The organism is Rhodococcus sp. P1Y (assembly GCF_003641205.1).
Lineage (GTDB): Bacteria > Actinomycetota > Actinomycetes > Mycobacteriales > Mycobacteriaceae > Rhodococcoides.
The window spans coordinates 971,401-1,430,143 of record NZ_CP032762.1 but is presented as its reverse complement, the minus strand read 5'-3'; the positions used below and the strand labels follow the sequence as shown (position 1 = coordinate 1,430,143).

The following is a 458,743-nucleotide window of genomic DNA, read 5'->3' as shown; positions in this document are numbered from 1 at the left end:
CATCGACTCCGCACCTCCGGCCAAGCACATCCTGCGGGTGGCGCTGACGACGTCGACGGTCATGGCACTGGTCGGCGTCGGTATCCTGGTGTGGGGAGGCGCCGACGACGTCGGTTACGTCGCCCTGATTCTCGCGCTGTTCGTATTCGCCCGTTCGATCACCTACATCTACACCGTCATCCTCTCGCTGCAGCACCGCGACGCGCTTCGGGTGCAGGCAACCGCGGCCATTGCCGTCGTCAAGGTCATTTCGGTGTTCCTGCTCGCCTACAAGTTCGGTGGATACGGCGCGGCCGTGGCCTGTGTCTACTGCGAGTTCACCATGGTGTTCGTATACCGACATGCCCTGTACGACCCCGTCGGCCGGCACCGGAAGTTCCCCAGGAAGAAGGCGTCACTGTGAAGAAAGCAACCTTCTTGTTGGCGAAGGACCCCAGCCACGAGTCCACGGGCGACCTGACGATGGCCAAGCTCGTAATGGACATGGCCAGAGCATCTTTCGACGTCCGAGTCATCTGCCTGTCCAACACCCCGGAGTCCACGAAGGACGGCCACCGACGCGTCGCCAAACGCGACGTCGAACTCGCCGAACTCGCATTCCGCAGCGTCAAGGGACGACGGTCGCTGGTGCACACCCGCTTCGACCTGGACGGCCTCGTCTCCGCGATAGACGAGACCGAATCGGACGTCTTCGTCGCAGATCACACCTACCTCGGCGAACCGTTTCTCCGCTCCGAGAAGGCCGGAACGGTTCCGCTCGCCGTCAACACCGTCGTGTCGGAGACGCTCGTATGGAAGGCGACTCGCGGCGTCGTCGGCAAACTCGATTCGAATCGAATCCTGCGCGACGAGTTGCGTGTGGCGCGTTCCGCATACACCGTGGGCACCTACGACGAGGACGAAGCCGGGTTCTATCGCGACGCCGGAATCGACCGCGCGCACTGGCTCGACCTCACCCTCCCGCCGAAGAAACAGGTGAACGTCGCGGGATCGACCAGGCGACTGGTGTTCTTCGGAGACCGCCAGTGGCCGCCGAACCAAGAAGCATTCGAAATCCTGCTCGGTTGGTGGCCGGACATCGCCCGCGGAATCGACGACGCGGAGCTGTGCATCGTCGGAAGCCCCGACCCGTCGGCGAAGCCCATCGAGCTTCCGGATGGCGTCCGCGATCTCGGCTTCGTCGACGACCTCGACGCGTTCCTGGACACCTGCCGCGCCCTCGTCGCGCCCATCATGACCGGCGGAGGAGTTCGGGTGAAGATTCTCGACGCCGCCAGCCGGGGCCTGCCAGTCGTCGCCACCCCCGCCGCCGTCGGATCGCTCGAGTCGGTATTGGGGATTGCTGGGCTGCCGGAGAAGACGGCCATCGTCGACGCCTGCCGTGAGCTACTCCTCGACCGCGACAAGGCAACGACGCTCGGCGACAGACTGTTCGAGACCAACTCGTCGAGATGGCTGAGAAGAAAACCACACACGTCCGTCGCAGAATGGCTGGCGCCGGCATGAACCGCGTCGTCGTTCCGGTCCTGACGCTCCTCGTACTGCCCCTCGTCGTCGGCATCGCGTTCGGTAGTGGCCAGGCACCGTTGATGCTCGTCGGCATTCTGCTCATCGGCGGTCTCGGTGCCCTGGCCGTCGCCGTCTCGTCGCCGCAGTGGTCGTTCCTCGCACTCGCGTTCGTCCTCGGCGCGGCGCCCTTCGCCGTCGTTCCCGGTCTTCCTCTGCCGATCGTGTTGGTGCTCGTCATTCTCGTGTGGATGTCCACCCTGCTCCACCCCATCGAACTCGGACGGACCGATCCCGTCGAGCTCGCCGTCTACGCGTTGATGGGAACCTCGTTGGTGTCGGTCATCGCGACCGCCGTCGGAGTATCGGACATCACCGAGTTCATCCGCTGGGTCATGGCAACGTCGATCATCTTCCCGTTGCTCCGACTGCCACGCCCGGATCTTCAGCGGTTCGGCCGAGTATTCGTCTACGGCGTCGGAGGAGGGTCCGCCTTCGCCCTCGCCATGTTCTTCCTCGACAAGTCGGGGTCGTGGATGAACTACCTGTCGGCGATCGGGTACGGCACAGTCGGCACGATCGGAACCCACCTCCGCTTCTACACCGACGGTCTGACGCAGGTGGTTCGACTCACCGGAACCTACGTCGACCCGAACGTCGCAGGCATCTTCACGTTCGTCGGACTCGCGCTTGCCATCACCCTGCTTCGCGGTTGGCCGCGGCTGATCTTCTCCGGCCTGCTCGCCAGCGCGCTGTTGGTGACGTTGAGCCGGAGTGCGCTGTTCTCGGTTGTTGTCGCTGCGCTGGTGTACCTGGTGTTCCAGCGCCTGCGCACCGATGCACGCCTCGGCATTCTCGCCGGCGGCATCGCGCTCGGCGCAGCAGCACTATCGGTACCCGCCGTCGCCGATCGCATCCTGAACTCGTTCGGATCCGACGACAAGGGCACCACCGACCGCGCTGCCGCACTGAGCGACTTCCCCGCGTCCATGAGCGGCCATTGGCTGTTCGGCAAGGGTTGGGGCATAGCGGAGTTCACCGACGAGGTCGCGGGATACAACGCCAACTACGTGGCCAACTCTCCCCTGGTGTCGATCTATCGAGGAGGCATCCTCGTCGGGATCGCATTCGTGTTGGTGCTCGCCGCAGGCTTTGTCGTCGCGCACCGAAACGCGCGAAAGCCTGCGTGGGAGTCCGGCATCACGGGCGCGGCCTTGGTCGGGTTCTCCCTCGTCGCACTGCAATTGGACTTCCCCGTCGTCACTCACGCGCCCGTCACGATGGCTTTCGTCGTGTTGCTGGTGTTCGTGGCAGCCGACGGGTTAGTGCCCGAAAAGAACGGAGCCTCCGTGACGGATCAGAAGGTGGAGCATGTCTAGACATCGCAAGCCCGACGACATCGCCGAGGTCCCCGAGCCCGAAGCCGCCGGTGGTATCGCCGGCGGTGCCACGGCCGCACCCACCACTGCAGCGGGCCCGAAACGCATGTGGCTGGCAGGTTTGGAGGGTCCGCGTGGAGTTGCTTGCCTCTCCGTCATTCTCGTGCACGTCACTGTGCACTACACGCCGGGAATTCTCGACGCGACGCGTCTGGACTTCCTCGGGCAGGCGCTGACCTTCTTCTTCGTGCTGTCGGGGTTCTTGCTGTACCTGCCGTTCGTGAAGAAGCTCGTCACCGGGTCGAATGCCCCCGCGACCGGAAAGTACTTCGTCAGTCGGATTCGACGCGTCTTCCCCGCCTACTTGTTCATCTTCGTCATCAGCAACTTCGTACTCCAGGCCTCCTACCTCGTCAGTCCGGTGACCGTGGGATGGGCGGACGGTGACGAGGGCACCGGAATGATCACCGATCCTCTCGACCTGCTCGCGCAGTTCACACTCACGCAGTCGCTGTTCCCGTCGACGCTGCAGACCGGACTGAATCCGGCCTGGTCGCTCACCACCGAGTGGGGCTTCTATCTCGTGCTCCCGATCGTCGGCTTGGCGACGTTCGCGATGCGCGGGCGGCTGAAGATGTCGCCGTATCGCCTGGCACTGATCGGGCCGGGCGTGCTGATCGTGATCGGCGTGGTCACCAACTATCTCGTCGGCGTTCTGCAGGCCGCACACCCCGAATACACACCGCTGGAAGCCTATTGGGGCCCCAATTGGATCGCCGTACTCTCGCGCAGCTTCCTGGCGCTTGCCGACAATTTCGCCATCGGAATGATCGCTGCCGTCGTCTACGTCGCCCTCGGCCACGGGGCGAAACAGGCATGGTCTACTGTCCGATTGCAATGGACGCTCGCTGCCTCGATGTTCGCCTTCACGTTCGCCAGTCTCGCTGCGTTCGTTCTCGGTTCACGCTATCTACCGACGTTCTTCTCGGTCGCAGCAGCGTCGCTCATCCTGCTGATCATCGCTCCGCTGGCTCGCGGGGAGGAATCCGTACTGGCCAAAGCAACCGATTGGCGGCCACTGAAATACGCCGGCACCGTCTCATTGTCGATGTACCTCTGGCACTACCCGGTCATGATCATGGCCGAACGACTCCATCTGCCGGTTCAGAATTCGCTCCTGGGCCTCGTGTGGGGCTTCGTCGCCATCTCGCTGATCACACTCGTGCTGGCAAGCCTCACGTTTCGGTTCATCGAGAAACCGGCTATGCGATGGCGCGCGTGACGCTCCACCTCGAAACGGGTGGTGACAGGCTCTGAACGCTCTCGACACTCGCATGACCCGCCGGGCCTTCATCGGCGCGACGGCTGCGAGCCTTCTTCTCGCTGCCTGCAGCAGCACAGAGACCGAAAAGCCCGCCCCTGTTGCGAGACCGATGCATCCGGTCGGATTCTCGCTCGGGTCTTCCGCCCTGTGGGCCGATGACGCCGACCTCGTCCGCATCTTCGACACAGTGGTGACGAGCGGTGTCGACTCGGTCCGTATCGACGTGTCCTGGACCTTCACCGAGCCGTTCGAGGGAAGCTTCGACTGGCAACCGACGGACAGACTCGTCGAGTACGCCACCGAACGCGGCCTCACGGTCCTCGCCACCATCACCAACACACCGGCGTGGGCGGGTGCCGTCGACAAGCACACCGCTCGCCCGTTGTCCGCCGAGCGCTACGGAAAGTTCGCGGGGCTCGTCGCCGATCGCTACCGCGGCACCATCTCGCACTACGAGGTCTGGAACGAACCGAACGGCAAGTTGTTCTTCGAGCCTGCGCCGGACCCGAACATTTACGCACAGATGCTCATCGACGCACACCGCGAGATCAAGGCCGCAGACCCCGCCGCTGTTGTCGTAGCGGGAGCGCTCGGTTCCACCGACACGTCCGACATCAACATCGCACCCCTCGAATTTCTCGAGGCCATGTATGCGGCGGGTGCACAGGGATCATTCGACATCTTGTCCTACCACCCCTACGACTACCTCTCACCGCTGGCCAACGGCACTCTGTACGAGTCGTCTCCCATGCGGCAGATGATCGCCATGCACGCGTACATGACCAGCAGGGGCGACGGTCACAAGCCCATATGGATCACCGAGTACGGTTTTCCCACAACCGATGTCGACGAGCAACTCGCGGCCGATCTTCTCACCGAGTCGCTACAGCAGTGGCAGGAGGTCGGGTTCCACGGTTCGTTCTACGTGTACACCGTGCGTGACAGTGACACCGATTCCAGCGACCCGGAGGACACATTCGGCGTCGTACGAAGCGACTACAGCCCGAAACTCGCACTCCCGGCACTGACGGCACTCATGTCCGCCGGAATCCCCGCGCGTCCCGACGCGGAGTATTTTCGATCGAATGCGGACCCGAAATTGGGCGCACCGGTAAGTCCGGTCTACCGAATAGGGGAAGGCCTGGGGCAGGAATTCGAACTCGGATCCAGGTTTGTGAGTAGAGGTGAATTCACGTCTTCCCCCGCTCCCGTTGCCGCCGCCGCACGCAAGCTTCAATGCGTACCGTACGGAATGTTCATCAACGGAATGCAGAATCTGAGATCCGACGGCATACTGCGGGTTTTCAGCCGGCCGGACACCGGAACACACGTCGTATCCGGGTCCATTCTCGAAGCATGGGACATCACCCTCGGATTCCCCGTGACCGACGAGTACACGGACCCGGACACCGCTCGGACCGGGATGGACTTCGAGTTCGGCACGATTCTGTGGTCGCCAGGCGTCCCCGCAGAGGTACGGCGCAAATAAAACCGATTGCAGCTTAATCGGCCGTTTGCGGTACGCGCGCATCGCGCTCGAGTATGCAAACCGAGTTTCGGTATACAAAACCGCCGAATTGAAGAATAGCCAAGATAAAAATGGTCTCAAATCATTCTTTCGCAATTTCGCGAGTTGCGAAGAATCCAATTGGACTGTGTATAACTTCTGTTGAGAGTTCATCCACTTCTCGATTCAGTCCTCCGGTCTTCGAAAATGAGGAACACCCGATGCCCGACTATTCCCGACGCGACTTCATCGGCGCCGCAACTGCTACCGCCGGTCTCGGTGCACTCGCGATCGCGGGTGCCACGACGCGTCCCACGCGTGTCGCCTCGACCGAGGTGGAGCTCGCAGCCGGGTATTCCTTTCCCGTCGGATACTCCCTCGGCTCGAATATTCTCTTCGGCACGCAAACCGACGTCAACGCGACGCTCGATGCCATCGTCGCCTCAGGTGGAACCATCGTCCGCATCGACATCATGTGGTACTTCGTTCAGCCAACCCAGAACACGTTCGACTGGGTAATGGTCGATTACATCGTCAATGCCGCTCGAGCACGAAACCTGCAGGTCCTCGCCATCCTTCTGTCCTGTCCGAAGTGGGCCGCCTTTGGAACCAATCCGTTGCCCACGGCTCGTCCCAAGACGGCCGCCCTGTTCGCTACGTTCGCATCGACATGCGCCCGCCGTTACGTCGGAAAGATCTCGGCCTTCGAACTCTGGAACGAACCCAACGGTCGCATGTTCTTCTCCCCCAACCCCGATGCCGCCTTCTACACGCAGATGGTGCGAGCCGCCTACCCGGCGATCAAGACGGCGAACCCGAACGCAACGGTCGTAGTCGGGGCTTTGGGACCCACGTTCGACGGTGACGGAACAGTCCACGCCATCAATTTCCTCACCCAGATGTACGCAGCCGGGTTGGCAGGCTATTACGACGCATTGTCCTTCCACCCCTACGAGTTCGAGCACCCCTTCTCCTTCGGTGCGCTCTACGACAATTCGCCGATGCGTCAGATGTTGCAGATGCACCAAATGATGAAAGCCAAGGGCGACGGCGCAAAGAAGATTTGGATCACCGAATACGGCGCGCCCACGTCTGTCATGTCCGAGCAGGCTCAGGCCGACCTGATCATGGCCTGCCTGCGTGAGTGGACCGAGGTGTCCTACGCAGGACCGTTCTACGTCTACACCGTGCGTGACACCAATTCGGGCAGCACTCACACCGAGGACACCTTCGGAGTAGTTCGCACCGACTACACCCCGAAGACAGCGATCTGGGGTGTGCAGGCTCTACAGAGCATGGGAATGCCTCAGCGTGAGGAGGGCTCGGTGTTCGCCGCGAACACCGACCCGTCGCTCGGCGGTGCCGTCCTCCCCGTGTACGCCCTCACCGCAGGCTTCGGACAGGAACACGAGAACGGCACACGGTTCTTGACCAACAACGGGTGGTTCAATTCCCCACCCGCCGTCGGAACATTGGCTCGCTACTGGAAGCTCGTGCCGGTGAACGCATTCGCCAACGGCCGCCAGGACTTCGACATCCCGGGCGGATTCCGGATTTTCAGTCAGACGTCGACCGGTACCCATGCCGTGTACGGGGCCATCCTCGCCGCCTATACGGACGTCCTTGGTTTCCCCAAGACCGACGAGTACGCGTACAACGGAACAGCCAGTCGGGCAGTGGACTTCGAACGCGGGCGCATCGTGTGGTCGCCCACCACCGGAACGTCGGTTACGCGCTACTAATTGGCGTTGCGCAGGACGTCTGCAGACGGCTTCTCCGAGAAGTCGCCCCGCAGCACACCGAAGTTCTGTTCACGGTCGGCAAGGTCAGGGCCGTTGTCCCTGATCGAGTACACGAAAATCGGGCCGGTGAAGTCGACGCCCTCCGACGCCGTGATGCCGTCCGCGAGAATTCGCGCCTGCTGGCCGTCGTTCACGGCGTCAGGAGCGACGCCGGTGGGCGCGCCGAACTCGGTGATCCAGATCTTCTTGCCGGCGTCGCCGTTGCGTACCAGCACGTCGCGCACCGCGGCAACGTCGTTCCAGTTGCCGAGCTGGTCGTCGTACGGGGTGAACGGGAAGGTGTAGGGGTGCACGGCGATCGCGTCCGTGTAACTCGCAGCGCCACGCTTGTACAGCTCGTCGACGAACGTCTCGGGCGCGATGGTGACCGCCGTGTTGTTGCCGATCGCAACGCCGCCGCTGATCACGGTGGCGCCGGGGACAGCCGCGTGAATCGCACCGTAGGACGCTCGCAGGATCGCCGCATAGGCGTCGACGTCGGGCATGGGTGAGAAGAACAGCGGGAGGTTCGGCTCGTTCCAGATCTCCCAGTGACTGACCGTCGACGCGTACCGTTCGGCGGCGCGACCAGCGAAGTTACCGAAGGCCTGCGGGTCCGCCGGGCGGCCGCCGGGCGTCAACGTCCACGGCCCGGGCACCTGAGCCCATGAAGGCGCGTAGCTCACGAGGCCGAGGACCTGAATGCCGTGGCGATTCGCCGACTCGATAACTCGGTCCACATTGGACCAGTCTAAGACGCCGAGCTGGGGCTCCACGTTGCGCCAGCTGACCTCGACACGAAGCCACTCTGCTCCCAGATTCGCGGCAGCGTCCAGCTCACGATCCAGGTCTCCCTGCGGCAGGGTCAGCAGCGTCCCGCCTGCGGCGAAGCCGAAACCCGATCCCGGCGCAGCAGCTGCGGGCGCAGCGCCCGCAACAACGGAGCCTGCGGCAATACCGACCGCGGCAGCAACGGATACGAGACGGGTTCTCAGCCGAGAAGGCGTTCGTGACATGCACAGAACCTTAGCTGCTGGAAGGGTTTGTCGCCTGTTCGAGATAAGGGCATCGACACTGGGACGGAGGTCGACGAGCCGGCGTCGTGCACACAACTTCGGGTGTAAATTGAGCCGATGGACGACGAGCACGCCAGCTCAGAGGACGACGTCGACCCGCGCGCGCGGTGGCGACAACTCCCCGCCGATGTACTGCCGACGACCGAGACACAGTCGACGAGCGTCGACGACGTCGATTGGGATCGGAAGCCTCGCTACAACCCCAACATCGGAACTGTGCAGTAGCGTCGTTCGGACGGTGCCTGGTCCTCGCACCCGTCGAGTTAGGGCTTCCAGGTACTCCGGGGTGACCGAATGGGACATTCGCACACTTGAACCTGCCTGAGGTGACCGAATGAGACATTCGCACACTCAGAGTGACCGAATGAGACAGTCGCACACTCCAAGTGACCGAAACAGACAGTCGCACACTCAGAGTGACCGAAACAGACAGTCGCTCACCTGGGGTGACCGCGAAACTTCCATCGAGCCGTCTGCGCCCGTCGCCGAGCCGTTATCAAGTCCGCCGACTGTCCTTGGCGGCACGCCATATTCGCCTGTGAGAGAGCCCCTACTTCATGACATGTGCACCCGACAGCAGCCCAGAGCGCCTATGGAACATAAACATTCACTACGACGGCTTGCTCGACTCGTTGGTTCCAGCCGACGCGCGCAGTGTTCTCGACATCGGGTGCGGTGACGGATTCCTGGCCGCCCGCCTATCCAGACGCGTTGCATGGGTAATTGCACTGGACATCGATGGGCCGGTTCTGCAGCGCGCACAGGATCGATTCCCGGACGCCTCCGTTCACTGGTTGAACGGGGACGTCAACACGGCCGATCTACCCGAGCACAGCTTCGACGCGGTGGTGTCCAATGCCACCCTTCACCATCTCGGGGAGACCCGCATCGCCCTCCAACGGCTGGCGACGTTGGTACGGCCGGGCGGAACTCTCGCTCTCGTCACTTTCGTGAAACCCTCTGTGCGCGAAGCACCTATTGGTTTGTCACATGGGTGACGACCGCAGCGATCAAACGGGTTCGAGGCAGTTGGAGGCACACCGCACCGATCAGCTGGCCGCCACCGGAAACGCTCCGCCAGCTCCGCGACAACACCCACGCCGTACTTCCCCAAGCCCGTGTACGGCGACTTCTGTACAACCGCATTCTCATCACCTGGCGCGCGGCTGGTTGACGGCCGACGACGTCCGATGCCAGAAGCGCCACATCGGACATACGTCCGTGGCACAATCGCCCATGGGTCGGGACACCCACGCACCCAACGGAGTGATCAGATGCGTAAGACCACGACCGCTGCGCTCGGGGCCTGTGCGGCCATCCCCCTCTTCTTTGCCGTAGCAGCACCTGCTGCAGCGGCACCAGAGGACGTTACCGTCGTATTCTCCCAGGCAGTGACGTCAGCCGGGGTGAACACCGTCACCGGAACATTCACCCTTGCAGGAGGGGCCAACCCCTCCTACTGCGGCTTCGGGGCCGTGGATGACTACGTCAGCGACGACTACACCGACCCGGGCCTCTACGTCGACGACTCGTCCATTGCTCCGGCCACGACCGTCGTGCTGACCGACCCGGTGGTAGCGGACGGTGAATACACGATCGAATGGGCGTGCCGCGAGTACAACCAACCAGACGGCGTGAACGAGGCGTGGGGAACTCCGGCCGCAGAACTGCCGGGTGGACCGACCGCAACCGCCGTCGATATCACCGTGCCCGAAGATGTTCTGCCAGGACCGGATCCAGTGTGCTCGGGCTCGGCCTGCCTACCCACAGGGTCGTTCGGCTTCTGACATCGAGCGCCGCAGTCGCGGTGCAACTGCACCATGATTGCGGTCGAGCCCTCTCGCCCCGCAGCCGAGCTTGCGTCTAGGTTCGGGCCATTGACGACTTCGAGTGACGCGAGAAGCGCGATGACTTTCTGCGATGCATCTGTCGAGTCACGCCAGCGCAAACGGAGTCGCGTGCAGAGAAACGAATCTATTTGCAACAGACCTTTTTACTACGCTAAACAATTCACTAGTTGCAGTCTGCAAGTTGTTCGGCGGATAAGGTAATTCTGGTTCGCCCGCACCAGAATGCATTCTTCTAATCCGAACGCACGTACCACTTTTCGATGCTTTATCCACGGTTGCGCAAACATCAGGACCGGCATATAGTCCGATAGAAATCAAGACTTGGCGTTATGGAAATCGGGATCCGTCGCCCTTAGCTACTTTCAGAAGAGGTGAATCCCGATGCTCGGTCTACCCACCCGCAGAAGTCACGCGACACTGAACTCGCCCTGAAGCACTGGATTTCCCAAACACACTGTCTAACAGTGCATTTAAATCGGTCAAACTTCCACTGAGACTACAGCGACGAAACCGACCGTTGCCTGACTGGCGTCGCCTGTGCTGGATTCCAATTCGCCCATCTCTCACTTCTCGAAGGCCGACATGAAGACTTCGCGTGAACACAACATTCGTTTGATTGCCGCTGCCATCGGAGTGGGAGCCGCGTTGGCTACCGGTGGGACGGGTGTCGCATATGCGGCGCCCGGCGGTTCCGATGCGAGTGAGTCTTCGGAATTGTCGAGCACACATGAGGCGGATGAGGTCAGTTCAGACGAGGAGAGCGCTCCAACCGCTGAGGTGGCTACGCCCGAACCCGATTCGGAAGATGGTTCGGGCCCCACGCCCGCCAACGACGAACCGTCGGAGTCCGAGCCCCCGACCGACGATGTCACCGACACCGACACCGACACCGCGCCGCCGGCCGAGGAAACACCCCCGACCGAGGAGGAGTCTGCACCCGAGGCCCCTGTTCAAGACGGCTACCCATCCGAAGAAAGCGAGACGACCGACGAAGTCGAAACTCAACCAAGAGAAAGCGGGGCGGAGGACGAACCCAGTAGCGACGGGACGACTTCTACGTCGGGGAACGGTGATGCATTCACCCCACCAGCCTCGACCCAGGAGGACGCCGACGAGAGTGTGGCTCCGCCACAGGGAGGGCCCAGCGCAACCGCCGGCGCGGCTCAGACAGAACCGATTGAAGTGAGGCTCGCCAACGCCACCTGGACCGGCCAGCCCGTCGTCCAGCACACCACCTCGGTCACCGAGTTCAATCAGGTCTACGGAACCATGCAGTCCGCCCTTGCCGCACAGCAAACCCAGATGCGAACTGCTGCGGACACCATCGGCCGTCAGGTGACAGCGGCTCTTGCTCTTTTCGGACTGCCGGGCCTGCCAATCGGGCAGAATCCGGTAGCTCCGGCTGCGCCTCCACTGGCGTGGGCTTTGGTGACCTGGAGCCGCCGATTCACTTCGGAGCTGTTCTTCAACGCCACACCGGTCGCCGCCGGCTCAGTTACGACAGGGCAGGATCCCAACACCGGCCAGGTCACCGGATACGTGAGCGCACGGGACGCAGACCACACGCGGCTGACCTACACGGTGACCGACCAGCCCGACCAAGGCACAGTGGTCGTCGACCGCGTTACCGGCGCCTTCGTCTACACACCCAACCCAGGAACGGCCGCCGACGGTATCGATGACAGTTTCATCGTCACAGCCAGCGATGCGAACAATCCTTTCCATCTCCACCTCGGAGCTCCTTTCCAATGGTTCAGGTCCGGGGCAGGCCACACCACCACCGTTCCGGTACGTATCACGACGGGCCCGACGAACACGGCACCGATCTCGACTGCGCCCGCGACCGTTGGTGGCCCCGATCCGACCACCGGCGCAGTGGTCATCACACCCAACCTCAGCGATCCCAACGGGGACCTCATCTCCTACTCGCTCGCGGGCAGCAACGGGCCGTCCGGCGGCACGTTGGTGAACAACGGCAACGGCACTCTCACGTACACCCCGTCACAGCCAACCCGACATGCTGCCGCGGCGACCACCACCTCCGATAGCGAAACGATCACGCTCACCGCCAGCGATGGACGCGGCGGCGCCGTACCGGTGACAGTCAGTTTCACAGTCGTTCTGTCCAATGCTGCACCGACCAGCACCCAGAGTCCCGTCGTCGGCGCACCCGACCCGGTGACCGGCGCGGTCATCATCACCCCTAACCTCACCGATCCCGACGGCGACGCACTCACGTACACACTTGCGGGCAGTAACGCTCTAAACCCAGGGACGTTGGTGCGCAACGGCAATGGCACACTCACCTACACCCCGTCACAGCCAACCCGGCACGACGCAGCCGGCACGACCGGGCCCGACACCGAGACCATCACCGTCATCGCCGACGACGGTCACGGCTCCAGCGTTCCACTGACCGTCGGCGTCACCGTGGCCCCGTCCAACGACGCACCGGATTTCGGCGGACCCATCCTCGTCTTCCGGCCCGACGCGACCACCGGCGCAGTCCACATTCGCCCGAACCTGACCGACCCGAACAGAGACCCGGTCACGTACACCGTCACCAGCAGCAACGCCACCACCCCGGGGACGTTGATCGATCTCGGCGAGGGGCTCTACTCCTACACACCCTCGGACGAGACGAGACACAATGCAGCTGCTGCCACCTCACCCGTCACCGAGACCATCGTTCTGACCGGAGACGACGGACACGGCTCCACAGTGCCGGTGACCGTCACGTTCACCGTTGTCCCGGCTAACGAAGCGCCGGTCGGCAGCGAGTATCTCATCGTCAGCGCACCCGACCCCATCACCGGCGCGGTGATCATCACTCCCGATTTCACCGATCCTGATGGGGATCCCCTCACCTATTCGGTCACGTCCACCACGGAACCCACAGCGGGGACCCTAGTGAACAACGGGAACGGAACCCTCACCTACACGCCGACAGCAGAGACCCGCCACGCCGCCGCACAGAGCACATTGCAAAGCTACGAGGTACTTACCCTTACGGCCACCGACGGACACGGCGGCGCGACTCCGTCGACCGTCATCGTCCCTCTGGTGAGCACGAACACCACACCGACGTCTACCGGTCCCCTGACTGTGGGCCTTCCGGATCCGAACACCGGCGCCGTCCTCATCACGCCGAATCTCACCGATGCCGACGGGGACCCCATCACCTACCAACTCACGAACGGCACCGGGTTCGTTTCAGGGTTTCTGGTGGACAACGGAAACGGCACGCTCACCTACACGCCCTCTCTGCAAACTCGTCACGACGCTGCCGCCTCGACTACACCTGTCACCGACACAATGACGTTCACCGCCACGGACGGGCACGGCGGCACTGTCGCCCTGACGGCCACACTGACGATCGTCCCCGCGAACGCGCCGATAGTCAGCACCCAGAGCCCTACCGTCGGGGCGCCCAATCCCACCACGGGCGCTGTCGTCATCACCCCCAACCTCACAGATCCCGACTACTTCGATGTAATTACCTACACCGTCTCGAGCAGTACCGGAGTCACTCCAGGGACGTTGGTGCGCAATGCAAACGGAACCCTCACCTACACACCGTCCCTGGCAACACGTCACGCGGCAGCCGCGACGACAACGCCCGACACCGAAACCATCACCATCGTCGCCGACGACGGTCACGGCTCCACGGTCCCGTTGACCGTCACCTTCACCGTGCAACCGGCGAATGCCGCCCCGTACAACATTTTTGTCGCGACCGTCGGAACACCCGACCCCACCACCGGCGCCGTCGTCATCACGCCCCGCGCGATCGACCCCGATGGGGACCCTCTCACCTACAGCCTCACCAGCACTAGCGGCACCACGCTGGGGACCCTGGTGGACAACGGAAACGGTACATACACCTACACCCCGACCTTGGCAACGCGTCTCGATGCCGCAGAGGCGGATGTACCGGCCTTCAACAAGGTCGAACGAATAGTCATCACCGCGTCCGACGGGCACGGTGGTTCCGTCGATGTGTCTGTGTCAGTGCCGTTTACGAGCCCGTACACAACTGGGTCGATCGACCTAACCGGTGCGTACGAGGAGTACGTCGAGACACCCGATAGAACTTACTTTGCAATGAGTACGTACGACTCGACCACCTCGACCGGTCAGGTCACGATATTTCGCAACTCAGCGGATGGGGACCATCGCACCTTCGCCATCGACGGTGATCCGGGATCGATCGCCATCAGCGAGGACGGTGCCGTAGTCGCAGTCAACAGCTACAACGCGGCGACCGGTGAAGGGCAGGTAACGATTATCGACACCGCGACCGGAAGCGCACGTACCGTGACCCTCGCGGGCAACCCGGTCACGCTGGTGATCAGCAACGACGGGCGGTACGTCGCTGCCATCGAATCCGACTCCCTCTCGAGAACTCGCTCCGCCACGCTTATCGAGACTGCGACCGGAACAACGACAACCGTACAAGCGAATGGCAACATACAAGAGCTAGAAATAAGCGACGACGGAGAGTACCTCGTTGTCAGGAACGTGACCTTCGACGGATCGAACTCCACAACCTGGATCAGGGTTCTCGAAAATTCGACAGGTGCCACCACGACGTTCTCGGTAGCCGGGTCGAGCAGCCAAATGGCAGTCAGCACTGACGGTTCCACAATCCTGGTCACAACCTATCGAACTGGAGATGCTGGCGACCTCACGATCCTCGACACGGCAAGCGGGAGTCAGACTAGAACATCGATCACATACAGCCCACGCGACGTTCTGTTCAGTACCGATGGGACACGGGCAATAGTCGTCAGCGAGATGCCGGTTTCCGGCAGCTATCCACAGGGCGGAGCGGTCACCATTGTCGATATCGACACTGGCGAAGCGAGAATCATCCCCACCGGGTCGCAGCCGTCAATCATCGAAACTGCAGATGGCACAACGATATATGCGTCGGGAGCCGTGTACCCCATAGCGACGCCAGTCAACGGACGCGTCACGGGAACAATCGCAGTCATAGATCTCGACTCCGGTGACTACACGACAGTCGAGGTCGATCGACCAATCCTCTCGCAAACGCTCGGCTATGACGCATCGACTTTCTACACTGTATATTCCGGCGGCGTCGTCATCGTCGAACCGGACGGGAGCACGAAGAACCTACAGGTCGGGGTCGTGAACTCGAGCGTGGATGCCACCCTCGATGGTCGGTATGTCTACGTCGCGCACTGGTCACCGCGTGGTGCCTTGGACGAGAGCAGCATGTCGATTGTCGAAGTTGCAACCGGAGACGTCACCACGATCGTCCTGGGCGAGGGAAGGACGGAACTCATCCTCGCAACACCTTCCGGTGACATCATCTACGTTGTGACCGTGCACGACAACGGAACAACTACGATCGCCACAGTCACTCCCCCAGTCGACCGACCTTCTCCGGTTTAGTTTGCATGCGGACCCTCAGACTGACCCGTCGTCGCTCAGGCGGCTTCGGGTTGAGCGCTTCGGAATCAGAATCCGAACGATCCGGTAGGGAGACATGCCGAACCCGTGCAGACACCGATCGGTGATCCAGGCACAACACTCACGCCGACGATGACCCGGGTTGCACGGAAGGTCGGATCGTATGGGCCGCCCTCGAGTATGTCGACGTTTTCGATCGCTGGAGTTCCCCACACCTCGCTTCGGTCCTCCGCGATGCAAGCCCATTCGACGAAGATCTCTTCGCCGACTGTCAGGTCACCGACGATCTCCGTTCCGGATTGTCCGGGGAGGATCGGACCAATTTCTTCCCTGAACACGAAGTTGGCTTCCGTGACCGGAGTATCTGCACCCAGCGGCTCGTAATAGCCGCCGTACTCACAAAACATCGGCTGGTCTGAGTTGTTGGTGAAGGTGCTGGTGATCGTGTTGCCGTTAGTGGTGGCGGAATACGTGACGTCTCCAGGTGCAGCGCTTGCGGGTGCAGCAACGGCGAGACAGAGAGGGATTGCCGCGGCGGCGGCGAGTACTGCGCGGGTCGTTGTCGTGTACATGATGGCGCTCCGAAGGTGTGGGTTCCCGACCTACCGGTCCGATAGTGCCACGGACGCGATCCGGGCTCAGGACTTTCGCACGATCGATTTCGGAATGCCGAGCGGCCACCAGAGTGGGCGGACGGTGGGCTAGCGTTCGTAGTACTAGTACCAACGCCGACAGCGGTCGCAACCTGCAGTCGAAACTCATACTCCACACGAGCGAGAGCCAACGCACAGCGCCATTGAGCTGGCATTATTCGGCTTTCTCACAGGGCCGTGCGCACGTCGTGTCCCGCTCCGATCGACATTTCCGAGCGCTGACGGCTCGAAAGGTGACGTGACAGTAGGAAAGGCCAGAGTTAGCCTCCTACAGGAACTGTTACCTGCGACACACCCCAGATCGCAGGATGCGGTGATTCCCACACGAGCGGTATCCGTTTCCCACGAGAGTCAGGACCAAAACTCCGCATGATCGAGAACACGCAGGCTGTGACCCAGCCGCCGACATCGACGCCACCTTCGATGAAACGAGTGGCTTTTGCCAGCTATGTTGGGACTGCAATCGAGTATTACGATTTCTACATTTACGGGACGGCTGCGGCTTTGATTTTCCCGCATGTTTTCTTTCCCGAACTGTCTCCAGCTATGGCGACGATCGCATCATTTGCCACTTTTGCAGTCGCGTTCTTCTCGCGGCCAGTCGGGGCGGCGGTTTTCGGACATTTCGGCGACCGACTCGGTCGTAAGAAAACGCTCATCGCGACACTGCTGATAATGGGATTGTCAACGGTCGCGGTCGGCCTTGTGCCAAGTGCAGCAACGATAGGTGTCGCTGCGCCGATTCTCCTGCTGACCCTCCGCTTGCTTCAGGGATTCGCAGTAGGCGGCGAATGGGCGGGGGCAGCGCTCTTGAGCGCAGAATACGCACCACCGTCGAAACGCGGCCGGTACGGCATGTTCACCCAGTTGGGTGTCGGGTCCGGACTTGTCTTGAGCAACCTTGTATTTCTGTCAGCCAATCTGACTATCGGAGAGAAAAGTCCGGCATTTCTGGAGTGGGGCTGGCGGGTGCCGTTCCTCTTCAGCGCAGTTCTCATCGTCGTAGCTCTATACGTGAGACTGAACATAGAAGAAACACCAGTATTCCGCGAGGAGCAGGAACGGACCAAAGCAGATTCCCGAGCGCCCTTTGCCGACCTCTTCAGCCACCAAGCTCGCCAGGTAGCGCTCGGCGCTGGGTGTATGACCGGCGTGTTCACCTTCAGTTTCATGGGCGGCACCTACCTCACCGGGTACGCGAGCACCCAACTCGGCCATCCGCGCACCTTGATACTGATCATCGGTATCTGCGGCGGTGTATCGCTCATGCTCCTGACGGCAATCTCCGCCTACCTGTGCGACAAATACGGACGCCGGAAGCTCATCTTGACCGGATTCGCTCTAGGCCTCCCATGGTCATTTGCAGTGCTTCCCCTTCTCGACACCGGCTCACCAGTCCTGTTCGGGGTCGGCATCATCGGCACCTTCGCGATCCTCGGTGTTTCTTACGGACCAATGGCGTCGTTCATTCCCGAAGTGTTCGCAACACGATATCGATACACAGGCGCGGGACTTGCTTTCAACCTGGGCGGCATTATCGGTGGAGCTATACCACCACTCGTAGCTGGCGTCCTCCTCGTAGCATTCGGAAGCTGGGCCATCGGCTTGATGCTTGCGCTGCTCGTTCTCGTCAGTCTGCTCAGTACCTATGCCTTACCCGAAACCAAAGACACTGTTCTCCAGTAACCGCGCGTTGCTATTCCACGCTGTTCGGTGATTCTGGTTCTTCATCGGCCTGAAGCAGTCGGCGAAGCCGTTCGGATGATTGTGCATCGATTGGCAAATACACCACGATGTTCAGATCTTTCTGATCGAGAGGCGCAAGCTGGTGGTGTTCTAGCCTGAGATCACCGACGCGTGGATGGTGAAAGAGCCGCTCGCGGGAAGCGAAACCTTCGATATCACGGCCTTCCCATCCAGTGCGAAATGTGCCGCTCGCCTCCAGAAGCTTCTCGATAAGACTCGTGTGCGAGGGCTCGTCGAGGCGCGGTCCAGCCTCAGCACGAAACTCTGCGAGGAGACGGCGACTGTCGGTCTCCCAATTGGGAAGAAGCTTCCGGACGTAGGGATCGGTGAAGATCGACCAGAGAAGGTTGCGATCCGAAGCCGGGATCTGTGCGACATTCGGATAGAGCTTGGCGTAGGCAGCATTCCATCCCGATATCCACCAGTCCGGTTCTATTGCAAAGGCGGGGCATTCGACCATAGCGTCCAACAATCGCTGTACATGCTCAGGGGCATCGGCACGACCAGTCGGGGTCTGCACTTCAGCAGGTGACAGGCCAGCCAGCGTCAGAATGTAAGCGTGCTCCGACGGCGAAAGGCGAAGCGTTCGGGCAACTGCGTCGAGTACCTGACGCGATGGATTGATATCTCGCCCTTGTTCGAGCCAGGTATACCACGTGATGCTCACGTTGGACATCGAGGAAACTTCCTCACGTCTCAATCCCGCGCTTCGTCTTGGGAGCGAGGGCAGTCCGAGCTCCGTTCGAGAAATAGCTTCCCGACGCATTCGCAGAAGGGCACCCAGTTCTTTGCGCCGCGCCGTCGTACTCATTGGCTCGATACTAGCCGTGGCCGCACGTCCTGGTAGTCGTACTACTAGTGCTGGCGCAGTCTTCCTGGATCCGCTCGCTACTGGGACCGTGGTGTCATGCCCGATTTGAGATCCAGAACTGTCACACACGGACGAAACATGGCCGGCGCGCGAGCATTGCTGCGGGCTGCCGGGGTAGACCGTGAAGACTTCGGCAAGCCAATTATCGCAGTGGCCAACAGTTTCACCGAGTTCGTTCCCGGTCACACCCACCTTCAACCTGTAGGTCGTGTGGTTTCAGCAGCGATCAAAGAGGCAGGTGGAATCGCGCGCGAGTTCAACACCATCGCGGTCGACGATGGCATCGCAATGGGACACGGCGGCATGCTTTACTCGTTGCCGTCACGCGACTTGATCGCCGACTCGGTCGAGTACATGGTCAACGCGCACTGCGCTGACGCGCTGGTATGTATCTCGAACTGCGACAAAATAACACCAGGAATGCTGATGGCCGCACTGCGACTGAACATTCCCGTCGTGTTCGTATCCGGAGGTCCGATGGAGGGCGGCACAGCGGTCCTCGTCGATGGCACGGTACGTAAGCGGCTGAATCTGGTATCTGCAATGTCAGGGGCAGCGGCCGAGTCGATCTCCAACGAGGACATGGAGCGGATAGAGGAAGCCGCGTGCCCAACGTGCGGCTCGTGTTCAGGGATGTTCACCGCGAACTCCATGAACTGTCTCACCGAAGCGCTTGGCCTCGCGTTGCCAGGCAACGGGTCGACGCTCGCTACCCACACTGCGCGACGCGCACTGTACGAGGCCGCCGGGCGCACTGTCGTCCAGCTCTGCGAGCGGTATTACGGACAAGATGATGCATCCGTTTTGCCGCGGTCGACAGCTTCCCGGGCTGCATTCGACAACGCAATGTCACTGGACATTGCCATGGGAGGATCCAGCAATACCATCCTGCATTTGCTTGCCGCAGCACAGGAAGCGCATCTCGACTACACCCTCGCCGACATCGACAAGCTGTCCCGTTCGGTTCCCTGCCTCGTCAAAGCAGCACCCAACGGCGACTACTTGATGGAGGATATTCACCGCGCAGGCGGCATTCCAGCCATCCTCGGGGAGCTTCGCCGCGGCGGGCTGTTGCACGAAGACGTTCACACTACGCATGCCGGCTCGCTGGCTGAATGGCTCGACAATTGGGATGTGCGAGGCAGGAATCCGTCGGACGAGGCGGTCGAACTGTTTCACGCGGCACCCGGGTGCGAGAGGTCGGCGACAGCCTTCTCCCAATCCGAACGCTGGCACACGTTGGACACCGACGCCAGCGACGGGTGCATTCGGGATGTAGAACACGCTTACTCGACCGATGGCGGCCTGGCTGTTCTCCGTGGCAATCTTGCCCTCGACGGTTGTGTGGTGAAAACTGCCGGCGTCGACGCCTCGATCCTGACCTTCTCCGGTCCCGCATTGGTGGTGGAATCCCAAGAGGATGCATGTGATGCAATCTTGTCCGGCCGTATTCAGCCTGGTGACATCATCGTTATTCGTTACGAAGGCCCCAGGGGCGGTCCAGGAATGCAGGAAATGCTCTATCCCACTGCGTTTTTGAAAGGACGAGGACTGGGTGCGCGTTGTGCACTGGTGACCGATGGGCGATTCTCCGGAGGCACTTCAGGTCTGTCTGTCGGACATGTTTCTCCCGAAGCAGCTGCCGGCGGTTCCATCGGCCTGGTGGAAGACGGCGACACGATCACCATCGACATTCCTGGGCGCACGATCGAGTTGAACGTTGGTATCGAGGAACTCGAGCAAAGGCGCGCACAGATCCTGGCGTCTGGCGGGTTTCGTCCCCGAAGCCGCACACGAACTGTGTCCGGGGCACTGCGTGCGTATGCAGCGCTCGCTCTCTCAGCCGACAAGGGTGCAGTCCGTGATGTCAGCGGGTTGCCGGACTACGGCCCGATGCAGTGAGCCCGGCTCTCCGAGGAGACCGAAACAGACATTCGCACACTCAGAGTGACCGAAACAGACATTCGCTCACCTCAGGTGACCGAATGAGACAGTCGCACACTCTGAGTGACCCAAACAGACAGTCGCTCACCTCAGGAGACCGAAACAGACAGTCGGTCACCCCCGAAAGGTCAGGGCAACTTCATGTCACGCTTCGCCAGTCACCGTCGCGGTGATGCCGCCTTCAACGAAGCGAAGTAGTGCTTGGTGTCGTTCATCGATGTCGCGTGTGTGCATACGACCCCTGGTGAGGCTGTCGAGCCGGAGATTATTGGAGTAGGTGTGCATCGACGCGGCAACCATGTGTAGGTAAGCGTCGTGAACGGCCACGTCGTCCGCCCCCGGAAACAGAACGTGCAGCTGAGCTATGAAGTCGGTGGCGATGGCGTTGAAATCGTCGACGATCAGCCGTCCGATGGGGTGTCCTGAGTTGGCGAGTTGGGCGATGACCCGAAAGTAGTTGTCCCACCCGGAATCACCGGCGCGCTGCCGCATCGGTTCGGTGAACGCGGCGATCAGTGCGCGCAGACGTATCGCCCGGGTTCCACGGACCGGTAGTGACGCCAGGCGCACACGCCGATCGTCGTTGAGGGGTCGGATACGTCGAGCGAGCACCGCTTGGAACAGTCCCTCCTTACCGCCGAATTGCTCACTGACCGATGCTAATCGGGTGTTGGCCCGGTCGGTGATATCCCGAACACCGACGCCGACGTAGCCGCGGTCGGCGAAGAGTTCCTCAGCCGCGTCGAGCAGACGCACCTGCAGTTCGACGCGGTTGGTGTCCCGCGAGGTACGCGGCGGCGGGTCTTCGGGCGAAGTACGGGTCACGAACCGATTATGTCGTGTCGGATACTGCCAATCCCGTCGATACTGAGTTCCAGAATGTCGCCGGGTTCGACCCAGTGTCCGGTCTCCATGCCGCTGCCGCCGGGAAGGGTTCCGGTGGCGAACAATTCGCCGGGTCGAAGTATCTCGTCGCGGGAGGCATGCGCGAGAATATCTCCGATACTGTGCTGCATCCCGGCGCTGGACACAGAGCTCACGGTGGTGCCGTTGATGCTCACCGTTCCCTGAAGGGCGTCGATGCGGGGCAGGATTTCGTCGGCGGTGACAGCGACCTCCGACAGCGACGTCGCGAAGTGCTTGGACTTCTGCGGGCCGAATCCGCTACCCATCTCGGCGCGCTGCACATCACGTGCGCTGAGGTCGTTGAGCACGACGAATGCGCCGATAGCGTCCAGGGCCTCGTTCGCGGTGGCGTTGAACAGTTGGCGGGCCAGGACGAACCCGATCTCGAGTTCGTAATCGAGCGCCCCGGTGTACGAGGGCGCGACTATCGGTGTCCCCGATGGCACAAAGGTGAGCGCGTTGGACATGTAGTAGATCGGCTGGGTGTAGAACAGCGCCTTGGGTTTGATGAGTGGGAACGTTCGCCGGGTGAGGGCCTCGACAGCGGCGACCGCCCGCTTCTGGCCCGGATGGAATCGCCGGAGCAATCCCCGGCTGGCGTCGAGAACATGCTGTTCGTAGAGCATGAAGTCGCGGAACGACGCCGGCTGGAACGGCAGCAGCTGTGCACTGCGCTGGAGGTGTTCGTCGGCGCGGGCAAGTTCCCACTCGGGGTCGAAAACCCGTCCGCCCAGAGCAGTTCTGTCCGTGATGGGCTCCCACGCCCCACCGCTCTCCGAGGCTTGAACCTGGAGGCCGTCCGCGGTGCGTACCCGTCGTAGCTTCATCGCCCGATCCCTTCGCCTACCGGAACGACTGTTCCGCTATGTGGTGCCTGCATGCTAGCTTCGGAACAGTCGTTCCGGCAATGGTGAGGGGGTTCGAATGCACGAGGTCGCCGAGGATGTCTTCTGTGTGGAGGGAACCGCAGTCAACTGGGTCCTGTTACGCGACGGAACAGAGCTGACGCTGATCGACGCGGGCTGGTCGGGAGACACGTCCCGAGTGGAGGCCTCCATTCGAGCGTTGGGCTGCCACCCCCGCGATGTCCAGGCGATATTGCTGACCCACGCGCACCTCGACCACATGGGAGCCATCAACCACTTCCGCGAGAAGTACGGCACCGAAGTGTTCATGAGCACTGCCGATGCCACCCATGCCCGCAGCGGCGACCTCGAACAGGCTCACCCCACCGACATCATCAAACGCTGCATACGGCCACGCGGCATACGCTGGACAGCGCGAATCATCCGGGCTGGGGCGCTCAAACCGATCACGATCCCGCACGCGAGTTCCTACCCCCACACCGGTCCACTCGACCTCCCCGGCACCCCGGTCCCCATCGCCTGCTCCGGGCACACCTCCGGCCACAGCGCGTTTCATCTCCCCGACAAACGTGTCCTGATCACCGGCGATGCCTTGGTCACCGGCCACAGCCTGTCGCCCATCACGGGCCCCCAACTACTGCCGCCGTTTTTCGCCCACCACCCCGATGAAGCACACACCGCGCTGAACATTCTGGCCGACATAGATGCCGATTGGATCATCCCGGGACACGGATCGCCGTGGCACGGAACTCCCACTGCAGCAGTCGAACTCGCTCGTCACAACGCGGCCGTCACCGACACACTCTGAACAGAAGGACCCTACGATGACCAGCGCCACTTTTCTGCAGAAGCTGTTGGTAACCGCTTGCGCGGTCACCCGCACCACCGATCTCGCCGCCCGAGTGACCGGGGCAGCACCGTTCCTACCCGCGTTGTTCGCCCTGCGCTACGCCAACATGGGCGGACTCGACCGCGAAGAGTTCGCGCATCAGTTGGCCAAGGCACGTTCGTTTCGCGACGACCGCTGGTGCGGCTACTGGAACAGCATCGCGGCCGACCATGCCGATCGCGCCATCGGGCTCCTCCAAGACTGCGCCGGTCCCACCTCGGCATCGATCCCCGACATCTGCAGCCCCACAACCGCTTCCGATGCCGACGCTCTCGCCACCCTCACCGATCTGATCGCCCCCGCTGCGGCGGTGTTCGCCGACTACGGACCCCAATCGGACCTCGTCGCCGTTTCCGACGTCATCGCCACCCACACCCCCGCTGCCGATCGACTCCGAACGACCACCGCTTTCGGGGCGATCGATGCCTGGGTCAAAGCCATCACCTACTACCAGGTCAGCGCATTCCCGGGACACAGCAACCAGCGGATGCAGGCGTATCGGCGGTCACGGGAGATGTTCGACGTCCTCATCGGCGCACTGGCCCCATCGCTGAACCTCACCGTCGAACACGTCGAGATCTCCGCATCCGACGGAGAAACTGTGGTCGGTTATCTGATCTTGCCGCCCGGGCCGGGCCCGCACCCGGTGGTGCTGACCACCAACGGGCTCGAGGGCACCGCCCAAGAATTGGCGATACCGCAGCTGCGGTACCGCGACTCGGGCATGGCGATATTCATGATGGAGATGCCTGGAAGCTATGCCTACACCCGGCCCATGCGACCGGACTCCGAATCCATCTACCACGATGTGATCGACCACCTCGTAGCCGACGATCGACTCGACCCCGGCCGAATCGCCATGGTGGGGGTCAGCTTCGGCGGATACTGGACCGCACGCCTGGCCGCCACCGATGACCGAATCGCCTGCGCCATGGCGTGCGGAGCGCCGACGCACCTCTCCTTCACCGGTGGCGCGTTCGGCACCCCGCAGATCATCCTCGGCGCGCTCGCCGACACCCTCGGCGCGCGACATCCACTCGACCTGATGCGCAAACTGTCGGCTCTGTCCATCGAAGACCGCTACGCCGACATCTCGATGCCGCTGCTGGTGATCAACGGTGACAACGACACCCTGATGAGCACCCAGGACAGCGTCGACCTTGCCGACGCCGCGCCAAACGGGACCCTCCTGCTCTACCCCGACGACGATCACTGCGCGATGGGACACTATCGACAGTGGCTCGACTATTCCCAGCACTGGCTATCGGAACACCTGGTTTCGGCAGCGAAGTAGTCGCAGATACACGGGATCCGAGCTGAGCAATATGTAAAGAAATGAGCGCGCGTCAGTCGACCTGCTTCAGGTTCGAGGTCACAGGTCCTTCGAGGACGGTCCCGTCCGCGGCGAAGCGTGACCCATGCAGCGGACAATCCCACGACTTCTCCGCGTCGTTCCACGCGACGATTCCGCCGAGGTGTGGGCAGACCGCGCTGACGGTGTGCGTCGTGCCGCCGACCGTGCACACTGCCGTCGGCAGGATTCCGCGTCGTACATGCCCTTGTCCCTCGGCGGGAGTCGGCGCGCGCTGCGAGACGAGCGGGGCCGCCCACCCTTTGGTGAGTTCGAACGCCACTCCCGCGTTCATCCTCAGCGCGCTGAAAACACCGGCGAGCTGGCGCAGACGGTAGGTGTCGTAGGCGCTCGACCAGGCAAGCGAACCTCCGACGATCTTCTTCTCCACAACCATGGCTGCGGCGACGGCATTCGTCATGCCCCATTTGTCGTACCCGGTTGCGACGAGGATGCGGTCGTCGCCGGGAAGAAGAGGCCCGGCGTAGGGCAAGGCGTCGAGCGATTCGTAGTCCTGCGCCGACCATCGATGCGTGCGGGTCGCGCCGGGAAAGTGTCGTTCGGTCCAGTCGTCGAGATCTCGCACGTCGCTCATCGGTGATGCTTCCCGGCCCACAGTGTGCCCGTTGCCGCCGACCAGGAGGAGGTCGCCGTCCGGAGTGGGTGCATATCGAATGGACCGACTCGGCGAATCAGCCGACAGATACATCCCCCGCGGGACGGCGCCGGGCACATCGTAAGCCGCGGCGTAGGACCGAAGCGGCTCCATCCGAGCGAAGTAGCCGCCCCGATCGAGGATCGGACTGCCAGTGGCGAGCACGACGCGGGCAGCGCGCACCGATCCGCGGTCGGTGGTCACGTCGACGTGCCGAAGGCCGCGGTGCACACCGCGGACCCGGAGACCCTCGGTGAGGTGCGCACCGCCGTTCACCGCATCCTCGGCGAGGGCAAGGAGTGCGTCCATCGGGTCGAACTGAGCTTGATCGGGCACTGCTACCGCCCCGGTGATCTGGAACGGCAATTCGATCTCGGTGCAGTACGAGACGTCGAGACCCACACCGCGGGCAATGCGCAGTTCCTCGCGGACCGACTTCTCACCCGACCGAGATGTGGCGTACGTGTATGCCGTCTCGTGTTGCACGGCAATGTCTTTCGACGCACAGTAGTCGAGCAGCCACGCCTGAGCCGCAAGGTTGGCCTCGACATAGCGTCGGACCTGTTGCTGCGGCTGTTTCGACGCGATCTTCGACAGTGTCGTCCCCTGCAGCACGCTGATTTTCGCGGTGGTGTTGCCGGTCGCGGCCGCTCCTATCTCGCGCGCCTCCAGTACGGCCACGCTCTGGCCGGCTCGGGTGAGTAGCAGCGCGGTGACCAGACCGGTCAGGCCTGCCCCGACGACCACCGTGTCGTAGCGGCGCGTCACATCCACGGAGTCGTACGGAGCCCGTTCGGGGCGGTCGAGCCACAGCGACGTTGCGGTCATGATTGCGCATGACCTGCGCCGTGCCTGTTGAAACCCTCCGTGCCGGTTTGGCGACGGCGCGGTGTGGGGACCCGAGCATCATGAACCTTCAGAAGTTGGCGTACGCGCCGTGCGGATAGCGATCACAGGCGCGAGCGGAAACGTCGGGACCGCATTGCTGAAGGCTCTTGCCGACGATCCTCGTACCAGAGATCACAGCGTTGTCGGCCTGTCGCGACGCGAACCGCCGGACGCAGGAATCGAGTGGCGGACCGTCGATCTGGCAGAGGAAAGTTCATCGGAGACACTCCGCGAGACCTTCGCCGACGCCGACGCAGTAGTCCATCTCGCGGTGGCCTTTCAGCCCATGCGCGAACGCGGTTATCTACGACGAGTCAACGTGGGCGGCACTCGACGAGTAGCCGAGGCGTGCGCCGCCGCGGGCGTCGGGCACCTCGTACACATGTCGTCCAGTGGGATCTACGCAGCCGGGGCCTACGGGCGCCGCGTCGATGAGACGTTCTCTCGCGCAGGCGTGGCGTCGTCCACGTACAGCATGGACAAAGCCGCCGAGGAAGACGTTCTCGACGCGTTCGAGGCCGAGAATCGCGAGGTGGCGGTGGCGCGAGTCCGCCCTGGGATGATCGGGCAATACGCCTTCGGCAGCGCTGTCCTTCGCTACGCACTGCCCGATATCATCCCGTCATCGGTGGTCAACTATGTGCCGCTGTTGCCCATCGACCCGAAATTCGTCATCCCGGCGGTGCACAGCGACGACGTCGCCGACGCCGTGAAACGGATACTCGAACGCAGCGCGACCGGTGCGTTCAACCTCGCCGCCGACGAGCCAGCACGAGCCGTCGACGTCGCCGATGCTTTGGGAGCCCGCCAAGTCCCAGTGCCGTACCGGGCACTGACGGCGGCTGTGCGGGCAGGCTTTTCGACGCATCTGCTGCCGATCCACCACGGGTGGGTCGATCTTGCCTTCAATACACCGCTGCTCGATACGTCGCGGGCGAGGGAGATATTGCAGTGGCAGGCGACAGTCGATGGGCCACAAGTCCTTCGGGAAACTGTCGCAGGAATGCGGGCCCAGGCCAGCGGCCCGAGCGCCCCGCTGCGCGAGCGGTCCACGATCGACCGGCTGACCTCCTTCGCGCGACGAGGCTTCCTCTCACGAGGGAAGCGGCCCTGAAGTAGATCGCTTCCGCTGCTCTTCTGAGCTGTTCGTGCCGATCGCCTCGGATGTCGGGTCTCCCGTCTAGACTGGCCGTTCGTCATGGGTGCTCGAAGATGGGTGCTGGAAGATGGGTGGCGGAAGGCTGGGGGGCCATCGTGGGGGAACTGAGCGTGGATCTGGCGCGACTCGAGCAGCTGGGGTCGACGCTGGCAGATCTGGCCCGTGAGGCCTCCGAATTGCGGACGGGCTCGGCGGCGGGACCGTATGCGTCGGTGCCCGGCGGAATGCTGTCGTCCGTACTGGAAGCGTCGAGTATCTCGGCCGACCTGATCGATTCTGCGCTGACCGCCGCGATCGCGGAACGCCTCGGCGAGACGGGCGAGATCATGGTGGCCGTGGCCAGGCAGTACCGAGCCACCGACGACGCGTCCGCAGGCACAGTCGCCGCCGCGTACACAGACGCAACCGGTGACTGGACTCCGCAGTGAACCTCACGAAGTCGCAGATTCAGGGCTTCAACCCTGCAGCATTGACAGCCATCGGCGATGCCTGGACGTCGATCGGCACCTCGGTGGAGTCGCTGTTCGATCGGTACGTCGACGCCGTCACCAAATCCGGTGCCGAGTACTGGGAAGGTGACACTGCGGAGGCTGCACAGTCCCGTGCTTCCTCCGACCGCAAGGCCGCAGTCGAAGTCGTCGATCACGTCCAAGCCATCGCGGACCGTGCGCGACAAGGCTTCCACGAGATCGACGGCCCGCTCCAACGTGCTCGTGCCGCCATCCTCGGCGCCGAAACCGAATGCCTCACCGTCAGCGAGGCACTCGTAGTCGGTGGCGGTGACGGCCCCGGCCGCGAAGCCCTGATCACCCCGTGGCAGAACGAGATCGACGACGCCGTCCGCGCAACTGCCTCCGCCGACGCCACCGTGCGCGACGCCCTTGCCGCGGCTCGAGAAGGTCTGCGGCTGTTCTTCACCTCAGCAGCAACTCTCGGCGGCGATCAGGGCCAGTCCGACGCCAAGGCCCTGGTCACCGACCCGTCGGCGCTCACGCCCGAGCAACAGCAGCGGCTCGTCGAAGCCGGCCATTTGACTCCGGAGCAGCTCGCCGCACTGCACTCGGGCGAGACAACCGCAATCCCGGTGTCGCAGATGGAATATCTCGAACAGCTCGCCCGTGCGATGGACGGAAAGAATCCACAGGAGATCGCAGACATCGTCGGCCGGTTGCCCGAGGACGCCCGCGGCGGCGTCGCCGATGCTCTGCAGATTCTGTCCAACGAGAACGTCGCGGCCACCGTCGCCGGGGACGACGGTGTTCCGACGGGCGGTGGGTTCGATCGTCTGCCGGAGTCGATGCGAGCGGCCTTGACCCGTGACGATCTGGTGGTCTACAGCTTCGAGCGGGCAGGGACCACCGTCCTGCCGAGCATCGCTCTGAACGGGGTGGGCGACAGCCAGGCCATCGCATCCATCGTCGATGCCGGTAGTGACCCGTACAAGAGCGGTAGCACCCTCGATTCGCATCTCCTCGACGTCGGCAGACAGTATCTCCACGCGCAGGTCGAGCACGAACAGGGCGATGAGCCATTTACGGAGTTCTTCACCGTCGACGGCTACGGAACCAACGACACTCGCATCACCGAGGACATTTTCGCAGCGGTGGGACCGGACAAGATCGCGGTCCATGATGCAGTCACGAACACCGAACACGGCCACAATTTCATCCGAGACACCCTGACGCACAACTGGTCCGACGACGGAGCCGCCGTGTCGTCGCTGTTCGCCTTCGACCCGGCAGACTCGGTGGTCACCGATCCGGGCAATCCTCTGGCTGTGGCCGCAGCCGAGCGCACAGGCGGCATCATGTCGGCCGTGGGTGAGGCGATAGCCACCGACGAGTGGACGCATCTGAGCGACATACCCCAAGCGGACCAGCAGTCGGTCGGGCAACTCAACCCGAGCCTGCTGAACACCCTGGCGCACAGCATTAGTCCGTACATACCCGACATGGCCGGACTGCCGTCCCAGGACCGCCCCGGCTTCGACAACCTATGGGTCGACCCCTCCCACACCGGGAAGTACGCAGGCGCCGCGCAGGTATTCGCGTTGATGAACACCGACGCACCGACCGGTGAGTATTTCGTCAGCGAAGTGCAGAACCACATCCTCTCCGCCGAAGGAAGATACGCAGAGGACCCGCGGGATCCGTATTCAGGACAGCAGCTGATGACAGTGGGAATCCTCCATGGGCTCACGGATGTCGGAGTCAGAACCGGACTGGAGGACCAGTACACCGACAAGGCCGAACTCGCCCAGGCTGTCTACGAACGCAAATCCGGTGCGTACGACATCTTGATGACCCTCGGCACGGCCGGAATCGGTGAACTGCCCGGCGGCGGATACACGAACACGATGATCGACCTCGTGGGGGATCCGTTGAAGGACAGCCTCGTCGGACCACAACCTGATGGCCCGCAGGAAGCAACACTGTCCGGATACGATCCGTTCCACGACTACTACAACATCCTCACAGCGCAACCGAATCTACCCTCCGGCGTCACCGCGGATATGAAAGAGATGTTCGACGCCGACGGCACTCTGCGTCCGTACGAACCCGACAGTGGGCGCTCCCAGGACACGCGGCAACAGAGTGGCCTCGAAACGATGTTCAATCGTCTGGGCAATCCTGGTGACGGCAACTCGAGCAGAATATCGGACGCATACGGACGGGTGATCCTGAAAGATGGCTAGAGCACGATGTTTCGCAGTCCTGGCACTCGCAGCGGTGACGTTGGTCGCCTGTGGTGGAGGCGATTCCACGCCTGCAGACACAACGGCGCAGCCGAACCTCGACCCTCCAGTTCGATACACAACGGAGTGGACCGCGCCCGACGGGATCGACCTATTGGGCCGCACAGGCGAACTCGTGCGAGCATCGGTCGAATCCGGCGATTACGCACTCGCTTTCGGCGTCGGGAAATTCGCGGACTTTCCGCAATTCCCCGGGTATCTGGAGGCGATCGGGGCGCCAAGCGAAAGCAACAGCCGCTACACCCCCTACTACTACGCCCGCAGCCCGGAGAAGCCCGACACCAACGAGTGGGCGCAGTACTACCATCTCGCTCGAGTCACCACCGACGGCAAAAACATCGACGCAACGGTGTGCGGTTACGGACTCGGCGACAATCCAGCGAAGAACTACAACCTCTCGCCCATCAAGGACGCGATCCACGTACAGCTTTCGACCACCGCCGACAGCCCGGGGCTCCCCGGGATTCCCGACGCCGACCCCGCGGCCTCCGACCCTCGCGCCCACTTCCTCCCGAGCTGGAACGTATTCGGCGACTGGAAGATCGACGGCATGGTGCACGCGGCCTACTCGGACAACGGAGCGGTTGCAGAACCGTGCTTCGATTGGTGGGCAGCGCAGTTCCCCACGTTCGTCCGTACGGAGCCGTCGCCGTACCTGTACCCGCCGGAGGGCTACGTATTCCCCACCCTGCCCGCAGACCACCTGCAGTACCCCGAATGGATCGGGCCTGCAGATCCTTCGTGAACACGTGCGCTGCGCGTGTGACGCCGCCTCCGCGAACCTCGCTGTTCGGCCCGCCACAATCCAGTTCAAACGTGACGTTGATTGCACGACCCTCTCGGCGCCGACGCGCCTCTGACCGCCTGACGTTGCTGTTACTCCGAGTACGCGGTCACGGGGACCGAATAACACCCGGGTAGTTATTTAGTTTCGCTTGGAATTGTGACGTTCGAGGAGCATCCTCTAACGATGGCAGCCCCCTCCCCGATCTCCCCCGAAGAGCAGCGCGCCCTCGACGAGGTTCGCGATCGCCTCGCAGCGATGTTCCCCGGCAGCGACGTCGCAGCTATCGTCGCCGAATCACACCGCCGCTTCGACGGCGGCAAAATCCGCGACTTCGTGCCGCTGTTCGTCGAGCGTGATGCCCGCACGCGGTTGGCAGGCGCGCAAGGCTGATCTCCCGCACTTACCCGTGCCGCCTGCGGTATTCCTGCTCGGCACCGGGATGAAGAGGGATGCTGCCGGTCATGACGAGGGATCTGGCGTCGAGGAATTGGCTGCCGATGGCCTGGCGCGGAACCAAGGCCGACGACTGGTCGAGCAGCACGCTCACCAGCGCGGCGATTGTCCCGTCGGGCACGTCGGGACGCGCCAGTAGCAGGTTCGGAATTCCGACGGTCGTCACCTCCGGATGCTCTCCGTACACGTTCGCCGGGACCGGTACAGCCTCGTAGGCCGTGCCGAACGAGCGCCTCAGATCCGCGACCACTCCGCCCAGATCGAGTAAGCGAATTGCTGTCGGCGGGTCGGCGAACGCTGGTGTCGGCAGACCGCCCGCCCACATGACAGCGTCGACCTCGTTGTCCGCCAATGCTTCTGCGGCCGAACTCATCAACAGCTGAACTTCGCGCACAGCGCCGGTATCGGACAAACCCGCAGCATCGAGAATCCGCTGCGACACCAGCGCCGCCCCGGACCCGGTAGCACCGATGCTCACCGCACGCCCACGCAGATCGGCCACGGTCTCGATGTATGAATCTGCGCGCACGGCAACCTGAAAGTAGTTCTCGTACACACACCCCACCGCAGCAAGATCTGAAATCGGATGGCTGTAGGCGGCGTCGATCAACGTCATCGCCAGTTCTGCCCGGCCGGATCCCAATGCCTCGAGGTTGTCGATCGAACCCGCCGACGTGAGCGGAACGATTTGTGCTGCAGACGATTCGGCGGCAGCGTCGGACAACAATCCCCCGAACTCCCAGAAGAAGCCGCCGACCTCCCCCGCTGCGAGACGCAACTGCGGGGGCGGGTCGGTCGAACAGGACCCCACCGCGGCAGCCCCGAGCACCACGAGACCAGCCCGCAACGCAGTTCTCCTGGAGAACAACATTGCGGGCTGGGACATGATGGCCACTGTAAAGCGTGCCGGGCTACTCGAACGCGCGACCCTGCTCCCGGTCGAGGACGGTCTCCTGCTTGTTCCGCAACACGAAGATGTAGACAAGAAGTGAAATCGCGATCACGACCGTCACGTAGAAGATGAACCACGGCACATGACCGCCGTTCTTCGCGGCCTGGTAGATCAACGGTGCGGTACCGCCGAACGCCGAGTTCGCAAGTGCGTAACCAAGACCCACCCCGAGCGCACGCACATGCGAGGGGAACAGCTCGGCCTTCACGATGGCGTTGATCGAGGTGTAGCCGGTCAGGATGACGTAACCGACGCACACCAGGGAGAGCGACTGGACCACCGAGGTCGCCGTCGGCAAGTACGTGATGAGTACGTACGTGTAGAGCACTCCGCCGATACCGAAGAAGATCAGCAGCGGCTTACGGCCCACCTTGTCGCTGATCAGTCCGCCGATGGGCTGGAGCAACATCAGGAAGATCAGGCCGAAGAGGTTGATCCACGTTCCGGTCATGCCGCGGTCCTCGTAGGCCGCCTTGATCATCGAAGGCGCGTTGACGCTGTAGGTGTAGAACGCGATGGTGCCGCCTGCAGTCACCATGAAGCAGATCAGCAGTGCACGCCAATGGTTGCTGACCAGCTCCTTCAGGGAGCCCGAGGATCGATCGGCTCCGCTCTTCACGGCGTCCAGTTGATCCTTCGTCAGCGATTCGTCCATGCTGCGGCGCAGCCAGAACACCACGACCGCCGCGACGCCACCGATGAAGAACGCGATGCGCCATCCGTAGTCCTCGATCTGCTCGCGATCGAGGAATGCCTGCATCACCAGCAGGGTCACCTGCGCGAGAACGTGGCCGCCGACGAGGGTGACGTACTGGAACGACGAGAAGAAGCCGCGACGCTCGCGAGTGGCGGCCTCGGACATGTAGGTCGCCGACGCACCGTACTCACCACCCGTCGCGAAGCCCTGGACCAGACGGCTCAGGATGAGGATGACCGCTGCCCATACCCCGATGCTTTCCCGTCCCGGGGTCAGCGCGATGACCAGCGAGCATGCGGCCATCAGCGAAACGCTGAAGGTCAATGCTGCTCGGCGGCCGTTTCGGTCTGCGTAGCGACCGAAGAACCACGATCCGACGGGCCGCATCAAGAAGGTGACCGCGAAGATCCCGTAGACGTAGATGGTCGAGTTCTTATCCGCCGAGTCGAAGAACTGGTTCTCGAAGTACGTCGCGAAGACGGTGTAGACGTACACGTCGTACCACTCGACGAGATTGCCCGACGACCCCCGCAGCGTGTTGAGCACTGCACGACGGGTGGCAGCGGGAGACGAGACGGGCGGAGTCGGCCGCGACGCTGCGGTCGAGGTGGCCTCGTTTGCCATGGGCTGGTCCTTCCAGATGCTTGGGCTGCCTGACGGCAACGCGATCCTCCTACTGTGACCGTAAGCACAGCGTTTGGCCAAGCTGTTCGGCGTTTCCTAACACTCCCTTAGGAAAGCGAGTTCGATCTTCAAGCCCGATGGTCGACGCACACTCACGTGAAGACTCCCACCGGCCCGCTCGGTCAGCGCGTGGACGATCGAGAGACCGAGACCGGTTCCCTCGCCGTGCGCGCTCGACGCGCGGAAGAACCTGTCGACGAGCATCGGGAGCTCGTCGACGGGCACACCCGGCCCGGTGTCCGATATCGAGAGCACGACGTGGCCGCCCTGCGCTCGGTAGTCGATCTCCACCATCGCGTCTGCGCCCGCGTAGTTCGTGGCGTTGCTGAGCAGCGCGTCGAGAATACGGATCAGGTCGTCCTCGGGCACCGTAGCCAGGAGGGTTTCTTCCGACTTCGTGACGCTCGGGGTCACTCCTGCTACTTCCATTGCGCTCGACCAGAACTCGACACGGTCGGTGACCGTCGCCCCCACGTCGCAGCTCACCGTCTGCGTGGCGGCTGGAGTTTCGGCCGCGGCGAGAACAAGCAGATCTTCGACGACGGTACTCAGCCTGTCGACCTCCAGTGTGGTCTTGACGTGCGCGTCGACGGCCGAATCGGGCACCCTCATCCCCAGCAAGTCCAGGCGAATCCTCAACGCCGCCAACGGGTTGCGCAGCGCGTGGGCGGTGTCGGCAACCAGGCGGCGCTGCGCGGCCGTGGCCGTTTCGACGTCCTCGGCCATGGCGTCGAAGGCACCCGACAGCTCTCGCACCTCCGGCGGACCGACATAGGCGGTAGACGTGGGTGTGGCAGGCATGGGCTGTTGCGGCTCGTCGATCGACAGCGGAGTGTGGAACTTGTCGCCGAAGGAATGCACGCGTGACGACAACACCGTGAGCGGACGAACCACCCAGCGCGACAATGCCGCTGCGATCACGACGATCGTGGCGAGAATCAGCAGGGCCCCCGCGGCGATGACGATCCACGCCGTCGCGACGTCCCTGCGCGCAGCATCGGTGGACGCGGCGATGACCACGGCACCGTCGACCTGCGTTCCACCACCCACGGGGGCAGCGACCAACACCGAGGGCTGCGACCATGGCGTCAGACCTGAAGGAAAGTCGACGCGTTGGTTGCGCAATGCGCCTGCGATCGCCTGCTGCACGTCGGGCCGCTCGACGTCCAGGCCCGACATCGCACGCGCCTGCCCGTTTCGATCGAGAACCGCAATCCCCTCGTCGTACAAGCTGTTGTAGCGCTCCACCGACTCGCGGAGTCTAGGGAGGCCGGAGTCGTCCTCGCGTGAGCTGAGCTCGGCGAAAAACGTTGCCGCAGCGGCCCTGTTCTCGCCGAAACGCTGGACCCGTTCACGACCGACCAGCACCGCCAAAGGCACCGATAGAGCCAGCACCACAACGGTGGAATAGATCATCAGCACGATCAGGACCCGGCGTCGCACGTCAGGTGTCCCAGCGGTAGCCGAAGCCGCGAATGGTGGCGATGGTGCCGGGCCGTCCGAGTTTGGAACGCAGCGCCGTCATGTGCACGTCGAGTGTCCGTGAGATCGCGACGAAGGCGTCACCCCAGATGGCGTCCATCAGTTGCTCTCGGCTGACCGCTTCCCCTCGGCGCGTCACGAGATGAGCGAGAAGTTCGAACTCCTTGGTCGTCAGTGCGATGTCGCGGCCGGCGACTGCGACGCTCCTGCCCACGAGATCGACGACGATATCGCCGAGAACAACCCCGTCCGTCGCAGAGTCGTCCGAGGCGCTTCGTCGGCGGGCCGCCACTTCGAGGCGGGCGTGCAGTTCTCCGAGGCGGGCAGGTTTGACGACGTAGTCGTCGGCACCGCCGCGAAGGGCGCGCACTACCGAGCGCTCGTCGTCGCGAGCCGTCAGGACCACCACCGGGACCGAACTCACCGCACGAAGTTTGCGCAGTACCTCGAGCCCGTCCATGTCCGGCAGCCCGAGGTCGAGGAGAACGACGTCCATGTCGTGATAGCCGAGCAGCACGTCGGCGCCGCGGCGCATGCGAACAGGGCTATGACCGACCTCGGTCAACGCGTCGACCAGCGCGTCACCGAGTCCGTCGTTGTCCTCCACCACTGCAATACGCATCTAGGTCAACATAGGCCAGCGCGCACTGCGGATCGCACTCTAGGGGACGTAGAACGTGGCGAAACCAGGAACCGTTGTGATGGAATCAGGAATTCCGATGAGTGCCACCTGGCCTGGACCGCTTTGCAGGATCGCCTGGGTGGGGATTCCTCCGACGCCATCGGACAAGCGTGCCGAGCCACTTGCCCCTGTCGACAGGTTGAGCCAGCGAATTTCGGAAATCAGGTAGCAGTTCGTGGTCGCGTTCGGGGCGACAGTGACCTTGGCGACCCCGGGTTGCTCACCGACCACCACGACGCAGCTGGCCGGGGGCGAGTCGAAACTGCCACTCGAATTTCCGTACGGCGCTGGGTTGAACTGGAACGGGATCACTGTTTCAGCGGACGCCACTGCTGCAGGCGCCAAAGCTGCGCCGACCACCAAGGCTCCGCAGACCGCGAGTCGACGAACGAGCTTGGGCACAAGTACCTCCAGATGTAGGGAATGACGATGCGCGTCCCATACTGCACCGAAGCCTTGCTCGGATGAACGGCAAATCTATTTCGTCATGCAATCGAAATATCGGAAGGCCTCCTGAACGAATTACCAACTCGTTGTGCCGACAACCTTTCTTGATTCGTGTGAGGCTTCGATGTTTCCCACTATCGGGTAGGGGTATGACGCAAGCGCACGTGCTTTACCTATCCCGCCCTACGTGGCGGTTCCGATACGTCAAGTCCCGGCGTCCCAGACACCACATCCTTTGCGCTCGAGCCAAATGCTGTCTCAGGGAGAAAACATGTACCTACACACCGAACAATTCATCAACGAAATCGCCGTCGACGAACCGGATCCCGCCGCCGCCAACGCCCTGCAGGAGGGCCTTGGCGGACAGTTTGGCGAAATGCGAACAATGATGCAATACCTGTTCCAGTCCATGAACTTTCGCGGCGATCCAAAGTCGAAGCCCTACAAGGATCTACTGCAGGGCGTCGGTACCGAGGAGATCAGTCACGTCGAACTGATCGGTACCACAATCTCTCGTTTGCTCGACGGATCCCCCGAATACAGCGGCAGGAAAACCGATCCGGTCGACAAGCCCGGTGCCAAGGGCGCGACTCCGTTGAAGATCGCGCTGGATACCAGCAATATTCACCACTATCTCGTCGGGGCGCAGGGCGCACTTCCCGTCGACGCCGCAGGTAATCCCTGGTCGGGGTCCTACGTCTACAACAGCGGCAACCTCGTCCTTGATTTGCTGTACAACTTGATGCTCGAGTCCACCGGTCGGCTGCAGAAATGCCGGATCTACGAAATGACCGACAACAAGACAGCCCGCTCCACCATCGCCTACCTGATCGTCCGCGACCAGGCACACGAAAACGCGTTCGCGAAAGCTTTGGAAAGCCTGGGCGTCAACTGGGGTTCCGTTCTTCCGATCCCCAAAACCAATGCCGAACGCTTCCCCGAGGTCAAGAAGCTGCTCGACAAGGGCTTGCAGAGTATCCAGTACACCTTCAGCGCCGATGACAAGAGCCAGGCAGCCAAGCTCTACCGCGGCGCATCTCCGTCCAACGACGGGACAGAGCTGTCGACGGCAATCATGCCGGAGGGCTTCCCCATCACCATCGCACCGGAACGCAAAGAAGAGTTCTCACCAGGACTCGACAAAGATCTCATGGCATTGATCCAGGCCACGGCTGAAGTAGAAATCGCTGCAGCGAACGACCCGAAGGTCAAGTAGCCGAGAAGAATAGGGCGACGCGGATAATCCGCGTCGCCCATTTCTTTGACACCACATAAGCCTCTGACGAGCGACACCTTGGCGGCTGGCCCATTTGTGCTAACCCGAGGGTTTGCTTTCTTCAGCGGCTACTCCCTCGCAGGATGCAGCGAGGCGGGCCAGGAGCCGGCGGAACTGTCCGCCTTCGCTCTCGGACAAGCCTGCGCGCAACAATTCGTCCTCGACTGACCGGATCTTGCCGCGGACCTCGTTCAGCAGAGTGTGCCCGTCAGCCGATATCTCGACGGTGCGCTGGCGCTGATCACGCGACTTTGCACGATTGACAAGTCCGCGCGAGACCAGATCGTCCAGATGTCGTCCAAGTCGCGTCGGGTCTCGGCGTGTCCGACGTGAGAGTTCCCGCTGGGACATGGCCGCGCCTGACGCCACCTCGGTCAGGATCGCGTACTCCCACATCGACAATCCCGCATCGCGAAGAATTGGCTCCTCCAGAGCCCCCAACCGCGGTAGCACCTGAAAAATCAGCGCAGCCAAGTCCGGCTCGGAGCTCGGCGCATTGCCGGTCATGGACAGCCCTCTCAATATCATCTACCGTAGTAGACGATCGATCCTCTACTGCGGTAGACGATCGATGTCCTGTTCTTACGGGCTCACGTTAACCACACACTTGTCAGCCTCGTCGCTGACTGCGCCGGAAGGGCTGAGAAATGGATGTCACAACACTCCACATCGCGACCGAAAGTCTTGCCGAAATTCTGTCCGAGGTGACCCAAGGCGACCTTCGGCAACCGATATCGCCGCACAAGAGGGACATCGGCGACCTATACGTGCAACTCGTCGACCAGAGCCTGGCTATCGCCTCAGGACTTAAACCCGGGCCCAACAGCGACGCACGGTGTCGGGCCGACACGATCACGAGACCAGCACTCGATGTCGCAGCCAACCTGTACGGCGGCGGGTACGAGGAGCGCTATCGCCGAACGGCGCAACTCGCCGAGGACGCATTCACGGCCGTTGGCGACGAGCACGCGACGTATGGCATCGATGGGGTCACCCTTTCGGCCCGCGCCTGGTACGAAAAACAAGTCATCGAAACGGTTCTCCACACATGGGATCTCGCAAGGGCCATGGGGTTTGTGTATCGGCCGCCTGCTGAAGTCGTGTTCGAGGTGCTGAGAACACAGCCCGAACCGACGCGCGACGACGTCGAATCAGCGTGGGATGTCGCACTCAGAAGATCAGGACGGAACCCCGGCTAAGCTGGCCGGGTGTTCTTCCTCTTCGGTTATGGCAGCAAGCAGAAACAGCTCGGACCCGGTCAGACCCGAATGTGTCCGCGGTGCAACAACACCACGCAGTGGGCGCGAATCCGTCAGTACAAGCAGTTCACGGTGTTCTTCGTTCCGGTTGCTCGCTGGGGTCGCAGGCAGCTCGAACAGTGCGGCATCTGCGGCACTGCCGTCGAGGCGTAGTGCGGCGGGGCGTAGGGCGGCGGGCGTAGGGCGGCGGGGCGGCGGGGCGTAGGGCGGCGGGGCGTAGGGCGGCGGGGCGTAGGGCGGCGAGGGATCCCCAGCTGTAACGCGGCCTGCCCATAAACCGACCAAGGGGCATGAAACTCGCCCGATTCGCTCAGTTCTCCGGTGTCGTCGCAACCTGTATCGGTGTCGCCCTGATTGCCGCACCCACGGCGTCGGCAGAGGTGGTCGACCTCGACATCCTGCCCGGACTCAGCGTCGGAGCGACCACGCCCTACGGCGTCGGCTGCACCTACGTCGCTGTCGCTCGCACCGAGAGCATCGGCGAACCCCGCACCGACATCGCCGCACTCGATTACAACTCGATCATGCCAATCGAAGAATTCATGTGGCAGTTCGATCCGTACTTCAGCACCCCCACGATCCTCGGGCACAAAGTGACACTGTGGACGCCCCTGACGCCGGGCGAGCACTCGCTCATGGCGTACCAGACCTCCGCCGGTGGACCCATCGCCACCGTCAAGGTCAACCCGGCAACGCCGCTCGGTCCGCTCTGCCTCGTAGCTCCGTAGTTCGGGCGTCGAGTAGAACGCCGGGGCGCGGGCGTCGTTGCCCAATACTCTCGATGATCGCGGGAATCCCCTGCATACGGGAGAATATTGGGCACTGACGCCCGATTCCGTTCGCCCCAGGTGACCGAATGAGACATTCGCTCACCCCAAGTGACCGAATGAGACAGTCGCACACTCAGAGTGACCGAAACAGACATTCGCTCACCCCAAGTGACCGAAACAGACAGTCGCACACCCCAAGTGACCGAAACAGACAGTCGCTCACATCAAGTGACCGAAACAGACATTCGCTCACCCACCCCAACCCCAAGGCCGAGGATTTCAGGGAAACCCTAGGGGTTCACCTGGATGTGCCCCGCGAACCCGGAACGCATAATTCTGCGAGACCGATTCCGAGGGGGATACTTTCGATGATCTACAGGCTATCCGACGGCCGGGCAGCGGCGATTTTCGTCATAGCCGTCCTATCGCTGTCACTTGCTACGGCAAATATCGCCGGCGGCCTGGTGCTCGCGCTGTCACCCATACTCGTGACCCTGGCGATGATGCTTGTCGTCACGCGCGAGGGGTGGAACAGATCGGGGTGGGAACGACTGGGTGTCCTGCACGCCGGTTGGCGATACTGGCCGGCGGCCATTGGCACGAACGTACTCGTCTCGATCGCTGCCAGCACCGTCGTCGTGGCGCTCGGCTACGCGCGCTTCATAAAACCGAACTCCGAATTCATCTCTGCTGCTGTCGCAATGGCGATCACCGGCCCGATATTGGCATTTGCCGAGGAGATCGGTTGGCGCGGATACCTGCAACCCCGAGTGCAGCAGTGGGGAATCTCAGCTTCGTTGCTGATCGTCGGAATCATCTGGGCAGCATGGCATATGCCTTACATTCTACTGACACCGTACTACCATTCCGACGGCAACCGCGTTCTCGTGGTGGCCCTGTTCGTCGGCAGCGCCATCGCGTTTTCGTTCCTGTTCGGCTATTTGCGAATCGCCTCGGACAGCATATGGCCGGCAGTGATGGCGCATGCGGCCCACAACTGGAGCTTCGTACTGCTGACGGGGTACCTACTGCAGACAGATCATCCCGTCCTCGTCACGGAGTACCTCGGTGGAGATACCGGTCTGCTCGTTCTGATCGGCACCGCCGTGGCTGCGTGCATTGTCTTCCGCTGCTATCGGGCGAAGATCGATATACGCCCACAGGATGATGTGCTGCCTGGGCAACGCGTGATCGAATAGCGCTGGAAAGGACGCATAGTGAACCGTGAATCACGCTGGCCGATAGTAGGGTTGACTGCAGGTGCAGCAGCACTCGTCGCCGCATTCCTGCTGGCACCCGCAGCACTGCTGCGTGGTAGCCATCCTCGGTATGCCGAACACTCGAATCTGATTGCCGACGTCGACACCAGCCTCGATGCGTTCTGGCGAAGCGGGAGTCGCGACGTGACAGGAAGTCTGGCCGGACTCGTCGACTACTGGTTCCAGTGGCACGCGATCAAGATCGTCATCTCCGCGCTTCTGGTGACGGTACTCGGCGTCCTCGCGGGATTGCTGTGGCGTCGATGGCTGGCATCGGGCGCCGCCGGATACGTCGTGGCAGCGATGAGTGCGACTATTCTCGGGCTGTTGTCGATCTTCGTGTTGATCGCCAACGTTCAGTCGACGGCAGTACCTTTGGTGGCGCTGCTACCGATGGTGTCCAGTGCCAACCCCGATCCAGCGCTCGCGCAGACGTTGACGGACATCTCCCAGGCAGCGAAGTCGGGAGCCGACTCACCTCCACTACTTACGTTGATGGACAACGTTACTCGATATCACTGGGTGATGATCGCGATGGCAACCCCACTGTGTGTGGTGTTCGGAGCCGCGAGCATCGTCGCCCTCCGGCGGTGTCGTATCGCGAACACAGTCGCCCGCCCTCACCGCTTGATGTACAGGCTCCTCGGCGGAATCGCGGTCGTCATGACGCTGGCGTTGTTGTTCCTTCTCGTCGCTGCCGTTGTCGCGGTCGTCGACCCGTCCACCGCACTCCTCGATGTGCTCGGGGTGTGAACCGAAGTAACCTGCCTCGATCGAACCGTTGGACCGATCGGCGAGGTAGACCGATCACAACTCGGGCGGCTCGTACTCCCCATACAACCCGCGGCGCTCACCGCGCAGGAACGCTTGGTGTTCGGCGTCGGCGCGAGATCTCAGGTCAGCACGGCGCTGATCGTCGAGGTCTCGTCGAACCTGCCGTTGCACAGCACTGTCGTGTATCAACCACAGCGCGACCGCAACGATCACCACCGCGACGATCAATGCCCAGAACCTCACCACGACACCCATGACCAATACGGCACCAAGCACAGCCGCAATGATCAGTTTGACGTCGCCCACACTCCATCGCCATCCGCCCGCGCCAGGCCGCGAACCGTCGTCGATGGTGCGTCCGGCCATGGTTCCACGGTACCGGGGTGCGTGCCGGACCACAGTCCGTCCGTCGAATCCGGGCGAAGAACAACGATCCCGGACGGCCCGGTCACGCCCGTTATCTTTTAGGCGGTCCTTGAAACCGAGGGCTGCGGTCGCCAGACCTGGTATGACTTCTTGCCCCTGTCATCAATGATCCGGGGGGTGGTGTCGCCGGGTGTGGTGGCATCGATGAACCGCTGATAGGGACAGGGCCGCTGATCGTGAGCAGGTCTCTTCATAACGTGGGTGTCGGGTATCGATGTCGGATCGGCGACCGGCGGTACACCGGACGAAGGACTGCTTCATGGACACGAGTTACGCCGTGTTTTGCGGCATTGACGTGGGAAAATCCGAGCATCACGCTGTCGGTCTCGCCGTCGACGGCACCCGCCTATACGACAAAGCACTACCCAACGACGAGGCTCGTCTACGCACAGTTTTCGACCGCCTCTCCGCGCACGGACCGGTGTTGATCGTGGTCGATCAACCCAACACGATCGGTGCGCTACCGGTCACCGTCGCCCGCTCCTGCGGTCACCGAGTGGCGTACCTTCCGGGCCTGTCGATGCGCCGAATCGCAGACCTGTATCCAGGGCAGGCCAAGACCGACGCGCGCGACGCGTTCATCATCGCCGACACGGCCAGGACCATGCCGCACACGCTGCGGCGGGTCGACACAGGCGATGACACACTCGCCGAGCTCAGTGTTCTGATCGGTTTCGACGACGACCTTGCCGGCGAAGCAACCCGCGTCAGCAACCGAATCCGGGGACTACTGACCAGCATCCACCCCGCGCTCGAACGAGTACTCGGACCGCGAGTCACCCACCCCGCCGTGCTCGAAATCCTCTCCCGGTGCGGTGGCCCCGCCGGCATTCGCACTGCTGGCAAACGAAAGCTGACCGCCATCGCTGCGAAGAACGCCCCACGAATGGGCGCCCGACTGGTGGTAGAAATCTACACCGCACTCGAGGACCAGACCGTCGTAGTCCCCGGGTCCGCGGCTGCCGAGACTGTCCTACCAAAACTTGCAGATTCTCTCAAAGAGACACTGCAACAACGGAAAGCAATCGGCCTGGACGTGGAGAGGATGCTCGATGCCCACCCTCTTTCCTCGGTCCTGATCTCGATGCCTGGCGTCGGAATCAGGACAGCTGCACGCATCCTTCTCGAAGTCGGTGACGGTTCGGCATTCAAAACAGCAGGACACCTGGCCGCCTACGCCGGCATCGCACCCGTGACCCACCGATCCGGCACCTCGATCCGAGGTGAGCACCCAGCGAGATCAGGAAACCGCAAACTCAAACGAGCGTTGTTCCTTTCGGCCTTCGCCGCACTGCACGACCCCACCAGTCGCGCCTACTACGACCGCAAGCGAGCCGAAGGCAAGAAACACAACGCAGCCCTCATCTGCCTAGCTCGACGCCGGTGCGACGTCCTGTTCGCCATGCTCAAGAACAAGACCCTTTACCAACCGCCCGCAGCTCACGCAGCTTGACAGAAAACATAGGGACACCCCCCGGGGACGAGCTTTGCCCGCGAGTCTGGGGACGGAACGTCGTGAGCAGCGTCGAGCACGTCCGTGTCTCACATGTCCGTGGACATACCGTCATCGCACCAGCACGATGCCGGTAGAGAAGGATGACCGGATGAGCTTCGAGTTATGCCCCGATGCAACGGCTGCGCAGTGGCTGATCGATCAGAACCTGCCGTGGTATCGGCTGGCTGGCCGCGGGCCACTCGGTTTCCAGAAGTATGCGCGCCTCAACTTCATCCCCGACCCGGGATTCGCTGAACAGCGGACGTCCGACGTCGAATTCGAGCAGAAAGAGCTCAGCGAACTGGCGCAGGTCGGCGTCGCGCTAAATATTCTCGCGAAACACACGACCACTCCAGGTGAGTGCTATTTTGCAATGTGGGACGGGTGGGACTCCATCACTGTCGCCTCCCCGCCGAATTTCAAGATCCCCAACCGAGACTACTTCCTGTTCCAAGCCTCACTGGCGGACTACGAAGACTGGAGCAGTACCGATCCGGTGCGCTGGCCGTACGGGGACTCACCCGATCCAGCGTTCATCTGGCCTGCCGATCACGCCTGGTGCATCACCAACGATGTCGACCCGCACTTCGCCACCGTCGCGGCCAACTCAGCGGCAATTATCCAGATCCACGCCGACCCGCACGTCGACTCGGTGCCCGACGACCCGGACGTCGAACCGCCCTACTGGGCCTGACCACTTTGGAATGACCATGACTCACGAAATAAAAACCGATGGACCAGAGCGAGAGATTCTGGAAAGCACGCTCGACCACAACCGACTCGCATTGATCGCCACCGCACGCGGACTGTCCGACAGCGACGCCAGGCGCAAACTCGTCCCGTCGTTGTCCACGCCGATCTCCCTGGTCAAACATGCCGCGGCCGCGGAAAGAATTTGGTTCCAGCGATTGTGGGGTGGTCTCGACGAGGGTGAGTGCGACGGTTACTCCCGTCGTGACGACGGCACGTTCTCAGTGTCCGACGACTAATCGGTCGACGACGTCATCGCCGAATTCGAACGGGCAGGTCGCCGTTCACGTGACATCGCGGCGAAGTTCGGACTCGACGATACGATCGAATTCCCCGGGGAGGGAATCGTGAGCATGCGGGCGACGCTGGTCCTGATGATCCAGGAGATGGCACGGCACGCCGGGCACGGTGACATTCTGCGCGAACAGATCGACGCAGAACTTGTCGGAGGGGCCATGTAGCTTTCCCGACATGCACAAGTTGGGGGACTTGCACGGGGTCGCCGAGATGACGGATCAGGAGGTCATCACCGGCATCGTCGACGCCTTGGATGGCGAAAATGCCCTTGCAGCACGCAAATACAGCCTGCTCGCCCAGTTCTCACGTCGAGGACTCAATCTGAAGGTCAACCATTCGAGCCCGGCGCACTGGCTCGCCAACGGGTCTCGTGTAGCGGGCGGCAATGCATCGCGCCAGTTCGCCAGGGCCGAGTGGCTGACGACGCGGCCGACGGTCCTCGATGCCCTCGCCGCAGGGGACATTCATGACCTCCACGTCAAGGAGATCTACGACGGGCACCTCCACATCACCGGTGCCGACAGCACCCTTACGCCCGAGCAGCTAACCGACGCGGTTGCCGAATTACTTTCGGTCGCATGCGAAAAGACTGCGCACGACGTCAAGACCCGTGCACACCAGTTGGGCCACGACTTCGCCGAACAGGCCCGCATGCGATACGAGAAAGCTCGGCAAGAACGAGCACGACGTGAACAAGAACAGGACAAAGAAAAAGCAGGAACACCGCAACGGGACGACGACTCGGCTGACCCGGATGACTCGAATGACAATGACGACGAATCTCGACTGCTCGACGGGCCTCCGCCGCAGCTGGTATCGGAGAATCCGGCTCTGAATACACTCGAAATGTACCTGCAAGCCAATGGGCGCATGTTCGTTCGGATCGACCTCGACAAATCCGCAGCCGAACTACTGAGCGCGGCCGTCGCCGAATTCTCGCGCCCCATACCGGGACCCGACGGCAGTCGCGACGAGCGAAGCCCACAGCGACGCAACGCCGACGCGCTTATGACGGCACTCCAACAGCGTCGCGGTTCGGGTTCCGGCACTGCCCCCGCACGAGTGAACGTAACGGTTCACCTGCGCGACCTCATGCGACGGGACGACTCCTCCTCGGGGACCGACAAGGGTGAGCGAGAGTGGCCGTTCTACCTGACCTGGACCGGGCCCATCAGCCACAGCCTCGCTCGCATGGTCAGCTGCGACGCAGACCTCCACCCGATCATCCTCGACGACAACGGAATTCCGATGGCCCGAGGCGGCACCGTTCGACTTGCAACAGACGAACAGCGAGCCGTAGTGACAATTCGCGACCGGTGCTGCGTCAAGTGCGGGAAAACTGCCAGGTTCTGCATAGTTCACCACATCAAGCACTGGGCCGACGGGGGTCCCACCGACCTCACCAACCTCACATTGCTGTGCCCCGACTGTCACAACGACGTGCACCACCGCGGTTGGGAAATTGCAATCGGTGGCGACGGGCACCCCTGTGTCATCCCACCCGACACAGTCGATCCGGAACGAAAACCCTTGCCCAGCTATCACCGGCGCCGAAGACCTGCCGCGTAATGCCCGCACCAGGGCCAGAGATGCACCTGGGTTTCCGGCAAACACCACAACCGAGGATCGACCAACTGGGCGCACCACGTCCGGTCACTCGGAGCTGCCCCATGCCCTGGTCCATGTACCGGCGCTGACACAGGAGGACGACCACACGGCATCGACGGCATCACCGCCACCAGACATCGCAGCCGGGAGAAACATCACTGCCACACGAGATCACCGCCAGGCGAAACATCACTGCCATACGAGATCACCGCCAGGTGAAACATCACTGCCATACGAGATCACCGCCAGGTGAAGCATCACTGCCACGAGACATCTGGTCACGGTGATATCGGTCCGGGGAGTTGTGCTGACTCGGCGAAGTCCTCGTCGAGACAGGGAGGCCCCGCGCCCCGTGAGCACCGCTCCGTATCCTGGGCGCACACAAGGTATGGAGGCTTCAGGTGACGGCAGTTGATCGCTCGAATCAAGTTGTTGTGGTGACGGGCGCTGGATCGGGGCTCGGGCGCGCCATGTCGGTGGCACTGTTGGAGGCCGGGCACCAGGTCGTGTTGGTGGGTCGCAACCGCGACACTCTCGAGGAGACGGCAGCGGGACACGACAACGCAGTGGTGGCGAGCGCCGATGTGTCCTCGGTCGACTCGGTTCGTTCCGTGTTCGCTTCGGTATCGGACAAGTTCGGGCGTCTCGACGTCCTCGTCAACAACGCGGGCACTTTCGGGCCGTCCGGGAGCGTCGACACTATCGATCCTGCGGAGTGGGCAAGCACGGTCGCCGTCAACCTCACTGGGGTTTTCCTGTGTTCGGCCGAGGCTGTTCGCATGATGAAGTCTCAAGACCCACGTGGTGGACGGATCATCAACAACGGATCGATATCCGCTCACACGCCGCGACCATCGAGTGCGGCGTACACAGCGACGAAGCACGGCGTCTCCGGTCTGACGAAGTCGATCTCCCTCGACGGCCGCGACTTCGACATCTGCTGCACTCAGATAGACATCGGCAATGCCGCAACGGACATGACGGCGGGGATCGGTCACGCAGCTCGGCAACCGGACGGCTCGACCCGCGCGGAACCCACCTTCGATCCGCGGCATGTAGCCGACACGATCGTCCAGTTGGTGGGCCTCCCGCTCGACGTCACCGTCCCGACCATGACGATCATGGCCAACCGAATGCCCTACGTCGGACGCGGCTGACCGGCCCGCACCCCGGCACTCCCACCCCGGCTAATCGAACGCCCCACGCCGTACACAGCTGAGCAGCCCCACCACCCCGGCACCCGCACCCGGCCAACCGAACGCCCAACGCTGAACACAGCCTGTGCCGGACGCGCCTGACCGAGCCGAATCACAGCGGCGGCAATGCCTCCGGCGCGGGCGGTCCGTCGTAACGAGCGATGGGCCGGATGATCTTGCTGTCCGCCGATTGTTCGACGATGTTGGCGCACCACCCGACGATGCGGCTGCACGCGAAGGTCGGCGTGAACATCGACCGCGGAATCCCGCACAGCTCCATCAGCACTCCGGCGTAGTACTCGACGTTCGCGTACAGCTTCCGGTCCGGTTTGAGTTCGGCTAGTGCAGCCGCAATGACCTTCTCGACGTGCGCTGCTTTGTCGATCAGTTCCCCGCCCAACTCCTGAGCGGTCTCGCGGAGCATCACCGACCGGGGATCCTCCGTCCGGTAGACCGGGTGCCCGAATCCCATGATTCGTTCGCCTGCCTTGATTTTCGTGCGAGCCCAGGAATCCGCCGAGCCCAAGTCAGCGATCTGGTCCAGGCCCTCCAACGCCCTGTCGGGTGCACCGCCATGTAGGGGTCCGGCGAAAGCCCCGATCGCCGCGCACACGGCTGACGCAATGTCCGAGCCCGTCGAGGCGACTACTCTCGCAGTGAACGTCGACGCGTTGAACCCATGATCGATCGTCGCTGTGAGATAGCGATCGACGGCCCCGGCATGCGCGGCGCTGGGGACCTCTCCGCTGATCATGAACAGCCAGTTCTGTGCCGTCGTCAAATCCTCACGCGGCTCGATCGGTTCGAGACCGGACCGAATACGATGAACCGCAGCCAGAATGGTGGGCGTCATCGCACACAGGCGCAGGGCCGTCGATTGTTTGTCCGCCTCCGTGGATTCGTACAGCGGCACCGCACCTGCCAATCCCGACAACACTGTGCGCAAGGCGAGGAGCGGTTGCTCGGGGCCAGTTCGGGCAACCGCCGACACGGACTCCCGCACCTCGTCGGGCAACGGCCGCAGCGGCGCGATGGTCCGCACGAAGTCCGCGAGCTCGGCCCGGTCTGGAAGGTGGCCGACGGCCATGAGGAACCACGCGTCCTCGAACGTCCGGGTTTTCGCGACATCGATCGCCGAGTACTGACGGTAGTGGTAGAAACCTTCGTCGCCGCGTACGTCCCCGATCGATGTGGACGTGACGACAACATTGTGCAGCCCACGCGGGGCGTCGAGAACGCTCATGACATCTCCTCTGCTGGTCACGACCCACAATCCGCGTTAACATTGAGTGTTGTCAATGTTGATTGAATCAATGCGAAAGGTCACATGAACTCCGACGGTCGAGACCTACTGACGACGGCGCAGGCCGCGGCGCGGTTGGGCGTCAAAGCCGAGACCGTCTACGCCTACGTAAGCCGAGGACTTCTGACCAGCACCCGTCGCCCCGGAGCGCGAGGAAGCATGTTCGACGTCGACGAGGTGGAATCACTCGCCGGCCGAGATACGGCTCGCCGCACCGACATCGGCACGGTGGAACGCATTCGCACCCAGGTAACACTGTTGGATGGCGACCGTCTCTACTACCGCGGCCGCGATGCTGTCGACCTCACCGCACAGTCGTTCGAGGCCGTCGCACACTTCTTGTGGACAGGAGATCTCGTCGAGAACGTCCGGTTCACAACCGATCCTGCTGTCGCACAACAGTGCCGGGACGCGGCCAGTTCGATGGCACCGAATTGCCGGACGATCGACCGCATACGCGTCGCCGCAATGATCGGCTCGACCTATCGGCCGATGCGTTTCGACGTCGGACCGAAGTCGGTCGTCTCGGAAGCAGGGCAGCTACTGGCGACGGTCGCCGCGTCCCTGACCGAGGCTTCGACCGAATCGTCTCTCGCAGAACTGATGTGGGACGCACTTCGATCCGAATTCTCGGACCCGAGAGGCCTGACCGTGTTGCGGTCGGCCCTGGTATTGATGGCAGATCACGGCCTTGCCGCGTCGACGCTCGCCGTCCGCGTCGCTGCGAGCACCCGGGCCAATCTCTATTCCGTTGTGGCAGCGGGACTGGGATGCATCGACGGCCCTCTGCACGGATCAGCCGCCGAACCCGCGTACCGATTCCTGATGGCAGCACGCGATGACCCCATTTCTGCTCTCGCCCAACAGTTTCGGTCCGGTGAGCAAGTTCCGGGATTCGGGCATGTGATTTACGAACGCCGGGACCATCGAGCCGAGGAATTGCTGCGCTTGCTCCGCGACCCGGCCCTCGGGGCGGACTCGGCGGTGATATCGGCCGCCGACACTGTGATCGCCGAGATGAGCGATCGATTCGACACGTTCCCCAATTCCGATTTCGCGCTGGCAACGTTCACCTGTGCATACCAACTTCGACCCGACGCCCCGGAGGCGCTGTTCGCATTTGCCCGCATCGCAGGATGGACTGCGCACGCCCTCGAGGAGTACGCGGAGGATGCTCTCCGGTTCCGGGTGCCCGGCATCTACACCGGGATCCGTCCTCCCACCTGACCACGGGCTCCGGGCGGGCCTGTGACGGTGCTCACGATGCCGATTGGTGTGTGTCATCGGCACGTGGGCGGGGTAGAGACACCTGAACGCACGGCGACCGAGGGTGAGCAGATGAGCGAAAAATCGTTGGTGGAGACGGCATGGGGACGTCGGATCATCGATGCCGGCCTAGTAGGCATCGGCACCTACGTCATGTGGGCGATGACCGCAGCCAACCTGATCGGATAGCTCGTCTTCACGACCCGGTAATGACGGGGATTCGCCGTAGAAGCACCGTCGCAGCGCTCAAAACTGTCTGGCTGTCGTAGGCGAGCGCATAACGATAACTACCCGCGTCGGTCTCGAGTGCGATCAGGGCAGCTGTGAACGACGGGGACACCACGACGAGTGAGCGTTCGCGCGCAAGCGGTTCGTCAGCGCCGATGTGCACCGCCCGGTAGCGAGCGGCGTCGCCGGGCAGGAAAGCTCCGAAGACGGCCGTCAGAGCCACGCACGATGCGATGTCGTTCAGACTCACCTCGCGATCGGGCGCCAGACCGCCTGGCGAGGCGACTGTCATCAGGACGATCGTCGACGCCCCTGCGGATGCGGCGATCCGGAGCAGATCGTTCTCCAATGCCTCCAAGAGTTGGTCGTCGGCGCGGCGCGGTGGACCGAGCGCACTCACCAGCGCATATGGGGTGACTGCTGTCGGAGCACGGACGGTGACCGTCGACTGGTCGATCGAGTGGGTGCGGGAAGTGGTGAAACCGGCGAACGACGGTAGGTCCGCCGGAGGCCCGTAGAAATACCCTTGCCCCAACGTCGCACCCATGTCGAGAGCCCACTGTTCGTGCGCTTCGGTTTCGATCCCCTCCGCCACGACGGTCGCGCCGGTCCGCCCCGATTCGGCGATGACAGCGGCCACGATCGCTGCGTTCTCGGCTGTCGACCTGTTCTGGACCAGGCACATGTCCAGTTTGATGACATCAGGCCTGAGGATCGCCAGGAGCGCGAGGCTCGATGGATCCGCTCCCACGTCGTCGACAGCAACCCGCCAACCCCAGTGCCGGGCATGGTCGACGGCGCGCAGCAGCCCCGCCGGGTCCCGCATCAGATGGCGTTCGGTGATCTCGACGACGATCGATACGTCCCGAGCGTCCGCGAGCAGGGCCAAGGATTCGCGGGGCGCGGGCGCGTCGAGTGCCACCGGTTCGGCGTTGACGAACAGGTCGAGATCCGGCGGGAACTTCGCCGCGAGTGCGCCTCGCAGTGCAGTGAGTCGACAGCGCCAATCGAATTCGACGATCACGTTCTGCCGCTCCGCGTCGCGCAGCACATCCTGGAACGACACCTGACCATTCGCGTCGGGAATGCGCGTCAGTGCCTCGAAACCCGTCACCGAGCGCGTGGAGAGGTCGACGATCGGCTGGTAAACCGATCGGATGTCGATCGACGTCGGCGACTCGGACGGGAGTGCGCTCATCTGCTGAATTCCTCTTCGTCTCGACGCCTAGGACTGCCCCACCCCGTGGCACATCATGCCCGGCGGCGGGCGTCGAGCACACCGAGGCTCGCTATAGAGTCGCCGAGGGGGTCCACACACGAACGGAGCGCAATGACGGCAGACGGGCTGCTGTTGGCCGACCGGTACCGGTTGGGAGCCGTGCTCGGACGCGGCGCAATGGCAGATGTCCACCGCGCCCACGACGAGGTGCTGGGTCGGACAGTCGCGGTCAAACTGTTCCGTCACGGCGAGCAGACCGACCACAGCGCCTCGCGGATCGACACCGAGATGCGCACGCTTGCGTCCCTGTCTCATCCGGGTCTGGTGACTCTGTTCGACGCAGGAACAGCGCGGGATGCCTCCGGAATGGTGGTGCCGTTTCTGGTGATGGAACTGGTCGACGGACCCACACTCGGAGTGTTCCGCGCGCATCAGGCGCTCACCGCGCACGCAACCGCTCGCATCGGAGCCGAGCTGTCCGAGACACTCCGATACATCCATGCCGCGGGCGTCGTCCACCGGGACATCAAACCCGCCAACATCCTGATCCCCGGACACCCCAACACCGGAGCGGGCCCGCGGACCAGCAAACTCGCCGACTTCGGCATCGCGCGCGTCGTCGACGCCGCACGGCTCACCGAACACGGCACGACGGTCGGGACAGCGCATTACCTGAGCCCCGAGCAAGCAACCGGCAGCGCATTGGGACCTGCCAGTGACATCTACTCGCTCGGCCTCGTCATGATCGAATGTCTCACCGGACGAATGGTCTACGAGGGCAGCGCCGTTGCCGCTGCGGTCGCCCGGTTGCACCGAGACCCCGTCGTGCCGGCCGAGTTAGGGAGCGACTGGGCGGCCCTGCTCACCGCTATGACCGCACGGGAGCCCCAGAACCGGCCGCCAGCCGACGAGCTGTCCGCTCGGTTCGCAGCCCTCGAACGGCAGGGTCCGACCGCAGTGTTTCCGCGGCCCGTGACGCAGGTAACTTCCGCGACGCAGCCTCCACCTACGACGCAGTTTCCTTCCGCGACACAGTTCCCTTCCACGACACAGTTCCCTTCCGCGACACAGCCGAGTTCTACGACGCAGCCGAGTTTCACGACGCAGCCCTCGAATCAGCCGACCGAGAAGCGTCGCGCCCGGCGTTCGACCCGGGTGTGGGCAGCGGTCGCGGTGGCCGCCGTCGCATCCGTACTCGTCGCCACGGTCGTGTGGGGTTCGTCCGATGACGTGGACAGTCGAATCACCGACCCAACGCCCGCACAACCCCAGCTTCCGACGCCTGAGCCATCGGAAGCTCTGGCGCCGACTCTCGTCCCGGCACCCGTGCCAGTACCTGCCGTCGAGACCGTCACCGAGCCGGTCGTGACCCTTCCGTCTGCCGAACCTGCCGTGCCGATCCCGGGTCCAAGTGGTAACGGCAACGGGAATGCCAATGGAAACAACGGCAACGGGGCGGCAACAGCAACGGGGCAACTCCGGAAACGGGGCGGCAACGGGAACGGCGGCGGGGTGGGGCAACGGAGGCGGCAATGGCAACGGGGCAACTCCGGTAACGGCAACGGGCGCTGAACCTCGCGTCGGTGAACCCCTGATCGGTGAACCCCTGATCAGGGAAACCCCACCCGAGCGAACGACTCATTCGGTCACCAGCACCCCGAACGCGCACGTTCCAGCCCACGCCCCCGCTGCAACACACGCCCCCGCTGCAACCCGCGCGCCCAGCACCCACCGCAGCGAACGACTCATTCGGTCACCCCCGGGCGCGACATAACCCAGGTCAGCGAACCCCGCGGACTTCCGGCGACACCCGGGGACCTATCGGTCGCCTGAGGTCACTCCGCCAACCAGGTGCCGTGCAGACCCGCTGGTACGCGGATGGGTAAGTCGATTGTCGCTAGCGGGCCGTCCGCCGGGTTGTCGGCGTCCAAGATGTAGAACCGGGATTTCAGGTCCTCGGGGTCGGTGCCGATTGCTCCCCAGTAGTCATGCCCGTCGCCGGGGATGTAGATGGGTTCACCGATCGCAACCCCGGGCGAGAACACCTCGTCGCGGCCGGAGTTCACGTCGTGGAACCAGAGGGACTCGAGGAATCCATCGTCGGCATCGGACTTTCCGACGGTAGCGATGCGGCCGTGATCGAGCGTCAGCAACCGATCATCGACGCGCGGGAACTCGATACCGGTTCGCTCACTGATCTGCGTTCGGCTGACCGCCCCGGTGGACGGATTCAACCGCGCACGCGTAAGTGCCGGGTTGTTGACGCCGGTCGGCTTGGTGAGTCCGCCGGGAAAGAGGTGTTCGACGTAGTCGACGGTCACGGTGCCGTCGGGGTTGTCGAAGGCGTTGGCGAAGTGCCAGACCCAGAACACCTCGGTATCGATCCACCTGATCGCACTTCCGTCCCGAGGGATCAGTGCGATGCGAGTACCTCGTTCCGGTTCCCACGACAGCAGTGAGCCGCCGGTCATCGCCGCCTCCAGATCGAACACGAGCGGGTTGACGAACAGCACGACGTACTTCTGCGTCAGCGCCATGTCGTGGATCATGATGGGCTTGTCCAAGCCGTCGATCGGCGTCGGCGAACGCAGGGCACTTCCGTCGGCGCCGACGACCGACCACGTCAGGTACGGCGCTTCGAGGCTGTAGTTGAACAGCACCATCTCCCCCGTATGCGGGTCGATCTTCGGGTGCGCGGTGCTTCCGACGCGCATCGCGCCGTCGCAGTCTTCCTGAGCAAGGGTGGCAAGTTGCGTGCGGTCCATGAGATAGGGCTTGTCGCCTTCGGCCATGGCCATCAGCCTGCCCGCGTGCTCGACGATGTTGATGTCGGGGAGCTGACGGGTGGTGCCTGCAAGGGCGTCGCCGACGACCGATGCGGGTGGGGTGTATCCGTCCATCACGCCGGACCAAATAGCCTCTCCACGTTGCTCTTCCAGCTCGACCATCGGAGTGCGCACGAAACGATTGCTGTACGACGCCTTGCCGTCGGCGATGGAAATGCGGTGGATCATCCCGTCCCCGTCGAGCGGGAAGACGAACGAGCCGATCGGATCGAACCGCGGATTGGGGCCGTTGCGGAGGTAGCTGCCGTGCAGGTCGCCCGGAATCTCGCCCACGACGCGGAGCTCCGCGACATCCACTTCTTCACGCTGCGGAGCGAATACACCCGTCAGGTGGGTGTGGTGGACGACATCGACGGGTGCAGGTCGGTGCGGATCGGTGGCCAGTGTGTCCGTCATGAGAGAACTCCATTCCTGTGGGGGCGTGAGGATGCGATACCGGTGACGATCGAGGTGTATCTGGTGACCGCCGACATGAGCAGCACCGGCAGCAGCCACGTCAGCGACAGCGTCAAGTACTGGTTCAACGTAGAAGGTCGAGGATCGGAAACAAGTTGCGACACAGTGACACTCACTGCTGCGGCGAACATGCACGCCGCCCATGCGCCGCTGATGCGCGTGTTGAGCCAGTGCAGGTGCGGTGAATGCCAGTACTCCGCCGGAAGGGCTTCGTGCGCATACTGTTCGGTGAACGGCGTCGACAGAAGGGACCCGACCATCACCGCGGCGAGAACGAACAACACCGTTCCCGACGAGTACAACCGCAGCCACTCCGCTGCCGGTCCCACCGTCGACAACGCGGCCAAGACCGCGAACGTGGGCACCGCTGCGGCGTCGAGCAGCTTGAGACCCGACCGCCCTCGCGTCCACTGCGACGTCGCGCACGCAGCAACGAACGCAACCACGGCAGCGAAGGTCATCGTTGCCTGGTGCGGCAGCACCAGATACAGCGCCCATGGAGCGAATCCGACGGCCATCCCCGGCAAGCGCATGTCGACTCCTCTCTCGTCCGATGCCTCCAATCCTGGCGCGGGCGAGGTGCGGTTACATCGGTCAGAACACGTAGGAATCTCTGCCAGTCACTGTCGGCGCCCCGCCGCGAGAGCAGCCAGCTCCACGCGGGTGCGCAGTCCGAGCTTCGTCAGTGCGTGAGAGACGTGGGTCTGCACGGTGCGTTGCGAAATGAACAGGCTCTGCGCGATCTCGGTTCCGCTTCGACCGCTTGCGACCATGTCGGCGATGGTCGTCTCGGTGCGGGTGAGGCTGTCCCACCCGGTGCGCGGGCGTTCCTTGACGGTTCGTGGATCCAACCGGACGCCCAGCGGCCGCAGACGCATGACGATCCGCGAGGACAACGTCGGCGCGCCCATGTTCTGCGTCAGCACGAGCGCCTTGCGCGCGTAGTCACGCGCGGTGACCTTGTCGCCGGCCTGCGCGACCGCGCACGCGGCCTCCTCCAACCCTGCAGCCTCGGCGATCACGTGTCCCTCACTGCGCGCGTTGTCGGCGCACCGGATCGCGGCCTCCGCGATGGCGTCCAGATCCCCCGAACACAGGGCTCGAGCGAGGTCGACAGGCCCGACGCTCGCGTCGGGAAGCGGCGTTGGTATCTCGTCGAGCGTGGCGAGAATTTCAGCCGCGAACTCGGCGGAATCGGTCCGCCGCGCCAAGCGTCCGCAATCCATGGCGAAGGACGGCAGCCATCCGTACAGGCCGAGTTCGCGGGCACCCGTCCAATAGCGTTCGGCCGCAGCCACTGCCGGCAGCAATTTCCGGCCGGCCTCGAGCAACGACACCCGCGTCAGACCGCAGATGGGGAGACCGAACTGATGTGGCTGGCCGGTGGCGTCGAAGGCGTCCAACCGGGCGATCGCTGCCTCGACATCACCTCGGTACACATCGATCTGGGCCCGAGTGGCCTCCGCGATCGACGTCCAGCCCATGTCCGCCGACCCCGCCCGCTCCAACCCGGCGTCCACATGCGCGAGGGCGTCGTCGAGGCGTCCCCGCTTGAGCGCGATGCCTCCGCGGGTGAAGTCCTGGTACGCCGTCATCCAGGCGGCACCTCGGTCTGTCCGCAGCTGCTGCGCGCGGTCCATCAGTGCCTCCGCCGCCAGCGGTCCGTGCGCGTACAGTTCGATGAACGGCGGCCACACGTCCGCCGAGGTGCTGAGCTGAAACCCGCTGCCCGCGATCCCTTCTCGCTCGGACGCTTCGATTGCCAGATTGAGTCCGCTGTCGACGGCGCCGGAGAGGAACCGGCGCATCGCCTCCGTCACCAGTTCGCTGACCGATCCTCCCTCGGTGCCGTCGGTGGGCACCGGCGTAGTGCCTTCCAGCAGCGAGACGTAACGCTGGGTGTCGGTCAAGCTCGCGCGGGTGGCGTCGTCGATGGGCATCTGCAGTGTCGATGCGATCAGACCGAGCGCGTGCTCGGACTTGCCCTGAGCGATCGAGGTGAACAACAACGTTCGGTACAACAGCGGCACGAGCGCGGAATCGGTTGCGTTGGAGAGTCCCTGCATCGCAACCTCTGCCGACCGCGCGAGCTGTCCGCTGCGCCCCAGAGCAGTAGCCAGATCCAGCTCGTACGCCCCGGCGACGGTCTTGGTCGCCGTGCCCAGGAGGTCGACGGCAACCGCCGGTACGTTCTGCAGTTCCTCCTGCGCGCGACCGACTGCCGCGGCGATCACCGATTCGTCGGCACCCGCCGCGAGCAGGTGATGTGCGACCATCTGTCGATTGCCGGCCGCTTCGTGATGCCGGGCGACCGCGGTGTGCAGAACGGCCCGTAGGGGCTGCGCGAGACCCGCGTACGCGACATCGGCGTAGACGTCGTGAGTGAACGACAGCTCACCGTTCGGCGAGGCCTCGACCATCCCTGCGTCGATGACGGTCTGTGCGGCACCGACGATCGAGGCAGGGGACGCGTCGCCGAGCTCGGCAAGGTCGCTCAACGTGGCAGGCCCACCCCACACCGCGAGCTTCCGGACGAGATCGCGCGAGGAGGCGTCGAGAATCGCCAGTTGTTCGGCGATAGCCGAATCGAGACTGCTCGTCGCCGCCCTGTCCAGCTCGGCGGGGGCGCTGGCGCGCGTTCCGTCGACGACGATCGTTCCCTGAGAACGTAATTCATCGATCATCGCCAGTGCGTGCATGGGGTTGCCGCCCGAGCGCGCGAGGACCTTCGAGAGTTTTTCGTCAGGCCAGGCACCGAGGGCGTCGTGCGCAAGCACCTCGAGGTCGGCAACGTCCATCGGAGGCAAGTTCCATTCGCGGACGGTCGGCTTGGCCAACATCCGCGTCAACAACTCGCGGGTAGGGAGGTGCCGACGCGCGAGAAGCACGACGAGCGGGAGGTCCTTCGCCGCAGAAGCCAGATGACTCAACACCTCGAGGCTGCCTGCGTCCGCGTTGTGCGCGTCGTCGACGACCAGCAGGTAGGGCTCACTCGCGCACATCGAATCGACCGCCGCGTAGAGCTGGGCGTCGAACCCCGCCGGCGCCGTCGGCGGCACCCCGACGCCGACCAGCGCAGCCGCCACCGCGTAGGGCTGACGCCAGGAGAGCTCGTCGGCCGTCGCCCAGCGGGTTGCGATGTCGCGTTCGGAGACCAGCCGACGCAATGTGTGGGACTTGCCACTGCCGGGTCCGGCGGTGACGACGAGCGTCCGCGGACCGATGCCGCTGCGCGCAAGGTCGAGGGCCGTGCCGATCTCATCGACGATCGCCCGTCTCGTGCCGGTGGGCGGCGGCTTCATGACTGATAACAATAAGTGAGCAGTGCAGCTTGTGAGTGCTGAGTGGCAGTAATTGTTGCGTGTGCACACCGATGAAAGTGTCGGACCGCTCGTTGGAAGCTGGGGGCAGAAGAATTTCAGGCCCCCTCGAAAGGCACACCATGAACGGCAAGATGATGATCCTCGGTCTGGCGCCCTGGGCGCTGTTCGCGATCCTGACGGAAAGAATGGGCGCCGACGCGGTAGGCGTCGCAGCCCTGCTGGCCTGCCTGAGCTCGCTCGGACTTGCGTTGTACGACCGGAGAAAAAGCGCGAGCGGGATCAAGATCATCGACGCGGCAGGCATCATTCTGTTCGGGATCATCGCGGTACTGGGATTCCTCGGCAATGACGGGCTCGATCAATCCCTCGCCGACTTCGGCCGCGGCGGCGCGACGTTCGTTCTGGCCGCGGTCATGGCCGTCTCCGTCGTGACAGTGCCGTTCACCGAGCAATACGCGCGCGACTCGGTGGATCCGCAGTACTGGGGTAGCCCGCAGTTCCGCGCGAAGAACAAGACCATCAGCGCCATGTGGGCAGGTGTCGTGTTTGCCATGGCGTTGTGCCACGTCATCGCAGGTTCGCTGGCGTCTGCGACCGAGATGACCAACAACCACCCAGGGAACTTGCTGCTCAATTGGGTCATACCGATCGTGTTGATCGTGTGGGCCGTCAAGCGCACCGGCCGGATCGCAGGTGATCACTCCTCTGCTCCGAGCGGTGCCGTGACGCAGGATTGAGACGGGTGAAGGTCGTTGGTTTGGCTGCTTCGTGTGGGGATATCCGAATTCGGACAGACCTACGAGAGGACACCGATGCCGGACCAGTACGACAGCACCGACCCCACCACCGCTTTCCCGATGCCCGAGCGCGCCGAACAAGACGAGCTACCCCACCCAGGACTGACTGCGGACCTCGTCAGTGCACCCGATCATGGCGAATCGTCCTATCGAGGTTCCGATCGGTTGCGCGGCCGTAAGGCCCTGGTGACCGGCGGTGACTCGGGAATCGGACGCGCTGTCGCGTTGGCGTTCGCGAGGGAGGGAGCTGACGTCGTCATCGCTCACCTTCCTGCCGAGGCCGCTGATGCCCGGGACACAGTCGAACTGATCGAATCCGCGGGGAGATCGGGTACCGCCGTGGAGTGCGACATCACGAGCGAAGCGGAATGCACTCGCCTCGTCGATGCAGCCGTCGATGCCCTGGGCGGTCTGGACATCCTCGTGAACAACGCGGCCTACCAGATGGCGCAGATGGGCGGAATCGCCGACATCACCGCCGAACAGTTCGATCGAGTACTCAAGACGAACCTCTACGCTCTGTTCTGGATCAGCAAACGCGCTGCGGCCTTGATGACGTCCGGTGCCACGATCATCAACACGACGTCGATCCAGGCGTCGAACCCGTCGCCCGAGTTGCTCGATTACGCGACGACGAAGGCTGGCATCGTTGCCTTCACCAAGGGATTGTCCGGCGATCTCGCATCACGCGGGATACGAGTGAATGCTGTTGCGCCCGGACCTATCTGGACGCCGCTGATCCCAGCAACCATGCCCGCCGAGAAGTACGAGAAGTTCGGCGAGACCGTGCCTCTGGGCCGCCCCGGGCAGCCCGCAGAACTTGCCCCGGCCTACGTATTCCTCGCCTCGGGCGAGTCGAGTTACATCACCGGCGAAACGATCGCGGTGACAGGCGGGACACCAATGAACTGACGCTGACTCGCGCTTGTGCAGTCGAACCTGCACAAGCGCGAAGCCGGCTAGGGCGCTTGTTCGTCTTCTTCGGGTTCGAACGACGATTCGTCGGTGTGTCCCACTGCTACTCCGTCGTCGGTGTCGGGGATAGTTCCATCCTTGCCCAAACCATCGTCGTCGGGACCGGTGTTGCCTTCGTTGACGCTCATCGTGGTGTCTCCTCCGTTGTCGATAACGGTGGTTACCCCAATGGGCGCGCATCGAACCTTTCACGCGGCGTCTCGAGCATCGTGTCTCCGCCGACGACCGAAAGCATGCTTGCGCGCTCCCAGGTTGTTCACAGCTGGCACCCAGGGTAGTCACCGGATCGGCACGCAGTATTGGCAGTACTGAACCACACGTGCCGCATCGAAGGAGCTATCGCAATGACCCGCGTGCCAGAACCGACCAACACCACCGCCGGCCCCACATACGAAGGGCGCTTGCTGGATCGGCCCGAAGAAGATGTCGTCGATCAGGGTGCCGGATTCGACATCAGCACCCTCGTCACCCGTCGGCAAGTACTGGCAGTCGTCGGCGCAGGAGCAGGGGCTTTGGCTCTCGCCGCATGCTCTAGCAGCTCCGACGTCACCACGTCGAGCACCGCATCGAGCACTGCAGCAACGACGGTAGCCACCAGCGAGATCCCCGACGAAACGAACGGCCCGTATCCCGCCGACGGTTCGAACGGAGTCAACGTCTTGGAGGAATCAGGAATCGTCCGCAGCGACATCACCTCCAGCCTCGACGGAGGAACGATCGCCGCCGGAGTCCCGCTCTCGTTCACCTTCACCATCACCGACATTGCGAACGGCAACAGCGCCTTTCAGAACGCAGCTGTCTACATGTGGCACTGCGATGCTGCAGGCCTGTACTCGATGTACTCCGAAGGCGTCGAGGACCAAACCTACCTACGGGGAATACAAGCCACCGATGCCAACGGGACCGCCACGTTCCAGACCATCGTTCCTGCCTGCTACTCCGGTCGCTGGCCCCACATGCACTTCGAGGTCTACCCCGATACGGCCTCGGCAACCAACGCCGACAACGCAATTGCGACATCACAGATTGCCTTCCCCCAGGAGATGCTCGACGATATCTACCAGCTCGACACCTACTCGGGATCGTCCGAAAACCTCGCCCAGATCGGCAGCCTCGACAATGACAACGTCTTCGGCGACGGCTACGACCTGCAGATGGGTACGTATACCGGCGATGCCACCTCCGGTTATGTCGGATCGCTCGCCGTAGCGATCGATCCGACCACCGAACCCACCGCAGGCGCAGCCCCCAGCGACGGCGGACTGGGCGGCGGACCTGGAGGCGGCACCGGTGGCGGTCCAGGCGGACAGCCCCCGATGGGCGGCACTCCCCCCACCAACTGACCTCCTCACACAACCCCCACCACACGAAGGAAAGATCATGCTGCACAACCTCACCGGATGGCACGCCCTCATCGTCCTTGCGATCCTCCTGCTCGTCTTCGGCTCGACCAAGCTCCCGTCCCTCGCCAAAGGTGTCGGTCAGTCCATGCGAATACTCAAAGACGAAGTGCGCGAGGAGAAACTGGAATCACCGCGTGAAACGGGCCCCGCCGCAAGCACGACGACGCCCAGGGTCGACGTCAACGCGACGGTTCCGTACCGCCACGCGTCATGACCGCGGGCACCGCCACGCGAGGGACGATGCCGCTCGCCGGGCATCTACGCGAGGCACGGCGCCGCGCGACACGCGCGGCGGTGTCGCTTCTCGTGGGCGTCGTCATCGGGTTTCTGCTCACCGATCAAATTCTCGACATACTGCGTGCACCCGTCGAGGAACTCGCCCAGTCCCGTCAGGCCAGCCTGAACTACGACACCGTCACCGGGGCATTCGACCTCGAACTGAGAATCGCACTGTTCACGGGTGTGATCGTGTCGAGCCCGGTCTGGCTACGGGAACTGTTCGCCTACTTCACCCCCGGCATGACCCGTCGGGAGAAGAAGTACGTGATCGGATTCTCGGCTGCGGCAGCGCCACTCTTTTCGGCCGGATGTATGTTCGGGTTCGTCGTCTTTCCCCGCATGGTGAGCGTTCTGGCAGGGTTCTCCTCGGACCAGGACAGCACGATTCTCAATGCGTCGTACTACGTCGACTTCGTCATGAAGATCGTCCTGGCCACCGGGATTGCCTTCGTGCTGCCTGCCCTGCTGGTCATGCTCAACTGCCTCGGGATCGTGTCCGCACAGAAACTGCGCAACAGTTGGCGGATCATCGTTGTCGTCATCGCGCTCTTCAGCGCGCTGGTGACACCGGCCGCCGACGTGATGTCCATGTTCATCGTCGCCCTGCCGATGGCGGTGCTCTTCGGCGCTGCCGTCGCCATCACAACCGTGCACGACAGACGAGCACTCGCTTCCCTCCAGAAATGCGGAGCCACATGATGTTCGGACTATCCTTCGAAAAGCTCTTCCTGGTCGCAATCATCGCCGGGTTCGTCCTCGGCCCCCACCGATTGCCGGGGTACGCCCACCAGCTCGCCCAGTATGTCCGCTCGCTACGCAATTTCGTCGAGTCGACGCGGAGCGCTGCCGAACGCGACATGGGAATTCCGTTGCAGCGCACGGAGTGGGGTCGCTGAACCTACGGCAGTACGACCCCCGTCGGATCGTCAGTGACGCGCTCTCCGACGCCACGCCGAAAACCGCGGCATCGAAGGACATGCTCGACGAAGCCAGCCGCATTCGTCCCGGCCAGAAGTACTTGGTGACCGGTCCGTCGTCACACCCCCGCCGGATTCTCATCGATTCACTGCCCGACGACGACCCACGCCGACTGGCAGCCCGAACACTCACGCACGAGGGTGCCTCGGGACTTGACGGCTGATTAGATCAGCGTCAATATAGACGGGTGTCGAATCAAGGATTTTCAGTCGAGTACGTCTCCAGTGGTGAATGCTGTTCGCCGCTGATCCGCGAACCGTTGTCGGTCGATCGGTCGGCCGATTTCGCGCGGATGTTCAAGGCGCTCGGCGATCCGGTTCGCCTTCGGCTGCTCAGCTTGGTCGCGAGCCACGAAGGCGGCGAGGCCTGCGTCTGCGACATCTCACCGCAGTTCGACCTGTCGCAGCCTACGATTTCCCACCACCTCAAAGTGCTGAGGGAAAGCGGACTCCTCGATTGCGAGCGCCGAGGCACCTGGGTGTATTACTGGGTGGTCCCGGAGGCACTGCAACAGCTTTCAACAGTGCTGAACGCCGCAGATCCCGCCTCGGACGGCGCAGCTTTGGTGACCGCATGAGCACAGCGACAAGCCAGCCAGGGGTGGTCGGCAAGCTCTCCACACTCGACCGATTTCTGCCGGTGTGGATCGGTGTCGCCATGGTCGTCGGACTGCTGCTGGGCAGGCTGATCCCCGGCTTGAACGACGCCTTGTCCGCCATTTCTGTCGACGGCGTCTCACTGCCGATCGCGGCAGGCCTGCTGATCATGATGTATCCGGTGTTGGCGAAAGTGCGCTACGACCGGCTCGACAGCGTCACCGGCGACAAGAAGCTCCTGCTCGGGTCGCTGGCGTTGAACTGGATCCTCGGCCCGGCGTTGATGTTCGTCCTGGCCTGGCTTTTCTTACCCGACCTCCCGGAATACCGCACCGGACTGATCATCGTCGGTCTCGCTCGCTGTATCGCGATGGTGATCATCTGGAACGATCTCGCGTGCGGTGATCGTGAGGCCGCCGCCGTGCTGGTCGCGATCAATTCGGTGTTCCAGGTAGTGATGTTCGCCGTGCTCGGGTGGTTCTACCTCTCGGTTCTCCCCGGGTGGCTCGGTTTGGAGCAGACCACCATCGAAGCCTCACCGTGGCAGATCGCCAAATCGGTGTTGATCTTCCTCGGTATCCCGTTGATCGCCGGTTTCGCCTCCCGCTATTTCGGTGAACGTGCCAAGGGCCGAGACTGGTACGAAACGAAATTCATCCCGAAGATCGGGCCGTGGGCGCTCTACGGTCTCCTGTTCACCATCGTCGTTCTCTTTGCGTTGCAGGGAGATCGGATCACCTCCCAACCTCTCGACGTAGTCCGCATCGCGCTGCCGTTGCTCGTCTACTTCGCGGTAATGTGGGGCGGCGGATACGCTCTCGGCGCCGCGATGGGCTTGGGGTACGAGCGGACCACGACTCTGGCATTCACCGCGGCGGGCAACAACTTCGAGCTCGCCATTGCCGTCGCGATCGCCACCTACGGCGCCACCTCCGGGCAAGCCCTCGCCGGTGTCGTCGGACCACTCATCGAGGTTCCAGTCCTCGTCGGCCTGGTCTACGTCTCACTCGCACTACGCAAGCGGTTCCAGCCCGAAAGGACATCCTGATGCCAAGCGTTCTGTTCGTCTGCGTCAAGAACGGCGGTAAGTCACAGATGGCAGCCGGCCTGATGCGCCGAGCCGCGGGCGACTCCGTCGAAGTTCATTCCGCCGGCACCGCACCCGGAGGAGCCGTCAACGCACTGTCGGCACAAGCATTGCTCGAGGTGGGAGTCGACCTCACCGGCGAACGCCCCAAGCCCATCGACCCCGAGTTGCTCGCACGGATGGATCACGTCATCACGCTCGGCAGCGAGGCACAGGTCGAACATGTTCAGGGCCCGACGTTTTCGAACTGGGACACCGACGAGCCGTCCGAACGCGGGATCGACGGCATCGAACGCATGAGACTGGTTCGCGACGACATCGCAGCCCGCGTCGAGGAACTCAACCGTCGGCTAGGCCAGTAACCACCGCCATCGAAAGGACATCCCTACCATGTCCGAGCATCCCGTTGTCGTCGTCGGAGCAGGCCCTGTCGGCCTTGCTGCCGCAGCACATCTGACCGAGCACGCTGTTCCGGTTCTGGTCTTGGAACGCGGATCCTCGGCCGGTTCGGCTGTCGCGCAGTGGAATCACGTGCGGCTGTTCTCCCCGTGGTCGGAAATCGTCGATCCTGCCGCCACGCGCCTCCTGACCGAAGCAGGGTGGACTGCACCCGACAGCGACGGCTACGCCACGGGCCGGGAATGGGTCGAGAACTATCTGACGCCGCTCGCCTCGGTTCTCGGCGACTCGGTGCGCTTCAACTCTGAGGTCATCGGTGTTGCCCGACGCGGACGCGACCGCATCGTCGACGCCGGCCGTGACACCGAACCACTGTCGGTACACGTCCGACGACCCGACGGTACCGAGCAACGCATCCTCGCTCGTGCTGTCATCGACGCGTCGGGCACCTGGGGTTCACCCAATCCGCTCGGCTCCGAGGGACTTCCGGCCGTCGGGGAACGCAAGGCCGCCGAGGAGTTCAGGGGCGCCGAGCGCATCTCCTACCGGGTGCCCGATCTCACCGGCGCCGCGCAGAACCACTACGCCGGCGCGCACATCGTCATCGTCGGGAGCGGCCATTCGGCTCTCACCGCGATCATCGCCTTCGCCGAACTAGCGGCGCGGCACCCCGGCACGAGGTTGACGTGGGCGGTACGCCGCCCGGTCACCGACGCCGTGTTCGGCGGCGGCGCATCGGACGAACTCGCCGCTCGCGGCGCGCTCGGTCTGCGTGCGAAGAAGGCCGTCGACGACGGGGTACTCCAAGTCGTTTCCGGGTTTCGCACCGAAGAGGTGGCGACGGACGGCGACCGACTCACCCTCGTCGGTGATGACGGCACCACCATCGACCACGTCGACCGGGTCGTCGCGCTGACCGGCTTTCGGCCGGACCTGAGCTGGCTCTCCGAGATACGCCTGGACCTCGACTCGACACTGCAGGCACCGAAGGCTTTGGCGCCGTTGATAGATCCGAACATGCACTCCTGCGGAACCGTCTACCCACACGGCGTCGTCGAACTGACCCAACCTGAACCGGGGTTCTATCTCGCTGGAATGAAGAGCTACGGCCGTGCGCCGACCTTCCTTGCGATGACCGGGTACGAGCAAGTACGCAGTATCGCAGCGGAACTGGCGGGTGACCACGAGGGCGCTCGCGCGGTCGAACTGACTCTGCCCGACACGGGAGTCTGCGGCGGCGCGGGCCTCTTCGACGATCCGAACGCCGACACTGCCGTCGTCGGCGGATGTTGCGGCTCGCCGGAACCTGTCGGCATCGGCCTCGGGTCAGGAACTCGCAGCTGAGTCCTGGTCCGCTTCGATGTCCGGGACCGACATGCCCAAATGCTCGATGTGGTAGACCGCCTCGTCGAGAAGCATCGCGACGTGGTTGTCGTACAGGCGGTAGATGACGCTGCGGCCCGAGCGCGCGCCGGTGACCAGACCCATCGCACGCAGCAACCGGAGCTGGTGGGACACCGCGGACTGTTCCATCTCGACGGCGTCCGCGAGATCGTTGACCCCGCTCGGTCCCTGGCGAAGCTGCGTGAGGATGCGTAGCCGACTCGGTGTGGCCAACGCCTGAAGTGTGGCCGCGACCGTCGCAGCGGATTCGGCATCGAGTTGCGCCGGAGGCGTGGTGCGTCCCTCGACTCCATGTCCCATTGGACGATCATAGTTTATGTTCACATGTATAGGTCTTCATGTGATGATGTAGCGTGATGTGGACCTACTCACCGAAGGCCTTCGCATGACCATCACGAGCACTTCCACGTCGCCGGCGCTGACGCACGTCGGCGTCGCCCGAACACGATTGCTCGCAATCGCCGAGGTCAGGTGGGCACTCGCCGCCACCGCACTGTTCGCGCTAGGCGGCGCCGTTCACCTATCCGGTGGACCGACGTGGCTCTTCTGGGCGCTGTACCTGTTCTGCTACGCAGTCGGCGGTTGGGAATCAGCTCTGGAGGGTCTGCGCGCCCTGCGGAACAAAACCCTCGATGTCGACCTACTCATGATCGTTGCTGCACTCGGCGCAGCGGCAATCGGCCAGATTTTCGACGGGGCCCTGCTCATCGTCATCTTCGCGACGTCCGGCGCACTCGAAGCAGTACTGACGAGACGGACCGCCGACTCGGTCCGAAGCCTTCTCGACCTCTCCCCCGACACTGCCGCGGTGCTCGGCCTCGACGGCGGGGAGCATCGAATCGACGCCGCGAACCTGCGTATCGGCGACATATCCATCGTCCGACCCGGAGAGCGCCTTCCCGGCGACGGCACCGTCGTCGACGGCGGCTCCGACATCGATCAATCCTCGATCACAGGCGAGTCCGTCCCTGCGTTCAAGACGGTCGGCGACGAGGTCTTCGCGGGCACGATCAACGGCACCGGCGTGGTGCACGTACGGATCGACGTCGACCCGTCCGACACCGTGATCGCCCGAATCGTGACGATGGTGCAGCGCGCCTCCGAGACCAAGGCGAACAAGCAGCTCTTCATCGAGAAGGTGGAGCAGTACTACTCGACCGGCGTGGTGGTCGCTACGGCCGCGGTGTTCGCGATACCCATGCTCTTCGGCGGCGATCTACAGTCCGCGCTCCTGCGCGCAATGACGTTCATGATCGTCGCATCGCCGTGCGCGGTAGTCCTGGCGACGATGCCTCCACTGCTCGCCGCAATGGCAACCGCCGGACGCAACGGCGTCCTGATCAAATCGGCCGTCGTGATGGAACAGCTCCGACTGACCGACGTAGTGGCCTTCGACAAGACCGGAACGATCACCGAGGGCACACCCCGGGTCGAGCGCGTCGAGGCTCTGAGTGGTTTCGGTCCGGGCGACGTACTCGCACTGGCAGGCGCCGCAGAAACAGGAAGCGAACATCCGGTCGGGGTAGCGATCGTCGACGCCGCCCGCCGCCGAGGGCTATTGATGCCCACCGCGTCGAACTTCGAATCGACACCGGGCGTGGGCGTCCGCGCAACGGTGGCCGGACGAGTGATCAGTGTGTCGAAACCTGCTCGAGGAGGACAACTCGTCGACGAGATCAGGTCGCAGGGAATGACGGCGGTCGTCGTCCACGTGAACGATCGACCGGCAGGGGTGATCGGACTCGTCGACACCACCCGGCCGGACGTCGAGACCGCCGTTGCCGAGGTGGAGCGGGTGACGGGGAACGCCGCCGTCCTGATCACCGGCGACAACTTCTCCGCAGCGCACGACGCAGCCGCGCGGGCCGGGATCACCGACGTGCGCGCCGAGTTGCTGCCGGAGGACAAGGTTGCGGCGGTGCAGCAACTTCGAGGAGACGGCCGGCGGGTTCTCGTCGTCGGCGACGGAATCAACGACGCACCCGCCCTCGCGGCCGCGGACACCGGTGTCGCCATGGGACGCAGGGGTTCCGATCTGGCCCTCGACACGGCCGACGCCGTGCTGGTGCGCGACGAGTTGGCAGCACTGGCGAAGGTTGTCGAGCTGTCGCGTCGCGCTCACCGCATCGTTCTGGCGAACCTCGCGATCGCGGGTACGTTCATCGTCGTCCTCGTTGCCTGGGACCTTGTCGGGACGCTACCGCTACCCATCGGCGTCGCGGGACACGAAAGCTCCACCGTCATCGTCGCATTGAACGGTATGCGTCTGCTGTCCTCGCGTGCCTGGCGTCGGAACTGTGCTGAGATGTAGTCGCACTCGACCTGGCCAAGGAAGGAACCTGTGACCACCGGCCCACCCTTGAAGCGCTCACTGGGTCTCGCGGACGCCGTCGCCATCGGTCTCGGATCGATGATCGGCGCCGGAATCTTCGCTGCGTTCGCACCTGCCGCGGCAGCTGCCGGCGCGGGCCTGGTGATCGGACTCGCGCTTGCAGCCGTCGTCGCGTTCTGCAACGCGACCTCGTCCGCGCAACTGGCCGCCCAGTATCCGACCTCGGGCGGCACCTACGTGTACGGCCGAGAACGGATCGGGCCCTGGACGGGTTTTCTTGCCGGGTGGAGTTTCGTCATCGGCAAGACCGCGAGTTGCGCGGCGATGGCCTTGACCTTCGCATCGTATGCGGCACCAGGATCGTGGTCCAAACCCGTTGCCGTAGCGGCCATCCTGGCCCTTGCTGCCGTGAACTACTTCGGAGTGACGCGAACCGCGGCATTGACGAAAGTCCTCGTCACGATCGTGCTGATTGTGTTGGTGGTGATCACGATCATCGGAATCACAGGCCCACACACCACCGATGCAGTCAGCATCGAATCCGTCTTCACCGGAGGGTGGTACGGGATCTTGCAAGCCGCTGGCCTTCTGTTCTTCGCCTTCGCCGGCTACGCGCGGATCGCTACCCTAGGGGAAGAGGTCGTGCGGCCCGAGCGCACCATTCCGCGCGCAATCGTGATCGCATTGTTCGTGACGCTCGTGGTCTACGTCGTGGTCGCGGTGACCGTCCTACTGAGTCTCGGAAGCGACCGACTCGCGGCCTCGCCGGCGCCGCTCGTCGACGTCGTCACCGTTGCCGGAAGCGCGTGGGCCGCGCCGCTGGTGCGGATCGGAGCGTCCGTTGCCGCGCTGGGCGCCTTGCTCGCACTCGTCGCCGGGATCGGACGCACATCACTGGCCATGGCTCGCAACCATGATCTACCCGATTTCCTCGCCGCGGTGCACCCGAGATACTCGGTACCGCACCGCGCCGAAATTGCTTTGGCACTCGTCGTGAGCGTCATGGTCCTGACGATCGATCTCCGCGACGCGATCGGCTTCTCCTCGTTCGGCGTACTGCTCTACTACCTCGTCGCCAACGTCAGCGCTTATACCCAAACCGCCGACAGTCGTCGTTATCCGAAATCTCTGCAGATACTGGGCGCAGCAGGCTGTCTGCTTCTGGTGGCGACGCTGCCGCCCGCGTCGATCATCGTCGGCGTCGTCGTTCTTGCGGTGGGAGTGAGTTATCGGTTGGTGCGCCTTCGCGCGCTTCGCACGTAAACGCTCACCTGTACCTCGGTTTCAGTGTGTCAGCGCTACCAATTCGGTAGGACCATGGCCAGGAAGGCGATTCCCAGGATCACACCCAGGATGCCGCTTCCGTACGCCAACGCTGCATCATCGCGCGGAGCCGGTTCGCCGAGCAAGAGCGGGCTTCTGTCGGCCCACGCAGCGGCAATCACCGCGAGGATCCCCAACACGACTCCGATGCCCGGCGCCCAGAAACACACAATCGACAATGCACCGACCATCAACGCCGCGTCGGTGTTCTCCGTACGGCTGAATGCCCGACGGTTCCACCACCGTCGCGACTGTCCATCGGTGCGCGCGTCAGGTGCACTCGGTCTATCGGCTGTCGTCGTCATCGTCTGCTCCTCTACTGTCCGGCTGCTGTTCGATGTGGTACTCGCGCAGCATCATTGGTCGTCTTCGTGAGAGGACACGGGCCGGAAAAATTTCTGGAAAAATGTGCACAACCATCTTGGCACTCGGTGGCAGAGAGTGCTAATTTCTTCCTCGCACAGTGATAGAGCACTCAGCCACAGGGGCGGGTGCATCGACAGTTCAGGAGGTGGTTGCTGTGCTTCGCTTCGATCCGTTCCGTGACCTCGACTCCATCACCTCGGCCATGCTGGGGACGTCGAGCGGTTCCGATCGCGCACCCCGTTTCATGCCGATGGACTTGTACAAACTCGACGACCACTACGTCCTGAGCGCCGACCTGCCCGGTGTCGACCCCGGTTCGATCGACGTGGACGTCGATCGCGGCACACTTACCCTCACCGCCCACCGAACCGCGCCCGAAACCGATGGCGTGCAGTGGATTTCTTCCGAGCGATTCGCCGGAACCTATCGCAGGCAGGTGGCACTCGGCGACGGCGTCGACACCGAACGCATTTCCGCGGCCTACGACAACGGCGTCCTGTCGGTCACCATTCCTCTCGCAGAACGCGCCAAGCCGCGCAAGGTCGAAATTCATGCGCGTGAGGCCGGCGACAGTCGAACGATCGAAGCACACACAACCTGACCGGTTGTAGCCCGCTGGTCCTCGGTAGCACGTTCCGTGGCGTGCTACCGAGGACTCGAGCCGCCCATTCGGTTCAGCACGGAGCCAGCACCTGGCAGAATGGAACGCGACATATCGGGATCCTTGAAAGGCGACGAGGAGAATGAACAACTCCGAGCGGGAACACACGGGCGCGCGCTTCGCGTCGCTAGCCTGGGATTTGGCGCAGAACCCAGGTGCGGAACCCACCGCTCAGCGCATCGTCGAGTTGGCAGTGAAAACCATTCTCTGCAACGGCGCCGCAATCACGACTCTTCGTCGTGACAAGACACTGGAGATCATCGCCGGGAGCGATCTGCAGGTGCTGTCGACCGCCGTCGACATCGCGAATCGGACCGGCCAATCGTCGACCAGAGCCGCATTGGAAGCCAAGACGACCATCGTCAACAACGATGTCGAGAACGATCCTCGCTGGGACTCCTATCGGCGATTGATGGTCGCCGACACCCCGATCCGGTCCACTGCCAGTTTTCCTTTGGTGCTGGTCGGCGTCGAACTCGGGGTGATGAGCTTCTACTCGGAGCAGCCGGGTTTCTTCACCCCGGATGTACTCGACGATTGCGCGATCTATGCCGACCATGCCGCCGTGGCACTCAAAGCTGCGCGCGCCGAAGACCGCGGCGATCAGCTTGCCGAGGCAGTAAGTTCCAATCGCGAAATCGGCATCGCCGTCGGAATTGTCATGACCCGCTATTCCGTCACCAAAGACGCAGCCTTCGACATGCTGGTGGTGTCGTCTTCACATTCCAACCGAAAGCTCCGCGACATCGCCGCAGAAACGGTAGGAAGCGGCGACGTCCCTTCCTGGCGCTCGAAACGCGCCTGAAGGTCGAGGTTGGGCTAGTTCTCGCTGCCGTGATGCCGAACGCGTGGGGCAAGTTCAGTGAGCGCCCGGGTCGGTCAGATCACGGCCTTCCTTGGCGTTGACTCGCTTGCGCTCGAGCAGCACGATGGTGAGTCCGGCCGCGAACAGAACTACGGCTGCGACCGATCCGATCAGCACCCATCCGCCGAATCCGTAACCGCCTGCTGTGAGGGTCAACCCCAGTGCAGCCAAGGCCGCACCGATACAGATGTATCCGGGCCAATTGCGGACGTCTTCGAGCGCCTCACCAGCGTGCTCACGTACCGTGTTCGCGCTGTCGGCCGTGTAGTCGTCGTCTCTTACATTGTCCTCGGCCATGCTGTCCTCCTCTGGAGATGGTTGTGGATTCTGGAGAAACTGTCGGTACGCCGGTCAAGAGCCGTCGTCGACGGCCGTACGCCACCAACGGTCTTCGGGGCCCACGGGCGTCGCGCGTTTGTGTCGGGTCTTGTGAAACCACCGCTCGATGGTCGACGCAGCCTCGTCGTCGACAGGGCCTCCCTGGAGGTAGGCATCGATTTGCGCGTAGGTGACGCCGAGAGCTTGCTCGTCCGGCAGCGCGGGTCGGTCGTCTTCGAGGTCCGCTGTGGGAACCTTCGTCCACGTCGATTCAGGTGCATCGAGGTGTCGAAGGAGTTGTGCGCCCTGACTTTTCGTCAAGCCGGACAGGGGGGTGAGGTCGACCCCACCGTCGCCGTACTTGGTGAAGAATCCGGTGACCGCCTCGGCGGCGTGGTCGGTGCCGATCACCAGAAGGTTTTCTTGTCCGGCGAGTGCATACTGAGCGATCATCCGTTCGCGGGCTTTGATGTTGCCGCGTACGAAATCGTCGAGACGATCCGCGCCGAGGGCAGTGGCAGCCGATGATGAAGCCGCGTCAACAGCGTCCCGTATGTCGACGGTGACGATCCGGTCGGGTTCGATGAACTCGAGCGCGGTGGTGGCGTCGGCCTCGTCGGATTGGGTGCCGTAGGGCAGACGCACCGCGACGAAGTAGGCCTGGCCGCCCAGCTCGACCACCTCTGCGACAGCCAACTGGGCGAGCTTCCCGGCAAGGGTGCTGTCCTGGCCCCCACTGATGCCGAGCACAAAACCGGAAGCACCACTGACTCTGAGGTAGTCCGTGAGAAAAGCGACGCGTCGACTGATCTCCTCATCCGGGTCGATCGACGGTTTGACGTGCAATTCGTGCTGAATCGTGACTCGAACAGAAGAAGTCATGCCCAGTTGGTTGCCCGGAGCGGGGCGCTCGGAAACCTGAAGTCGATGCGCTTTTTCAGCCTGTCGCAGGGCGCCCGTCTAGCTGTGGGCACGTATGCGGGCATGACGCAGCAGGCTATCGAGTGCAAAGGAAACCGTTTGCGCGAGAATCTCTTCGGGCTCACCCTGGAAGTGTTTGCGCTCTGCGCTCACGTCCCCACGGTCGTAGATTGCCGCCCACACCGTGCCGGGAGGTTGATCCTCCTGACATTCAGGACCGGCCTCCCCTGTCACGGCAATTGCAAGATGTGCGCCGAGCAAGGAGGCCGTCGATCGGGCCATGGCCGAAGCCGCCTCTTCACTGACGACAGGGCCGTCAGGAACGCTCAGCAGTTCGTGTTTGACGTCCTCGTGATAGGCGACGATCCCGCCTCGATACCACTGGCCCGACGACGGCGCTTTCCCGAGCATCGCGGCCACGTTGCCGGCTGTCAGGGACTCGGCAGTGGCAATGGACAGGTCGTACGTCATCGCAAGTTCGGCAATCTTCTCGCACACCAGCGAAAGATGCGGTTCGGTGGGAATTCGTTGTTCGGGGTCGACGGACATTGCTCGCTCCCAAGTCCAGCGGACCAGTCGTACGCACGGCTGATCGAGGAAATATCGTCGGACGGCTTCGACGACTGACAGTAATGGTCGACTTCCACGCAAACGGGACGACCAAACATCGGATGTCACTGCCCGATAACTACCTGGTTCGCAGTGTCAGGAATCCACTCCCCATTGCATCAGCACGGTGGTGCCGGCATCGGTGTGTCCGATCGAGGAGTCGTCACTCAACGAGGTCATCAGCGGAATTCCGTTGCCACGCAGAGCGTTCACTGTTGGCTCCCGCCAGCGTCCGTGATCACTGACCGCGATCTGCAATAGGCGTTGTGCGTCGGAATAGGCAGCTCGTAAGCTCAATGTCCCGCTGATGTGAGTGTGGGCGTAAGCATGTTCGACCGCATTCGCCATGGCCTCGTACACCGCAAGGACTATGTCGTAGCGCTGGACCTCATCGAACGGGGTCGTTACGAGCCAGTCCGCAAGGGCATGGCGTAGGGCGGCAGCTTGTCCTGCAGTAGCCGGCATGTTGTCGAACGACAATGCAGGCGGACCCGACTCCTCGAAGGAAGACGGTGACACGTCGGGCGCAGATCCGCTCATAGGTCGCTGTTCGCCTCACACTCGTGTCGACGAAGCCCTCGTGGGTCATTCACCCGATAGAGCTGCCGCTGCGGCGTCGAGGTCGGTGTAAATGGCAAACGTCTCACCCAGGCCCATCATCGTCAATGGTCGGCCGGTGGCTGGTCCATCGGCAACGACCGCGAACTGCGAGACATCGGCGACGCGACGGCTCGCTTCGATCAACACAGACATGCCCACCGACGCCAGGAAGGAAACGTCAGTGAGGTCGACGATCAATCCCACCAGCGGGCCGTCGGCTAGGCTTCGCCCATGATCACCGGGTCGGCATTGCGCCACACACGGATCGGTTACCCGGCGCCGTCCTGAGCGCCTCGTGGGCCATCGACGGCCCACCACAAAATGTCGTATTTCATTCTCGGGCTCCTCCTCGTCGTGTCGACTCTCGTGTACCCCTCGACCACAAACAGGAGAAATCATGCCAAGCAGGACCGTCCACATCCATACTTCGAATGGCGACGCCGACGCTTATCTTGCGTTGCCCGACAGCCCCGGACCGCACCCGGGGATTCTGATGTACCCCGACGCTTTCGGTATCCGGCCCGTCCTACGGGACATGGCCCACACACTCGCCGACCACGGCTATTGCGTGCTCGTTCCCAACATCTTCTACCGGCACGGGCCCGCGCCGCTGCTCGAACTACCCGACCACATCGGCGGGGAGAGTCGTTCCGCGCTCGTCGACCAGCTGATGCCTTGGATTCACGAACTCACGGCCGAACGATTCCGCAGCGACGCCGATGCATACCTGGAGTTTCTCGCTGCACAGCCCGAGGTCGCCGCCGGAGCGGTCGGCGCCACGGGTTACTGCATCGGCGGCCTGCTCGCGACGCGTACGGCCTACGCACATCCCAGCCAGGTCGCCGCGGTCGCCGCGTTCCATGGTCCCGTCGGTGCAGACGGAACCGAGGAGTTGGCGAAGATTGCCGCTGACATCCACTTCGGTCACGCAGAAAGCGATCTGACGACCGAGGCGCTGGCCGAATTGAACCGAACTCTCGACGCCTCGGGGGCGAACTACACCTCCGAGATCTATCCCGGCACAGTGCACGGGTTCACCATGCGCGACACCGACGCCTTCGATCCCGCGGGAATGCAGCGCCACTGGGATCGCCTACTCCCTCTTCTGGGAGGTGCCCTGAAAGTCACTTAACTGGACAGTGCCCAAGACATCGCGGCGCCCGCTGTCCATGTCCCCAACATCGGGGGCGAACGAGACGGCGGGCGGGCGATGAGTCCCAGACTGGGATCATGAGCTTGGGAAAGGTTCCATGACGGTCCGTATGCGTGCACTGACGGTGGCTGCGGTCCTGGCACTACTCGCCCCTGGCACGGCCTACGCAGAGGTCCCGGCGGTTCCAGACCCGGCCGATTCACTCCCGGCCGATTTACTGCCCGCCGATTCAGGCCCGCCACTCACCGTCGATCCCGACCTGCTGGAGTCGGCCCTGACCTGCACCACCGATCTCGACGGCGTGACACGAGAGATCCGGTGTTGCTCACGCCTGCGTTCGCGACCGACCAGCAATCGTTCGGATGGAACTATCTCGAGTCATTCCCCGCGCTCGGAATTCCCGTGTGCAGCTTGTCCTTCCCCGACGCCGGCTACACCGACCTGCAGGTCACCGCCGAATACGTCGTCCACGCGGTTCGAACCATGGCCGCCGAGAGCGGACGCACAATCGTCGTGATGGGCCATCAGCACGGACCACTGAACGAGCTCTGGGCGCTGAAGTTCTGGCCCGATCTGGCGCCGCTGGTGTCGGACTTCATCTCGCTGGCAACCCCGTACAACGGCACGGATTCCGCGCGCAACGGGTGCGACCGATCGGGAAAGTGCCCACCTGCCAACTGGCAGATCGCAACCGGGTCCAACTACCTGACGGCTCTGAACTCGAAACCTCTACCCGAGGGGCCCGACTACACCTCGATCTACACCAAGTTCGACGAACTCATCTATCCGCAGCCGCGCGCAAGCACGTTGTCCGGCGCGACGAACATCGCTGTGCAGGATGTGTGCCCCCTGCGCCCGGTGGAGCACTTCACTATTCTCGGCGACAATGTCGCGTACAACATCGTCCTCGACGCTCTGGACCACGACGGTCCGGCCGTGCGATCTCGTATCTCCGACGACCTGTGCTTCACGACGAGCATGCCCGACTCCGGTTACGACGCTGGTTCCGCACTCTCCGGTTTCGACTACTTCTTCGACGTACCCCGTCAATTCCGCGAGCGGTCGGTCACGGCCGAGCCGGAGTTGGCGTCGTACGCGCAGTAGAGGTTCCATGGGCTGACGCTAACCAAAAAGGGTGGGCGCACCGTCGAACGGTGCGCCCACCCCAGATTTTCAGCTGTTGATCAGGTCGTGGCTTCAGCAGCCAGGCGACCGAGTGTGTGCTCGAGCTGATCCTTCGTGACCAGCGGGAACTTGAGCTGTTCGAGCAGCTTCTTGTCGGTGACCTTCGACCAGTCGTACGTGTGGCGGACCAGCGTCTCGTTCGGGCCCTGGGACTCCAACTCCCACAGCCACTCCCACCCGGGAGGCTCGGTGCCCGCGGGCGCTGTCGTCCATGCCAGCAGCTTGTCCTTCGCGTAGCCGGTCACGTGGTTGTCGGTCTTGTACTCGCCGCCGACGTGATCGCCTTCCATGTTCATGGTGAAGACCTCGCCCACCTTCTGAATTCGATCTGCGTGGTCGACACCGCGGATGAATCCGGACCCATCGAGCTTCTGGTGCTGCTCCGGGTTGGACAGGACGTTGAACACAGCATCCACAGGTGCTTCGATGACTCGTTCGACAGTGACCTTCGTTGTGTCGCTCATCCCTCCACCCTGCCTGGACATCATGGCTCCGGCAAGGTTGCCTGGACACAGGCCGTTTCCTATCCATCCTGCCGCCATCTCGCGACCTTCTTCCCGGACAAACCGTCGGGTAGGTTCTGGGGCATGGCTCCGATGTGGGAACAAATTCGCGGCACCAACTACAGCACCATGGGCCGCGCGGTCAGCGGCGTAGTCCATTATTCGAACGGATCACGCCAGGCGGTCTTTCACACACCCACCGACACGTGGCGCTACGAAAACGATTCCGGCGAGCCCACATTCATCGAAAACCCGGAGAACCGCTGGTCACGCGCCGAGGACGGGGTGATGATTCACGCCGTCAAGTCTCCGCACACCATGTACGCCGTCATGGGCAGCACACCTTCCCTACTACTGCGTGCCTACCACGCGTTTCCTCCGCCGACAGGCCACGGCCTCGACCAGCAGCGATTCGTCGATCCCGTCGTCACCGGCCAGGTCACGGTCCGTGGCCGAACGGGTTGGGAGGTGACAGGGCGAGACCAGCATTCGGGTGAGGCGATCGCCTACGTGTTCGACGCCGAACTCGGGGTTGCGTTGCGCTGGCAACACGGCGACGACTGGATGGAGCTCGAAAACCCGGTTCTCGACGAAGTTTTCGCGGACGACTTGTTCACCTGGACAGGCCCGTCACGTCCCGAAGCAGATGAGATGGCGAAGCACTACCGCGAGCACGAGGAAAAACAACGCGCTCTGGCCGCGATTCCTCAGGCGGTGCCGACGTGGCTGCCGACGGAGATCGTCGCGTCGCCTATGTCCGGTGACCCTCGTACGAGTGAACTGAGCCTGTCGATTCATGGGCAGACACCCCATTTCACGTTGCGCCGTTGGCTGAACGCGATCGGTGAGCCGACCCTCGAGTTCCCGAACGACGGCACACCGGAACGGTATCGGCAGGAGGTCGGTGACTGGACCTACGAGATCCGCAGCTATCAGGAGATCGACCAGGCCGATTGCGTGCGCATCGTCGAGTCGATCATTCCTGTCGACCCGCCAGACCGGGACCCGGCGGATATCACCGCCGAAATCGAGACCGAGGAGTCCGATCGCCGCGAAGCGGAAGTACGCGAGGCCCTGGGAACCGGACGGATACTCGCAGATTACCTCGACCACGAATCACTGTTCATCCGAACCGATTTCACCGAAGACACAGCGTGGCGCGACATCGCCGTCGCCGCGATGGCCGAGGACGCGGAATTCCCGGCCTACCTGACATGCATCGACAACCGCGAGTACGACGGCCTGACCGTCGCGGGACTGCTCGGCATCATCGGCGAACCACCGCCCTACTACGTGTTTCTCGTCGACGCCGAGACAGTACGGAATCCTGAGTCACCTATCGCCGCCGTCTACACAGGCCCGGACGACCCGGATCGACCGCGGGGCAGGTTCTTTCGTATCGTTCCTTCCGAAATAGCCGGGGCAGCGAACAACTGGTCGATCGCGAACATGGACTTCGAGGATTTCGCGGACAGCGCCGACGAGGATGGAGTCTTCCGCGGATTCCCCGAGCCCGCTCGACCCGTCGAGGAGGTGACCACCCGAGAGATCGCTCAGTGGATCGAAGGCGACCTCACCACCGACGCCCTGCGTGCACTGCACGCAGAGTTCGACGGCCGGAAGTATCCGTACCCGGTGCAGTTGTTCGCTGCCGACCTGTCCGAGGTGCACGCGGAGACTCTCGGTGTGAACGGGTCCAAGTTCCCCGGGTCTAGGTTTCTCGGATACGACGACTTCCTCGCCGCAACCTCACGCGGTGGTACCGCCCTACGCGGTAGCGTGCCGGGGCACCAGGAGAACTGGATCTTCCTTCTGGACAGCGATTCCCATCGACCGATCGCCGCATATCGCGTCACCTATCAGCCTTACACCCCTCCCGCCGGCGAAGAGCCGCGCACGAAGACGGTCGAGGTGCCGTTCGTGAACCGGGAGCATGTCTCGCTTGCGTCGTTGACGGATGATGACGACCTCATCGCCCGCGACATCGTGCAGCGAGCCATAGTCGCCGAAGCTGCACGTCTTCACCCGGACGCGACGATCATCGGCGGCGAGCCGGTCCTCGCGCGAATCCCGCGCCTCGAAGGTTTCAACATCGGAGCTCACGTCAAGATCGACGACGAGCTGGTGTTCTTCGTTGCCATCGTCACCGACGTCGACGACGAGTTCATCGTGCTCGAGGTACCGCGTGAAGGAATGCGGATCGTCGGTCCGGGGGAGAGCTAGTCGCGGTCCAACTGACTCCTGCCACTGACCCCAAAAATCTACTGCAGCGGGGGTAGACATTTTCTCGTACGGCAGCTACCTTAGTTCTCGTACGCAAAGAGAGATCGAAAGGCGCGGGAGAGGACGAACTACCCGCGAGCAGGACAACGGCAGAAGAGATGGACGCCGTCGAAGCAGGTGTAACCAGAAATTGGAAGAAGGGAGGAGTTGCAAATCGTCAGTTCGCCCGCAGTACGAGCTTTATATGGGCGAACACCGCAGTGTCATCAGGCAAGTGGAAATTGATGGTAAGTAATTCCCCTCGGGCCCCGGTACTTTCGAGTGCCGGGGCCCTCGTCTGTTCGGGGACGTCTCGTGCTGCCTAACGCCTGGGATCCGAGACCTGACGAGCTAGGAGGATCCGTCGATGATTCTTCGCAGGTCGGAGTTGTCGCTTCGAGCGTCCGCCAGCTGGTCCTCCAAGGCGATGATCCGGCACGCGGCGTCGAGGGCGGTGCCTTGATCGAGAAGGTCACGAACTCGGGTCGCAATGCGCAACTGGTACCTCGAGTAACGGCGGTGGCCACCGTCGGATCGGTGCGGAGTGAGCAAATTTGCCTCGTCGAGGCTTCGAAGGAAGCCGGGCGTCGCACCTAGCATCTGTGCCGCAGTGCCGATGTTGTAGGCGGGGTAATGGTCGTCGTCGAACTTGTCGCCCGCGGGAGTGCCGCCGACGTCGCTGCTATGTGGTTCCACTTCGTCCTTCATGTGCAAAGCTCGGCAAACCAACCGAGTCCGTGACAGGGATACTACCGGCCGGTATGCAACAGTGTCTATCGTGGCTGGGTGAGATTTACGTGAACACACGGGTACGCCAGGCCACTGCAGCGCCGGCCCGCGACGTGCACCGTCAGTCCAGTTTCTTCACCACGGTCGCCGGTACGCCCGCGACCAATGTTCGTGGAGGAACATCTTTGGTGACGACGGCACCGGCAGCGACAACTGAGTCATCGCCCACCGTGACGCCTTGCAGGATCATCGCCGACGCTCCGATCCATACGTTGCGGCCGATCACGATGGGCGCCGAAGTGATGCCGTTCCTCCGATCTGCGGGGTCGACGGGATGACCACCGGTGATCAGGCTGACGCCAGGCCCGATCATGACGTCGTCGCCGATGTCGATCCCGACGATGTCGTCGAAGCGGCAGTTTTGATTCACGAAGACATTCCGCCCGACCCGAATGTTGATTCCGTGGACCGAGTAGACCGGCGGAATCAGGTGGAACGATTCGTCGACGGTCTGCTCGGTGAGCTCGTTCCATGCAGCCCGGATCGCGTCTTGGTCGGCATACCGCAGAGCATTCAGGTCCTCGGTCAACCGGATTGCCCGCCGCACCCGCTCGATATGGCTCATTCTTCCTGCTGCCGTCCGTTTCTTCGATAGGCGTCGGTGGTCACTGGCCGGTGGACACCGCCCAGTTCAATTCTGCTGCGGCCCTGACGATCGCCGCCGCGTCGGCTGGACTGCAGGTGTCGTCGTCGATCAGCGCCACTGCGTCCCGCATTCGATCGCACAGTTCGACGATATCGGGTTCGGGATAGGACTCGACGGCGTGTAGGGACCGTCGCCGCCTCGACAATTCCGGTTCCGGTTGTTGGTCCGATGCCTCACTATCGACGGACGGTTCGGAGTTCTCGATGTCACCCGACTCGTCCTCGAAGCGTGGAGCGTCATCGGGGCGGTCCGAGGCTTGGGGCGAGACGGGACCATTAGGAGCGTCGATGCGTTCGTACGCCTCGGCGTCGGTTTCGGGGCGGTAGTTGCGGGCGTTTCCGTTGAGGACAGTCCGTTCGCCCTTGGTCAATGCCACGAAAGTCGCGCCGCCTGCGTCGGGATTACCGCGTACTCGGAACACCTTGTTCGGCGACGGAACCTTCCGAACAATCATTCCGTCCGCGAGGCCGTTGGGGTTGTGCCGTGTCGGTGCCATCCCAGCATTCTCCCCCTAACTTCTCCAAGAACCGGCGATGCGGTGGCGGCAAGCGTTGTTCGATACAGACCGACGTCTTCTTTGGGTCAGCGCCGGTACCGGTCCTCCAAAACTTCGAGCGTGCGACGGTTGGCGGCCGCGTGGTCGCCTCGAAACTGGCCAACCGGGGTTGTCATGATCGCGTCGGCACCGAACTCGTCCACGTCTAGGAGCTGAATCAGTGCCGATCGGGCAGCGTTCTCACTGTCGGCAGCAGTGATAGCGGCCAAGACCTCCTGAGGTCGGGATTGCGCAGCGACCACTGCCCTCATGAACGCAATCCGTTCATCCTCGTCCTCGGCGCTTCGGCGGCGCCGATCACGAGGCGAAGGGGCTTTGCGAATTGGCCCTTCCCACAGGAACAGTGAGTCAGGCAGGCCTTTCGGCTCGGTAAGATTTTCGACCTGAAGGAGAACACGTCCGCCTGCGTCTTCCACCTTGACCAGCACGCCGGTGGCATCGTCGAAAGCCATGACGATCGCCTCCCCCTTGGGCGTGTGAAGACGGATCGACCATGAGGCGCGTCCGCCCATCTCCATGGGCCTCGCTACTTCGTCCGCGGTCATCTCGGCGCTCATGCGGCGCAGCAGGGACTCGGGGCCCAGTAGATCGCGCGGATTGAATTCGGCGTTCAGAATCGGCAGTTGGAAGTCGCCGTCGAGCTGTTGCATATGGTCACCGACGCGGACGACGACCGAGGTTCGACCGACTGCGAGGTAGACCGGCTGGCCGTCATGCTCGACGCGCCATTTCCCACCTGGGGCGTGATGGAAATCGAAATAGATTCTGTCGGAGGTCTTTTCACTGACGATCAGTGTCCCGGTCACGTACACCGATTCTGCGGCCGCATTACGGCCGGCAAGCTCTACCCACGACGGCGCCCTCATATGCCCAGCATAGGACGATGAGTCTCGATCGACCGGTCGATCCTTGCTGTTCGACGGTGGTGGGCACGTTGTGCTGTGACGGTGAGCGGATACCGATGTCGAGGATTTCGCCGGCCCCCTGGAACGAGCTGCGCCCGAGTCGATGTCAGAGTTCGTCGAGGACCTCGACGAGCTTGCTTAAAGAGCCAAACGTAGGGATCCGGCACCTGACGAGAAGTCACGGCTGAGTTCGGGTTGCCTCAGCGTCGAACGCTCGACGTGCACTCACGATCTGGGGCTGATGCTGCTCGGTCCACTGGACGAGAGCCTGGATCGTCCCCAACAACGTGCGGCCGAGTTCGGACAGTCGGTACTCCACCCTCGGTGGTATCTCCGGGTACATGCGGCGCTCGACGAGACCGTCGCGCTCGAGGTTGCGGAGCGTCACGGTCAGCATCCTTGTGCTGATGCCGTCGATTTCACGTCTCAGCTCACCGAAACGAAACGTCTGTTCCTTCAACAGGGCGATGACGAGCAGGGACCACTTGTCGGCGACGCGGTCGAGTATCTGGCGAACCTCACAGTCCTCGCGGGTGTCCCATTGATATGCGTCTCGGCCGTTTCGGCAGCATTCGTCGCCGACCTGGTCACTTCCCTTGGGGTAACTGGCTGACTGCAAAGTGCCTTCTTGTGCCATCGATCCATGATGACCCACCCTGAAGTCGGTTACAAGAAGTAACCAACATCTGCTCAGTCACCGAGGGGAACGCATCGTGGCCGAACGTGCAACGACCGAATCCGGTACGACAAACGAATCTGGGGCAAGAACCGAACAATCCGCACCACCACGACGCGCATGGGCAGTCCTTGCGGTGGTCACCGGTGCCCTGTTTCTCGAAGGCATCGATATCGCCATGCTGAACGTCGCGGTTCCCAGCATCGCCGCGGACATCGGTCTCGCACCGGGCTCCGCCCACTGGGTGATCAGCGCGTACGTCCTCGCCTATGCAGGCTTCATGATCCTCGGCGGCAGTGTTGCCGACGTTCTCGGTCGTCGCACGGTCTTCCTTGTCGCCCTTGCAATCTTCGCCGCATTCTCGTTGCTCGGGGGAATCGCGCAGGAATCGTGGATGTTGATCGCGGTTCGGTTCGTCACCGGCGCGACTGCCGGGTTCATGACGCCCGCTGGTTTCAGCCTGCTGACCACCACGTTCGAAGAGGGCGCACTTCGCAACAAGGCACTCGCGATCTATGGGGCGATCGGCGCCTCCGGCTTTCTCCTCGGAGTCGTCGCGGGCGGACTGCTCACTTCGCTGGATTGGCGACTGGTGTTCTTCGCGCCAGCGGCGCTCGGTGCTGGGTTCTTCACTGCCGGATGGGTATTCATCCCTCGCGACAATAGAGCTGCGGACAGAAAACGCCCCCTCGACCTGATCGGGGGCGTCATCCTCACCGCACTGATGGTCAGTCTGGTCTACGGATTCGTCACTGTCGGTGCCGACGTCGGCGACGTGTCGGGCTTGGCCGCATTCGGGCTCGCCGCGGTTCTGACGGCTGCACTCGTTGCTGTCGAACGACGCGTCGTTGATCCGTTGATCCCCACCGGAGTATTGACGCGAGGGCTCCTCCCCTGGGTCAGTGCCGTCGGACTGCTGTTCATCGGCGCATTCTTCGCCTGGCAGTTCGTACTCACCCTGTACCTGCAGGAACTGCTCGGCTGGAGCCCACTCCAGACCGGCCTGGCGTTCGCAGCGATGGGCGTCGAGTTGATCATCGCGCCGACCCTGACACCGAAGCTCGCCGAACGGTTCGGAAATACCGCGGTGATGGTCGCGGGCCTCGTCGCAGTGGCAATCGGTTTCGCGCTTACTCTTCGACTGGACCAGCAGTCAGGGTTCCTCGACCTACTACCGTCCCTGCTGCTGCTGGGCGTTGCGTTCGCGTTCATCTACGGTCCCTTGACGGCGGCGGCGGTCGAGGGCGTGGAGGAAGACAAGCACGGTGTTGCAGGCGGAATCGTCTACACCGGTTTCCAGTTCGGAGCTGCTCTCGGAGTATCGATTGCCACCGTGGTCCTCGTCGGCGACCTCGGTACTCCCGCACTCGAGGACTACCGGCGGGCGCTGATGGTTCCTGCCGCCGCTGCCGCCCTCGCCCTCGTCCTTGGAGCACTGACGCTGGTTCGTCGACGACGGCTCCCATCTCAGAAGGTCACGTAGCTCCGCAGGTATTACAGCGCTCGCAGTTGGCCTACGATCGTCCACATCGGCAAGGGGGTCACATGAACGGTCGAAAAATCGGTTCGCTATCACTGCGACTGGACGCTGCCTACTGCGCAGCGGCAGCGATCCTCGTAGCGACGTTGTCGCCTTGGCTCGCCGACATGGTTGGGGTGAGCACCTGGGCAATGTTCGCCATCGCGCTGGTCGTCGCGGCGTGGGCTGCGGCACTGCGGATCGCGCCGCCACGAATCGGACTGCGTCCCACACTGATCGTCGTCATGTCTGCCAACTTTCTTGCGGCGCTCGGAATCGGTCTTCTCGCCTTGGCGGCTCCAAACGTCGCTGTCACCATTCTCGTCGCGGCCGTTGCCGTGGAGGTTGCCGCGTTCGCAGTCAGCCAAGCAGTTTCTCTGCGAACGATCTGACGGTCAGGTCAGGCTGCTGCCGGATGGGCGCCTCACAACCGGGCTTCGGACAGCTCCCACAGCCGCCGGGCGTCGTCCATGCTCTTCATCGACTTCCACAGCGACCGTTTCGCTGGCGGGCCGCCGATCACACGGGTCGGACCGTAGAACTCGTCGCCGCCCGACCGCGCGCCCGCTGCAGCCAGCACCGCCGGCAGCGCCGCGCTCTCCACGCTGCCCGTGATTCCGACACGCGAGAGCGCAACGACGACTCTGCGACCGACGGTGTCTTTCGAACGCCCAAGACCCGGTTGAGCCGCAAGCAGATTCGTCGGAGACACCCCGGGATGCGCGATGTTGCTGGTTATACCCCAGCCCTCTTGCGCACTCCTGGCATCGAGTTCGCGAGCGAACAAGGCGACGGCGATCTTCGACTGACTGTATGCCTTACCCACGTTGTACGAACGCTCCCAGTTGATGTCGTCCCAATTGATCCCGCCTGTCAGCGCAGCGATGGACGTTTGGTGGGTGACCCTGGCGCTCCCCTTGCGCAGCAGAGGCAACAGACCGAGTGTGAGTGCGAAGTGACCGAGATGGTTGGTGCCGAACTGCAATTCGACGCCGTCGTCGGTCACCTGGCGATGCGGCGGCTGCATGACACCGGCGTTGTTGACGAGAATGTGAATCGGTCGACCTTCGGAGTTCATCTGGTCCGACAGTGCTGCAACGGATTCGAGGGACGAAAGATCGAGAACCCTCGTCGACACCGTCGCGCCGGAAACAGAATTGCGAATCTGCTCGGCCGCACGCTCTCCTTTCGACGAGTTACGCACGGGCATAATCACTTCGGCCCCGGCACCGGCAAGACGCGCCGCGATGACGCGCCCGATCCCGTCGCTTGCGCCAGTGACCACAGCGAGCTTGCCGGTCAGATCTGCGATGTCGATTTTTCGTGCCATGGGACGGCTCCTGTCGAGTTGATGTGCTGAGCCAATTCTGGGTGCGTTCGTGCAGCCGAACCAGGACCTATCGATCCACCGCTTCGGGCTGGGTGCCCAGAACCCCCAGCAGTTGCAGCTTGTCGTAACTCTCACTGCCCGGCATCGCGGTGTACACCAGGAGTCGATGGGACTGATCCGGATCCAGGAGCGTCTGACACGTCAGCTCGAGCCTGCCGACCGACGGATGATCGAATCGCTTCACTTCGGGTGGACGCAGACCGACCTCGCGCGCCGCCCACAGCTCGCGAAACTCTTCGCTCTCGGCCTGGAGTGATTCAACCAACTTTGCTGCAGCAGAATCTGTTCCACGCAACGCAACGACCTCGCGGATACCGGCGACAAATACCCGCGACAGGTAGCCGCGCTCTTCTAGTGGGTACAACATTCTGGCGTTCGGATCGGTGAACCATCGAAATCCGAGGCTGCGCGAGCGACCTGTGCGCAGGGACGCATCACCGGTCAGCGCCGCACCCAACGGAGTTTGGCGCAGCGTCTCGCCGAGTTCGGTGATCACCTCAGCCGGGGTGTCGTGCAACCTGTCCATGATGCGCAGAAGTCCCGGACTCACGTGCTCGCTCGTCATGCCACGCGTCGGCGGCGCATGACCGGCCAGCCGGAAGACGTGATCGCGTTCGGCCAATGAGAGGTGCAAGCCCTGGGCTATGGAGGCGATCATCTCGACGGACGGACGGGGCCCAGTGCCGCGTTCCAGTCGGGCGTAGTAGTCGACGGACATATGGCTGAGCTCGGCGACTTCTTCACGCCGCAACCCCGCAGTCCTGCGACGCCGACCGCGCTGTAAACCCACGTCCTCGGGTTGCAGGGATTCCCGTCGGCCTCGCAGGAATGCGGCCAGCTCGTCGCGATCGATCATCTGTCGTTCATACAGCCAACGCCGGTACGGAGCCAGGCCTCGCCGATCCATGGCTTCGGTTTCGCATTCTTCGACGCGCTGACACAGGTCGATAGATGTGGCACATTGGCTCAGGTGTCCGAGAAGCCCCGGCCCGCGGTGTGGTGGATCGTTCTGACCTCGATCGTCGCGATACTCGTTGCTTCGGTCTGCGCTGGAATTCTGTGGTCGTACATTCCGCCGGTGAAGTGGGAGTCGTACTTCTTTCTGTTCGCGATGATGTTGTCGTCCCTCAGCCTCGTCTGGCTGGTCCTCGCAGTAGTCGGGTTGGTCAAGTACCGAGGGCTTGCGTGGACGGCGATCACACCGGTTCTCGTCGTCGTCACCGCGGTGTCGGTGGCACTGTCCATCCCGTCGACGGTCGCATTCGCGATGTCCAAGGGGGCGCTGAACAGGGCCGCCGAAACCTGCCCAATCGTACCCGAGCACGAGCAGATCGGCGCGTACAACGTGTGGACCACCAGGAAAGTCGACACAGGGTGTTTCTTCTTCGTCCGAGGCGGCGGTTCCGACGGCGGCACCGGCTTGGCCCACCTCCCCGACGGCCCGCCCGATGTCGTCGACACGTTGATCAGCACGGATTTCGAATTCACGCACCGGGATGGCGACTGGTACGAGTTCGTCGGACACTACCCGTGAACGAAAATACATAGCGCTCTGGGTATTTCCGTTCACATGCGTCCGCACGTCCTTCGTCTTAGCCGACAGTCCGGTCACTGAGTTCGAGAGGAAAAGTCCTCTCCGACGACATCCCAGTCGGTGCTTCCTGGCCAATGTTCGAGCGCCCTCGCCGACGCCGCCCGTACGTGCTCGGCGAGACCCGGATCGATTCCCGACGCCCGGCTCGTCGCGGTGATGTGTTCGAGAAACGACAAGCACATGTCCAAGCGTGCCTCGCCGCCGTCGTATCGCCGTTGTTCGATCGAGGACGTCAATCCAGCGAGCGAGGCACCGAGCGTGTCGACGATCCCTCGCGCATACGGCAGAAAGCGCGACGGTTCGACGCCGTGGGCGGCGGCGAGAGCCGTCGCATGCAGGTGTGCGTACATTCCGGCGAAATAGATGTCGAGCATCGCCAGATCCAAAGCCGGAGGGACGCCGTGATCTTCGCCGACGACGTCACTCGTTCCGCGCAAGGCGTCGAACAGCGCGGTGATCTCGGAGAGGTCGGACTCGGCGCCTGCGTAGATCACGAAAGAGTCCTCGGTGCCGACCATGGGGGTCGGCACCATCACGGCACCGGTGACGTAGCGGAGTCCGAGGTCGCGTGCGTGCGCGGCCGACGCGACCGCCTCACCGGGGGTACCCGTCGACACATTGACGACAACGCTGTCGGTACCAGCCTCGGCAATGCTGTCCAGTACCGTCCGGCTGGCTTGGTGATCGCGCACGCAGATCACAACCAGATCGGCACCCACGATGCAGTCGCCCGGTGACGACGCCAGCCCGATTCCGGTGAAGTCGTCAGCCGACTTCGGACTGCGATTCCATGCGAGAACTCGGTGTCCTGGTCTGGACGCGGCGCGGGCGATTGCCGTGCCCATTGCGCCCAGACCGAGGACGGCGATCGTTGTGTCTGTCATGCCCTCAATGATCAATGGCAGCATGGGGCGAGTCGAGTACGCACAAAAAGGTGCGTATCAATCCGTCGGTGAGCGAGGCCGCTATGCAAGACCGGCAACAGTGCGGGGTCAATGTCGTCTTCGACCTGGTCGGGTCCAAGTGGAAACCCACGATCCTGTGGCGACTGGCCGAGGGCGACCAGCGGTTCGCTCAACTGCGACGGGCGATCGACGGGATTTCGGAGAAGGTGCTCACCGACCAACTTCGGGAGCTTGTCCGTGACGGACTTGTCGTTCGGACTGCAGGCGAGGGATTTCCGCTGCGGGTCGACTACCGACTCAGCGACGACGGCGCCGAGCTGAACACTCTGCTCGACCCCATTGCCCTGTGGGGCGAACGAGCCGCAGCGAAGGCCACCGGTTCGTGATCGGACGACGCACGGGCCTGACGCTGTTCGTCGCCATTCTCGGGCTGCTGGTCCTGTACGGGGTGGCTACCGAGCCCGATGAGCGGACGGTCGCGGGTATCGGCCCGGTCGAGGTGTTTTCGTGCGCACCACCGCAAGAGGTCGAAGGCTTTCTGATCGAGCCGGTACCGACGCCGGCGCCGCGGCCTCCGCGGGGCACCGTTCCCGACACGTTCACACCGGTGGAAGCTGTGGTGTGCGATAACGGCCTGAATGACCACGTCTCCGCCGATGGAACCACCGGCTACGTCGAGCGCAGATACGCAGGCGACTTCACCTCGGCCATAGAGGAATTGAATGCTCCTTCCGAGCGTCGGTCGTTGTTCACGGCTGCGTGCGGCGACTACAGCCTCCCCGCGCAGGTCGACATGTGGCTCGTCGACGCACAGGGAAACGCGATGGAGCCATCACATCCACTGAGCGACTGCGGATTCGAGAAGACAGCCGGCCTGTACGAGGTCGAGTTGCTCGACGAGATCGGTTCGACCGAGCATGACGTGCGTATCGACACTGCCGGCATCGGACTGTTCTTCTCCTGTTCCCCCATCCTGACGCCTGCAACACCGGGGACTTTCTCCGCGAACGACTTTCGTATCAGTTCATCCGGTTTCTGTCGCTTCGACGTCTCAGGCCCTGCCCCGGTCTTCCTTGGCGCGGACACCCGCGATACCCCGATCGAGCTGGCCGACGCCCGTCCGGCCGAGCCGTGTACCGAACGAGCATCGACTATCGCAACGACGTCCACGTTCGGTGCAGCATCGAGCAATTGGGCGCCCGTCGAACTTCAGGTCGAACTCGACGGGTGCCGACGAATGCTCGCCGACGGTTACCTCCCGCTCGCTGCTCCCGATGATGTGATCACCGCGATCACGGAATCCGATTGACAGCCCGTAACCGCAGACAGGTTCTCCATCGAGTCGACCCGACCCCTGAACTGTTGCTCGCCACCTTCCCGACCGTTAGTCTGGGTAACGGACCAGGGGGTGGGAATGACAAAGATCGACGTTCGGTTTGACGCACATTGGGTCAACCGCGCTTTCCTCAGGATCTTCGCGAGGCCTGTCGTCTCCCTGGACGGCACCGAACACATCCAATCGTGGACAATTCCTGCTACGCACGAGGTCGATCCGGGACGGGTCGATGTCCGGGTGTTCATCCGCTATCGAGGCACCCGGGCCGAGCTCGGTGCCACACATAGAACGTTCGATGTTCACGACGGCCAGCATGTGCGCCTGGTCGCCCGCAACGGCTGGGCCAATCACATGCCGTTCGACATCCACCAGGAAGGACAAGTATGAAACTGAACCCGCCCCGCCGATGGTTCGGCCCCAAGCGAATCGGCTGGGGATACAGCCCACGGACGTGGGAGGGCTGGGTGACGCTTGCCGTTTTCGTTGCCGTCGTGATCGCCCTTTCCACGCTCGTGTTCGAGTAGCGAGACAACAGCAGTCCGGGGTCGGTGTCAGAGCGTCGAGGTCCACGACGAACAATGGCTGCCCATGGACTCCAACCCAACCTTGCCACTGGGCTTCGACCTCGCCTGGATGGCCATTGCGGCGATGTGGGCGCTCCTCGTGGTCATCGCGTGGGTGTCGATCCTGCGTACCGACCACCCGCGCAGCGGCGCGAAGTTCTGGTGGTGCGTGTTCGTTCTGGCAATGCCCGTTCTCGGCGCACTTCTCTGGTTCTGGGCTCGCCCTCGGGCCCAGAGTTAAGTTCTTGCTGAGGACGAAGAGTCAGATCCGCTTCTGCGAGCTCTGAGGACCATCAGCGCGGCACCGGCCGCGAGAACCGAACCGACTCCGACGGCGGTGGACGTCCACACCCACGTGCTCGGGCTGAAGGTGGGTTCGATAGAGGTCAGCGGGGTGTATGCGGTCCACCCGTACTCCGCGACGATGGGGACCGACACACAGATCGGCGTAGTCACCGCAATCGCGGCGGCGGGCGCACTCGTCGGCAGCAACGAGGCGTACAGCACGCCGACGGCCACCGGCAAGACCAGGGTGTTGGCCGCGAGTTGTACGTCTTCGAGCGAGGATTCGGCGAACACACCGGTCGCTGCAACCACCGCCAACACGCCCAGGGCGATCAGCGGCGATGGCCGTCGCCACCCCACCAACGCGCCCACCACGATCAGCGCGACGAACAGCAGCGCCGTCGGAAATCCGAGCGACCCCGCCGTCATCGACGCGAGGAATGCCAGTGCAGCAAGCACGACGGTGCCCGTCAGACCAGGGAGCACAAAGGCCGCACCGACGAGAAGTGGAATGACGACGAGGCCGGTCAGCCACCGATCCTGCATCGCTCCGCCCGCACCGAGTGAGTCCACCGAACGTTCGAACATCCAGTACAGAACCAGCCCGGCGATAGGAACTGCTATCGCCACCAACAGAACTCGGCTTCTACCTTCGACACTGTCCGAGGCTTCGACGGGGTCCGAGGAATTGCCGATTTGCGACGCGACGAGCAGGATCGCGAACACCACCAGCGCAATCAGCAGGTAGGTCTGCGGCATATCGTCGGTGATGTAGTCGCGGTAGCGCGTCCGACTCGCTTCGATCGGTCTCACCAACACAATGCCCGCAATTGCCCCGACGATCAACGCGGACTGCAACGTTCGATGATCGCGACTACCGATCAGCGCCGCGCAGCCGCCGAGAATCAACCCAGCCGCGATCGCCCGAATGTGCAGCTGACCGATGAACGCGAAAAGCGACACGGCCGCAAGCAGGAAGATGCCGAAACCCGCTGCTACGTATGCCGTTCGCTTTCCGGTACAAGTGGTGGCAACCACCGCAGCAACGACGGCGGAGATGGTAGCGGCGGTTGCTGCGCTGTCGAGCAATACGTCGATTCGGTCACCACCTGCAACGTATGCAAAGGTGCGGGGTGTCGTCACTGTCATCGCCCACACCGCCGCGAACGCGCCGAGGAGCACGGTCAGGTGCGCGAGTATGCGTCGTGCAATCACATCAACAACTTTGTCACACAGCGTGTGCAAGAGTGTGAAGATGACCGACAGAGCACGTCCGCAGTGGTGGCTCTGGCTCACCGGAATCACTGCAGTGCTCGTCGCGCTGGCCTGCGGGGTGGTCCTCTGGTCGTTCATGCCACCGGTGGTCGACTTCGTGTACTTCGCGCTCGCAGGGTGGGCTTTGTTGATACTCGGGGCCGTGTGGTTGGTCGCCACGCTGATCGGATGGTTCAAGTATCGGGCGTGGCGATGGAGTGCCGCCGCCCCAGTGTTTGTCGTTGCGACACTGGGGCTCGTGATGCTGTCGGTGCCATCGCGGGTGGCCTTCGCGCTGAGCGAGGGTGCGTTGACCGAGGCCGCGGCAGAGTGCCAGGAAGCGACCGAAAACCGCACTATCGGCGTGTACAGAATCGAGTCGGTTCGAAAGATGGACGGCGGTTGCGTGTTCTTCATCGAAGGCGGGTTGATCGACGGCATCGGCTTGGCCTACCTGCCGAACGGAGCGCCCTACCTCGGCGACCCCCGTTTCGACGGCGACTTCGGATACAAGGAGTACGAGGGCGACTGGTATCGATTCGTGCAGAGGTTCTGAGCAGTCAGCTGCATCGTTCGGTGAGGTGGATCGTCACTTGGTCGCCATCGGACTTGCCGATCGCCTGGCGGACCGCGGCCGTCACGGGCAGCATGTGGGTATCGTCGCCCAAGGCCAGGCCCCCTGAAACGGGTGGCTCCGAGTCATCGACGCATGACATGCTCGGTACATGCCGATGCCACCGCGGGAGGATCAGCCCCGCGCCGACAAGCGTCGTGCGGTCACTTTCGACCCCACCGATCGGGAACTGTTCGATGTCCAGCGACAGGGCTTCGACTGGCAGTTGTTGCAGATCAGCGCAGTTCATCGATACCGCGACACGTTCAGCCTGGATACCGCGTGCGGCCATCTCGCCGAGCTCGGCTACCTCGTCCATGCAGTCGACGCCGGCAATTGGGCCACCGTCGGTGATATGCACACTGCAATCGCTGCGGCGCTGTCATTTCCGAGCTACTACGGTCGCAATCTCGATGCGTTCGACGATCTTCTCAGCGACGTTGCCGACTACAGCTACGGCAGCGATCCTGCCTCTGCTGGAACGGTAGTGGCCTTCGCGAACTTCGACGCCCTCATCGAGCTCGACCGCTCTACGGCAACAGCGATCCTGGACATCTTCGCCTCGCACGCACGCCTGGCAGGACTCTACGGTCACGCAATGCTCTGCCTGGTCGACACGAAAGACGAGGACCTCGGGCGAGGAGTGAACGCAGCACGAGTGATGGAGTTTCCGCCGAACCCACCAGAGCCCTTCGACGAGTCGATCGTCGTCGAGTTCGTCTTCCAGTGCTACGCGACGCCCGCCGAGGCTGACGAGATCGAGGCGCACCTCGCGGCTCTGGTCGATCCAGTTCTGGGTGCCGTCGGCCGCTACCAGACGCGAACCCAGTTGACCTCCGAGCGGTCGGGCCAGTTCGACGACGTGCATTCCAGCTCCGGAAGGACGCGCAAGCCGGGGCAGGATCTCGTCGACGTCAGCGTTGCAACGAGGGGCACCGGCGACAGAAGTCTGCTGGGTGATCAGGTGTTCCATGCCGTATCCGGGCACCTCGACTTCGAGCAGATGACCGAGCGGTCCTACACCGGCGCCGAACTGGTGGAGATTTTCGCTGAGTATCCGTCGCTTGCGTAGCCGGTAGAGCTAGCACAGACCCGCCCAGCCTGGGACTTCTCTCCTCGCTGTTACCGTTGCCCATGAGTTTCACCAAGGACAACGTTCCCGCGCGGAGGATTGCCCAGCTCATAGGGTTCGTGAGTGTGGCCGTGGGAGCGGCAACCGTCGCCGCGATCTTCACGACCGCACCGATCAATCCGCTGATCGCTCTGGCATCCTTCGTGCCGCTCGTGCTCGCCGGGATGGTGGTGGGACTGATCGTCTCGCTGGTGTTTCGACGGTGGTTCCTGGTGACGGTGTCTGTCGTCCTCGTCGGCGTGATCGCAGCGGTAATCTCACCGCTGTACGTCGCAGGAGGCAGCACGGACGGCGGCCAGACCTTGACGATCATGCAATCCAACTTCCAGTTCGGACGGGCCGATCCCACGATCGTGGTCGACACTGCGCGTGAGCACGACGCCGATGTGCTCACCGTCCAAGAACTGACCGGAAGCCTTGTCGAATCACTCCGTGAGCAAGGGCTCGAAGAGACATTTCCGTACCAGTACCTGATCCCCGACGAGGCGGGCGGCGGAGGGTCAGGCATCTACAGCAAATTCCCTCTGTCCGAGACCCGTGAACTCACCGGTTACGGTCCGACGAATCTGGTTGCTACCGTGGGATTCACGACGCCGTTCACGCTGGTAGCGGTCCATCCCGGTCCGGCGGTGATCACTCCCCCGGACGTGTGGACGGCCGAGCTGGCGACACTGCGAGATCAGCTGACCGAATTCGCAGCAGGCAGTGCTCCCGTCGTCGTCAGCGGCGACTTCAACACGACCTACCAGCACAAGCAGTTCCGCGAACTGCTTGCCGCCGGATATTCCGACGCCGCAGATCAATTGGGATCCGGAATCGTGCCTACCTATCCCACCGACAAGAGCTACCCAGCGATCATCGGGATCGATCACGTCCTGATGCGAGGCGTGGATGCGAGGTCGCTCGAAAAGGTCACTATCGAAGGCGCCGACCACCACGGCTTGATCGTCGAGGTGTCGGTTCACTGACCGAGTAGTGCACCGAGGTTTTCGGGAATCTCTCGGTACGCCCCGAATCCCGATGCTCGGCGACAGCCGTCGAGTTCGAACGCGACCATCGCCCCACCCGACTGGTCGGGCCTGCGCAGCTGCGTCGATGCGATACTGGTAGCGACCGCGGAGCACGGCTGCGCAACAGGCGCTTGTGCAACACCCGCGATCAGCGCTGCACTCTCGTTCTGGGACAAAATGATTGGGGCGCTTGCATCCGAACCCACCGGGTGGCGGCACAGCTGGAGGTACCCGACGTCGTCGGTCGGCATGAACAGGCTCGGATACATCTCCACCGACTGGACGTCCATGTCGGTGGTCCCGAAAAACTGGTCGAAAGATGCGCCGCACGAACCCGTGTAGTCGACGTCGTACCCCGTGACATGCACCGACCGCGACACCTCTTCCAAGGTGCGCATAGATGCCAGCGGCCCGTCCTGAAGTCCGCACGGCGACGAAGGCCACACCGGACGAAAGGCTTTGCCTGCCTTGTTTACGAACCACAGTCCAACGGGCGGAAATACCTCGTAGGCACAGCTGGCCGAGACGAAATCCGAGTAGCGCTTCGAGTCCACCCTGAACGCGTCCATAACGGCGTCGACATCACCGTCCAGCCGTACAGTGTCGAGGGTCTCTACGTTGTCTGCAGTCAAGGAGATCTCGCACCGCGCCATCGCGACTGGCTCGAAATACGGCGGTGGATAACCAGGTTCGGGTACATCGTCGGTGATCGCCGTATCCCATGGCCCCAACCCCGTGATGCCGGTATACACGTTCTCGGCCATGCAATCTGCGGAATCGGCCAATGCGGCAGTGTCGGGCCGATAGGACACGATGTCGCCTCCGAAGAACGGTAGATGCCCGCACGACGTCGTCAGCAGCGCGCACAACACAACGCAGAACACCCGCCTCACAACGCGGCCGCCCATCCGGCGGTGTCCTCGCACGGGATCGCGAGCAGACCGTGCCACAGCAGGAGCGGTTCGAACCAACGAGCTTCTTCGGGCCGAAGGGGACGGACCGATTCGTACCCGGCACGCAGCATCTGTTGCACCGACGAGGGTGTCGGACCCCAGTCGGTGAACAATGTGCCCAGGTACGTGCACGCCTTCGCCAGATCGTTGACTCGATGCCCGAGCACCACCTCGTCGAAGTCGAGTACGCCCACCACCTCCGAGTCCCGAATCAGTATGTTGGCAGCACGAAAATCGTTGTGGACCAGTTGTACATCGTCGCCGAGATCAGGTACATCGGACATCGATTCCGCGAGTCGACGCGAGGCATCCGGTGCGGCGCCGTGGTCTCGGTCGGCCAGCCATGCTTCGATGCGGCTCCGTAGTTCGACGGCGGGCTGCGCGGCATTCCGATGGACGCCCTCCAGCGCACGGTGCACGTCTGCCAACCTCGCGCCGGCCGAGAAGACTGCTGCATGGTCGGTCACGTCGAGCCAGTGACCGATCAGTTCCGATTGAACTGTTACCGACAGAGCATCGACGATCACCCGGTCCAGCCCGTCGACAGTTCGGATCGGTGCCGCGACGGGAACTCCGTGGTCGGCGCACACACGCACCAGTGCTGTCGATGCTTCCAGAGCCCCGAAGCGGTCGCGTGCGCACGACCACTTCACCACCAGGTTGCCGGCGTCGCTGCTCACCCACACGATCGCGTTCCGATCACTGATCACCACACGGGAACACTCGCCGGAGCGAATTCCCCAGTTCTTACGTAGCGACGCGGAGACCCACTCCGACAGAGCGTCCAGACTGTCGAAGCCGAACCGTTCGCGCAGTGCATCTGTGGGATCCACCGACTCCCACAGCATGGACAACCCGACTGGCAGCATGCCCCGAGGGTAACCAACACTATTGTCGTTTCATGGACGAAGTTCGCACCGCATACTCCAACCGCGCTGAGGAGTACTCGCGGCTGCTGGGTTCGATCGACTCGGCTCACCCGTCCGACCTGCACCTCGTCACGCAGTGGGCGACGGCAATTGACGGCCCTGTCATCGACGTCGGCTGCGGGCCTGGTCAGTGGACCGACTATCTCGCCGCGCGTGGATGCGATGTCCGCGGGATCGATCCGACGCCCGCATTCATCGAGCACGCCCACACCGCGCATCCGGATTGCCGGTTCGACGTCGGTACAGCCGAGAACCTCGATGCAGCATCTGGCTCCATCGCAGGAATATTGTCCTGGTACTCACTCATCCACCACACCCCCGGCTCAGTGCACGTCCCCCTGAAGGAATTCGCACGCGCCCTGCGACCAGGTGGTTCACTGGTGATCGGGTTTTTCGAATCACCGGTACTCGAACCGTTCGATCACAAGGTCGTCACCGCGTACCGATGGCCCGTTCCAGAGTTGAGCGCACGTGTGATCGACGCGGGATTCGAGGTCGTCGAAACCCACACCCGCACCGGCGTCGGATACCGGCCTCACGGCGCGATCGTCGCCGTGCGCTCTTGACCTCGAGTATGGTTTCGGTTCTACGTGAATCCATGAAGCCAATGCAACCACCAGAGCGTCAACCCATCGGATTTTGGACTCGCCGCGCGAGCGAGGCTGTCGGTGCGCGCATTCGCGGCGCATTGCACGACGTCGGTATCACCCAACCCGAATCATGGCTTCTGCATCAGCTTTCGCTGTCACCCAGCGGAGTCGACAGCACCGAAGTGATCGAGAAATTAGGACACAACGACACCCCCGAGGCGATCGTCGACGCAGTCGACACGGCGACCGCGAAAGGCTGGATCCAGCAGATCGATTCGCGCCTGAGATTCACCGATGCAGGCGCCGAACAATTCGACCGCGCGGCAGCGGTCCAGCGCGATCTGCAGACAGAACGCATGCAAGGAATTACCGAGGAGGACTTCGTCACGACCATCCGAGTCCTGCAGCGCACCATCGAGAACGTCGGGGGCCAGGCGTGGCATTGGTGACGGGCCGACTATTCGCGGCAGGAATAGTCGAGAATCATGTTGGTGCCCGCCCATATCGTTGCGGTCGAACGAAAGAAGGTGCCCACGGACATGCTCGAGCAGTGGAACGACGCACTCGGTTACATCGAGGACAATCTCGACGGTGAGATCGACCCACACGAATTAGCGCGGATCACGCTCACCTCCGAGTATCACTTCCGACGCGTGTTCTCGGCGCTGGCCGGAATGTCACTGTCGCAGTACATCCGGTCGAGGCGAATGACGCTGGCAACAGCGGAGATTCTCGATGGGCTCGGTGTGCTCGATGTGGCCGCCAAGTACGGGTACTCGTCGGGGGACGCGTTCAGTCGCGCCTTCCGGCAGATGAACGGTATGACGCCGTCGCACGCGCGTCGCCCGGGTGCAGTCCTTCGTTCGCAGCAGGCAGTGTCATTTCACCTCACTATCGAAGGGCGAAGCACCATGCGATACAGAATCGTGGATCTTCCTGACATTCACATCAATGGTCGGTCGACTCGCATTCCGTTGCAATATCAGGGTCCGAACCCTGCCATGTCCGAGTTCCACCAGAGCTTGCCCGCCGGAACAGGCGAGGAGTTGCGCGCGCTTGCGGACGTGTCCGACTTACCAGAAATCCTGTTCGTCAGCACCGGATTCTCGCCCGACCGCGAGGACGGAAGTTTGTTCGACTACTACTTCGCCGTTGCGACGACCACCGAACACGACGGCTGGGACACCCTCGCTGTTCCAGCGTCGAAATGGGTGGTCTTCGAGGCCAGCGCGGAGGACAATTTCAGCGCAGCACTGCAACAACTCTGGGCCGACGCCTTCAGCGAGTGGTTCCCGTCGAACCCCTATCAGGTCGTGCCTGGGCCGGAAATCCTCACGGTTACCGCGAGCAACGAGGATTGGAGCTCGGGCACCGGGGAACTATGGATCCCAGTCACACGGACCGCATGATTCGCACCACGGGGTCAGTAATGCTGATAGGGCGGTAGATTTTCTGGCCGACAACGAGATAGACGGTTGCGACGGCCGGGATGCCGAGTCAGTATGTTGCGGTGCCCGAACTGGCTCCTCCCGCAATCAATGACGACGCCCTCGCGGCCCTGGTCCAGCCGACCCTCGACGTCGAGGGTTGTGCTGCGCTGAGGCCGTGGCGCACGGACGACGCCGCGAGCGTCGTGGAAGCGTTTCAGGACCCGTCGATCCAACGGTGGCATGTGCGTCGAGCAGATTCGGTGTCGGAGGCCGAGCAGTGGATCGACCGATGGCACGAGGCATGGATCGCACGCAGCGACTGCACGTGGGCCATTGTCGACCGACGTTCGGACGAGTTACTGGGGCGAATAGCTTTGAAAGCCATCGATAAACAAGACGGCGTCGCCGATCTTGCCTATTGGATGGTGCCCGCGGCGCGCGGGCGCGGGATCTGCCCGAATGCGATGGCCGCGGTCTCCGGATGGGCTTTCGACTGCGTCGGACTCACCCGCCTGCAGCTCGAACATTCCACGCTGAACGACGCGTCCTGCCGCGCCGCATACAAAGCTGGGTTCATCGCGGAGGGGATCCGGCGGCAGTCGGCCAGGCACGCGGACGGCTGGCACGACATGCACGTTCACAGCCGGTTGCGCGACGATCCTCAGCCGCTCCAACCCCAGTTGTAAGGATTGAGCACAATTCGGTACCAGACGTCGGTGTTCGCTTCGTTGGTACACGGCACGATGACAATGGACTGCGAGGCCTGTTCCAACGCCAGCGCTTTGTTGCAGAAGTATTGTCCGCCCTCACCCGAAAACTCGGAGCGATAGACCGGACCGTAGTGCCATTGATCGGCATTGGCGGTACCGACTCCGACGGTCGCTCCCACCGCTATCGGCAACGCCATCAAACCTGTCAAGACTGCAATGCGTCGTTTCATGTCTCGCCACACCTATCCTCGGGGTCGTCGTAGACATCACGTCGGATTCGGTGGATCGAACGTTACGCCGCCGGGCAACAGACAATTCTCGGGCCGGCATCGCGTCGGTGCCGGCCCGAGAGAAGTCAGTTTGCGGCTTCGTATGCCTCGACGATCTCGGCGGGGATGCGTCCACGATCGTTGATTTCGTAGCCGCTGTCCGCCGCCCACTGGCGGATTGCACGTGTCTGAGCGGGGTCGCGCTTGGTGGTCGAAGCCGGCTGCGAGGCAGGTGCCTGCACGGCTCCCACAGGAGTCGCTTTGCGCTTGCGTCCGCCGACCCGGGTGGCAAATCCGACGTAGTACTCGATTTTCTTCCGAAATTCGTTGGCGTTCTTACTCTTCAGGTCGATCACGTAATCGACGCCGTCCAACGAAAACTCGATCGATTCGCCCTGTCCCTCGTCGATCGAGGTGCCATCGACGTCATCGACCAATTCATAGATAACTTGCTTCGCCACAGTGCGAGGCCTTTCGGATCGAGGGGATTTGTTCCAGGTTAGCCTGTCCGCCAATTATGTCGAACAACCAGGGAGTCCGCGAGTCACATTCGGTAACTTGCAACGCGCAGTGCAAGTCGATAGTTCCCAATGCGCCATCCAATATGTCTGACGGTCGATATTCAGACCCGGCGGTCCTTTCGTCCGAATCCGACATTAATACACCATCGTGCTGCAGCCGGATTAGTTCGACAATAGACGACATGAATCGCGAAACGGACATATCAGTCTGCTTCCGAAGGACGGTCAGCGGGACTTCGCGCCCGAGATCAATGCAATGAGCCCGTGCGGCGCGTCCTTGCCCACACACAGGTCGAGGGTCTCGTGCGCCTCCACCGCCGTCGAGGCGCTTCGTGGAAACAGTTCGTTTTCGTACGCGACGAGTGCCGCCTCGATGTCACCGGGATGCGCGACTATGGCCTGCCCGAGTTCGGCGCCGTCGAACATCGCCAGATTCGCACCGTCTCCGGACGGAGGCATCAGATGCGCGGCGTCACCGACGAGCGTCACTCCCGGAACCCGGTCCCAGCGGTGATCGTTGGGGAGCGAGTGAATCATCCGCGCAACGGGCGCGCTGTCGGAGTCGCTGATCAGAGAAGTGAGTTCTTCTGCCCACCCGTCGAATTCGGCTACCACCCGCGAAGCCGATGCCTTTGCGTCGGAGAAATCGATGCCCTCGACCCATTCTGCCGAGCGTTTCAACTCCGCGTACGAGTGCAAGATTCCGTCCGCCTCACGATGCACGGCAAGCCCCTGCCCCGGTGCAAGCGCGAACATCGCACCGCCGCCTACGGCGGCCGCCGCAGCCGGGTGACGGACATCGGCGTCGTGCAAATAGGTTTCGACGAACGTGACTCCTGCGTACTCGGGTGTCGCAGCAGACACCAGCGGACGGATCTTCGACCACGCGCCATCGGCACCGACGACGAGGTCCGAGACCGAGGAGGACCCGTCGGCGAAATCGAGACGATGGGTGCCGTCGCCGATCGCCGCGGTGCCGGTAAGTTTCTTGTTCCACCGAATCGTCTGTGATGGAAGCGATTCGATGAGTATTCGCCGTAGATCGCCTCGGAGAACTTCGGGCCGTACACCCGTCCCGTCGTCGGGTTCGTCGTACAGAACGGCGCCGGTCGGGTCGAGCACCCGCGTCGCTTCCGCCCCCACGTTGATGATGGCGCGAAACTCGTCGGTGAGGCCCGCTGCTGCGAGCGCCACCTGTCCATCGTGCTCGTGGATATCGAGCTGACCGCCTTGAGTACGAGACTGCGCCGCCGGATCGGACTCGTACACGGTGGCAGCAATGCCGTTGACGTGCAGAACGCGGGCGAGGACGAGGCCTCCGAGGCCTGCGCCGATGATCGAGATGTTCATGGCTACCCTTCTATTGGAACAGTGTTCCATCCAGCTTGGAACACTGTTCCAAATATGTCAAGATGACAACCATGGCCACACGGAGTGAGCGGCGAGCAGATGCGCTGTCGAAAAATCGGATCGTCGACGCAGCGATTGACATCCTGGATGCCGACGGCGACTCCGCGCTGACCTTCCGCGCCCTGGCCGCGCGGCTGTCCACCGGAAGCGGCGCGATCTATCACCACGTGGCCAACAAGAGCGAACTTCTCGCGGCGGCAACGAACAGCCTCGTCGATCGCGAGTTGTCCGGCGTACCCGCAGGCGCAGGGCCGAGAGAAACAATTCGTAGCGTCGCGCTCGCCATCTTCGACGCGATCGATGCGCACCCGTGGGTCGGCGCTCACCTGGCCCGCGCGCCGCAGCAGGCCGCGATGTCCCGCATCTTCGAAGCGATCGGCGCCCAGATCGAAGCACTGCACGTCCCCGAGGAGAGCCTGTTCGACGCAGCATCCACGCTGGTCAACTACATCCTCGGCGTCGCAGGGCAGAACGCTGCCAACGCCCGACTGCACGGACACGTCACCGATCGGACGACTGCGCTGACCGCGGTGGCCGACGCGTGGCGACAACTCGACCGAGCCGAATATCCATTCCTCCATCGAATTGCGGATCGGATGCCCGAGCATGATGATCGCGCACAATTTCTCGCCGGCATCGACTTCACTCTCACCGGTATCGAGGCCATCCGCTGATCGTGCGGTTGTGCAGGACCACAATGGGGTAAGCCGATCACCCAGTCCGCGCTCAACACGTGGCTCGAATTGAATTCAGCGCGAACCGAACGGATAGCACATGCCCGACCCTACGGACGACCCGGCCATTCTGCGGGCATTGCTCGACCTGTCTCCAGACTTGATCGCCCTGTCCGAATTCGACGGAAAGGTCGTCTACGTCAACCCAGCAGGCCTGGCACTCGTCGGACTCACCGAGCTGCCCACTGAACCGGCGTTGACCACGGCTGATTTCTTCACTCCGCACGGCCTGGAAGCTGCCGTCGAGGTCGAGGCCGGGCTGCACGACGAAGGCTTCTGGAGAGGCCGCAGCGAGCTACGGCACCATGTGACGGGCGCCGGCATTCCCGTCGCGGTCTGCACGTTCATCGTCCAGCGTGCAGCCGGGGAACCGAACCTGGTCGCCACGACCATCCGCGATCGTACGGTCGGCCACCGCCGCGACGCGGAGCTGAAGAACGCAGTGTCGACCGCTCACCGCAACGCATCCGAGCAGAAAGCGCTCGCAGCTCTGAGCAGAATGTCCGTCGACGCCACACTTCCGGAGCTGTTGACGGCGGCGACGACCGCAGCCGCGGCGATGACAGGCGTGGAAACTGCGGCCATCGCGTGTCGCGACGCCTCGGTCGAGGGCGGAGTGCGCTTCGACGCAATCAGCAGAGTCATCACGACCGGCCTCGAACTCCCGCCGGGAGATCAATCGATGGTCGGGTACGCGCTGACCCACGGCGTTCCCGTGACGTGTTCCGACACCGACACCGAGACCCTCTTCGACACCTCCACGATGGCGGGGCTCGGACTTCGTAGCGGGGCTGCAGTCCCCGTTCCCGTCGACGCGGACGAACCCTGGGGTGCACTCGCTATCTACAGCGCGGAACCGCGCGTGTACAGCGAGTGGGAACTGATGTTTCTGACCGCGTTGACCAGCGTTCTGTCGACAGCTCTCAGACGTATCGAATTGGATCGCCAACTGCGCCTTCGCGGTATGCACGACGCCTTGACGGGACTCCCCAACCGCGCTCTGGCCTACGAAGTCATCGACTCGGCGCTCGAACGGGCTCGGGAGGAGTCCAGCTCGGTGGCACTCCTGCTTCTCGACATCGACGACTTCAAAGTGATCAACGACAGTCTCGGCCACGAATCCGGTGACCTCGCACTTGTGCGGTTCACTCGGCGCCTCGCCGCTGCGACCCGAGAACGCGATACCGTCGCCAGGCTCGGAGGCGACGAATTCCTTGTCATCTGCGAGGGAATAGACAGCGTCACGCATGCAGAAGACCTGGCCCGTCACATCGAGACCGCGATCGCTGCGCCGCTGTCCCCCGACGACGCTCCGATACCGCTGAGCGTCAGCATCGGCATTGCGGTATCGGAACCATCGACGACACGACGCGATCTGATTCACCGCGCCGACCTCGCCATGTACCGAGCGAAAGACAACGGAACCGGCGGGCACGCGGTGTTCGACACCGGGGACATGTACGACGCCGACCGCGTACGTTCGTTGTCGACCGACCTTCGCTCCGCTCTGGCCGACAACTCGTTGACCCTGGAGTACCAACCACTCATCGACATCGCCAGCGGAGAGATCGTCGCGCTGGAAGCGTTGGCGCGCTGGACTCATCCCGAACTTGGGCCGATCGCACCCACGGAGTTCGTCGCAGTTGCCGAACGGACTGGTCTGGCAACAGCTCTCGGATCCTGGGCCCTGCGCACCGCATGCGCCCAGACTGTTCTCTGGCGTGAGCACTCCGACGTCGCCATCCGGGTCAACGTCAGCGCACTACAACTGCGTAGCCCCGCGTTCCCCGGTGAGGTGGCCGCGGTCCTGAACGAAACCGGGTTGCCGCCGACGTCGCTCGGCCTCGAAATCACCGAAACGGTCTGGGTGTCGGACACCGCCCGCGTCGCCGACACCCTGGCCGCCCTGCACGATCTAGGTGTCGCGCTCCTTCTCGACGATCTCGGAAAAGGACACAGCTCCATCTCGTACCTGAACCGGTATCCGATGTTCGAATGCTTCAAGATCGACGGGTCGTTCATCACCGCGTTGCCCCACCCCCGCGCGCAAGCCGTAGTGGCGGCAATCGTGGCCCTCGCCAAGGCTTTCGACGTGACCGTCGTGGGAGAAGGCGTCGAAACTCAGGAGCAGTTCGATTCTCTCGTCGCGACCGGATGCGATCTGGCGCAGGGGTATCTACTCGGCCGACCGATCACCGCAATCGCCACGACAGAGCTGCTGCGTGGCCGATTGAGTGTATGAACTAGGCGACGCCGGGTACACGCCACTGTGCCCGAGGGAGATTCCGTCTACCGGCTCGCGCTTCGTCTGCGAGCTGCACTGGACGGTGGACTTCTGACAGTAGGCCGCCTGAACGTTCCTGCGCACGCGACGGACAATCTTGCGGGGCTCACCGTCGTCGGACATCGAACTCACGGCAAACACCTGCTCACCGACCTGTCCGATGAGACGAGTCTGCACACGCATCTCAAGATGAGCGGATCGTGGACCGTCACCCGCGCCGGCCGGTACCTACCCTCACGCCTTGATCCCGATGTGCGGGTGCGACTTTCGATCGAACACGGCCCCACCGCCTACGGCCTGAGTCTTCCAGCCGTCGACTACGGCAGGACTCCCGAGATTAATCACCTCATCTCGCACCTCGGACCGGATCCCCTTCGAAGCGATTTCGACCCGGAACGAGCCGCCGCCAACCTCGTCGCGCAACGGGACACACCGGTGATCGCCGCGTTGCTCGATCAACGCGTGATCGCCGGACCGGGAAATCTATGGGCGAACGAACTGTGTTTTCTGCGCGGACTGTGGCCCTGGCGACCGGTCCGTACCGTCGACGCACCCGCCCTCGTCGCCCTTCTTCGCCGCGCCATGATGCATTCCGCCACCACCGCGCGAGCGCATCAGGTGACCACCGGCGACACCCGGCGCGGCCGACAGCACTGGGTCGCCGGCCGTGCAGGCAAGCCGTGCCTGCGCTGTGGGACAACAATCCGCGTCGCCGCCGAAATCCCCGGCGACCCTGCTCGCCGACGAACATGGTGGTGCCCGTCGTGCCAACCGGAAATGTCCGTTTGATCCCGCTCAGCGCGGCTCACTCCGTTTGACTCCGACCAGGCACGGGCATGCGTCGTGCATGACGACGAACAAGGAGACCACAGCTAGTTGCGATGAGGTGTGGAGGGTGCTGGCGGACGGTTGGTCCTACGCGATGTGGGTCGTGGGTGCGTCGCGCATCCGCTCGGTTGATCCAGCGTGGCCGGCGAAGGGCTCGAAAATCCACCATTCCGTAGGTGTGTGGCCGGTGACATTGAGCGACCACACTAGCTCGATGGGAGGACACGACGGTCGCGAGTTGAATCTGGAGGCACGAGCACTACCATTCGGCAAGGCGCACATCACGGTTCGACTGCACCCCCTGCCGACGGGATGCCGCATAGAGATGATCGAACATGCGGCGACCGCGCCGTTCACTGTTATTCCGGACTCGGTCCAACACGCTCTTGCCCACCCCCGCAACTCGGAAGCTCTGCGGCGCTTGGCATTGTTGGCCGAACGGCGCTCGGACCCCGCGTGAGTTCGATGGACCGGCGTCCTTACTGGGCTGTACCGGGGTCCAGCTAGGACGCTGTCGCCATGAGTAGCTGATGGCCGTAGGTGTTTCGCTCTGCGCCACTGGGGTATCGAGATTCAGGTGAATGTCAACTCCGATTCGTCCGCACCCGTCGATGCCGACCCCGACGATCCTCGCAAGCCCGAGTCCCCGACGGAGCTGACGAAACCGTCGTGGATCTTCGTGGCCAAGAAGACGGCGCGGGAGTTTTCACGCGACCAATGCACCGACCTCGCGGCTGCGTTGACCTACTACGCAGTGCTGTCATTGTTTCCTGCAATCCTTGCCATCGTCTCACTCCTCGGAGTTTTCGGGCAGGGGCAGGCAACCGTGGACGGCGTGCTTCAGGTTGTCGGTGATCTCGGGCCGTCCTCGGCGGTCGACACCCTGCGTGGTCCGATCGAGCAGTTGGTCCAGGCACCCACCGCCGGGTTCGCGTTGATCATCGGTATCGCGGGTGCGCTGTGGTCTGCATCCGGATACGTAGGCGCGTTCGGCCGGGCCATGAATCGTATGTACGAGGTCGAGGAAGGGCGGCCGGTCTGGAAACTGCGGCCGGTCATGCTGCTGGTTACGCTGATCGCGTTGATTCTGATAGCGCTCGCTGCCGTCATGCTGGCGATCAGCGGGCCCGTCGCGTCGGCGGTCGGCGACGTCATCGGTCTCGGCGACACTGCCTTGACCGTATGGAACATCGCCAGGTGGCCACTCGTGCTCGCCGTAGTGGTGCTAGCGGTTGCGATCCTCTACTACGCGACGCCCAATGTTCAGCAGCCGAAATTCAAGTGGATCAGCGCGGGTGCCGCCGTCGGGATCATCGTATGGATTCTCGCGACCGTCGCTTTCGGGTTCTACGTCGCGAACTTCTCGAGCTACAACAAAACCTACGGATCCCTGGCCGGCGCTATCGTCTTCCTGCTGTGGCTGTGGATCACCAACCTGGCTTTGCTGTTCGGCGCCGAGCTGGATTCGGAATTGGAACGAGGACGGCAACTGCAAGCGGGCCTCGTCGCCGAGGAGCGGCTGCAGTTGCCTCCACGTGATACCCGAGTGTCGGACAAGAACGAGCAAAAAGACAACGAAGCTGTCGAGGAGGGACGACGCCTGCGAGAAAGCCACCAGCAACCTAACGACGCCGGATAACGAAGCTCCCCGCGGTCGTCATCAGCGTGCTGGCCGGGTAATCAATGGTTACGTAACACGTCGATCAGTTCGTCCTTCTTCAACTTCGAATAGCCTTCGACACCGAGTTCTTTGGCGCGATCGGTGAGCTCATCGACAGTCCACTCCTTGTACGACGGCGACTTCCCACCCTTCTTCCCGACGTTCTTCCGTCCCTCGTTCGCCGCTGCATTGGAGATGCGTGCCGCTTTCTCCTTCGAGTTACCCTCGTCGCGGAGCTTCTCGTAGAGGTCTTGATCTTTGAGTTGTGGCTGGTCGTCTGACTTCTTCGTCGGCATCGTCTTTCCTTTCGTTCGGTATCTCAGCGCTACCCGATCGGCATGAGGCCAAAACCGTAGTGCCTGAGGTTCCGAGCGAAGCTGTGAAACAAGGATCCCCCTGCACAGAGACTCTGTGCAGGGGGATCGTTGTTCTAGATCAGGACAGATCGAAGCGATCGTTGTTCGCGACCTTGACCCAGGCTGCGATGAAATCGTCGACGAACTTCTTGCCGTTGTCGGCCTGTGCGTAGACCTCGGAGATCGCCCGCAGCTGCGAGTGCGATCCGAAGGTCAGGTCGATTGCACTTGCCGTCCAACGCTGTTCGCCGGTGGCCCTGGTCTTTCCGACGTAGGAACCGTCGTCGGACTTGGTCCATTCGGTATCGGAATCGAGCAGGTTGACGAAGAAGTCGTTGGTCAACACACCCGGACGGTCGGTGAACACACCGTGCTTGCTACCGCCGTGGTTGGCACCGAGTGCACGGAGTCCACCGACCAGTACCGCAGCCTCGGGCGCGGTCACGTCGAGCAGGTACGCACGATCGAGCCAGAGAACCTCCTGCGGAGTCTCCTCGCCGCTCGGGTAGAAGTTGCGGAAACCGTCGGCGCGGGGCTCGAGGTAACTGAACGACTCGACGTCGGTGTTCTCCTGCGTCGCATCGGTGCGGCCTGGAGTGAACGGCACAGTGACATCGTGTCCGGCATCCTTCGCTGCCTTCTCGATCGCTGCCGTACCGGCCAACACGATCAGGTCCGCGAGCGAAACCTGATGTCCGTCTGCGCCGTTGAAGTCGTGCTGGATCTGCTCGAGCTTCGGCAGCACCTCGGCGAGGACGGCAGGCTCGGATGCCTCCCAGTCCTTCTGCGGCTCCAAGCGGATGCGTGCACCGTTGGCACCGCCGCGGAAGTCGGTCTTGCGGAACGTACTCGCCGACGACCATGCGACCGAGATCAGCTGCTGGACAGTCAACCCGGAGTCGAGGATCTTCGACTTCAGCGACGCAATGTCGGCGTCGTCGATCGGTGCTGCCGTGTGGGCCGGAACCGGGTCCTGCCACAGCTGCTCCTCGGGAACCCACGGTCCGAGGTACCGCGAGATAGGACCGAGGTCGCGGTGGAGAAGCTTGTACCAAGCCCTGGCGAACGCGTCGGAAAGCTCCTCCGGGTGATCGAGCCAGCGACGGGTGATCTCGGCGTAGATCGGATCCTCACGCAGTGAGATATCGGTGACGAGCATCGTCGGTGCACGACCGGGTCCGCCGAAGGGATCGGGGATCTCCCCTGCGCCCGTGCCGTTTGCAGCGACGAACTGCCATGCGCCTGCGGGGCTCTTCTGCAGCTCCCACTCGTAGCCGTACAGGTTCTCGAGGTAGCCGTTGCCCCACACCGTCGGCGTCTTGGTCCAGACGACCTCGAGGCCACTGGTGACCTGGTCCTCTCCCTTGCCGGTGCCGTGGCCGTTTTTCCAGCCGAGACCCTGCTGCTCGATGGGCGCGCCCTCGGGCTCGGGACCGATCTTGTCAGCAGGCTTGGCGCCGTGCGTCTTGCCGAAGCTGTGGCCACCGACGATGAGGGCTGCGGTCTCCTCGTCGTTCATCGCCATGCGGCCGAAGGTTTCACGGATGTCGTGCGCGGCCTTGACGGGATCCGGCTCGCCTTCCGGGCCTTCAGGATTGACGTAGATCAGGCCCATCGTGGTGGCGCCGAGCGGCTTCGCGAGCTCACGTTCACCGGTGTAGCGCTTGTCGGTGCCCAGCCAGCTGTCCTCAGGACCGAAGAAGACCTCCTCGGGCTCCCAGATGTCCTCGCGGCCGAATGCAAAGCCGAATGTCTTGAATCCCATGGAATCGAGAGCCACGTTGCCGGCGAATACCAGCAGGTCGGCCCACGAGATCTTGTTGCCGTGCTTCTGCTTGACCGGCCACAGGAGGCGGCGAGCCTTGTCCAGGTTCGCATTGTCCGGCCAGCTGTTGAGCGGCGCGAAACGCTGCGCACCCTGCCCGCCACCGCCACGACCGTCGTACACGCGGTAGGTGCCTGCGGCGTGCCAGCTCAGACGGATGAAGAGACCACCGTAGTTGCCGTAGTCAGCGGGCCACCAATCCTTGGAATCGGTGAGAACTGCAGCGACGTCGGCTTTGAGCTCCTCGACGTCCAGCTTCGCGAACTCCGCTTTGTAATCGAACTTCTCGCCCAACGGGGTGGACTTGGAGGTGTGCGCGTGCAGAATCGACAGGTCGATCTGGTTCGGCCACCAGTCCTTGTTGGTCAGCGGTGCGCCACTCTTGGGCTTCGGCGACTCGATGACCGGGTTTTCGCTCTCGCTGGTGCTGGCGGTCTCGGTGTCGGAGTGTGGTGGGCGGGCGTCGGAGGTCACGCGTGTTCCTTTCCGGTGGACTGAATTGGGCTGTGATCACGGGCTGTGACCAAATCTGTGGCGGCACACTGCTTGGATGCACACTCAGGGCACGAACCCCAGTAGATGACCTCTGCCTCGTCGACCACGAATCCATCGTTGTGCGACGGTGACAGACATGGGGCTTCCCCGACCGCGCAGTCGGCATCGGCGATGAGACCGCAACCACGACAGACGATGTGGTGGTGGTTGTCTCCCACGTGCATCTCGTAGCGGGCAACATGCCCGGCAGGCTGGATGCGACGAACCAGGCCGACCGTCGTCAAGGCGTCGAGCACGTCGTAGACGGCCTGACGTGACACAGCGGGCAGGACGGTGCGCGCGAAGGTGTAGATGGAGTCGGTGTGTGCATGTGGGTGGAGGTGGACTGCGTCCATCACCACCATGCGAGGCTGCGTGACGCGCAAGCCGGCGGCACGCAACCGCTGAGCGTTGCCCGGTGCGATTGCCATGCCTCAAACCCTAGACACAACTGACGCCAATTGCACCTCTTTTCTGGAATCAGTCCAAATATTGGGCGGGGTCAGCCGATGCGGCAACCGCTTGCCAGCGGGACGTCGTTCAGACGGTCGGTGATGTACGACAGAGCCGTGCCGTTCGCGTAACCGTCGAGAAGATCGGGTCCGAAGTGGTTGGGCAGCACAGCTCCCGGCAGGATCGGGGGGAGGTCGTTGGTACGGAAGTCGACCGTCGCGCCCTTGTCACACCAGTCGACCGCGAGTTGGCGTGCCTGCTCGTAGGGGACGGTGTCGTCGTTTCGGCCGCTCGTGACCAGGACGGGACTCGTCGGGGCCAGCGTTCCGATTCGTTGTTCGTCGAAGATCGGGGCGGCCTCGGGAATCGTTCGCAGGTTCTCGAGGAGGGGCAGGTGATCGACGGTGTAGGTGCTCGTCCGCAGGAACGGGAACTTCAAGATGACATCGCCGATGCACGATTCGCTGAGCGCAGCCATCACTGCCTTGCCCTCAGGAGTGAGGCGCGCGTTGAACGGTTCGAGCAATTCGGGGCGTCGTTCGACGAATCCGTTGACGGCGAAGCCGATCACCCCGCCTATGAGGGTGCCGTCGACCTGGTCGAGTGTCGCCAACAGGTCGGCCGGTGGGGCACCGGCCCACGTTCCCTTGATGTTCAGCTCCGGCGCGTAGGACGGCGCCAACTCGGCTGCTGCAGCGACCGCGCCGCCGCCCTGCGAGTAGCCCCACAGCGCCAGCGGAGTGGACGGGCCGGTGCCACTGAGCGTGTTGGCGGCCCGCGCGGCGTCGAGGACTGCATGCGCTTCCTCGATGCGGTTGACGTAGGTGTGTAGACCGGCAGTCCCGAGCCCGACGTAATCGGTGACGAAGACTCGTGCTCCGCGAGCGATCCAGACCGACGCGGCCAGCATCTCCTGATTGGCAGAGAACGACAGCGGATCCACGGTGGCGTTCAACCCGGTCTGGAACGCCTGCGAGGGAGCGCACTGGTCGCCCTGTCCGACGGTTCCGGGTGCGACGACGATGGTCGGACGCTCCCCTGTTCCGCGCCACGGCTGACTCGCTTCGATGTAGGTGCCGGTGACTGCAACAGGCGAATCATCTTGCAGGCGTGAGGTATACATGACGCGCTGGCCCCGGCCCGGCCAGGTTCCGTCGGATCCAGGGAACGACGCCAGCAACGGCAGGGACCCCGCTCGGACTACCGCACCCGCTGTTGTGTCGAACTCCGCCGGCGGGAGGTAGAAGCCCGTGGGTTCGGCCGAGGCAACCGGAGTCGCGACGGCGGCAATACAGACCCCCACGATGACTGCGACGACGCCGCGCATGATCCTGGACCGCACTGCCGATGACGACAAAATTCCCCCCGAGTTCCGCGCGCATACGGTGGAGTTACACGCGAGTCGGGTAAATCTAGACAGATCACGCAGGAAGTGTCAAGAACCCCAGTGGCACGGATAAGTGCCCTCCGCGGCACTTATCCGTGCCACTGAACTCAGGTTCCACAAAACGTTCGAAAGCCCTCACTGAACTGCGTCGGGGCGGGCTGGGCGTAGTCCGCCCACTCGTCTCGCCTCTCGAACGGGTTCGTCACCACGTTCAGCAGTGTTTCGAACGGGCCGAGATCGCCAGCCGTCGCAGCCCTCAACGCGGCGTCGACGTGGTGGTTGCGGGGAATGTAGATCGGATTGACGCGGTCCAAGGCGTCGGGATCGACGGTCGCTTCGGTCCGCCACCGCTGCACCCACGGACCGGCAGCCTCCCGCGGAATCAGTGCGTCGAGGGGAGCCTGGTTTCCGCGAAGTTCGTCCGCAAGCGCCCTGAACGTCCCGGTCCAGTCAGCGCCATGTTCCTGCATGATTTTCAGCAAGTCGCCGCCCAGCGGCGATGCGTCGTCGATGCCGAGTTTGGCGGCCAACCCCGCCGCGAAATGGGCGTCGTACCGCGTGTCGAAGGAGTCGAGGACAGCCGAGACCTCGGTGATTGCATCGTCGGGAACGTCGGATACCAACGCCAGCAACGTTTCTCCGAACCGCGCGAGGTTCCATTTGAGCACCGCGGGTTGGTTTCCAAACGCGTAACGGCCGCGGTGGTCGATCGAGGAGAACACCGCACGCGGATCGTACGCGTCGAGGAACGCGCACGGTCCGTAGTCGATGGTCTGACCCGAGATGGTGGTGTTGTCGGTGTTCATGACTCCGTGTACGAAGCCTGCGAGCATCCACTGCGCGACGAGCGATGCCTGCGCTTCGACGACGGCCTCGAAGAAGCCCAAATAGCCGGTGACAGAGGGGTAGTGACGTGCAATGGCGTAGTCGGCCAGCGGTTGCACCAAGCCCTCTTGTCGAACAGCGAATTCGAACGTCCCGACCCTCAGATGACTCGAGGCGATCCGCGCCAGCACGGCACCCGGCTCGGGTCCGTCACGGTACACATCCCGGCCCGTCGCTAAGACCGACAGGGAGCGAGTCGTCGGAATGCCGAGCGCATGCATCGCCTCGCTGATCAGATACTCACGCAGCATGGGACCGACGACGGCGAACCCGTCGCCACCCCGCGAGAACGGTGTTCTCCCAGAACCTTTGAGATGCAGATCGACTCGTTGCCCGTCGACGTCGTGCAGTTCTCCCAGCAACAGGGCCCGCCCGTCACCGAGCATCGGGGCATACCCGCCGAACTGGTGCCCGGCGTAGGCCATCGCGACCGGGCTCGCACCCTCGGGCGCGGCGGCTCCGGACAGAATGCCGACCTCGTCACGGAGGGCTGGGTCGAGCCCCAAGGACTTCGCGAGCCGATCGTTGAACACGAGCATCCGCGGGTCGGGGGCGTCGGCGCCCTGCCACGGAACAGTCAGCGCACCCAGCTCGTCGACGAACGTGCTCTCCAGGGCGTTCTGCAAAACGGTCATATCCGAGGGTAACCGCGCAGGCTCGTCACAGTGCGGGAGTGTCGCGCCCATGCTTCACGACGTCCGACGCAAGCGCGGCGATCGGCGTGTTCGAGTCCTGGGAAATCTTCGACAGCAACCCGAACGCCTGGGCCGCACCGATGCTGTACCTCTCCATGAGCATGCCCTTGGCCTGGCCTATCAGGTCACGGGAGGCCAGCGCCGAGTCGAATTGATGGGCCTTGTTGGCCGCATACACCGCCAAGGCTGCGTTGGTCGCAAACATCGATCCCACCTCCTCGTCGTCCTTGGTGAACGCGTGGGGAAGCCGTCCGAAGACGTTGAGGGCGCCGATCGTGTCGTCAGATGTGTAGAGCTGGAACGACAAACTGCTTCTGACGCCTGCCTTCACCGCCTGCGGCCCGAAGCGCGGCCAGCGGGTGTCGGTAGCGAAGTCGTCGCATCGCACCAGCACGTCACGGTGGGCAGCATCGACACAGGGACCCTCGTTCATCTCTTCCTGCAGAACATCGAGCCGAACAGGCAGATCACTGGTCGCGGCATGAGACTGAAACTTGTTGCGCCCAGCGATGATCAAGACATCCGCACAGTCTGCCCCGGCCAGCAACGACGTCACGCTCTCGGTCACCGCACGAAAGGTGTCCTCGACGCTGCCAGGACGGAAGAATCCTCGAGTCGCATCGGCCAGTGCGCGTCCCAGATCGAAACGGTTGCGATCGAACTGTGTATCCATCGTGGCCTCCGGCCAGATTGGGCGTCGGAGTGCTCCGCAAGGACAAGGGTCCTCGAGACACCGACCAGCAGCCGATCACAGCGAACCGACGCCGTGTTCCCCTACCCTACGGCGTCCGAGTGGAGGCGGCTTCGCCGCACGTGAACGAAAGCACATACCACTCTATGTATTTACGTTCACATGCGGCGAAGGGGCGCCTCCACTTGACTTCCCGGCAAACCCATGACAGTAATTACTTACAACATTAGTGAAAGGGTGCAGGTTGATCGAGTTCCGCATTGATCGACGCTCGGGCATTCCGACGTACGTACAACTGGTCCTGCAGGTCAAACAGGCACTGCGACGCGGGGACCTCGCAGTCGGCGACAAGCTTCCGACCGCCAAGGACGTGGTGTCGACGCTCGCGATCAACCCCAACACCGTGCTCAAGGCCTACAAGGAACTCGAGCACGACGGACTCGCCGAAGGTAGGCCCGGTCTCGGCACGTTCATCACCGCGTCGCTGGCCAAGGCCGGAATGGCCGAGAAAACAGCGCTTACACAGGAACTCGACACCTGGGTTACGCACGGCGCCAGCGCTGGGCTCGAGCGCACCGACCTCGAAGCACTTTTCGCCGCGGCACTCGACCGCCAATTCTCCGAACCGGAAGGACCTTAGGACGTGACGAACCCAGTGCTCGAGGTGATCGACGTGAGCAAATCGTTTCGCCGACGCCCCGTACTCGACCAGTGCTCGTTCGCTCTCCAGCAGGGATCGATCACTGCCCTCGTCGGCGCGAACGGGGCTGGGAAATCGACGTTGATGTCGGTGATCGGCGGCCTGCTGCGGCCGGATTCCGGCGAAGTAACGGTCCTCGGCAAAACCGTCGACGACGGCGGGATCGCCCCGGGCCTGTCCTACCTCGCGCAGCACAAGCCTCTGTTCCACCGCTTCAGCGTCGAGGAAACACTCCGATTCGGTCGCGACACCAACGACCGATGGGACGACGCTTACGCCGCCCGAATCGTCGACGACGCCGGCATCACGCTGGACACGAGGATCAAGCGGCTGTCACCGGGCCAGCGGACGCGCGTTGCGATTGCGCTCGTGCTGGGCCGACTTCCGGAGGTCGTACTGCTGGACGAACCGCTCGCCGACCTCGATCCCGTCGCCCGGCGCGCCGTGGCTCAAACATTGATGCGTGACGCCGCCGAACGAGGAACGACGATTGTGCTGTCCTCACATGTGTTGGCCGAGCTCGCCGACGTCGCCGATCGGTTACTTCTGCTGCGTCGAGGAAAGATGCAATTGGACGGGGAGACAGAGGAGATCGTGAATCAACACTACGTTCTGACCGGGTCCGGAACGCCCGATCCAGGTGACGGGCACATCATCGGTTCGGCCCTCGCGTCGAAGTCGTCGACCCATGTAGTACGTGGGAGACGGCCGGCATCGAACGGTGAATGGACCATCTCGGCCGCGACTCTCGACGACGTCGTGCTCGCGCATCTCGGCGAGGTGGGCTGATGTTCTGGGTAACGTACCGACAGTTTCGCGCAACACTTCTCGGAACCCTCGCGGTCATCGTAGTGATTGCCGCCGCGACCATCGCAGCATCATTGGCCCTACGTAGTTACCCCACCTTCTACAGTTTTGGCACGCTCTTCTTCTGTTACGGCGGTGGAACTGCGGAGTGCATGTCTCAAACGGTCTTGACTGCAACGACATTGATGACGGTCGCCCTGCCCGCGCTGATCGGGTTGTTCGTCGGTGTGGCTGTGTTCTCGCGCGACATCGAACGAGGAACGCATGTGCTGTCGCTGACCCAGTCCGTCAGCCCGTTGCGATGGTACTTCTCGCGCGTCCTGGTCGTGTTCGTGCCGATCGTGCTGGCGATGGCGGTGCTCGGAGCGACGTTCACCTGGATGCGTTCGCTACACAAGACCGGCCCCTGGCAGACGGCCGGGGGAATTGATGCCTCCAGGTTCGACTATCCAATTTTCGAAACCTCCGGGTTGATGCCCGGCGCCTACACCGCTGCTGCATTGATGATCGGTAGCCTACTTGCACTGTTGCTGCGCAACACGATCGGCGCCATGGTCGTAACCCTGATCGTCACCGTCGGATTGCTCGTAGTGCTTCCGACCGCTGTCCGCCAGCACTACGCAGCACCCTCGGTGGAGACGAAGCAACTCAGCGCCGTCTCCGGACCCGCCGAATACATATCCTTCAGAGAATCGAACCGGTGGACGATCGACCAGAATTACGTCGACGCGGACGGGAACGTCGTCGACATCGACTATCGGCTCTGCGCGCCCGCCGACTCGTTCTGGGACGAGATGACGCAACGGTCCGATGAGACCTACGGGGACTGGCTGATCAGATCCGACGAGTTGCAAGCGCGAAGCGATCTGGAGCGCACCGAATGCATCGCAGCCCAGGGAGCTGACCGGTTCGAACTCGAGTATCACGAGGACAGTCAGTTCTGGCGATTCCAGATCACCGAAGTTGTGTTGGCTTTGATAGTTGCCGCGCTCGCGTGCGCTGCGTCGGTCGCGGTCGTGCGTGGGCGGCTCCGCCGTACGTGAACGAAAGTACATAGCCCACTATGGATTTCCGTGCACATGCGCCGAAGGCGCCTCCGTATGGTTTACTGGCGCACGGTAACCCTGGGTCCGCGGCGTTCGTGCCGCGGTTCCCCTAGTACCCGGGGCCTGATATGTACACGATCTCGGTCTTCATCGAGAACTGGGAAATCGAATGCTGCGGCGTTCCCCCTGCCGTCGGCCATTCGGCCACTTGGTCACTCGCGTTCGAGGAGGACGATTCCGGACCGGCTCGAGACCTACCTCCTGACGCCACATGGTCCGAGGGCCTGCTGACGTTCGGCGGCGTCACCGCATCGTGGCCGAATCCGGCGAACAAGCCTCCCGATCAGGCACGCGGTTACTTCTTCGGGACCGGTCACGGCGGCGGCGTACTCCCCATCGACGTCGCGCCCACCACCGGAACCGTGACGGCGCTGCAGCTCGAGATCATGGAGTATCGCGAGGTGGCACCCAAGAACTGGGAACCGATCGAACACACCCGTCTGCTGCGTCCGATCGTCAAGAGTCCCAGTTCGTTCAAGCACGACCTGGAGAACAGTCACTGCATCGAGACCGGAGTTCTGATGGAGCTCGACGTCGCGCGTTGACGGGCAATTGGGTGAGTTCCCTCTCGAGGCTGGCGTGGGTCGACGTCGGATGCGTAACGTCCAAACCCTGTTCATCCAACGGAGGCGAGGACCCCATGGGACCGAAAGTAGTCGTCATCGGAGCGGGGTATGCGGGCGTCAGTGCGGCCGTGCGCTTGGCCAGGGGCGGTGCCGATGTCACGGTCGTAAACCCGAGAGCCGAGTTCGTCGAGCGAATACGGTTGCATCAGTTGGTCGCCGGTAACCACAGTGCCGTAATGCCGTTGGAGCAGGTGCTCCCACAACGCGCGCGGCTCGAAGTCGCGACCGCGACGACGATCGACGCCGAGGCGCGACGAATCGGGTTGGCCGATTCGGACACGACCATCGACTACGACTACCTCGTCTACGCAGCCGGGAGTTTCAGCACGCTCGACATCATTGCCGGTGCGACGACACATGCAGTCACTCTAGGCACCCTCGAAACCGCACGCTATGCACGTGTGCGCCTAGAGAACCTGGTCGAACATTCGACCATCACGGTCGTCGGCGGCGGTCTCACCGGCATCGAAACGGCCGCAGAACTTGCCGGGAGTACAACCCATAGCGTTCGGTTGATCACCGACCGCGAGTTGGCACCCTCAGTCAGTGAGAGGGGAAGGCGGCACATTCGTGCACACCTTCGCAACGCAGGAGTGGAGGTCACCGAAGACACCGCCGTCGAGACGGTCGGCTCCGGTGAACTGGTGATGTCCGACGGAAGCACGGCTGCAAGCAATCTCACCATCCTGGCGTCGTCTGTCGGGGTTCCGGACACTGCACGCGGCAACGCACTGCAGACGGACGAGAGAGGCGCCCTCACCATCCACGACACTCTTGTCAGCGCAGGTGATCCCCGCATCGTCGGCGCCGGTGACGCGGCGGCCTTCGCTCGTTCACCACTCCGCATGAGCTGCCAGGCCGCGATCCCGTCGGGCGTCCACGCCGCCGAGACCGTGCTCGCGCTCGCTGCCGGAAAGGATCCACGGGAGCTGCAACGGAAATTCGTCGGTCAGTGCATCAGCCTCGGAAGGAAAGACGCACTGTTCCAGTCGTCGAACTCCCACGACGAGCCGAGACCCCGTGCCATGCTGACCGGGCGGGCCGCAGCGCTGGTGAAAGAACAAATCTGTTCGTCGACGATGTGGTTCGGGCACCGCGGACCCTTCAGCTACAGCTGGTCATGACCCCTCACCGATCCACCGAATCGGTGTCCGAGTGCCCGCCCGCAGTGACCTTGCAGTTTCATCCGGACTGGCCGCATGCAGGCCGAACCGTGATCGAGTCGATGGCACACGACGGTGCCTATCGATCGCAGTTCGCGACCGGAATCTCGAACGGCGGGCTGACGGCATTTGCAGGCGGTGACCGGTGGCAGTGGGAATCACGACTGTTCGACGGTCGATACGATCAGTCGGAACCGCACGAGCGGCCCGTCTACGGCGCGTGGAATCGAAACGCCGATCCCTACGGCGGCGCAATACGATTCGGATCATCGTATGTGGTTCTGAAACCCGCTGTCCTCGACAGAATCACCTTCTGCTTCCCGGATTCTGTGTTCGAGCCGACCGATTTCGGTGACCGTGACGCGCTCCCTCACCTATGCGCTCTCGCCGACGCGTCCGGTTTCGACGATCTCGACGACTGCGTCGAGGCTCACGTTCACGGGCCCGTACGGTTCGACGAAGACGTCGACGCTGTGGTGCTCGACCCGACGTTTCGTGAAACTGCGATCGAGTCCGCGGCATCGTCTCTCGGGTGCAACATCCGTTTCCATCGGGGATTTCGCTTGATGACGTCGGATTTTGATCCCCTCTATCGAGGTGCCGAGTCCGCCACACTCGCACAGGCTCTCGGACCTGTTCTGACTCCGGCGATCATCGGCGACGCCGCGCGGACAGGCAGTCACGACCTTCAAACACTCAAGCGCGTGTGGCACTGTCTCGCTCGATTCGGCCGAACGACCTACGAGGTGTAGGGGCCGGTCGGCCTGTCGTGATAGCCCTTGGCGCCGATGAGCATTGCAAGCGGACTGGACGGTGACTCGCCGCTCTGCAGGCATCGCAGCGCTGAGTCGAATCCGTACGCAGGCTCCCAACTCAGATCCCGTCGAGCACGAGTGTTCAGGTAGATGCGGTCGATGCTCGGGAACATTCTCCAACCCAGCGACTCGTAGATCTCCTCGTATCGAGGGAAGTACCGCCGCACCACGGCCGGTGTGTCGACGCGCAATTCGGCTCGATCCTCGTCTCCGAACGGCGTGGTGGCGCTGACGATGTAGCGACCGAATCCCAACTCCGGCGCAACGATCAATGCACGTTCGTGGGCGTCGACGACGTCGGCGATATCGACTCTGCGATACAACAACTCGTTGGTCTTGAGGTTCATGTCGGGGTACGCGGCCTGGATCTCCGGACGGTCGTCGGCTTCGGGGAAGAATCTCGAGGTCCGAAGGATCACCAGTGCAAGACCGTGATCCTGGTGAAACAACCGGCAGAGGTCTTCGGCCGCAGTTTTGGTGGAGCCGTAGATGTTGCGAGGAACTGGTGTCACGTCTTCGGTGATCCATGACGCCGGGTCGCCTTCCGGAGGAGTCATCGCTCGACCGAAAGTCGTGGTGGAACTGGTGAATACGAATCGTCCGACGCCTGCCGCGACCGACTCCTCCAGCATCGTGAGCGTCCCGGACACATTGGTGTCCACGAAGTCCTGTTTGGTGTGACTGCCGACGTGCGGCTTGTGCAGTGTCGCAGTATGGACGACCGCGTCGATCCCGTCGAGCGCCTCGCGAACATCCCGTCGATTGGTTACCGACCCGACGTGCGTCGTCCAGGGAGAAGGCGAGGTGTCCAGCCCGACCACATGATGACCTCGTGAGCCCAGAACACGTACCAGTGCCTCACCGAGATGACCGGAACTGCCCGTCACGAGAATTCGAAATCGCGGTTCCACCGTCGTCACGGTAGTACCACCGCGACCGTTCGCGCCATCGGTTTTCACAGGTCCCACCGGTACCACCGGTCCGAGTACACGACGTCACTGAACGCCGCGACGCGGAGATATCCACGTTTTTCGTACATTCGGCATGCCTCGTGGAGGTCGGAGCGAGTATCCAGCCGAATCGACGAGCACCCTGCGTCGCGAGCTACTTGCTCGAGGTGGTCGAGCACGATCGATCCGACGCCATTTCCGCGGCGATCGCGCACGGTGAACACCTTGGTTAGTTCGGCAATCCCATTCTCCAGGAACCGAACCCCACCAACACCGGCAGGCACGTCGGAGACATACGCGATCGCTAGGTACCCGTCCGGTTCGGACAGATCGGTTGCCGGTTCGTCTTCGAGCGCTTCGTCGACTTCCTCTGCGGTAGCGGGCCTCCCATGCCATCGGGAAACGATGTCCTCCAAGTACGAACGAATAATCTTCGACGCGTCCGCCTCGTATGGGTGAGCTCGCCTGACATCGACTTCGGTCATCTCACCGAAAGAATGATCGCAGTTCGGTCGGGCAGCCGCGTCACGTCGACGCGCACATCGGGATCGAGCACACACGTTGGGACTCTACACAGACACCGCCCGACGCTGCGGAGCTCTGATCACAGCGGTGTAGACACCGACGACCAAGGATGCGGCAACGGCGGTCCAGCCGACCGTTGCGTTGTCGAGCTCACCTGCCAAGCGCCCCTGAGCAATCCACATCAGACCCCACACGATGCCGAGGGCCGGGGCGACCGCGCCGCCTGAAAACCAAGCGAGGCCGACGCCCACGCCTGCGGCGACCACCAGCACGGCGACAGCCCAGAACGTGGCGCCCGCGGTGAGACCGATGTCGACGAGCCACGCCGTCACGTTGGCGATCGTCGCAACGCACACCCAGCCGAGATACAACCCCATCGTGCCGTCGGTGGCGACGGCGTCGAGCGTGTTCTCGGGCGCATCGGCCTGCGTCAGCACGAACACCCGCACGAGGACCGCCAGCAGAACGACGATGATCGGAACGCTGAGCCACAGAAGGCCGACCTGGATGGCGAGAATCCACGCAGCGTTGAGGAGCATGGAGATCGCGATCGGTTTCCGCAGCGGGATCTGTCTGGGTCCAGCGAAGAACTGCCAGACGGCGTAGGCGAGAAACCCCACGTAGATGATCGACCACACCGAAAATGCAGGCCCAGCCGGCGCCACCAACGTCGACGTCGCACTGAGGGCCCCGCCCGCTGCTTCGGCGATGGGCGTCCCCACCCACGCGCCGGACCCGACAAACGAACCCACGATCGCCACAACTGCGCTGATCAGAATCCCGACCTTCATGCCGCACGGAATGCCCATTTCGGACGGTCACAAACGACTACGGTTGGGTGATGCTCCGGCGGTTGCTCATCCTCGCGGTTGTCGCCGTCCTCGCAGTCGTCGGGTGGAACTTCTTCGGACCGGGCCCGGCGCGACCGGACGCCTATGTCGGTGATGCATCGGAGTTTCGCTGTCAGCCGCCGTATCCGGTGGGACCGGCGCCCGGCGTCTTCAGTGGCAACGGGAAGGTGCCCGAAGACTTCAGGCCGGTGGCCGCGATCACGTGCGACCCCTATTACGGTGACGTGTCGGGCTCGCTCACCGCGGAATACGTGGAGCGACGATGGGAAGGCGACTTCGGCGCGGTTCTACGTTCGCTGAACAGACCATCCGAGAAGAAGGGGTGGCTGACGAAGTACTGCATGGCGTCGTACAGCGCCGTCGCGGTCGACGAGATGTGGCTACTCGACGACGGTGGCCGAGCAGTCCGGCCCGGTTATCCAGTGGACGATTGCGGCATGTCCATGATCGGCGGGCTGGCGGAAGTGAAGAAACTGAACGAGGTATCGACGACGCCGCATCCCGTCCAATTGGATTTGCAGCAGGTCGAGCAGGTGAGCGGATGCACGACGGCATTCGATCCTCCATTCGAAGGGACCGCTCCAGTCGAATCCAGCTTTTCCGCATACGGCTTCTGCCGCTTCGCATTCGAGCCGACAGGTCCTCGCTTCGACGGAAGCGTCGGGAACGAAGTACAGGTCGACAGTCTGGCAAGGTCCGAACCCTGCACGGATACAGCATCGGCGGTCGCGATCGGTCGTGCCCAGTTCGAGGTCGACGCTCGAACGGTTCTGATCGAGTTGGATGGATGCCGGAAGGTGATCGTCGACGGTTTCGCACCGATGACCGCGTCGGAGGACATCCGTCGCGCATTCTCCTGAACGCATCCGGTGGCCGGTGCACTTTCCCACCACGAAGGGCCCACATTCACGCTTGAATGAGCCACCCACACCAGCTATTCGTATGGGTGGACCATTCAAGCGATGATGGGTCAGGCCAACTGGACCGTCGCGGTGGCACGGTGACCGAAGATTCTCTTGCCCTCGAACGTTGCGTTGAGCGCGACGACTGCGGTGCGGGTCTCGGCGTCGAGCGACTTGATCTTGCCGTCGAACTTGATCTCCGCGGCACGGTGACCATCGACGGGAATGGGTGCGGTGAAGCGGACGGTGTAGTCCTTGACGGCACCGGGATCGCCGAGCCACTCCGTGACGTACCCCCCGCCGAGGCCCATGGTCAGCATTCCGTGCGCGAGGACGTTGTCCAGGTCGATCAGCTTGGCGAACTGCTCACTCCAGTGAATGGGGTTGGCGTCGCCCGCCACGCCTGCGTAGTTGACGAGGTCCCCGCGGGTGAGACGGAATGTCTTGCTGGGCAGTAGGTCTCCGACGGCGACGCTCTCGAACGTCACAGAAGCGGAAGACTGGTTGTCCACGACGACCAACGGTGGATGCTCGACCTGCTCCTCCTCGTCGTGATCGGCGGCGCCTGCGCGCGCGGCCAACGACGTGGCACCCTGCATGACCAGGTTCTCGGCGGCTTCGACGATGCCCTTGTCCACGTCGCCCTCGCGACCGATGAGGAGCGTCGTGTACGTCGTCTGAACCAGTTCGTTGCGCTGGTTGGAGACGATGTTCTTGGTGACCATCATGTCCTTGCCCATGACCTCCTTGTAGGAGTCGAGCGAGACATCGCAGTAGAGATGGTCACCTGCGACGATGGGCTGGTGGTACTGGAGAATTTGATCGGTCTGCAGCATCTGACTGAGATCGAATCCGACGGCGATCTTCTGCAGCAGCCGCTTCTGCGCAAGGGTCCCCACCAGCGACATGAAGGTCAACGGCGCGACAACGTTGGCGTAACCCAGAGCCTTGGCGTCGTCACCCTCCCAGTGCACAGGATTGAAATCCTGCACCGCGCGCGCGTACTCACGAACCTTTTCGCGCCCCACCTCGTAGTAGTCGGCGGCACGATAGTGACGCCCGACCATCGCACGCACATGCTCCGCCGGGTCGAAGGTCTCGCTGGCTGTCACATTCTCACTCATTCGTGGCAACCTACCGGGCGCGGCGCTGCCAGTACACGCGAGGGACCTAGCTTGTGGCACGTCATAGCGCCTCACCACCGGCTCTCGTGCGTCCCACAGGGTCCTGCGCAGTGTCACGCAGAGCGATGCCGCGGAACGGGTTCGTAGGAGGAATTTTCGAACACGTGCGCAGGCGTGATGGTCTTGACTGCGACGAGTGAGCGTCTGGACCGACTTCTCGCGTCGTCGGACGCCAGCAGCGCGGCCCCGTGTGCGGTGAGCGATTCCGGCATCGAGGGAACGAGCACCGGCAACCGCAGATCGCGCCTGAACATGCGCCGGAGAAGGGGCAGATGCGCGCACCCGCCGACCATGACCAGACCGTTCACCGCGTGCGGTGCCTCGACGATGACACTGGCCGTCCAATCCTCGACCAATCGCACGGACCTCTCGACGATGTCGTCGAAAGAACTGCGCCACAACCGCACAGGACCTCCGACGAACGGCCCCGGTACTTCGGCGACCCGCAGACTCGACAACTGCTCGCGCGCATACCCGACCGCAACTGTCACACTGTCGAGCGCTGTGCTCGAGATCAATTCGTCAGCTCCGTACGTGGAGAGAAGATAGTTCCTGACCGCCTCGTCGCACACGTTGCCGCCGAACGCGGTGGTCCGTTGCGAACAATAGACGCGCCCCGTGACGGGGTCGGCGATGGAGACCGTGGTGCCCGAGGCGCCGATGTCACACACAGCGACGGTACGAAGGCCGTCCAGCTGGCCCGACCCGCGCAGAAACCGCAACTGTGCGCCGAGCTCGGATACGACTCCGAACCGCTCGGAACGATGAATCGAATACGCCGAATTTCGACCTCGACCCGCAGGGTCGTCCGGCACAGCGAGCACCGCATCTGCCGGGTCGACGTTCTGAACCGCACTCATGGACCGAAGCAACTCCAGCGCTGCGGACACCTGATCGGACGCGTCGAACGACCGAGCAACGCTCGCCGAGCACACCGAGTCGTCCGCAAAGTCGAGGGCCGTCGCACGCGCCGTGGCAGAGCCGACGGAGACCCCAAGCACCGTTCTCATTCGTTCCTCGACTTCTGCGTATCTCAGATCCGACTTACCAGGATCGTAACCCTCGAATCCGTCTACGGGTAGGTCTTTGAGAGGATTATCGGTCTCGGAGTTTGTTTTCTGAAAATCGAGGAAGACAGCAACGACTGGCGGCACGTGGCGGTGGCCGTCAACAGGCGAGAACGGCGACACACGCCTGTATGTCATGAATTTGTGAACGAAGACAAGCGACTGATTTCTTTCTGACACACCGACGCGTCAGGCGACGTTCTCGATACCGTCCATCGGGCGCCGATCGGCGACCACTTCGCCCCACTCGCGTGTCGACGAACCACCACCGCGGGGCCCGACCACCGGGGCCGCCCCAGTCTCACTCGCGGCATCACGCGCAGCAGCGACGAGCGATCGTGCTGACTGCAGCAGACTGACATCGAAAGCACGACTGTGCGAAACCAATTCCGCGAATGCTTCTTCCGGAGAATAGCCACGAAGAGCGATGAGAACTCCGACCGCCCAATCGATACTCGTGCGAGAATTGTCCATCCAACTTACCTACAATCCGTGAGACCTGAATGTGCGTCGGTAACAACAACTTCGAGAATGCGCAATGCACAGCGATGCCGAATTACGAACAGCGCATACAACACACGCGCGGCCGAATCTCGGCGGATAGCCGAGTCCGTTCGCCGCAGAGGATCATGTCTTTAAATCGTAGCCCGATAGTCGAACACCCTGCCACCGATGTTCGGTGACAATTCACTACTCGATCGATAATTCACACGCGGTTCACATGATCGAATTGTCGTGTCATCACGGCCCTTGCGACGGATCGAATTTCGCCCTCTGCGCCTACGTACGCGTGTGCCGAAAGATTCGCAGCGCTACTCGTCGCCTGTGTTGCCGCTGTCGCCCTGGTTGCCGCTGTCACCCTGGTTGCCGCTGTCACCCTCGCTGCCGCCAGCCGGGGCTTCCGACTCGATGGTCGTCGTGGTGGTCGTTGTGGTCGGTGCAGTGGTCGTCGTCTCGGTGTCGCTCGGGTTGGTCGTAGTGGGCTCGACGCCACCGCCACCGCCACCGCCCGGGGCAGACGGCGAGGTAGTCCTGCTGGTCGTGGTGGGTGTCGGCTGCACTGCATCCCCGCCGTTCGAGCCTGCGGCGGGATCCGGCTCGGGCAAGACTTCGGGCGCAGGCACGATCGCGACCACGCCGGGTGCCTCTTGCACGGCTGCCCCGGGAACGATCTCCGGTCCCGGTGCATCCGGAGCCGCGGGGGTGGTGGTCGCCACTGCACCGACTGGGATCGCCCCAGCTGTCGTCGTCGCAGATGCAGCACCCGCTGTCGGGTACACCATCTGCGACGGCGGGGCTTCGCTCGCAGTCGAAGGTTGCGAGGTCATGGCCCATGCGGTGACCCCGCCCAGCGCAGCGAGAACGCACGCCCCGACGGCAGCTACCGGCCACATGCCTCGGTGACGATCGGAGACACGGCCAGTGGACGCAGCCTTGGGTTCCAGTTCCCCGACCAACATCGCCGCTCCGATATCGGGGGTGAACGCGTCGGACATCCGGTGGTCGAAGATGTCGATCACTGGAGGCGGGTCCGTCTCGGAGTCCTCCAAGCCGTCGGCGACGACTTCACGCTGCAACGCGTTCTCGCACACGACTACACTGCCGACGACCGTCAGGTCGTGCTGCATCGCCTGCACGCGCATGAATCCGAGTGCTATGGAAACGGCACCACCGATGCCTCCGGGCGCCGCGGCAACGGCCACGGATCTCGAAGCGATGGGACCCAGCTCGGGGAACGCTGTGTCGACGAGAGAGGCAGTCACCTCGTACGTGCTGACATGTACGCCAAGAGCAATACGCACGCCGCTCGCACTCCCCCGCCGATCGTGTACCGACGATCCGAATTGGGCGAACAGTCGGTTTGGTCGGCGATCAGAGTACTCGGATATCGAATTCTGCGCGCAATCAGATCTCGAAAGCTTTTATCGCCGCTCGCGCAGCCGCAGCTGCGTGTACTTCCTGGGCGTAGAGGAGTCCGAACGTGAAGCCGTTCTCTCCCGGCGTCACACCAGCAATTCGCCCCAGTTCGAGCAGCGTGGCCGCGGCTACGACGGCGTCCTGATGTTCCCCGAGGATCTCCTGGACATTCTTGTACTTGTCGATCCCCGCCCGCGCTTCCTTCTTACCGACGATGGGCCGTACCAATTCCGCCGCGTATCTCGCGCGCTTTCCGGCCTTGCGCGCCCGGTGCAGCGTCTCGTCCTCACCTGTCCGGACGGCGGTGGCCACACGCTTTCCTGCCTTCTTCCCTGCCTTGCGGGCCAGAGCAACGAGGTCCGCGTCGTCGATCTTCGAAGCACCCGGCGCAAGTGGAAGCCCTCTGCTCCACCGCGCGAGTTCGCTCAGCAATGCTCGGTAACGCTCACCGTCGAGCTCGGTTGTCACGACCTGACGGAACCTGAGTTGCTCGGCGAGGAGATCGTTCTCGATCCGTGCGGCCACCGGGCCGAGCACCAAGTGATCGGGCAGTTCCCCGAGCGAATCGGCGAACCGCGACCGCTGGACCTGACGGTCCCGCACCTCTCCGAGAAGATTTGCATACCAGGATAATTCGACCTCCAGAGCCGATGCCGGTTCTTCGTCGAACATATCGCCGAATACTCTGAGCGCGCTGCGATAGCGACGGATGGCAACCCTGGTCGAATGAATAGGGTCCATCCCGCGCCGAAGGTAGACATCGCCTGCGAAGATCGCCTGGGTCTGCCGATCGAGATAGTCCGCCACCACGCCGGCCGTGCCCGTGTGAACCGGCTCGGCCGCGGACCGAACCGCGCGGTGGAACTTGGAGGGGTGCGCACTCTTTCGCGCACCAGCATCCTTCAGTGTCTTGCCAATTCGCTTCAAGGCCGACTCCGACCCTGCAGGCCCGAGCTCGACCTCGACTTCCCGCCAGCCGTGACCGTCGGCACCTGCGAGATCGACGGTGACCGTATCGTCGGCAACCTCCGCGATCACACCACCGTCGTGATCGGACAGGACTGTCACGCGCCGGAGCGAAGTCAACGTGGCAACCGGCGCAAGCGGCTTTCCGAGGGACACGCCCGCGAGCAGGTCCACCAACTCCTCCGGCACGGTCGCGTCCTCACCCGATCCAAGCGGGAGTCGAATCTCGGTCCGCGCCTTGGCAGCGGGAACCTTCGCGTGCCATCCGGTGTCGGCATCACCGCGCCTGCGGCGCAACGTAATCCCGCGCTGAAGCAGGTCCAACTCCTCGGTGTCGAAATACGTGCTGACAAGCTGCACTTCGGAGGATTCTGCGGAGCCGCCCTTCGGGATCAGCTGGTCCGACGACGGCAGGCCGAAGCCGGGATCCACGTCGAACTTGTCCTCGCGCTCGGTCTGTATCGAAGCCATCCTGCAATAGTGCCCGAAGAAAGTGAACAATCGCCGGACGTCACCGCCGCGGCTGTGAATCAGTCCACTGGAGACTGGACGAAATTCAGATACGCCTTGGACGGAGTCGGCCCTCGCTGGCCCTGGTACTTCGACCCGACCTCAGCGCTGCCGTACGGATGCTCGGACGGACTCGACAGCCTGAACAGGCAGAGCTGGCCGATCTTCATTCCCGGCCACAACGTGATCGGGAGGTTGGCCACATTGGACAGCTCCAACGTGATGTGACCGCTGAAACCGGGGTCGATGAACCCGGCAGTCGAGTGTGTCAACAAGCCCAAACGGCCGAGCGAGCTTTTCCCTTCCAAGCGGCCTGCCAGGTAGTCCGGCAGCGTCGTCAGTTCCAGAGTCGACCCGAGGACGAACTCGCCAGGGTGCAGCACGAACGGCTCACCCTCGGCAGGCTCGACGAGCGTCGTCAGTTCGTCCTGTTGCTTCGCAGGGTCGATGTGGGTGTACCGGGTGTTGTTGAAGACACGAAAAAGCTTGTCGAGGCGTACGTCGACACTCGACGGCTGAACCATCGCCGCATCGAAAGGCTCGATGCCCAGATTGCCGGTGGACACTTCTGCACGTATATCGCGGTCGGAAAGCAGCACAGGGGAAGGTTAACGCCGACGGTATCGGCCTGCCCGCGCAGACCACCGAACGACGCGTGAACCAGTCGGATCCGCGGCCGTCGTACGGCACCGACAACCGCACCGACGTCGGCTGCTAAAGTGGTCCGGCGCGGGGCTTGTTCGGCCTCGTCGCGCCGGTGTAGTTCATTGGTAGAATGCGACCTTCCCAAGGTTGAGAGGCGGGTTCGATTCCCGTCACCGGCTCCACGACGGCATCCGGCCGCTATCTCCGCCTATCTCCCTACGGCTTCCATCGAATCTGGGTGTTCTTCGCACGGTCGCTCGCGCTTCCATGCGCGTACCGAGTTCGGGCCGGCTACTCGGCTTTGTGACTTTTATCGATCAACTAGCGCCCTCACTGTTACATCGCACAACAATTGGGCTTACCCTCGGCTGAGACGACGACCCGAGGTGCAGCGTGAGAAAACAACTGACCGCAATAGCAGCCACCGTATCGATGCTGTGCGTATTCGGCGCTGCGGTCGCCGGGGCAGCACCTGTGATGCCCCGAGTTCAAGGGCCGCCGCAGAGCACCCACGCGGACGCCATCCGTTACTCCGCGGGCACACCCGAGGCAGCACCGTCCGGTGCCAATCGGACCGATTGCGTTCCCACCCCGGAACATCCGAATCCCGTCATCCTCGTGCACGGCACCGATGCGTCGGCGTACTCCGACTGGGCTGCCCTCTCGCCAGCACTCACCGCGTCCGGATACTGCACCTACGCGCTGAACTACGGCGCATCCCCGGACGGAAAAACCTTCGGCTACAGCGATATTCGCAACAGTGCAGTCCAATTGAAGGCCTTCACCGAAGGTGTGCTCGCGGCGACGGGCGCGCAATCGGTCGACCTCGTGGGGTACTCGCAGGGGGCCGCGGTCACCCGGTACTACACCAACCGACTCGACGGAGCACGAGTGGTGGACAAGTGGGTCGGTATCGCATCACCGGCCTACGGGGGAACGCTCTACGGAGTCTCTCCGGTCCTCCAGGTCGTACCGAGCGCAACCCGACTCGTCTCGAGCGAATTCGGGCCCGCCCTGGTGCAGTTGATGCAGGATTCCGCGTTTCTGACCGAGTTGAACGCAGGCGGCGACACGGTCCCCGGCGTCGACTACACCAGCATTGCCACGAGAGTCGACGAGGTGATCCAGCCGTACACCAATGCGCTGCTTCGAGATTCGGGTGCGCGCAACATCGTCGTACAGGACGTGTGCCCACAAGACATGGTCGCTCACTTCACCTTCACGTACGATCCGACCACCATCGCGCTCGTAGAGAGTGCGCTCGACCCTAATGGCCGAGTTCCCGTGCCGTGCACGACGGTTCCCCTCGGTTCGGGGGTTCTGGATGTGGTGATCGCCAGTAACTAGGGAGTCTCGACCTCGCTGTCGAGCTTGAGGACGCGCTGCCCGTCGGACTGTTCGATGAGGTATGCCGGGGTGTCCTCGGTTCCGTTCCGGGTTATCTCGCTACCCGAGATCGTGCGCGTGACTTTGTCCGTGTGGACCTCGACGATCTTTCCCTCGCCGGTGCCCTGTCCCCAGTTCCACTGAACCTTCGTGCCCTTTTTGTGTGTCATGGTGTCTGGACTACCCCGCCCGAGCACAATTGATACGCGCGGAGCCCCACGAACAATTCGGCCGAATGCACAGGGTTCAGGAAGTCGCGTCCGGTCAACTCACCGATCCGGCGCAGTCGATACAGCACGGTATTCCGGTGATAGTGCAGGCGGTTCGACGCCTCGGCGGTGGACCCCTTGGCCTCGAACCATGCGTCGAGGGTGCTCAACAGGCTCGTTCGTTCGTCTTCGGGCAGATCCAGTAACGACCCGAGGATCTGCTTCGCCGCGATCAGGCCCCCCTCGGGTCGATCGACGAGCAACAGCGGAATCGGAACGGCGTCGTACCGTGTTGCGGGTGCGTCGTTCACAGGCGCGCAACGACGTGCCGATCGGGCTTGCTCGACCGCCTTCGGAATGCCGACCGCAGCGGTGAACACCGCGCTGATGCCCACGTTTCCACCTTCGTCGGCGATTCCGTCGAGAGCTGATTCCAGCTTGCCGTGACTCTGCGCGAACAGGAGACCCACCACACCGTCGACGGCGCTGTCCCAGACCGCGTCGACACCGGGTTCACTGATGTCGGCGCACCGGCTGTCGGCGGAGACGACGACGAAGCTGCCGCGGTCGGGGATACGGAACGTTCGTAGCGCGTCGGCCACAAATGCAGAGTCGGTACCGTGATCGGCGAACAGCGCGCGGACGAGCCGAGTTCGCGCGTCCGCATCCTGCTCGGCGCGCGCATCGACGGCGACTCGGTACGCCTCTGCCGCAGCATCGGACGCCACGTCGATCAACGCCCACACCTGGGCGGCCATCTCCAGAAGTTCGCGCGGAGCCTCTCCCTCGGACCGGTTCATCAGCTCCTCCCAGACCAGCCGGCCGCCGAGCCGGAACGCGTGGAGCAGAGCTGCGAGCGGAACACCCTGGTCGGCTTTCAGCCTGCCGGCTGCTTTCGCGGATTCGAGATCGATAGGACGCACACCGGCGAGATCTCTGACCATGTCGCCGACGTTGTCCACGCATGCTCTCCGAAGCTGAGCCGGACTGAGAACCGACGATTCGGCGTAGGCATGTTCCTCGGCCAATATGCGGCGAACCAACTCGTCGGCCAGTTCGTCGATGACTGCCAGCAAGGGCGCTGCAAGCGCTGTGGACTGCAAGGGAGTAACTGTTCCGGGTGACGCCATGGCACGAGAATAGCTTTGCTGGTGTAACTCACGCCACAGGCTCTTTGTGCAGTCGCACAGCAACGGGGGTGGGTTGGAGAGCGTCGGCCTATAGCGCCGAGGCAGGCAAAGAGACCACAATCACAGTGAGACCCACCGAACCGAACGAGACGGAGCGAGCCGAGTGACCGAGCAGAGCGCACCACACCTGCATGTAGCGGATACGTCCGGCAGCGAAACCCACGCACGCATCGACGCTGCACTGGACGAATTGCGTGAAGGCGAGAAGGCATGGGCGTCGTCGACGCTGTCCCAGCGGAGCGCGCTGATCGCACGCGTTCGCGACCTCACGGTCGAACACGCCGCCGAATGGGTCGCCGCGGCCGCCTCGATCAAGGGACTCGATCCGGCGTCCTCACTCGTCGGCGAGGAGTGGATGTCGGGTCCGTACGCGTTCGCGGGCGGAGCAGCCACCTTGGCCCGGACGTTGAGCGAACTCGACCGCGGCGTCAGCCCACTCGCCGACGTCACGTTCGGAACCGCGCCTGGAGACCGGACCACCGTGCAGGTTCTTCCGCACGGAGTGTTCGATCACCTGCTGCTCAGCGGCTTCAGCGCCCAGGTCTGGCTGAAGCCCGGGATCGCCGCCGACACGGCACGGCGCACAGCAGGTCTTGCACAATTGAATCCGAAGGCGACCAAAGGCGTCGGCGTGGTGCTCGGTGCGGGCAACATCATGTCGATCGCTCCCCTCGACACCCTGTACGAACTGATCGCGAACAACCGGGTCGTGGCACTCAAGCTCAATCCGATCACCGACCCGATGCTCCCGGTGCTCACCAAGGTCCTTGCGCCACTGATCGAGATCGGCGCAGTTCGTATTCTGACCGGAGGCCCGGAGACCGGTGGCTACCTCGTCGCGCACGACCACGTGGACCATGTGCACATGACCGGCAGTTCGATCACGCACGATGCCATCGTGTTCGGAACGGGCGAATCCGGCGCGGCCAGGAAAGCAGCGGGACAACCACTGCTCACCAAACCGATCACCAGCGAACTCGGCGGAGTATCTCCCACCATTGTGCTGCCGGGCGAATGGAGCCGCGCCGACATCGAGTTCCAAGCCGAACACGTTGCTACACAGCGCCTTCACAACAGCGGGTACAACTGCGTCGCATCACAGGTTCTCGTGCTGTCCTCCGAGTGGAAGCAACGTGACGAGTTCGTGACGGCGGTGCGCGACGCCATGGCCGCCGCGCCGAAGCGCCGCGCCTACTACCCCGGCAGCGACGGCAGAGTGGAATCGGCCGTCGACAGTTATCCAGGCGCCCAGCGGCTGGACGGCGGGCGCGTCCTGATCGACAATCTGAATCCAGGCGAAGAGACCGCCCTGCTCAACACCGAATACTTCGCGCCCGTCCTCGGAATCGTCGAACTCCCCTACAGCGGTGAGCGATTCTTCACCGAGGCCACGACGACAGTCAACGAGAAGTTCATCGGTACCCTCGGGGTCAACGTTCTGGCGCACCCGCGGACGATCGACAGTTTCGGCGCGCGTTTCGACGAACTACTCGCCGAACTCCGCTATGGCGCCATCGCAGTCAACGCCTGGACCGCTCTCGCGTTCCTCTCTCCCGCCGCCACGTGGGGCGCGTTTCCCGGCCACACCATCGACGACGTGCAGAGCGGAATCGGCATCGTGCACAACGCATTTCTCATCGACGGCGCCGAGCGAACCGTGGTGCGCGGACCGTTCCGGCCCTCGCCCCGATCGTTGGTCAACCGTGAGCTGTCCATCTCGCCGAAGCCGCCGTGGTTCGTCTCCAATCGCACCGCCGCGACGACAGGGCGTCTGCTGACCGCTTTCGCCGGACGGCCGTCCTGGGCCAAGCTGCCTGCCATCTTCGCCTCGGCACTACGCGGATAAGGGGAAATCATGTCTTCGGTAGCGGACTACGTTGTGGTCGGAGCAGGTTCGTCGGGGGCGGTGCTGGCCAATCGACTCAGTGCCGACCCCCGCAACACGGTCGTTCTTCTCGAGGCAGGGCCGGAGGACAAGAACAAGTTCGCGCACATCCCCGCGGCGTTCTCCAAACTGTTCCGCAGCGAGGTCGACTGGAACTACGACTCCGAGCCACAGCCGGAACTCAAGGGCCGCAGCATCTTCTGGCCGCGAGGAAAAATGCTCGGCGGCTCGTCGTCCATGAACGCGATGATGTGGGTGCGCGGCTTCGCCGCCGACTACGACGAATGGGCCTCGGTGAGTGACCCGTCGTGGTCGTTCGACAAGCTCATTCCCTACTTCCGCAAGATCGAGAGCATCGAAGGCACGACGGCAGCCGACGCAGGCACGAGCGGTCCGCTGATCGTGTCGAATCAGCGCAGTCCCCGCGCGCTGACGGGGTCGTTCCTCGACGCCGTTCGCCAGGCTGGCTATCCCGTCGAACCTGCGAATCTCCCCGAACCCAAGGGATTTTCGCAGACCATGGTGAACCAGAAGCGAGGAGCACGCTGGAGCACAGCCGATGCGTACCTCAAACCGATCCGCAAGCGCGCCAACCTGACGGTGATCACCGAGGCTCAGGCGTCGAAAGTCGTGTTCGAGGGTTCGGCCGCGGTAGGCGTCGAGTACGTCTCCAAAGGCCGGACACAGACTGTCCGGGCAACGCGGGAGGTCGTTCTCGCGGGCGGTGCCGTCAATACTCCGCAGCTGCTGATGCTGTCCGGAATCGGCGACGCCGAACAGCTCCGGCAACACGGCATCACAGTCCAACATCACGCACCCGAGGTCGGTAAGAACCTCACCGACCACCTTGCAGCCCTCATCGGGTGGAGCGTCGACAATGATTCCCTGTTCTTCGCGGAGAAGATCCCGGAACTGGTCAACTACCTGGCACGTAGGCGCGGAATGCTGACGTCGAACGTCGCCGAGGCATACGGATTCGTCAAGAGTCGCCCCGAATTGCAGCTTCCCGATCTCGAAGTCATCTACGCGCCCGCGCCGTTCTTCGACGAGGGCCTCATCGCTCCCGACGCTCACGCCGCGGTCATCGGGACAGTTCTGCTCCGCCCCGAGAGTCGCGGGGACATCACGCTGCGCTCATCGGATCCGTTGGCCAAACCGGTCATCGATCCCCGATACCTCAGTGATTCGAACGGAGTCGACCGGGACGCGATGTTGGAGGGCCTGCGGGTGTGCACCGACATCGCCGCGCAACCGGCACTGGCCGACTTGCTCGGTTCGGTCGTCAGACCACCCAATGCAGGCGATCTACTGTCCGAGGCTCTCGAACAGAACGCGCACACCCTGTACCACCCGGTGAGCACGTGCCGCATGGGCAACGACCCGTCGTCCGTCGTCACACCCGACCTGAAGGTCCGGGGCGTCGACAACCTGCGCGTGGCGGACGCCTCGATCATGCCGACCATCATCCGAGGCCACACTCACGCTCCGAGCGTGGTCATCGGTGAGAAGGCGGCAGATCTGCTGCTGGCACGCTGAGAGCCTTTCAGCGGGGTTCGAGGCCCGTCGCGACCGGGCGCGACGGGTCGTTCGACCACTGCGACCACGAGCCAGGGAAAAGCGCGGCGTCGATACCGGCAATGGCGAGAGCGGCAACCTGGTGCGCGGCCGTCACGCCCGATCCGCAGTAGACGCCGACAGCGCGCGAATCCGTGCCCGAGTCGGTGCTCAGGTTGGCGAATCTCACGCGTAGTGCCTCCGGAGAGAGGAAGCGGCCGTCGGCGTCGAGATTCTCCGCCGTCGGCGCACTGATCGCACCGGGGATGTGGCCTGCCCTGGGATCGATCGGTTCGGTCTCGCCCGAGTAGCGCTCTGCCGCGCGGGCGTCGAGCAGCATCCCCGAATCGGCGACAGCGGCGGCCTCGTCCGCGGTCAGTGTCGGCAGGTGACCTCCGGTGAGAACGACGTCTCCCTCGGAAACAGGAAGCTCCTCGCCGGACGCCGTGTCATGGCCCGCCGCGATCCAGGCCTTCAGACCTCCGTCGAGAAGAGCCACCTGCGTGAAGCCCGCCCACCTCAACAACCACCAGGCCCTCGCCGCAGCGAGATTGCCCGTGTTGTCGTAGACCACGACAGGAATATCCGTACTGACGCCCCAGCGCCGCGCCGCGGCCTGCAGGTCCGGCACGGACGGTAGCGGATGACGCCCTCGCTCCAAAACACCGTGATCGGCCAGCTCGGTAGGGAGGTCGACGTAGACCGCACCGGGAATGTGCGCCTCCAGGTAGTGCTGATGGCCATCCGCGTCACCGAGAGCCCACCGAACATCCAGCACCACCGGCGGCACCAAACTACCCAGCGCCGCCTTCACGTCGGCAACGTCGCGAATCACATTCACTGGACACACTCCTGACAATTCCGGTCCATGACGGGGCCCATCGTATCGATCGAGGGTGTTTCTGCGACCCACACCGGTCCGCCCTACGAAACCGGAAGCCCCGTTATGGAGCCATAACCGCACCCGAGGTCACGGGGTGGGTACGAGAAGGTCACGGTCCGGTCACGGCCCTACTACGAGTGTCGAAATCGGACATTCTGGTCAACTAAACGCTCTCAAAAGTGGGAGTCTATGTGTACCAAAGCAATTTGGCTTTGCATTTCGACGAAACGGGATGCTCAAACCGGCGATCTGCCCTCGTTCCATCGCACGAGGGGGACACCGACCCGCGCACGTTCCGCACCGAACCCATCCGGATCGGTACCTGCGGCGAATCACCATCAACGCTCAAGAGCTGAGCCAACGAAAGGTTGATCACATGATCTCGATCCGTAAAGTCATGGCCGCCACTGCAATTGGCGCAATGACGCTCGTGCCGCTCGCAGCATGCTCCAGCGACGACTCCTCCACCACCGAGGCCAGCACCACGTCCGCTGCTGCGGAGACCACCGAAGCCACTCCCGAGCCCGCAGCCGAGGTCGACGACCTCAGCAACGGCGTCAGCACAGCCGTGGCGCTCGATCCGGGATTCACCGGCGCACTGACGACTCTCGGCCTCACGCCGGGCGTCATCGGAACTGCAACTCTCGCAGACGGTTCCATCGCCTTCCCGATCACCGGCGGCAACGTCAAGTACTGGGAGCCGGGCACGGTCGACCCCTACGTTCAGGGTGAGATCATGCACGACGGAAGCGGATTGTCGCTCACCGCAGGCGACACCGTCGTCGAGCTCACCGACTTCGACATCGATCCCGGTACCTCGCTGCTCACCGGTACGGTCAGTGTCAACGGCGAAGTTGCTGCCGAAGACGCAGTCATCTTCGACCTCGACGGCCGTACGCTGAACCCGTTGGCCACCGGACCGAACAACACCGCGATCCTGCAGGGCACCCAGGTCAAGATCTCCGAGACCGCAGCCGGCCTGCTCAACGACACGTTCAAGACCGACGCTGTCACCCCGGGTCTGCTCGTGGGCGTAGCGACCATCACCGTCGCCACCGCATAACCACATGCCCGACGAAAACGTCCGAGTGAGATCTCCGCAGAAAGCGGCCTCGCTCGGACGTTTTCGTAGTCCATTGAGAGGTCCCTGGCTGACCTCGATCTTCGGCGCACTACTGCTCGTGGGCCTGCCGGTGGTCATACTCACCGGGCTGCTGTCCTACGTGGCATACGGGCCGCAATTCGGCCAGGCCCTGCCGGTGGACGTCGGCTGGCTGCAACTCCCCCAATTCGACTGGCCCACAAACCCCGCATGGCTGTACCGCCTCACACAGGGGCTGCACGTCGGGCTCGGGCTCGTCTTGATTCCCATCGTTCTGGCCAAGCTCTGGTCGGTCATCCCAAAGCTGTTCGTCACGCCGCCGATTCGCTCGGTTGCCTCTGCTCTGGAACGTCTTTCGCTCATTGCGCTCGTCGGCGGAATACTGTTCGAGATCGTCACCGGCGTTCTCAACATCCAGTACGACTACATTTTCGGCTTCAGTTTCTACACTGCCCACTACTGGGGTGCGTGGATCTTCATCGCCGGGTTCGTCAGCCACGCGCTTATCAAGACACCGTTGATGATTCGCACGCTGCGCGGCCGTTCGTTGATGCAGGTGTTGAACGACAAGCAGTCCGAACAGGAGGTCGGCGACTCCGACCTCATCTCCGACGACCCCGCAGAACCGACGATGAGCCGCCGAGGCGCGCTCGCTCTCGTCGGCGGAGGCGCCGTCTTCGTCGCCGTGCTCACCGCAGGTCAGACGACCGGTGGCTTCCTCAGGAACGCCGCCATTCTGCTTCCCCGTGGGCGCTCGTACGGCGAGGGACCCAACGACTTTCAAATCAACCGTACGGCGGCCGCAGCGGGTATCGACGGCGATGCCACCGGCGCTGCATGGATCTTGGAGCTGACCGGCGGCCCACAGGCAATCACGTTCACGCGCGACGCTCTACTCGGAATGGAGCAGCACACTGCCGAGCTGCCGATAGCGTGCGTCGAAGGATGGTCGACGGTACAGACCTGGACCGGCGTGCGACTGCGCGACCTGGCCGCCGCAACAGGCGTCGGGAATCTGGAATCGGCTCAGGTCACCTCCATCGAAGTCAGCGGTCCGTTTCGCCAGGCAACACTGCATTCAGGCCAAGTGCTGCACCCGGATTCGCTTCTCGCCTTGCAGGTCAACGGCGTCGATCTCTCACCCGACCACGGCTATCCTGCCCGCATCATCGTCCCGGCAATGCCTGGGGTCCACAACACCAAGTGGGTCAAGGCTATCGAATTCAGGTCGACGTGAAGCGGCTGTACGGGGCGAGCCCTCTCCACCTTCTCACCCTCGGTTTCGCCTTCGCCCTCGTCGGGTACGTCGTCTACGTTGCGGGGTTCGAGACTTTCTGGAACAAGGACGTGTGGTGGCAGTCGATAGGTGTGTGGTTCGCAGGGTCGGTGATCGCGCACGACCTCGTCCTGTTTCCGCTGTACGCCGTGGCCGACCGAACTCTCAGGTTCGGCGCAGGCCGGACCCACCGCTTCCGTGTGTCACCCCTCAACTACGTTCGGATCCCAGCGCTCGGCACGGCCCTCACCTTCGCGCTGTTCTTTCCCGGAATAATTCAGCAGGGTTCGGAGACCTACCGAGCTGCAACCGGTTTGACGCAAGAGCCGTTCCTGGGTCGCTGGTTGCTGCTGACCGCAGCGCTGTACGGCGTCAGCGCCGTCGTTTACGCCATTCGCCTCGCATCGACCAGGAGACTTTCATGACCGTCACAGCGGACGAGCTGTTTCGGAGGGCCTCCTCGGGCCTTCCCTGTTGGATGGGCCATTCCGACGGCACACGTGAATCTCTGCCCACTGCCCGCTGGATGGGCGGCGACGCGTCGAGCACGGAGGATCGGATCGCCGATTTCTCGATGATCGACCAATGCACCGGGCCCACTCTCGACCTCGGCTGCGGACCCGGCCGCCTCACCGAAGGACTTGCTCGACGGGGTATCTCGGCGCTCGGCGTCGACACCTCGCGCGAGGCGATCGATCTCACCGTCGGACGAGGTGGCCGCGCTGTTCTGCGGGACTTGTTCGAACCTTTGCCCAACGTCGGTGAGTGGGACAGTGTGCTGCTCGCGGACGGCAACATCGGCATCGGCGGTGACCCGGTTCGATTGCTCCGTAGAGCAGCCGAACTGATCCGCCCGGGTGGCGCCGTGATCGCCGAGGTCGACGCCCCGGGAGACGACAGGGTCCGCACCCAGACCGTGCGGTGGGAAACCGATACGACGGTCGGCGAGTGGTTCGCGTGGGCCTGCGTCAGCGTCGACGCCACCTCCGGGCTCGCCCAGGCGGCCGGTCTTTCCGTCGTCGACATCGCGCAGATTCACGGTCGGTATTTCGCTCGGTTGCGCTCCGCGCCCGTGAGTGAGTAGTGACAGAGGGGCGTAATTATGCGCGCACAGGCGGCGGAGCCGCTTTACCAGTTCGTGAAGAGCAGATGATTGATCGCCAGCGCGGCGACCACCTGCAAGGCCAGCCAGAACTTGTGCGTCCGCGCCGGCAACACGGCGGGCGCGAGCAGCATCCACATGGCGAACGGGAGCCAGATGCGTTCGGTTTCGGCTTTGCTAAGCTGGCTCAGATCGGCCATGACCACAGCGGCCACGGCACCGAAGACCAACAGGTTGATCGGCGCCGTCCGCGTGAAGACCCGCGGGAACGCGGCAGGTACCGCAACTCCGACAGCGCAGAACAACGCAGCGATGTTCGCCCAACCCCAGTACTCGAACGGCCGGTCCGTCGCGATGCCCTGGTAATAGCGTTCCTGGACGAGCTCGTAACCGTCGAACCACCAGAATCCGTATGCCGTGAACACCGCGACCACGACGAGTGCTCCGGCGACTGCCCCGATCAGCGGCCATGCAGTGCGAGCCGCGATCAGTACCGCGACGGCGGGCAGACCCATCAGCACGAGTCCGTAGTTGAGATAGATCCCGAAGCCGAGCAGCAGACCGGCAGCAATCGACGCCGGCCACAGGTACTTCCGAGTCGAGATCGCCAACAGCGCAATGCCCCACGCAACGACCCCCATGTAAAAGGCATCGGCGGACACGGCGATCCAGATCGCGGCCGGCGCCAACGCCGCGAAGGGCGCTGCCCGACGAGCCATGCTCTCGTCGCCGAGCGCGCGAACGGCGACGATGACCGCTGCGGCCGCACTCGTCCCGACGAACACGCACAGTGTCGCCGCCCAAGCCCCGCCGCCGAGACCGAGTCGATCGAGCCACACGAAGGTCAAGAGGGCACCCGGCGGATGTCCCGAGACATGTGTGGTCCACGAATCGACCTGGTAGTCGAGGATTCGTTCGGAAAATCCCCGAAGCGTTCCCGGAATGTCGGTGATGCCGGGAACCTCGTGCAGGTACTCGTCGGTGGAGGCCAACCGCGTAACGAAACCGCGCCGCCAGCCGTCGATCATCGCAAGCGACATGGTCCACGCGGCCGACACTGCCCAGGTCACCAACAGAAGCCGCCGCCACGGCAACCGGCGCGCGAGATCGGGACCCCACAGCACTCCCGCCACTGCGATCAGAATCGCGAACGGTGTACCCCACCCCACATGAAACTCACGAAATCCGAAAAGCGGTGCAGCATCGGCAAAATCACGCACCTGCTGCGGAGTCCTGTTGATGATCGGCGTGATCAGCTCGTTGCCGAGGTACGGCACGACGGCCGCGACCGCCACGAGCACGAGAGCCAGCACGGCGGCGAGAGACTCTCTCCAATAGCGGATGACGTTCACCTTTTCGTTGTGCGACCGACGAGTAACACCCAGCATAGATAAGAATGAGGCTATGACGACACAGCATCGGGCCGATATCGCCGTGATCGGCGGAAGTGGCTTCTACTCGTTCTTCGGCGACGACGCCGAGAGCGTCGAGCTCGATACCCCGTACGGCAGACCGAGCGGGCCGATCACGATCGGCGACGTCGACGGACGTCCGGTCGCGTTCCTGCCGCGCCACGGCGCGCATCACGAATACTCGCCGCATACGCTCCCGTACCGCGCGAACATGTGGGCGCTGCGAACACTGGGTGTGCAACGCGTCTTCGCACCATGCGCCGTCGGAAGCCTTGTCCCCGAATTCGGTCCGGGAACCGTCGTCGTACCCGATCAGCTCGTGGACCGAACGAGTGCTCGCATCCAGACCTATTTCGACAACGGCGGAATCCACGTCGAATTCGCAGACCCGTACTGCGCAGACCTGCGTGCGTCCGCGTTGAGGGAAGGCGTCGTCGACGGTGGGACGATGGTGGTGGTCGAAGGTCCGCGCTTCTCGACGCGCGCGGAGAGCCAGTGGTTCGCCCGCCAAGGGTGGACGCTGGTCAACATGACCGGTCACCCCGAGGCGGTTCTGGCCCGTGAGCTCGAACTCTGCTACGCACCGATCGCGCTTGTCACCGACCTCGACGCGGGAATCGAAGCGGGCCAGGGTGTTCGAGCCGTCGATGTGTTCGCGGAGTTCCAGAAGAACATCGAGCCGCTCAAGGCCCTGGTGCGAAGCGCCATCGGTGCCGCACTCATGGGACCGTGCGAATCGTGCCGTGTTCACGACGGTGTCGAACTCCCGATCGAGTTGCCATGACTCGCGTTCTGCTCACCGGTGCAGCCGGTTTCATCGGTGGCCATATTCTCGAGGCGCTGACGCCCGAGTACGACGTCGTGGCGATCGACGCGATGCTTGCGTCCGCGCATGGCAGCGACGGCTCGCGTGACGGCATCGCCCACGCCGACGTACGGGATCATGCGGCCCTGATCGAACTACTGGCCGGCGTCGATGTCGTGTGCCATCAAGCAGCCGTCGTCGGAGCTGGTGTGAACGCGGCCGACGCTCCGGCGTACGCGAGTCACAACGATTTCGGAACAGCAGTCCTGTTGTCCGCCATGGCAGAGGTGGGCTGCCGACGACTGGTGCTCGCGTCGTCGATGGTGGTGTACGGGGAGGGAAAGTACCGGAACGCCAGCGGTCAGATCGTCGCGCCCGGTCCACGCACAGGACTCCAAGACGGACAATTCGACAACACCGACCCGTCGACCGGCGAGATCCTCGATTGGGCTCTCGTGGAGGAGGATTCTCCGCTTCGGCCACGCAGCACCTACGCGGCGAGCAAGCTGGCGCAGGAGAACTACGCGCTGGCATGGTCGTTGGCGACCGGTGGATCGGTGACTGCACTGCGGTACCACAACGTGTACGGGCCACACATGCCGCGCAACACCCCGTACTCCGGTGTCGCTGCGATGTTCAGGTCTTCCCTGGAGGCCGGACAACCTCCTCAGGTGTACGAGGACGGTCGTCAGGCCCGCGACTTCGTCCACGTCACCGACATCGCCGCAGCGAACGTTCTGTCCATCGCGGCCGATCTGCCGGGATTCACTGCACTGAACGTGTCTTCGGGTCAACCGATCACGATCGGGGAAGTCGCACGAACCCTGTCCGATGCGGTGGAAGGCCCGGCCCCCGCCATCACCGGAAAGTACCGATCGGGCGATGTCCGACACATTGTTGCCAGTCCCGAACTGGCACGCGACACCATCGGTTTCAGTGCAGCGATCTCACCGGCCGACGGTTTGCGAGAATTCGCGACCGCGCCTCTGCGCGACGCCGAAGGAACGGGTGCACCGAGTGTCTGACGTAACGGTGATCATCCCATGCATGAACGAATCCGGCTCTCTACCAGATGTTCTCGCCAGAATTCCGGACGGCTACCAGGTGATCGTCGTGGACAACAACTCGACCGACGACACAGCGGCCGTGGCGCAGAACCTCGGTGCGACGGTGGTCACCGAAGCACAGCCGGGGTACGGATCGGCGGTTCATGCGGGAGTCCTAGCCGCAGACACCGAGATCGTATGTGTTCTCGACGGCGACGGCTCGATGGACCCGCAGGACCTACCTCCGCTCGTCGCCGCCCTCGATCGAGCCGATCTGGCCGTCGGACGCAGACGTGGCGGTAACTCGCCGATCCATGCCAGACTGGGCAATGCTGTTCTGTCGCTCAGGCTTCGAACGAAGTACAAGCTCCCGGTTCACGACTTGGGGGCCGTCCGAGCAGTGCGCCGACAAGCCCTGCTCGACCTGAATGTCTCCGACCGCCGATCCGGCTACCCGTTGCAACTCCTCGTACTCGCGTCGAAGGCGGGCTGGACGGTGACCGAACTGGATGTGACGTACAACCCGCGGACTGCGGGTGTCTCCAAGGTGTCGGGGTCGGTCAAGGGCACTATCGTTGCGGTACGCGATTTCTGGAAGGTCCTCACGTGAAGGTCACCGCGCTCGTCGTTGCCAAAGCACCCGTTCCCGGCTTGGCGAAGACCAGGCTCGCCGCAACTCTCGGCAACGATGCCGCTGCGGACATCGCTGCAGCCGCCCTGCTCGACACTCTCGACGCCGTGTCGGACACCGAGTTCGATACCCGAATCGTCGCTATGACAGGCGATCTCACCAAGGCGAGCCGACGCGACGAGCTGGAGGCGGCGTTGGCGTCGTACAGGGTGGTTCCGCAGCGCGGGGACGGTTTCGCAGAACGTCTGGTCCACGCGCACGAGGATGCATCCGGTGATCCGGTGTTCCAGATCGGGATGGATACCCCGCAGGTGCATCCCAGGCTTCTGACCGCGTCTGCCGAACCACTCACGAGGGCAGGGCAATCCGTCCTCGGGATGGCCGAGGACGGTGGGTGGTGGGCCGTCGGTCTACCGAGTCCCGCGTTGGCGACGGCATTTCTCGACGTCCCGATGTCGACGCCCGAGACCGGCGCGCGAACGCTGGAGGCCTTGCGTTCCCTCGGCGCCGACATCGAGACGTTGGCGATCCTCCGCGACGTCGATCACGAGAGCGACCTGCTTGCCGTATCGGCGCAATGCCCGTCGAACAGCCGTTTTCGTGCCGCGGTAGAGCGCTACGCACCACGTCGGCACGGTTGAGAAGAAACACAGGTGCCTGAGATGACATGGACATCACCGCCGTCTTTCGTCCCGGACGGGCCCCTGGTCGGAAGCGACCGCGACATCCTCGTCCCGTTCCTCGCTGCGCAGCGACACACTCTGCTGAACGTGTGCGCGGGTCTGACCGCCGAACAACTTTCGACCAGAGCACTCGCGCCGTCGCGGCTGTCGTTGCAGGGATTGGTACGGCATGCAGCCAAAGTCGAGCGCGTGTGGTTTCGCATACGGGTGGCGGGCGAGAACGTGCCGCACCTTTTCGGCGGCCCCGGCGATCCCACCGACTTCGAGGATGTAGTGCCGGACGCTGCAGCCGACGAGATCGACCTGTTACGGCAGGAATGGGAATTATGCGATGCCGCCGTCGGCGAAGTTCCCTTCGATTTCACGTTCGACAATCGCGGTGACCAGATGTCGCTTCGAATGGTCTATGTGCACATGGTCGGCGAGTACGCCCGACACAACGGCCATGCCGATCTACTCAGAGAAGCGATCGACGGCGTCACCGGAAGGTGAGATGGCCAGTGGCGTGGTCAAGTGCCTCCCCGGGCACTTAACCGTGCCACTACGGGCGGAGGCTCAAGGTAGATTACGGAACTATGGGGAGTGACTTCTACACCGCCGAACAGGTAGCCGAGCTACTCGGCCTGCATGTTCGCACCGTCCGCAACTACATCCAGGACGGCCGACTGCCCGCCGTGCGCATCGGAAAGCAGTACCGCATCACTCCCGACGGTTTGGCTGCTCTCACCGGCGGCGAATCACCCACCGAGGCCATCCGCATCGACGTCACCAGCATCGTCGACGTCGAGAACGTGGATCAGCAGACAGCGTCGAGACTCGCCTTGTTCCTGTCCACGTCGGCGACCGGCAGAGGACCGGGCGAGCGACGACTGAAGATCGACACCGGGTACGACGAGACCGCGGCAACCCTGAAAGTCGTCGTCATCGGAGGACCCGCCGACGTTGCCGAGATCCTGCGACTGATCGACACCTTCGTCGAGGGAAGCCGATGAACACCTCGGGACGCAACTGGCAGGCGAATTCGTACAGAAGCTGGTCAAGTACCGGATCCATCTCGTGATCGAGGGCGACATCGGCCCGTTCACCGAGGCCAGCGAGCTTCTTCGCGCATTCGTGGCCGAGTCCAGTCGAGGTAGACACTTATGGTTCGTTCCCGATCGGTTATCTGTCCAGGACCGTATTGCAACAATCCATTAGACGCTTTCGCAGCTAATTCACAGGCCAGAGTGCTACAAACAGTATGTGACCGGGGTTCTGATAGGCGTAGCGATCTGGTTGGCGGTGGCATTGCTTGTTGCCGTCGTACTCGGCCGTGTCTCGCAGCGTGCCGACAGCGAGGAGCTGGGTTCGACGCTCTCGTGGGACACCGACGAGATCAACGAGACTGTCGAGCACGACCAGTAGTCCTTATTCGTTTCGCTCGACGATGGCGGTCAAAATTCGAGCCGCATCCGACAACGTGGCCCGCTGGGACGCGCTGAGTTCCCCGAGCCGCTCCGCCAACACTCGTTCGCGCTCCGCAACTTCCCCGGACGCCATACGTCGGCCCGTCTCGGTGAGCGCCAACAACATCTGCCGGCGATCCGAACTGTGCGGATGACGCTCCAGCAGCCCCATCTCGACAAGGGTATGCGAGGACCTGGAGATCGACGGCGGCTTGATCCGCTCACGCTCGGCCAAATCGCCTGTGGTCATTGGCCCTTCGCGGAAAATGGTGGCAAGGATCGACAGCTGCGCGACAGGAATCTTGTCCGCCGAATGGCGAAGCCGAAGGCGACGATTGAGACGCAGCGCCGAGACTGACAAGTCCCTGGCCAGGTGCATGTCCGATTCTCCGCTCATCCCCACACATTAGCGCGCCGAAATACTTGATCCAGCTGGGCTTCAGAATGCCATCCAAAACAGCGGGCGTGCGCTAAACTTCCCCCGTTTTCCAGACGCAGTTCATCGATACGGGGGATTTGCCTTGCCGAGAGTTTTTTCTGTCGCGGTCGCTGCATTGGCGGTTGCCGTCGCAGTCGCAGGCCCGGCGGCGGCGAACCCCAACACCGTCAACCCGATCCCCGGCCTGAACGGCACCTTCGGATTGCCTCAACTCGGCGGGCGCACGGTGGCAGTTGCGCAGGCCACCGGCATGGGAAGCCCCAACAGGACCGAGGATTTCAACATGCTCGGCACCGACCTCGGAATCATGTGGGACAACGGCAACGGCGAGATTTTGACCGCCTTCGGTGACACAGCAGGTCTTGGACTCCCCAACCTTCTTCAGGGAAGCATCTGGTCGTGGAAGTCCAACGCGATCGTGCGCAGTCGCGACGGCAATCTCGCCGACGGCATGAACTTCGACAGCATCGTCAAAGATCCGTTCGGGCAGTCCAAAGAGGTCGTTCCGAGCCCCAAGATCCCGTTCGTCGAGATCAGCAGAATCCCCACAGCAGGTGTCGCCGTCGGGCCCAATCAGTTCATGAGCCTGATGTCGGTCAACAACTGGGGCTCGGCCGGACACTGGCAGACCAACTACTCCGGGCTCGCAGTCTCGGGTGACAACGGCGAGAACTGGGTGGCCGTCCCGGAAACCCAGAGGCCGAGCGACGCGGGCAACCGCAACTTTCAACAGAGCGCATTCCTGAAAGACGGCGGGTTCGTCTACCAGTACGGGACGCCTCCCGGTCGGGGCAACCTCGGCCACGTCGCACGGGTGCAGGAAAAGGACATCCTCGACCTCGGCGCATACGAGTACTGGAACGGCAGCGAGTGGATCAAGAACGATCCGAACGTTGCTGCACCGATCGTCGACAGTGTCGGTGAACTCTCCGTCGCCTACAACCAATACCTCGGGCAATACATCATGATGACCACCGATCCCTTCGACTCCATCGTCATGCGACGCTCGCCCACGCCGGTCGGTCCGTGGAGTCCGCCCGAGGTGGTTGTCGATACCCGCGAACTCCCCAGCGCCTACGCGCCGTACATCCACCCTTGGTCTTCGGGTTCGGATCTGTACTTCCTTGCCACCGTGCATCGCAACTACAACGTCGTGTTGTTGCGCACGTCGTTGTGATGCGCACCCTGGTGAGGCGCAGCCGCATACTCGTCACATGGACGCTGCAGCCTGGGATGCAAAGTACGACGCCCGAGAACTGACCTACGGCGAGCCCCCGAACTCGACGCTTGTCGACGTCGCGACGGCCCTGCCGCGCGGGCGAGCACTCGACCTCGCTGCCGGTCAGGGCCGAAACGCACTGTGGCTGGCCACGCGTGGATGGGAGGTCACCGCCGTCGATTTCTCGGCCGTGGCGCTCACACGAGCCCACCGGATAGCGTCACGTTCTCCGAAATCCGTCCGCGACCGACTAACGTACGTCCACGCCGATGTGACGACCGTCCTACCGGAACCTGAATATGACTTGATTCTCGTTCTCTATCTCCACCTGCCGCACGAGCAACGTCGCATCGTGATCCGCAACGCTGTAGCCGGCCTGAAACCTGATGGAATCCTCATGATTCTGGGACACCATTCCGAGAACATCTCGCGGGGAGTCGGCGGACCTCAGGATCCCGAAATACTTTATACACCAGAGCAATTGGCGTCGGACATCGGCGATCGCGCAGTAATTCACCTCTGCGAAGAGCGCGTGCGTAGCACGAACGACGGCATCGCGGTGGACGCATTGCTACTGGCCGGTAGATCCGGCCTTGGCAGCGGAGATGATCGGGGGTAATATCCGTTATGTTACCGACGAGTAGCTAACTTGGGCGGTACTTACGAGACCGCACCACCGACTGGAGAGCGACGCGCAATGGGCCATTACAAGAGCAACCTTCGGGACCTCGAGTTCAATCTCTTCGAGCTGTTCGGGCTCGACGAGTCGCTCGCAGGCGACAACTTCGGCGACCTCGACGGAGAGGCCGCCCGCGACATGCTTCGCGAGGTCGTTCGCCTGTCGGAGGGCCCACTGGCCGAGTCCTTCGCCGACGCGGACCGCAACCCTCCCGTGTTCGACCCCGAGACCCACACGCTGAAGCTGCCCGACTCCTTCAAGAAGTCGTTCAAGGCGCTGTACGACGGCGAGTGGTGGCGCGTCGGCCTCGACGAGGAGGTCGGTGGCATCCCCGCTCCTCGCAACCTGGGCTGGGCCATCAACGAAATGCTGCTCGGTTCGCAGCCCGCCGCATTCATGTACTCGGCAGGTCCCTCCTTCGCCAACGTGCTCTACCACAACGGCACCGATGAGCAGAAGGAGTGGGCGAAGGTCATCGTCGAGCGCCAGTGGGGTGCCACGATGGTCCTCACCGAGCCCGACGCCGGATCCGACGTCGGCGCAGGCCGCACCAAGGCCGTCAAGCAGGAAGACGGTTCCTGGCACATCGAAGGCGTCAAGCGCTTCATCACCTCTGCCGTATCCGACGACCTCTTCGAGAACACCATGCACCTCGTGCTGGCACGTCCCGAAGGAGCAGGTCCGGGAACCAAGGGCCTGAGCCTGTTCTACGTCCCCAACACCCACTTCGACTTCGAGACCGGCGAACTCGGCGAGCGCAACGGCGTCTTCGTCACCGGCGTCGAGCACAAGATGGGCCTGAAGGCGTCGGCGACGTGCGAGCTCACCTTCGGCGGGCACGGAATCCCCGCACAGGGTTGGCTCGTCGGAGAGGTCCACAAGGGCATCGCGCAGATGTTCGACGTCATCGAGCACGCTCGAATGATGGTCGGTACCAAGGCAATCGCCACACTGTCCACCGGTTACCTCAACGCGCTCGACTACGCCAAGCAGCGCGTCCAGGGCGCCGATCTGACGCAGATGACCGACAAGGCCGCCCCGCGCGTCACCATCACGCACCACCCCGACGTACGACGCAGCCTCATCACCCAGAAGGCGTACGCCGAGGGCCTGCGTGCGGTCTACCTCTACACCGCAGCTCACCAGAACCCGATCACGGCCAAGCAGGTCTCCGACGCCGACGAGGACATCGCCTACCGCGTCAACGATCTGCTCCTCCCGATCGTCAAGGGTGTCGGTTCCGAGATCGCCTACCGTCAGCTGGCCGAAAGCCTGCAGACCCTCGGCGGTTCCGGATTCCTGCAGGACTACCCCATCGAGCAGTACATTCGCGACTCGAAGATCGACTCGCTGTACGAGGGCACCACGGCCATCCAGGCGCAGGACTTCTTCTTCCGCAAGATCGCCCGTGACCGCGGCGTCGCTCTCGCTCACGTTGCGGGACAGATCAAGTCGTTCATCGACAGCGAAGCGGGCAACGGACGCCTCAAGGCGGAGCGCGCACTGCTGGCCACCGCCCTCGAGGACGTACAGGCCATCGTCACCGGCATGACCCAGCAGCTCATGGGCGCTCAGGAGCAGCCGACCGAGCTGTACAAGGTCGGCCTGGCATCGGTGCGCTTCCTGATGGCATTCGGCGACCTGCTCATCGGCTGGCTGCTGCTGCGTCAGTCCGAAATCGCCATCACGGCACTGGACAACGGCGCAGAGGGCAAAGAGAAGTCGTTCTACGAGGGCAAGGTCGGCGTCGCGTCGTTCTTCGCCAAGAACATCTTGCCCGAGCTCACCGCAACCCGCGGCATCCTCGCGAACGTCGACCTCGACGTCATGGACCTCGACGAAGCAGCTTTCTGAGCCCTTTTCGACCACAACGGCCGCACTCCTTCAGGGGTGCGGCCGTTGTGCTGTCGGTGGGTGGGGGGTTCGGGCTGAGGTTTCTGCCAGACGCACGGCAAAGTGCTAGATGCACGCCCAGGTGCTAGATACACGGCAAAGTGCTAGCACATAGGCGTGCGTCTTGCTCATAGGTGAGCGTGTACCGGGCGAAGCTGCTCTACGCCTGGAGTTTGCGGAACTTGCTGCCGTGGAAAATGATCGGGTCGATCTCGCTCTGCACTTCCAACGAGTGGATACGCAGCAGAACGATCAGATGATCCCCTGCGGGAACCTGCTGGTCGATGGTCGTATCGAGCCACGCAGTCGCGCCGTCTATGAACACGGCACCCTGCTCGGTCGTCTGCAACTTCAGGCCGGCGAAGCGGTCACCGGTTTTGGCGGCGAGGGTGCGAGCCGCGTCGTTGTGCGCCTCACCGAGCACGCTGACGCCGATGCGCCGATCGCCTTCGAGCTTGGGCCATGTCGTCGACGTGTTCTGGATGCACACCGCTACCAGTGGAGGGTCGATGGAGACCGCCACGAAGCTACTCGCGGCCAGGCCGACGGGGACACCGTCGATCTCGGCGGCGATCGCTACGACGCCGCTCGGAAACTGCGCGTAGGCCTGACGAAGCGTCACCTGGTCGAGATCGGTGTGGGTGAGCGTCATGCCGAGTCTCCTCTTCTTGCGTCTGCTGCGGCTGTGATGACGGGTCCCCATCGCCGCGCGTAATCCACGATACGAGTGTCTGCGGTGAAAGTCGTGTCGATCAGGTACAGACCGGGCGCCGGGGTGATCGCGCCGAGCTCGACCAGCACCGGCTTGAGGAGCAGATCGGGCGCAAGCGCGTGAGCAAGGCCCGCACCGAGCATGAGTGGGACAGCGACCACATCTCGCAGACCCTCGTCGGTGGCGAACTGATCGAGAAAGAGCTTGAGAACTCCGGTGTAGGTGGCCTTGAACGTAGGACTTGCGAACACGACGATGTCCGAGGCAGACACCTTCTCGACTGCGGCCTTCACCGCATCGTCGCCCCATCCGAGCAGGCCCGACCCCAGGGTGATGACGTCGACCTTCCCGTCCGCAGGTGCACCTGTCAGCTCTGCGGCCAGCAGCATCGCCGCCGCAAGGGTCCGGGATTCGGGTTTGGGGTTGCCTGCCACCACGGTGACCGTCATGAACCTTCTTTCGATCGGAGACTTCAGAGAAGCACGGAACTGCCCGTGAGCACATTCCTGCATCAGCCAACACCGTTCCGACTTGCGAGTCCAGGTTCAGAATCACCAAGATCGAAACGACGAAGGGAATGAACGAGGCGGATACGGCGTCGTATTCCAAGATAGTAAGCACAACTTACGAAGGATGGTCGCAGTGCCCAGGATCGACACGTACATCGCTCTCGGAGACTCGTTCACCGAGGGGGTCGGAGATGCGGATCCCTCCAGCCCGAACGGTGTGAAGGGATGGGCCGACCGTGTCGCGGACGAACTCTCCGTCGGCAACCCGAATTTTCGGTACGCCAACCTTGCCGTCCGAGGAAAGTTGATCGATCAGGTGATCGCCGACCAGGTGCCGGCAGCGGTCGCGGCGGCACCCGATCTCGTCACGATCTATGCCGGCGGAAACGACATGATGCGGCCCAAGGTCGACATCGACGCTGTCGTGGCGAGGTACGACGCAGCGCTGGCCGAACTGGTCGCCACCGGTGCGCGGGTAGTCGCGTTCACGGCATACGACGCAGGGTGGTCGCCGATCTTTCGCACACTCCGCGGCCGCACGGCCATCTACAACGAGTTGCTTCGCGAAGTCGCGGACAGCCGCGGCGTCGAACTGATCGACTACTGGCGATTCGACGGCTACGACGACCCCCGGATGTGGGACTGGGATCGCCTCCACATGTCGACGCGTGGCCACACCCGTATGGCAGCCGAAGTTCTGGATTTTCTTGGGATAGAGCATTCCATCGTGCTCGACGAGCTACCCCCATTGCCGCCGCTCGACCCAGCGGTGAAGCGACGTGAAAACACCGAGTGGGTCAAGTCCTTCGCCGCGCCATGGGTGACGAGACGGCTGCGCGGGGCGTCCTCGGGCGACACCGTGAGCCCGAAACACACAGAACCCATATCGATCCGGGCTTAGCTACTACTCGTCCTCCGCGGGAGGCGCAGCAGCAGGCGGTTCGTCGTCCGGATCGGCAGAAGGTGCACGCTCCGGCTCGGGAGACACGCATTTGACGATCGGGATCGGGTCGTACTTGACCGTTCGCGTGTTGCTCGAAATCTGGTTTCCCGACGCAATATCCGTGATCACCCTGGTGTCGCTGGCCGTGAAGCCCGGTCCACCACCGGATGCAACGCACCCGGCGCCGGCGGGAAGAGTGATGGTGTTCGGGCTCGTCGGATTGGTTCGAGCCCCGGTGACGGATTCGACCTCGACGGTCTTGGTTCCCCACAGCCTCACTGTGACATTGGAACTCGTGGCGAACGACTCGATGACGATTCCGGTTTTCGCCGGGTTCGTGAACTTCAGGTCGATAGCACCCTCGAACACTGTCGCTTCGCGCGCCTCGGGATACCTGCTGATGTAGTAGCTGTGTTCGGTGTGCCCGGCATCCTCCATACCGCCGAAATACGAAGCGTTGTACAGCGTCGTCGCGAACTGACTGATTCCACCTCCGACGGCGCGATCCGGTCGACCATTGTCGATGATCCCGGACTCCACGAATCCCTGAGCCGATCCACGCGGACCGGTGTACTCGTTCAGCGAGAACGTAGCTCCCGGCTTCACGAGCGCTCCGTTGACGATGTCGGCCGTGAGTCCGATGTTGACGCCGGACGCGTATTCGAAACCGCCAGTGGTGTATTCGCCGACGACCTCCTTGATTCCGAGCGCCTGAGCGCCCTCCGTCGTCAACGCGGGCTGCGCTTGGTCGTACACCGCATCGGTCGTTCGCGAATCCTGCGAGGTGAGCAACGCCGGCAACTGCTCCAACGTCCGCTCCCACTGCACCACATCACCCACCACCGCTGGCACAACCGTCGGCGCTCCCGCTCCGAGCCTGAACGTCGCATCCTTAGGTGGCGTCTCCGTCGAGGCAAGTGCAGGAGCGAGAAGGCCGGTTGCAGCGGCGAAGTCGTATCTCGGCGCGAGCGCACCCTCACCATCCGGCTCGAAGGACAGGACCCGAGCAATGGCGTCGGGCGTCAGTACCGCTTCGGTGCCGTTCCGACCCGCGAACACGACTGGTGCCGACACAGCAGGCATCGCCACCTCGGCCAGGACCCGGTCCACTTCGTCTTGATGCACTGTCACGTCGACAGTCGCGACCGGAACGTCGACGGTGCCGAACGGCCAATCGGATTCGAGTACCTCGCGCGTGGCAGGAACGTCCAAGGACTGCCCCGGCGCAGGCGTGACTGCGACCGGCTCGGCGCCCTCGAACACGACATCACCCTCGGCAGGCTCTCGATCCGTCTGTGCGCGAATCGATTCGACGGCACCGTCCAGAGCGACCGGGTCGACCGTCGACACGACACCGATTTCTGTGCTGGAAAAGAACGACGCTATTCGGGTGAACGGATTGATCGGTTGAGAACCGGCGCGATCGAGCGTCGACGCCCAATCGATGCCGAGTCCTGCCGCCGACGGGACCAGTTCGAGCTCACGGTCGCCCGCATTCACGCGAACAGACTGGTCGACGCGCGGCCCGAGTTCACTCTGTAGGCGCGCTTCTGCGTCTTCGTGGCTCAAGCCGCCGACCTCGACACCCGCAACGACCACTCCGCGAGGAACCGATCCATCCGAAGACAGCAAGTCCGCCGTGTAGAACACCCCGAGAATGGCAACCGCCGCACCCACGATCACCGCGATCTTCATCTGCGACGCCTTCACATCACGGGTGCTCGCGACGACATCATCGCCCGAGGGTGAAACAGCCGGGCCCGCATAGGAGTCACCACGGTCGCTCGGACCGGCACCAGCAGGCGGCCCGGCACCAGCAGGGGGCTCGGTACCAGAAGGGGGCTCGGTACCAGAAGGGGGCTCGACGACCGGGATCGCGACGGTGGAGCTGTCGTCCGCCCGGTCTTCGGCGCCCGCTTCGACGGCGGCTTCAGAAGAGACGGCGGCTTCAGGAGAATGGGCGGCTTCGAGAGAATGGGCGGCAGAAGAATGACGAGCCGTGTCCTCGGCGTTCGCGGCGTTGGCATCCACCGCATGGGTATTCACCGCATGGGTATTCACAGCATGGGTATTCACAGCATCGGGGTCCACAGCGCCGGGATCCACTGCACTTGGGCCCCCTGAACTTGGCAGCACTGCGCCGGGGTCCACTGCACCGGACGGCTCCGCCTCGCGGTGGGAGACAGGTACGTCGTTGGACAACGAGGTGCTGTCTGATTCGGTTGGCCCGCCGGGAACCGCTTCCTGGCGGTCCGTCGGTTCGTCGAACTCCGCACCCTCGCCGGGAACCGCGGGCTCGGTCTGCGAGACGGACTGCCCCGGTAGCGGTTCGTTCGGGTCGATTGCGCGCATCACCTCGGTGACGGCCTCGTAAGGAGGAACATCATCCGCAACAGAATCGTCTACGACAGAGTGGCCCGCGACAGCACCGTCGCCGGATGTCGCCGAGCTCTCCGGCGGATCCGGCTCCTTATCGCGCTTGCCTTTGCCGTCTCCACCGACGCTCACGTTTGCGGCCCTCCCGAACCCCCGGACTTCCTCGTACGACTCTCGTGGACGAGCTTACGCATCGACCCATCGAACGTCCGTGCGCAGCACCTTCGCCCGCATACGAAAGAGGCTCCACACCGCTGCCGGGTCGGGGGTCGGGCAGCAGTGTGGAGCCACTACGAGTATCGCCCAGGCTTGTGATGCGTTACAACCGATCGCCGGATGACAGACCAATTCATTCACTTGAATGATCGGCGCGAGGTAGTGCGGCTCCGCCGCCCGTGCGCGGGTAGTTACGGTCCGACGTAATTACCCACGCACGACCACATCTTGGGTCGTGCGCGAATACATACGCTGGGGTGTCATGACGCGCTCACGGGCGTCGAAGACGCCATTACGATCGGCAGATCCGTAAACCCCTCGCTCACGGATCCGCCGATCGCTTGCCCCCTGGTTCGAGCGCCTGGTGTCAGCGCTCGATGATTGCGGTGACGCCCTGTCCGCCGGCTGCACAGATGGAGATCAGGCCGCGGCCCGAGCCCTTCTCGGCGAGCATCTTGGCCAACGATGCGACGATGCGTCCACCTGTAGCCGCGAACGGGTGACCGGCTGCCAACGACGATCCGTTGACGTTCAGCTTGCTGCGATCGATGGAACCGAGCGCGCTGTCGAGGCCGAGGCGCTCCTTGCAGTACTCGTCACTCTCGAAAGCCTGCAGCGTCGCGAGCACGACGGATGCGAACGCCTCGTGAATCTCGTAGTAATCGAAGTCCTGCAGCGTAAGCCCGTTACGAGCCAGCAGACGCGGAATGGCGTAAGTCGGCGCCATCAGCAGTCCGTCCTTGAACGACGCATTGCCGTGGACGTAGTCGACGGCAGCGGTCTCGGAGTCCACCAGATGCGCGAGCACCGGCAAGTTCCGCTCGGACGCCCACTCGTCGGTCGACAGCAGGGCAGCCGACGCGCCATCGGTGAGAGGCGTCGAGTTGCCTGCCGTCATGGTGGCGTCGCCCAGCTTCGTTCCGAACACGGGCTTGAGCGTCGCCAGCTTCTCGACGGTCGATCCCGGCCGCAGGTTGTCGTCGCGAGTCAGGCCGAGGAACGGCGTCACCAAGTCGTCGAAGAACCCACGGTCGTACGCAGCGGCCATGTTCTTGTGGCTGGCTGCAGCCAATTCGTCCTGGTCCTCGCGGCGAACGCCGAACTCCTTGGCCGTGATGGCAGCGTGGTCGCCCATCGACAGACCCGTACGCGGTTCACCGTTGCGAGGGATCTCGATGCCGAGCATCGACGGGCGCACGTTTCCGAGCAGCTTGATGCGATCGGTGGTGGTCTTCGCCCGGTTCAACGACAGAAGGAACTCACGGAGTTCGTCGTTCACACCGATCGGAGCATCCGACGTGGTGTCGACGCCACCGCCGATGCCTGCGTCGATGCGGCCCGAGGCAATAGCGTCGCCGACCGCGATGATGGATTGCAGTCCCGTACCGCAGGCCTGCTGGATGTCGAAGGCGGGGGTGTACGGGCTCAACGCGCTGCCGAGTACGACCTCGCGGGTGAGGTTGAAGTCGCGCGAATGCTTGAGCACTGCACCTGCGGCGACGAGGCCGAGGCGCTCACCTTGCAGCCCGAACCGGCTGACCAGCCCGTCGATCGTGGCGGTGAGCATGTCCTGGTTCGAGGCCAGCGCGTACTTCTTGTCCGAGCGCGCGAACGGGATGCGGTTGCCACCGACGATTGCGACCGGTCGTAGCTGCTTGCTTGTCACTATTCGTCTCCAAACATCGTGGAAAAAGACCCTGGTGGAGATTCATCTTACTGGCGAGTAAGTTGGTTGTCGACACCCGGTCGTGCGCTATGCGCCCGTGAGTGGGTAGTTCCGTTCGGCGGTAACTACGCACACACGGGGGCCGAAGGCGCCAAACTGAAAGGTAGGACAGTGGCAGCCACCAAGGGAGCCCCAGACCTCTACTCCACGTTCCTGGCGTCCGCGCCCGGATCTTTCATCGCCAAGCAGGCAGGTCTGCCGCAGCCCGAAAAGCTGCGTCGGTACAAGACGGGCGAGCCGCCCCTCGCGGGACCGGTCCTCATCGGCGGCAGCGGTCGACTCGTCGAGCCGCTGCGCGAGCTGCTGTCGGACTACCCCCAGGCCCAGCCCCATGACACCAAGCACGGCGCGTTGGTCTTCGACGCCACCGGGATCGGCAACGTCGCCGAGCTCGAGCAGCTGTTCCAGTTCTTCCAGCCGGTCATCCGCAACTTGGCGCCTTCGGCTCGTGTCGTCGTCATCGGCACGACCCCCGAGGAAACCGCGAGCGTCGACGAGCACATCGCTCAGCGCGCTCTCGAAGGCTTCACCCGTAGTGTCGGCAAAGAGGTCAAGCGCGGAGCGACGGCGCAGCTCGTCTACGTCTCCCCGAAGGCATCGACCGGCATTTCCGGCCTCGAGTCCACGCTTCGCTTCCTGCTGTCGGCCAAATCCGCATTCGTCGACGGCCAGGTCATCGCCGTCGGTGATGCCGACTCCGAGGCTCCCGCTTCATGGGACAAGCCGCTTGCAGGCAAGGTCGCCGTCGTCACCGGCGCAGCCCGCGGCATCGGCGCCACCATCGCCGAAGTTCTTGCGCGCGACGGCGCAACCGTCATCGCCGCCGATATCCCCGCTGCAGGCGAGGCGCTGTCGGAGACCGCCAACAGGGTCGGCGGAACGTCACTGGCTCTCGACGTCACGGCCCCCGACGCAGCCGAGGTGCTGTCCAAGCACCTGCTCGAGCGTCACGGCGGTGCAGACATCATCGTCCACAACGCAGGCATCACCCGCGACAAGACGCTCGCCAACATGGACGAGAGCCGCTGGAACTCGGTAATCGGTGTGAATCTGCTTGCACCGCAGCGCATTACCGATCACCTGGTCGAGACCGGAGCGTTGAAGGAAGGCGGACGCGTCGTCGACGTTTCGTCCATCGCAGGCATCGCAGGCAACCGCGGCCAGACCAACTACGGCACCTCGAAGGCAGGCGTCATCGGCCTGGTGCACGCGTCGGCTCCTGTTCTCGCGAAGAAGAACATCACCATCAACGCCGTCGCCCCCGGTTTCATCGAGACCGCCATGACCGCTGCGATCCCGTTCGCAACGCGTGAAGCAGGTCGACGCATGAGCTCGCTGCTGCAGGGCGGCCAGACCGTCGACGTTGCAGAGCTGGTGTCGTACTTCGCATCTCCCGCATCCAATGCCGTCACCGGACAGGTCGTTCGAGTCTGCGGCCAAAGCCTCCTCGGCGCATGAGCGTCGTACAGCTCAAGGAGCAGCCGAAGACGTCGGAGATCTATACCTCCGCCGCGCTCGGGGCACTACCGTTCCTCGGCTCGAAGTCCAACTCGGCTCCGTCGACGGTCTACGAACTGCGCGGCCTCCGCGTCGATCCTGACAACCTAGCCGGGTACTGCCGGGCAACCGGATTGCGTTTCGGCGACACTCTGCCGGTGACGTACCCGTTCACGCTCGTGTTCCCGACGGTCATGAAACTGATGGTCTCCAAGGGCTTTCCGTTTGCTGCCATGGGATCGGTGCACGCGGAGAACGTCATCGAGCAGTACCGAAACATCTCGTCCTCGGAGCCTCTGGACATCCGGGTTCACGCGGAGAACCTGCGTGAGCATCGCAAGGGACTGCTGATCGACGTCATCAGCGAAGTGAGCGTCGGACGCGAGCTCGTGTGGAAGCAGGTGTCGAGCTTCCTGAGCCTGCAGAAAACCTCACTGTCCGGTGGTCCTCGCGAGGCACCGCCTGCCGACGAGGTGCCGCCGCCCCCGACCCGCACGCTCCGAGTCGATCAGAAGACCATCAGCAAGTACGCAGCCATTTCGGGTGATCGCAACCCGATCCATGTCTCGTCCTTGGGCGCCAAGGCCTTCGGCTTCCCCCGCACCATCGCCCATGGAATGTGGAGCGCCGCGGCGGTACTCCAGGTGGTCGAAGGTCGCATCCCGGACAAGGTGACCTACAACGTTCGGTTCGGCAAGCCGATCATTCTGCCTGCGACGGTCAATCTCTACGCCGATTCCGTCGGTGCAGGCTGGGATTTGTCTCTCAAGAACCCGAAGAAGGGGTACCCGCACCTCACCGCGACGCTGAGGTAGTTGGGTCGGCGAACCCACAGCACCCCCGGGGTGACCGAATGTCTGTTTCGGTCACTTCGGGGGTGTTTTCGTCGGCCCGGGTCGGAGCGAACGACTCATTCAGTCACTCAGAGTGTGCGAACGACTCATTCGGTCTCATGGGGTGAACGAATGTCTGTTTCGGTCACTCAGAGTGCGCGAATGTCTGTTTCGGTCTCGTCGGGTGAACGAACGACTCATTCGGTCACCGGCTGACCCGGCCACTCACCGTGGATCGTACGGATGACACCCTCGATTCCTCGGCGGAGGACGTCGCCCGCGGAGGCGGGGTCGGACAGGTATCCGCCCACCATTGCGCCGTCCCGCATGAGCACGAAGTGGTCCGCGCCCCCTTGTGGGTCGTAGTGGCCTGAGCGGTCGAAGGCGTCGGCCACGAATTGATGGAACCAGTCTCGGTGTTCGTGGACCAGTCGGCGTACCGGTCCGCTCGAGTCGGAGTACTCGGCGGCGGCGTTGATGAACGCGCAGCCGCGGTATCCGGGAAGCATCAGTTGCTGCGCAATGAGATCGACTACTTCGCGCAGCAGATCCACTGGGCCCACAGTCGGCACGAGTGACTCGAGGTGAGCCCTGATGGTCTCGTCTTCGGTGCGCAAGTATGCAAGAACAAGGTCTTCTTTGCTGGGATAGTGACGGTAGAAGGTCGCCTTCGTGACACCGGCAGCGGCAATGATCCGCTCGACCCCCACAGTCCGAATGCCGTCTGCATAGAAGATGCCCGCAGCCGTGGAGAGCAGGCGATCACGTGCCTCGGACGGCCTGGTTTCCGTTTGCGTTGGGTTTTTCGGCGCCATCAGACCACTATAGAGCCAGAAAGAAGAAAGACCATTCTGTCTTGACAGCGTGCCCACCGTGCTGTTGTCTCAAGTAGACAGAACAGTCTCTCTACTGCCGAAGGATCCGCCATGAGCACGTCCACCATTGCCCCCACATTCCCCATCCACCGTCTATATGCCGTACGCGCCGTTGCAGCCATCGTCTGGGCAGCCCTGCTCACGGCCGTCGGCTCGGCGGACGGAGTGGCGACGGGGGAATCGGTGTCAGCTGCAGTTGTGGCGCTACTGATCGCCTACCCGCTCATCGACGCCGTCGCCACCCTTGCCGAGATTCGAATTCGTCGACCGTCTGCACCGACCCCGCTCGTCGTCAACGCGATCATCAGCGTGATCACCGCAATCGTGCTGGGCGCCAGCGTAAGTCACGGCTCCGATGCGGCGCTTCGAGTGTTCGGCGTTTGGGCGCTCGTGACCGGGCTTATCCAGCTCACCGTCGCGACCCTGCGACGCCGCCGAAGCGGACTCGGACAGCTGCCGATGATGCTCAGCGGCTTCATCTCGTCCCTTGCGGGAATCGCATTCGTTCAGATGTCGACCATGAGTGAGCCGAAGCTGACCGTCTTGGCCGGCTACGCCGTCGCGGGCGCAGTATTCTTCCTGATCTCCGCCTGGCGCCTGCGTTCGCAGCAGGACGCCTGATCAGTTCGTCGGCGCGGTCTTCTTACCGGCCAAACCGCGCCATGCGAGGTTCTCCAACAAGTCGGCGGCGGCGTCGACTTCGATTTCCCCACCTGCGACGCGGTCTGCGACGGCCTCGCCTGCGCCGACCAGTGCGACAGCCATCAGAGCAAAGTTCTGTTCGGGCCCGGGGTCCTTCGTGCTCATCTCGAGCAAGCGAGCCGTGAGTTCGATGAGGCGGTCCCTGCTGCTCTGTACCTGCGACGCGAACGCGGTCTGACCGATCGCTTGGCGATACAGCACCATCCACGACTTGCGGTTCTCGCCGACGAAGCCCAGGAACCCCAGCAGTGCCCGTCGCAACTGCTCACGAGGGGTAATCGACGGATCCGCAGCGGGAGTGAGGGCCTCCACGAACTTGACGCCCTCGCGATGGATGCACGCGGCGAACAGTTCGTCCTTCGACCCGTAGTACAGGTACAGCATCGGCTTCGAGATCGAGGCCTGCTTGGCGATCGCGTCCATGGACGTATTGTGAAAACCATTGTCGGAGAACACATCGACGGCCGCGTCGAGCATCTGTTGCTCTCGAACGGCACGGGGCAATCTCTTGGTGCCGCCAGCCATGTGTCCTCCAAACAGCGTAGAACCCCTGACCTTACTCCACGGTAAGGAGGCGTGCGTCACTACCGCTTGTCGCGCGGAGAAACCTAGCAAGCACCCTTGAACCGGGCGACGGTGGCAGCGGATGTGTCGACCTGGGCGGCATCGAGCCGTCCCGTCGCCACAGCGTCCTCCAGATTGTCCAGGACCTGGGGGACGTCGTCGGTGGTCAACCACAGTGCGACGTCCGCGCCCGCTACCAATGCCGCCTCGACCGCGGCAACGATGCCGAGCCGTTCGGTGATGGCGGCCATCCCACTGAGATCGTCGGTGAAGATCGGCCCGGTGAACGGCGCCGCTCCGTAACCCACACCGTCGCGCAGCAACGACATGACCGCTGGGCTGATACTCGCCGGTTCACCGGGAGCCGTCAGCCCTGGCACGTCCAGATGTCCGACCATGACTCCGACGCCAGTGCCGGACAACTGCGCAAAAGGCAGCAGATCCGACTGTCGAAGCTCTTCGATCCCAGGTGTCGTCACCGCACCCGTATGCGAATCTCCCGATCCTGAGCCGTGTCCCGGGAAGTGCTTGATGACGGGTTGCACGCCCGCGTCGCGTAGGCCCTGCGCATATGCGCCTGCGTACTGCACCACGACCGCCGGATCGTCCGAGTACGACCTGTCTCCGATGACAGAGTCGTCGGGCTGGCTGCTGACATCGACGACGGGTGCGTAGTCGACGGTCACCCCCAGCTCCTTCAAGCCGCGGCCACGTTCGAGGGCCATCTGATACGTCTCGTCGACGGTCTTCGTCAGGGCCGTCTCCCGCGCTGACGGATCGGTTCCGAGAAGATCTTCGACGCGTGAGACGCGCCCGCCTTCCTCGTCGATCGTCACCATCGGAGGCACCGCAGAGGCGTCGTTGATCTGCGGTACCTCGCCGTTCGCGAGCGTCGTCGAATCCGTCCAGCTCCCGATGAAGATCCCGCCGACCTGTTCTCGCTGCATGATGTCGACGGCGTCGGCAGTTCCGGTCACACCGACGGTGAGCAGCTGCGCCAATCGCTGACGCTCGGTCAACGTCCCGACGAACGCCGCACAGGCGTCGACCGGGGCCGGCGGCGGAACCTCGGTGGTCGACGTGACTGCGGAGGAACTCGGCGTCGTGGATACTGCCGCAACCTCGGTACCGCCGGCTCCGCACGAGGCCGTGAAACCGACGCCGAGCACAACAGCTGCAATTCCCACGGGTGAGCGGAACTTCGTCATGGGCCACGACGGTAGCCGAGCCCTACGACGCTTCGTGAATCGCCGTCGCCGACGAGAACGGACTGGCTCCGCAGGCACACCGATCGCGATAACCTTGGACAAAAGCGACATCAGGAGGACTACGCCATGCCTGCAGACTTGATCCTCATCGCGTACGACGGTTCCGACAACGCCAAGCGAGCCATCGAATATGCGGGGCGGTTTCTCACCACGACCCGAGCCATCGTCGTCACCGCGTGGGAGCCCATGGTGCGTCAGGCCGCTCGCATGTCCGGGTTGTCCGGCGTCATGCAGCCGGAATGGGTGCCGGACGACCAGGCCGAGGACGTCGCACTGACCGACGCGAAAGTGACCAACGAAGAGGGTGTGCGGCTCGCCGAACAGGCAGGTCTCCAGGTCGAGGGCCACTGCGCGGAATGTACGACGGCCATATGGAGTGCAATCGTGGAGAAGGCCGACGATCTGGACGTGGACATCATCGTCACCGGCACGAGGGGAACGACGGGGCTACGTTCACTGCTGCAGAGTTCGGTCGCCGACCATGTGCTCCGGCACAGTCACCGGCCGGTCTTGATCGTTCCGCCGGGTAAATAGTCGCGCGTGCGCCCAGGCAACCTCCCAGGCGGGTGATACCGTGATCCGCGCACGGGGGAATCGACCGTCGCACACGCCGATGAAAGTGGAGACCGAGATGAAGTTCGCTGTCCCGGGAGTAATTGCTGCGGTAGTCGGCGCGGTGCTGGGGGCCGGAGTCGTGTTCGGAGTCACCGCGGCAGCGTCGGACAACACTCGTCCCGAGATCGACCGCTCCGGCAACGCCGATTCTTCGCTGCTGAACCAGGTTGAGTACGGCAGCCGCTGACGCTTCTGCTTCGATCTCTTCCGAACCACTCGGTCGTAGGTGGCTGCTCGGCGTCTCGACCCTTGCCCTCCTTCTGTCGTTCCTTCAGGTCCCCGGCTACACCGTCGCCGACACCAAGTACGACCTGACGCAGAACCCCCTCGGATTTCTCGCACGCGCGTCCCATCAATGGACGTCGCAGGCACCGCTCGGCCAGGTTCAGAACCAGGCATACGGATACTTCTTCCCCCACGGTGCTTTCTTCGCACTCGGTGACGTCCTGTCGATTCCGCCGTGGATCACGCAGCGCATCTGGTGGGCGCTGCTGCTGATCGCCGGTTTCTGGGGAATCATCCGGCTCGCCGAGGCGCTGGGTATCGGCAGCAGAAGCTCGCGCATCATCGCGGCGACCGCATTCGCGCTGTCCCCTCGTGTGATCACCACGCTCGCATCGATCTCGTCGGAATCCATGCCGATGATGCTCGCGCCGTGGGTACTCCTTCCGATCGTGCTGGCATTCCGGGCCTCCGGCCCAGTGGTGCGATTAAGTGCCCCCGAAGGCACTTATTCGCGCCACTGGCGTGGAACGCCCCTGGCAAACAGCGCTCCACCAGGGCTGCGCATGCTCGCGGCTCAGTCTGCGCTCGCTGTTGCACTGATGGGCGCGGTGAACGCCGTCGCCACCGCAGCCGCATGTCTCGTCGGGGTGGTCTGGATTCTGTGCCACCGCCCCAACCGCCGGTGGCTGATCTTCAGCGGCTGGTGGACAGGATTCCTCGTCCTCGCGACCCTGTGGTGGATCGTGCCGCTTCTGCTCCTCGGCAAGGTCAGCCCACCGTTCCTCGATTACATCGAATCCTCCGGCACGACAACGCAGTGGGCGTCGCTCGCCGAGATCCTGCGCGGCACCAGCAGTTGGACCCCGTTCGTCTCTCCCGAGCGGGTAGCGGGTGCGGTTCTGGTGACCCAACCCGCAGCAGTGGTCGCGACGGGTGTCATCGCCGCTGCGGGTGTCGTCGGACTTGCGATGCGGTCGATGCCCGGCCGCGGGCGCCTGACGGTCGTGCTGTTCGTCGGCATCGTCGGCCTCACTGCGGGATACGTCGGCGGGCTCGGCTCGCCCATCGCCGACACCGTGCGCCTGTTTCTGGATTCGGCAGGCGCTCCTCTGCGCAATGTGCACAAACTGGAGCCGCTCGTACGAATTCCGTTGGTACTCGGCCTTGCACACCTCCTCGGAAAGGTCCCGATGCCGGGGTCCGTGCCGGGCAGGACGTGGCGGGCGGCCATCACTCACCCCGAGCGGGACAAGATGGTCGCCGTCGCGGGCCTCGTACTCGTCGCGCTCACGTTCTCGACTTCCCTTGCGTGGACCGGAAAGCTGGCCCCCCGCGGTGCTTACGAGGCCATTCCCGAGTACTGGCACGAAACCGCCGACTGGCTCACCGAACACGCGTCGGGAACCTCGCCCGACGGCTCGGACGCCCAGCGCGCACTCGTCGTACCCGGGGCACCGTTCGCACTGCAGACCTGGGGTCTGACACGCGATGAGCCGCTACAGGCGCTCGCGACGACTCCGTGGGCTGTGCGCGACTCCATTCCGCTCACTCCGCCCGGCGCAATCCGCGCCCTCGACTCGGTTCAACGCCTCATCGCCGACGGAAGGTCCTCGGCCGGGTTGGCAGATACCCTTCTGGGACAAGGGATCCACTACGTTGTCGTACGGAACGATCTCGACCCCGAGACGTCTCGTTCGACTCGACCAGCCCAGGTCCACGCGGCCCTGGACGGTTCGCCCGGACTCGAGAAGGTAGCGCAGTTCGGCGACGACATCACCGCGGGATCGGTGGAGGGATTCACCGTCGACGGCGACCTGCGGCCGTCTTATCCGGCGGTGGAGATCTACGCGGTGGAGTCGCCGACGACGGTGTCGGGCCCTTACACCGTCGATCTCGACCGCGTCCCGTTTGTTCAGGGCGGCCCCGAGTCCGTACAGCGTCTGAACGAAGAACGACGCAGCGGCGCACCGAGTCCCGTCCCGCAGGGGCCGGTGATCCTCGCATCCGATGCCGCAGCCGCTGACCTCCCGGTCCGCGATGTCACGGTGACCGACACACCGATGAACCGCGAGACCGACTTCGGTCAGGTGGACAACCACAATTCGGCACTGCGATCCAAGGACGAACCGAGACGCTCCCTCAACGCGGTCGGAGACTATCCCGTGTACGGTGCCGACACCGTCGACGGCGAATGGGAGGGCGCGAGAATTACCGCGTCGAGCTCGGCGTCGGACTCCACCCAGATCGGCGGAACCAAACCGGGGAGCGGCGTGGCAGCGGTCGTCGACGGCGATCTGGCCACCAGCTGGGTCAGCAACGGTATCGAAAGCGCTGTGGGGCAGTGGCTTCAGCTCGACTTCGACGAGCCGATCTCCGGCGGCCTCCTGAATCTGCGAACCAGTCCCGGCACCATCGGCGACCCCGTCAAGTGGCTGGAGGTCACCACGCCCAACGGCAGTACGGCAACCCGCATCGACAAACCGGGCGAGAAGATGACGGTCTCGCTTCCCGGCGGCGAGACACCCTGGGTACGTATCACCGCCAAGTCCACGGTGGACGGCACACGGGGAAGCCAGTTCGGAATCAGCGAATTGACCGTCGACGACTACTCGAACCGCGATGACCCACAGCAGGTTTCGATCGTCCACCGCGCCGTGTTGCCGACGACACCAGAGGCCGCTCACGTGACGAGCTGGGAACTCGCTCAGGAGTTCCCCGGTCGATCCGGATGCCTGGACACCGAGGACAGAATTCGCTGCAGCAGTGGACTTTCCGTGCCCCCAGAGGAACTCGGTCGATTCTCCCGCACGCTGTCCGTTCCGGTGGGCACCGCGGTACTTCCAGAGCTGACGCTACGCACCCGCCAAAGCCCCGAACTGGAAGCCCTACTCTCCCAACCCGGTCGACCGGTCGCATCGGGCGCCTCCGATGTCGGAGATCTGCAGGGATCGGCGTTCGCGGCGACCGACGGTGACGACCGAACGGCGTGGACAGCCCCTGAGAAGAGCATCGAGACCCGAGCAGGCACACAACCGACGCTGACGATAACCCTGCCCGAACCGACTCTCGTCGACGGACTGACTCTCACCCCAAGCCTGGGCGCTCTGCCCGCCCATCCCACAGCCGTTGCCGTCGATCTCGGCGGCGGAGCGCAGGTCCGCGAGGTCGATCCGCACACACCGTCGACCATCGAGCTGTTTCCCCAGGTGACCGACAGGATCGTTCTGTCGATCGTCGACTGGGACGACGTGCTGGACAAGAACTCGCTCGGGTTCGTCCTTCCGCAGCCCCCAGGTGTGGCCGAGGTGACGGTCCTGTCCGGCGGGCGTGAAGTCGGCACTCCGCTCGACGAACAAAGACCCATCACCGTCGCGTGCGACGTCGGGCCGATCATGTCGATTGCCGGGCAGACAGTGCGCGCTTCGGTGACAGCTACTGCCGAGCAGCTCCGTTCGGGTGAACCGCTGAAGGCAACCGTCTGCGAGGGCCCGTTCCCGGTACCGAACGAAACCTTGAACCCAATTCCGCTTCCGGAAGGCCGTCAGGACATCGTCGTCGATCCCGGGGCAGCATTCGTCGTCGACGGTGTTCGGTTGCGCACCATGCCTGTTCCGGCCACCAGTCCCACCAGTTCGGCACCGCAGGCGGCGGAGACCACCGCATGGGACGCTGACCACCGCGAGATCACCGTCGGCGACAGCGACGAGGACCGACTGATCGTTGTGCCGGAGAGCAACAACTCCGGCTGGCGCGCAACATCCGGCGGACAAGACTTGAAACCCGTGACGGTGAACGGCTGGCAACAGGGTTGGATCGTTCCTGCGGGCATCTCGGGCACAGTGACGCTCGCCTATCCTTCGGACACCTGGTATCGAATGGGAATCTTCGGCGGACTCTTCCTTCTGATCCCGTTGGTGTTCTTCGCATTTCGGCGCAGTAGTTCCACTACCGACGGTGCGCCTACTCCGTGGCGCAGTCGCGTGCTCGGAATGGCCGCACTCGCAGTGGCGGTGACGGTCATCGCTGGACTCGGCGGAATCGTCACCACAGCGGTTGTCGCCGTGGGTGCAGTTCTGGCCAACCGACGCTTCGGGCCCGACGCCACCGCGAAATCCTTGGTCGTGGTGGCCGGCCTCGGGACGCTGCTGGCTACGGCCCTGTTGTCGAAGGGCCCCTGGCGTCATCCCGACGGCTACATCGGGCATTCGTCGCTGATCCAGCTCGCGGCCCTGGTAGCCCTTGTGGCCGTTGCCGTCAGTGCGCTACGTACCCGTGCGTGACAGTTGTTTTTCGGACGGTTCGCCTGGCGCGTAGCGCATCAACCGCCGTGCCGGCTCCTCGACGAGCGCGTAACTCGCCGCGGCGACCGGGATCGACAGGACGACGGTCACCATCAGGACAAGAACGAAGTGCCCCGAGAACGGAACAATTCCGAATACCGGGAAGACCATCGCCAGAATCACCAAGTGCCAGATGAAGATTCCGTAGGACCACCGCCCGAGCGCGAGCGTGACGGGATGGGACAGGAAGCGGTGCGCCACATGCTCGCCCGCGAGCACCAGCGGCGCGAGTAGCGCGAACGCGAGCACGGCCCCGAGCACGATCTTGACTTCGAACTGCCACGGCTCCGGCCTGACCAGACCTTGTGGACCGGCGAGAGGCGTGGCCGACGCCGCGAATGCCACCACAGCGATGACCGCTACGACCACTCTGCGCGCTGCGAGCCGGTGCAGCCACGTCTCCCGTCGCGTCGAGTACTCCGCCAACACCATTCCAGCTGCGAACCACGGGAAGTAACCGGGGAGCCAGTTGTCGTGATGAATGGCGTCAGGAGTCGCCACAGGAACGAACGCCCACGACAGGGTGACCACGGCCGCGACTACCAGCACAGGAATTCGGAACCGCGCGCCCTCGCCTCGCAATCCCGCCATCGCCAGGCCGAGCACCGGCAGCAACAGATAGAACGCCACTTCGACGGACAGGCTCCACATCTGAGTCATGCCCTCGGTCAGGGTCAACGGCACGAACACCTGCGTCAGTGACAAGTTCGCGGCCCACACCCGCCAACTGCCACCCGTGTTCGGCAGAAAAAGAAGTACGAGCGTCACGACCACCCAGTACGCGGGGAGAATGCGAACCGCACGCGACCACAGGTACCTCGCGATCGGCTGCGCCGAGCCCTGCCCCCTCGCCTGTGCTGCGTGCGGACGCCACAGCAGGAACCCGGACAGCGCGAAGAAGATCGCGACGGTCAGATCGAAGCGACCCCAAATCCGGCCCATGACGGGTGAACTCGCGGCGCCCGTCTGGAATGCGACGTGCGTGACGATGATCCCGAGCGCCGCGAACGCGCGCATCCCTTCGAGCGACGGGATGAACCCTCGAAGCGGTACGACGGAGCGTGGGAGCTGGTCGGTCGGAGTACTCATCTCCACCAGTCAAACACTCCACTGTGAAACTCGCGCCATCATCGGGCGTGCCCGCGACTGCGCAGCGTGATCACTGTTACTGTCACCTGCGACGTGGCGATACCAATCGGACACTCCAGGAATGGGCATATCTTCGCCCAGACCTGTCGGGGGTGGAAGCAGCGGCACGCCGGGAACACGACTAAGGAGATTCTCACATGGCGGAGCGCCCAGGGCCGAGCCGGACAGTTGCCCTCGCACTCGTTGGATTGGGCACATTTCTGCTGGTAGCGGCGATCCTCATTCCGACGTACACGGTACCTCGCCTCGAGAAGACGCCGTTGGATCTCGAAGTCACCACGGTGTCCACCGGAACGGGCAGCGTGCTCAACGCGGCATCGCTCGCGGCGGGTCGCGCTCAGGTGGACGAGAACGTCGATTTGGTGTCGCAGCGCTTCGTCACCGTCGAGGAACCGTCGAACGCCGACGAGATCACGGTGCAGGCCGGACAGACTCTTCGCCGGGGCGACAAGCAGGGCGACAGCGGACTCCTCACCGCGAGCGTCGACCGTGTGACGCTCGACCGCGTCACGTCGATGCCCGTAGAGAACCCAGTCGGCACCATTCAGGTCCAGGGTGACAAGCCGGCCGAGGAAGTTCCGCACACCGGTCTGCAGTACAAGTTCCCGTTCAACGCGGAGAAGAAGTCGTACCCATACTTCGACGTCAACGCACGCGCTTCGCAGGACATCAACTTCGTCGAAGAGACCGAGATCAACGGCACGACGGTGTACAAGTACGAGCAGACTGTCGGCCCCGTCGACCTTTCCGGCGTCGTGAACCTGCCGACCAACAAGGTCACGCTCCCGGCCTCCACCTGGGGCGTAGAAGGCGGCGAAGCTCCGGTCACGATGACCCGCTGGTACGAGAACACGCGCTCGGTGTGGGTCGAGCCGGAAACCGGCGTCGTCGTCAAGGGTGACGAGCAGATTCACCAGTACTACTCGCGCAGCGCAGGAACGTCCGAGGTCGACGTTCTGAAGGCACCGATCTCGTTCGACGAGAACACCGTCGAGTACCAGATCCAGCAGGCCAAGGACGGCCAGGACAAGATCTCACTGTTCGGACGCACTATCCCGATCATCGCAGGCATCCTCGGTGTCATCGCACTCATCGCCGGCGTCCTCCTCGGACTCCGCGGCGGCGGCTCCACACGTCAGCCTGCCCGCTCCGGTGGTCCTCGTTCCACCAATGACGGCGGCGGATCAGCACCCGCAGAACCCCGCAACAGGGACTGGACGACGGATCAGACCGAGGTCATCCCGAGGACCAACCTCTCCAAGGAGTAACTCGAAAGAAATCACCGATGGCGCGGTCCGAAAGGTCCGCGCCATCGGTGTATTCACAGCAAGGCGGGCAGGACGCTCCATTCTTGTGAAGCTTTCGACGGAAAACTGCGAACAGCAGCAAAGAATGGAGTATTAAGCTCGGGTTCCCTGGCGCCGATCCAGCAACGCCACCGCCGCGACGAGCACGGTGGTCGCGGTTGCGACCGACGCGGCAACGACGATGAATTGAGCGAGTGTCGACGCCACGACAACCAGCAGCAGAAGCTCGATCAGAAGGCCGAACCACGCTATCGCTGCAAGCATCGTGCGTTCCCCCGCGATCGCCCACAGCAGCACGCCCTGCAGCACGGCCAGAGCTGCACCCTGGAGGGCAAAGATCCACAGGTAACCCTGGACGGCGGCGTAGTCCTGGCCTGCCAGCACGGTTACCAGCCCCGAGGCGACCGCTGCGGCGACTACCAACGTCGCGCCGATACCCGCCACGACGGCCATTGCCGAACGCAGGGCGCCTGCAGACTGGGCGGGATCAGCCATCCGCGGATACAGCACGACGCCCACTGCCTGCGGTAGCCAGAATGCGGCCTTCGTCGCGACCGCACCGAGGGCGTAGATGCCGGCGTCGCTCTCGCTCAATCCGGCGCGCGCCAGAATTAGATCCACCGAGGACAGCAGTATGAGCACCAACTGCACCTGCGACGCCCTCAATACTGTCCCGACGCCTATGCGGACACCCCCGGTACCGCCAGCGGCACCCGGGTCCAGCAGCCGCGCGCCGACCGCGACGATTCCTGTACCGGCTGCGCTCGCTGCAAGCACGATCCCTGGACCTCCGCCGAGCAGAAGCACCACCACGGCGGGAACGACTTTGCCCAGACCCGCCGACGCCAGCACGATGCTCAACCTGCCGAACCGACCTGTCCCCTGAAGCAGGCCCTGCTCGGTCGCGAGCAGAACGAGCAGAGGGGCGACGACGAGCGCCGATGCCGTTGCCAGCACACTCGTGCTCATCGCATAGGCCACGACGGGCGCGGCGGCGAACGCAAGCACCGCGACCACGGCAGCGCAGCGGTAGCCCAGCACCCGCAGTTCGCGGCGGCCTCTCCCGCGCACCACCTCGCGTGCGACGACGGACTGCAGAGCGAGCGCCGGCACCGCCAGGACCAATTGCGCCGCCAGCAGCGATGCGAACTCGCCGTACCTCTCGACACCCAGCAACCTGCTTGCCGGAAGGTGCAGCAAGTACGACGCGATGTTGGCCGTCATGGATCCGATCGTCACCATCGTCATGCCCGCTACGGCGGAGGCGGAGACGGCGCGAGTCGGCATGCGCTCACGGTATAGGGTGCCGATCATGGCGTCGTCGAGGTCCGGGTGGGCGCCGCCGGTCTACAGTCTCGCGCTGTCGGTTCTGGTCCTCGGACCCCTTCTCGGTCCTGGTTATCTGCTGCTGCGCGACGCCGTCAGTACACCCCGCTCCTATTTCACGGAGTCCGCTCTCGGGATCGGTGACGCCGCGGCCCGGGCCGTGCCGCAGGATGCACTGCTGGCCGCAGTGTCGACTGTGGTCGACGGCGGAATAGTCGTCAAAGTGATTCTGCTGCTTGCACTGTCGATGGTCGGTTGGGGAGCAGCGCAACTCGCACACACCCTGCTGCCCACCGCGCGCACTCCGGCACTGTTGGTGGCGTCGACCGTCGCGATCTGGAATCCCTACGTGGCCGAGCGACTGCTGCAAGGACATTGGAGCTTGCTCGTCGGCTACGCAGCCTTGCCGTGGACGGTCGTCGCCGTGGTCACCCTGCGCAGAACCGGCCGGTGGGCCTGGCTCGCAGTCTGCTTCGCCGCGGCGGGCCTGACACCGACGGGCGCGATTTTGGCGGTGGTGTGCGGCTTCGCCGCCTGTGCGTGCGTAGTTCCCGCCCGCCGTAACTACGCACTCACGGGTGCGATCGCGCTGGCCGCCTCCGCCCCCTGGCTCGTCGCAACCGCGATGTCGGGAAGCGGTGCGACGGGCACCGATCCCACCGGCGTCGCAGCCTTCGCCGCGCGGGCCGAGCCGGGGCTGGGCACTCTCGGGAGCCTCGCGGGCCTGGGCGGCATCTGGAACTCGGACGCCGTCCCCGCCACCCGCACCTCGCTGTTCGCACTGCTGGGGACCGCTCTGCTTCTCGTCGTCATCGCCGGAGGCCTCGTTCCGCTGTGGCGACGCCGCCGGAATCGGGTGATCGTCGCGCTGGCTGTCCTCGCCGCCGTTGCCGTTGTCGGTCCAGCTCTCGGGGCGACCGGGCCTGGAATCGAGCTGGGCGAGTGGGCATCCGCCGAAGTTCCCGGCGCAGGACTGCTGCGCGACGCCCAGAAATGGGTCGCGCTGGCGATGCCGTTCTACGCTCTTGCCGCCGCAGCAGGTGTCATGTGGGCCGGTGCGAGGTTGCGCACTGCGTGGCTTCCCGCCCTGGCGGCCATGCTTGCCGTCGTTATTGCACTACCGGACCTCGGCTGGGGCGTCGGAGGTCAGTTGAAGCCCGTCGACTATCCCTCGGGATGGGCTGCGGTAGCCGAGACACTCGACGGCGAACAAGGCGACGTCGCTGTCCTTCCCGCGGGGATGTTCCGCATCTTCCCCTACAGCGGGGATGCGCCCGTCCTGGATCCGGCGCCGCGCTTGCTGCCACTGGATGTACTGCAGACGGGCGAGTTGCTGGTCGCCGGCGGCTCGGTTCGGGGAGAGGGGACGCGGGCAGAAACCGTCGAGCAGGTTCTTCTGACCGGTGGAAGCGCGACGCAGCTGGCAGCTCTGGGTGTCGGCTGGGTTCTTCTGGAACGGACGACGCCCGGCGAGATGGGCGACTCGGGTCGGACGCTGCAGCAGCTGGAGCAGATCTTCGAGGACGACGACCTTGCGCTCTACCGAGTGCCCGGCGATATCCCGGACGAACGTGCGAGCGCCCTACCGGTTCTGCTCGCCCACCTCGTGTGGGCGGTGCTACTGGTGGGCGGTCTGGGCTTGGCGATAGGAAGAAGACACAAGCCCTGACACGTGAGTTCCGGCGACCGACGAAGCAAGCACACTCTGAACACCGTGCGCCGTCTGCTCCCACGAGAACTCGCGGGCGCGTACGCGGGCCTTCTCACCGAGATCGGCACGCATGTCGTCGTCGAGAAGCAGTTCGGCGACGGCATCCGTCAACGCGGCGACGTCGCGATCCGACGCCTCCGAGCCGACAAGAACGCCGGTGACGCCGTCGATGATCGAATCCGTGAGCCCTTTGGAGCTGCGATATCCGACCGTCGGGACACCGTGCTGCGCAGCTTCGACGACGGCGAGACCCCAACCTTCCTTGCGCGACGGCATCACGTGCACCCAGGAACGACCGAGAAGTTCGTGTTTGCGCTCCTCGTCGACGTGACCGTGGAACGTAACCGCGCTCGCAATGCCGAGCTGTTCCACGCGCTCGCGAAGGTTTTCCTCCCACCAGCCGCCGCCGATGATGTCCAGGTGCAGACCTGGGACGAGAAACCTCAAGGCCGCGACCGCAGCAAGTGCGTCCTCGATCTGCTTGTGCGGCACCAACCGCGACAGGACCGACAACGACGGGTGTGGGGTCCTGATGTCGGCCGGGGCCGACGCCGGGATCGAATCGGCGCCGTTGCGCACCACTGCGACACGCTCGCGGTCGACGCCGAGTGCGACCAACTCGTCCGCCGACGGCAGCGACACCGTCAAATACTGGCTACGACGGTGCACTCGCGGCGAGACGGTGCTTTCGAGCCACCACCCGAGCTTGGCCATGAGCGGACCCGCGACGGGCCATTGCTCGCGGTGGCAGTGGTGAACGAGCAAGGTCACCGGCGCTCCTGCGACCAGCCGCGAGAAGAAGGGAATGCCGTTCTGAGTGTCGACCACGGCGTCGGGACGAAGTCCGCGCAGCGACCCGAATCCGAGACGACCTGCAACGATGGCCGCCAGAGCACGCGGATACACGCTCAGCCTTCCGCCGGCCCGGCTGATGTGAATGCCGCCCTTGATCTCGTCCGACGGCGCGCCGGGATACGACGCCGTTCGCAACGTCACCTTGACACCCTGTGCCGCGAGCCCGGCTCCGACCTGCTCGAGATAGCGCTCGCTACCACCGCCTTGAGGGTGGCCGGTGTCGCGCCAGCAGAGCAGTAGCACCTCGCGCACGCTCGGGTCCCCCATCATGGCCTTGAACTAAGAACTCCGAGACACCCTAGCGGGTCACCCGCCCCACGGCGGCCCGACATGTCCGCCTCGCCTAGTCTTCTTCCTCGTGCGCACCAGAAATCTTGCCGTCACCAGGCTGTTCGGACGGCGTGCCACGCTCAGCAGATCGGTGAGCCTCCTGCGCGACTTCGGTCACGAGCAGACCGCCCCCGACATCTTCTACGGGGCCCTGGCGCGCGACTCCGTCGAACTCATCGGCGACCTGTACCGCGGGCTGACCGGCGATGCTTTGGGCGGCCGCGTCGTGCTCGACGTCGGCGGTGGCCCCGGCTACTTCGCCGAGGTGTTCCACGCCAGCGGTGCCCGATACGTTCCCGTGGAACCGGACGCCTCGGAAATGCACGCCGCAGGACTGACGGTCCACGGCAGCGTACGAGGGTCCGGAATGGCATTGCCGTTCCGGGACGACAGCGTCGACATCTGCTTTTCCTCCAACGTCGCCGAGCACGTCCGGGAACCGTGGACCATGGCCGAGGAGATGCTGCGCGTGACCAAACCCGGCGGACTGATGGTGCTGTCCTACACGTTGTGGTGGGGTCCGTTCGGTGGTCACGAGACCCGCCCGTGGCACTACCTGGGAGGCGAATACGCAGCCAAACGCTACGCCCGGAAACACGGTCACGAACCCAAGAACAGATTCGGCGAATCACTCTTCGACGTCGGTGCCGGAGATGGATTCCGTTGGGCACGAAGCACTCCCAACGGAGATCTACTCGCCGCGTTCCCCCGCTACCACCCGCGGTGGGCCTGGTGGATCATCCGGGTCCCCATCTTGCGCGAACTCCTCGCCAGCAACCTCGTCCTGGTATTCCGGGCTCGCTAACGTAGGTCATTCCGCCGGGTACGTTGGAGCGATGACAGCGCTGGCACTGGATATCGGGGGAACCAAGATGACCGCGGCGATCGTCGGCGACGACGGCCGCCCCGGCGAACCTCTTACCGTTCCGACACCCGACACCGAAGTATGGAACGCGTGTGCGGAACTGCTCGACGCAGTGGCCGTCGGCACCGACATCGATGCAATCGGGATCGCGTGTGCCGGCCCGGTCGACACCATTGCAGGCTCGGTCGGGCCGATCAATATTCCGGAATGGAAAGACGGATTCGGACTTGCCGACGCCGTGCAGAAGATATTTACCGACGCGTCCATCAAGCTCGCGATGGACGGCGGATGCGCCGCGCTCGGTGAGCACAAGTTCGGTGCCGCAGTAGGCGTCGACGACGTCCTGAGCCTTGTCGTATCGACAGGAATCGGCGGCGGGCTCGTTCTGGGTGGCGAAATTGTCGCAGGACGCAGCGGCAATGCAGGCCACATCGGCCACATCGTCGTTCCCGGCTCCACGACGCCCTGTACGTGTGGCGGCCTCGGCTGTGTCGAGACCGTCTCGAGTGGCCCGTCCGCCGTTCGGTGGGCGCAGGAGCAGGGGTGGACGGGAAACACCGGCGCCGAACTGGCTCAGTCGGCGAACGAGGGCGATGTTGTTGCGATCACGACCCTCCAGCGCGCAGGAGTGGCCCTCGGCCAGGCAATTGCGTCGGCTGCCGCACTCGTCGACGTCAACCTCGTGGTGATCGGCGGCGGGTTCGCGCAGGCCGGGCCGCCACTGTGGGATCCGATCCAGGAGTCGGCGGCGCTCCATGCTCGTCTCAAGTTCCTCGATGGGCTGGAGATCGTGCCCGCCACGCTCGGTGCCGTCGGAACGCTGACGGGTGCTGCGGTGCTCGCGGCCGGCGCGGATTCGCCGCCCGTGCGTGCGTAGTTACCGCGGGACGTAACTACGCACTCACGAGCCGGTCGGGGGTCGTGAGTGAGTAATGACAGCCGAACGTAACTACGCACGCACGGGCGCGAAGCGCCAATCCTTCCCAATTTCTGTAACGTGTTCTAGTCTCGTTACATGACCGACTTCGCCACGCTGTTCATCGGCGGCCATTGGGTTACGCCGTCGACCGAGGAGACGCTGGAGGTCTTCTCACCCGCTACAGAAAAGCGCGTCGGGAGCACTCCCGTCGCCGCTCCGGCCGATATCGACGCTGCCGCCAGGGCGGCGCGCACGGCCTTCGACTCCGGGCCGTGGGCCCGCACCTCACCGACCGAACGAGCACAGGTTCTCGCTCGTGTCGCTCAGCTGATCGAGGAGCGCAGCGCCGAGATCACCGAGGTCATCTCGGATGAGATGGGCGCCCCGCACTCGATGGTCGGAATGCTGCAACAGACGCCGTCGATGGCGGTGTTGAACTACTACATCCAGCTTGCCGAGACGTTCCCCTGGCAAGAAACGAGGCACGGGGCGTTCGGACAGACGAAGGTCACGCGCGAGCCCGTCGGTGTCGTAGCAGCGGTCATCGCGTGGAACGTGCCCCTGTTCCTCGCGATCAACAAACTCGCGCCCGCACTGCTCGCCGGCTGCTCGGTGCTGCTCAAGCCCGCGCCGGAGACACCGTTGGGCGCGAACGTGCTCGCCGACATCTTCACCGAGGCCGGGTTACCGGAGGGCGTGCTGTCGGTACTGCCCGGCGGCGCCGACACCGGCGAGTACCTGGTCTCGCACCCGTTGGTGGACAAGGTGACCTTCACCGGCAGTACCGCAGTCGGCCGGTCCATCGGAACCATTGCGGCTCGACAACTCAAGCGATGCTCACTCGAACTGGGTGGCAAATCCGCGGCGATCCTGCTCGAGGACATGGATATTGCGTCGACGATGCCGATGCTGCTCATCTCGGGACTGATGAACAGTGGGCAGGCCTGCGTCGCGCAGACTCGCATTCTCGCGCCACGGTCCCGCTACGACGAGATTCTCGACGCCATGGTGGCAGGCGCCGGGTGGATGAAGGTCGGCGACCCGGAAGACCCAGCAACACAGCTTGGCCCGCTGATCTCGGCGAAACAACGCGACCGCGTCGAAGGTTACATCGCCAAGGGGATCGAGGAGGGCGCACGCGTCGTCCTCGGCGGCGGACGCCCCGAGGGCCTGGACACCGGGTGGTACGTAGAGCCGACTATCTTCGCCGACGTCGACAACTCCATGACCATCGCGCGTGAGGAGATCTTCGGGCCTGTCCTCGCGGTCATTCCGTACGACTCCGAGGACGAGGCCATCAAGATCGCCAACGATTCCGACTACGGCCTCGCGGGCTCGGTATGGACGACCGACATCGAACACGGACTCGACGTCGCCGCGCAGATTCGCACGGGAACGTACGCAATCAACTGGTACGCCTTCGACCCGAGCTCCCCGTTCGGTGGGTACAAGAACTCAGGTATCGGGCGCGAAAGCGGCCCCGAGGGCCTCGACGCCTACTGCGAGCTCAAGTCGGTCCTCATGCCGCCGGGGTACGTGAGCGCGTAGTTACTTCACCGCCAGCAGGTGAAACATCGTGTGCTGTCCGCCCGCCGCATTGAAGTTGTCGTCCGCGCTGAGCATCAGGGTCCGCGTGCCGTCGGGCAGGCTAGGCCCCCACGAGATCCCCTCGACGTTGTCCGGATTTTCTCCGGTGACCTCGAAATCGAAAAGGAGGGTCTTCGTTATCGGTGTCTCGCTGCCGTCGAGTGCAGCCTTTCCTGCGACATCGGTCGCACCGGTTGTCGACGCTCGATACACCTGCACGGTGTTGCCGCGGCCTGGAATCAGCCCGCGCTCGAGGACAAGGTAGTCGGTGTCGTCCAGCGCCAGGATTTCCGTAGCGCCGCGATCTGCCTTCAGCGTGTATCCCGTCGGATCGACCACATCGGGATAGGGTCCACCCGTCGGGTCGGTCTCGAAGACGTATTCGGCGTCGACGACACCGGATTCGGCGCCGAAGACCACGGCTCTGGAACGGCTGCCCTCGTCGACCGATGCGGTAGGCCCGTCCTGGACCAACGCGCTCTCGGTGAGCGCGGTGATGCGTGCACCGTCGACCGAATAGGTCAACCCCTCGAAGGCAAGATTGTTCCGAACTCCGTTGCTACCCTCCACATTCGGGATGTACGCCGCGGGGATCGGGTAGTCCCGCACGAACGATCCGTCCGCCTCGAATCGTGACACGAACGGAGCCAGGACCTTCGACGCGTCACCTTCACTGCTGACCAGGACGTCGGTGCTGCCCGGTACGTGGCGGATCGACTCCGGATCCACTCCTTTCGCAGGGAAAGGTGTTCCGTCCTTCGTGTATACGGTCATCCCCGTGACGGCGAGCGCACCCAGTTTTCCTGCGTCGTCGACGGGCAGTTCCAGTTCGTAGAACCGAGCGGGCCCCTTCTCGGAACGGTCGTCACTGGTGGCGAGGAAGCGACCGGATTCGGCGTCGTAGTCGAGTCCCGAGATGCCGCCGAAGGGGACGTCGAACGGCGCGGTTCCGTCCGGGATCGTGATGGAATCGAGGTAGCTCACAGTCAGCGGCGCTGACGCGGGCGGTTGCTCGACGTTGTTCTCCGCGCATCCGGCGATCAACAGTGCTGCAGCGGCAGAGCACACTACGGTTCGGCGCATTCATCGACCGTAAGGATCGAATGTGAACGGTCTCTGAATACGACAAAGCCCGTGCGTGGTCAGTCGGCACAGGGCACGACCGACCACGCACGGGCGGCGGAATCGCTTACGCGCCCAGACGCTGCTTCAGAGCGTCGAACTCGTCCTTGATGCCGGTGGGCAGCTTCTCGCCGACGAACTCGAACCACTCCTCGATGAGTGGGATCTCGGCCTTCCACTCGTCGACGTTGACCGCCAAAGCCTCGGCGACGTCTTCGACCGTGGTGTCGAGTCCGGAGATGTCGAGGGCATCTGCCGTCGGGACAACACCGATCGGTGTCTCGACGCCTGCGGCCTTGTGCTCGATCCGCTCCACGATCCACTTCAGGACGCGGGAGTTCTCGCCGAATCCTGGCCACAGGAAGCGCTTGTCGTCACCGCGACGGAACCAGTTGACGTAGAACACCTTCGGGAGCTTCGACTCGTCGGCGTTCTTACCGAGGTCGATCCAGTGCTGGAAGTAGTCGCCGACGTTGTATCCGAGGAACGGAAGCATTGCCATCGGGTCGCGGCGGATGGTGCCGACCGTACCTTCGGCTGCAGCGGTCTGCTCGGAACCGACGGTGGCGCCCATGAACACTCCGTGCTGCCAGTCGCGAGCTTCGGTGACCAGCGGAACGGTCGTTTTACGACGTCCACCGAACAGGATCGCCGAGATCGGCACGCCCTGCGGATCGTCCCACTCCTCTGCCATCGACGGGCACTGGGCCATCGGCACGCAGTAACGAGAGTTCGGGTGCGCAGCAAGCGAATCCGAATCGGGCGTCCAGTCGTTGCCCTTCCAGTCGATCAAGTGATCGGGAGTGCCTTCGAGACCCTCCCACCAGACGTCACCGTCGTCGGTGAGACCGACGTTGGTGAACACCGAGTTGCCCTGATCGATCGTCTTCATCGCGTTGGGATTCGAGTCCCAGTTGGTGCCGGGCGCAACTCCGAAGAAACCGAACTCGGGGTTGACCGCGTACAGACGCCCGTCTTCGCCGAATCGCATCCATGCGATGTCGTCGCCGATGGTTTCCGCGCGCCATCCGGGGATGGTCGGCTGGATCATCGCGAGGTTGGTCTTACCGCACGCCGACGGGAACGCCGCGGCGACGTAGTAGGCCTTGTCCTCGGGTGAGATGAGCTTGAGGATCAGCATGTGCTCGGCGAGCCAGCCCTCGTCGTGAGCCATCGCCGACGCGATACGAAGCGAGTAGCACTTCTTGCCGAGAAGGGCGTTGCCGCCGTACCCCGAGCCGTAGCTCCAGATCTCACGATCCTCGGGGTAGTGCGTGATGTATTTGGTGTCGTTGCACGGCCACGGCACGTCGTCCTGGCCCTCGGCCAACGGTGCGCCGAGCGAGTGCAGCGCCTTGACGAAGAACCCGTCGTCGCCGAGCTTCTCGAGTACAGCGGCACCCATCCGAGTCATGACGCGCATGGACACGACGACGTACTCGGAATCGGTGATCTCGACGCCGAGCTTGGGGTCGTCGGCGCCGAGGGGTCCCATGCAGAACGGCACGACATACATCGTGCGACCGCGCATCGAGCCGCGGTACAGGTCCGACATCAGAGAACGCATCTCCGAGGGGTCCATCCAGTTGTTGGTGGGGCCTGCGTCGATTTCACGCTTGGAACAGATGTAGGTGCGCGACTCGACACGAGCCACGTCCGACGGGTCCGAGTTGCCGAGGAACGAGTTGGGCTTCTTCTCGTCGTTGAGGCGAGTGAAAGTGCCCGCGTTCACCAACTGTGTGGTGAGTCGTTCCCACTCCTCGTCGGAGCCGTCAGCAAAGACCACACGATCCGGCTCGGTGAGTTCTGCCACCTGCTGTACCCAGGCAAGGAGTTCCTTGTGCTGAGTGGGAGGTGCGGCGTCAGTGCCGTTCAAACCGGGAATGGTCGCTGAGGTCATCTAACTCTCCTGGGGTGAGCCGGAATCAGATTCTGACATTCGACCGTCGGCGGGCAATGCGACGGTCGAAGCAGATCCGATCTTCCCCTATCGGTGGGGAGCTGCCCGATCGCTCGATCTGCGTATACCGCATCTTATACGGTCACGTCAATCGAGGACACGGGCGCCGGGTGTCCTGGACCCAGGTTAACGCCGGAAGTTCCCAATCCGGAATCCCGGTGTTGTCCGATTGGTCACAAGACCGATTCAGCTACTGGAAAGTAGAAGTACAGATGCCCCGAGCAGCCGCTTTTATTTGTCAGGACATCAGCCAAAAGTATCGCCCGCTGACGTTTGCTCCCAACGAGACAAGCCGTTCGCAACCCGAATGATCTCCCAAGTTTCGTAATGGCCGCCACGTCCGATAGCAGTGAACGTATCGATCACACCGTCCTCGTCACGGTCTCTCGACACGGTCATGCCCTCGTCTGTGTGACTGACCCGGGTCTCTTCGTAGCCGTCGTGGTCGACGTCGAACATCTCGGCCGAGCCAGGGCTTCCGTCGAGCGCGTCCACGTCGTCCTCGTGATCGGTTCCCAGCCACGCGTCACCGAACTCCATCACCTCACATCTCCCTTCAGCCACCTACATCTACAGACGCGCCGGGCGGCCGGGCGGTTCCGCCGCACTCGGACTTTTCGCGACAAGTGTTCTCACTCCGATCGGACCACCGAATTTCTCCACACCCCGATCGAGTGATGCAAGATCTCGGTCACATGCGGCCAGCACGACGGCCCGGCGTTCGGCGGCAGCGCGCAACTGTTCCTCCACTCGTGCCAGTTCGACCTCGGTCGCGGACGCTGCCGAACGCGAGGTTTCGTGGAGGGCTGAGGACAGGGCTGTTTCTGCGCTCACGATGCGAGCGAGAGTCGTCTGTTCGAGCGACGATCTGGCCGAGGCCACGGCGTCGGAGACCCACGACCGCAGGTGAGCTCGTTCGGCGACAAGCTGTCGGGATCGAACGAGCCACCACGCACACAGCGCCCCGAGCAGCAGAGATACCGGCAGCGTGGCGATGTCGAGCGCAGGAACCATCGTCAGCGGCGACACGATGATCCGGCCGAGACCCACGCCCGCCGAAGCGCCGACCACGATCATCGTCTTGTCCTCGATACCGCGGCGTCGAACTCCCGGCGGTGATTGTTCGACGGTCGGCGTCGGCGGCGCAGAAACTGGAGCGGGCAATTCGAGAGCCGCGCAGACGCCCCGGATGCGTTCTTCGACGCGGAGATCGGCGTCGGAGACGGCCTGCGCGAGCCGGACACCGAGGTTTTCGTGGAGGTGCCGTAACTCCACTCGGCCGGCTGCATCGATGGATTCACGCGCCCACGACGCGAATCGCCGCATCGTGTCGCCGACATCGTGCACGGTCTCCGAACGAGCCAGCTGCATCGAGCTACGCAACAGTGCAGCACGTTCGGTCCGCGTCCGGTCCCTCACCTCCGACAGTCGCGCGCGCTCGGCACGCAGTCCCGCCGTGGTCGAACTGCTCGTCACGGCTCGGGCCTTGTCCACGATCTGGCGCCTGGCTCCCGCGGCCGCCTGCCGAACTGCTGCGTTGTATTTGTGCTCACGTAGGACATCTCGATGTCGAGCCATGGCGCTGGCAGCGAATCCGTGCACGTCGAGAATTCCGGATTCCTCGTAGAGCGTCACACGCATCCTCGGGTCGATCGCGGCCCTGGCTCGTTCGGCGAGTTTGGCCGAGGCGGGCCAGAACGTGACGTCGACTGCACGGGGAACATGTTCGGCGACGGACTTCGACACCGATTGCTGAACGTCCCGCCAATTGCGGTGGACATCGATCTTGTTGACGACCACTCCGGTAGCTGTCGACTCGAGGACGGGAGCAAGCGCAGCAAGTGCGCCCCGGCCCAGAGGGGCCGACGCGTCGAGCACGAACAGGACGACTGCGGCCGATTCCGCATCGGGTGCTCGCTGCAGCGACGAATCCGGAATGCTGTCCAACTCCGTCTCGACCGCCGACACCCCTGCCCCACTCGTTCCTGTGACGAACACTCCCACCGGGTCCGCCTCTCGGGCCACCGCGATGAGGTCGACTCCTGCCGGGAACCACCGTTTGACGACGCTGTCCAGGTCGCTCGGGACGTCGATCATCGCGTTCGCATCCTTAGGTATCCGCGGGCGACCGCGAGCGCCGCCCTCGCCTGCGCAGGCTCGCGCGAACTCCGCCAGCGCGTCTGCCAATGCTGCGCGGTGTCGAGTGTCGGGTTCGGCTCTTCCTTCTCTCCGAGCGCGCGCAGAGCAGATCGCATGATCGCGACGACGACCTCGTCGGAGCCGAGATAGCGTTCGAGTTCGACCGCCTCCGGATGTTCGCCGGCGAGCTCGGTCAAACGGTGCAGCAGCCGGCCTTGCCGATCGATCCGAACGTTTCGCGCCGCTCGCCGCACCGCCCGTGCAACGGCGTCGGCGCCACTTCTGTCGGTCAACAGCAACCGCAGTGTCGCGTCGTCGGCGGAGGGATTGGCGGCCAGCGCCTCTACGACAGTCCGGACGCCACCCATCTCGATCTGTTCGACGAGAGCCAATCGAGCGCTTCGAGCGGTCGGGAGTTTGGCTCGAAGGAGACGTTCGGGAGACAGCAGCATGTCGCCGGTGATGGCGGCGACGGACGGCCGAAGCGCGTCGAACGAGGCCGGGAGGCCACGCAGGACGCTGGCAGCAACCGTCCCCATCAGCGGGTGAACGGTGACCCCCATGGATGCCGAGAGCCTGTCGACGACGACGGGAAGATGATCGATGGTGTCCGCCTTGGCGAGCACGGCGACCACTTCTCGAGCGGACGCCACCACATCGAGATCGGCCGGTTGCGCCCCGCTCGTCACTACGTGGATCACGACGTCGCCGTCCAGAACCGGATCCGGCGATCGGGGCACGTCGATGGAGGCCGCTTCGGTTACGTCGACACCGTCCAGACGGAGATCGGGGTGTGCGGCCAGGACGGATCGGACCGTCGACTTCCCGACCCCGGTTCGCCCGGACACCTGAACTCGAACCGACCCGAAACACCGGTCCGCCAATGCGCCGATCGCGCGTCCGAGATCGGTTTCGGCGACCGCCAAGGCTCGCACGTTGTTCGCCGAGACACCGTCCACGTGAATTTCCCCCTTGCGCCGACCCCGAACGACCGGTCACCCCCACCCGTCGCGCTGCGCAATTCTGGCACAGATCACCGACATCGAGCCGGATTCACACCCGCCTGGCCTGCGGCGAAACCACAAGTCTCAACTTCAACTCGAGACCCACCTGTCACACACTCGCTCGATGGGCGACAATAGACCGGTGAACGACGCACGAAGCACCACCCAGCACCTCGACTCGGGCGATACGGGGGCCACCGAAAGGGGCTCTCGTCTGTACCCGCGCGTGACCAGTTTTCGGTCGAGGCGCGGTGCTCTCACCGACGCTCAGCAGACGACCTGGGACTCGCTGTGGCCACGTATCGGCCGTGACGTCGGCGACGACAAAGTCGACATCGACGCATGGTTCGGCCGTGAGGCACCGGCCATTCTCGAGATCGGTTCGGGAACCGGAACCGCGACGACGTCGATGGCGAAGGCCGAACCGCACGTCAATCTCATGGCCGTCGAGGTGTATCGGCCAGGACTCGCGCAGACCTTGCAGCAGATCGAACGCGACGAGATCGACAACATCCGTCTGTTCCGCGGTGACGCGATGGACGTACTGGAAAACATGTTGACCTCGGAATCACTGACCGGTGTTCGCGTGTTCTTCCCCGACCCCTGGCCGAAGGTTCGACACCACAAGCGCAGGTTGCTGCAGGGTCCGACGTTCGCGATGATCGCAGATCGGTTGAAGCCCGGCGGCGTGCTCCACGTCGCGACCGATCATGCCGAGTACGCGGAATGGATCGCCGAAGCAGGGAACGCCGAGCCCGGATTGTCCGTTCTCGACTGGGAATCTCCGATGACACACGAGCGGCCCGTCACCAAGTTCGAGGGCAAAGCCCAGCTTGTCGGCAGCTCGGTGACGGAGCTGATATGGGGGAAGAATCCACGATGAGCTTCAGCGAAGACGTGACCGACACCGCGGTTCCTCCGACATCTCATTCCTCGGGCGCCACGACGGGCCTCGACACGAGTGATTCTCGACACACCAAGCGCGTTCTGCTCGTGTGGGACGCACCGAATCTCGACATGGGACTCGGCGCGATCCTCGGTGGTCGTCCCACCGCGGCGTACCGACCTCGATTCGATGCGCTGGGCCGATGGCTGCTCCAACGCACGGCCGAGCTCTCGGCCGGCGAGAGCTCGACGCTCGAACCCGAAGCCACTGTATTCACCAACATCGCCCCAGGTAGTGCCGATGTAGTTCGCCCCTGGGTCGAGGCTTTGCGTAACGTGGGCTTCGCGGTGTTCGCCAAGCCCAAGGTCGACGAGGACAGCGACGTCGATGCCGACATGCTGGACCACATCGAGCTGCGGGGTCACGGTGGTGGTCTCGCAGGCGTCATGGTCGCCTCCGCGGACGGCCAAGCGTTCCGTGGGCCGCTGGAGAGCATCGCTGCAACTGGTGTGCCCGTTCAGGTGCTCGGATTCCGCGAGCACGCGAGCTGGGCGGTCACGTCGGAAACGCTGGAGTTCCTCGATTTGGAGGACATTCCCGGCGTGTTCCGCGAACCTCTGCCGCGGGTGAGCCTGGACTCGCTACCGGACGAGGGTGCATGGTTGCAGCCGTTCCGCCCACTGTCCGCCCTGCTCGTCGGGCGCCAAGGAGTTTCTTAAGTGTTCGCCAGATGGGGAGATCTCGTCTACCGCTTGCGGTTCACCGTCATCGGCGTGATGGTGGCTGCCCTTTTGGGCTTCGCAGCGTACGGACTCGATCTGAACGACCATCTGAGCCAGAGCGGCTGGGACGACCCCGGCTCGGAATCGGTGGAGGCAGCGCGACTCGCCGACCAGACCTTCGGACGTGACAAGCAGGGCGACGTCATCGCGCTGTACACCGCCCCCGAGGGCAAAACCGTCGACGACCCGGAGTTCAACGCGAAGGTCACCGACAGCCTCAACAACCTCGTCGCGAACAACCCCGATCAGATCGAGAAGATCAACGGCACGTACTTCAAGGTCGACGGCGTGGTCAGTGCACCGGCACTCGCCACCGCCGATCGCACCCACGCGATCGCGAGTATCGCAATACTCGGGGACAACGACACCCAGCTGACGAACAATTTCCAGGCCGTCAAGGACGTCTTCTACATCGACGGTGTCGATGTACAGGTCACCGGTCTACAAGCCGTCGCGGGCGCGTTGCAGTCGACGATGGCCGGCGATATCCACCGCATGGAACTGCTTGCCATTCCAGCCGTTGCAATCTTGTTGTTCTTCATCTTCGGCGGCATCGTCGCCGCCGCACTGCCGTTGATCGTCGGCGGTCTGACCGTGGTCGGCGCCAATGGCATCGTCAAGGTTTTCACCAACTTCACCGAGGTGAACAGCTTCGTCGCGCCCGTGGTCTCACTCGTCGGACTCGGCTTGGCGATCGACTACGGATTGTTCATCGTGTCGAGGTTCCGAGAGGAACTCGGCGACGGCTACACCACCCGGCAGGCTGTCCGACGGTCCGTCATGACGGCGGGTCGAACGGTCGTCTTCTCGGCGACGATGATCGTCGCCAGCCTCGGCGGACTGTTGCTCTTCCCACAGGGCTTCTTGAAGTCTGTCGCATACGGCTCCATCGCTACCGTGGCTCTCGCAGCACTGACCGCAATCACGATTCTCCCTGCGATGCTCGCAATCCTGGGACCACGCGTCGACGCGCTCGGCCTGAAGTTCATGCGCAAGACAAAGTCTTCCGAGGAAATCGAGAACGGAATGTGGGGCAAGCTGACCCGTTGGGTCATGCGCAACCCGCTCAAGGTGACCATTCCCATCGTTCTCGGCCTCGTACTTCTGACGCTGCCCGTGGGCAACATCAAGTTCGGCGGTATCAACGAGACGTACCTGCCGCCCGACAATGTCACGCGTGAGGCGCAGGGCGAGTTCGACACCCTGTTCCCCGGTCAGCGCACCGAGCCGATCAAGGCCGTCATCCAGAACGCGCAGGGCTCCAATCTCGCTGCTATCACCAGCCAGCTCAATCAGGCGCCCGGTCTGATCGAGAAGTTCTCGCCGAACGGCGCCAGTAAAGACGGCATCATCGTCTTCAAGGCAGGCCTCGTCGACCGCAACGACTCCAAACCGGCAATCGACTATCTCCGCAGCATCGACGTCCCCGATGGCGCGACCGTGCAGATCACCGGTACCCCGGTGATCGAACAGGACTCGATTGCCGCTCTGATCGACAATCTGCCGCTGATGGCGTTACTCGTCGTTCTCGTCGTGACTCTGCTGATGTTCCTGACGTTCGGATCGTTGGTGTTGCCGATCAAGGCCGTCCTCATGACGACGCTCGGCCTCGGCGCGACGATGGGAATCCTGACGTGGATATTCATCGACGGCAACGGCTCGAGCTTCATGAACTTCACCCCTGGGCCGATCATGGCACCTGTCTTGGTGCTGATCATCTCGATCGTGTTCGGATTGTCGACCGACTACGAGGTATTCCTCCTTTCTCGCATGGTCGAGGCGCGCGAAAAAGGCGCGAGCACCAGTGAGGCCATTCGCGTCGGCACGTCGCACACCGGACGCATCATCACCGCGGCCGCTCTGATCCTCATCGTCGTCACCGGTGCCTTCGCATTCTCGGACTTGGTGATGATGAAATACATCGCGTACGGCATGATCGCGGCGCTCATCATCGACGCCACCCTGATCCGTATGTTCCTGGTGCCCGCGACGATGAAACTGCTCGGCGACGATTGCTGGTGGGCTCCAGCGTGGATGAAGCGAATCCAACGCAAGCTCGGGCTCGGTGAAACCATTCTCGAAGACGAGCTCATGCCCGCCGATGTTCCCGAACTGGCGATGGCGGGCGCGGCTCCGCGCACTACGGTCGCACCGCCGCTGCGACCGACACCGAAACAGAGCGAACCCCTCACCGAGCCGATCCCCGTCGTCGCGCCGACTGCATCCGGTCCGATCCGCGCGACACACGTCGCGAAGGAAGACGAACGGCGTTCGGCGACGGGTAAGCCCTCACACGCGGCCGAAGAACCGGCAGTCCCGACGCCGCCGGCAGCATCCACCGGTGTCTCGGCTCCGCACGTACCGCCCCTCGGCGGTTCGACGCCTCCGGCCGCTGTGCCTCCCCGGCCCAAGCCTGCTCGTCCCACCCCTACGGCGCCCCCGGTTCCGCGTCAGCAACCACCCACGCGCGAACCCGCCAGGTCGAACGGCCATCGCCCGTCCGCACCGGACCCGCGGTCGATCGAAAGCTGGCTCGCCGACCTTCGCGCGCCGTCGGCGCCTGCACGTCCAGAGCCCACCCCCTCGGAACCCGCTCGTCCGGAGGCAACTCGTTCCGAACCCAAGCGCCCGAATGTCGAGTCCGAAAACCGAACGCCGAGCGGCTCCAGCACCTCGGTTCCGAACGGCTCGGTTCCGAACGGCTCGGTCTCGAACGGCTCGGGATCCAACGGCAGCCGTTCCGGCACCAACGGCTCGAATGGCTCCAACGGCAGCGGTTCCAACGGCAACGGCAGCGGTTCGAATGGCTCCGGCTCGAACGGGACCTACGGGCGCCTTCCGTACAACGGCGGATCGGTCATCCCCACCAACAACGGCACACACGGCTCCAATGGCTCGGAGCGCACGAACGGCAACCCCAGCAGCACGGTTCCGGCGAACGGTTCCGGCGCGAGCGGCCCGAGACCCGGAGGAATTCGGGGATACTCACAGGACTCGAACAGTCCTGCTCGAACCGCAGCCGCTGGTGAGAACACGACCGGATCGCCACAACAGCCACGCCCGTCGAGTGCGCCACGCGCCCGCTACGACATCTCGACCAGAAACGCACCACGCACGCCAGGTCCCGAGGACGAGCCGAACCAGCAACGTTCGGACGCGCCCGTACCGGAACCGGGTTCGACTCGTTCGTCGCGCCGGGCTGCCGAGCAGGACGACACCGACAGCGGACGCCACCGCGGCGGCGACGGACGCCAGGCGTTGAGCGTGAGCGAGCTGCTCGCACGCGAACGGAACAAGTAGCGGCTCTCGGAACCGTCGATCCCAGCATTAGCCGTCGGGGGGTCGACGACCTGGTGTAGCTGTGCAATCGACACACCTCCGTCGTTGGACGTTGTCTCGAGTCACAAGCCGGGCACGGAACGCAGCTCGTCCCCCGCCCGTTGGCCTTGAGGGCCGTCCCGTTTCGACAACAAGATCGATTACATCGAGGAGCAGTCGCGAGTGTTCGCCACCTGGGGAGATTTGGTCCACCGATGGCGCTACACGGTGCTGGGCATCATGGTTGCGGGTCTGCTGGCCATGGCTGCGTACGGGGTCGGCTTCGAGAATCATCTGAGCCAGGGCGGCTTCGACGATCCCGGTTCGCAGTCGGTGGAGGCCGCCGACCTCGCCGACAGAACGTTCGGCCGGGACGCTCAAGGCGACGTGATCGTGCTGTACACCGCGCCCGAGGGCAAAACTGTCGACGATTCCGACTTCACCGCTGCTGTGGTCGAAAGCCTCGAGTCCCTCGTCGCCGACCATCCCGACCAGATCTCGAAGATCAACGGTACGTACTTCAAGGTGGACGGGGTTGTGAGCGCAGCAGCGCTGGCCACCGAGGACAAGCGCAATGCGATTGCCAGCATCGCGATCGTGGGCGACAACGACACGCAACTGACCAACAACTTTCAGGACGTCAAGGACGCCTTCTACGTCCCCGCCATCGAGGGGCAGGGCGGTGACGTCCAGGTCGCCGGGCTACAAGCCGTCGCCGGGGCACTGCAGTCGACCATGTCCGAGGACATCCACCGCATGGAGATCCTCGCGATTCCTGCTGTGGCGGTGCTTCTGTTCTTCGTTTTCGGCGGCGTCGTCGCGGCCGCACTCCCCCTCGTCGTCGGTGGCCTCACCGTGGTCGGAGCCAACGGAATCGTGCGGCTCTTCACCAATTTCACCGAGGTCAATACCTTCGTCGCACCGGTGGTGTCCATGGTCGGTCTCGGACTCGCGATCGACTACGGACTCTTCATCGTGTCGCGATTCCGAGAGGAACTGGGCGACGGACGGTCGACGAAAGAAGCGGTGCGACGCTCCGTAATGACGGCCGGCCGAACGGTGGTGTTCTCGGCGACGATGATCGTCGCGAGTCTCGGCGGGCTACTGCTGTTTCCCCACGGTTTCCTCAAATCGGTTGCGTACGGGTCCATTGCGACCGTCGCACTGGCTGCACTGACCGCCGTGACGGTTCTGCCCGCCCTGCTGGCCATTCTCGGCGCCCGGGTGGATGCGCTCGGACTGAAGTTCATGCGCAAGACCAAGTCGTCGTCCGAGATCGAGAACGGCATGTGGGGCAAGCTGACCGGCTGGGTGATGCGCAGGCCGGTCAAGGTCGCGATCGCAATCGTTCTCGGGTTGCTGGTTCTGACGCTTCCGGTGGGCAAGATCGAGTTCGGTGGCATCAACGAGACGTACCTCCCGCCCGACAACCCGACACGCGTCGCTCAAGCTCAGTTCGACGAACTCTTCCCCGGTCAGCGCACCGAACCCCTCAAGTTGGTCATCGAGGGCGCTCAGGGTGCGTCCCTGGGCCAGATCACCGCCCAGGCGAATCAGGCTCCCGGCCTGGTCGAGAAGTTCGCACCGGAGGGCTCGAGCAAAGACGGAATCATCGTCTTCAAGGCTGGACTGGAGGATCGAAACGACTCCTCCGAGGCCATCGAATATCTCCGTGGTATCGACATCCCCGACGGCGCAACGGTATCCGTCACCGGTACCCCTGCCATCGAATTCGATTCGATCGCCGCGCTCGAGGATCGACTGCCCTTGACTGCGTTGCTCGTCGTATTGGTTGTGACACTGTTGATGTTCCTGACGTTCGGATCGCTGGTGTTGCCGATCAAGGCCGTACTGATGACCGCGCTCGGCCTCGGCGCGACCATGGGGATTCTGACCTGGATCTTCATCGACGGCCACGGTGCGAGCCTGATGAACTTCACGCCGGGGCCGATCATGGCGATGATACTTCTGCTGATCGGTGCGATCGTGTTCGGATTGTCCACGGACTACGAGGTTTTCCTGCTCTCGCGCATGGTCGAGGCCCGAGAGAAGGGGGAGAGCACAACTGATGCGGTGCGTATAGGTACGGCTCATTCGGGTCGCATCATCACCGCTGCTGCCCTCATCCTGATCGTGGTCACCGGGTCCTTCGCGTTCTCAGATCTGGTGATGATGAAATACATCGCGTACGGAATGATTGCGGCCTTGATCATCGACGCCACCGTCATCCGAATGTTCCTCGTCCCCTCCGTCATGAAGCTCCTCGGCGACAGCGCGTGGTGGGCACCGAAGTGGATGAAGCGAATTCAGCAGAGGCTAGGACTCGGCGAGACATACCTGTAACCGAAATCCCTTCGCGCTGCACCCAGCATGGGTGCAGCGCAAAGGGACGACAGGCGCGTGGAAGTCAGTTCGCCGCTCGTTCGGCGAACACCTTCGCGTAGCGCGTTCCGGCGAACAGCAGGAGCAATCCGACGACGACGAAGGCACCCACGCGAAACAGCCCGTCGAGCGCACCGAGGTCGAAGAAGACGAGTTTCGCCACCGACGCTGCAGTCAGCGACAACCCGGCCAACAACGCTGCGTGAGCATACTTCTCGGTCCGCAGTCCGAGAATCAGCAATGCCATCGCTGCTGCCATCCACTCGATCGTCGCAGCGCAATGACCGGCGACGAATCCAGTGTTTCCACCGATCGCCGCGACCCCGAGCGCCACGGTTGCCGACGTCAGCGCATACAGCGACACAACCCCTGCTCCGATCCAGCACGCTTGCAGATTCTTGTCGGTGATCTTCAATCGTGCACCGACGTGCACCAGGCCGACGGCCACACCGACCAGCAGAATGCCGGCGACCAAGGTGCCGAATTCGTCTGCGGCGTAACGTTGATCGACGATGGACACCGGCGGTGATGTGACGAGGTAGCCGAGAGCACCGAACGCTCCGAACGCCGCGCCGACGTAATATGCCAGCGCGGATGACGCGCTATACGCCAGTGCCACCATGACGGCGGCCACTACGAGGAGCGCGAGTGGGCGGAGTTCGATCGACGTCGGGACCAGAACAGCCTGCAGTAGTGCGGTGGCACCGACGAGAGCGAGAACAACTCGGGCGATGCTCGGCAGCCAGCGCACCGCGGCGATCACCACCGCGCACCCGACGGCGACCAGGCCCTCGACGAGCGATGCGGTCCACGGCGTCAACACGGTTCCCACCACCAGCACCGGTATTGCCGATACCCCGAGTGCAATCGCTGCCACGGTGTCACCTGCGTTGCGGCGGAGCAGTTCCGCCGAGCTTCCGACACCGAATATCGCGATGAGTGCGGACACGATCAGGATGGGAAGCGATTCGGCATCCGATGCGCTCCAATCGGCAGCCTGGCCGATCCCGATCAAAGTAACTGCCACAACGGGAAGTGTGCGTGCGACCTGCAGGATCGGCCAGTCGCGACCCAGTTGAGCGGTGAAGCTCGCGATGTACGTCGCGGCGAGAAACGCAATGAGCGACAACGTGATTCCGCCGGTGAGGATCGGAGCGCAGACTGCCACACCGGTCAGAATCAGTACTGCCATCGGCTGGGAACGCCACGATACCGCCAGTGCGACGCCTGCCGCGGCGATTCCGAACGCTGCGGCCAACCCGAGAGCGGGTACGAGCCAGTCGTAGATCACCGTCACCGCCACGACGTCCAAGTAGAGGCCCGCGATTCCCGTTGCTGCCGTGGCGATCCCGCCGATGCGGCCGCCCGGTTTCGCGAAGATCCGCGAGCCGGCGTACACGAGCCCGGCCGATAGCACCGCACCAGCACCCACCCGCAGTTCAGGGCCGAACCACCCGGCCTGCGCAGCCAGTGCTAGCAGCATGACCACACCGACGAGCGTGACGCCCGCGCCGGCCACTGCGAGGACTCGGCTGATCACGCCGTCACGTTGCCACCACGGCTCGGCCTTCGGGATCGACTTGCGGACGGGCGGAGACGGATAGGGCGCATAGGGAAGGGGCGCGGCCGAGGTCGGCGGTGCCACAGGCTGGGGCTGGGGCTGCATCTGTTGAGGCGGCACAACCACACCCGAGGGCACAGCCATCCCTGGGGGCACGCCCTGTCCCATCGGGGGATAGGTCGGCACGGAGTACTGCACGGGTGGACGCTGCGGTTGTGTCAACTGAGTCTGGAGCGCGCCCAGGTCTCCCGACACTCGGCGCATCTGCTCACTCAACGACGCGAACTGGCTCGCGAGGCCTGAAACCAATCGCGGATCGATCCCTGGTGTTGTCATACGTAGATACTGAACCGCGAAATCCGCTCAGGCGTGAGTAGTACTACCTGCTCGGCATGGGTACTTATCCGACGCCGTTAGTGCCCGAGCATTCGTCTGAGCGAGGTACCGAGGGGGTGCTTGGCCGTGATCGAACCGAATCGAACACGACCGCGGACGACGACATGCAACCTGCCGATGGGTGGACCGGTACGCACCTTGTTGCTCGCGCTTGCGCCGACCGTCTCGACACCGTTGAGGTCGACCGTCGCCTCCGGCGGCACGACGAGCGTCACGCTGCTGCAGTAGTCGTCGATCGCGATCTCGACCACCTGCGTCGACATGACCGCTTGAGTGAAGTCGAGCGTGATCGTCGACATCTTGCTTTGTAGAGACATCCTGGGCGGGACGTGCCACGGTCCTTTGCGCGTCACCGTCGACATCGTGCCCTTGACGACATCACTCTGGCTTGCTGGCCAGTGGGGCGCGTGCGACTGGGCCGTGGTGCGGTCAGGTCGCATCGGCGGGTATCGATCAGGCGCGCTCGGCTGCTCGGCGACCTGCATGCCCGGCAGGTCGGCGAGGACCGAGTTCAGCTCGCCGCGGGTCTTCGCAGCAAGGGCAGTGTCCATGCGCTCGGTGAACTCACCGAGCGAGAGCATCCCCTGCCCCACCGCACGCTGCAGCAGCTGCCCCACGTGTTCCTTCTCTGCGTCGGACACCCGTAGATCCCTCGCCTCCATGCCCCCAGGATAGGGGCGGATCGACGAGTCGGCCATATTCGAGTACGTCGAGCATTCCGTTCACCGACGCGGGCCAGCCGAACTCTTCTGCACGGGTACGCGCTGCGATACGCCGTGCACCTGGTGCCAGGTCCATCACCCGCATCAACTCCGATGCCATCCCGGCTGCGGTGTCGTCGAAGTGCCCACCACATTCGGCCGTCACGATGTCGGCGAGTGCCGACGAACTCGAGACCACCACCGGCGTCCCCGTCGCCAGCGATTCCAGCGCAGCGAGTCCGAAGGTTTCGTGTGGCCCCGGCGCCAGCGCGACATCGGCGGATGCAAGCAGGGACGCAAGTTCGACTCGGCCGTCGACGAATCCGATGAACTCGACCGGTAAACCCCGTGCCCGACGCTCGAGTCCGGCGCGCCTCGGGCCGTCGCCTGCGACTACCAACTTCACATCTTCGCCCGAATCAACAAGTGCAGCAATCGAATCGATACTCCGATCGACTCGCTTCTCCACCGAAAGGCGTCCGCAGTGTACGAGTAGTCGCTGCGCGCTGCCGTGCCAGCGCGACCGTGTGCCCTCGGCTCGGCGACTCGGATGGAACATGTCGAGATCGACACCGAGCGGAACTTGGGAGATGTTGTCGGCACCGATTCGTTCGAACTCCCGACGAGCGAACGCTGTCGTGCACACCACTGCGTCGTAGGACTGCGCCGTGCGTCGATTGGCGACGTCGGCGAAGGTCCGAGCGAGCGACGCCGGGAGCACCTGGCCCAACAGCCTGTCGAGGCGCTCGTGGGAGATCATGACGCTTCGCACTCCGCGCCGGGATGCCCACGCACCCATACCGCGGAGGGTCAACCGATCCGACACCTCGATCACGTCGGGACGCAGTGCCTCGGCTATGTCGGCGGTAGTGCGCGGGTCGACCGCACGGTATCCGCCGGTCATCGGGATTTGTCTTGCCGGCCGTGTGATGCGAAGTACGCCCGAAGGCAGTACTTCCTCGCCCGGCGCAGCGCCAGGCACTACGAGGATCACCTCGTGACCCCTGGCCACGTATCCCGCACCCAGTTGATCGACAGCCGTCCGTAACCCACCGGACCTCGGACCGTAGAAATTCGCGAGTTGCACGATGCGCATTGCAGCGAGTGTGGCGACGCGGCATGACCAGGTGGCTACGGGCGGACGAACACTACTGGCTCGGCGGGTGTCGATCCGGGTGCCAGAGCATTCGATAATCCGAAAACCGACTCACAGGAAGGTTATTGGATGCTCGGCCTAATCGGCCTCAACCCCGACACCCACCGCGATCGTTACGCCGGTTCAGGACAGCGCCCACGGGGAAATATACCGCAGTGCACGTTTTTTCCGGTCGTACGACGGGTAGATTTCACATGGTGGAGATCACCATCGATGCGACGGGATCGGCGCCTGCAGGCGCCGTCTGGGAGCGTTACATGGATCCGAGCCACTGGTCGCACTGGGCCACGCACATTGCCGAAGTCGAATACCCCGAGAACCGCCTCAGCGGTGGCACATCCGGCCGCGTCGAAGGTCCGTTCTGGTTCCAGGTGGACTTCGACATCGTGTCGGTCGACGAACTCGGATGGACGTGGACGTGGAACGCGTGGTGGCGACGTCGGTCGATCGGCCTAACTCTGAAGCATGGGGTGGCCTCGCGCCCCGATGGATCGAGAGCGTGGATCACCGTGTGCGGGTCCCCAGCACTGGTTGTTCCGTACGTCCCGCTCGCCAAGCTCGCACTTGTGCGTTTGGTTCGACGCTGAACGTCATTCTGTGCGCGTAGTGGTCTTCGGGTCCGTCGGCGTATCGGTGACGTCCTCGGGGGCGGGCGTCGGGAGCGAAGACTCTTCCCCCGAACCGTCGAGGTGCCCGTCGAACTCCTCGATCGCTTCGCCGCGCTCATCGGGGCTCTGGCCTGTGTCGGCGTCTTCGCCTCGGCTCTTCTCGCGAGGGTCGACGGTGGTGTCCACAGGCTTGTCGGTATCGGTCATGACTGTGGTGTGCCCCGGCGTGCGTGCCAGCAAACCCGAGAGTCACAACCCCTGTTCGATTGCGTACCGCGTCAACTCGACCCTGTTCGCCAACTGAAGCTTGCGCAGCGTTGCCTGGACGTGGTTCTCGACGGTTCGATGACTGATCGTCAGCTTTGTCGCTATCTGCTTGGAACTCAATCCTTTTGCGACCAAACGCAACACTTCGGTCTCGCGGTCGGTGAGTGTGGGACGCGACGCCGACTCGGCGGCAGGCGGGCTGCTCGAAATCCTGCGATACTCGCCCAGCACAAGCCCTGCAAGCCCGGGCGTGAATACGGCTTGTCCTGCGGCAGTGGAGCGTACGGCTTCGTACAGTTCCTCCGCGGATGCACTCTTGACCAGGTAGCCCGTGGCGCCCGCCTTGATTGCGTCGAGCACGTCCTCTCGCTCCGCCGACGCCGACAACACCAGAATGCGGCTGTTCTTCGAACTCGCGAGAACCTCGGTGGTCGCATCGGCGCCGTTGCCGTCCGGCAGATGCATGTCCATCAGCACGACGTCGGGTTTCGTCGCTTTCGCGCGTCGTCCTGCGGCGCCGACGCTGTCCGCAGTCGCCACCACGGCGAACCCCGCCGCTTCGAGATCGCGCGCAACTCCGTCGCGCCACATCGGGTGATCGTCGACCACCATGACCGTCACATTCTCGCCCATCACGGCTTTCCCTTCGGTACCCGGATTTCCCACTCGGTCCCGGCGTCCACATCCGTCTCCAGTAAGGCCGTACCGCCGATGGCCGCGACCCTGCCCAATATCGACTTCGACACTCCCATGCGTCCTTCGGCTTCGGCGGCCGCGAGCCGACCCGGTGCGATACCCCGACCGTCGTCGCGAATACTCACGATGATCTCGTCGTCGACGTCTTCGAGAAGAACGTAGGCACGGGCACCCTCGCCTGCATGCATCTCGACGTTGGACAGCGCTGTCGCAACGACTGCCGAAATCTCCTCCGCAACAATCCTGTCCACCAGAACTGGATCCGGCGGTGCGGACACCGACACCGTGGTACTTCCGCGCAGCCGCAGTAGGCTGCGCAGGTCCACCTGGTCGGAATCCAGCCGACTCGGCTCGCGCTGTTCCGAGATGAGCATGCGCAGCGCGACCTCCTGCTCGCCGGCCAGATCAGCGAGTTCTGCTCCTACACCGCCTATTTCGGAACCACGGCGCCGAACCAAAGCGAGCACCTGAAGCACACCGTCGTGCACTTGTCGAGCGAGCCGCTCTCGCTCCTCGGTGATTGCCGCGAGCCGAGCAGCGCGTTCGAGTTCGGCGTGCGCACGCCGAGCAGTGTTGCTGGCCAGACCGAGCGCAAGCCCGACTGACAGCAGCACGGGCGCCGTAGCGTCGGTCCACAGGTCGAGATCAACCTGATCACGCACCACCGCGCTCACCACCGACAGCAGAACTCCGGAACCGACGCCTCCCCTTGGCCCGAACAGTATTGCCGCGGAAATCACCGCATTGGTGGCCCACAAGGTGGTGGGCAGTGTCTGGTGCGTGCTGTACCAATCGTAATCCGCCACGAGCCTTGTCGACGCCATCAAGCCGATCACGACGAGCTGATCGGCGAGCACGATCTTCCACCGCGGCATGGCGGTGCGGGACAGCAGAGAGGCGGACAGGCCGGTCCAGACAGCCATGAGCGCCACGAAGAACCAACTGAGTCTCGCGTTGCTGTAGTACCCCATGGACGCGACTTGATAACTGACGGCGTACACGAGAGTGATAAGCCGAAATGCCTGCGACGCGCGCCAGAGTGGGGTGACTGCGTCAGTCACTTCGAGGTCCATCGGTGGTATCGGGTTTCTTCAAGCTGCCCGGGTCGAGTTCACGGTTGAGCGCGTGCGGGCTGTCCGCTGTCGCCGGGTACAGAGGTTCGGAAGAGTCGTTCTCCTCGAGTTCCTCGTACACCTCGTCCGGATCCTCGGCGAGTAGCGAACGAATCGCGGTGTTGAGTACGGCCACGATCGGAACGGCGAGCAGGCCTCCTACGATGCCCGCGAGCAGAATTCCGACGGTGATCGCGAGCACCACCGCAAGTGGATGGAGTCGAACTGCACGGCCCAGTAGAAGTGGCTGCAACACATGACCTTCGAGTTGCATGACCGCCACGACGATCCCCAGAGTGATCAGCGCCGTCAGCAGGCCCTTGGTGACGAGGGCGATGAACACCGCGACGAAACCGGTCAGGAACGCACCGACGATGGGGACGAACGCTCCGATGAAGACGAGCGACGCCAGCGGAAGGGCAAGTGGGACGCCCAGAATGGCCAGTCCTGCCCCGATTCCGATGGCGTCGGCGGCCGCGACGGCGACCGTCGCGCGCACGTAGCCGACGAGTGATCCGAAACCTTGACTGCCCGCCAACCGAATTCGACGACGGGCGGGTGTCGGGGCGATCCTGGTGACGAACTCCCAGATCTGATCGCCGCCGTACAGAAAGAAGATCAGTGTGAAGAGGGTCAGCGCCGCGCCGGTGAGTATCTCGCCGATGACGGTTGCCGTCGTCAACGCGCCCGACGTCACAGCTGCCTGGTTGTCCTGAATGACTTTGACGAGGTTGTCGCTCGCCTGGCTGATCTGGTCCTGACTGATGTGCAACGGCCCGTCGGCCATCCACTCCTGCACGTCGTTGATGGACGTCGTGAACTGGTCTCCCAGCTGCGGAAGGCCTTCGATGAATTGCTCGACGACGAACGTCATGATGCCGGCGACGACGCCTATGCTCGCGATGATGACGATGACGACGGCAGCCGCGCGCGGGACTCCTCGCCGTTGCATCCAGTCGACGATCGGCACCAGCATCGCCGAGGCCAGAAGCGCAAGGCCGAGCGGAATGACGACGGTGTCCAACCTCGCGACGACGAAGAAGAAGGTGATGAAGCCGGCGAAGATGACCAGCAGTCGCCACGTCCATTCGGCGCCGACCCTGACGAGGGGGTGCACCGAATCGGCAGGAGTGGAGTCTGCGGAATGACCAGATGAGGCAGGAGTGGAGCCCGCGGAATGACCAGATGAGGCAGGAGTGGAGCCCGCGGAATGACCAGATGAGGCAGGAGTGGAGCCCGCGGAATGACCAGATGGGGTGTCCGCGGGACGGCCGGAAAGTACCTTTGACGCTTCTGCCTGCGGCTCGCGTTCGGTCACCCGGTAAATTTAACCTGTGCTGGCATCTTTGAGAGCGGTCTCGCTCACCCTGAAGAGTCGCTGGCCGCTCTATATGCTCTCGATGTTGCTGTCGAATCTGTTCGGCGCGGTTCTGGTGTTCGCATTCGTTCGCTACGGTCTCCCCATCGAGGAGTCTCAGTCGATCGTCGCCGATCGGGTTCGGAACGTCTACATCTTCGGCGCTTATCTGGTGTTCGCAGGCACGATCAGCCTGTACTACGCGGCGCGCATGCTGCGTTCGGTCATTCGATGGCAGCTCCGCGGGGGGCCGCCGACGCGTCGGGAACAGATGACGACGCTGCACGCTCCCCTTCGTCAGGCCATCGTCCACCTCGTGCTGTGGGTGATCGGTGGAGTGCTCTTCGTCCTGCTTACCGTGACCGAGATGCCGTCCCTGGCAATTGCAGTGATCGTCACCGTCATCATGGCCGCGACGGTGACCTTCGGTTTCACCTACATGCTCGGCGAGCGCATCTTGCGCCCCGTCGCGGCGATGGCGTTGAGCGAGGGTCGTTTCGATCGGACCATGACGCCCGGCGTCGGGACAAGAATGGCAATGACCTGGGGCTTGGGCACCCTGATGCCCGTTATCGGGATCATCTTGCTCTGTGCGACGCAGCTGACGACGGACCTTGTGTTCTCCACCAACTCGCTCGCTATCGCAATCATTCTTCTCAGTGTGCTGGCGATCGGGCAGGCGTTCATTCTGTCCATGCTCACCGCGAGCCAGATCTCCGATCCGATCCGGCAACTCCGCCGAGCCATCGAACGTGTTCAGCGCGGCGACAACGACGTCGAGGTCGACGTGTTCGACGGCAGCGAGATCGGCAGATTGCAGGTCGGCTTCAACCGCATGATGGAGGAATCCGCTGAGCGACGGGTCTTGAGGGAGCTATTCGGCCAGCACGTCGGCGAGGACGTGGCCCGACGCGCATTGCAATTCGGTACCGAATTGGGCGGCGAAACCCGCTTCGTCGCCGTCCTCTTCGTCGACATGGTCGGTTCGACGGCGACGGCCTCCGAGCGTCCACCCGGCGAGGTGGTCGTACTCCTCAACGAGTTCTTCCGTGTCGTCGTGGACGTTATCGACCAGCACCACGGATTCGTCAACAAATTCATGGGCGACGCCGCCCTCGCGATTTTCGGCGCTCCGCTCGATCGCCCGGATGCGCCGACCGCCGCGCTCGCTGCCGCCCGTGACCTGCGTTTCGCTCTCAACGACATCACCGGGCTCGACATCGGCATCGGCGTGTCAGCCGGCCTCGCCGTTGCGGGAAACATCGGCGCAAAGGAACGGTTCGAGTACACGGTCATCGGAGACCCGGTCAACGAGGCATCACGATTGACCGAATTGTCCAAACTCCGACCAGGCCGGGTGCTGGCGTCGACCTCGGCGTTGTACTTCGCCAGCGACGAGGAGCAAGAGCACTGGGAGCTGGGAGATCAGGTTCAACTGCGCGGGCGAGGCAGACTCACCCACCTCGCCTGGCCCGTGGAGCATCCCTGAGCCCGCCGAATCGGACCGCCATTGTGGTTACCCTGTGAAGGTGGCCGAACCCAGACCCGAGCACGTGGCCGCGGCTCCTCGTAAGAGGAACCGCCTCCGCTGGCTCAAGTGGCTCGCGGGGTTCGCACTCATTGCGCTGCTCGTCGGCGAGGGAATCTACCTGTGGCCGCGTCTGCACGAATCCTGGCAAGCACTGACCGAGATTCACTGGGGCTGGCTCGCTGCATGCATCGCCACCCAGGCAATCTCGCTCAGCGCGTTCGGTCGAGTCCAGAAACAGCTGCTTCAGGCCGGCGGCGTCCGTGTTCGGCAGTCCAAGTCGCTCTCGGTCATCTACGGCAGCACCGCGATGGCACTGACCCTTCCCGCCGGCCAGGTGTTTTCCACCGCCTTCACCTACCGCGAGACCAGACGATGGGGTGCAAGCCCGGTCGTCGCGTCGTGGCAGCTCGCTATTTCGGGTGTCATCGCAGCGGCCGGTCTTGCCGTCCTCGGCGTCGGCGGGGCGCTGTTGGTCGGTGGATCGGTCAACACCTTCACACTGATCCTGCCCATCGCGGGAGTTCTCGCCATCGTGCTCGCGGTCCGATACGTCTCGGCGCACCCACAATCGATCCGTAGCGCTGCGCGATGGGTGCTGCACAAGGTCAACGACTTCAGGAACCTGCCCGCCGACGCCGGTCAGGAGCGAATCGACGAAATCATCGAGCAGGTGCAGTCGGTTCAACTGGGTAAACGCGACGCCGGGCTGACCATCTCATGGTCGGCCGTCCATCGACTCGCCGACGTGGCATGTCTGGGCTTCGCCTGCTTCGCCGTCGGTGCGGATCCCCGACTGTCCGGCCTGCTGTTCGCATTCGCCGCCGCGAAAGCAGTCGGATCGGTCCCCCTGGCTCCCGGCGGACTCGTCGTCGTCGACGCCACCTTGATCGCCTTGCTGACGAGCGCGGCGTCCATCAGCGCTTCCCAGGCAGTCGCGGCCGCCTTCGTCTACCGAGCGGTGAGTTTCATCCTCGTCGCAATCGTCGGCTGGATAGTTTTTCTGGTGATCTTCCGAAAGCACCAGCCGAAGGACCTCGAGTACGACATCGCGCTCGAACAACGTGAGGCCAAAGAACTGCACCGGGAGAAGCAGGCGAACCTGGACATCCCGCAGCCTCCCACCGACCGGGCAGACCCCGAACCGGCCTAGTCCGGGCGGGGCCGGGGTGACCGAATGTCTGTTTCGGTCTCCCGCAGTGAGCGAATGTCTGTTTCAGTCACTCAGATTGAGCGAATGTCTGTTTCAGTCACTCAGAGTGAGCGAATGTCTGTTTCGGTCACTCCGAGCACCCCCGAACCACCTACCGCGCCAGGGTCATGATTTCGGCGCCGTGTTCGGTGATGGCGACGGTGTGCTCGCTGTGCGCGGTGCGGCATCCGGTCGAGCTGCGGAGTGTCCAACCGTCGTCGTCGACGATCAGTTCGGCCGTATCTTCCATGACCCACGGTTCCAGTGCGAGCATCAGTCCGGGACGCAAGGTGTAGCCGCGGCCCTTCTTGCCGGAGTTCGACACGTGCGGATCCTGGTGCATCGTTGATCCGATGCCATGACCACCGAATTCGGTGTTGATCGGGTAGCCCGCTTCCCGTAGGACCGAGCCGATGGCGTGCGAGATGTCGCCCATGCGCACTCCGGGGCCCGCTGCGGCGATAGCTGCTTCGAGCGCACGCTCCGTAGCGTCGATCAGCGCGACGGATTCTGCGGGCGCGCTCTCGCCGACAATGAAGCTGATGGCCGAGTCGGCGGCAACACCTCCCAGTACGACGGCGAGGTCGAGGGAGAGGAGGTCGCCGTCGGCGAGGGCGTAGTCGCGCGGAAGCCCGTGCAGCACAGCATCGTTGACACCCGTGCAGATGTAGTGGCCGAACGGGCCGCGCCCGAACGATGGCGAGTAGTCGACGTAGCAGGAGGTCGCGCCGGCGTCGAGAATCATCTCCCTCGTCCAGGCGTCGATCTCGAGAAGGTTTGTGCCGACGCCGGTCCTACTTTTCATCGTCTGCAGAATTCGGCCGACGAGCGCGCCCGATTCCTTTGCCTGGACCAGCTGGGCGGGGTTCAGAATTTCGATCATGCTGCGCCTTTCACACGCGGTCCAATAACTATACCGGCCAAACTATACCGACTTTACGTATCGCCGTCCGGTCTCGAAAAACTTCCCGGGAATAGATGCGGACCGTGGTCCGGTTGTGTAAGATACAACTTGAACCTTCAACCACTCAGGAGTTGCTATGACCACCGCGATCGCATTGCCCGAACTGTCCGCAGGAACCTGGACCATCGACCCGACCCACTCCACCGTCGGATTCACCGTGCGCCACCTCGTGGTCAGCAAGGTCCGCGGCCGTTTCCAGGCATTCACCGGCGCTATCACCGTCTCCGAGGACGGCACACCTTCGGTCAACGCCGAAATCGACGTCGCCTCCATCACCACCGACAACGAGCAGCGCGACGGACACCTGAAGACGGCCGACTTCTTCGAGGTAGAGAAGTACCCGACCGCAACCTTCACCTCCACCTCGGTCAAGGCCGACGGCGGCGACTTCGTCGTGACCGGCGACTTCACCCTCCACGGCGTCACCAAGTCCATCGACCTCAAGCTCGAGTTCAACGGCGTCAACGCAGGCATGGGCAACGGCCCGGTTGCGGGCTTCGAGGCCAGCACCACGATCAACCGCAAGGATTTCGGCATCAGCATCGACATGCCCCTCGAAGGCGGCGGCGCTGTTGTCGGCGACAAGATCGTCCTGACGCTCGAAATCGAAGCCGGTCTCGCTGCCTGATCGCAGCTTCGCTGCCTGTGCGTGCGTAGTTACCGTCGAAGGTAATTACGCACGCACGGGTGCCGAAGGCACAATGAACCGGTGAACACACGCACACCCGTCATCGCGGCGGCGATCGACCTCGTTGCCGTACTCGTCTTCTGCGCCATCGGACGCCGAAGCCACGACGAGGCCAACGCGATCACCGGACTCGCGCACACCGCGTGGCCCTTCGTGATCGGCGCTGTGGTCGGGTGGGCCGCCACTTGGGCGCTCTACCGCGACAAGTTCAACGCCTACCTGATCCTCCCGACCGGCATCGTCGTCTGGGTGTCGACGGTTGTCGTCGGCATGATTCTTCGCGTGATCAGCGGGCAGGGAACCGCAGTCAGTTTCGTCATCGTGGCGTCCACCGTTCTCGCCGTTTTTCTGCTCGGCTGGCGCGCACTGGCAAGGTTGTTACCCGCTCCGAAAAACTGACCAGATCTACGCCGATTTGCGGCGAAAACATGGGACAGTTCACTAATGACCGATGTACAACGTAAGCAGGACACCGCGTTCTTCGGGCAACCGTTCGCGCTGGCAAATCTCTTCGGCGTGGAGATGTGGGAGCGATTCTCGTTCTATGGGATGCAGGGCATCCTCATCTTCTACCTGTACTACTCGACGGCCGACGGCGGTCTCGGCATTTCCGAGAGTTCGGCGACATCGATCGTCGGCGCATACGGCGGCACCGTCTACCTCTCGACGATTCTCGGAGCGTGGATCGCGGACCGACTGCTCGGCTCCGAGCGAACACTGTTCTACAGTGCCGTTCTGATCATGCTCGGACACATCGCACTCGCTGTTCTGCCGGGGTTCCTCGGCGTCGGAGTGGGTTTGGTCCTCGTCGCGTTCGGCAGCGGTGGCCTCAAGGCCAATGCGACCTCACTCGTCGGCGATCTCTACGACGAAAAGGACACCCGCCGCGACGCCGGTTTCTCGCTCTTCTACATGGGCATCAACCTCGGCGCGTTCGTCGGACCTCTCCTGACCGGATTAGCCTGGGACACCGCTGGATTCCATGCCGGCTTCGGGCTTGCTGCAGTCGGCATGGCGCTCGGGCTCATCCAGTACACACTCGGCCGCAGACACCTGCACGGAATCGGCGCGACCCCTCCCAACCCGCTGCCGTCGAACGAGCGAATCAAGTGGGGCGGTATCGCTCTCGCTGCGATCGTTGTCATCGCCTTGCTCTCGGTGTTCGGGGCGATCACTGCGTCGAACATGTCCGATATCGTTGTCGGCCTCACTGTCGTCGCGGCCATCGGTTACTTCGCACTCATCTTGTCCAGCAAGAGAATTACGCCGATCGAGCGACGACGTGTCATCTCGTTCATTCCGATGTTCATCGCGAGCGCCGCTTTTTGGTCACTGTTCCAGCAGCAATTCACGACGGTGCCGCTGATCGCCAACTCGAAACTCGATCGCAACCTCTTCGGTTGGGAGTTCCCGCCGAACTGGGTTCAGTCCATCAACCCGGTCTTCATCATCATCTTCGCCGGTGTGTTCGCCGCGGTGTGGACAAAGCTGGGTCCTCGGCAGCCATCGACCCCGCTGAAATTCGCTGCGGGCGTGTTCATCATGGGCCTGGCGTTCCTGGCCTTCGTGCCATCCCTCTCCGGCAGCACCATGCCGTTGCTCGCGCTGGTCGGCATCCTGCTGCTGTTCACGTTCGCCGAGCTGTTTCTCTCCCCGGTCGGACTGTCGTTGTCCACCAAGCTCGCTCCGGAGAACTTTCACACCCAGATGGTTGCGTTGTTCTTCCTGTCCGTCGCATTGGGCTCTGCGATGGCGGGAACATTGGCCGGATACTACGACCAGGACAACCCGAATCCGTTCTTCTACACCGTCGGTGGGGTCTCGATCGCCGTCGGAGTCGCCCTCGTAGCCCTCACACCGTGGATCAAGAAGATGATGAGCGGCGTGCAGTAAGCGCTACTTCCAGAGCAACCAGGCTGCAAGCCCGAGGCCCAGAACGCCGACCGTGATGCGAAGAACGGTCGGCGGTATGACCTTCACCACCGGTGGCCCGCAATATCCGCCCGCGAAGGCACCGAGGGCGAGGGCAAGCGCGGCAAGCCAATCGACGTCGCCGGAGAACGCGAAGACGACAGCGGCGATGACGTTGGCGATACCGAGGAAGAAGCTCTTCAGAATGCTTGCGCGCCAGATGGAGTCGGACGTGCAGATCAGCGCCAGCGCCAGAAAGATGACTCCTGCGCCCGCGCCGAAATAGCCGCCGTAGACAGCAACGAAGAACAGGAACACCGGGTAGAGCATTTGCGCAGTTCCGCGGGTACCAGTCCCGGACGTCGGGAATTCGCCGCCGCCCGAAAGCTTTCGAAGGCGCGGCTGCAACAACAGCGCGACGGACGCGAACGCGACGAGGAACGGAACGACCGTCTCGAACGATCCCTCGGGAGCCACGAGCAGCAGGATCGCCCCGACGAGTCCACCCAGTGCCGATACGACAGCAAGCCGAATCAACTGCTTGCCGTCCTTGGCGATTTCGCCCGACGCCTTCGTCGTCGCTCCGACACCGGCTGCCACCATCGCGACCGTATTGGTCACGTTTGCCGCCACCGGTGGGACTCCTGCCGCAAGCAGCGCCGGGTACGACACGAGCGATGCCATACCGGTGACAAACCCGACGAGGCCGGCGAAATAGCCGGCAACGACGAGTAGTCCGAATTCGAGCAGGGTCACGAGGGGTAAAGCTACTCCCGCTAACTACCTGGACGGCTACTCGGTGCTGCCGGAGTCGATCTCGTTCAGCAACCGCGTGCCCATCCGCACGGCCTGGTCGGTCCCGTCGGCGTCTTCGATGTAGACCGCGAACGCGAGGTCACCGCGGTTGGCTATGAACCACCGATCGTCGCCGCTGTCCCCCGCGAACCCCGTCAGTCCGTCGTACGCGTCGAGGCCCTCGGCGTGGGCCGAATCCTGGAACTGCTGACGCAGTCGCGCCAATGCATCGGATGGGATCGACGCAGTCTCCTTGTCGGCCACTGCCGTCTGCCCGGCGACGATCGACGGCGTAGGCGCGGAACCTCGCGCCACGGCCGCGCCGAGCTGGGCCAGACCGAATGGCGTGACGGTGATCTCGGACGTCTCGTTGCCGACGGTGCGGATCCGGTCGATCGACGAGTTTCCCGACGGGATCTGGCCGGTGAAGGCGTCGAGCCCGGGCATCGAGTAACTGACGCCGAGCCCGAGGCTGGACGCGTCGACACCGTCGAGCAAGTTGGTAGCCGAGCCGGCCGGATACATCCCGGAGAACGCGATCTGCCCCTGCTCGTTGGCGTAACTGTTCTGCGCGGCGGCGACGATGGCACCCGTCGAGGGCGCGATGGCGACGATCGACGCCGACGTCCCAGCGCTGACCACGGCCTCCTCGGCGGCGAGCTGGATCCGAGGATCGAGCGTCGCGTGCAGATCGGGGCCTCCCGGACCCTGGAATCCTGCCTGACGCGTAAGCGCACCGTCGGGACCGATGACGTCGACGGCCCATCCCGCGGTGGCGTCGCGGTTCTGTTGCCAGGCATTGCGCAGCGAATCGAGAAGTGGCGACGTGATGCGGCGGTCACCGGCGATCAGCTTCGGCGTCTGCGCGACGACGACGCCGGGGATGGCGCGAAGATCGTCCTCGAGCACGGCGAAGTCGTCGTCACGCAGGTTGACGGCAAGGATCGACGAGCCTGGAGATGCCGACAGGTCGGACAGCAACGTGTCCGCGGTGATCAGCGGCGCGACGACGTCGATCACGTCCGCCAGCTGCGATGCCGATGCAGCGGGGTCGGGCATCTGGGCAGGGTCGAGAAGAATCGCGTTGATCGTCCGCTCGTTCATCAACACGTTCTGCGCGGAATCGAAGACCAACGGTGGGGCAGCGTCGGTGCGAACGTAGCGCACGGCTCCACCGGGCGGTAGGTCCGGCGCGAGAACATCAGGCTCCCAAGCGATTCGCCACCCGACGCTCAGCTTCTTGGCGGTACCTCGCGTGGAGTACTGCCAGTCCTTGCCGTCACCGAAATTCCAGCCCTGATCGAGAGTGAAGAAGCCCGAGTCCCCGGACAGGTCGATGAATTGACCGAGTTCGAAGTCGCCCGTCGAGGTACCGTTCGCCGACAATCCGTCGAACATCTGCGTCAAGCTCGCCGATGCGGCGTTGGGGTAGGTCGTCAGCGCAGCAGCGGCCTCGACGTCGTGGTCGTTCAGAGCCTCGACGAACTGATCGACGACGCTCTCCGCCTCGCTCTTCGGCTCGTCGAGCGCCCAGAACGCGACGGTCGACGTCAGCGCGAGACCTGCCCCCACGGCAACCACGTGACGGCCACGAATCCGGCCCATAGCCGGTCTCCCCACAGAACTCATGAGTCACAATATTCACTAGAGTCACACGAGTAACAAGCACGGTATCCACTCGCTCCGGTCACGATTGAGCTACGCCGCGCCCCCTCGGCCGGACCGAATGACTCATTCGGTCACCTGCCAGCCCCCACGCGCGCCTTCCATCCCACGCGTGTGTTGCAACCCGCGCCCCGGCTACAACCCCCGCAACCCGCGCACCCACGAAACCCCCGGCGCCCAGGTCAGCGCAGGAAACGTCCCGCGGCCTCGAGGGCGGGAGCCGAGCTCTGACCACCGGCCACGAAGACCGCGAACGCAAGATCACCCTGGATGCCGACGAACCAGCCGTGAGCGCCCTCATTGTTCGGCCCGAATTCGGCGGTTCCTGTCTTGCCGAGCAAACCGGGGATGTCTCGCAGCTGGGTTGCCGTGCCGGCGGTGACGGTTTCACGCATCATCGTCTTGACCTGTTCCGCGACCGCCGCGTCGACCGGCTGTACGGTCTTGTCGGCGACTCCGGGCTGGCCGCTGACGAGCGTCGGAGGCTTCAACGAGCCACCGGCGATTGTCGACGCCACCAACGCCATCCCGAAGGGTGACGCCGTCACCTGTCCCTGCCCGATCGCCGACTCGACCCGAGCTGCAGGTGTGTCGGCAAGCGGAACGCTGCCGGTGACGGTGGTCAGTCCCGGCGTCACGTAGTCGACTCCGAGCCCGTATTGCTGAGCTACCTGCTGCAGACCGTCGGCGGGCAAACCTACGCCGAGGCGTCCCATCGTCGTGTTGCAGGACTGCGCGAAGGCGGTGTGCAGCGGCACGTCGCCCAGGTCGAAGTTGTCGTCGTTGGGGATCTGACGTCCCTCGATGTTCTCGGTGCCGGGGCACGGAAGGATCGTGTCGGGCGTTGCCGTCCCGGCTTCCAGCGCCGCGGATGTCGTCACGGTCTTGAAGGTCGACCCGGGCGGGTAGAGCCCGGTGAGCGCGATAGGCCCTTCCGAATCCGCAGCTACGTTCTGTGCGACGGCCAGTACGTTTCCGGTCGAAGGCTGAAGTGCGACGATGGCCGCCTGCTGCGGGAGCGACGCCAACGCGTTCTCGGCCTTCAGCTGCAGGGCGCTGTCGAGGGTGGTCGCGATATCGGGCGCAGGGCTGGCGTCGATACCCGCGAGCTGATCAACGGTGCCGTCACCCTTGACCGCCTGGATCGACCAGCCTTTGTTCTCGTCGAGTTGCTGCTGCCAGAGCTCGGAGACGCCGGTGAGTGCGGGCGAAGCCAGCGCCCGATCCGTCGTCAGCAGCCGGGTCTGCGGTGCAAGAGTGACGCCCGGTACGGCTGCCAGCGGGGCCGCGATCGGGTCGAGGTCGGATTGCCGCAAGGAGACCAACGTGACCGTATTGCCCTGTGCACCGGCCTGATCCCTGGCGATGGAGTCTGCGGTGATGCCGGGCACGATCGGAGTGAGGTACGACGCCACCGCGGCCGGGTCGGCCGTGGCGTCCACGTTCACCAAGGTGACCACCTGCTGGGACATGAGTTCGACACCTGTTCCGTCGAACACCTTGGGCGTGACGAGCGCATCGGTCGCCGTGAACCGGATCGTGCTGTCCGCGGCAAGACCCGGCGCGAGTATTGCCGGATCCCAGTTGATTCGCCACCCCTGGTCGGTTTCCGACGCCGTGGCCTTCGTGTCGTACTGCCACTGTTTGGGCTCGCCGTCCGGCTCCTCGGTGCCGTCCGTCGTCGTCGAGAAACGCCAGGTGGCGTCAAGCGTCACCGAACCTCCCTCCTCGGAAGCAGATTCGACGGTGAAATCGGGCGTGGCCGTGACGGTGCCGCCGGCGCTCAAACCGTCGTACAGGCCCGCGAGAGCAGCGGAGGCAGCGGCCGGGTCGGTCGTGAGAGCGGCTGCCGCGTCGGCCGCGCCGCTGTTGATCGCGTCGACGAACTGCTGCGCGGTGGTCTGGGGCTCGGCTGGGCCGTTGTCACCGCACCCCGCGAGTACCAGAGCCGTCACGGCAACGAGGGCAGAAACCGACTTCTTCGATGTGCGCACCCGTCCGATCATGCCTGACTCGTGGCGCGATCCTGAATAACGGTGTAATCATGTAATCAGTATTGCAAATCGACGAAGGAGTCATCATGAGAAAGTTCGGACGACCAGGCGGATGGCAACAGGCAGATGTACCCGAGGCGTCGGACGCTGCCGAGTGGTTCGGCGGCAGGCTTCCAGATGAATGGTTCTCGGGTGCAGCCACCGTCGAGGTGGACCGAGAGGAGATCGTCGTCATCGGCGAATTGCCGACCAGCGACGACGCCGGAACAGCTGCAATGGAAGGGCGAATCGCACGATTCCGAGAAATGACCCGTCAAGATCGCATGCAGATCGCCGACGAGGCGGAAGCCCGTTACGGGCGCAAGGTTGCATGGGGCGTAACTGTCGACGGCGAAACCACGCTCTTCACACACCTCGCCGTTCCGGTGATGACGCGACTGCGCCAGCCTGAACGTAAGGTACTCGACACTCTCGTCGACGCCGGTGTTGCACGCTCGCGCGCTGACGCACTGTCCTGGGCGGTCAAACTCGTCGGCGAGCACACGCAGGATTGGCTGGGCGAACTTCGTGACGCGATGACCAAGGTCGACGATCTTCGCAAGAAGGGGCCTTCGGCCATGTGAACGAAAGTAGATAGCCCACTACGTATTTCCGTGCGCATGGGGCCGCCACGGAAAAGTGGGTTGCGGCCGCGGAACACCACGTCTAACGTAGGCATTGTCTTGTTGCCGAAAGATTCGGAGAGGGTATTGCTCTTCTAGAGGTTCATCTGCCTGCCTGTACGCACGCACACCTCTGGAGCAATCATGTCTACCTCACCATCCCTGCGCATTTCCGATCTCGACTTCTCGTGGCCCGACGGCGATCAGGTTTTCGACGGCCTTGATGCTGTATTCTCCTCTGGCGCAACAGGGCTCGTCGGATCAAATGGCGCAGGGAAATCAACTCTGCTCAAACTCGTGACGGGCGCCTTGGCACCGAGTCGCGGTTCGATCACCGTTCCAGGGGTTCTCGGTTACTTGCCGCAGGACGTCACCTCGGTGCCCGGGCGCCGCGTCGACGAGATACTTCGCCTACGAGAGCTCCGAGAGTCGTTGCATCGCATAGAGTCCGGCAAGGGCGACGACGACGACTTCACGACGGTGGGTCACCGCTGGGACGCCGAGGAACGTGCCGTCGCGTTGCTGGACAAACTAGGACTCGGACACATCGTGGCTCGGACGGCAGATCTCGACCGGGTCCTCGGATCGTTGTCCGGCGGCGAATCCATGCTCCTGGCGCTGACCGCCGAACTGCTGGCCGAACCCGACGTTTTACTGCTCGACGAGCCGACCAACAACCTGGACATCCATGCCCGCGACCGCCTCTACCAGGCGATACAGGCGTTCGGTGGTGCGGTGGTCGTCTGCAGCCACGACCTCGAGTTACTGGAAATCGTGGACACCATCGCCGAACTCAGAGCCGAACGCGGAGGACCGAGCAGACTACGGATGTTCGGCGGCAACTACTCCCATTACCGCGAGAAGATCGATGCGGAACAAGAGGCCGCGCGCGCCGCCGTGCACGACGCGAAAAACGATGTGCGCAAGCAGGAACGAGAACTGGTCGAGACGCGTACCAAGATCGATCGTCGTATTCGATACGGCAAGAAGATGAGCGAGCAGAAGCGAGAACCCAAGATCGTCATGGGTGCGCGCAAGCGGGCTGCGCAGGTATCGGCGGGAAAGTTGCGCAACACGCACATCGACAAGGTCGACGACGCCCACACGGCGCTCGCGGCTGCCGAGGACCGGTTGCGGGACGATCGCGAAATACGCGTCGACCTGCCGGCAACGAAAGTCCATGCTGGACAGAAGATCGCCGAGTTGGACGACCTCGAGATCGTCGGGCCGGAGCGGATCGCGCTCATCGGCCCGAACGGCAGCGGTAAGACGACGTTGCTCCGAAAGATCAACGCCGCAAGGCCTGGAGTTCCGTGGCGATACCTTCCTCAACGGCTCGACGTCTTCGACGAATCACGCACTGTCGCTGAGAACGTCGCCGACGTAGCCGAAGGGGCTACGAACGAACAGATTCGGGCTCAGCTCGCGCGATTTCTGTTTCGCGGCAACGACGCCGATGCCGTCGTCGCGACGCTGTCGGGCGGGGAGCGACTGAGGGCCGCGCTCGCACGCATTCTGCTTGCCGACCCTGCGCCGAAACTGCTGATGCTCGACGAGCCCACCAACAATCTCGACGTGGCCAGCAAAGCACACTTGACCGAGGCCTTGTCGAGTTACGAGGGCGCTCTCGTCGTCGTCAGTCACGACCTTCCGTTTCTGCGCGATCTCCAGCCGACGAAGTGGGTGGATCTCGGCGCAGCACCCGACCAAGGGCCTGACGCGTTGTAGTGTTCTGTCGATGTCCGTCACGGGAGTCGTAGGCCGATTACCCGGGTTGGTCACTGCCCGAAGCTATCGCCGTGAATGGCTGCGTAGCGATATCACGGCAGGCCTTGTGCTCACTGCCCTGTTGATACCAGCCGGGATGGGATACGCGCAGGCCGCCGGGTTGCCCGCGTATGCGGGGCTGTACGCCACGATTGTCCCGCTGCTCGTCTACGCGGTCGTCGGGCCGTCGAGGATTCTGGTCCTCGGTCCGGATTCGTCGCTGGCACCGCTCATTGCCGCAGCGATTCTGCCGCTGGCGGTGACCGACGACCCTGCGAGCGCGATTGCCCTTGCGGGGGTCCTCGGCGTCCTCGTCGGGGTCCTCCTACTCGCCGGTGGCTATCTGCGGCTCGGATTCGTCACTCAGCTGCTCTCCAAACCGATCCGGCTCGGCTACCTCAATGCGATCGCACTGATCGTCATCGTCGGCCAGCTGCCCAAGGTGTTCGGATTTTCCGTCGATGCGGACGGTGTGATCGGCCAGATCGCGGAGATCGTTCGGTCCGTTCTGCGGGGCGACATCGACCCGGTGGCAGCTGCGGTCGGCGTCGGCTCACTTGTCGTCATCCCCGCTTTTCGACGGTTCATCCCACGCATCCCTGGAGTGCTCGTTGCGGTGGTCGGCGCTATCGTCGCGTCCGCTGTCCTCGATCTCACCGACCGGATCAGCATGGTCGGCGCACTCCCCCGAGGTCTACCGCTGCCGTCGTTCGGCGGTGTCGATTGGGGTGACGTCGCGACCTTGACGGGACCTGCGGCGGCAATAGCGCTGCTCGCTTTCGCCGACACCGCGGTTCTGTCTCGCACGTTCGCTGCCCGGCACGGCGAGGACGTCGACGGCAGCACCGAGATGAAGGCGATCGGTGTTGCCAATGTCGCGGGCGGGCTGTTCGGCGGTTTCCCGATCTCGGCGAGCGGATCACGGACACCCGTCGCCGAACAGAACGGTGCTCGAACGCAATTGGCAGGAGTGGTGGGCGCGCTCGCTGTGCTCGCCTTCGTCCTACTCGCACCAGGCGTGACCGCGTACCTTCCGAACGCTGCGCTCGGCGCGGTGGTCGTTGTCGCAGCGACATCTCTCGTCGACGTGACCGGTCTGGTCCGGATGTGGCACATGAGCCGTGTCGAATTCGCTCTTGCCGCAGCCACATTCCTCGGCGTCGCCCTCGTGGGTGTGCTGCAGGGAATTCTCGTCGCCATCGGGTTGTCCTTCGTCGCCGTCGTTGCTCGTGCGTGGCAGCCGTACCGCACCGAACTCGTTCGCACCACGGACCGTCCGGGTTTCCATGATGTGGAACGCCATCCGGACGGTAGTCGCATCCCGGGTCTCGTCTTGGTTCGGTTCGACGCCCCGCTGTTCTTCGCGAACGGTGACATCTTCGACCAGTACATCCGGTCCGTGGTGGCCGACGCCCCGACTCCGGTCGAGTGGGTCGTCATCGCGGCCGAGCCGATCACCGGTCTCGACACCACCGCCGTCGACGAACTCATCGATCTGGATCGCTACCTGGAGGATCAGAACATCCGGCTGATATTCGCAGAAATGAAAGGCCCCATCAAGGATCGGCTCATTCGTTTCGGGCTGGGCAGCCGGTTCGACTCGACGCGCTTCTACTACACGCTCGAAGCAGCCGTCGACTCGTTCTCCCATCGCCATGACGCACAATGAACCTGTGGACTTCGCTACCAATCCGTCCGACGGCACCAGGATCGCTTTTCAGATCGTAGGGTCCGGGCCGCCGCTTCTTCTGGTGCACGGCAGCCTTCTCACCCATACGATCTGGCGAACGTTCGGTTACGTCAAAGCCCTGCGCCCCTCGCGCACGCTGATTCTTCTCGACATGCGCGGGCACGGACGCAGCGACAAGCCGCACGAGGTCGAGGCCTACGCGATGGACACCATCGTCGGCGATCTGATTGCCGTGCTCGACGCAGCAGGAGTCACGAAGGCCGACTACTGGGGTTACTCGTACGGTGGCCGCGCTGGATTGACGTTGACGGCGGCCGCGCCCGACCGAATCAGCAGGCTCGTCGTCGGCGGTGGATCTCACGGTCCGCAACGCGGAGCGTTCGACCGGTTGTTCTTCCCACGATGTGCCGACGTGTTGGCCGAACGTGGCATGGACGGGTTCATCGAGGAATGGAACAGGCACAGACTGTTCCCGGTGGATGCCGCGACGCGAGCGGTGTTCTCCGCCAACGACTCCGACGCGATGGCCGCCTATTTCCGAGCGTCCGACGCAGAACCTGGCCTCGCCGACGACGCGCTGACCCACTTCGACGTTCCGAGTCTGTTCTACGTCGGCTCCGAGGACTCCACCAGGCTTGCCGACTCACGCCGAGCCGCCGAGCTCGTCCCGGGCGCAGAGTTTCATCTCATCGACGGCTTCGACCATTCCACGACCCCCGCCGCAGGCGCGGAGGTTCTCCGTGTCGTCGAGCCGTTCTTGGCCAGTCCTAGAGGTACAGGTCCTTTTTTCGAATGAGCGAGGTGGCCACGACGCTGATCACCGAGGTCCCGACGAGGAATCCGCAAGCCAGCCAGGGTGATCCGCTTCCGGCAGCGATGAGAGCCGTCAGGATCAGAGGGGTGACGCCCGAGGCGTAGATGCCCGAGAACTGGTAGACGACGGAGAGTCCGGTGTACCGAATTTCGGTCGGGTAGAGGCTGGCGTACAGCGTGCCCTGGGCGCCGTAGAACAGGGCGTGGACGAATCCGAACACCAGCACGAGTCCGAGCCCGAACAACCACAGGCTTCCGGCGCCGAACAATACGAACACGGGGAAGACCGAGAGTCCGTACAGCGCGATTCCGATGACGTAGATCCGTTTGGCGCCGAAGCGATCCACGAGAAGACCCGACACCGGCAGCAGCACAGCCATCACCGTGGCAGCCACAGTCACGACCAGCAGTACGGGTACCTTCTCGAAATCCAACTCCGTCGTCGCATACGTGATGGCAAAAACGCCCCACGTGTTGAATGCCGCACCCTCACCCCACCGCGAGAGCAATCCGAGAACCGTTCCGCGAGCCGACTTTCGAGCGAACACCTCACGTACCGGCGCGGATGACCGCTGCTTCAGCTCGGTGACCTCCTGAAATGCCGGCGTCTCTTCGACCTTCAAACGAACGACGAGTCCGACGGCGACGAGAATCAAGCTGAGGAGAAACGCAATGCGCCATCCGTACGCGAGGAACGCGGCGTCGTCGAACACGGTTTGAAGAAGTGCGAACACCGCAGTTCCGAGTGCCAACCCGAGCGCGAGGCCGATCTGAGGGATGCTGCCGAACAGACCGCGCTTCTTGGCCGGGCTGTGCTCGACGGCCAGCAGCACCGCACCCGCCCATTCACCGCCGAGCGCGAACCCTTGCAGGATGCGCAGGAGCAGCAACAGAATCGGTGCGAGGATGCCGATCTGCTCCGCCGTCGGGAGCGCGCCCATCAGAGCCGTCGCGATGCCCATGATGAACATCGTCAGCGCGAGGGTCTTCTTTCGTCCGATTCGGTCGCCGAAATGTCCGAAGACGACCCCGCCGATCGGGCGAACGACGAATCCGACGGCAAATGTCGCGAAGGACAGCATCGTCCCGACGTACGAGCTCTGGTCGGGGAAGAACAGCTGATTGAACACCAGGCTGGCGGCGGTGGCGTAGAGGAAGAAGTCGTACCACTCGACGGTGGTGCCGAGTAGGCTCGCGGCGACCACTGTCCGCAGCCTCTTCCGTCGGGCGAGATCCGTTTCGATCGGTGCGGGTCCGGCAACGGTCGTCATTGGAGCAGTTCCTCACGGGCGAAGATGGCGAGCAGTGACGTTCTACGCTAACCACGAAACCCGTCAAGCCCGAATTCCAGAATCACGGTGATTCGAACTCTGGCGTCGTCGATTCTCCTCTGCAACTATCGATCGATATGTCTCTGCGCTTTCATTGGTTTCTGCCCACGTACGGCGACTCGCGCAACCTGATGGCCGGCGGGCATGGGTCGTCGATGTCCGGTGACCGGCCTGCCTCCTTGAAGTACCTCAATCAGATCGGCGCCGCAGCCGAGGACAACGGTTTCGAATCGGTCCTGACGCCCACCGGCGCATGGTGCGAGGACGCCTGGTTGACGACGGCAATGATGATCGACACCACCGAGACACTCAAGTTCCTCGTCGCGCTGCGTCCCGGGCTGCTCAGCCCCACGCTTGCCGCTCAGATGGCCGCAACGTTCCAGTGGCAGTCGGGTGGCCGCTTGCTTCTCAACGTGGTCACCGGCGGCGAGGATCACGAGCAACGCCGCTTCGGAGATTTTCTGGACAAGAACGAGCGATACGCACGCTGCGGTGAATTTCTCGATGTCACCAGGCGCCTCTGGGCGAACGACGGGCCGGTCTCGTTCGACGGCAAATACATCAAGGTCGAAGAAGCTGCGCTGCAGCGACACCCGGATCCGGTTCCGCCGATCTTTTTCGGTGGTTCGTCCCCCGCAGCCGGGACAGTGGCATCCCAGTTCGCCGATACCTACCTGACCTGGGGCGAACCGGCGTCCGCGGTGGCGTCGAAGATTGCGTGGATCCGCGATCTCGCCGAAGTCCAGGGCCGAACCCTCGACTACGGCATTCGGCTACACGTCATTTCGCGGGACACATCCGAGCAGGCCTGGGCCGAGGCGGATCGGCTGCTGAGCGCATTGGATCCGAAAGCCATTGCGGCCGCGCAGGAAAGCCTGTCGAGGTCCGTCTCCGAGGGCCAACGCCGCATGCGTGAACTACACGGCGGTGGTGACGCCTACACAGCAGGCGCCGATGCCCGCTCACTCGAGATCGCACCCAACCTGTGGACGGGCGTCGGCCTCGTCCGGGGCGGCGCGGGCACAGCGCTTGTCGGGTCGCACGAGGAGGTTGCCGACCGAATCGCCGAGTACTCCTCCATCGGGCTCGACCACTTCGTGCTCTCCGGCTACCCACACCTCGAAGAGGCCTACCACTTCGGCGAGGGCGTCCGCCCGATCCTCGAAAAGCGCGGGCTCGCTCGCCCGAGTGCCCGCGACAATGCCTCGACCGGAACGCCTTTCGTGTCACGATAGCGACTATTGGGGCTCCGCCCCAGTGGCACGGTTAAGTGCCCCAGAGGGCACTCTTTCGTGCCACTGGGGGCCGAGCAGCTATTTCAAACCAGAGAACTGGTCGTCCCGCCACTCCCCGGACAACACGGCGCCCGAATCCTCACGCGCCCTGAGTTCGACGCGGCGGATCTTGCCGGAGATCGTCTTCGGAAGCTCGAAGAATTCGATACGACGCACCCGCAGGTAGGGCGCGAGGTGCTCGCGGGCGTATTTCAGGATCTGAAATGCAGTGTCTTCGTTCGGTTCCCAGCCGGCTGCGAGAGCGACGTACGCCTTGGGGACCGACAACCTCGTCTCGTCCGGCGCAGGTACGACGGCAGCCTCTGCGACGGCCGGGTGTTCGATCAGAACGCTCTCGAGCTCGAACGGCGAGATCTTGTAGTCCGACGCCTTGAACACGTCGTCGGTGCGTCCCACGTACGTGATGTAACCGCGTTCGTCCCGCGATGCGACGTCACCGGTGTGGTAGTACCCGCCCGACATGACTTCGTCGTTGCGCGCAGGATTGCCCACGTACCCGGTCATCAGGTTGTACGGGTGCTTCGACAGATCCAGGCAGATCTCGCCCTCGTCCGCCTCGTCGCCGGTCACGGGATCCACGATGACGACGGGCACGCCAGGAAGCGGACGGCCCATCGAACCGAACTTCAGCTCGGCACCCGGTGTGTTCGCAACCAGTGCAGTCGTTTCCGTCTGTCCGAAGCCGTCGCGAATATTCAATCCCCACTGCTTCTGAACATGGGAGATGACCTCGGGATTGAGGGGCTCACCCGCACCGATCGCTTCACGCAGCGCACCACGCCCGCCTGAGATATCGGCCTGAATCAGCATGCGCCACACCGTCGGCGGTGCACAGAACGTCGTGACCTCGGCGCGGCGGATCTGATCGAGTAGAACTTTGGCGTCGAACCGCGCGTAGTTGTAGATGAAGATCGTCGCCTCGGCGATCCACGGCGCGAAGAAACAACTCCACGCGTGCTTGGCCCAGCCGGGCGAGCTGATGTTGAGGTGAACATCGCCCGGCCTGAGGCCGAGAAAATACATGGTGCTCAGATGGCCGACCGGGTACGACACCTGTGTGTGCTCGACGAGTTTGGGCTTGCTCGTCGTTCCCGAGGTGAAGTACAGCAGCAATCGGTCGCTCGGTGCGGTGACGGTCTCGAAGGGCTGCGGGTCCTGAACCTGGTACGCAGCGCGGAAGTCCGCCCATCCCGGCACGTCGCCCACGGTGATCTTCAGGTAGTCACCGGGCACGTCATCGAACTTCGCTGTATCCGCCGGGTTGGCGACGACGGCTTTGGCCTGTCCCCGCTCCACTCGATCGGTCAGATCTGCCGATCCGATAGCGGTCGTGGTCGGCATCAGCACTGCGCCGAGCTTCATGACCGCGAGCATCGACTCCCACAGCTCTACCTGGTTGCCGAGCATCAGGATGACGGAGTCGCCGGGGCCCACTCCCAGCGATTCGAGCCAGCGAGCCACCTGGTCCGAGCGTCGCGAGATATCGTCGAAGCTGTACTTACCCTCGCGGCCGTCTTCCTCGACGATCCACAGAGCCGTGCCGTCGTTGCCGCGGGCGTAGGCGTCGAACCAGTCGATGGCCCAGTTGAATTTCTCGCCCACCGAAGGCCATTCGAACTTCTCCAGCGCGGAGTCGTAGTCACCGTAGGCGTCGAGCAATGTATCCCGCGCCGCCTTGAACGCCGCAAACGCCGTTCTGTCCGTCATGATCACTCCCTGCTGTGGCACACGTCTCACGTGTTGTCCAAGCTAGAGCCAGTCAGGGCCGTCCGCTACCCCCGGACAGGGGTATCACCCGTGTGCCCCCACGAATCTCAGCGCGTCGTCGACGCGTCCGAACACGGCGAGATCCGGATCGGTCCCGATCAGTTCGATGGGACGGCGCGCTGCGTGTGTGTTGGCGACGATGGCGACAGTGATCAAGGTGTTCGAGCGGACGAGTTCGACCAGGCAGGACAGTCCCGCCACTCCGAAGAACGTGACACCGCGGAGGTCTATGACCAGTGCGCCGAGAGTTCGGCTCGACGCATTGCTCAACGCTGAATGGAACTCAGCGGCCGAGGCGAGGTCGATTTCACCGCTGACGATCAGGCGCAGGGCGTTGCCGTGCATGCACTCCGAAACGTTCAGCGTCCGCGCTGTTGTTGAAGTGTTCGATAGACCTGACATGTGGCCATCCCTGACGTCGACGAGGAGGTCAATGATGCACGCCCGCCATGTCGGTTCGGCAGCCGTCACCATCACGGGAAGGTCGACATAAGATAACTTTCGCATAACGGCACAGGCGTTCACGCAGAAGTGCCTCCAGCCCAGTGGCGCGAATAAGCGCTGCTTAGGGCGCTTATTCGCGCCACTGTGGCCGGAGGCTTCAGGTGCTACCAGGCGACGCTAGATCCGCTCCCCCGACTCCGGATGGAACAGGTGGATCGGGCCGTCGAGGCGCGTCAGACCGATGCTCTCGCCGATCTTCGCCGGAGCGCGCACAGCCGATCGAGCCACCAGGGAAACCGGTCCACCGTCGAGACCCTTGACCTTCGGGTCGTCCAGATGTGCGTACAGGTAGGACTCGCTGCCGAGCTCCTCGATCAGGTCCACCTTCCCCTCGAACCCTTCGCCGCCTCCGTGGACGATCCCGAGCTGCTCGGGCCGCAGACCGACCGTCACCTCGTCGATACCGAGGCTCGCAAGCTTGGTGAGTTCGTCGCGCTCGAGCGGGAGCAGGAAGCTTCCGATCTGCACGCCACCGGAGCCGATCGGAACCGTCATGAGGTTCATCGCTGGTGAGCCGATGAAGCCTGCAACGAATGCGTTGACGGGGTTGTCGTAAAGATCGGTCGGCGACGCGAACTGCTGGAGCTTGCCGCCGCGCAGCACTGCGACGCGATCACCCATCGTCATGGCTTCGACCTGGTCGTGGGTGACGTAGACGGTCGTGGTGCCGAGTCTGCGTTGCAACGCAGCGATCTGCGTACGCGTCTGTACACGGAGTTTGGCGTCGAGGTTGGACAGTGGCTCGTCCATGCAGAACACCTGTGGTTCGCGAACGATGGCGCGTCCCATGGCAACTCGCTGACGCTGACCACCGGAGAGCTTTCCCGGCTTGCGATCGAGATATTCCGTGAGATCGAGAATCTTGGCAGCTTCGGCGACCTTCGCCTTGCGCTCTTCGAGTGGCACTCCGCGCATCTTGAGCGCGAAGCCCATGTTCTCGCCGACGGTCTTGTTGGGGTAGAGCGCGTAGTTCTGGAACACCATGGCGATGTCGCGGTCCTTCGACGGAACCCCGACCATGTTCTTGCCGCCGATTTCGATTGCGCCGCCGTCGATCTCCTCGAGGCCGGCGAGCATGCGCAGTGCGGTGGACTTGCCGGAACCGGAAGGTCCGACGAGGACGACGAACTCGCCGTCCTGTATGTCGAGGTCGAGCGAGTCGACGGCCAGCTTGTCGGCGCCTTCGTAGACGCAGGATGCCTTCTTGTACGTGATTGCAGCCATTGTGGTGAGCTCCTGAATCTATTTGATGGCGCCGAAGGAGAGACCGCGCACCAGCTTGTTCTGCGCGAACCATCCGGCAAGGACGACGGGAAGTGCTGCGAACGTCGCAGCGGCGGACAGCTGGGCCCAGTACAGGCCCTGGCCGGTGATGAATCCGACGAGGTACACCGGAATCGTCTGTGCTTGAACAGCAGTGAGGTTCACCGCAAAGAAGAACTCGTTCCACGAGAAGATCACGCAGATGAGCGACGTCGCAGCGATGCCGGGTGAGACGAGAGGCAGAATCACCTCGCGCACCGAAGTCCACAGCGACGCACCGTCCATGCTCGCGGCTTCGAGCAGTTCGCTCGGCACCTCGAGGAAGAACGAGCGCATCATCCACACCGCAATCGGGAGGTTCATTGCGGTGTAGAGGATCACCAGGGTCCAGATGTTGTCCAACATCCCGATATCGCCGACGATGACGTACAGCGGAACGATGGCCGCGACGACCGGAAGCATCTTGGTGGAGATGAAGAAGAACAACACGTCTTTCGTCTTCTTCACCGGTCGGAGCGACAACGCGAACGCCGCAGGAACACCCAGCAGCAGAACGAGAAGCGTCGACACGATCGTCGCGAACGCCGAGTTCAGCAACGCCGTGCCGATACCGCTGTCCAGCACACCTCGGTACTGGTCGAGCGTCGGGGTGAAGAACAGTTTCGGTGGATCGGAGTAGGCGTCGGCCTCCTGCTTGAATCCGGTGAGGACCATCCACAGCACCGGAAAGAAGAACACTATTCCGGCGACCCAGGCCACGACGGACCAGATCGAACCTGCACCCCAGTTGCTCTTGCGCTTGATCTGGGTGCCGTCGGACGTCTCGGGTGTTGCTTTCTTGTTTCTCTTCGTGGTTGCGGTACTCATCACGCAGCCTCCTCGTTTCCACTGAAGCTCTTGAAGATCAGTCTCAGCGCCAGGGTGCTGACGATGATGGTGGCCACGACTGTCACGACGCCCATGGCCGCGGCCTGGCCGATGTCGAAGCCGAGGAATGCGCGCTGGTAGATGTAGAACGGCAGGTTGGCGCTGGCGACGCCGGGCCCGCCGGACGTCATCATGTAGACGGCGTCGAAGGTGTTCACCAGGTAGATCGCGCCGAGCACGGCACCGAGTTCGATGAAGCGTCGCAGGTGCGGAAGCGTCAATTCGCGGAACAACTTGATCGGTCCGGCACCGTCGACCCGAGCGGCCTCGGAGATGTCCTTCGGCATCGACTGCAGACCCGCGAGGATCAGCAGCATCATGAACGGTGTCCACTGCCAGATCAGGTTGGCCATGACCGCGGGAAGCGGATAGCGCGAGACCCAGTCGATCTGGTCGACGCCGAACGGGCTGAGCACGAAGTTGATCAGGCCGAAGACCGGGTCGAACATCGTGGTCTTCCAGATCAGAGCACCAGCAACCGGGGTGATCAGGAACGGTGTGATCAACAGCGTGCGGATGAGGCTGCGTCCGACGAACTTGCGATCGAGCAAGAGCGCCAGGAACAGCCCGAGAATCACCGAGATGATGACGGTTCCGACGATCATGATCACCGTGTTGAGCGCGACCTCACGGAACTGACTGTCGCGGAACACGTCGACGTAGTTGTTGAGCCAGTTGAACTCCCGTGATCCAGGACGGACCAGGTTCCAGGATTGCGTCGAGTAGTACAGGGTGAACAGGAACGGAATCTGCGTGACGACGATCGCAAAGACCATTGCCGGCAGCAGGGGCCCTCTGCGACGCCACCCTTCTGCCTTCGAGATCGTGCGTGGTCTCGGTACGAACTCCTCGGAATCGGCTTGTGCCGATCGCGACTCGGTGGTGGTCATCCCTGGCCCTCCTGGTACGTCTTGCCGACCACTTCGGCGTACTGCTGCGCTTGCTCCAGCGCGTCGCGGACGCTGATTCGCCCTGCAACTGCTGCACTGATCTGCTGACTTACGCGAGTACCGAGGTCCTGGAACTCGGGAATGGTCAGGAACTGCACTCCGGTGTACGGGACCGGGTCGACAGTCGCATTGTTCGGATCGGCGCCGTTGATCGAATCGAGGGTCACCGGACCGTAGGCGGCTGATGCTTCCTTGTACTCGGGAATCTCATAGGTGGACAACCTGCTTCCGGGTGGCACACGCTCCCAGCCGAGTTCGTTGCCGACCTTCTTCAGGTATTCCTTGCTGGTCATCCACGACACGAACTTCCATGCGTCGTCTGGATTTTCGGAGGTGGTCGGGATTCCGAGCGCCCAGGAATAGAGCCAGCCGTTGTCACCCTTGACGGCCGACGGCGCTTTGGCGTAACCGATCTTGCCGACGACATTGCTCGACGTCGGGTCCTCCAGGACCGATACCGCGGAGGTGGCGTCGTACCACATCGCGGTGTTTCCCTGTGAGAGCTGAGTACCGCACTCACTGAAACCGCTTGTTGCCGCACCTGCTTGGCCGTGTTCGCGAACGGTATCGACGTAGAACTGCACAGCCTCCTCGACCTGCGGACTGTCGAGTTGGGCGTTCCAGTCCTCGTCGTACCAACGTCCACCGAAAGCGTTGATGACGGTGTTGAGCGGCGCGAGCACCTCACCCCAACCGGGCTTTCCGCGTAGGCAGATGCCGGAGACATCGGGGCTGTCGAGCTTCGCTGCGGCGTCGGCGACTTCCTGCCATGTCGGCTCTTCGGGCATCGTAATGCCCGCCGCTTCCATCAGGTCCTTGCGGTACATCAGAAACGACGATTCACCGTAGAACGGCACCGAATACATGCTGCCCTCGTAGGACAGGGACTCCTTCAGCGTGGGAATGAAGTCGTCCTCGTCGTAACCAGGTGTTGCCTCGGCATACTCGGTCAGGTTGGTGAGCCAGCCGTTCTCGGCCCACTGAGGGGTTTCGAAGTTCGAGATCATCACGACATCGAACTCGCCGCCGCCGGTAGCGACGGACGCGGTGATCTTGGCACGAGCCTCGTTCTCCGACAACGACACGAACTTGAGATTGATACCAGGATTCTCGGCCTCGAACTCCGGCGCCAAGGAGATGGCGTCGGACATTTGCGAATTCGACACGATGGCCACGGTGATGGTCGTGCCATCCCCGTCACCGCCGAACGAACCGGCGCCGGCACAGCCGGACAGTACCAAGGTCGTCGCGAGCGATGCCGCGACAGCCACTTTCGGTAGTACCTTCACTTACTTGCCCTCCTTCTGAGTCATTTCGCAGGCTCCACTCCCGGCCTTCTGAGTCATTTCGCAGGCTCCACTCCCGGCCTTCTGAGTCATTTCGCCGGCTCCACTCCCGGCCTTATGGGTCATCAACCAACGCGCACTTTCGATGTCGGTCACCAGCACGGATGCGAAGCCCCCGCGAAGCGCGCCGAGAATTGCCTGATATTTCTTGGTCCCACCCGAGATGAGGATTGCTCGATCGCAATCACGGATGGCGTCGAGTCCGACCGATACCGTTCGTCCCGGCAGAGAACCCCCTGTTGGAGTGCCGTCTTGAGCGAAGAACCTGCCTCCGATCTCACCTACCGCACCGAGATGCCGAAGTTCGTCGAGAATCTGCAGGTCGATGAAACTGCCCTCGAACAAGGTCGTGGACGTGGAAACGGGACCGAGGCCGTAGATCATCACATCAGCCTCGGTCCCGGCTTGGAGGGCGCGCGAGATCACTGAATCCTGCTGCAACGCAGTCACTGTTGCCGGATCGGCGTACAGCGGCGCGTTGAGCCGGACGGGCCGAGCCTGCAGGTACTCTGCGCAGCGACCCAGGGTGTACTCCACGCCGGTCTGGTAATCGGCCGAACTCATCGAGCCGTCGAGTTGCACCACCTGAGCACATTTGACGCCACGCGTCTTCAACGAATGCGCGACGGCGACGGTCTCGGGCCCCCAGGTGAATCCCAGGGTGTCCCCCGCCTGTAACCGTCGGGACAGCATTGCCGAGGCTGCACGACCCAAGGACCCGTAGCCATTGGCGGTTCCGTCGATGACGTCGGGGACGACGAGTGCCTCGGTGAGTCCGAACGTATTCTCGAGTTCGCGTTCGATATCGGCATGCACGGTCCCCTGAAGCTCGTCGGGGACGTGAATGTCGATGGTCACCAATCCCTGCGTTCGCGCTCGGGCAACCAGTCGACCCGCGGTGGGCCGGGATACGCCGAGCTTTGCGGCGATCTCGGCCTGCGTCGCCCCTTCCAGGTGGTACATCGACGCGGCACGGAGGGCCAGACGCAAGTCGTCGCTCGTCTTCGACGAACGCTGCGTACTCGGTACCTCGGGAACCGATGCGGTCACAACACTCCAAACCGAACGTGGTGAGCATTTGCTCAGCGTGTGTTCTTCTGCTCATTAAGCTAACATTCAGGTGTGATCTACACAACACCCCACCCCTTGGAGTCTCCGGTGCCACAGTCGATGCAGGTCAGCGTGCTGAGCGGTCCCACCGAGATTCGTCTCAAGGAGCGGCCCGTCCCCACACCCGCTGCCGACGAGGTCCTCGTGCAGGTCACGGCGGTGGGGGTCTGCGGATCTGACGCCCATTACTACCGAGAAGGACGCATCGGCGACCACATCGTGAACGGCCCGCTGGTGCTCGGACACGAGGCTGCCGGTGTGATCGTCGCCGTCGGCGCTTCCGTCGCGGACACTCGCATCGGGCAGCGCGTCTCGATCGAGCCGCAACGTCCGGACCCCACCAGCGCGCAGTCCCGAACTGGTCGGTACAACCTGTGTCCCGCGATGGAGTTCTTCGCAACACCGCCCATCGACGGCGCGCTCGCGGAGTACGTCCTGATCCAGTCCGTCTTCGCACATTCGATTCCCGACGAGATCTCCGACGAGGCAGCCGCGTTGTTCGAGCCTCTGTCGGTCGGTATCGCGTCGGCGCAGAAGGCACGGATCACTCCCGGATCGAGTGTGCTGATCGCGGGCGCCGGACCCGTGGGCATCGTCACCGCCCAGGTCGCCCGCGCATTCGGCGCGACCGAGGTGATCGTCAGTGACATCGATTCGACGCGGCGCGTCAATGCCTCGAGGTTGGGTGCGACGCGCGTCCTCGACCCCATGACCGAGGAAGTGCGAAGTCTCGAGGTCGACGCGTTCATCGATGCTTCGGGTGCCGCGCGGGCCGTCGTCGACGGGATACATGCCGTGCGCCCCGCCGGTACCGTCGTACTCGTGGGCATGGGCGGATCCGACTACGCGCTGCCGATCTCGTTGATCCAGAATCGTGAACTGGTCCTCACCGGTGTCTTCCGCTACGCCAACACATGGCCCATTGCGCGGGAGCTCGTTCTGAGCGGATTGGTAGACCTCGACTCGATGGTCACGGCCCGGTTCGATCTCGCGCATGTGGAGGATGCCTTGAACGCAGACAAAATCGCCGGAAGCATCAAAGCTGTAGTAGTTCCTGGACTCTCGAAGGAGACCGACGCATGAAGTTGAACTCGCACACCCTCGACGACTTCATCGAAGACGTCGCCGTACCCACCTACGACCGGACCGAGGTGACGGCCGGAATCGTGCACTTCGGTGTCGGCGGCTTCCACCGCGCCCACCAGGCGATGTATGTCGACCGCCTCCTGCAGCAGGGGGAGGCGTCCGACTGGGGAATTTGCGGAGTGGGTGTTCTTCCCGGCGACCGCAGGATGAAGGACGTCATGGACGCCCAGGACTGCCTGTACACGTTGGCGCTCAAGTATTCCGACGGCACCTGGGACACACGGGTCATCGGTTCGATCGTCGAATACCTTTTCGCCCCGGACGATCCCGAAGCGGTGATCGAGAAAATGGCATCCGAGTCGGTGAAGATCGTCTCGCTCACCATTACCGAAGGCGGATACAACTTTTCCGCGACGACGGGCGAGTTCGACGCCGACAACCCGGCCATCAAGGCCGATCTGGAGGACGGTGCTGTGCCGTCAACCACCTTCGGGCTGGTCTGCGAAGCGCTCACACGCCGCAAGGATCGGGGACTCAAGCCCTTCACGATCATGTCGTGCGACAACATCGAGGGCAACGGGCACATCGCGCAGTCGACGTTCACTGCGTTCGCGCAACTCAAGGATCCGGCGTTGGCGGAGTGGCTCACGGCGGAGGGGGCATTTCCGAACTCGATGGTGGACCGGATCACGCCGGTGACGACTCCGGAAGTGATCGAAGGGCTTTCGGCGCGCTATGCCATCGACGATCAGTGGCCGGTCGCAGGCGAACCGTTCACCCAGTGGGTCCTGGAGGACAACTTCACTCTGGGACGTCCGCCGTTCGAGGATGTCGGCGTTCAGGTCGTCGACGATGTGACGCCGTACGAGCTGATGAAGTTGCGTCTCCTCAATGCCAGCCACCAGGCCCTCGCGTATTTCGGTTACCTCAGCGGATACCGACTCGTACACGAGGTGGCCCAGGATTCACTGTTCAGCGAATTCCTGTTGGCCTACATGAACAACGAAGCGACGCCGACGCTTCAGCCTGTCCCCGGCATCGATCTGGACGACTACAAGAGGACTCTCATCGAGAGGTTCTCGAACCCGGAGATACGCGACACCGTCGCGCGCTTGTGCGCCGAATCGTCCGACCGAATCCCCAAGTGGCTCCTGCCCGTCATCCGCAAGAACCTCGAGACGGGCGGAGAAATCGTCCTCTCGACCGCCGTCGTCGCCAGTTGGGCGCGCTACGCCGAGGGTGTCGACGAGCAAGGGCAGCCCATCGAGATCGTCGACCAGCTGGCTGATTCTCTGATCCCGATCGCGAAGAAGCAACACGACGATCCCACGGCCTTCATCGCCAACCGTGCGGTCTTCGGGGATCTGATCGACAACGAGCGATTCGTGGCCGAGTACACCAAGCAATTGGATTCTCTGCACTCGAACGGTGCTCGAGCGACTCTCCAGGCGCTTCGCGCCTAGTCGCGCTATCTGCCCAGTGGCACGGTTAGGGCCCCTCTGGGGCGCTCAACCGTGCCACTAAGTGCCCTACTTGCCGAACTTCGCCGTCCCGATGGTCCATGCCCTTGCCTGATCACTGAGGGTGAATCCGAGACCCGGGCGGTTCGAGAGATGCATTCTGCCGTCACGGGTTTCGAGGTGCTCGTTGAACAGCGGGTCGAGCCAGTCGAAGTGTTCCACCCAGGTCTGCAACGGATACACCGCCGCGAGGTGCAGGTGGATTTCCATCGCGAAATGCGGTGCGAGCTGCAGATTGTGGTGCTCCGCGAGACCTGCAAGCTTCAGGAATTGAGTGATGCCGCCGATACGCGGGGCGTCGGGCTGGAGGATGTCGACCGATCCTGCTTCGATCAAGCGGATATGCTCGCCGACGCTGGCGAGCATCTCACCCGTCGCAATCGAGGTGTCGAACGTCCGCGCCAGCATCGCATGACCTTCGGCGTCGTACGCGTCGAGCGGTTCTTCGATCCAGACAAGATCGAACTGTTCGAGGATTCGGCACATTCGGTTGGCTGTCGGTCGATCCCATTGCTGGTTGGCGTCGACCATGAGCGGTACATCGTCGCCGAGGTGTTCACGAAGAGCGGTGACGCGTGCGATATCGGTTCGCCAATCCGGCTGACCAACTTTGATTTTGATGCCGCCGATACCTGCAGCGAGTGATGCAGTGGCGTTGTCGAGCACTTCCTCGATCGGCGTATGAAGGAAGCCGCCGGAGGTGTTGTACGTCTGCACCGAGTCGCGCGTGGCACCGATCAGCTTGGCAAGCGGCAGCTGCGCACGCTTGGCCTTGAGGTCCCACAGCGCGATATCGATGGCAGCAATCGCCTGTGTTGCAACACCACTGCGTCCAACCGACGCCCCGGCCCACTGCAACTTGGTCCAGATCTTGCCGATGTCGCTGGGATCCTCACCGATCAGAACCGGAGCAATCTCCTGGGCGTGCGCGAACTGCGCGGGGCCGCCGGCACGCTTGGAGTAGCTGAAGCCGATGCCTTCGTGACCCTGCTCGGTCCTGATCTCGGCGAACAGAAACGCGACCTCGGTCATCGCCTTCTGCCTCCCGGTCAGAACCTTGGCGTCACTGATCGGGTTCTTCAGCGGCAACGTGATCGACGACAGTTCAATGTGCGCGATTCGGTCGATCGTTGCGTCGCCCGAAGCGAGGGCCTTGGTCGCCGCATCGGGAGCGGTGAGCCCGCTCGTGGGCTTCGAAGTTCTTGTCTCTACGTCGATGGACACTGCAGCTGGTCTCCCTTGAACGGCGGTGGTGTACCTCACACGCTATTGCCCAGATCCATTCAAGTCCAAGACTATTTGTGGATACATTGATGCAAGAACAGCATCGAGTGCTAGTGGCACGGTTAAGTGCCCTCCGTGGGACTCAACCGTGCCACTGGACAGGATTTACGCCGCCAGGACCTTCCTACCTGCGGCGAGAATCTGCTCCAACGCGAAGATGTCTTCTTCCGTTGCATCGGTCAGCGGAGCGCGGACGGATCCGGCAGCGATGCCGCTGAACGTGACGCCCGCCTTCACCAGCGCCACGGCATATCCCGGGGTTGTGTCGCGCAGACGGACCAAGGGGTGGAAGAACTCGCGATCCAACGCTTCGATCAACTCCGCATCCCCCTCCTCCAACGCCCCGTAGTACGCCAGCGCCACGTCCGGCGCGAACGCGAAGGTCGCCGACGAGTACAGCGTCACGCCGATACTCCGGAACGCGCGCTGCGACACCTCGGCCGTCGGGAGTCCGTTGAAGAACTGAAATTCTTTGTCGCCGATACCGTCACGAATGGTCCGGACGATCCGCGACGTCAGATCCAAATTCCCGACGCCGTCCTTGAATCCGATCACCTTCGGCAGCCGAGCCACCGCGAGCGCGCTCGTCTCGGTGAACTGTCCGTTCGCGCGGTGATAGACGATGACCGGCAGCTCGCTGACGTCCGACACCTGACGGACGTACTCGACGAGTCCAGCGGCGGGCGACCCGACGAGGTACGGCGGAAGCAGCAGAATGCCCTCCGCGCCCGCCTCCGATGCGACCGTCACCAGTTCCTTGGCGATCGGCAACGCACCGCCGGCTCCAGCGAACACCGGTACGCGGCCTGCGACCGCATTCACCGTCGTTTCGACCACGACGCGGAACTCGGCCGGCGACAGTGCGTGGAATTCGCCTGTGCCACAGGCGGTGAACACTCCGCCTGGGCCTGCTGCGACGCCTGCTTCGATATGGGCGGTCAGAGCCGCGGTGTCGACATTGCCGTCGGCGTCGAACGGCGTCACGGGAAAGAAGAGAACTCCAGAAAGCATGATCATTACTCCTGAGTGAGGCTGCCGTCGATGCGGCGCCAGATGTTGTCGGGGTTGCCGTCGGCGATCGCCGACGGAAGTAGCGCAGAGGGCACGTCCTGATAGCTGACCGGTCGGAGGAAGCGATCTATCGCGAGACTGCCGACCGAGGTCGTGCGGGAGTCACTCGTCGCAGGGAACGGTCCGCCGTGCACCATCGCATGACCGACCTCGACGCCAGTCGGCCAGCCATTGAACAGAATTCGGCCTACCTTGCGCTCGAGCTTCTCGACGAGCACTTCGGCATCGGCCAGGTCGGCATCAACGGCATGGATGGTGGCGGTGAGCTGGCCTTCGAGTCCCGTCACCGCACTGAGCAGTTGATCGAGGTCCTTGCACCGGACGACAAGCGACGTCGCACCGAACACCTCGGCGTGCAACGACGGGTCGGCCAGGAAATTCTCGGCGTCGGTGACGAGAAGTTCCGGCAGGCCTTGGAATACACACGAACCTGGCTGACCGGTGGCGACCGAGTCGACGTTCTCGTGGTGCCGAAGGGCCTTCTGCCCCGACGCATATGCCGCGGCTATTCCCGGCGTTAACATCGCGGCTCCGGTCGTGGAACCGATGGCCTCGGAAGCGGAGCGGAGAAACTCGCTCAGCTCTGCACCGACGACGGCGAAGACCAGGCCGGGGTTGGTGCAGAACTGACCAGATCCCAGCGTCAGCGATGCCGCGAAGCCTGCCCCCAAGGCGGCCGCGTCGGCACGTAATGCACCGGGCAACAGAAAGACCGGGTTGATGCTGCTCATCTCCGCATAGACCGGAATGGGCACATCGCGTCCGGCTGCTGCCCTGGCCAGCGCCAAGCCTGCCCCGCGGGATCCGGTGAATCCGACGGCAGCGATTGCCGGGGCGGTGACGAGTTCGACGCCGATGGTCTGGCCGAGTCCGTAGATCAGCGAGAAGGTGCCGTCGGGCAGACCGTGTTCGACGACGGCAGCCGAGATCGCTCGTCCGACCAACTCGGACGTTCCGAGGTGGGCATCATGCGCTTTGACGATGACGGGACAGCCGGCCGCGAGCGCCGACGCCGTGTCACCTCCCGCGACCGAGAAGGCCAAGGGGAAGTTGCTGGCCGCGAACACGACGACCGGTCCAAGTGGGATGTTGCGCAGTCGAATATCACTGCGCGGAACTGGTTTACGCTCCGGCTGCGCTGGATCGATGCGCGCACCGTTCCAACTGCCTTCGCGCAGAACCGACGCAAACAGCCTGAGCTGCCCTGTGGTGCGGCCTCTCTCACCCTGCAGACGCGCGACGGGAAGGCCACTTTCGGCTGATGCTCGCTCGAGGAACTCGTCACCGAGTGCGTCGATGTTGTCGGCGATGGACTCGAGGAACCGGGCGCGGGCCTCGGACGTGGTCCGACGGTAGGTGTCGAATGCCTCGTCGGCCAACGCGGTGGCGTCGAGCACGTCCTTCGAGGTCGCGTAATGGTAGGTGGGCCCTAGGGTTTCGCCGGTGGACGGGTTCAGAGCCTCGATGGCGTCGCCCAGTCCCCGACGTGGGGTTCCGCCGACCAGGAGGTCGCCGGTGATGGAGGTGTTTATCGACGTGGTCATGATGCTCCTAGTCGACGAGACGTTCGCCGGTGACGGTCGAGAACAGGTGTGTGCGCTCGGCTGCGTAGGACAGGGTGATCTTCTCGCCGCGACGAGGCGGGATCCGACCGTCGGCACGCACGACGATGGGCTGTTTGGTCCCGTTGATGTCGGCCTGCCCGTAGACATAGGCGTCGGCGCCGAGCTCTTCGACGACGTCGATGGTGACTTCGAGGCCCGGTCCGGTCGTCAGTTCGAGGTCCTCGGGACGGACACCGAGGGTGACCAAGCTTTCGCCGATACCCGCGACGGCCGCGCGCGGAACGGGGACGACCTCGCCGCCGAAGCGGACTCCACCGTCGACGAGAGGCAGTTCGAGGAGATTCATGGCAGGCGAGCCGATGAAACCGGCGACGAACACGTTGTTCGGGTGCTCGTACATACGGCGAGGAGTGTCGCACTGCTGCAACACTCCGTCCTTGAGAACAGCGACGCGGTCACCCATCGTCATGGCCTCGACCTGGTCGTGGGTGACATAGACGGTGGTCGTCGCGAGACGCCGCTGCAACGCCGAAATCTGGGCGCGAGTCTGCACGCGCAGCTTGGCGTCGAGGTTCGACAATGGCTCGTCCATGAGAAAGACCTGCGGCTTCCGGACGATCGCGCGGCCCATCGCGACGCGCTGACGCTGACCGCCGGACAGTGCCTTGGGCTTGCGATCGAGAAACTTGGTGAGGTCGAGGATCCTGGCGGCATCCTCGACGCGACGCTTGATCTCGGCTTTGTCCTCACCTGCGATGCGGAGTCCGAAGCCCATGTTCTCCCCGACGGTCATGTGCGGGTAGAGCGCGTAGTTCTGGAAGACCATGGCGATGTCGCGGTCCTTGGGCTGAAACTCGGTGACGTCGTTCCCTCCGATGGTGATGGCGCCGCGATCGACGTCTTCGAGACCCGCGAGCATGCGGAGCGAGGTGGACTTGCCGCAGCCCGACGGTCCGACGAGCACGAGGAATTCGCCGTCCTCGATCGCGAGGTCGAGCTGGTCGACGGCGGGCTTGTCGCCGCCGGGGAAGAACTTGGTGACGTTCTCGAACGCAACGGTTGCCATGATGGGTGTGCTCCTTCACCGGCAGGAACGTGCCGGACGATCCAAGTGGAGGTTTCCGATGTTCACGTATGTGAATGTGAGTCAAGATGGTGACTTCATTTCGAAGTATGTACTAACGTGATGCGCAGCACAAGACTTTTCGACGAGAAGCGAGGAAACATGACACGGCTTTTGATCACCGGTGCCGCCGGAAACATGGGGAAGATGCTTCGCCCGTTGCTGCGTAGACCGGATCGCACACTTCGGCTTTTCGACATCGCCGAGATCAGCGATATCGATTCCGCTACAGAGGAATTCGTCCAGGGATCGGTCACCGACCGGGAGGCCGTGGCCCGCGCGGTCGACGGCGTCGACGCCATCCTCCACCTGGGAGGACTGAGCACCGAGGATTCGTGGGCCAACATTCTGTCCGTGAACGTCGACGGAACGCAGGCCGTCTTCGAGGCCGCGGTCGCGCACGGAGTCACCCGCGTCGTCGCCGCGTCGAGCAATCACGCGGTGGGCTTCTGGACGCACGAAGAAGCAGGCGGCGATGCCTTGCCCGGTGACGTCGGACCTCGCCCCGACGGCTTCTACGGCTGGTCGAAAGCTGCGGTCGAGGCATTGGGGAGGCTGTATCACGACCGTTTCGGCATCGACGTCGTGAACCTGCGCATCGGATCGAGCTTCGAGAAGCCGCCGAACTACCGCGGCCTCGCCAGCTGGATGTCGCCGGCCGACACAGCGCGCCTCATCGAGGCATCACTGTCCGACAGCGCAAAGGGATTCCACACTGTGTGGGGGATCTCGAAGAACTCGCGCGCGTGGTGGTCGGGTGCACAGGGTGAAGCAATCGGCTACGAACCCCAGGACGACGCCGAACTGTTCGCGGAGGAGTTCCTCGCCGACCACGAGTGGACCTTCGATGATCCGATCCTCCAGCGCGTCGGTGGTGCCTTCTGCGACCATCCCCTGGGGCAGCGCATGCACTGAGCAGGGGTTTTGAGGGTTCCCTGGTTCCCGGATTTTGCCTGGGGGGTCGCCCTGGGGTGACCGAATGTCTCTTTCGGTCACCCCAGGCCGAGCGAATGTCCCATTCGGTGTCCCGCGGTGAGCAACTGACTGTTTCAGTCACTCAGAGTGTGCGAATGTCTCTTTCGGTCACCCGAGCGCTAGCGAATGTCTCTTTCGGTCACCCCCGGACCACCTCAACCCTCGTGCGCGCGTAGTTACCGCCCAAGGTAACTACGCACGCACGGGCCGCTAGGCGTACTCGCGAACGATCGAGCCGAGGGCATCGAGTTGAGGCCGGTTGACCAGTCCGAGGTGGTAGAGGTGCAGCTCGTTGGCCCCTGCGTCGACGGTGGCCGCGACGTGGGCTCCGACCTCGTCGAGCTTCTTCGGCGGCAGAACCGATACGTACGCACCGACGGCAACGTCCTCGCCGACGAGGGCGCGCGTCTTCCCCACAACCGAAACCGTCTCGGCAGTCCCCGGCCATGCCGACACGAGCACCGCGTCGACGTCTACAGCAGCAGTCGAGGTCAATGCGGGCGACGGTCCCGTCTTCCATGGATCGGGGTGTCCGTGCAGCGTGACGCGAACATCTGGGTTCTCGGCTCGGACAGCCCCGAGTACCTCACCGCGAATCAGGTCCGCGTCGGCATGCCGCACCGCCAACACAGCGGCAGCCTCGTCACCAGCAAGAACGTCCTCGATCGTCGACGAGGAGGACAACGTCCCGCCGGACAGCGCGTCGATCCCGTCACGCAGCTTGGCGACGACCTTGTCCGAGTCGACTCCGCGCTCCGCCCAGGCCGCGAGCTCACGAGGGGTGCAACTGATCGACATCAAGGTGTCGCCGATACCGGGGTACGCGCCGTCGGTCTTCTCGTGCGGCCCGACGTGCGCGAATCCCAGTTGACCGGCCGCCTCGATGGATACGCCGGCCAGTTCGACGCCCCGTATGGCTTCCGCGGCAAGGGTGCGCGCGTAGGCGACGATGTCGGGGTGACCAGGCGCAAGTGCGTACGGGTACCGGTCGCCGAACGCGTTGACCACAGTAGCGTCGGGATGCGCGTGACCGAGAATAGTGCTGTGCGACAGCACGATCCATGCGTGTACCTTGATACCTGCCGCGATCAACACTGCGGCGGCGTCGCCGAACGCGTCCTCGGCGCCAGCCCACGACGCCGTTCGAGCCGCAACGGCAAGCCCGTCCCACGCCTCCGAGCGCAATGGCCGATACAACGCCGCATGATGGGCGTCGACAACCTTGTGCGACGGGTGCAACGGCGTTGCGGCCCTGGTCGAGTGATAGCTGGCGGCAAGCGCGATCTCACGGATGCCAAGCGCGTGTACGCGGTCGACGAAGTGCGGATCGCCGAGCACGTCCCATGGATATGCGTGAGCAACGATGCGATCGACAGAGGTCATTGAACGGCCCTTCATTTATTCAACAGACAGGACGGAGTTCACACATGGGAACACATTCGGACGCACACTGTCCACGATCCGTCCTGCGCACATCCATCCTGCAAGCCCTCGGCGCCAGTGATGACCTGCCCGAAGACGCTCCCGAACCCACCTTCGGACGCAGCTGGACGCGCGAGGGCATCGATGGCGTCGAGTTGACGTGGACCGTCCCCGGCCAGAGCACCGCGACCGAGGCATGGCTCCTGAAACCCGCAACGACCGGCACCGACGACCTGCCCGCAGTCCTCCTCATGCACGGTCACGACGGGATGAAGTTCTATGGCAAGGAGAAGGTCGCCGACGGTCCAGACGGGCCCGCTCCGGGCATCCCCGAACTGCGAAAACACGGGTACGACGGCCGATCCGTCGCAGCAGGGCTCGTCGCAGCCGGCTTCGCAGTGCTAGTTCACGACGCGTTCCCGTGGGGAAGCCGCCGCATCCCCTGGAACGAATTGCCGGAACGCGCGCGCAAGGCAGCCGACATGGACGAACGCGGGTACGAAGTCGCCGCCCGTGAGCACGAACACGGCCTCGCCAAAGTTGCTGCGCTGACGGGGTCCTCCCTGGCCGGGCAGGTGCTGCACGAGGACCTAGTCGCCCTTGCCGTCCTACGCAGCCTCCCCGGCGTCGACCCCTCGCGTATCGCTACCACCGGGTTCTCCGGAGGTGGCGCACGCGTCGCACACCTGCTGGCTGCGGCAGATGTGACCGCTGCCGTCGTCACCGCGATGACCAGTACCTTCGCCGACATTGCCGACGGTCATGCCGACGACACCACCTGGCTGATGATCACTCCCGGCCTGCCGGCCGTGTGCGATTGGCCCGATGTGGTCGCTTCCGGATGCCCGACGCCCCTCCTGGTCCAATTCGCCCAGGACGACGCACATTTTGGAATCGACGGGATGCGCGACGCCGAGGCTGCACTCGTGCGAGCGTATGCAGGCACCGAAGCCCTGCTCACGCAGTGGTTTTCGCACGGCCATCGGTTCTCGTCGGACATGCAGGACGAAGTGGCCCTCTGGCTGCAGCGGCACGTATGACCGATCACGCTTGACATGCCTTGTGACTGCCGTCATAGTAAATCGAGAAATTCACATAGAAGACGTGAGTTCATATATATGAACGGACGAGGATGAGCGAGAGAGACCCGAACGACGCGCGTGCAGCGCGAACCTCGTGGATCACCTCGCTTCCCGTTCGACCGTGAACCCAGCAGCCTCCGGCAATCAAGCCGACACGACAGACCCCAGACCGCCGGCCTCCACCGGCCCGACATACTCGGAGCGTCCCTGAAATGGTCACCACCACCCCACCGAGATCGGGAGGCAAGCAGGCGCCCGCCGCCTCAGCCCCGATCCGCAAGAAGCGCCGCATCTCGGCGCCGTACATCCTCATCGCCCCGGTTGTCGTTCTGCTCGCGGTATTCATCTTCTACCCGGTCGGTAGCGTCTTCTACTACAGCCTCCAGTTCTACAATCCGACAACACCGTGGGACAACGGTTTTGCCGGGCTCGAGAACTTCAAGCTCATGTTCGCCGACGACGCCTTCTGGAACAGCTTGGTCGTCACGGCCAAGTGGGTTGGCGTCCAGGTCGTCTTCCAGCTGATCCTCGGTCTCGGCCTGGCACTGCTCGTCAACGAGGTCTTCCGCGGACGCGGACTTGCTCGCGCACTGGTGTTCTCGCCGTGGGCCGTCTCCGGCGTGCTCACCACGGGCATCTGGTTGCTGATCTACAACCCGTCGACAGGCTTGTTCAAGCTGCTCGGCAACATGGGCATCGGCGACGGCACTGCCGCTCCCATCGCAGATCCCGACACCGCATTCTGGGCAACGAGCGTTGCTGAATTGTGGCGCGGCGTACCGTTCTTCGCGATCCTGATTCTCGCTGAACTGCAGAGCGCTCCCAAAGACCTCTACGAGGCTGCGAACGTCGACGGCGCAAACCGCTGGCAGCGTTTCCGTTTCGTCACCCTCCCGCACCTCAAGGCAGTCATCATCCTCTCGACGCTGCTTCGCGGTGTGTGGGAGTTCAACAACGTCGACCTGCTCTACACACTCACCGCCGGTGGCCCAGCGGACGTGACAACGACACTGCCACTCTATGTTTCGCAACTCGCCACCACCGCCCAGGACTTCGGATACGGCTCGGCCCTGACCACCGTGGCATTCGTGATCCTGCTCTTCTGCTCGATCCTCTACTTGCGCCTGAGCAAGTTCAACAGCGACAAGGCCTGAGATACATGACCACTACAGCCGATCGACCGGTGATCACCTCCCCGGCAAGCGACTCCCACAACGAACTGCGCGTACATACCAAGAAGCCTCGCTTCTTCAGCGTCGGCTTCCCGCTCGCGCTCTACCTCCTCTTCACGCTCGTTCCGTTCTACTGGATGATCGTGTTCGCGTTCAGGCCAGCAGGCTCGAACAGCATGCTCCCCTGGCCCATCACGTTCGATCATTTCGACACCGTCTGGAACACCCTAGGCTTCAGCTTCTTCTTCAAGAACTCGCTCATCGTCGCGGGCCTTTCGTTGGTGCTCACCACCTTCGTCGCACTCGCCACGGGATACGCGTTGGCGCGCTTCAAGTTCCGCGCCAAGATCCCACTGGTGATGGCGCTGCTGTGCAGCCAGTTCGTACCAGGTGCGATGCTGCTGATCCCCCTGTTCCAGGTGTTCCGCGAGATGGGCCTGGTCAACAACCTGTTCGGACTCATCGTCGCGGACACGGTGTTCCAGCTTCCCCTCGCCGCAATGCTGATGGCCGGTTTCATCTCGCAGATCCCGGTGGAGCTGGAAGAAGCTGCGATGGTCGACGGATGTTCGCGGCTGAAGGCATTTCGCCTCATCATGTTGCCGCTGCTACGGCCGGGGCTCATCGCCGTCGGTTCGTTCGCCTTCATCGGTAGCTGGAACAACTTCCTCTTCGGCCTGATGTTCATCAGCAGCCAGGAGAAGTTCACGTTGCCAGTCGGTTTGAGCTACACCATCGGCTCCTACAACGTCGACTTCGGTGTCCTCGCGGCCGGCGGACTCATCGCCGCAGTGCCCGTCGTAGCCGTCTTCGCCGTCATCCAGAAGTACCTCGTCCAGGGCCTGAGCGCCGGAGCGGTGAAAGGCTGATCATGAGAAACACACACCTGACCCGTCGGACGTTGCTCGTCGGCGCCGTCGCTGCGCTCGTTCTCGCTGGATGCAGCTCGGAGACCTCCCTGCCCGACGGCGCACTCGGCGATCCGAACAGCGGCACCCTCACCTTTTGGGACAACAACGCCGGCCCCGACCGAACCCCGCTGTACGAAGAGCTGATTCGCCGCTTCGAGACCGCGAACCCCGGTATCGACATCGAGTACGTCGGACTGCCCTCGGACAGTGCTCAGCAGAAATACCAGACGGCGCTTGCCGGCGGTTCGGCGCCCGACCTCGGCATCGTGTCGACGGCGTATCTTTCCCCGCTCGTCGCGCAGAATGCAGTGATTCCGTTGGACGACTTCCTCGCTGCGTCACCTCAGAAGGCCGAGTACGACCCGAAGATCATCGAGTCCGCCAAGGAATCCGGCGGCGGCGATATTCTGTACGGCCTGCCGTTCACCAGCAACAACGCCACACTCTGGTATCGCGCAGACTGGTTCGACGAAGCCGGACTCCAGCCGCCCGACACCTGGGACGAGTTCTACGAGGCCGCAGACGAACTCACCGACAAGTCCGCCGGCCGTTACGGCTTCACCATCCGCGGCGGCGCCGGATCGATCTACCCACTGCTGCAGCACATGTTCGCCACCACAGGTATCGAGAACTTCTTCGACGGCAGCGAGTCGACGCTCAACCGTCCGGAGATGGTCGAGGCCATCGAACGATTTGCAGCACTCTACGACGTCGACACACCCACCGCGGACGTCAACAACGGCTTCCCGCAGATGGTGGCCAGCTTCGGCGGCGGGTCGGTTGCAATGATGCAGCACAACCTCGGATCTCTCAGTAACCACAAGAAGGCACTCGGTGACAAGGTCGGTGCGGTTGCACTACCACTGGCGGACAACGGCGTCCGCACGGTGATGACCGACCCGTTCCCGTCGTACACCGTCTTCAAATCCAGCCAGCACCAAGCTGCGGCATGGAAGTTCCTCGAGTTCATGACGTCTCCGGAGTCGCAGGCGTATTGGAACGAGAACGTCGGACAGATCCCGGTCAACACCGTCGCCCGTTCGGCGCCGTCGTTCCAGGAGATGGAGTCGGTGCAGGCAGCGCAGGCTGCACTCGACGATCCGAAGACCGTCCTCGTGACGCCGCCGGACTACTTGCCCGACTTCGGCAAGATCGTCCAGGTTCAGATGCTCGGCCAGTGGCAGAAGGTGCTCATCGGTCAGCTCAGCGCCCAGGATTTCGCCGACGACTTCGCCGAGAAGCTCAACCGCAGCAAGGCCAAATACGATGCCCGTCAGGGCAAATAGGGGATTAGACACCATGTCCAGCGTCATCACGGAAGTTGCCGTGCAGGTGTTCAAGACGGAGGCGCGCACTGCGGTCGACTCGTACGGACATCGTCATCCAGGACCATCGATACAGACGACACAGGCCGTACTCCGTATCACCGATTCCGACGGAGTCAGCGGGTATGCACTCGGCAAGGCGAACTACCTTCGTCAGGATCAGGTAGAACAGTCGTTCCGCGCAGTCCTGATCGGCACCGATCCATTGGCCCGCGAGGCGATCGAGAAGAAGTTCGCCATCCGGCAGCGCACCAAGGCGGTCGAACTACCCGAGCACACGCTCAGCTACATCGACCAGGCCCTGTGGGATCTGGCGGGCAACAAGTTCGACACCCCGGTGTGGAAGTTGCTGGGCGGTGCGCGTTCGGAAGTGAAGGCCTATGCGAGCACGATGTGCGGCGACGAGACCCCGGGCGGACTGTCCTCGCCCGAGGACTACGCGGCCTTTGCCGTCGACCTGAAGGCCCGCGGTTACCAGGGCATCAAACTGCACACCTGGATGCCGCCGCTGCCAGGGGCGCCCGACGTCCACCGCGACATCGACGCCTGCGCTGCGGTGCGCGACGCCGTCGGACCCGGTTTTTCACTGATGCTCGACGGTTATCACTGGTACTCGCGTACCCAGGCTCTCACGCTCGGCCGTGAACTCGATCGGCTGAAGTTCGACTGGATCGAAGAGCCGATGGACGAGTTCTCGCTGCGCTCGTACAAGTGGCTCGCCGACCAGATCGACACGCCTGTCATCGGGCCGGAGACCACACCGGGCAGGCACAGGTCGCGCTCGGAGTGGATCGTCAACGAGGCCTGCGACATTCTGCGGGTCGGCGCGATGAACGGGGGCGGCATCACGCCCGCTCTCAAGACCGTCCACATGGCAGACGGGTTCGGGCTCGACTGCGAGATCCACGGCAACGGTGCACCCAACCTCGCACTCGTCGGCGGTGCGCCCAACGTCCAGTGGTACGAGCGGGGCCTGTTGCACCCGCACACCGACTACGACTGGGTTCCTCCGCACGTGAAGTCCATCGTCGATCCCATCGACGAGAACGGAATCGTGCACATGCCCGACCGCCCTGGCCTGGGAGAAGAGATCGATTTCGAGTACATCTCGGCCAATCTCGTCCAGGAGTACTGAGTTACATGGTGTCCAGGGGTGAAACTGCGTTCCATATGAGGGACACTGTCCTCATGGTGAACGACGTCAAAGCGGTTACTCCCGGATCTTCTGGTCATTCCGCAGGCTCCACTCCCGACACCCAGCCGGTGAAGTCTGCCGAACGGACCATCCACATCCTCGAGACGCTGGCGGCCTCGCCGACGCGGATGAGTCTGGGCGAGCTGCAGGAGGCGTGCAAGTACCCGAGATCGTCCTTGCACGCGCTCCTGCGCACCCTGAAGGAACTGCGGTGGATCGAGGCCGACGAGTCGGGTTCGCGCTACGGCATCGGCACTCACGCCCTGCTGACCGGTACGTCGTACCTCGACAAGGATTCCGTGGTCGGGCGTGCCGCGGCGGTGCTCGAAGCGCTTCGCTCGGACGTTCGCCACACCGTTCACTTCGCGCGGCGCGACGAGGACCACGTCATCTACCTCGCCAGCCGAGGGTCGAAACTGGAAGTTCGCCGAATGCACCGCGTCGGCCGCAAGTTGCCCACCCATGTCACCGCGCTGGGTCAGGCGTTGCTCGCGGAGCTCACCACCGACGAAGTCACCCGGCTCCTTCCGAAGACTCTGGAGCGATACACCGACAACACCATCGTCGACCGCGATGCGCTCATTGCCGAACTTGCCGAGGTCCGCAGGCGCGGATGGTCACTCGAGCAGGAACAGGGCACTGTCGGCGTCGTCTGCATCGCCACCGTCGTGCCGTATCGGATCCCCGCCACCGATGCGCTCAGCGTGTCCATGCCGGCGGAGGTGGCGTCGTATCCCGGAGAACTGGAGCGTATCGCCGGCGTCCTGACCACACACGCCGACGCCTGGGCTCGCGAACTCCGGGCCGAGGGCGTGCGGTAGGCGCTCCGCAGTGATCCAAGGGCGCTCCGCGCCAGTGGCACGGTTAAGTGCCCTACAGGGGCCCTAACCGCGCCACTGGGGGCGAGCCGTCAGTCCTGAAGTCGCCCGATGTTCGCGGCGATATCCGCGACCCGCCCGACGAAGGTGTGGTGGGTGACACCCGAGGAATGCGGCGTCATCAGGATGTTCTCCAGGTCCGCGAACGGTAGTTCGCTCGGCTGGCCGACACCGTCGGTACCGGGGTACTGGTACCAGACGTCGATGGCGGCAGCCGCAATCACGTTTCGAGACAACGCATCGAACAGCGCCTGCTCCTGAACCAACGGCCCCCGACCCACGTTGACAACAATGCCGTCACGTCCGAGCCTTCCCAGCTCGTCAGCGCCGATCATCCCGCGCGTCTTGTCGGTCAGCGGTGCAGACACCACGACGATGTCGGCCCAGTCCATCAAGGTTCCGAGCCACGACGCGTCAGCACTCCACTCGAGACTGTCTGACGACGCATTTCCGCTGCCCGTGACGGCCGCACCGTGGGCTCCGAAAGCTTCGAAGAGCCTCCACGCCCGCTGACCGATGTGCCCGAATCCGACGAATCCCACCCGGGCGCCGTTGAGCGACAACGGTTGCGGAATGGTCGGGTCGTAGACCGACGTCTGGAACACTCCGGTCCGCAGCGCACGATCCTGCGCCAAGAATTTACGACGCAGCATGACGGTGGCCGAGACGATGTACTCCGCGATCGACTGCTCGTGATGGAACGTGTTGCACACCTCCACATCCGGTCCGAGACCCGACCGATCGACATTGTCCGTTCCGGCCCCTGCGACGTGCACCATCTTCAATGCAGGCGCCGCGGCGCCCATCGCCGCACTGAACTTGCCCCCGACGTACACGTCGGCAACGGCCAATTCGGCGATAACTCTGGATTCATCGAAAGGGACGACCCATACGACCTCGGCTCGATCCGGCAACGCCTTCTCGAACTCGGCCCGGTGCGGCAGTACATTCCGATCGCCGACGACAATCTTCATCGCACGAGCGCTGGGCGCTTGCTGTCGAAGGCCCATCCGTCGATCAGATACTGCATTCCTATGGAGTCGTCGCGTGCGCCGAGGCCCTCACGCTGGTACAACTCGTGTGCAGCATCGACGCGGTCCCAATCGAGTTCTACTCCGAGGCCGGGCTTGTCGGGGACCGTCAGGTATCCCCCTTCGATCTCGAAGGGCTCCTTGGTCACTCGCTGGCCGTCCTGCCAGATCCAATGCGTGTCGATCGCGGTGATGTTCCCCGGCGCAGCAGCTGCGACGTGAGTGAACATAGCGAGTGAGACGTCGAAATGGTTGTTGGAGTGCGATCCCCACGTCAGGCCCCAGGCGTCGCACAGCTGCGCAACACGCACGGAACCGTTCATCGTCCAGAAGTGCGGGTCCGCCAACGGAATGTCGACGGCGCCGGAGCGAATGGTATGGCCCATCTCCCGCCAGTCGGTGGCGATCATATTGGTGGCGGTCGGCAATCCCGTCGCGCGCTTGAACTCCGCCATCACCTCGCGGCCGGAGAAACCGCCTTCGGGCCCCACCGGGTCCTCGGCGTAGGCCAGCACGTCGCGCAAACCACGGCAGGTCTCGATTGCGTCCTTCAGAAGCCATCCACCGTTGGGATCCAACGTGATTCGCGCGTCCGGGAATCGCTCGGCCAGTGCCGTCACTGCCGCCGCCTCCTCCGCCGCCGGGAGCACGCCACCCTTGAGCTTGAAGTCCTGAAATCCGTAGCGAGCCTGCGCGGCTTCGGCGAGGCGCACGACGGCGTCGGGGGTCAGCGCCACGGAGTGACGGATGCGTGACCACTCGTCGGAGCCTGCGGCCTCGTCGGCAGGTGTGCGGTACGCCAGATCCGTCTTGCCTGCATCGCCGACGAAGAAGAGGTAACCGAGCGCCTGAACCTTCTCGCGCTGCTGCCCGTCACCGAGTAACGCAGCAACACTGACGCCGAGGTGCTGACCGAGCAAGTCCAGCAGCGCTGATTCCACGGCGGTGACCGCGTGAACAGCGATACGCAGGTCGAACGTCTGCGCACCGCGGCCACTGGAATCGCGATCGGCGAACGCTGCGCGCATGGATCCCAGCACTGCGTTGTACGTACCGATGCTCGCGCCCTCGACCAGCGGCTGAGCATCTTCGAGGGTTTTCCTGATCGGCTCTCCGCCCGGAACTTCCCCGACACCGACGTGTCCGTTCGAGTCGGTGAGAACAACGAGGTTCCTGGTGAAGTACGGGGCGTGCGCTCCACTGAGGTTGAGCAACATGCCGTCGTGGCCCGCAATGGGGACGACTCGCATCTCGGTGACGACCGGGGTGGTGGTCTGCGCGTTCATGGCTCGTCTCTCTATCGAAGGACTGCTTGTATGGTCAGTGACCAGGCTCACAAGCAGCCTAGGTGCTTGAACCTATGCCCGTCCAAGACGAAATGGGCATCGACTGATTCACCATCGGTATCAATGTTCAGCCGATGCCGCGATCCCAGACGCGGCATCGATACCTTTGAGGCATTGAAGCACCGAGTTTTTGACTTGGACACGTATCGATACGGCTTCTAACGTCAATGTCATTGCATCAGGCCGCGCCCAACAGTCGCGACCCGTAGAAGAAGGAGCCACCCATGACAGCATCGCTGACGCAGTCCACCGAACTCACCGGGAAGATGATCATCGCCGGTCAGGCCGTGCAGGGCTCCGGAACCGCAGTACGCGGCATCGATCCGAGCACCGGCAAGACACTCGAACCCGCGTACAACCACGGTGATCTCACCGATGTCGACGCCGCTGCTTCGGCCGCCTCGGCTGCCTTCGGCGACTACCGCGCCACCACGTCCGAGACCCGCGCACAGTTTCTCGACGCCATCGCCGACAACATTGCGGCCCTCGGTGACACGTTGATCCAGCGAGCCGTCGCCGAATCCGGCCTGCCCGTCGGCCGCATCACCGGTGAAGTCGGACGTACCACCGGTCAGCTCCGGCTGTTCGCATCCGTTCTCCGCGAGGGAAGTTGGAACGGCGCGCGTATCGATCCGGCCCTACCGGACCGCGCGCCACTGCCCCGAGCCGACATCCGCCAGCGCAAGATTGCGCTCGGACCGGTCGTCGTCTTCGGCGCCAGCAACTTCCCACTCGCGTTCTCCGTCGCGGGTGGCGATACCGCATCGGCACTCGCCGCAGGCTGCCCCGTCATCGTCAAGGCGCACGACGCACACCCCGGTACTTCCGAACTCGTCGGCCGCGCCATTTCCGACGCCGTTGTCTCCACCGGAATGCCGTCGGGAACCTTCTCGCTGCTCTACGGCTCGGGCCGCACCCTCGGCACCGCACTGGTCACCGATCCACGCGTCAAGGCAGTCGGATTCACCGGATCACGTTCGGGTGGAACCGCTCTCGTCGCAGCTGCCGCCGGGCGGCGCGAGCCCATTCCGGTCTACGCGGAGATGAGTTCGATCAACCCGGTGTTCGTTCTCGACAAGGCTCTCGAGACCCGCGGCGCAGATCTCGGACGCGCGTTCGTAGCGTCCTTGACGCTCGGATCAGGCCAGTTCTGCACCAACCCCGGTCTCGTCATCGCGGTCGACGGCGCCGGCCTGGATTCGTTCGTCGACGCAGCCCGAGTCGCAGTGTCCGAGACCGCGCCGACGACGATGCTTACCCCGAACATCGCCTCGAGCTACGCCGAGGGCGTGGACAAACTCTCGAAGTCCGCTACCGAGGTCGCCCGCGGTACGGAGACAGATGCACCGAACGCCTGCCGTGCAGCGCTTTTCGTCACCGACGCCGACACCTTCCTCACCTCCGAGGTGGAGCAGGAAGAGGTCTTCGGTGCGTCGTCGCTGATCGTCAAATGCACGGATGCACAACAGGTTCGCGACGTCGCCTCGCTCCTCGAAGGTCAGCTGACCGCAACCATCCACGTCGACGACGACGATCACGCCGAAGCCGGCAAGCTCCTGTCGGTGCTCGAGCTCAAAGCCGGACGAATCCTCTTCGACGGCTGGCCCACCGGCGTCGAGGTCGGCCACGCGATGGTGCACGGCGGACCGTTCCCCGCGACATCCAATTCGGCCACCACCTCCGTAGGCTCACTCGCAATAGAGCGCTTCCTCCGGCCCGTTGCCTACCAGGATGTCCCGACGGCATTGCTGCCCTCCGCAATCGCCGACGGCAACCCAGACAAGATCTGGCGCCGCATCGACGGCCAGCTCACCCAAGACTGACCTTCCTTCCCTACTTTCAAGGAGAACACAATGCTCGACGGAGTCCTCTTCTTCCCAGTCACCCCGTTCACCGCCACCGGTGAGGTCGACTACGAACTGCTCGCCGCCCACGTCGCCAAGGGCGTCGACGCCGGCCCCGGTGGAGTCTTCATCGCCTGCGGCACCGGTGAATTTCACGCCCTCGAAGCCGAAGAGTTCGGCAAGATCGTACGCACCGCAGTGGATGTCGTTGCAGGCCGCGTTCCGGTGTACGCAGGTGCAGGCGGATCCGTGGCTCAGGCAAAGGCATTCGCGCGCAGCGCCAAGATCAACGGTGCCGACGGTATCCTCCTGCTCCCGCCGTACCTGGTGACGATGCCGCAGGCCGGCCTGGTTGCCTACACCAAGGCAGTTGCAGACTCGACCGATCTACCTCTCATCGTCTACAACCGCGGCAACGCGCGCTTCACCGAGGCATCGGCCATCGAGGTTGCTCAGCTCCCGACGGTCGTCGGATTCAAGGACGGTACAGGCGATCTGGACCAGGTTGGCCGCATCGTTCGTGCAGTCCTCGACGCGCTGGAGCCGTCGGGCAAGCCTTTCCAGTTCTTCAACGGATTGCCGACCGCCGAGGTCTCGCAGCAGGCCTACCACGCAATCGGCGTGACGCTGTATTCGTCCGCAACGTTCGCATTCGCGCCCGAACTGGCCCTCGCCTTCTACCAGTCGATCCAGACCGGAAACGAAAAGCTGACTGCTGCACTGCTTCGCGAGTTCTTCCACCCGCTCGTCCGGCTGCGTGACCAGGTTCCCGGGTACGCCGTCGCGCTCATCAAGGCGGGCGTCACGATGGAAGGCATCGAAGCAGGACCGGTCCGTCCGCCCCTGGTCGACATCAGCGCACAGCACCTCGGTGAACTCACCGAGATCGTCGCAGCCGGTCGCGCAGTACTCGCGAACGAGCTCGCGGTCCACTGATGCCCGGCGCCGCCAGCACCCTGACTCCGATCAGGATTGTCGGAGCACGCATCACGCCTGTTGCATTCGTCGATCCACCGCTGCTCAACACGGTGGGTGTGCATCAGCCGTATGCTCTGCGCGCGATCATCCAGCTCGACACCGAGGCCGGCATCGTCGGCCTCGGTGAGACCTACGCCGACACTGCCCACGTGGCCCGCATGGAAGCTGCCGCGGAGGCAATAATTGGTCTCGATGTGTTCGCACTCAACGAGATTCGCGCAGCGATCGACACGCAGCTGGCGACGTCGACCATCACCGGTGGTGACGGTGTTGCCGGAATGATCACCACCGCCAGCACGACGGATCGGGTGTTCTCCCCATTCGAGGTGGCGTGCCTCGACGTACAGGGCAAAGCCCTCGGCCGACCCGTCTCGGATCTTCTCGGCGGCAAGGTGCGCGACGCTGTTCCGTTCAGCGCCTACCTGTTCTACAAGTGGGCCGCTCACCCCGGCGCCGAGGCCGACGAGTGGGGCGAAGCGATCGATCCCGACGGCCTCGTGCGTCAGGCGCAGAAGATGATCGCCGAGTACGGTTTCGGTGCGATCAAAGTCAAGGGTGGAGTGTTCCCGCCCGACGAGGAGATCGCGGGTATCAAAGCCCTCCGCAAGGCTTTCCCCGACCTCCCGCTGCGTTTGGACCCCAATGCCGCATGGACCGTCGACACCTCCATCAGGGTGGCGTCGGAACTCGACGGCATCATCGAGTATCTGGAAGATCCAACCCCCGGTCTCGACGGTATGGCCGAGGTAGCGCGCGAGGCGAAGATGCCGCTGGCAACCAACATGTGCGTCGTGGCGTTCGATCAGCTCAAGCCTGCGGTGGTGAAGGACTCGGTGCAGGTCGTGCTGTCGGATCATCACTACTGGGGTGGCCTGCAGCGTTCGCGACTACTCGCTGGGGTGTGCGACAACTTCGATCTCGGACTGTCGATGCACTCCAACAGCCACCTGGGTATCAGTCTCGCAGCGATGGTCCATCTGGCAGCAGCCACACCGAACCTCACCTACGCCTGCGATACGCATTGGCCGTGGAAGAACGAGGACGTCGTCAAGCCAGGGATTCTCGAGATCGTCGACGGCGCAGTCGCGGTTCCCACCGGGCCCGGACTGGGCATCGAGATCGACGAGGACGCGCTTGCCGCGCTGCACCAGCAGTATCTCGACTGCGGCATCCGCGACCGCGACGACACCGGATACATGAAGAGCATCGACCCGACCTTCGAAAACACCAGCCCTCGGTGGTAGTCCCAGCACTGTCGTCCGTGGTTTATGTTGATACTCGACATAGCCACGGACGGCCTGCTGCGATTCAAGGAGTGAATGGATGTTCTCACTCAACCGACTGACATGCTTCATCGCTGTCGCCGAGGAATTGCACTTCGGCCGGGCTGCTGAGCGGCTGCACATGACCCAGCCGCCGCTCAGCCGTCAGATTCAGCAACTCGAGAACGAGGTCGGCGTCCAACTCATCGACCGAACCAGCAGGTCGGTGACATTGACCGCCGCGGGCGTCGCGTTTCTTCCCGATGCCCGACGCATCCTCAATCTTGCCGAAGGCGCAGTCCTCACTGTTCGACGCGTACCGACCGGCGACCTGGGAACCGTCGTCGTCGGATTCACCGGGGCGTCGGCGCACGCTGTTCTTCCACAGCTACTCGAGAAGGCACGCGTGGAGCTACCCGACGTCAAGATCGTTCTGCGAGAAATGGTTTCGGCCGTACAGATGGAATCCCTCGCCATCGGCGATCTCGATCTGGGTCTCGCGCGACCGCCTCTGAAACGTCCCGGAATCGCGTCACGCCCCGTGCTGCACGAAGCTCTTGTCGCCGCATTGCCGTCCGATCACCCCTTGGCCGAGCGTGATCGGTTGACCGTCGACGATTTCGACGATCAACCGATCATCATGTACTCACCGGTCGACGCCCGCTACTTCCACGAACTGCTGATCAGCACATTCACGATCGTCGGCGTCACTCCCCGGTACGTGCAGTACGTGACGCAGGTTCACACCATGCTGGTGCTGGTCCGATCGGGCATCGGCGTGGCCTTGGTGCCCGAGTCCTCGACCACGATGCAGCCGAGTGGCGTCGTCTTTCGCCCCGTCGACACCACCCCCACGCGTCCCGTCGAGCTCAATGCCGCCTGGCGCACCGACAACGACAACCCCGCGCTCCACCGCTTCATGTCGGATGTCCTGCCTACCCGGGAATGGTCTTGATTCCGAGGCTTCGAACCTGAATGCCCATTATCGCGGAGAATCGACGGGATCCCGCGAATACGCACCGATAGTGTGCAACCAGAGCCACCGGGCATGGAACCCACCGAGCCTGCCGAATTTGTAGTTGTGCAGAGGATTCTCGGCGCGCCGTCTGCACAACTACAAACTCGGCGACACAGAATTCAACGCGGCAAACCGACAGGAGGTTTGACAGCGACCACGGGGCACTGCGCTTCCAGCAATACCCTTTGAGAGATGCTGCCCAGGAACAGTTTTCCGACGGGCGATCGACGACGGATTCCGAGGACGACCAGTTGTGTGCCTTCGACGTAGGAGAGATCGATTAGGTTGTCCGCGTGTGAGCGGCCCTTCTCGTTGTCGTGATGCTTGACCACGACGCCGGCAGCACCAGCCTCGTCACGCGCGGATTCGATCACCGCGCCGAAGCCGTCCTCGGACGCAGAGTCCTCTTCCGCGACGATGATCAGGTCGACCCCGCGTTGCAGAGCTTCGCCGAATGCGAACGGAAGGGCGCCTTTGCCTTCGGTGGTCGGCGAGTAGCCGACGACGACGGTCATCGCGTCACCGGCGTGGTGAGGGTGCCGTCGGCGAGGAACTGGTCGAGGTTTTCGAGCGTCAACGCCTGCATGGCGGCCCTGGTCTCGATCGTGCCGCTCCCCACGTGGGGTAGCAGAACCACGTTGTCCAAGCCGAGAAGTGTTTCAGGCACTCGGGGTTCATCTGCGAACACGTCGAGGCCTGCGCCTGCGAGTCGCCCGTCCGACAAATACGACACCAACGCCTCCTCATCGACGACGCTGCCGCGGGCGACGTTGATCAGGTAGCCCTGCGGCCCCAATGCGTCCAGCACGTCACTGTCGACGAGATGCTTAGTTCCGGCGCCTCCGGACGCAGCCACGATGAGGATGTCGACGCCACCGGCCAGCGCCTGAGGCGTCGACGCGTAGGTGTAGGGAGAACCTTCGATCTCGTTGCGATTGTGATAGCTGATGGGGCAACGGAAACCGCTGAGGCGATCAGCAATTGCCGTTCCGATCCGACCGAGACCGATGATCCCGACGCGCTTGCCGGTGACCTGGCGTGTCAGCGGAGTATTTCCTTCCGCCACCCACCGGCCTTCTCTCACGTAGCGATCGGAGAAGGACAGTTGCCGCACCGTGTCCAGGACCAAGCCGACAGCGATGTCCGCGACACAGTCCGTCAGAACATCAGGGGTGTTGCTGACGCCGATCCCGCGCGCACGTGCCGCGTCGACATCGGTGGTGTCGTAACCGACTCCGAAGTGGACGATGGCGCCGAGGTTGGGCAAATGGCCCATCAATTCGGCGTCGACGCCGGTCCGCCCCGATGTGACGGCGGCGGAGATCGACTCGCCGTGGAGCGCGAGGAAGGCAGCTCGCTCGTCACCGTCAGGAAGAACGAGGGCGTCGTAGTTACTGGAAAGCGACTCCATCAACGACGGCTTCAGCGGCCCGACTCGGAGCACGCGTCCTGCGCGGACCGAATCCTGTTGTGCCTCAGCTGATATTTCCGATCCAACCGATGTCATGGTCGTCCAACTCCTCGCTGTCGTCGTGGCTATCCGGTCCAGCTCACAGACCGCACGCACACAGGCGCGTTGCAAGTACGCTATGCCGCCTCTCGGATACCTGTCCAACACGTAAATAACATGGATTGATACCCAAACGGCATCATGCACATACTTACTACATCCTATCTCCAGTGCAGATCAACCGTCCCACCTGGTCAGACGGTCGCCAGCGTGACGTGGACCGCTCTGGTCGGCGCGGTGTGACCCACAAAACTCCCGCTCGAGGCCCTCTTGCCGTGTTGACGGCGGTTACCACCGCTCCTACCGTGTGTCTACCGTCACAGATTCGCCACGCAGCCCTTGCCGACGCGATTCACATTCCCTCAACTGGAGGTCACCATGAGCCCTGCACGAGCAGTGCAGCAGGGACGGACCCGGCGCACAGCCGCACCTGGTCATTCCGCAGGCTCCACTCCTGCGATCATACTCGCTGGCGCACTTGCCTTTTCGATGGTCGCCAGCGGTTGCACGGTGGCCAACTCCAACCGAGGTTCGGCCGCAAGCCCGGACACCCTGCGAATCGTGTTGCAGGAAGAGCCGCCGACCCTGGAAGCGTGCGACGTCTCGCTCACGTCGGTCGGCGTCGTCACCCGATCCAACATCACCGAGCCGCTGATGGAGCGAAACCCCACCACAGGCGATCTCGAGCCCCTGCTGGCGGATTCGTGGGAGCAGACGTCCGACACCGAGTGGACCATCAAGCTGCATCCCGGCGTCACGTTCAGCGACGGGACTCCATTCGAAGCCGCAGACGCAGCGCACTCGATCGAGCGGACGGTCAATTCCGACCTCGCATGCAATGTGGAGGGTTACGTCTTCGGCGACGCCGACCTCGAGGTCGAGGTGATCGATCCACTCACGCTCACCGTCGCCTCGCCGGAACCCGATCCCATCCTGCCGCTACGTGTGTCCTTCGTCGAGATGGTTCCGAGGACAACGCCGCTGACCGAAAGAGTCCGCCAGCCCATCGGCACCGGGCCGTACGCCATCGACTACTGGGATGCCGGCCAACGACTGTCCCTCGTCCGCAACGAGACCTATTGGGGACCGAAGCCCGACTACGCCCGCGCCGACTATCAGTGGCGCAGCGAGGGCAGTGTTCGTGCCTCGATGGTTACCAATGGCGAGGCGGAGATCGCAGTAGGTCTCGGTCCGGAAGACGGCGCCGGAGACCTCGGCGTCGCGTACCCGAACAACGAAACGACGGCGGTGCGCATCCAGCTCGAGGAACCGCCACTCGACGACATCCGCGTTCGGCAGGCCATCAACTACTCGGTCAACCGCGACGGCATCGTCAAGGCATTGTTCCGCGGCCTCGGAACACCTGCGGAACAACTGATCTCGGAGGGTGTCATCGGTTTCAACGAGAACATGGAGCCGTGGCCCTACGATCCCGAGAAGGCCCAGCAGCTGATCGACGAAGCACGGGCGGACGGAGTACCCGTCGACACCGAAATCCGAATGATCGGTCGGACCGGGCAATTCCCGAAGGTCAACGAGACGCTCGAGGTCATCCAGAACGCGCTCTCCGAACTCGGCATGAACGTATCGATAGAGATGACCGACTCCGCAGGCACTGCCGAGTACCAGGAACGACCGTTCCCGAAGGTCGGGCCCTACCTGCTGGTCATCCAGCATGGCAACCAAGCAGGCGACGCTGCCTTCACCGCCGATCAATACCTGAAGAGCGAAGGTTTCCAGAGTGCGGGCGGTACACCGGAGTTCGACGAGCGTGTCAACGAGGCAGGCACCAAGACCGGGGAAGAGCGCCAGGAAGCGTACGCACAACTGTTCGCCGACGAGCCGAACGAGGTCATGCAGATGGCATTCATCGCGCACATGAACGGCGTTCTCGCCAAGGCCGCTTCGGTCGACTACACACCGAACTCCGCAACCGTCGACGAGATGCACCTCAAAGCAATGACTCGCGCCGACACCACCGAAACCGACTGAGGCCATCATGATCACTACACATGCAGGGAGGCGATGACGACATGTTTCGTTTCCTTCGCCGTCGGATCTACACCAGTCTCGTCCCGCTTCTCGTCGTGCTCATCGGAGTCTTCTTTCTGGCCCGACTGACCGGCGACCCCACCAGCTTGTACTTGCCGGAATCGGCGACGCAGGCGCAGCGCGAAGCCTTCCGGGCCACCAACGGGTTCGACCAGCCGATCCTGACGCAGCTTTTCGACTACTTCAAGGGTGTCGTACATCTCGACTTCGGCGACTCGCTCCGCACAGGCGAAGCCGCATCGACGATGGCACTTCGCGCGTTCCCCGCCACACTGCAGCTCGCGTTCGCAACGATGTTCCTCGCCATCCTCGGCGCCGTGATCATCGGCTGCTGGGCCGCCTACCGCCCCAACTCGCTCGCTGACCGCATCTCGAGCTTGCTGTCGATGACGGCGGCATCGATCCCCGACTTCTGGTTCGCCATCATGGGCGTCTACGTCTTCGCCATCCTGTTCGGCTGGCTGCCAACCTCGGGTGTCGACAGCGGCATGCTCTCCTGGATTCTGCCGATCGCGACACTGCTCATCCGCCCGCTCGGGGTTCTGACGCAGGTCGTGCGAGGTGCCATGGTCTCGGCCCTGTCCGCCCCGTACGTCCGACTCGCCAGAAGTAAAGGCGCAGGCGATCTTCGAGTCGTCACGCACCACGCGCTGCGAAACGCAGCCGCGCCTGCTTTGACTGTCGCAGGCGACCTGATGGTCGGTCTCGTCAACGGAGCAGTCGTCGTCGAGGCGATCTTCGGATGGCCCGGCATCGGCAAACTGATGATCGACGCCATCCTGCAGCGCGACTTCGCGGTCCTCCAGGCCGCGGTGCTGCTGACCGCGGTGAGCATCTTCGTTCTCAACATCGTCATCGACGCCTGCTACGCACTGCTCGACGCCCGCGTTCGCGACAAGGCGAAGGTCTAGGAGGCCACCGATCATGTCACTCGACTTCGAAGCACCCAAAACCTCCGAGCCCGAGGATGTTCCGCCAGCCACGGCGGTATCGCGGAAGAGTTCGGCGCCTCTGTGGAAGCTGCTGCTGCGTGACCGTGTCGCCACCGTCGCAGCCGGAATTCTCGTCATCGTCTTCCTGACGGCCATCTTCGGTCCGATGATCATCGGCGACGCCGCCACCGACCAGGATCTCGATCGTTCCAATCTGCCTCCGTTCAATCTCGACACCGGCTGGATGAATGTGCTCGGCACCGACCCGCTCGGCCGAAGCATGTTGGCGCGGTTGATCGTCGCGTGCCGGACGACACTGTCGGTTGCTATCCCCGCAGTTGTTCTGTCAGCGATCATCGGGTCCATGATCGGTATGTGGGCCGGCTACCACCGAGGCTGGCGTGAGACCTCGGCAATGCGTGTCGCCGACGTCATCATGAGTTTCCCTTCCCTGCTCATGGCCGTTGTCGTGCTGTACGTCTTCTCCCCGAGCGCCGCCAACATCGTCCTGGTTCTTGCCATCACGCGCATCCCGATCTACCTGCGCACGGCTCGCGCCGAGTCGGCCGAACTGCAGAGCCGCCTGTTCGTCGACGCAGCCCGCACGTTCGGAGCGTCGAGCGGAGCAGTGATCAGACGACACGTGGCACCGATTCTGCTGCCTACGTTGCTGACAGTCGCAACCCTCGACTTCTGCTTCGTCATGCTCGCGGAATCGTCGCTCAGCTTCCTCGGCATCGGCATTCAGCCACCCGATGTGAGCTGGGGTCTGATGGTCGCTCAGGGCCGCACCTACCTGCAGACCGCATGGTGGCTCTCGTTCTTCCCTGGCCTCGCTATCGTGCTCACCACCGTGTCCGCCACCGTGCTCGCAGCCTGGGCGCGCATCGCCACCGACCCAGCCCAGCGTTGGCGTCTCAACGTCCCCCGCTCGAAGAGGTCCCGCCTCTTTCCTGTCCGAAAGGTCGTCTCATGAGTGCACCCGCGCCTGCCAGGGAGAAGAGCCCCGATACCGACCGCATCGCCATGGACGTGCGGAATCTGACAGTCGATCTACGGACACCGTCGGGAGTTATCAGGGCCGTCGATCACGTCAGCTTCAGTGCTCGTCGCGGCGAAACACTCGCTCTGCTCGGCGAATCCGGCTGCGGCAAGTCGATGACGGCACAGGCAGTCGTCGGACTGCTCGAGCCGATCGCCGACATCACCGACGGTTCCGTCGAACTCGGCGATATCGACCTCGTCACTGCCAAGAACAAGGTACGACGCCACATCGCGGCCACCGAACTGGCCATCGTCTTCCAGGACGCCCTGACGGCACTCAACCCGGTCTACACCGTCGGGACGCAGCTGGCCGAGCCGTTCCGCATCCATCGCGGACTATCAGCGAAAGAGGCGCGCCAAGAGTCCATCTCGCTGATGGCGCGCGTCGGGATTCCTCAGCCGGAGGAACGCGTCGACTCGTACCCGCACCAGTTCTCCGGCGGTATGCGCCAGCGTCTGCTGATCGCAATGGCCGTCGCGCTCAGTCCTTCGGTTCTTCTCGCGGACGAGCCGACGACCGCCCTCGACGTCACCGTGCAAGCACAGATCATGGCACTGCTCAGGGACCTCAGAACAGAACACGACATGGCCGTCGTGCTCATCACCCACGACCTGGCTCTCGTCGCGGAGGAAGCCGACCGCGTCGCCATCATGTACGCGGGCAACGTCGTCGAAACTGGCTTGGTTTCCGAGGTTTTCGGATCACCTCGTCACCCGTACACGAAGGGTCTGCTCGATTCGGTTCCGGTGCATGCCGTCCGAGGTGAGGACCTCAAATCCATCGGCGGCACCCCGCCGGACTTGCACTCCATTCCCGACGGTTGTGTCTACCAAGCCCGATGCCCACTGGCCAGGGACATCTGCGTCACGCAGCGTCCCGCACTCGAACCTGTAGGTGACGGACGGCTGTCCGCTTGCCATTTCCCGAACGAGGTGTCCTCCAATGTCTGATCAGCTGCTCACGGTCCGTGGCTTGAACAAGACCTTCAAGGTCGGCGGCGGCAATCTCCGCGCGCTCGACGCCATCGATCTGGACCTGCGCAAAGGTGAGACACTCGGCCTCGTCGGCGAATCGGGTTGTGGCAAATCCACTCTCGCACGCACGCTGATGATGTTGGAGCGACCGGATTCCGGAACTGTCGATTTCGACGGCGTCGACCCCTTCTCACTCAAGGGCAAGGAGCTGCTCGGTTTTCGACGACGGGTTCAGATGGTCTTCCAGGACCCCTACGGCTCGCTCAACTCGCGCATGAATGCAGGTGACATCATCAGCGAACCGTGGCGGAGCCACAAGAGTCTGTACAAGACTCGTCGAGACCGCTCGGCCCGCGTGCGTGAGCTGCTACATCTGGTCGGCCTTCGCCCGAGCGACGAGAACCGCTTCCCGCAGGAGTTTTCGGGCGGTCAGCGTCAACGCCTCGGTATCGCGCGTGCGCTGGCTCTCAACCCCGATGTGATCATCTGCGACGAGCCGGTGTCCGCGCTGGATCTCTCGGTCCAAGCGCAGGTCCTCAACTTGCTGAACGACCTCCAGAAACAGCTCGGCATCTCCTACGTGTTCATCTCTCACGATCTGTCGGTGGTTCGTCACGTCGCCGACCGGGTGGCTGTGATGTACCTCGGCCGGATTGTCGAGTCCGGTGCAACGGACGCGGTCTTCGATCGTCCGAGCCATCCGTACTCCGCAGCGCTGATGTCCGCCGCACCGAAGCTCGACGCTGCCTCGCGAGGGGAGCGCATCCTGCTGAAGGGCGAGGTGCCGTCACCGCTCAACCCGCCGTCGGGCTGCCGATTCCGGACACGATGCTGGAAGGCCACGGATCTGTGCGCGTCGGATGCACCTCCCGTTGCTCTCGATCGCGACGAGGCCGACCACATGGCCGAGTGCCACTACCCACTCGTCTCAGGCAATCTCGGTTTGGTCGCCGCGGGAGCATGAATGCTGCCCACATCAGCACGACGGGGTTCGTCGTCGTCGCGCTGGCAATCTTCTTCGCGTCCTGCATGCAGGCGTCGATCGGGTTCGGCATGGGCATGCTTGCCGCCCCGATCGTTGCCATCGTCGATCCAAGTTTGGTGCCCGGCACCCTGATCATGCTGGCGATCCTCGTGAGCACTCTCGTTCTGGTGCGGGAAGGGGGATCGCTTGATCTGTCCGGGGCCAGTTGGGCTCTGGCCGGGAGAATTCCGGGCACCATCGCAGGAGCGTTGCTCTTGGTGCTACTTCCGGAACGAGGCTTGGCGTTGATGCTGGCCGGGGTGGTTCTCTTCGGCATCGCACTGACGTCGTTCGGGTGGATCCCCCTGCCCCGCAAAAGGAATCTCGTCGTGGCCGGAGCGGCATCCGGGTTGCTGGGTACGGCGACATCGATCGGCGGACCACCGATGGCGCTGGTGTGGCAACGCAACACCGGCGCCAAACTGCGCAGCACGATGAGCGCGTTCTTTCTCGTCGGCTCGATCATGTCGCTCGCAGCGCTCGCGGTGGCCGGGGCTGTGGACCGGCACACCGCGTTGCTGTTCGTGCTGCTGGCCCCAGCGACGATTCTCGGCTACGTACTGTCGAGGTTCGTCAACCGCGTGATGGACAAGCGCAGGCTTCGCCTCACCGCCATCACGGTCTCCACCATCGGAGCCGTCGTTCTCATCGGCCAGCAGCTGTGGGCGCTCCGCGCCACGTGAAGCGCCTTCAGCGGCGTTGCGAGTGTGCGGTCAGCGGTACGACGATGCTGCTGAGGAACGCTGTAGTGGTCGCGACGACGATCCGACGTTCGGCCGCATACTCACTCGCAAACCACGCCATCGCCGTGTGGCTGATTCCGCCGACCGCTGCGGCCGCGAGGAGATCGAGGTCGACGTCGCGGCCCGATGCAAGATCGGTCTCGAATGCGCGGAGATATTCGAGCATCAGCGAACCGAAGTTCTTCATTGCACTGAGGTACGTCCGTTCGACGCTGGGACTGACCCCGAGCACCTCGATCCAGACCACTCTCGCGAGGTGCGGGTCCTCGACGCACTCGAACAGTGCGTCGAGACCTCGTCCGACGACCGTCCCGATATCACTGCCGTCGCCGAGGCCCGCCAGTGCGTGGGAAATCGACTCTGTCAGGTGTGCAATGCATTCGCCGTAGACGGCGAGGAGCAGATCTTCGGTCCTATCGAAATACTGGTAGAAGTGTCGATCGGCGACCTTGGCTTCGCGACACAGACCGCGAACCGTCGCTGCTCGATAGCCAACGCTGCCGAACACCCGCAGTCCTGCGTCCAGCAGCTGCCTGCGGCGCCGCTCGTCGCGATCCTCAGCGCTCTCGCCGCCGTATGCCCGTCCGGACGTCTCCGAGTCCGTGGTCATGTCCTGCGCTCATCGAGTTCTTGTGTGAGACGGATGATGTCGGCGTCTCGACCCAGTAGCGCGTCGGAGACGGGGTTGACGATTCCCCTGAGAAGCGAAATCGGAATCCATCGTCCGGGTACCTGAATACGCGGTGCTCGACGCTCGATCCCCCGCACTACCCCACGCGCAAGCTTTTCGGTCGAGATGGGCCGCCGCAGTACCGTCGGGAATGCCTTGGCGACAAGCGCTGTCGCGATGTCGTCTCCACCGAACGCGACGTCGGCGATAGGCGTCGACACCCACCCCGGATAGAGAACTCCAGCCGTGGCATCGGTGCCCGCCAATTCGGTCCGCAGCGCTCGACCCAGCTGCTCGACAGCGGCTTTCGAGGCCGCATACGGCGCATTGGCGAGACCGTTGAGATACGCATACGTCGACGAGGTCAGCAGGATGTACCCACCGGATTCGACGATATGCGGCAGTGCGGCTCGGACCGTGTTCCACACCCCGAGGAGGTTGACGCCGATGACTCTTTCGAAAGTCCCGTCCTCCGCCGAACGAATGGTCGACGCCTTTGCGCCACTGGAGATCCCGGCATTCGCCAGCACGACGTCGAGACGACCGAAGGTCGACAGTGCAGTAGCAACTGCGGCATCCAACTGCTCACGCTGCGTTACGTCCGCGTAGGCGGTGGCCACTCGGTCGTTGCCAAGTGCCGCTGCTACCCCGTCGAGGTCGGACGAGTCGACATCGACCAGCACGAGAAATGCCCCGCGGCGATGAAGCGCTGCGGCCACTGCTGCGCCGATCCCCCCGGCCGCGCCAGTGATCAGAACGACCTGCCCGGAATGGTCTTTCATGCCGATACCTCGTCCTGTGCGGCCGCCCCCGTGGGTGCCATGTGAAGCGTGTGCGCGGTCGGTTGGAACCGCTTGGCCCAACGCCGAAACGTGAAGCTGAATCCCGGAAACATCGCCACGACGTGCCCGGACCGCGACTGGTACCAGCTGTGGCAGCCGCCGTCCTTCCACACAGTGCCCTCCATGTCGCGGTGAATCCTGTCGGTGTAGTCCTGTTCCGCAGCGGAGGTGACTTCTACCGCGACGGCACCGGCCTTCCGTACCGCGTCGACGGCTCGCACGATGTACTCCATCTGCGCCTCGATGAGGAAAATCGCGGACGTGTGCCCAATTCCGGTGTTCGGTCCAGTCACGATGAACAGATTGGGGAATCCTGGAACAGTCGTGCCCAGATAGGCCCGCGGGTAGGGGTTCCAGATGTCCGACAATGCGCGGCCATCGCGGCCGATCACCGGGTAGGAGATGACGCCGTCGGTGGCGTCGTATCCGGTGGACCACACAAGGAGATCGATGTCGAGGTGTTCGCCCGAGGTGGTGACGACACCTGTCTCGGTGATCTCGGCAATTCCGTCGTTCTTGTCGTGCAGGGTGACGTTCGGCGCGCCCAGCGACGGGTACAGCGTGTCGGACAGAATCACTCGCTTGCAGCCGATGAGGTAGTCGGGAGTGAGCTGCGCCCGCAGGTCCGCGTCGGGCACCTGAGTTGCCAAGTGTTTCAACGCAGCACGCTGGGCCACTGCCTTCAGGGCACGTCGTGAATACTTGAAGCCGATGATTCGAGTCTCGAGACTCCAGTAGATCGCCGAGCGCACGAGCCTCCGGATCGGTTCCACGCGCAGTAATCTGCGCTGCAGTGGGGTGAATTCGCGGTCGTTGCGCGGCATCACCCAGTGCGGTGTGCGCTGAAAGACGTGCAGGTGCTTCACGTCGGGTGCGATCGCGGGAATGACCTGTGCGGCGCTGGCCCCACTGCCGATGATCGCGACACGCTTTCCGGCGTGGTCGAAGTCCGTGTCCCAGTCGTTGGTGTGGAACTGAGTGCCCTGGAATCGCTCACGGCCGGGAAACGGTGGTACGACGGGAGTGCTGAGGGGGCCCGATGCGTTCACCACGAATTTCGCTGCGTAGTCACCGCGCGATGTCGTGATCTTCCAATGGTCTCCGGACCACTCGATTCTTTGAACGTTCGTGTCGGAATGCGTCCGCGCGGGCAGCCCGTTCGACTCGAGTACGTGGTCGGTGTAGCGCTCGAGCTCCTCCCGCTCGGCGAACATACGCGTCCATTCGAACGGCTCGGACGCTATCGAGTACAACGGGCTCTGCACGTCCACCGCTGCACCCGGATATCGATTCTGTCGCCACGTCCCCCCGAGAAACGATCGCCTCTCGAGGATGACCAGATCGTCGATGCCTCGATCGAGCAGCGCTTTCGCTGCGCACTGACCACCGAAGCCGCTCCCGATGATCACTACTGAATGTACGTGCATCCCTCGCCCCTCCCGGCACCACGCGACAACCGATGATGCGCGTCATCACATTTAAAGTGATGACGCGTGATTCCGCAATGGTCGACCGACTGACGACTGTCGCGCGACTGGGCCTTACGGTTCGGTTCCCCACGGTTCGGGGTCCCCGCGCTCGAAACGCCAGTCAGGCGCCTTCGGTCAGATCTCTGACCTCTGCGTACCGTTCCCGGATCGCGGGGGTGGGGTCCGCCTCGTACGTACGAGCAGGCGCCGACGCCCACTTCGGCGGCTCGGGTGTGCCTGCGAGTGCCCATGCTGCTTGTCGTGCGGCCCCGTCGGCGACGTATTCACCGGGCTCGGGGACGACGACGGGCACACCGAGGATCGCCGGGGCCAGCTCGCGCAGGGCCGCCGATTTCGCGCCGCCGCCGATCAGCAGCACACGCCGCGTCTCGACGCCCGCAGCACGAAGCGCATCGATTCCGTCGGCCAGTCCGCACAGGAGTCCTTCGATCGCTGCGCGCGCCAGATGGCCTGGCGTCGAATTACCCAGTCGCAGGCCGTGAATCGCGCCGGATGCGTCGGGTCGGTTGGGGGTGCGCTCGCCTTCGAGGTACGGAATGAGCACCAATCCCTCACTCGAAGTGGACAGCGCAAGGCGAGAGAGCTGATCATGGTCGACCCCCAGCAGCGAGGCCGTCGCATCGAGAACGCGCGCCGCATTCAACGTGCACACCAAAGGAAGCTGTCGACCTGTCGCGTCGGCGAAACCTGCGATGATTCCCGACGGGTCGGCTGCGGCGACGTCGGTGACCGCCGAGACAACACCCGAAGTGCCCACCGAGACAACGACATCACCCACACCCGCCGAGAGCCCGAGCGCCGCGGCGGCGTTGTCGCCGGTGCCAGGCCCGATCAGCGCGCCCGACGAGGTCTCCCCGATTCGGTCGAACGGCCCGACCACGCGCGGCAATCCGGGCGTCCGCCCACGCATCCCCAGCTCGAGAAGGTCGTTGCGATAGCTGTTCGTGCCGGCCGAGTAGTAGCCGGTTCCGCTGGCGTCCCCGCGGTCGGTGGCCAGGGAGTCCAGTCCAGACGCGCCCCCGAGCTGCCAACTGAGCCAGTCGTGCGGAAGACACACTGCGGCAGTCCGGTCGGCGTTGTCGGGCTCGTTGTCGGCTAGCCACCGCAGCTTGGACACGGTGATGGATGCAACGGGAACTACCCCAACCGCGTCCGCCCATGCCTGAGCACCCAACTCCGCGACCAGATCCGCACCGGACGACGCCGACCGGTTGTCGTTCCACAGCAAGGCCGGGCGCACGACCTCACCTTTGTCGTCGAGGCAGATCATGCCGTGCTGCTGTGCACCGACCGCGACTGCATCGACGTCGTCCAAGCCTCCAGCCTCTTCGATTGCTGTCTCGAGAGCGGCCTTCCAGACAGTGGGACCGATTTCGGTACCGTCCGGGTGCCTGGCGCGCCCCTTACGGACTACCTCACCCGAATCAGCATCGCGCACAAAGACTTTGCACGACTGGGTGGACGAGTCGATTCCCGCGACGAGCGCCAAGAGTTCAATCCTTTCGAGACTGTTCGTATCCCCTGCTCGACCCTACCGCCCCCATGCTCACCGGGGACCGACATCGACTCCAAGCGCGGTGCTCGAGCAGATGCTCACGGGTTCGCCGCAATACGGCAAGGCTCGGCTCGGTGGCCGATCCCGGCACATCTGGACTACTTTCTTGAGCTATGCGAGATTCAGAGGACCCCGACGCGTTCCGTCTCGCCGTAGCCAAGGAAGCGCTCGACCTGTTCGCCGCCAAGGGTTACGACGCCACCTCGGTCGACGACATCGCGGAGGCGTCGGGCATCTCGCGTCGTACGTTCTTTCGCCAGTTTCGCGGCAAGGACGACGTCATCTTCGCCGACCACGAGATTCTCCTCGCACACGCCGCCGAGTTCCTCGGCCGCGAGCACCCCGATCCCTGGATTGCCGTCTGCGATGCTGCGCAACTCGTGTTCGACCGGTTCTCGGGATGGAAGGAATATGCACGCCTCCGCTATCAGGTGGTGCACCTCAATCCGGCGCTTCGGGATCGTGAGATCGTCACGGTGTTCCGGTACGAACGCCTCTTCGTCGATTACCTTCGCGCCGCGGTCCCCGACCACTCTCCGCTCGAAACGATCCAGTTCTGTGCTTCGGTGACCGCAACCCACAACTACGTTCTACGACGCATGATCCGCGACGGGGTCGGTACCGCGCCCGAGGATCTACAGGCGGCATTGACGCAGCTCAGAGCCGGATTCGGTCGAGGCAAGGAAGACGTCGTCGTCGCGGTGTTTCCCCGGGGCTCCTCACGCCAGACCATCGCCGACGCCTTGGCCGAGCACCTGGAGTAGGCCCCCGTCGGGTCATCGCTTGAATGGACCTTCCACGCCATCTGACCGTATGAATGGACCATCCAAGCGATCACGACGAACGCAAGCTGGCACCGAGTGCCATCACACCTTGTTTTCGTCGGCAAGGCTCGCTATCCTGGAGGCATCCGTGGCACTGAGTGCCGCCCAGAATCACCGTCGATCCTGTAGGAGAGTCGCACCATGGCCGGAAATCCTGATTTCGACTTGTTCCAGTTGCCGGAGGAGCACAACGAGCTCCGCGCAGCCATCCGCGCGCTCGCCGAGAAGGAGATCGCGCCGCACGCAAAGGCCGTCGACGAGGATGCTCGCTTCCCCGACGAGGCGCTGACAGCCCTCAACAACTCGGGCTTCAACGCCATTCACGTTCCCGAGGAGTACGACGGCCAGGGTGCCGATTCGGTTGCGACCTGCATTGTGATCGAAGAGGTTGCGCGCGTCTGCGGCTCGTCTTCGCTCATCCCCGCGGTCAACAAGCTCGGCACCATGGGCCTGATCCTCAACGGCTCGGACGAGCTGAAGAAGCAGGTCCTCCCGTCGCTCGCGGGTGGCGCGATGGCGTCGTATGCATTGTCCGAGCGCGAAGCGGGCTCCGATGCCGCGAGCATGCGCACCCGCGCGAAGGCGGACGGTGACGATTGGATCCTCAACGGCTCCAAGTGTTGGATCACCAACGGCGGCAGGTCCGATTGGTACACGGTCATGGCCGTCACGGATCCCGACAAGGGCGCCAACGGCATCAGCTCGTTCGTCGTGCACAAGGACGACGAGGGATTCGTCGTCGGACCCAAGGAGAAGAAGCTCGGTATCAAGGGCTCCCCGACGGCCGAGCTGTACTTCGAGAACTGCAAGATCCCCGGCGACCGCATCATCGGTGCTCCTGGCACGGGCTTCAAGACCGCGCTGCAGACGCTCGACCACACCCGTCCCACCATCGGTGCACAGGCAGTGGGCCTCGCCCAGGGCGCGCTCGATGCCGCAATCGCATACACCAAGGACCGCAAGCAGTTCGGGCAGTCGATCTCCAGCTTCCAGGCCGTGCAGTTCATGTTGGCCGACATGGCGATGAAGGTCGAGGCTGCTCGCCTCATGGTCTACACCTCTGCTGCTCGCGCCGAGCGCGGAGAGAAGAACCTCGGATTCATCTCGGCTGCATCCAAGTGCTTCGCATCGGATGTGGCAATGGAGGTCACCACCGACGCCGTCCAGCTGTTCGGTGGCGCCGGTTACACCACCGACTTCCCGGTCGAGCGCATGATGCGCGACGCCAAGATCACCCAGATCTACGAGGGCACCAACCAGATTCAGCGCGTCGTGATGTCCCGGGCGCTGCTCAAATGAGCAACATCGAACTCGTAGGCGTCATCGGCGGTGGCACGATGGGCGCAGGGATAGCCGAGATTGCTGCACGTTCCGGCTCGTCCGTCATAGTCCTCGAAACCAGCCAGGCCGCCGCCGACGCAGCCGAGGCCCGTCTGGACAAGTCCTTCGCGCGTGCCGTCAAGTCCGGTCGAATCGAAGCCGATGCGGCCGAGAAGGCCCGTGCAGCAATCACGTTGACGCTCGACATCAACGATTTCGCGGACCGCGACCTCGTCGTCGAAGCAGCTCCGGAGATCGAGTCGCTGAAGCTGGACCTGTTCGGCAAGCTCGACGCGATCGTCAAGCCCGAGGGCATTCTGGCGACCAACACCTCGTCCATTCCGGTCATCAAGATGGCCAACGCAACGAAGCGCCCCGGCCAGGTCGTCGGCGTCCACTTCTTCAACCCGGTCCCGGTGTTACCGTTGGTGGAAATCGTCGTCAGCCTCGTCACCAGAGAGGAGACCGTCGCCGCGGTCACCGACTACGCTGGAAATACATTGGGCAAGAAGACTATCCGTTCGGGTGACCGTGCAGGCTTCATTGTCAACGCTCTGCTCATCCCGTACCTGGTGTCGGCAATTCGGATGTTCGAGTCCGGTTTCGCCAGCGCCGAGGACATCGACGAGGGCATGGTCAACGGCTGCGCCCACCCGATGGGGCCGTTGAAGCTCACCGACACCGTCGGGCTCGACGTCACCCTCGCCGTCGCCGAATCGCTGTACGCCGAGTTCGGTGAACCGCACTTCGCGCCGCCGCCCTTGCTTCGGCGCAAAGTCGACGCCGGCCAACTCGGCCGCAAGACAGGTCAGGGCTTCTACACGTACTGACCAACCAAGCACCTCGAATGGGCCGTAGCCGGTTGCTGCGGCCCATTCCTGTGTTCTGGTCCGCTCGCTCGGATGTCACCCTCACGCTGTCCATCCCTACGAATGGACCCTTCGAGCGGTTTGCGACGGACTCCTCCCGGGAAAGCAGCAGGGGTACAGAATCGAGACAACGGTTCGCATCCACCCCATGCAGGGAGACGCACCGAACATGACGGACCAATTCACCTTCACCAATCCTGTGACGCAGTATCGCCAGGAGGGCTACCCCGAGCAGCATCAGGATCCGCCAGGTCTTGCTGCCGAGCTGGAGCCTGCGGCCGATCACGGCGAACAGACCTACCGCGGCACCGACAGGCTCGTCGGGCGCAAAGCTCTTGTCACCGGAGCAGATTCGGGGATCGGGCGAGCAGCCGCAATCGCTTTGGCGCGTGAGGGCGCTGACGTCGTGCTGAATTACCTTCCGTCCGAGGAAAAGGACGCCCAGGAGGTTGCGGAGCTGATACGCGATGCAGGCCGCAAGGCGGTACTCGCGCCTGCCGACATCACCGACGAGCAGGCCGCGCGCGGGATAGTCCGCACCACCGTCGACGAGCTCGGTGGAATCGACCTACTGGTCACCGTCGCGGGCAAGCAACAGTTTGTCGAGGATTTGGCCGATCTCACCTCGGAGCAGTTCGACGCTACGTTCAAGACCAACGTCTACGCACTGTTCTGGACCATCCAGGAAGCCGTTCCGCACATGCCCCCCGGCTCGACAATCGTCAACACCAGCTCCATCCAGGCATACACTCCGTCACCCGGTCTGGTGGACTACGCGACGACGAAGATGGCCATCAACACCATGAGCAAAGCCCTCGCGCAGCAATTGGCGCCGAAGGGAATTCGCGTGAATGTCGTAGCGCCAGGTCCGTTCTGGACGCCGTTGCAGGCGTCGGGCGGCCAACCGACGTCAGCGCTTCCCGACTTCGGCAAGGAAACACCGATCGGACGCGCCGGACAACCAGCGGAACTTGCAGGTGCGTACGTCTACTTGTCCTCGGCCGAATCCGGGTACGTGACGGGCGAGACGCTCAACGTCAACGGCGGGATGCCGACGCCGTAGGCACTCCCGCGCCCGTGCGTGGGTAATTACCGCGGGCAGAAATTACCCACGCACGACAAGGGCCGAGGGTCGTGCGTGGGTAATTACGTCGGGCGGTAACTACGCACGCACGGGAGGCGAAGCCGCATCAATCCTTCGGTCCACCCGCGGCGTACACGACCTGACCGGAGATGAATCCCGCGCCTTCACTGACGAAGAAGGACGCCAGGTGCGCGATGTCGTCGGGATTTCCGACGCGATTGACCGGAATCTGTGACGCAGCAGCGGCTTTGAAATCCTCGAACGGAACGCCGACGCGCTCGGCTGTTGCTGCGGTCATCTCGGTTTCGATGAACCCCGGCGCGATGGCGTTGGCGGTGACGCCGAACTTGCCGAGCTCGATCGCGAGGGTCTTGGTGAATCCCTGCATGCCTGCCTTGGCGGCCGAGTAGTTGGCCTGACCGCGGTTGCCGAGTGCCGAGGTGCTCGACAGGTTGACGATGCGGCCCCACTTGGCGTCGATCATGTGCTTCTGGATCGCGCGGGTCATCAAGAACGATCCGCGCAGGTGAACCCCGAGCACGGAGTCCCAATCCTCGACGGTCATCTTGAACAGCAGGTTGTCGCGGGTGATACCTGCGTTGTTGATCAGCACGGTGGGAGCACCGAACTCGGTGGCGATGCGATCGACAGCCGTCTTCACGGACTCTTCGTCGGCGACGTTGGCACCGATGGCGACGGCCTGACCGCCCGCGGACTTGATGGCGTCGACGGTGTCGGAACACGCCGCTTCGTCGAGGTCGACGACGGCAACTCCGAATCCGTCCTTCGCCAAGCGTTTCGCCACAGCGGCTCCGATTCCTCGGGCGCTACCGGTCACTACGGCTGTCTTCACTGCATCACTCACTGGCTTCTCCTGAAGTTGCGAAACGATGGAACCTCTAGAACTGTTCTACCAACACCGAGCTACCGCTCAGTAGGCGGCCACTGCGCCGTCGAGCGCCTTCTGCATTCCCTGCGCGACCGTGCGCGTGATGTGCAGCGGTTTCTCGGGTAGATCGGTGATCGGCTCGTCGATGTAGACGCTCGCGCCTTTGAGTGTCTGTGGTGTCCCGTAGCTGAGCCCGATGCAGATCAACACGGGTTCGACGCCGAGAGCTCTGACGCGGGAGATGATGTGGCCGATGCCGCTGCCTACCTTTTGAACCTGTGTCGGATCCTCGAGGTTGCAGGTTCCTTCTGGAAACACGGCCAAGTTGTCCCCGCGCCTGACACGCTCGGCGCTCACATCCATCATTCTGTTGCCCGCCGCGCTGACCGCGCGCATGCCGTGGTTCTTGCCGCGGAAGACGGGGATGCCGCCCATCATGTCGATCCGCTTCCGCTGTTTCGGTTCCTGAAACAGCTCGTCCTTGGCGAGCACACGAGTCCTCCCGATGACGGGCCGCAGCGGACTCGCCCACGCGGTGGCTGCGACGGTGTACGGGTCGGTTTCCGACAGATGGTTGACGGCAATGATCAATCGCGTGTCGTCGTAGACAAGCCTGCGTAGCTCTTCCCGGGCAGTACCCGGATAGCTGAGCCGAGGCTTGAAGCGCCGGGCCAGCGTCGCGTACGCGAGCCTCGCCACCTGACGGTTCTGCTGATGGCGCAGGTAGAAGTCGTAGACGGTTTCGTCGTTCTCCAGAATTACTGCGGGTCGATCCATGAGATGCAGCTTAGCTACCCGAAGATCGGAAACCGCCGCTTCCTTGCGAGGGCATCCATCCCGCTCTGGATACGCTGACGAACCTCCTCGTATTTGGCCTCGACGTAGTCTTCGTCATCGCACAGTGCCGGGTCGTGGTCGACGGTGATCGGCGGCATGAACCGGGTCCTGATCTTGGCGGGCAGCGGAATCTGCGGCAACGCGGCGGGCGCGATGATCCACGGCAGCGACAGCGCGATCGGAAATACCTTGAGTCGCGCGATGCGGTCCAGCCTGAGCACGCGCGCCAGCGTGTCCCCTCGTACAAGGACCGGCATCGCATCGGCACCGCCGACGGTCGCCACGGGCACGATCGGAACTCCCATCCGAATGGCCATCTTCACGAAACCTGTTCGGCCGCCCAGAGTTGCGACATCGCGTTCGGTCCACGGCCGCAGCGAATCGACCTCGCCGCCCGGCCACACGATCACGTCGCGCCCCTCGGCCAGAGCAGTGGCCATCGAATCCGGAGCGGCCGGGAGCACGCCCATCGACCGGAACACCTTCCCGATGATCGGGAATGCCATCAGCGCATCGTGCGCGGTGCCGTGCAATGTGCGCTTCTCCCCGAAGTGACGCCACCACTGAGCACCGACGGTCCACGCGTCCCATACGAACGGCGCTCCGGTATGGACGCCGACCACCAGGACCGGCGCCTCGGGTATCTCGTCCCACCCGTCGATCTCCATTCGGAACCAACGGTCGGTGACGAACTTCCAGAAGCGCACCTGCCGGTCCATCGCGGCGGTGTTCTGGTCCCCTAGATCCCAGTCACCGGCGCGCTCGGCAACGAATTTCCCCATCCCCCCCTCGTGCTGCTCGCGACGATCCTTCATCTTCAATCGGGCGGCCGCGGCCTGTCGCTGAGCTTGATCGTGCAGTTCGATATTCCGGTGATCTGCATCACTCATACCTGGCACCGTACCCCAGAGGTCAAGCGCCTCGAGGTGAGTAGAGCTTCAGCGGGAACGACGCGCGCACGACGGCGCGCATCTCCTTCAACCCTCCGGTGATCGCGCCTGCAGCCCGCGCCTGAACCAGGACGTTTCCGAGCGCAGACCCCTCGATCGGACCCGCGACGACTGGAAGACCCGTCGCATCGGCAGTCAATTGACACAGCAGTTCGTTCTGCGATCCCCCGCCGACGATGTGGACGGTCTCGACGTCGATACCGGCCAGTCGACCCGCAACATCGACCGAGCGGGCATACGCCGCGGCCAGGCTGTCCACAATGCACCGAATGGTCTCCGCAGGTGTCGACGGGACAGTGACACCCGCGGTAGCGCACTCCTCGGCGATGCGCGACGCCATGTCCCCCGGCGGCAGAAAGACTGGAAGATCGGGATCGACGACGGCTCCGAGACCGGCGAGCGACGCCGCCTCCGCCAGAAGGTCGGTCAGCGACTGCGGCCTACCGTCACGTTCCCACTGCCGCAGCGATTCCTGCACGAGCCACATGCCCATGACGTTGCGCAACAACCGGACCGTGCCGTCGACGCCTGCTTCGTTGGTGAATCCGCCGTCTCTCGCAGCGTCCGACAGAACCGGGTCCGTGGTCTCCACGCCGACGAGAGACCATGTGCCGGAGACGATATAAGCGAAATTCGACGATTCGGCAGGTACCGCCACGATTGCCGACGCCGTGTCGTGCGTCCCGACGGCTACCACTGTCGTCTCGGTCCCGACCGTGTCGGCGACCTCGGCAGTGAGGGCGCCTATCGTCTCGCCCGGCGACATGAGTGCGGGCAACAGATCCGCCTTCAGACCCAACCTGCCAGCCGACGCCCGGTCCCATTCCCGTGTCCGTGGATCGAGAAGACCGGTCGTCGACGCGTTCGTCACCTCGCCGACGGCTACGCCGGTGAGCCAGTAGGCCAGCAGGTCCGGGATCATCAGCATGCGCTCGGCACCGCCCAGTCGGTCGGCGGTCTCTGCCAGCAGTTGATAGACAGTGTTGAACGGCAGTTGCGCAATTCCGTTGACGGAAAACAGATCCGCGTGATCACCGTCGGTCCTGGAGTCACGATAGTGGAACGGAATGCCCACAATCGCGCCGTCCGCACCCAGCAACGCGTAGTCCACTGCCCACGTGTCGATTCCGATCGACGTCAGCGTTTCACCGTCCAACTGCTGAACGAGCGCGCGCACACCGTCGAGAACGCCCTGATACAGATCGAGAATGTTCCAGTGCAACGATCCGTTCAACCGCACCGGCCGGTTCTCGAACCTGGCGATCTCGTCGAGACGAACCGTCCCGTCCTCGACGCGTCCGAGCATCACCCGCCCGCTCGACGCACCGAGGTCGACGGCTGCGAACGCGTCCATCAGCGCAGGAATGCGGCTGCAACGCCTGCATCCACCGGGATGTGGAGTCCGGTGGTGTGGGTGAGTTCGCCACCGGTCAGCGCGAACACAGCGTTTGCTACATGCTCGGGGAGAACTTCACGCTTGAGAAGCGTGCGCTGCGCGTAGTATTCGCCCAATTTCGCCTCTTCGACGCCATACACCGCCGCGCGCTTGGCACCCCAGCCGCCGGCGAAGATCCCCGATCCGCGAACGACTCCGTCCGGGTTGATTCCGTTGACACGGATGCCGTACTCGCCGAGTTCGGCGGCCAGCAACCGGACCTGGTGCGCCTGGTCCGCCTTGGTCGCGGAGTACGCAATGTTGTTGGGACCGGCGAACACCGAGTTCTTCGACGAGATGTAGACGATGTCTCCGCCGAGCCCCTGCTCGATCATGATGCGCGCGGCTTCACGTGAGACGAGGAACGAGCCGCGGGCCATGACGTCGTGCTGCAGATCCCAATCCCGCACCGTCGTCTCGAGGAGCGGCTTGGAGATCGACAGGCCTGCGTTGTTGACCACGAGGTCGACGCCGCCGAACGCCAACACCGCGGCGGCGAAACCGTCGGCGATCTGCCCTTCGTCGGTGACGTCCGCTGCGATACCCACTGCAACATCGGAGTTGCCGATCTCGGCCGCAGCAGCCGCAGCCTTCTCTGCGTCCAGATCTGCGATGACGACGCATGCGCCCTCCGCGGCCAGACGCGTCGCGATCGCCTTCCCGATTCCCGACGCCGCGCCGGTGACCAGTGCGACCCGTGTCGCCAGCGGCTTGGGCTTCGGCATCCGCGCCAGCTTGGCCTCCTCGAGTGCCCAGTACTCGATCCTGAACTTCTCACGCTCGTCGATCGGCGCGTACGTCGAGATTGCTTCAGCGCCCCGCATGACGTTGATCGCGTTGATGTAGAACTCACCAGCGACGCGCGCGGTCTGCTTGTTGGCACCGAACGAGAACATCCCGACGCCCGGCACGAGCACGATAGCCGGGTCGGCGCCGCGCATCGCAGGACTGTCCGCCTCGGCGTGCGCGTCGTAGTAGCGTGCGTAGTCCTCGCGATAAACCTGATGCAACTCCTTCAAACGCACCGATGCCTCCTCCACTGTCGCCGTCGGCGGCAGATCGAGAACCAGTGGCCGAACCTTGGTGCGGAGGAAGTGATCGGGGCAGGACGTTCCGAGTGCCGCAAGCCTCGGATGCTCCTCGGCAGCAAGGAAATCGAGTACGGCCGCACTGTCGTCGAAATGGCCGACCTGTGGACGATCGGTGGACGCGAGACCGCGGATCAGCGGGAACAACGAAGCTGCCCGTGCCCGACGGGATTGCTCGTCCAGTGCCTCGAACCCTGCGATAACTCCGCCGAAAGCATCGACCCGACCGTTGTCTGCGATGTACTGCTCGGCAGTCCGGATTATCTCGAGCGATCGCTGTTCGGACTCCTCGCTCGTCTCGCCCCACGCAGTGATGCCGTGACCACCGAGGATGCAGCCGATCGCCTGCGGGTTGTCCGCTGCGATGGCTGCGATGTCGAGGCCGAGCTGGAATCCGGGTCTGCGCCAGGGCACCCATACGACGCGATCACCGAAACACTTGCGCGTCAGCTCCTCGCCGTCGGCTGCCGTCGCGAAGGCGATACCGGAATCGGGGTGCAGGTGGTCTACGTGGTTCGCCTCGACGAGGCCGTGCATGGCCGTGTCGATCGACGGTGCTGCTCCGCCCTTACCGTGCAGGCAGTAGTCGAAGGCAGCGACCATCTCGTCTTCGCGCTCTACGCCGGGATACACACTCTTCAGCGCCAGTACTCGGTCGAGACGCAGTGCCGCAAGACCTTCGGGCTTCAAGGTACCGAGGTCGCCGCCGGAGCCCTTGACCCACAGCAGCTCGACGTCGTCACCGGTGACCGGATCGGTTTCGGTGCCCTTCGCCGAGGTGTTTCCGCCCGCGTAGTTGGTATTGCGCGCGTCGGCGCCCAATCGGTTGGACCGGGCGATCAAGTCGTCGATCGTCGTCACGTGAAATTCTCCCTGGATTCTGGACGCTTGCAGTTTTCAGACGCTTACGTACGAGATGCCGAGCAACTCTGCTGCGGCTTTGATGTCCTTGGCGCGGTGTCCTGTGCACAGCGCCCAGTGGTGACCGGTTCCGGTGGCACTCCACTCGTCGGTCCACTCACCTGGGTCCCGGCCGAAGTCGACTCGGGAGGTGGTGTTGCCGATCTGGAGGAGCGGCCCAGGAACCACCGTGCCCTCGGAGGTGATGAACGTGAACGAACCGTCGCGGTTCTGTCCGATCGAGAACGTGGTCACAGGTCCTGCTTCGACGTCGAATTCGACGCTGACGCCGTAACCGCGCTTGCCGTGGTACACACCCAGTCCACGCAGAAGCGGTGCACCCGATGATATCTGCAAGTGGGCAGGCCCGTCGTGACCCATTTCCACGACGCCGTCGCGGAAATTCAGAGCCTGCAGTTCGGTGAACGAGCCGCCGGCGCCGAGACGGTCGGCAATCAGCATCGCTACCGCAGTTCGGATGTCGTACTCACCCGCAAGCGGAATGCCTCGTCCGGTGAGCAGTGACGCGCCGAGAATCATTCCTGCGCCTAATCGTTCGTGAAGTTCGCCGCCCAGTCCGCGGTGGTAGTAAGCCATGGCATCGAGACCGAAGTCCTCGACCAGTCGATCCAGACCGACCGACACCTTGGCGCCCCAGGCGAAGTCCCCGGCGTCCACGGAGTCGTCGAGCGTGAAGATGCTTCTCGCTTGATCGAGGCGATCGGACACCTCCGCTTCGGTGACGTCGTCGACGCGCACACGTAGATCGTCGAATTCGAGGATCTCGACATGCGAGCCGAACTGCGAGGACAGCAACGTCACGTCGGTGGAGATATCGAGCATCCCCGGATACAAGTGGCCCATCAGTCCGAGCCGTGCATGACGGAGCGCCGCCCTCGCCGACGCCGCTCCCACCCACGCATCGATCCGTGACCACGCGTTCTCGTCACGCAGATACCCGGACACCGAGCGAAAGTCGATTCCACTTCGGCGGAACACGTTCGCGACCTCGGGAAGTGGGCATTGCCCGCAGTATGCGAGCCACTCCCCGGTTCCGGTGTTCGCGTGATCCATCGCCTCGGTCGGTTGAAGATCGATCAACAACACGGGCGCGTCGACGCGCTGCGCGATCGGCAACACCATCGATGACGTTAGATAGGTGGTGAGGAAGACGACGACTAGGTCGCAGTCGGCACGCCGCAAGTGCTCGGCCGCCGAGGCGGATTCGATCGGATCGGAGACGAATCCCGCATCGACCACGACGCAGTCCTGCTTCTCGAATCGTTCCGTGACGTATCGCGCCGACTCCTTCAGAGTCTCGAGGAGACCGGGGAACTGCGGCCAGTAGGCACCGAGGCCTCCTGACACCAATCCGAGTCTCGTCTTCCTCTGCATGTCAGGCTCCCCAACTGGCTTGTTGCCCGCCGATACGCTCGGATTCGATGCGCTGCATGTACCCGGACCGCGCGAAGGCCGCGACGGGATCGCGGCCCAGTCCCTTGGATTCTCTTAGATCACCGAGCAGTCCACGGACATCGGTGTTGTAGGCATCCATCAACACCGCGTGGGCGCCGAGGATGTCGCCGCCGCGCTGAGCCTCGTCGAGAGCCTGTGCGTCGACGAGCAAGGCCTTGGCCGTGGCTTCCTGGACGTTCATGATCGAGCGAATCTGACCGGGAATCTTCGGTTCGATGTTGTGGCACTGATCGAGCATGAAGTTGATTCCGGACTCCGGCAGATGAGCACCGGCGGAGACGATCTCGTTCATGATGCGGAAGAGCTGGAACGGGTCGGCCGCACCGACGATCAAGTCGTCGTCGGCGTAGTTGCGTGAATTGAAGTCGAAGGCGCCCAACTTGTTCTGACGAATGAGCTGAGTGACGATGAACTCGATGTTGGTACCAGGTGCGTGGTGGCCGGTATCGAGAACTACCTGCGCCTTGTCCCCGAGTGCAAGGCAATGCAGCAGGGAGGTTCCCCAGTCCGGGATGTCGGTGGTGTAGAAGTACGGCTCGAAGAATTTGTACTCGATGAGCAGACGGTGGTCGTCGTCCAGACCCGCGTAGATCTCCTGCAGAGACTCGGCCAGCCGATCCTGCCGTGCACGGATCGAATCCTGGCCGGCATAGTTGGTGCCGTCCGGAAGCCAGAGCTTGAGCATCTTCGATCCGGTCGCCCGCATCACGTCGATGCATTCGAGATGATGCGCAACAGCTTTCGCACGAATCCTCGGATCGGCGTTGGTGAGCGAACCGAGCTTGTAGTCGTCGTCCTGGAACACGTTGGAGTTGACGGCACCGAGAGCGACTCCGTTGTCGGATGCGAAAGCGGCCAACTTGCCGAAGTCGTCGACGTAGTCCCATGGGATGTGGAGCGACACTCGCGGAGCGGCCCCGGTGACGCGGTTGACCTCGGCGGCGTCGGCGACCTTCTCGAACGGGGTCCGCGGAACGCCGGCGGTGCTGAACACCTTGAACCGGGTGCCCGAGTTCCCGTACGCCCAGCTCGGCACCTCGATTCCGAAGTCGGCGAGCGCCGAGATGTCCTGTACTGCAGCGGTCATGATGGGTTCCTTAGCTGGCTCTCGAGGTGGAAGAGTTCGGACAGGAGCACGAACCCTTCGTCCGGGGTGGCAGAGCCGAGACCCGTGAAGAACGGGGCCATCTCGGCCTGCCACCGCGCGTTGACGTCGGTACTGCTCATCGCCTTCTGCGCCGCGTCCAGATCGTCACTTTCGACGTAGCCGACTATCAGACCGTCGTCGCGGATGTGCAGAGAATAGTTGTTCCAGCCGTTGGCTTTCAGTGCCTGAAGCATCTCGGGCCACACCTGCGCGTGGCGTCGGGAATACTCGGGAACGGCCTCGGGCCGAAGCTGAAGGGTGAAGCAGTACCGATTCACTAGAAGTTGTACTGATCGATATTGGCGGCGTCGAACACGGTCGGCGGTCCGAGCACCAGTTCTCCGTCGGCGCCGATGGTGTACTCGCCCAGCTCGCCTGCGGTGAAGGTTTCGCCTTCGGCTCCGGTGATCTGTCCCGACGCCAGTGCCGCACCTGCGTAGGCGGCGAGGTATCCGATGTCGGTGGGGTCCCAAAGTGCGAACTGCTTCACGGTGCCGTTCTTGACGTATTCACGCATCTGGTTCGGGGTTCCGAGACCGGTGAGAACGACGTTGTCCTTGTAGTTCGACGACGAGATGTACCGTGCCGCAGCGGAAATTCCGACGGTCGTCGGTGAGACGATAGCCTTCAGATCCGGGTAGGTCTGCAGCAGACCCTGGGTCTCCTGGAACGACTTCTGATCGTCGTCGTTGCCGTAGACGGTGGCGACGAGTTCGATGTTCGCGTAGTCGGGGTTGGAAGCGAGCTGCTCCTTCAGCACCTCGATCCAAGCGTTCTGGTTGGTCGCGTTCGGGGTGGCGGACAGGATGGCAATTTTGCCGGTGCCGCCGATCTGATCGCTCGTCATCTTGGCGAGTGCTTCGCCGACGCCCTCGGTGGTGGCCTGGTTGATGAACAGGTCACGGCAGTCCTTGGACGCGTCCGAGTCGAACGTGACGACCTTGATGCCTGCATCGCGTGCCTGGTTGAGCGACGGGCACACAGCGTTCGGATCGTTGGCGGCGATGCCGATGACATCCTGGTTCTGTTGGATCAGCGTGTTGATGTAGGAGACCTGCGACGACGCACTCGCGTCGTTGGGGCCGACGAGCTTGTATTCGCCGCCGATCTCGCCGACAGCGGTCTCACCGCCCGCGACCTCGATGTCGGAGTACGGGTTGTTGAGCTGCTTGGGCAGGAAGGCGATCTTCAGCCCCTCGGTGATCGGGGCGTCGGGATTCGCGGTTCCGGTGACGCGGCTGCCGCTGTCGGAGGATTCGGACGCCGAGTCCTGCGTGGTTCCGCCGCACGCGGTCAGCACCAGAGACAGTGCTGCGACGCCTGCCAGCGGCGCGAGGCGCCGGGAGAGCTTGGTCATGAAAGATCCTTTCGGTAGGCCCTATGTGAACGGAAATGCATAGCAGACTAGGTATTTCCGTTCACATACGGTTGATGGCTTTTCGACGCTGAGCGGAAGTTCGGACGGTCTTCAGGATGTTGGGCAGGAGCACGGCGACGATGAGCAGGACTCCGGTGACGACGGTGAGCGCTTCGTTGGAGATGTCTTCGAGACGAAGAGCGTTCTGCAGTGCGGCAAGCAGAACCACGGCAGCCAGCACGCCGAGGAGCCGGCCCTTACCGCCGAAGATGGACACGCCGCCGAGCAGAACTGCTGCGACGACGGATAATTCGAGACCCGAACCGTTGTCGGCGCGCGCACTCGAGTAACGCAGGCTCCACAGGACACCCGCGAGAGCCGCGACGGCGCCTGCAACCACGTAGAGCCAGAACTTGATGCGGTTTCCGTCGATGCCGGCGAACTTCGCTGCAGTTGCACTGGCGCCGGTGGCATAGATGTTGCGCCCCAAGGCCGTCGACTGCAGCAGAACTCCGAAGATCACCGCAAGTATCACCAACGGTATCGCAAGATTGGGAATCGGAGTGTCGCCGACCGTGCCGGTGACCCACGAGGTGTACGCGCGAGGGAAGTTGGACACCGCTTGATCACCGAGCAGCACGAACGCTAGCCCGCGGAACAGCGCGAGCGTTCCGATCGTCACTGCGAGAGAGGGTAATCCGAGTCCGGCGATGAGAAAACCGTTGAGCGCACCGAGCACCGCACCGAGCAGGATGCACATCGGGACGATCATCTCGATGGTGAACCCGTTGTTCCACATCCAGCCCATGGCCGCGCCGCTCAACCCGAGCGTGCTGGCCACCGAAAGGTCGATCTCCCCGGTCACGATGATCAGTGTCATCGGCAGGGCGATCAGAAAGATCGGCGCAAGATCGAGCACGAGAAACGTGAAGTTGGTGCTACTCCCGAAGTCGGGGTTGGTGACCGAGGCACCGATCAGCACGAGCACGGTCAGCGTGATGATCGCGGTGTCCCAGTTGGCGAGAAGCTCTCGCCACCGGCTGCCGGTCCCAGGCGTCGGCGGTGCCGGCGTCGGGCGTGTGGCGAGATCACTCGACATGAGCGCTCCTCTTTCGAAGTTGCTGCGCGGCACGCACTGCCGCGATTCGGTCCGCCGCGATGGCGATGAGAATGAGCGCACCCACGATGGCCTGCTGCCAGAACTGGTTGATCTGTAGCACCGGCAGTGCACTGTTGATCGTCGTCAGCAGCAGTGCGCCGAGGGCTGCGCCCCAAATGGTCCCGATCCCGCCGACCACAGCCACTCCACCGACGACACAGGCGGCGATGACGTTGAGTTCGTAGCCGGTTCCGGCTGCGGCGTCGACAGTTCCAAAGCGTGCGGCGAACATGACACCCGCAATTCCGGCCATGGCACCGGAGAACGCGAACGCGGCGAGAGTGCGCTTGCCGACCGATATTCCGGCGAGCTCGGCGGCATGCCCGTTGGATCCGATCGCGTACAGATCTCGGCCGCTCCGGTAGCGGCCGAGGTAGACGCCGGTGACGGCGATCGCCACGAGGGCGACGAGCACCAGGATCGGCACGCCGAGAACGCTTGCCGTGCCTAGATCGAGGAACGACGCGGGCATCTCGTCGGCGGTGATCTGTTCGCCGCCCGCCCAGAAGTACGCGACGCCGCGGAAGATGTACATGGTGCCGAGCGTCACCACGAGCGCGGGGACTCCGCCGAATCGAACCAGTACGGCATTGACGACTCCGCACACCGCACCGACCGCAACGCCTGCGAGTATCCCCACCACGATGGGCAGGTCGGGCGAGCTGTGCATCAGCGAACCCGCCGCGAACGCGGACAGGCCGAGGATCGAGCCGACCGAGAGGTCGATGTTCTTGGTGATCATCACGACGGTCTGGCCGACGACCAGAACTGCGACGATGGACGCCGCGAGCAGCAGGTCGCGGATGCTCTGGGAGGACAGGAACGAGGAATTCTTCGCGGTGGTCACCGCGACGAGCACGACGAGCGCGGCGAGTATGCCGAGCGAGCGCATTCGAAGAATCTTCTCGACGAGTGAGCGCCCGGTGTCCACCGGCTTCAACGGCCCGGCGGGGGCGTGTACGTCAGTCACATTCCCTGGTCGTTCCGCAGGCTCCACTCCTGTGACACTCATGCGGCTGCCCCCGAGTCCGTCGATCCCATGGCTGCGAACATCACCGATTCCTCGGTGGCGTGGGCGCGGTCGATCTCCGCGGCGATACGTCCTTCGCGCATGACGAGCACGCGGTCGGCCATCCCCAGAACCTCGGGCAGCTCGGATGAGATCATCACGATGGCCACTCCCTCACTCGCGAGAGTGGAAATGATCTTGTGCACTTCGGCTTTCGTCCCTACGTCGATGCCGCGGGTCGGTTCGTCGACGACGAGGACCGTCGGATCGGTGGCAAGCCACTTGGCCAGAACCACCTTCTGCTGGTTACCGCCGGACAGCGTTCCGACAGGATCGGTGATGCGCGCGAACTTCGTCTGAAGTTTCTTCGTCCACTCGTACGCGGAGCGACGCTCACGTCCACCGACGAGAAAACCGAAGCGCGCCAACGCCGCCGAGCGCGTCAGCGTCGCGTTGCGTTCGATGGACATCTCGGGAATGAGGCCCTGCTGACGCCTGTCCTCGGGAACGAGCGCGATGCCGGCGCGCATCGCAGCTTTGGGTTTACCTGCTTTCAGCACTTTGCCCCGGATTCGGACCTCGCCGGAGTCACGAGGATCGACGCCGAACACAGCCTGCATCACCTCGGACCGTCCGGCTCCGACCAGTCCGGCCAACGCGACGATCTCGCCGGCGCGGACCGAGAAGCTGACATCGGTGAACACTCCGGCGCGGGACAAGCCGTCGACCTCGAGGACTACGGCACCCGGCTCGACGTCGATCTTCGGGAACAATGCCCCGAGCTCGCGGCCGACCATCGCCTTGACGAGGTCGTCGACCGTCAGACCTGTCAGTTCACGCGTCGAGATGTGTCTTCCGTCCCGCATGACCGTGACGCGCTGACACAAGGCGAAGATCTCCTCGAAGCGGTGCGAGATGAACAGCACCGCGGCGCCGTCGGCACACAGGGAACGTGCGACCTTGAACAGTCGCTCGACCTCGTTGCCGGACAGTGCAGCCGTCGGCTCGTCCATGACGATGACCGACGCCTCGGTGGAGAGGGCCTTGGCGATTTCGACGAGCTGCTGATCGGCGATGGACAATCCGCTCGCGAGCCGCTCCGGATCCATGGGAACTCCGAGTCGCGCGAACAACGTGTCTGCCGACGCGTTCATTGCGGCCCGGTCGATCATTCCGCCGCGGCCCTTCGGCTGCGCGCCGATGTAGATGTTCTCGGCGATGGACAGGTCGGGAAAGAGTGTCGGCTCCTGATAGATGACCGCGATGCCCTTGGCCTTCGCCTCGGCGGGCGACCCGAGCGTGACGTCCTCACCGCGTACGACGAGGGTGCCTGTGTCGGGGTGTGCACCCCGCCAGCATCTTGACGATCGTCGATTTACCCGCGCCGTTCTCGCCCACCAAGGCATGCGCTTCGCCCGGGTACAGGGGGAACGACACCCCGGCCACGGCGGACACTGCGCCGAAGGATTTGGTCACGTTCCGAACCTCCAACAATGGAGTGGACTCCGTGCCACCCCCGCCGGGTGTCGTCGAGACGCTCATCAAAGGACCTCCCGGTCGGATCGAACTCGCCTCGATTGAAACGGTTCATTTTGTCCCTAAAAGCTAGAAGTGACAGGGGACACAAGTCAACCCCGTGACTCACATCACCCACCTGCGTTATCGAATCGTTATCCAGACGAGTTCGCCCGCCGATTGGCGCTGACCGACCGCGGCGTGGTCGACAGACTGCACGAACGGTCATACTCGGGCACCCGACACGCTGCACGGGTAGGCATCCAGTCCGCGCCGGTTGCGCATCGCGCACTGAACCGATTCAATAAAGTAGATCGCCTAGAAGCCGCGGTGGCATACTTCTTTCGGGGTGAGCGAGGACGAGGGGAGGGCGTGCAGCGATGGCAGCAAGCATGCGTGAGGTCGCGGCCCTGGCGGGTGTGTCCATGGGCACGATCAGCAATGTCCTCAACCGGCCCGACATGGTCTCCGAAGCAACGAGAGAACGCGTCGAAGCCGCGATCGCCCAGCTCGGATTCGTTCGAAACGACGCGGCCCGCCAACTGCGTGCAGGCCAATCCCGAATGCTTGCCGTTGTCGTCCTCGATGCGAGGAACCCGTTCTTCCTCGACGTCGCGGCAGGTGCGGAGTCCGTCGCGGACGCACACGACCTGCTGATGGTTCTCGTCGGCAGCGGCGAATCCGAGGAGCGAGAGAACCGTCAACTCCGATTGCTGATGGAACAACGAGTACAGGGAATTCTGCTCAGTCCCGTGGGCGAGAACATTCCCATGCTCGACAAGCTGGACCGTCAGGGCACACCGGTGGTGCTGCTCGATCGCGGATCGCGCACACCCGGCCGATCCTCGGTCGCCGTCGACGACATCGGTGGAGGGCGGCTCGCAGCCCGTCACCTGATGGATCTCGGGCACCGCAATCTCGTGTACGTCGGCGGCCCCGAAAGCATCCGTCAGGTCCGCGATCGGCGCGCGGGCGCACTCGACGCCGTCGCCGAGTCGGCGAGCACACGAATGTCGACGATCTGGTCGGAGTCGCTCACCATCGAGGCAGGCGCGAAAGCCGCAGGCCGTATCCTCGACATGTCCGACCAGCCCCCGACCGGCGCAGTGTGCGCCAATGATCTTCTGGCCCTTGGCGTTTTGCAGGAGTACATTCAGCGCGGACTGCGGGTGCCCGATGATCTCGCCATCGTGGGATACGACGACATCGATTACGCAGCCGGCGCGGCGGTTCCGCTCACCTCGGTGGCGCAGCCGAGAGCCGAGCTCGGCCACGCGGCCGCAGAATTACTGCTGGAACAGGTGAACAATCAGAGCGGCAACGAGTTCCGTCAGCTGACGTTCACCCCGTCACTCGTCGTACGTGGGTCGACCGATCACGGCTGGAGAGGCGCGAGCGCGTAGAACCCTTCGATGTGTTCGCGCACGAGTGTGGCAGCGCGGACGCCTTGGCCGGCGCGAACGGCGTCGACGATTCCGCGATGCTCACACCTCAGGTTGACCGCGACCACATCCCAATCATCGAGTGCAGGTACCGCTTCCATCACATATCCGTGTATCGCGTCACGGAGCGAGGTCATCATTGCCTCGACGAGGACGTTTCCCGCAAGACCGGCGAGCCGCACGTGCAGTTCGGCGTCGAGACGGTGGAACTGCTCGGGCGGCAAGCCGAGATCATCCATCCGATCGAGCAACGCATCGACGGCAGTGAGATCGGCCGAACGGCCCGCGGCCTCGGCTAACGCCCAGGATTCCAGCAGAACACGGGTCTGCACCACGTCGGGAATCGGTAAGAACCGGGTCGCCATGTGCAGGCGCAAGGCGGATCCGATCGACGTCGCTGGGTCGGCCATGACGTATGCGCCTGCATCCGGGCCCGAGCCGACCGCAGTCCGCACCACTCCCATCGCCTCCAGCACCCTGATTGCCTCACGGATGGAGGAGCGGCCGACACCCAGTTCCTCCGCCAGCGCGCGCTCGGACGGCAAACGGTCGCCTACGCCAATTTTTCCCGAGGCCAGGTCCTGCTCGATCCGGCTCAGAACCACCTCGTGCGCGCGCATCGCATCAGCGTAGAGGAGGCCCACCACGCCGGTTCGCCGTCGCGACGTCAATTGTGTGAATAAGTCTGTGGCGGGTATCTCCGCATCGTAGTAACCACGAAGGGACGCGATCATGGCAGAGAAGAAGAAGAACGCGCCGGGCCCGCGCTGGATCAAGACGGCCCAGAACCGCACAGCAGTCGTCATGTTGATGTCGGGAATCGTTGCAGCAGGTCTGTTCATCACCGCCCTCGCAGGCGGATTCGAAGGTTGGGTGTGGATCGCCGCTGCAGCGACGATCATTCTGTTGGGCGGTGGCTTCTTCTTCCTGCGTGCAGGAGCGCTCCGTGCCGTGGAACCGCAGCCGATCGTCTACCACCCCGACTCGCCCGATGTCGTCCTCGACGTCGACCGCGAGACCGGGGACCGCACGCTCCACCGGGATTGAGGACATGAGCCCCAGCGCGGAAGGACTGCTCGAGGTCGCGCTCGACCAAGCGCGTCTCGGTGCAGAAGAGGGTGGCATACCCATCGGTGCCGCGCTGTTCAGGTCGGACGGCTCTCTGCTCGGTGCGGGCCGCAACCGCCGGATTCAATTCGGCGACCCCTCCGCACACGGCGAAACCGACGCCTTCCGCGCCGCGGGCCGCCAGCGCGACTATCGATCCACGATCATGGTCACTACGTTGTCGCCGTGCTGGTACTGCAGTGGATTGGTACGCCAGTTCAACATCGGCGGCTTGATCGTGGGTGAGAACGTGACGTTCGACGGCGGCCACGAGTGGCTGCGCGAACACCGCGTCGACGTCACGGTTCTCCGAAATCAGGACTGCATCGACCTGATGACGGACTTCATCGCCCGCGAGCCGGAGGTGTGGAACGAGGACATCGGTTACTGACGACCCGCCGATACCTTCATCCGCACGTTCCCGAGGATGCGCCCGGAAATCAGAACTCCGAGCCTTCTGGTTGCCATTCGCGTGCTGATCGACGAGACCCAGTTGGCAACGCCGGATACGACGCTGGGCGGCGGACTCTTGCGATCCAACGCCGAGAACGACGCCGCGACAACCTGTTCGGCAGTCTGCATTCGCCCGACAGCCGCGTCCTCGGTGCCCACCACGTCGAAGAACTCCGTCTTCGTCGGGCCGGGGCATACTGCGAGAACGGTCAGCTCGGTGCCGCGCGCTTCGAACCACAGCGCTTCGGTGAAGTTCAGCACGAAGGCCTTGGTCGCGCCGTAGACGGCCATCCCCGGCGTCGGCTGGAATGCGGCAGTGCTGGCAATATTGACCAGCGCGCCGTGTCCCGCGAGAAGATCGGGCATGAAGGCGCGCGAAATCTCAGCCAGCGAGCCGACATTGAGCTGAATCTCGCCGATCATGCGCGTCGGGTCGGCTTCCGAGAACGCACCATGGGACCCGTAGCCTGCATTGTTGACGACGGAACCGACGGTGATCCCTCGGTCGTCGAGATCGGCTTTCAATCGAGCGCCGACGCCGGGAACGGACAAATCTTCCGGGAGGACGGTCACCTCGACCGAGTGCGTCGACCGTATCTCTGCCGCAAGCGTTTCCAGCCTGTCGGCTCGCCGGGCGACGAGAACCAGATTCGCGCCCCGCGCGGCAAATCGGCGGGCGAATTCGACGCCGAGCCCTGCGCTGGCTCCGGTGACGAGAACGGTTGTGTTTCGAACTTCCAGCGCCATGATGACTCCTCGATCGACTTGGGTAGTCACGAATGTAGGCAGTGACACCATAGTTGTCAATGACAACATTGCGATACGCTCCTCGCATGCCCGTCGACGAACAGCCGTACCACCACGGCAACCTGCGTCAGGTCCTGCTCGAGCAGGCCGAATCGATGTTGACGGACGTCGGGGCGGACGGCCTGTCTCTCCGTCAGCTCGCCCGTCAGGCAGGCGTCAGTCATGCCGCGCCCAGCCGTCACTTTCGCGACAAACAGGCCCTCCTCGACGCGTTGGCGGAATCCGGTTTCCTGAAGATGACCTCGGCGATGACACGGGCCGTCACCGAACCTGCAGCACCACGGCGTCGCCTCGCCGCGTTGGCCGAGGCGTACGTTCGGTTCGCGCTCGACCATCGCGAACTTCTGTCCCTGATGTACAGCACCAAGCACGCCCCCGGAGCGACGGAACAGCTCCTCACCGCAGGGCAGTCCGCCATGGACCTGACGGTATCGGTGATCACCGACGCGCAAGCCGCAGGCGAGATCTCCACGGGCGATCCGTCAACCATTGCACTGGTTGCCTTTTCGACCTTCCACGGAATCGCGACGTTGGCCGCCGGACAGATGCTCGACGGCGCGTCCGTGGACGACGTCGTCGCCGCCGCGTCGGACCTCCTGTGGGCCGGACTTACGTCGTAGCCGCGACGAGATCAGTTGGGCTTGTCTTAACATTCGAACATGCAGTGGTGTACTGTTCAACAAACAGAGTGACACAGCACACATGACGGCCGCACACCGACCCGTCCCGAACGTGGAAGGACACACCCATATGTCCGCATCCAGCTCAGCCGCATCCAACCCGCCCGAGCTCACCCCAGCGCTGGCGAAGCGGGTTCATCGGCATCATGTCGTCATCATCGGCTCCGGGTTCGGTGGGCTGTTCGCGGCCAAACAGCTGCGCAAGGCCAACGTCGACGTCACTCTGATCGCGAAGACCACCCACCACCTGTTCCAACCGTTGCTGTACCAGGTGGCCACCGGCATCCTCTCCGAAGGAGAAATCGCGCCCTCGACGCGCATGATCCTCAAGGACCAGGACAACGCGTCGGTCATCCTCGGTGACGTGAACTCCATCGACTTGGAGTCCAAGACCGTCACCTCCCAGTTCCTCGAACGAGTCACCGAGACCGGCTACGACAGCCTCATCGTCGCGGCAGGCGCAGGCCAGTCGTACTTCGGCAACGACCACTTCGCCGAATACGCACCGGGCATGAAAACCATCGACGACGCCCTCGAACTACGCGGCCGCATCATCGGTGCGTTCGATCAGGCCGAACTCGCCACCGACCAGGCCGAAGTAGAGCGTCTACTCACCTTCGTCGTCGTCGGCGCAGGACCCACCGGCGTCGAAATGGCCGGTCAGATCGCCGAACTCGCAAACAAGACACTCGACGGCGCCTTCCGCCACATCGACAGTCGCAGCGCCAAGATCATCCTCCTCGACGCCGCACCCAAGGTGCTGCCGCCCTTCGCCGACTCCCTCGGCCAGGCCGCAGCCAAGCGCCTGACGAAGATGGGCGTCGACATCCAGCTCGGCGCGATGGTCACCGACCTCGACGCCGACGGGCTGACCGTCAAGGATTCCGATGGAACCATCCGCCGCATCGCCTCCCGCACCAAGGTTTGGTCCGCAGGTGTAGCCGCGAGCCCACTCGGCAAGACCCTCGCCGAGCAGTCCGGCGCCGAGATCGACCGCGCCGGGCGCGTGCTCGTCGAAAAAGATCTTTCACTCCCAGGACATCCCGAGGTGTTCGTCGTCGGCGACATGATGTCCCTCGACAAGCTTCCTGGTGTCGCTCAGGTCGCGATCCAGGGTGGCCGCTACGCGGCACGCGTCATCTCCGACGGCGTCGAAGCGGTGCGTGCGGGCAAGAGCGTGCCCGAACGCACACCGTTCAAGTACTTCGACAAGGGCTCGATGGCCACGGTCTCGCGGTTCTCCGCCGTCGCCCAGGTCGGGCCGGTCAAGATCACCGGCTTCATCGCCTGGGTCATGTGGCTGCTGGTGCACCTGCTCTACATCGTCGGCTTCCGCAGCCGGCTCACCACCGTGATCTCCTGGCTGACCGCGTTCTTCTCACGAAGCCGCGGCCAACTCGCCATCACCGAGCAACAAGTCGACGCGCGTCGAGCAATGGTCTATTTCACGGCAGAACCCGTCGCGGCGCCCGACGTCACTGCACCGGAACCAGAATCCGCCACGCGCCCACTGCAAGAGAGCCGAGCGTAACGAGCAAGAACAGGCCGACCCAGACAATGCCGGGCAGAAACGTCAGACGAGCCAACTGATCGGCGTCGGAGTCGCGTGCCCGTCCCATACTGCGTGAACGCTGCAGTTCGAGGACGGGACGCGGGCCTGCGATCAGCAGAAAGAACGTCAGGAAATACGCGGCGGCGACCTGCTGCTCGCCGGTTCCCCACCAGGAGACCACGAAGAGCGCGGCACCGACGGTGACCAGGGACAACAGGCCGTAGATATTTCGAATCATCAGCAGCATCAACGCAATCGACACAATCCCGATCCACAGCACCGCTGATGCGTGCTGCGTACCGAGCACCAGCGCCGCACCCAGGCCCAGCAGCGACGGCCCGACGTACCCGGCGAACGTCATCGCGATGACGCCCAGTCCCGTCGGCTTGCCCTTGGAGATTGCGACGCCCGAGGTGTCCGAGTGCAGCCGCAGGCCCATCAGTTGCCGACCGGTGATCAGCGCGACGAACAGGTGCGCGCCCTCGTGTGCGATCGTCACGACGTTGCGCGCGATCCTCCACGTCTGCGGAATCAGCACGATCGCCAACGCCACCAGAGCTGCTACTTGGACGATCCAGACGGGCGGATCAGGACTGACCGCGGAAATGCGGTCCCAGAATTCGGTCACTCCTCATTATGCGTGAGGCGGCTCCGCCGCCAGTGGCGCGGTTAAGTGCCGCCCGGGGCAGTTAACCGTGCCACTACTGCAACGCCGCCTACACCGGCCTCAGGAGCGACCTGCGCCGCGGCGGGAGTGGTTCTGGCGTCTTGTCCGCCAGCAGCCTCAGTGCACGCCTGATCTCGAGCCTGGTCTGCGACGGCTCGATGACCGCGTCGATGTATCCACGCTCGGCCGCGGTGTACGGCGTTGCGACGAACTCGTTGTAGAAGTCGATGAACTCCTGGCGCACCCGAGGCCCGTCCTCGCCTGCAGCCGCGATTTCACGACGCCTGAGCAATCCGACGGCTCCCTCGGCGCCCATGACCGCGATGCGCGCGGTCGGCCACGCGAAGTTGAGATCTGCACCGAGATTCTTCGAACCCATCACCGCGTAGCCGCCACCGTAGGCCTTGCGTATCACCACGGTCACCTTGGGAACTGTCGATTCGATCACCGCTGCAAGAAGTTTCGCGCCGCGGTAGATCACTCCCGCCCGCTCCTGTTCCAGGCCGGGGAGGTAACCGGGAATGTCTACGAGAAAGACGATCGGGATGGCATAGGCGTCGCAGATGTAGATGAACCGCGCGGCCTTCTCCGAACTCGCGATGTCCAGAGCGCCGGAAAGATACGTCGGTTGATTCGCGACGACACCGACGGTCCGGCCGTCGACCCGGGTGAATGCGGTGATCACGTTGGGCGCATACAACGCGCCGATCTCGTGAAATTCGCCGTCGTCGAACACCTTCATCATGATGTCGTGCATGTCGTACGCGGTGTTGTCCGAGTCGGGAAGGAACGAATCGAGACTCATGTCCGTGTCCGTCACCGTCGGTTCGAGACCCGGATTAACCAGCGGTGCGGTCTCGTGGCAATTGCTGGGCAGGTAACCCAGCAACGTCTTGACCCAGGCGAACGCGTCCGGTTCGGAATCGGCGACGTGATGCACCGTTCCGTAGCTTGCCTGTTGCTTCGCTCCGCCAAGATCCTCTGCCGAGATATCCTCGCCAGTAACGGCTTTCAAAATGTCCGGTCCGGTGACGAACATGTACGCCTGATCCTGAACCGCGACGATGAAGTCGGTGCACGCAGGCGAATACGCCGCGCCGCCGGCACATTTGCCGAGCATGATGGAAATCTGCGGGGCAAGCCCGGACAGCAGGCGCTGACGGCGACCGATCTCCGAATAGAACGCCAGGGACGTCACCGCGTCCTGGACTCGGGCACCGCCCGAATCGTTGATGCCGATGATCGGACACGCCGTCTTCGCTGCCAGTTCCATCATCGCAACGACTTTGCGCCCGAACATCTCTCCGAGCGAGCCACCGAACACGGTGTTGTCGTGCGAGTACACCACCACTGGCCTGCCGGCGACGGTGCCGCGGCCGGTGACGACACCGTCACCGTACGGATTGGCGTCGCTACCCGGTGCTCGCATCAGGGCGCCGTACTCGATGAAGCTACCCGGATCCAACAAGGCATCGATCCGGTCACGTGGGCTCGGCAGCCCGGCGGCGGTGCGCTTGGCGATTGCCCGCTCACTGCCGGGATTCATTGCCTCCTCGAGCTTCTCGTGCAGGGAGACAAGCTTCTCGGCAGTGGTACTCACAATCGAACTCCGTTGCTGAAGGGAAAGGGCGCTGCGCGCATGTGATCGGAAATACATACCCCTCTATGTATTTCCGTTCACATGCGACGGAGTCGCCTACGACGCCTGACGCTGCGCTTTCGCGGCTTCACGTGCGAGGGACCGGTCACGCATCTCTTCGAACTTGGTGGCCTGCTTCTCCAGGTCTTCGAGGAACGCGGCTAGTTCTTCGCGCTTGTTCTCGCCTCGACCGGTGAAATCCTCGCGCTCGAACACGCGCCACTTGCGCAGCACCGGCCAGATGACCTCTTCGAGGTGCTGACGCAGGTCGTAGATGCCGTGCTTGGCCATCAACACACCGTTGCGCCGGAAGTTCGGCATCCCCGCTCCCGGCATCTGGAAGTTGGTGACGATGTCCGAGACAGCATTGAGCGTCTGGTCGGGAGCGATGTCCATCGCAGCCCCACAGATATTGCGATAGAAGATCATGTGCAGGTTCTCGTCCGCCGCGATGCGCTGAAGCATCCGGTCGGCGATGGGGTCGTCGCACACCTTGCCGGTGTTGCGGTGCGACACACGGGTCGCGAGTTCCTGGAACGTCACGTACGACACCGAATGCAATAGCCCCGTATGCGAACCGGCGGGCGATGCGAACCCGTTGGTCATGTGGATCATGCGCGCTTCTTCGAGCGCGACGGGATCGACGCCGCGGGTGACGACGAGGTAGTCGCGCATGACGATGCCGTGACGGTTCTCCTCGGCGGTCCACCGGCCGACCCAGGTGCCCCAGGCACCGTCCTGGGAGAAGTTCTCCGCGATCTCGCGGTGGTACGACGGCAAATTGTCCTCGGTGAGGAGGTTCGTGACCATCGCAGCCTGTGCCACATCGGACAGCTTGCTCTGCTCCGGGTCGTAATCGACGCCACCGAGCTCGGCGAACGAGCGACCCGCGTCCCACGGCACGTAGTCGTGCGGGTGCCATTCCTTTGCCATCGACAGGTGCCGGTTCACGTTGTCTTCCGCGACCGGAACCAGCTCACGCAGCAGCTCCAGCTGTGTCAGTTCCCTGACCATGGACATGCCTCCTCGAATCGAATACCTACGAAAGCGTAGGTCCGCTCGACCGGTCTGCAGAGGCGCTGCCGAATATTCTGTTAGATGTAGCAACCTCGGTGTACGGCCCTTTGGGGGCGTTCACATTCCTACGGCACCCCTGGCCTGCGCGACGGAGTGGTGCCAATCCGCGAGAAGCGTCAGCAACGCAGCGACGAGGGGCAGCGGCTGATCCAACATCACGTGATGACCGGCAAGAGGAATCTCGATCACCGGTGCCGATCGCCCGAACAGCTCGTACATGTCCGAAGCCACCTCCTCGGTCACCAGTCCGCGTTCGGCCCGGAATACCGCCGCGCGAGGGCGAACGGCACGCAGGAGCTCCGGCGTCGGTCTGGCACTCCCGAAGATCCGTGGGTCGAACTTCCACGACCACCCTCCCTCGACCTCACGCACTGATGCGCGTGCGACGTGGTCCATGACGTACGGCAGCGAGTCCGCTTGCTCCGGAACTGTTCTGAAGCGCGAGACCGCGACATCGAGTGACGGATACACCTTGAGCGGCCCGAAAGCTCGTTTCTCGCTTGCCGCAACCTGTTCCGGAGAAAGAGATTTCAACGGAGTGTCGATGACGGCTACACCGGCGACGCGTGAATCGTCGGTCGCCGACGCCATCGCGACCCATCCACCCATGCTGTGACCGATGAGTATCGGCGGGTGAAGAAAGTTCGCGTGATCCACCGTGGCGAGGACCTCGGCCATCCACACGTCGAGCCCGTACCCGTCGCGCACGGAAGAATCGCCGTGCCCGCTCAGATCGAGCGCGACGACCCGGTAGTGGCGCGCGAGCAACGGTGCGATGTGGTCCCACCAGCCGGAGTGCGCCGCACCGCCGTGCACCAACACGATGCCAGGGGCATCCTCGTCACCCCAGGCCTTGACCCTGATCGAGGCGCCGAGCACCTCGACGTCCGTCAGCGACGGTTCGACCGCGATCGCGTCGGTGAACCACCGCGGCGGATCAAGTTGGGTCATACCTTGGGCGCCGCGACCAGTGGTACGACGGCTTCACCGGTGTACGCCAGGAAGGTCAACGACTCCTGAAAGTAGAGATCGACTGTCGTGGCGTCGTGCGAGAGGTACCCGATCGACAGGTCCTGGCCGAGGTGTAGCTCGTAGTCTCCGCCACGTGTGGTGAGCAAGAACGCGCCGTCTATCGCAGGCGCCCAGATGATCTCGCCGTCGAGTAGCCGTCGGAGGTGTTCGCGAATGGGGTAGCCGTGATCGGAGGTCTCGTTGATCGCGGTGAATGCTTCGGCGCTCAGCAGCAGCGAGTACGGTCCGTTGACGCCCGCCAGCCTCAACGCCGTGATCGCCTGGCTGATGGTCTCCGGGTACTCCCTGGGATCGGCGGGCAATTTCAGTTCGGGATTGGTTGCACTCTCCCGAAGACCGGTGATACCCGCTGCCGCGTACCCTTCGAAAATCGCGCGGTCCTCGGCGAACGCGACCAAAGTCGCGGCATCCTTGACGGGCTGCCAGTCCGAGTCGCTCGAACCCCGCTCGACATCGTCGATCGCAGACCTGCTGACGGTGAACGGAACACGAAGTTCCACCACAGGCTTGGACTGACGAGCATGTGCGATGACACCCTCGGTGATCGGCGCAATCGAACTCTGATGTCCGGTTCCGACTGCGGCGAGCGTGAGACCCGACGGTCCCTCCACGTCCACCACTCGACGGCCTGCGACGTTTCGCTTGAACGTACGCGTCGCCTCTTCTTCGATCTCGGCCCACGCAGCCGCCGAGATCGGGGCGAGATCGCGATGAAGATTACTCATTGGACTGGAACTCCCTTGCTTGACGAAATTCGAAGGCTTCCGATTCCGAGTGAACTGTCGGATGCCGGGGTGACCGGGTCTGCATTCTCGGTGAGACGCTCGGGACGCGGTGGTGGATCCTCGAAGAAATCGACTGTGGGAACGAAGAACAACGTGCCCGTGACCGCCGTCGAGAAGTCCAGAATGCGGTCGTGATCGGCGTCGTCCGTACCGAGGAACATGTTGCGCAACATCTGCTCGGTGACGGTGGGCGTCGACGAGTATCCGATGAAATACGTTCCGAACTCCTTGGACCCGACGGAGCCGAACGGCATGTTGTTGCGCAGGATCTGAAGTTGAACGCCGTTCTCGTCCTCGATGACGTTGAGCGCGAGGTGCGAGTTCGGCGGCTTCACCTCGTCGCTCATCTCGATGTCGGTCAGCTTGGTCCGACCGATCACGTTCTCCTGCTCCTCGGTCGCCAAAGAGTTCCAGGAACCCATGTCGTGCAGGTACTTCTGCACGATCACGTAGCTGCTGCCCGCGAAGTCGGGGTCACCGTCACCGACGGTGACCGCCACTGAGGCGGCGTCGCCCGACGGATTCTCGGTGCCGTCGACGAAACCCATCAGATCGCGCATCTCGAAGAACTGAAAACCCTGAACCTCGTCGACGACGGTGACCGCACCATCGAGGGCGTTCATGATCTGAGTCGCCATCTCGAACACCAGATCCTGCCGTTGGGCCCGTAGGTGAAACAGCAGATCACCCGGCGTCGACGGCGCACTGTGCGTCGCACCTTCCAGCGGAACGAACGGATGCAACTCGGCCGGCCTCGGGCCGTCGTACAGCCGATCCCATGCGTCGGAACCGACACCGACCACGCACGTCAGCTTCCCATCGGGAATCCGAAATCCCACCGACCGCTGCAGACCCTGGATGTCGGCGAGGACATCACGAACCACATCCTCGCCGCCCTCGTCGACAGTGACCACGAGAAAGATCGCCGCCGTGGTCAACGGCGAAAGCACAGGTTGTGGAGTCACGAGAATGAGTTTTACACAGCACAGGGTCCCCGTCATTGCAGGATTCGCTACCGATCACTACCCGCTGGCTGGTAACCCCGGGTCATTCCGCAGGCTCCACTCCCAGCACCAGGGGGTGGACCCGGCCCGCAGACCCACGCTCGGACCCGAGGCCCTGGGGGTCCGAGGCGCTGGCGAGTTCGATGTCCAGCGCTCCCGTCCATTCCCTCGCGACCTGGGCGTCCAGGGCAGCCAGACGCGCGTCCAAGGGTGGGTGCTGATCGGCCGGGCACGCTTCGATCAAGGTCACCAGAAGTGACCGCAGCCGACGCTGAACCTGGGTCGATCCCTTGCTGAAGTGTCGAATCTCGTCGGTGGAGATGGTGACGTAGTCGGCCCAGGTACGGCGCGTTCCGCGGATGCGCGTCAATGCCGAATCCGCCGCCTCGGCACGAACCCGGGGTGCGAGCGTCATCAACAAGTCCTCGAGGTGGTCCATGGCTTGGACCGCCCGGCCCGGGTCGTTGATCGCCGGCGACAGCGCCTTCAGTGCGATGTCGACTATCGCCTGCAACGCAGCTGCTGGACTGACCGAGGGACTGTGGGTGTCACCGAAAACAAGCGCGGCCATGAGCCGGTGCGGACGGACACGCAGCTGTGGGCCGTCCACCTCGAACAGCACCGCGTCCTGCGCGACGAACTCTCCAATGGTGGGCAATACTTCCACCGTCACGCCCCAGGATGTCGCCATCCGCTGGATGCCGGCCGTGTTGACCGCCAGCAGAATCCGTCCGTCCGGTGACAGTTGACTGAGCCTGATGGTCGCCGACGTCCCGAGCGGGCCGGGCTCTTCGACGATAGTCCGCTCCGGTGCATCGACGAGGGCTGCGGGTTCTTTCGAGGACTCGGGGTACATCCGGAAGATGGTCGTACGGCCTTGCGCGGCGATCCACCTGAGCAGTCGGGACGAGTTGAGGATCATCCCGACCCGCGCGACGAGTCCGACGAACAAGAACGCACTGACGAACGACAGCAGAATCGCAATCGCCGTCGACAGCACCGGCGACGCATCCTGGCCGGACAACGCGAGATCCGAGGCGATGACAACCGCGAACACGAACGTGGACAGGAACATTCCGATGGACCACCGCATGATGGGCTCGTGCTGCAGCATCGGCACGACCCGCACCGAAATCTGCGACGCACCGAACTGCATGGCAAGGGTGGTAGCGGTGAACACCAGGCCGGTGAGCGTGATCATCCCGCCTGCGATGACTGCCAAAAGGGTTGCGGTAGCGCCGATATCGATTCCAGGGTCGGTCGATACCGCACCATCCGAGCCCGCGATCGTATCGTCGATCTCGACGAGTACGACCGCCGACACCAACGACAGAACGACCAGAACAATCGGTAGGCGCCACACCGGTGGCCGACGTAGGCGTCGACGCGTCTGTCGCCACCGCATCGACGTGAGCAGCCGATTCGGCAGCTTTTCAGGCGCACCGACCGGGTCGGCGATCTCGGCGACCGGCGCCAGCGAGACGGGTACCCCGAATCGGCCCGACAGTGCTTCCTGGACAACGATCTTCCCCCGGACCACTGGCTCGCGGAACTTCTTCTCTCGCAGCCACGCTTTTGCTTGTTTGCTGGGCTTGTCGCGGTAGCGCCACCGTGCCCACGGTGAGTTCGGGCGGCCGAGCCTCCACGCCCCGACGATCAGCAGCGGAACGAAGAACAGCCCGACTAGCCCCGTCCACAGTTTGCCCTTGAGCAGGGTGATCGCGGCGAGTGCGAGTTGGAACGCGAGTCCGCCGAGAACGACGGCGAGAGTCACCAGCGACCTGTCCTCCTGGTAGGCGTCGAAGTCGCCCGCGAAGCCGATCGGATGAACGCCGAGCAGATACAGGCCGGTGATCGCGACGGCCACGAACACCGCGTCGATCGACGATCGGCCTTCCTCTGCCCAATAGACGTCACGCAGGTGCAGAATCAGTGCGAACTCGTCGAGCATCAGGGCACTCCCGACGCCGAAAATGCCGGCAAGAACGCAGTTCGCGACAGGGGTCTCGTAGTTCGCGATGGCGACGAGTGCGAAGCCGGAGATCAGCACCATGACCAGGCCGAACATGACGTGGTGGATGTGCATGCCGCCGGGCGTGACGTTGCCGGGCCACCAGGACACTTCGGCACGGATCATCCGAACGCTGAATCGGATGAACAGAAACGCGAGAAGAAACGACACGAGCAGAAAGAACAGCGGCAGACGGCCGTTGTCGACGACCGTCTCGGTGAACCACCTACCCATACGCAGGCCTCCTGCCCAGTTGGGCAAGCCTATCGCCGAGATGCCGCCGACAGTGTCAGAACACCCAGCCTCGCAAAGCGAGGAATCTCAGAGCCCCGGTGGCGGCGCTGACCGCGATGACGGCGACGATCTGGACGATCGAGGACGAACCGGGAAACAGGACGTGGACTGCTGCCAAGGCGGCCGTGCCGAGGGCGATTCCGACGAGTGCGAGACCGCCGGCTTCCCACTGAGTCTCGAACCAGCCGACACGCGCTGCGGCGTGAAAGGTGTGACGACGATGGAGTTCGTTGGCGAGAACCGTACTGGCTGCGATGCCGACGATATTGGCCGTGAACGAACCGAGCGTAGCGAGGGCGACGAACAGTCCCGCGTAGAGGACGTTGCTGGATACGCCGACAGCGACGAAGCGAACGAATTGGGCAGTGGCCGACTCACCGAGAAAACGAGCCTTCAGCCGGGGGCCGCAGTGAGCGACGGACCGTGTCTCCACCGAACTGCTCATGATGTCTCCAGTTGCCTGCCCGTGAGGCGGAGCCCCGCGTGACATACATATAACCGCAACATCGGCAGATTCGATCCCCGACTATGACCTAAATCTCTAAGAAGAAGAGTCCTTCTCGGCCTTCGCACGCGACCGACGAGTCAGATCGAAGTTGAACAGATCGGGCTTGATCGATGCCAGGAACAGCATCGCGCACCCGAATACAACCAAGACGATCGTCAGAACGACCACGACGATTCCGATGAACGCGCCGATACTTTCCATAACTGCCTACCTCCCGTGTCGCCCCTTACCGTACTGGGCTGCCGAAGAGTCGGTCGAATCCGCCCCGAATCGGACATCCGAGGCCCCACTGGCGTTGTAGCGTCCGACTATGACTTCACGGTTCGAGGGCAAAGTCGCATTCATCACCGGAGCAGCGCGGGGGCAGGGACGCGCCGAGGCAATCCGACTCGCGTCCGAGGGCGCCGACATCATCGCGGTCGACATCTGCGGCGAGTTCGACTCCACGCACTACGACGGCGCGACGCCTGCCGACCTGGCGGAGACCGTGGCCGCCGTCGAAGGCCTCGATCGACGCATCGTCGCATCGCAGACCGACATCCGTGACTTCGACGCCCTCGACACCGCCCTGCGCGACGGCGTCGCCCAGCTGGGACGCCTCGACGTCGTCATCGCCAACGCAGGCATCTGTTCGGCTGCGATGTCCTGGGAGACCACCCCCGAGCAGTGGAAGGAGACCCTCGACGTCAACCTCACCGGAACGTTCTTCACGGCGAAGGCAGCGGTGCCGATTCTTCTCGAACAGGGCACCGGCGGGTCCATCGTCTTCACCAGCTCGGTTGCCGGGTTGCGCGGACTCCCGTTCCTCGGTGCCTACGCCGCGAGCAAGCACGGCATCGTCGGCCTGTGCAGGACGATGGCCAACGAGCTCGGCCAATACAACATTCGTGTCAACACCGTTCATCCGCACGGCGTCGAGACCGGGATGCAGCCGGCGGAAATGATGACGCTCATCGGTGAACACGGCGCAACCCTCGGCCCGATCTTCATGGGTTCACTGCCCGACCCGGTGAGTCAGCCCGAGGACATCGCCGCGGCCGTGGCATGGCTCGCCTCCGACGAGGCGCGTCACGTCACCGGCATTCAACTACCAGTGGACCTCGGCACGCTCACCCGCTGAGAGGCACCTTGTCGGCTATCCGGTCTCATTCTCGCGGGACAACTCCGCTGCCCGCTTGATCGCCTTTCGGATACGGAAGTACGTACCGCAGCGGCACACGTTCTCGATTCGATCGATCTCCGCGTCGGTCGGTTCCGAGGTCCGCTTCAGCAGCGCAACCGCGGCCATGATCTGCCCGGGCTGGCAGTACCCGCACTGCGCCACGTCCTCCTCGAGCCATGCCTGCTGGACGGGGTGGAGGGTGTCGCCGTCGGCCAGGCCTTCGATGGTGGTGACTTCTCGCCCGTCGACCTCGGCAACAGGGGTGATGCAGGGCAGGATCTCCTCCCCGTCGAGGTGGCTCGTGCAGGCGTGGCATACCCCGATCCCGCAGCCGTACTTCGGCCCCCGAACGCCGAGTTTGTCTCGCAGCGCCCACAGCAGCGCGAGGTCGTCCGGTGCGTCGACCGACACACGGGAACCGTTCACCGTGAATTCGTGCATACAGCAGTGCCTTTCATCGCGGGAACGGCTCGAAATCGATGTCGAAGGAAATAGGGAAAGAAGCGACGACGCTACCCGTTGCCCGTTCGTACGCGTTGGCGATGGCACCGACCGCGGAGGGAACACCGAGCTCCCCCGCACCACCGGGGTCGTCCGAGCTGTCGATGACGATCACGCGAACCTCAGGGGGCGAATCACGTTGCCGCGCAAAGTGGAACTGAGAGAAGCTGCCTTCCAGTGGAAGACCTGCATCGATGTGGAGGCCGGCTGTCAAGGTCGTCGATATGGCGTCGGTGAGGCCGCCCTGCATTTGTGCCTCGAGTCCAGACGGATTGATCGCCTTCCCGACGTCGACCGCAATCACCGCGCGCCGAACCCGCGGCCGTTTCGGGTCGGTGGCGTCCATATCCACCACACACGCAGTGCACGAGCGGTACTCGGCATGGAAGCCGACCCCGCGCGCCCATCCATCGGGCATCGGCGCACCCCAGCCACTCTCACGCGCTGCTGCGTCGAGAACCGCGCGATGGCGCGCGTCACCCAGGTGCGCCCTCCTGAACTGGACAGGATCGATCCCCAGCTTCGCCGCAATCCGGTCGACCACGACCTCTGCGGCGCCGCGGCTGGTGGCCGAGAACACCGAGCGCCAACTTCCGGTGTTCATGGGCAGAGGCACTTCCCGAAGGGACTCGATCACCTCCCCGAAGGAATACGGCGTCACCACCGTCTGCGAGAACACCGAACGCCCTGACGAACTCGATCCCGACGCCGTGAGAATCTCACCGAACCCGTGGGAGAAATCCGTTGCCACCGAGAAGATTCGATGCTCGAATGACGCGACCTTCTGTCCGTCGGTCCGCACCAGGAAGCGATGATGCGACGCGGCACGGGCGCGGCCGTGGCGCATGTCGTCCACCCGTGTCCACATCAGCCGAACCGGTCGACCCATCGCTCGAGAGATTCTCGCAGCCTCGAGCGGCGCATCGAAGAACAGGCGTCGCCCGAACGACCCTCCAGCGTTGACGACGTGGACGGAGACCTTCGAGACGGGCAACCCGAGTACCCCCGCAATGACCTGCTTCGCGACGATGGGAGTCTGCATCGATCCCCAGATCTCGGCAGAGTCCGAACGAACATCTGCAACAGCAGAATTGGTCTCCATGGCGGCGTGGGATACGAACGCGAAATCGAATCCGGCCTCGAGTTCACCGGTGGTAGTGAAGGGTTCGACGGCGTCGCGCAGACGCGCACGAATGGTCTCGTCGTTCTCCGCGTCCACCGGACCCGGCGCCCAGGTGACCACCGCAGCGCTCGCGGCATCGATTGCCTGACCGAACGTCTCGGCCATCACGGCAACACCCGTCGGGACGACGGCTACATCGACCACGCCTGGCATCGCTCGTAGCGCATCCTCGTCGACGTCGGTCACCGTGCCGCCGATCGAGGGCGGTCGACGGACGACAACCGGCAGCGCCCCAGGAATGTCGAGGTCGAGTGCGTATCGAGTCGACCCGGTGATCATGGCACGTGCGTCCGAGCGGCGAGTTGGCGTGCCGACCAGACGTAGCTGGTCGGTGGATTTCGGCTGCGAAGGGACGATTTTCAGGAGTGGATCAGCCGCCGCGACGGCGAAGTCGCCGATGCCCGCCGAGCGACCGTCGGCAGCCTCGACGACACCTCCCGAGAGGGTGATCGAGTCCGGAAACACGGCCCACCGCACCGCGGCGGCAGCGATCAGCCGGGCACGAACAGCGGCCGCAGCGTGCCGAACGGGCCAATACATCGAGCGGACGGAGTTCGAACTGCCCGTCATCTGATTGAACAACAGTTCGGGCCGGGCGTCGGCAAGAGTGGCGCGGACAGCGTCGACCGGGATGTCGAGTTCGTCGGCGACGAGCATGGCAAGGGAAGTAGTCAGCCCCTGACCCACCTCGGCCCTCGGAAGCTCCAGGCCGACCGTGCCGTCGGCGCGCACGTCGATGACGACCAACAGATGCTCGGTCGGCCTGCCGGCCATGACGAGCACGTCCCCGAGGTCCATTTCTGCCGGAGCAGCCGTGGCCTTCTGCGACACCGCCATTGTCAGAGTGGGCGCCAGCAGCAGGGACGTCAGGAACGTCCGCCTGCTCACCCGCGTCATGCCGCTCCCCCTGTCAGTCGGCCGCCCCGCGCCCAGAGATCACGTTAGCGGCTGGTGGGAGTCGACGGTGATGTCGGGGTTGCGCGATCGTCATCACTGCATCGCGTAGAGGGTGTTGCCGTCGGGGTCGAAGAAATCGAACATCGGCGGAATTCCCTCCCACTGCAGGAGTTCGTCCGCATGTCCACCCGCGGCTCGAATTCTGGCGTGCAACGCAGCCGCATCGGGAGTCGTGAAACGAATGCCGGTGTCGCGGGCGGCGGTGAAGCCCTCGTATGCGGGAACGAGTGCTATCGACACCGGTGAGCCCGGTGGTGTCATCTCGACCCATCTGGTCGACATCTCGTCGATGACGCCGTCCATTGTCTTCTCGAATCCGAGTACGTCGCCGTAGAAGTCGATCGCTCGGTCCTGATCCGTTACCGGAATTGCAACCACCCGTAGGCCAGTCACCACTGCATCAGCCATTGGTCCTCCTTGCTCGTTTCCTGTTCTCTCGGCAATACCGACCCCTCGTCCGCCAGAAACTCATCGCGCAGGCAGACTTGCGTCAACGGCCGAGAGGTGCCCGCGAAGCCCTAGTTCAGGTACACAGTGGACTTCGGGTGTAATTTCGCTGTGGTGGACGTCCCGACATTCTCGGAGCTGAAAGCGCGCAACACGGCTGTCGCCGATCTATACGTATCTGGATCTCTAGAAGTCAGCGCTGACACCGACACCGGTCGTGTGAACGACAACTTCGTATTCTGGCACGGCTATGGAGATCGCTGGTGGGTCGAACGCAACGGCGTTGCCGTTTACGCATCGTCGAGTTCGACAGACACCGTGGCCGTCGCCCGAGTAGGTGAGTTCATGGTCCATCAACGCAGAGGCGGCCTGATACGCCTCGGCCGATCGTTCGTTCCAAGAGACCTTTTCGGTCCTCGGTCGCTCCTCGCACGCCGCACACGAGTGCAGCATGGTGCACGCCGTCCTAAAGCGGTCCAACACAACGGCCGGCCGGCGTGGTCGGTCGAAGTCACGTCCTCCACCGCCACCACCGTCATGGTGTTCGACGAAGAAACCGCGATCATTGTCGAACTGAGTAGCCCTGACCACGAGAACTCCCTGAGCCTCGTCGATATGGAGGTACACACCGACCTTCCCGCCAGCAGGTTCGTGTGGAATGGGCATGCTGTCGAGGCAGGCGAATCACCGACCTTTGGGATGTCATAGATCAGCAGTAGCGCGGTCCGCCGAGTTGGCGGCGCGAATGACGGCATCGAGCGTGGCTGTCAGAACAGAGCGATCAACTCCCGCAACCCAACTGGACCCCTCGGCGGTACGGACCTCCAGAATTGTCACCGCCTCACTGTCGCTGCCGGCATGAACGCTGGTCTGGGTCAAACTCAGAATGTCGACGTGACGCCCACAAGCTGCCAGCGCTTCGATGAGCGCCTCCACCGGTCCGACTCTCTTGTGGGTGCTCTCCCACTGTTCGCCGCAGATCTCAACCGTGATTTCAGTCGTATTCCGGCCGTCACTTTCGTGCGAATCGAAGCTGGTCAAAGCAACATCGTCGGCACCTTTTCCGCCGGCATATACCTCCCGGAAGATAAGCCATAGCTGGTCGGCCGAGAGCTCGGTGCCCACCGAGTCCGTGCGGCGTTGAACGTGCCGGGCGAGGTCGATCTGCAGCCGACGTGGGAGTTCGATCCCGTAGCCGGTTTCCAGGAGGTAAGCGATCCCACCTTTACCCGATTGAGAGTTCACACGAATGACCGCGTCGTAGGAGCGGCCGATGTCCGCTGGGTCGATGGGCAGATAGGGAACACGCCACTCCACAGAGTCGGGATGTACCTCCCCCTGCGCGCGGATCTGGTGCTCGGCGAACCCCTTCTTGATGGCATCCTGGTGTGTCCCACTGAAGGCAGTGTGGACGAGGTCTCCGACGTACGGGTGCCGCGGATGGACTTCGAGCTGGTTGCAGTGTTCGACGGTGCGGCGGATTTCGTCGATATCCGAAAAATCGATCATTGGATCAACCCCTTGGGCATGCAAATTCAGCGCTAGCGTCGCAATGTCGACGTTGCCGGTGCGTTCACCGTTGCCGAAGATGCAACCTTCGACGCGTTGCGCACCGGCGAGGACAGCGAGCTCGGCACAGGCGATTCCGGTTCCACGGTCGTTGTGCGGGTGCACCGACAGAATCACACTGTCGCGGCGAGCTATGTTCCGGTGCATGTACTCGATCTGGTCGGCGTACACGTTCGGCGTGGCAACCTCGACCGTCGCCGGGAGGTTCAGGATGACCGGCCGATGCGGAGTCGCTTGCCATAGGTCGGTCACGGCATCGCAGATGTCGAGGACGTAATCGGGCTCGGTCAAGTTGAATACTTCTGGTGAGAACTCGAAACGCACGTTCGGTAGGTCACCAGCCAACTCCCTGACGTCGGACGCCCCGGAAAGTATCAGGGCTCGAAGGTCGTCGGTGTTGCGTCCGAGGACAACATCGCGCCATGTCGGTGCTGTGGCCGTGTACATGTGGATGACAACTTCGTTGCTGATGCCGCGCACGGACTCGACGGTTCGCTCGATGAGGTCGCGGCGCGCGGGTGTGAAAACTACGACGGTGACGTCGTCGGGTGCGAGGTCTGTGCGGGCGAGTAGGCGCACGAAATCGAAATCGGTCTGCGAGGCGGAGGGGTAACCGACCTCGATTTCCTTGTAACCCATCGCAACCATGAGTTCGAAGAACCGTTGTTTGCGTTCGGGATTCATGGGTTCGGGAAGTGCCTGGTTGCCGTCCCTGAGATCGACCGGCACCCACAGAGGAGCCTCGGTCAGCCTCCTGTCGGGCCAACTCCGGTCGACGAGCGGCACATCGACCTTGCTGAACACGTCACGATAGCGGTGCGACGGCATTTGAGATCGTTGTTGCCGGTTCCACGATGGCGCATCGGATGGGGCGGGGCCTGCAGGAGTGGAGATGGTGGGGAACGCGGACATAGTTTTGAGAACCTTCTCGTCGACTAACCGGTGGACGGTCGGCGGATGGTCGAGCCCCACGGGAGGGTGCCGACTCGACTAGACCCCGCCGTGGCCGCTAAGGAGCAGATGGACACCTGACGACATAGAGGCAACCTAGCACAACTCCTCAGACAACCTGAGGAGTAGGATGCAGGGATGGACCCGGTCGTACGTGAATCGCTCGCCGATCAGGCAGCCAATCGTCTATGGGCGAGAATCAAATCCGGTGAATGGCCCGTCGGCACGAAGCTCCCCGGCGAGACCACGTTGGCCCCACAGCTCGGCGTTGGCCGGTCGACGATGCGCGAAGCGACCCGGCAACTCGCCGGCCGGGGCATACTGGTTGCGCGGCAAGGGTCGGGGGTGTTCGTACATTCGGTCGACGAGGCCGGAGCCGAATGGGATCTAGTACTCAAACGAGCAGATATCGACGCAGTTCTCGAAGCCCGCTTAGCTGTCGAGGGGGAGGCCGCCGAGCTCGCAGCGACTCGCCGGACCCCCGCTGATATCAAGGCGATTCAGAGCGCACTGCGGCTTCGCGCCAAGCGGCGCTCCGAGATCTCCGAATTGGTCGACGCGGACATAGCTTTTCATCGAAGCATCGTCTCAGCGTCTCACAATGAGGTACTACAGGGCCTCTTCGACACCATGACACCTCGGTTGCGGAGCGCGATGGCCGAAATGCTGAATATGGCCAAGGATTTCGGTGATGATCACGACCACGCAATTCACGCGCACGTGGTTGAGGCGATCTGCGCGCGGGACGCGGACCGGGCGCGGTCTCTGACACGAGCCCACCTTCGCGACTTGATGGGCGCTATGCGGTCGTCCACGTGACCGATGACCACCGGGAGCTGCGCTGCTCCGAGTTATCAACGGGTGCTTCGAAAGCGCCGTATACGTCATGGATTCCGATCGCCGCATGACGAAATCGGCTTCGCCGGCGACGCAACGGCCTTTGATATTGACCGTCGTGCTGCTCCCACTACTGTGGTGGTGTCTTACCCTGGTCGTCGGTGCCCTTGGCCTGATGTGGGACGACATCGGCGATCTAGTGGTGACCTGGAACATCGTCACAGCAGTTGGACTCATTCTGTTGATTCCCGCCGCACTCTTCGCGTTCAACGGCGTCTCCGAACTCCCGCATCGTTCGACCTTCCGCCGTGGGCGTTGGTACGCCACAGCAGCACTTTCGCTCACCGCGCTGTTCTGCGTACTCGCAGCATCCACCCCGGTTCTGAATGCAATCGCCCCACCAACCCAACGAGACCCCAACAGCTGGAGCCCCGTGCTGACTACAGGCGAAGAGTGGGTTGCTGCCGCTCCCTACGCGATCTTTCTGCTGCCGGTCGTCTTCGTACTCAGCAAGTTGTGGCGCGTCGTCCCGGCTGTTCTGCCTGACGAGGACCGGTAGTGCGTCGACCCCGGCCACGTCGCACTGGTCGACGGACTACCGGGGTGCGAGTATGTGCACATGTCTGAAGCGGTCCGCGCATTGGAACGCGGCGAGTGGTACCTCGACGACGACGAACTTCGACGACGACGTCGACGCTGCTCCGAACAACTCGACGCGTTCAACGCTGTGCCCGCTGTAGACGACGCAGGACGCGCCGGAATCCTGGCGGAGATGCTCGGCGCTTCGGTGACGACGCCGTCGTCGTGCCGCGGTTTCAGTGCAGCTACGGCTACAACGTTCGGCTCGGAGCTCGATCGTTCGTCAACGCCAACGCGTTCTTCATGGACGACGCCGTGATCACAATCGGAGATGACACTCGCATCGGACCCGGCGCACAGTTGATGACGGCCCTCCACCCCGTCGACGACCACCGGCGACGGCGGGAGGGGTGGGAACGAGCTCATCCGATAACCGTCGGCGACAACGTATGGCTCGGCGCCGCAGTGACCGTCGGAGCAGGGGTCACGATCGGACGCAACTCCGTCATTGGCGCCGGAAGTGTAGTTCTGCATGACATCCCGGATCACGTAGTCGCCGCAGGCTCCCCCGCGGCAATACTTCGGAGCACACCAAAGGAATAGCAGCGGTGCGCTCGAGCGTCCTGTAGCGCATCCCGTTCGGCTGTCACTACAGAAGCGCCGCGACGTCGAGGTCGATCGTGCCGTCACCAGGACCGCTCGCGCGCACGTCGAGACCGGCGATCCATATGCGACCTTCCTCGTCGACAGTGACGTCGGGCCTGGTCGTCTTGATTGGACAAACCGAGAACACCTCAAAGGTAACGGGACTCAGAACCACGAAGAGCCACTGCCCCTCCTCCCGAGGCGGAAGCTGATCACTCCCGCCAACGGGCCACCATCCATGGTTCCCACTGCCGTCCGGGCGGTGCCGCACGACCCACACCCGGTCACCGACACGTCCACCCGACAGAAACCGTTGAGCAAACAGCGTTTTCCCCGAACGGGCATCGATCACTCCGCCATGAGTGAAGACGCGAACGCCGACGCCGGTCTCGGCCAAGAACAACGCTCGGCTGCCCTCGACTTCGTAACCTCGATGGTAGGCACCGCGGTTGTCGATTTCGGACACCTCGAGGGTGTGCCGAGCGCCTCCCACAGTGAGCAGCAGGAAGCCTGTATCCGTCGGAGCGCAATCGACGACACGACGCGGGCCGTCGTCGGGCATCGTCACCTGTTGCATTCCGCCGTCATTGCCGATGACAGTTGTTTGGTCCTCGGTGAACACCAGCAATGAACCTCGGCGGGCAGTGGCGAACAGGACGGAGCCGAGATCGAAACGCTGTACGGACATCTCACCGTCGACGATGCTGCAGCGCAACACGTCCGAACCGCCGGCGACCCAACAACCGGACCCGTCGGCGAACACTCGCCGAGGTTGGGGATGAATAAGAGCACTCACCACCCCGGCCGGCAGTACATATTCTGTTGCGTTCACGGCACCCGCCGGATCGACGACTCGAACCAAGACCGGCAACTCGCGATCCAGAAGCCACAACGTCCGTCCGGCGACACTTGCGGCCGACGGCACCACGCGTGGCCTCAGCGGGGCGGGCGGGGCGGCGTCGAGATCCAAGTCGATGACCACCCCCGAGTGGTGACGCCTGGTGTCGCCGGGCTGCGGACGATGTTCGTCGAAGAATCCGTCGAACCACCGAGGTGACGTATCGACGTCCTCCAGTTCGACTGGATCGGTCGCACTGTGCCGCCAGCCCTGATCAGTGAATACCATTGTGCCGAACTGGCTTCGAACCCGGGTCACCAGCCCTCGCACCGGGTCGGTTCTCCCGGCGTGATCGACGTAGAACACCCCGTCCTCAGCGATCGGGCCCACAGCCGGACGATCTGCCCGCCATGCTGCCGACCATCCGTCCCCGCGAAGGACCGTCTCCCACTGCAAGTGACCGTCGGGGTGACGCAGTGGTTGGTGATCAAGCGTGGGGTGGGCGACCGCCCGCATCGATCTGATTCTCTCGTCGGTGTTGGGTTCGGGGCGGCGAAAGAACTCGAGGCTGATCGACAACGGCTGCCCGACTGCGGGAGGACGCACCGATCCGTCCTCGACCAGCCATCCCTCGACCATCACGGTCAGCACCCGCGGCGCCGTCATTTCCCGGCATTCGGTTGCAGGACATCATCGATCGTGTGACCGATCCAGCGTTCGTATCGATCGGCAGGGGCCAGTTTGGGGAAGAACTCTCGACGCACGTCACCGATGAGCCCCACATAGTCGAGGTCCTGCACCTGGTCTGGGGCGTGGACCCTTTCCAGCACCTGCAGCAGTGTCCGCAGGACTTTGAACAGAGCTGGAAGCGGCTCGGTCCAGCTGGCGTCTGTCAGCGAATTGACCGATGCCAGTGCGGCCGTCGGAGCCCGCTCGCCACTGTTCGAAGTTGCCCACAGCTGGATACGGGTGTCGGCGTCGAAAGCGTCCCACACTTTGGTGCTGTGCCGGTCGTCGAACGGCGCCGGAAGCGGGGTGTCGTTCTCGAACGCCTCGAGTCCGGCGCGAATCCAATCGATGTCTGCGACACCGGCCAGCGTGTAAGCCCGGCGCGCAGCCCACGCAGCAATCTTGCGAAGTTTCGGTGCGCGGGCGCGCGCCAGTGCGTCGACGAGCATTCTGTCGTGAAATGCGAACTGTTTTGCATAGGCAGTGTGTTCGAGTTTGTCGGTGGGCGGTCGCCCACCCCAATCGATGGCCTTCTGTTTGGCCCACGTCGCCATCTGCTCGTAGCCGTACTTGATGTACAGGGTCGCATCCCCGGCGGGATCGGGGTCCCACCAGTTTCTGACCTTGTGGACGGTGATGTCGTCGTTCCACACCGTGTCGGTCTTGTGGAGTCGCCGCAGAGCGGCGGGCTGGGCGGCCTTCCAAACCTGCACGAGGTACGACTCGGTGGGCTCGGTGGCGGTCAGGCCCGGGCTCACATCGCGACCTCGTGCGCTGACCCGAAAAGTATTGAGGCCCTTGGGGAGCGACAGGACCGTAAAATCTTGTGCAACTTCGCCATCGAGGGTGAGAACTCGGAACGGTGTGCTCACCTTGATGGTGGCTTCTTCGATGATTTCCCATTCGGTACCTGTGCTGGGGTCACCGGGATCGGTGGTGAGCACGTCGACCGTGACTGACACCGGACCGTATGCGACACCCGACATGACGCCCACATTCGAGAAAACGGCCGAGTATGTCTCATGTTCAACTCGTTCGACAGCCGCCCGAGAATCGTACGGCTACATGGCACGGGATCGGTGGCGTTGCCGGGCGATGCGATGTTCGAAGAAGTGGTGGCGCGGCATCCCACAAACCCCAGTACGCGAGCCGTGATTACGGTGGACGTCACGAGGATCAGCGACTCGTGCGGCTGGGGCGTGCCCGTCATGGACAAGATCGGCGAACACGATCTGATCCGACGCCACGCAGAGAAGAAGGGTGAGCAGGGCATGGTCGAGTACCGCGCTCAGAAGAACGCGTCGAGCATCGACGGGCTCCCTGGGCTCCCCCTGTAGACCGCCTGCTGGATTCCAGTATCAAGGATCCACCCAGGCCCAGCCGTTTCGCCCCAGTCGGCTCAGACCCGAAAGAGCAACTGCGGCAATGTCAACTACATGCAACGATTGGCTCGAGTGTTACTGGCAATCGTTGGGGGAGCAATCCTGAGCGGTCTCGTGGTTTCCGCGATCATGCCCCCACTGGTCGGTGCACTACGGGATCGGGCGGAACTTGGCTGCTGGACAACCTCTGCTGGCCCGACGATGTGCAGTGACGGCTCCATATTCGGACCGACCGCTTTCCTCCTATTTGTAGTCACCTGGATTTCTATCACTGTCGCACTGTTGGCGCTTACCGCATCTACTGGGGATGGCGAGGGACCGAGCACATAATCGGCAACGCACTTAACAAGGCTCGGGCCGCGACTTGACTGGGTATCCAAAGAATAGGGGTCCGCCACGGGCGTCCACGGTCGCCGTGCCAAGGTGGTTGAATGTCGCAATGACGGAACGACTGGCCGAACAGGTTGGACAGGTACGGCCGCTCTGGTTCACAGTGCCTTTTTGGCTGATCTTTTGCGCATCGGTCTTCTCGCTCGTCGGAATCTCGAGTTGGTCGTGGTGGATTCTCGTTGCCGTTCTCGGTGGGGTCGTCAGTTACTGCTGGTAGTTGGCTCGTCGGCCTAGCAGGTTCCGGTTGCTGTTCGCTGTCGCATGCAGCGCGCTTGCTGTGGGCGCCTGTGCTGCTGCGGCTCACAATGTGTTCGCACCGTTCGCGATCGGCACGGAAAGCGTCGGCGACAACGAAGTTCGATGCGGGTCGGTCCTGAACCCCATTCCGGCACAGGACTTGCGCGAGGTGGATGGACAGACCGGAGAGGCCATCATGCGACAAAGCGCTATCCCGACAGGTGAATTCGAACGCGTGTGTAGCAACAACCTGCACTACCGGACGAGCGATGCCGTTGGCGAGATCATTCTCGGGGCGCTACTCGCGTCACGTGGAATCGGGCACATCCGATCGGGGAAGCCCACGCGAGAAGGTGTGTAGCGCGCAGGTGCACAGTTTCAACGCGTCGACGTCGTCTATCGGCATTACCAACGACGGGACCACCGGTATATTTCCCTCCCGCTCACGTTGTTGGGCGGCAGCGACGTCATCGGACGAGGTGTCCGCGAAAGCGGTTCCGTACGAGCTGGATTCGCATGAGGTGGTGTATCTATCGTCGAAGCCCGTGGGGTGGGAGGACCGAGAGACCTCGGTGAGGCCGGCGAGTGCGTCGATCGGCGCGTTCTGTAGTCCGCACGGGCTCGCCGGCCACGCTGGACGAAATGCCTCGCCCGCTTCGTTCACGAACCACAAACCTGCAGGAGGTTCCATCGCGTACACACAAGATGGCGTGACGCCGTCGGGGAAACGTTCGGAATCCGCTGAGAACACTGCGTCCACCGCGCTGATGTCGCCCTCGAGTCGAACAGAGTCCACCGTCAGAGCCCCGGTCTCGTCGACACCTCGCTCGCACCGCTGCACTGCGACCGGCTGAAAATGAGCCGGCGGGTATCCGGGCGCGGGCGCGTTCGGAGTGAGCGCCGGATCCCACGGTCCCAACCTAGTCAGCGCGGTGTAGATGTCCTCGGCCAGACAGTTGGGGGACTCGACCACCGTCGCTACGGATGGACGATACGAGACGCTGTCGTTGAGCGGGTTGAGACTCGACGAGCACGCCGACAGGCCCACTGCAGCGAGGCCCACCAGAACAGGCGACCACACACGGCTCATGACGGAAGGATAGCCGCAGAGGGGCGGACTTTGTCCGAGGTAAACCCGGAGCTGCTAGGGCCCACCTTGGAGGGTGTACGGGTAAAAGAGTCCGTCCCGCCACTGAAGTATCACTGCCGTTGAGGTCTCGTACCCGCGAGGCCAGTAAATGTCGTAACCCAACGGCCACATGTGATGCTTGGGATACCACTCGGGCGATGCCGGCGAATCCGGCTGGGGTGCAGTCTCAGTCGGCGGGAGCTTGCTGGGCTTGTACTCCCGCCCCTCGACGTTCAATTCCGGCGGGATCTGCGTCAACCACGACACCGAGCCGTACTGTACCGAGAAATAGCCGAAGCCGGCGAGCAGCAGAACGACGACGGCCCCGACAGGTGTCCACGCACGGATGCGCCACCCACCATTCATCGGAAAACCCCTCACTCACCCGCTACGTGCGATGCTCGTGTCCAACGTTCGTCGTCCCGACGCCAGAATTCCGGTTCGTCAACGACGTCGATGACGCCGGGGGCGAGCCAGTACGTGGCATCGGGATCCCACCCACCCAACACCGTCGCGCTCACATTGTCCGACAACGGAATTGCCATTCCGGGCGTCGTCAGATAGCCATGCAGACTCAGATGCGCTGCGTCGTAGTCCTCGGCGACCGCGGCCCAGTCGGGGATGAACCAGTCTCGATACTCGCCGGTGGTGTCGAACCACACGGATCGCCTCGACTCCGCCACGCTGAGTGGATACTTCTCGACCAATCGTGCCCAGTCCGACGGTGTTGAAATCTCGTACACACGCACAGGATTTCGAACCTGCACCGGCCAGACCCGCGCCTCACCGCCACCGTCCGAGTCTTCTTCCATCACAAGTTCCAACGCGCCGATACCGTCCCGAGCTCGGGTAGCGGTGAGGGTGTTGCTGAAGATCGGAGTGGACCACCACTCGCCGGCAAGATTGCTGTCGGGGTTAGCGGTCCGGTAAGCCCGAAATCTACTCTCGGTTTCCACTGCGCGTTCGCGCCACTCGCCGAGACCGGAGGATGTCGGGAGATTGGGCGCAGTCGATTCGGGCCACTCGGCGGGTGACATCGGATGTGCAACAAGGCGTTGACCATTTACATCAACAGCGTCACCCCACCACGCAGTGTGTTTCGACGCCAGGACGGCGGCGGCAATGGGCCGGAGCGCTGCCCTGACGTCCGGGTCGGCGAATTTGACGTCGTCCTCGTCCGGAGGCTGCCAGTACCGCGCGAAGTCGGCCGCGTATCCCAGCGCTTCGAGCAGATCCAGCTCGGACAACTGAGGGATCACGCTCGTGTCGACCCCTTCGATCACCTCGAGGGCATCAGCGGTGGTCTGCGGACGGTTGTAGTCCGCAGCGCGTGCGTCGGTGCTGCACTTGTAGGCGACATTCGCGAAGAAAAAGCGTCCGCGAGGTGACGCGAGAGCGAGCGCCGTCATGTCCATGCTCCGACGCTATCGTTCGTCGTGAGAAGGCGTCAGGACAGCCCCGTCGTCAGCGGTGTGGTTCTGCGGTGAGATCCCCGATGCGCGTCGTGCAACCTTTTCTGTCCCGCCAGACGGCAACGCCGTCGACGAGGTCAAGATTCATGAACCCGCCTTCGTCAGCCCACGGCCACGCGGTACCGACTTCGGCCACTTCGGTCTGAACCAGATCGGCCATCGACAGCAGTGCTTTCTCCGCGTCGTCGTCGACGGAGGCGCCGTACCCACTACACGCAAGCCCGCCTCGCCTTCCACCCGAAATGGTCACAGCGCTCAGGAGCCACACTGCACCGCCGTCGGGGTCGTACTCGGCAACCCAGTCGATGTGCTCGATCTCGCCGCCGTACTGGCGCACGTGGAGGTCGTGACTGAGTCGCTGGAGGGCGGCGAGCCATGCGTCGGGCAGATCCGACCACGTCACCTGAATCCCTCGTCGCGGTCGCCAGTTGGCAGTCAACACCCGCTCGTGGCGATCGAGAAATGGACGCACGCTGACAGTTTGCCAGCTGCAACTCACACCGTAGCGGTCTTGGCTTCCTTCAATTCGGCCGTCATGTCACGCGAACTGGGAACCGACTCGGGATCCACCCACTGCTCTGCATCCCACAAGCCGGACCGCTGAAAAGCCTTTGGGCAGTGGGCGAAGATCTGGTCGACCTCGACGAGGACCGCCAACTTCGGTCGGGCTTCTGCCCCTTCGAGACGGTCGAGAATCTCGGGCGCGACGGTAAGCGTCGCGCGGCCGTTGACGCGCAGCGTGTGTGAGACGCCCGGTACGACGAACAGCAGCCCGACGTGTGGGTTGGCCAGCACGTTCCGGAAGTTGTCCACGCGGCGGTTTCCCGGTCGATCCCCGATGACGAACGTCCGCTCGTCCAGATGAAGCAACGCCCCTCGCGCGTCACCCCGCGGGCTTACATCGCAGTTCCCGTCGGCGTCCGACGTCGCGAAGAGCATGAAGCGGGCCTCGTCCAGATAGGCACGGACGGCTGGGGTCACCACGTTTCCCACCTTGGTGCGCACCAGCTCGGACGGCTCTCCTACGAGATCCTCCAGCTGTGACGCAGAGTCGATGATGGACCCGAATGCGGCGTCACGAAGTTCCGACATGGTTAGAGGGTATCGGCGGGAATACCTCACCGGCGTCGGCGTTACACTCGACAGTAGTTGAAGAGTCAACTAAAACGAGGAGATCACCATGCCCGCCGTATCGGTCGACAACATCCTTGCGCTCCCCCGCATCCCCGCCCCTGACGCCACCGCGGTGGCCCGGCCGGTCAAGTCCGTCACCACAGCCCCCACAGGGTTCGAGGGTGAGGGATTCCCGGTTCGTCGGGCGTTCGCAGGTATCGACCTTTCTTCGCTCGATCCGTTCATTCACATGGACCAGATGGGCGAGGTGGATTACGCACCCGGCGAGCCGAAGGGAACGCCGTGGCACCCGCACCGCGGATTCGAGACGGTGACGTACATGATCGACGGGATCATGGACCACAGGGATTCCGCCGGCGGTGGTGGCAGCATCACGGGCGGTGACACGCAGTGGATGACAGCGGGGTCGGGGCTTCTGCACATCGAAGCTCCGCCGGAGCACCTGGTCGTGTCGGGCGGACTGTTCCACGGTGTCCAGCTGTGGGTGAACCTTCCGCGCAGCAACAAGATGGCGACGCCTCGCTACCAGGACATCACCGGGAACAAGGTCGCGCTGCTCACCAGTGGTGACGGCGGCGCACTCGTGCGTGTCATCGCGGGCGAGATCGCAGGCCATCAGGGTCCGGGCTCGACCTACACACCCATTGCGTTGACCCATATCACCGTCGCCCCGGGGGCAGCGCTGTCGCTTCCGTGGAATCGCGAGTTCAACGCCCTGGTCTACGTGCTGTCCGGGTCGGGAACCGTAGGCCCCGATCGCAGGCCCATCCGCATGGGACAGACCGCACTGCTCGGACGCGGAGACACGATCGACGTGTCGGCGACGGACGCACTCGACGTGTTCGTGCTCGGCGGAAAGCCCATCCGCGAACCCGTCGCGATGGCAGGACCGTTCGTCATGAACACCAAAGCCGAGGTCGTCCAGGCGTTCGAGGACTTCCAGGCCGGGCGTCTGGGGTCGGTGCCTCCGGCACCCGTGCGCGGAAGATAACCGCCCGACGTAATTACCCACTCACGACCACGGCGTGCAGGTCGTGAGTGGGTAATTATGTCACGGTGTCATTACGCACTCACCGGCGGCGCCAGCCGCGTCACACCGGCGGCGCCAGCCGCGTCACGCCAGCCGCGTAAGCCGCGCCACGGCCCTCATGGGGATGTCCAGCCAGGTCGGGCGGTTGCGGGCCTCGTAGACCGCCTCGTAGACCGCTTTGTCCAGCTCGAAGGCGCCGAGGAGGGCGGCATCGGCGCGCGGGTCCGAACCCGTCACCGAGGCGTATCCGTCGCAGAATGCGGCGGCGTTGCGTTCCACCCAACGTGATGCACGCTCGGACGCCTCCTCGGTGACATCGGAACTCCCGAGCAGCAGGTGGCGCGCCGCGTAGTCGAAGGACCTGAGCATTCCGGCGACATCGCGCAGCGCGCTGTCCGGGCGGCGTCGTTCCTCGAGCGACTTGGCGGGCTCACCTTCGAAATCGATCAGCAACCAACCCGCTGGGGTACGGAGGACCTGCCCGAGATGAAGGTCGCCGTGGATGCGCTGCACGGTTGTCGTGCCCGCAGCTTCCGCCCGAGCGATCAGTTCGCGGGCTGCCGGTAGATGAGCGGCCAGTTCGGGCACCACCTGGGCGGCCTCCTCGACCCGGTTCAGGATCGCCTCCGCCGACGCGACCACCGGTTGCTCCGACGTTCCGAGTTGCCGAGCCAGATCGGCGTGCACGTGCGCAACGGCGGCGCCCAGCAGACGCGACTCCTCGGCGAAGTCGAGGTCGGCGTCCTCGGGTGCGAGAGATCCGGCGAGGAGATCGGAGACGGACTTCAGCGCCGTCGTCCACCCTTCGCTGGCGCCCGCGACGAAGTCCTGTGCCATCCCGAGCATCGACAACTCACCGTCGGACCTCGTCTCGATCCACCCGCGCAGGGGAGCGACGTTGACGCAGCCGGTCTCCGCCAACGCCCTGTGCAGCTCGATATCCGGATTGACTCCCGGAGAGACACGCCGAAACAGCTTGAGCAACAGCACTTCCCCCAGCACAACGGACGTATTGGACTGCTCGGCGCCCAGTACCCGACCCTGAAGGCCGCTGCTTATCGAATCCGGGGCGACGGAACGGAAATCGAGCGAATCGACCGACGTGTGCGCCGCGAGGGCTTCGCCGTAGAGCGCGATGATCGCCGGATCCCGCAGACCGTCGTAGACCACGACGTCGTACCCGGGTAGCGGCAATCGCCATGCGGCCAAGTCCTCGGATGCGCTCTGCCGATATCCGAGCGGAACTTGGTAGCGCTGGACCGGCCCACCCACCTCGTCGAGTCCGATGTCGACGAGAAGATGCTCGGCATCCACGTCCTCCTTCGAACCGGACGAAAGCGGCACACGCGCGACGATGTCCAGCGTCACCACCACCGACCCCTTCGCTGCGAACCATCTCTGTTGCGGAATCCATGTGAGCAACGCTGTTTCGAGATCAACTGAGGTGACGGCTGTCGAATCGGTCATAAGTGTGTTCTCTCGCCTCCGCGTTCGCTTGGTCTGCGCAACCTTAGTGATTGTTTCCCCACACTGCTGTGCGGTGAGTACCCGCTCCGAACTCCCTCACACTCGTGTCTCTTTCGTCGCGCGAAAGTTATCCGCGTCGACACCCCACTGGACCCACGCCTCGTAGAGTGGTTGCATGTCCGCTCCACAATCGTTCACTCCGATTCCGCACATCGACATCCACCGGGCCGGCGATCGACTGAAAACCCGTGTGGCGTGGCTGGATTCGAAACACTCGTTCTCGTTCGGCCAGCACTACGATCCGGACAACACCCACCATGGGCTTCTGCTGGTCAACAACGACGACATCGTCTCTCCCGGTCAGGGTTTCGAAACCCATCCACACCGAGACATGGAAATCGTCACGTGGGTGACGAAGGGCTCGCTCGTCCACCAGGATTCGATCGGCCACTCGGGTGTCATCTACCCCGGCCTCGCCCAGCGGATGAGCGCAGGCAAGGGCATCATGCACTCGGAGAAGAACGACTCGTGGCGCCTCACCGGCGACGCCCATCAGGTGCCCGTCCGGTTCGTACAGATGTGGGTCGTGCCGGACACACCCGGCATCGACCCCGGCTACGAACAAGTCGAGATCGAGGACGAATTGCTCCGCGGTGGACTGGTTCCGGTCGCATCGGGCATGAAGAAGCATGACGGTGAGTCCGCTATTCGCATCAACCAGAAATCAGCTGCCCTCCACGTCGCTCGGCTGCAACCGGGCCGCCCGATCACCGTGCCGGAAGCGCCGTTTCTCCATGTTTTCGTCGCTCAGGGAACTGTGCAGATGGAAGAAGTGGGCGAGCTGTACGAGGGTGACGCTGTTCGGCTCAGTTCGTCCGGTGGACAACGCATTCAGTCGTTCGAACATGCCGAGGTCCTCATCTGGGAGATGCACTCACGGCTCGGGCAGTGACTCCGGGTAGGTAACAACCTGGTGGAGAATCCGTCACCGACCGCCTGTGCGGCGCTACTCTCATCCAGCACTCGTGGAAGCGAAAGAGGGGGAATCGAACACCATGTCCGACCAGCCACCACCCGGGAACTACCCACCATCGGGCGACTACCCACCGCCCGGAAATTACCCACCACCACCCGGCAACCAGCCGCCCGGTAACTACCCGCCGGGGAACTACCCGCCGGGCGGGTATCAGCAGCCGGGCCAGTACCCGCCTGCCGCCCCGAAGAACACGCTCGGGATCGTGGCGCTCGTACTTGCCATCCTGGCCATCCTGACGTCGTGGACCATCGTGGGCGGCGTCATCCTCGGATTGGCCGCGATCATCCTGGGCTTCCTCGCCCGTTCGAGAGTCAAGAAGGGCCTCGCGACCAACGGCACCGCGGCAATAGTGTCGATCGTCCTGGGCATCATCGGACTCCTGCTGTCGATCGCGCTCGTCGTGTTCGGCGTCGGTCTGTTCAACAGCATCGGCGGCAAAGACTACGTGGACTGCATCTCCGACGCCGGAAACAGCGAATCTGCGCGCGCGCAGTGTGAGGACCAGTTCCAGAACAACATCGAGGATCGCTACGGCGTGACGGTCGAACCTACGCGGTAAGTGTTCGTCGCTCCAGTGGCATGGCTGAGTGCCCTCCGAGGTACACAGTCATGCCACTGGAGCGTCCTATGCTCGGAGGTCCCGGACCAGAAATGCCCGCCATCCGATCAGCGATGCCGACGCAGCGGCCGCGAGCAGCCAGAGAATCGGCGCAACGGACACCGAATCGCCTGGTAGACGCGGTAGATGGGTGAACGGCGACAGGTCGAGCCATATCTGTGGAAGCCCGATCACAGCGCCGATCTGGCCGAGCATCACGAATCCGATCAGCAGCACCCAGACCGCATTCGAGTACCTCGGTACCAGTCCGAACAGCAGCACCGCACACCCCGCGAGTACCCACACTGCGGGCAGTTGGACCAGTGCGCCTTCGAGCACAGCCCACAGATTCGACGCAAGATCGCCGACGGCGAGACCGTACGGAATGCCGGCGGCGAGGCCTACTGCGAGCATCGCCACGGCGGGTCCGATAAAAGCGAAGACCAGGTGGCTCGCGAGCCATCGACCACGCCCGACGCTTCCCGCCAGGATCGTCTCGGCCAACCAGGCCTGTTCTTCCGTATGCGCTCGCAGCGCTGCCGAGATCGCGTATGCAGTCGCACCGATTCCAAGGATGCTGATGGCGGTGGCCAGGAACGACTGCACGATCGTGCCGCCTCCGAATGTGGAGAGCGCATCGGCGATCGCTGCACTGTCGCCGAGCTGCCCTCCGACACTGCTTGCTGCGCTACCGAGAACCAGTGCGACGAGACCGAGCCCGACGGTCCACGCAAGAAGCACTCCCCGGTGCTGACGCCATGCCAACCCCAGGACACCACTGAGCGCCTCCGACGCCCGCGCAGGCCCTTCACGCTCAGCGACGAGACCCGATCCGAGATCCCGCCGCGCAGACAACAGAAATGCGAGTACGACGGTTGCTCCCGCGGTCACCGCAGGCAGCAAGAGAACCCACCATCGCTCGTCGGCGAAAGGCCGCAGCTGCGCCGACCAGCTGATGGGTGAAAGCCACGACACGGACCCCGACCCTGCGTCGCCGACTGCTCTGAGCACGAAGGCTGCCGCCAGGACGGCGAGCGCGTACCCGCGCGCCATGCGCGCACCCGATCCGATCTGTGCCGCGGCCGCCCCGACCCCGGCGAATACCGCCCCTACGGCAAAGATCCCCAGGCCGAAGGCGATGCTCCCGGCGACCGCGAACCCGGTGAGCAGCAATGCCGACGTTGCGACGAGTGCGGCCCCTGCCACGCCGCCTGTCGCCAGGCCGAGCGCCGCGAGCAGTGCCGCGTGGTGCCCGACGGCCGTCGATCCCATCAGCTCGGTTCGTCCGGCATCCTCCTCCGCCCGCGTGTGTCTGATTACGGTCAGCAGTGCAGCGAGCGGCGCGATCGCGAGCAGAATCCCCGCACGCCAGGTCACGAGGGCACCGAGATCATCACCGAAAATAGGACCGACCATCGCCAGTTCTGCGGGGGTGTGTGCGGTCGCCTCGTAGAACGCCTGACGATCGGCCGTCGTCGGATACAGGCCTCGGAAACTGACCGCGTAGACAAGAGGCACAAGCCCGATCGAGAACACCCACAGCGGCAGAACGATCCGATCCCTGCGGGCATACAACCCCAACAGGCGCCAGGTACCCGTCATGACGGGCTCGCGTAGTACTTCAGGAAAAGGTCTTCGAGTGTGGGCGGAGAACTCGTCAAGCTCGTGATCCCCAGTGCAGCCAAGTCCCTCATGAGCTCGGGCAGTTCGGACGTCGAGACGCGGCACGTCACCTGATTGCCGTCGATCGTGGTTTCCCCCGGCAAGTCGTGCGGCAGACGATCGACGACGGCGGTGACCGTTGTGTGCGTGAGGTGACGCATGTCCTTCAGCGATCCCGAGTCGACCGTCCGGCCGTCACGAATGATCGTCACCCGCTCGCAGAGTTTCTCCACCTCGGAGAGAATGTGCGAGGACAGCAGCACGGTCGTCCCGCGCGCCGCGGCGTCGGTGACACATTCGGCGAACAGCTGCTCCATCAGCGGATCGAGCCCGGAGGTCGGCTCGTCGAGCAGAAGCAGTTCCGCGTTGGACGAGAACGCCGAGATCAACGCGACTTTCTGACGGTTTCCCTTCGAGTAGGTCCGTGTCTTCTTCCGCGGATCGAGCCCGAACCTCTCTACGAGTTCCGCCCTCCTCGCCTCGTCGATTCCGCCGCGCATGCGCGCGAGCAGGTCGATGACCTCGCCGCCGGTGAGCGACGGCCACAGCGTCACGTCGCCTGGGACGTAGGCGAGGCGTCGGTGCAACGCGACGGAATCGGTCCACGGATCGCCGCCGAGCAACCTGACCTCGCCCGAGGTGGCCCGAATCAGGCCGAGCAGAATGCGAATCGTCGTCGACTTACCCGAACCGTTCGGACCGAGGAAACCGTGGACTTCCCCGGCGTCGACGTTCAGGTTCAGGCCGTCGAGGGCGTGAACCTTGCCGAACGTCTTGACGAGACCGCTGACTTCTATTGCCGGAGCGATGCCGGCACTGCGGCGGACGGGATCTATGGATGGTCTCACGTGTTCTCCCGGTGTCGGAGGTACGTAGTCAGGGTGTCGTCAGCTGTCAGAAGCCCCTCGGTGTAGAGCTCGAGTGCGGGGAGCGTGATCTCGGCGGCCATGTCGTGGAAGGCCGACGCGAAGTCCGTGCCTTCTGGTTGCATCTGTAGGTAAAGCAGCAAACCGCCGACGCTCTGGCGCGTGAGGAACCGGGCACGGGCCCGCGGATCTCGGCTGGGTTTGATTCGTCCACCGGCGACACCCTCGTCGAGGTAGTCCACGGTGTCATCGACCATGTGCTCGAACATCTCGGTCGCGAGTCGCCCTCCCGCGGCGAAACTGCGCACGATGTACGCCACGATAGGCGCGTAGTGATCCACCTTGGCGAGTTGCTCGATGACACCGCCAGGTGATGAGGACAGGGCCGCCGACTTGCTGTCGTGGACGACGGCGAGGACTCGCCTGTCGCATTCCTCGCGAAGTCCGTCCTTGGAGCCGAAATGATGGTTGAGCAAGCCGGGTGACACCGCGGCGGCCGTGGCGATCGTGCGGACCCCCACACCGAAACCGTCTCGCCCGAACACAGCGATCGCGGTATCGAGAATGCGTGCTCGCGTCGTCCGATCGTCGTCAGCAGTTGAACGCATGTACAGGATACTAAACACCCGTTCAATCTCACGCAAGAGTGTAAAGATGGAATGCATGACTACGGTTGATTCTTCACGGGTGAACTCGGGCATCGACCTGAGCTTCACGGACGACAGCACGCGCGCACAGGACGATCTGTTCGTGCACGTCAACGGCAAATGGCTCGACGACTACGCCATTCCTGCCGATCGCGCAGTCGACGGAGCATTTCGGACGCTCTACGACACAGCCGAAGAAGACGTCCGCACGATCATTCAAGAGTCAGCAGCCTCGAACCCACCCGTCGGGACCGCTGCGCAGAAGATCGGCGACCTGTACTCGAGCTTTCTCGACGCAGACGCCGTCGAAGAAGCAGGCCTGACGCCCATCGCCGACGAGTTGGCTGCCGTCGCCGATGCAGGTGACCTCGTCACCCTGGCCGAGGTGCTCGGCTCTCTTCAGCGCTCGGGAGTCGGCGGCGCAATCGGGCACTACGTGGACACCGACGCCAAGGATTCGTCCCGCTACCTCGTGCATTTCTCGCAGTCCGGCATCGGCCTGCCCGACGAGTCCTACTACCGCGAGGACAACTACGCCGAGATTCGCGAGGCCTACGTCGCGCACATCGGTCGGATGTTCTCCCTCGCCGGCCTGTCGTACGACGCGCAGCGTGTGTTCGATTTGGAGAAGAAACTCGCCGCCGGGCATTGGGACGTCGTCGCGCGTCGAGATGCCGAGAAGAGCTACAACCTCGTCGGGTTCGACGCCCTCGTCGCGGGTGAGCCGGGCTTCAATTGGACTGCATGGATTTCCGGACTCGGTGGCACCACCGAACAGTTCGCCGAGATCGTCGTCCGGCAGCCTCCGTTCCTCTCGACGTTCACCGGCCTGTGGGTATCCGAGGACATCGAGGACTGGAAGGCGTGGCTCGCGTGGCGCGTCATGCACGGACGCGCGCCGTACCTGACCGCAGCGATCGTCGACGAGAACTTCGCGTTCTACGGAAAAACACTGAGCGGCACCGAGGAAAACCGCGAGCGCTGGAAGCGCGGGGTCTCGCTGGTGCAGGATCTGCTGGGCGAAGCCGTCGGAAAGCTCTACGTGGAGCGGCATTTCCCAGCCGATGCCAAGGCGCGGATGCAGGTCCTCGTGGCCAATCTGACCGAGGCCTACCGGCGCAACATCGCCGACCTGGAATGGATGAGCCCGGAGACCCGGCAGAAGGCGCTCGACAAGCTGGACAAGTTCACCCCGAAGATCGGGTACCCGGATCGGTGGCGGGACTACGACGCGATCGAAATCGACGCGAGCGATCTCGTCGGAAACTACCGTCGTGGTTACATCGCCGAGTACCAGCGGGATCTCGACAAGCTCGGTGGGCCGGTGGACCGTGACGAATGGTTCATGACTCCTCAGACGGTCAATGCGTACTACAACCCTGGACTCAACGAAATCGTCTTTCCCGCAGCCATTCTGCAGCCGCCGTTCTTCGACGCCGATGCCGACGACGCAGCCAACTACGGCGGAATCGGCGCCGTCATCGGCCACGAGATCGGACACGGCTTCGACGACCAGGGTGCAAAATACGACGGCGACGGCAACATGATCGACTGGTGGACCGACTCCGACCGCACCGAGTTCGGTAAGCGCACCACAGCGCTCATCGACCAGTACGACCAGTTCGAGCCGAAAGCACTCCCCGGCCACAAGGTGAACGGCAAGTTCACGATCGGCGAGAACATCGGCGACCTCGGCGGCTTGTCCATCGCCGTCGCCGCGTACAAGATCGCGTTGGAAGGCAAGGACGCGCCGGTGCTCGACGGGCTGACCGGTCTGCAGCGCGTGTTCTTCGGCTGGTCACAGGTATGGCGAACCAAGGCACGCGATGAGGAAGCAATCCGCAGGCTTGCGGTCGATCCGCACTCGCCACCGGAGTTCCGCTGCAATGGCGTCGTACGCAATCTGGACAGTTTTCACGAAGCGTTCGATGTGAAGCCGGGAGATGCGCTCTACTTGGACCCGGGCGAGCGCGTCCGGATCTGGTAGGCGGCTCCCAGTGGCACGGTTGGGTTCCCTCCAGGGGCCCTAACCGTGCCACTGGCGGCGGATCCGCTGCATTACCGGCGGCGGAGCCGTCGGGCAACGAAAGGGGTGGGGCCGTATGAAAAAGAGAATTAGATGGATTGCCGCGCACGGGGTGGTGCGATACGGCGCGCAGAAGGCCGCGAAGGCGGGAGATCTGCAGGCCATGCTGGTTGCCGACCCGGCAACCCGTGCTGATCCTCGGCAGGTCTTCGAGAAGATTCGCGCATCGGGCCCGCTGGTCAAGACCAGGATCTCCAACATCACCGTCGATCATCAGCTCGTGCACGAGTTGCTGCGGTCCGACGACCTTCGTGTCACCGAGATCGGCGCGACCTTGCCGAAACCGCTGCGTTGGATCGAAAACCGAACCCGCTCCAAGGCCCTGCACCCGCTGAAGCCGCCGTCCCTGCTGTCTGTCGAACCACCCGAGCACACGCGTTATCGCAAGCTCGTCTCGTCCGTGTTCACCCCACGCGCCGTTGCCAAGATGCGGGAAATGGTGCAGGAAAAGGCCGACAGCCTGCTCGACGAACTCGTAGCCAGCGAGCGCAGGGTCGACATCGTCGACAAGTACTGCGCGCAGTTGCCGGTCGCTGTCATCAGCACCATCCTCGGCGTCCCCGACGAGGAACGCCAGAAGGTATTGGAATTCGGTGAGATGGCGGCACCGAGCCTCGACATCGGGCTCTCGTGGGAGCAGTTCAACCAGGTCGAGGACGGACTGGAGCAGTTCGACGCCTGGCTTGCCGGTCACCTCGCCGAGCTTCGTCGCAACCCGGGTGACGATTTGATGAGCCAGCTCATCAAGGCCGAGGACGACGGCGTCGGACTGACCGACGAAGAGCTGCGGGCGACGGCTGGGTTGGTCCTCGCGGCCGGTTTCGAGACGACGGTCAATCTACTGGGCAGCGGCATTCGGCTGCTGCTCGACAATCCCGATCAGCTCACGCTTCTGCAGGACGATCCGTCGCACTGGGTGACTGCAGTCGACGAGATGCTCAGGCTCGAGTCCCCCGTTCAGCTCACCGCCCGGTTGGCCAAGCACGACGTCACCATCGAGGGAGTTCCGGTCGCAGGTGGCGATCTGATCATCTTGATCCTCGCCGGCGCCAATCGCGATCCCAAGGTCTTCGACGACCCCTATCGCTTCGACGTGACGCGGACCAACGCGAACAAGCACCTGTCGTTCTCGGGCGGACGTCACTATTGCCTCGGCGCCGCACTTGCCAAGGCGGAGACCGAAGTCGGCTTGAAGACACTGTTCGACCGATTCCCTCACCTGCAGTCCGCAGGCGAGGGAATCCGCCGCGACACCCGAGTCCTGCACGGCTGGGCGTCCCTACCGGTGGATCTGGGAGAGCCCGCTACAGCCGCTCACCGGTAGTCGCCGAGAAGAAGAACACCTCGTCGAGCTTCGGGACCAGGTGAACCGTCTCGGCGAGGCCGATGGCCAACTTGCGGTCCACGCGGACCGTGAGGCGGCCGGACGTCGTCGTCCAGTCCGACTCGGGAGGCGGTGCTGCGTACAGGAACGACTCCGCGCCGAGCTCCTCGATCAGTTCGACCACGACAGCAACGGATCCGCTCGCTGCACCGACCAAGTTCCAACCTTCAGGCCTGATCCCCACCGTCACGCGAGCCTCCTGGGTAGGAGCAGGAATCCGTACGTCCCCGATCACCGCGGCACCGTCCACCACCGGGGCATCGACGAGATTCATTCCGGGAGAACCGATGAAGCCGGCGACGAAGGTGTTGACCGGATTGTCGTACAGTTCCCGCGGCGACGCGATCTGCTGCAACTTGCCCGCTTTCAGAACCGCGACACGGTCTCCCATCGTCATCGCCTCGACCTGGTCGTGCGTGACGTACACCGTCGTCGTGCCCAATCGCTTCTGCAGACCAGCGATCTGAGCTCTCGTCGACACCCGCAGCTTGGCATCGAGATTCGACAGCGGCTCGTCCATGCAGAACACCTTGGGCTGCCGGACGATAGCGCGTCCCATCGCCACCCGCTGACGCTGCCCGCCGGACAACTTACCCGGCTTACGATTCAGCAAAGGTTCCAGCTCGAGCATCTTCGCGGCTTCGAGAACCCGAACTGCCGTGTCGGCCTTGCTCATACCTGCATTGCGCAGGGCGAAGCCCATGTTGTCCCCGACGGTCATGTTGGGGTACAGCGCATAGTTCTGGAACACCATCGCGACGTCCCGCTCGCGCGGCGCGAGCGAGGTTACATCGACGCCGCCGATGTCGATGTGCCCGCTCTCGACGGACTCGAGACCGGCGAGCATCCGCAGGCTCGTGGACTTTCCGCATCCCGACGGGCCGACGAGGACGATGAATTCACCGTCGGCGATATCGAGTTCCAACGAGTCGACGGCGAGCGTGTCGGCACCCGGGTAGCGATGCGAGACTTGGGAGTAATGAACCGCCGCCATTACGCCGGCAGCTTCGGCGTGATCTGACGGTCGATGATCTGCTGCAGCTGATCCTGCACGCTGGCGAAGGTCGTTGCGACATCGGCATTCTGGAGCGCGATCTGCTCGAGGCCGGTGCCGATGATCTTGTCGCCGCCGGGTACGAACACGCGGGCGTAATCCTGCGAGCGCGTCTTCGCGAGCTGGTCGACGGCCGTCTTCGCGTTCGGGTTCGCTTCGAGGTACGCGATCTCGCTCGGATCCTGCTGTGCCGACTTGCGCACCGGCATGTAGCCCGTGTTCTGCGTGAAGTACGCGGTGTTGGCGGCGTTGGTCACGAAGTCGATGAACTTCAGTGCGTTCACCTTGCGCTCGTCGGAGATCTTTGCGGGGATGGCAAGACCGGCTCCACCCGTCGGGCATCCGGGCTGTCCGTCGGTGGACGGCAGGAATGCGGTGCCGAATTCGAACGCCGCGCCTTCCTTGATGGTGGACAAGTCGCCGGTGGAGGCGATGGTCGAGGCGAGGATGCCCGCGCCGAAGTCGTTGGCGATGTCGTTGGACACGGCCGCGTACTTCTTCGTGTGGATCATGTCCTGCAGGAACTTGCCTGCGGCGATGGTCTTCTCGTCGTCGAACTTCAGCTCGAAACCGTCGGAGTACGCACCGCCGAACGTCCAGATCGGGCCCTCGAACGTCCAGCCGAGGTAGTCGGCGGCATTGCCCCACCCGTGTGCAAGCTTGCCCTCACCGACGACGGCCTGGATGCGCGGGCCCCACTCGTCGAACTCCTGCCACGTGGCCGGTCCGCGATCGGGCAGACCTGCCTGCGCCCAGACCGCCTTGTTGTAGTAGAACAGCGGCGTCGAACGCGAGTACGGAAGCGCCCAGTGCTTGCCGTTCCAGTTGTAGTCCGCCAGTAGCGAATCGACGTAGTCGTCCGGGTCGACACCGGCGGCCTCGAAGTGATCGTCCAGCGGCTCGATGGCACCGGTCAGCGCGTAGTTGAACCACCACACGTCCGACAGCAGCACGACGTCGGGAACGTCGTTGCCGGACAGTGCCGCGTTGAACTTCTGCGACACCTCCTCGTAGTTCTTTCCGCCGTCGACCAGGTTCACCGTCAGGTCGGGGTTCTCCGCCTTGAATCGGTTGATCAATTCCTGCTCGTACGCCTGCGACTTGCCGGGGTGACTCGACCAGAAGTTGATGGTGTTCGCGTCACCGGTTGCTTCCTCACCCGAGGAGCTCGAACCGGGACCGCTGCAGGCAGCTAGGGCTGCAGCTGCGGCGGCGGCGCCGGTCAATGTGAGGAACCCGCGACGATTGATGTTGGCCATGAGTGTTCTTTCTCCTGGAGGGGTAGAGCGAATCAGCCTTTGACCGCACCGGAGGTGAGGCCCTTGATCATGTGGCGTTGGAGGGCGAGGAAGACCGCGAGGATGGGCAGAATGGTCAGGATGGTCACCGCCATGACGGCGCCCCAGTTGGTGTAGCCCTCGGTGTTCTGCAGGAGGGTCAGACCGACCGGGAGCGGCGCGACGGACGAGTCGTCGGACATCAGGAACGGCCAGAGGTACTCGTTCCACTCGGTCACGATGGTGATGATCGCGAAGGCCACCATGGTCGGGCCCGACAGCGGCAGAACCACCCGGAACAGCAACCGGAACGGTCCTGCCCCGTCCATGCGTGCGGCCTCGATGATCTCGGCCGGCAGCGACAGGAAGTGGTTGCGCATCAGGAACGTACCGAACGCAACCCCTGCCAGCGGAAGAATGATGCCTTGGAACGAGTTTCGCCAACCGAGGTCGGAGATCAGCGAGTAGTTCGAGATGACCGTGATCTGGTTGGGAACCATGAGCGCGGCGATGATGACGAGGAAGACCACGTTCTTGCCGGGGAATCGGAGAAACACCAGCCCGTAGGCGCTGAGCACACCGAGGACGAACTTGATCGACGCCGTGATGGCGGTGATGATGATCGAGTTGCGCAGGTAGGTGAAGAACGGAACTTCCGTCGTCGCCTCGTGGTAGTTGTCCAGCCGGAACGAACCGGGCCACCAGGTGACAGGCTGAATGTAGATGTCGCCGCGTTCCTTGAACGAGGTGATCAGGATCCAGAACAGCGGAAGCCCGATCATCAGCAGTACCAGCACCATTGCGATGTACCCGAACACCGTCGACAGGCTGCGTTCGCGCTGCGGGTCCTTCCGGGTGCTGCGACGCGGCTTCTCGGCGACCGGCTTCGATGTGAGGGTCATCGCTGATCGTCCCGATCCATGATGCGTACTTGTACGAGCGTGACGATCAGCAGAACGACGAACATGATCGTCGCGACGGTCGCACCGTAGCCGGCTCGGAAGTTTCGGAAGGTCTCCTCGTACACCTGGAACACCATCGTCGTCGTGCCGTTGCCCAGCGGGCCTCCGCGGGTCATGACGTTGATGATGTCGAAGACCTGCAGGGAGTTGAGGAGCACCGTGATCGACAGGAAGAAGGTCGTCGGACGCAGTTGTGGCAGAAGTACTTTGCGGAAGGTGGTCCACTTGCTCGCGCGGTCGATCTCGGCTGCTTCCATCAACTCCTTGCGTACTCCCTGCAGAGCGGCGAGGTAGATGACGAAGGCGTAGCCGAGGTTCTTCCAGAGGTACGTCACCGTCACCATGAACAGCGCCCAGTGCGGATCCTGGTAGAAGTCCGGGCTGGTCAGGCCCACTCGATGCAGCAGGTCCTGCACGAGACCGAAGTTGGGGTCGAACACGAACTGGAACGCGATACCGATGGCCGCACCCGAGATGACGAACGGCGCGAACACCGCCGAGCGAGCGAAGTTGCGACCGCGCAGCTTTCGGTCCAGCAGCATCGCCAGCACAAGGCCGAGCACCAGAGATCCGGCAACCGCCGCGATCGTGAAGATGACGGTGTTGGAGACGATGGTCCAGGTGTCGTCGCGGGTGAGCCACTCACGGTAGTTGTCAAGACCGACGAAAGTCGATGTGGGAGAGGAGAGATTCCAGTCGTAGAAGGAGAACTGGAAGTTCTCGACGAGCGGTCGGTACGTGAACACCACGAGCAGGGCCAGGTTCGGCCCGAGAAGGATGAGGAACAGTGCGTAGTCGCTCCACGGCCTGCCGAAGAATGTCCTCCGGCCTGCTGTAGGCAGCACTCGTTCCGTTGTTGTACTCACTGCGGGGACTGTTCTTACCCGCGGCTAACGGATGATGAACGGGGTCGGACGGGGAATCGATCGCAGAACCAACATCTGGGGTGTGACCTGTGTCATGTGACTGAAACTACATCACGCACCAACACATTTCAGCCACATCGGCCATCCCTGCGATCGATTACCAGGCGTCAGCGGTTCCAGTCGCCCAATCCGTCGGATCCGCTGAGGGTGCCGCCCGCGGTGTTCGTCACCACGACCGGGTCGCCCTTCTGAGCGTTCTCGAAGAACCACTTGCCGTCCTCGGTGCTGACGTTGAGGCAACCGTGGCTGACGTTCTCGTAGCCCTGCGAGTCGACGGACCACGGCGCGGCGTGAACGAAGATGCCGCTGTACGAAATTCGCGTGGCGTACTCGACGTAGGTGCGGTAGCCCTCCGCGGAGTCGACCGGGACGCCGTAGGTGGACGAGTCCATGTACATGTCCCGGAACTTCTCGCCGACGAGGTAGGTGCCGTTCGGCGTCTCGTGGCCCGACTTGCCGAACGAAGTCGGCATGGTGCGCACCACCTCGCCGTTGCGCGTGACGGTGATGGTCTTGGTGGCGTCGTCGGCGGTGGTGATGACGGAGTCTCCGGTAGAGAAGTCGGCGCGGGCGCCGCCTGCTTCGACGGTCACCTGGGTGTGTGCCGGATAGAACTCGTTCGGCAACCAGCGCACCTGGGTGTCGTTGATCCAGTAGAAGTGTCCGTCGACCGACGGTGAGGTGGTGACGCGGATGGCAGCTTCCGCGGCTCCGCGGTCACCGATCGATTCGGTGAACCGGATCGCGATCGGCTGTGCGACGCCGACGACCTCGCCACCGTTCGGGCTGATCGAGGGATCGGCGAAGTTCGCCGGGGCGAGTCGCTGAATCTGCGGCGCCGGAGCGGGCGCGGGTTGCCCCGGATCGGAAGAACCGACGCCGGGCAGTTCCGGTCCACCCGGCCACAACGGGGCCGCCTGAGCCGGCGTCACCAGCGAGGCTGCTCCGAAAGCAGTGATCACGGCCGCAAGGGACAACCGAGTGATCACCTTTCGAGATGAACCCGATGCAGCGAAAGACCGCCGTGTCTTCAGAGAAATCAGTGCCATAGCTGTTCCCGATCCATCCTTCGTCGTCCGCGGCCACACAGGGCCGAACCAACCGCCATTAACACACACATGCGGCGCTGTTGGCCAATCGGCCGGTGTCAGGAAACTATCCCTGCCTTCTTCGCCGCCGACCGCACCTGGAACGCACTGACGACGAACAGAATGCCGAAGAGAAGAGCGAAAACACCGATGAGCCACACGATAGACAGAATGCCGCTGACCGGCGAGAACACCAGCACCAGGCCGAACAGAAGCTCCACGATTCCGGCGAAGAGAAGCAAGCCCCAATGCGCTGCGCCATCGAGTTTGCGCAAGCGGATCGATCCGGCGATCTCCAGTATTCCGCCCATGATTGCCCAAATACCTATGACGAAAACGGCAGCCAGTGCGGTTATCTCGGGCCAAACGAACGCGATGATTCCTGCCACGAGCGACACGACACCGCCCAGAAGCCACCACACCCAGCCGGACTCGACCTTGCGTGAGGACACAGCTCGGATGATCGCCGAGATGCCGTCGACGATCGCGTAGGCGCCGAAGACCACGACGAGTGCCCAGACGGTGACGCCCGGCCAGGCCAACGCGACCACGCCGAAGATCACCGCAAGAACGCCGCGAAGCAGCACTGCCCACCACAGATCCTTGCCGATGCGCAGCAACGCCTCTTCACCAGTGGAAAAGTTGTTCGCGGACTCTGCGGTCATGGCTGAAACCTACTTTCCTTCAAGGGTTACGGACGAAGTTCGAACCGTCGGACACGCAGATCCGGCCGGTAGTGAGGTTGACGGCGATACCGGCACCCGCGCTGCAGCGAACACCCTCGTCGGCAGTCCCGACGAAAGTCTGCCCACCCTCGAGTGACAGTGCGAACGCAACGACGCCGGGGTCGGGCGAGACGATGGCCACCGCGTCACGCCCGACCGCTGCGGATCCCACCTGCCCCGACACCGTCTCTCCTGCGGCGACGCCGCCGCCGTGGGCAAGTGCGTACGCCGCGCCGCCACCGTAGGCGCGCGCGAACGCGACGCCCTCCAGAGCCCGAGCAAGGGCCGTGGAAAACTCGTCGACGCGGGTTCCGCACGCGTTTCCGTCCTGGACCGCGAGAGTTTCCAACCCCGGTGGCGCCGCACACGTCAGGTCGGACGCGTTCGCCGAGCCGGGTGAGACGAAAGCAACTACCGCACCGATGCCGAAGGCCGCGGCTGTCGTCGGAGCGAGTCGGCGAGCTCCGATCCGCGTCACGGCCCTCACCGTCCCTGGTCGAATGCGCGGAATCATGTTTGGATTGTGCCACTGAGGGGGATCACAAGGTGGGTCTATCGGGACTCATCAGCACTCCGTCGAGCCACCGGCGGTTCACAAGCGCCGTTTCTTTGCGTTCGAGTTCACACCTGCCCTGGCTTTTCAGCCATGCCCGCTGTCTGCTCGCTCCTCGCCCGGATTCGGCACGGCGGAGGGGTGTAGAAGTGATCGATGTTCGGCAGGAAGTGCGACGCACCGTCGTGGTTGTGCCCGTTCACAACGAGGAGCTGCTGCTCGATACCTGTCTGACGGCGCTCTCCGGGGCGGCTGCTCAGCTCGAGCAGACCGGGGTCGACACCGAGTTGGTAGTTGTACTTGACTCGTGCACCGACTCGTCCGAGGACATTGCCGTGACGTGGGCCGACAAGACCGGCCTCACCGTGGTTCGGGTCGACCGACGGAATGTCGGGGCCGCGCGCGCAGCCGGATTCTTCTCGGCGCGTTCGTCGTCGCGCCGTACTCCGCTCTCGGACGTGTGGTTCGCGACGACGGACGCCGACAGTGCGGTGAGCCCGACCTGGCTCGCGTCGCAACTCGCGCACGCCGCTCGCGGCGCCGACGTCGTCGCGGGGACGGTTCTCCCCGATCTGGAGTCCGCATCTCCGGCGCTCGCACTGGCCTACGACTCCGGATACCGACACCGACCGGGTCATCGACACGTTCACGGCGCAAATCTTGGTCTGCGCGCGAGCGCATACTGGTCTGTCGGAGGGTTCGGAGCTTTGACCACCGCGGAGGACGTCGATCTCGTCCGCCGTCTCGAGCACGCTGCCGTTCCGGTTCTGTACGCATCTGACTCTCCTGTGCGCACCTCGTCTCGTACGGAAGGGCGGGCGCCCGACGGTTTCGCCGGACATCTGCGCGGTCTCGAACTGGCGATTGCGCAATGAGCACTACACCGGTCGCTGGACTGCACGACAGACTGCGACAGTGGATTCGCGATGAATCGGCTGATCTAGAACTACCGGGCGCGGGTTACACCGATTCGCGTTGGTTGACGCTGGCGGCCCTGGGGCGAGAAGACACGGTACTGGGACGGTTCGCCGAGGGGCATGCCGATGCACTGGCCATCCTCGCCGAACTCGGAGGCCCGACGCCCAAGCGCGGCCAGATCTGGGGCGTGTGGGCTGCTGAACCGCCGTCCCCGGTACTCGAGGCAGTGCAGGGAACCAACGGTTGGAAGCTTTCGGGCGTCAAACCGTGGTGCTCGGGCGCAAGTCTGTGCACCAACGCGTTGGTCACTGCGCGGGTCGGTGACCGGTCGAGGTTGTTCGCCGTCGATTTGACCCAGGACTGGTGCTGGCCGATCGCGAACACATGGCATGCCGTCGGGATGTCCAGGAGCGATTCGGGCACCGTCCGCTTCGACGGTGCAACCGCGGTGCCGGTGGGTGAGGTCGGCGCGTACGTCGAGCGAGCCGGATTCTGGCACGGCGCGGTCGGCGTTGCAGCCGTGTGGTTCGGCGGGGCATGCGCAGTGGCGGACACCCTGCACACCGCTGTCCGATCTGGCGCCGATACCCACGCCAAGGCTCACCTCGGCGCGGTCGCAGCATCACTGGGTGCCGCCTCGAGCGCACTGACCACTGCCGCAGCTGAAATCGACGCCGATCCAACCGATTCCGACGGTCGAGGACGAACACGGGCACGAACCGTGCGCGCGATCGTCGAATCCGCCGCGACCGACACCATCGATCGCGTGGGTCGCGCACTCGGAGCAGCTCCGTTGTGCGCCAACGGCGAACACGCCAGGCGCGTGGCCGACCTCACGGTCTTTTTGCGCCAATCTCACGCCGAGCGCGATCTCGCCGCCCTCGGTGAGGACATCGCGAAGGAGGACAACCCGTGGTAGGGATCGAGACGTTCGATGCCGAGGTCGATATGGGCACTCCGGAATCGGAGTGGAGTTCGTGGGGGCACACGTTTCCGCCTCTCGACCTTGCTCGGTGTCGCGAAATGATCGTTGTCGCACCGCACCCCGATGACGAAGTTCTCGGCGTCGGCGGGTTGATGTCGATCGCCGCGGCGTCGGGAATACCGGTGTCGGTCGTCGCAGTCACCGACGGCGGCGCGTCGCATCCCCATTCGCCGACGCTCACCTCCGATGCACTGACCGACATTCGACCGAAGGAAGCTCAGCGAGCGCTCCGCGAGCTCGGCCTCGACATCGATCCCATACGACTGGGTTTCGACGACGGGCAGGTAGCGGCCAACGAAGAAGCACTCACCCATGCATTGACCGGGCTGCTGTCCGGCGGACAGGGAACCTGGTGCCTGACGCCGTGGCGCGGAGACCGCCACCCGGACCACGAGGCGACGGCCAGAGCATGCCTCACCGCGGCTCGGCGCGTCGGGATCGCCGTTCTGGAGTATCCAGTCTGGATGTGGCACTGGTCGCACCCCAACGACGACGACGTCCCCTGGGGTCGGGCGCTCACGGTCGATCTCGACGATCGCGCTCAGGCGTGTAAAAACGCTGCTGTGCAACACTTCACGACTCAGATCGAGCCGTTGTCCGACCATCCGGCCGACCGCGCGGTACTTCCCCCACACATCTTGGAGCGGTTGCTCCGTTCCTACGAAATGGTGTTCGCATGAGTACCGACCGCACGACACTGAACAAGGACTATTTCGACGACGTCTACACCGACAACGTCGATCCGTTCCGTCTGAGCGACAACTGGTACGAGGATCGCAAGTACTCCCTCACCCTGGCTGCACTCCCCAACGCCCGTTATCGACGCGCACTGGAGCCCGGCTGCTCGATAGGCATCCTCACCGAGCGCCTCGCCGGTCGATGCGATGCGCTCGTGTCTACGGACATCGTCGCCTCGGCTCTCGAGACGGCACGGGCACGAGTCGGTTCGCCGAACGTCGAGTTCCGCGAGTGGTCGCTGACCGACCCGTGGGATGAAGTGGCCGGCGACGGTTTGTTCGATCTGATCGTCCTCAGCGAAGTCGGGTACTACCTCGGGCGCCGCGATCTTTCTGCTGCACTCGACAACGCCGTGTCGCACCTCGAGCCCGGAGGAACGTTGCTGGCGGTCCACTGGCGACACCTCGTTGCGGACTACCCGTTGACCGGCGACCAGGTGCACAGCACACTCGGAGCCACTGTCGGGCTCGTGCGCGTGGGCGGGTACGTGGACGAGGATGTGATACTCGAAGTGTTCGCGGCTTCGACGCAGCGGCCGGATTCGGTCGCACGAATCGAGGGCCTTGTATGAGTGGGGAGACAATGACCGGCGAGCCAACGACGAGGGAGTACGACGGCGGAGCTCTCGAGACTCTCCTCGGTCCGAACAGCCTCCACACCGACTTCTCGCCCATCGTCGATCTACTGACCCGCGAAGTAGTCGGGTACGAGGCCATCGTCAGCGGCCCAGCGGACTCGGCATTCGCAAATCCCTCCGCGCTTGCCTCGGCTGCACGTGCGATGGACATGACCGTCGATCTCGACCTGTTTCGCTGGTCAGGTGCCGTCGAAGGTGCCGCGCGTATCGAATCGCTGCAGAACCTTCCACTGTTCATCGCCATCGACCCCGACACGCTGCCGCATCTTCCGGACCGCGCACACGTCGACGCAGGCACCGCGGTGCTGCAGATCGACGAGACGGCGCTTATCCGTCGGCCGGCGCAGCTCCTGAGAACGGTCGCGGACGCGCGGCGCCTCGGTTGGGCGATTGCCGTCGACCACGTCGGTGTTCGACCCGAATCGCTGGCGCTGCTACCACTCCTCGAACCCGACGTCGTCAAGCTCGATCGCTCCCTGATCGCCGCGAAACCGAGCCGGTTCATAGCCAGGGTCGTCAACGCCGTTGCGGCGTACACCGAACGCACGGGTGCCGTGGTGATGGCCGAAGGGATCGACACCGAGGACGGCGTCAGCATCGCGATCGCACTCGGCGCCCGCGTCGGACAGGGTAAGTACTTCACCGACCAGTCTCTGGCGCCCGTCGATCCGTCGGCCCGGTTGTCGCCCGTGAACTTTCGCACGTCACCCGGTAGGGGTGCGCTGCCGCGATCGTCGCCATGCCAGTTGGCAGCGGCAGGGCGAGATTCCAAACCGTCCACCAAGAGACTGCTCGTCGAGGTGAGCAAGGGTCTCGAGTCGATCGCCAGCCAGAGCCTTCAAACAGCGGTCATTCTCGGCTCGTTCGAGAAGCGCGAACACTTCACCCCTCACACCGCCCATCGCTGGGAAGTCATGGCGACCAGAGCTGCTCTCGTGGGAGCCCTGGCCGCAGGCATCGATTCCGAACCGGCACCGAGGGTCCGAGGAGCCGACTTGGAGCTGGGCGACCCGGTTCGCGAGGAATGGGTCGTCGTCGTCCTGTCTCCGCACTTCTCGGCCGTCCTCGCTGCCAAGGACATGGGTGACACCGGTCCCGACATGAATCGACGGTTCTCTTACGTGCTCAGTCACGACCCACAGTTGGTGGTGGACTGCGCGCGAAGCCTGCTGCTCCGTCTTCCCGTCGAGCGCACCGGGCTCTAGTCGGTCAACTCCTTCTCGGCGTCGGCGACGACCTGATGAGCGAGATCTGCCAGGCGGATGTTGGTGTCCTGGGAAAGTTTGGACAGCAGCGCGAAAGCCGCCTGCGCACCCAGCTTGTACCGTTCCATCAGCATGCCTTTTGCCTGGCCGATGACGTCGCGGGTGGTCAACGCGGCACGAATCTGCTGTTCTTCCCGCGCGCTCGAGAACGCGATCGCCGCATGCGCCGCGAAGAGCGAACCGATGGACTCGGCGTCCTCGTCGAACGCGTTCGCACGCGTCGAGTGCAGGTTGAGAGCACCGTAGTTGTGCCCTTCGACGTAGAGCTGAAAACAAATCATGCTCTTGACGCCCACCTTGGACGCCTCGGCCGCGAAACGAGGCCAGCGACCGTCGGCGTCCATGTCGTCGATGCGAATGGTTCGTTGCTCCACAGCTGATTCCAGGCACGGGCCTTCGCGCAACGTCTCTTGCAGGCCGTCGCACCGGGATGCGAGGTCGCCCGCCAGCGCCGCACTGTGCACGAACTTGCCTTGCAAGACCGTGGTGATACTGGCCGATTCCGCGGACGGCACGTTCATCACGGCGGATTCGGTGATCGCGAGCAGGGTTCGGTCCGCATCGGTGTGCTGGGCGCGGAGCTCGCGCGCCACCGCAGCCATGCGCTGACCTAGATCCAGTTCGGTGTCCCCTGCCGGCCGCATTTCGTCACCGAGTACTTGTTCGCTGATGTACACCACCTCCGACCTCGCCCGTCCCCGTATCGGTCTTGGGTGTGAAGAATACGCCCGTTCTACAGAGCACTCGGCGCAATCAGCTGATGCACGAAGCGCATCTTGTCCAGCACCGTCGCAGGCAGCACGAACGGGTACAGGTCCTGGTGACCCATAGATCGGTTGATCTGGTTGAGCGCCCAGGACAGTGGTAGCCACCAGTCGATGATCTGGTCGAACCCGACATCACCCGGTAGCGGACTGTCGAGTGTCGAGCCCGCAGGCGCCATTCCGAACGCAGCTGCCGTATCGAGGGTGTCCCTGATGTGCAGGTAGTGCGCGAACGTCTCGGCCCAGTCCTCGGCGGGATGCATCGTCGCATAGGACGAGACGTAGTCGTTCTCCCAGTTTTCAGGAGCGCCCTCGTTGTAGTGACGGTCGAGCGCCGCCTGGTAGTCGTCGTCCGGGTTGCCGAACAACTCCTCGAAACGGTCACGATGTTCTCCCGTTCCGACGAGAACCATCTGGTAGTAATGGCCGATTTCGTGACGGAAGTGGCCGACGAGTGTGCGGTACGGCTCCGACATCGAGACACGAAGCTGCTCACGATGTACGTCGTCGCCCTCGGCGAGATCGAGAGTGATGAGGCCGTCCGCGTGACCGGTCATCACCTGTGTGTCGGCGCTGGACAGCAGGTCGAAGGCAAGACCGGTAGCCGTGTCCTCGTCCCGTCCGACGATCGGCAGGCCGAGCTCGGTCAGCTCGAGCACGACTCGACGCTTGTTCGTCTCTGCGTCGGCGTATGCGGCCATCGCGTCCAGGTCGTCGTCGGCTGGTCGGGTCCGAGTGAGCCTGCACGAGACGCAGAGTTCTTCACCCTCGGTGGTGTCGACGAGCCAGTTGCACTTGGCGGTGGTCAGGTTGCCGCAGACCTTCCACGTCGTGCCCTCGATGTCGACCTCGGCGGCGCCGTCCCCCGCGGTATCCGGCAGGACGAGCAGGGCACGCGACGGCAGGTGGAATCCCAACGCACTGTGGCAGTTGAGGCAGAGCGAGTTCTCGAAGGACAGCTTCTGACCGCATTTGCGGCAGATAAGGGCACGCATGATCCCGACTTTCATGGTTCTTAAAGCTCGTTGCGCAGGACGATCAATGCTCGCCTGCGAATATGACGGTACGACCGCACAAACGGTACGTCGCAGATAACAGAGCGATCACGATTGCATAACACCAAGCGCGGTCGCTGGAAGCAAATCATCCCGGACGGCGTTGGCTAGCTGTGCGCAGCAGCGTCACTGCTGGGATAGTAGGACCACCGACCGAGGGGATCGACCGCACCGATGAGCGCCCGCACCATCCTTGGACCTGATCGATCGTTCCGATCATGACAGACATGACACCGTCCATCTCTCCGGCCAGGCGCCTCGCGCAGCGCCTCACCGAGTCGCGGGGTGAAAAGAACAGCGAGACGCTGGCCGCCGGTTTTCTCCTCGCGGCCACCCTCATCGCACTGCTGTGGGCCAATTCGCCGTTCGGTGAGACGTACCAGAGCTTCTGGCACACCGAGGTGTCGATCACTGTCGGCAACCACGGCATCGCTCTCGATCTCGCTCATTGGGTCAACGACGGGCTCATGGCCCTGTTTTTCTTCGTCGTCGGCCTGGAGGTCAAGCGCGAGTTCGCGATGGGCGAGCTCACCGATCGGTCTCGTGCCAGCATCCCCATCGTGGCAGCACTGGCCGGCCTCGCCGTCCCCGCAGTACTGTTTCTGCTCCTCAACCCGTCAGGCGAGGCCGCGGGCGCGTGGGGCGTCGTCATCTCCACCGACACCGCGTTCGTGCTGGGCGCACTCGCGGTCGTCGGACCGAAAAAGGCTGCGCGCCTACGTATATTCCTCCTCACCCTTGCGGTGGCCGACGATGTGGGCGCGTTGGCGATCATCGCGTTCTTCTACACCGACGAGCTCGACATCACAGCTCTCGCACTCGCATTCGTGGGGTTGGCGGCCATCGCGCTTCTCCGAAGACTCCAGGTGTGGCGCGGTGTCGGATACCTGGTCGTGGCGTTGGCAACATGGGTGGCGTTCTACGAGTCTGGCGTGCATCCCACGCTCGCGGGCGTGATGATCGCACTGATCCTGCCGGTCTATCCGCCGCGCCGCAGCGAAGTCGAGCGCGCCGCCGATCTCACCCGCGCCTTTCGACAGTCCCCCAATCCGGAGTATGCCCGCGCAGCGAGACTCGGTCTCGACCAGGCAGTCTCGGTCAACGAACGGCTCATGCGGCTCTATCAGCCGTACACGGCGTTCATCATCGTGCCGATCTTCGCCCTCGCCAACGCCGGCGTCGTGCTCAGTGGCGAGACGCTACGAGCAGCAGCGGTGTCGCCGTTGACGTGGGGAATCATCGTCGGGCTCGTTCTCGGCAAACTCGTCGGAATCACCGGAGCCGCAGCTCTGTTCGCCAAGATCAAACCCTCGGCGTTGGCGCCGGGATTGACGCTGTCCCACATCGCGGGCGGCGCAGCACTGTCCGGCATCGGATTCACCATCTCGCTGTTCATCGTCGATCTCGCCCTCGACGACGAGCTTCTCGCCGACCAGGCTCGCGTCGGCGTCCTGGCGGCGTCGGTGATCGCCGCTGCGCTCGGCTGGTTGTTGTTCCGCATCGACGCGCGCATTCACCCACCGCGGCAGGACACCTCGCACCGCATACTCCGTGCGGTCGATCCGAGGCGCGACCACATCAGAGGGCCCGTGGACGCACCGTTGACCATCGTCGAGTACGGAGATTTCGAATGCCCGTTCTGCAGCAAGGCAACCGGTAGCATTCGCGAAGTACGCACCCACTTCGGTGACGAGGTTCGGTACGTGTTCCGGCACCTGCCGCTCGACGACTACCATCCGCACGCCCGCTACGCCGCTCACGCCAGCGAGGCTGCTGCAGCACAGGGCAAGTTCTGGGAGATGTCCGATCTACTGTTCGCACACAGCGATGCGCTCGAACCGGACGATATCGACGGTTACGCCGAGGACCTCGGGCTCGACATGGACCGCCTCGAAGAAGACATCCGCACCGGCGACTACGTCGTGCGAGTCGAGGACGACGAACTCGATGCCTCGTCCAGCGACGTCGAGGGAACTCCCACGTTCTACCTGGGCCGCGGCGACAAGAACCTGGTCCGGCATACAGGACCGTACGACGCCGCCTCGCTGATCAGGGAGTTGGAGGCACACCGCGCCTAGTGGCACGGTTATGTGCCTTCCGGGGCACTTAACCGTGCCACTGCGGCGGAGCCGCCATCTCCAGAGCGGTGCTTACTCGATACGGTTTCCCTCGTCGTCCCAGTGCTCGGCGACCTTCTTCGACGGTTGAACGCGGGGAGGCTCGCCGGGCATCTTGGGGTAATCGGGTGGAAAGTTGAGTTCGCCGCCCGGCAGGGTGTCCCACAGGTGCAGCAACGGCTCGAGCGAGTACGACTCGGAATCGATTGCTTCCCAGGGATCCCCGTCGGCCAGGTAGTCGGGCACGGTCACCAGGTTGTACTCGCGTGGGTCGGTGACGCCGGCCAGGTTCGCCCAGGACATCGGCGTGCTCACCGGCGCGCCCGGCTGCGCCCGCAAGCTCCACGCGCTTGCGATGGTCCGGTCACGGTTGTTCTGGTTGTAGTCCAGGAAGATGCGTTCTCCGCGTTCCTCTTTCCACCACTTCGTCGTCACACCGTCGTCACGGCGCTCGAGCTCTCGGCCGAGTCCGATCGCCGCATGACGCACCTGCTCGAAGGTGTACTCGGGGGTGATGCGGACGTAGATGTGGATGCCCCGATTGCCACTGGTCTTCGGATACCCACGAAGACCCAACTCCTCCAGAAGTTCTCGGGTCACCTCGGCTACCCGTTGTGCGTCGGCGAACGTTGTCCCGGGTTGAGGGTCGAGGTCGAGACGAAGCTCGTCGGGGTTGTCGACATCGGGACGCCGCACCGGCCACGGGTGAAAGGTCAGCGTGCCCATCTGCGCCGCCCACACCGCAGCGGCGACCTCGCTGGGACACAGTTCCTCCGCGGTTCGCTTGCTCGGGAAGGCGATCTTCACCGTCTCGATCCAGTCGGGCGCACCCTTGGGTAGCCGCTTCTGATAGAAACCGTCACCCTCTTTGTCCTGCGGACCCAACGCAAGTCGCATTCCTTCGCGGAACCCGTCCGGCCACCGTTCCATCGCGGTCGGCCGCTCACCGATCGCCCGAAGCAAGGGCTCACCGATGGCGGCATAGAACTTGCAGACCTCCAACTTGGTGATCTCGGGAGTCCGGTCGGTCGCCTCGTAGATGACACGGTCAGGACTCGAGACGCGCACCTCCCGGTCGCCGGCTTCGACGAATGCGGGCGGAGTCTTGGCGGCCACTCACTTACCTCCCGCGATTACATCCGCGACGTCGTAACTGACGGGAACTTCCAGCTGTTCGTACGTGCAGGACTTGGGGTCTCGGTCGGGACGCCACCGCAGGAATCGGGCAGCATGTCGGAGCCGTTCGCCTTCCATTTGGTCGTAGGCGACCTCGATGACGCGCTCGACGCGCAGGGGTACCCAGCTGCGATCCTTGTTCGACGTCCACCTGTTGGCCTCGGCGGATTTCGGCTCCTCACCGGTCCGAAGTGGTTGCAGCTCTTCGAGAATCTCGATACGCCGCTTGTCGGTGAAAGCCGACGCGCCGCCGATCATTCGCAGATCGTCACCGTCGTACAGACCCAGCAACAGCGAGCCGATCCCGTTGCCCGACTTGTGGACTCGATAGCCGATCAACGCACAATCGGCAGTGCGTGCATGCTTGACCTTGATCATTTCCCGCTTGTTCGGCAGGTACAGCCCGTCGAGCTTCTTCGCGACGACTCCGTCGAGCCCTGCGCCTTCGAATCGCTCGAACCAATCCTGTGCCGTAGCCGCATCGTCGGTGGTGCTGGTGACCTGGCAGCTGCGTCCGGGAGAATCGCCGTTCAGAACCTCGAGCAATCTTTCTCGACGGGTGCCGAACGGGGTGCCCGTCAGATCGGTCGTGCCGTGGGCGAGCAGATCGAATCCGACGAACATCGAGGGCGTCTTCTCGGCCAGCATCTGCACCCGGGAGTCGGCTGGGTGGATGCGCTCGGACAAGGCGTCCCAGTCGAGTCTGGTCCGACCCTCGATCTCGCGAGGCACGACGATTTCACCGTCGACGACGACGCGCTCGGGCAACTCTCGGCGGACGGCGTCGACCAGTTCCGGGAAATAACGAGCGAGGTCCTTGCCTCCGCGGGACCCGAGAATCACCTCGTCGCCGTCGCGGAACACGATCGAGCGGAAGCCGTCCCATTTCGGTTCGTACGACCACGTCGGCGGTCCGTCATCGGGCTGGGCGGGCACAACCTTGGCCGCCTTGGCGAGCATCGGCTGAATCGGCCACGCAACGGGAAGGTCCACGGTGTAATACTGCCTCATCACCGCACCTCGGCACTCGAGATCTCCCGCGAGGGGATATTTTTGTCGTAGCTTTCTCTGCGAATCACTTCCACGAACAAGGACCGGTCTTGTGACACCCCTCAATCGAACGCTCAGAGGCACAGCTTTCGCCGTGATGGCGTGTTGCACTCTTTTCCTCGCGAGTTGCAGTTCCGACGTCTCCGGTCGTGCGGTTCCGGCAGCAGGCGAGAACGGGTCTTCGACGTCCTCCTCGGCCCCCACCACCACGATCCAAGCTGCTCCCTCGGGTCAGGAAGGCGAGGACATCGGTGGCGACATCGACTTCGATGTCGAGATCGGCCAATGCGTCGAACTCGGCGGAACTCAGTACGATGCGACGATCGACAACGCCGACTGCGGTAGCGAACGCTCCAACTACAAGGTCATCGCGAAGACGCCGACGCAGGCAGAGTGCCCGTCGGACATCGATCAGTCGTACTACGAGACGTTCGCCGACATCGAACAGGGCGCGTTGTGCCTGGACATCGATTGGGTCATCGGAGGATGCATGGACCTCGGCAGCGAGGACCCGAACCGCATCGACTGTTCGTTGCCGCAGTCGGACTCGTACTACATCACCGACATCATCGAAGGAACCATCGACGTCGAGGACTGCGCCGATCCGGCGACCGGTGGCTTTCGAAAGTCCGAACGTAACTTCACCGTCTGCTTCGAGGAGTTGTAGACGAGCCGATGAGTGTCGCGCTGAAGTCGCCGCGGGGACGCTGGATCGTCGCCGGATGCGTTCTCGGATCCTCCCTGGCGATGCTCGACGCGACCGTCGTGAACATCGCGCTCCCGGACATCGCGTCCGATCTCGGGGCGGGCGTATCGGGTCTGCAGTGGACCGTCAGCGCGTACACGTTGACGTTGGCCTCGTTCATTCTTCTGGGCGGCGCTCTCGGCGACCGGCTCGGGCGTCGCAAAGTCTTCGTGTGGGGAACCGTCTGGTTCGCCCTGGCGTCGGTCCTCTGCGGGCTCGCACCGAACATCGAAGTGCTCGTCACGGCTCGGTTGATTCAGGGCATCGGTGCCGCGTTGCTGACGCCGGGAAGCCTCGCACTGATCTCCGCGTCCATTCGTCCCGAGGACCGAGGCGCGGCCATCGGCTTGTGGTCCGGGTTGGGGGGCGTCGCATCTGCAGTCGGTCCGCTGCTGGGTGGCTGGCTCGTCGACGTCGCTGGATGGCGTTCGGTGTTCTTGCTCAACATTCCGCTTGCCATCGTGGTGGTGTGGACCGCGGTCAAGCACGTTCCGGAGAGCCGTGATCCTCACGCCGAGGGCAGACTCGACATCCCGGGCGCCGGGATCGTCGCACTCGCGCTCGGCCTGCTGACGTACGGCTTCATCGGTGCGTTGCCGGTGCTCATCGCGTTGGGAGTCGTCACTGTCGGTGTCTTCGTGATCGTCGAGCGTCGAACCGACAACCCACTGGTACCGCCGTCACTGTTCTCTTCCCGAGTCTTCCTCGCAGCGAATCTGGTGACGTTCGCTGTCTATGCCGCCCTCGGTGGTGTGTTCTTCCTGCTGATCCTGCAACTGCAGCTGGCGCTCGACTACTCCCCTGTTGCCGCCGGACTTGCAACGTTGCCGATCACCGCGCTGATGCTGGTGCTCTCGGCGCGCGCGGGCAGAATCGGCCAGCGCATCGGTCCGCGACTTCCGTTGACGATCGGCCCGCTCGTTGCCTCCGCGGGGCTACTGCTGATGCTGCGCATCTCGCCCGGTTCGTCGTATTTCGCACACGTCCTGCCTGCCGTCGTCGTATTCGGGCTCGGGTTGTCGATCCTGGTCGCCCCGCTCACCGGAGCAGTGCTGGCCGCGGTGTCCACGGATCGGGCAGGCACGGCATCCGGTGTCAACAATGCAGTCGCCAGAACGAGTCAACTGCTCGCTGTCGCTGCGCTTCCCGGTGTCGCCGGTATTTCGGGGATGGACTACGACGTGCCCGAGGTGTTCTCTTCCGGGTTCCACACCGCAATGCTCCTGTGTGCGGGTCTACTTCTGCTCGGCTCGGCCATAGCTGCGGTCATGATTCCCGGTGTACCTCGATCGGATCCGGCGTCGGTCGACTGTCTTCCGCATTGCGACCCCTCGTCCCCGGCAGTGAGCCCGCGGGAGCAGGTGTAGCCGGGAGTGGAGCCTGCGGAACGACCCAACTGGCCGGGAGTGGAGCCCGCGGAGCGACCACCGATAAGCTGACCTCTTGGATACAGCCCGTATATCCATGAGAGGTCAGGAGAGTCATGTCGACCGAGAACGAATCACCGGACGTCAAGCCGAGGAGTCGCGACGTCACCGACGGCTTGGAGAAGACCGCCGCCCGAGGAATGCTGCGCGCCGTGGGGATGGGCGACGAGGACTGGGTCAAATCGCAGATCGGCGTCGCGTCCTCCTGGAACGAGATCACCCCGTGCAACCTGTCGCTCGAACGTCTCGCGAAAGCGGTCAAGGTAGGTGTTCACGCAGCAGGCGGGTTCCCCCTCGAGTTCGGCACCATCTCCGTGTCCGACGGTATTTCCATGGGCCACGAGGGCATGCACTTCTCGTTGGTTTCCCGTGAGGTCATCGCCGACAGTGTGGAGACGGTGGTCAGCGCCGAACGCCTCGACGGTTCCGTACTTCTCGCCGGATGCGACAAATCGCTCCCCGGAATGCTCATGGCCGCAGCACGTTTGAACCTGGCCAGCGTGTTCCTGTACGCCGGTTCGACTTTGCCCGGATTCGCGACGCTGTCCGACGGTAGCGAGCATCAGGTCACCATCATCGACGCCTTCGAGGCTGTCGGCGCGTGCTCGCGCGGGTTGATGTCGCGCGAGGACGTCGACACCATCGAACGCGCAATCTGCCCCGGCGAAGGTGCGTGCGGCGGCATGTACACCGCCAACACGATGGCCAGCGCCGCCGAGGCAATGGGTATGTCACTGCCGGGCAGCGCGTCTCCGCCTGCACCCGACCGTCGACGCGACCAGTTCGCCCACGCCAGCGGCGAGGCAGTCGTGGAACTTCTCCGACGGGGCATCACCGCCCGCGACATCATGACGAAGGAAGCGTTCGAGAACGCCATCGCCGTCGTGATGGCATTCGGTGGATCCACCAATGCCGTTCTGCACCTGTTGGCCATCGCGCACGAAGCGGAGGTCGATCTCACCCTCGACGACTTCGTACGGGTCGGCGCCAAGGTGCCTCACCTCGCGGACGTCAAACCGTTCGGCAAGCACGTCATGACCGACGTCGACGCCATCGGCGGCGTTCCCGTCGTCATGAAGGCGCTGCTCGACGCCGGTCTCCTCCATGGGGACTGCCTGACGGTCACCGGAAAGACCGTCGCCGAGAACCTGGCTCACATCGCACCGCCCGATCCCGATGGCAAGGTGCTGCGCGCGATGAATGCCCCGATCCATCCGACCGGCGGCATCACCATCCTCAAGGGGTCGCTCGCGCCCGGTGGAGCCGTCGTCAAGTCGGCCGGCTTCGATTCCGACGTATTCGTGGGAACAGCACGCGTTTTCGAACGCGAACGCGCCGCCATGGATGCGCTGGAGGACGGCACGATCTCGGCAGGCGACGTCGTCGTCATCCGATACGAAGGCCCCAAGGGTGGGCCCGGCATGCGTGAAATGCTCGCCATCACCGGCGCGATCAAGGGCGCGGGACTCGGCAAGGATGTTCTGCTGCTCACGGACGGCCGCTTCTCCGGTGGAACCACGGGCCTGTGCGTCGGCCACGTCGCGCCCGAAGCCGTGGATGGCGGACCGGTTGCTTTCGTGCGCGACGGTGACCGAATTCGCCTCGATGTCGGCAAGGGCACCCTCGACCTTCTCGTGGACGAGTCCGAACTCGAAGCACGCAAAGAAGGTTGGGCTCCTCTGCCTCCCCGGTACACCCGCGGAGTGTTGGCCAAGTACGCCAAGCTCGTCGGGTCGGCGTCCGAGGGTGCGGTGCTGATTTAGGTTCGGTCGCCCCATCGCTTGAATGGTCCATTCATACGATCAGATAGCTCGAATGGTTCACGCAAGCGGTGCCCGAGCCGTTCCCCCATCGCTTGAATGGTCCTTTCATACGTGCAGAACGTATGAATGGACCATTCAAGCGAAACGGGGTGACCCCCGACCCCCGACCTACAACGGCATAGCCCAGACCGGGCTGGAGCGTTCCTTGAACTCCGTGCACCGTCGGTAAGCGGAGTCGGCGAGCTGGTAGAAGTTCTGCTGGCTCGGCCTGTTGACCGGTTTGGGGGCGCGTCGCATGACGGGGAGTTCGGCGAGATCGAGTGCGGCGTCCAGTTCTTCTTCCGCGGACTCACGACGCTTACGTGCCCGGTCGGCAAGAGCCAGCTGATGGATGGTGACGTGCTCCGAGTTCTCCAGCGCTGCTTCCTCTTCCGCAGCAGCTTGCACCTCGAACACCTTCGCGGCGAGCTGGTAGATACTCGGCCTCACCAATTCGCCCGCGACAATCGCCTCGACGGAGACCGATGTCTCCACAACTACAGGCGTTCGGACGGTGCTGGTCTCCGCAACCGGCTTCGCGAGAACGACGGCCTCCGCCTTCTCGAGTCCGACGACCGCTGCCTTCGGGGCCGACGGCTGCTCGAGCAAGTGCTCCAACTCGGCCACTTCGCGTGCCGCCGCCGGATCGAACGCCGCAGGAGCAACGGGCAGAACACGTTTCACGGGCGCAGGCAGCAGGACGCCGACGATCACCGCACCGACAGCGAACACAACGGTAGCGATCAACGACGTATGTACGACGGCTCCGACGAAGGAACTGACCGCATTGATCTCCAGGTTGTCCGCATAGCCCTTGAGAAATGGGTTCTCGCGCAGGATGTCCGAGACGATGACGGCACCGGCGACCGAATCACCCGACGCTTCGACCGCTTGCAATGCCTGTTCGGTCGGCTGCCCGTCGGGACCTTTTCCGGGGAACCCTGCGAGGAAGTCGATGATCCCGCCGCGATACGTCGTCGCGAGAACCGAACCGAGAAAGGCGATTCCGAGCGAGCCGCCCAGTTCCAGCGCTGTGTCGTTCAGGCCACCCGCGACACCGAGCTTGTTGTCAGGAAATTCGGCCATGATGGCGTCGGTGCACGGTGAGACACTGAGTCCGATACCGATTCCGAGCAAGCTCAGAACGGGAACGAAGTCCACATAGCTTGCAGTGGTGTCGATTCCGAGCATGGAGACCACAGCAAGAGTCCCGACGACCATGCCTGCGGTCACCGTGTACTTCATGCCAACCTTAGGCGTCAACCACTGGGTGATACCGGATCCGACGAACACGGCACCAGCGAGCGGAAGCAGGTGCACACCCGTGGACACCGGCCCGAAGTCGAGCACGAACTGAAGGTATTGCGCCACATAGTAGATGGCGCCGAACGTGACGAGGAAGAACAGCAGAACCGCAAGAACGGCGCCACTGAGCACCCGTGAACGGAATGCACGGACGTCGAGAAGTGGATTGGGGTGTCGCAGCTCCCAACCGACGAACGCAGCGATACTCAGGACGCCGACTACCGCGAAGTACGTCGGGCCGACACTCCATCCGAAGTGCATGCCCTCGATGATCGCGTACACGACAGTCGATACTGCGACTACGGACAGCAGCCCTCCGAGCCAGTCGATTCGGCCCGGGTCCACGGCCCGCGAGGGCGGGACGAGTGCGATGGCGGCAGCGATGGCGAAAACAGTGATGGGGACGTTGATCAAGAAACTCGAACCCCACCAGTAGCTTTCGAGAAGCCAGCCGGCCAGCAATGGTCCCATCGCAATCGCGAGACCCGAGGTCGCAGCCCAAATTGTGACTGCGGTGGCGCGCTCGTGCTTGGGGAACGTGGCAACGAGAAGCGACAGGGTCGCGGGCATCACGATGGCCGCTGCCACACCCATCACGATGCGCGCGAGGATGACTCCAACTGTTGCGTCGGTCAGTGCACCGGCAATGGAACCAGCCGTGAAGATCAACAACCCGAGAAGTAAAGCGCCCCGGCGACTGTAGCGGTCACCGATGACGCCGAACAGCAGCATCAACGCTGCGTACGGGACGGTGTAACCGTCGATAACCCACTGCAGGTCGCTGCTCGACAGGTTCAGATCCATCGTCATGGCCGGTGCGGCCACCAACAACGACGTGTTCGCCATGACGACGACGAGAAGGCTCAGGCACAGCACCCCCAGTGCGGCCCAACGTTTGGCGTACGGCTTTTCCATCTCCTGAACAGGAGTCATCGCAAGCAATGTCATGTGTGTTCCCCCCTATGCACCACGCACGACACACCGCGCGCAGTGCTGTGCAGCCTAGGAAGGTTCAGGTAGGGTGCGCAATTCTTTGTGGCGCCCGTTACACATGTGACTGGGAGTTATAACAACAAACGAAAGTGCCACCGTGTCAATCGAACTGACACGGTGGCACTTTTCTGTAACGCGAGGATCGATCAGGGGATCGGGGCGAACCCTGCTCCGACTGCGTTACCCGCGTCGATATGTCGCAGGATCGCGTCCATGTTGGTTCCGACCTGAGGACCGAAGCATGCGATCCCGAGGTAGGCGTTCACCATGCCGACGAGCGTGGTGCCGACGACCACGGGGCTACCCGAATCACCTTCGACGACGCACAGCTGCGACCAAGTCTCCTGCGACTGCAGGACGTCACCGTAGGCGACACCACAGGTGTTACCGGTGGTGCGGCCTTCCTTGCAGACGATGTTGGGGAACGAGGCGGGCGGACCGACCTGCGTGATGGTCACGTTGCCCACGCGATTGACGGGGACAACCTTGGCGCGGTCGAACTCGATGACCGCGTAGTCGTACTCCGGGTTGGAGAATGCGATACGTCCCACCACACCGGCGGACGGGTCGTACTCGGGGACGATCGTCGCACCTGCGCCACCGCAATGACCTGCGGTAAGACCGACGAGGCGGCCTTCACGGTCGTTGCCGATCGTGGTCAATGTGCACTCGGCCGCATTGTCGACGATGATCCCGGAACCACCCCCCAGTACCGCCGGAGCTGCAGCGGATGCAGTCCCGACGCCGAAACTTGCAGCAACAGCGGCTGCCGCCACGGCGACGAGCATGAACTTCTTCAACATGTATTCCCTCTCCAGCGGTGTCCGCAGAACCCTAGCAACAAGTTGCGGCTAGAGACGAGTACCTGTACTAAACATCCGATTCGAGAGCAGCCAACATGGACCGGGCTTCCTCCAGTTGACGGCTCAACTCGGCCACCCGCGACGCTGCTTCTTCCCTGGCATAGGAGATGACGGCCTCGACCGCATCACGGGCTGACTCGTCGCCAAGTTCTCGGACCGCCCGGGAGACCGACTCCGGCGAGACCGACTGCGCTTTGCCCGGCCTTCGAGCCCCGTGCGTCACCGTCACGGACCAGTCGTTGTCGGCGCCCGCATGAATGGTGACGCTGACGCTGTCCGGACCCTTCTTGCCCTTGCGAGCCGGCGCCGAGGCGGCCTTGGCCGGAGCAGGCTTCGCCGGCGCAATGCTGGCCGGCGCAGACTTGGTGGGGGCAGGCTTTGTGGGGGCAGGCTTGGCTGGAGAAGGCTTGGCCGGCTCGGTCCACTCGGCTATCTGCGGCTTCGCCGCCGCCGGTGTCGCGGCGGACTTGGCCGCAGGCTTGGCGGCACTACCGGGTGCGTTACGGGTGATGCGAAGTTCATCGGCCTCGAACGGCAGTTCGTCGTCGACGCCTTTGGGGCTGATCGTGACCGTGCTGCCGTCGATCGAGACGACCTTGGCCGACGTGCCCTCGGGCAACCCGAGACTCGGCGTCGGCTCGATGAGGTAGACCGTCGCCCGACGCCCCTCCGCGAGGGCGCCCGCCAACGTCGCGAGATTCTCGGGCGTGAGGGATTCGTTCGCGGTCTTTCGTCTTCGCGGTGGCATCGGCTTGCGGACCTCTCTCGAAAGTGTTTGCGAATACTGTCGCACATCCCGCGTGTCTCTGGCGCGGTGGCACACGTCGGAACTCCGATACCGTTCGACCGGGAAAACCGAAGTACGTGCCGATGAATGAGGAACCCACCGTGAACACGACGACGATCACTCCTGATCTGCTACGAGGCGCCCTCGACCACGAGTACACCGAACGTGGTCTCGTCGTGCACCGTCTGCCTGCATGGGCGCGCTCGCAGGTTCCCGACGCGCAACTCGCCTCCGCTGAAACTCAGCCCGCAGGCGTGCGTCTCGCCTTCAGGACGACGGCGAGGGTCGTCGAACTCGACGCGGTGCGCACCAAGCGCAACTTCGTCGGCCTACCTCCACGGCCCGACGGGTTCTACGACCTGTTCTCGAACGGAGTTTTCACGCACAGTTCACCGTCCAACGGCGGCGACGTCGTCACGATAGACATGGCGACGGGCGGGGTCGAGGTAAGTGCAGGAACGGTCGGGACGATGAAATTCGCGCTCGATCCCGGCGTCAAAGACGTCGAGATCTGGCTTCCTCACAACGAAACCGTCGAGCTCGTATCGCTGAGATCCGACAGTCCAATCGAACCATCGCCGACGCCGAGTAGACCCAGGTGGCTTCATTACGGAAGCTCGATCAGCCAAGGTTCCAACGCTGCAACACCGAGCGCGACGTGGATCGGGGCGGTCGCGTCGTCCAGCCGACTCGATGTCGTCAACCTCGGATTCGGCGGGAGCGCCATGCTGGACCCGTTCGTGTCCAGGGTTCTCCGAGACGAAGCAGCCGATGTGATCAGCCTCGAAATCGGCATCAACATCGTGAACAGCGACGCCATGCGGTTACGCGCCTTCGTGCCCGCGGTCCATGGGTTTCTCGACACGGTGCGAGACGGTCACCCGGATGTTCCGATTTACGTGATCTCGCCGATCTACTGCCCCATTCACGAGGACACTCCTGGGCCAGGGGCATTCGACCCCGAGGAGCTCGCAGAGGGAAGGGTTGCGTTCATGGCGACCGGCGTAGCGGGACCGGGCAAATTGACTCTCAGGGTCATCCGTGAGGAGTTGGATCGGATCGTGGCACAGCGACAGGATCTGAATCTGGTCTACGTCGACGGCCTCGACCTGTACGGCGTGGATGATTTCGCCGACGCCCCACTTCCGGATCGCCTTCACCCCGATGAAGCCACTCACCAATTGATCGCACACAGGTTTCGAGAAGTGTCTGCAACTTCGAGTAACAGTTACTTTGATTAACACCTAAGTTGGCTTCCGGAGCTTCGCTCGACGGCTTCCTTCACTGTACGTGGCCACCGAATCGATCGCGCGCCGACGCACTGTGAGAAACGCAGACTTGAAACCCATATACGGGCCGCGTCCCACCCGTAGCCTGGCCGAGTACCTGCATGCGGTACGCGAACGGGAGGGACTCGATGTACCACGTCGAAGCGAACGAGCAAACGACATCCGACGGGCCGCAGGTGTACCTACTCGATGCGGCGTCGACCCTCGAGGTCCAGGCACTGAATCAGTGGATCGACTCGACCACCCCCGATGGTGCGCAACGGCCACCGTCGGTCGTGTTGTACGGCGAATCGGCGCACCAGGTGGCCGACCTGGTGCGCGCAATTGCCAAGGACCCACTGCTCATTCCGCTCCGGGTGACACTGACGGAGAAGAAGCGCGGAGGCTTCCTTCGCCGGGTGTTCGCACCGAGAGGGAACTCGATGCCGACCAAGGCATGGCAGCGATGGGTTCAGGGTGACGATCCCGATCACTCTGCCGTCCTGGTCGGCGAGCCCGCCACCCTTCGCGATCTGGCCGCCCGTTTCGAGAAGGCCGGCGGCACATCGTTGTCGTTGTTCATCCGCAGGCAGGCCAGCTTGGCGCTGGACCGAGCAGAGCGAGACGTGATCGGTTCCGAATACAAGATCCCTCGATTCGTGGTCGAGGACATGACCGAGCAGAAGAAGTTCCACGACGGTATGGCCGAACTGGCCACCCAGGTGGGCGAGGACCTGCCGGAGGTCGAGCGACGCGTCCACACGATTCTGAACGAGATGGTCGCCACCGAGACGCGTCGCGCGGTCGAGATGTGGGGCACTCTGGGCGCGTACTTCTCCCGTGCGTACCAGGTAGATGTGGACCGAACCCAGTTGCAGAAGGTTCGCGAGCTGAACAAGAAGCACCCTCTCGTGTTTCTTCCGAACCATCGTTCGTACCTCGACCCACTCGTCCTGCGGCCCGCACTGCTGACCGAAGGACTCCCCCTCAATCACGTCATGGGCGGAATCAACGTCGGATTCTGGCCGCTCGGGCCCATCGCCAAGCGCAGTGGGGTCGTGCTGATCCAGCGCAAGTTCTCCGACGAGATCTACAAGTGGACATTGCGGCAGTACATGAGCTTCCTGCTGAGCAAGCGATTCAACCTCGAGTGGTACATCGAGGGTGGACGCAGTCGCACCGGAAAACTTCGACCGCCACGTTTCGGTCTGCTGACGTATCTGGTCGACGCGTTGGAGAGCAGCGACGCAGAGGACGTGTACCTGGTGCCGACGTCCATCACGTACGACCGCCTGCACGAGGTGGGCGCGATGGCCGCCGAATCCCACGGTGCGCAGAAGCAAGCCGAGGGCATCAGGATGGCCATCGGCTACATCCGTGCACAGGGAAAGCTACGCGGCAACGTGTACCTGACGTTCGGCGAACCGATTTCGGTCAGATCGATTCTTGCCGAGAACGAGGACAAGCGCGTCGCCGTTCAGAAGATCGCCATCACCGTCTCGCATGCGATCAACGACTCGACGCCGGTGACCCCGGCCGCTCTCGTCACGATGGCCCTGCTCGGCATCGAAGACCGCGCGCTCAACGTCCACGAGATGTGGGCGATCATCTCGCCGTTGGCGGACTACATCAAGAAGCGCGGGTTGCCTACGGCAGGCGGCGTCGACATCAGTGAAGTAGACGTGGTGCGCTCGGCAGTGATTGCGCAGGTCAACGCCGGAGTGGTCAAACGCTTCGACGAGGGTCCCGAACCGGTCTTCTACCTCGCTCAGGACAAGCACCTAGTCGCAGCGTTCTTCCGCAACAACGCGATTCACTACTTCGTGATGCGCGCGATCGGCGAGTTGGTCGTCCTGCCCGATCAAGGCCAAACCGGTGCCTCCACGCCCGAATCGATATGGAAGTCCGCACTGGAGTTACGCGATCTGCTCAAGTTCGAGTTCTTCTTCGGAGACAAGAAGGATTTCGGGGATCGCCTCGAAGCCGAAGTCGCCCTCATCGATCCGGACTGGCGTAAGAACCTCGACGATCCCGCGTACGCAGCCAAGAAACTGGAGTCACAGGATCTGCACCTGGCTCACCGTGTACTCCAGCCGATACTCGAGGCGTACCAGGTGGTCGCCGATCAGCTGATGCTGCAGCCCACCGGCACCGAGTTCGACAAGCCGACGTTCGTCGCCCAGTGCCTCGGCGCAGCCCAGGCGCGGCGTCTTCGCCAGCAACTGGACCACAGCGAGGCGATCTCGGGCGAATTGTTCGACACAGCACTGCAATTGGCCGACAACCGCGGGTTGGTCGATCCATCGGGTGACAATCTCGCTCAACGCCGGCGCGACTTCGCCCGAGAGATCAACGAATGGGCGCGGAAGGCTCGCGTCGTCCGCGACATGGCACACCGCATGCTCGCCGAGGTAGATCCACTGACCGTGCCCGCCGGAGTGCCGAGCAACGAACCACGGGAGGGTGACGCCTGATGAGCAATGGCCCGAGTATCGATCTCGCCCACCAACTCGGCGTCATCGCCGACGCACCGCAGGGACCGGATACGGCCGCGTTCTTCGATCTCGACGGCACACTGATCAGCGGTTTCTCGGCGAAGGCCGTATTTTTGGAACGCCTCAAGACCCTCGATGTCACGGTCAACGAATTGTGGGAGATTTCGAGCGCCGTGGTGGAGATGCGCATGCGCAACTCCCCTGTCGACAATCTGATGGGCAAGGCCGTCAAAGGCCTGGAAGGTCGACGCGAAGAAGATCTGATGGAGCAGGCCTACACCCTGTTCCGCAACGAGATCGCGCCGATGATCTATCCACAGGCCCGTATGCTCGTCGAGGCTCATCGCCACGCGGGCCATCGACTCGTGATCGCGACGTCGGCGACGCCATACCAAGCAATTCCGGTCAAGGAAGACCTGCAGTTCGACGAACTGCTGTGCACCACACCGGTCGTCGTCGATGGAGTGCTGACCGGAGAGCTCGTCGGAAATTCACTGTGGGGGCCGCGTAAAGCACAGGCCGTTGCCGATTACGCCGAACAGCAGGGTCTCGACCTCGGCCGATGCTTCGGCTACTCCAACGGGGGCGAGGACGTCCCGTTCCTCGACGAGGTCGGACACCCGGTCGCCTTGAACCCCGACGAGGATCTGAAACGGTATGCAGCCAAGGTGGATTGGCCGACGCTGGCCCTGGAGAACCCCAAACGCGGCACGGATATCACGTCCGCAATTCGAAGCACCGCAGCCTTGGGTTCAGTCCTCGCCAGCGCGGGCTTCGGTCTCGGACTCGGCCTGCTGACGGGTAGCCGCCGAACTGGTGCGAACATAACCTCGACCATCGCACCCGACATCGCGTTGACGATCGCCGGCATCAAGTTGGACGTCACCGGGACCGAGAACGCGTGGTCCGCCAGACCCGCAGTCTTCCTGTTCAACCATCAGAGCACGGCCGATTCCATCATCGTCACCTCCATTCTTCGACGTGACATCACCGCGGTCGCCAAGCGGGAGTTGGAACGCGATCCGAGGTTCGCATTGCTCGGTCGCATCTTCGACGTTGCGTACATCGATCGAGGCGATCCTGCACAAGCACGCGAAGCCATGAAACCGGCCATCGAGAAACTACATTCCGGAATCTCGGTGGCCATTGCACCCGAGGGCACTCGTATGCCGACCCCGCGCCTCGGACGGTTCAAGAAGGGAGCGTTCCACCTCGCTATGCAGGCGGAAGTGCCGATCGTGCCGATCGTCATCCACAATGCAGGCGACGTGATGTGGAAGAAAGACTTCACCGCACACTCCGGTACCGTCAAGGTCACCGTCGGAGAGCCCATCTCCACCAAGGATTGGGTTCCCGAGAAGATCGACAGCTACATCGACGACGTCCGATCCTTCTACGACAGAACGCTGGGATATGCCTGAAAATCAGATCAGTTCGGTTGTGCAGTCGGAGATCGAGAAGAACCTGCTGGGGGGCACACCGAAGTACACGCGCGGGGACATCGTCGAGAAGTCGGGGATCGAGCCGCAGCGTGTGACGCAGTTGTGGATCGCGATGGGCTTTCCGGTGCACACCGATCCCGACGCAATCGTCTACACCGACGCCGATCTCGATGCACTGCGCATGATCACGGGTCTGACGGAACAGGGCGTCATCCGGCCCGAGATGGAAGTCGCCATTGCCCGGACTTTGGGGCAAACGATGTCGCGACTGACCGAATGGCAGGTCGGCGTCGTGAACTCTCACATTCACGACCGCATCGAAAGTGCCGGGCCTGCCGATCTCGACGCCATCCGCAAGGACGCCAGAGAGGTTGCTGCACAGACGGTACCGACCCTCGAAGCGTTGCAGTCCTACACGTGGCGGCGCCACCTGGCGGCGACAGCCGGACGGTCGATCGCCGATCCGAACGACGAGGCGACGAGCCGCACGCTGGCCGTCGGATTCGCCGATATGGTCGGCTACACCAGCCTCACCCGGCGGCTCGCCATCGAAGAACTCACCGAGTTGCTCGAGGAGTTCGAGTCGATCGCCACCAACATCATCGCGCGTGGACGCGGCTCGGTCATCAAGAACGTCGGCGACGAGGTGATGTTCAGCGCTCAGACACCTGAGGACGCGGCCCATATAGCGCTCGACCTGCAGGACGCATTCGCGGCGAAAGAAGACATGCCCGAACTGCGCGTCGGAATCGCGTGGGGACCGGTACTTGCCCGCTACGGCGACCTGTACGGCTCGGTGGTGAACATGGCTGCCCGCCTGACCAGTTCGGCGCATCCAGGGTCCATACTCGTGGATACGACGCTGACCGAGGCATTGGCGGAGGATTCCGAGTTCTACCTCAAATCACTTCGTTCACTGCGGGTCCGCGGATTTCACAAGCTCAAGCCGCATGCTTTGCGCCGCAACAAGCGGGACAATCACTAGCACCCGACCGACCGGTAGAAGTCGAGGTGGCTTCGAGCGGCTTCGTCCCAGGTGAGGCTGCGAGCCAACGCACGCCCGTCTTCGCCGTCGTGGACGACGTCGATTGCCTGAGCGAGCTCATGGGCCATTCCCTCCGGCTCGGATGCGTAGGTCACAGCATTCCCGAACACCTCGCGCAGCACCGGCAGGTCTCGCGCAACCACGGGCGTACCGGCCGCAAGCGCTTCCATTGCTGCGAGTCCGAATCCTTCCTTCGTCGAGAAGAACGGAAGCACCGAGGCCTGGGCTACGAGGAATGGAAGTTCGTCGTTGTCGACGGTCCCGAGGACGACCGGATCGATGCCGAGTTCCTCTGCGCGAGAATCGAATCGACGACGATAGTCCCGGTAGTCGAACAACGTTTCACCCCCTGCGAACACGAGCCGTAGCTCCGGCCGATTCAGCAACGCGAACGCCTCCAGAAGGTCCAGCGAACCTTTCCGCGGTTCGATACCTCCCACCGCGAGTACGTAGCTGCCGAACTTCCTCTGCCACTCGGTGTTCGCCGACGCCGCTGCCGCTTCGAATCGTGCCGACTCGACGCCGTTCGGGATAACCGTCGGCTCCACACCCCACCCCAGACGCACCTCTTCGGCCACCGCCGCCGATACACAGATCCGCGCATAGGGTTCGACGACGGCGCGCTCGTGGCAGGCTGCGAGCGCAGGCGTCGTGAAAGTGTCGAGGTGGTGAATCGTCCTGATGCACCTACCGACCGCATTTGCCGAAATACAGTCCTGCGCATGCACTATGTCGTAGTCGTCGGGCGAAAACGCCTCACCGAGAGTGGCTATCGACCGCAGAATGCGATCTCCGACGCTTTCGTCGTCGCGCGCCTCGAACGGGACCATGGCGACCGTCACCGACGGGTCGACAGCGCGGAAGAACGCGCTGTCACCGCCCCTGCCCAGGGACCAGACCGTGACGTCCGCCCCCGCGCGGGCAAGCGCTTCGGCAAGATGCAGGGTATGCACCACTCCGCCCCTCGGCTTGGACGAATACGTCAGCAGGCCTATTCTCAACCCTGAGACCCTTTCTCGTCCAACAAGTTCGGATAGCTGTCCACCCGTCGCTCCTCGAGGTGGTGCAAAACGCGCCGGGCACGGTTCACCTCGGCGTCGACGTCGATGTCGTGAACGGCAAGTCCGCCCTTGTCCCTGGTCTTGGCAAGGATGTCTCCACCGGGCCCGACGATCTTGGCCTGACCGAGGAATCGGAGCGAGCCCATGATCCCGGTTTGGTTGGAGGACACCAGAACCACTTGATTCTCTGCGGCGCGAGCGGCGTCGTAGAGATCGAAGAGTCGAGACTGGCGGTCGTTCGACAGACTCGACGCTCGATCGGTGACGCTGGCGGGCCACGCCGACAATGCCGAGATGATGCGTGCACCGTCCAAGGCGAGGGTGCGCGCAGACTCGGGGAAAGTCTTGTCGTAGTCGATCAGCATGCCCATTCGACCGACCGGAGTGTCGAAAGCGTCGAATCTGTTTCCCGCTGCGTAGGCCAATGACTCTCCCAGCGGTTGGTGCACTTTGCGATGACTGCCGAGCACGCCGTCACCAGTGATGCACACAGCGGCGTTGTAGCGCAAGCCATCCGAGAGTTCGGTGTATCCGACGCACACCGTCATGTCGCGTGCCGCTGCAATGATCGCTGCGATTTCGGGGCCGTCGATATCGAGCGTCGGCGGAAGTTCCGACACGTCCGGGTTGCGCAGACTGTCGATGTATCCACCCAGGGAGGCGTCGGGCAGCACGAGGAGGTCGATGCCGTCGCGTGCGGCGCTGTCGATGATCGTGACGATCTTCGATACCGCACGGTCGATGTCGCGACCGAAATGTGCTGCCAGAGCGCCAATCCGGATGGGTGCCATGAAGTTATACCACTACTTTCTCCGGCTGAGCGGCACTGATCTCCAGCCCGATCTGCTCGGCCAAGAACTCGGCGTCGCGCGCAACGGATGCGAAGCGGCCCGAACCCCAGGTGTGCTGCCACGGCAGGCCGAGGAAGTAGAGGCCGGATACCGCCGTAACGCCGCGGTTGTGCGTCGGGTGTCCTTCACCGTCGAACGCGCCCACCCTCAGCCATCGGTAGTCGGTACGAAAACCGACGGACCAGACAACCGCCGTGATGTCCGAGCTCCCCAGGTCCAGTTCGGTCGTCTCCTCCTCGGGGCGCCAGACGGGAACGTAGCGCTCCTCTGTGGGCGCGTCTATACCCTCGCGCTCGATGTAGGCGTCGATGTTGTCCTTGATGGACTCGGCGACGGCATCCGCAGCGTCGAGGGATATTTCGAGTGTCGGCGCGAACTGCAGAACCCCGTCCTCTACGCCCAGCAAGCGTCCGTAGAGCTGCATTCCCTCGGCGGCGAATGCGCGCAGGTCGATGTCTCGACCACCGTCGCGACCTGTCACGTAGTGATTCGTGTTCTCGCGTTTTCCGACGCCACCGGGCTGATCCTCGATGGAGACATCGTAGACGCCCATGTCGTGCAGCCAGGCCACACAATCACGGCCGCGATAGAACCGGGCGACGCGGGGCGCCGTTCCCGCGACGAGGTGCACCCGTCGACCCTCGATGTGAAGATCCTCGGCGATCTGAGCTCCCGACTGGCCGGTTCCGACCACAAGCACGTCACCGTCCGGGAACTGATGCGAACCGCGGTAGTCCGAAGAGTGGACCTGCAGGATCTCCTTCGGCAGCTTCTCCGCGAATCGTGGAATGGTCGGAATGTGGTAGCCGCCGACCGCGACGACGATCTGATCGGCGTGCATCGGTCCGGCGGTTGTCTCGAGATCGAAACCGTCCAGTCCCTGAAGCACGCTCGTCACCGAAACATGCTCGCGAACCGGCGCATCGAAGCTATCCGCATACCGCCGGATGAAGTCGTACACCTCGTCGCGCTTCATGAAGCCGTCGGGATCGTCGCCGTCGTAGGCGAATCCGGGCAGGGCGCATTGCCAGTTCGGGGTTACGAGGGTGAAGTTGTCCCAGCGGGAGTCCTTCCACTCGTGTGCGATGGTGGCTGCCTCCAGTACGACGTGTTCTATCCCGCGCTGAGTCAGGTGCCAGCTGATCGACAGACCTGCTTGACCTCCGCCTACGACGATCACAGAATGGCTCTCGCTCATAGCAACTCGGCTCCCGACATATTCAGGACACGGACAGCGCCTGTCGCGTAACCGGCACCGACCTCGTGAATTTCTTCCATCTGTTGCGCGGCGGACGTGCACCGCATTCCGAACTTCGCCAGCACCCGATCGCTAGCTACCGTCAACGCCTCCGAAGTCAGCTTCACGAACTCCTCGACCGGATATTCCGCGCCCGGCGTCAGGTAGTCGTGCATCACCAGGGAGGGCGAGTAGCAGGACTGCTCACGTCCGTCGGGCCACTGCACGAGAAATTTCATCTCAGGCATGGATCGGCTCCCGGTCGTTGTCACGGGTGATGGTCTTGTACACCGACGGACGACGGTCCCGCAGGTTGTACATGCCGCCGCCGCGCGCGGCTGCCATCAGCCCTTGGACATCGACCGTGGCCGTCGCCAATCCGGGTTCGACGCCCGTGCCCGCGAGAATTTCACCGCCGGGTCCGACGATCTTGGCGCTGCACACGAAGCGCAGCGATCCGAAGGTCCCTGCTTGATTGGCGGCCACCCAGACAACCTGGTTCTCGAGTGCACGAGCGCGATCGTAGATGTCGAAGCGTTGCTTCCACCGGTCGTCCTCCATGTCGTCCACCGTCGCGGTGCGGGCCGTCGGCCACGCCGAGATGGAGGTGATGATCTCGGCGCCATCGAGCGCGAGTTCCCTCGCTGCCTCCGGAAATCCCTTGTCGTAGCAGATTTGCATGCCCATTCGCCCGACCGGAGTGTCGAACGCCGAGAACGTATCCCCTGCGTCGTAGCAGAGGTTCTCCCCGAGCGGCTGATGTACCTTGCGATACGAACCGAGGATCCCGCCGCCGTGTAGCGTGACCGCGGCGTTGTAGCGGGTGTCGCCGTCCTTCTCGCAGAATCCGAGGGTGATCACCATGTCACCTGCCATGTCGATGACCCGCTTCAGTTCCGGTCCGTCGAGCTCCAGTGCAGGCGGCAGACTTTCGAGCCTGCGCTGACGCGCTTCCTCGGATTCGTCTCCGCCGCCCAGACTCGGCAGGTAGCCGCCGAGGCAGGCCTCGGGTAGCACCAGCAGCTGGCTTCCGCGATTACGCGCTTCTTCGAGCAGTGCGGCGATGGTCCTGTATCCCTGTTCCATGTCGCGGCCGAATTCGGCTGCGGCAACGGAGATGGTGACCGTGTTGGTCGGGGTATTCATGCTTCTCCCAATCCGGTCACGCTGGACGTGACCGCGCAAGTGGTGATTCCGTCGGGCCACCGCAGTGCGACGCCCGGAATGTCGGTGAGCTGTCCGCATACTGCGGATACTGCAGGTCCCGATGGCGCCAGCTCGGCGTCGGGACGGTCCGCGGTGATCATGGCGAACCCTGGAAAACACGTTATCCACTCACCCATCGATGCAGCGTCGGGCTTCGGAATGGAGGCGACGGTAAGAACTGCTCCGGTTCCGCACGCCTCGGCGAGCATTCCGGTGGTGCCCGCGAGGCCGGCCATCGAGATGTCCTTGGCGGCTTTCGGCGCGGTGCGGGCGACGAACGACGCCATCGACCTCAACTCGTCCGAATTGCGCCTCGACGACGAATCCCATTGCTGTCCCTGGTATCCGCGACGCCAACCACCTTCGACGTCGGCGGTCAGGGTCAACACGTCACCCGCAGAGGCACCTCCGGCTCGTACCGGACTGGCGGTGCTCCCGAGCGCGGTCACCGACAACGACGACGGCACTCCTACCTGGGTGTGGCCGCCGAGCACCGGCACCTGCCATGCTTGCGACGCGTTGGCCAGCCCCCGGATGATGCGAGTGAGCCTGGACTGCGTCGGAGCGCCGACCGAGTCGAGCATTCCAACCGCTCGGGCGCCCATCGCGGACAGGTCGTTGAGGTTGACCAGTGCTGCGCACCACCCTGCCCATTCAGGATCTCGGTCGACCATCGACGGAATGATCGCGTCGCACGCTGCGATGATGTCGCTACCCGGGACGGGAACTCCGTCGTCGCCGCGAAATCCTTTGGCGCCTAGCCCGAGAGGCTGCCCTTTCAGCGGTGCCAACACACTCGCAAGCATCGCTTTGGTCGACTCGACCAGCCTTTCGATCCGATCGATGGGCCAGTACATCGCGACGTGGGGCGCGCCGTGGATGTCGACGTCCGTGCGCCTGATCCAGCCGAGGGACGTGAAAAGTCTTTCGTTTCTCTTCTGAACCGTTGCGTCGAAACGCAGTACGCCGTGTCCTTCGGCATGAGCGCACGCGGCTCGGACCAACGCGGGTCCGACCCCGGACGTTCGGGCCTTCGACGAGACGACCAACCGGCTCCCCGCCCACCAGCCCAGATCTACCGATGTGCGGGGCGCCAACCGAACTCCGCCCAGCATGGTTCCGTCCGGTGCCATGGCAACGAGCACCACAGCACGGGGATCGTCGTCGACGTCGTCGTGATCGGACCCAGCGAAAAGTCCTTGTTCCTCGACGAAGATGTCTTTCCTCATCCGACGGTACGCGGCCAGTTCTTCTGCGTCCGAGCACGGTTGAATCAGAAAAGCCGATGTGGCTGTGGCAGTGCCGGACAAGCCGGCGAGGTCGCTCGCATACATCAGCCACCCGCGTTCTGCAGCACGCTGCACGCACCGCATGCAGCGCAACCGGCCTTCTGATCGGCGCCGAGCATCGACGCCGCTTGCAATTCCTTCGCGACCCTGCGGGTCACGTTCTCGAGCACGTCACGGTTCGGCGCCACCGCGTGATCGACGTCCACCGCAAGCGTTCCTCCCAGTGGCCGGAACGGAACGACGAACGGATAGACGCCCATCTCGATCAGTTCGGCTGCGCCCGAGACCAATTCGTCCGGATCCTCCCCGAGCCCGACCAGGATGTACGTCGAGACCTGGTTACGCCCGAACACCCTTACCGCCTCTTTCCATGCGGCCCGGTATTCGTTCATGGATACCGACGCCTTGCCCGGCATCCACCTGCGTCGGACATCGTCGTCGAGAGATTCCACGTGTATGCCGATGGACTCGGCCCCGGCGTCGTACAGGTCGGTGATGGTCTGCAGATCTCCCGGAGGCTCGCACTGAACCTGGATGGGCAGCTGCGGGACCACGGCCTTGATCGCCTTGACGCACCGCGCGAGGTGGCGTGCGCCTCGGTCCTTCGCGGCGGAGGTTCCGGTCGTCATGACCATCTGTGTGATGCCGTCGAGCCGGACCGCGGCTTCGGCGACCTCGGCCAACTGCGCCGGAGTCTTGACTGCGATGGTGTCGCCCGCCTCGAGTGACGCCTCGATGGAGCAGAAGCGGCAGCGTTGGTCGGCGTCGTACCGAATGCACGTCTGCACGACAGTGGTTGCCAGAACACTGGATCCGTGGAGTTTGGCGATCTTCTCGTAGGCGATTCCGTCGGCGGTATTCAGGTCGTAGAACTTCGGTCTGTCGATCGCTTGGACGTCGAGCCCGATGTCGGATCCGTCGAACAAGATCCTTCCCTCTTCGAGAACGTACGGGCTCAACGGGTTTCGGGGGATGGCGGCGCCGAGGCCGTCGATACGAACATGCCCGTCGTCGCTGGGCCCGGCGCCGGCCGTTCTGTTGACCGGTGGCGTTCCTCGCACTCCGAGCAACGCCAGGTCGACACGCGTGCTGACAGACATCGCCGACTCCTAGACCATGTAGGTCGAGTTGATGATGGCGCCCTTGCGTGCGTAGTGGATGAGCGCGTCCTGCACGTCGAGCGGATGCGCGGGGATGACACCCTCGATCAGGTCCTCTTCACGGCCGCCGTGGAGGGCAAGACCGAATCGGCAGCAGAACACCGTTCCGCCCTCCGCGATGAACGTCGCGAGCGAGTCGTTGATGTTCTGCTCGCCCGGGAATCCGGAGTCGCCGGTCGTCGGGAATCCCCGTGTTGCAAGGCAGTTGATCGCGCCTGGGCCGTAGAAGTACATCGCCGACTCGAAACCCTTACGAAGCGCGCGCGTGGCTTGCAAAACTGCTACAAAGCTCACCGAGGACTCGTGGGCTATGCCGTGCACCAGGGTGAAGTAGCTTTCGCCGTTCTCTGCCTTGTAGTCGGGAAAGATCTTGGTGGAGCCGTAGATGTTGCTGCCCTTGGGAAGTGACGGGTGCGGGATCTCGCCGAGTGACTTGGCGATGTTCTCGGCGATGGCGTTGTCGATATCAGACACGTAGTGCTCCTGTGATGAAAAGTTACCGAATGGGGTCTCGAACAAGGGTGGACGGGCGTTGGCCACCGGGAGAGAAGAATTCGTAGCCGACGTCTTCTTCGGCCATGTGACAAGTACAAGCCCCAGCCATTTCCGATTGGTCACGTCTGGAATAACGGACTGTTTCGAAGGCCTCACAGCATTCTCGATCGCGGCCCCGATACCCTGGGAAGAGTCCGCACCACCGTCAATGTCAGTAAGAGGAATCGATGATCGGCGCCGTCACCGGCTTGCTGTACGTGATGTCACTCGTCGTCGGCGTGTGGGTTCTCGCCAAATTGGCGACGAACAAGCCGGTGCTGTTGAAGAACACGTCGGATCGGGCTCTGTTCTGGACCATCTCGGCAACCGAGGCCGTCGTGCTGCTGCAGGCGATCATCGGGTTCGTTCTCATGTTCACCAGCGACCGAGAGATTCATCGGCTCACGTTCGGTGCATATCTGATCGGCCTGCTCTTGCTACTTCCAATCGGCACGTGGTGGTCGCTGGGCGATCGCTCCCGCGGCGGCACCGCGGTACTCCTCGTCGCCGTAGTCACTCTCGCAGCCATGGTGCTGCGCCTCAGCCAGATATGGGCCGGATATGCCTGATTCCTCGATACCGCGCGACACCTTGCAACAGGCAACGCGCACCGGTTTCGGTCGCTTCCTGATCGCGGTCTACGCGGTGTTCGCGGTGGCGGCCACGTCGCGTTCGATCGTGCAGTTGACGACTCGGTTCGACGTTGCGCCGTTCGCGTACATCCTGTCGGCGGTGGCTGCCGTCGTGTACATCGTCGCGACGGTCGGGCTCGCGCGCGCAACCGAGGCGTCGCGCAGAGTGGTGACGGTCTCCTGCGTCATCGAGCTCGTCGGCGTCCTCGCCATCGGAGCTCTGAGCTACATCCAGCCCGACGACTTCCCCGACGCGACGGTGTGGTCCCACTTCGGTCAGGGATACCTCTTCATCCCGGTCGTACTCCCCATCGCCGGGTTGTGGTGGCTACGCCGGACGGCCGGTCTTCCGCGCTAGTGGCACGATAGTGCGCCATCCAGGGCACTTAATCGCGCCACTGGGGGCGCCTACTTCAAGGCCGCGAGGTTCGCGACGGACTTCTTGACGTCGGTGTCCAAGGCCCGTGCGACGACTTTGCCGACAGGGCCGAACAGCACACCCCCGCCGAAGTCGGCGTCGAGGGTCAGTTCGGAGCCCGAGGGACTGTCGCGAACGTGGATCGTCATCGAGATCTTGATTCCGCCCTTGCCTCGGCCGGACATTTCGATCAGCTCGGGTTCCTTGTACTCGGTGAAGGTCCACTGAATGGTGTTCTTGAACCCCTTCACCTTCACGAGGGATTCCACTTCGGTGCCCTTCTGAATCACCTTCGGCGGCGGACTGCACCAGCCCCCGTGAATGGTCATCCATTCGTCGAAGCGGTCGAGCGCCGACGCTTTGTCCCACGCACCCTGCGGGTTCTCGGGCATCTGCACGGTCACACTGATCGTCGCCATACCTACCATCATGTCCCACCTGCGCGCTGACCAAACTATGGTGACGATCATGGCGACGCTCGACATCGGCGGCCGGAAGGTTTCGGTCACCAACCTCGACAAGGTTCTGTTCCCCGAGGCTGGCACGACAAAGAGCCAGGTCATCGAGTACTACACGGCGATTGCGTCCGCAATGCTTCCCCACGTCGCCGGCCGGGCCGTGACGCGGAAGCGGTGGCCCAACGGCGTCGACGAGTCGTCGTTCTTCGAGAAGAACCTGGCCTCGTCGGCGCCGGACTGGCTCGACCGTCGGGACATGCAGCATTCCGATCGGGTGGTGACGTATCCGCTCTTTTCGACCGTCGCCGATTTGGCCTGGCTCGGTCAGCAGGCAGCCATCGAGGCACACGTTCCACAGTGGCGATTCGACGGGAACACCCCCGGACCGGCAACCCGGATGGTGTTCGACCTCGACCCTGGCGACGACGTCGACCTCGATCGCTGCGCCGAGGTCGCGTGCGAGATCCGCGACCTGATCGCCGAGATCGGCTTCACTTCATTCCCCGTCACCAGCGGTAGCAAAGGAATCCACCTGTACGTCCCTCTCGAGAAGCCGTTGACGACGACGGGTGCATCCACCGTCGCCAAGCGGGTTGCCACCCTTCTGGAGGAACGGTCCCCTGACCGCATCACCGCAACGATGGCGAAAGCGAAGCGGACGGGTCGGGTGTTCGTCGACTGGTCGCAGAACAACGGTAAGAAGACGACGGTTGCGCCGTACTCGATGCGCGGTCGCCCCGAACCGACCGTCGCTGCTCCGAGGTCGTGGGAGGAACTCGAAGCCTCGGGCCTGAAGCAGCTGCGCTTCGAGGAGGTCCTGGAGCGTTTTGCAGATCAGGGCGACCTGCTCGCGGATCTGGACCCTCCGCTCGAGAGATCGGAACCCGACAAGCTCAGCAAGTACCGCAGCATGCGCAGCGCGTCGAAAACTCCGGAGCCTGTCCCTGCCGGCGCAGAACCTCGCGGGAACGACGACACGTTCGTCATCCAGGAACACCACGCCACGCGATTGCACTACGACTTCCGACTCGAACACGACGGCGTCCTCGTCTCGTGGGCGGTCCCGAAGAACATCCCCGATGACCCCAACCAGAACCGCCTCGCCGTCCACACCGAGGATCATCCGCTGGAGTACGCGAGCTTCGAAGGCAGCATTCCGAAGGGCGAATACGGCGGCGGCGAGGTGACCATATGGGACGCGGGCACTTACGAACTGGAGAAGTGGCGCGACGACGAGGTGATAGTCGTACTGAACGGCGCCAAAGCTCAGGGGCGCTTCGCGCTCATCAGAACCAAGGGCAATCAGTGGTTGATGCACTTGATGAAAGAGAAGGCGCAGAAGACCGCGAGTGAGCTCCCCACCAACATTTCACCGATGCTCGCGACGGCGGGGGACGTGAACGATCTGCCCGACGGTGACTGGGCGTTCGAGGGCAAGTGGGACGGGTTCCGCGTCATCGCGCGTTTCTCGCACGGGGACATGAAACTGGAGTCGCGCACGGGCAAGGACCTGACGGACCGGTTCCACGCATTCAGCGCTCTCGCCGAGGATCTCTCCGAACACGAGGCCATTCTCGATGGCGAAGCCGTGGTCTTCGATTCGGACGGGACCACGAGTTTCGAACTGCTGCAAAGTAGTTCAGGCAAGGATGTGCGCTTCGTCGCGTTCGATCTGCTGCACCTGAACGGCACATCGCTGGTGAAGAAGAAATACTCCGATCGACGACGCCTCCTCGAACTCCTGACCACCGGCCTCGACTCGGTGCTCGTACCCGACGTCCTGACCGGCACCGCGGAAGAAGCACTGGCGACGAGCGTCGAGCGTGGCTGGGAGGGGATCGTCGCCAAGCGCGTCGACTCGATCTACCAACCCGGTCGACGAGCCAGGACCTGGATCAAGACGAAGAACTGGCAGACCCAGGAGGTGGTCATCGGCGGGTGGCGGCGTGGCCGCGGACGTCGAGGCGGCGGACTCGGCTCACTACTCGTCGGCGTCCCGGGCCCCGACGGTCTCCGCTACCTCGGGCGGGTGGGAACCGGGTTCAGTGACCGGGCGCTCGACTCCCTGGCGTCCGTACTCGGACCACTCGAAAGCAGCGAATCCCCCTTCGCCGAGCGGCTTCCCACGGCCGATCGGGCAGATGCGGTGTGGGTCACACCGGACCTCGTCGGCGAGGTTCGATTCTTCGAATGGACCGACTCGATGCACTTGCGTCACCCCAGCTGGCGGGGCCTTCGTGACGACAAACAACCGAACGATGTCGTGCTCGAGAGTGATCCCTAGGCGACTGGCGATTACGCGCGCTGTTGCCCTAATATCAGGTCCTGCGTACCCTTCGCTTCACCTATTTCTGGTCATGTAACGAGCGGGTCGGTTTTTTCTATATTGCTTTCGGTGGGGTATCGAAAATCAGCGAGCTTCGTTCGTTGAACGAAGTTGTCGGGAGGGAATTCACGTCATGCGCGCACTCAAATTGGTTGGTGCTGCCGGGCTCACGGCAGTAGCCATAGCTTGTTCGGCGGTGATCGCAGCCGGGCCTGCGGTTGCCAATCCATTGGAGCCGACGCCCATAGCGGACGTGTTCTACGCACCCGTGCCGGATCTCGAGGCCAAGAACCCAGGCGACATCATCTCGAGTCGCCCGATGCCGCCGCCCGCCGGCTTCTTCGACACCGACGTGTGGCAGATCCGGTTCCGATCGACCAACTCGGCCGGCGACCCCATTGCTGCGGTGACGACGGTCTTCTCACCCAGGAACAAGGTTCCGGGCGGACCGCTCCTCTCCTACCAACACATCATCAATGCGCTCGGCCTCGAGTGCGCACCGTCGCAGGCCCTGTGGACGCAGGATCCGAACCTGATCATTCGCGAGGCTCCCGCACTCATGGTGGCGTTGCAGCGCGGCTGGACGGTCAACATGGCCGACCACCTCGGGCCCACCAGTGCGTACGGCGCCGCGAAGCTCGGCGGCAAGATCGTTCTCGACAGCATTCGAGCGGCCCAGAGGTTCGACCCGCTTCAGGTTCAGCAGAGCCCGGTGGCGTTGGCCGGATATTCCGGCGGCGGCATGGCGACTGCGTGGGCCGCTGCGTTGCAGAACGAATATGCACCAGAACTCAACATCGTAGGCAGTGCGTCGGGCGGTGCTCCGATGAACATGGAGCGCATGGCACGCGACCTCGGTTTCAATCCGCACCCGGTCTTCGGTCTGGCCTTCGCAGCTGCGCTCGGTCTCGAACGCGAATACCCGACGCGCATTCCGATCAGCGAGCAGCTCAACCCTCTCGGTCAGCAGATGGCGGCGGAGCTCCAGAACGCGTGCACCAACGACATCATCGCTGTCGGCGCAGGCAAGAGCGCACTGCAGGTGGCCAACTCGACCGATCTGATCAACAGCCCCGAAATGGTCGCAGCCGTCAACGAGAACAGCGTCGAGCTCTACTCCGGAGTTCCGAAGGCACCGTTCTTCGAGTGGCACAGCCCGACGGACGCGCTCATCCCGGTCTCGGCCATCAGCAACACCGTCGCCCGCTACTGCGCGGCTGGGGTGCCGGTGACGGAGCTTCTCGTTCCCAGCAACGATCACCTCACGGCCGCAGTGCTCGGCCTTCCCCAGGCTCTCGAGTGGATCGACGCACGTTTCAAGGGCGTTCCCGCTCCTAGCAACTGCTGAAGGACTTCTTAACCGGACCTTGAATGTTTCATTAGTTCAAGGTCCGGTTAGCCTTACCTCGCACCGATCGTCAATGCGAGGAGTTCGTCAGTGCGTACCAGTGTTCTTCGATTCGCCGCAGGCGCGGCAGCGCTCACCCTGTTGGCAGGGTGCTCATCCGACGACAGTGCGTCGTCCTCCGATACAACCGACTCGTCCGGGGCTTTCCCCGTCACGATCTCGCACGCGTTCGGTGACACCACCATCGACAGCGAGCCGTCCAACGTCGTCACCATCGGTTTCAACGAGCAGGACTTCGTTCTTGCGCTCGGTGTGAAGCCGGTAGCGACCCGCGGCAATCTCAGCTACGACTACCGTCAACGCCCCTGGGCACAGGAAGCCCTCGGCGGCACCGAGATCCCCGAGGTCGGCACCACCGAGCTCAATCTGGAGCAGATCGCGCAGGCGGGCCCGGACCTCATTCTCGGTCCGTACTCGTACATCGACGAGGGCCAGTACGGCCAGCTGTCGGAGATGGCCCCGACGATTGCCGACATCGGCGGATACAGCAACGTTCCCGCCGCGACGTGGCAGCAGGAATTCGACGTGATCGGCAGGGCGCTCGGCAAGGAGCAGGAAGCCGCCGACCAGACCGCCACATTGGAGCAGAAGTTCCAGACGGCGCAGGACAACAACCCGCAGTTTGCCGGTAAATCACTGGCTCTGACGTTCGTCCTCGAAGACGGGAGCTACATGATCCTCGGAGCCGACGATCTCCGAGCATTGTTCTTCCAGGATCTCGGTTTCGAGATCCCCGAGAAGACCGAGATCGTCAGCGTCGAGGGTCTCACTCAGATCAGCCCGGACGTTATCGTCGTCGGAGGTCAGGACCGCGACCAGCTGAACGCCAACCCACTGTTCGCCCAGCTGCCCGCCGTCGCCGAGGACCGGACCGCCTACATCGGTTCCTTCGACAAGGACCTTCCCTCGGCCCTCGGATACTCGAGCCCGCTCTCGCTCGACTACGCAATCGACGGTTTCACGCCAATGCTCGCTGCAGCGGCGGACAACGACCCCTCGACGGTGGTTCCCGCTCCCTGACCAGGTCACTCCGCAGGCTGCGCTCCCGCTCCCTGACCAGGTCACTCCGCAGGCTGCGCTCCCGCTCCCGCCGCCTGACTGAACTGAGTTCGATGGAGCTCCTCGTAGCGGCCACCCGCTGCGAGGAGTTCTTCGTGTGTTCCGCGCTCGACGATTTCACCGGCTTCGACGACGAGGATGACGTCCGCTGCGCGGATGGTCGACAGCCGATGCGCGATGACCACCGAGGTCTTCCCCGCGAGTGCCTCGCTCAACGCCGCCTGCACTGCGGCTTCCGAGGTCGAATCGAGCGACGCGGTCGCCTCGTCGAGAATGACCACCCGCGGCCTGGCGATGAGCAGCCTCGCGATCGTCAGTCGCTGTCTCTCCCCGCCGGAGAGTCGGTACCCACGCTCGCCGACGACGGTGTCGAGACCGTCGGGCAACGATTTCACCAGATCTTCCAGACGCGCCCGTCGCAAGGCGTCCCACACTTCGGTGTCGGTCGCGTCGGGTCGGGGCAGCACGATATTGGCGCGAACGGTCTCGTGGAACAGGTGTCCGTCCTGTGTCACCATCCCTACAGCACCACGAATCGACTCGGCAGTCACATCTTTCACGTTCGTGCCTGCCAGTCGGACAGCGCCGCTGTCGACGTCGTACAGACGGGCGATCAGTTGCGCGATGGTCGACTTTCCGGCCCCCGACGTTCCGACGAGCGCCACCATCTGACCGGGTTCCGCCCGGAAGGACAGCCCATGGAGCACCTCCTCTCCGCCTCGAGAGTCCAGCGACGCGACCTCTTCGAGTGAGGCGAGCGAGACTTTGTCCGCTGACGGATAGGCGAAACGGACGTCGTCCAACTCGACCGATACCGGCCCGTCGGGAATCGCCTTGGCATCGGGCTTGTCCTGGATGAGCGGTACGAGGTCCAGCACCTCGAATACCCTCTCGAAGCTGACCAGCGCGCTCATCACCTCGACCCGTGCGCTGGCAAGCTGGGTGAGCGGCGAGTACAGGCGGGCCAGCAACAACGACAATGTGACGACCGAACCCGGATCGAGTTGCCCGCGCAGCGCATAGAAACCACCGAGCCCGTAGACCACGGCCAGCGCGAGAGCCGACACAAGTGTGAGGGCGGTGACGAACACCGTCTGCACCATGGCGCTTCGGACACCGATGTCTCGCACCCTTGATGCGCGGAGTGCGAACTCGTCCGATTCGACATCCGGTTGCCCGAACAGCTTGACCAGGGTCGCGCCAGGAGCAGAGAACCGTTCGGTCATCTGCGTGCTCATGGCCGAGTTGTGCGCGGCAGCCTCGCGCTGCAGACGAGCGAGACGACGACCCATCCGGCGGGCAGGGAGGACGAAGACCGGAAGCAGCACCAGCGCGAGAAGCGTTACTTGCCAAGAAATTCCGATCATCACCACGAGCGTCAGCACCAGCGTCACGAGATTGCTCACGACGCCGGACAACGTGTCGCTGAATGCGCGCTGAGCGCCGATGACATCGTTGTTGAGACGGCTGACGAGCGCGCCCGTGCGCGTTCTGGTGAAGAACGCGATGGGCATTCTCTGGACGTGATCGAACACGGCGGTGCGAAGATCGAGGATCAGGCCTTCGCCGATGTTCGACGACAGCCACCGGTTCAGCAATCCGAATGCCGCGTCGACGACGGCGATGGCCGCGATCATCAGCGACAGGCGTAGCACGACGGCGAAGGGGTCACCGTCGACGATGGCGTTGACCACGCGCCCCGCCAGCACCGGCGTCGCCACCGCGAGGACGGCGAGCACGATGCTGAGTAGGAGGAATCCAAATAATTTACGACGGTGCGGCTTCGCGAACTCCAGTATCCGACGGGCAGTCACGGCCGAGAACGATGTCTTTTGCGACGACGCGTTCATCGTTCGGTACATCTGATTCCAGGCCGTGACTTCCATACTCATGACCCCAACGCTAGAACCTCGACGTAGGTGGAGGTCAAGCGGCAGCCGCCTCCGTCGTCGCATCCTCCAATGCGAGGGCGATGATGTCGGCGACATCCGTCATCGGACGCACGTCGAGAGCGTCCAGGACCTCGGCAGGAACGTCGTCGAGATCGGGTTCGTTCCGTGCGGGGATGAACACCGTCTTCAATCCCGCACGTTGCGCGGCAAGCAATTTCTGCTTGACGCCGCCGATGGGCAGGACGCGCCCGTTCAAGGTCACCTCGCCCGTCATGCCCACATCGGACCTCACCGGCCGGCCCGTGGCCATCGACACGAGGGCCGTCACCATCGTCACGCCCGCCGACGGTCCGTCCTTGGGGACTGCACCCGCCGGAACGTGCACGTGGATGCTGCGCTCCAGAGCTTCCGGATCGACGCCGAATTGTGCTGCATGTGAACGCACGTAGGACAGCGCAATCTGCGCGGACTCCTTCATGACGTCCCCGAGCTGGCCCGTCAACGCCAATCCGGGCTTCCCGTCGGTGGATGCAGCCTCGATGAACAGGACGTCACCACCCAGACCGGTAACCGCCAGACCCGTTGCCACGCCCGGTACTTCCGTCCGCTCATGGGCGTCCGGGGTGAACCGCGGGCGACCGAGGAAGTCGACCAGTGCAGGTTCGTCGATCCGTAGCGCGTCCGGTGATGTCGCCAGCTTGGTCACAGCCTTGCGTAACGCCTTGGCCAAGAGCCGTTCGAATTGACGCACACCGGGTTCACGGGTGTAGTCGGCCGCGATCTTGCGAAGCGCATCGTCGGTGACATCGACTTCCTCGGACGTCACTGCAGCCCTGTCCAACTGACGTGGAAGCAGGTAGTTGCGCGCGATCGCCACCTTGTCGTCCTCGGTGTACCCGTCGATCGTGACGAGCTCCATACGGTCGAGCAATGGCCCCGGGATCTGTTCGATCACATTGGCAGTGGCCAGGAACACCACGTTCGAAAGATCGAGGTCGAGATCGAGATAGTGATCGCGGAACGTGTGATTCTGGGCGGGATCGAGAACCTCGAGCAAAGCGGCGCTGGGGTCACCGCGATAGTCGGAGCCGACCTTGTCGATCTCGTCGAGCAGCACGACGGGATTCATCGAACCGGCTTCACCGATGGCACGGACGATGCGTCCAGGTAGCGCACCGACATACGTGCGACGGTGCCCACGGATCTCGGCCTCGTCGCGCACGCCACCGAGTGCGACGCGAACGAACTTGCGGCCCAACGATCGTGCGACGGATTCGCCGAGGGAGGTCTTGCCAACCCCGGGAGGGCCAGCCAACACCATGACAGCACCCGAACCACGTCCACCCACCACGTTCATGCCGCGTTCTGCGCGGCGTGCCCGGACTGCCAGAAACTCGACGATGCGATCCTTGACATCGTCCAGACCGTGATGATCGGCGTCCAGAACCTCGCGCGCAGCGGCGATGTCGGTCTGATCCGTCGTGCTGGTATTCCACGGGAGTTCGAGCACGGTGTCGAGCCAGGTTCGTATCCAACCGGATTCGGGACTTTGGTCGCTGGCGCGTTCGAGCTTGCCGACCTCGCGCATTGCGGCCTCGCGGACATTGTCCGGCAGATCGGCCGACTCGACGCGTCCGCGGTAGTCGTCGGCGCCGTCGGGTTCGTCCTCGCCCAGTTCCTTCCGGATGGCAGCAAGTTGCTGACGCAGCAGGAATTCCTTCTGGGTTTTCTCCATGCCGTCGCGAACATCGCTGGAGATCTTGTCGTTCACCTCGACTTCCGCGAGGTGGGATTTGGTCCACCCGATCAGAAGCTCGAGACGTTCACCTACATCGGGGGTTTCGAGCAGCTGACGCTTCTGGACGTCGGTCAGATATGACGCGTACCCGGCGGTGTCGGCAATGGCACCGGGGTCGGTGAGCTTGTTCACCGAATCGATGACCTGCCAGGCGTCACGCCGCTGCAGCATGGCGACGACCAGTTGTTTGTAGTCGTTGGCTGCGGAGAATATTTCGTCGGTGGCCACGGCGTCGTCGACAGGTTCGGCTTCGACCCACAGAGCTGCACCTGGGCCGCTGACCCCGTGCCCGATGTGCGCACGTGTCTCGGCCTTCAGCACGGCCGCGGGCTCTCCTGTGGCGAGTCGACCCATCTGCACGATGGATGCCACGACGCCGTAGGAGGCGTATCGGTCCTCGAGACGGGGCGCCACCAGAAGTCGTCCGTCGTCGGATGCCTGGGCAGCGTCGACGGCGGCGCGGGCAGCCTCATCGAGTTGAACGGGTACAACCATGCCCGGAAGCACGACGGGATCGGTCAGGAACAGGACGGGTAAACGAATGGGATCGGACATTACTGGACCTCCAGGGAGTTGAGCTATGACGACTCAACTTCTTTTCCGTCAGCGGTGTTCCCCGAGGTCGCAATGTTCTCCGTGGGCGGAATCAGTGCTTGCGCCCGTCGCACTACTCGGCGACGTCGCGGTTCGTGGACAGTATTCGGTCGACCTCCTCCCGTACGGCCACGTGATGGAAACGCCTCAGATTCGTGCCCTCCGCGACTCGCTCGGCTAGCTCTTGGAACAGCTCGAGGGTCGTCGACAGAGCCCGATCGCTGTCGCCGCCGAACGTAGCCCAACACCCCAGGAGACGAGCCTGTATGTCACTGTCCATCCACTGACGCATTCGCGTGCCGAGGAAACGCACATCGCGTGCCGTTCCGTACCGGATGTTGTGATCCCATTCGATCATCCTTAACAGCTCGGCCTTGAGGTCGCCGTCCCGCGACATGACGGACCATGGTTCGTCCCGAACGATCGCCTTAGCTGACATCAACGCAGCCGCCGAAGCCCAGTTGCAACACTCGTCGAACGAGTCCTGTTGTGGAAGTTGGGGTTCGATCGGATGTATCGCGAAAGTCTCTGTCAGACCATCCTTGTCGAGTAGCACCTCGAACGGCCTATCGTAGTGCCCGCATCCTTCGTTTGCGCCGATCAGCGTGAAGTCGAGCTTGCCGCCTGCGTAGTAGACCAGTCGCGTCGGCTCGTCGTCGCCGTTCTCCAATCGTTCGACAGCAAGGACCTCACCGAGTTCGCTCCACCACGAATCGTCCTCTTCGAGCGGAGCAGTGTCCCGAACGTGAAGCTCGACATCCCGGTCCGACAGCGGATGCTGCTCGTGCGTCGCGGCGGATCCAGTGAGAACGACGGCTCTCACGTTGACGTTCTGCGTCGCCCAGCTCAGAAGGGTTCGGAGGGCGATCTCATAGTCCATGAGCTAATTATTCGGGACTGCTCGACAGCTGCGCGTCAGCTGCTGCCAGCGCCTGATCGAATTGCCGGATCCGCTCGTTCTCGTGATCGCGCGTCCACACCAGCGTCAAGACGGACTCCTCGATGCCCGTCACCGTAAGAAAAGCCAGCGAATGGCGGTCGTATCGCTCGGTGCACGCCAAGCACAGCAGCATTCCGCCTCGTCCTGCTCTGGTAGCGGTGATCGCTTCCTCCATGGTCGCCACACTGCGGGTCCTGGTAGGGATTCCGGCAGGGGTACGTGCAGGCGTCTGTGCATTCTGCCAATACATCGGGGCGTCGCTCTCGACGGTGTAGAGCGGAATGTCGGCCAAGTTCTCGACCGACATGACGGACTGACTCGCGCTCGCGTGGGCCGCACTCAGTGCGAGCATCACAGGCTGCCGGGAGAAACTGTGTCCGAGTGCAAGGTCGGCTTCACGGACGGGCATCAGCACCACGGCAACATCTACCTCGTGACGCCGCAGAGCACCGAACGGGTCGGACAGCGGTATTTCTACGAGGGTCAGTTCACAGCCCGGGTTCCATTCCTCGAACCGTCGGACTGCGTCCAACACGATGTCGTTCGGTGGGCCCTGAAATCCAAGCCGGAGCCGGCCGCCGGCGGCATCTTTCGCTCGATCGGTCACGTCATCGAGTACCGACCGCAGATCATCGAGTACCGGCACGAGTGAGGTGTAAAACTCTTGTCCGAGAGGAGTCAGCCGGACACGTCGGCTGGTTCTTTCCAACAGGCGTCCGCCGATCCTTTTCTCGAGCGACTGCAGAAGTTGACTCACCCGTGCCTGAGACAGGTACATCTTCTCGCTGGTGCGGCCGAAATGTAGCTCCTGTGCCAGGCATACGAACACTTCGAGTTCGCGGATCTCGACTGCCATGGCTCTTCGGTCCTTCCGTTCGTCCGGGGGCATCGCCGCAGACAGGGCGCGGTCATCGTTCAATAGCGGTGATCGATCGGTCAGGAATCGATCATTGTTCACCTCCTCGGCAGCTGATTACGTAGTGCTCTGTGACTACTGGAATGCGAACTGCTGAATCGTACGACGCCACCGAGTCGAGGTGGGTCGCGGTCGCGATGCTCACCGCGGCCACGTTCATCGTCGTCACCTCGGAGATGCTTCCGATAGGTTTGCTCACTCCAGTGTCCGACGATCTCGGTGTGACGACGGGAACAGTCGGCCTGAGCGTGACCATCACAGGTGTGACGGCAGCTGTCGCCGCTCCGATCATTGTCCGGCACAATCGTTTCGATCGACGTACCGCCATGCTTATGCTGATGGGATTGCTTGCTGCCGGTAATGCAACCGCAGCGGCGGCATGGAGTTTCGATGCCATGATCATCGCCCGTGTGCTGGTGGGAATTGGGATGGGAGGGGTATGGGCATTCGCGGCCAGCCTCGCACCCACTCTGGTTGCACCCCGGCGTGCTGCGACAGCGACAGCGACAGTGTTCAGTGGGGTTGCGTTGGCGTCGGTGTTGGGCGTACCCGCCGGGACTTATCTAGGTGCCCTCGTCGGGTGGCGAACGGTGTTCGGCGCCGCGGGACTGATTGCGCTGGCCGTACTTGTCGGCCTGTCCCTCAGCCTCCCGAAGCTACCGGTGACGCCTGAAGAGACGGTGGCGTCGATCCGCACGCTAGCGGCAAATCGCGCGTTGAGAATTGCCCTCATCGTCGTTGCCTTGCTCGTAACCGGACACTTCGCTGCGTATACCTATGTACGACCCGCGTTGGAGCAGATCGCTGGGCTCGACGCCGACCGAATCGGCGGTGCGCTGCTCGCCTACGGACTTGCCGGAATGGCCGGAAACTTCATTGCGGGATGGTGCGCTGCCCGACGGCCCAGGGCAACCGTGATTTCGATCGGGGTGGCTGTAGCGGCATCTGTGAGTGTTGTTCCTGCACTGGGCGGCTCCGTCTGGTTGGCGATCGGTCTGATCGCAACGTGGGGCATCGCGTACGGAGGAGTGTCTGTCGCGACGATGACGTGGGCTACCGCTGCGGCTCCGAACGAGAGGGAGTCCGTGTCGGGATTGTTCGTTGCCGTGTTCAACGCTGCGATTGCATCCGGCGCGCTGGTCGGTGGCGTCGTCAACGACCAACTCGGTGTCAGTGCAGCTCTGTGGGTCGGCGCCACGCTGGTTGTACTTGCGGTGGGGGTCGCGATTGCAAGCAGCAAGCCTAAACGCGTCGGGTGATGAGATCACCCGTCCGACATGCGTATACCGACCACTACCGTGCCATCGAGATCGTCGGAGCAAACGATGTCGGTGTCGAACCCATGCGATGCGAAGATCCCCGCGGTGTCCTCTGACTGCCGACGGCTGGTTTCGATGAGAAGCGTGCCGCCTGGCGCGAGCCACCCCGGTGCGTTCGACGCAATCCTGCGGTGCAGGTCCAGTCCGTCGACACCGCCGTCGAGGGCTACGGCCGGCTCGTGGTCGCGCGCCTCCGACGGCATCGAACCGATGGCGTCGGTGGGTACATACGGTGCGTTCGCGACGATCACGTCGACCGTGCCGCGGAGATCCTCTGGAAGTGCCTCGTACAGGTCGCCCTCGTACACTCGGCCACCGACCGGCTCTACATTGCGCCGCGCACACCGCACTGCCACCGGATCGATGTCCGACGCATGAACCTGCACCCCAGTGAGCCGGTGTGCGAGAGCTGTTGCCACCGCTCCTGAGCCGCAACACATATCGACGACGATGCGCGGACTCGTCACTGCTGCTCGGTGGACCAGGAGCTCGGTTCGCCTGCGCGGCACGAACACTCCAGGCTCGACGAAGATTCGCAGACCACAGAATTCGGCCCATCCGAGAATCTGCTCCAGCGGGGTGCCGTCGACCCGTCGGGCAACGGCGTCGTCGAGGTCGCTACCGGTGAATCCATCGATGAGCAGCGCCGCCTCGGATTCCGCGAAGACGCATCCCGCGGACCTGAGGATTCGCGTGATGTCGGCGTCGGACGCGGAATCGGCCATGGGCGACCCTAACCCGGTCAGCCTTTCGGCGTCAGTCGGTAGTGGAGGCGTACCGCAGTCAGCCCCCACAACTTCAACACATGGTCGGTCCGGAGCACCCCCTCGTCGTCCACGTACACGTGAAACACTTCGTGAATGGGGGCCCGGGACGCATAGTCTGCGTTCTTCTCGGCGACGACCGTGTAGGCGCCATCTTCGCCGAACTTCCCCGCGGGCGAGGTCAAGATCAACGAACCACCTTCACCGACGCTCGGCTTCAGGAACACCTGGACGTTGCCGTCTTCGAGTGGAAAGGTGACGTGCACACTGGGACCGTCGCCCTCTGGCAGCGTCGTCGCCCGGTAGTAACCGCTGTACATGAAATCGCCGGACTTGCGAAGCTTTCTGAGCCAGGCAGACCCAGCGTGCTCGCCTGTTGCATCTACGATTTCGATCACTTCGCTGTCGACACCGTGCGCAACCGCCAAGGGCTGCACCGGAAGTGCCAGTTGCTGAACCCTTTTGCCGTACAGATACTCGATTGCAGAACCTGGGACGCCGAAGCCTCGCGTCCACTGCGTCCAGGCGTCCATCCTCCACTGCGCGGTGTGCTCGTAGAACTCTCGAATACGTGGATCGATCTCATCGGGATCGAACTCGGGCCCTGTCAAAGCGCCGAAGTCGTGTAGCAATCCGTCGGACTCCGAACCGGGGACGACCGCGCCACCGATCCGATCGGCCTCCTTCTGCAGCCAACCGTCCCTGACCACGCCGGACCCCGCTGTCGGCCCCCTCAGCCAAGATTGTGCGCCGTCCAAATCCACTCGACGACCGACCGTCTTCCAACCGATCCTCGACGCCTTGTCCGCCCACGACCACGCCCCAACGCTCACCATGTCGGACAGCGTCTCACATCAAGGCCGATCGGCAACACAGTCGGTGGCAGAAGTCCGTGCATCCGAACAGTCCCCGATGCCGGGCGTAGTGATGTTGATTCTTCAATCGTAAAGCATTGACAGACAACACTTTCAGGCTTGCATTCGAACATCTGTTCTATTACAGTAGACAGCATGGAACAGCCGGGGGGCTCCACGCACATCAGATCCGAAGCCGATGCGGCAGCGGCCGCATCGGTGGCCCGCCTCGCCGACGCCCGCCGTACCGAGAACATCGCTGCTGCCGCACTCGTTCACGAAGTGCACATACTCGGCGAAATCCGATTCGGCGCAGAGATGGATGTTCACTTCATCGGCTCTGATCACCCCGATCATCAACCCGATGTCGCCCGCGCCCGCACAGCCACCGAATGCGACGCGGCCGTCGCCCTGTCGCTCTCGCGCACAGTGACCCGAGAGATGATCATCGTCGCCACCGCGCTCGCTGACCGGCTACCGGGCATCGACGCCGCGTTCACGGTAGGGGACTTGGACTACCCACGAGTGCGCACCATCGCACTGACCTTGCAGCGCGCCAGCGACGCTACCGCTACAGCCCTCGAACCGGACATTCTCGCGGCAGCACTGCGCTGCAACTCCCGCGCCCTCACCGACAACATCTGGCGACTGTGGATCGAACACGACCCCGACGAAGCCGCCGCGGCACGCGAGCGCGCAGTCTCCGACCAACGTTGCGCCGACATCCGACGCGGAACCGACGGCCTGGCCACCCTCATCGCGAAAATGACCACTCTCGAAGGCGCCGAATGCGAGGCCATCCTCACCGAACTCGCCGCCACTGTCTGCCCCAAAGACCCCCGCACCGCTAGACAATTGCAGGGATACGCGCTTCTGGCCCTGTTTCACCGCGAAGACTCCGTCGCGTGCGCATGCGGCACCGACACCTGCCCCGTCGCCAGCGCACCCGACTTCACCCCCGCACGCCGCACACCCCTGATCAACATCCACATCGACCTCGACACCCTCCTCGGCCTCAACGACCACCCCGCGACCCTCGCAGACGGCACGGTTCTCGACGCCGACACCGCACGCCTGATCGCCCGCGACGCGCGCTGGCAGGCCCTCTTGACCGACCTCATCGACGCCGCCCAGCAGCACGCCACCAACAACAGCGGCGAGGCCAGCGAAACTTGCAGCAGCGCGTCGTCCGAAACCACAACCGGCACTTCATCACCCGAACCAAGGCCACCAACTTCAGACGACTCGAACACGGACGACGGGCCCGAGCCTGGCGACGGTCACGACGACGCTGGTGATGGCGGTATACCGACTCCACCCCCAGCACCCCCGACTCCACCACCACCAGCACCGCCGACCGGTCGCGGTCGCATACGCCCACGCGCCCGCCGCATCATCGCCCGCGGCCGCACGCGCCCAGCCGCGCCACTGCCGTCGATCGCCAAGAAGGGCAGGCGCACAATACAACCCGGTTCAGGGACCAACTCCAGACTCGGCGAAGAAGCAGCACTCACCGAAGCCATCACTGAGTTCCTCGCCGCCGCTGCCGCCGACCCCGCTCTCGCCGAAGGCCACCACCCCGATGGCCACGGCGGACTCACCTTCCCGCCACCAGGTGCGCTGACCTATCGGCCATCCGCCACCCTCGTCGCGCTCGTACGCGCGACCTATTTCCACTGCACCTTCCCTGGTTGCAGCGTGCCCGCATCGCGCTGCGACATCGACCACATCGTCCCCTTCGACCACCACAATCCCACTGCAGGCGGATGGACCATCCTCGCCAACCTCCACCCCCTCTGCAGCTATCACCACCACGCCAAAACCCTCCAACTCTGGGCATGTGCCAAACTCGACGGCAACGGCATCTACTGGCGTTCCGGCGTTGGGCTGCACCGCATCACAGCCGCCACCTACGGCACCGTGACCGTGCCCGACGACTTCCAGCACACCCGGCGCTACCGCCCAAGCACACCACCAACACCGGGCGCCACACCTAACAGCACCCAGATAGACCCGGCCACCGGCGTGTCAGCCGACGGCACCACCTACATCACCTACGACATCGACATCGACTTTGACGCAGACGCAGACGCAGACCCGGACGGCGCCGACGCACGTGAGACGACCGCCGAACCGCCCGACGAACTCTACGAACCCACGTGGTGGGAAACCAACATCACCGACCAGGACACCGAATGGCACAAACTCCTACGCCACAACACTGAAGGGGGTGCACCGACCCTCGCCGACATCGCACGCCTCACGGACCCTCGGGACCGCGCCGACGCCCACTACCTCCGCACCAGATTCCTCGAACACCGCGCAATTGTTGCCGAACGCGAAAAGCACCGCCCACCACCATTTTGACCACAAGCATGCGCGTCGAGCAGTCAGGACTTCGCTCACGGCCGCAAGCCGAGACCCCGCTCAGCGAGCGCTTCCTTGGCGATTCGCAGCGCCTTCGGCCCCACGCCGTGCAGCGCGGCGAGCTCCGACTCGGAAGCACCCGCGAGTTCGTTCAGCGATCGGTACCCGGCCGCGAAGAACGCACCTGCTGCCGGGCGTCCCGTTCCTTTGGGAAAGTGGTCGATCGGCTCGCTACTCTGTTCTGTTCCGTCAGCCATGGGCAAACAATAATCGGCGCAGGTACCCTCGGTGCGGTGTCGAACATAGAGCAGGGGTCCAACACCAACCAGCGCCGTGTCCTTCTCACCGGCGGAAACACCGGAATCGGCTACTACACCGCCCTCGAGCTGGTGAAGCAGGGAGACCACGTCACTCTGGCGTGCCGAAATCTGGACAAGGCGAACGCCGCGGCGGCGAAGATTGCCGCCGAAGCGCCGGAAGGAACCGTCGACACCGCCCACCTCGACCTGGCAGACCTTGCGTCCGTCCGCGAATTCGCAGAATCAGCGCCCGCACGCGTCGACGTACTGATCAACAACGCCGGCGTGATGATGCCCGCCAAACGAACCGAAACGAAGGACGGATTCGAGCTCCAGTTCGGCACGAACCACCTCGGTCACTTCGCGCTGACCGGCCATCTGTTGCCCAACCTGCGCGCAGCCGGGAACGCCACCGTGGTCACGGTGTCGTCGGTGGCGCACAAACAGGGGCCCAAACTCGACTTCGACGACCTCCAGGCAACCCGCGGCTACCAGCCTCAGCGGATGTACGCCAACTCCAAACTGGCCAACCTCTTGTTCGCCTTGGAGCTGCAGCGACGCCTCGACAAAGCGGGAATACCGATCACCAGCAACGCCGCGCACCCGGGAATCTCCGAAACCGCGCTCTACACGAGCCCCGACGGACTCGGTAGCTCCAAGATCGCCTCGCTCGGCGCATCGATCGGGCTGAAGTTCATCTCTCAGTCCGCAAAAGCCGGTGCACTGCCCACCCTCTATGCGTTGGAAAGTGGAGGGCCCGGCTCCTACAGCGGACCCAAGTCGCTGTTCGAGTCGCGTGGAGCCCCGGGCCCGGCCAAGATTTCGGCCAAGGCGCAGAGTTCCGCCTTGGCCGAAAAGCTATGGGAGGCAAGCGAAAGGCTCACCGGGATCACCTACGATCTCAGTTAGCCACGTTCGCTGCGTTGGGGCGGCGGGCAATCGTTCGCAGCAACACAATGCCGCAGATCGCCCCGACGGCAGCCGTAAGCGAAGTCAGCATCACGCTTGCCACGTCGATCCCATCCGACGACCGCAGATCGTTCGGAACCACGGCCATGACCGTCAAGTACGTACCCCAGGCGAACATTGCACCCGAGCCGAACCAACCGAACCCGGCCGCAGCCAGCCGTACCAACGGCAAGCGGTGTGAGCCCCAATTCCAGGCGAACACCACCACTGCGGCTCCCGTGAACAGGGCAATCACGCTCGACGCGACGGCGTTGACGGTCTCGAGCGGACCGGGACCTTTGGACACAAGCGTCGACACCGCGATCGCACAGCAACCGATGACCGCCAATCCGGCTCCCACTCCTGAATGCTCCGGCCCCCGAGCAATCACCCGAGTGCCCCACCTGTCTTTCGCGTACAGCGCGAACCCAAGGATCAAGAAGAATCCCTGCCATGCGAAGCCGGAATAGACCACTGTCGGAACCCAGTCCGCGAGTACTGAAGCGCCCTTGCCTTCGGGGGACGATTCGGTTCCGACTACAAGTTGTACGGGCAGTATCACGAGAATCTGGCCCAGTAGGCCTGTCGCCACCCACATCGGCAGTAGAAGCACCGGGGCGGGGATCTTCCGTCCCCACTCCGTCACGAAGGACAGCGCCAACAGCACCGCGATCACGTCCATGACCGCCGTTCCCGCGTTCAGAACGGCCATCGCACCGCCGCGGCCGAACTCTGGATCGTCGATACCGACGCGAGAACCGCTGATCCACAGTACTTTCAACGCCACATAGGGCACGATGCCCACGATGGCAGCACACGCAACCACCCAGCGAAACCTTCCGGGTGAGCTCGCGGAGCGTGGGGTGTATGCACTGTCCGACTCGACTGTTGTTTTCATACAACCGAGCATCGGTCCTCGCATGCTGCTCTGTGATCCCTCCCGCGAACCGAATCCACTCCCTCGCACGGGGGATTGCCCCACGGCCTACGCGCTGGAACGATGAGTGATCATGAAGGTGGCGCCGCGGCAGCTGATACAGTGCCAACAGCTGACACGGTGCCAACTGTTTGCACGAAGGACGGTGCACGTGCTGCTCGGCGGCATGCTTGCTGCTGCCTTCGGTCTACTCGCCTACTCGTTTGCCACGTCGGTCACGGCATCGAGGTCCGCATACAATGCCGAATCGATGGTGGGGCTCGGGATACTTGCTGCGCTCGTCGTGGCAGTGGGGGTCACGGTTGCTCTGTCGCCGCCGGTTCGCCCGCTCGAAGTCGCGGCCGCCCGCCACCTCCTTGGTCTCGATCTCCCCGAAGTTCAGGCGCCCAAGTCGTGGTCGTCGCGGCGGCGAGGGGCAGTGTGGCTTGCCCTCAACGTCATTGTCGGTGGGATCGCTCTTCTCGCGTTGCTCGTATTCGTACCGATCGGAGTGGGGCTCGGGCTGTATCCCTTCGGTTCGTCAACGACGCTGGCAATCCCGGGTATCCCTTCGGCTCACGTCGACGGCGGCATCGAAGCCTGGTGGGTCGCGGCCCTGTCACCCGTACCGATCGCGGTGGCCATCGGGATCACAGCCATCGCGACCGTTCTGCTACGGCGCGCTGGCCCTTCCCTCCTCGGTCCCACCGATGCCGACAGGCTCGCGCTCGCCGAGCACAGAGAGTTGGCACTGGCCCGAGGTAACCGACTCGCACGAGAAATCCACGACTCCGTCGGACATGCATTGACGGCCATAGGGATTCAGGCCGAGGCCGGGGAACGGGTTCTCGATCGCAACCCCGAGTTCACTCGGTCTGCTCTGGCGTCCATCCGGAAGAGCAGCGTCGACGCATTGGACGAGCTCGACCACGTCCTCGGATTGCTCAGGGGTGAAACTGCCGGGACGGCGCGCCGTCCGCTGTTCGACGATCTGACGGCAATGGTCCAACGCGTCGCACCTGACGCCCATTTCACACACGACGCTGCAAACACAGCCGTGAACCACCACGCGGCCGCCGACGCGTTTCGGATCGCTCAGGAGGCCATGACCAACGCCGTCAAACACGGTCGCTCACCGATCACCTTGCATGTGTCCGTGGGTAATTCGATCGATATAGTCTGCCGAAACGCGCTGACGGGCGTGGTCGATTCGAGACGCCGCGGACGCGGACTCGACGGAATGAGAGAGCGGGCACTGGTTGCCGGTGGGACAGTAGACGTCGACCACGACGAGGGATCCTGGACCGTCCACGCCGCACTCCCCGCGACCGGTGACAGTGGGAAATCCACATGATCCGGGTCGTGATCGTGGACGACGATCTCTTGGTGAGAACCGGCCTTCGCGCCATCCTCGATTCGGAGGACGACATCGATGTGGTGGGTGAGGCCGAAGACGGTGAAGACGTTCCTGCACTTATCAATTCGTCCGACCCCGACATCGTTCTGATGGACGTCCGCATGCGAGGAGTCGACGGCATCACGGCGACGACCCGGCTCGTCGCCGCAGACCTCCGGGCGAAAGTGCTGGTAATGACGACCTTCGAGAACGACTCGTACGTCTACGACGCGCTGAGAGCCGGCGCCTCCGGGTTCGTGTTGAAACGATCGGGAGCCGATCATCTGCTGATCGCTATACGCACCCTCGCCACAACGGACTCGCTTCTGTTCCCATCGGAGTTGCGAAACTTGCTGCAAGCCAGCACACGTCATCGCACAACGCTTCCGGCTCTCACCACCCGAGAGCAGGAGGTCCTCACCGGTATCGCCCGCGGCTTGAGCAACGCCGAGATCGCAAGCGAGCTGTTCGTCGGTAACGAGACCGTGAAGACCTACGTCGGAACACTTCTCGGCAAGCTGGGAGTTCGAGACAGGACCCAGGCTGCGATCGCCGCCTACGAGTCGGGATTCATCGGCCTACAGTGACCACGTCCGGGAGCGGCATGCCCCGGTCGTGGAGAACCGCGCGCAGACGATCCGGATAGTCGGTGATGATGCCATCCACGCCCATCTCGATCAGTACGTTCATCGTTTCGGGATCGTCTACCGTCCACGGGATTACGCGAATATCGGCGGCGTGGGCGTCGTCGATCATCTGCTGGCTGACGTACAGCGCGAAGTCCGCGTCACCGACCTTCCCGCTCTGCGGGGTGCCCTGAACCGGAGAGAAAGCAGATGCACCGAACGACCGAACGGCAGCAATCGGATCTCCGCCGAAGTCATCGATGTCGATTCCACCGAGCCACGGAGACGCACCATCCTGTCCTACCTGCAAGAACTCACCGTTCGTCAGCGCCACAACGGGGACATCCGGTTCCGTCTCTCGTACGAGCTTCAGAGAGCCCCAGTCGAAGCTCTGGATCGACACTCGATCCAGTAGATCTGCTTCCCTTATGTCTCGGAGCACGGTCTCGACGAACTGTTCACGAGGAGCCGTCTCCGACGGGCTTCCTGCTTCCACCTTGGTTTCGATGTTGAGCGACAACTCTGGCGCGTCGACCGAATTCACCAGATCCAGAACGGCTGCCAGCGTCGGCATCCTCGCGCCCGGAACGGTCCGCTGCTCGGGATAGTCCGCCAACCGGAGGGAGCCGCAATCGAGGGTGTCGACCTGCGCGAGCGAGAGGGTGTTGACGTACTTACCCACGTACGGAAACTCGGTGTCACCCGGCGAAGCGGGGCGGGTGTCGACACACTTCTTCGCCGACACCTGCCGATCGTGCGTCACGACGGCTATGCCGTCCTCGGTGATCTGGGTATCGAGTTCCAGCGTGCTGACGCCGAGTTCGAGCGCATTGGTGAACGATTCGATCGTGCTCTCGGTGACGAGGCCGAGCCCACCCCGATGCGCCTGCAGATCGAACTCAGGGCCGGTCGGGTCTGCGGTTCCGCACGCTGTCAGGAAGCAGGTTATTGGAACCATGAGCAATGTGATGACACGGTACCCAGGGCGCATGACTGGTGACGCTATGGACAGGCCATTGCCGCGCAGTGAACTAGTGCTTCCCCGCACCCGACAGATAGGTGACGATCGCACTTCGGAGCGATGCCGTTGTCCACCCCACCGTCAGACCTGCGACGACCAGTCCTTCACACAGCGCGACGTACCCGTATCCGAGATCGCGGTCGCCCATGAGGTTCTCGGCGCCCTCGATGGAGAACAGACTTGCCGCGAGACCCGCGCGCGCATCGGCGTCGACGCTGGGGTCCACCAGTAGCGCATGGCGCGCACGAAGCTGCGCCGAGCGATCGGTGAGGACGGATTCGAGATACCGAGATGTCCGCTCGACCGGGTCCTCGCCGACGAACTCGTGAAACCGCGCCTGTGAATCCTCGGTGATCCGTGCGGTCACCGCGCCGATCAGCTCACTCTTGGTCCGGAAGTAGTACGACGCCGATCCGGGCGGAAGGGCGAGCGACTCGTCGAGCTTGCGGTGGGTCAACGAACGCAGGCCCTCGTCGGCGATCACGTCGATTGCAGCGTCGGCGATCAGTTTTCTGCGGTCCATGCACTCACCCTACAACGCACCCTCTACATATGTAGAGTCGGCGTCATGCGGACCAGAACCCTCAGACGCGAGGTACCCCGAAGCGCCTTCGACACCGACTTCCGACTCGACGACGCTCAAGTCGCGGCAATCGAGGTCCTTACCCGGTCGGACAGGAAGGGCGTGTACCTGTGGGGACCCGTCGGCCGCGGCAAGACGTGGATCCTCGATCGCTACTTCGACGCCGTCACGACACCGAAGAAGCGAGTCCATTTCCACAGCTTCTTCCGAGACCTGCACGCCTCGTACTTTCGCAACCATTTCTCGCTCGAAAGAACACTCGACGAGCTGCTCGGCGACATCGAAGTACTGTGCTTCGACGAATTCCACGTTCACGACGTCGGCGACGGCAGACTCATCTCCCGCATGCTCGACGCGCTGTTCGCGCGCAAGATCGTCCTGGTTCTCACGTCGAACTACCCGCCGGACGGACTTCTTCCCCACCCCCTTTTCCACGACTCGTTCGTCCCGGCGATCGAGCTGCTGAAGGCGAAGCTGCAGACGGTTCGGGTCGACGGCCCCGTCGACTACCGAACTCACCGAGGCTCGGTCTCCGGATTCGCGGCGGGTACGTGGTCGGTGAACGCCGGGGCAGGCGGTGTGAGCTTCGCCGAGTTGTGCGATTCGCCGAAGTCGACGGGCGATTATCTTTCGATGATCGAGCAAGTGGAAACGCTCACGATCACCGGAGTGCCCCGGCTGGCCGACGCTGACCGCGAGGCTGTTCAGCGATTCTCGAACCTCGTCGACGTGCTGTACGACGCCGGAGTTCCGACCCATTTCCACTCGGACGTCGGCCTCGACGAGTTCGCGCAGGGCTGCAACGGTCTCGATATCGAGCGAATCGTCAGCCGATTGTGTGAGCTGCACAAGCATGAGGACAAGCGAGACGCCCACAGCTGACGGCGGTCGGGGGCGACAGCAGCGGCGGGCGTCTCATCCAATATTCGCCGCAGGTGACGGGGTGGATGGGTCGGATTGGAAAAACTTTTTTTGGTGCCAGCAGGCATGCCTGGGAGTGCGATCGTGCCTACCCTCTAGCTATGACATACACAGCAGCCAACCACTGGGTTTTCGAGGGTGACGACGTATCGGGAACTCTCGATTCCGCGTCCGTCGCGGGAGTGCTCGTCGCGCAGATCGTTCTCAGCGGAGCGACCTTCGAGTCCACCGCGGTGACCCGATCGGATCTGGGGTGGGAGATCAGAGCACTCACCGAGCCGATTCACGACGGCAACTCCACGCACCTTCTCGTCGTCATCCCGCGCGTCAACATCGAGAACGAGCCGGTGCAGTTCACCGGGTATGCCGTTCTGTTCACCTCTCGCGGCAACGTCGCGGGCGATCGCTATGTGCACGGCGCTCTGGAGTCGTACGACGTTCGAACCCTGTCCGGCACTGCTTCGCTGGTCAGCAGCTAGTAAGCCGCGTCGGAATACATCGGGCGTTCCTCCCGTTACGATGAAAGTCAATGCAAACGCATGAACCTGTGTTTGCTGGAACGTCGGCAAGGGAGCAAGCCATGCAGTTCGGAATCTTCACCGTCGGTGACGTCACCGTCGACCCCACCACCGGTCGCGCACCCACCGAACACGAGCGCATCAAAGCGATGGTCACCATCGCCAAGCACGCCGAGGACGTCGGCCTCGACGTCTTTGCGACGGGCGAGCACCACAACCCACCGTTCGTCCCGTCTTCGCCGACGACGATGCTCGGCTACATCGCCGCGCAGACCGAGCAGCTGATTCTGTCGACGTCGACGACGCTGATCACCACCAACGATCCGGTGAAGATCGCCGAGGACTACGCGATGCTGCAGCATCTGTCGGAGGGACGCGTCGACCTCATCATGGGTCGCGGCAACACCGGCCCGGTCTACCCGTGGTTCGGCAAGGACATTCGTCAGGGCATCCCCCTCGCGCTCGAGAACTACCAATTGCTGCGACGCCTGTGGACGGAGGAGGCCGTGACGTGGAAGGGCAACTTCCGGACGCCTCTGGACAGCTTCACCTCGACGCCTCGCCCGCTCGACGACATCCCACCGTTCGTCTGGCACGGTTCGATCCGCAGCCCGGAGATCGCAGAGATCGCCGCGTACCACGGTGACGGATTCTTCGCGAACAACATCTTCTGGCCGAAAGAGCACTACATACAGCTCATCAACCTCTACCGCGAGCGCTACGAGCACTACGGACACGGCCGCGCGGATCAGGCCATCGTCGGCCTCGGCGGTCAGGTGTTCATGCGTAAGAACAGCCAGGACGCAGTGAACGAATTCCGTCCCTACTTCGACAACGCGCCCGTCTACGGCCACGGACCGACCATGGAGGAATTCACCGAGCAAACGCCGCTGACGGTCGGATCTCCGCAACAGGTCATTGAGAAGACACTCGCATTCGCGGACTTCTTCGGCGACTACCAGCGTCAACTGTTCCTGATGGATCACGCGGGCCTGCCGCTGAAGACAGTGCTCGAGCAGCTCGACCTGCTCGGCGAGGAGGTTGTTCCGACCCTCCGCAAGGAGTTCGCCGCTCGACGCCCCGAGGGTGTGCCCGAGAATCCTCCGACGCACGCGAGCGTGCTCGCACAGAAGGAGACAGCTGTTGCCGTCTAGTACTCGGTTGGCAGTCGACGCCTGGGAGTCTCTCTTTCGCTCCCAGGTGTCGCTGATGCGCCGGTTCACCGCCGACGACATCTGGGGCCCGATCAGTCTGCGCGAGTACGACGTGCTGTTCACGCTCACCAAGTGCACGACCCACAGGCTCCGACTGCACGACCTGAACAACGAAATTCTGCTCAGCCAACCTTCGCTCAGCAGGCTGTGCGAGCGCCTGGAGAAGCTGGGTTACGTTGCACGCGAGCCAGATCCGACCGACAAGCGCGGCACCGTCGTCGTCCTCACCGACGACGGGCTGACCCTGCAACGCGAGATCGGCCGCAAGCACGCCGCGAGAATTCGGCGATACGTCGGCGACGCATTGTCCGACGACGAACTCACAACGTTGGACGCCTTGTGCACCAAGCTTCGGCTCGCCCAGGAGGACATCTCATGACTGTAGAAGTGATCGACCCACGCGAAGTACCACTCGGCGGTCCGCGGGCCATGACGGTTCGTCGCACGCTGCCGACCAAGCAGCGCACGCTGATCGGCGCATGGTGTTTCGCCGACCACTATGGCCCCGACGACGTTTCGCGCTCCGGTGGCATGGACGTTCCACCCCATCCACATACCGGCCTACAGACCGTCAGCTGGTTGTTCTCCGGTGAGATCGAGCACCGAGACAGCATCGGCTCGCACGCCATGGTCCGACCGGGCGAGCTCAACCTGATGACTGCAGGGCGCGGCATCTCGCATTCGGAGGTGTCGACGCCGAACACCGCCCTTCTGCACGGCATGCAGTTGTGGGTGGCACTGCCTGCCGCCGCCCGGTTCACGAAGCCGAGCTTCGAGCACTACGTGCCAGATGCCAAATCCATCGACGGCGCGGAGCTGCGGGTGTTCCTGGGATCACTCGCCGGCGAGGTGTCACCGGTGGATACCTTCACACCGTTGCTCGGCGCCGAGATCGTCCTCGACGCCGGGGCCACCGTCCGTCTCGACGTCGACTCGTCCTTCGAGCACGGCATCATCGTCGACGAGGGAACCCTGGAACTCGAAGGAACCCTGGAATCGGAGGGAACAGCTCTGGCCCGTGCCGAACTCGGCTACCTCGCGCCTGGCCTCGCGACGATCACGTTGCGCAACACGGGAACATCATCCGCGAGAATGCTTCTGCTCGGTGGTCCGCCCTTCGGCGAACAGGTGGTGATGTGGTGGAACTTCATGGGTCGTTCGCATGAGGACATCGTGGAGTACCGGGCAGCCTGGCAGGCAGGGCTGGCCAACGGCAGCGAACAGTTCGGTGTCGTCGACGGATACAGCAAGCCTGGTTTCAGATTGCCCGCCCCCGAGTTGCCGAACTCGAGGATCAAGCCCCGGGCGTGAGGGGCTGGACCGGGCCCACAACCGGCCCGGCGTTCACAACCAGCCCGCGTCCCGTTCAGAACAGAGTTGCTACCTCGTCCGCGGACTGAGACTGTGCAGGCCGCTGAGACTGTGCAGGTCGCGTGGTCGAAGCAGACCGCTGAGCCGGAGCCGACCGCTTGACTGGGGTTGCCGCGACCACTGATTCGGACGGCGCCAGCGCTTCGACCGGATCCGCCGCACGCTTACTGGTCGGTCCACCTGCCGCAACAGCACGCGCGGCTTCACCGGCGAGTGCGTCGGCCGCCTCGTTGAAGTGGTTACCCACGTGTCCGCGTACCCACCGGAATCGGACGGGGCCAGTGCGTTCGGTGATGGCACGGTCGATGCTCTGGACGAGTTCGAGGTTGCGCACGGGCGTACCACCCGCTGTCTTCCACCCCTTACGCTTCCATCCCGCCAACCATTCGGACGCGCACTTGATGGCGTACTGAGAATCGGACTCGATGAGCATCGGCTCGTCACCCGGATGCGCGAGAACAGCTTCCAGTAGCGCACGCAGTTCGGCAATCTGATTGGTTCCCGACGCCTCGCCACCAGAGTCGCTCGGCCCCGTGTGATTGACCCACGCCCAGCCGATTGCCCCACCCGGGTTGCGCAGACACGAGCCGTCCGTACTCACGATGATCACAGGACAGCACCCTACTTCGGAGCACCGACAAACAACAGGCGCCGCGCCTACGACAGTTAGTGTGAGAACACTGCAGAAGACAAGAAAGGACACTGCGAATGACCGAGCCTGTGCCATCGTCGTTTTCCGCTCTCGTAGCACGCGAATCGGATGGAATCACACTCAGCCGTGAGACCGTCGACTCGTCGTTTCTCCCTACCGTCGACGGCCCTTCGGTCACCATCGCGGTCGAGTACTCCTCGGTCAATTTCAAGGACGCGTTGGCTATCACCCCCAAAGGCGGAGTGGTCAAGGAGTACCCGATCGTGCCGGGAATCGACATCGCCGGGACGGTCGTCGAATCCACCAGCGCAGACTTCGCAGTCGGGCAACGAGTCGTCGCACATGGATACGACATCGGGACCGCGCAACACGGTGGCTACGCCGAGTACGCGCGGGTTCGGGCGGAGTGGGTCGTTCCGTTGACGACACTGTCGACGCGCGAAGCAGCAACCATCGGCACCGCGGGCTTCACCGCAGCGATGAGCGTGCTCGCGCTGCAGGCTGCGGGCATCACCCCGTCCGACGGCCCGATTCTCGTCACCGGAGCCAGTGGTGGAGTCGGAACGGTGAGCGTCGACCTGTTGTCGGCCGCCGGGTTCGACGTACACGCGTCGACGGGCAAGGATGCGGCCGCCGACGTGCTGACCGGTCTCGGCGCGTCGAACGTTATCGCCCGGCTCCCCAGCGATCCCGACGCGAAGCCGCGCCCGCTCGGTCGCACCGAATGGGCAGGCGCGGTCGATTGCGTGGGAGGTAAGACTCTCGCCCATGTGTTGAGCACGCTTCGATACGGCGGTGCTGTCGCAGCAAGTGGGCTGACCGGCGGCGCTCAACTCGCGACGACGGTGCTCCCGTTCATTCTGCGAGGCGTCTCCCTGCTCGGAATCGACTCCGTTCAGCTACCCATCGCCGAGCGTCGGGCAATCTGGCAGCAACTCGAGACGGACCTTCGGCCGCACCGGCTCGACCTGCTCACCACCGAGGTCCCTGTCTCGAATGTGCAGGCTGCGCTCGACAGCATTTCGACGGGACAGCTCATCGGTCGGACGGTCGTCGCCGTGGCGGGCGGATTCGACTAGACCCGACATCTCAGCCGGGCGTCGGTGAGGGCGGATAGTCTTGTCGGTGATGCTCCCGTCCGCCTCACCCGACGCCACCGACTCGATCTCGGCGGTGTTCGAGTCCGAGTCTCCGCTCGACATGACCATGAGTCTGTCGGGGCTCAGACGCGGCAAAGGCGACCCCACCTACGACCGAGACGCCACCGGCAGCGTGTGGCGAACGTCACGTCTTGCGTCAGGTCTCGTCACCTACCGATTGACCCAAATCTCCAGAACCACCGTCCGGTGTGCCGCCTGGGGCGAGGGCGCCGCGGAGTTCACCGGCATGCTCCCCGCTCTTCTCGGTAGCGAAGACGACGCATCGAACTTCGCACCCGAACATCCGACGCTGAAGGAAGCCCACCGCCAATTCCCCCACCTGCGGCTCGGTCGTACCGGATTGGTCATGGAGGCACTCGTTCCGGCGATTCTGGAACAGCGCGTGCACGGCCTGTCCGCGTTCTCGTCGTGGCGCACGCTCGTCACCAAATTCGGCGACCGCGCGCCGGGCCCGACGCCGCGGCCGATGTACGTGCCGCCCACCCCCGAGGTCTGGCGAAGAATTCCGTCGTGGGAGTACCACCTCGCAAATGTCGATCCGGCGCGATCGAAGACCATCGTCCGCTGCGCACAGGTCGCGGGGAGACTGGAACAGACCGCATCCATGCCGTTCGCCGACGCATCGAAGAGACTCAGAGCCATACCCGGCGTTGGCATTTGGACGGCCGCCGAGGTTGCGCAACGCGCCTTCGGTGATCCCGACGCCTTGTCCGTCGGTGACTATCACCTCGCTGCTGTCGTCGGCTGGTCGCTGGTCGGACAACCCTTCGACGACGAGGCCATGATCGATTACATGAAACCTCTTGCGCCGCATCGTTTTCGTGCCATACGGCTCCTGCAGGTCAGCGGCAAGGCGATCAAACCCAAATTCGGGCCGAAAACACCGCTCGTCGATCACACCTGGCACTAGATCGCGGTACCGGGTGTACGCTTAGGTTGAAGTTTCAACTTAGGAGAAGACATGGCGATCCAGCGGCTCAATCACGCCGTCCTGTACGTACGCAACGTCGAGAAGTCCGTTTCGTTCTACACGGACGTTCTCGGCTTCCGAGTCGCGATGCAGATGGGTGCCGGTGCCGCGTTCCTTCGCGCTTCCGCCAGCACCAATGACCACGACCTCGGACTTTTTCAACTCGGCGACGCAGCAGGGGACAGCGGCGCGGGCCGGAGCACGGTCGGTCTCTACCACCTCGCGTGGGAGGTGCAGACCCTTGCCGATCTCGCCGAGATTGCACAGAAGCTCTCCGCGGCAAACGCTCTGGTCGGCGCATCCGACCACGGCTCCACCAAGAGCCTGTACGGCAAGGACCCCGACGGATTGGAGTTCGAGATCGTGTGGCTGGTGCCGCTTCACCTGCTCGACGACGCCGCTGTCGAAGCGGCCACATCGATCCGTCCGTTGGATCTGCAGAAGGAAATCGACCGCTACGGCATCGACACTCCGAGCGGAATCGGCGTCTCGAGCCCAGCCCGCGTCTGACGGGCGGCAGGAATGCGCGGAATACCGGCACCCGACCCGAGCGTTCCATCACCGGAGATAGTTCGCTGAGATAAGGAGTCACTGTTGGCAGCCATCGGAAATTCGAATCTGGACATTTTCCCTCTCGCTCTCGGTGGAAACACTTTCGGATGGACGAGTGACGAGACCTCGTCCTTCGAGATTCTCGACGCGTTCACCGCGGGCGGTGGCAACTTCATCGACACTGCCGACTCGTACTCGGCGTTCGCCGACGGCAACTCCGGCGGAGAGTCCGAGACCATCATCGGAAATTGGACTTCGGCTCGCGGAAACCGGGACGACGTGGTCATCGCGACCAAAGTCAGTCAGCACCCCGAGTTCAAGGGCTTGGCGCCGAACAACATCGCAGCCGCTGCCGAGGCGTCGTTGAAGCGTCTTCAGAGCGACCACATCGACGTCTACTACGCGCATTACGACGACGACAAGACCCCGCTCGTGGAATCCCTTGCGGCATTCGATCAGTTGGTCAAAGACGGCAAAGTTCGCTACGTCGCCATCTCGAACTACTCGGCCGACCGCATTCGCGAGTGGCTCTCGCTCTCGGAGGAGAACGGTTTCGCAAAACCGATCGCCCTGCAGCCGCACTACAACCTCGTCACCCGTGCCGACTACGAAGCCGAACTTGCACCTGTCGCCACCGACAACAACCTCGGCGTGTTCCCGTACTTCGCGCTCGCGGCCGGATTTCTCACCGGCAAGTACCGCACCCGTGAGGACCTCGAAGGCCAAGCACGCAAGCGACTCGCGACCGGTTACTTCACCGACAAGGGCCTCGATGTCGTCACCGCGTTGAGTGACATCGCCGACGCCCACGACGCCGAGATCTCGACCGTCGCGCTCGCGTGGCTGCTCGAACAACCGTCGGTCACCGCTCCGATCGCAAGTGCCAGCAAGATCGCGCAGCTTCCCGCACTCCTCGCCGCGCCGGGGCTGAAACTGAGCGCCGACGAGCTCACACGCCTCACCGACGTGTCCGGCCGGATCTGAGTCGAAGTGTCGCCCGAATGAAGTGGATGGTGCCGTCGGGGATGAGGAAGTTCTCCTCCACCCCGACGGTCACCAGCCGCTTGCCCCGAACACCGGCGTCGATCAGAAATCTCGCGTGCACGGTGTCGCCGGACTCGGAAAATTCGACGTTCCTGATCGCCAGAATCGTCCGATAGTAGAACGCGTTGTTCAGCGCTTTCGAGAGCCTGGGTCCGGAGAAGCCGGTGGTGACGCCGTTTTCGACGCGACGTGCCCCGGACGCGAACTTCACCGCACTCGAATCGTGGGAGAGAAGCGAGTCGATGTAGGCACGCGCAATCGCTTGCCTCGGAGTGTCTCGCGAATCGCTCACAGGGCGTGACCCTAGTTCGAATACATCACAGCGGGAACAGATCGAGAGAAGCGGTTGCTGTCAGTTGGGTGACGCAAGCAACCGAACGCGCGACCGACCCGAACTCGACCGACCCGGCGACATCGTCGGAACCCACGTCCGCAGAGAGACTGAGGGTCATCCTCGTCCTCGGTGCGCTCATTGCTCTCGGTCCGCTGACCATCGACATGTACCTGCCTGCACTGCCTTCTATCGTCGACGATCTGAACTCGACGTCGGCCGCCGTCCAGCTCACCCTGACCGGCACGCTCATCGGTCTTGCTCTCGGTCAGCTCGTCATCGGTCCGCTGTCGGACATCGTCGGACGACGCATCCCGCTCATCGCCGGCACCGCCGTCCACATTCTGGCGTCCCTGCTGTGTGTGGTTGCACCCAACGTCGCCGTTCTCGGGCTCTTTCGTGGACTGCAAGGCCTCGGCGCAGCAGCCGCTGCCGTCGTAGCGATGGCTGTGGTCCGCGACTTGTTCACCGGTCGCGCAGCAGCCACCGTTCTGTCCCGGCTGATGCTCGTGATGGGTATTGCGCCCGTCCTCGCACCGTCCATCGGCGGCGGAATACTCCTCGTCGGTTCGTGGCGCTGGGTGTTCGGCGCATTGGCCGTTCTCGGCGTAGCCCTGTTGATCGTCGCCGTGTTCGCGTTGCGTGAGAGCCTGCCGCCCGAGCGTCGTCGCAGCCGCGGTGTCATGCCGGTCGTGCGCACATACGGACAATTGCTGAGGGACCGGCAGTTCGTCGTGCTCGTCCTCGTCGCAGCACTCGCGATGTCAGCCCTGTTCGCCTACATCGCGGGTTCGTCGTTCGTCTTGCAGGAAGAGTTCGGTCTCAACGAGCAGCAGTTTGCCATCGTCTTCGCACTCGGCGCCATCGCGTTGATCGGCGCGTCCCAGCTCAACGTCGTTCTTCTCGGCTACTTCACACCGGTGCGCATCGTGCTTGCAGCGCTCACGGCAGCCCTCGTCGCCGCAGCGGTCATGACCGTCCTCGCGGTCGCCGGAATCGGCGGGATGTTCGGCTTCCTCGTTCCGCTCTGGTTCGTTCTCGGTGCTGTCGGATTCGTCATGCCGAATGCTCCGGCTCTCGCACTCTCACGCCACGGTGAGGCCGCCGGCACCGCCGCGGCTCTGCTGGGTGCCGCGCAGTTCGGGTCGGGCGCGATCATCGCCCCGGTGGTCGGCGTTCTCGGCAACGACAACGTGGCAGTATCGGTGACGATGGTCGGTGTCTCGGCAATCGCCCTCGTCGCACTGATCGGGGTGACCGTGGTGTCGGCCAGAAGCACTGCACCGGCGTCGACGTCGTCGTCGGTCGCGCAATCGCCCGCAGAATCGACGACTTCGAAGGTGTGACGCACATGCCGGACCGCGAACGCGACGCCTCCGGCAAACCGCTGAACGGACGCCCCCGCGACGGCCTGGGAAGGCCGTTACCGAGGGGCGCCGCGGGCGTCGAGCGGATCCCCGAGGACGTTCGACTCCCTCCCGACGAGTCCATCCTCGCCGCACAGGAACTGCTGGATGCCGGCAAGCCGTTTCACGCGCACGAGATCCTCGAAGGCACGTGGAAAGACTCACCGGAGGGTGAGCGAAGGCTCTGGCAAGGACTCGCCCAACTGGCCGTCGGGCTCACTCATCTGCTGCGCGGAAACACCGTCGGCGCCCGTTCTTTGCTGGGGCAGGGACACGACCGCATTCTCGACTACGAGGTCGATCCACCGTACGGCCTCGACATCGCGGGCCTCCTGAACTGGTCCGACGCTCTGATCGAGAACCTCGATCAGAGCGAGGTGACGCCCGAGCCCACCGTCCCGACCCTCTCGAGGCTCCCCCGCCGCTAGCCGAGCCGCCGCTGTGTCGCTACAGTGACCAAGGTTAGGCAATGCTTTCGACCGGTAGCGATATAGGCGGTGGATACGGGTGAACGCACAGACGGTGTCAGGTGCGCACGCAGCAGTGCGTGCACAGGTCCCCTACTGGGTCGCCGTGCTCACCCCCGAGGAACGAACCTTCGGTAGCCGCCGCACCGACTCGCGTATCGACGCCGTGTACTCCTCCGTCGTCACCAGCACACGCACACAGTGGGCGGGCCACGAGAATCCGTCGTCGACGACGTTGCTCGCCGTGCTGGCGGCCACCATCGGCGCGTGGCAGAGCGATCGCTGTCGCGGTTGCGCGTCGGGTGCTCTCATCGACATCGAGAGCACGACGGGCTCCCACTTTCCGGTCCGGCTTCCCACCTCGGGACACGCTGATTCGCTGACCGAAGAAGTGCGCCGGCGAGTCGCCGCTGCCCCGAACGGCGGGGCGGACTTCGCTACCGCACGGCGCGATCCGGACTCGCCCGCTCTCGCCCGCAAGTCCGGAGCTCAAATCGCATTTCGGAGCGGTCCGGTCCAGTCGATATCCGACGACAACGACCCGCTGACCCACAGCCTTACTGTGTGTTGCGACGTCACGGCGATCGACGGAGTCACTCTGGTCGACACCGAATTCCGTTGGAACAGCCGAATTTTCACCCGCGCAGACGTCGACGACTTCGAACGTTTCTGGGAAAAGACACTGTCCGCATTCGTCCGATAGTCCTTACAGGGACTGCAGGAGCGCAACGTCCTGGGCAAGTCCTTCTTCTGGCGTCTCCAGAATCACCGGCGCTCCCGATGCCTCGGCGACTGCAGTCAACACCTCGGCATCGATTGTTCCGGCAGTGAGATTCGCGTGGCGGTCCCGCGCGGAATCGAACTCGTCACGCGAGTTGTTCAGATGCACCAGATCGATTCGGCCGGTGATGGCTTTGATTCGATCGACGACGCCGAGCAGTTCCTCGCCGCCGGCCCACGCATGGCAGGTGTCGAGACAGAAGCCTGCACCGAATTCTCCGACGGCGTCCCACAGCCTGGCGATGTCGTCGAAATGTCGAGCCATCGCGAAGTCGCCGCCCGCGGTGTTCTCGATGAAGATCGGGACGCCGAATCCGCCCTCACCGGCTTGCCGTTCGAAAAGCTTGCGCCAGTTCTCGAATCCCTTCGCCGTATCCTCGCCGTCGCGAACGTGTCCACCGTGGACGACGAGTCCGATGGCCCCGATATCAGCCGCCGCAGCCGCCTGCTCGATGACTGCCTTGCGTGACGGGATTCGTATGCGGTTGTTGAGGCTCGCGACGTTCAGTACGTACGAGCTGTGCACGACGACGTCGACATTGCTTGCCTTCAGCTCCTCGCCCTGTGGGTGCGGCGTCAGCTTGTTCCACTTCTGCGGGTCGGTGAGGAACATCTGAACGAAGTCGACTCCGAGGCTCTCTGCCGAGCCGAGTGGGTCGGCACTGTCACGAACGTGTGCTCCGATACGCATGTACTTAGGGTAGGAGTAGAGCCTGCGGAATGACCAGGGCGGGTCAGGAGTGGAGCCTGCGGAATGACCAGGGGCTGATTCGCGCCGAATCAGGGTGTCCCCCGATGGCCGGGGCCCCAAAACACTGGGACACTGGTGCGCATGACTGACACCACGATCTCGAGCCGTCCCGCAGGCTCCATTCCTGCTGCCAGTGCGAAAGCGCTGACCAAGACGTACGGCTCGGGTGACACGCAGGTCCACGCCCTGCGGGATGTGAGTGTCGAGTTCGCCCGCGGCGAGTTCACGGCCATCATGGGTCCGTCCGGTTCGGGCAAGTCGACGCTGATGCACTGCCTCGCCGGCCTCGACAGCGCGAGCTCGGGGACCGTCACGATCGGCGACACCGAGCTGACGAACCTCAGCGACAAGCAGATGACCGGGTTGCGCAGAGACAGAATCGGTTTCGTCTTCCAGTCTTTCAATCTGGTCCCGACGCTCACTGCCCTGGAGAACATCACCCTTCCGCTCGACATCGCAGGCCGCAAGGTCGACCAGCAATGGCTCGACACCGTGGTCGATCGCCTGGGCATTCGCGATCGGCTCAGCCACCGCCCGAGCGAGCTGTCCGGTGGTCAGCAACAACGCGTCGCATGCGCACGCGCTCTGGCCGGGCGTCCGGACATCGTCTTCGGTGACGAGCCGACGGGAAATCTCGACTCTCGTTCCTCGGGCGAGGTTCTCGGCATCCTTCGTGCCGCGGCCGACGAGTTCGACCAGACCGTCGTGATCGTCACCCACGATCCGCGTGCGGCCAGTTACGCGGACCGCGTGGTGTTCCTCGCCGACGGCGCCGTCATCGACCATCTCGCGAACCCCACCGCCGAGGCTGTTCTCGATCGTATGAAGCAGTTGGAGACGGTCTGACATGGCTGCAGCAACAGGCCATCCCATGCGCAAGGTGTCGTTGCGAAACCTTGCCGCCCACAAGGTGAGACTCGCGCTGACCGTCCTGTCCGTGGTTCTCGGAACTGCCTTCGTCACAGGCTCTTTCGTCTTCACCGACACACTGCAGCGCACCTTCTCGTCGATCTTCTCTGATACCGCGCAGGGAGCGGACGTCAGGGTGAGCGCCGAGGATGCTCGCTCGAGTGGAGTACCGACCTCCGACGCAGACGTCATCTCGGCGCTACCGAACGTGCGCGCTGTCGTGCCGTACGTCGGAGGGCAGATCGTCGTTCTCGACGAATCGGGGTCGGCCGTTCAGACCGGCGGGGCCCCGACGATCGGCGAGTCGTACATTCCCGACGACCGGCGACTGGGTGAGCCATCGGTGTTCACCGCGGGAACGGCTCCCACCGCCCCCGGCGACGTGGTGATCAACGAGGGTGGCGCAACGCGGTCGGGCCTCGGCGTCGGAGACAAGACCCAGGTACTCGTACCGTCCAAGGGCACGATCGACGTCACCGTCACCGGCATCTACGACACCGCAGCCGAGTCCGGCGGATACATCGGAATCCAGTTCTTCGAAAGCCAGGCGAACGAGCTGTTCACGGACGGACAGCACGTGCAGTACTACGACGTGGCAGGCACCGGAATCGGCCAGAGCGAACTGCGCGACGAGATCGCCACAGCATTGCCCGATGCCAAGGTACAGACGGCCGACGACGTCCGCGCAGAAGCTCAGGCTCAGATCGAGCAGGCTCTGTCGTTCGTGAACTACTTCCTCCTTGCGTTCGGCGGAATCGCCTTACTGGTAGGAACTTTCATCATTTACAACACCTTCTCGATGATCGTCGCCCAACGGGTTCGCGAGCTCGCACTCCTGCGTGCCATCGGTGCCAGCCGTGGCCAGGTCAGCCGGTCGGTCGTGCTGGAGGCCCTCGTCGTCGGAGTGATCGGTAGCGCCGTAGGATTCCTGGGCGGCATCGGACTCGCATACGGTCTTCGCGCCCTGCTCAACGCGTTCGATCTCGGATTACCCAGCGGTACATTGGCGCTCGAACCACGGACTGTGATCGTCTCGTTCGTCGTCGGGATCGTCGTCACGGTCCTGAGTGCGTACGCACCTGCTCGTCGCGCCGCGAAGATTCCACCGATCGCAGCGATGCGTGAGGAGTTCGCCTCCGCTGGCGACAGTCTTCGTGTTCGTACGTTCGTCGGCGTCGCCATCGGCGCCGCGGGAGCAGCCGCCGTCGTCATCGGCGCACAGTCCACCGGCGGAGGCGCGGCCGCTACCGTCGGCGCGGGCGCAATAGCGGTGATCATCGCCGTCGCCCTGGCCGCGCCGTCGTTGTCGAGGCCGATCGTCGGCGCACTCGGTTCGGTTCTCACCCGCCCATTCGGTGCTGTCGGACGGCTGGCGAGGACCAACTCGGTCCGAAACCCCAGGCGCACCGCAGCAACCGCGTTCGCGCTCATGCTCGGATTGATGCTGGTCTCGGTCATCGGCGTCCTCGGGTCGACCGCCAAGGCGAGCGTCGACGCACTCGTCGACAACGGGATCGAGGCCGACTACATCTTCAGTGGCCCGCAATCGATCGGTGTCCCCACAGGAGCCGGCGCGGCCGCACGATCCGTCGACGGCGTGGAGCGCGTCGCGATCCTGCACCCAGTATCGGTCGACATCGGCGATGAACCTGCTTTCGGCGTCGCGCTGGAGGGCAGCCCCGAGGGCCTGTTCGACAGTGTCGTCGTGGCGGGATCTCCCGAGTTGGCCGGTGACAGCATCGCGGTCTCGGAATCTGCATCGGCGAGCGAAGGCTGGAATCTGGGCACCGTCATCGACATGACGAGCGTCGACGGCACGCAGGTCCCGGTCACGGTCACCTCGATCTACCAGGACAGTCCGCTGGTCGGACAATGGATGATCTCCGACGACGTGTATCAGAAGGTGACGCCGTCCATCGTCCGTTCGGACATCGTGGTCCTCGTCGGGGCCGCACCCGGCACCGATCTCGATGCGCTACGCGGTGATCTCGAAGCTGCAGTCAAGCCGTTCGTCGTCGTGCAGGTTCAGGACCGAGAGGAGTTCAAGGGCTCGCAGAGTCAGCAGATCGACACCCTGCTGGCAGTTCTCTACGGTCTGCTCGCCCTCGCGGTAGTCATCGCGATCCTCGGCATCATCAACACACTGGCGCTGTCGGTCGTCGAGCGTCGCCGTGAGATCGGCATGCTGCGCGCAGTCGGAATGCAACGACCGCAACTCCGTCGCACGATCTATCTGGAATCGCTGCTCATCGCGTTGTTCGGCGCGATCGTCGGGCTTGCCCTCGGAATCGCGTTCGGGTGGGGTTTTGTCCGAACTCTGCGCGACGAAGGTCTCGGACTGCTGACCATCCCGTGGGGGCAGATGGTCGCGATGCTCGTCGGATCGGCGGTGGTCGGCGTCCTCGCTGCGCTCTGGCCTGCGGCCCGTGCGGCACGGACTCGCCCCCTGGAGGCGATCGGCGAGGCGTGAGGACGACTGTGTCCCAAATGTCCCGATAAAAGGTTGCGATCTAAAGGACCTAGGGTTACCTTGTAACGAGTAAAACGGACTTTGCGATTGTTTTAGCGGGTCAACACTGACCCAGTGATGAGTAAAGCCGTCCATATCGTGCAAGGAGCGACTATGTCGGTGCATCGAGTCGAAGCGCCGATCCATGCTCCGCTCGCTCCGCTGTGCAGGCCGGACAGCCGGGAGACCGTGCTCGACCGGCTGTGCGAGGTTGCCCACTCGGTGCCCGACGCCATCGCCATCCGTACCGGGAACGAGGCCGTCACGTTCGACGAGCTGTTGCACCGCACGTACGCAACGGCAAGGAAGATCGCCTGCCTCGTCCCTGGCGCTCCTCGGCCGATTGCAGTCGCGGCCAACTCCACCGTCGATTCGATGATTACGATGCTCGCGGTCATGGCATCCGGACACTCCCTCGTGCCCCTCGACGTCAACCTGCCCGAGCAACGCGCGGCCCACATCGTCGAAACGTGCTCTGCCGTGCGGCTCGATTCGACGGATCTGTCCTTGGTCGAGGACTCGGCGATTCCCCTGCCTGCGTTCACCGGCAGCCGAACCGCGCTGATCGCATTCACGTCGGGGTCGACGGGAACCGCCAAGGGCGTGGTTCTCAGCCATCGCATGTGCCTGACCAAGGCCTACGAGGTCAGCTCGGCTCTTGGCCTCACCTCACGAGACCGAGTCGGAAACGCACTCCCGGTCAGCTTCGGCGCTGGAATCAACACACTGTTCGCCGGTCTGCTGAGCGGCGCGACGGTGTATTGCCAGGATCCGAGGTCGACGCAGTCGGCATCGCTGCCGGACTGGATCGAACGCTCTTCGCTGACGACGCTGCACTGCTCGCCTTCCCTTGTTCGCAGTCTTCCACCGGTCACCGACGCGATTTCGGCCGTCCCGGAGAACGCCGTCCCGTCCTTGCGTGTGGTGATCACCTACGGTGAGGCGCTGCATTCTCGAGATGTGATGACGTTCCGCACGGCGCTCGGAAGCGGCGCGTCCTTCGTCAACTGGTACGCGACCACCGAAGCAGGCGCTGTGGCCTACGACGTCTACGACGCCGACCGATCTCTGCCCGCCGGATTTCTCGGCGCAGGAACCCTGCCGCGTGGAAAGCGCGTCGAGATCGTGGACCAGGCGGGAACAGCTGTATCCCCAGGACAGGTCGGCGAAATTCGCGTCACCGGTGAATGCCTGGCCGACGGCTACCTCGGGCTCACGGATCTGACTCGCGCTCGGTTCTCGACCGAGGGCCGACTTCACCGTTACGCGACGGGTGATCTCGGCCGATTCGACGAGAACGGGCATCTGCAGTTGCTCGGACGTGCCGACGACGCCGTCAAGATTCGCGGCTACCTGGTCGAACCGGCCGAGGTGGAAGCGGCTCTCCGGTCGACCGAGGGGGTCACCGACGTCGCCGTCGTACCGAGGTCGATCGGCGAACAATCGCATCTCGACGCGTATTTCGTCGGAGCCACTCTCGACGCGGACCTCGTTCGAGAACGACTCCAGTGTCAGCTACCGAGCTGGATGATCCCCCGAAACATCACACGGCTGGACCGCATCGAGCGCAACGAGCGAGGCAAAGTCGACCGGCAGAAGTTGCCCGAAGCCGATGCCACCGAACTTCTCGATCCGGGCACCGCCGGATCTGAAGCCCCGCGAGGCGCCACCGAGTTGTGGGTCACCACCATCGTTGCGTCCGTGATCGGGACGACCACTGTGCGCGCCGACGCGGACTTCACCGCACTAGGCGCGGGTTCTCTCGCACTGACTCAGATCTCGGTCGGAGTGCAGCGAGCGTTCCACGTCGAGCTGTCGATCGAAGAACTCGTCGGCGCTATGAGTGTCAGTCGGCTCGCCGCGATCATCGATGCCAAACTCTCGTCGATCGAGAAGCAGGCCGAACGCCCGCGGGGCGGAAACATCGCTGTCCCGCTTCGCACGTCCGGATCCCTGGCGCCGCTCTTCGTCATCGCAGGTGGGGGTGTTCCGGCAGTCGGGCTCGCTGCACTTGCAGATCGCCTGGACCACGATCGACCCGTCTACGCCATCCAGGCCAAGGGGATGGCCGATCGAGCGATACCCGACCGCACCATCGGCGCCGCGGCTCGCACCTACGTCCGCGAAATCAGGAAGATTCAGCCGTCGGGACCGTATTTTCTGGCCGGCCACTCGCTGGGCGGGTGGATTGCCCTCGAAGTTGCGCACCGACTTCGAGCCGAGGGTGACGTCGTAGCCCATGTGACGCTTCTCGATCCGCGGCTCTTCCGTCATCTGCTGGACCGACTACCTGGCGGAAAGACACTGGCTTCAGCGCCTGCCGACCAGGTGACCGCAGCGGCACCCAAGAAGAAGATATGGGCGACGGCCGGCCTGGTGTCGCGTGTTGTCGCGGCAGGAATCCTCAGATTCAGTACCACCGAACGATGGCTGGCATTCGGGATCATCGGCAGCTTGGCGCTGTCGATTCACCGACCCACCCCGTGGGACGGGCCAGTCACAGCGATCGTCACCAGGGAAAACACCGCGGACCGCAGGTCGTGGGCTGCGGTCGCGACTGGCGAGCTGTCGATTCACCACGTCGATGGTCGCCACGTGGACATGGTCCGCGACCCGGTGGCCGGCGACGTCGCCAAGGTCATCGACAGCGCGCTTTCGGATCGAACCAGGGCGCTTTCGGATCGAACCAGGGCGCTTTCGGATCGAACCGGAAGGATCAACCAGAATTGATGTCGCACGGTCGGAATGTGCATCGGCGCGGTCTCCCGCTCACTGCCGCACTCGACGCACGCAGACTGTTGGACTGTGCTGGATCCCTCGAAACGCGTAGGTTGGGCCAGGGCACTGTCTACGACCAGCGAGGAGGCTCGATGAACAACCATGTGTCGCCGTACGAGCTCGAATCGGTCGAGCTCCACAAAGACGTACTGCGTTATGTCGACGAGGGCGACGGTCCGCCGGTCGTTCTCGTTCACGGGCTGCTCGGATCACACGAATCATGGGCGGGGCAGATCGAACGCCTCTCGACGAAGTACCGCGTCATCGCACCCGACCTCTTCGGCCATGGAAGCTCCGACAAGCCGTCGGGCGACTACTCGCTCAGTTCGCATGCGGCGACGATCAGGGATCTGCTCGATCACCTCGACATCACGTCGGCACCGATGGTCGGCCATTCGTTGGGCGGCGGCATCGTCATGCAGGCCGTGTACTTGTTCCCCGAGCGCATCGACCGTCTCGCGCTCGTGAGCAGCGGAGGGCTCGGGCCCGAGGTGAGTCTCCTTCTCAAAGCTGCCACCTTGCCCGGCAGCGAGCTCGTACTCCCGGTGCTCGCCTCGGACTGGGTACGCAAGAACGCCGAGAGTGTCGTCGGTCAGCTCGGCAAGTGGGGTCTGCCGGTGCGTCCAGGCAAGAGCATGCTCGAGACCTGGCGATCGTTCAAGACGGTTGCCGACAAGGGCTCGCGTGAGGCGTTCCTCGCTTCCACGCGAGCGGTGGTCGGGCCGCGAGGCCAAACCGTCAGCGCCAAACAGCATTTCGAAAAGTTCGAATCGTTGCCGTCACTGCTGGTGTGGGGCGGGAAAGACCGAATGATTCCGGCCTCGCATGCGGACAACATTCGACGCGAGGTACCGAACTCACGCGTGGAGATCTTCTCGAGCGCCGGACACTTTCCACAGTTGGACGAGCCCGATCTGTTCTTCAAGATTCTCGACCAATTCCTGCAGTCCAGTGCCGTTGCCGACGCGCCGACCCGGGCTGCGGTCTCGGAATAGGAATGGCCGTACTTCCCATGTTTCCACTCGGGAGCGTGCTGCTGCCCGGGGAAGCGCTTCCGCTGCACATCTTCGAACCGCGGTACCAGCTGATGCTCCTCGACTGCATGGAATCGAACGATCCAAGCTTCGGCGTTGTGCTGATCGCGCAGGGCCACGAGGCAGGAGGCGGCGATGTGCGCCACGATGTCGCGACCCGAGCACGCATCGTCGCGCACCAGGACATCGGCGATGGGCGCCATCTCGTCGAATGCATTGGCGCAGAGCGCATCAGGGTCGACGCCTGGCTGGAGGACGACCCGTACCCGCGCGCCGACATCCGCCCATGGCCCGACCATCTCGAGGACTCGGTCACCGAATCGGAGTTCGCCGAACTGCAGGCGCGGATCACCTCGCTGTACGCCCTGATCGGTTCGCTCGCAGCCGCCGAGGGCTCCGAGCCCCCGCCGGATCCCGCGTTCTCCGATCTGCCGGCAGAGTCCGGCGCGCGCCTCTACGCACTGGCGAGACTGGTGCCGATGGGCGAGTCCGACCGTCAGGACGTGTTGGAGTCTCTCGGGGCCTCGGATCGTCTGCGGGCGATCAACGACGCCATCGACAACGTCACCGACATCGTCCGGTTCCGCCTGCAATAGCGGTCACGCGGCACCAGTGTTGACCCCGCATCGGCTGAATCAACACGGCTGAAATCGACACTGGAAAGCAGAAATCCCCCGGAAGCTGAGCTTCCGGGGGATTTCTGTACTGCGTTGGTAGCGGGGACAGGATTTGAACCTGCGACCTCTGGGTTATGAGCCCAGCGAGCTACCGAGCTGCTCCACCCCGCGTCGGGTGTTTCACTACCGTACATGCACCGGACCGCTAACACCCAATCGCCTGGTCACCGGCCCCCTCGCACTGACGCGATCTTCTGTCCAACAGCCACTGCCGTCAGAAGTTCCCAACCGACGAACCCATAGATCGACGCCCTCTCGACGGCACCGACCGGCGCGAGACCCGTGACGAGCACTGCGGACGCGAGTGTTCCCAGCGCACCGAGAGCGACACTTCCGCGCGCATACCATCGCGGGCACGCCGGTACACCGGTTCCGACCAGCAGTGGAATGACGTTTCCGGCACCGATTGCAAGTACGGCTCCCACCACGTGCGCGTTCCCCTGCCCGGAGTGCACAGTAGCGACCAGCGCACTGCCGAGCGAGTACGCAGCGATCGAACCGAGGTAGAACGGTCGTCGTCGCGCATTGATCAGATGCGCCGAGCACAGCCCTGCGGCGGCTACCGATGCCGCCGAGATGCAGAATGCGACATTCATCAGCCGATGCCAGTCCGATTCCTCAGGCACACCGAGTTCGCTGACGGTGTCGCGGGCAATGCTGTAGCCGTCGAATCCGACGATGGTGACGGCCTCGGCCAGCAAGTATTGGGTGGCAGCGAACCCGAAGAGATACCCGGCGAGACGCGTGCGTCGTGTGTCGATCGTATGCTCCGTGGGGGTTGATTCGCGGTGGTTGTACCGGTAGGTACAGTGAGGAACCGTTCCTTCGCATCGTCTTGCGCCGGAGCTTGTCGGTCCTTGAGGAGTAACTGTGTCACGAGCAACTGCCGACCGACGCGATGTCGTGCCAGTCCTGGCCGGTGTGTTCGGTGATCTCGGCTGGACCGGGTCGTCGTTGTCGGTCATCAGCAAGAGGACCGGCCTCGGCAAAGGGAGCCTCTACCACTTCTTTCCTCGTGGAAAGACGGAGATGGCCGAGGCAGTGCTCGACGACGTCGACCTCTGGTTCCAGGTCAATGTATTCGCACCTCTACAGGCTGCGACGGACGCCCGAGTGCGGTCACAGAACATGTTCGCCCAGACCCTGAAGTATTTCCAATCCGGTCGACGGGTGTGCCTGTTCGGTGCGTTTTCGCTCGGCATGGAACGTGCCCTGTTCGGTAACCGTGTCGCCAAATACTTCAGCGATTGGATCGACGCCTTGACGCCCGTACTACGACAACTCGGTCATGGCGAGGACTCCCGAGGCCTCGCGGAGGAGATCGTCGCCGGCATTCAGGGCGCACTCGTCCTCGCCCGGGCCTCGGACGACGGCCACAGCTTCGAACGCTTGTTGGCCCGCCTGGAGACCGCTGCACTAGGCGCCGCACCGACAGGAGCGACCGTATGACCAAGACGCCCCCACCACCGTTGCGCAAGTTCGGCATTCGAGAGTTTCTCCGGCTCATCGTCATCGGTGTCGCCCTCACGGCCTACCAGGTACTGGCCATCGGCAAATGGGTCGTCCATCCGCGTCGAGGCTGGGCCGTTCACGCGTCGGAAGGCGTCGTCGACGCGTTCTTCGTTCTCGGGCCGACGTTCGTCAAGGTCGGCCAACTCATGGGATCCTCACCAGGATTGTTCCCGAAAGTCCTTGCCGACACCTGTCTTCGATGTCTCGACGAGGTCCCGCCATTCCCCGGCGCCCAGGCCCGCGCCATCATCGAAGCCGATCTCGGGCAGAGCACCGACGTGCTGTTCCAGCGTTTCGACGACATCCCGTTGTCCTCCGCCTCCGTCGCGCAGGTGCACCTGTGTGTTCTGCACGACGGCCGTGAAGCGGTCATGAAGGTCCAGCGGCGCGGCATCTACCACCGCATGAAGGTCGATTTGCGCATTGCCTACATCGGCGCCCGGGCGCTGGAGAAGTACGTCGCATTCTTCAAGACCGCCAACGCATCTGCCATCATCGTCGATCTGCACGCAGCGACGTTCGCCGAACTGGACAGTGTGGTCGAAGCTCGTCGACAGGCAGCCTTCCGTGACGCCATCTCGGCGTTCGGCGACAACGACTTCGTCACGGCACCCGAGGTCATCACCGAGTACTGCGGCAACCGGGTCATCTGCATGGAGCGTATGCACGGACACCCGCTCGACCAATGCAAACCTGGCGACGGTTCGGAACTGGTTGTGCGACGCGCCGCGAAGGTCTGGATGGAAGCTACTGTGCTGCACGGACTCTTCCACGGCGACGTGCACGCGGGAAACGTATGGGTGCTCGACGACGGCCGGGTGTCGTTCCTCGACTTCGGCGTGATGGGTGAACTGGACGAGCGGTGGCGCTCGTTGCTGCAGGACTTGTTCCACGCCACCGTGATCGACGGCGATTTCACCCGGCTCGCAACGAGCGTCAAGCGCTTGGGAATCGTGTCCGAAGACGTCGGCACCGACGCCGAGGTAGGACTGATCCTGCAAGCCGTCTTCGCGCCCATGCTCTCGGATACGTTGGCGCACTTCAGCTTGACCGACTTCATCAAGGCACTCGTCGGCATGGGGCAGCAGTATCACACCTCCAGCCCGGAGGAGCTGATACTCGTCGGGAAGCAGCTCGGCTACTTCGAGCGCTACGCAATCGAGCTCGCCCCGAACTGGGCCCTCGGAACCGATCCGTTCGTGTTCAAGAACGTCTTTCCAGCCGAGGTCGCTGCACTGTCACTGGCTCGTGGAGTGCAGCTCCCCGATTAGCCGCTACTTCAAAGTGAGAACTACTTTCCCTGCAGCAGTGCGATTTTCGAGAGATGCAATGGCCTCGCCCGCCTTCTCCAGCGGGAACACCGACGGCTCGGGCGCTGTGAGCGCGCCCGACGCAAGCAGGGGTTGCAGCTCGGCCCACTGAGTTGCGAGGTACCCAGGCCTGCTCATCCACCAGGCTCCCCAACCGACTCCGACTACGTCGACGTTGTTCAGCAGCAACCGATTGACCTTCACCGTGGGAATCTCACCCCCGGTGAATCCCAGCACCAGAATTCTTCCCGACGGTGCAAGGCTTCGGATGCTGTCGGTGAACCGGTCACCGCCGACAGGGTCGACGATCACGTCGACACCCTTTCCGCCCGTCAGTTCCTTGACCGCGTCCTTCCAGCCCTTCCCGTTCTCGTCCTCGACGAGAACGACATCCGTCGCACCCGCCGCAGTGGCTGTCTCGCCCTTGGCTTTCGTGCTGACCACAGCGATGACTCGGGATGCGCCGAGCACCGGCGCGATGCGCAACGCGGACGTTCCGATCCCACCCGCAGCGCCGTGCACCAGAACGGTCTCGCCCTCGGCGAGACGTCCGCGCTCCCGCAGCGCGAAGTGCACCGTCAGATCGTTGAACAGCAGACCCGCGCCTGCCGTCAGCGACACAGCGTCCGGCAGCGCGAACACAGTGTCGGGGGACACGACGGCAACCTCAGCCATACCGTCGGACAGCCCCGTCAACGACGCCACGCGATCCCCGGCTGCGAATCCCGAGCCCTCGGGCGCGGACCGCACCACGCCGGCAATCTCGCTGCCCGGCACGAAGGGTAGTTCCGGCTTGTACTGATAGAGCCCTCTGGTGAGCAGCGCGTCGGGGAATGCGACCCCGGCCGCATGCACGTCGATCACCACCGCACCGTCGCGCACCGCAGGCTCGTCGACCTCCGTGACCTGGACCGAATCCGGGCCGTCGAGACTCGTGATGTGTACCGCGCGCATGTGGTGGCCTCTCGTCGTCGTTCGATGTGTTTCTCACGGTACAAAGCCCCTCGGTGGAGCCGACGGCCGGCTGTGCTCCAATCGAGGTATGACCATCCCCCTCACAGTCGAAGTTCCGTCCGGCACGCCTCGCGGAAGTGTCGTCGCGGAGACCGAGCAGGTCCGTTCGTTCTGGCAGGAACTCGGCCTTCCGGGGGTGTTCGACGTGCACACCCACTTCATGCCGAAGAACGTCATGGACAAGGTATGGGCATATTTCGACCAAGTAGGATCAGCCCAGAACCCGGTCACTCCGCAGGCTCCGCTCCTGCCCACAGGCATGGCCTGGCCGATCACCTACCGCGAGGACGAGGACGCGCGGCTGAACACGCTGCGTGGGTTCGGAGTTCGCGGTTTCACGTCGATGATCTACCCGCACAAGCCGAGCATGGCTGCGTGGCTCAACTCCTGGGGCGCCGATTTCGCCTCCAGAACACCGGACTGCCTGCACACCGCGACGTTCTATCCCGAAGAATCAGCAGCCGAGTACGTCGCGGACGCGATCTCTGCGGGTACCCGTATCTTCAAGTCGCACATCCAGGTCGGCAGCTACTCGCCCAACGACGCCTTACTCGAGCCGGTGTGGGGCGCAATCGAGGACGCCTCGATACCCGTCGTGATCCACTGCGGTTCGGGACCGACCCCTGGCCCGCACACGGGACCGGGACCGATCGGGGAGCTGCTCGGTCGTTTTCCTCGACTGCCACTGATCATCGCGCACATGGGCATGCCCGAATACTCCGAGTTCTTGGATTTGGCCGAGCGCTACGAGCACGTGCGCCTGGACACCACCATGGCCTTCACCGACTTCTCGGAGGCACGGTGGCCGTTCCCCTCGTCGGAGATGTCCCGCCTTCGAGACTTGCAGGGGCGCATACTGTTCGGGAGCGACTTTCCCAACATTCCGTACACCTACGCCGAGGCACTCGAGGCCGTGGCCCGGCTCGACCTGGGCGACGACTGGGTCCGAGACGTCTGCTATTCCAACGGAGCCGAACTGTTCACCCTCGCTTGAACCGGTCGACCTCGCCGGCGATCGCCAGCCCCTGCCGATCGCCGGCTTCGGCTGCGGCAGCCCTGACGGACGGGTCGGTGGGATCGGGCCCGATCGCGGCGACAGAATCCTCGTCGGGACGAAGAATCAGAACATCGGATCCGCGCCCGACGAGCTGGTCGCGTTCGACTTCCAGCGGGTCCTGTCCGGCATCGAAAACTCCGACCTGGACGACGAGCACCTTCGCGAAACCTACTGCTAGGTCGGCATTTTCGCTCGATCGCACACCACCGTCGACGTATCGGTGCACCCCGATGGTGACCGGCGGCCACATGCCGGGAATCGCGCAGCTCGCGGCGACGGCGTCGACGATCCGGACTCCGGAGTCTCGGTTCAGAACTCGGTGACGCCCGGATTCTGCGTCGACCGCGACGAGGCGCAGATCTCGATCGGGCCATTCGTGCGAGGGCAACCGCTCTGCTATCACCGCGCGCCGTACCGACTCGGGAGGCGTCGTCGCCGCACGGGCAGCCTGACCGATGATTCGAGCGAATTCCTGCCTGTCACCGGCAGCGCGTTCCGCTGCGCGCTCGAGCAGTTCGTTGAGTGTCTCGATCGACACGTCCGGACGTGGCTCGTCGATTTGCTTCTTCGTATCCACCTGACGCGAATAGAGCTCGCTCAGCGACGCTCCACTAGTCACCTGCGCTGCGACTGCGGCGCCCGCGGACGTGCCGAGAAGCATGTCGGACCACGCCGATGCCGTCACGTCGACGCCGGATTCGGCTAGCCCGTGCAAGACGCCCGTCTGCCAGGCGATACCCGCGACCCCACCGCCGCCCAGAACGAGTGCAGTACGCGTCATAGTCAAACCCCCTCATTGCTTGCCCCGGGTGAGAACCTACTACTACCGCGTCAGCCGACACGCGGCGACAACCACGCGACGAGGTCGCCGAGCACCTTTTCGCGCTCTGGCTCGTTGAAGACCTCGTGGTAGAGACCGTCGTACACCTCGATGGTGAGATCGGTCGATCCAGCTTTCTCGGCAATCAGACGACTACCTGCCACGTCGGCGAGTCGATCCTCGCTGCCGTGTTGCAGCAGCACCGGCAGTGTGAGTGTGGGAAGTCGCGCCGGGTAGCTTTCCATCGCTCCGACGAGTCCGCTGGCCAGGCCTGCGGGTACCTTGCCGTGATGGACCAACGGGTCCTGCTCGTACGCGGTGACGACGGCGGGGTCACGGGAGACGTCCGACGCGGCGAGCGACTGCACCGGCACGCCGGGCGCGATTCGGCCGAGGATCTTGCCGATGGGAACGAGGATCTTCGGGGTGCCGTCACCGAGCACCACCGCCGGGCCGGAGAGCATCAGAGCGTCGAGTTCGGCCTGGTATTCGAGCGCGTAGGACAGTGCGATGGCACCGCCCATGCTGTGCCCGAGCAAGAAATTCTTGACGCCTGGGTGGGTGGCACGCGCTATCCGGAAGAGCTCGTGCAGATCGATCACATAGTCCGACCAGCTCTTCAACTCCAGACGTTTGCCTCCCGACCGTCCATGTCCCCGGTGGTCGGGGGCGTAGACCACCAGGCCGAGCTTCCCCAGTTCGGCGATCACGTGGTCGTAGCGCCTGGCGTGCTCCCCGAGTCCGTGGGACAGCACGAGGAGCCCGGTGATGTCTGCGTCGGGAGTCCAGACGTCGTAGACGATGCGAGTTCCACGGTGTCCGGCGAACTCGGACTCGGTTCTCTTCACTGCGATGCTCCTCACTATGGCGTCGATGCCTTATCCGATCACGTTGCGGGTCCGAAAAACAGGTAAGGGAGAATTGCCGGAACTAACTGTTACTCTTTAGGTGAGGTAAATATCTCAATGGATGCGTCGTCGTTAGGGGGTACTCGACCCTCATGACCGAACATGCGGCGACCGAACGCGCGGCAGGGACGCCCGCCTGGCGTGACCCGAAGCGCTACCTGTGGCCGCTCGGGCTCGTCATCCCATTGAGCCCGTTCATGGCGTGGGGACTCGTATCCTGGCTCGGGCCGGGCGCCTTCTGGTTGTTGGGCCTGATGATCATGGGCATCGCTATCCCTGCCGTCGACGCTGTCGCCGGCGTCGACAGACGCAATCCGCCGCTGGAGATGGCTGAAGCGCTCGAAAACGACAAGTACTACCGCTGGTGCCTGTACCTGCTCATTCCGTTGCAATACGCGGGGCTGATCACAGCCTGCTACCTCTGGGCGCACGGACCGTTGGGTGTTCCCGAGCGAATCGGCCTCGCGATCACGATCGGAGTAGTCGGTGGCGTCGGCATCAATGCCGCACACGAACTGGGTCACAAACGTGAAAACGTCGAACGCTGGCTTTCGAAGATCACCCTCGCGCAGTCGTTCTACGGCCACTTCTACGTCGAGCACAATCACGGCCATCACGTGCGCGTCGCAACACCGGAGGACCCGGCCTCCGCGCGGTACGGCGAGAGCTTTTGGAAGTTTCTTCCGCGCAGCATGATCGGCGGCATTGCATCGGCGTGGGACCTCGAGCAGCGTCGTCTCCACCGCGTCGGGTCGACCAAGTGGACTGCGCACAATCACTTGTTCAACGCGGCGGCGATGTCGCTCGTGTTGTTCGCCGTATTGATCGCTCTGTTCGGGTGGATCGTCGCGCCGTATCTGATACTGCAAGCCGTCATCGCGGTCATTCTGTTCGAGGCCGCCAACTACCTCGAGCACTACGGACTGCTACGCAGCAAGACCAAGCGCGGGCGCTACGTTCGCACCGACCACACCCATAGTTGGAACAGCGACCACCTGTGGAGCAACTTGTTCCTCTATCACCTGCAACGCCACAGCGACCACCACGCGAACCCTGTGCGTCGCTACCAATCCCTTCGGACAGTCGACGAATCTCCGCAGCTCCCAGCGGGATATGCAGTCATGATCTTCTGCGCACTCTTCCCGCCGCTGTGGCGGAAAGTCATGGATCACAGGCTTGTCGATTACTACGGCGGGGATATGTCGAAGATCAATCGCTGAGTGGCATGGTTAAGTGCCTGCTGGGGCGCTTAACCGTGCCACTGAGCCGAAGGCCCCTACTCGTCCGTCTGCGCCCTCAGATACCGCCCGAAGTGGGGGACCGTAAACGCGATGGTCCCTCGCTCGGCTGAGTAGATGAGGCCCTTCTTGATCAGTCCGTCCCGTGCCGGCGACAACGATGCGGGCTTTCGCTTCAGTTCGGTCGCCACCGCAGAGGTGGGCACCGACGTGTCGTCGCTGGACAGATCGGCCATCGCTCGCATGTACTCGCGCTCGGACGGAGTCGCACGTTCGTACCGCGACCCGAAGAACCCGACGGCCAATTCCTCTTCGGCCGTCGGCGCCGCGACGCGCACGTCCTCGGCCGTGATGGGCGACTCCGCAGCCAGGTCCCACGTTGCTTTGCCGTATGCCTGCACGAAATATGGGTATCCGTCAGCGGATTCGTACAGCGCGTCGAGCGCGTCGGTCGTGTATTCGACGTCCTCGCGGTCGGCGGGCGCGATCAACGCAAGGTCTGCGGCTTGGCGTTCGAGGCGGCCGATCCGGTGGTAGCTGAACAGGCGCTCGGAGTAACTCTTCGATGCCGACAGCACGGCAGGCAGGTGCGGTAGGCCCGCGCCGACGATGATCAACGGCGCAGCGTCCTGGCTGAGCTCGTGGCACGCTGCGCACAGAGCCGAAATGTCCGCTGGGCCCAGGTCCTGCATCTCGTCGATGAAGATCGCGATGCCGACACCGACATCCGCAGCGAGTGACGACGCGTCGAGCAGAAGTTCGACGAGGTCGATCTCGATATCTCCCGAGTCGGCGCGCCCCGTCTTGGCCGGAACGTCGATACCGGGTTGCCAGCGCTCTCGCATGCCCTTGTCGGCCGAGGCCCGCAACGCGAAAGCCTTGAGCACGCCGAGGAATTCGTCGACCCGTTCCGGATCCCGGTGCGAGGCAGCAATTCCCCTCACGGCCATGTGCAGCGCCGAGGACAGAGGCCTACGTAGTTCTTGATCGGGCCTGGCCTCGATCTTGCCCGTTCCCCAGCCCCGCGCAACGGCGGCAGATCGCAGGTGGTTGAGCAACACCGTCTTCCCGACGCCTCGCAACCCCGTCAGTACGACACTTCGTTCCGGCCTGCCACGGGTGATGCGTTCCAGGACGACATCGAAGGCGTCGAGTTGCTTCTTTCGACCGGCCAGCTCCGGGGGGCGCTGACCTGCGCCGGGAGCGTAGGGGTTACGCACGGGGTCCATGGGGCCAAAGTAACAAGTGGGATAGCAGTTTATGTGTACATCTAGCGCGTGTCCTAGACGGCGCTATGGAGACCTAGCGACTTCGTAGGCGAATATCCCGCTATCTAGACCGCGAGCTAGATATGGATAGATCCACCAATGCTTGCGCTCGGACGAAATCTGCGACTACATTGACCAGCGTGAAGCGCATTCTCGTAGTACGCCGCCGCCGCGGGGTCTGAATCGGACCGACCCCCGCTGCGGGTCGTCGTGCTATCTCGGTCCTTCCTTCATATTCGGAAAGACCATCACCATGAACGCTCTCACCACTTCTGATGTCGACCATTCCTTCGCCGCCTTCCTGCCGCGTGATATGCGCGAGGAGACCGGCGAGTTGAACTGGACCACTCTCCAGCAACGGTTCTGCGCCGCCACCGGCCCGATCCGGTTGGGCAGCTGGAAATCCAGCTCGGCACGCGGCGGACGCACGACGTTCGACGCCACCTTCGGACTCGGCGACTCCATTCATGCTGCTTCGGCCACTACTTACGGCCCGATCGACGCACTGACCTCGATGCTCTACGACGCCGGCTTTCATATCGAGATCGTCTCGTTCCATCAGCAGCCCCTGGACGAGCGGACCGTCACCTTCGTTCTCACCGAGTTCGACGGTCGTCGCCAGTGGTCCATGGCCGTCGATTCCGATTGCCACGCTTCGTCGATCCGCGCCGTCATCGGTGCTGCCAACATGCTGCACAGTTGATTCTCGGCCTCTCTACGGCACTCTCAGCGCAGTGCTAGATTGCCGTAGAGAGCCCTAGGGCATTTCCATGGTCTGGGCTCGCTGGATCTCGGCTACCGCCTGCCGGATGTACTTCTCCGCCGAGGACTTACGCCTGACCAGCAGATCCACGATGATGAGCACGGCGTGCTCGGGTCGAGGACTCGGCCTCTTCTCCTCCGTGTCCGCGACACCGAGTGCGCCGGTCAGTACTTCCACGAAACCCGGGACGTCGACATCGGAGTTCCACTCGGCCGCCGACCGGACCGCCCGAGTGAGCGCATCCTGCACATCCTCGCCCTCCAGCCCGTCAGGATGCAGTTCTTCGAGGAGCGATCTGACCATCTCGGCGTGAATCGACGCGACCTGCGCGGAGTCCTCCGCCCCGAGCGCGCGGACCGCGTCGGCGAAGTCCGTCTCGCTTCGGGATCGCGCCGCCGTGATCGCTTCGTCGGTTGCGCTGGCTATCGCGCGCACTGTCGGCGGCCACTCGGGCATCGGAATCACTCACGAATTGTCTCAGGTGGATCCGACAAGCCGTATACATGTAACTGCCGTTCATACTAAACTCGCGAAGCATGAGCACCGCCGCGAAGAGATCGACCGTCGTCAACGAAGGCATCCGACTGGCGGTGTTCGAAACCGGCAACCCCGACGGCGAGACCATCGTGCTGGTGCACGGGTGGCCCGACACGCACGAGCTGTGGAGTCACATCGTGCCCAAGCTCGCCGAGACCTTTCGCGTGATCACCTACGATTCGCGCGGCGCCGGGGAGAGCACTGTTCCGCAGGAGCGAGCGGCGTACCGGTTGAGCAATCTGGCGTCGGACTTCTACGCAGTCGCCGACGCCGTCAGCCCCGACCACCCGGTGCACGTACTTGCCCACGACTGGGGTGCCGTCGAAGTCTGGGAGGCTGCGGCGCAGCCACAGGCGGTCGATCGGATCGCCTCGTACACATCCATTTCCGGCCCCAACCTCGACCATCTGGGGCGGTGGTCGAGGTCTCGCTTGACCAAGCCGACGTGGACCGGCCTCAAGCAGGTCTTCGCACAGACCCGCGCATCCTGGTACACCGTCACATTCCACATCCCCGGCCTGTCGACGTGGCGGATCAAACGACAATTCGCCAAGGGCTGGCCCGCGTTCCTGCAGGAGTTCTCGAACGTCGACCCCGCGCTCGTCACCCAGAATCCGACGTTGTGGTCCGACGCCACCCACGGAACAAACCTGTACCGCGCCAACCTGATTCCTCGCTTGACCAACCCTCGTGAGCGCTACGTCGACATTCCGGTGCAGCTCATCGTCAACACCGAAGATGTCGCAGTTCGTCCGTATCACTACGACGACACGAGCAAGTGGGTCAAGCATCTGACCCGCAACGACATTCCGGCAGGGCATTGGTCGCCGATCTCGCACGCGAACGAAATCGCCGAGCTCACGAAGAAGTACATAGCCAGCCTGTCCTGACCCTGCCCAGTTCAGGGCACGAGTACCAGCTTGTGCCGCACCGAAGACGCTCGCGTCCAAGCGCTTTCGACGTCCGCGAGAGGGACTTCCTCGAAGTCGAGAATGATCCGGCCCTCACCCGCCCACTCACTGACGCGGCGGTAGGCGTCGCGCATCGTTTCCTGGCCGTAGTGAATCGGCATGAATCCGGTGATCGTGGCTCCGAGCGCCCGCATCAACTGCGCGGGAATGGTGATGTCGGCGCCCGCCCGCTCGCCGATCTGAACAGAGCGCACTCCGCGGTTTCCTGCGCGTAGGGCAGCCAAGGCCACGCCGCCCCAGGTGTAATCGAGAATGATGTCGACACCTCCCGACGCCTCGCGAAGCGCCTCCGTCAGGTCGGGGACATCGGCCTGCACTATCGCCGTTGCACCGAGTTCGAGTGTCGACTCGAGCGCCTGACTGTCCCGACCGACGACGGTGATCGAGCCGGCCCCGAGCACCCTCGCCGCCTGAACTGCGATTCGCCCGACGACTCCGGATCCACCGAGGATCACCACGCTTTCACCAGGCGCGATATGCGCACCTTCGATCAGCGGCATGGTCCCGGCCAAACCCGCATTGCCCAGGGTCGCAGCAGCCGCAAAGCTCACCGAGTCCGGTAGATCGATGAGATGCGCAGCGGGTACGAGCGCGCGCTCGGCCATCGACCCGAACGGGCTCGTCGGCAGCGAGAAGTAGACCCTCCGGCCGTCACTCGTGATTCCAGCACCCTCGATACCGGTGACAACCGGAAGCTCGCGCGGGCTCAGATAGTGCGTGCCCGACGCTATCGCGAGGTCGACTGCGTTGACAGTCGCCGCCCTCACCTGCACCGATTCCGATCCGGGTTGCGGCACCGGCTCTCCGAAGTCTTCGTAGACGGGCGATCCGAACCCTGTGAGAACTGCTGCCTTCATAGCCGAGACCTCCGATGAACTTATTTTCACTGAATACAGATTCAGTGTGTACTCTTCTGTCGAGACTGTCAACGAAAGGACCCAAGGTGGCGACTACATCGCGCGACCGCCAGGCAGCGCAGACCCGCGCAGATCTCGAGGACGCTGCGCGAATTGTGTTTGCACGCACTGGATACCTGGCCGCCAAGATCACCGACATAACTCGGGAGGCCGGCCGTGCCGCTGGGTCGTTCTACAACCATTTCGACAGCAAGGACGCGCTCCTGCTCGCCCTTGCAGAGCGATTCGCCCAGGACGCAGATTCCGTTGTCGCCATCCAAGATCCGCACGCCCGCGACTCCCGCACCATGCGGCCGCACCTAGAGGTGTTCTGGCAGATCTTCGAGAGCAACCGAGTCGTCATCGACGCACTACGCGACGCTGCGTTGGTCAATTCCGAACTCGCCGCGAACATCGACGAGTTCATGACGGTTCAATTCGAGCCGTGGACCGAACGGTTGCGAGGTTTTCAGCGAGACGGCACCGAGCTTCCCGCGCCACCGGAGGTGACGGCACAGTTGGTCGCAAGCACCGCCGAATCGTTTGCCCGCACTTGGCGCGGCAGCAGCGAGGACGGCCTCGAAGCCCTGGTCCGCTTCGTCGACCGGGCGATCTTCGGCACGTCAGGCGAGATGACCCCGTAGAGTTGTCGACTCGTATTCACGACGGAAGAGGCCGCGCGACTGCAGGATTGGAATTACCTGATCCACGAAGTCGTCCAAACCCTCGGGATACAGGGGAGGCATGAGGTTGAATCCGTCGGCCGCGCCGCCTGAGATCCATGCCTGGATCTCGTCCGCAATCGACTCGGGTGTGCCGATCATCGTGGCGTGCCCGCCGCCCGCGGCGAGGGTGCCGAGAAGTTCCCGAACGGTCGGTGAGTCCTGTGCGATGATCCTCAGAATTGTCTCGTAGCGACCGTGCGGGCCGGTGAACTCCTCGATCGGCGGCAACGACGGGACCGGCGCATCGAGTTCCCAACCACTGCAATCCTGTTCGACGAACATGCCCAGTTGTCGCAGAGACTGTTCGACGGGGAGCAAAGCATCGAGCTCGGACTTCTTGGCACGAGCTTCCGCCATGGTCGAGCCGACGTACGTCACCAAACCGGGCATGATCCCGACCGACGACGAGTTCCTACCCGCCGCGTCGATTCGAGTCTTCACGTCACGGTAATATGCTGCGCCCGAATCGATGTCGTATGCGACCGCGTAAATGGCTTCGGCGTATCGCGCGGCCAGGTCCCGACCCTGCCCCGATGCGCCTGCTTGGAACAGGACCGGGCGACCCTGCGGGGACCGCGGTACCGTCAGCGGCCCGTCGACCGAGAAGTACTTGCCCACGTGATCGATGGAGCGGACCTTCGCCGGATCGGCGTACCTCCCGTCCCGATCCAGGTCGAGCGCGTCGGCATCCCAACTGTCCCACAGCGACAGTGCAACCTCGACGAACTCCTCGGCGCGGGCGTAACGCTCTGCACGAGGGGGTATTTCACCGTAACCGTGATTGCGGGCTTCGGCGTCGAACATCGAGGTGACGACGTTCCACCCGGCACGGCCGCCGCTGATGTGATCGAGAGAACTGAGCAACCGAGCGGCGTGAAATGGTGTGTAGAACGTCGTCGACACCGTGGTCACGAGTCCGATGTGCGTGGTTGCCCTGGCCATGGCCGTCAGGGCGGTGATGGGTTCGAGGAACCATGTTCCGGCTCCTGCGGGATCACGAACGGAGTGTCCGTCGGCGAAGAACACTGCGTCGAGTTTGCCGCGTTCGGCTGTCCGCGCGAGATCCTCGTAGTACCGAATGTCGCCGAGATCCTCGACCCGGGAGTTCGGATGACGCCACGCCGCGCTGTGGTGGCCGCAGCCGAACAGGAATGCGTTCAAGTGCAGCATATGTCAGTCCTTGACCAAACCGCCGTCGACGACGAGGTTCTGACCGGTCACCGACCTGGACCACGGTGACGCGAAAAACAATGATGCGTCGGCGAATTCCTCCGGTGTCACGACGCGCCCGAGCGGGGTCGATGCCGCGATCAGATCGAACACCTCGTCGGGCGTCGCAGCGCTGGCATCGGTGGTGCGAAGCAGACCTCCGGAGACCATGTTGACGGCGATGCCGTCGGCCCCGAGATCCGCTGCAAGAGTTCGTGTCAGCGACAGGAGTGCAGCTTTGGCCGCGGTGTACTCGTGGTAGGGGACCACCGGGTTCTGGAACAAATTGGTACCCACGTTGACGATTCGACCGAATCCGCCTGCACGCATTCCGGGCAGTGCACGTTGCGTGGTGGTCAGCGCACCGCGGACTGCACCCTGGAACTGTGCGTCGAACTGTTCCCACGAGATGGTGTCGGCTTTGGCGCGTGCATCACCGTTGAACGAGAAGTCGGCAAGAGCATTGTTGACGACGGTCGTGACCGTGGTCCCGAAATGCTGCTCGGCGGCGCCGAACAATGCGTCGATCTGTCCGGCGTCGGTGACGTCGGCCCGCACGGCGAGACCACCGATCTCTGCGGCAAGCGCTTCGGCAGAATCTTGACTACGACGGTAGTTCACGACGACGCGTGCGCCCTGGCCTGCGTATGCGCGGGCGATCGCGGATCCGAGTCCGCGGCCTGCTCCGGTGACCAGGACTGTCTGCTCGTCGAAATTCATGCGCGTACCTCTCGCTCGGTCGGGACGTCCGAGCACGAAGTCGCACAGACATTCCTACGCTGGTGTTGGCCAGATCAGGTTCGACGGGTGTGTTCTCAGCCGCATCGGTGCGGCACCCCGTGTCCACGGAAGACTCTAACCCGTATCGCGCGTTCTATTCGTATCTATCCCTGACGCTAGAGATCGATATAGGCTCCTACGATGCCCGATCGCGTGTACGTCGAATACTGGCTCGACGAAAATGTGGTTCTCGTACTGGACAATCGGGTGGTCGAGATCTTCGACGCCACTCACGCGGTCGTATCGGGGACTCCCCGTTGGCACGTGAACCACATCGGAGTGGAAGCAAAGCCCAGGAAGAACGGTGGCCTGCGCATCACGATCGGCGCACGGTTGCCCGACCAATCCCTGTCGTACATCGGTGCACAGGCGGTGCTCGACGTGCCGGAGGACAAGGTCCCGCACGTGCTGGCGTTCTTCGACCGCGCGAAGGAAGCCCGAGCTAGCCGGTGACCACCCAACCGTGCGCCGGCACCGTCACCCAGCCGGACCGCACGGATGCATGCCCAGCGAGGATGTCCCCGGACATGCGATAGTCGACTGCCTCGTCACCGAGATTGAGTGCGACATGCAGTTCGTGCGAACCGTCGTGCGCGCGGTAGAGCATCGCCGTGTTGGTGAGCTCCGCCGTCTCCGTGCGCGCAGTGTGTAACCACGAGTGCCGCCGCCTCAGGCCGATCAACTCCTGATGCAGGTGGTAGGTAGGCCAACCGCTCGGGTCCAGTTGATCCTTGGTCATCGGAAATTCGGGGCGAACATCATCGTCACCGCCGACACGTTCTTCTTTCACGCCGCGGAAACCCTGTTCGTCTCCGTAGTAGATCATCGGAGTGCCCCCGGTCGTGAACAGCACGACGAGCGCGTGCGCCAGATGCCGAGAGTCCTCGACAGTGCTCGCGATTCGGTTGACGTCGTGGTTTCCGACGAACGTCGCCGGGACGAACGTGTCGAGCCAGTCGTTGTGCCGACCGAGCGCATGCGACAGTTCGAAGAAGTTCAGCTCGGAGATACCGCTCCACGTTGCTTTCCACAGCTCGTACTGGGTCACCGAGTCGAGCGAACTGCGCGACACGATCTGCGCATAGTCACCGTGAATGACCTCGCCCAGGAAGTAGGCGTCGGGATGCTTCTCACGTACCCGAGGTACAACCGTGTTCCAGAACGCCGGCGGCACAGCGTATGCCGCGTCCAGACGCCAGGCGTCGGCTCCTCGGTCGAGCCAGTGGTTCATCACCTGGGCGATGAAGTCCTGCACCTCGGGATTGCCGTGGTTCAGGGTGACGAGCTCGTCGTGGCCTTCGAAATTGCGATGGGACGGCCGGTCTCCCGAACGATCGATGTGGAACCAGGATCCTTCGCCGTCGCGCAACTCCTGCTGAAATCTCGGAAACCGTTGGCCGACATGGTTGAAAACGCCGTCGAGCATGATCTTCAGGCCGCGGCTGTGCGCTGCCTCGACCAGCGTATCGAAATCCTCGTCGGTGCCGAGCCTGGAGTCGATGTGCAAATAGTCGACGGTCTCGTACCCGTGCCCTTCCGAGGCAAAAATCGGCCCGAGCGCAATTCCGGAAGCCCCCAATTCGAGGGCGTAGTCCAGCCATTCGACGATCTTGAGCAGCTTGTGTTCCTCGGCCAGCGAGGTTCCGTCCCAGTCGCGCACCGGTGCTCCCGCAAAGCCCAGCGGGTAGACGTGCCACCAGATTGCATGCTCCACCCACGACGGACTCACGCGGTCACCCCCTGGTCACTCCGCAGGCTACGCTCCCGCACCACATCCTGGTCACTCCGCAGGCTACGCTCCCGCACCACGCTCTCGCGGCCGAGTTCAGCTGCCCCCGCATGCCCGGACAAACTGGTGACCAGATCGAATTCGGCCAGGATGCACCGAAGTACGTGCTCCACACCCGCCTGACCGCCCAACGCCAGGCCGTAGAGGAACGGCCTGCCGAGCAGGATTGCGTCGGCGCCGAGCGCCAAGGCTTTCGCCATGTCGGAGCCGGTTCTGACGCCCGAGTCGAAGAGAACCGTCAACTGCTCACCGACGGCATCGACGATCTCCGGCAACGCATCGAGCGAGGCACGGGCACCGTCGATCTGACGGCCACCGTGATTCGACACGACGATGCCGTCGACACCGTGCTCCTGTGCAAGCCGCGCGTCACCGACGGTGCAGATGCCCTTCAGTACGATGGGTCCGTTCCAGTGCTCGCGCAGGAAGGCGAGCTGCGACCAGTTCAAGCCAGGGTTGGGGAACATCTGCGCCCAATGCATCGCTGCTGCAATCGGATTGGCCTCGACAGGCTGATCGAGGCCCGCCTGGAACGCCGGATCGGTCAGGTAGTTCTCGATACCGAGGTTGGCCAGGAACGGGAGGTAACCGCGGTCGAGGTCGGCCGGGCGCCACCCGAGCAATGTGGTGTCGAGGGTCAGCACGAGCGTCGTGAACCCTGTGGCTGCCGCACGTTCCAGAAAGCTCAGCAACACGGATTCGTCGGTCGGCCAGTACAACTGGTACCAGCGCGGCGCATCGCCACCCGCCTGGGCGACCTGCTCGAACGAGTGCGACGCCTGAGTCGAGTGAATGTACGGGACACCGAGGGCGGCGGCAGCCCTGACCGTCGCAAGTTCGCCGTCGGGATGCGCAAGAGTCTGGATTCCGACGGGTGCGATCAGCAGTGGCGCAGGAAGTTCGGTACCGAGCACGGTGGTCGCGTGATCACGCTGGGCCGAACTCCTGAGCATGCGCGGCGCAATACGCCACGCGTCGAACGCAGCTCGATTGGCACGCGCCGTCGACCCGCTGCCCGCGCTCGCGACGATGTATCCGAGCGCCTCGGGCGTCAACCGCGCGGCGGCCTGCTCTTCGAGCTGCGCAAGGTTGGTGGTGATCTCCGGCTTCTGATCGGTGAACATCCCCTGTGCATAGATGCCGATCTGATGGTCACTGAAGTTGGTCGGCCTCGCCTCGGTCATGTTCCGACCCTACCGGCGAGAAGACTCGGTGACCGGCGATCCACCCGTCGAGCAAGGCTCCGCACCGCGCGCGCAACTCGGCCTCGCCGGAAACCAGGTCCTTGGCGATGGCGTCGACCAGGTCCCGGTCCTGCTCGATACCGTCGCGGGCCCAGGCGTCGGCCCAGGACGCGAAGACATCGACGTCGATCTCGGGGTGGAACTGCAGGCCTAGATGCGGCCCCTGGACGAATGCCTGTTGGCCTGCATCGTTACGCGCAATCACCGTGGCACTGTCCGGCGCGAGGAACGTGTCGTCGTGGTACTCCATCCACGGTCCAGGTCCCACCACATCCGGTCGTGTTGTCTCGATGTCGGTGAGTCCGTGCTCGGGAAACTTCGACCGCGCGACGCTTCCGCCGAGCACCCGTGCGAGCAACTGCCCACCGAAGCAGACACCGAGGATCGGAACGTCGCACTCGATGGCTGCTTCCAGGTACGCGATCTCGGGGCCGATCCACGCGGTCTCGCCGTATGCGGCGTCGGGAGATCCCATGACCACGAGCATCGCGGCGCCGTCGAGTGCGGGAGGGGTATCGGTGAGCCCGTAATCGAAGGAATGCACCTCGAGCTGGTAACCGCGGCTTTCCAATTCGGGCACGAGCGTCCCGATGTTGCGGTAGCCCAACTGCGGATCGCGGTCGTGGACGAGCACGACAGCTCGGTTCTTGCTCACAGCACCCCAGATCTTCTCGAACGTGAAACGTCAGGCTACGACAGGACCGAGCCCGGTGCCGGCCTAGCAGCCGCGCACGTCTGCCCGGTTCTGTCGTCCCCGTGCTCTACGGTGTTTTCGTGCCACCACGTCGACGCAAACCTGCAGCCACCACCGCCCGTACCGTCGGGGCAGGTAAGAGCGCAGCCGCCCGCAAGTTCAAGGCGTCGTCGGGTACTGCGTCGACCGCCACCGCGAAGAAGCGCACGACCACCACCCGCAAGAAGGCCGTCCGTAAGACAGCCTCACCCGACCTGCGGCTGCCCGACCCGGGTGAGCGCGTCTGGGTACTCGATGTCCCGTTCGAGGACAGAGCCCTGGCATCGGCGTCGGGAGCACGGTGGCATCCGGGCCCTCGGGTGTTCGCGTACTACGGAACCGAGCTTCCCGACGGGTTGGCCTCGTTCGAGTCGATGCCCTACAGCTTGCAGCGGTGGGTGGAGGACGACGCCAACGAAGAGTGGAGACCTGAGGTCGTACACGAGCGGTCCCTGACACCGCGGGAGACCCAGCTCGAATCGGTGCGCCGACAACTCGGCGCGATGGCCCAGGGGTTCCCGTACTTCGCGCAGATGGACTCGACGGGCCTCGGCAAGACCCTTGCCGTCTGCGAGGCCGTCCGGCAGATGGACGATGCCCTCTCATCGGGTCACTCCGCAGGCTCCGCTCCAGGAGTAGGGACGGTGCTCGTCGTCGCACCCAAAGGCGCCCTGCCTGGCTGGCGTCGAACCATCGCCGATACCGAGGCCGACCTGGCACCCGAGGATCGCAAACGCTGGCTGCTCGTCACGTATCAGTCGACGAAGAAGCTGCTCACGGTTCCCGAGGACACCGATCTGGGCAAGCGAAAGAAGACTCAGAACAAGCGGACCATCACGCTCGGCGAGCTGCGATTCGACATCGACGTCGTCATCGCCGACGAGTCACACGCCCTGATGAACATCGAGTCCCAGCAGTCCCAGATCCTGTGGCGCTACCAGGAGGCCGCGCGGGCCGTGGTGTGGATGTCCGCGACGCCCGGGTACCAACCGATGCACTTCGCCTACATGGCCAGGGCCATCGAGCACAGCCTCGGCGGTGAGGAGATCATCGGCGACGACGAGGCCCTCGGATATGCGGTGACCACGAAATGGGCTGCTTTCCTCGTCGAACAGGGTTTCGCACTCAAAGAGGGCAAGGCCACCACCGGCTTGAAGACATGGCGCTGGGAGCCGGAAGACGCTGCTCGACGCGAACGCGACATCGGCACCATCCACCGCTGGCTTGCCGGTGGCGCTGTGCCGTGGTCCATTTCTCGTCCGTCGCCGCCTACCCCGCGCGAACCACTCGGCCAGGAACTGACTGCGGCCCAGAAGCGCCTCTACAACTCGGCGTGGGTCGACTATCGCAAGGAGCTCGGGCTGCCGCTGTGGAAATCGGTGGGCGGCAAGCGAGTGTTGCAGAAGAACCCGTCGACCCGCGCCGCCACGCTCAGGTTTCGGCAGAAATGTTCGTATTTGCGGATACCGTCGTCCGCCGATCAGGTTCGAGCGTGGGTACGCGACGGCAACCAGGTATTCGTGTCGATGTTCTATCGCGAGTCGGTCTCTTCACTCGCCGAGACGTTGCGCGAGGAAGGACTCGATGTCGCGGTCGTCGACGGAAGCATGAGCAGCGCGGCTCAGGAAACCGAGATCCGACGGTTCCAGACCGGTGCCGCGAGGGTCATCGTCTCCACCACGACGAGCGCTATCAACCTGCATTCGAACGAACTGCTACTACCCGAGCAGAGCACCCGGGTCACTCCGCAAGCTCCGCTCCAGGCAACGTCGACGTCCGCCCCGCGCGTCACGTTGATCCACGATCCCCGGTGGACTCCCATCGACATCCGTCAGATCGAGGGACGCGCCAACCGAATCGACAAGGACCACAACCACACCACGTCGACCTGCTACTACGGCTACGCCGAGGGCACCGTCGAGGAAGAGATGGTGCTGACGGGTATCGAGCGCATCGCCGATCTCGGGTCGATCGTCGGACAGGCCGACCTCATCGACCCCGAGGCGTTCCTGGCGGCGCGCGCCGAGCAGTAGCGGCTTCGCCGCCCGTGCGCGAACAATTACCGCCCGACGTAACTACCCACTCACGACCCCCTGATCTGGTCGTGAGTGGGTAATTACCGCGGAAGGTTATTACGCGCGCACGGGCGAGTCAGCGCACGAACGGCATGACCTGGCGAACCTTGGGATCACGCAGGTAGAGCGCACCCCAGACGACGACGCCCACATATACGGCGAACAGCACTGTGCTGAACAGCGGCTTGTCGACGCGCCAGTTTGTGAGGACCGCGCCGCCCAGGTAGCCGGTCAGCAGGACCGCGCCGAGGAACGCCGTACGCGGCAGCAGATACAACGCTAGCGATACGAGAAGTACGACGCCGATGACGGGCGTCATCTCCTCGCGCAGACCGAGATCTACCGTCGCATCCTTGACCTGCTGGACGTTGATCAGCTTGGTGACTCCGTCGAAGAGCAGAAAGATCGCCAGCAGTGCCGTCAACACCCATCCGATGCGGGCGGCGGTGCGCGAGTTGGCCGTAGGGGTGATCGTCGTAGTCATTGTCTTCTCCGATGTTCGTGAGTGTGTGCCTGTATCGACACACCCCACACGTAAAAGTCATCGGAGCGAGGATCCTACGTTCCCAGTTCGCCCGAAATGTCCGCAGCGGCAAGCATCGACACCAACAGCGGCACAACCTTCTTCGCGGCTATCCGGTAGTCACCCCGGCCATGCTGCTCGACGACGTTGGCCGCGCCGAGGACCTTCAAGTGGTGATACACCTGACCCGTCGACCCGAGTCCGACCGACTCGTGCAGATCCGACGCGTTCGCCGGTCCCCGAAGCAGCGTCCGTACGATGCGCAATCGCGCAGGATGTCCAAGCGCGGCCAGGATCTCGGCTGTGCGATGCGTAGAGAATTCCAGGATCCCGTCGGGCGAATAACCGATATCCCACTTGACGTTTCCGTCGAGGTGCACCTCACCCTGGTACGCCACCATCCCGCCGGTGAAAGTCTCGCGGTCACCGGCCGACGCGCCACCTTCGAGTTCGGCTACGCGCGCTTCCAGCTCTGCCAGTCTGCCCTCGAACTGCTCGCTCACACGACGCAGGCTATCCGGTCGAGAACATCGGACGACTGCATGGCTTCGATGATGAGTGCCTGCTGATAGACCACACCCGCCATCGCGGCCTCGTACCGGTCGGCAGGCAGACCGTCCGTCAGCCAGACCGCGGTAGCGACGGAGCCGTCGTCTCGGCGAAGTTCGAATCCCTGCGCCAGCATTCCCGGCAGATTGCCTCCCTTGAATCCCATGCTCTCTGCGCCGTCCGGGGCCTCCTGGTATTCGAGCTGCCCGAGAGCGATATCGGATCCGTCGCCGAAGCTGCCGTCGGTGAACGCCCGGTACATTCCGTTCAGTTGGGCGGCCGAGCCACCCGCGGTCAGATTCTGCACGCGATCGGTCTGCTGCTCGTAGCTCGGCAACTCCAGGCCTGCCGATACGTCGATACGGAACTGCGGATCGGAAGCCCAACGGTTGGCCGTCGCCCAACGGTCTCCCTCGGCGAGCTCGGGGTCGATTATCGAGAGCAAGCTGGTGACGAGTGACGGTGGCTGAAAATCTTCCCAGCCCCCTGCGGCTGCGGCGTCGACGAGGGCGTCGTCACCGAGGCGGCTTCTCAGGTAGTCGGGTACCGCGTTGTCGCTTTCCTGGATCATTGCCGTCACCATGTCTTCCAGCCGGACAGTCGCATTCGGGTCCGTTGCGACGGATCCGTCGTTTGCTATACCGAGCCGATTCAGGGCCACCGGGTGGACACCCCCGTCCGTTCCCGGCACGTACCAGCGTTCCCACTCCAGTACCGGAACCTGCTCGTTCGGATCGAGTTCGCCCGCAGCGACCGCGCGCGCATAGGCACCCAGGTGAACCACCTTGACCGCCGACGCCAACGGCTGCACCTCCTCGGGCCGATGCTCGACGGTTCGGCCCCTGCCGTCGTCGATCACCAGACTCACCGTCTCGGGAGCTTGGTCGATGAGACCGATCCAGCCGTCCTCGGTATTCAGGTCCGTGGAGGTGACGGGGGCGCACTCTGCGGAAGTCTGGGTCTCGGCAGACTGGGACTCGGCGGGCGACGTGGCCGAGGAGCACCCACCTATTACCAAGGCGGCAGCGCAGGTGGCGGACAGGACGGTAGTGCGGCGCATAAGAACCCCTCGCATCTGTTATTCCGTAATTACGGAATACCGTATTAGCAACCCGAATTATGCGCAATGGGAACATACGTTCGATGTCGTGTTACGGTAATCGAGCCGTCCGAGAGCTTCGGTTCCGGACGGTCCAACTTGATTCAGACGGGTGTCCAGCTTCAGGCGGTGTCGAGCGTGAGTACACCGGGAAGCGCCTCCGACCAGGGTGAGGACACCAGCGCAACCCTCCATCGATTGGGCGATCGATGGGTCGAGAGCGCGCCGACCCGGTGCGCTCGCGGTCATGCTCTCGGCCCGCGAACCGTGCTGGTCGGGTCGAGAGCATGCTCGTGCGGACGTGGTCATCACCGCACGCATGCCTGCAGTACCTGCGGCGACATCACGTTCAGCCCGCCCCTCGGCCCTCGTTGCTCGGACGCTAGTTTCGACGCGCGCGGCGCCGACCAGGGCATATGAGAACGCATGTCCGAGTTGGTGGAGAATCGAGGCATGGAGAGCAATGCCGGGGACTGCGTGAACGCCGTCGACCCCATCCCCGAACTCGATCGATCCGACTTCGATCGGCTGCGACACGACTTCACCCGCTTCATGATGAGCTACAAGTTCGGCATCGACGAGCTGATGACCAAGATCAATGTCTTGAAGGAGGAGTTCACCCACATTCATCGGTACAGTCCGATCGAACACGTCGGGTCGCGACTCAAAACGCCCGAGAGCATCATCACCAAAGCCCGTCGCAAGAACAGCCCCCTCACGCTCGACGATATCCGCAAGAACATCGTCGATATCGCAGGCATCAGAATCACGTGCAGTTTCATCTCGGACACGTACCGAATCGCGGACATGATCGGGAGCCAGTCCGATGTACGCATACTCGAGGTCAAGGATTACATCGCGAATCCGAAACCCAACGGCTACAAGAGTCTTCACCTGATCGTCGAGATTCCCGTGTTCATGAGCGACCGGGTTCAGCCGGTACCCGTCGAGCTCCAGATCCGCACCATCGCCATGGATTTCTGGGCCAGCCTCGAGCACAAGATCTTCTACAAGTACGACGGTACGATCCCGACGCCACTACTCGCCGAGCTCACCGAAGCCGCGGACAGCGCAAACCGCCTCGACGTGACGATGGAACGCCTGCACGACGAAGTCGCCGAAATCAAGAGCGACAAATCTGGCGACGCCATTCACCTCAACGCAATGCCGCCGATGGCCCTGCCGCGCGAGTTGCTCGTTGCGATGCTGGAGCGCGGTACGACGCTGTGAGCTTCACACACTGATGGCCTCGTAATGACCGTTGGCTCTAGCTCGAGCCCTAGAAATAGCTAGATTCCTCTACAGACGTTCGATCAACCTCATTGCGTCGAACGGCGCGTAGCCCTTCACGTCGTTGTCGAAGTAGGCGAACACATCGAGCTTCGACTTGACCCACTGCTCGATACGCCCCGCCCATCGGTCGAGGGCTGCGTCGTCGTAGCCACTCGCGTACAACTCCTCGGAGCCGTGTAGTCGCAGGTAGACGAAGTTCGAGGTCACTTGGTCCACGAGGGGATACTTGCCTCCGGAGTCGGCGAGAACGAACGCGACATCATGATCGCGCAACAGACCTATCGCCTCGGCTGTATCGAAGCTGGGGTGCCGCACTTCCATTGCATGACGCAGGGGGCGATCGCCGTCGACGACGAGACTCACTCTGTCGTCAGGGAGCTTGTCGTCACGCCGACCTGCCAGCGTCACCGCTTCCGTCGTCGTTCGCGGCAGGAGTTCGAAGAAGGCAGCCATCTTGGCCGCGTCGAACTGGAAGTTGGGCGGCAGCTGCCAGAGCACGGGACCGAGTTTGCTGCCGAGGCCGAGCACACCTGTCGCAAAGAAATTGGCGAGCGCTGCTTCGACGTCGACGAGCCGCTTGACGTGGGTGACGTAGCGCCCGCCCTTGACAGCGAACACGAAATTCTCGGGAGTCTCGTCGCGCCACTTCACGTAACTCGACGGCTTCTGCATGGCGTAGAAGGTGCCGTTGATCTCGATCGAGGACAATCGCTCCGACGCATACTCGAGCTCGCGCCGATGCGCGAGACCCTTCGGGTAGAAGTCCCCGCGCCACGGCGCGTAGGTCCATCCGGAGATGCCGATCCGAACCTCCGGTGCGCGCCTGCGGGGTGCCATGAAGGACAGCCTAGATCCACACACCCGGACATATCCGGGACGATCGGTAGCCTGGAGAGAGTGAAAGCCGTCCCGACCATCGGATCCCTACTGCTTGCCTGCGTCCTCGTCGGCGCCGACGCGGTAGCAGGCACTCCCGAGGCCCGCACCCAAGCGTCGGCGACGGCTGTTCCGGCATTGGGATTGACCGCCGTGCCCGTCCCGGTGACGGCCGAGATGGTGTCGGGGGTGACCGACGGAGTGCACGTCGGCGACGAGGCCACGGGGCCCGAGGCACGCACCACCGCGTGGGACGAGTACCCCTACCTTCGGTACACCGCTACCTTCGGCCCCGACGTCACATCTGCCGAATTGTCCTGGCAGGGAACATCGGTGAACACCAACGACCTCGCCCTTCATGTTCTCGACCCCGCCACAGGGGAGTGGGGCCCCGCATTGGCGACAGCACGCCCTGACACCGCAGGCGGCGTCGTCGATCTGGCCGCGGAAGTCACCGATATCGACGGCCCAGTCGAAGTGATGATCATCGACAGCCCCCGTGCCGATCGTGCGTTCGCCGACGACAACGCTTCTGCGGATGGCACATTCGCCGAACCGGGGACGTACGACTTTGCGCTGCAACACATCAGCGACACCCAATACATCTCGCGGGACGACCCGACCGTGTACGACGACATGACGCAGTGGACAGTCGACAACGCCGAGAAGTACGGCATCGACTACAGCATGCACACCGGCGACATCATTCAGAGCTGGATCAGCCCCGGACGGCCGGATACCCAGTCGCGCATCGAATTCGAGGCCGCGAGCGAGTCCATGAAACGCCTGGAGGATGCCGGGGTTCCGCACGGCGTCCTACCTGGCAACCACGACAATCTCTGGAACGTCGCGGGCAAACTCGTACCGGGTATGCACGAGGAGAATCACGCGCTGTACAACGAGTACTTCGGCCCGGACCGTTATCGCGACCAGCCGTGGTGGGGTGACTCGTTCACATCCGAGGACAATTCTGCGCACTACGATCTGCTCGACATCGCCGGTGCGAAATTTCTGATGCTCTACATCGGATACAACCCGCCCGAGAAAGTCATGAAGTGGGCAGAGCAGGTACTCGACGACCATCCGGACCGGAACGTCGTGATCGGTACCCACTACTACCTCGACGAGGGCGGCGAGAAGAAGCTGATGGCGTTCGGAGACATCGGTGCAAGCTCGGGTCAACAGATCTGGAATCGCTTGGTCAAGCCGTATGAATCCGTCTTCCTTGTCCTGTCCGGACATGTGGACGGCCAAGCCACTGTCGTCGATCGCGACGTCGACGACACCGGCCGAACCGTCGTACAACTGTTGGCCGACTACCAGTATTTCGAGGTCGAGGGCGAGAGGGCAACAGGATTCCAGCGCCTGCTTCAGTTCGATATCGATGGCGAGACCCTCGCAGTGACGACCCACTCACCCGCACTCGACAGATTCGACGTCGAGAACTTCGATCCCCGTCGCCGATTCGTGCCCGAGGACGGCGAATTCGTCACCGATTTCACGTTGCGGGCGGATGTGCCGCGAGCCGTCAGCGCGCGATAGCGTCACGCGGTGAGGTGAGCGCGGGGGCGAGCGTTGCCATGGCCAGCTCGAACGCTGCATCGACGCGGTCGACGTCCCCGGTCGCAACAAGGTCGAGGTGTAGCCCTCTCAGTACTGCCAACACCAGGGTGGCCATCTGGCGCGCGGCGGCAGGCTCGACTCCATCGCCGATCAGCGGGGCCTCGATCTGCGGTAGCCAGTCGGTGACGATCGACCCGGTGAACCATCTGTATTGATCCGGGTGATGGGCGGCCAGGCCGAAAAGCTCGAACAGCACCCGGAACTGCCTGCCCTGCGCCGGCTCCAGCCATCGCCGCCAGAGCGTGCGCAGCGTCTGCTCCGGGGTGAGGCCGACGAGCTCGGGGTCTTCGCGAAGAGTCCTCAGCAGGTCCTCGTTGATGGTGCGGGTGATCTCCTCGACCAGCGCCTCCTTCGACCCGAACTGTCGCACCACTGTCGCGATCGTGACGCCCATCGCCGATGCCAGTGGCCGCAGGGTCAGATCGGAGACGCCTCGGTCGAGGACGTACTGGGTGGCGGCGGCCACCAATTCCGGTCGCCGATGCGCCCAGCGAGCGGAGCGACCGTCGACCGTCGCGTCGTGCTCCTCGTCTCCTCGATCCATATGGCTACCTTATCGGCGCAGTATCAAAATCGACCGATTGCCAAATCGACCGATCCGTGTAGATTCACGACTATGTCCAACCGTCACGTCGTCCTTGTTCATGGCACTTGGGGTCGGGGTACTCCCACATGGTGGGGTTCCGCCTCGCAGGCCTTCACCGACCGCGGGTTCACCGTCCACACCCCGACCCTGCGCCACCATGAACTCCCTCGCGACGAAGGTGCTCCGCTGATCGCGGGCTTGAGTCTTCTCGACTACACCGACGATCTCGTCGCGCTTTGCCGATCCCTCGATTCCCCACCTCTGGTAGTTGGACTCTCGATGGGCGGATTACTGGTACAGCTGGTCGCAGCGCGCACCCCGACCGCAGGTGTCGTCGCCGCAGCGCCTGCACCCGCAGCGGGCATCTTCGCCGTGTACCCGACGATGATCCGCCTGTTCGGGACGCACTTCTTCCACCCCAGCGCGCCGTGGCGTCGACCGCTGATGCCCACCATGACCCGCTTCAAGGTCATCGCACAACACCAGCCGCTCCAACATGTTCGTGAACTGTTCGATGGCGCAGTCGCCGAATCAGGGCGGGCGTACTGCGAGATGAGCTTTCCGTATCTCGACCGCCGTCACGCGGCGACCGTCGACTTCGCCGCAGTAGACGCACCTGTTCTCGTGATCGGTGCCGAACAGGACAGAGCGGTGAACCGACGAATCCCTCGCACGACCGCACGGCGCTACCGCGATGCTGACCATGTCGAGATACCGGGTGCAGATCATGCACTGTTCGACGAGCCCTTCCTCACTCCAACCATGGCCGCAATCGACGGGTGGCTGACGGAAAGGGCGGTCTTCGCATGAACTCGGTCCGACGTCGATGTCCTTGTTCGGGTCCGCCTCATTTCGATGCCTGAAGTTCGACGTGGAGATAACGTCGAGTGGTGCGTACCGCTGAGGATCTGGTCACCGCTGTTCAGGGCTCGCCCGACGCCGTGACAGTTCACGACAAAGCTGCGTGGGTGGGTCTCTACGCCCGGAACGGGGAAGTCAACGACCCGGTCGGGTCCAAGCCGCACCGGGGCGTCGACGCGATTGGACGCTTCTACGACACCTTCATCTCGCCGAACACAATCAATTTTCACGTCGAGAACGACGTCGTCTCGGGGATGTCCGTCGTACGCGATTTGTCCCTCGAGACGATCATGTCCACCGGAGCCGTGCTGAACGTACCGATGCACCTGCGCTACGACCTTGTAGAGGAGAACGGGGTTCTGAAAATTTGGCGCTTGGCAGCGCATTGGGAACTGCAATCCATGATCAGGCAGTTGTTGGGTGCCGGTACCCGTGGCCTGTCCGCGTCGGCCAAGCTGACTCCTCAGCTCGTGTCGAACCAAGGCGTGCGCGGGGTTCTCGGTTTCATGGGTGGGCTTCGCAGCGTCGGCGCACGAGGGAAGACGGCGGCGCTCGACGTTCTTCGCGACCCACGATGCCCCGTCAGAGACGCATCCGGTGAATCGTTGTCCCCAGACGTGCTGCGCGGAGCGACCTACCGAAAGTTGTTGGCAGCCGGACGAATTGTCAGCGCTTCTGCGGAACTGGAATCCGGCCCAGGCGTTGTGTTCGTCGAATTCTCGCGCGCATCCTTGGCGGTCGACTCAGTCACGGTGTTCGCACCTTCGCGAAATACCTGAGCACTCGACGATGCCGGTCGCTGGACGTGGCCGAATGTTTGTGAAGCAAAGGATCTTTCATAAGTTCGGATGGGAACGTACGTTCGAAAACTTGTCGGTGGGTCGGGCTAGATTGATCTCATGCTTTCGGGGGATAGCGCTTCGGTCGACGAAGCCAACACAGCAGCAGGGGATATCGCCGATCTGACGATCGGTGGGGTGGTCACGGCCGGCGAAGCGGTGACGGCGGGGGAAGCGGTAACGGTTGGCGACTCAGTCACGGCTGGCGATGCTGCCGTGCTGCCGGATGCGGCTGCTGAACCCGCCGGTGACGACGCCGGTGCGGGTGAGACCTCCGAGCTGAGTGGTGTTGCAGTCGAACCCGATTCGATCAGCACGGAGGATCCAGCTGAATCGGAGGAGGCTGGGTCGGAGGAGGCTGAAGTGGAGGAGGCTGGGTCGGAGGATCAGGCTGAAGCGGAGGGGGATGCTCTGCCGGATGGGGAGGCGGGGTCGGTGAAGCCGGATCCGATGACCGCCTGGGCACAATCGTGGTCCACCAACCGCGACGGCCGCGACGGAGTCGTACCGGTCACCGAACTCGACCTGACCGCGACACCGGTGATCGACGCACCCGGCCTCGCACGCGTCATCGCAGACCTCGAAGCAAGCATCACCCGACTCGGACAGATACAAACGATGGCCCTGACCAACAGTGACCGCCGAGCCCTGCTGATGCGCACCGAAACCATGACCCGAACCCTGTTCGGATACTCCCACACCTGGATCGCCGACCTCATCGACCAACACGGACTCGACGGCATCTACGGATCGATCCCCGAAGCACTCGCCGTCCTCCTACGACTGTCGATGAAACAATCCGGACAACGCATCCTGATGGCCGAACAATTCGGCGAACGCACCACCCTCACCGGCGAACGCCTCCCACCACACCTACCCGCCACCACCCACGCCGCCGAAAACGGAATCATCGGCGAAGAACACCAACAGATCATCCGCAAATTCTTCAAAAGACTCGGCACCAAAGTCGACACCGACACCGCCGAGCACGCCGAACAACAACTGGTGCAACTCGCCCGGGACCTACTACCCGACGCGTTCACCGTCGCCGCCCGCCGCCTCTACGACATCCTCGACCCCGACGGCGACCTCGACAAAGAATCCGTCGCCGACCGCACCTACCTCTACCTCGACGACCCCGACGCCGCAGGACTGAGCACCGGCAGATTCCGCTGCGACGCCGAATTCCGCGCCTACCTCGAAGCCGCATTCAGCAAATGGGCCAAACCCGGCATGTGCAACCCCGCCGACACCACCCCCCTCATCGACGAACCCAACACCAACGAACCCGACACCAACAGCGGCCCCGACAACACAGAGCCGAGCTTGTTCGACACACCCACCGGCGACAACACAGACAGCTCCGGTGGCGACGGATCGAGCGACGAGCCGGGCGACAGTTCGGGCGACGATGACGCCGTCGAGGGCGAGGATGCCGAAGCCGAAGCCGATACCGAACGAGCCCAACGAGACCGACGCGGCCTCGGACGACGCCAACACGACGCCCTCAAAACCATCCTGAGACAAATGCTCGCCTCCGGACAACTCGGCCAACACCGAGGACTACCCGTCACCGCCGTCATCACCATGACACTCAACGAACTCGAAACAGCCACCGGACACGCCATCACCGCCACTGGATCCACCATCGCCATCCGCGACGCCATCCGCATGGCCACCCACGCCCACCACTACCTCGTCATCTTCGACGACCGCACCGGCAGACCCCTGCACCTCGCCCGCACCAAACGCCTCGCCACACCCGACCAACGCATCGTCCTCATCGCCGCCGACCGAGGCTGCACCTTCCCCGGCTGCACCCGACCCGCCACCTACTCCCAAACCCACCACATCGACGAATGGGCCGACGGCGGCAACACCGACATCGACACACTCACCTTCGGCTGCGACATCCACCACCCCCTCGTCGGAAAAACCGACACCGATTGGGCCACCACCAAAGCCGAACCCGACCACCCCTACCCCGGCCGCACCCTCTGGCACCCACCCACCACACTCGACCCCCACAGACACGGAACCATCAACCACTACCACCACCCAAACGAATACATCCACCCCTCCGACACACCCCTGCCCGGCATGCCCAGCACCCAACCCACAACCAACACCCCACCACCGGACCCCGAGAACCAGACCACCGAGAACCCGGAACCCCCGAACCAGGCGCACCACCCACCTGACACAAGGGGAGTGGCGACCCGACCCGCAGAACCGGTCGCCACCCGGGAACCACCCCCACCAGCCCCACACACAGGGCACCTGCACCCAGCGGCACAGAAAGCACCACCTGTGCCGCCCACAGCCATGCCCGAAGAAAAGACACAACCAGGCGGCACCTGCGGGTTCCGCCGGATGCCCTCGTTTCCGTCCCGGTGGGGCCATAATCGTTACCTATGCAGGTGGCGAGCCGAGCGGCGTTCCTCATTGCGCTGACGGTCGCTGCCTCAGCTCTCGCGGCTCCGTTGGCACCCGGTGTACTCGATAAGACCGACTCACCTGCTGCCCTCGTCGGTCAACCTGCCCCACCTCCGCCCCTCCCGCAGCCCAGCTACCACCCGCTGCCCCGCTCACCCCCGAGCAGATCTCGGCGCGAGTGAATCCGACCGTCGTCACGATCGCTGCCGAGTTCGGGCTCTACGGAGTCGCGGGGACCGGGTTCGTCGTCGGATCTGATGGGCTCGTCCTTACCAACTTCCATGTGATCGAACAGGCGTCCGACGTGACCGCAGTGCATGCGGGCAACGGACTGATCTACGACGCGTCGATACTCGGGTACGACAGATCGCGAGACCTTGCAGTCCTGCAGCTGACGACGGCCGCGAACCTTGAGGTGGCGGCCATAGGATCGTCCGCTGACCTTGCCGTCGGCGATGCGGTCACCGCGATTGGGAATGCCTCGGGCGCAGGCGTTCTCGTGCCGGCACCGGGGACCGTCGTCGCGCTGGATCGTTCCGTGACTGCTCAAAGTTCGGTCGACGGATCTCGTAACGACCTGACCGGACTGATCCAGGTCGACGCCGACGTTCGGCCGGGGGACTCAGGGGGGCCACTCGTCGACGCGTGGGGCAACGTCGTCGGGGTGGACGCAGCGGGACTGTCGGACGAGGCGCGCGCAACACAGGCACCCGAGGCCTATGCAATCCCCATCGACGAGGCGATGGCCGTCGTCGAGCAAGTTCGCACCGGAGAATCGGCAGGCACCGTCCACGTCGGTCCGACGCCCTACTTGGGTATCGGCGTCCGCGACGTATCGGCGTTCCGAACAACGGGACCATCGCAGGGCGCGGCTGTGGCGTCGGTCCAATCCGACTCGCCCGCCGAACGCGCCGGACTGATTCAGGGCGACGTGATCGTCTCGATCGACGGCCTACCGGTGCGCACATCCGACGAGCTCACGCGGGGGATGATCGGACGTAGGCCTGGTGACATCGTCCGTCTGGAGTGGGTCACCGACACAGGGGTTCGCCAGAATCAGTCGGTGACCCTCGAACTCGGCACGCCCACAGCGTAATCAGGCCTCGAGTACAGCCAGAACGTTGCCTGCGGGGTCGGTGAACCACGCGATGAGCGGGCCGCCGTGCCGAAAGATTCCGCGCTCGTCGGTCCCCATGTCCGGATACTGCTGGAATACGACGCCTTTGGCGATCAGCGCGTCGACGGCGGCATCGATATCGGCGACGGGGAAGTTCAAGATCGTGTACGGCGCAGGTCGGTGACTCTCCCGTGGGTAGATCAACACCTCCACGGACTCGCTCAACTGGAGGTGTATCAGTCCCATCTCGCCATCGACGACGGTCAGCCCGAGCGTCTCGGCATAAAACGTTCGGGCCTTGTCGATGTCGTCGACGGCGAATCCGGAGAACGGCGGGCGGGTGAGCTGGAGAGTCGTCATGCGGCCGATTGTTCACCCGTACGCCGGTTTCTGCAGCAAAAACGGGGCTCGTCAGACCCGTTCCAGAATCGTTGCATTGGCCAGCCCGCCTGCCTCACACATCGTTTGCAGACCGAACCGTGCATCGTTCTGTTCCATCGCGTTGACGAGAGTCGTCATGATCCGCGCGCCGCTGGCTCCGAGGGGATGTCCGATGGCAATGGCTCCTCCGTTGACGTTGACGCGTCTCGGATCTGCGCCGATTTCCTTCTGCCACGCTAGGACAACCGACGCGAACGCCTCGTTGACCTCGAACAGATCGATATCCGACAACCCCAGGCCTGCCCTCGCGAGCACCTTCTCGGTCGCCGGAATCACCCCGGTCAACATGTACAGCGGATCGGATCCGACGACGGCAAAGCTATGCAACCGCGCCAACGGCTTCAATCCGAGCCGCGCGGCGATCTCACTCGTGGTGATCAGCAGGGCGGCACTACCGTCGCTCAACGGGCTGCTGTTACCCGCAGTCACCGACCAATCGATCTGCGGGAAACGCTCGCCCACAGCAGGATCAACGAATGCCGGCCTCAGCCCCGCCATCGATTCCAGTGTGCCTCCACTCCTGATGATCTCGTCGTGGTCGAGCTCGGCAAGGGGCGCGAGTTCCTTGGCGAAACGGCCACCCGTCGCGGCAGCGTATGCCTTGGCGTGACTGCTCAAAGCGAACTCGTCCTGGGCCGTCCGATCGAATCCCCATCGTGCAGCGATCAATTCGGCGCTATGGCCTTGCGCGATCAGGCCTTCCGAATAGCGTTCGGTGAATGCCACGCCGCGAGGGTCCGCGCCCGGCCTGATGTTGGATCCCATGGGGACGCGACCCATCGACTCGACGCCTGCCGCGACTACGATGTCGTACGCACCGGACATGACGCCCTGCGCGGCGAAATGCACTGCCTGCTGACTACTTCCACACTGCCTGTCGACGGTGGTTCCCGGCACCGACTCGGGGTAGCCGGCGGCGAGCAACGCCGTCCGAGCAATGTTGAACGCCTGCTCGTCGACCTGAGTCACGGCGCCGGTGATGACGTCGTCGATCAAGGCCGGATCGATGCCGGTTCGCTCGATCAGTGCGCGGAGGCTGTGCGCCAACAGATCCGCCGGGTGCACGCCATGGAGCGCCCCGCTGGCCTTACCCTTGCCCACCGGTGTGCGGACCGCCTCGACGATGACTGCATCCCGACCGAATGTATGAGACATGACGTGACCTTTCCGTCTGGCTTTACTAAACCCTAGCTAGCCTGACTATAGCTCGACATAGTCAACTTCTCCAGGTGTCGTGCGTCACCGACGGGAGTAGCGTTGTTCGGGTGACTATTCGTCTCGGTTACCAGATGCCCAACTTCAGCTACGAAGGTTCCGTCAAGGAGCTGTTCCCGACGGTCATCGCGCAGGCGCGCGAGGCAGAGGCCGCGGGATTCGACACCGCGTTCGTCATGGACCACTTCTACCAACTACCAGGAATCGGCAAGCCCGACGAGCCGATGCTCGAGGCCTACTCGGCACTGTCCGCGCTGGCGACCGCCACCGACTCCATCCAGCTGTCCGCGCTGGTCACCGGCAACACATACCGGAATCCGGCTATCCTCGCCAAAACCGTCACGACACTCGACGTCGTCAGCGGTGGCCGTGCCATCCTCGGCATCGGCGCGGGCTGGTTCGAGCTCGAACATCAGAGCTTCGGACTCGAGTTCGGCACCTTCACCGACCGATTCGAACGACTCGACGAGGCCCTGCAGATCATCGAGCCGATGCTGCGGGGGCAGCGCCCGACGTTCGACGGTCTCTGGTACCAGGTGCAGGACGCCATCAACGAGCCACGCATTCGCGACGACCTTCCGATCATGCTCGGTGGCGGAGGCGAGAAGAAGACCTTCGGCCTCGCCGCACAGTTCGCCGACCATCTCAATATCATCTGCGATGCAAGCGAATTGCCGCGCAAGGTCAAGGCTGTCGAAGCTCGTTGCGAGGAGGTCGACCGCGACCCGAAGGACCTCGAAACCAGTTTCCTCGCATTCGTCATCATCGATGAGGACGGCGACAAGGCCAAGAAGTTGCAGAGCGATTACCTGCTGTCCACCGGGGTCGACCTTTCCAACCTGTCGGACGACGACATCGCCGCCGCGACGGACCGACACTTCTGCGGCACGCCGGACGACGTCGCAGAACAGGTCCAGAAGCGAGTACTGGACCATGGCATCGACGGAGTGATCATCAACCTGATCACCAACGGACACCAGCCGGGCGTCGTCGAACTCGCAGGTAAGGCCCTGAAACCGCTCGTCTAGGTCTCGCTCGTACCAGAAGGCTGGCACGGGGGGACATCGCGTGGCATAGTTCCCCCGTGGCTCAGCTGACAATGAACGGGCACCGAGTGCTCGTCGCAAATCTGCAACACGGATCACCGCAGGGCGATTCGCTGCGTGCGATTTCCGGATCCATGGTCGCGTACGAGGGCGATGTCGCTTTCAAGAACGCAGGGATGGGTGGCGGTGGCGGTCTTCGCGCTGCCCTCAAACAGAAGGTGACCGGCGAATCCCTTTCTCTCATGGAGGTTTCCGGCAAAGGCACTGTCTACTTCGCCGTCGACGCCCAGGACATCACCATCGTCGAGATCGCAAACGACTCGATGCACGTCGAGGCTTCCCAGCTCCTTGCCATCACCGGCCAACTGAAGACCGAAGTGAAGTTTTCCGGTCTCCGCGGGGCCTCGTCGGGGCAAGGGCTGTTCACGACGGTGGTCAGCGGATCCGGTTCTGTCGCACTGCTGTCCGCGGGTGGACCACTCATCGCTCTCGGCGTCGATCCGCAGTATCCGCTGGTCGTCGACCCTGATTCGTTCGTCGCGCATCGTGGACAGCTGAACCAGAGCTTCGTCACTGACGTCACCTGGCGATCCGCCATCGGCGGCGGCAGCGGCGAGGCCTTCTCGCTCCGTTTCGACGGCCTAGGCGTCGTCTACATTCAACCCGAGGAGCGCTGACGTGCCACTCGAACTCGTCAACAGCAAGGTCGTCAAATCTGTCCTCGCGCCGGGCCAGAATGTGCTGGCGCGCAAGGGTTCCATGCTCTACTACACCGGCGACGTCCACTTCATCCCGCACTCGATGGGCGGCGCGGCAGGCGCGATGCCCAGCATGGGTGGCGTCGCGGGAATGGCCGGGCGGATGATGTCCGGCGAGCACGTCGCGATGATGGCCGCCGAGGGCCAGGGCGAGGTCTTCTACGGCCACGCCGGCCTGTACGTCGAGGTGATCCATCTCGACGGTTCGTCGATGCTGACGGTCGAGGCCGATCGACTGCTGGTGCACGACGGCTATTTGCAGAGCTCGATCGTCGCGCTCACCTCCCAGGGCGGGGTGCGGGGAGCCGTCCGCGGCGCGATGACGGGCCAGGGCCTGTTCACGACGCAACTCACCGGGCAGGGCAGCGTCGCGGTTCTGTCGCACGGTGGCGCGATTCCGTTGCAGGTCGGGCCCGAACATCCCCAGGTCGTCGTCGATCCGCAGGCATATGTCTGCCACATCGGCAACATAACCGTCGACATTTCCGCCAACGTCGGCTGGCGTGACGCCGTCGGCAAGGGCAGCGGCGAGGCGATCCAACTGAAGATGACCGGCTTCGGAACCGTGTGGGTCCAGGCGTCCGAGCAGAAGTTCTAGGAGCTGACATGACAAATTTCCAGGGTCATTCCGCAGGCTCCACTCCCATCGAGATCCACACCCCGTACACGCTCCCGGTCAACGACAACGTCCCCGGCAACGACTACGCGTTCTGCGTCGAACTCGCCGGTCAGCCGTGGTTCACCTCCAAGGGCGCGATGATTGCCTACTACGGCAACGTGCGATTCGAACCGCTCGGCCAGACGTCCATGCCTGCCATCGTCGCCGCGCGCTTCAGCTCACCGCTGTACTCGAACGACTGGGTGCTCGCCCAGGGCCAGGGAAAGCTGATCCTCGGCGACCGTGGGTTCAACATCAACTCCTACGACCTGGACGACGGCAACCTGACGATCCGGGCATCCAATCTTCTCGCGTTCGAACCGACACTCGACCTGAAGCAGTCGATCGTGCCCGGATTCTTGACGTTGTTGGGCACCGGCAAGTTCCTCGCGTCGTCGAACGGGACGGTCATGTTCGCCGAACCGCCTCTGCGTATCGATCCGGAAGCGCTCGTCGGATGGGCCGACTGCCCCTCCCCGTCGCATCACTTCGACGCCGGCTGGATGCAGAACTTTCTCGGTGCTGCCCGCGGATTCCTCGGCGCGAACAGCGGCGAAGAACGTCAGTTCGACTTCACCGGCGCAGGCACTGTTCTGATCCAGTCCAGTGAAAAAGTGCTCGACGACGGTCACCTGCTGCGGCACATCGAGTCGCAGACCGTCTCGCTCGGACAGAACAGCCTGAGGGCCCTGCACAACACGATCGGTTCGCGCCTCCAACAGCAGTGACGGCGGCTCCGCCGCCTGTGCGTGCGTAGTGACACAGGGACGTAATCATGCACTCACAAGCAGGTCAGAGGTCGTGCGTGCGTAATGACAGAGGAACGTAATTACGCGCGCACGGGCGCCGCAGGCGCACCTGAGCGCACACTGGAGTCATGACCAACAACGGACCGTTCAACATCGACCCCGAGGACTTCGATCGTTTCGCCAAGGAGGCGAGCGACGGACTTCGCGACGTGGTCGGTCAAGTAGGCAAGATGATCGGCCAATCCGGCGCAGTCGGACCGTGGGGCGCATTCTTCGGCAACGCCGCGACACCGACTCGCACGAGCGCCCCCGAGCCCGAGACCACCGGCGAGAAGGGCGACGGCGTCTGGGCGATCTACACCGTCACCGACGCGGGCGCCTCCATCGACCAGGTGTTCGCCACCGAGCTCGACGCGCTGCGGGCGCACAAGGAAAACACCGACCCTGCCAGGAAGGTGCGGTTCCTGCCCTACGGAATGAGCGTCAGCGCACTCGACTAGCCGCCAGCTGCGGTTACCACCGCGTCGGCTGCTGTGTCGACCCCACCGTCGGCGCGGACCTCGGCACCGATCTCGGTGAGCCGCGCGCGGATTTCGGCTGACTCTGCAACTTTTTCGACCGCCATCCGGAGCGACTCGGCCGTCACGTCCTCGTTCTGCAGCTGCACCCCGACGTTCAGTTCCTCGAGTAACGCCGCGTTTCCGAATTGGTCGACAGCCTGGGGGATCGCGACGGTCGGTACCTCGAACCACAGCGCTTCGGTGCAGCCGCCCATGCCGGCGTGAGTGACGAACGCCGAAGCCTCACGAAGGATCGCGAGCTGTGGTACGCGCGAGTGGATCTCGATGTTCGACGGCAGGTCACCCAGCACGGATGGGTCGACCCTGTTGCCGATCGAGATCACGACGTGCCAGTTCGTGCCGCCGAACGCCTCGATGCACGTTCGGTAGAAGTCCGGCCGGAAGTTGAACCCGGTTCCGAACGACACGTACAACACCCGCGAGCCCGACGACGGCGGAGTCCAGCCGCCCTCGTCCAACCGAGCAGGATCGAGACACGGCCCGACGAACCGACCCCTCGGCGGCACCCTGTCCGCATTCGGCTGCATTGCTCGGGGTATGAGCGACAACACGTGCTCCGGGTGGGAGATCCAGTCCCACGCATCGTCCTCGATACCGTTGCCGGACAGCCAGTTCGAGTACGCCGCATGGTAAGCCTTGCCTGTCTCCGATGCACGCAACGGGCCCAACATCTCTGCGAGATCGTCCTCGTACCCGTCCCACGCAACCATCGCAGGTGACAGTTGCACCGCCTTCACGCCGAGACGCCGTCCGAGCACCGGAGCGGCCAACCCACCGATGTCGTACAGGAACAGATCGGGCGGGTTCTCGTCGTAGAAGTCGGTGAGGACAGCGAAGGACGCGAGAGCTTCGTCGAGAAACACGTGCATGGACTCGGCCGGGTCGTCAGGCCAGCCGTCCTCACCCTGAGGAAGGATCGACGGGAACGAAACGACCTCGACACCAGCGGGTTCGACCACCGAAGCCAACTGCTCTCCGACCGCGTAGGTAACACGGTGTCCACGGCGAACCAACTCCGCAATCAACCCGAGGGACGGGTAGATATGGCTGGGGGCCGTCGTGCCGATCATTGCGATGTGCATGCCGACGACGCTAACCCGCGACCTACCGTGAGGCCACCCGTTTTACGGCGTCTCGTTCGCTATGAGGTCCAACAGCCCGGGAAAGCGCTCGTTCAACTCGGGCCTGCGCAGCGTCACCTTTCGGCTGTTGCCACGATCGACCTGAAAGACCAAACCGGCTTCACGGAGTACCCGGAAGTGATGCGTCAGAGTCGATTTGGTGACACCGAGCTCGAAGGACATGCATGTACGCTCGGCGCCGTCGTCGTCGCCGACCAGCTCGGTGATCACCCTGCGGCGTAGCGGATCCGCCAACGCCGACATCACCTTGCCGAGCTCCATCTCCGACACCTCGGGGTGCCCGTTCTCGTCTGCCATCTCGCTCCCGGATATCGATCGCATGTAGGTACGACTTGCGCCGTACCTACAACTCTGCTTCCCTAGTACGACAACCATCGTACCTAGGGGGAATCGATGCCTTCCACTCGTACCGAGCCCGGCAAGCTCACGCTGCCCGTCGTACTCGCAGCACAGTTCGTGATCCCAATGTCGATTGCGGGCACCGCCATCGCGTTGCCGGACATTGCACTCGACCTGGGGGACAGCCCCGGTCCGCTGCAGTGGGTCGTCAACGGCTTCAACCTCGCGTTCGCGCTGTTCACGGTCGTGTGGGGTGCGGTATCCGACCGCATCGGTCATCGGGCGTCCTTCCGTATCGGTGTCGCGCTGACCGGCCTCGCGGGCATCGTCAGCGCCGCGGCCCCCACGCTGATCGTTCTCGACGTCGCGCGGATACTCGCAGGCGTCGGCGCAGCGGCCGTGCTCGTCGGGTCCACCTCGATCCTTGCCAGCACCTACTTCGGCGCGGCCCGAGCCAAGGCATTCGCGGCATTCGGCACGGTCAACGGCCTCGGCCTCGCGCTCGGCCCGACCATCGCTGGCCTCCTGGTCGGCGGAATCGGCTGGCGTGGAGTGTTTCTCACGCAGGCGGCCATTCTCGCGGTCGCGTTCGCCGGAACCCTTGCGCTGCCACATATCCGGCCCGATTCCGCCGGCACATCCCCGGTCCTCGACTTCGCCCTGCTTCGAAACCGAAAGTTCCTCGGTCTATGCCTCGTGCCCGTCGCCGGAGCGATCGGGTTCGTCACCCTACTGACCTATCTACCGAACGCTCTGAGCGGCATCGTAGCCATGGACGCCGCGTCGGCAGGGCTTCTGATGCTGGTCATGACGGCACCCGTTCTTCTCGCACCGGCCGCGGTGGCACGGCTGATCACCGCAGGAAGAACAACCCCGACGACGGTGATCCACGTCAGTCTTGCTGCGCTGATAATCGGCGATCTGGGACTGTTGCTTCTGCGTCCAGACGGGTCGCTGTGGTGGATCGTCGGGCCGATGGTCTTGGTGGGGTTCGGTTTCGGCCTTCCGATCGGTCTCGTCGACGGCGAAGCACTCGCGTCCGTCCCGCCGCACAGCACCGGAACGGCGGCGGGCGTTCTCAACCTCTTCCGCATCGGCGGTGAAGCTCTCCTCGTCGCCGGATACGCGTGGCTGCTGTCGAGCCTCGTCACCGATCGACTGAGCGGAGACCCCGAGGCCGACGCCGCGGCGGCGGGACTACCCGGTCACGCACACGAGTACGCAGGCGCGTTCCACGACGTCGTGGGCATCCTCGTAGTCCTGGTGGGTGTCGTTGCAGCTGCAGCGATCGTGCTCACGCGCTCGGCGAAGTCCGCTGACGTATCCTCGGCCGCGTGACCTTCCTGCACCCGGTGACCCTGGCCAACGACCTCGTAACCCTGGAGCCTCTGAGCCACGACCACCTCGAGGGACTTTCCGACGCCGCCCGAGACGGTGAGCTCTGGAACCTCTGGTACACCACCGTGCCCAGGCCGGAGGACATGGCGGCCGAGATCGATCGACGCCTCGGCCTGCTGGAAGCGCAGTCGATGCTGCCGTTCACTGTCCGCCGTACCGATACCGGTCAGATCATCGGCATGACGACCTACATGCATGCCGACGCCGCGAACCGTCGAGTCGAGATCGGTTCCACGTGGAACGCCGCGTCCGCACACCGCACCGGCACCAATACGGCGAGCAAACTCCTGCTCCTGACGCATGCGTTCGAGGAATTGGATTGCATCGCAGTTGAATTCCGTACGCATTGGATGAACATGCAGTCGCGCACTGCCATTGCGAACCTCGGCGCCAAACAGGACGGCATCCTGCGCAACCACCAACGCATGCCCGACGGCTCCTTGCGCGACACGGTCGTGTTCTCCATCGTCGACTCCGAGTGGCCGGCGGTCCGCAACGAGCTCAGGCGGAGGCTGGCGCGGTAGGTGGGCAAGGAGCACCGATCGTTCGATTTCGAACGGGGGATCCCCGCCCTCGCGGCAACAGCGGTGCATCACGCCCACAAGCCCCGGGTGCCACACCGAGGCACTGTAAGTTGACGCACGTGCGAGTGGACGGGCGAGACATTCCGGTGACGGGACGCCTGCTGCAACCGCTAGGCAGGCGCACCAGCGACATCCTGCGGGTGGTGCTGGCGAGCATTCTGCTCGCCGCCGTCATCGCGGGTTCGCTGATCACTCGAAATCAATGGGACGCACTCGAGACATCGGTGTCGAACATCGTCGGGGTGCTCAGTCCCGACCAGTCGAACCTCGTCTACATCCTCTACGGAATCGCAATCCTGGCGCTTCCGTTCGGCATTCTGATCGGACTGATCGCCGGTCGACAGTGGAAGCTCCTCGCAGGCTACGGCGCTGCAGGCATCATCGCCGGGCTGGCTCTGTCCATCACCGGCACCGGAATCTCGACCCCAGCATGGCATCTCGACGTACCGGACCGGCTCGACACATTTCTCTCCCAATTCCTCGACGATTCCCGGTGGATCGCGATGCTCGCTGCTGTCCTGACGGTGTCCGGACCATGGCTCCCCGCCCGGTGGCGACGCGTCTGGTGGTTCTTGCTCCTCGCGTTCGTACCGATCCACCTTTTCGTCAGCACGGTTGTGCCGGCGCGATCGATGTTGGGCCTGTCCGTCGGTTGGCTGGTCGGAACGCTGATCGTCCTCGTCGTAGGTACGCCGGCCCTGGAAGTGCCGCTCGACGCCGCGGTACGGCTCCTCGCGCGCCGCGGCCATACCGTCACGTCGTTCAAGGTTTTGAAGCCGGCAGGCCCAGGGCCGTTGGTGCTCTCCGCCAAAGCCGACGGCACCGAACCCGAGGTCATCGTCGAGATGTACGGGCAGAACCAGCGCAGTGGAGGCGCCCTTCGTCAGGCGTGGCGGTGGTTGTCCTTCCGCGCCGAAGAGTCCGTGCCTCTGCACGCCTCGATGCGCCGAGCCGTCGAACATCGGGCGTTGATGGGTATCGCCATCGGTGACCTCGGCATCGCCAGCAGCAAGCCGCTCGCTGTGTCCGCACTGTCCCGCGGGTGGGCGCTCTTCGCCCATACTGCGCCCGCAGGCGTTCCAGTCGACGAGTCCTCGCCGGACTCGCTCGCCAGCAGTATCTGGAACGGCCTCCAGACGCTGCACGAAGTACAGATCTCCCACGGCGACCTCCGCAGCGAGGAACTGCGGAACGACGACGGCAAGGCACTGTTCGGCGGTTTCTCCAATGCCGAGCTCGGGGCGTCGGACGCGCAGATGCAGTCCGACGTCGCGCAGCTGTTGATCTCCACGTCTGCCCTGTTCGGTGAGGAACGGGCCGTACGTATAGCCATCGATACGCTCGGCAAGGACATCGTCGTCACGGCCGCGGGGCGCCTGACCAAAACTGCAATACCCACGCGCGTGCTCAAATCCGTTCCCGACGGCAAAGCAGTCATGAACAGGGTGCGCGACGAGATCGTCAGACAGACGGACGCCGACAAGATCAGGGCCGAACAGGTCACGCGGTTCACCCGCAATCAGATCATTCAGCTGGTGTTGCTGATCGGCCTCGTCTACGTCGCATATCCGTTCATCAGCGCGGTCCCGACGTTCATGACCGAATTGCTTTCGGCAAACTGGTGGTGGGCTCTGCTGGGACTAGCGGTTTCGGCTCTGACGTACCTCGGCGCTGCTGCGGCTCTGTGGGCATGCGCGTCCGGCCTGGTCAGCTTCCGTCATCTGACGATCATGCAGGTGGCCAACACTTTTGCCGCGACGACGACGCCTGCGGGTGTCGGCGGGCTCGCCTTGAGCGTTCGCTTCCTGCAGAAGGGCGGCCTCGGCGCTGTGCGTGCGACAGCTGCTGTGGCGCTGCAACAATCGGTACAGGTGATCACCCACGTCGGGTTGTTGATCTTCTTCTCTGTCGTGGCGGGAACGTCGGCGGATCTCGCACATTTCGTGCCGGATCCGACGGTGCTGTATCTGATCGCAGGCGTCGCTCTCGGCATCGTCGGGACGTTCATGTTCGTTCCCACGCTTCGACATTGGTTGCGCAACGCAGTACGGCCACAGCTGAAAGAGGTGTTCGGCGAGCTCGGCGATCTGGCCAAGGACCCCAAGCGATTCTCCATCATCATCCTCGGCTGCGCTGCAACCACTCTCGGTGCAGCACTAGCACTGTGGGCGAGCATCGAAGCCTTCGGCGGCGGAACAACGTTCGTCACCGTTACCGTCGTCACCATGATCGGCGGGACGCTCGCATCGGCAGCGCCGACCCCCGGCGGCGTCGGCGCGGTGGAAGCCGCGTTGATCGGTGGTCTCGCGGCCTTCGGGCTGCCGGCAAGTGTGGCCGTTCCGTCGGTGTTGCTCTATCGCGTTCTCACGTGCTGGCTCCCCGTGTTCTGTGGATGGCCGACGCTGCGCTGGCTGACGAAGAAGGACATGGTCTGAAGATGCCCACCGCAGACGAACTTCTCGGCGCATCCGTCGTCGACGATCTCATCGAGTGCCTCGGCGGGACGATGCCCGCGACCTCGGCGACCACCGCGAGTTTCACCGGACTCTCCCTGAGCGACCGAGCCCGCCTGGTCCGCGACGCGTTACTCACGGACCTGCCGGACAGCTACGTGCCGTTCGAGAAGAGCGTCCGAAAAGCATTGCGCAAGAAGACCTTCACCGGTTGGATGATCTGGCCCGTCAGCGAGGCAGTGGCGACGCGAGCAACCGCAGAGGGCCCCGCCGAATTCGACGCGGGCCTGGCGCTTCTGAAAGATCTGACGTCGCGCCTGAGCGGGGAATTCGCGATCCGGACCTTCATGGACTCCGATCTCGACGTCACTCTCGCGGCAGCACTTGGTTGGACCGAGCACCCCGACGAACACGTCCGCAGACTCGCCTCCGAGGGAACGCGCCTTTACCTACCGTGGGCGAGGCGCGTCAGGGCACTCACCGCGAGACCGGACGCGACGATCGCCATCCTCGACGCCCTCTACCGCGACGAGTCCGAGTACGTCCGTCGGTCGGTCGCCAATCACCTCAACGATCTGAGCCGCACCGACCCAGCTCTCGTCGTCGAGCAAGCTCGGAAATGGTCCGACCAGCCGGACGTGAACACACCGAAACTCGTGAGGCACGCCCTTCGAACCCTGATCAAGAAGGGCAATCCCGACGCCTTGGCTCTCCTCGGCTTCGCCCCGCCCGACGGCGTCACCGTCGCAGGTCTGACCGTCACGCCATCCCACGTGCAGGCCGGCGGCGACATGAGGTTGCGCTTCGAGATCTCCGCGTCGTCGAGGCAAGCTGTTGCGATCGACTACGTCATCCATCACGTCCGAGCCAACGGTGGCCGCACGCCGAAGGTGTTCAAGCTGACCACCAGAACACTGGAGCCTGGCGTAGGAGTCGTCGTCGAGAAGTCACATTCGTTCCGGCCCATCACCACTCGGCGCTACTACCCCGGCGAGCACATGCTCGAGATACAGGTGAACGGGTCGACGCTGGCGTCCACGATTTTCCAGGTCACTCCGTAGACTCCGCTCCCGATTTTCGGGTCACTCCGTAAACTCCGCTCCCGGTTTTCGCGGTCACTCCGTAAACTCCGCTCCCGGGCGGTTTTCTCGCTGGACCGACCGCCGGATACCATGCTCGCGTGACGAAGGTACTGCATGAACTTCCCGTCGGTGAGCGCATCGGCATCGCATTCTCCGGCGGTTTGGACACCTCCGTCGCGGTGGCGTGGATGCGTGAACATGGCGCTGTCCCGTACGCCTACACCGCCGACATCGGCCAGTACGACGAGCCGGATCTGTCGGACGTACCTGAGCGCGGTCGCGCCTACGGCGCTGAGCAGGCGCGGCTCGTCGACTGCCGCGAACAGCTGGTCGAGGAAGGCTTGGCCGCTCTGACGTGCGGGGCCTTCCACATCAGGTCCGGGAACCAGGTCTACTTCAACACCACCCCGCTCGGCCGCGCCGTCACCGGTACGTTGCTCGTCCGTGCGATGGCCGACGACGGCGTCTCGATCTGGGGCGACGGATCCACCTACAAGGGCAACGACATCGAGCGGTTCTACCGTTACGGCCTGCTCGCGAACCCCGAACTGCGGATCTACAAGCCGTGGCTGGACAAGGCATTCGTGAACGAGCTCGGTGGACGTCACGAGATGTCCGTGTGGTTGACCGAGCACGATCTTCCGTACCGGGACTCCGCGGAGAAGGCGTACTCCACCGACGCCAACATCTGGGGTGCGACGCACGAGGCCAAGAGCCTCGAATACCTCGATACCTCCTTGGAAATCGTCAACCCGATCATGGGGGTTCGTTTCTGGGATCCCGAGGTTGTCATCGAGACCGAAGACGTCACAGTCGAGTTCGAACGCGGACGTCCCGTAGCGATCAACGGCAAGAAGTTCGACAGTGCCGTCGACCTCGTGATGGAGGCCAATTCCATCGGCGGCCGTCACGGCCTCGGTATGTCCGACCAGATCGAGAACCGCATCATCGAAGCCAAGAGCCGCGGAATCTACGAAGCTCCCGGCATGGCTCTGCTGCACATCACGTACGAGCGTCTTCTCAACGCCGTGCACAACGAGGACACCGTCGCCTCGTACCACAATGAGGGTCGTCGACTCGGCCGGCTGCTGTACGAGGGCCGCTGGTTCGATCCGCAGGCACTGATGCTGCGTGAAGGACTGCAGCGTTGGGTCGGCAATGTCGTCAGCGGCAGCGTGACGGTTCGGCTGAGGCGTGGACAGGACTTCACCATCGTCGACACCAAGGGAACGGGCTTCAGCTACCACCCGGAGAAGCTGTCGATGGAACGCGCCAAGGACCAGGCGTTCTTCCCCGGTGACCGCATCGGACAGCTCACCATGCGCAACCTCGACATCGCCGACTCCCGCGGCAAGCTCGAGCAGTATGCCGCTCAGCACCAGCTCACAGCGTGGGGCGAGCTACTCGGCGACATGCCTGAGGGTGGCGCGGCCGCAATTGCTGCCACCAGCGCAGCCAGTTCGGAGATCAACTCCGAGGCCCTGGACCATGCCGCGATCGAGTCGGGTACCGACTAGACGTCACCGAAGCGTCCTACCCCAAGCCGGTCAAAGCGCGGTTCTCGCTACCTATGCGCTGGTACGGTGTGAAAACAGGTCCACGTGACAGGGACGGGGCCCGCGAACAGGCGATAGACGCGTGAGGCGCGGGGTTCACGGGGAAGCCGCTGTTCCACGATGAGAGGCCCGATGCCTGTGGGCGACCTAGGTACGAGTGCCGACCCTCGCCGTAATCGCTATGCACGCGTCACCTCGGATCCCAACGGAATCAACACTTTCGAGACCGAGGACATCGCTGCTCCCGACAGCATGAGATGGGCAAGGGTGATCATCGGCGTCTTGACGTTGTCGTTCGGCCTGTCCGGCGCGTTGATGATTCCAGCGGATCAGTTCACCACGATCGAATCGGTGTTCGTGGCCATTGCGTCGCTGTCGACTGTTCCCGTGGCGCTGCTGTGGTTCTTCGGCGCTTGGCCGCGGAGAAGCGTCGGAGCCTTGTACGTGCTGTATTCGGACATCGGGATTGTATCGATCCTGCTGTCCTTCGACACCCCGTTCGATGCGGTGCCGGGCTGCGCGATGCTGTCCATCGTCGCGATCTACGCGATCGTGGCTACCTCACCGAAGGTGCTGGCCGCCCATCTGTTCGTTTCGGCAGTGGTGCTGATCTGGTTGACGGCGATGTCCATCGATTCGGGCGCGGATCCGTGGTCGGCGGCCTCGCGGGCGGTCACAATCGGGTCGTTGTTCATCGCTCCGTTCGCGCTGCGGCCCTATCTGCGCTACCTCCGCCAGCGGGCCAGCCGTGCACTTCTCGACCCCCTGACCGGGCTGTTGAATCGCCGCGGCCTGTTCGACATGGTCGAACAGGCGAACCGAGCAGGCGTCGGTGCACGCGCCGAGGCGCGCGCCATCGGCGTGGTTGTCATCGATGTCGACGGATTCAAGTTGATCAACGACCGGTACGGCCATCCCTCCGGTGATTTGGTACTCGTCGAAGTGGCCGCGCGGCTGATGCATGCAGCGTCCGAGGCCGCGGTGGTCTCCCGGCTCGGAGGCGACGAATTCGTCGTCGTGCACCTCGGCACCCAGGCAGAGGTGAGCGATGCCGAAATCCGGATCCGCACCGCACTGGAGTTGTCGTTCAACGGCCCACCGTTCACGACAAGCGTCGGGTCCGCCGGCGACTCTCTCATCCGAGGCGACGCCACCGGCACCATACTGCGACGCCTCGTCGCCGAGGCAGACATCGAGTTGTACCGCAACAAGACTCAGCTGCACGACGAGACTTCGCCACGCCGCAAGGACTCACTCGGCATCCGCGACCGGATCGAATCGCTTCTCGACGACGGCGGTCCGACAATCGTTTTTCAACCGATATGCGACACGCTCACCTCGGAAGTGGTCGGTTACGAGGCGCTGGCGCGTTTCCCGTTCGGGCACGGGTCACCGCTGATCTGGTTTCGTGATGCGACAGGGGCAGGAGTCGGCCCACGCCTGGAACTCGCCGCCATCGACGCAGCTCTCGAGTCGATGCATACCCTCCCCCGTTCAGCCTTCGTCTCGCTCAACGCATCTGCCGAAACGATCCGCACCACCGATCTGTTGGCGCGGCTCGCACCGCACCTCGACAGCCGCGTGCTGTACCTGGAGATCACCGAGCACGAGCGCGTCGACGACTACCGGTCGGTCGCGCGGTCGGTAGAGGCAATTCGTGCGGCAGGCGTGAAGATCTCGGTCGACGACGTCGGGGCAGGATTCTCGGGCTTGCGCCAGGTCGTCGAGTTGAAACCGGACACCTTGAAGATCGACTACACGTTGGTGCACGGAATCGACACGGATCCGGCACGACGGGCGGCTGCAGCTGCCCTCGCAGCGTTCGCGCGCGAGGTCGGGGCGACGCTCATCATGGAGGGGGTCGAGACCGAAGCCGAACTCCGTGTTGCCGCCGAGCTCGGCTTCGACATGGTGCAGGGCTTCTACACCGGGCGACCCGAGGCGCCGCTTCCGGCGGTCAGACCTCTGACACCGTGAATTTGGTCAACGTGGGCGCGCCGGCGAGGAGTTCGCCGAGTTCCGTTGCCTGGCCGGGGCCTGCCCTCCACTCGCGGTACTTCGCGTCCGCCTCTGCTGACTCCCAGCGCTCGTAGGCGATCCAGTGGGTCTCGTCGGCTTCGTCGATCCACACATCGACGCCGTGGCACCCGTCGAACGCCCGGGTGTCGGCGAGGACGCGGTTCAGAACGGCATCGGCGTCGGCGAGCTTGTCGGCGCGCAATTTCAGATCGAGCAAGGCGATGATCGCCATCTGTGTCTCCTGGGGCGTTCGAGGGGCTGACCGTTTCACCCTAAGCTGCTACTGCCGAACGCGTTCAAGTATCCCGCTGCGGTTCGGGGTCGTTCTGCAGTTCGGAGTCGTTCTGCAGATCGGAGTCGCGAAGGGGCTTGGAATCACGGGCGAATGCACGGACTCGTTCGTCTAGCCATACCTGAGCGGGGACGCCGCCTCCGAGCAGTTCGCGCGCGAGGGCAGGCTCCTCGCCGAGTGGCACATCACAACCCGCGATGACGACGTTGCCGTACCGGCGACCCTTGAGCATCGCCGGATCGGCAATGATCACGGTGTTCGGAAAGATGCTGCCGATCGTCGCCGCTTCACGCTTTGCCAGCGTCAGATCACGTGTGTCACCACAATTGACGACGTAGATGCCGCCCGGCGCCAGTACGCGTCGGACATGCTCGGTGAACTCGACGGTTGCCAATGAGGCGGGAGTTACCGCCCCCGCGAAGACATCTCGGACGATCAGATCTCGGCTGTCCGCAGTCAACGTCTCGGTCACTGCTCGTGCTTCGCCGACGCGAATGCGCAGCAGCGGTGCCCTCGGCAGGTCGAACCACTCGCGCACGAGTTCGGCCAGCTTGCCGTCCAGCTCGACGACCACCTGCCGCGCGTCGGGATACTCCGCCGCGAAGTATCGAGCCAGTGTGCATGCCCCGCCGCCGAGGTGAAGTGCGCGCAACCGGGTATCCGAAAAACTGTGGTGCCGAACCAATCCTGCCATCGCGCGCATGTATTCGAAATCGAGTTGCGACGGGTCGTCCATGTCGATGTGGGAACTCGGCACGCCGTTGACCTCGATGGTCCAGCCATTGGCAGTCAACGTATCTCGAACCAGTTCACATGTGCCGGTGTAGATCTCGTACTTGCCCGCGACAGGTCCGCCTTCGGCGACGGGCGCCTGCTTCTTCTTCCTAGCCACCGAGTTCGTCTCCAGCGCGGTCCGAATCTGACTTGTCCAGTGCGAAATCTGCGAAATCGAACCCAGGACTGACGATGCAGGACACGAGCGACGGCTCGTCTCCGAGCGGCCTGGCTCGCTGCCACGTCGACGGGGGCACGAACTGCTGCGGCGAGTGTCCCGCCGAAAAATCGGGTCCGACGACGAGAGGAGTCACCTCGCCCGGCCGCGTTCCGTCGCCACCGAGATCGAGAACGACTGGGCTGCCACGGTGATACAGCCAGATCTCCGTGCCGCGGACCGTGTGCCACGCAGACTGTTCCCCGGGGAGCAGCAGAAAGAGGATGGCGGTTCCGGCGGGCCTAGCACCGGCGTAACCGTCGGGCAGAGAAAGTTGCGGGATCTCGACGCCACTTCGCCACGTCTCGCTGTACCAACCGCCCTCGGGGTGGCGGGAAAAGCCGAGGCCCTCGGCCCAGCCTGGAAGTTCACTCACCACTCAAGTATGCGGCTCAGCCGCCGAACAGAACGCCCGCCGGACCGCCGAAGCCAGCGCGGCCTTGCGCCTGTCGTGGGTCTCCGTGTCCTCGTCGGCGTCAGCGACGTGGATGATCGCCGACTGTGCCCACGTTGCTGCGAGCGAGATGATCATCGACCACATGTCCTCCGGCGTGATGTCGTCGACCAACACTCCCCGCCTCTGAGCGTCGGCGAGGGCATCGAGCTTCGCCCGGTCATGATCCGGGCCACGATGATGGAACAACGCGCCGGTCGGAGTACGTTCGAGCCGCGCCCAGGTGATGAGCCGAACCAGTTCCGGGTCTCCCAGGTACATGTCGTACAAGGCTGCGACATACGAGGGAATGTCGTCGGCATCGAGTGGAATGTTCGCGATGTCGGTGTCGACCCGGTTGTCGAACACGGCGTCGAACAGCTTGTCCTTGCTCCCGAAATAGCTGTAGATCTGCGACTTGTTGATCGCTGCGTTCGCCGCGATTCGATCGACCCGCGCGCCCGCGATCCCGTACGTCGCGAACTCGACCGTGCCCGCTTCCAGTATCCGTTCCTTCGTTGCTGCTGCGTCACCCATCGGGCGAGCATATCTCGCTCAGAACCAACTGGTTAGTTGCCAGGACCGGCCGTGGTCGCTAGCGTATTACTAACCAGTTGGTTGGAAATATCGAAGGGGCAAGAATGAGAACTGCACTCGGCTACCGAGCACCCGCTGCGAACTCGCGACTCGAACGCTACGAATTCGACCGTCGCGACCTCCGCGCCGACGATGTGGCCGTCGAGGTCACCCACTGCGGGGTGTGCCACACCGACCTCCACACGACGACGGATCCCGGCGGAAACTTCCCGGTCACACCCGGCCACGAGTTCGTCGGGGTGATCACCGCCGTCGGTTCCGCCGTGACCGAATTCGCGACGGGTGATGCCGTCGCCGTCGGCAACATCGTCGACTCCTGCGGGCAGTGCGACATGTGTACGGCCGGCCAGGAGAACTTCTGTCGTGAATTCCCGACGCTCACCTACGGTGGCCGGGATCGCGTCGACGCCTCCACCACGATAGGGGCTTATTCGAGCGAATACGTCGTGCGAGACAATTTCGTCTACCACCGCCCGGAAACGGTCGATCCCGCAGCTGTGGCACCGCTCATGTGCGCAGGCATCACCGTCTGGGAACCGTTGCGGCGGTGGAACGTTGGGCCGGGCATGCGCGTCGGGGTGGCCGGGATCGGAGGGCTCGGTCACCTCGCGGTGAAATTCGCACACGCGCTGGGAGCCGACGTCACCGTTTTCACGACCTCTGCTTCGAAGGTCACAGAAGCCGAGGCACTCAGCGCCGACCGCGCGGTGGTATCGACCGACCCGGATGCAATGGCCGCCGAGCTGGGCCGATTCGACTTCGTCATCGACTGCATACCCGTCGCGCACGATCTTGCGCCGTACCTGAAAACGCTCGCACTCGACGGCACACTGTGTACGGTCGGCTTTCTCGGACCGCAGTCGATCGAGACGATGGATCTGCTGGTCGGTCGTAAATCGCTCAGCTCTGCCGGAAGCGGCGGACGCCGCTACACCCAGGAGATGCTCGACTTCTGTGGTGAGCACGGCATCGTCGCCGACGTGGAGGTGATGCCGTCGGCGGAAGTACAGACTGCATTCGAACGCCTCGAGGCCGGTGATGTGCGCTACCGCTTCGTCCTGGACATGGGGGACCTGCGGTAACGCCGCCCGTGCGCGCAAAGTTACCTTCCGGCGTAACTACGCACGCACGGGTGCGTCAGCCAGAAGTTCGACGGCTTCGGCGTGGAGCGCATGGAGTGCGTCGACCGACCCGGTCCAGCCGAGCACCCGTACCGCCGCCTCGGCGATCACACGGGCGTAGTCGGGGGCGGCTAACGGGCGGTCGTTCTCCGCGTCGGCACGCCCGTTGACGACGGTTTCGACGAGACGGAACGGTAGCTCTTCCGTGCCGGGGAGAGTGCCGTCGACGTATTCGAGCATCTCGGCCGCGATCTCGGCGTAACGGTTCATCAGCGCATACCGGTGAGCGCGGAACGTCTCGAACCGGTCCTCACGCAATTCGGGAAGTAGATACAGCGCGCCCAGATTCCACCTCGACCGACTCAACTGTCCTGCGTCGAACAGAGCGAGTGCATACATCTTCACTTCGGGCCGCGATGCCGAGGCGTGAATCGCCTGCGCCACCTCCAACGGCGCGTCGACGGTTCCGCTCAGGAGCGCGTCGAGCAGCTCGTCCTTCGTCGCGAAGTGGTGATAGAGCGATGCCTGACGCATCCCGACAGCCTCGGCGATCATCCGCGTGGAGGTATTGGTGTACCCACGGGTGGTGAACAGCTCCGCGGCAGCGTCGAGAATCTCCTCGCGCGCCGTCTCGCCCGGCCGCTTCTTGGTGCTGAGCCTCGGTCGGCCTGCGGTCGTCATGCACCCATCCTGGCACCGAAGGTCGACTCGTGAAGTTTCTGTCACTTGATAGAAATCTACGAAACATACATGTTGCACGCGCGTCACTCCTGGGGCATGAAGGCGCGGAAAACTATCGACTGACAGAAACCCCGCACCGGCAGCGCAGACGGTCGGACACTCTTCTTCCTTCCAGGAGACTCACATGAGCTCGACTACTCTGCCCGCGCCCGAGGGTTCACCGCTCCCGCGCGATCATTCCGATCTCGCGGAACTGGGATACGAACAGCAACTGCATCGTTCGCTCGGCAAGTTCGCATCGTTCGCCGCAGGCTTTTCCTTCGTCTCGATTCTCACCACCATCTTCCAACTCTTCGCCCTCGGCTTCAGCTTCGGCGGACCTGCCTTCTTCTTCACCTGGCCGCTGGTGTTTCTCGGTCAGTTCATGGTTGCGCTCAATTTCGCGGAACTCGCTGCCCGATATCCCATTTCGGGTGCCATCTATCAGTGGGCGCGACGAATGGGTGGCGAGATCATCGGATGGTTCGCCGGGTGGTTCATGATCATCGCGCAGATAGTCACCGCATCTGCCGCCGCGATCGCCCTGCAGGTGGTGCTGCCCAGCATCTGGAGTGGATTCCAGATCGTCGGGGACGATCCGGCACTCACCTCTTCCAGCGGCGCGACGAACGCGGTCATCCTAGGTTCGGTCCTGCTGGTGCTCACCACGACGATCAACTCGATCGGCGTGAACTGGATGTCGCGCATCAACTCGATCGGCGTCACGTGTGAAATCGTCGGTGTCATCGCGCTGGTTCTTGTCTTCTTCACCCACGCCCAGCGTGGACCCCAGGTCGTCCTCGACACCGGTGCCGCAGGTGCAGAGCCCGGGTACATCTGGGCGTGGATCGTCTCCGGTCTCATGGCCGCCTACGTCATGGTCGGATTCGGTTCTGCCGGTGAGCTTGCCGAAGAAACTCACAACCCCCGTCGCGTCGCCCCACGCACGATCAGGTTGGCCTTGTCCGCGTCCGCTCTCGGCGGCGGTCTGATGATCGTCGGCGCACTGATGGCAGCGCCCTCGCTCACCGACGGCAATCTCGCGACGCTAGGCCTGCCGTACGTCATCGACTCCATCCTCACCTCGCCCTGGGGAACCGTACTACTGATCGATGTCGCCATCGCCGTCTTCATCTGCACGTTGGCGATTCAGACCGCCGCCTCGAGGCTGATGTTCTCGATGGCACGCGACGGTCGACTTCCGGCCTCCGAGCTGCTGTCGAAGGTCAACTCCAAGACCGGAACACCCATCGCGCCTTCGGTTCTCATCGGAATCGCGTGTGTCGCAGTGCTCGCGGTCAACGTCGGTAACGCTGCTCTCTTCACGACGCTCACCAGCGTGTGCATCGTGCTCATCTACCTCGCCTACATGATGGTCACCGTGCCGCTGCTGTTTCAGCGCCTCAAGGGGTGGCCCCGCGGCGGCGTCCAGGTCGACGCCGAGGGGAAGAAGCTTTTCACCCTCGGTTGGGTCGGCATTCCCGTAAACATCGCGGCCGTCCTCTACGGCGGACTGATGGTGATCAACCTGTCGTGGCCGCGCGCCGAGATCTTCAATCCCACCGGTGAATATCCGATCCTTCAGTGGGCAGCACCGCTCACCGTTCTCACCGTGATCGTCGCCGGAATCGCGTGCCTCCCCCGAGGCAAGGCGCATCCCAAGCCCGTCCAGATCGGAGCGTAAACACATGAGCACCGCCACCACCCACGCAGCGAAGGAACACGCTCGGTCGCAAGCCGCGGCCGTGGATGTTCCCACCGGGCCCGACGGCGCCGAACTCGTCTGGGCCGAAACAATTCCCGGCGGCCGATACTCGACCACGATCCTCGATCGGGGAACCCGTCTTCGCCTGCGCGACGTCGACGGCGCCGCCTGCGTCAACATTCTGCTCTACCGAGCGGACGCACCGTGGGAACGACTCAACACAGCGGACACCGTCAAGGTCCCCTGGCAGGCGTACCTCGGGACCGGGCACCCACTGCTTTCGGACCAAGGTCGAGTATTGGCCACCGTCGTCGCAGACAGCTCCGGACACCACGACGCACTGTGCGGAACCACCTCGGCATCAACGAATGCCGCGAAGTACGGCACTGGGGCACTGCATTCGACATCCCCTGCCGGACGTGAGTTGTTCACCGTCGCCGCCGCAAAGAACGGGCTGACGCCCCGCGATCTGCCTCCGTCGCTGTCCTTCTTCCACGGGGTTCGTGTCGAGGCGGACGGTGCACTCGTCAGTACCGGTTCGGCCGGCCCCGGCACCGAAGTCGACCTGCTGATCCATCTGCCTGTCGTAGTGCTTCTGGCCAACACTGCACATCCGCTCGATCCCTCGG

Annotated in this window: 437 protein-coding genes, 2 tRNA genes, 5 pseudogenes and 1 riboswitch (2 of these 445 running past the window's edge); of the genes and pseudogenes, 233 read left to right on the top strand and 211 right to left on the bottom strand. The window is 63.5% G+C overall.

All coding sequences use genetic code 11. From position 1 onward, the window contains the following. The 6 genes from D8W71_RS06760 to D8W71_RS06735 form a co-directional block, all read left to right on the top strand. On the top strand, window positions 1-403 hold the final stretch of the coding sequence (locus tag D8W71_RS06760) for a lipopolysaccharide biosynthesis protein (protein WP_121112076.1). The gene continues 776 nt to the left of window position 1, outside the view; 403 of the gene's 1,179 nt are visible here — the last part of the coding sequence; its start codon lies off the left edge, out of view; its stop codon occupies window positions 401-403. Next, entirely contained in the window at window positions 400-1,506 is a 1,107-nt protein-coding gene (locus D8W71_RS06755) for a glycosyltransferase (RefSeq protein WP_121112073.1), read from the top strand. Before D8W71_RS06760 ends, D8W71_RS06755 begins: the two co-directional genes overlap by 4 nt. Next, window positions 1,452-2,885: an O-antigen ligase domain-containing protein gene (locus tag D8W71_RS06750; protein ID WP_161965410.1), complete on the top strand. Its 1,434-nt coding sequence runs from the start codon at window positions 1,452-1,454 to the stop codon at window positions 2,883-2,885. Before D8W71_RS06755 ends, D8W71_RS06750 begins: the two co-directional genes overlap by 55 nt. Next, window positions 2,878-4,167 (top strand): acyltransferase family protein, encoded by a 1,290-nt coding sequence (locus D8W71_RS06745; protein WP_121112069.1) that lies wholly within the window; start codon window positions 2,878-2,880, stop codon window positions 4,165-4,167. The genes D8W71_RS06750 and D8W71_RS06745 overlap by 8 nt, the downstream gene beginning before the upstream one ends. A 52-nt stretch (window positions 4,168-4,219) precedes the next feature. Then, entirely contained in the window at window positions 4,220-5,698 is a 1,479-nt protein-coding gene (locus D8W71_RS06740) for a cellulase family glycosylhydrolase (RefSeq protein WP_121118725.1), read from the top strand. Window positions 5,699-5,937: 239 nt separating this feature from the next. Beyond that, complete coding sequence (locus D8W71_RS06735) at window positions 5,938-7,458, top strand: cellulase family glycosylhydrolase (RefSeq protein WP_161965409.1); 1,521 nt, start codon at window positions 5,938-5,940, stop codon at window positions 7,456-7,458. Here D8W71_RS06735 and D8W71_RS06730 read toward each other — a convergent pair. Next, complete coding sequence (locus tag D8W71_RS06730; protein ID WP_153275322.1) at window positions 7,455-8,513, bottom strand: beta-galactosidase; 1,059 nt, start codon at window positions 8,511-8,513, stop codon at window positions 7,455-7,457. The genes D8W71_RS06735 and D8W71_RS06730 overlap by 4 nt on opposite strands. 117 nt (window positions 8,514-8,630) lie before the next feature. Between D8W71_RS06730 and D8W71_RS27300 the strand changes: the two genes are divergently transcribed. From D8W71_RS27300 to D8W71_RS06715, 4 genes and pseudogenes are all read left to right on the top strand, one after another. Next, window positions 8,631-8,798, top strand: coding sequence for a hypothetical protein (locus tag D8W71_RS27300; protein WP_153275321.1), 168 nt, complete (start codon window positions 8,631-8,633; stop codon window positions 8,796-8,798). A 332-nt stretch (window positions 8,799-9,130) separates the two neighbouring features. After that, window positions 9,131-9,747 (top strand): annotated as a pseudogene (locus D8W71_RS06725) (class I SAM-dependent methyltransferase). 100 nt (window positions 9,748-9,847) lie between these two features. Continuing rightward, on the top strand, window positions 9,848-10,360 hold the full coding sequence (locus D8W71_RS06720; protein WP_121112065.1) for a hypothetical protein: 513 nt from the start codon (window positions 9,848-9,850) through the stop codon (window positions 10,358-10,360). A gap of 645 nt (window positions 10,361-11,005) precedes the next feature. Beyond that, window positions 11,006-15,844 carry a tandem-95 repeat protein gene (locus D8W71_RS06715; protein WP_153275320.1) on the top strand — a complete coding sequence of 1,613 codons (4,839 nt, stop codon included), beginning with the start codon at window positions 11,006-11,008 and terminating at the stop codon, window positions 15,842-15,844. Between the two features lie 65 nt (window positions 15,845-15,909). Here the strand turns inward: D8W71_RS06715 and D8W71_RS06710 are convergent, their stop codons facing one another. Next, the gene (locus D8W71_RS06710) at window positions 15,910-16,434 is read right to left on the bottom strand and encodes a hypothetical protein (RefSeq protein WP_121112062.1); all 525 of its coding nucleotides are present in this window, start codon (window positions 16,432-16,434) and stop codon (window positions 15,910-15,912) included. Between the two features lie 504 nt (window positions 16,435-16,938). Between D8W71_RS06710 and D8W71_RS06705 the strand changes: the two genes are divergently transcribed. After that, window positions 16,939-18,201 carry an MFS transporter gene (locus tag D8W71_RS06705; RefSeq protein ID WP_201265367.1) on the top strand — a complete coding sequence of 421 codons (1,263 nt, stop codon included), beginning with the start codon at window positions 16,939-16,941 and terminating at the stop codon, window positions 18,199-18,201. Between the two features lie 10 nt (window positions 18,202-18,211). Here D8W71_RS06705 and D8W71_RS06700 read toward each other — a convergent pair whose 3' ends face one another. Further along, window positions 18,212-19,072 carry a helix-turn-helix transcriptional regulator gene (locus D8W71_RS06700; RefSeq protein WP_121112058.1) on the bottom strand — a complete coding sequence of 287 codons (861 nt, stop codon included), beginning with the start codon at window positions 19,070-19,072 and terminating at the stop codon, window positions 18,212-18,214. A gap of 96 nt (window positions 19,073-19,168) precedes the next feature. Between D8W71_RS06700 and ilvD (D8W71_RS06695) the strand changes: the two genes are divergently transcribed. Continuing rightward, on the top strand, window positions 19,169-21,034 hold the full coding sequence (gene ilvD, locus D8W71_RS06695) for a dihydroxy-acid dehydratase (protein WP_121112056.1): 1,866 nt from the start codon (window positions 19,169-19,171) through the stop codon (window positions 21,032-21,034). A gap of 186 nt (window positions 21,035-21,220) precedes the next feature. Here the strand turns inward: ilvD (D8W71_RS06695) and D8W71_RS06690 are convergent, their stop codons facing one another. Further along, window positions 21,221-21,901: a TetR/AcrR family transcriptional regulator gene (locus tag D8W71_RS06690; RefSeq protein WP_161965408.1), complete on the bottom strand. Its 681-nt coding sequence runs from the start codon at window positions 21,899-21,901 to the stop codon at window positions 21,221-21,223. After that, a complete protein-coding gene (locus D8W71_RS06685) occupies window positions 21,898-22,809 on the bottom strand; it encodes a fumarylacetoacetate hydrolase family protein (protein WP_121112052.1) in 912 nt (303 codons plus the stop codon). Before D8W71_RS06685 ends, D8W71_RS06690 begins: the two co-directional genes overlap by 4 nt. A gap of 97 nt (window positions 22,810-22,906) precedes the next feature. Here D8W71_RS06685 and D8W71_RS06680 point away from each other — a divergent pair, with 97 nt between their 5' ends. Together D8W71_RS06680 and D8W71_RS06675 are read left to right on the top strand one after the other, a co-directional pair. Next, window positions 22,907-23,656: an MBL fold metallo-hydrolase gene (locus D8W71_RS06680; protein WP_121112050.1), complete on the top strand. Its 750-nt coding sequence runs from the start codon at window positions 22,907-22,909 to the stop codon at window positions 23,654-23,656. 16 nt (window positions 23,657-23,672) lie between these two features. After that, window positions 23,673-25,031 (top strand): alpha/beta hydrolase family protein, encoded by a 1,359-nt coding sequence (locus tag D8W71_RS06675; RefSeq protein WP_161965407.1) that lies wholly within the window; start codon window positions 23,673-23,675, stop codon window positions 25,029-25,031. Between the two features lie 52 nt (window positions 25,032-25,083). Here the strand turns inward: D8W71_RS06675 and D8W71_RS06670 are convergent, their stop codons facing one another. After that, on the bottom strand, window positions 25,084-26,571 hold the full coding sequence (locus D8W71_RS06670) for an FAD-dependent oxidoreductase (protein ID WP_121112046.1): 1,488 nt from the start codon (window positions 26,569-26,571) through the stop codon (window positions 25,084-25,086). Window positions 26,572-26,680: 109 nt separating this feature from the next. Between D8W71_RS06670 and D8W71_RS06665 the strand changes: the two genes are divergently transcribed. From D8W71_RS06665 to D8W71_RS06645, 5 genes are all read left to right on the top strand, one after another. Beyond that, a complete protein-coding gene (locus D8W71_RS06665; protein ID WP_121112044.1) occupies window positions 26,681-27,745 on the top strand; it encodes an NAD-dependent epimerase/dehydratase family protein in 1,065 nt (354 codons plus the stop codon). Between the two features lie 98 nt (window positions 27,746-27,843). Beyond that, a complete protein-coding gene (locus D8W71_RS06660) occupies window positions 27,844-28,218 on the top strand; it encodes a hypothetical protein (protein WP_236077748.1) in 375 nt (124 codons plus the stop codon). Further along, window positions 28,215-30,485, top strand: coding sequence for a TPR repeat region-containing protein (locus tag D8W71_RS06655; RefSeq protein ID WP_121112042.1), 2,271 nt, complete (start codon window positions 28,215-28,217; stop codon window positions 30,483-30,485). The genes D8W71_RS06660 and D8W71_RS06655 overlap by 4 nt, the downstream gene beginning before the upstream one ends. Then, complete coding sequence (locus tag D8W71_RS06650; RefSeq protein ID WP_121112040.1) at window positions 30,478-31,290, top strand: hypothetical protein; 813 nt, start codon at window positions 30,478-30,480, stop codon at window positions 31,288-31,290. Before D8W71_RS06655 ends, D8W71_RS06650 begins: the two co-directional genes overlap by 8 nt. 225 nt (window positions 31,291-31,515) lie before the next feature. After that, the gene (locus D8W71_RS06645; protein ID WP_121112038.1) at window positions 31,516-31,722 is read left to right on the top strand and encodes a three-helix bundle dimerization domain-containing protein; all 207 of its coding nucleotides are present in this window, start codon (window positions 31,516-31,518) and stop codon (window positions 31,720-31,722) included. Window positions 31,723-31,732: 10 nt separating this feature from the next. Here the strand turns inward: D8W71_RS06645 and D8W71_RS06640 are convergent, their stop codons facing one another. The 5 genes from D8W71_RS06640 to D8W71_RS06620 all read right to left on the bottom strand — a co-directional run bounded on the left by D8W71_RS06640 (window position 31,733) and on the right by D8W71_RS06620 (window position 36,684). Next, entirely contained in the window at window positions 31,733-32,671 is a 939-nt protein-coding gene (locus tag D8W71_RS06640) for a TAXI family TRAP transporter solute-binding subunit (RefSeq protein WP_121118718.1), read from the bottom strand. 25 nt (window positions 32,672-32,696) lie between these two features. After that, window positions 32,697-34,058: an MFS transporter gene (locus D8W71_RS06635; protein ID WP_121112036.1), complete on the bottom strand. Its 1,362-nt coding sequence runs from the start codon at window positions 34,056-34,058 to the stop codon at window positions 32,697-32,699. Window positions 34,059-34,154: 96 nt separating this feature from the next. Beyond that, window positions 34,155-35,561 (bottom strand): sensor histidine kinase, encoded by a 1,407-nt coding sequence (locus D8W71_RS06630; RefSeq protein WP_236077746.1) that lies wholly within the window; start codon window positions 35,559-35,561, stop codon window positions 34,155-34,157. 1 nt (window position 35,562) lies between these two features. Further along, complete coding sequence (locus tag D8W71_RS06625) at window positions 35,563-36,222, bottom strand: response regulator transcription factor (protein WP_121112034.1); 660 nt, start codon at window positions 36,220-36,222, stop codon at window positions 35,563-35,565. Between the two features lie 39 nt (window positions 36,223-36,261). After that, on the bottom strand, window positions 36,262-36,684 hold the full coding sequence (locus D8W71_RS06620; RefSeq protein ID WP_236077745.1) for a hypothetical protein: 423 nt from the start codon (window positions 36,682-36,684) through the stop codon (window positions 36,262-36,264). 316 nt (window positions 36,685-37,000) lie between these two features. Here D8W71_RS06620 and D8W71_RS06615 point away from each other — a divergent pair, with 316 nt between their 5' ends. Then, complete coding sequence (locus D8W71_RS06615; RefSeq protein ID WP_121112030.1) at window positions 37,001-37,945, top strand: manganese catalase family protein; 945 nt, start codon at window positions 37,001-37,003, stop codon at window positions 37,943-37,945. Window positions 37,946-38,044: 99 nt separating this feature from the next. Here the strand turns inward: D8W71_RS06615 and D8W71_RS06610 are convergent, their stop codons facing one another. Then, window positions 38,045-38,512, bottom strand: a complete 468-nt coding sequence (locus D8W71_RS06610; RefSeq protein WP_161965406.1) for a MarR family winged helix-turn-helix transcriptional regulator — start codon at window positions 38,510-38,512, stop codon at window positions 38,045-38,047. Window positions 38,513-38,652: 140 nt separating this feature from the next. Here D8W71_RS06610 and D8W71_RS06605 point away from each other — a divergent pair, with 140 nt between their 5' ends. The 5 genes from D8W71_RS06605 to D8W71_RS06585 all read left to right on the top strand — a co-directional run bounded on the left by D8W71_RS06605 (window position 38,653) and on the right by D8W71_RS06585 (window position 42,046). Next, window positions 38,653-39,204, top strand: a complete 552-nt coding sequence (locus tag D8W71_RS06605) for a maleylpyruvate isomerase N-terminal domain-containing protein (protein WP_121112026.1) — start codon at window positions 38,653-38,655, stop codon at window positions 39,202-39,204. A 9-nt stretch (window positions 39,205-39,213) separates the two neighbouring features. Then, the gene (locus D8W71_RS06600; protein WP_121112024.1) at window positions 39,214-39,417 is read left to right on the top strand and encodes a zinc-ribbon domain-containing protein; all 204 of its coding nucleotides are present in this window, start codon (window positions 39,214-39,216) and stop codon (window positions 39,415-39,417) included. A gap of 137 nt (window positions 39,418-39,554) precedes the next feature. Then, complete coding sequence (locus tag D8W71_RS06595) at window positions 39,555-39,992, top strand: hypothetical protein (RefSeq protein WP_121112022.1); 438 nt, start codon at window positions 39,555-39,557, stop codon at window positions 39,990-39,992. Window positions 39,993-40,402: 410 nt separating this feature from the next. Continuing rightward, on the top strand, window positions 40,403-41,233 hold the full coding sequence (locus D8W71_RS06590; protein ID WP_161965405.1) for a CPBP family intramembrane glutamic endopeptidase: 831 nt from the start codon (window positions 40,403-40,405) through the stop codon (window positions 41,231-41,233). Between the two features lie 18 nt (window positions 41,234-41,251). Continuing rightward, on the top strand, window positions 41,252-42,046 hold the full coding sequence (locus tag D8W71_RS06585; protein WP_121112018.1) for a hypothetical protein: 795 nt from the start codon (window positions 41,252-41,254) through the stop codon (window positions 42,044-42,046). 54 nt (window positions 42,047-42,100) lie between these two features. Here D8W71_RS06585 and D8W71_RS06580 read toward each other — a convergent pair whose 3' ends face one another. Next, window positions 42,101-42,433, bottom strand: coding sequence for a hypothetical protein (locus tag D8W71_RS06580; RefSeq protein ID WP_121112016.1), 333 nt, complete (start codon window positions 42,431-42,433; stop codon window positions 42,101-42,103). A gap of 319 nt (window positions 42,434-42,752) precedes the next feature. Between D8W71_RS06580 and D8W71_RS06575 the strand changes: the two genes are divergently transcribed. The 5 genes and pseudogenes from D8W71_RS06575 (at window position 42,753) to D8W71_RS06555 (ending at window position 47,800) form a co-directional block, all read left to right on the top strand. Further along, on the top strand, window positions 42,753-43,946 hold the full coding sequence (locus D8W71_RS06575) for an IS110 family transposase (protein WP_121112014.1): 1,194 nt from the start codon (window positions 42,753-42,755) through the stop codon (window positions 43,944-43,946). A 151-nt stretch (window positions 43,947-44,097) separates the two neighbouring features. After that, on the top strand, window positions 44,098-44,682 hold the full coding sequence (locus tag D8W71_RS06570) for a hypothetical protein (RefSeq protein ID WP_121112012.1): 585 nt from the start codon (window positions 44,098-44,100) through the stop codon (window positions 44,680-44,682). Window positions 44,683-44,698: 16 nt separating this feature from the next. Further along, window positions 44,699-45,199 (top strand): annotated as a pseudogene (locus tag D8W71_RS06565) (DinB family protein). A 10-nt stretch (window positions 45,200-45,209) separates the two neighbouring features. After that, window positions 45,210-46,604, top strand: coding sequence for an HNH endonuclease signature motif containing protein (locus tag D8W71_RS06560; RefSeq protein WP_121112010.1), 1,395 nt, complete (start codon window positions 45,210-45,212; stop codon window positions 46,602-46,604). 440 nt (window positions 46,605-47,044) lie between these two features. After that, window positions 47,045-47,800 carry an SDR family oxidoreductase gene (locus D8W71_RS06555; RefSeq protein ID WP_121112008.1) on the top strand — a complete coding sequence of 252 codons (756 nt, stop codon included), beginning with the start codon at window positions 47,045-47,047 and terminating at the stop codon, window positions 47,798-47,800. Window positions 47,801-47,951: 151 nt separating this feature from the next. Here the strand turns inward: D8W71_RS06555 and D8W71_RS06550 are convergent, their stop codons facing one another. Then, window positions 47,952-49,082 (bottom strand): citrate/2-methylcitrate synthase, encoded by a 1,131-nt coding sequence (locus tag D8W71_RS06550; protein ID WP_121112006.1) that lies wholly within the window; start codon window positions 49,080-49,082, stop codon window positions 47,952-47,954. A gap of 84 nt (window positions 49,083-49,166) precedes the next feature. Here D8W71_RS06550 and D8W71_RS06545 point away from each other — a divergent pair, with 84 nt between their 5' ends. Next, a complete protein-coding gene (locus tag D8W71_RS06545) occupies window positions 49,167-50,369 on the top strand; it encodes a citrate/2-methylcitrate synthase (RefSeq protein WP_121112004.1) in 1,203 nt (400 codons plus the stop codon). Between the two features lie 235 nt (window positions 50,370-50,604). Here the strand turns inward: D8W71_RS06545 and D8W71_RS06540 are convergent, their stop codons facing one another. After that, complete coding sequence (locus D8W71_RS06540; RefSeq protein WP_121112002.1) at window positions 50,605-51,834, bottom strand: EAL domain-containing protein; 1,230 nt, start codon at window positions 51,832-51,834, stop codon at window positions 50,605-50,607. A 132-nt stretch (window positions 51,835-51,966) separates the two neighbouring features. On the opposite strand from D8W71_RS06540, the gene D8W71_RS06535 reads away from it, so the two are divergent. Continuing rightward, complete coding sequence (locus D8W71_RS06535) at window positions 51,967-53,427, top strand: serine/threonine-protein kinase (protein ID WP_121112000.1); 1,461 nt, start codon at window positions 51,967-51,969, stop codon at window positions 53,425-53,427. Between the two features lie 263 nt (window positions 53,428-53,690). On the opposite strand, the gene D8W71_RS06530 is transcribed toward D8W71_RS06535, so the two are convergent. The 3 genes from D8W71_RS06530 to D8W71_RS06520 all read right to left on the bottom strand — a co-directional run bounded on the left by D8W71_RS06530 (window position 53,691) and on the right by D8W71_RS06520 (window position 58,459). Beyond that, window positions 53,691-55,097 (bottom strand): carotenoid oxygenase family protein, encoded by a 1,407-nt coding sequence (locus tag D8W71_RS06530; protein ID WP_121111998.1) that lies wholly within the window; start codon window positions 55,095-55,097, stop codon window positions 53,691-53,693. Next, entirely contained in the window at window positions 55,094-55,690 is a 597-nt protein-coding gene (locus D8W71_RS06525; protein ID WP_121118714.1) for a hypothetical protein, read from the bottom strand. Before D8W71_RS06525 ends, D8W71_RS06530 begins: the two co-directional genes overlap by 4 nt. An 87-nt stretch (window positions 55,691-55,777) precedes the next feature. Then, a complete protein-coding gene (locus D8W71_RS06520; RefSeq protein WP_121111996.1) occupies window positions 55,778-58,459 on the bottom strand; it encodes an ATP-binding protein in 2,682 nt (893 codons plus the stop codon). A 140-nt stretch (window positions 58,460-58,599) separates the two neighbouring features. Here D8W71_RS06520 and D8W71_RS06515 point away from each other — a divergent pair, with 140 nt between their 5' ends. Beyond that, window positions 58,600-59,217, top strand: coding sequence for a hypothetical protein (locus D8W71_RS06515; RefSeq protein WP_121111994.1), 618 nt, complete (start codon window positions 58,600-58,602; stop codon window positions 59,215-59,217). Window positions 59,218-59,292: 75 nt separating this feature from the next. Next, window positions 59,293-60,189 (top strand): glucose 1-dehydrogenase, encoded by an 897-nt coding sequence (locus tag D8W71_RS06510; protein WP_121118712.1) that lies wholly within the window; start codon window positions 59,293-59,295, stop codon window positions 60,187-60,189. 47 nt (window positions 60,190-60,236) lie between these two features. Here D8W71_RS06510 and D8W71_RS27555 read toward each other — a convergent pair whose 3' ends face one another. Beyond that, a complete protein-coding gene (locus tag D8W71_RS27555; RefSeq protein ID WP_201265283.1) occupies window positions 60,237-60,380 on the bottom strand; it encodes a hypothetical protein in 144 nt (47 codons plus the stop codon). Window positions 60,381-60,596: 216 nt separating this feature from the next. Here D8W71_RS27555 and D8W71_RS06505 point away from each other — a divergent pair, with 216 nt between their 5' ends. From D8W71_RS06505 to D8W71_RS06470, 9 genes and pseudogenes are all read left to right on the top strand, one after another. Further along, a complete protein-coding gene (locus D8W71_RS06505) occupies window positions 60,597-61,595 on the top strand; it encodes an intradiol ring-cleavage dioxygenase (protein WP_121111992.1) in 999 nt (332 codons plus the stop codon). Between the two features lie 37 nt (window positions 61,596-61,632). After that, window positions 61,633-61,869: a twin-arginine translocase TatA/TatE family subunit gene (locus tag D8W71_RS06500; protein WP_236077744.1), complete on the top strand. Its 237-nt coding sequence runs from the start codon at window positions 61,633-61,635 to the stop codon at window positions 61,867-61,869. Continuing rightward, complete coding sequence (gene tatC, locus D8W71_RS06495) at window positions 61,866-62,633, top strand: twin-arginine translocase subunit TatC (RefSeq protein ID WP_121111990.1); 768 nt, start codon at window positions 61,866-61,868, stop codon at window positions 62,631-62,633. The genes D8W71_RS06500 and tatC overlap by 4 nt, the downstream gene beginning before the upstream one ends. Then, entirely contained in the window at window positions 62,630-62,830 is a 201-nt protein-coding gene (locus tag D8W71_RS27865) for a Sec-independent protein translocase subunit TatA/TatB (RefSeq protein ID WP_236077743.1), read from the top strand. Before tatC ends, D8W71_RS27865 begins: the two co-directional genes overlap by 4 nt. Further along, a complete protein-coding gene (locus tag D8W71_RS27860) occupies window positions 62,818-63,075 on the top strand; it encodes a hypothetical protein (protein WP_236077742.1) in 258 nt (85 codons plus the stop codon). The genes D8W71_RS27865 and D8W71_RS27860 overlap by 13 nt, the downstream gene beginning before the upstream one ends. Window positions 63,076-63,099: 24 nt before the next feature. Continuing rightward, on the top strand, window positions 63,100-63,489 hold the full coding sequence (locus D8W71_RS06485) for an ArsR/SmtB family transcription factor (protein WP_121111988.1): 390 nt from the start codon (window positions 63,100-63,102) through the stop codon (window positions 63,487-63,489). Continuing rightward, on the top strand, window positions 63,486-64,556 hold the full coding sequence (gene arsB, locus D8W71_RS06480; protein WP_121111986.1) for an ACR3 family arsenite efflux transporter: 1,071 nt from the start codon (window positions 63,486-63,488) through the stop codon (window positions 64,554-64,556). The genes D8W71_RS06485 and arsB overlap by 4 nt, the downstream gene beginning before the upstream one ends. After that, window positions 64,556-64,957, top strand: a complete 402-nt coding sequence (locus D8W71_RS06475) for an arsenate-mycothiol transferase ArsC (protein WP_121111984.1) — start codon at window positions 64,556-64,558, stop codon at window positions 64,955-64,957. Before arsB ends, D8W71_RS06475 begins: the two co-directional genes overlap by 1 nt. 16 nt (window positions 64,958-64,973) lie before the next feature. Then, window positions 64,974-66,338 (top strand): annotated as a pseudogene (locus D8W71_RS06470) (NAD(P)-binding domain-containing protein); the annotation flags it as partial. On the opposite strand, the gene D8W71_RS06465 reads toward D8W71_RS06470, so the two are convergent. Then, window positions 66,321-66,698 (bottom strand): ArsR/SmtB family transcription factor, encoded by a 378-nt coding sequence (locus D8W71_RS06465; protein ID WP_121111980.1) that lies wholly within the window; start codon window positions 66,696-66,698, stop codon window positions 66,321-66,323. The pseudogene D8W71_RS06470 and the gene D8W71_RS06465 overlap by 18 nt on opposite strands. A gap of 85 nt (window positions 66,699-66,783) precedes the next feature. Between D8W71_RS06465 and D8W71_RS06460 the strand changes: the two genes are divergently transcribed. After that, window positions 66,784-68,709, top strand: coding sequence for a heavy metal translocating P-type ATPase (locus D8W71_RS06460; RefSeq protein WP_201265282.1), 1,926 nt, complete (start codon window positions 66,784-66,786; stop codon window positions 68,707-68,709). Window positions 68,710-68,808: 99 nt separating this feature from the next. Then, window positions 68,809-69,993 (top strand): APC family permease, encoded by a 1,185-nt coding sequence (locus D8W71_RS06455; RefSeq protein ID WP_442972040.1) that lies wholly within the window; start codon window positions 68,809-68,811, stop codon window positions 69,991-69,993. A gap of 35 nt (window positions 69,994-70,028) precedes the next feature. Here D8W71_RS06455 and D8W71_RS06450 read toward each other — a convergent pair whose 3' ends face one another. Beyond that, window positions 70,029-70,358 carry a hypothetical protein gene (locus D8W71_RS06450; RefSeq protein ID WP_236077741.1) on the bottom strand — a complete coding sequence of 110 codons (330 nt, stop codon included), beginning with the start codon at window positions 70,356-70,358 and terminating at the stop codon, window positions 70,029-70,031. 215 nt (window positions 70,359-70,573) lie between these two features. Between D8W71_RS06450 and D8W71_RS06445 the strand changes: the two genes are divergently transcribed. Then, window positions 70,574-71,020, top strand: coding sequence for an Hsp20/alpha crystallin family protein (locus D8W71_RS06445; RefSeq protein ID WP_121118708.1), 447 nt, complete (start codon window positions 70,574-70,576; stop codon window positions 71,018-71,020). Window positions 71,021-71,162: 142 nt separating this feature from the next. Next, complete coding sequence (locus D8W71_RS06440) at window positions 71,163-71,885, top strand: GAF and ANTAR domain-containing protein (RefSeq protein ID WP_121111976.1); 723 nt, start codon at window positions 71,163-71,165, stop codon at window positions 71,883-71,885. A gap of 54 nt (window positions 71,886-71,939) precedes the next feature. Here the strand turns inward: D8W71_RS06440 and D8W71_RS06435 are convergent, their stop codons facing one another. The 5 genes from D8W71_RS06435 to D8W71_RS28235 form a co-directional block, all read right to left on the bottom strand. Then, window positions 71,940-72,242, bottom strand: coding sequence for a hypothetical protein (locus D8W71_RS06435; protein WP_121111974.1), 303 nt, complete (start codon window positions 72,240-72,242; stop codon window positions 71,940-71,942). A gap of 54 nt (window positions 72,243-72,296) precedes the next feature. Then, window positions 72,297-73,145, bottom strand: coding sequence for an ammonia-dependent NAD(+) synthetase (gene nadE, locus D8W71_RS06430; RefSeq protein ID WP_121111972.1), 849 nt, complete (start codon window positions 73,143-73,145; stop codon window positions 72,297-72,299). Between the two features lie 78 nt (window positions 73,146-73,223). Then, entirely contained in the window at window positions 73,224-73,733 is a 510-nt protein-coding gene (locus D8W71_RS06425) for a CinA family protein (protein ID WP_121111970.1), read from the bottom strand. A gap of 156 nt (window positions 73,734-73,889) precedes the next feature. Then, window positions 73,890-74,333 (bottom strand): ATP-binding protein, encoded by a 444-nt coding sequence (locus D8W71_RS06420; protein ID WP_121111968.1) that lies wholly within the window; start codon window positions 74,331-74,333, stop codon window positions 73,890-73,892. Window positions 74,334-74,378: 45 nt separating this feature from the next. Then, complete coding sequence (locus tag D8W71_RS28235) at window positions 74,379-74,792, bottom strand: STAS domain-containing protein (RefSeq protein WP_328588817.1); 414 nt, start codon at window positions 74,790-74,792, stop codon at window positions 74,379-74,381. Here D8W71_RS28235 and D8W71_RS06410 point away from each other — a divergent pair. Both D8W71_RS06410 and D8W71_RS06405 read left to right on the top strand, forming a co-directional pair. Further along, the gene (locus tag D8W71_RS06410) at window positions 74,791-75,525 is read left to right on the top strand and encodes a dienelactone hydrolase family protein (RefSeq protein ID WP_121111964.1); all 735 of its coding nucleotides are present in this window, start codon (window positions 74,791-74,793) and stop codon (window positions 75,523-75,525) included. The two genes, D8W71_RS28235 and D8W71_RS06410, sit on opposite strands and share 2 nt — an antisense overlap. Before the next feature lie 339 nt (window positions 75,526-75,864). Beyond that, window positions 75,865-76,650: a lipase gene (locus D8W71_RS06405; RefSeq protein WP_201265281.1), complete on the top strand. Its 786-nt coding sequence runs from the start codon at window positions 75,865-75,867 to the stop codon at window positions 76,648-76,650. A gap of 80 nt (window positions 76,651-76,730) precedes the next feature. Here D8W71_RS06405 and D8W71_RS06400 read toward each other — a convergent pair whose 3' ends face one another. Continuing rightward, the gene (locus tag D8W71_RS06400) at window positions 76,731-77,195 is read right to left on the bottom strand and encodes an SRPBCC family protein (RefSeq protein WP_121111962.1); all 465 of its coding nucleotides are present in this window, start codon (window positions 77,193-77,195) and stop codon (window positions 76,731-76,733) included. A gap of 123 nt (window positions 77,196-77,318) precedes the next feature. On the opposite strand from D8W71_RS06400, the gene D8W71_RS06395 reads away from it, so the two are divergent. Next, window positions 77,319-79,457, top strand: a complete 2,139-nt coding sequence (locus tag D8W71_RS06395; RefSeq protein WP_121111960.1) for a DUF6924 domain-containing protein — start codon at window positions 77,319-77,321, stop codon at window positions 79,455-79,457. A gap of 390 nt (window positions 79,458-79,847) precedes the next feature. Here the strand turns inward: D8W71_RS06395 and D8W71_RS06390 are convergent, their stop codons facing one another. From D8W71_RS06390 to D8W71_RS06370, 5 genes are all read right to left on the bottom strand, one after another. After that, the gene (locus tag D8W71_RS06390; protein ID WP_121111958.1) at window positions 79,848-80,204 is read right to left on the bottom strand and encodes a helix-turn-helix domain-containing protein; all 357 of its coding nucleotides are present in this window, start codon (window positions 80,202-80,204) and stop codon (window positions 79,848-79,850) included. 142 nt (window positions 80,205-80,346) lie between these two features. Next, a complete protein-coding gene (locus tag D8W71_RS06385; RefSeq protein ID WP_121111956.1) occupies window positions 80,347-80,850 on the bottom strand; it encodes a sugar O-acetyltransferase in 504 nt (167 codons plus the stop codon). A gap of 40 nt (window positions 80,851-80,890) precedes the next feature. Then, entirely contained in the window at window positions 80,891-81,427 is a 537-nt protein-coding gene (locus D8W71_RS06380) for a hypothetical protein (protein ID WP_121111954.1), read from the bottom strand. Window positions 81,428-81,513: 86 nt separating this feature from the next. Continuing rightward, on the bottom strand, window positions 81,514-82,353 hold the full coding sequence (locus D8W71_RS06375; protein WP_121111952.1) for a hypothetical protein: 840 nt from the start codon (window positions 82,351-82,353) through the stop codon (window positions 81,514-81,516). A gap of 217 nt (window positions 82,354-82,570) precedes the next feature. Then, the gene (locus D8W71_RS06370) at window positions 82,571-83,029 is read right to left on the bottom strand and encodes a winged helix-turn-helix transcriptional regulator (protein WP_121111950.1); all 459 of its coding nucleotides are present in this window, start codon (window positions 83,027-83,029) and stop codon (window positions 82,571-82,573) included. 76 nt (window positions 83,030-83,105) lie between these two features. On the opposite strand from D8W71_RS06370, the gene D8W71_RS06365 reads away from it, so the two are divergent. Then, the gene (locus D8W71_RS06365; protein WP_201265280.1) at window positions 83,106-84,551 is read left to right on the top strand and encodes an MFS transporter; all 1,446 of its coding nucleotides are present in this window, start codon (window positions 83,106-83,108) and stop codon (window positions 84,549-84,551) included. Between the two features lie 62 nt (window positions 84,552-84,613). Continuing rightward, window positions 84,614-84,979: a hypothetical protein gene (locus D8W71_RS06360; RefSeq protein WP_121111948.1), complete on the top strand. Its 366-nt coding sequence runs from the start codon at window positions 84,614-84,616 to the stop codon at window positions 84,977-84,979. A 32-nt stretch (window positions 84,980-85,011) separates the two neighbouring features. Here the strand turns inward: D8W71_RS06360 and D8W71_RS06355 are convergent, their stop codons facing one another. Both D8W71_RS06355 and D8W71_RS06350 read right to left on the bottom strand, forming a co-directional pair. Further along, window positions 85,012-85,917 (bottom strand): SDR family oxidoreductase, encoded by a 906-nt coding sequence (locus tag D8W71_RS06355; RefSeq protein WP_121111946.1) that lies wholly within the window; start codon window positions 85,915-85,917, stop codon window positions 85,012-85,014. A 67-nt stretch (window positions 85,918-85,984) separates the two neighbouring features. Continuing rightward, on the bottom strand, window positions 85,985-86,833 hold the full coding sequence (locus D8W71_RS06350; RefSeq protein ID WP_121118704.1) for a helix-turn-helix transcriptional regulator: 849 nt from the start codon (window positions 86,831-86,833) through the stop codon (window positions 85,985-85,987). Window positions 86,834-86,947: 114 nt separating this feature from the next. Here D8W71_RS06350 and D8W71_RS06345 point away from each other — a divergent pair, with 114 nt between their 5' ends. Continuing rightward, window positions 86,948-87,511, top strand: coding sequence for a hypothetical protein (locus tag D8W71_RS06345; protein WP_121111944.1), 564 nt, complete (start codon window positions 86,948-86,950; stop codon window positions 87,509-87,511). A gap of 74 nt (window positions 87,512-87,585) precedes the next feature. Here the strand turns inward: D8W71_RS06345 and D8W71_RS06340 are convergent, their stop codons facing one another. Next, on the bottom strand, window positions 87,586-88,455 hold the full coding sequence (locus tag D8W71_RS06340; RefSeq protein WP_121111942.1) for an NAD(P)-dependent oxidoreductase: 870 nt from the start codon (window positions 88,453-88,455) through the stop codon (window positions 87,586-87,588). Between the two features lie 50 nt (window positions 88,456-88,505). On the opposite strand from D8W71_RS06340, the gene D8W71_RS06335 reads away from it, so the two are divergent. The 5 genes from D8W71_RS06335 to D8W71_RS06320 all read left to right on the top strand — a co-directional run bounded on the left by D8W71_RS06335 (window position 88,506) and on the right by D8W71_RS06320 (window position 90,616). Continuing rightward, window positions 88,506-88,862 carry a winged helix-turn-helix transcriptional regulator gene (locus D8W71_RS06335; RefSeq protein ID WP_236077740.1) on the top strand — a complete coding sequence of 119 codons (357 nt, stop codon included), beginning with the start codon at window positions 88,506-88,508 and terminating at the stop codon, window positions 88,860-88,862. After that, the gene (locus D8W71_RS06330; protein WP_153275318.1) at window positions 88,859-89,785 is read left to right on the top strand and encodes a hypothetical protein; all 927 of its coding nucleotides are present in this window, start codon (window positions 88,859-88,861) and stop codon (window positions 89,783-89,785) included. Before D8W71_RS06335 ends, D8W71_RS06330 begins: the two co-directional genes overlap by 4 nt. 105 nt (window positions 89,786-89,890) lie before the next feature. Continuing rightward, on the top strand, window positions 89,891-90,199 hold the full coding sequence (locus tag D8W71_RS06325; protein ID WP_121111937.1) for a hypothetical protein: 309 nt from the start codon (window positions 89,891-89,893) through the stop codon (window positions 90,197-90,199). Beyond that, on the top strand, window positions 90,196-90,336 hold the full coding sequence (locus D8W71_RS27550; protein ID WP_153275317.1) for a hypothetical protein: 141 nt from the start codon (window positions 90,196-90,198) through the stop codon (window positions 90,334-90,336). Before D8W71_RS06325 ends, D8W71_RS27550 begins: the two co-directional genes overlap by 4 nt. 64 nt (window positions 90,337-90,400) lie before the next feature. After that, window positions 90,401-90,616: a PLD nuclease N-terminal domain-containing protein gene (locus D8W71_RS06320; protein WP_121111935.1), complete on the top strand. Its 216-nt coding sequence runs from the start codon at window positions 90,401-90,403 to the stop codon at window positions 90,614-90,616. Here D8W71_RS06320 and D8W71_RS06315 read toward each other — a convergent pair. Further along, window positions 90,613-91,875, bottom strand: a complete 1,263-nt coding sequence (locus tag D8W71_RS06315; protein ID WP_236077739.1) for a hypothetical protein — start codon at window positions 91,873-91,875, stop codon at window positions 90,613-90,615. The two genes, D8W71_RS06320 and D8W71_RS06315, sit on opposite strands and share 4 nt — an antisense overlap. Before the next feature lie 40 nt (window positions 91,876-91,915). Here D8W71_RS06315 and D8W71_RS06310 point away from each other — a divergent pair, with 40 nt between their 5' ends. Beyond that, on the top strand, window positions 91,916-92,470 hold the full coding sequence (locus D8W71_RS06310) for a hypothetical protein (RefSeq protein WP_121118698.1): 555 nt from the start codon (window positions 91,916-91,918) through the stop codon (window positions 92,468-92,470). A 4-nt stretch (window positions 92,471-92,474) separates the two neighbouring features. Here the strand turns inward: D8W71_RS06310 and D8W71_RS28160 are convergent, their stop codons facing one another. Then, complete coding sequence (locus tag D8W71_RS28160; protein WP_121111933.1) at window positions 92,475-92,630, bottom strand: DUF1905 domain-containing protein; 156 nt, start codon at window positions 92,628-92,630, stop codon at window positions 92,475-92,477. Between the two features lie 9 nt (window positions 92,631-92,639). On the opposite strand from D8W71_RS28160, the gene D8W71_RS06300 reads away from it, so the two are divergent. Then, window positions 92,640-93,599, top strand: a complete 960-nt coding sequence (locus D8W71_RS06300; protein ID WP_121111931.1) for a barstar family protein — start codon at window positions 92,640-92,642, stop codon at window positions 93,597-93,599. 62 nt (window positions 93,600-93,661) lie between these two features. Then, window positions 93,662-94,627 carry an endonuclease/exonuclease/phosphatase family protein gene (locus tag D8W71_RS06295; RefSeq protein ID WP_121111929.1) on the top strand — a complete coding sequence of 322 codons (966 nt, stop codon included), beginning with the start codon at window positions 93,662-93,664 and terminating at the stop codon, window positions 94,625-94,627. Here D8W71_RS06295 and D8W71_RS06290 read toward each other — a convergent pair. Both D8W71_RS06290 and D8W71_RS06285 read right to left on the bottom strand, forming a co-directional pair. After that, window positions 94,621-95,577 (bottom strand): hypothetical protein, encoded by a 957-nt coding sequence (locus D8W71_RS06290; protein WP_236077737.1) that lies wholly within the window; start codon window positions 95,575-95,577, stop codon window positions 94,621-94,623. The two genes, D8W71_RS06295 and D8W71_RS06290, sit on opposite strands and share 7 nt — an antisense overlap. Beyond that, entirely contained in the window at window positions 95,559-96,491 is a 933-nt protein-coding gene (locus tag D8W71_RS06285) for a phosphotransferase enzyme family protein (protein WP_121111927.1), read from the bottom strand. Before D8W71_RS06285 ends, D8W71_RS06290 begins: the two co-directional genes overlap by 19 nt. A 32-nt stretch (window positions 96,492-96,523) precedes the next feature. Between D8W71_RS06285 and D8W71_RS06280 the strand changes: the two genes are divergently transcribed. The 4 genes from D8W71_RS06280 (at window position 96,524) to D8W71_RS06265 (ending at window position 99,257) form a co-directional block, all read left to right on the top strand. Next, a complete protein-coding gene (locus tag D8W71_RS06280; RefSeq protein ID WP_121111925.1) occupies window positions 96,524-97,117 on the top strand; it encodes a class I SAM-dependent methyltransferase in 594 nt (197 codons plus the stop codon). 32 nt (window positions 97,118-97,149) lie between these two features. Continuing rightward, window positions 97,150-97,590 (top strand): MarR family winged helix-turn-helix transcriptional regulator, encoded by a 441-nt coding sequence (locus tag D8W71_RS06275; protein ID WP_328588816.1) that lies wholly within the window; start codon window positions 97,150-97,152, stop codon window positions 97,588-97,590. 36 nt (window positions 97,591-97,626) lie between these two features. Continuing rightward, a complete protein-coding gene (locus D8W71_RS06270) occupies window positions 97,627-98,550 on the top strand; it encodes an AraC family transcriptional regulator (RefSeq protein WP_236077736.1) in 924 nt (307 codons plus the stop codon). 101 nt (window positions 98,551-98,651) lie between these two features. Beyond that, a complete protein-coding gene (locus D8W71_RS06265; RefSeq protein ID WP_236077735.1) occupies window positions 98,652-99,257 on the top strand; it encodes a GNAT family N-acetyltransferase in 606 nt (201 codons plus the stop codon). Here D8W71_RS06265 and D8W71_RS06260 read toward each other — a convergent pair. The 3 genes from D8W71_RS06260 to D8W71_RS06250 form a co-directional block, all read right to left on the bottom strand. After that, a complete protein-coding gene (locus D8W71_RS06260; RefSeq protein WP_121111921.1) occupies window positions 99,233-99,511 on the bottom strand; it encodes a hypothetical protein in 279 nt (92 codons plus the stop codon). The two genes, D8W71_RS06265 and D8W71_RS06260, sit on opposite strands and share 25 nt — an antisense overlap. A gap of 125 nt (window positions 99,512-99,636) precedes the next feature. After that, complete coding sequence (locus D8W71_RS06255; protein ID WP_121111919.1) at window positions 99,637-100,011, bottom strand: histone-like nucleoid-structuring protein Lsr2; 375 nt, start codon at window positions 100,009-100,011, stop codon at window positions 99,637-99,639. Window positions 100,012-100,296: 285 nt separating this feature from the next. After that, a complete protein-coding gene (locus tag D8W71_RS06250; RefSeq protein ID WP_121111917.1) occupies window positions 100,297-101,421 on the bottom strand; it encodes an FAD-dependent oxidoreductase in 1,125 nt (374 codons plus the stop codon). 71 nt (window positions 101,422-101,492) lie between these two features. Here D8W71_RS06250 and D8W71_RS06245 point away from each other — a divergent pair, with 71 nt between their 5' ends. The 5 genes from D8W71_RS06245 (at window position 101,493) to D8W71_RS06225 (ending at window position 106,966) form a co-directional block, all read left to right on the top strand. Then, window positions 101,493-102,155 (top strand): TetR/AcrR family transcriptional regulator, encoded by a 663-nt coding sequence (locus D8W71_RS06245; protein ID WP_121111915.1) that lies wholly within the window; start codon window positions 101,493-101,495, stop codon window positions 102,153-102,155. A 100-nt stretch (window positions 102,156-102,255) separates the two neighbouring features. Then, window positions 102,256-104,457 (top strand): EAL domain-containing protein, encoded by a 2,202-nt coding sequence (locus D8W71_RS06240; protein WP_121111913.1) that lies wholly within the window; start codon window positions 102,256-102,258, stop codon window positions 104,455-104,457. 27 nt (window positions 104,458-104,484) lie between these two features. Further along, window positions 104,485-105,288 carry a DNA-formamidopyrimidine glycosylase family protein gene (locus D8W71_RS06235; protein ID WP_121111911.1) on the top strand — a complete coding sequence of 268 codons (804 nt, stop codon included), beginning with the start codon at window positions 104,485-104,487 and terminating at the stop codon, window positions 105,286-105,288. 58 nt (window positions 105,289-105,346) lie between these two features. Beyond that, window positions 105,347-105,787, top strand: coding sequence for an SRPBCC family protein (locus tag D8W71_RS06230; RefSeq protein WP_121111909.1), 441 nt, complete (start codon window positions 105,347-105,349; stop codon window positions 105,785-105,787). Between the two features lie 117 nt (window positions 105,788-105,904). Then, a complete protein-coding gene (locus D8W71_RS06225; protein ID WP_121111907.1) occupies window positions 105,905-106,966 on the top strand; it encodes a YihY/virulence factor BrkB family protein in 1,062 nt (353 codons plus the stop codon). Between the two features lie 41 nt (window positions 106,967-107,007). On the opposite strand, the gene D8W71_RS06220 is transcribed toward D8W71_RS06225, so the two are convergent. The 6 genes from D8W71_RS06220 to D8W71_RS06195 form a co-directional block, all read right to left on the bottom strand. Further along, complete coding sequence (locus D8W71_RS06220; RefSeq protein ID WP_121111905.1) at window positions 107,008-107,283, bottom strand: DUF7218 family protein; 276 nt, start codon at window positions 107,281-107,283, stop codon at window positions 107,008-107,010. A gap of 139 nt (window positions 107,284-107,422) precedes the next feature. Beyond that, window positions 107,423-109,642: a catalase/peroxidase HPI gene (katG, locus tag D8W71_RS06215; protein WP_121111903.1), complete on the bottom strand. Its 2,220-nt coding sequence runs from the start codon at window positions 109,640-109,642 to the stop codon at window positions 107,423-107,425. Continuing rightward, window positions 109,639-110,133 carry a Fur family transcriptional regulator gene (locus tag D8W71_RS06210; protein WP_121111901.1) on the bottom strand — a complete coding sequence of 165 codons (495 nt, stop codon included), beginning with the start codon at window positions 110,131-110,133 and terminating at the stop codon, window positions 109,639-109,641. Before D8W71_RS06210 ends, katG begins: the two co-directional genes overlap by 4 nt. A gap of 71 nt (window positions 110,134-110,204) precedes the next feature. Continuing rightward, window positions 110,205-111,482, bottom strand: coding sequence for a lipase family protein (locus tag D8W71_RS06205; RefSeq protein WP_121111900.1), 1,278 nt, complete (start codon window positions 111,480-111,482; stop codon window positions 110,205-110,207). A 167-nt stretch (window positions 111,483-111,649) separates the two neighbouring features. Next, complete coding sequence (locus tag D8W71_RS06200; RefSeq protein ID WP_236077734.1) at window positions 111,650-113,062, bottom strand: protein adenylyltransferase SelO; 1,413 nt, start codon at window positions 113,060-113,062, stop codon at window positions 111,650-111,652. A gap of 25 nt (window positions 113,063-113,087) precedes the next feature. Beyond that, entirely contained in the window at window positions 113,088-113,795 is a 708-nt protein-coding gene (locus D8W71_RS06195; RefSeq protein WP_121111896.1) for a GAF and ANTAR domain-containing protein, read from the bottom strand. A gap of 262 nt (window positions 113,796-114,057) precedes the next feature. Between D8W71_RS06195 and D8W71_RS06190 the strand changes: the two genes are divergently transcribed. The 6 genes from D8W71_RS06190 to D8W71_RS06165 all read left to right on the top strand — a co-directional run bounded on the left by D8W71_RS06190 (window position 114,058) and on the right by D8W71_RS06165 (window position 118,967). Further along, a complete protein-coding gene (locus D8W71_RS06190; RefSeq protein ID WP_121118690.1) occupies window positions 114,058-114,453 on the top strand; it encodes a GntR family transcriptional regulator in 396 nt (131 codons plus the stop codon). A gap of 3 nt (window positions 114,454-114,456) precedes the next feature. Further along, window positions 114,457-115,302, top strand: a complete 846-nt coding sequence (locus D8W71_RS06185; RefSeq protein ID WP_121111894.1) for an ABC transporter ATP-binding protein — start codon at window positions 114,457-114,459, stop codon at window positions 115,300-115,302. After that, complete coding sequence (locus tag D8W71_RS06180; protein ID WP_121111892.1) at window positions 115,302-116,363, top strand: ABC transporter permease; 1,062 nt, start codon at window positions 115,302-115,304, stop codon at window positions 116,361-116,363. The genes D8W71_RS06185 and D8W71_RS06180 overlap by 1 nt, the downstream gene beginning before the upstream one ends. Before the next feature lie 131 nt (window positions 116,364-116,494). Continuing rightward, window positions 116,495-116,971, top strand: a complete 477-nt coding sequence (locus tag D8W71_RS06175) for a DUF6578 domain-containing protein (protein ID WP_121111890.1) — start codon at window positions 116,495-116,497, stop codon at window positions 116,969-116,971. Window positions 116,972-117,066: 95 nt separating this feature from the next. Next, a complete protein-coding gene (locus tag D8W71_RS06170) occupies window positions 117,067-118,176 on the top strand; it encodes an NAD(P)/FAD-dependent oxidoreductase (RefSeq protein WP_121118688.1) in 1,110 nt (369 codons plus the stop codon). Beyond that, window positions 118,173-118,967 carry a DUF3626 domain-containing protein gene (locus tag D8W71_RS06165; RefSeq protein ID WP_201265277.1) on the top strand — a complete coding sequence of 265 codons (795 nt, stop codon included), beginning with the start codon at window positions 118,173-118,175 and terminating at the stop codon, window positions 118,965-118,967. Before D8W71_RS06170 ends, D8W71_RS06165 begins: the two co-directional genes overlap by 4 nt. Here D8W71_RS06165 and D8W71_RS06160 read toward each other — a convergent pair. The 3 genes from D8W71_RS06160 to D8W71_RS06150 all read right to left on the bottom strand — a co-directional run bounded on the left by D8W71_RS06160 (window position 118,955) and on the right by D8W71_RS06150 (window position 121,296). Beyond that, a complete protein-coding gene (locus tag D8W71_RS06160; RefSeq protein ID WP_121118684.1) occupies window positions 118,955-119,941 on the bottom strand; it encodes an NAD-dependent epimerase/dehydratase family protein in 987 nt (328 codons plus the stop codon). The two genes, D8W71_RS06165 and D8W71_RS06160, sit on opposite strands and share 13 nt — an antisense overlap. 44 nt (window positions 119,942-119,985) lie before the next feature. Continuing rightward, window positions 119,986-120,465 (bottom strand): GNAT family N-acetyltransferase, encoded by a 480-nt coding sequence (locus D8W71_RS06155; RefSeq protein WP_121111888.1) that lies wholly within the window; start codon window positions 120,463-120,465, stop codon window positions 119,986-119,988. 84 nt (window positions 120,466-120,549) lie between these two features. Then, window positions 120,550-121,296, bottom strand: coding sequence for a tryptophan-rich sensory protein (locus D8W71_RS06150; RefSeq protein WP_121118682.1), 747 nt, complete (start codon window positions 121,294-121,296; stop codon window positions 120,550-120,552). 50 nt (window positions 121,297-121,346) lie between these two features. Here D8W71_RS06150 and D8W71_RS06145 point away from each other — a divergent pair, with 50 nt between their 5' ends. Beyond that, window positions 121,347-122,216 (top strand): hypothetical protein, encoded by an 870-nt coding sequence (locus D8W71_RS06145; protein WP_121111886.1) that lies wholly within the window; start codon window positions 121,347-121,349, stop codon window positions 122,214-122,216. Window positions 122,217-122,326: 110 nt separating this feature from the next. Here the strand turns inward: D8W71_RS06145 and D8W71_RS06140 are convergent, their stop codons facing one another. The 6 genes from D8W71_RS06140 to dcd all read right to left on the bottom strand — a co-directional run bounded on the left by D8W71_RS06140 (window position 122,327) and on the right by dcd (window position 128,501). Then, on the bottom strand, window positions 122,327-123,382 hold the full coding sequence (locus D8W71_RS06140; RefSeq protein ID WP_121111884.1) for a fused (3R)-hydroxyacyl-ACP dehydratase subunits HadA/HadB: 1,056 nt from the start codon (window positions 123,380-123,382) through the stop codon (window positions 122,327-122,329). A gap of 113 nt (window positions 123,383-123,495) precedes the next feature. Continuing rightward, on the bottom strand, window positions 123,496-124,452 hold the full coding sequence (locus tag D8W71_RS06135) for a rod shape-determining protein (protein WP_121118680.1): 957 nt from the start codon (window positions 124,450-124,452) through the stop codon (window positions 123,496-123,498). A 246-nt stretch (window positions 124,453-124,698) separates the two neighbouring features. After that, on the bottom strand, window positions 124,699-124,983 hold the full coding sequence (locus D8W71_RS06130; protein ID WP_121111882.1) for an ANTAR domain-containing protein: 285 nt from the start codon (window positions 124,981-124,983) through the stop codon (window positions 124,699-124,701). A gap of 338 nt (window positions 124,984-125,321) precedes the next feature. Continuing rightward, a complete protein-coding gene (locus tag D8W71_RS06125; RefSeq protein WP_236077733.1) occupies window positions 125,322-126,311 on the bottom strand; it encodes a hypothetical protein in 990 nt (329 codons plus the stop codon). Between the two features lie 103 nt (window positions 126,312-126,414). Next, entirely contained in the window at window positions 126,415-127,863 is a 1,449-nt protein-coding gene (locus D8W71_RS06120) for a CYTH and CHAD domain-containing protein (protein ID WP_121111880.1), read from the bottom strand. A 59-nt stretch (window positions 127,864-127,922) separates the two neighbouring features. Beyond that, window positions 127,923-128,501: a dCTP deaminase gene (gene dcd, locus D8W71_RS06115; protein WP_121111878.1), complete on the bottom strand. Its 579-nt coding sequence runs from the start codon at window positions 128,499-128,501 to the stop codon at window positions 127,923-127,925. A 154-nt stretch (window positions 128,502-128,655) separates the two neighbouring features. Here dcd and D8W71_RS06110 point away from each other — a divergent pair. After that, window positions 128,656-128,729: transfer RNA gene (locus tag D8W71_RS06110), tRNA-Gly, on the top strand. A gap of 250 nt (window positions 128,730-128,979) precedes the next feature. Continuing rightward, on the top strand, window positions 128,980-129,894 hold the full coding sequence (locus D8W71_RS06105) for an esterase/lipase family protein (RefSeq protein WP_121118678.1): 915 nt from the start codon (window positions 128,980-128,982) through the stop codon (window positions 129,892-129,894). Here the strand turns inward: D8W71_RS06105 and D8W71_RS06100 are convergent. Next, the gene (locus D8W71_RS06100) at window positions 129,891-130,103 is read right to left on the bottom strand and encodes a DUF2945 domain-containing protein (RefSeq protein ID WP_121111876.1); all 213 of its coding nucleotides are present in this window, start codon (window positions 130,101-130,103) and stop codon (window positions 129,891-129,893) included. The genes D8W71_RS06105 and D8W71_RS06100 overlap by 4 nt on opposite strands. After that, entirely contained in the window at window positions 130,100-131,272 is a 1,173-nt protein-coding gene (locus D8W71_RS06095) for a PucR family transcriptional regulator (protein ID WP_121111874.1), read from the bottom strand. Before D8W71_RS06095 ends, D8W71_RS06100 begins: the two co-directional genes overlap by 4 nt. 187 nt (window positions 131,273-131,459) lie before the next feature. Here D8W71_RS06095 and D8W71_RS06090 point away from each other — a divergent pair, with 187 nt between their 5' ends. Beyond that, a complete protein-coding gene (locus D8W71_RS06090; protein ID WP_236077906.1) occupies window positions 131,460-133,178 on the top strand; it encodes an aldehyde dehydrogenase family protein in 1,719 nt (572 codons plus the stop codon). A gap of 9 nt (window positions 133,179-133,187) precedes the next feature. Continuing rightward, a complete protein-coding gene (locus D8W71_RS06085; RefSeq protein WP_121111872.1) occupies window positions 133,188-134,753 on the top strand; it encodes a GMC family oxidoreductase in 1,566 nt (521 codons plus the stop codon). A 7-nt stretch (window positions 134,754-134,760) separates the two neighbouring features. On the opposite strand, the gene D8W71_RS06080 is transcribed toward D8W71_RS06085, so the two are convergent. After that, complete coding sequence (locus tag D8W71_RS06080; RefSeq protein WP_121118674.1) at window positions 134,761-135,603, bottom strand: sulfurtransferase; 843 nt, start codon at window positions 135,601-135,603, stop codon at window positions 134,761-134,763. 427 nt (window positions 135,604-136,030) lie between these two features. Here D8W71_RS06080 and D8W71_RS06075 point away from each other — a divergent pair, with 427 nt between their 5' ends. Genes D8W71_RS06075 through D8W71_RS06060 form a run of 4 tightly spaced genes read left to right on the top strand, consistent with a single transcriptional unit; the run spans window position 136,031 to window position 139,116 of the window. Further along, window positions 136,031-136,717, top strand: coding sequence for a hypothetical protein (locus tag D8W71_RS06075; protein ID WP_121118672.1), 687 nt, complete (start codon window positions 136,031-136,033; stop codon window positions 136,715-136,717). Window positions 136,718-136,721: 4 nt separating this feature from the next. Further along, the gene (locus D8W71_RS06070) at window positions 136,722-137,993 is read left to right on the top strand and encodes a molybdopterin-dependent oxidoreductase (RefSeq protein WP_121111870.1); all 1,272 of its coding nucleotides are present in this window, start codon (window positions 136,722-136,724) and stop codon (window positions 137,991-137,993) included. Then, on the top strand, window positions 137,990-138,457 hold the full coding sequence (locus D8W71_RS06065) for a hypothetical protein (RefSeq protein WP_121111868.1): 468 nt from the start codon (window positions 137,990-137,992) through the stop codon (window positions 138,455-138,457). The genes D8W71_RS06070 and D8W71_RS06065 overlap by 4 nt, the downstream gene beginning before the upstream one ends. Then, complete coding sequence (locus D8W71_RS06060) at window positions 138,454-139,116, top strand: methyltransferase domain-containing protein (protein ID WP_121111866.1); 663 nt, start codon at window positions 138,454-138,456, stop codon at window positions 139,114-139,116. Before D8W71_RS06065 ends, D8W71_RS06060 begins: the two co-directional genes overlap by 4 nt. 44 nt (window positions 139,117-139,160) lie before the next feature. On the opposite strand, the gene D8W71_RS06055 is transcribed toward D8W71_RS06060, so the two are convergent. Further along, window positions 139,161-140,522, bottom strand: a complete 1,362-nt coding sequence (locus D8W71_RS06055) for a hypothetical protein (protein WP_121111864.1) — start codon at window positions 140,520-140,522, stop codon at window positions 139,161-139,163. Window positions 140,523-140,538: 16 nt separating this feature from the next. Here D8W71_RS06055 and D8W71_RS06050 point away from each other — a divergent pair, with 16 nt between their 5' ends. The 8 genes and pseudogenes from D8W71_RS06050 (at window position 140,539) to D8W71_RS27545 (ending at window position 145,115) form a co-directional block, all read left to right on the top strand. Then, window positions 140,539-141,330 carry an S-methyl-5'-thioadenosine phosphorylase gene (locus D8W71_RS06050; protein ID WP_121111862.1) on the top strand — a complete coding sequence of 264 codons (792 nt, stop codon included), beginning with the start codon at window positions 140,539-140,541 and terminating at the stop codon, window positions 141,328-141,330. Continuing rightward, window positions 141,327-142,376: an NAD-dependent epimerase/dehydratase family protein gene (locus tag D8W71_RS06045; RefSeq protein WP_121111860.1), complete on the top strand. Its 1,050-nt coding sequence runs from the start codon at window positions 141,327-141,329 to the stop codon at window positions 142,374-142,376. Before D8W71_RS06050 ends, D8W71_RS06045 begins: the two co-directional genes overlap by 4 nt. After that, a complete protein-coding gene (locus D8W71_RS06040; RefSeq protein WP_121111858.1) occupies window positions 142,360-143,007 on the top strand; it encodes a glycosyltransferase family 2 protein in 648 nt (215 codons plus the stop codon). The genes D8W71_RS06045 and D8W71_RS06040 overlap by 17 nt, the downstream gene beginning before the upstream one ends. Next, a complete protein-coding gene (locus D8W71_RS06035; protein ID WP_121111856.1) occupies window positions 143,004-143,669 on the top strand; it encodes a TIGR04282 family arsenosugar biosynthesis glycosyltransferase in 666 nt (221 codons plus the stop codon). The genes D8W71_RS06040 and D8W71_RS06035 overlap by 4 nt, the downstream gene beginning before the upstream one ends. A 21-nt stretch (window positions 143,670-143,690) precedes the next feature. Then, a complete protein-coding gene (locus D8W71_RS06030) occupies window positions 143,691-144,203 on the top strand; it encodes a DinB family protein (RefSeq protein WP_121111854.1) in 513 nt (170 codons plus the stop codon). 83 nt (window positions 144,204-144,286) lie between these two features. Then, window positions 144,287-144,703, top strand: a complete 417-nt coding sequence (locus D8W71_RS06025) for a helix-turn-helix domain-containing protein (protein ID WP_121111853.1) — start codon at window positions 144,287-144,289, stop codon at window positions 144,701-144,703. Between the two features lie 13 nt (window positions 144,704-144,716). Then, window positions 144,717-144,908: pseudogene (locus tag D8W71_RS06020) on the top strand (DUF4180 domain-containing protein); the annotation flags it as partial. 45 nt (window positions 144,909-144,953) lie between these two features. After that, window positions 144,954-145,115 (top strand): hypothetical protein, encoded by a 162-nt coding sequence (locus D8W71_RS27545; RefSeq protein ID WP_201265276.1) that lies wholly within the window; start codon window positions 144,954-144,956, stop codon window positions 145,113-145,115. A gap of 3 nt (window positions 145,116-145,118) precedes the next feature. On the opposite strand, the gene D8W71_RS06015 is transcribed toward D8W71_RS27545, so the two are convergent. After that, window positions 145,119-145,553 (bottom strand): MarR family winged helix-turn-helix transcriptional regulator, encoded by a 435-nt coding sequence (locus tag D8W71_RS06015; RefSeq protein WP_121111849.1) that lies wholly within the window; start codon window positions 145,551-145,553, stop codon window positions 145,119-145,121. Window positions 145,554-145,677: 124 nt separating this feature from the next. Here D8W71_RS06015 and D8W71_RS06010 point away from each other — a divergent pair, with 124 nt between their 5' ends. The 3 genes from D8W71_RS06010 (at window position 145,678) to D8W71_RS06000 (ending at window position 149,347) form a co-directional block, all read left to right on the top strand. Continuing rightward, window positions 145,678-146,772: a DUF4185 domain-containing protein gene (locus tag D8W71_RS06010; protein ID WP_121111847.1), complete on the top strand. Its 1,095-nt coding sequence runs from the start codon at window positions 145,678-145,680 to the stop codon at window positions 146,770-146,772. Between the two features lie 37 nt (window positions 146,773-146,809). Beyond that, window positions 146,810-147,433 carry a class I SAM-dependent methyltransferase gene (locus D8W71_RS06005; RefSeq protein ID WP_121111845.1) on the top strand — a complete coding sequence of 208 codons (624 nt, stop codon included), beginning with the start codon at window positions 146,810-146,812 and terminating at the stop codon, window positions 147,431-147,433. 78 nt (window positions 147,434-147,511) lie between these two features. Further along, window positions 147,512-149,347 carry an acyl-CoA dehydrogenase gene (locus D8W71_RS06000; RefSeq protein WP_121111843.1) on the top strand — a complete coding sequence of 612 codons (1,836 nt, stop codon included), beginning with the start codon at window positions 147,512-147,514 and terminating at the stop codon, window positions 149,345-149,347. A gap of 199 nt (window positions 149,348-149,546) precedes the next feature. On the opposite strand, the gene D8W71_RS05995 is transcribed toward D8W71_RS06000, so the two are convergent. Then, window positions 149,547-150,038, bottom strand: coding sequence for a flavin reductase family protein (locus D8W71_RS05995; protein ID WP_121111840.1), 492 nt, complete (start codon window positions 150,036-150,038; stop codon window positions 149,547-149,549). Then, complete coding sequence (locus D8W71_RS05990) at window positions 150,035-150,547, bottom strand: NADPH-dependent FMN reductase (RefSeq protein WP_121118670.1); 513 nt, start codon at window positions 150,545-150,547, stop codon at window positions 150,035-150,037. The genes D8W71_RS05995 and D8W71_RS05990 overlap by 4 nt, the downstream gene beginning before the upstream one ends. A 184-nt stretch (window positions 150,548-150,731) precedes the next feature. Here D8W71_RS05990 and D8W71_RS05985 point away from each other — a divergent pair, with 184 nt between their 5' ends. Next, the gene (locus D8W71_RS05985) at window positions 150,732-151,508 is read left to right on the top strand and encodes an SGNH/GDSL hydrolase family protein (protein WP_201265275.1); all 777 of its coding nucleotides are present in this window, start codon (window positions 150,732-150,734) and stop codon (window positions 151,506-151,508) included. 3 nt (window positions 151,509-151,511) lie between these two features. On the opposite strand, the gene D8W71_RS05980 is transcribed toward D8W71_RS05985, so the two are convergent. Together D8W71_RS05980 and D8W71_RS05975 are read right to left on the bottom strand one after the other, a co-directional pair. Next, a complete protein-coding gene (locus D8W71_RS05980) occupies window positions 151,512-154,058 on the bottom strand; it encodes a VanW family protein (protein WP_236077731.1) in 2,547 nt (848 codons plus the stop codon). A gap of 451 nt (window positions 154,059-154,509) precedes the next feature. Further along, on the bottom strand, window positions 154,510-155,808 hold the full coding sequence (locus D8W71_RS05975; RefSeq protein WP_121111838.1) for an acetyl-CoA C-acetyltransferase: 1,299 nt from the start codon (window positions 155,806-155,808) through the stop codon (window positions 154,510-154,512). Between the two features lie 171 nt (window positions 155,809-155,979). Between D8W71_RS05975 and D8W71_RS05970 the strand changes: the two genes are divergently transcribed. Together D8W71_RS05970 and D8W71_RS05965 are read left to right on the top strand one after the other, a co-directional pair. Next, window positions 155,980-157,326 (top strand): 3-oxoacyl-ACP reductase, encoded by a 1,347-nt coding sequence (locus tag D8W71_RS05970; RefSeq protein ID WP_121111836.1) that lies wholly within the window; start codon window positions 155,980-155,982, stop codon window positions 157,324-157,326. Next, complete coding sequence (locus tag D8W71_RS05965) at window positions 157,323-158,180, top strand: MaoC/PaaZ C-terminal domain-containing protein (RefSeq protein ID WP_121111834.1); 858 nt, start codon at window positions 157,323-157,325, stop codon at window positions 158,178-158,180. Before D8W71_RS05970 ends, D8W71_RS05965 begins: the two co-directional genes overlap by 4 nt. A 215-nt stretch (window positions 158,181-158,395) precedes the next feature. Here the strand turns inward: D8W71_RS05965 and D8W71_RS05960 are convergent, their stop codons facing one another. After that, window positions 158,396-159,013 carry a TetR/AcrR family transcriptional regulator gene (locus tag D8W71_RS05960; RefSeq protein ID WP_121111832.1) on the bottom strand — a complete coding sequence of 206 codons (618 nt, stop codon included), beginning with the start codon at window positions 159,011-159,013 and terminating at the stop codon, window positions 158,396-158,398. Between the two features lie 111 nt (window positions 159,014-159,124). Between D8W71_RS05960 and D8W71_RS05955 the strand changes: the two genes are divergently transcribed. After that, window positions 159,125-159,694, top strand: coding sequence for a DUF308 domain-containing protein (locus D8W71_RS05955; protein WP_121111830.1), 570 nt, complete (start codon window positions 159,125-159,127; stop codon window positions 159,692-159,694). On the opposite strand, the gene D8W71_RS05950 is transcribed toward D8W71_RS05955, so the two are convergent. Together D8W71_RS05950 and D8W71_RS05945 are read right to left on the bottom strand one after the other, a co-directional pair. Beyond that, on the bottom strand, window positions 159,695-160,300 hold the full coding sequence (locus D8W71_RS05950) for a TetR/AcrR family transcriptional regulator (RefSeq protein ID WP_121111828.1): 606 nt from the start codon (window positions 160,298-160,300) through the stop codon (window positions 159,695-159,697). 83 nt (window positions 160,301-160,383) lie between these two features. Further along, the gene (locus D8W71_RS05945) at window positions 160,384-161,547 is read right to left on the bottom strand and encodes a glycoside hydrolase family 3 N-terminal domain-containing protein (protein ID WP_121111826.1); all 1,164 of its coding nucleotides are present in this window, start codon (window positions 161,545-161,547) and stop codon (window positions 160,384-160,386) included. 126 nt (window positions 161,548-161,673) lie between these two features. Here D8W71_RS05945 and D8W71_RS05940 point away from each other — a divergent pair, with 126 nt between their 5' ends. The 3 genes from D8W71_RS05940 (at window position 161,674) to D8W71_RS05930 (ending at window position 166,727) form a co-directional block, all read left to right on the top strand. Continuing rightward, window positions 161,674-162,141, top strand: coding sequence for a universal stress protein (locus tag D8W71_RS05940; protein WP_121111824.1), 468 nt, complete (start codon window positions 161,674-161,676; stop codon window positions 162,139-162,141). Window positions 162,142-162,238: 97 nt separating this feature from the next. After that, window positions 162,239-162,409 (top strand): DUF2613 domain-containing protein, encoded by a 171-nt coding sequence (locus D8W71_RS05935; RefSeq protein ID WP_121118662.1) that lies wholly within the window; start codon window positions 162,239-162,241, stop codon window positions 162,407-162,409. Further along, window positions 162,390-166,727, top strand: coding sequence for an alpha-(1->3)-arabinofuranosyltransferase (locus D8W71_RS05930; RefSeq protein WP_121111822.1), 4,338 nt, complete (start codon window positions 162,390-162,392; stop codon window positions 166,725-166,727). The genes D8W71_RS05935 and D8W71_RS05930 overlap by 20 nt, the downstream gene beginning before the upstream one ends. Here D8W71_RS05930 and D8W71_RS05925 read toward each other — a convergent pair. Next, window positions 166,710-167,876 (bottom strand): acyltransferase family protein, encoded by a 1,167-nt coding sequence (locus tag D8W71_RS05925; protein ID WP_201265274.1) that lies wholly within the window; start codon window positions 167,874-167,876, stop codon window positions 166,710-166,712. The two genes, D8W71_RS05930 and D8W71_RS05925, sit on opposite strands and share 18 nt — an antisense overlap. Window positions 167,877-168,073: 197 nt before the next feature. On the opposite strand from D8W71_RS05925, the gene D8W71_RS05920 reads away from it, so the two are divergent. Beyond that, window positions 168,074-169,204, top strand: a complete 1,131-nt coding sequence (locus tag D8W71_RS05920) for a DUF3068 domain-containing protein (protein WP_121111820.1) — start codon at window positions 168,074-168,076, stop codon at window positions 169,202-169,204. A 132-nt stretch (window positions 169,205-169,336) separates the two neighbouring features. On the opposite strand, the gene D8W71_RS05915 is transcribed toward D8W71_RS05920, so the two are convergent. Continuing rightward, the gene (locus D8W71_RS05915; RefSeq protein ID WP_201265273.1) at window positions 169,337-170,530 is read right to left on the bottom strand and encodes a polysaccharide biosynthesis protein; all 1,194 of its coding nucleotides are present in this window, start codon (window positions 170,528-170,530) and stop codon (window positions 169,337-169,339) included. Between the two features lie 25 nt (window positions 170,531-170,555). Here D8W71_RS05915 and D8W71_RS05910 point away from each other — a divergent pair, with 25 nt between their 5' ends. After that, window positions 170,556-172,238, top strand: coding sequence for a hypothetical protein (locus D8W71_RS05910; protein WP_442972022.1), 1,683 nt, complete (start codon window positions 170,556-170,558; stop codon window positions 172,236-172,238). On the opposite strand, the gene D8W71_RS05905 is transcribed toward D8W71_RS05910, so the two are convergent. Next, on the bottom strand, window positions 172,188-173,387 hold the full coding sequence (locus D8W71_RS05905) for a glycosyltransferase family 4 protein (protein WP_121118658.1): 1,200 nt from the start codon (window positions 173,385-173,387) through the stop codon (window positions 172,188-172,190). The genes D8W71_RS05910 and D8W71_RS05905 overlap by 51 nt on opposite strands. Window positions 173,388-173,493: 106 nt before the next feature. Here D8W71_RS05905 and D8W71_RS05900 point away from each other — a divergent pair, with 106 nt between their 5' ends. The 3 genes from D8W71_RS05900 (at window position 173,494) to D8W71_RS05890 (ending at window position 176,797) form a co-directional block, all read left to right on the top strand. Further along, window positions 173,494-174,270, top strand: coding sequence for a class I SAM-dependent methyltransferase (locus D8W71_RS05900; RefSeq protein ID WP_121111816.1), 777 nt, complete (start codon window positions 173,494-173,496; stop codon window positions 174,268-174,270). A gap of 31 nt (window positions 174,271-174,301) precedes the next feature. Continuing rightward, window positions 174,302-175,207: an ROK family protein gene (locus tag D8W71_RS05895; RefSeq protein ID WP_121111814.1), complete on the top strand. Its 906-nt coding sequence runs from the start codon at window positions 174,302-174,304 to the stop codon at window positions 175,205-175,207. A gap of 138 nt (window positions 175,208-175,345) precedes the next feature. Then, entirely contained in the window at window positions 175,346-176,797 is a 1,452-nt protein-coding gene (locus tag D8W71_RS05890) for an aldehyde dehydrogenase (protein WP_121111812.1), read from the top strand. On the opposite strand, the gene D8W71_RS05885 is transcribed toward D8W71_RS05890, so the two are convergent. The 5 genes from D8W71_RS05885 to D8W71_RS05865 all read right to left on the bottom strand — a co-directional run bounded on the left by D8W71_RS05885 (window position 176,798) and on the right by D8W71_RS05865 (window position 183,016). Further along, the gene (locus D8W71_RS05885) at window positions 176,798-177,919 is read right to left on the bottom strand and encodes an esterase-like activity of phytase family protein (protein WP_121111810.1); all 1,122 of its coding nucleotides are present in this window, start codon (window positions 177,917-177,919) and stop codon (window positions 176,798-176,800) included. It lies immediately after the preceding gene. Window positions 177,920-178,025: 106 nt separating this feature from the next. Beyond that, a complete protein-coding gene (locus D8W71_RS05880; RefSeq protein ID WP_121111808.1) occupies window positions 178,026-179,858 on the bottom strand; it encodes a phosphoenolpyruvate carboxykinase (GTP) in 1,833 nt (610 codons plus the stop codon). A gap of 306 nt (window positions 179,859-180,164) precedes the next feature. Further along, window positions 180,165-180,458 (bottom strand): DUF6802 family protein, encoded by a 294-nt coding sequence (locus D8W71_RS05875; RefSeq protein WP_121111806.1) that lies wholly within the window; start codon window positions 180,456-180,458, stop codon window positions 180,165-180,167. A 30-nt stretch (window positions 180,459-180,488) separates the two neighbouring features. After that, a complete protein-coding gene (locus D8W71_RS05870; protein WP_121111804.1) occupies window positions 180,489-182,015 on the bottom strand; it encodes a hypothetical protein in 1,527 nt (508 codons plus the stop codon). Then, a complete protein-coding gene (locus D8W71_RS05865; protein ID WP_121111801.1) occupies window positions 182,012-183,016 on the bottom strand; it encodes a hypothetical protein in 1,005 nt (334 codons plus the stop codon). Before D8W71_RS05865 ends, D8W71_RS05870 begins: the two co-directional genes overlap by 4 nt. Before the next feature lie 169 nt (window positions 183,017-183,185). Here D8W71_RS05865 and trmB point away from each other — a divergent pair, with 169 nt between their 5' ends. The 4 genes from trmB to D8W71_RS05845 all read left to right on the top strand — a co-directional run bounded on the left by trmB (window position 183,186) and on the right by D8W71_RS05845 (window position 190,390). Continuing rightward, window positions 183,186-183,944, top strand: coding sequence for a tRNA (guanosine(46)-N7)-methyltransferase TrmB (trmB, locus tag D8W71_RS05860; protein ID WP_121111799.1), 759 nt, complete (start codon window positions 183,186-183,188; stop codon window positions 183,942-183,944). Then, entirely contained in the window at window positions 183,941-184,666 is a 726-nt protein-coding gene (locus D8W71_RS05855) for an NYN domain-containing protein (protein WP_121111797.1), read from the top strand. The genes trmB and D8W71_RS05855 overlap by 4 nt, the downstream gene beginning before the upstream one ends. Then, window positions 184,667-188,029, top strand: coding sequence for an MMPL family transporter (locus tag D8W71_RS05850; RefSeq protein WP_121111795.1), 3,363 nt, complete (start codon window positions 184,667-184,669; stop codon window positions 188,027-188,029). It abuts the gene before it with no gap. Between the two features lie 201 nt (window positions 188,030-188,230). After that, a complete protein-coding gene (locus tag D8W71_RS05845; RefSeq protein ID WP_121111793.1) occupies window positions 188,231-190,390 on the top strand; it encodes an MMPL family transporter in 2,160 nt (719 codons plus the stop codon). 64 nt (window positions 190,391-190,454) lie between these two features. Here D8W71_RS05845 and D8W71_RS05840 read toward each other — a convergent pair whose 3' ends face one another. From D8W71_RS05840 to D8W71_RS05830, 3 genes are all read right to left on the bottom strand, one after another. Further along, window positions 190,455-192,326, bottom strand: coding sequence for a DUF2339 domain-containing protein (locus D8W71_RS05840; protein ID WP_201265271.1), 1,872 nt, complete (start codon window positions 192,324-192,326; stop codon window positions 190,455-190,457). 77 nt (window positions 192,327-192,403) lie between these two features. Then, window positions 192,404-193,048: a DUF1707 SHOCT-like domain-containing protein gene (locus D8W71_RS05835; protein ID WP_121111789.1), complete on the bottom strand. Its 645-nt coding sequence runs from the start codon at window positions 193,046-193,048 to the stop codon at window positions 192,404-192,406. Beyond that, a complete protein-coding gene (locus D8W71_RS05830; RefSeq protein ID WP_121111787.1) occupies window positions 192,951-194,183 on the bottom strand; it encodes a glycosyltransferase in 1,233 nt (410 codons plus the stop codon). The genes D8W71_RS05835 and D8W71_RS05830 overlap by 98 nt, the downstream gene beginning before the upstream one ends. A 215-nt stretch (window positions 194,184-194,398) precedes the next feature. On the opposite strand from D8W71_RS05830, the gene D8W71_RS05825 reads away from it, so the two are divergent. After that, complete coding sequence (locus tag D8W71_RS05825; protein ID WP_236077730.1) at window positions 194,399-194,830, top strand: MarR family transcriptional regulator; 432 nt, start codon at window positions 194,399-194,401, stop codon at window positions 194,828-194,830. A 3-nt stretch (window positions 194,831-194,833) separates the two neighbouring features. Here D8W71_RS05825 and D8W71_RS05820 read toward each other — a convergent pair whose 3' ends face one another. The 4 genes from D8W71_RS05820 to D8W71_RS05805 are packed head-to-tail and all read right to left on the bottom strand — an operon-like array spanning window position 194,834 to window position 198,043. Continuing rightward, complete coding sequence (locus tag D8W71_RS05820; RefSeq protein WP_121118654.1) at window positions 194,834-195,058, bottom strand: autophagy-related protein 2; 225 nt, start codon at window positions 195,056-195,058, stop codon at window positions 194,834-194,836. A gap of 42 nt (window positions 195,059-195,100) precedes the next feature. Beyond that, complete coding sequence (locus D8W71_RS05815; RefSeq protein WP_201265270.1) at window positions 195,101-195,751, bottom strand: response regulator; 651 nt, start codon at window positions 195,749-195,751, stop codon at window positions 195,101-195,103. Then, entirely contained in the window at window positions 195,751-196,887 is a 1,137-nt protein-coding gene (gene macS / locus D8W71_RS05810; RefSeq protein ID WP_442972021.1) for a MacS family sensor histidine kinase, read from the bottom strand. The genes D8W71_RS05815 and macS overlap by 1 nt, the downstream gene beginning before the upstream one ends. Beyond that, a complete protein-coding gene (locus D8W71_RS05805) occupies window positions 196,868-198,043 on the bottom strand; it encodes an AI-2E family transporter (RefSeq protein ID WP_121111782.1) in 1,176 nt (391 codons plus the stop codon). Before D8W71_RS05805 ends, macS begins: the two co-directional genes overlap by 20 nt. A gap of 274 nt (window positions 198,044-198,317) precedes the next feature. Here D8W71_RS05805 and D8W71_RS05800 point away from each other — a divergent pair, with 274 nt between their 5' ends. Together D8W71_RS05800 and D8W71_RS05795 are read left to right on the top strand one after the other, a co-directional pair. Next, window positions 198,318-199,772: an adenylate/guanylate cyclase domain-containing protein gene (locus tag D8W71_RS05800; protein ID WP_121111780.1), complete on the top strand. Its 1,455-nt coding sequence runs from the start codon at window positions 198,318-198,320 to the stop codon at window positions 199,770-199,772. Between the two features lie 40 nt (window positions 199,773-199,812). Continuing rightward, window positions 199,813-200,964 (top strand): lysylphosphatidylglycerol synthase transmembrane domain-containing protein, encoded by a 1,152-nt coding sequence (locus D8W71_RS05795; RefSeq protein WP_236077729.1) that lies wholly within the window; start codon window positions 199,813-199,815, stop codon window positions 200,962-200,964. A gap of 151 nt (window positions 200,965-201,115) precedes the next feature. Here the strand turns inward: D8W71_RS05795 and map are convergent, their stop codons facing one another. Further along, window positions 201,116-201,886 carry a type I methionyl aminopeptidase gene (map, locus tag D8W71_RS05790; RefSeq protein ID WP_121111776.1) on the bottom strand — a complete coding sequence of 257 codons (771 nt, stop codon included), beginning with the start codon at window positions 201,884-201,886 and terminating at the stop codon, window positions 201,116-201,118. 157 nt (window positions 201,887-202,043) lie between these two features. On the opposite strand from map, the gene D8W71_RS05785 reads away from it, so the two are divergent. From D8W71_RS05785 to D8W71_RS05775, 3 genes are all read left to right on the top strand, one after another. Next, a complete protein-coding gene (locus D8W71_RS05785) occupies window positions 202,044-202,595 on the top strand; it encodes a YceI family protein (protein ID WP_121111774.1) in 552 nt (183 codons plus the stop codon). An 81-nt stretch (window positions 202,596-202,676) separates the two neighbouring features. Then, window positions 202,677-203,054 (top strand): DUF3054 domain-containing protein, encoded by a 378-nt coding sequence (locus D8W71_RS05780; RefSeq protein WP_121111772.1) that lies wholly within the window; start codon window positions 202,677-202,679, stop codon window positions 203,052-203,054. A gap of 45 nt (window positions 203,055-203,099) precedes the next feature. Further along, window positions 203,100-204,548 (top strand): peptide MFS transporter, encoded by a 1,449-nt coding sequence (locus D8W71_RS05775; protein ID WP_121111770.1) that lies wholly within the window; start codon window positions 203,100-203,102, stop codon window positions 204,546-204,548. 3 nt (window positions 204,549-204,551) lie between these two features. Here D8W71_RS05775 and D8W71_RS05770 read toward each other — a convergent pair whose 3' ends face one another. The 3 genes from D8W71_RS05770 to D8W71_RS05760 form a co-directional block, all read right to left on the bottom strand. After that, window positions 204,552-205,322, bottom strand: coding sequence for a sulfite exporter TauE/SafE family protein (locus D8W71_RS05770; RefSeq protein ID WP_121111768.1), 771 nt, complete (start codon window positions 205,320-205,322; stop codon window positions 204,552-204,554). A gap of 36 nt (window positions 205,323-205,358) precedes the next feature. After that, window positions 205,359-206,966 (bottom strand): NTF2-like N-terminal transpeptidase domain-containing protein, encoded by a 1,608-nt coding sequence (locus tag D8W71_RS05765; RefSeq protein WP_442972039.1) that lies wholly within the window; start codon window positions 206,964-206,966, stop codon window positions 205,359-205,361. Between the two features lie 242 nt (window positions 206,967-207,208). Then, window positions 207,209-209,032, bottom strand: a complete 1,824-nt coding sequence (locus D8W71_RS05760; protein ID WP_121111766.1) for a penicillin-binding transpeptidase domain-containing protein — start codon at window positions 209,030-209,032, stop codon at window positions 207,209-207,211. 74 nt (window positions 209,033-209,106) lie between these two features. Between D8W71_RS05760 and D8W71_RS05755 the strand changes: the two genes are divergently transcribed. From D8W71_RS05755 to D8W71_RS05740, 4 genes are all read left to right on the top strand, one after another. After that, complete coding sequence (locus D8W71_RS05755; RefSeq protein ID WP_121111764.1) at window positions 209,107-209,643, top strand: hypothetical protein; 537 nt, start codon at window positions 209,107-209,109, stop codon at window positions 209,641-209,643. A gap of 183 nt (window positions 209,644-209,826) precedes the next feature. Beyond that, window positions 209,827-211,410 carry an ABC-F family ATP-binding cassette domain-containing protein gene (locus D8W71_RS05750; RefSeq protein WP_201265268.1) on the top strand — a complete coding sequence of 528 codons (1,584 nt, stop codon included), beginning with the start codon at window positions 209,827-209,829 and terminating at the stop codon, window positions 211,408-211,410. A gap of 10 nt (window positions 211,411-211,420) precedes the next feature. Further along, a complete protein-coding gene (locus D8W71_RS05745; protein WP_121111762.1) occupies window positions 211,421-213,118 on the top strand; it encodes a SulP family inorganic anion transporter in 1,698 nt (565 codons plus the stop codon). A gap of 4 nt (window positions 213,119-213,122) precedes the next feature. Then, the gene (locus tag D8W71_RS05740) at window positions 213,123-213,935 is read left to right on the top strand and encodes an alpha/beta fold hydrolase (RefSeq protein ID WP_201265267.1); all 813 of its coding nucleotides are present in this window, start codon (window positions 213,123-213,125) and stop codon (window positions 213,933-213,935) included. On the opposite strand, the gene D8W71_RS05735 is transcribed toward D8W71_RS05740, so the two are convergent. Next, entirely contained in the window at window positions 213,907-215,223 is a 1,317-nt protein-coding gene (locus D8W71_RS05735; protein WP_121111758.1) for an MFS transporter, read from the bottom strand. The genes D8W71_RS05740 and D8W71_RS05735 overlap by 29 nt on opposite strands. A 137-nt stretch (window positions 215,224-215,360) precedes the next feature. Between D8W71_RS05735 and D8W71_RS05730 the strand changes: the two genes are divergently transcribed. After that, on the top strand, window positions 215,361-216,518 hold the full coding sequence (locus D8W71_RS05730; RefSeq protein WP_121111756.1) for an LLM class flavin-dependent oxidoreductase: 1,158 nt from the start codon (window positions 215,361-215,363) through the stop codon (window positions 216,516-216,518). 78 nt (window positions 216,519-216,596) lie between these two features. Here D8W71_RS05730 and D8W71_RS05725 read toward each other — a convergent pair whose 3' ends face one another. From D8W71_RS05725 to D8W71_RS05695, 7 genes are all read right to left on the bottom strand, one after another. Continuing rightward, window positions 216,597-218,285: an AMP-binding protein gene (locus D8W71_RS05725; RefSeq protein ID WP_201265266.1), complete on the bottom strand. Its 1,689-nt coding sequence runs from the start codon at window positions 218,283-218,285 to the stop codon at window positions 216,597-216,599. 84 nt (window positions 218,286-218,369) lie between these two features. Next, window positions 218,370-218,690, bottom strand: coding sequence for an STAS domain-containing protein (locus D8W71_RS05720; protein ID WP_161965403.1), 321 nt, complete (start codon window positions 218,688-218,690; stop codon window positions 218,370-218,372). A gap of 276 nt (window positions 218,691-218,966) precedes the next feature. After that, window positions 218,967-220,073, bottom strand: coding sequence for an ABC transporter ATP-binding protein (locus D8W71_RS05715; protein ID WP_121111750.1), 1,107 nt, complete (start codon window positions 220,071-220,073; stop codon window positions 218,967-218,969). Between the two features lie 18 nt (window positions 220,074-220,091). Then, window positions 220,092-220,979, bottom strand: a complete 888-nt coding sequence (locus tag D8W71_RS05710; RefSeq protein WP_121111748.1) for a carbohydrate ABC transporter permease — start codon at window positions 220,977-220,979, stop codon at window positions 220,092-220,094. Continuing rightward, window positions 220,979-221,929: a carbohydrate ABC transporter permease gene (locus D8W71_RS05705; protein ID WP_121111746.1), complete on the bottom strand. Its 951-nt coding sequence runs from the start codon at window positions 221,927-221,929 to the stop codon at window positions 220,979-220,981. Before D8W71_RS05705 ends, D8W71_RS05710 begins: the two co-directional genes overlap by 1 nt. Continuing rightward, complete coding sequence (locus tag D8W71_RS05700) at window positions 221,926-223,278, bottom strand: ABC transporter substrate-binding protein (RefSeq protein WP_442972020.1); 1,353 nt, start codon at window positions 223,276-223,278, stop codon at window positions 221,926-221,928. The genes D8W71_RS05705 and D8W71_RS05700 overlap by 4 nt, the downstream gene beginning before the upstream one ends. Continuing rightward, the gene (locus tag D8W71_RS05695; protein ID WP_236077728.1) at window positions 223,279-224,385 is read right to left on the bottom strand and encodes a sugar-binding transcriptional regulator; all 1,107 of its coding nucleotides are present in this window, start codon (window positions 224,383-224,385) and stop codon (window positions 223,279-223,281) included. Window positions 224,386-224,505: 120 nt separating this feature from the next. Between D8W71_RS05695 and D8W71_RS05690 the strand changes: the two genes are divergently transcribed. After that, entirely contained in the window at window positions 224,506-225,528 is a 1,023-nt protein-coding gene (locus tag D8W71_RS05690) for an NAD(P)-dependent alcohol dehydrogenase (protein WP_121111744.1), read from the top strand. Beyond that, on the top strand, window positions 225,525-226,994 hold the full coding sequence (locus tag D8W71_RS05685) for a mannitol dehydrogenase family protein (RefSeq protein ID WP_121111742.1): 1,470 nt from the start codon (window positions 225,525-225,527) through the stop codon (window positions 226,992-226,994). Before D8W71_RS05690 ends, D8W71_RS05685 begins: the two co-directional genes overlap by 4 nt. A gap of 66 nt (window positions 226,995-227,060) precedes the next feature. On the opposite strand, the gene D8W71_RS05680 is transcribed toward D8W71_RS05685, so the two are convergent. The 4 genes from D8W71_RS05680 to D8W71_RS05665 all read right to left on the bottom strand — a co-directional run bounded on the left by D8W71_RS05680 (window position 227,061) and on the right by D8W71_RS05665 (window position 232,037). Next, entirely contained in the window at window positions 227,061-228,275 is a 1,215-nt protein-coding gene (locus D8W71_RS05680) for an L-talarate/galactarate dehydratase (protein WP_121111740.1), read from the bottom strand. Window positions 228,276-228,440: 165 nt separating this feature from the next. Then, window positions 228,441-229,346 (bottom strand): 5-dehydro-4-deoxyglucarate dehydratase, encoded by a 906-nt coding sequence (locus D8W71_RS05675; protein WP_121118642.1) that lies wholly within the window; start codon window positions 229,344-229,346, stop codon window positions 228,441-228,443. A 5-nt stretch (window positions 229,347-229,351) separates the two neighbouring features. After that, window positions 229,352-230,950, bottom strand: a complete 1,599-nt coding sequence (locus D8W71_RS05670; protein WP_121111738.1) for an aldehyde dehydrogenase (NADP(+)) — start codon at window positions 230,948-230,950, stop codon at window positions 229,352-229,354. 7 nt (window positions 230,951-230,957) lie between these two features. Next, window positions 230,958-232,037, bottom strand: coding sequence for an ABC transporter ATP-binding protein (locus D8W71_RS05665; RefSeq protein ID WP_121111736.1), 1,080 nt, complete (start codon window positions 232,035-232,037; stop codon window positions 230,958-230,960). A 159-nt stretch (window positions 232,038-232,196) separates the two neighbouring features. Between D8W71_RS05665 and D8W71_RS05660 the strand changes: the two genes are divergently transcribed. Continuing rightward, entirely contained in the window at window positions 232,197-233,009 is an 813-nt protein-coding gene (locus D8W71_RS05660; RefSeq protein ID WP_121118640.1) for an NAD-dependent epimerase/dehydratase family protein, read from the top strand. 270 nt (window positions 233,010-233,279) lie between these two features. Here D8W71_RS05660 and D8W71_RS05655 read toward each other — a convergent pair whose 3' ends face one another. After that, a complete protein-coding gene (locus D8W71_RS05655; protein WP_121111734.1) occupies window positions 233,280-234,452 on the bottom strand; it encodes a hypothetical protein in 1,173 nt (390 codons plus the stop codon). A gap of 44 nt (window positions 234,453-234,496) precedes the next feature. Between D8W71_RS05655 and D8W71_RS05650 the strand changes: the two genes are divergently transcribed. From D8W71_RS05650 to D8W71_RS05625, 6 genes are all read left to right on the top strand, one after another. Further along, complete coding sequence (locus D8W71_RS05650; RefSeq protein ID WP_121111732.1) at window positions 234,497-235,531, top strand: hypothetical protein; 1,035 nt, start codon at window positions 234,497-234,499, stop codon at window positions 235,529-235,531. Between the two features lie 254 nt (window positions 235,532-235,785). Beyond that, on the top strand, window positions 235,786-236,727 hold the full coding sequence (locus D8W71_RS05645) for a carbohydrate ABC transporter permease (protein WP_121111730.1): 942 nt from the start codon (window positions 235,786-235,788) through the stop codon (window positions 236,725-236,727). A 5-nt stretch (window positions 236,728-236,732) separates the two neighbouring features. Then, entirely contained in the window at window positions 236,733-237,614 is an 882-nt protein-coding gene (locus D8W71_RS05640) for a carbohydrate ABC transporter permease (protein WP_201265264.1), read from the top strand. Window positions 237,615-237,616: 2 nt separating this feature from the next. Further along, on the top strand, window positions 237,617-238,942 hold the full coding sequence (locus D8W71_RS05635; RefSeq protein ID WP_121111727.1) for an ABC transporter substrate-binding protein: 1,326 nt from the start codon (window positions 237,617-237,619) through the stop codon (window positions 238,940-238,942). 13 nt (window positions 238,943-238,955) lie between these two features. Then, complete coding sequence (locus D8W71_RS05630; RefSeq protein ID WP_121111725.1) at window positions 238,956-240,116, top strand: enolase C-terminal domain-like protein; 1,161 nt, start codon at window positions 238,956-238,958, stop codon at window positions 240,114-240,116. A 53-nt stretch (window positions 240,117-240,169) separates the two neighbouring features. Further along, the gene (locus tag D8W71_RS05625) at window positions 240,170-240,997 is read left to right on the top strand and encodes an IclR family transcriptional regulator (RefSeq protein WP_201265263.1); all 828 of its coding nucleotides are present in this window, start codon (window positions 240,170-240,172) and stop codon (window positions 240,995-240,997) included. A gap of 89 nt (window positions 240,998-241,086) precedes the next feature. Here the strand turns inward: D8W71_RS05625 and D8W71_RS05620 are convergent, their stop codons facing one another. Together D8W71_RS05620 and D8W71_RS05615 are read right to left on the bottom strand one after the other, a co-directional pair. Next, window positions 241,087-242,028, bottom strand: a complete 942-nt coding sequence (locus D8W71_RS05620; RefSeq protein ID WP_121111723.1) for a 2-hydroxyacid dehydrogenase — start codon at window positions 242,026-242,028, stop codon at window positions 241,087-241,089. Further along, window positions 242,025-243,371 carry an enolase C-terminal domain-like protein gene (locus D8W71_RS05615; protein ID WP_121111721.1) on the bottom strand — a complete coding sequence of 449 codons (1,347 nt, stop codon included), beginning with the start codon at window positions 243,369-243,371 and terminating at the stop codon, window positions 242,025-242,027. The genes D8W71_RS05620 and D8W71_RS05615 overlap by 4 nt, the downstream gene beginning before the upstream one ends. Before the next feature lie 284 nt (window positions 243,372-243,655). Between D8W71_RS05615 and D8W71_RS05610 the strand changes: the two genes are divergently transcribed. From D8W71_RS05610 to D8W71_RS05595, 4 genes are all read left to right on the top strand, one after another. Continuing rightward, window positions 243,656-245,254, top strand: a complete 1,599-nt coding sequence (locus tag D8W71_RS05610; protein WP_121111719.1) for an aldehyde dehydrogenase (NADP(+)) — start codon at window positions 243,656-243,658, stop codon at window positions 245,252-245,254. A 30-nt stretch (window positions 245,255-245,284) separates the two neighbouring features. Further along, on the top strand, window positions 245,285-246,211 hold the full coding sequence (locus D8W71_RS05605) for a 5-dehydro-4-deoxyglucarate dehydratase (RefSeq protein ID WP_121111717.1): 927 nt from the start codon (window positions 245,285-245,287) through the stop codon (window positions 246,209-246,211). Next, window positions 246,211-247,497, top strand: a complete 1,287-nt coding sequence (locus D8W71_RS05600; RefSeq protein WP_121111715.1) for a glucarate dehydratase family protein — start codon at window positions 246,211-246,213, stop codon at window positions 247,495-247,497. Before D8W71_RS05605 ends, D8W71_RS05600 begins: the two co-directional genes overlap by 1 nt. Window positions 247,498-247,576: 79 nt before the next feature. Continuing rightward, a complete protein-coding gene (locus D8W71_RS05595) occupies window positions 247,577-248,470 on the top strand; it encodes a LysR substrate-binding domain-containing protein (RefSeq protein WP_121111713.1) in 894 nt (297 codons plus the stop codon). A 182-nt stretch (window positions 248,471-248,652) separates the two neighbouring features. On the opposite strand, the gene D8W71_RS05590 is transcribed toward D8W71_RS05595, so the two are convergent. Both D8W71_RS05590 and D8W71_RS05585 read right to left on the bottom strand, forming a co-directional pair. Further along, window positions 248,653-249,048, bottom strand: a complete 396-nt coding sequence (locus D8W71_RS05590) for a universal stress protein (protein ID WP_121111711.1) — start codon at window positions 249,046-249,048, stop codon at window positions 248,653-248,655. Beyond that, complete coding sequence (locus D8W71_RS05585) at window positions 249,045-250,040, bottom strand: 2-hydroxyacid dehydrogenase (protein ID WP_201265262.1); 996 nt, start codon at window positions 250,038-250,040, stop codon at window positions 249,045-249,047. The genes D8W71_RS05590 and D8W71_RS05585 overlap by 4 nt, the downstream gene beginning before the upstream one ends. 381 nt (window positions 250,041-250,421) lie before the next feature. On the opposite strand from D8W71_RS05585, the gene D8W71_RS05580 reads away from it, so the two are divergent. Genes D8W71_RS05580 through D8W71_RS05555 form a run of 6 tightly spaced genes read left to right on the top strand, consistent with a single transcriptional unit; the run spans window position 250,422 to window position 256,753 of the window. Beyond that, window positions 250,422-252,035 (top strand): ABC transporter substrate-binding protein, encoded by a 1,614-nt coding sequence (locus D8W71_RS05580; protein ID WP_442972019.1) that lies wholly within the window; start codon window positions 250,422-250,424, stop codon window positions 252,033-252,035. 41 nt (window positions 252,036-252,076) lie between these two features. Continuing rightward, window positions 252,077-253,006 carry an ABC transporter permease gene (locus D8W71_RS05575; protein ID WP_121118632.1) on the top strand — a complete coding sequence of 310 codons (930 nt, stop codon included), beginning with the start codon at window positions 252,077-252,079 and terminating at the stop codon, window positions 253,004-253,006. Window positions 253,007-253,019: 13 nt separating this feature from the next. Continuing rightward, complete coding sequence (locus D8W71_RS05570; protein WP_121111709.1) at window positions 253,020-254,003, top strand: ABC transporter permease; 984 nt, start codon at window positions 253,020-253,022, stop codon at window positions 254,001-254,003. Next, complete coding sequence (locus tag D8W71_RS05565; RefSeq protein ID WP_121111707.1) at window positions 254,000-255,022, top strand: ABC transporter ATP-binding protein; 1,023 nt, start codon at window positions 254,000-254,002, stop codon at window positions 255,020-255,022. Before D8W71_RS05570 ends, D8W71_RS05565 begins: the two co-directional genes overlap by 4 nt. Beyond that, entirely contained in the window at window positions 255,015-256,010 is a 996-nt protein-coding gene (locus D8W71_RS05560) for an ABC transporter ATP-binding protein (protein WP_121111705.1), read from the top strand. Before D8W71_RS05565 ends, D8W71_RS05560 begins: the two co-directional genes overlap by 8 nt. After that, entirely contained in the window at window positions 256,007-256,753 is a 747-nt protein-coding gene (locus D8W71_RS05555; RefSeq protein WP_121111703.1) for a sulfite exporter TauE/SafE family protein, read from the top strand. The genes D8W71_RS05560 and D8W71_RS05555 overlap by 4 nt, the downstream gene beginning before the upstream one ends. 7 nt (window positions 256,754-256,760) lie before the next feature. Here the strand turns inward: D8W71_RS05555 and D8W71_RS05550 are convergent, their stop codons facing one another. The 4 genes from D8W71_RS05550 to D8W71_RS05535 form a co-directional block, all read right to left on the bottom strand. Beyond that, entirely contained in the window at window positions 256,761-257,423 is a 663-nt protein-coding gene (locus tag D8W71_RS05550; RefSeq protein WP_121111701.1) for a TetR/AcrR family transcriptional regulator, read from the bottom strand. Next, entirely contained in the window at window positions 257,420-258,265 is an 846-nt protein-coding gene (locus tag D8W71_RS05545; protein ID WP_121111699.1) for an SDR family NAD(P)-dependent oxidoreductase, read from the bottom strand. The genes D8W71_RS05550 and D8W71_RS05545 overlap by 4 nt, the downstream gene beginning before the upstream one ends. Beyond that, window positions 258,262-259,752 (bottom strand): flavin-containing monooxygenase, encoded by a 1,491-nt coding sequence (locus D8W71_RS05540; RefSeq protein ID WP_121111697.1) that lies wholly within the window; start codon window positions 259,750-259,752, stop codon window positions 258,262-258,264. The genes D8W71_RS05545 and D8W71_RS05540 overlap by 4 nt, the downstream gene beginning before the upstream one ends. 163 nt (window positions 259,753-259,915) lie before the next feature. After that, entirely contained in the window at window positions 259,916-261,304 is a 1,389-nt protein-coding gene (locus tag D8W71_RS05535) for an FGGY family carbohydrate kinase (protein WP_121111695.1), read from the bottom strand. Between the two features lie 179 nt (window positions 261,305-261,483). Here D8W71_RS05535 and D8W71_RS05530 point away from each other — a divergent pair, with 179 nt between their 5' ends. The 4 genes from D8W71_RS05530 to D8W71_RS05515 all read left to right on the top strand — a co-directional run bounded on the left by D8W71_RS05530 (window position 261,484) and on the right by D8W71_RS05515 (window position 265,446). Further along, window positions 261,484-262,134, top strand: a complete 651-nt coding sequence (locus tag D8W71_RS05530; protein ID WP_121111693.1) for a TetR family transcriptional regulator — start codon at window positions 261,484-261,486, stop codon at window positions 262,132-262,134. Between the two features lie 201 nt (window positions 262,135-262,335). Beyond that, window positions 262,336-263,493 (top strand): acyl-CoA dehydrogenase, encoded by a 1,158-nt coding sequence (locus D8W71_RS05525; protein ID WP_121111690.1) that lies wholly within the window; start codon window positions 262,336-262,338, stop codon window positions 263,491-263,493. Window positions 263,494-263,498: 5 nt separating this feature from the next. Beyond that, a complete protein-coding gene (locus tag D8W71_RS05520) occupies window positions 263,499-264,344 on the top strand; it encodes a 3-hydroxybutyryl-CoA dehydrogenase (RefSeq protein ID WP_328588824.1) in 846 nt (281 codons plus the stop codon). Window positions 264,345-264,552: 208 nt separating this feature from the next. Continuing rightward, the gene (locus D8W71_RS05515) at window positions 264,553-265,446 is read left to right on the top strand and encodes an SDR family oxidoreductase (protein WP_121118630.1); all 894 of its coding nucleotides are present in this window, start codon (window positions 264,553-264,555) and stop codon (window positions 265,444-265,446) included. A 127-nt stretch (window positions 265,447-265,573) separates the two neighbouring features. Here D8W71_RS05515 and fabG read toward each other — a convergent pair whose 3' ends face one another. From fabG to D8W71_RS27845, 13 genes and pseudogenes are all read right to left on the bottom strand, one after another. Beyond that, window positions 265,574-266,332, bottom strand: a complete 759-nt coding sequence (gene fabG / locus D8W71_RS05510) for a 3-oxoacyl-ACP reductase FabG (protein ID WP_121111686.1) — start codon at window positions 266,330-266,332, stop codon at window positions 265,574-265,576. 66 nt (window positions 266,333-266,398) lie between these two features. Further along, window positions 266,399-267,133, bottom strand: coding sequence for a lysophospholipid acyltransferase family protein (locus D8W71_RS05505; protein WP_121111684.1), 735 nt, complete (start codon window positions 267,131-267,133; stop codon window positions 266,399-266,401). A gap of 14 nt (window positions 267,134-267,147) precedes the next feature. After that, window positions 267,148-268,083 carry a lysophospholipid acyltransferase family protein gene (locus D8W71_RS05500; RefSeq protein WP_121111682.1) on the bottom strand — a complete coding sequence of 312 codons (936 nt, stop codon included), beginning with the start codon at window positions 268,081-268,083 and terminating at the stop codon, window positions 267,148-267,150. 22 nt (window positions 268,084-268,105) lie between these two features. Then, a complete protein-coding gene (locus D8W71_RS05495; RefSeq protein ID WP_121111680.1) occupies window positions 268,106-269,497 on the bottom strand; it encodes a rhamnulokinase in 1,392 nt (463 codons plus the stop codon). Then, a complete protein-coding gene (locus D8W71_RS05490; RefSeq protein WP_121111678.1) occupies window positions 269,497-271,527 on the bottom strand; it encodes a bifunctional aldolase/short-chain dehydrogenase in 2,031 nt (676 codons plus the stop codon). Before D8W71_RS05490 ends, D8W71_RS05495 begins: the two co-directional genes overlap by 1 nt. Before the next feature lie 36 nt (window positions 271,528-271,563). Beyond that, window positions 271,564-272,961 carry an L-fucose/L-arabinose isomerase family protein gene (locus D8W71_RS05485; RefSeq protein WP_121111676.1) on the bottom strand — a complete coding sequence of 466 codons (1,398 nt, stop codon included), beginning with the start codon at window positions 272,959-272,961 and terminating at the stop codon, window positions 271,564-271,566. A 1-nt stretch (window position 272,962) separates the two neighbouring features. Beyond that, on the bottom strand, window positions 272,963-274,129 hold the full coding sequence (rhaI, locus tag D8W71_RS05480) for an L-rhamnose isomerase (protein ID WP_121111674.1): 1,167 nt from the start codon (window positions 274,127-274,129) through the stop codon (window positions 272,963-272,965). Continuing rightward, a complete protein-coding gene (locus D8W71_RS05475; RefSeq protein ID WP_121111672.1) occupies window positions 274,126-274,467 on the bottom strand; it encodes an L-rhamnose mutarotase in 342 nt (113 codons plus the stop codon). The genes rhaI and D8W71_RS05475 overlap by 4 nt, the downstream gene beginning before the upstream one ends. Beyond that, the gene (rhaS, locus tag D8W71_RS05470) at window positions 274,467-275,546 is read right to left on the bottom strand and encodes a rhamnose ABC transporter substrate-binding protein (RefSeq protein WP_121111670.1); all 1,080 of its coding nucleotides are present in this window, start codon (window positions 275,544-275,546) and stop codon (window positions 274,467-274,469) included. The genes D8W71_RS05475 and rhaS overlap by 1 nt, the downstream gene beginning before the upstream one ends. Window positions 275,547-275,607: 61 nt before the next feature. Further along, window positions 275,608-276,645: an ABC transporter permease gene (locus D8W71_RS05465; protein WP_121111668.1), complete on the bottom strand. Its 1,038-nt coding sequence runs from the start codon at window positions 276,643-276,645 to the stop codon at window positions 275,608-275,610. Next, window positions 276,635-277,675 carry an ABC transporter permease gene (locus D8W71_RS05460; RefSeq protein ID WP_236077727.1) on the bottom strand — a complete coding sequence of 347 codons (1,041 nt, stop codon included), beginning with the start codon at window positions 277,673-277,675 and terminating at the stop codon, window positions 276,635-276,637. The genes D8W71_RS05465 and D8W71_RS05460 overlap by 11 nt, the downstream gene beginning before the upstream one ends. A gap of 38 nt (window positions 277,676-277,713) precedes the next feature. Then, on the bottom strand, window positions 277,714-278,511 hold the full coding sequence (locus tag D8W71_RS27850) for an ATP-binding cassette domain-containing protein (RefSeq protein ID WP_236077904.1): 798 nt from the start codon (window positions 278,509-278,511) through the stop codon (window positions 277,714-277,716). 258 nt (window positions 278,512-278,769) lie between these two features. Continuing rightward, window positions 278,770-279,256 (bottom strand): annotated as a pseudogene (locus D8W71_RS27845) (ATP-binding cassette domain-containing protein); the annotation flags it as partial. A 353-nt stretch (window positions 279,257-279,609) separates the two neighbouring features. On the opposite strand from D8W71_RS27845, the gene D8W71_RS05450 reads away from it, so the two are divergent. Then, the gene (locus D8W71_RS05450) at window positions 279,610-280,632 is read left to right on the top strand and encodes a LacI family DNA-binding transcriptional regulator (protein ID WP_121111664.1); all 1,023 of its coding nucleotides are present in this window, start codon (window positions 279,610-279,612) and stop codon (window positions 280,630-280,632) included. Here the strand turns inward: D8W71_RS05450 and D8W71_RS05445 are convergent. After that, window positions 280,605-281,291 carry a FadR/GntR family transcriptional regulator gene (locus D8W71_RS05445; protein WP_121118628.1) on the bottom strand — a complete coding sequence of 229 codons (687 nt, stop codon included), beginning with the start codon at window positions 281,289-281,291 and terminating at the stop codon, window positions 280,605-280,607. The two genes, D8W71_RS05450 and D8W71_RS05445, sit on opposite strands and share 28 nt — an antisense overlap. A 112-nt stretch (window positions 281,292-281,403) precedes the next feature. On the opposite strand from D8W71_RS05445, the gene D8W71_RS05440 reads away from it, so the two are divergent. Further along, entirely contained in the window at window positions 281,404-281,718 is a 315-nt protein-coding gene (locus D8W71_RS05440; RefSeq protein WP_121111662.1) for a hypothetical protein, read from the top strand. Window positions 281,719-281,722: 4 nt separating this feature from the next. Further along, a complete protein-coding gene (locus D8W71_RS05435) occupies window positions 281,723-282,169 on the top strand; it encodes a nucleoside deaminase (protein WP_121111660.1) in 447 nt (148 codons plus the stop codon). Here D8W71_RS05435 and D8W71_RS05430 read toward each other — a convergent pair. Beyond that, window positions 282,163-282,978, bottom strand: coding sequence for an SDR family NAD(P)-dependent oxidoreductase (locus tag D8W71_RS05430; RefSeq protein WP_121111658.1), 816 nt, complete (start codon window positions 282,976-282,978; stop codon window positions 282,163-282,165). The two genes, D8W71_RS05435 and D8W71_RS05430, sit on opposite strands and share 7 nt — an antisense overlap. Before the next feature lie 86 nt (window positions 282,979-283,064). On the opposite strand from D8W71_RS05430, the gene D8W71_RS05425 reads away from it, so the two are divergent. Beyond that, a complete protein-coding gene (locus D8W71_RS05425; RefSeq protein WP_121118626.1) occupies window positions 283,065-283,658 on the top strand; it encodes a TetR/AcrR family transcriptional regulator in 594 nt (197 codons plus the stop codon). 130 nt (window positions 283,659-283,788) lie between these two features. Next, window positions 283,789-285,249, top strand: coding sequence for an NAD(P)/FAD-dependent oxidoreductase (locus D8W71_RS05420; RefSeq protein WP_121111656.1), 1,461 nt, complete (start codon window positions 283,789-283,791; stop codon window positions 285,247-285,249). Here D8W71_RS05420 and D8W71_RS05415 read toward each other — a convergent pair. The 9 genes from D8W71_RS05415 to D8W71_RS27540 form a co-directional block, all read right to left on the bottom strand. Then, window positions 285,194-285,898: a M50 family metallopeptidase gene (locus tag D8W71_RS05415; protein WP_121111654.1), complete on the bottom strand. Its 705-nt coding sequence runs from the start codon at window positions 285,896-285,898 to the stop codon at window positions 285,194-285,196. The genes D8W71_RS05420 and D8W71_RS05415 overlap by 56 nt on opposite strands. A gap of 88 nt (window positions 285,899-285,986) precedes the next feature. Further along, entirely contained in the window at window positions 285,987-287,540 is a 1,554-nt protein-coding gene (locus tag D8W71_RS05410) for an acyl-CoA carboxylase subunit beta (protein ID WP_201265362.1), read from the bottom strand. Between the two features lie 93 nt (window positions 287,541-287,633). Continuing rightward, complete coding sequence (locus tag D8W71_RS05405; RefSeq protein WP_121118622.1) at window positions 287,634-288,590, bottom strand: acyl-ACP desaturase; 957 nt, start codon at window positions 288,588-288,590, stop codon at window positions 287,634-287,636. A 120-nt stretch (window positions 288,591-288,710) separates the two neighbouring features. After that, a complete protein-coding gene (locus D8W71_RS05400) occupies window positions 288,711-289,604 on the bottom strand; it encodes an alpha/beta fold hydrolase (protein WP_121111652.1) in 894 nt (297 codons plus the stop codon). Then, window positions 289,601-290,410, bottom strand: a complete 810-nt coding sequence (locus D8W71_RS05395; RefSeq protein WP_121111650.1) for a family 1 encapsulin nanocompartment shell protein — start codon at window positions 290,408-290,410, stop codon at window positions 289,601-289,603. Before D8W71_RS05395 ends, D8W71_RS05400 begins: the two co-directional genes overlap by 4 nt. Continuing rightward, a complete protein-coding gene (locus tag D8W71_RS05390; protein ID WP_121111648.1) occupies window positions 290,407-291,471 on the bottom strand; it encodes a Dyp-type peroxidase in 1,065 nt (354 codons plus the stop codon). The genes D8W71_RS05395 and D8W71_RS05390 overlap by 4 nt, the downstream gene beginning before the upstream one ends. 46 nt (window positions 291,472-291,517) lie before the next feature. After that, window positions 291,518-293,719, bottom strand: a complete 2,202-nt coding sequence (locus D8W71_RS05385; RefSeq protein ID WP_121111646.1) for a DUF2254 family protein — start codon at window positions 293,717-293,719, stop codon at window positions 291,518-291,520. 55 nt (window positions 293,720-293,774) lie between these two features. After that, on the bottom strand, window positions 293,775-294,224 hold the full coding sequence (locus tag D8W71_RS05380) for a GtrA family protein (protein ID WP_121118620.1): 450 nt from the start codon (window positions 294,222-294,224) through the stop codon (window positions 293,775-293,777). A 96-nt stretch (window positions 294,225-294,320) separates the two neighbouring features. Next, window positions 294,321-294,488, bottom strand: a complete 168-nt coding sequence (locus tag D8W71_RS27540) for a hypothetical protein (protein ID WP_201265261.1) — start codon at window positions 294,486-294,488, stop codon at window positions 294,321-294,323. Window positions 294,489-294,597: 109 nt separating this feature from the next. Between D8W71_RS27540 and D8W71_RS05375 the strand changes: the two genes are divergently transcribed. After that, window positions 294,598-295,407: a mycofactocin-coupled SDR family oxidoreductase gene (locus D8W71_RS05375; protein ID WP_121111644.1), complete on the top strand. Its 810-nt coding sequence runs from the start codon at window positions 294,598-294,600 to the stop codon at window positions 295,405-295,407. Between the two features lie 15 nt (window positions 295,408-295,422). On the opposite strand, the gene D8W71_RS05370 is transcribed toward D8W71_RS05375, so the two are convergent. From D8W71_RS05370 to D8W71_RS05360, 3 genes are all read right to left on the bottom strand, one after another. Beyond that, entirely contained in the window at window positions 295,423-295,890 is a 468-nt protein-coding gene (locus D8W71_RS05370; RefSeq protein WP_121111643.1) for a (2Fe-2S)-binding protein, read from the bottom strand. Between the two features lie 13 nt (window positions 295,891-295,903). Then, the gene (locus D8W71_RS05365; RefSeq protein WP_121111641.1) at window positions 295,904-298,030 is read right to left on the bottom strand and encodes a xanthine dehydrogenase family protein molybdopterin-binding subunit; all 2,127 of its coding nucleotides are present in this window, start codon (window positions 298,028-298,030) and stop codon (window positions 295,904-295,906) included. Window positions 298,031-298,123: 93 nt separating this feature from the next. After that, window positions 298,124-298,498: a VOC family protein gene (locus D8W71_RS05360; RefSeq protein WP_121111639.1), complete on the bottom strand. Its 375-nt coding sequence runs from the start codon at window positions 298,496-298,498 to the stop codon at window positions 298,124-298,126. A 153-nt stretch (window positions 298,499-298,651) separates the two neighbouring features. Between D8W71_RS05360 and D8W71_RS05355 the strand changes: the two genes are divergently transcribed. Next, window positions 298,652-299,245 (top strand): hypothetical protein, encoded by a 594-nt coding sequence (locus D8W71_RS05355; protein ID WP_153275316.1) that lies wholly within the window; start codon window positions 298,652-298,654, stop codon window positions 299,243-299,245. Here D8W71_RS05355 and D8W71_RS05350 read toward each other — a convergent pair. Further along, window positions 299,240-301,018 (bottom strand): 2-isopropylmalate synthase, encoded by a 1,779-nt coding sequence (locus tag D8W71_RS05350; RefSeq protein WP_121118618.1) that lies wholly within the window; start codon window positions 301,016-301,018, stop codon window positions 299,240-299,242. The two genes, D8W71_RS05355 and D8W71_RS05350, sit on opposite strands and share 6 nt — an antisense overlap. Before the next feature lie 177 nt (window positions 301,019-301,195). Here D8W71_RS05350 and D8W71_RS05345 point away from each other — a divergent pair, with 177 nt between their 5' ends. The 4 genes from D8W71_RS05345 to D8W71_RS27835 all read left to right on the top strand — a co-directional run bounded on the left by D8W71_RS05345 (window position 301,196) and on the right by D8W71_RS27835 (window position 303,076). Next, complete coding sequence (locus D8W71_RS05345) at window positions 301,196-301,876, top strand: FadR/GntR family transcriptional regulator (RefSeq protein ID WP_121111635.1); 681 nt, start codon at window positions 301,196-301,198, stop codon at window positions 301,874-301,876. An 85-nt stretch (window positions 301,877-301,961) separates the two neighbouring features. After that, window positions 301,962-302,453 carry a hypothetical protein gene (locus D8W71_RS05340; RefSeq protein ID WP_153275315.1) on the top strand — a complete coding sequence of 164 codons (492 nt, stop codon included), beginning with the start codon at window positions 301,962-301,964 and terminating at the stop codon, window positions 302,451-302,453. Window positions 302,454-302,513: 60 nt separating this feature from the next. Beyond that, window positions 302,514-302,792, top strand: coding sequence for a maltose acetyltransferase domain-containing protein (locus D8W71_RS27840; protein ID WP_236077726.1), 279 nt, complete (start codon window positions 302,514-302,516; stop codon window positions 302,790-302,792). Next, window positions 302,789-303,076, top strand: a complete 288-nt coding sequence (locus tag D8W71_RS27835; protein WP_236077725.1) for a DapH/DapD/GlmU-related protein — start codon at window positions 302,789-302,791, stop codon at window positions 303,074-303,076. Before D8W71_RS27840 ends, D8W71_RS27835 begins: the two co-directional genes overlap by 4 nt. A gap of 46 nt (window positions 303,077-303,122) precedes the next feature. Here D8W71_RS27835 and D8W71_RS05330 read toward each other — a convergent pair whose 3' ends face one another. Together D8W71_RS05330 and D8W71_RS05325 are read right to left on the bottom strand one after the other, a co-directional pair. Then, window positions 303,123-304,622 (bottom strand): hypothetical protein, encoded by a 1,500-nt coding sequence (locus D8W71_RS05330; RefSeq protein WP_121111631.1) that lies wholly within the window; start codon window positions 304,620-304,622, stop codon window positions 303,123-303,125. Next, complete coding sequence (locus D8W71_RS05325; protein WP_121111628.1) at window positions 304,619-305,671, bottom strand: transposase; 1,053 nt, start codon at window positions 305,669-305,671, stop codon at window positions 304,619-304,621. Before D8W71_RS05325 ends, D8W71_RS05330 begins: the two co-directional genes overlap by 4 nt. Window positions 305,672-305,707: 36 nt before the next feature. Here D8W71_RS05325 and D8W71_RS05320 point away from each other — a divergent pair, with 36 nt between their 5' ends. Together D8W71_RS05320 and D8W71_RS27290 are read left to right on the top strand one after the other, a co-directional pair. Then, complete coding sequence (locus D8W71_RS05320; RefSeq protein WP_201265260.1) at window positions 305,708-306,022, top strand: hypothetical protein; 315 nt, start codon at window positions 305,708-305,710, stop codon at window positions 306,020-306,022. 484 nt (window positions 306,023-306,506) lie between these two features. After that, window positions 306,507-306,674, top strand: coding sequence for a hypothetical protein (locus D8W71_RS27290; protein ID WP_153275314.1), 168 nt, complete (start codon window positions 306,507-306,509; stop codon window positions 306,672-306,674). Window positions 306,675-307,001: 327 nt separating this feature from the next. On the opposite strand, the gene D8W71_RS05310 is transcribed toward D8W71_RS27290, so the two are convergent. From D8W71_RS05310 to D8W71_RS05290, 5 genes are read right to left on the bottom strand one after another with little or no spacing between them, the layout of a single operon-like run. Next, a complete protein-coding gene (locus tag D8W71_RS05310) occupies window positions 307,002-307,784 on the bottom strand; it encodes a hypothetical protein (RefSeq protein ID WP_201265259.1) in 783 nt (260 codons plus the stop codon). Window positions 307,785-307,838: 54 nt separating this feature from the next. Beyond that, window positions 307,839-308,189 (bottom strand): hypothetical protein, encoded by a 351-nt coding sequence (locus D8W71_RS05305; protein ID WP_153275313.1) that lies wholly within the window; start codon window positions 308,187-308,189, stop codon window positions 307,839-307,841. Window positions 308,190-308,200: 11 nt separating this feature from the next. Then, window positions 308,201-309,238, bottom strand: a complete 1,038-nt coding sequence (locus D8W71_RS05300) for a hypothetical protein (protein WP_121111622.1) — start codon at window positions 309,236-309,238, stop codon at window positions 308,201-308,203. 49 nt (window positions 309,239-309,287) lie between these two features. Continuing rightward, entirely contained in the window at window positions 309,288-309,767 is a 480-nt protein-coding gene (locus tag D8W71_RS05295) for a hypothetical protein (RefSeq protein WP_121118616.1), read from the bottom strand. Window positions 309,768-309,790: 23 nt separating this feature from the next. Next, window positions 309,791-310,387, bottom strand: coding sequence for an MSMEG_1061 family FMN-dependent PPOX-type flavoprotein (locus D8W71_RS05290; RefSeq protein ID WP_121111620.1), 597 nt, complete (start codon window positions 310,385-310,387; stop codon window positions 309,791-309,793). An 88-nt stretch (window positions 310,388-310,475) separates the two neighbouring features. Between D8W71_RS05290 and D8W71_RS05285 the strand changes: the two genes are divergently transcribed. Continuing rightward, entirely contained in the window at window positions 310,476-311,420 is a 945-nt protein-coding gene (locus tag D8W71_RS05285) for a pirin family protein (protein WP_121111618.1), read from the top strand. 123 nt (window positions 311,421-311,543) lie between these two features. On the opposite strand, the gene D8W71_RS05280 is transcribed toward D8W71_RS05285, so the two are convergent. After that, window positions 311,544-312,926, bottom strand: a complete 1,383-nt coding sequence (locus D8W71_RS05280) for a maltokinase N-terminal cap-like domain-containing protein (protein WP_121111616.1) — start codon at window positions 312,924-312,926, stop codon at window positions 311,544-311,546. 175 nt (window positions 312,927-313,101) lie between these two features. Between D8W71_RS05280 and D8W71_RS05275 the strand changes: the two genes are divergently transcribed. Together D8W71_RS05275 and D8W71_RS05270 are read left to right on the top strand one after the other, a co-directional pair. Further along, the gene (locus D8W71_RS05275) at window positions 313,102-313,878 is read left to right on the top strand and encodes a pirin family protein (RefSeq protein ID WP_121111614.1); all 777 of its coding nucleotides are present in this window, start codon (window positions 313,102-313,104) and stop codon (window positions 313,876-313,878) included. A gap of 103 nt (window positions 313,879-313,981) precedes the next feature. Beyond that, the gene (locus D8W71_RS05270; protein WP_153275312.1) at window positions 313,982-314,521 is read left to right on the top strand and encodes a DUF4190 domain-containing protein; all 540 of its coding nucleotides are present in this window, start codon (window positions 313,982-313,984) and stop codon (window positions 314,519-314,521) included. Window positions 314,522-314,587: 66 nt separating this feature from the next. Here D8W71_RS05270 and D8W71_RS05265 read toward each other — a convergent pair whose 3' ends face one another. Genes D8W71_RS05265 through D8W71_RS05255 form a run of 3 tightly spaced genes read right to left on the bottom strand, consistent with a single transcriptional unit; the run spans window position 314,588 to window position 317,696 of the window. Continuing rightward, entirely contained in the window at window positions 314,588-316,162 is a 1,575-nt protein-coding gene (locus D8W71_RS05265) for an ABC transporter permease (RefSeq protein ID WP_121111611.1), read from the bottom strand. Then, the gene (locus tag D8W71_RS05260; protein WP_121118614.1) at window positions 316,159-317,031 is read right to left on the bottom strand and encodes an ABC transporter ATP-binding protein; all 873 of its coding nucleotides are present in this window, start codon (window positions 317,029-317,031) and stop codon (window positions 316,159-316,161) included. Before D8W71_RS05260 ends, D8W71_RS05265 begins: the two co-directional genes overlap by 4 nt. A gap of 35 nt (window positions 317,032-317,066) precedes the next feature. Further along, complete coding sequence (locus D8W71_RS05255) at window positions 317,067-317,696, bottom strand: TetR/AcrR family transcriptional regulator (RefSeq protein ID WP_121118612.1); 630 nt, start codon at window positions 317,694-317,696, stop codon at window positions 317,067-317,069. Between the two features lie 46 nt (window positions 317,697-317,742). On the opposite strand from D8W71_RS05255, the gene D8W71_RS05250 reads away from it, so the two are divergent. Both D8W71_RS05250 and D8W71_RS05245 read left to right on the top strand, forming a co-directional pair. After that, window positions 317,743-319,722: a M13 family metallopeptidase gene (locus D8W71_RS05250; protein WP_442972018.1), complete on the top strand. Its 1,980-nt coding sequence runs from the start codon at window positions 317,743-317,745 to the stop codon at window positions 319,720-319,722. A 115-nt stretch (window positions 319,723-319,837) separates the two neighbouring features. After that, window positions 319,838-321,145: a cytochrome P450 gene (locus D8W71_RS05245; RefSeq protein WP_121111607.1), complete on the top strand. Its 1,308-nt coding sequence runs from the start codon at window positions 319,838-319,840 to the stop codon at window positions 321,143-321,145. Here the strand turns inward: D8W71_RS05245 and D8W71_RS05240 are convergent. From D8W71_RS05240 to D8W71_RS05210, 7 genes are all read right to left on the bottom strand, one after another. After that, complete coding sequence (locus tag D8W71_RS05240; protein WP_121111605.1) at window positions 321,126-322,199, bottom strand: ABC transporter ATP-binding protein; 1,074 nt, start codon at window positions 322,197-322,199, stop codon at window positions 321,126-321,128. The two genes, D8W71_RS05245 and D8W71_RS05240, sit on opposite strands and share 20 nt — an antisense overlap. Beyond that, on the bottom strand, window positions 322,199-323,518 hold the full coding sequence (locus D8W71_RS05235; protein ID WP_121111602.1) for an ABC transporter substrate-binding protein: 1,320 nt from the start codon (window positions 323,516-323,518) through the stop codon (window positions 322,199-322,201). The genes D8W71_RS05240 and D8W71_RS05235 overlap by 1 nt, the downstream gene beginning before the upstream one ends. Window positions 323,519-323,550: 32 nt before the next feature. Beyond that, window positions 323,551-324,438: a carbohydrate ABC transporter permease gene (locus D8W71_RS05230; RefSeq protein WP_121111600.1), complete on the bottom strand. Its 888-nt coding sequence runs from the start codon at window positions 324,436-324,438 to the stop codon at window positions 323,551-323,553. Continuing rightward, a complete protein-coding gene (locus tag D8W71_RS05225; RefSeq protein WP_121111598.1) occupies window positions 324,435-325,343 on the bottom strand; it encodes a carbohydrate ABC transporter permease in 909 nt (302 codons plus the stop codon). The genes D8W71_RS05230 and D8W71_RS05225 overlap by 4 nt, the downstream gene beginning before the upstream one ends. 188 nt (window positions 325,344-325,531) lie before the next feature. Beyond that, entirely contained in the window at window positions 325,532-326,473 is a 942-nt protein-coding gene (locus tag D8W71_RS05220; RefSeq protein WP_121111596.1) for a L,D-transpeptidase, read from the bottom strand. Between the two features lie 98 nt (window positions 326,474-326,571). After that, window positions 326,572-327,177 carry an HdeD family acid-resistance protein gene (locus D8W71_RS05215; RefSeq protein ID WP_121111594.1) on the bottom strand — a complete coding sequence of 202 codons (606 nt, stop codon included), beginning with the start codon at window positions 327,175-327,177 and terminating at the stop codon, window positions 326,572-326,574. A gap of 19 nt (window positions 327,178-327,196) precedes the next feature. Beyond that, window positions 327,197-327,715, bottom strand: a complete 519-nt coding sequence (locus D8W71_RS05210; RefSeq protein ID WP_121111592.1) for a DUF6764 family protein — start codon at window positions 327,713-327,715, stop codon at window positions 327,197-327,199. 224 nt (window positions 327,716-327,939) lie between these two features. Here D8W71_RS05210 and D8W71_RS05205 point away from each other — a divergent pair, with 224 nt between their 5' ends. From D8W71_RS05205 to D8W71_RS05185, 5 genes are read left to right on the top strand one after another with little or no spacing between them, the layout of a single operon-like run. Next, window positions 327,940-328,665 carry a glycosyltransferase gene (locus tag D8W71_RS05205; RefSeq protein ID WP_236077723.1) on the top strand — a complete coding sequence of 242 codons (726 nt, stop codon included), beginning with the start codon at window positions 327,940-327,942 and terminating at the stop codon, window positions 328,663-328,665. Then, window positions 328,662-329,627 carry an acyl-CoA/acyl-ACP dehydrogenase gene (locus D8W71_RS05200; protein ID WP_121111591.1) on the top strand — a complete coding sequence of 322 codons (966 nt, stop codon included), beginning with the start codon at window positions 328,662-328,664 and terminating at the stop codon, window positions 329,625-329,627. Before D8W71_RS05205 ends, D8W71_RS05200 begins: the two co-directional genes overlap by 4 nt. 29 nt (window positions 329,628-329,656) lie before the next feature. After that, window positions 329,657-330,373, top strand: coding sequence for a PIG-L deacetylase family protein (locus D8W71_RS05195; protein WP_121118608.1), 717 nt, complete (start codon window positions 329,657-329,659; stop codon window positions 330,371-330,373). Next, window positions 330,370-331,002: a class I SAM-dependent DNA methyltransferase gene (locus tag D8W71_RS05190; protein ID WP_121111589.1), complete on the top strand. Its 633-nt coding sequence runs from the start codon at window positions 330,370-330,372 to the stop codon at window positions 331,000-331,002. The genes D8W71_RS05195 and D8W71_RS05190 overlap by 4 nt, the downstream gene beginning before the upstream one ends. A gap of 11 nt (window positions 331,003-331,013) precedes the next feature. Continuing rightward, window positions 331,014-332,273, top strand: a complete 1,260-nt coding sequence (locus D8W71_RS05185; RefSeq protein WP_236077722.1) for an EAL domain-containing protein — start codon at window positions 331,014-331,016, stop codon at window positions 332,271-332,273. Here the strand turns inward: D8W71_RS05185 and D8W71_RS05180 are convergent. Next, on the bottom strand, window positions 332,270-333,013 hold the full coding sequence (locus D8W71_RS05180) for a GAF and ANTAR domain-containing protein (protein ID WP_121111585.1): 744 nt from the start codon (window positions 333,011-333,013) through the stop codon (window positions 332,270-332,272). The two genes, D8W71_RS05185 and D8W71_RS05180, sit on opposite strands and share 4 nt — an antisense overlap. A 53-nt stretch (window positions 333,014-333,066) precedes the next feature. Continuing rightward, window positions 333,067-334,092 carry a zinc-binding metallopeptidase family protein gene (locus tag D8W71_RS05175; RefSeq protein WP_201265361.1) on the bottom strand — a complete coding sequence of 342 codons (1,026 nt, stop codon included), beginning with the start codon at window positions 334,090-334,092 and terminating at the stop codon, window positions 333,067-333,069. Between the two features lie 278 nt (window positions 334,093-334,370). Here D8W71_RS05175 and nhaA point away from each other — a divergent pair, with 278 nt between their 5' ends. Then, window positions 334,371-336,230: a Na+/H+ antiporter NhaA gene (gene nhaA / locus D8W71_RS05170; RefSeq protein WP_121111581.1), complete on the top strand. Its 1,860-nt coding sequence runs from the start codon at window positions 334,371-334,373 to the stop codon at window positions 336,228-336,230. A gap of 72 nt (window positions 336,231-336,302) precedes the next feature. On the opposite strand, the gene D8W71_RS05165 is transcribed toward nhaA, so the two are convergent. Beyond that, entirely contained in the window at window positions 336,303-337,385 is a 1,083-nt protein-coding gene (locus tag D8W71_RS05165) for a DNA polymerase domain-containing protein (protein WP_121111579.1), read from the bottom strand. After that, complete coding sequence (locus D8W71_RS05160; RefSeq protein ID WP_121118606.1) at window positions 337,386-338,438, bottom strand: ATP-dependent DNA ligase; 1,053 nt, start codon at window positions 338,436-338,438, stop codon at window positions 337,386-337,388. It lies immediately after the preceding gene. A 154-nt stretch (window positions 338,439-338,592) separates the two neighbouring features. On the opposite strand from D8W71_RS05160, the gene lppU reads away from it, so the two are divergent. The 3 genes from lppU to ilvD (D8W71_RS05145) all read left to right on the top strand — a co-directional run bounded on the left by lppU (window position 338,593) and on the right by ilvD (D8W71_RS05145) (window position 342,430). Continuing rightward, window positions 338,593-339,162, top strand: a complete 570-nt coding sequence (gene lppU, locus D8W71_RS05155; RefSeq protein WP_121111577.1) for an LppU family putative lipoprotein — start codon at window positions 338,593-338,595, stop codon at window positions 339,160-339,162. A gap of 8 nt (window positions 339,163-339,170) precedes the next feature. Then, complete coding sequence (locus D8W71_RS05150; protein ID WP_121111575.1) at window positions 339,171-340,607, top strand: MFS transporter; 1,437 nt, start codon at window positions 339,171-339,173, stop codon at window positions 340,605-340,607. Window positions 340,608-340,723: 116 nt separating this feature from the next. After that, the gene (gene ilvD / locus D8W71_RS05145; protein ID WP_121111573.1) at window positions 340,724-342,430 is read left to right on the top strand and encodes a dihydroxy-acid dehydratase; all 1,707 of its coding nucleotides are present in this window, start codon (window positions 340,724-340,726) and stop codon (window positions 342,428-342,430) included. Window positions 342,431-342,598: 168 nt separating this feature from the next. On the opposite strand, the gene D8W71_RS05140 is transcribed toward ilvD (D8W71_RS05145), so the two are convergent. From D8W71_RS05140 to D8W71_RS05130, 3 genes are all read right to left on the bottom strand, one after another. Continuing rightward, window positions 342,599-344,722, bottom strand: a complete 2,124-nt coding sequence (locus D8W71_RS05140; protein WP_201265257.1) for an MFS transporter — start codon at window positions 344,720-344,722, stop codon at window positions 342,599-342,601. Between the two features lie 191 nt (window positions 344,723-344,913). Further along, window positions 344,914-345,570 (bottom strand): S1 family peptidase, encoded by a 657-nt coding sequence (locus D8W71_RS05135; RefSeq protein ID WP_121111571.1) that lies wholly within the window; start codon window positions 345,568-345,570, stop codon window positions 344,914-344,916. Between the two features lie 67 nt (window positions 345,571-345,637). Beyond that, window positions 345,638-346,378 carry a DUF6319 family protein gene (locus D8W71_RS05130; RefSeq protein ID WP_121111569.1) on the bottom strand — a complete coding sequence of 247 codons (741 nt, stop codon included), beginning with the start codon at window positions 346,376-346,378 and terminating at the stop codon, window positions 345,638-345,640. A 140-nt stretch (window positions 346,379-346,518) separates the two neighbouring features. Between D8W71_RS05130 and D8W71_RS05125 the strand changes: the two genes are divergently transcribed. The 4 genes from D8W71_RS05125 (at window position 346,519) to D8W71_RS05110 (ending at window position 352,607) form a co-directional block, all read left to right on the top strand. After that, window positions 346,519-347,658 carry an SGNH/GDSL hydrolase family protein gene (locus tag D8W71_RS05125; RefSeq protein ID WP_121118602.1) on the top strand — a complete coding sequence of 380 codons (1,140 nt, stop codon included), beginning with the start codon at window positions 346,519-346,521 and terminating at the stop codon, window positions 347,656-347,658. Window positions 347,659-347,834: 176 nt separating this feature from the next. Then, window positions 347,835-350,159, top strand: a complete 2,325-nt coding sequence (locus tag D8W71_RS05120; protein ID WP_121118600.1) for a glycerol-3-phosphate 1-O-acyltransferase — start codon at window positions 347,835-347,837, stop codon at window positions 350,157-350,159. Beyond that, a complete protein-coding gene (locus tag D8W71_RS05115; protein ID WP_121111567.1) occupies window positions 350,159-351,601 on the top strand; it encodes an HAD-IB family hydrolase in 1,443 nt (480 codons plus the stop codon). Before D8W71_RS05120 ends, D8W71_RS05115 begins: the two co-directional genes overlap by 1 nt. Beyond that, window positions 351,594-352,607, top strand: coding sequence for an adenylate/guanylate cyclase domain-containing protein (locus D8W71_RS05110; protein WP_121111565.1), 1,014 nt, complete (start codon window positions 351,594-351,596; stop codon window positions 352,605-352,607). Before D8W71_RS05115 ends, D8W71_RS05110 begins: the two co-directional genes overlap by 8 nt. Here the strand turns inward: D8W71_RS05110 and D8W71_RS05105 are convergent. Genes D8W71_RS05105 through D8W71_RS05070 form a run of 8 tightly spaced genes read right to left on the bottom strand, consistent with a single transcriptional unit; the run spans window position 352,604 to window position 359,945 of the window. Then, the gene (locus D8W71_RS05105) at window positions 352,604-353,668 is read right to left on the bottom strand and encodes an MSMEG_0565 family glycosyltransferase (RefSeq protein ID WP_121111563.1); all 1,065 of its coding nucleotides are present in this window, start codon (window positions 353,666-353,668) and stop codon (window positions 352,604-352,606) included. The two genes, D8W71_RS05110 and D8W71_RS05105, sit on opposite strands and share 4 nt — an antisense overlap. Further along, window positions 353,665-354,519 carry a carbon-nitrogen hydrolase family protein gene (locus D8W71_RS05100; RefSeq protein WP_121111561.1) on the bottom strand — a complete coding sequence of 285 codons (855 nt, stop codon included), beginning with the start codon at window positions 354,517-354,519 and terminating at the stop codon, window positions 353,665-353,667. The genes D8W71_RS05105 and D8W71_RS05100 overlap by 4 nt, the downstream gene beginning before the upstream one ends. Before the next feature lie 4 nt (window positions 354,520-354,523). Beyond that, window positions 354,524-355,777, bottom strand: coding sequence for an MSMEG_0569 family flavin-dependent oxidoreductase (locus D8W71_RS05095; protein WP_121111559.1), 1,254 nt, complete (start codon window positions 355,775-355,777; stop codon window positions 354,524-354,526). Further along, window positions 355,774-356,064, bottom strand: coding sequence for an MSMEG_0570 family nitrogen starvation response protein (locus D8W71_RS05090; protein WP_121111557.1), 291 nt, complete (start codon window positions 356,062-356,064; stop codon window positions 355,774-355,776). Before D8W71_RS05090 ends, D8W71_RS05095 begins: the two co-directional genes overlap by 4 nt. Then, on the bottom strand, window positions 356,057-356,962 hold the full coding sequence (locus tag D8W71_RS05085) for a carbon-nitrogen hydrolase family protein (protein ID WP_121111555.1): 906 nt from the start codon (window positions 356,960-356,962) through the stop codon (window positions 356,057-356,059). Before D8W71_RS05085 ends, D8W71_RS05090 begins: the two co-directional genes overlap by 8 nt. After that, the gene (locus D8W71_RS05080) at window positions 356,959-358,395 is read right to left on the bottom strand and encodes an MSMEG_0567/sll0787 family protein (RefSeq protein ID WP_121111553.1); all 1,437 of its coding nucleotides are present in this window, start codon (window positions 358,393-358,395) and stop codon (window positions 356,959-356,961) included. The genes D8W71_RS05085 and D8W71_RS05080 overlap by 4 nt, the downstream gene beginning before the upstream one ends. Beyond that, window positions 358,356-359,411: an MSMEG_0568 family radical SAM protein gene (locus D8W71_RS05075; RefSeq protein WP_121111551.1), complete on the bottom strand. Its 1,056-nt coding sequence runs from the start codon at window positions 359,409-359,411 to the stop codon at window positions 358,356-358,358. Before D8W71_RS05075 ends, D8W71_RS05080 begins: the two co-directional genes overlap by 40 nt. A 9-nt stretch (window positions 359,412-359,420) precedes the next feature. Continuing rightward, window positions 359,421-359,945: an MSMEG_0572/Sll0783 family nitrogen starvation response protein gene (locus D8W71_RS05070; protein WP_121118598.1), complete on the bottom strand. Its 525-nt coding sequence runs from the start codon at window positions 359,943-359,945 to the stop codon at window positions 359,421-359,423. 248 nt (window positions 359,946-360,193) lie between these two features. Here D8W71_RS05070 and D8W71_RS05065 point away from each other — a divergent pair, with 248 nt between their 5' ends. Beyond that, window positions 360,194-360,574 carry a hypothetical protein gene (locus D8W71_RS05065; protein ID WP_121111549.1) on the top strand — a complete coding sequence of 127 codons (381 nt, stop codon included), beginning with the start codon at window positions 360,194-360,196 and terminating at the stop codon, window positions 360,572-360,574. Further along, on the top strand, window positions 360,567-360,995 hold the full coding sequence (locus tag D8W71_RS05060; RefSeq protein WP_121111547.1) for a hypothetical protein: 429 nt from the start codon (window positions 360,567-360,569) through the stop codon (window positions 360,993-360,995). The genes D8W71_RS05065 and D8W71_RS05060 overlap by 8 nt, the downstream gene beginning before the upstream one ends. 50 nt (window positions 360,996-361,045) lie before the next feature. On the opposite strand, the gene D8W71_RS05055 is transcribed toward D8W71_RS05060, so the two are convergent. After that, entirely contained in the window at window positions 361,046-361,474 is a 429-nt protein-coding gene (locus D8W71_RS05055; RefSeq protein WP_201265255.1) for a type II toxin-antitoxin system Rv0910 family toxin, read from the bottom strand. 49 nt (window positions 361,475-361,523) lie between these two features. Between D8W71_RS05055 and D8W71_RS05050 the strand changes: the two genes are divergently transcribed. The 3 genes from D8W71_RS05050 (at window position 361,524) to D8W71_RS05040 (ending at window position 366,267) form a co-directional block, all read left to right on the top strand. Then, a complete protein-coding gene (locus D8W71_RS05050; protein WP_121111543.1) occupies window positions 361,524-363,797 on the top strand; it encodes an ATP-dependent DNA ligase in 2,274 nt (757 codons plus the stop codon). A gap of 175 nt (window positions 363,798-363,972) precedes the next feature. Beyond that, the gene (locus D8W71_RS05045; RefSeq protein ID WP_121111541.1) at window positions 363,973-365,187 is read left to right on the top strand and encodes a lipase family protein; all 1,215 of its coding nucleotides are present in this window, start codon (window positions 363,973-363,975) and stop codon (window positions 365,185-365,187) included. Window positions 365,188-365,277: 90 nt separating this feature from the next. Beyond that, window positions 365,278-366,267, top strand: coding sequence for an ABC transporter substrate-binding protein (locus D8W71_RS05040; RefSeq protein WP_121111539.1), 990 nt, complete (start codon window positions 365,278-365,280; stop codon window positions 366,265-366,267). Window positions 366,268-366,308: 41 nt separating this feature from the next. On the opposite strand, the gene D8W71_RS05035 is transcribed toward D8W71_RS05040, so the two are convergent. The 4 genes from D8W71_RS05035 to D8W71_RS05020 form a co-directional block, all read right to left on the bottom strand. Next, window positions 366,309-368,198, bottom strand: coding sequence for an ABC transporter ATP-binding protein (locus D8W71_RS05035; RefSeq protein ID WP_121111537.1), 1,890 nt, complete (start codon window positions 368,196-368,198; stop codon window positions 366,309-366,311). Between the two features lie 34 nt (window positions 368,199-368,232). Beyond that, complete coding sequence (lon, locus tag D8W71_RS05030) at window positions 368,233-370,551, bottom strand: endopeptidase La (protein WP_121111535.1); 2,319 nt, start codon at window positions 370,549-370,551, stop codon at window positions 368,233-368,235. Between the two features lie 112 nt (window positions 370,552-370,663). Continuing rightward, a complete protein-coding gene (locus tag D8W71_RS05025; RefSeq protein WP_121111533.1) occupies window positions 370,664-371,470 on the bottom strand; it encodes an aminoglycoside 6-adenylyltransferase in 807 nt (268 codons plus the stop codon). A gap of 7 nt (window positions 371,471-371,477) precedes the next feature. Then, the gene (locus D8W71_RS05020) at window positions 371,478-372,386 is read right to left on the bottom strand and encodes a LysR family transcriptional regulator (RefSeq protein ID WP_121118596.1); all 909 of its coding nucleotides are present in this window, start codon (window positions 372,384-372,386) and stop codon (window positions 371,478-371,480) included. A 143-nt stretch (window positions 372,387-372,529) separates the two neighbouring features. On the opposite strand from D8W71_RS05020, the gene D8W71_RS05015 reads away from it, so the two are divergent. After that, window positions 372,530-373,705 (top strand): MFS transporter, encoded by a 1,176-nt coding sequence (locus tag D8W71_RS05015; RefSeq protein ID WP_121111531.1) that lies wholly within the window; start codon window positions 372,530-372,532, stop codon window positions 373,703-373,705. Window positions 373,706-373,710: 5 nt separating this feature from the next. Here D8W71_RS05015 and D8W71_RS05010 read toward each other — a convergent pair whose 3' ends face one another. Both D8W71_RS05010 and D8W71_RS05005 read right to left on the bottom strand, forming a co-directional pair. After that, window positions 373,711-374,490, bottom strand: coding sequence for a putative protein N(5)-glutamine methyltransferase (locus tag D8W71_RS05010; protein WP_121111529.1), 780 nt, complete (start codon window positions 374,488-374,490; stop codon window positions 373,711-373,713). A 17-nt stretch (window positions 374,491-374,507) separates the two neighbouring features. Next, window positions 374,508-375,365 (bottom strand): hypothetical protein, encoded by an 858-nt coding sequence (locus D8W71_RS05005; protein WP_121111527.1) that lies wholly within the window; start codon window positions 375,363-375,365, stop codon window positions 374,508-374,510. Window positions 375,366-375,539: 174 nt separating this feature from the next. Here D8W71_RS05005 and D8W71_RS05000 point away from each other — a divergent pair, with 174 nt between their 5' ends. Continuing rightward, window positions 375,540-377,750, top strand: coding sequence for an HNH endonuclease signature motif containing protein (locus tag D8W71_RS05000; protein WP_121111525.1), 2,211 nt, complete (start codon window positions 375,540-375,542; stop codon window positions 377,748-377,750). 35 nt (window positions 377,751-377,785) lie between these two features. Here the strand turns inward: D8W71_RS05000 and D8W71_RS04995 are convergent, their stop codons facing one another. Further along, window positions 377,786-378,007: a DNA-binding protein gene (locus D8W71_RS04995; protein ID WP_121111523.1), complete on the bottom strand. Its 222-nt coding sequence runs from the start codon at window positions 378,005-378,007 to the stop codon at window positions 377,786-377,788. Window positions 378,008-378,043: 36 nt separating this feature from the next. Here D8W71_RS04995 and D8W71_RS04990 point away from each other — a divergent pair, with 36 nt between their 5' ends. After that, window positions 378,044-378,958, top strand: a complete 915-nt coding sequence (locus tag D8W71_RS04990) for an oxidoreductase (RefSeq protein ID WP_236077720.1) — start codon at window positions 378,044-378,046, stop codon at window positions 378,956-378,958. Here D8W71_RS04990 and D8W71_RS04985 read toward each other — a convergent pair. Then, window positions 378,951-379,895, bottom strand: coding sequence for a hypothetical protein (locus tag D8W71_RS04985; RefSeq protein WP_153275311.1), 945 nt, complete (start codon window positions 379,893-379,895; stop codon window positions 378,951-378,953). The genes D8W71_RS04990 and D8W71_RS04985 overlap by 8 nt on opposite strands. A gap of 190 nt (window positions 379,896-380,085) precedes the next feature. Between D8W71_RS04985 and D8W71_RS04980 the strand changes: the two genes are divergently transcribed. Together D8W71_RS04980 and D8W71_RS04975 are read left to right on the top strand one after the other, a co-directional pair. Then, window positions 380,086-381,267 carry a sensor histidine kinase gene (locus tag D8W71_RS04980; protein WP_161965402.1) on the top strand — a complete coding sequence of 394 codons (1,182 nt, stop codon included), beginning with the start codon at window positions 380,086-380,088 and terminating at the stop codon, window positions 381,265-381,267. After that, window positions 381,264-381,896, top strand: a complete 633-nt coding sequence (locus D8W71_RS04975; RefSeq protein ID WP_121111518.1) for a response regulator transcription factor — start codon at window positions 381,264-381,266, stop codon at window positions 381,894-381,896. The genes D8W71_RS04980 and D8W71_RS04975 overlap by 4 nt, the downstream gene beginning before the upstream one ends. On the opposite strand, the gene D8W71_RS04970 is transcribed toward D8W71_RS04975, so the two are convergent. Both D8W71_RS04970 and D8W71_RS04965 read right to left on the bottom strand, forming a co-directional pair. Beyond that, window positions 381,880-382,926, bottom strand: a complete 1,047-nt coding sequence (locus D8W71_RS04970) for a glycerophosphodiester phosphodiesterase family protein (protein ID WP_121111516.1) — start codon at window positions 382,924-382,926, stop codon at window positions 381,880-381,882. The genes D8W71_RS04975 and D8W71_RS04970 overlap by 17 nt on opposite strands. 40 nt (window positions 382,927-382,966) lie before the next feature. After that, complete coding sequence (locus D8W71_RS04965) at window positions 382,967-383,479, bottom strand: TetR/AcrR family transcriptional regulator (RefSeq protein ID WP_121111514.1); 513 nt, start codon at window positions 383,477-383,479, stop codon at window positions 382,967-382,969. A 45-nt stretch (window positions 383,480-383,524) separates the two neighbouring features. Between D8W71_RS04965 and zapE the strand changes: the two genes are divergently transcribed. The 5 genes from zapE to D8W71_RS04940 all read left to right on the top strand — a co-directional run bounded on the left by zapE (window position 383,525) and on the right by D8W71_RS04940 (window position 387,503). Continuing rightward, window positions 383,525-384,421 carry a cell division protein ZapE gene (zapE, locus tag D8W71_RS04960; RefSeq protein ID WP_121111512.1) on the top strand — a complete coding sequence of 299 codons (897 nt, stop codon included), beginning with the start codon at window positions 383,525-383,527 and terminating at the stop codon, window positions 384,419-384,421. A gap of 140 nt (window positions 384,422-384,561) precedes the next feature. Further along, a complete protein-coding gene (locus tag D8W71_RS04955) occupies window positions 384,562-384,939 on the top strand; it encodes a hypothetical protein (RefSeq protein ID WP_121111510.1) in 378 nt (125 codons plus the stop codon). A gap of 101 nt (window positions 384,940-385,040) precedes the next feature. Next, window positions 385,041-386,132, top strand: coding sequence for an LLM class flavin-dependent oxidoreductase (locus D8W71_RS04950; protein ID WP_121111508.1), 1,092 nt, complete (start codon window positions 385,041-385,043; stop codon window positions 386,130-386,132). Then, a complete protein-coding gene (locus tag D8W71_RS04945) occupies window positions 386,122-386,571 on the top strand; it encodes a MarR family winged helix-turn-helix transcriptional regulator (RefSeq protein WP_236077719.1) in 450 nt (149 codons plus the stop codon). The genes D8W71_RS04950 and D8W71_RS04945 overlap by 11 nt, the downstream gene beginning before the upstream one ends. Next, a complete protein-coding gene (locus D8W71_RS04940; RefSeq protein WP_121111503.1) occupies window positions 386,568-387,503 on the top strand; it encodes a pirin family protein in 936 nt (311 codons plus the stop codon). Before D8W71_RS04945 ends, D8W71_RS04940 begins: the two co-directional genes overlap by 4 nt. Window positions 387,504-387,558: 55 nt before the next feature. Here D8W71_RS04940 and D8W71_RS04935 read toward each other — a convergent pair whose 3' ends face one another. Beyond that, on the bottom strand, window positions 387,559-388,173 hold the full coding sequence (locus tag D8W71_RS04935) for a ribonuclease H family protein (protein WP_121111501.1): 615 nt from the start codon (window positions 388,171-388,173) through the stop codon (window positions 387,559-387,561). Window positions 388,174-388,271: 98 nt separating this feature from the next. On the opposite strand from D8W71_RS04935, the gene D8W71_RS04930 reads away from it, so the two are divergent. The 4 genes from D8W71_RS04930 to D8W71_RS04915 all read left to right on the top strand — a co-directional run bounded on the left by D8W71_RS04930 (window position 388,272) and on the right by D8W71_RS04915 (window position 391,881). Further along, entirely contained in the window at window positions 388,272-389,294 is a 1,023-nt protein-coding gene (locus D8W71_RS04930; RefSeq protein ID WP_121111499.1) for an acrylyl-CoA reductase family protein, read from the top strand. A gap of 49 nt (window positions 389,295-389,343) precedes the next feature. Further along, a complete protein-coding gene (locus D8W71_RS04925) occupies window positions 389,344-390,285 on the top strand; it encodes a DNA-3-methyladenine glycosylase family protein (protein ID WP_442972017.1) in 942 nt (313 codons plus the stop codon). A 51-nt stretch (window positions 390,286-390,336) separates the two neighbouring features. Then, on the top strand, window positions 390,337-390,855 hold the full coding sequence (locus D8W71_RS04920) for a VOC family protein (protein WP_121111496.1): 519 nt from the start codon (window positions 390,337-390,339) through the stop codon (window positions 390,853-390,855). Between the two features lie 84 nt (window positions 390,856-390,939). After that, on the top strand, window positions 390,940-391,881 hold the full coding sequence (locus D8W71_RS04915; RefSeq protein ID WP_121111494.1) for an aldo/keto reductase: 942 nt from the start codon (window positions 390,940-390,942) through the stop codon (window positions 391,879-391,881). On the opposite strand, the gene D8W71_RS04910 is transcribed toward D8W71_RS04915, so the two are convergent. Further along, a complete protein-coding gene (locus tag D8W71_RS04910; protein ID WP_121111492.1) occupies window positions 391,856-392,233 on the bottom strand; it encodes a hypothetical protein in 378 nt (125 codons plus the stop codon). The two genes, D8W71_RS04915 and D8W71_RS04910, sit on opposite strands and share 26 nt — an antisense overlap. 68 nt (window positions 392,234-392,301) lie before the next feature. Here D8W71_RS04910 and D8W71_RS04905 point away from each other — a divergent pair, with 68 nt between their 5' ends. From D8W71_RS04905 to D8W71_RS04895, 3 genes are all read left to right on the top strand, one after another. After that, window positions 392,302-393,618 carry a multidrug effflux MFS transporter gene (locus D8W71_RS04905; RefSeq protein ID WP_442972016.1) on the top strand — a complete coding sequence of 439 codons (1,317 nt, stop codon included), beginning with the start codon at window positions 392,302-392,304 and terminating at the stop codon, window positions 393,616-393,618. A 5-nt stretch (window positions 393,619-393,623) separates the two neighbouring features. After that, the gene (locus D8W71_RS04900; RefSeq protein WP_121111490.1) at window positions 393,624-394,106 is read left to right on the top strand and encodes a DUF309 domain-containing protein; all 483 of its coding nucleotides are present in this window, start codon (window positions 393,624-393,626) and stop codon (window positions 394,104-394,106) included. Window positions 394,107-394,185: 79 nt separating this feature from the next. Further along, window positions 394,186-394,848 (top strand): hypothetical protein, encoded by a 663-nt coding sequence (locus tag D8W71_RS04895; protein WP_236077718.1) that lies wholly within the window; start codon window positions 394,186-394,188, stop codon window positions 394,846-394,848. 3 nt (window positions 394,849-394,851) lie between these two features. Here D8W71_RS04895 and D8W71_RS04890 read toward each other — a convergent pair whose 3' ends face one another. Continuing rightward, entirely contained in the window at window positions 394,852-395,616 is a 765-nt protein-coding gene (locus D8W71_RS04890; protein ID WP_121111488.1) for a deoxyribonuclease IV, read from the bottom strand. A 141-nt stretch (window positions 395,617-395,757) separates the two neighbouring features. On the opposite strand from D8W71_RS04890, the gene D8W71_RS04885 reads away from it, so the two are divergent. From D8W71_RS04885 to D8W71_RS04865, 5 genes are all read left to right on the top strand, one after another. Further along, window positions 395,758-396,522, top strand: coding sequence for an ABC transporter ATP-binding protein (locus D8W71_RS04885; protein WP_121111486.1), 765 nt, complete (start codon window positions 395,758-395,760; stop codon window positions 396,520-396,522). A gap of 1 nt (window position 396,523) precedes the next feature. Then, window positions 396,524-399,055, top strand: a complete 2,532-nt coding sequence (locus D8W71_RS04880) for an ABC transporter permease (RefSeq protein WP_201265254.1) — start codon at window positions 396,524-396,526, stop codon at window positions 399,053-399,055. Window positions 399,056-399,208: 153 nt separating this feature from the next. After that, window positions 399,209-401,824 carry an alpha/beta fold hydrolase gene (locus tag D8W71_RS04875; protein WP_121111484.1) on the top strand — a complete coding sequence of 872 codons (2,616 nt, stop codon included), beginning with the start codon at window positions 399,209-399,211 and terminating at the stop codon, window positions 401,822-401,824. A gap of 152 nt (window positions 401,825-401,976) precedes the next feature. Beyond that, the gene (locus D8W71_RS04870; protein ID WP_121118584.1) at window positions 401,977-402,867 is read left to right on the top strand and encodes an alpha/beta fold hydrolase; all 891 of its coding nucleotides are present in this window, start codon (window positions 401,977-401,979) and stop codon (window positions 402,865-402,867) included. A 2-nt stretch (window positions 402,868-402,869) separates the two neighbouring features. Then, window positions 402,870-403,502, top strand: a complete 633-nt coding sequence (locus D8W71_RS04865) for an LON peptidase substrate-binding domain-containing protein (RefSeq protein WP_121111482.1) — start codon at window positions 402,870-402,872, stop codon at window positions 403,500-403,502. Window positions 403,503-403,617: 115 nt separating this feature from the next. On the opposite strand, the gene D8W71_RS04860 is transcribed toward D8W71_RS04865, so the two are convergent. Continuing rightward, window positions 403,618-403,694: transfer RNA gene (locus tag D8W71_RS04860), tRNA-Met, on the bottom strand. A gap of 53 nt (window positions 403,695-403,747) precedes the next feature. Then, window positions 403,748-404,284, bottom strand: coding sequence for a DUF998 domain-containing protein (locus D8W71_RS04855; protein WP_236077717.1), 537 nt, complete (start codon window positions 404,282-404,284; stop codon window positions 403,748-403,750). A 169-nt stretch (window positions 404,285-404,453) separates the two neighbouring features. Here D8W71_RS04855 and D8W71_RS04850 point away from each other — a divergent pair, with 169 nt between their 5' ends. Beyond that, window positions 404,454-405,032: a TetR/AcrR family transcriptional regulator gene (locus tag D8W71_RS04850; protein ID WP_121118582.1), complete on the top strand. Its 579-nt coding sequence runs from the start codon at window positions 404,454-404,456 to the stop codon at window positions 405,030-405,032. Continuing rightward, a complete protein-coding gene (locus tag D8W71_RS04845) occupies window positions 405,029-406,366 on the top strand; it encodes an ABC1 kinase family protein (protein ID WP_121111478.1) in 1,338 nt (445 codons plus the stop codon). Before D8W71_RS04850 ends, D8W71_RS04845 begins: the two co-directional genes overlap by 4 nt. A gap of 3 nt (window positions 406,367-406,369) precedes the next feature. Here the strand turns inward: D8W71_RS04845 and D8W71_RS04840 are convergent, their stop codons facing one another. Continuing rightward, entirely contained in the window at window positions 406,370-407,359 is a 990-nt protein-coding gene (locus D8W71_RS04840; protein ID WP_121111476.1) for an NADPH:quinone oxidoreductase family protein, read from the bottom strand. 88 nt (window positions 407,360-407,447) lie between these two features. Here D8W71_RS04840 and D8W71_RS04835 point away from each other — a divergent pair, with 88 nt between their 5' ends. Next, window positions 407,448-408,413: an amidohydrolase family protein gene (locus D8W71_RS04835; RefSeq protein ID WP_121111474.1), complete on the top strand. Its 966-nt coding sequence runs from the start codon at window positions 407,448-407,450 to the stop codon at window positions 408,411-408,413. On the opposite strand, the gene D8W71_RS04830 is transcribed toward D8W71_RS04835, so the two are convergent. Both D8W71_RS04830 and D8W71_RS04825 read right to left on the bottom strand, forming a co-directional pair. Then, window positions 408,400-409,257 carry a patatin-like phospholipase family protein gene (locus D8W71_RS04830; RefSeq protein ID WP_121111472.1) on the bottom strand — a complete coding sequence of 286 codons (858 nt, stop codon included), beginning with the start codon at window positions 409,255-409,257 and terminating at the stop codon, window positions 408,400-408,402. The genes D8W71_RS04835 and D8W71_RS04830 overlap by 14 nt on opposite strands. 50 nt (window positions 409,258-409,307) lie before the next feature. After that, the gene (locus tag D8W71_RS04825; protein WP_121111470.1) at window positions 409,308-410,144 is read right to left on the bottom strand and encodes an alpha/beta hydrolase; all 837 of its coding nucleotides are present in this window, start codon (window positions 410,142-410,144) and stop codon (window positions 409,308-409,310) included. Between the two features lie 152 nt (window positions 410,145-410,296). On the opposite strand from D8W71_RS04825, the gene D8W71_RS04820 reads away from it, so the two are divergent. Then, window positions 410,297-411,424: an alkane 1-monooxygenase gene (locus D8W71_RS04820; RefSeq protein ID WP_121111468.1), complete on the top strand. Its 1,128-nt coding sequence runs from the start codon at window positions 410,297-410,299 to the stop codon at window positions 411,422-411,424. Between the two features lie 56 nt (window positions 411,425-411,480). Here D8W71_RS04820 and D8W71_RS04815 read toward each other — a convergent pair whose 3' ends face one another. Beyond that, window positions 411,481-412,671, bottom strand: a complete 1,191-nt coding sequence (locus D8W71_RS04815) for an ATP-binding protein (RefSeq protein WP_121111466.1) — start codon at window positions 412,669-412,671, stop codon at window positions 411,481-411,483. Window positions 412,672-412,963: 292 nt separating this feature from the next. Between D8W71_RS04815 and D8W71_RS04810 the strand changes: the two genes are divergently transcribed. Further along, the gene (locus D8W71_RS04810; RefSeq protein ID WP_121111464.1) at window positions 412,964-413,413 is read left to right on the top strand and encodes an alpha-isopropylmalate synthase regulatory domain-containing protein; all 450 of its coding nucleotides are present in this window, start codon (window positions 412,964-412,966) and stop codon (window positions 413,411-413,413) included. A gap of 54 nt (window positions 413,414-413,467) precedes the next feature. Here D8W71_RS04810 and D8W71_RS04805 read toward each other — a convergent pair whose 3' ends face one another. Further along, window positions 413,468-413,929: a hypothetical protein gene (locus tag D8W71_RS04805; RefSeq protein WP_201265253.1), complete on the bottom strand. Its 462-nt coding sequence runs from the start codon at window positions 413,927-413,929 to the stop codon at window positions 413,468-413,470. An 80-nt stretch (window positions 413,930-414,009) separates the two neighbouring features. On the opposite strand from D8W71_RS04805, the gene D8W71_RS04800 reads away from it, so the two are divergent. Then, a complete protein-coding gene (locus D8W71_RS04800; protein WP_121111460.1) occupies window positions 414,010-414,900 on the top strand; it encodes an alpha/beta fold hydrolase in 891 nt (296 codons plus the stop codon). Between the two features lie 11 nt (window positions 414,901-414,911). Here the strand turns inward: D8W71_RS04800 and D8W71_RS04795 are convergent, their stop codons facing one another. Continuing rightward, window positions 414,912-415,838, bottom strand: coding sequence for a quinone oxidoreductase family protein (locus tag D8W71_RS04795; RefSeq protein WP_121111458.1), 927 nt, complete (start codon window positions 415,836-415,838; stop codon window positions 414,912-414,914). 86 nt (window positions 415,839-415,924) lie between these two features. Here D8W71_RS04795 and D8W71_RS04790 point away from each other — a divergent pair, with 86 nt between their 5' ends. After that, a complete protein-coding gene (locus D8W71_RS04790) occupies window positions 415,925-416,521 on the top strand; it encodes a TetR/AcrR family transcriptional regulator (RefSeq protein WP_121111456.1) in 597 nt (198 codons plus the stop codon). Here the strand turns inward: D8W71_RS04790 and D8W71_RS04785 are convergent. Together D8W71_RS04785 and D8W71_RS04780 are read right to left on the bottom strand one after the other, a co-directional pair. Beyond that, a complete protein-coding gene (locus tag D8W71_RS04785; RefSeq protein WP_121111453.1) occupies window positions 416,501-417,772 on the bottom strand; it encodes an LLM class flavin-dependent oxidoreductase in 1,272 nt (423 codons plus the stop codon). The genes D8W71_RS04790 and D8W71_RS04785 overlap by 21 nt on opposite strands. 3 nt (window positions 417,773-417,775) lie before the next feature. Beyond that, window positions 417,776-418,531: a 3-oxoacyl-ACP reductase gene (locus D8W71_RS04780; RefSeq protein ID WP_121111451.1), complete on the bottom strand. Its 756-nt coding sequence runs from the start codon at window positions 418,529-418,531 to the stop codon at window positions 417,776-417,778. 34 nt (window positions 418,532-418,565) lie between these two features. Then, window positions 418,566-418,661, bottom strand: a riboswitch (TPP riboswitch). A 71-nt stretch (window positions 418,662-418,732) separates the two neighbouring features. On the opposite strand from D8W71_RS04780, the gene D8W71_RS04775 reads away from it, so the two are divergent. Beyond that, window positions 418,733-419,044, top strand: a complete 312-nt coding sequence (locus D8W71_RS04775; protein WP_121111449.1) for a hypothetical protein — start codon at window positions 418,733-418,735, stop codon at window positions 419,042-419,044. Here D8W71_RS04775 and D8W71_RS04770 read toward each other — a convergent pair. From D8W71_RS04770 to D8W71_RS04760, 3 genes are read right to left on the bottom strand one after another with little or no spacing between them, the layout of a single operon-like run. After that, window positions 419,034-420,320: an alpha-amylase family glycosyl hydrolase gene (locus D8W71_RS04770; RefSeq protein ID WP_121111447.1), complete on the bottom strand. Its 1,287-nt coding sequence runs from the start codon at window positions 420,318-420,320 to the stop codon at window positions 419,034-419,036. The genes D8W71_RS04775 and D8W71_RS04770 overlap by 11 nt on opposite strands. Then, a complete protein-coding gene (locus D8W71_RS04765; RefSeq protein ID WP_236077716.1) occupies window positions 420,317-421,564 on the bottom strand; it encodes an alpha-hydroxy-acid oxidizing protein in 1,248 nt (415 codons plus the stop codon). The genes D8W71_RS04770 and D8W71_RS04765 overlap by 4 nt, the downstream gene beginning before the upstream one ends. Next, window positions 421,533-422,279, bottom strand: coding sequence for a type 1 glutamine amidotransferase (locus tag D8W71_RS04760; RefSeq protein ID WP_236077715.1), 747 nt, complete (start codon window positions 422,277-422,279; stop codon window positions 421,533-421,535). The genes D8W71_RS04765 and D8W71_RS04760 overlap by 32 nt, the downstream gene beginning before the upstream one ends. A 119-nt stretch (window positions 422,280-422,398) precedes the next feature. Between D8W71_RS04760 and D8W71_RS04755 the strand changes: the two genes are divergently transcribed. Then, entirely contained in the window at window positions 422,399-424,390 is a 1,992-nt protein-coding gene (locus tag D8W71_RS04755; RefSeq protein WP_201265252.1) for a helicase-related protein, read from the top strand. Between the two features lie 118 nt (window positions 424,391-424,508). Here D8W71_RS04755 and D8W71_RS04750 read toward each other — a convergent pair whose 3' ends face one another. The 3 genes from D8W71_RS04750 to D8W71_RS04740 form a co-directional block, all read right to left on the bottom strand. Further along, window positions 424,509-424,916, bottom strand: a complete 408-nt coding sequence (locus tag D8W71_RS04750; protein WP_121111441.1) for a DoxX family protein — start codon at window positions 424,914-424,916, stop codon at window positions 424,509-424,511. 74 nt (window positions 424,917-424,990) lie between these two features. After that, on the bottom strand, window positions 424,991-425,458 hold the full coding sequence (locus D8W71_RS04745) for an ArsR/SmtB family transcription factor (RefSeq protein ID WP_121111439.1): 468 nt from the start codon (window positions 425,456-425,458) through the stop codon (window positions 424,991-424,993). Next, the gene (locus tag D8W71_RS04740) at window positions 425,455-426,564 is read right to left on the bottom strand and encodes a serine hydrolase (RefSeq protein ID WP_121111438.1); all 1,110 of its coding nucleotides are present in this window, start codon (window positions 426,562-426,564) and stop codon (window positions 425,455-425,457) included. Before D8W71_RS04740 ends, D8W71_RS04745 begins: the two co-directional genes overlap by 4 nt. Before the next feature lie 591 nt (window positions 426,565-427,155). Here D8W71_RS04740 and D8W71_RS04730 point away from each other — a divergent pair. Beyond that, window positions 427,156-427,833 (top strand): GTP pyrophosphokinase, encoded by a 678-nt coding sequence (locus tag D8W71_RS04730; protein ID WP_236077903.1) that lies wholly within the window; start codon window positions 427,156-427,158, stop codon window positions 427,831-427,833. Window positions 427,834-427,902: 69 nt separating this feature from the next. Here the strand turns inward: D8W71_RS04730 and D8W71_RS04725 are convergent, their stop codons facing one another. After that, the gene (locus tag D8W71_RS04725; RefSeq protein WP_121111432.1) at window positions 427,903-428,733 is read right to left on the bottom strand and encodes a DUF72 domain-containing protein; all 831 of its coding nucleotides are present in this window, start codon (window positions 428,731-428,733) and stop codon (window positions 427,903-427,905) included. A gap of 60 nt (window positions 428,734-428,793) precedes the next feature. Between D8W71_RS04725 and D8W71_RS04720 the strand changes: the two genes are divergently transcribed. Beyond that, window positions 428,794-430,314: a metallophosphoesterase gene (locus D8W71_RS04720; protein ID WP_121111430.1), complete on the top strand. Its 1,521-nt coding sequence runs from the start codon at window positions 428,794-428,796 to the stop codon at window positions 430,312-430,314. Here D8W71_RS04720 and D8W71_RS04715 read toward each other — a convergent pair. Then, window positions 430,301-430,939 (bottom strand): TetR/AcrR family transcriptional regulator, encoded by a 639-nt coding sequence (locus tag D8W71_RS04715; protein WP_121111428.1) that lies wholly within the window; start codon window positions 430,937-430,939, stop codon window positions 430,301-430,303. The two genes, D8W71_RS04720 and D8W71_RS04715, sit on opposite strands and share 14 nt — an antisense overlap. Window positions 430,940-431,011: 72 nt before the next feature. On the opposite strand from D8W71_RS04715, the gene D8W71_RS04710 reads away from it, so the two are divergent. The 4 genes from D8W71_RS04710 to D8W71_RS04695 all read left to right on the top strand — a co-directional run bounded on the left by D8W71_RS04710 (window position 431,012) and on the right by D8W71_RS04695 (window position 436,213). After that, window positions 431,012-431,791 (top strand): alpha/beta hydrolase, encoded by a 780-nt coding sequence (locus D8W71_RS04710; protein WP_121111426.1) that lies wholly within the window; start codon window positions 431,012-431,014, stop codon window positions 431,789-431,791. Window positions 431,792-431,868: 77 nt separating this feature from the next. Beyond that, on the top strand, window positions 431,869-432,621 hold the full coding sequence (locus tag D8W71_RS04705; RefSeq protein ID WP_121111424.1) for a nuclear transport factor 2 family protein: 753 nt from the start codon (window positions 431,869-431,871) through the stop codon (window positions 432,619-432,621). 120 nt (window positions 432,622-432,741) lie between these two features. Continuing rightward, entirely contained in the window at window positions 432,742-435,135 is a 2,394-nt protein-coding gene (locus D8W71_RS04700) for a DUF222 domain-containing protein (protein WP_236077714.1), read from the top strand. A 160-nt stretch (window positions 435,136-435,295) separates the two neighbouring features. Beyond that, the gene (locus D8W71_RS04695) at window positions 435,296-436,213 is read left to right on the top strand and encodes a S1C family serine protease (protein WP_236077713.1); all 918 of its coding nucleotides are present in this window, start codon (window positions 435,296-435,298) and stop codon (window positions 436,211-436,213) included. On the opposite strand, the gene D8W71_RS04690 is transcribed toward D8W71_RS04695, so the two are convergent. Together D8W71_RS04690 and D8W71_RS04685 are read right to left on the bottom strand one after the other, a co-directional pair. After that, window positions 436,214-436,594, bottom strand: coding sequence for a VOC family protein (locus D8W71_RS04690; RefSeq protein WP_121111422.1), 381 nt, complete (start codon window positions 436,592-436,594; stop codon window positions 436,214-436,216). It lies immediately after the preceding gene. A 51-nt stretch (window positions 436,595-436,645) separates the two neighbouring features. Beyond that, entirely contained in the window at window positions 436,646-437,830 is a 1,185-nt protein-coding gene (locus D8W71_RS04685; protein WP_121111420.1) for a thiolase family protein, read from the bottom strand. Window positions 437,831-437,940: 110 nt separating this feature from the next. Between D8W71_RS04685 and D8W71_RS04680 the strand changes: the two genes are divergently transcribed. The 5 genes from D8W71_RS04680 (at window position 437,941) to D8W71_RS04660 (ending at window position 441,601) form a co-directional block, all read left to right on the top strand. Continuing rightward, on the top strand, window positions 437,941-438,918 hold the full coding sequence (locus D8W71_RS04680) for an LLM class F420-dependent oxidoreductase (RefSeq protein WP_201265251.1): 978 nt from the start codon (window positions 437,941-437,943) through the stop codon (window positions 438,916-438,918). 71 nt (window positions 438,919-438,989) lie between these two features. Next, on the top strand, window positions 438,990-439,613 hold the full coding sequence (locus D8W71_RS04675) for an AIM24 family protein (protein WP_121111416.1): 624 nt from the start codon (window positions 438,990-438,992) through the stop codon (window positions 439,611-439,613). 1 nt (window position 439,614) lies between these two features. Next, window positions 439,615-440,292: an AIM24 family protein gene (locus D8W71_RS04670; RefSeq protein ID WP_121111414.1), complete on the top strand. Its 678-nt coding sequence runs from the start codon at window positions 439,615-439,617 to the stop codon at window positions 440,290-440,292. Window positions 440,293-440,300: 8 nt separating this feature from the next. Further along, complete coding sequence (locus D8W71_RS04665) at window positions 440,301-441,080, top strand: AIM24 family protein (protein WP_121111412.1); 780 nt, start codon at window positions 440,301-440,303, stop codon at window positions 441,078-441,080. A 149-nt stretch (window positions 441,081-441,229) separates the two neighbouring features. Continuing rightward, window positions 441,230-441,601, top strand: a complete 372-nt coding sequence (locus D8W71_RS04660; protein WP_121111410.1) for a hypothetical protein — start codon at window positions 441,230-441,232, stop codon at window positions 441,599-441,601. Here the strand turns inward: D8W71_RS04660 and D8W71_RS04655 are convergent. Both D8W71_RS04655 and D8W71_RS04650 read right to left on the bottom strand, forming a co-directional pair. Next, complete coding sequence (locus D8W71_RS04655; protein WP_121111408.1) at window positions 441,598-442,764, bottom strand: macrolide family glycosyltransferase; 1,167 nt, start codon at window positions 442,762-442,764, stop codon at window positions 441,598-441,600. The genes D8W71_RS04660 and D8W71_RS04655 overlap by 4 nt on opposite strands. Window positions 442,765-442,806: 42 nt before the next feature. Beyond that, window positions 442,807-443,121: an ArsR/SmtB family transcription factor gene (locus D8W71_RS04650; protein WP_121111406.1), complete on the bottom strand. Its 315-nt coding sequence runs from the start codon at window positions 443,119-443,121 to the stop codon at window positions 442,807-442,809. Window positions 443,122-443,217: 96 nt separating this feature from the next. Between D8W71_RS04650 and D8W71_RS04645 the strand changes: the two genes are divergently transcribed. The 6 genes from D8W71_RS04645 (at window position 443,218) to D8W71_RS04620 (ending at window position 452,213) form a co-directional block, all read left to right on the top strand. Continuing rightward, window positions 443,218-444,501 (top strand): MFS transporter, encoded by a 1,284-nt coding sequence (locus tag D8W71_RS04645; protein ID WP_121111404.1) that lies wholly within the window; start codon window positions 443,218-443,220, stop codon window positions 444,499-444,501. After that, on the top strand, window positions 444,498-445,085 hold the full coding sequence (locus D8W71_RS04640) for a GNAT family N-acetyltransferase (RefSeq protein ID WP_121111402.1): 588 nt from the start codon (window positions 444,498-444,500) through the stop codon (window positions 445,083-445,085). Before D8W71_RS04645 ends, D8W71_RS04640 begins: the two co-directional genes overlap by 4 nt. A 119-nt stretch (window positions 445,086-445,204) precedes the next feature. Beyond that, on the top strand, window positions 445,205-447,580 hold the full coding sequence (locus tag D8W71_RS04635; RefSeq protein WP_121111400.1) for a lysylphosphatidylglycerol synthase transmembrane domain-containing protein: 2,376 nt from the start codon (window positions 445,205-445,207) through the stop codon (window positions 447,578-447,580). Further along, on the top strand, window positions 447,514-448,659 hold the full coding sequence (locus D8W71_RS04630; protein WP_328588814.1) for a DNA alkylation repair protein: 1,146 nt from the start codon (window positions 447,514-447,516) through the stop codon (window positions 448,657-448,659). Before D8W71_RS04635 ends, D8W71_RS04630 begins: the two co-directional genes overlap by 67 nt. Before the next feature lie 119 nt (window positions 448,660-448,778). Next, window positions 448,779-450,197 (top strand): argininosuccinate synthase, encoded by a 1,419-nt coding sequence (argG, locus tag D8W71_RS04625; protein WP_121111396.1) that lies wholly within the window; start codon window positions 448,779-448,781, stop codon window positions 450,195-450,197. A 171-nt stretch (window positions 450,198-450,368) separates the two neighbouring features. Beyond that, window positions 450,369-452,213 carry a bifunctional diguanylate cyclase/phosphodiesterase gene (locus D8W71_RS04620; RefSeq protein ID WP_121111394.1) on the top strand — a complete coding sequence of 615 codons (1,845 nt, stop codon included), beginning with the start codon at window positions 450,369-450,371 and terminating at the stop codon, window positions 452,211-452,213. Here D8W71_RS04620 and D8W71_RS04615 read toward each other — a convergent pair. From D8W71_RS04615 to D8W71_RS04600, 4 genes are all read right to left on the bottom strand, one after another. Beyond that, window positions 452,194-452,487 carry a putative quinol monooxygenase gene (locus D8W71_RS04615; protein WP_121111392.1) on the bottom strand — a complete coding sequence of 98 codons (294 nt, stop codon included), beginning with the start codon at window positions 452,485-452,487 and terminating at the stop codon, window positions 452,194-452,196. The genes D8W71_RS04620 and D8W71_RS04615 overlap by 20 nt on opposite strands. Before the next feature lie 64 nt (window positions 452,488-452,551). Next, on the bottom strand, window positions 452,552-453,439 hold the full coding sequence (locus D8W71_RS04610; protein ID WP_121111390.1) for a spermidine synthase: 888 nt from the start codon (window positions 453,437-453,439) through the stop codon (window positions 452,552-452,554). Further along, the gene (locus tag D8W71_RS04605; RefSeq protein WP_121118578.1) at window positions 453,432-453,914 is read right to left on the bottom strand and encodes a cupin domain-containing protein; all 483 of its coding nucleotides are present in this window, start codon (window positions 453,912-453,914) and stop codon (window positions 453,432-453,434) included. The genes D8W71_RS04610 and D8W71_RS04605 overlap by 8 nt, the downstream gene beginning before the upstream one ends. A 3-nt stretch (window positions 453,915-453,917) precedes the next feature. Continuing rightward, complete coding sequence (locus D8W71_RS04600; RefSeq protein WP_121111388.1) at window positions 453,918-454,508, bottom strand: TetR family transcriptional regulator; 591 nt, start codon at window positions 454,506-454,508, stop codon at window positions 453,918-453,920. A 104-nt stretch (window positions 454,509-454,612) separates the two neighbouring features. Between D8W71_RS04600 and D8W71_RS04595 the strand changes: the two genes are divergently transcribed. Continuing rightward, window positions 454,613-455,650 (top strand): NAD(P)-dependent alcohol dehydrogenase, encoded by a 1,038-nt coding sequence (locus D8W71_RS04595; protein WP_121111386.1) that lies wholly within the window; start codon window positions 454,613-454,615, stop codon window positions 455,648-455,650. A 36-nt stretch (window positions 455,651-455,686) separates the two neighbouring features. On the opposite strand, the gene D8W71_RS04590 is transcribed toward D8W71_RS04595, so the two are convergent. Continuing rightward, the gene (locus D8W71_RS04590; RefSeq protein WP_121111384.1) at window positions 455,687-456,370 is read right to left on the bottom strand and encodes a TetR/AcrR family transcriptional regulator; all 684 of its coding nucleotides are present in this window, start codon (window positions 456,368-456,370) and stop codon (window positions 455,687-455,689) included. Window positions 456,371-456,554: 184 nt separating this feature from the next. On the opposite strand from D8W71_RS04590, the gene D8W71_RS04585 reads away from it, so the two are divergent. Both D8W71_RS04585 and D8W71_RS04580 read left to right on the top strand, forming a co-directional pair. Next, window positions 456,555-458,093: an amino acid permease gene (locus D8W71_RS04585; RefSeq protein ID WP_121111382.1), complete on the top strand. Its 1,539-nt coding sequence runs from the start codon at window positions 456,555-456,557 to the stop codon at window positions 458,091-458,093. Window positions 458,094-458,097: 4 nt separating this feature from the next. Continuing rightward, on the top strand, window positions 458,098-458,743 hold the 5' portion of the coding sequence (locus D8W71_RS04580) for an urea amidolyase associated protein UAAP1 (RefSeq protein WP_121111380.1). Its footprint extends 149 nt past the window's final position; only the first 646 of its 795 coding nucleotides appear in the window; its start codon is at window positions 458,098-458,100; the stop codon falls past the right edge of the window.

What these genes read in the sequence shown, in the direction of transcription:
- D8W71_RS06155 (WP_121111888.1), bottom strand. Translation starts at nt 120,465, where the DNA reads ATGACCGAAGTCGATGTCAGGCGAGCTCACCCATACGAGGCGGACGCG.
- D8W71_RS04840 (WP_121111476.1), bottom strand. Translation starts at nt 407,359, where the DNA reads ATGCGCGCGGTACACATCACGAGTCTCGACGGCCCGGATTCGGTCCAG.
- D8W71_RS06465 (WP_121111980.1), bottom strand. Translation starts at nt 66,698, where the DNA reads ATGGGACATGGAGTCGAGGGACGCACCACGCCTCCGGCGCAACTCGAT.
- D8W71_RS06505 (WP_121111992.1), top strand. Translation starts at nt 60,597, where the DNA reads ATGACCCGCGTGCCAGAACCGACCAACACCACCGCCGGCCCCACATAC.
- D8W71_RS06075 (WP_121118672.1), top strand. Translation starts at nt 136,031, where the DNA reads ATGATCTCGATCCGTAAAGTCATGGCCGCCACTGCAATTGGCGCAATG.
- D8W71_RS05505 (WP_121111684.1), bottom strand. Translation starts at nt 267,133, where the DNA reads ATGGATCGACCCGCAGTAATTCTGGAGAACGACGAAACCGTCTACGAC.
- D8W71_RS06740 (WP_121118725.1), top strand. Translation starts at nt 4,220, where the DNA reads ATGACCCGCCGGGCCTTCATCGGCGCGACGGCTGCGAGCCTTCTTCTC.
- D8W71_RS06535 (WP_121112000.1), top strand. Translation starts at nt 51,967, where the DNA reads ATGACGGCAGACGGGCTGCTGTTGGCCGACCGGTACCGGTTGGGAGCC.
- D8W71_RS06580 (WP_121112016.1), bottom strand. Translation starts at nt 42,433, where the DNA reads ATGGCCGGACGCACCATCGACGACGGTTCGCGGCCTGGCGCGGGCGGA.
- D8W71_RS06410 (WP_121111964.1), top strand. Translation starts at nt 74,791, where the DNA reads ATGCCAAGCAGGACCGTCCACATCCATACTTCGAATGGCGACGCCGAC.
- D8W71_RS06070 (WP_121111870.1), top strand. Translation starts at nt 136,722, where the DNA reads ATGCCCGACGAAAACGTCCGAGTGAGATCTCCGCAGAAAGCGGCCTCG.
- D8W71_RS06460 (WP_201265282.1), top strand. Translation starts at nt 66,784, where the DNA reads ATGACCATCACGAGCACTTCCACGTCGCCGGCGCTGACGCACGTCGGC.
- D8W71_RS04665 (WP_121111412.1), top strand. Translation starts at nt 440,301, where the DNA reads ATGACAAATTTCCAGGGTCATTCCGCAGGCTCCACTCCCATCGAGATC.
- D8W71_RS06680 (WP_121112050.1), top strand. Translation starts at nt 22,907, where the DNA reads ATGCACGAGGTCGCCGAGGATGTCTTCTGTGTGGAGGGAACCGCAGTC.
- D8W71_RS04615 (WP_121111392.1), bottom strand. Translation starts at nt 452,487, where the DNA reads ATGGCGATCATCGCCTTGCTCGATCTGAAATTGCGCGCCGACAAGCTC.
- D8W71_RS06750 (WP_161965410.1), top strand. Translation starts at nt 1,452, where the DNA reads ATGGCTGAGAAGAAAACCACACACGTCCGTCGCAGAATGGCTGGCGCC.
- D8W71_RS06150 (WP_121118682.1), bottom strand. Translation starts at nt 121,296, where the DNA reads ATGAAGGTCGGGATTCTGATCAGCGCAGTTGTGGCGATCGTGGGTTCG.
- D8W71_RS05670 (WP_121111738.1), bottom strand. Translation starts at nt 230,950, where the DNA reads ATGACCACGTCGATAAACACCTCCATCACCGGCGACCTCCTGGTCGGC.
- D8W71_RS05820 (WP_121118654.1), bottom strand. Translation starts at nt 195,058, where the DNA reads ATGACCGATACCGACAAGCCTGTGGACACCACCGTCGACCCTCGCGAG.
- D8W71_RS06390 (WP_121111958.1), bottom strand. Translation starts at nt 80,204, where the DNA reads ATGAAGGACGAAGTGGAACCACATAGCAGCGACGTCGGCGGCACTCCC.
- D8W71_RS05045 (WP_121111541.1), top strand. Translation starts at nt 363,973, where the DNA reads ATGCGCGCACTCAAATTGGTTGGTGCTGCCGGGCTCACGGCAGTAGCC.
- D8W71_RS06720 (WP_121112065.1), top strand. Translation starts at nt 9,848, where the DNA reads ATGCGTAAGACCACGACCGCTGCGCTCGGGGCCTGTGCGGCCATCCCC.
- macS (WP_442972021.1), bottom strand. Translation starts at nt 196,887, where the DNA reads ATGGACCTCGAAGTGACTGACGCAGTCACCCCACTCTGGCGCGCGTCG.
- D8W71_RS06595 (WP_121112022.1), top strand. Translation starts at nt 39,555, where the DNA reads ATGAAACTCGCCCGATTCGCTCAGTTCTCCGGTGTCGTCGCAACCTGT.
- D8W71_RS05015 (WP_121111531.1), top strand. Translation starts at nt 372,530, where the DNA reads ATGCGAACTGCTGAATCGTACGACGCCACCGAGTCGAGGTGGGTCGCG.
- D8W71_RS04785 (WP_121111453.1), bottom strand. Translation starts at nt 417,772, where the DNA reads ATGCTGCACTTGAACGCATTCCTGTTCGGCTGCGGCCACCACAGCGCG.
- D8W71_RS06705 (WP_201265367.1), top strand. Translation starts at nt 16,939, where the DNA reads ATGAAACGAGTGGCTTTTGCCAGCTATGTTGGGACTGCAATCGAGTAT.
- D8W71_RS05710 (WP_121111748.1), bottom strand. Translation starts at nt 220,979, where the DNA reads ATGAGTACCGCAACCACGAAGAGAAACAAGAAAGCAACACCCGAGACG.
- D8W71_RS05725 (WP_201265266.1), bottom strand. Translation starts at nt 218,285, where the DNA reads ATGACGGACAGAACGGCGTTTGCGGCGTTCAAGGCGGCGCGGGATACA.
- D8W71_RS05020 (WP_121118596.1), bottom strand. Translation starts at nt 372,386, where the DNA reads ATGGCAGTCGAGATCCGCGAACTCGAAGTGTTCGTATGCCTGGCACAG.
- D8W71_RS06355 (WP_121111946.1), bottom strand. Translation starts at nt 85,917, where the DNA reads ATGGCACGAAAAATCGACATCGCAGATCTGACCGGCAAGCTCGCTGTG.
- rhaI (WP_121111674.1), bottom strand. Translation starts at nt 274,129, where the DNA reads ATGACCGCTGCAGTACAGGACATCTCGGCGCTCGCCGACTTCGGAATC.
- D8W71_RS04655 (WP_121111408.1), bottom strand. Translation starts at nt 442,764, where the DNA reads ATGCACATCGCAATGATCGGCACGACGGCCCCCAGCCATATCTACCCG.
- D8W71_RS06640 (WP_121118718.1), bottom strand. Translation starts at nt 32,671, where the DNA reads ATGTCCCAGCCCGCAATGTTGTTCTCCAGGAGAACTGCGTTGCGGGCT.
- D8W71_RS04650 (WP_121111406.1), bottom strand. Translation starts at nt 443,121, where the DNA reads ATGGCAGACGAGAACGGGCACCCCGAGGTGTCGGAGATGGAGCTCGGC.
- D8W71_RS06000 (WP_121111843.1), top strand. Translation starts at nt 147,512, where the DNA reads ATGGGCCATTACAAGAGCAACCTTCGGGACCTCGAGTTCAATCTCTTC.
- D8W71_RS06650 (WP_121112040.1), top strand. Translation starts at nt 30,478, where the DNA reads ATGGCTAGAGCACGATGTTTCGCAGTCCTGGCACTCGCAGCGGTGACG.
- D8W71_RS05280 (WP_121111616.1), bottom strand. Translation starts at nt 312,926, where the DNA reads ATGACCGATTCGACAGCCGTCACCTCAGTTGATCTCGAAACAGCGTTG.
- D8W71_RS04775 (WP_121111449.1), top strand. Translation starts at nt 418,733, where the DNA reads ATGCCCGATCGCGTGTACGTCGAATACTGGCTCGACGAAAATGTGGTT.
- D8W71_RS06575 (WP_121112014.1), top strand. Translation starts at nt 42,753, where the DNA reads ATGGACACGAGTTACGCCGTGTTTTGCGGCATTGACGTGGGAAAATCC.
- D8W71_RS05985 (WP_201265275.1), top strand. Translation starts at nt 150,732, where the DNA reads ATGGTCGCAGTGCCCAGGATCGACACGTACATCGCTCTCGGAGACTCG.
- D8W71_RS05250 (WP_442972018.1), top strand. Translation starts at nt 317,743, where the DNA reads ATGGAATGCATGACTACGGTTGATTCTTCACGGGTGAACTCGGGCATC.
- D8W71_RS05840 (WP_201265271.1), bottom strand. Translation starts at nt 192,326, where the DNA reads ATGACAACACCAGGGATCGATCCGCGATTGGTTTCAGGCCTCGCGAGC.
- D8W71_RS04955 (WP_121111510.1), top strand. Translation starts at nt 384,562, where the DNA reads ATGACATACACAGCAGCCAACCACTGGGTTTTCGAGGGTGACGACGTA.
- nadE (WP_121111972.1), bottom strand. Translation starts at nt 73,145, where the DNA reads ATGACTTCTTCTGTTCGAGTCACGATTCAGCACGAATTGCACGTCAAA.
- D8W71_RS05380 (WP_121118620.1), bottom strand. Translation starts at nt 294,224, where the DNA reads ATGAGCAGTTCGGTGGAGACACGGTCCGTCGCTCACTGCGGCCCCCGG.
- D8W71_RS05220 (WP_121111596.1), bottom strand. Translation starts at nt 326,473, where the DNA reads ATGGCACTGATTTCTCTGAAGACACGGCGGTCTTTCGCTGCATCGGGT.
- D8W71_RS06425 (WP_121111970.1), bottom strand. Translation starts at nt 73,733, where the DNA reads ATGTCCGTCGACCCCGAACAACGAATTCCCACCGAACCGCATCTTTCG.
- D8W71_RS05050 (WP_121111543.1), top strand. Translation starts at nt 361,524, where the DNA reads ATGGCGACGCTCGACATCGGCGGCCGGAAGGTTTCGGTCACCAACCTC.
- D8W71_RS05935 (WP_121118662.1), top strand. Translation starts at nt 162,239, where the DNA reads ATGAAGTTCGCTGTCCCGGGAGTAATTGCTGCGGTAGTCGGCGCGGTG.
- D8W71_RS06700 (WP_121112058.1), bottom strand. Translation starts at nt 19,072, where the DNA reads ATGAGTACGACGGCGCGGCGCAAAGAACTGGGTGCCCTTCTGCGAATG.
- D8W71_RS05620 (WP_121111723.1), bottom strand. Translation starts at nt 242,028, where the DNA reads ATGAAGATTGTCGTCGGCGATCGGAATGTACTGCCGCACCGGGCCGAG.
- D8W71_RS06180 (WP_121111892.1), top strand. Translation starts at nt 115,302, where the DNA reads ATGTTCTGGGTAACGTACCGACAGTTTCGCGCAACACTTCTCGGAACC.
- D8W71_RS05500 (WP_121111682.1), bottom strand. Translation starts at nt 268,083, where the DNA reads ATGAGTGATGCAGATCACCGGAATATCGAACTGCACGATCAAGCTCAG.
- D8W71_RS04985 (WP_153275311.1), bottom strand. Translation starts at nt 379,895, where the DNA reads ATGAAAACAACAGTCGAGTCGGACAGTGCATACACCCCACGCTCCGCG.
- D8W71_RS05650 (WP_121111732.1), top strand. Translation starts at nt 234,497, where the DNA reads ATGGGAACACATTCGGACGCACACTGTCCACGATCCGTCCTGCGCACA.
- D8W71_RS05235 (WP_121111602.1), bottom strand. Translation starts at nt 323,518, where the DNA reads ATGGCCAACATCAATCGTCGCGGGTTCCTCACATTGACCGGCGCCGCC.
- D8W71_RS05370 (WP_121111643.1), bottom strand. Translation starts at nt 295,890, where the DNA reads ATGCACGAATTCACGGTGAACGGTTCCCGTGTGTCGGTCGACGCACCG.
- D8W71_RS06295 (WP_121111929.1), top strand. Translation starts at nt 93,662, where the DNA reads ATGAGTTTCACCAAGGACAACGTTCCCGCGCGGAGGATTGCCCAGCTC.
- D8W71_RS06455 (WP_442972040.1), top strand. Translation starts at nt 68,809, where the DNA reads ATGATCGGCGCCGGAATCTTCGCTGCGTTCGCACCTGCCGCGGCAGCT.
- D8W71_RS05990 (WP_121118670.1), bottom strand. Translation starts at nt 150,547, where the DNA reads ATGACGGTCACCGTGGTGGCAGGCAACCCCAAACCCGAATCCCGGACC.
- D8W71_RS05585 (WP_201265262.1), bottom strand. Translation starts at nt 250,040, where the DNA reads ATGACATCGGTTGGATCGGAAATATCAGCTGAGGCACAACAGGATTCG.
- D8W71_RS05960 (WP_121111832.1), bottom strand. Translation starts at nt 159,013, where the DNA reads ATGGCGCCGAAAAACCCAACGCAAACGGAAACCAGGCCGTCCGAGGCA.
- D8W71_RS05400 (WP_121111652.1), bottom strand. Translation starts at nt 289,604, where the DNA reads ATGACCCAACTTGATCCGCCGCGGTGGTTCACCGACGCGATCGCGGTC.
- D8W71_RS05435 (WP_121111660.1), top strand. Translation starts at nt 281,723, where the DNA reads ATGAGCCCCAGCGCGGAAGGACTGCTCGAGGTCGCGCTCGACCAAGCG.
- D8W71_RS05395 (WP_121111650.1), bottom strand. Translation starts at nt 290,410, where the DNA reads ATGAGTAATCTTCATCGCGATCTCGCCCCGATCTCGGCGGCTGCGTGG.
- D8W71_RS04900 (WP_121111490.1), top strand. Translation starts at nt 393,624, where the DNA reads ATGCCGGACCGCGAACGCGACGCCTCCGGCAAACCGCTGAACGGACGC.
- D8W71_RS04765 (WP_236077716.1), bottom strand. Translation starts at nt 421,564, where the DNA reads ATGACCGAGGCGAGGCCGACCAACTTCAGTGACCATCAGATCGGCATC.
- D8W71_RS04920 (WP_121111496.1), top strand. Translation starts at nt 390,337, where the DNA reads ATGGCGATCCAGCGGCTCAATCACGCCGTCCTGTACGTACGCAACGTC.
- D8W71_RS04660 (WP_121111410.1), top strand. Translation starts at nt 441,230, where the DNA reads ATGACCAACAACGGACCGTTCAACATCGACCCCGAGGACTTCGATCGT.
- D8W71_RS05640 (WP_201265264.1), top strand. Translation starts at nt 236,733, where the DNA reads ATGACCACTACAGCCGATCGACCGGTGATCACCTCCCCGGCAAGCGAC.
- D8W71_RS06195 (WP_121111896.1), bottom strand. Translation starts at nt 113,795, where the DNA reads ATGGATACACAGTTCGATCGCAACCGTTTCGATCTGGGACGCGCACTG.
- D8W71_RS05390 (WP_121111648.1), bottom strand. Translation starts at nt 291,471, where the DNA reads ATGACGGGGACCCTGTGCTGTGTAAAACTCATTCTCGTGACTCCACAA.
- D8W71_RS06320 (WP_121111935.1), top strand. Translation starts at nt 90,401, where the DNA reads ATGGACTCCAACCCAACCTTGCCACTGGGCTTCGACCTCGCCTGGATG.
- D8W71_RS05655 (WP_121111734.1), bottom strand. Translation starts at nt 234,452, where the DNA reads ATGACCTCTGTCGATCGCATCGTTGCTCACGCATATCCATGGGACGTG.
- D8W71_RS04725 (WP_121111432.1), bottom strand. Translation starts at nt 428,733, where the DNA reads ATGGCACCCCGCAGGCGCGCACCGGAGGTTCGGATCGGCATCTCCGGA.
- D8W71_RS28160 (WP_121111933.1), bottom strand. Translation starts at nt 92,630, where the DNA reads ATGTCATGCGTCGATGACTCGGAGCCACCCGTTTCAGGGGGCCTGGCC.
- D8W71_RS06050 (WP_121111862.1), top strand. Translation starts at nt 140,539, where the DNA reads ATGACGACACAGCATCGGGCCGATATCGCCGTGATCGGCGGAAGTGGC.
- D8W71_RS06230 (WP_121111909.1), top strand. Translation starts at nt 105,347, where the DNA reads ATGACGACGAACAAGGAGACCACAGCTAGTTGCGATGAGGTGTGGAGG.
- D8W71_RS06130 (WP_121111882.1), bottom strand. Translation starts at nt 124,983, where the DNA reads ATGGACAATTCTCGCACGAGTATCGATTGGGCGGTCGGAGTTCTCATC.
- D8W71_RS05300 (WP_121111622.1), bottom strand. Translation starts at nt 309,238, where the DNA reads ATGGACATGACGGCGCTCGCTCTCGCGTCACCTCGCGGACGCTTTTTC.
- D8W71_RS05080 (WP_121111553.1), bottom strand. Translation starts at nt 358,395, where the DNA reads ATGCGGTGCGTGCAGCGTGCTGCAGAACGCGGGTGGCTGATGTATGCG.
- D8W71_RS06280 (WP_121111925.1), top strand. Translation starts at nt 96,524, where the DNA reads ATGGACGAAGTTCGCACCGCATACTCCAACCGCGCTGAGGAGTACTCG.
- D8W71_RS05875 (WP_121111806.1), bottom strand. Translation starts at nt 180,458, where the DNA reads ATGGAGTTCGGTGACGCGTGGCTGGGAACCGATCACGAGGACGACGTG.
- D8W71_RS05855 (WP_121111797.1), top strand. Translation starts at nt 183,941, where the DNA reads ATGAGCTTCAGCGAAGACGTGACCGACACCGCGGTTCCTCCGACATCT.
- D8W71_RS04700 (WP_236077714.1), top strand. Translation starts at nt 432,742, where the DNA reads ATGCTTTCGGGGGATAGCGCTTCGGTCGACGAAGCCAACACAGCAGCA.
- D8W71_RS05530 (WP_121111693.1), top strand. Translation starts at nt 261,484, where the DNA reads ATGCGAGATTCAGAGGACCCCGACGCGTTCCGTCTCGCCGTAGCCAAG.
- D8W71_RS05150 (WP_121111575.1), top strand. Translation starts at nt 339,171, where the DNA reads ATGAGTGTCGCGCTGAAGTCGCCGCGGGGACGCTGGATCGTCGCCGGA.
- D8W71_RS05200 (WP_121111591.1), top strand. Translation starts at nt 328,662, where the DNA reads ATGAGCACTACACCGGTCGCTGGACTGCACGACAGACTGCGACAGTGG.
- D8W71_RS05320 (WP_201265260.1), top strand. Translation starts at nt 305,708, where the DNA reads ATGTTCAACTCGTTCGACAGCCGCCCGAGAATCGTACGGCTACATGGC.
- D8W71_RS27550 (WP_153275317.1), top strand. Translation starts at nt 90,196, where the DNA reads ATGAAACTGAACCCGCCCCGCCGATGGTTCGGCCCCAAGCGAATCGGC.
- D8W71_RS06735 (WP_161965409.1), top strand. Translation starts at nt 5,938, where the DNA reads ATGCCCGACTATTCCCGACGCGACTTCATCGGCGCCGCAACTGCTACC.
- D8W71_RS06055 (WP_121111864.1), bottom strand. Translation starts at nt 140,522, where the DNA reads ATGCTGGGTGTTACTCGTCGGTCGCACAACGAAAAGGTGAACGTCATC.
- D8W71_RS05945 (WP_121111826.1), bottom strand. Translation starts at nt 161,547, where the DNA reads ATGACGAAGTTCCGCTCACCCGTGGGAATTGCAGCTGTTGTGCTCGGC.
- D8W71_RS04940 (WP_121111503.1), top strand. Translation starts at nt 386,568, where the DNA reads ATGACTGTAGAAGTGATCGACCCACGCGAAGTACCACTCGGCGGTCCG.
- D8W71_RS06260 (WP_121111921.1), bottom strand. Translation starts at nt 99,511, where the DNA reads ATGAAACGACGCATTGCAGTCTTGACAGGTTTGATGGCGTTGCCGATA.
- D8W71_RS04685 (WP_121111420.1), bottom strand. Translation starts at nt 437,830, where the DNA reads ATGTCTCATACATTCGGTCGGGATGCAGTCATCGTCGAGGCGGTCCGC.
- D8W71_RS06525 (WP_121118714.1), bottom strand. Translation starts at nt 55,690, where the DNA reads ATGCGCTTGCCGGGGATGGCCGTCGGATTCGCTCCATGGGCGCTGTAT.
- D8W71_RS05705 (WP_121111746.1), bottom strand. Translation starts at nt 221,929, where the DNA reads ATGACCACCACCGAGTCGCGATCGGCACAAGCCGATTCCGAGGAGTTC.
- D8W71_RS05590 (WP_121111711.1), bottom strand. Translation starts at nt 249,048, where the DNA reads ATGACCGTCGTCGTCGGCTACTCGCCGACCACCGAAGGCAAAGGCGCC.
- D8W71_RS06300 (WP_121111931.1), top strand. Translation starts at nt 92,640, where the DNA reads ATGCCGATGCCACCGCGGGAGGATCAGCCCCGCGCCGACAAGCGTCGT.
- D8W71_RS06645 (WP_121112038.1), top strand. Translation starts at nt 31,516, where the DNA reads ATGGCAGCCCCCTCCCCGATCTCCCCCGAAGAGCAGCGCGCCCTCGAC.
- D8W71_RS06450 (WP_236077741.1), bottom strand. Translation starts at nt 70,358, where the DNA reads ATGACGACGACAGCCGATAGACCGAGTGCACCTGACGCGCGCACCGAT.
- D8W71_RS05715 (WP_121111750.1), bottom strand. Translation starts at nt 220,073, where the DNA reads ATGGCTGCAATCACGTACAAGAAGGCATCCTGCGTCTACGAAGGCGCC.
- D8W71_RS06685 (WP_121112052.1), bottom strand. Translation starts at nt 22,809, where the DNA reads ATGAAGCTACGACGGGTACGCACCGCGGACGGCCTCCAGGTTCAAGCC.
- D8W71_RS05515 (WP_121118630.1), top strand. Translation starts at nt 264,553, where the DNA reads ATGACGGACCAATTCACCTTCACCAATCCTGTGACGCAGTATCGCCAG.
- D8W71_RS05730 (WP_121111756.1), top strand. Translation starts at nt 215,361, where the DNA reads ATGTCTCTGCGCTTTCATTGGTTTCTGCCCACGTACGGCGACTCGCGC.
- D8W71_RS06660 (WP_236077748.1), top strand. Translation starts at nt 27,844, where the DNA reads ATGGGTGCTGGAAGATGGGTGGCGGAAGGCTGGGGGGCCATCGTGGGG.
- D8W71_RS06670 (WP_121112046.1), bottom strand. Translation starts at nt 26,571, where the DNA reads ATGACCGCAACGTCGCTGTGGCTCGACCGCCCCGAACGGGCTCCGTAC.
- D8W71_RS05880 (WP_121111808.1), bottom strand. Translation starts at nt 179,858, where the DNA reads ATGACCTCAGCGACCATTCCCGGTTTGAACGGCACTGACGCCGCACCT.
- D8W71_RS04795 (WP_121111458.1), bottom strand. Translation starts at nt 415,838, where the DNA reads ATGAAGGCAGCAGTTCTCACAGGGTTCGGATCGCCCGTCTACGAAGAC.
- D8W71_RS06730 (WP_153275322.1), bottom strand. Translation starts at nt 8,513, where the DNA reads ATGTCACGAACGCCTTCTCGGCTGAGAACCCGTCTCGTATCCGTTGCT.
- D8W71_RS06220 (WP_121111905.1), bottom strand. Translation starts at nt 107,283, where the DNA reads ATGCCGACGAAGAAGTCAGACGACCAGCCACAACTCAAAGATCAAGAC.
- D8W71_RS06245 (WP_121111915.1), top strand. Translation starts at nt 101,493, where the DNA reads ATGGCCACACGGAGTGAGCGGCGAGCAGATGCGCTGTCGAAAAATCGG.
- D8W71_RS05000 (WP_121111525.1), top strand. Translation starts at nt 375,540, where the DNA reads ATGGAACAGCCGGGGGGCTCCACGCACATCAGATCCGAAGCCGATGCG.
- nhaA (WP_121111581.1), top strand. Translation starts at nt 334,371, where the DNA reads ATGACAGACATGACACCGTCCATCTCTCCGGCCAGGCGCCTCGCGCAG.
- D8W71_RS05965 (WP_121111834.1), top strand. Translation starts at nt 157,323, where the DNA reads ATGAGCGTCGTACAGCTCAAGGAGCAGCCGAAGACGTCGGAGATCTAT.
- D8W71_RS05765 (WP_442972039.1), bottom strand. Translation starts at nt 206,966, where the DNA reads ATGGGCCGGATTCGTGGCCGTCACGTGGTTGCCGTGGGGGCAGGTCTC.
- D8W71_RS05645 (WP_121111730.1), top strand. Translation starts at nt 235,786, where the DNA reads ATGGTCACCACCACCCCACCGAGATCGGGAGGCAAGCAGGCGCCCGCC.
- D8W71_RS06625 (WP_121112034.1), bottom strand. Translation starts at nt 36,222, where the DNA reads ATGCGTATTGCAGTGGTGGAGGACAACGACGGACTCGGTGACGCGCTG.
- D8W71_RS05375 (WP_121111644.1), top strand. Translation starts at nt 294,598, where the DNA reads ATGACTTCACGGTTCGAGGGCAAAGTCGCATTCATCACCGGAGCAGCG.
- D8W71_RS04885 (WP_121111486.1), top strand. Translation starts at nt 395,758, where the DNA reads ATGACTGACACCACGATCTCGAGCCGTCCCGCAGGCTCCATTCCTGCT.
- D8W71_RS04815 (WP_121111466.1), bottom strand. Translation starts at nt 412,671, where the DNA reads ATGGACCCCGTGCGTAACCCCTACGCTCCCGGCGCAGGTCAGCGCCCC.
- D8W71_RS06095 (WP_121111874.1), bottom strand. Translation starts at nt 131,272, where the DNA reads ATGGCGTCACCCGGAACAGTTACTCCCTTGCAGTCCACAGCGCTTGCA.
- D8W71_RS05075 (WP_121111551.1), bottom strand. Translation starts at nt 359,411, where the DNA reads ATGTCTGTCAGCACGCGTGTCGACCTGGCGTTGCTCGGAGTGCGAGGA.
- D8W71_RS06310 (WP_121118698.1), top strand. Translation starts at nt 91,916, where the DNA reads ATGACCGACAGAGCACGTCCGCAGTGGTGGCTCTGGCTCACCGGAATC.
- D8W71_RS05035 (WP_121111537.1), bottom strand. Translation starts at nt 368,198, where the DNA reads ATGAGTATGGAAGTCACGGCCTGGAATCAGATGTACCGAACGATGAAC.
- D8W71_RS05230 (WP_121111600.1), bottom strand. Translation starts at nt 324,438, where the DNA reads ATGACCCTCACATCGAAGCCGGTCGCCGAGAAGCCGCGTCGCAGCACC.
- D8W71_RS04810 (WP_121111464.1), top strand. Translation starts at nt 412,964, where the DNA reads ATGAACGCTCTCACCACTTCTGATGTCGACCATTCCTTCGCCGCCTTC.
- D8W71_RS05290 (WP_121111620.1), bottom strand. Translation starts at nt 310,387, where the DNA reads ATGTCGGAACTTCGTGACGCCGCATTCGGGTCCATCATCGACTCTGCG.
- D8W71_RS05215 (WP_121111594.1), bottom strand. Translation starts at nt 327,177, where the DNA reads ATGACCGCAGAGTCCGCGAACAACTTTTCCACTGGTGAAGAGGCGTTG.
- D8W71_RS05240 (WP_121111605.1), bottom strand. Translation starts at nt 322,199, where the DNA reads ATGGCGGCGGTTCATTACTCCCAAGTCTCGCATCGCTACCCGGGTGCC.
- D8W71_RS05830 (WP_121111787.1), bottom strand. Translation starts at nt 194,183, where the DNA reads ATGCGCATCGTGCAACTCGCGAATTTCTACGGTCCGAGGTCCGGTGGG.
- D8W71_RS06275 (WP_328588816.1), top strand. Translation starts at nt 97,150, where the DNA reads ATGAAGCCAATGCAACCACCAGAGCGTCAACCCATCGGATTTTGGACT.
- D8W71_RS05025 (WP_121111533.1), bottom strand. Translation starts at nt 371,470, where the DNA reads ATGGACTATGAGATCGCCCTCCGAACCCTTCTGAGCTGGGCGACGCAG.
- D8W71_RS06030 (WP_121111854.1), top strand. Translation starts at nt 143,691, where the DNA reads ATGACATGGACATCACCGCCGTCTTTCGTCCCGGACGGGCCCCTGGTC.
- D8W71_RS05445 (WP_121118628.1), bottom strand. Translation starts at nt 281,291, where the DNA reads ATGCGCGCGCACGAGGTGGTTCTGAGCCGGATCGAGCAGGACCTGGCC.
- D8W71_RS04620 (WP_121111394.1), top strand. Translation starts at nt 450,369, where the DNA reads ATGCCTGTGGGCGACCTAGGTACGAGTGCCGACCCTCGCCGTAATCGC.
- D8W71_RS05285 (WP_121111618.1), top strand. Translation starts at nt 310,476, where the DNA reads ATGCCCGCCGTATCGGTCGACAACATCCTTGCGCTCCCCCGCATCCCC.
- D8W71_RS06375 (WP_121111952.1), bottom strand. Translation starts at nt 82,353, where the DNA reads ATGAGGGCGCCGTCGTGGGTAGAGCTTGCCGGCCGTAATGCGGCCGCA.
- map (WP_121111776.1), bottom strand. Translation starts at nt 201,886, where the DNA reads ATGATCGAAATTCTGAACCCCGCCCAGCTGGTCCAGGCAAAGGAATCG.
- D8W71_RS04820 (WP_121111468.1), top strand. Translation starts at nt 410,297, where the DNA reads ATGACCGAACATGCGGCGACCGAACGCGCGGCAGGGACGCCCGCCTGG.
- D8W71_RS05330 (WP_121111631.1), bottom strand. Translation starts at nt 304,622, where the DNA reads ATGACGGCGCCGCGGGTGCTGACCGTGATGGTCGAGGGATGGCTGGTC.
- D8W71_RS05090 (WP_121111557.1), bottom strand. Translation starts at nt 356,064, where the DNA reads ATGCCTGAGATGAAATTTCTCGTGCAGTGGCCCGACGGACGTGAGCAG.
- D8W71_RS06240 (WP_121111913.1), top strand. Translation starts at nt 102,256, where the DNA reads ATGCCCGACCCTACGGACGACCCGGCCATTCTGCGGGCATTGCTCGAC.
- D8W71_RS05450 (WP_121111664.1), top strand. Translation starts at nt 279,610, where the DNA reads ATGGCAGCAAGCATGCGTGAGGTCGCGGCCCTGGCGGGTGTGTCCATG.
- D8W71_RS06025 (WP_121111853.1), top strand. Translation starts at nt 144,287, where the DNA reads ATGGGGAGTGACTTCTACACCGCCGAACAGGTAGCCGAGCTACTCGGC.
- D8W71_RS05425 (WP_121118626.1), top strand. Translation starts at nt 283,065, where the DNA reads ATGCCCGTCGACGAACAGCCGTACCACCACGGCAACCTGCGTCAGGTC.
- D8W71_RS06545 (WP_121112004.1), top strand. Translation starts at nt 49,167, where the DNA reads ATGAACTCCGACGGTCGAGACCTACTGACGACGGCGCAGGCCGCGGCG.
- D8W71_RS04585 (WP_121111382.1), top strand. Translation starts at nt 456,555, where the DNA reads ATGAGCTCGACTACTCTGCCCGCGCCCGAGGGTTCACCGCTCCCGCGC.
- D8W71_RS04950 (WP_121111508.1), top strand. Translation starts at nt 385,041, where the DNA reads ATGCAGTTCGGAATCTTCACCGTCGGTGACGTCACCGTCGACCCCACC.
- D8W71_RS06715 (WP_153275320.1), top strand. Translation starts at nt 11,006, where the DNA reads ATGAAGACTTCGCGTGAACACAACATTCGTTTGATTGCCGCTGCCATC.
- D8W71_RS05955 (WP_121111830.1), top strand. Translation starts at nt 159,125, where the DNA reads ATGAGCACGTCCACCATTGCCCCCACATTCCCCATCCACCGTCTATAT.
- D8W71_RS06530 (WP_121111998.1), bottom strand. Translation starts at nt 55,097, where the DNA reads ATGACGGACACACTGGCCACCGATCCGCACCGACCTGCACCCGTCGAT.
- D8W71_RS05685 (WP_121111742.1), top strand. Translation starts at nt 225,525, where the DNA reads ATGAAGTTGAACTCGCACACCCTCGACGACTTCATCGAAGACGTCGCC.
- D8W71_RS06085 (WP_121111872.1), top strand. Translation starts at nt 133,188, where the DNA reads ATGTCTTCGGTAGCGGACTACGTTGTGGTCGGAGCAGGTTCGTCGGGG.
- D8W71_RS05915 (WP_201265273.1), bottom strand. Translation starts at nt 170,530, where the DNA reads ATGCCGACTCGCGCCGTCTCCGCCTCCGCCGTAGCGGGCATGACGATG.
- D8W71_RS05550 (WP_121111701.1), bottom strand. Translation starts at nt 257,423, where the DNA reads ATGACCACGGACTCGGAGACGTCCGGACGGGCATACGGCGGCGAGAGC.
- D8W71_RS05800 (WP_121111780.1), top strand. Translation starts at nt 198,318, where the DNA reads ATGCTCTCGATGTTGCTGTCGAATCTGTTCGGCGCGGTTCTGGTGTTC.
- D8W71_RS05305 (WP_153275313.1), bottom strand. Translation starts at nt 308,189, where the DNA reads ATGAATGGTGGGTGGCGCATCCGTGCGTGGACACCTGTCGGGGCCGTC.
- D8W71_RS06615 (WP_121112030.1), top strand. Translation starts at nt 37,001, where the DNA reads ATGTACCTACACACCGAACAATTCATCAACGAAATCGCCGTCGACGAA.
- D8W71_RS04845 (WP_121111478.1), top strand. Translation starts at nt 405,029, where the DNA reads ATGACCAAGACGCCCCCACCACCGTTGCGCAAGTTCGGCATTCGAGAG.
- D8W71_RS05010 (WP_121111529.1), bottom strand. Translation starts at nt 374,490, where the DNA reads ATGGCCGATTCCGCGTCCGACGCCGACATCACGCGAATCCTCAGGTCC.
- D8W71_RS06105 (WP_121118678.1), top strand. Translation starts at nt 128,980, where the DNA reads ATGCTGTGCGTATTCGGCGCTGCGGTCGCCGGGGCAGCACCTGTGATG.
- D8W71_RS06605 (WP_121112026.1), top strand. Translation starts at nt 38,653, where the DNA reads ATGGATGTCACAACACTCCACATCGCGACCGAAAGTCTTGCCGAAATT.
- D8W71_RS05130 (WP_121111569.1), bottom strand. Translation starts at nt 346,378, where the DNA reads ATGCCACCGCGAAGACGAAAGACCGCGAACGAATCCCTCACGCCCGAG.
- D8W71_RS05595 (WP_121111713.1), top strand. Translation starts at nt 247,577, where the DNA reads ATGTTCTCACTCAACCGACTGACATGCTTCATCGCTGTCGCCGAGGAA.
- D8W71_RS05545 (WP_121111699.1), bottom strand. Translation starts at nt 258,265, where the DNA reads ATGAAAGACCATTCCGGGCAGGTCGTTCTGATCACTGGCGCGGCCGGG.
- D8W71_RS06385 (WP_121111956.1), bottom strand. Translation starts at nt 80,850, where the DNA reads ATGAGCCATATCGAGCGGGTGCGGCGGGCAATCCGGTTGACCGAGGAC.
- D8W71_RS06610 (WP_161965406.1), bottom strand. Translation starts at nt 38,512, where the DNA reads ATGACCGGCAATGCGCCGAGCTCCGAGCCGGACTTGGCTGCGCTGATT.
- D8W71_RS04965 (WP_121111514.1), bottom strand. Translation starts at nt 383,479, where the DNA reads ATGGACCGCAGAAAACTGATCGCCGACGCTGCAATCGACGTGATCGCC.
- D8W71_RS05115 (WP_121111567.1), top strand. Translation starts at nt 350,159, where the DNA reads ATGAGCAATGGCCCGAGTATCGATCTCGCCCACCAACTCGGCGTCATC.
- D8W71_RS04740 (WP_121111438.1), bottom strand. Translation starts at nt 426,564, where the DNA reads ATGCGCCGCACTACCGTCCTGTCCGCCACCTGCGCTGCCGCCTTGGTA.
- D8W71_RS05100 (WP_121111561.1), bottom strand. Translation starts at nt 354,519, where the DNA reads ATGGCACCCATCCGGATTGGCGCTCTGGCAGCACATTTCGGTCGCGAC.
- D8W71_RS04890 (WP_121111488.1), bottom strand. Translation starts at nt 395,616, where the DNA reads ATGCGTATCGGAGCACACGTTCGTGACAGTGCCGACCCACTCGGCTCG.
- D8W71_RS05265 (WP_121111611.1), bottom strand. Translation starts at nt 316,162, where the DNA reads ATGACGGGTACCTGGCGCCTGTTGGGGTTGTATGCCCGCAGGGATCGG.
- D8W71_RS04600 (WP_121111388.1), bottom strand. Translation starts at nt 454,508, where the DNA reads ATGGGTGACGCAGCAGCAACGAAGGAACGGATACTGGAAGCGGGCACG.
- D8W71_RS04730 (WP_236077903.1), top strand. Translation starts at nt 427,156, where the DNA reads ATGATGAGCTACAAGTTCGGCATCGACGAGCTGATGACCAAGATCAAT.
- D8W71_RS27290 (WP_153275314.1), top strand. Translation starts at nt 306,507, where the DNA reads ATGACGGAACGACTGGCCGAACAGGTTGGACAGGTACGGCCGCTCTGG.
- D8W71_RS06005 (WP_121111845.1), top strand. Translation starts at nt 146,810, where the DNA reads ATGGACGCTGCAGCCTGGGATGCAAAGTACGACGCCCGAGAACTGACC.
- tatC (WP_121111990.1), top strand. Translation starts at nt 61,866, where the DNA reads ATGACCGCGGGCACCGCCACGCGAGGGACGATGCCGCTCGCCGGGCAT.
- D8W71_RS06560 (WP_121112010.1), top strand. Translation starts at nt 45,210, where the DNA reads ATGCACAAGTTGGGGGACTTGCACGGGGTCGCCGAGATGACGGATCAG.
- D8W71_RS04835 (WP_121111474.1), top strand. Translation starts at nt 407,448, where the DNA reads ATGACCATCCCCCTCACAGTCGAAGTTCCGTCCGGCACGCCTCGCGGA.
- D8W71_RS05540 (WP_121111697.1), bottom strand. Translation starts at nt 259,752, where the DNA reads ATGCACGTACATTCAGTAGTGATCATCGGGAGCGGCTTCGGTGGTCAG.
- D8W71_RS05570 (WP_121111709.1), top strand. Translation starts at nt 253,020, where the DNA reads ATGTCACTCGACTTCGAAGCACCCAAAACCTCCGAGCCCGAGGATGTT.
- D8W71_RS05635 (WP_121111727.1), top strand. Translation starts at nt 237,617, where the DNA reads ATGAGAAACACACACCTGACCCGTCGGACGTTGCTCGTCGGCGCCGTC.
- D8W71_RS05785 (WP_121111774.1), top strand. Translation starts at nt 202,044, where the DNA reads ATGACCACCGCGATCGCATTGCCCGAACTGTCCGCAGGAACCTGGACC.
- D8W71_RS06170 (WP_121118688.1), top strand. Translation starts at nt 117,067, where the DNA reads ATGGGACCGAAAGTAGTCGTCATCGGAGCGGGGTATGCGGGCGTCAGT.
- D8W71_RS06145 (WP_121111886.1), top strand. Translation starts at nt 121,347, where the DNA reads ATGCTCCGGCGGTTGCTCATCCTCGCGGTTGTCGCCGTCCTCGCAGTC.
- D8W71_RS06520 (WP_121111996.1), bottom strand. Translation starts at nt 58,459, where the DNA reads ATGAAGCCGCCGCCCACCGGCACGAGACGGGCGATCGTCGATGAGATC.
- D8W71_RS04975 (WP_121111518.1), top strand. Translation starts at nt 381,264, where the DNA reads ATGATCCGGGTCGTGATCGTGGACGACGATCTCTTGGTGAGAACCGGC.
- D8W71_RS05560 (WP_121111705.1), top strand. Translation starts at nt 255,015, where the DNA reads ATGTCTGATCAGCTGCTCACGGTCCGTGGCTTGAACAAGACCTTCAAG.
- D8W71_RS04925 (WP_442972017.1), top strand. Translation starts at nt 389,344, where the DNA reads ATGCTCCCGTCCGCCTCACCCGACGCCACCGACTCGATCTCGGCGGTG.
- D8W71_RS05060 (WP_121111547.1), top strand. Translation starts at nt 360,567, where the DNA reads ATGCCTGATTCCTCGATACCGCGCGACACCTTGCAACAGGCAACGCGC.
- zapE (WP_121111512.1), top strand. Translation starts at nt 383,525, where the DNA reads ATGCGGACCAGAACCCTCAGACGCGAGGTACCCCGAAGCGCCTTCGAC.
- D8W71_RS05405 (WP_121118622.1), bottom strand. Translation starts at nt 288,590, where the DNA reads ATGGTCAGGGAACTGACACAGCTGGAGCTGCTGCGTGAGCTGGTTCCG.
- D8W71_RS06175 (WP_121111890.1), top strand. Translation starts at nt 116,495, where the DNA reads ATGTACACGATCTCGGTCTTCATCGAGAACTGGGAAATCGAATGCTGC.
- D8W71_RS05895 (WP_121111814.1), top strand. Translation starts at nt 174,302, where the DNA reads ATGACAGCGCTGGCACTGGATATCGGGGGAACCAAGATGACCGCGGCG.
- D8W71_RS05675 (WP_121118642.1), bottom strand. Translation starts at nt 229,346, where the DNA reads ATGCTTTCTGGAGTTCTCTTCTTTCCCGTGACGCCGTTCGACGCCGAC.
- D8W71_RS04995 (WP_121111523.1), bottom strand. Translation starts at nt 378,007, where the DNA reads ATGGCTGACGGAACAGAACAGAGTAGCGAGCCGATCGACCACTTTCCC.
- D8W71_RS05255 (WP_121118612.1), bottom strand. Translation starts at nt 317,696, where the DNA reads ATGCGTTCAACTGCTGACGACGATCGGACGACGCGAGCACGCATTCTC.
- D8W71_RS05310 (WP_201265259.1), bottom strand. Translation starts at nt 307,784, where the DNA reads ATGAGCCGTGTGTGGTCGCCTGTTCTGGTGGGCCTCGCTGCAGTGGGC.
- D8W71_RS06205 (WP_121111900.1), bottom strand. Translation starts at nt 111,482, where the DNA reads ATGCGCGGCGTCGTCGCAGTCATCGTGGGGGTCTGTATTGCCGCCGTC.
- D8W71_RS06100 (WP_121111876.1), bottom strand. Translation starts at nt 130,103, where the DNA reads ATGACACACAAAAAGGGCACGAAGGTTCAGTGGAACTGGGGACAGGGC.
- D8W71_RS04645 (WP_121111404.1), top strand. Translation starts at nt 443,218, where the DNA reads ATGCCTTCCACTCGTACCGAGCCCGGCAAGCTCACGCTGCCCGTCGTA.
- D8W71_RS05575 (WP_121118632.1), top strand. Translation starts at nt 252,077, where the DNA reads ATGTTTCGTTTCCTTCGCCGTCGGATCTACACCAGTCTCGTCCCGCTT.
- D8W71_RS06060 (WP_121111866.1), top strand. Translation starts at nt 138,454, where the DNA reads ATGACCGTCACAGCGGACGAGCTGTTTCGGAGGGCCTCCTCGGGCCTT.
- D8W71_RS27555 (WP_201265283.1), bottom strand. Translation starts at nt 60,380, where the DNA reads ATGAGCGTCAACGAAGGCAACACCGGTCCCGACGACGATGGTTTGGGC.
- D8W71_RS05275 (WP_121111614.1), top strand. Translation starts at nt 313,102, where the DNA reads ATGTCCGCTCCACAATCGTTCACTCCGATTCCGCACATCGACATCCAC.
- D8W71_RS27840 (WP_236077726.1), top strand. Translation starts at nt 302,514, where the DNA reads ATGTCTGAAGCGGTCCGCGCATTGGAACGCGGCGAGTGGTACCTCGAC.
- D8W71_RS27865 (WP_236077743.1), top strand. Translation starts at nt 62,630, where the DNA reads ATGATGTTCGGACTATCCTTCGAAAAGCTCTTCCTGGTCGCAATCATC.
- D8W71_RS06045 (WP_121111860.1), top strand. Translation starts at nt 141,327, where the DNA reads ATGACTCGCGTTCTGCTCACCGGTGCAGCCGGTTTCATCGGTGGCCAT.
- D8W71_RS05995 (WP_121111840.1), bottom strand. Translation starts at nt 150,038, where the DNA reads ATGACGCTCACCCACACCGATCTCGACCAGGTGACGCTTCGTCAGGCC.
- D8W71_RS05775 (WP_121111770.1), top strand. Translation starts at nt 203,100, where the DNA reads ATGACCGATGTACAACGTAAGCAGGACACCGCGTTCTTCGGGCAACCG.
- D8W71_RS06395 (WP_121111960.1), top strand. Translation starts at nt 77,319, where the DNA reads ATGGCTCCGATGTGGGAACAAATTCGCGGCACCAACTACAGCACCATG.
- D8W71_RS06635 (WP_121112036.1), bottom strand. Translation starts at nt 34,058, where the DNA reads ATGGCAAACGAGGCCACCTCGACCGCAGCGTCGCGGCCGACTCCGCCC.
- D8W71_RS04880 (WP_201265254.1), top strand. Translation starts at nt 396,524, where the DNA reads ATGGCTGCAGCAACAGGCCATCCCATGCGCAAGGTGTCGTTGCGAAAC.
- D8W71_RS05815 (WP_201265270.1), bottom strand. Translation starts at nt 195,751, where the DNA reads ATGGGCGAGAATGTGACGGTCATGGTGGTCGACGATCACCCGATGTGG.
- D8W71_RS06510 (WP_121118712.1), top strand. Translation starts at nt 59,293, where the DNA reads ATGCCGGACCAGTACGACAGCACCGACCCCACCACCGCTTTCCCGATG.
- D8W71_RS05910 (WP_442972022.1), top strand. Translation starts at nt 170,556, where the DNA reads ATGGCGTCGTCGAGGTCCGGGTGGGCGCCGCCGGTCTACAGTCTCGCG.
- D8W71_RS05690 (WP_121111744.1), top strand. Translation starts at nt 224,506, where the DNA reads ATGCAGGTCAGCGTGCTGAGCGGTCCCACCGAGATTCGTCTCAAGGAG.
- D8W71_RS06135 (WP_121118680.1), bottom strand. Translation starts at nt 124,452, where the DNA reads ATGAGAACGGTGCTTGGGGTCTCCGTCGGCTCTGCCACGGCGCGTGCG.
- D8W71_RS05140 (WP_201265257.1), bottom strand. Translation starts at nt 344,722, where the DNA reads ATGACATTGCTTGCGATGACTCCTGTTCAGGAGATGGAAAAGCCGTAC.
- D8W71_RS05110 (WP_121111565.1), top strand. Translation starts at nt 351,594, where the DNA reads ATGCCTGAAAATCAGATCAGTTCGGTTGTGCAGTCGGAGATCGAGAAG.
- D8W71_RS05565 (WP_121111707.1), top strand. Translation starts at nt 254,000, where the DNA reads ATGAGTGCACCCGCGCCTGCCAGGGAGAAGAGCCCCGATACCGACCGC.
- D8W71_RS04875 (WP_121111484.1), top strand. Translation starts at nt 399,209, where the DNA reads ATGTCGGTGCATCGAGTCGAAGCGCCGATCCATGCTCCGCTCGCTCCG.
- D8W71_RS05615 (WP_121111721.1), bottom strand. Translation starts at nt 243,371, where the DNA reads ATGAACGCGCAGACCACCACCCCGGTCGTCACCGAGATGCGAGTCGTC.
- D8W71_RS06400 (WP_121111962.1), bottom strand. Translation starts at nt 77,195, where the DNA reads ATGAGCGACACAACGAAGGTCACTGTCGAACGAGTCATCGAAGCACCT.
- D8W71_RS05440 (WP_121111662.1), top strand. Translation starts at nt 281,404, where the DNA reads ATGGCAGAGAAGAAGAAGAACGCGCCGGGCCCGCGCTGGATCAAGACG.
- D8W71_RS05950 (WP_121111828.1), bottom strand. Translation starts at nt 160,300, where the DNA reads ATGGCTGGCGGCACCAAGAGATTGCCCCGTGCCGTTCGAGAGCAACAG.
- D8W71_RS06500 (WP_236077744.1), top strand. Translation starts at nt 61,633, where the DNA reads ATGCTGCACAACCTCACCGGATGGCACGCCCTCATCGTCCTTGCGATC.
- D8W71_RS05485 (WP_121111676.1), bottom strand. Translation starts at nt 272,961, where the DNA reads ATGCAGAGGAAGACGAGACTCGGATTGGTGTCAGGAGGCCTCGGTGCC.
- D8W71_RS05750 (WP_201265268.1), top strand. Translation starts at nt 209,827, where the DNA reads ATGTCTACCTCACCATCCCTGCGCATTTCCGATCTCGACTTCTCGTGG.
- D8W71_RS05185 (WP_236077722.1), top strand. Translation starts at nt 331,014, where the DNA reads ATGACCGGCGAGCCAACGACGAGGGAGTACGACGGCGGAGCTCTCGAG.
- ilvD (WP_121111573.1), top strand. Translation starts at nt 340,724, where the DNA reads ATGTCGACCGAGAACGAATCACCGGACGTCAAGCCGAGGAGTCGCGAC.
- D8W71_RS04805 (WP_201265253.1), bottom strand. Translation starts at nt 413,929, where the DNA reads ATGCCCGAGTGGCCGCCGACAGTGCGCGCGATAGCCAGCGCAACCGAC.
- D8W71_RS06435 (WP_121111974.1), bottom strand. Translation starts at nt 72,242, where the DNA reads ATGGCCGAGGACAATGTAAGAGACGACGACTACACGGCCGACAGCGCG.
- D8W71_RS06360 (WP_121111948.1), top strand. Translation starts at nt 84,614, where the DNA reads ATGAACGGTCGAAAAATCGGTTCGCTATCACTGCGACTGGACGCTGCC.
- D8W71_RS04865 (WP_121111482.1), top strand. Translation starts at nt 402,870, where the DNA reads ATGGCCGTACTTCCCATGTTTCCACTCGGGAGCGTGCTGCTGCCCGGG.
- D8W71_RS04970 (WP_121111516.1), bottom strand. Translation starts at nt 382,926, where the DNA reads ATGCGCCCTGGGTACCGTGTCATCACATTGCTCATGGTTCCAATAACC.
- D8W71_RS05835 (WP_121111789.1), bottom strand. Translation starts at nt 193,048, where the DNA reads ATGGAGGCGAGGGATCTACGGGTGTCCGACGCAGAGAAGGAACACGTG.
- D8W71_RS06675 (WP_161965407.1), top strand. Translation starts at nt 23,673, where the DNA reads ATGACCAGCGCCACTTTTCTGCAGAAGCTGTTGGTAACCGCTTGCGCG.
- D8W71_RS06165 (WP_201265277.1), top strand. Translation starts at nt 118,173, where the DNA reads ATGACCCCTCACCGATCCACCGAATCGGTGTCCGAGTGCCCGCCCGCA.
- D8W71_RS06270 (WP_236077736.1), top strand. Translation starts at nt 97,627, where the DNA reads ATGTTGGTGCCCGCCCATATCGTTGCGGTCGAACGAAAGAAGGTGCCC.
- D8W71_RS05095 (WP_121111559.1), bottom strand. Translation starts at nt 355,777, where the DNA reads ATGAGCGAGAGCCATTCTGTGATCGTCGTAGGCGGAGGTCAAGCAGGT.
- D8W71_RS05120 (WP_121118600.1), top strand. Translation starts at nt 347,835, where the DNA reads ATGTACCACGTCGAAGCGAACGAGCAAACGACATCCGACGGGCCGCAG.
- D8W71_RS05525 (WP_121111690.1), top strand. Translation starts at nt 262,336, where the DNA reads ATGGCCGGAAATCCTGATTTCGACTTGTTCCAGTTGCCGGAGGAGCAC.
- D8W71_RS06515 (WP_121111994.1), top strand. Translation starts at nt 58,600, where the DNA reads ATGAACGGCAAGATGATGATCCTCGGTCTGGCGCCCTGGGCGCTGTTC.
- D8W71_RS04690 (WP_121111422.1), bottom strand. Translation starts at nt 436,594, where the DNA reads ATGACGACTCTCCAGCTCACCCGCCCGCCGTTCTCCGGATTCGCCGTC.
- D8W71_RS04780 (WP_121111451.1), bottom strand. Translation starts at nt 418,531, where the DNA reads ATGAATTTCGACGAGCAGACAGTCCTGGTCACCGGAGCAGGCCGCGGA.
- D8W71_RS05665 (WP_121111736.1), bottom strand. Translation starts at nt 232,037, where the DNA reads ATGGCAACCGTTGCGTTCGAGAACGTCACCAAGTTCTTCCCCGGCGGC.
- D8W71_RS04930 (WP_121111499.1), top strand. Translation starts at nt 388,272, where the DNA reads ATGACCGAGCCTGTGCCATCGTCGTTTTCCGCTCTCGTAGCACGCGAA.
- D8W71_RS06590 (WP_161965405.1), top strand. Translation starts at nt 40,403, where the DNA reads ATGATCTACAGGCTATCCGACGGCCGGGCAGCGGCGATTTTCGTCATA.
- D8W71_RS05325 (WP_121111628.1), bottom strand. Translation starts at nt 305,671, where the DNA reads ATGTCGGGTGTCGCATACGGTCCGGTGTCAGTCACGGTCGACGTGCTC.
- D8W71_RS06475 (WP_121111984.1), top strand. Translation starts at nt 64,556, where the DNA reads ATGCCAAGCGTTCTGTTCGTCTGCGTCAAGAACGGCGGTAAGTCACAG.
- D8W71_RS04750 (WP_121111441.1), bottom strand. Translation starts at nt 424,916, where the DNA reads ATGACTACGACGATCACCCCTACGGCCAACTCGCGCACCGCCGCCCGC.
- arsB (WP_121111986.1), top strand. Translation starts at nt 63,486, where the DNA reads ATGAGCACAGCGACAAGCCAGCCAGGGGTGGTCGGCAAGCTCTCCACA.
- D8W71_RS05270 (WP_153275312.1), top strand. Translation starts at nt 313,982, where the DNA reads ATGTCCGACCAGCCACCACCCGGGAACTACCCACCATCGGGCGACTAC.
- D8W71_RS05720 (WP_161965403.1), bottom strand. Translation starts at nt 218,690, where the DNA reads ATGCACGGCAACGCCCTGCGCCTGATCGTCAGCGGTGAAATCGACCTC.
- ilvD (WP_121112056.1), top strand. Translation starts at nt 19,169, where the DNA reads ATGCCCGATTTGAGATCCAGAACTGTCACACACGGACGAAACATGGCC.
- D8W71_RS05890 (WP_121111812.1), top strand. Translation starts at nt 175,346, where the DNA reads ATGACCGACTTCGCCACGCTGTTCATCGGCGGCCATTGGGTTACGCCG.
- D8W71_RS06250 (WP_121111917.1), bottom strand. Translation starts at nt 101,421, where the DNA reads ATGAACATCTCGATCATCGGCGCAGGCCTCGGAGGCCTCGTCCTCGCC.
- D8W71_RS06745 (WP_121112069.1), top strand. Translation starts at nt 2,878, where the DNA reads ATGTCTAGACATCGCAAGCCCGACGACATCGCCGAGGTCCCCGAGCCC.
- D8W71_RS28235 (WP_328588817.1), bottom strand. Translation starts at nt 74,792, where the DNA reads ATGATTTCTCCTGTTTGTGGTCGAGGGGTACACGAGAGTCGACACGAC.
- D8W71_RS05600 (WP_121111715.1), top strand. Translation starts at nt 246,211, where the DNA reads ATGCCCGGCGCCGCCAGCACCCTGACTCCGATCAGGATTGTCGGAGCA.
- D8W71_RS06290 (WP_236077737.1), bottom strand. Translation starts at nt 95,577, where the DNA reads ATGGGCGGCCGCGTTGTGAGGCGGGTGTTCTGCGTTGTGTTGTGCGCG.
- D8W71_RS05940 (WP_121111824.1), top strand. Translation starts at nt 161,674, where the DNA reads ATGCCTGCAGACTTGATCCTCATCGCGTACGACGGTTCCGACAACGCC.
- D8W71_RS05420 (WP_121111656.1), top strand. Translation starts at nt 283,789, where the DNA reads ATGTCCGCATCCAGCTCAGCCGCATCCAACCCGCCCGAGCTCACCCCA.
- D8W71_RS27850 (WP_236077904.1), bottom strand. Translation starts at nt 278,511, where the DNA reads ATGGTCGGCCGCGAGCTCGGGGCATTGTTCCCGAAGATCGACGTCGAG.
- D8W71_RS04800 (WP_121111460.1), top strand. Translation starts at nt 414,010, where the DNA reads ATGAGCACCGCCGCGAAGAGATCGACCGTCGTCAACGAAGGCATCCGA.
- D8W71_RS05340 (WP_153275315.1), top strand. Translation starts at nt 301,962, where the DNA reads ATGACGAAATCGGCTTCGCCGGCGACGCAACGGCCTTTGATATTGACC.
- D8W71_RS06350 (WP_121118704.1), bottom strand. Translation starts at nt 86,833, where the DNA reads ATGATCGATCGCGACGAGCTGGCCGCATTCCTGCGAGGCCGACGGGAA.
- trmB (WP_121111799.1), top strand. Translation starts at nt 183,186, where the DNA reads ATGGGCGACAATAGACCGGTGAACGACGCACGAAGCACCACCCAGCAC.
- D8W71_RS05755 (WP_121111764.1), top strand. Translation starts at nt 209,107, where the DNA reads ATGAGAAAGTTCGGACGACCAGGCGGATGGCAACAGGCAGATGTACCC.
- D8W71_RS06380 (WP_121111954.1), bottom strand. Translation starts at nt 81,427, where the DNA reads ATGGCACCGACACGGCACAACCCCAACGGCCTCGCGGACGGAATGATT.
- D8W71_RS05925 (WP_201265274.1), bottom strand. Translation starts at nt 167,876, where the DNA reads ATGAGTACTCCGACCGACCAGCTCCCACGCTCCGTCGTACCGCTTCGA.
- D8W71_RS04710 (WP_121111426.1), top strand. Translation starts at nt 431,012, where the DNA reads ATGTCCAACCGTCACGTCGTCCTTGTTCATGGCACTTGGGGTCGGGGT.
- D8W71_RS05195 (WP_121118608.1), top strand. Translation starts at nt 329,657, where the DNA reads ATGGGCACTCCGGAATCGGAGTGGAGTTCGTGGGGGCACACGTTTCCG.
- D8W71_RS05365 (WP_121111641.1), bottom strand. Translation starts at nt 298,030, where the DNA reads ATGACGCGGGTGAGCAGGCGGACGTTCCTGACGTCCCTGCTGCTGGCG.
- D8W71_RS04715 (WP_121111428.1), bottom strand. Translation starts at nt 430,939, where the DNA reads ATGGATCGAGGAGACGAGGAGCACGACGCGACGGTCGACGGTCGCTCC.
- D8W71_RS27540 (WP_201265261.1), bottom strand. Translation starts at nt 294,488, where the DNA reads ATGGAAAGTATCGGCGCGTTCATCGGAATCGTCGTGGTCGTTCTGACG.
- D8W71_RS06340 (WP_121111942.1), bottom strand. Translation starts at nt 88,455, where the DNA reads ATGACAGACACAACGATCGCCGTCCTCGGTCTGGGCGCAATGGGCACG.
- D8W71_RS05555 (WP_121111703.1), top strand. Translation starts at nt 256,007, where the DNA reads ATGAATGCTGCCCACATCAGCACGACGGGGTTCGTCGTCGTCGCGCTG.
- D8W71_RS06550 (WP_121112006.1), bottom strand. Translation starts at nt 49,082, where the DNA reads ATGAGCGTTCTCGACGCCCCGCGTGGGCTGCACAATGTTGTCGTCACG.
- D8W71_RS06370 (WP_121111950.1), bottom strand. Translation starts at nt 83,029, where the DNA reads ATGGCACAAGAAGGCACTTTGCAGTCAGCCAGTTACCCCAAGGGAAGT.
- D8W71_RS05085 (WP_121111555.1), bottom strand. Translation starts at nt 356,962, where the DNA reads ATGAATACCCCGACCAACACGGTCACCATCTCCGTTGCCGCAGCCGAA.
- D8W71_RS05065 (WP_121111549.1), top strand. Translation starts at nt 360,194, where the DNA reads ATGATCGGCGCCGTCACCGGCTTGCTGTACGTGATGTCACTCGTCGTC.
- rhaS (WP_121111670.1), bottom strand. Translation starts at nt 275,546, where the DNA reads ATGACCAAGCTCTCCCGGCGCCTCGCGCCGCTGGCAGGCGTCGCAGCA.
- D8W71_RS04595 (WP_121111386.1), top strand. Translation starts at nt 454,613, where the DNA reads ATGAGAACTGCACTCGGCTACCGAGCACCCGCTGCGAACTCGCGACTC.
- D8W71_RS05605 (WP_121111717.1), top strand. Translation starts at nt 245,285, where the DNA reads ATGCTCGACGGAGTCCTCTTCTTCCCAGTCACCCCGTTCACCGCCACC.
- D8W71_RS05345 (WP_121111635.1), top strand. Translation starts at nt 301,196, where the DNA reads ATGGACCCGGTCGTACGTGAATCGCTCGCCGATCAGGCAGCCAATCGT.
- D8W71_RS05385 (WP_121111646.1), bottom strand. Translation starts at nt 293,719, where the DNA reads ATGGGTAGGTGGTTCACCGAGACGGTCGTCGACAACGGCCGTCTGCCG.
- D8W71_RS06140 (WP_121111884.1), bottom strand. Translation starts at nt 123,382, where the DNA reads ATGAGTGAGAATGTGACAGCCAGCGAGACCTTCGACCCGGCGGAGCAT.
- D8W71_RS04830 (WP_121111472.1), bottom strand. Translation starts at nt 409,257, where the DNA reads ATGACGCGTACTGCACTCGTTCTGGGCGGCGGTGGGGTCGCGGGTATC.
- D8W71_RS27300 (WP_153275321.1), top strand. Translation starts at nt 8,631, where the DNA reads ATGGACGACGAGCACGCCAGCTCAGAGGACGACGTCGACCCGCGCGCG.
- D8W71_RS06285 (WP_121111927.1), bottom strand. Translation starts at nt 96,491, where the DNA reads ATGCTGCCAGTCGGGTTGTCCATGCTGTGGGAGTCGGTGGATCCCACA.
- D8W71_RS05245 (WP_121111607.1), top strand. Translation starts at nt 319,838, where the DNA reads ATGAAAAAGAGAATTAGATGGATTGCCGCGCACGGGGTGGTGCGATAC.
- lppU (WP_121111577.1), top strand. Translation starts at nt 338,593, where the DNA reads ATGGCGTGTTGCACTCTTTTCCTCGCGAGTTGCAGTTCCGACGTCTCC.
- D8W71_RS05135 (WP_121111571.1), bottom strand. Translation starts at nt 345,570, where the DNA reads ATGTTGAAGAAGTTCATGCTCGTCGCCGTGGCGGCAGCCGCTGTTGCT.
- D8W71_RS05745 (WP_121111762.1), top strand. Translation starts at nt 211,421, where the DNA reads ATGTCCGTCACGGGAGTCGTAGGCCGATTACCCGGGTTGGTCACTGCC.
- D8W71_RS05660 (WP_121118640.1), top strand. Translation starts at nt 232,197, where the DNA reads ATGACACGGCTTTTGATCACCGGTGCCGCCGGAAACATGGGGAAGATG.
- D8W71_RS05495 (WP_121111680.1), bottom strand. Translation starts at nt 269,497, where the DNA reads ATGGACGCGTTCGCAGCCGTCGACCTCGGTGCGTCGAGCGGGCGGGTG.
- D8W71_RS05885 (WP_121111810.1), bottom strand. Translation starts at nt 177,919, where the DNA reads ATGCGCCGAACCGTAGTGTGCTCTGCCGCTGCAGCACTGTTGATCGCC.
- D8W71_RS05175 (WP_201265361.1), bottom strand. Translation starts at nt 334,092, where the DNA reads ATGCGTGCCCTTATCTGCCGCAAATGCGGTCAGAAGCTGTCCTTCGAG.
- D8W71_RS06710 (WP_121112062.1), bottom strand. Translation starts at nt 16,434, where the DNA reads ATGTACACGACAACGACCCGCGCAGTACTCGCCGCCGCCGCGGCAATC.
- D8W71_RS06200 (WP_236077734.1), bottom strand. Translation starts at nt 113,062, where the DNA reads ATGACCGTTTTGCAGAACGCCCTGGAGAGCACGTTCGTCGACGAGCTG.
- D8W71_RS05870 (WP_121111804.1), bottom strand. Translation starts at nt 182,015, where the DNA reads ATGATCGACGTCCCGAGCGACCTGGACAGCGTCGTCAAACGGTGGTTC.
- D8W71_RS05055 (WP_201265255.1), bottom strand. Translation starts at nt 361,474, where the DNA reads ATGGCGACGATCAGTGTGACCGTGCAGATGCCCGAGAACCCGCAGGGT.
- D8W71_RS06420 (WP_121111968.1), bottom strand. Translation starts at nt 74,333, where the DNA reads ATGAGCGGATCTGCGCCCGACGTGTCACCGTCTTCCTTCGAGGAGTCG.
- lon (WP_121111535.1), bottom strand. Translation starts at nt 370,551, where the DNA reads ATGTCCGATCCCATTCGTTTACCCGTCCTGTTCCTGACCGATCCCGTC.
- D8W71_RS05580 (WP_442972019.1), top strand. Translation starts at nt 250,422, where the DNA reads ATGAGCCCTGCACGAGCAGTGCAGCAGGGACGGACCCGGCGCACAGCC.
- D8W71_RS06540 (WP_121112002.1), bottom strand. Translation starts at nt 51,834, where the DNA reads ATGAGCGCACTCCCGTCCGAGTCGCCGACGTCGATCGACATCCGATCG.
- D8W71_RS05465 (WP_121111668.1), bottom strand. Translation starts at nt 276,645, where the DNA reads ATGTCGAGTGATCTCGCCACACGCCCGACGCCGGCACCGCCGACGCCT.
- D8W71_RS05005 (WP_121111527.1), bottom strand. Translation starts at nt 375,365, where the DNA reads ATGGTGAGCGTTGGGGCGTGGTCGTGGGCGGACAAGGCGTCGAGGATC.
- D8W71_RS06015 (WP_121111849.1), bottom strand. Translation starts at nt 145,553, where the DNA reads ATGAGCGGAGAATCGGACATGCACCTGGCCAGGGACTTGTCAGTCTCG.
- D8W71_RS05190 (WP_121111589.1), top strand. Translation starts at nt 330,370, where the DNA reads ATGAGTACCGACCGCACGACACTGAACAAGGACTATTTCGACGACGTC.
- D8W71_RS05625 (WP_201265263.1), top strand. Translation starts at nt 240,170, where the DNA reads ATGGTGAACGACGTCAAAGCGGTTACTCCCGGATCTTCTGGTCATTCC.
- D8W71_RS05760 (WP_121111766.1), bottom strand. Translation starts at nt 209,032, where the DNA reads ATGATCGGACGGGTGCGCACATCGAAGAAGTCGGTTTCTGCCCTCGTT.
- D8W71_RS05735 (WP_121111758.1), bottom strand. Translation starts at nt 215,223, where the DNA reads ATGACGACCGTTGCCGGACCCGCACCGATCGAAACGGATCTCGCCCGA.
- D8W71_RS05920 (WP_121111820.1), top strand. Translation starts at nt 168,074, where the DNA reads ATGGCGGAGCGCCCAGGGCCGAGCCGGACAGTTGCCCTCGCACTCGTT.
- D8W71_RS06570 (WP_121112012.1), top strand. Translation starts at nt 44,098, where the DNA reads ATGAGCTTCGAGTTATGCCCCGATGCAACGGCTGCGCAGTGGCTGATC.
- D8W71_RS05430 (WP_121111658.1), bottom strand. Translation starts at nt 282,978, where the DNA reads ATGGCGCTGGAAGTTCGAAACACAACCGTTCTCGTCACCGGAGCCAGC.
- D8W71_RS06325 (WP_121111937.1), top strand. Translation starts at nt 89,891, where the DNA reads ATGACAAAGATCGACGTTCGGTTTGACGCACATTGGGTCAACCGCGCT.
- D8W71_RS05350 (WP_121118618.1), bottom strand. Translation starts at nt 301,018, where the DNA reads ATGTCCGCGTTCCCCACCATCTCCACTCCTGCAGGCCCCGCCCCATCC.
- D8W71_RS06440 (WP_121111976.1), top strand. Translation starts at nt 71,163, where the DNA reads ATGAACAACTCCGAGCGGGAACACACGGGCGCGCGCTTCGCGTCGCTA.
- D8W71_RS05360 (WP_121111639.1), bottom strand. Translation starts at nt 298,498, where the DNA reads ATGGCTGATGCAGTGGTGACTGGCCTACGGGTGGTTGCAATTCCGGTA.
- D8W71_RS04675 (WP_121111416.1), top strand. Translation starts at nt 438,990, where the DNA reads ATGAACGGGCACCGAGTGCTCGTCGCAAATCTGCAACACGGATCACCG.
- D8W71_RS04590 (WP_121111384.1), bottom strand. Translation starts at nt 456,370, where the DNA reads ATGACGACCGCAGGCCGACCGAGGCTCAGCACCAAGAAGCGGCCGGGC.
- D8W71_RS06120 (WP_121111880.1), bottom strand. Translation starts at nt 127,863, where the DNA reads ATGGCTTCGATACAGACCGAGCGCGAGGACAAGTTCGACGTGGATCCC.
- D8W71_RS05630 (WP_121111725.1), top strand. Translation starts at nt 238,956, where the DNA reads ATGTCCAGCGTCATCACGGAAGTTGCCGTGCAGGTGTTCAAGACGGAG.
- D8W71_RS06210 (WP_121111901.1), bottom strand. Translation starts at nt 110,133, where the DNA reads ATGGCAATCGCACCGGGCAACGCTCAGCGGTTGCGTGCCGCCGGCTTG.
- D8W71_RS05610 (WP_121111719.1), top strand. Translation starts at nt 243,656, where the DNA reads ATGACAGCATCGCTGACGCAGTCCACCGAACTCACCGGGAAGATGATC.